This window comes from Virgibacillus siamensis (genome assembly GCF_039522605.1).
Lineage (GTDB): Bacteria > Bacillota > Bacilli > Bacillales > Amphibacillaceae > Lentibacillus > Lentibacillus siamensis.
Map to the genome: position 1 here is coordinate 57,672 of NZ_BAAADS010000025.1, position 461,373 is coordinate 519,044.

Annotated in this window: 439 protein-coding genes, 5 pseudogenes, 2 riboswitches and 2 other annotated features (2 of these 448 running past the window's edge); of the genes and pseudogenes, 88 read left to right on the plus strand and 356 right to left on the minus strand. The window is 41.5% G+C overall.

The window, feature by feature from the left end; all coding sequences use genetic code 11:
* From ABD010_RS15545 to ABD010_RS15645, 21 genes are all read right to left on the minus strand, one after another.
* Window positions 1–228: the 5' end (the start) of a DHA2 family efflux MFS transporter permease subunit gene (locus ABD010_RS15545; RefSeq protein WP_343815088.1), read on the minus strand. 1,212 nt of this gene lie to the left of the window's left edge; the window shows 228 of its 1,440 coding nt (coding positions 1–228); the start codon lies at window positions 226–228; its stop codon lies off the left edge, out of view.
* A gap of 189 nt (window positions 229–417) precedes the next feature.
* On the minus strand, window positions 418–900 hold the full coding sequence (locus ABD010_RS15550) for a GNAT family N-acetyltransferase (RefSeq protein WP_343815090.1): 483 nt from the start codon (window positions 898–900) through the stop codon (window positions 418–420).
* Window positions 901–975: 75 nt separating this feature from the next.
* On the minus strand, window positions 976–2,013 hold the full coding sequence (locus ABD010_RS15555; protein WP_343815092.1) for a DUF2332 domain-containing protein: 1,038 nt from the start codon (window positions 2,011–2,013) through the stop codon (window positions 976–978).
* 70 nt (window positions 2,014–2,083) lie between these two features.
* Window positions 2,084–2,680 carry a class I SAM-dependent methyltransferase gene (locus ABD010_RS15560; protein WP_343816347.1) on the minus strand — a complete coding sequence of 199 codons (597 nt, stop codon included), beginning with the start codon at window positions 2,678–2,680 and terminating at the stop codon, window positions 2,084–2,086.
* A 121-nt stretch (window positions 2,681–2,801) separates the two neighbouring features.
* The gene (gene cysK, locus ABD010_RS15565; RefSeq protein ID WP_343815095.1) at window positions 2,802–3,722 is read right to left on the minus strand and encodes a cysteine synthase A; all 921 of its coding nucleotides are present in this window, start codon (window positions 3,720–3,722) and stop codon (window positions 2,802–2,804) included.
* A 6-nt stretch (window positions 3,723–3,728) separates the two neighbouring features.
* Complete coding sequence (gene dsdA, locus ABD010_RS15570; RefSeq protein WP_343815098.1) at window positions 3,729–5,039, minus strand: D-serine ammonia-lyase; 1,311 nt, start codon at window positions 5,037–5,039, stop codon at window positions 3,729–3,731.
* Window positions 5,040–5,230: 191 nt separating this feature from the next.
* Window positions 5,231–6,079: a gamma-glutamylcyclotransferase family protein gene (locus ABD010_RS15575; protein ID WP_343815101.1), complete on the minus strand. Its 849-nt coding sequence runs from the start codon at window positions 6,077–6,079 to the stop codon at window positions 5,231–5,233.
* A gap of 236 nt (window positions 6,080–6,315) precedes the next feature.
* Window positions 6,316–6,927, minus strand: coding sequence for a pyridoxamine 5'-phosphate oxidase family protein (locus tag ABD010_RS15580; RefSeq protein WP_343815103.1), 612 nt, complete (start codon window positions 6,925–6,927; stop codon window positions 6,316–6,318).
* 265 nt (window positions 6,928–7,192) lie between these two features.
* Window positions 7,193–8,062, minus strand: coding sequence for a 5'-3' exonuclease (locus ABD010_RS15585; protein WP_343815104.1), 870 nt, complete (start codon window positions 8,060–8,062; stop codon window positions 7,193–7,195).
* Complete coding sequence (locus ABD010_RS15590) at window positions 8,059–11,688, minus strand: dynamin family protein (RefSeq protein ID WP_343815106.1); 3,630 nt, start codon at window positions 11,686–11,688, stop codon at window positions 8,059–8,061. The genes ABD010_RS15585 and ABD010_RS15590 overlap by 4 nt, the downstream gene beginning before the upstream one ends.
* A 72-nt stretch (window positions 11,689–11,760) precedes the next feature.
* Window positions 11,761–12,273, minus strand: coding sequence for a DinB family protein (locus ABD010_RS15595; protein WP_343815108.1), 513 nt, complete (start codon window positions 12,271–12,273; stop codon window positions 11,761–11,763).
* A 5-nt stretch (window positions 12,274–12,278) separates the two neighbouring features.
* Window positions 12,279–12,821 (minus strand): DUF1697 domain-containing protein, encoded by a 543-nt coding sequence (locus ABD010_RS15600; protein WP_343815110.1) that lies wholly within the window; start codon window positions 12,819–12,821, stop codon window positions 12,279–12,281.
* Between the two features lie 41 nt (window positions 12,822–12,862).
* Complete coding sequence (locus ABD010_RS15605) at window positions 12,863–13,339, minus strand: CBS domain-containing protein (RefSeq protein WP_343815113.1); 477 nt, start codon at window positions 13,337–13,339, stop codon at window positions 12,863–12,865.
* 50 nt (window positions 13,340–13,389) lie between these two features.
* Entirely contained in the window at window positions 13,390–13,848 is a 459-nt protein-coding gene (locus ABD010_RS15610; RefSeq protein WP_343815116.1) for a flavin reductase family protein, read from the minus strand.
* A gap of 215 nt (window positions 13,849–14,063) precedes the next feature.
* Entirely contained in the window at window positions 14,064–15,593 is a 1,530-nt protein-coding gene (locus ABD010_RS15615) for an acyl-CoA carboxylase subunit beta (protein ID WP_343815118.1), read from the minus strand.
* Between the two features lie 17 nt (window positions 15,594–15,610).
* On the minus strand, window positions 15,611–16,390 hold the full coding sequence (locus ABD010_RS15620; protein WP_343815121.1) for an enoyl-CoA hydratase: 780 nt from the start codon (window positions 16,388–16,390) through the stop codon (window positions 15,611–15,613).
* A gap of 226 nt (window positions 16,391–16,616) precedes the next feature.
* Complete coding sequence (locus tag ABD010_RS15625; RefSeq protein WP_343815124.1) at window positions 16,617–16,877, minus strand: acetyl-CoA carboxylase biotin carboxyl carrier protein subunit; 261 nt, start codon at window positions 16,875–16,877, stop codon at window positions 16,617–16,619.
* On the minus strand, window positions 16,843–18,198 hold the full coding sequence (locus ABD010_RS15630; protein ID WP_343815127.1) for an acetyl-CoA carboxylase biotin carboxylase subunit: 1,356 nt from the start codon (window positions 18,196–18,198) through the stop codon (window positions 16,843–16,845). Before ABD010_RS15630 ends, ABD010_RS15625 begins: the two co-directional genes overlap by 35 nt.
* Window positions 18,199–18,212: 14 nt before the next feature.
* Window positions 18,213–19,844: an AMP-binding protein gene (locus ABD010_RS15635; RefSeq protein ID WP_343815129.1), complete on the minus strand. Its 1,632-nt coding sequence runs from the start codon at window positions 19,842–19,844 to the stop codon at window positions 18,213–18,215.
* Window positions 19,845–19,869: 25 nt separating this feature from the next.
* Window positions 19,870–21,012 (minus strand): acyl-CoA dehydrogenase family protein, encoded by a 1,143-nt coding sequence (locus ABD010_RS15640; protein ID WP_343815132.1) that lies wholly within the window; start codon window positions 21,010–21,012, stop codon window positions 19,870–19,872.
* A 79-nt stretch (window positions 21,013–21,091) separates the two neighbouring features.
* The gene (locus ABD010_RS15645) at window positions 21,092–21,709 is read right to left on the minus strand and encodes a TetR/AcrR family transcriptional regulator (RefSeq protein WP_343815135.1); all 618 of its coding nucleotides are present in this window, start codon (window positions 21,707–21,709) and stop codon (window positions 21,092–21,094) included.
* Window positions 21,710–21,944: 235 nt separating this feature from the next.
* Between ABD010_RS15645 and ABD010_RS15650 the strand changes: the two genes are divergently transcribed.
* The 3 genes from ABD010_RS15650 (at window position 21,945) to ABD010_RS15660 (ending at window position 23,512) form a co-directional block, all read left to right on the plus strand.
* Entirely contained in the window at window positions 21,945–22,430 is a 486-nt protein-coding gene (locus ABD010_RS15650; protein ID WP_343815138.1) for a metallophosphoesterase family protein, read from the plus strand.
* A gap of 125 nt (window positions 22,431–22,555) precedes the next feature.
* Window positions 22,556–23,029, plus strand: a complete 474-nt coding sequence (locus tag ABD010_RS15655; protein WP_343815141.1) for a hypothetical protein — start codon at window positions 22,556–22,558, stop codon at window positions 23,027–23,029.
* A gap of 24 nt (window positions 23,030–23,053) precedes the next feature.
* Window positions 23,054–23,512 carry a hypothetical protein gene (locus ABD010_RS15660; protein WP_343815144.1) on the plus strand — a complete coding sequence of 153 codons (459 nt, stop codon included), beginning with the start codon at window positions 23,054–23,056 and terminating at the stop codon, window positions 23,510–23,512.
* Between the two features lie 101 nt (window positions 23,513–23,613).
* Here the strand turns inward: ABD010_RS15660 and parC are convergent, their stop codons facing one another.
* The 4 genes from parC to ABD010_RS15680 all read right to left on the minus strand — a co-directional run bounded on the left by parC (window position 23,614) and on the right by ABD010_RS15680 (window position 31,093).
* Complete coding sequence (parC, locus tag ABD010_RS15665) at window positions 23,614–26,064, minus strand: DNA topoisomerase IV subunit A (protein WP_343815147.1); 2,451 nt, start codon at window positions 26,062–26,064, stop codon at window positions 23,614–23,616.
* A gap of 28 nt (window positions 26,065–26,092) precedes the next feature.
* Window positions 26,093–28,045 carry a DNA topoisomerase IV subunit B gene (parE, locus tag ABD010_RS15670; RefSeq protein WP_343815149.1) on the minus strand — a complete coding sequence of 651 codons (1,953 nt, stop codon included), beginning with the start codon at window positions 28,043–28,045 and terminating at the stop codon, window positions 26,093–26,095.
* A 466-nt stretch (window positions 28,046–28,511) separates the two neighbouring features.
* Entirely contained in the window at window positions 28,512–30,038 is a 1,527-nt protein-coding gene (locus tag ABD010_RS15675) for an ABC transporter permease/substrate-binding protein (RefSeq protein ID WP_343815152.1), read from the minus strand.
* Window positions 30,035–31,093 (minus strand): ABC transporter ATP-binding protein, encoded by a 1,059-nt coding sequence (locus tag ABD010_RS15680; RefSeq protein ID WP_343815155.1) that lies wholly within the window; start codon window positions 31,091–31,093, stop codon window positions 30,035–30,037. Before ABD010_RS15680 ends, ABD010_RS15675 begins: the two co-directional genes overlap by 4 nt.
* Before the next feature lie 174 nt (window positions 31,094–31,267).
* Here ABD010_RS15680 and plsY point away from each other — a divergent pair, with 174 nt between their 5' ends.
* From plsY to ABD010_RS15700, 4 genes are all read left to right on the plus strand, one after another.
* A complete protein-coding gene (gene plsY / locus ABD010_RS15685; RefSeq protein ID WP_343815157.1) occupies window positions 31,268–31,849 on the plus strand; it encodes a glycerol-3-phosphate 1-O-acyltransferase PlsY in 582 nt (193 codons plus the stop codon).
* 80 nt (window positions 31,850–31,929) lie between these two features.
* Window positions 31,930–32,874, plus strand: a complete 945-nt coding sequence (folE2, locus tag ABD010_RS15690) for a GTP cyclohydrolase FolE2 (RefSeq protein ID WP_343815160.1) — start codon at window positions 31,930–31,932, stop codon at window positions 32,872–32,874.
* A gap of 5 nt (window positions 32,875–32,879) precedes the next feature.
* Window positions 32,880–33,107, plus strand: coding sequence for a membrane protein insertion efficiency factor YidD (yidD, locus tag ABD010_RS15695; RefSeq protein ID WP_343815163.1), 228 nt, complete (start codon window positions 32,880–32,882; stop codon window positions 33,105–33,107).
* 25 nt (window positions 33,108–33,132) lie between these two features.
* The gene (locus ABD010_RS15700) at window positions 33,133–33,420 is read left to right on the plus strand and encodes a HesB/YadR/YfhF family protein (protein WP_343815166.1); all 288 of its coding nucleotides are present in this window, start codon (window positions 33,133–33,135) and stop codon (window positions 33,418–33,420) included.
* A gap of 637 nt (window positions 33,421–34,057) precedes the next feature.
* Here ABD010_RS15700 and ABD010_RS15705 read toward each other — a convergent pair.
* The 7 genes from ABD010_RS15705 to ABD010_RS15735 form a co-directional block, all read right to left on the minus strand.
* Complete coding sequence (locus tag ABD010_RS15705; protein WP_343815168.1) at window positions 34,058–34,357, minus strand: hypothetical protein; 300 nt, start codon at window positions 34,355–34,357, stop codon at window positions 34,058–34,060.
* Complete coding sequence (locus ABD010_RS15710) at window positions 34,357–34,782, minus strand: acyl-CoA thioesterase (RefSeq protein ID WP_343815170.1); 426 nt, start codon at window positions 34,780–34,782, stop codon at window positions 34,357–34,359. Before ABD010_RS15710 ends, ABD010_RS15705 begins: the two co-directional genes overlap by 1 nt.
* A 146-nt stretch (window positions 34,783–34,928) precedes the next feature.
* On the minus strand, window positions 34,929–35,147 hold the full coding sequence (gene tlp, locus ABD010_RS15715) for a small acid-soluble spore protein Tlp (protein ID WP_343815172.1): 219 nt from the start codon (window positions 35,145–35,147) through the stop codon (window positions 34,929–34,931).
* Between the two features lie 159 nt (window positions 35,148–35,306).
* Window positions 35,307–35,456: an FbpB family small basic protein gene (locus tag ABD010_RS15720; RefSeq protein WP_343816350.1), complete on the minus strand. Its 150-nt coding sequence runs from the start codon at window positions 35,454–35,456 to the stop codon at window positions 35,307–35,309.
* Window positions 35,457–35,503: 47 nt separating this feature from the next.
* Window positions 35,504–36,082: a redoxin domain-containing protein gene (locus ABD010_RS15725; RefSeq protein ID WP_343815175.1), complete on the minus strand. Its 579-nt coding sequence runs from the start codon at window positions 36,080–36,082 to the stop codon at window positions 35,504–35,506.
* Window positions 36,083–36,225: 143 nt separating this feature from the next.
* Window positions 36,226–38,922, minus strand: a complete 2,697-nt coding sequence (gene acnA, locus ABD010_RS15730; RefSeq protein WP_343815178.1) for an aconitate hydratase AcnA — start codon at window positions 38,920–38,922, stop codon at window positions 36,226–36,228.
* Between the two features lie 203 nt (window positions 38,923–39,125).
* Window positions 39,126–40,253: an ATP-binding protein gene (locus ABD010_RS15735; protein WP_343815180.1), complete on the minus strand. Its 1,128-nt coding sequence runs from the start codon at window positions 40,251–40,253 to the stop codon at window positions 39,126–39,128.
* A gap of 325 nt (window positions 40,254–40,578) precedes the next feature.
* Between ABD010_RS15735 and ABD010_RS15740 the strand changes: the two genes are divergently transcribed.
* Window positions 40,579–40,986 (plus strand): DUF2621 family protein, encoded by a 408-nt coding sequence (locus tag ABD010_RS15740; RefSeq protein WP_390350829.1) that lies wholly within the window; start codon window positions 40,579–40,581, stop codon window positions 40,984–40,986.
* Window positions 40,987–41,014: 28 nt separating this feature from the next.
* On the opposite strand, the gene ABD010_RS15745 is transcribed toward ABD010_RS15740, so the two are convergent.
* From ABD010_RS15745 to ABD010_RS15780, 8 genes are all read right to left on the minus strand, one after another.
* On the minus strand, window positions 41,015–41,482 hold the full coding sequence (locus tag ABD010_RS15745; RefSeq protein WP_343815184.1) for a CcdC family protein: 468 nt from the start codon (window positions 41,480–41,482) through the stop codon (window positions 41,015–41,017).
* Window positions 41,483–41,553: 71 nt separating this feature from the next.
* Window positions 41,554–41,985 carry a Na(+)/H(+) antiporter subunit B gene (locus tag ABD010_RS15750; RefSeq protein ID WP_343815187.1) on the minus strand — a complete coding sequence of 144 codons (432 nt, stop codon included), beginning with the start codon at window positions 41,983–41,985 and terminating at the stop codon, window positions 41,554–41,556.
* A gap of 67 nt (window positions 41,986–42,052) precedes the next feature.
* On the minus strand, window positions 42,053–42,760 hold the full coding sequence (locus ABD010_RS15755; RefSeq protein ID WP_343815189.1) for a cytochrome c biogenesis CcdA family protein: 708 nt from the start codon (window positions 42,758–42,760) through the stop codon (window positions 42,053–42,055).
* Window positions 42,761–42,920: 160 nt separating this feature from the next.
* Entirely contained in the window at window positions 42,921–43,145 is a 225-nt protein-coding gene (locus ABD010_RS15760) for a YneF family protein (protein ID WP_343815191.1), read from the minus strand.
* A gap of 44 nt (window positions 43,146–43,189) precedes the next feature.
* On the minus strand, window positions 43,190–43,648 hold the full coding sequence (sirA, locus tag ABD010_RS15765) for a sporulation inhibitor of replication protein SirA (RefSeq protein WP_343815193.1): 459 nt from the start codon (window positions 43,646–43,648) through the stop codon (window positions 43,190–43,192).
* Between the two features lie 198 nt (window positions 43,649–43,846).
* Window positions 43,847–45,850 (minus strand): transketolase, encoded by a 2,004-nt coding sequence (gene tkt / locus ABD010_RS15770; RefSeq protein WP_343815195.1) that lies wholly within the window; start codon window positions 45,848–45,850, stop codon window positions 43,847–43,849.
* Between the two features lie 151 nt (window positions 45,851–46,001).
* The gene (locus ABD010_RS15775; protein ID WP_343815199.1) at window positions 46,002–46,235 is read right to left on the minus strand and encodes a DUF896 domain-containing protein; all 234 of its coding nucleotides are present in this window, start codon (window positions 46,233–46,235) and stop codon (window positions 46,002–46,004) included.
* 172 nt (window positions 46,236–46,407) lie between these two features.
* The gene (locus ABD010_RS15780; protein ID WP_343815202.1) at window positions 46,408–47,046 is read right to left on the minus strand and encodes a YneB family resolvase-like protein; all 639 of its coding nucleotides are present in this window, start codon (window positions 47,044–47,046) and stop codon (window positions 46,408–46,410) included.
* 282 nt (window positions 47,047–47,328) lie between these two features.
* Between ABD010_RS15780 and lexA the strand changes: the two genes are divergently transcribed.
* Window positions 47,329–47,952, plus strand: a complete 624-nt coding sequence (lexA, locus tag ABD010_RS15785) for a transcriptional repressor LexA (protein ID WP_343815205.1) — start codon at window positions 47,329–47,331, stop codon at window positions 47,950–47,952.
* A gap of 52 nt (window positions 47,953–48,004) precedes the next feature.
* Here the strand turns inward: lexA and ABD010_RS15790 are convergent, their stop codons facing one another.
* The 84 genes from ABD010_RS15790 to smc all read right to left on the minus strand — a co-directional run bounded on the left by ABD010_RS15790 (window position 48,005) and on the right by smc (window position 139,538).
* Entirely contained in the window at window positions 48,005–49,249 is a 1,245-nt protein-coding gene (locus ABD010_RS15790; RefSeq protein WP_343815206.1) for a YeeE/YedE family protein, read from the minus strand.
* Between the two features lie 158 nt (window positions 49,250–49,407).
* A complete protein-coding gene (gene glnA / locus ABD010_RS15795; RefSeq protein WP_343815207.1) occupies window positions 49,408–50,745 on the minus strand; it encodes a type I glutamate--ammonia ligase in 1,338 nt (445 codons plus the stop codon).
* Between the two features lie 22 nt (window positions 50,746–50,767).
* Window positions 50,768–51,145, minus strand: coding sequence for a MerR family transcriptional regulator (locus ABD010_RS15800; protein WP_343815208.1), 378 nt, complete (start codon window positions 51,143–51,145; stop codon window positions 50,768–50,770).
* 105 nt (window positions 51,146–51,250) lie between these two features.
* Window positions 51,251–52,522 carry a methionine gamma-lyase family protein gene (locus tag ABD010_RS15805; protein ID WP_343815210.1) on the minus strand — a complete coding sequence of 424 codons (1,272 nt, stop codon included), beginning with the start codon at window positions 52,520–52,522 and terminating at the stop codon, window positions 51,251–51,253.
* A 10-nt stretch (window positions 52,523–52,532) separates the two neighbouring features.
* Window positions 52,533–53,765, minus strand: coding sequence for a GTPase HflX (gene hflX, locus ABD010_RS15810; RefSeq protein WP_343815211.1), 1,233 nt, complete (start codon window positions 53,763–53,765; stop codon window positions 52,533–52,535).
* An 80-nt stretch (window positions 53,766–53,845) separates the two neighbouring features.
* Entirely contained in the window at window positions 53,846–54,766 is a 921-nt protein-coding gene (gene spoVK, locus ABD010_RS15815; protein WP_343815213.1) for a stage V sporulation protein K, read from the minus strand.
* 138 nt (window positions 54,767–54,904) lie between these two features.
* Complete coding sequence (gene hfq, locus ABD010_RS15820; RefSeq protein ID WP_343815215.1) at window positions 54,905–55,129, minus strand: RNA chaperone Hfq; 225 nt, start codon at window positions 55,127–55,129, stop codon at window positions 54,905–54,907.
* Window positions 55,130–55,168: 39 nt separating this feature from the next.
* A complete protein-coding gene (gene miaA / locus ABD010_RS15825) occupies window positions 55,169–56,104 on the minus strand; it encodes a tRNA (adenosine(37)-N6)-dimethylallyltransferase MiaA (protein WP_343816353.1) in 936 nt (311 codons plus the stop codon).
* A 20-nt stretch (window positions 56,105–56,124) separates the two neighbouring features.
* Complete coding sequence (locus ABD010_RS15830) at window positions 56,125–56,574, minus strand: Dps family protein (RefSeq protein ID WP_343815216.1); 450 nt, start codon at window positions 56,572–56,574, stop codon at window positions 56,125–56,127.
* A 59-nt stretch (window positions 56,575–56,633) separates the two neighbouring features.
* Window positions 56,634–58,448, minus strand: coding sequence for a DNA mismatch repair endonuclease MutL (mutL, locus tag ABD010_RS15835; RefSeq protein WP_343815218.1), 1,815 nt, complete (start codon window positions 58,446–58,448; stop codon window positions 56,634–56,636).
* Between the two features lie 17 nt (window positions 58,449–58,465).
* The gene (gene mutS, locus ABD010_RS15840) at window positions 58,466–61,033 is read right to left on the minus strand and encodes a DNA mismatch repair protein MutS (protein WP_343815220.1); all 2,568 of its coding nucleotides are present in this window, start codon (window positions 61,031–61,033) and stop codon (window positions 58,466–58,468) included.
* Window positions 61,034–61,247: 214 nt separating this feature from the next.
* Window positions 61,248–62,789, minus strand: coding sequence for a multicopper oxidase family protein (locus tag ABD010_RS15845; protein WP_343815223.1), 1,542 nt, complete (start codon window positions 62,787–62,789; stop codon window positions 61,248–61,250).
* Window positions 62,790–62,970: 181 nt separating this feature from the next.
* Window positions 62,971–63,537 (minus strand): outer spore coat protein CotE, encoded by a 567-nt coding sequence (locus ABD010_RS15850; protein WP_343815224.1) that lies wholly within the window; start codon window positions 63,535–63,537, stop codon window positions 62,971–62,973.
* A 252-nt stretch (window positions 63,538–63,789) separates the two neighbouring features.
* Window positions 63,790–64,218, minus strand: a complete 429-nt coding sequence (locus ABD010_RS15855) for a YlbF/YmcA family competence regulator (protein ID WP_343815226.1) — start codon at window positions 64,216–64,218, stop codon at window positions 63,790–63,792.
* Window position 64,219: 1 nt separating this feature from the next.
* The gene (gene miaB, locus ABD010_RS15860; RefSeq protein ID WP_343815229.1) at window positions 64,220–65,788 is read right to left on the minus strand and encodes a tRNA (N6-isopentenyl adenosine(37)-C2)-methylthiotransferase MiaB; all 1,569 of its coding nucleotides are present in this window, start codon (window positions 65,786–65,788) and stop codon (window positions 64,220–64,222) included.
* Between the two features lie 161 nt (window positions 65,789–65,949).
* Window positions 65,950–66,210 (minus strand): stage V sporulation protein S, encoded by a 261-nt coding sequence (locus ABD010_RS15865; protein ID WP_174613382.1) that lies wholly within the window; start codon window positions 66,208–66,210, stop codon window positions 65,950–65,952.
* 103 nt (window positions 66,211–66,313) lie between these two features.
* A complete protein-coding gene (locus tag ABD010_RS15870; protein ID WP_343815233.1) occupies window positions 66,314–67,111 on the minus strand; it encodes a TIGR00282 family metallophosphoesterase in 798 nt (265 codons plus the stop codon).
* A gap of 192 nt (window positions 67,112–67,303) precedes the next feature.
* A complete protein-coding gene (gene rny / locus ABD010_RS15875) occupies window positions 67,304–68,869 on the minus strand; it encodes a ribonuclease Y (protein ID WP_343815236.1) in 1,566 nt (521 codons plus the stop codon).
* A 590-nt stretch (window positions 68,870–69,459) separates the two neighbouring features.
* Window positions 69,460–70,512, minus strand: coding sequence for a recombinase RecA (gene recA, locus ABD010_RS15880; protein WP_343815239.1), 1,053 nt, complete (start codon window positions 70,510–70,512; stop codon window positions 69,460–69,462).
* Between the two features lie 169 nt (window positions 70,513–70,681).
* Window positions 70,682–71,935 (minus strand): competence/damage-inducible protein A, encoded by a 1,254-nt coding sequence (locus ABD010_RS15885; RefSeq protein ID WP_343815242.1) that lies wholly within the window; start codon window positions 71,933–71,935, stop codon window positions 70,682–70,684.
* Window positions 71,935–72,510: a CDP-diacylglycerol--glycerol-3-phosphate 3-phosphatidyltransferase gene (gene pgsA / locus ABD010_RS15890; RefSeq protein WP_343815245.1), complete on the minus strand. Its 576-nt coding sequence runs from the start codon at window positions 72,508–72,510 to the stop codon at window positions 71,935–71,937. The genes ABD010_RS15885 and pgsA overlap by 1 nt, the downstream gene beginning before the upstream one ends.
* 66 nt (window positions 72,511–72,576) lie before the next feature.
* Window positions 72,577–73,536 carry a helix-turn-helix domain-containing protein gene (locus ABD010_RS15895; protein WP_343815248.1) on the minus strand — a complete coding sequence of 320 codons (960 nt, stop codon included), beginning with the start codon at window positions 73,534–73,536 and terminating at the stop codon, window positions 72,577–72,579.
* A gap of 76 nt (window positions 73,537–73,612) precedes the next feature.
* The gene (locus ABD010_RS15900) at window positions 73,613–74,404 is read right to left on the minus strand and encodes a YmfK family protein (protein WP_343815251.1); all 792 of its coding nucleotides are present in this window, start codon (window positions 74,402–74,404) and stop codon (window positions 73,613–73,615) included.
* Between the two features lie 222 nt (window positions 74,405–74,626).
* Entirely contained in the window at window positions 74,627–74,887 is a 261-nt protein-coding gene (locus ABD010_RS15905) for a DUF3243 domain-containing protein (RefSeq protein ID WP_343815255.1), read from the minus strand.
* Between the two features lie 78 nt (window positions 74,888–74,965).
* Window positions 74,966–75,685 (minus strand): elongation factor P 5-aminopentanone reductase, encoded by a 720-nt coding sequence (gene ymfI, locus ABD010_RS15910; RefSeq protein ID WP_343815258.1) that lies wholly within the window; start codon window positions 75,683–75,685, stop codon window positions 74,966–74,968.
* A 9-nt stretch (window positions 75,686–75,694) separates the two neighbouring features.
* A complete protein-coding gene (gene yfmH, locus ABD010_RS15915) occupies window positions 75,695–76,978 on the minus strand; it encodes an EF-P 5-aminopentanol modification-associated protein YfmH (RefSeq protein ID WP_343815261.1) in 1,284 nt (427 codons plus the stop codon).
* Window positions 76,971–78,260, minus strand: a complete 1,290-nt coding sequence (gene yfmF, locus ABD010_RS15920) for an EF-P 5-aminopentanol modification-associated protein YfmF (RefSeq protein ID WP_343815263.1) — start codon at window positions 78,258–78,260, stop codon at window positions 76,971–76,973. Before yfmF ends, yfmH begins: the two co-directional genes overlap by 8 nt.
* Window positions 78,261–78,376: 116 nt before the next feature.
* The gene (locus ABD010_RS15925; RefSeq protein ID WP_343815266.1) at window positions 78,377–79,336 is read right to left on the minus strand and encodes an ABC transporter permease; all 960 of its coding nucleotides are present in this window, start codon (window positions 79,334–79,336) and stop codon (window positions 78,377–78,379) included.
* A 1-nt stretch (window position 79,337) separates the two neighbouring features.
* The gene (locus tag ABD010_RS15930; RefSeq protein WP_343816355.1) at window positions 79,338–80,384 is read right to left on the minus strand and encodes an ABC transporter permease; all 1,047 of its coding nucleotides are present in this window, start codon (window positions 80,382–80,384) and stop codon (window positions 79,338–79,340) included.
* On the minus strand, window positions 80,371–81,909 hold the full coding sequence (locus tag ABD010_RS15935; RefSeq protein WP_343815268.1) for an ABC transporter ATP-binding protein: 1,539 nt from the start codon (window positions 81,907–81,909) through the stop codon (window positions 80,371–80,373). The genes ABD010_RS15930 and ABD010_RS15935 overlap by 14 nt, the downstream gene beginning before the upstream one ends.
* A gap of 258 nt (window positions 81,910–82,167) precedes the next feature.
* Entirely contained in the window at window positions 82,168–83,268 is a 1,101-nt protein-coding gene (locus tag ABD010_RS15940) for a BMP family lipoprotein (protein WP_343815270.1), read from the minus strand.
* A gap of 112 nt (window positions 83,269–83,380) precedes the next feature.
* Entirely contained in the window at window positions 83,381–84,106 is a 726-nt protein-coding gene (locus tag ABD010_RS15945; RefSeq protein WP_343815273.1) for a GntR family transcriptional regulator, read from the minus strand.
* 305 nt (window positions 84,107–84,411) lie between these two features.
* Entirely contained in the window at window positions 84,412–86,709 is a 2,298-nt protein-coding gene (locus tag ABD010_RS15950; RefSeq protein WP_343815275.1) for an FtsK/SpoIIIE family DNA translocase, read from the minus strand.
* Between the two features lie 125 nt (window positions 86,710–86,834).
* Window positions 86,835–87,047: a YlzJ-like family protein gene (locus ABD010_RS15955; RefSeq protein ID WP_343815276.1), complete on the minus strand. Its 213-nt coding sequence runs from the start codon at window positions 87,045–87,047 to the stop codon at window positions 86,835–86,837.
* Window positions 87,044–87,778: a ClpP family protease gene (locus ABD010_RS15960; protein WP_343815278.1), complete on the minus strand. Its 735-nt coding sequence runs from the start codon at window positions 87,776–87,778 to the stop codon at window positions 87,044–87,046. Before ABD010_RS15960 ends, ABD010_RS15955 begins: the two co-directional genes overlap by 4 nt.
* A gap of 138 nt (window positions 87,779–87,916) precedes the next feature.
* On the minus strand, window positions 87,917–88,798 hold the full coding sequence (gene dapA / locus ABD010_RS15965) for a 4-hydroxy-tetrahydrodipicolinate synthase (RefSeq protein WP_343815280.1): 882 nt from the start codon (window positions 88,796–88,798) through the stop codon (window positions 87,917–87,919).
* Between the two features lie 17 nt (window positions 88,799–88,815).
* Window positions 88,816–90,054 carry an aspartate kinase gene (gene dapG / locus ABD010_RS15970; RefSeq protein WP_343815283.1) on the minus strand — a complete coding sequence of 413 codons (1,239 nt, stop codon included), beginning with the start codon at window positions 90,052–90,054 and terminating at the stop codon, window positions 88,816–88,818.
* A gap of 16 nt (window positions 90,055–90,070) precedes the next feature.
* Window positions 90,071–91,117, minus strand: coding sequence for an aspartate-semialdehyde dehydrogenase (gene asd, locus ABD010_RS15975; RefSeq protein WP_343815286.1), 1,047 nt, complete (start codon window positions 91,115–91,117; stop codon window positions 90,071–90,073).
* Window positions 91,118–91,153: 36 nt separating this feature from the next.
* On the minus strand, window positions 91,154–91,759 hold the full coding sequence (dpaB, locus tag ABD010_RS15980) for a dipicolinate synthase subunit B (RefSeq protein WP_343815289.1): 606 nt from the start codon (window positions 91,757–91,759) through the stop codon (window positions 91,154–91,156).
* Window position 91,760: 1 nt separating this feature from the next.
* The gene (gene dpaA, locus ABD010_RS15985; RefSeq protein ID WP_343815292.1) at window positions 91,761–92,642 is read right to left on the minus strand and encodes a dipicolinic acid synthetase subunit A; all 882 of its coding nucleotides are present in this window, start codon (window positions 92,640–92,642) and stop codon (window positions 91,761–91,763) included.
* A gap of 226 nt (window positions 92,643–92,868) precedes the next feature.
* Window positions 92,869–93,102 (minus strand): YlmC/YmxH family sporulation protein, encoded by a 234-nt coding sequence (locus ABD010_RS15990; protein ID WP_343815295.1) that lies wholly within the window; start codon window positions 93,100–93,102, stop codon window positions 92,869–92,871.
* Between the two features lie 54 nt (window positions 93,103–93,156).
* Window positions 93,157–94,380, minus strand: a complete 1,224-nt coding sequence (locus ABD010_RS15995) for a M16 family metallopeptidase (RefSeq protein ID WP_343815298.1) — start codon at window positions 94,378–94,380, stop codon at window positions 93,157–93,159.
* A 48-nt stretch (window positions 94,381–94,428) separates the two neighbouring features.
* Window positions 94,429–95,376: a polysaccharide deacetylase family protein gene (locus ABD010_RS16000; RefSeq protein WP_343815300.1), complete on the minus strand. Its 948-nt coding sequence runs from the start codon at window positions 95,374–95,376 to the stop codon at window positions 94,429–94,431.
* Between the two features lie 734 nt (window positions 95,377–96,110).
* Window positions 96,111–98,225, minus strand: a complete 2,115-nt coding sequence (gene pnp / locus ABD010_RS16005; protein ID WP_343815303.1) for a polyribonucleotide nucleotidyltransferase — start codon at window positions 98,223–98,225, stop codon at window positions 96,111–96,113.
* 123 nt (window positions 98,226–98,348) lie between these two features.
* Complete coding sequence (gene rpsO, locus ABD010_RS16010) at window positions 98,349–98,618, minus strand: 30S ribosomal protein S15 (RefSeq protein WP_174613330.1); 270 nt, start codon at window positions 98,616–98,618, stop codon at window positions 98,349–98,351.
* A gap of 135 nt (window positions 98,619–98,753) precedes the next feature.
* A complete protein-coding gene (locus tag ABD010_RS16015) occupies window positions 98,754–99,695 on the minus strand; it encodes a bifunctional riboflavin kinase/FAD synthetase (protein ID WP_343815309.1) in 942 nt (313 codons plus the stop codon).
* A gap of 21 nt (window positions 99,696–99,716) precedes the next feature.
* Window positions 99,717–100,601: a tRNA pseudouridine(55) synthase TruB gene (truB, locus tag ABD010_RS16020; protein WP_343815312.1), complete on the minus strand. Its 885-nt coding sequence runs from the start codon at window positions 100,599–100,601 to the stop codon at window positions 99,717–99,719.
* A gap of 83 nt (window positions 100,602–100,684) precedes the next feature.
* A complete protein-coding gene (gene rbfA / locus ABD010_RS16025; RefSeq protein WP_174613324.1) occupies window positions 100,685–101,026 on the minus strand; it encodes a 30S ribosome-binding factor RbfA in 342 nt (113 codons plus the stop codon).
* A gap of 35 nt (window positions 101,027–101,061) precedes the next feature.
* Complete coding sequence (locus ABD010_RS16030) at window positions 101,062–101,340, minus strand: DUF503 domain-containing protein (protein WP_343815317.1); 279 nt, start codon at window positions 101,338–101,340, stop codon at window positions 101,062–101,064.
* Window positions 101,337–103,493, minus strand: a complete 2,157-nt coding sequence (gene infB / locus ABD010_RS16035) for a translation initiation factor IF-2 (protein ID WP_343815320.1) — start codon at window positions 103,491–103,493, stop codon at window positions 101,337–101,339. Before infB ends, ABD010_RS16030 begins: the two co-directional genes overlap by 4 nt.
* 20 nt (window positions 103,494–103,513) lie before the next feature.
* Entirely contained in the window at window positions 103,514–103,813 is a 300-nt protein-coding gene (locus tag ABD010_RS16040; protein ID WP_343816358.1) for a L7Ae/L30e/S12e/Gadd45 family ribosomal protein, read from the minus strand.
* Complete coding sequence (gene rnpM / locus ABD010_RS16045) at window positions 103,803–104,075, minus strand: RNase P modulator RnpM (RefSeq protein WP_343815322.1); 273 nt, start codon at window positions 104,073–104,075, stop codon at window positions 103,803–103,805. The genes ABD010_RS16040 and rnpM overlap by 11 nt, the downstream gene beginning before the upstream one ends.
* 12 nt (window positions 104,076–104,087) lie before the next feature.
* The gene (nusA, locus tag ABD010_RS16050; RefSeq protein WP_343815324.1) at window positions 104,088–105,182 is read right to left on the minus strand and encodes a transcription termination factor NusA; all 1,095 of its coding nucleotides are present in this window, start codon (window positions 105,180–105,182) and stop codon (window positions 104,088–104,090) included.
* 13 nt (window positions 105,183–105,195) lie between these two features.
* Window positions 105,196–105,666, minus strand: a complete 471-nt coding sequence (rimP, locus tag ABD010_RS16055; protein WP_343815327.1) for a ribosome maturation factor RimP — start codon at window positions 105,664–105,666, stop codon at window positions 105,196–105,198.
* A gap of 248 nt (window positions 105,667–105,914) precedes the next feature.
* Window positions 105,915–110,210: a PolC-type DNA polymerase III gene (locus ABD010_RS16060; RefSeq protein WP_343815330.1), complete on the minus strand. Its 4,296-nt coding sequence runs from the start codon at window positions 110,208–110,210 to the stop codon at window positions 105,915–105,917.
* 123 nt (window positions 110,211–110,333) lie between these two features.
* Window positions 110,334–111,596, minus strand: coding sequence for an RIP metalloprotease RseP (rseP, locus tag ABD010_RS16065; protein ID WP_343815333.1), 1,263 nt, complete (start codon window positions 111,594–111,596; stop codon window positions 110,334–110,336).
* A 74-nt stretch (window positions 111,597–111,670) separates the two neighbouring features.
* Window positions 111,671–112,471 (minus strand): phosphatidate cytidylyltransferase, encoded by an 801-nt coding sequence (locus ABD010_RS16070; protein ID WP_343815336.1) that lies wholly within the window; start codon window positions 112,469–112,471, stop codon window positions 111,671–111,673.
* Between the two features lie 15 nt (window positions 112,472–112,486).
* Window positions 112,487–113,251, minus strand: a complete 765-nt coding sequence (gene uppS, locus ABD010_RS16075) for an undecaprenyl pyrophosphate synthase (RefSeq protein WP_343815339.1) — start codon at window positions 113,249–113,251, stop codon at window positions 112,487–112,489.
* A 489-nt stretch (window positions 113,252–113,740) separates the two neighbouring features.
* Window positions 113,741–114,298: a ribosome recycling factor gene (gene frr, locus ABD010_RS16080; RefSeq protein WP_343815342.1), complete on the minus strand. Its 558-nt coding sequence runs from the start codon at window positions 114,296–114,298 to the stop codon at window positions 113,741–113,743.
* Window positions 114,298–115,023 carry a UMP kinase gene (pyrH, locus tag ABD010_RS16085; protein ID WP_343815345.1) on the minus strand — a complete coding sequence of 242 codons (726 nt, stop codon included), beginning with the start codon at window positions 115,021–115,023 and terminating at the stop codon, window positions 114,298–114,300. Before pyrH ends, frr begins: the two co-directional genes overlap by 1 nt.
* 94 nt (window positions 115,024–115,117) lie before the next feature.
* Entirely contained in the window at window positions 115,118–116,002 is an 885-nt protein-coding gene (tsf, locus tag ABD010_RS16090; RefSeq protein WP_343815348.1) for a translation elongation factor Ts, read from the minus strand.
* A gap of 90 nt (window positions 116,003–116,092) precedes the next feature.
* Window positions 116,093–116,872, minus strand: coding sequence for a 30S ribosomal protein S2 (gene rpsB, locus ABD010_RS16095; protein WP_343815351.1), 780 nt, complete (start codon window positions 116,870–116,872; stop codon window positions 116,093–116,095).
* A 548-nt stretch (window positions 116,873–117,420) separates the two neighbouring features.
* Window positions 117,421–118,200 (minus strand): GTP-sensing pleiotropic transcriptional regulator CodY, encoded by a 780-nt coding sequence (gene codY, locus ABD010_RS16100; protein WP_343815353.1) that lies wholly within the window; start codon window positions 118,198–118,200, stop codon window positions 117,421–117,423.
* Window positions 118,201–118,226: 26 nt separating this feature from the next.
* On the minus strand, window positions 118,227–119,618 hold the full coding sequence (hslU, locus tag ABD010_RS16105; RefSeq protein WP_343815356.1) for an ATP-dependent protease ATPase subunit HslU: 1,392 nt from the start codon (window positions 119,616–119,618) through the stop codon (window positions 118,227–118,229).
* Window positions 119,619–119,639: 21 nt separating this feature from the next.
* Window positions 119,640–120,185, minus strand: a complete 546-nt coding sequence (gene hslV, locus ABD010_RS16110) for an ATP-dependent protease subunit HslV (RefSeq protein WP_343815359.1) — start codon at window positions 120,183–120,185, stop codon at window positions 119,640–119,642.
* On the minus strand, window positions 120,175–121,119 hold the full coding sequence (gene xerC / locus ABD010_RS16115) for a tyrosine recombinase XerC (protein WP_343815362.1): 945 nt from the start codon (window positions 121,117–121,119) through the stop codon (window positions 120,175–120,177). The genes hslV and xerC overlap by 11 nt, the downstream gene beginning before the upstream one ends.
* Window positions 121,120–121,387: 268 nt before the next feature.
* On the minus strand, window positions 121,388–121,702 hold the full coding sequence (locus ABD010_RS16120; RefSeq protein ID WP_343815365.1) for a hypothetical protein: 315 nt from the start codon (window positions 121,700–121,702) through the stop codon (window positions 121,388–121,390).
* Between the two features lie 94 nt (window positions 121,703–121,796).
* Complete coding sequence (topA, locus tag ABD010_RS16125) at window positions 121,797–123,875, minus strand: type I DNA topoisomerase (protein WP_343815368.1); 2,079 nt, start codon at window positions 123,873–123,875, stop codon at window positions 121,797–121,799.
* Between the two features lie 105 nt (window positions 123,876–123,980).
* A complete protein-coding gene (dprA, locus tag ABD010_RS16130; protein WP_343815370.1) occupies window positions 123,981–124,880 on the minus strand; it encodes a DNA-processing protein DprA in 900 nt (299 codons plus the stop codon).
* A 72-nt stretch (window positions 124,881–124,952) separates the two neighbouring features.
* Complete coding sequence (sucD, locus tag ABD010_RS16135) at window positions 124,953–125,855, minus strand: succinate--CoA ligase subunit alpha (protein ID WP_343815373.1); 903 nt, start codon at window positions 125,853–125,855, stop codon at window positions 124,953–124,955.
* Window positions 125,856–125,964: 109 nt separating this feature from the next.
* Complete coding sequence (gene sucC, locus ABD010_RS16140; RefSeq protein WP_343815376.1) at window positions 125,965–127,125, minus strand: ADP-forming succinate--CoA ligase subunit beta; 1,161 nt, start codon at window positions 127,123–127,125, stop codon at window positions 125,965–125,967.
* Between the two features lie 106 nt (window positions 127,126–127,231).
* Window positions 127,232–128,005 carry a ribonuclease HII gene (locus tag ABD010_RS16145; RefSeq protein WP_343815378.1) on the minus strand — a complete coding sequence of 258 codons (774 nt, stop codon included), beginning with the start codon at window positions 128,003–128,005 and terminating at the stop codon, window positions 127,232–127,234.
* Window positions 128,006–128,708: 703 nt separating this feature from the next.
* Window positions 128,709–129,551 (minus strand): ribosome biogenesis GTPase YlqF, encoded by an 843-nt coding sequence (gene ylqF / locus ABD010_RS16150; protein WP_343815382.1) that lies wholly within the window; start codon window positions 129,549–129,551, stop codon window positions 128,709–128,711.
* 12 nt (window positions 129,552–129,563) lie between these two features.
* The gene (gene lepB / locus ABD010_RS16155) at window positions 129,564–130,115 is read right to left on the minus strand and encodes a signal peptidase I (protein WP_343815385.1); all 552 of its coding nucleotides are present in this window, start codon (window positions 130,113–130,115) and stop codon (window positions 129,564–129,566) included.
* A 176-nt stretch (window positions 130,116–130,291) separates the two neighbouring features.
* Window positions 130,292–130,636, minus strand: a complete 345-nt coding sequence (gene rplS / locus ABD010_RS16160; protein WP_343815388.1) for a 50S ribosomal protein L19 — start codon at window positions 130,634–130,636, stop codon at window positions 130,292–130,294.
* A 131-nt stretch (window positions 130,637–130,767) separates the two neighbouring features.
* Window positions 130,768–131,502 carry a tRNA (guanosine(37)-N1)-methyltransferase TrmD gene (trmD, locus tag ABD010_RS16165; protein WP_343815391.1) on the minus strand — a complete coding sequence of 245 codons (735 nt, stop codon included), beginning with the start codon at window positions 131,500–131,502 and terminating at the stop codon, window positions 130,768–130,770.
* Window positions 131,502–132,017: a ribosome maturation factor RimM gene (gene rimM, locus ABD010_RS16170; protein WP_343815394.1), complete on the minus strand. Its 516-nt coding sequence runs from the start codon at window positions 132,015–132,017 to the stop codon at window positions 131,502–131,504. Before rimM ends, trmD begins: the two co-directional genes overlap by 1 nt.
* An 11-nt stretch (window positions 132,018–132,028) precedes the next feature.
* The gene (locus tag ABD010_RS16175; protein WP_343815397.1) at window positions 132,029–132,418 is read right to left on the minus strand and encodes a YlqD family protein; all 390 of its coding nucleotides are present in this window, start codon (window positions 132,416–132,418) and stop codon (window positions 132,029–132,031) included.
* Between the two features lie 158 nt (window positions 132,419–132,576).
* A complete protein-coding gene (locus tag ABD010_RS16180; protein ID WP_343815400.1) occupies window positions 132,577–132,804 on the minus strand; it encodes a KH domain-containing protein in 228 nt (75 codons plus the stop codon).
* A 17-nt stretch (window positions 132,805–132,821) separates the two neighbouring features.
* Complete coding sequence (gene rpsP / locus ABD010_RS16185) at window positions 132,822–133,091, minus strand: 30S ribosomal protein S16 (RefSeq protein WP_343815403.1); 270 nt, start codon at window positions 133,089–133,091, stop codon at window positions 132,822–132,824.
* Between the two features lie 140 nt (window positions 133,092–133,231).
* A complete protein-coding gene (ffh, locus tag ABD010_RS16190; RefSeq protein WP_343815406.1) occupies window positions 133,232–134,578 on the minus strand; it encodes a signal recognition particle protein in 1,347 nt (448 codons plus the stop codon).
* A gap of 13 nt (window positions 134,579–134,591) precedes the next feature.
* A complete protein-coding gene (locus tag ABD010_RS16195; protein WP_343815408.1) occupies window positions 134,592–134,912 on the minus strand; it encodes a putative DNA-binding protein in 321 nt (106 codons plus the stop codon).
* 51 nt (window positions 134,913–134,963) lie between these two features.
* On the minus strand, window positions 134,964–135,962 hold the full coding sequence (ftsY, locus tag ABD010_RS16200) for a signal recognition particle-docking protein FtsY (protein ID WP_343815411.1): 999 nt from the start codon (window positions 135,960–135,962) through the stop codon (window positions 134,964–134,966).
* 15 nt (window positions 135,963–135,977) lie between these two features.
* The gene (gene smc, locus ABD010_RS16205; protein WP_343816361.1) at window positions 135,978–139,538 is read right to left on the minus strand and encodes a chromosome segregation protein SMC; all 3,561 of its coding nucleotides are present in this window, start codon (window positions 139,536–139,538) and stop codon (window positions 135,978–135,980) included.
* 168 nt (window positions 139,539–139,706) lie between these two features.
* Between smc and ABD010_RS16210 the strand changes: the two genes are divergently transcribed.
* Window positions 139,707–139,934 (plus strand): DUF1128 domain-containing protein, encoded by a 228-nt coding sequence (locus ABD010_RS16210; protein WP_343815416.1) that lies wholly within the window; start codon window positions 139,707–139,709, stop codon window positions 139,932–139,934.
* Window positions 139,935–140,137: 203 nt separating this feature from the next.
* Here ABD010_RS16210 and rnc read toward each other — a convergent pair whose 3' ends face one another.
* From rnc to sdaAB, 9 genes are all read right to left on the minus strand, one after another.
* Window positions 140,138–140,818: a ribonuclease III gene (rnc, locus tag ABD010_RS16215; protein ID WP_343815419.1), complete on the minus strand. Its 681-nt coding sequence runs from the start codon at window positions 140,816–140,818 to the stop codon at window positions 140,138–140,140.
* Window positions 140,819–140,922: 104 nt separating this feature from the next.
* Window positions 140,923–141,159 (minus strand): acyl carrier protein, encoded by a 237-nt coding sequence (gene acpP, locus ABD010_RS16220; RefSeq protein ID WP_077326131.1) that lies wholly within the window; start codon window positions 141,157–141,159, stop codon window positions 140,923–140,925.
* Window positions 141,160–141,375: 216 nt separating this feature from the next.
* Entirely contained in the window at window positions 141,376–142,116 is a 741-nt protein-coding gene (gene fabG / locus ABD010_RS16225; RefSeq protein ID WP_343815424.1) for a 3-oxoacyl-[acyl-carrier-protein] reductase, read from the minus strand.
* A complete protein-coding gene (gene fabD / locus ABD010_RS16230) occupies window positions 142,116–143,057 on the minus strand; it encodes an ACP S-malonyltransferase (protein ID WP_343815425.1) in 942 nt (313 codons plus the stop codon). The genes fabG and fabD overlap by 1 nt, the downstream gene beginning before the upstream one ends.
* A complete protein-coding gene (gene plsX, locus ABD010_RS16235; RefSeq protein WP_343815428.1) occupies window positions 143,054–144,061 on the minus strand; it encodes a phosphate acyltransferase PlsX in 1,008 nt (335 codons plus the stop codon). Before plsX ends, fabD begins: the two co-directional genes overlap by 4 nt.
* Window positions 144,045–144,638 carry a transcription factor FapR gene (fapR, locus tag ABD010_RS16240; RefSeq protein WP_343815431.1) on the minus strand — a complete coding sequence of 198 codons (594 nt, stop codon included), beginning with the start codon at window positions 144,636–144,638 and terminating at the stop codon, window positions 144,045–144,047. The genes plsX and fapR overlap by 17 nt, the downstream gene beginning before the upstream one ends.
* A gap of 94 nt (window positions 144,639–144,732) precedes the next feature.
* A complete protein-coding gene (gene recG, locus ABD010_RS16245) occupies window positions 144,733–146,766 on the minus strand; it encodes an ATP-dependent DNA helicase RecG (RefSeq protein ID WP_343815433.1) in 2,034 nt (677 codons plus the stop codon).
* Window positions 146,767–146,781: 15 nt separating this feature from the next.
* Window positions 146,782–147,657 carry an L-serine ammonia-lyase, iron-sulfur-dependent, subunit alpha gene (sdaAA, locus tag ABD010_RS16250; protein ID WP_343815436.1) on the minus strand — a complete coding sequence of 292 codons (876 nt, stop codon included), beginning with the start codon at window positions 147,655–147,657 and terminating at the stop codon, window positions 146,782–146,784.
* 691 nt (window positions 147,658–148,348) lie between these two features.
* Entirely contained in the window at window positions 148,349–149,011 is a 663-nt protein-coding gene (gene sdaAB / locus ABD010_RS16255; RefSeq protein ID WP_343815439.1) for an L-serine ammonia-lyase, iron-sulfur-dependent subunit beta, read from the minus strand.
* Window positions 149,012–149,180: 169 nt separating this feature from the next.
* Between sdaAB and ABD010_RS16260 the strand changes: the two genes are divergently transcribed.
* Both ABD010_RS16260 and ABD010_RS16265 read left to right on the plus strand, forming a co-directional pair.
* A complete protein-coding gene (locus ABD010_RS16260) occupies window positions 149,181–150,503 on the plus strand; it encodes a DUF2252 domain-containing protein (protein ID WP_343815442.1) in 1,323 nt (440 codons plus the stop codon).
* 172 nt (window positions 150,504–150,675) lie between these two features.
* The gene (locus ABD010_RS16265; protein ID WP_343815444.1) at window positions 150,676–151,959 is read left to right on the plus strand and encodes an NCS2 family permease; all 1,284 of its coding nucleotides are present in this window, start codon (window positions 150,676–150,678) and stop codon (window positions 151,957–151,959) included.
* 76 nt (window positions 151,960–152,035) lie between these two features.
* On the opposite strand, the gene ABD010_RS16270 is transcribed toward ABD010_RS16265, so the two are convergent.
* The gene (locus ABD010_RS16270; protein WP_343815447.1) at window positions 152,036–153,697 is read right to left on the minus strand and encodes a DAK2 domain-containing protein; all 1,662 of its coding nucleotides are present in this window, start codon (window positions 153,695–153,697) and stop codon (window positions 152,036–152,038) included.
* A gap of 35 nt (window positions 153,698–153,732) precedes the next feature.
* Window positions 153,733–154,095 (minus strand): Asp23/Gls24 family envelope stress response protein, encoded by a 363-nt coding sequence (locus ABD010_RS16275; protein ID WP_343815449.1) that lies wholly within the window; start codon window positions 154,093–154,095, stop codon window positions 153,733–153,735.
* Between the two features lie 236 nt (window positions 154,096–154,331).
* Here ABD010_RS16275 and rpmB point away from each other — a divergent pair, with 236 nt between their 5' ends.
* Window positions 154,332–154,520, plus strand: a complete 189-nt coding sequence (rpmB, locus tag ABD010_RS16280) for a 50S ribosomal protein L28 (protein WP_077326108.1) — start codon at window positions 154,332–154,334, stop codon at window positions 154,518–154,520.
* Window positions 154,521–154,708: 188 nt separating this feature from the next.
* Here the strand turns inward: rpmB and spoVM are convergent, their stop codons facing one another.
* The 15 genes from spoVM to ABD010_RS16355 all read right to left on the minus strand — a co-directional run bounded on the left by spoVM (window position 154,709) and on the right by ABD010_RS16355 (window position 170,931).
* Window positions 154,709–154,792: a stage V sporulation protein SpoVM gene (spoVM, locus tag ABD010_RS16285; protein WP_164670369.1), complete on the minus strand. Its 84-nt coding sequence runs from the start codon at window positions 154,790–154,792 to the stop codon at window positions 154,709–154,711.
* Between the two features lie 31 nt (window positions 154,793–154,823).
* Window positions 154,824–155,492 (minus strand): thiamine diphosphokinase, encoded by a 669-nt coding sequence (locus tag ABD010_RS16290; protein ID WP_343815454.1) that lies wholly within the window; start codon window positions 155,490–155,492, stop codon window positions 154,824–154,826.
* Between the two features lie 2 nt (window positions 155,493–155,494).
* Window positions 155,495–156,154, minus strand: coding sequence for a ribulose-phosphate 3-epimerase (rpe, locus tag ABD010_RS16295; protein WP_343815457.1), 660 nt, complete (start codon window positions 156,152–156,154; stop codon window positions 155,495–155,497).
* 1 nt (window position 156,155) lies between these two features.
* Window positions 156,156–157,028: a ribosome small subunit-dependent GTPase A gene (gene rsgA / locus ABD010_RS16300; protein ID WP_343815460.1), complete on the minus strand. Its 873-nt coding sequence runs from the start codon at window positions 157,026–157,028 to the stop codon at window positions 156,156–156,158.
* The gene (pknB, locus tag ABD010_RS16305) at window positions 157,029–159,068 is read right to left on the minus strand and encodes a Stk1 family PASTA domain-containing Ser/Thr kinase (protein WP_343815463.1); all 2,040 of its coding nucleotides are present in this window, start codon (window positions 159,066–159,068) and stop codon (window positions 157,029–157,031) included.
* Window positions 159,068–159,820: a Stp1/IreP family PP2C-type Ser/Thr phosphatase gene (locus ABD010_RS16310; protein ID WP_343815466.1), complete on the minus strand. Its 753-nt coding sequence runs from the start codon at window positions 159,818–159,820 to the stop codon at window positions 159,068–159,070. The genes pknB and ABD010_RS16310 overlap by 1 nt, the downstream gene beginning before the upstream one ends.
* 125 nt (window positions 159,821–159,945) lie before the next feature.
* The gene (rsmB, locus tag ABD010_RS16315) at window positions 159,946–161,292 is read right to left on the minus strand and encodes a 16S rRNA (cytosine(967)-C(5))-methyltransferase RsmB (RefSeq protein WP_343815468.1); all 1,347 of its coding nucleotides are present in this window, start codon (window positions 161,290–161,292) and stop codon (window positions 159,946–159,948) included.
* A gap of 3 nt (window positions 161,293–161,295) precedes the next feature.
* Window positions 161,296–162,240 (minus strand): methionyl-tRNA formyltransferase, encoded by a 945-nt coding sequence (gene fmt, locus ABD010_RS16320; protein ID WP_343815470.1) that lies wholly within the window; start codon window positions 162,238–162,240, stop codon window positions 161,296–161,298.
* Between the two features lie 15 nt (window positions 162,241–162,255).
* On the minus strand, window positions 162,256–164,664 hold the full coding sequence (priA, locus tag ABD010_RS16325) for a primosomal protein N' (protein WP_343815472.1): 2,409 nt from the start codon (window positions 164,662–164,664) through the stop codon (window positions 162,256–162,258).
* A complete protein-coding gene (gene coaBC, locus ABD010_RS16330; RefSeq protein WP_343815476.1) occupies window positions 164,661–165,869 on the minus strand; it encodes a bifunctional phosphopantothenoylcysteine decarboxylase/phosphopantothenate--cysteine ligase CoaBC in 1,209 nt (402 codons plus the stop codon). Before coaBC ends, priA begins: the two co-directional genes overlap by 4 nt.
* A 219-nt stretch (window positions 165,870–166,088) precedes the next feature.
* Window positions 166,089–166,292 carry a DNA-directed RNA polymerase subunit omega gene (rpoZ, locus tag ABD010_RS16335; protein ID WP_343815479.1) on the minus strand — a complete coding sequence of 68 codons (204 nt, stop codon included), beginning with the start codon at window positions 166,290–166,292 and terminating at the stop codon, window positions 166,089–166,091.
* The gene (gmk, locus tag ABD010_RS16340; protein ID WP_343815482.1) at window positions 166,289–166,909 is read right to left on the minus strand and encodes a guanylate kinase; all 621 of its coding nucleotides are present in this window, start codon (window positions 166,907–166,909) and stop codon (window positions 166,289–166,291) included. Before gmk ends, rpoZ begins: the two co-directional genes overlap by 4 nt.
* A 15-nt stretch (window positions 166,910–166,924) precedes the next feature.
* Window positions 166,925–167,185 (minus strand): extracellular matrix/biofilm regulator RemA, encoded by a 261-nt coding sequence (gene remA, locus ABD010_RS16345; RefSeq protein ID WP_077326084.1) that lies wholly within the window; start codon window positions 167,183–167,185, stop codon window positions 166,925–166,927.
* A gap of 103 nt (window positions 167,186–167,288) precedes the next feature.
* Entirely contained in the window at window positions 167,289–168,170 is an 882-nt protein-coding gene (locus ABD010_RS16350) for a YicC/YloC family endoribonuclease (RefSeq protein ID WP_343815485.1), read from the minus strand.
* A 106-nt stretch (window positions 168,171–168,276) separates the two neighbouring features.
* On the minus strand, window positions 168,277–170,931 hold the full coding sequence (locus ABD010_RS16355) for a cation-translocating P-type ATPase (RefSeq protein ID WP_343815487.1): 2,655 nt from the start codon (window positions 170,929–170,931) through the stop codon (window positions 168,277–168,279).
* A 288-nt stretch (window positions 170,932–171,219) separates the two neighbouring features.
* Here ABD010_RS16355 and ABD010_RS16360 point away from each other — a divergent pair, with 288 nt between their 5' ends.
* Window positions 171,220–172,935 (plus strand): Rqc2 family fibronectin-binding protein, encoded by a 1,716-nt coding sequence (locus ABD010_RS16360; protein ID WP_343815490.1) that lies wholly within the window; start codon window positions 171,220–171,222, stop codon window positions 172,933–172,935.
* Between the two features lie 49 nt (window positions 172,936–172,984).
* Here ABD010_RS16360 and ABD010_RS16365 read toward each other — a convergent pair whose 3' ends face one another.
* The 3 genes from ABD010_RS16365 to ABD010_RS16375 all read right to left on the minus strand — a co-directional run bounded on the left by ABD010_RS16365 (window position 172,985) and on the right by ABD010_RS16375 (window position 175,291).
* Window positions 172,985–173,764 (minus strand): aminoglycoside adenylyltransferase domain-containing protein, encoded by a 780-nt coding sequence (locus ABD010_RS16365; RefSeq protein ID WP_343815493.1) that lies wholly within the window; start codon window positions 173,762–173,764, stop codon window positions 172,985–172,987.
* A 183-nt stretch (window positions 173,765–173,947) separates the two neighbouring features.
* Entirely contained in the window at window positions 173,948–174,367 is a 420-nt protein-coding gene (locus ABD010_RS16370; RefSeq protein WP_343815495.1) for an organic hydroperoxide resistance protein, read from the minus strand.
* Window positions 174,368–174,430: 63 nt separating this feature from the next.
* Window positions 174,431–175,291 (minus strand): LysR family transcriptional regulator, encoded by an 861-nt coding sequence (locus tag ABD010_RS16375; RefSeq protein ID WP_343815498.1) that lies wholly within the window; start codon window positions 175,289–175,291, stop codon window positions 174,431–174,433.
* A gap of 115 nt (window positions 175,292–175,406) precedes the next feature.
* Between ABD010_RS16375 and ABD010_RS16380 the strand changes: the two genes are divergently transcribed.
* Window positions 175,407–176,171, plus strand: coding sequence for a class I SAM-dependent methyltransferase (locus tag ABD010_RS16380; RefSeq protein WP_343815501.1), 765 nt, complete (start codon window positions 175,407–175,409; stop codon window positions 176,169–176,171).
* A 95-nt stretch (window positions 176,172–176,266) separates the two neighbouring features.
* Here the strand turns inward: ABD010_RS16380 and ABD010_RS16385 are convergent, their stop codons facing one another.
* The 45 genes from ABD010_RS16385 to ABD010_RS16600 form a co-directional block, all read right to left on the minus strand.
* Window positions 176,267–178,795, minus strand: a complete 2,529-nt coding sequence (locus tag ABD010_RS16385; RefSeq protein ID WP_343815504.1) for a PBP1A family penicillin-binding protein — start codon at window positions 178,793–178,795, stop codon at window positions 176,267–176,269.
* A 230-nt stretch (window positions 178,796–179,025) separates the two neighbouring features.
* Complete coding sequence (locus ABD010_RS16390; RefSeq protein ID WP_343816368.1) at window positions 179,026–180,450, minus strand: aldehyde dehydrogenase family protein; 1,425 nt, start codon at window positions 180,448–180,450, stop codon at window positions 179,026–179,028.
* Between the two features lie 83 nt (window positions 180,451–180,533).
* On the minus strand, window positions 180,534–181,043 hold the full coding sequence (locus ABD010_RS16395; protein ID WP_343815507.1) for a YfiT family bacillithiol transferase: 510 nt from the start codon (window positions 181,041–181,043) through the stop codon (window positions 180,534–180,536).
* Window positions 181,044–181,185: 142 nt separating this feature from the next.
* Window positions 181,186–181,650, minus strand: a complete 465-nt coding sequence (locus ABD010_RS16400) for a hypothetical protein (RefSeq protein ID WP_343815510.1) — start codon at window positions 181,648–181,650, stop codon at window positions 181,186–181,188.
* A 103-nt stretch (window positions 181,651–181,753) separates the two neighbouring features.
* Entirely contained in the window at window positions 181,754–182,458 is a 705-nt protein-coding gene (locus ABD010_RS16405) for an SDR family oxidoreductase (RefSeq protein WP_343815512.1), read from the minus strand.
* A 195-nt stretch (window positions 182,459–182,653) separates the two neighbouring features.
* On the minus strand, window positions 182,654–183,262 hold the full coding sequence (pyrE, locus tag ABD010_RS16410; RefSeq protein WP_343815515.1) for an orotate phosphoribosyltransferase: 609 nt from the start codon (window positions 183,260–183,262) through the stop codon (window positions 182,654–182,656).
* Window positions 183,252–183,968 (minus strand): orotidine-5'-phosphate decarboxylase, encoded by a 717-nt coding sequence (gene pyrF, locus ABD010_RS16415; RefSeq protein WP_343815517.1) that lies wholly within the window; start codon window positions 183,966–183,968, stop codon window positions 183,252–183,254. Before pyrF ends, pyrE begins: the two co-directional genes overlap by 11 nt.
* A complete protein-coding gene (locus tag ABD010_RS16420; protein ID WP_343815519.1) occupies window positions 183,958–184,878 on the minus strand; it encodes a dihydroorotate dehydrogenase in 921 nt (306 codons plus the stop codon). Before ABD010_RS16420 ends, pyrF begins: the two co-directional genes overlap by 11 nt.
* Window positions 184,875–185,630, minus strand: a complete 756-nt coding sequence (locus ABD010_RS16425; protein ID WP_343815521.1) for a dihydroorotate dehydrogenase electron transfer subunit — start codon at window positions 185,628–185,630, stop codon at window positions 184,875–184,877. The genes ABD010_RS16420 and ABD010_RS16425 overlap by 4 nt, the downstream gene beginning before the upstream one ends.
* Window positions 185,627–188,827, minus strand: a complete 3,201-nt coding sequence (carB, locus tag ABD010_RS16430) for a carbamoyl-phosphate synthase large subunit (RefSeq protein WP_343815523.1) — start codon at window positions 188,825–188,827, stop codon at window positions 185,627–185,629. Before carB ends, ABD010_RS16425 begins: the two co-directional genes overlap by 4 nt.
* Window positions 188,820–189,920 carry a carbamoyl phosphate synthase small subunit gene (locus ABD010_RS16435; RefSeq protein WP_343815526.1) on the minus strand — a complete coding sequence of 367 codons (1,101 nt, stop codon included), beginning with the start codon at window positions 189,918–189,920 and terminating at the stop codon, window positions 188,820–188,822. The genes carB and ABD010_RS16435 overlap by 8 nt, the downstream gene beginning before the upstream one ends.
* Window positions 189,913–191,193 (minus strand): dihydroorotase, encoded by a 1,281-nt coding sequence (locus ABD010_RS16440; protein WP_343815529.1) that lies wholly within the window; start codon window positions 191,191–191,193, stop codon window positions 189,913–189,915. Before ABD010_RS16440 ends, ABD010_RS16435 begins: the two co-directional genes overlap by 8 nt.
* Window positions 191,168–192,076: an aspartate carbamoyltransferase catalytic subunit gene (locus ABD010_RS16445; protein ID WP_343815531.1), complete on the minus strand. Its 909-nt coding sequence runs from the start codon at window positions 192,074–192,076 to the stop codon at window positions 191,168–191,170. The genes ABD010_RS16440 and ABD010_RS16445 overlap by 26 nt, the downstream gene beginning before the upstream one ends.
* 251 nt (window positions 192,077–192,327) lie before the next feature.
* Window positions 192,328–192,879 carry a bifunctional pyr operon transcriptional regulator/uracil phosphoribosyltransferase PyrR gene (gene pyrR / locus ABD010_RS16450; protein WP_343815534.1) on the minus strand — a complete coding sequence of 184 codons (552 nt, stop codon included), beginning with the start codon at window positions 192,877–192,879 and terminating at the stop codon, window positions 192,328–192,330.
* Window positions 192,880–193,042: 163 nt separating this feature from the next.
* Window positions 193,043–193,954: an RluA family pseudouridine synthase gene (locus ABD010_RS16455; protein ID WP_343815536.1), complete on the minus strand. Its 912-nt coding sequence runs from the start codon at window positions 193,952–193,954 to the stop codon at window positions 193,043–193,045.
* Window positions 193,951–194,421: a signal peptidase II gene (gene lspA / locus ABD010_RS16460; protein ID WP_343815539.1), complete on the minus strand. Its 471-nt coding sequence runs from the start codon at window positions 194,419–194,421 to the stop codon at window positions 193,951–193,953. The genes ABD010_RS16455 and lspA overlap by 4 nt, the downstream gene beginning before the upstream one ends.
* A 110-nt stretch (window positions 194,422–194,531) precedes the next feature.
* A complete protein-coding gene (gene ileS / locus ABD010_RS16465) occupies window positions 194,532–197,288 on the minus strand; it encodes an isoleucine--tRNA ligase (protein WP_343815542.1) in 2,757 nt (918 codons plus the stop codon).
* 85 nt (window positions 197,289–197,373) lie between these two features.
* Window positions 197,374–197,596 (minus strand) — a binding site (T-box leader).
* A gap of 48 nt (window positions 197,597–197,644) precedes the next feature.
* Complete coding sequence (locus ABD010_RS16470; RefSeq protein ID WP_343815545.1) at window positions 197,645–198,151, minus strand: DivIVA domain-containing protein; 507 nt, start codon at window positions 198,149–198,151, stop codon at window positions 197,645–197,647.
* Between the two features lie 97 nt (window positions 198,152–198,248).
* Window positions 198,249–199,025 (minus strand): YlmH family RNA-binding protein, encoded by a 777-nt coding sequence (locus tag ABD010_RS16475; protein WP_343815548.1) that lies wholly within the window; start codon window positions 199,023–199,025, stop codon window positions 198,249–198,251.
* 3 nt (window positions 199,026–199,028) lie between these two features.
* On the minus strand, window positions 199,029–199,304 hold the full coding sequence (locus tag ABD010_RS16480) for a YggT family protein (protein WP_343815550.1): 276 nt from the start codon (window positions 199,302–199,304) through the stop codon (window positions 199,029–199,031).
* A gap of 6 nt (window positions 199,305–199,310) precedes the next feature.
* Entirely contained in the window at window positions 199,311–199,742 is a 432-nt protein-coding gene (locus ABD010_RS16485; RefSeq protein WP_343815553.1) for a cell division protein SepF, read from the minus strand.
* 18 nt (window positions 199,743–199,760) lie between these two features.
* Entirely contained in the window at window positions 199,761–200,432 is a 672-nt protein-coding gene (locus ABD010_RS16490) for a YggS family pyridoxal phosphate-dependent enzyme (RefSeq protein ID WP_343815556.1), read from the minus strand.
* Window positions 200,433–200,454: 22 nt separating this feature from the next.
* A complete protein-coding gene (gene pgeF / locus ABD010_RS16495; protein ID WP_343815559.1) occupies window positions 200,455–201,264 on the minus strand; it encodes a peptidoglycan editing factor PgeF in 810 nt (269 codons plus the stop codon).
* Between the two features lie 51 nt (window positions 201,265–201,315).
* Window positions 201,316–201,594 (minus strand): YlmC/YmxH family sporulation protein, encoded by a 279-nt coding sequence (locus ABD010_RS16500; RefSeq protein ID WP_343815562.1) that lies wholly within the window; start codon window positions 201,592–201,594, stop codon window positions 201,316–201,318.
* Between the two features lie 202 nt (window positions 201,595–201,796).
* Window positions 201,797–202,576, minus strand: a complete 780-nt coding sequence (gene sigG / locus ABD010_RS16505) for an RNA polymerase sporulation sigma factor SigG (RefSeq protein WP_343815564.1) — start codon at window positions 202,574–202,576, stop codon at window positions 201,797–201,799.
* A gap of 123 nt (window positions 202,577–202,699) precedes the next feature.
* Window positions 202,700–203,419 (minus strand): RNA polymerase sporulation sigma factor SigE, encoded by a 720-nt coding sequence (gene sigE, locus ABD010_RS16510; RefSeq protein WP_343816370.1) that lies wholly within the window; start codon window positions 203,417–203,419, stop codon window positions 202,700–202,702.
* A gap of 27 nt (window positions 203,420–203,446) precedes the next feature.
* Window positions 203,447–204,367, minus strand: a complete 921-nt coding sequence (spoIIGA, locus tag ABD010_RS16515; protein ID WP_343815567.1) for a sigma-E processing peptidase SpoIIGA — start codon at window positions 204,365–204,367, stop codon at window positions 203,447–203,449.
* A 379-nt stretch (window positions 204,368–204,746) separates the two neighbouring features.
* Window positions 204,747–206,390, minus strand: a complete 1,644-nt coding sequence (locus ABD010_RS16520) for a hypothetical protein (RefSeq protein WP_343815570.1) — start codon at window positions 206,388–206,390, stop codon at window positions 204,747–204,749.
* The gene (locus ABD010_RS16525) at window positions 206,380–207,180 is read right to left on the minus strand and encodes an ABC transporter ATP-binding protein (protein WP_343815573.1); all 801 of its coding nucleotides are present in this window, start codon (window positions 207,178–207,180) and stop codon (window positions 206,380–206,382) included. Before ABD010_RS16525 ends, ABD010_RS16520 begins: the two co-directional genes overlap by 11 nt.
* 81 nt (window positions 207,181–207,261) lie before the next feature.
* Window positions 207,262–208,401: a cell division protein FtsZ gene (gene ftsZ / locus ABD010_RS16530; protein WP_343815576.1), complete on the minus strand. Its 1,140-nt coding sequence runs from the start codon at window positions 208,399–208,401 to the stop codon at window positions 207,262–207,264.
* A gap of 71 nt (window positions 208,402–208,472) precedes the next feature.
* Entirely contained in the window at window positions 208,473–209,753 is a 1,281-nt protein-coding gene (ftsA, locus tag ABD010_RS16535; protein ID WP_343815579.1) for a cell division protein FtsA, read from the minus strand.
* A gap of 343 nt (window positions 209,754–210,096) precedes the next feature.
* A complete protein-coding gene (locus ABD010_RS16540) occupies window positions 210,097–210,891 on the minus strand; it encodes a cell division protein FtsQ/DivIB (protein ID WP_343815582.1) in 795 nt (264 codons plus the stop codon).
* 149 nt (window positions 210,892–211,040) lie between these two features.
* Window positions 211,041–212,105: a stage V sporulation protein E gene (gene spoVE, locus ABD010_RS16545; RefSeq protein WP_343816373.1), complete on the minus strand. Its 1,065-nt coding sequence runs from the start codon at window positions 212,103–212,105 to the stop codon at window positions 211,041–211,043.
* Window positions 212,106–212,231: 126 nt separating this feature from the next.
* Complete coding sequence (murD, locus tag ABD010_RS16550) at window positions 212,232–213,581, minus strand: UDP-N-acetylmuramoyl-L-alanine--D-glutamate ligase (RefSeq protein ID WP_343815585.1); 1,350 nt, start codon at window positions 213,579–213,581, stop codon at window positions 212,232–212,234.
* On the minus strand, window positions 213,578–214,564 hold the full coding sequence (gene mraY / locus ABD010_RS16555) for a phospho-N-acetylmuramoyl-pentapeptide-transferase (protein WP_343815587.1): 987 nt from the start codon (window positions 214,562–214,564) through the stop codon (window positions 213,578–213,580). The genes murD and mraY overlap by 4 nt, the downstream gene beginning before the upstream one ends.
* A gap of 36 nt (window positions 214,565–214,600) precedes the next feature.
* Window positions 214,601–215,965, minus strand: a complete 1,365-nt coding sequence (locus tag ABD010_RS16560; protein ID WP_343815591.1) for a UDP-N-acetylmuramoyl-tripeptide--D-alanyl-D-alanine ligase — start codon at window positions 215,963–215,965, stop codon at window positions 214,601–214,603.
* On the minus strand, window positions 215,965–217,440 hold the full coding sequence (locus ABD010_RS16565; protein ID WP_343815594.1) for a UDP-N-acetylmuramoyl-L-alanyl-D-glutamate--2,6-diaminopimelate ligase: 1,476 nt from the start codon (window positions 217,438–217,440) through the stop codon (window positions 215,965–215,967). The genes ABD010_RS16560 and ABD010_RS16565 overlap by 1 nt, the downstream gene beginning before the upstream one ends.
* Window positions 217,441–217,631: 191 nt before the next feature.
* Window positions 217,632–219,575 carry a stage V sporulation protein D gene (locus ABD010_RS16570; protein WP_343815597.1) on the minus strand — a complete coding sequence of 648 codons (1,944 nt, stop codon included), beginning with the start codon at window positions 219,573–219,575 and terminating at the stop codon, window positions 217,632–217,634.
* A 91-nt stretch (window positions 219,576–219,666) separates the two neighbouring features.
* On the minus strand, window positions 219,667–221,856 hold the full coding sequence (locus ABD010_RS16575; protein WP_343815599.1) for a penicillin-binding protein: 2,190 nt from the start codon (window positions 221,854–221,856) through the stop codon (window positions 219,667–219,669).
* 15 nt (window positions 221,857–221,871) lie between these two features.
* Entirely contained in the window at window positions 221,872–222,246 is a 375-nt protein-coding gene (gene ftsL / locus ABD010_RS16580; RefSeq protein WP_343815601.1) for a cell division protein FtsL, read from the minus strand.
* Window positions 222,243–223,223, minus strand: a complete 981-nt coding sequence (gene rsmH, locus ABD010_RS16585) for a 16S rRNA (cytosine(1402)-N(4))-methyltransferase RsmH (RefSeq protein WP_343815604.1) — start codon at window positions 223,221–223,223, stop codon at window positions 222,243–222,245. Before rsmH ends, ftsL begins: the two co-directional genes overlap by 4 nt.
* 100 nt (window positions 223,224–223,323) lie before the next feature.
* Entirely contained in the window at window positions 223,324–223,755 is a 432-nt protein-coding gene (mraZ, locus tag ABD010_RS16590) for a division/cell wall cluster transcriptional repressor MraZ (RefSeq protein ID WP_174616323.1), read from the minus strand.
* Window positions 223,756–223,999: 244 nt separating this feature from the next.
* Window positions 224,000–225,625: a bacillithiol biosynthesis cysteine-adding enzyme BshC gene (bshC, locus tag ABD010_RS16595; protein ID WP_343815607.1), complete on the minus strand. Its 1,626-nt coding sequence runs from the start codon at window positions 225,623–225,625 to the stop codon at window positions 224,000–224,002.
* Window positions 225,626–225,737: 112 nt separating this feature from the next.
* Window positions 225,738–226,118: a DUF3397 domain-containing protein gene (locus ABD010_RS18410; RefSeq protein ID WP_390350831.1), complete on the minus strand. Its 381-nt coding sequence runs from the start codon at window positions 226,116–226,118 to the stop codon at window positions 225,738–225,740.
* On the minus strand, window positions 226,118–226,996 hold the full coding sequence (locus tag ABD010_RS16600) for a 2-dehydropantoate 2-reductase (protein WP_343815610.1): 879 nt from the start codon (window positions 226,994–226,996) through the stop codon (window positions 226,118–226,120). The genes ABD010_RS18410 and ABD010_RS16600 overlap by 1 nt, the downstream gene beginning before the upstream one ends.
* Window positions 226,997–227,174: 178 nt before the next feature.
* Here ABD010_RS16600 and ABD010_RS16605 point away from each other — a divergent pair, with 178 nt between their 5' ends.
* Window positions 227,175–227,654, plus strand: coding sequence for an N-acetyltransferase (locus ABD010_RS16605; RefSeq protein ID WP_343815612.1), 480 nt, complete (start codon window positions 227,175–227,177; stop codon window positions 227,652–227,654).
* Between the two features lie 431 nt (window positions 227,655–228,085).
* Here ABD010_RS16605 and ABD010_RS16610 read toward each other — a convergent pair whose 3' ends face one another.
* The 4 genes from ABD010_RS16610 to ABD010_RS16625 all read right to left on the minus strand — a co-directional run bounded on the left by ABD010_RS16610 (window position 228,086) and on the right by ABD010_RS16625 (window position 230,528).
* Window positions 228,086–228,574 (minus strand): RsfA family transcriptional regulator, encoded by a 489-nt coding sequence (locus ABD010_RS16610; RefSeq protein ID WP_343815615.1) that lies wholly within the window; start codon window positions 228,572–228,574, stop codon window positions 228,086–228,088.
* A 203-nt stretch (window positions 228,575–228,777) separates the two neighbouring features.
* A complete protein-coding gene (locus tag ABD010_RS16615) occupies window positions 228,778–229,533 on the minus strand; it encodes an enoyl-CoA hydratase/isomerase family protein (RefSeq protein ID WP_343815618.1) in 756 nt (251 codons plus the stop codon).
* 236 nt (window positions 229,534–229,769) lie between these two features.
* Window positions 229,770–229,946, minus strand: a complete 177-nt coding sequence (gene rpmF, locus ABD010_RS16620; protein ID WP_174613147.1) for a 50S ribosomal protein L32 — start codon at window positions 229,944–229,946, stop codon at window positions 229,770–229,772.
* A gap of 51 nt (window positions 229,947–229,997) precedes the next feature.
* A complete protein-coding gene (locus ABD010_RS16625) occupies window positions 229,998–230,528 on the minus strand; it encodes a YceD family protein (protein WP_343816378.1) in 531 nt (176 codons plus the stop codon).
* Window positions 230,529–230,758: 230 nt separating this feature from the next.
* Here ABD010_RS16625 and ABD010_RS16630 point away from each other — a divergent pair, with 230 nt between their 5' ends.
* Window positions 230,759–231,976, plus strand: a complete 1,218-nt coding sequence (locus tag ABD010_RS16630; RefSeq protein ID WP_343815622.1) for a nucleotidyltransferase — start codon at window positions 230,759–230,761, stop codon at window positions 231,974–231,976.
* A gap of 30 nt (window positions 231,977–232,006) precedes the next feature.
* On the opposite strand, the gene ABD010_RS16635 is transcribed toward ABD010_RS16630, so the two are convergent.
* A complete protein-coding gene (locus ABD010_RS16635; protein ID WP_343815624.1) occupies window positions 232,007–233,035 on the minus strand; it encodes a SepM family pheromone-processing serine protease in 1,029 nt (342 codons plus the stop codon).
* 458 nt (window positions 233,036–233,493) lie between these two features.
* Between ABD010_RS16635 and ylbJ the strand changes: the two genes are divergently transcribed.
* Complete coding sequence (gene ylbJ / locus ABD010_RS16640) at window positions 233,494–234,696, plus strand: sporulation integral membrane protein YlbJ (RefSeq protein ID WP_343815629.1); 1,203 nt, start codon at window positions 233,494–233,496, stop codon at window positions 234,694–234,696.
* Window positions 234,697–234,831: 135 nt separating this feature from the next.
* On the opposite strand, the gene coaD is transcribed toward ylbJ, so the two are convergent.
* From coaD to ABD010_RS16675, 7 genes are all read right to left on the minus strand, one after another.
* Window positions 234,832–235,308, minus strand: a complete 477-nt coding sequence (coaD, locus tag ABD010_RS16645) for a pantetheine-phosphate adenylyltransferase (RefSeq protein WP_343815631.1) — start codon at window positions 235,306–235,308, stop codon at window positions 234,832–234,834.
* A gap of 16 nt (window positions 235,309–235,324) precedes the next feature.
* A complete protein-coding gene (gene rsmD / locus ABD010_RS16650; protein ID WP_343815634.1) occupies window positions 235,325–235,879 on the minus strand; it encodes a 16S rRNA (guanine(966)-N(2))-methyltransferase RsmD in 555 nt (184 codons plus the stop codon).
* Window positions 235,880–236,771: 892 nt separating this feature from the next.
* Window positions 236,772–237,047 (minus strand): YlbG family protein, encoded by a 276-nt coding sequence (locus ABD010_RS16655; RefSeq protein ID WP_343815637.1) that lies wholly within the window; start codon window positions 237,045–237,047, stop codon window positions 236,772–236,774.
* A gap of 71 nt (window positions 237,048–237,118) precedes the next feature.
* Window positions 237,119–237,553 (minus strand): YlbF/YmcA family competence regulator, encoded by a 435-nt coding sequence (locus tag ABD010_RS16660; protein ID WP_343815640.1) that lies wholly within the window; start codon window positions 237,551–237,553, stop codon window positions 237,119–237,121.
* Window positions 237,554–237,611: 58 nt separating this feature from the next.
* On the minus strand, window positions 237,612–237,845 hold the full coding sequence (locus ABD010_RS16665) for a YlbE-like family protein (RefSeq protein WP_343815642.1): 234 nt from the start codon (window positions 237,843–237,845) through the stop codon (window positions 237,612–237,614).
* An 11-nt stretch (window positions 237,846–237,856) separates the two neighbouring features.
* Entirely contained in the window at window positions 237,857–238,234 is a 378-nt protein-coding gene (ylbD, locus tag ABD010_RS16670; RefSeq protein ID WP_343815645.1) for a YlbD family protein, read from the minus strand.
* A gap of 469 nt (window positions 238,235–238,703) precedes the next feature.
* Complete coding sequence (locus tag ABD010_RS16675) at window positions 238,704–239,771, minus strand: CAP domain-containing protein (protein WP_343815648.1); 1,068 nt, start codon at window positions 239,769–239,771, stop codon at window positions 238,704–238,706.
* Between the two features lie 195 nt (window positions 239,772–239,966).
* Between ABD010_RS16675 and ABD010_RS16680 the strand changes: the two genes are divergently transcribed.
* Window positions 239,967–240,332 carry a YugN family protein gene (locus ABD010_RS16680; protein WP_343815651.1) on the plus strand — a complete coding sequence of 122 codons (366 nt, stop codon included), beginning with the start codon at window positions 239,967–239,969 and terminating at the stop codon, window positions 240,330–240,332.
* 177 nt (window positions 240,333–240,509) lie between these two features.
* Entirely contained in the window at window positions 240,510–241,568 is a 1,059-nt protein-coding gene (gene ytvI, locus ABD010_RS16685) for a sporulation integral membrane protein YtvI (protein WP_343815653.1), read from the plus strand.
* Between the two features lie 103 nt (window positions 241,569–241,671).
* Here the strand turns inward: ytvI and ABD010_RS16690 are convergent, their stop codons facing one another.
* From ABD010_RS16690 to cyoE, 7 genes are all read right to left on the minus strand, one after another.
* Window positions 241,672–242,127, minus strand: coding sequence for a DUF420 domain-containing protein (locus ABD010_RS16690; protein ID WP_343815655.1), 456 nt, complete (start codon window positions 242,125–242,127; stop codon window positions 241,672–241,674).
* A 66-nt stretch (window positions 242,128–242,193) separates the two neighbouring features.
* Window positions 242,194–243,099: a cytochrome c oxidase assembly factor CtaG gene (ctaG, locus tag ABD010_RS16695; protein WP_343815657.1), complete on the minus strand. Its 906-nt coding sequence runs from the start codon at window positions 243,097–243,099 to the stop codon at window positions 242,194–242,196.
* Between the two features lie 523 nt (window positions 243,100–243,622).
* Window positions 243,623–243,946 carry a cytochrome c oxidase subunit IVB gene (ctaF, locus tag ABD010_RS16700; RefSeq protein ID WP_343815660.1) on the minus strand — a complete coding sequence of 108 codons (324 nt, stop codon included), beginning with the start codon at window positions 243,944–243,946 and terminating at the stop codon, window positions 243,623–243,625.
* A 3-nt stretch (window positions 243,947–243,949) separates the two neighbouring features.
* Window positions 243,950–244,570, minus strand: a complete 621-nt coding sequence (locus tag ABD010_RS16705; RefSeq protein ID WP_343815663.1) for a cytochrome (ubi)quinol oxidase subunit III — start codon at window positions 244,568–244,570, stop codon at window positions 243,950–243,952.
* 1 nt (window position 244,571) lies between these two features.
* On the minus strand, window positions 244,572–246,425 hold the full coding sequence (gene ctaD, locus ABD010_RS16710; protein WP_343815665.1) for a cytochrome c oxidase subunit I: 1,854 nt from the start codon (window positions 246,423–246,425) through the stop codon (window positions 244,572–244,574).
* A gap of 39 nt (window positions 246,426–246,464) precedes the next feature.
* On the minus strand, window positions 246,465–247,526 hold the full coding sequence (gene coxB, locus ABD010_RS16715; RefSeq protein WP_343815667.1) for a cytochrome c oxidase subunit II: 1,062 nt from the start codon (window positions 247,524–247,526) through the stop codon (window positions 246,465–246,467).
* Between the two features lie 70 nt (window positions 247,527–247,596).
* The gene (gene cyoE, locus ABD010_RS16720; protein WP_390350832.1) at window positions 247,597–248,538 is read right to left on the minus strand and encodes a heme o synthase; all 942 of its coding nucleotides are present in this window, start codon (window positions 248,536–248,538) and stop codon (window positions 247,597–247,599) included.
* Window positions 248,539–249,035: 497 nt separating this feature from the next.
* Here cyoE and ABD010_RS16725 point away from each other — a divergent pair, with 497 nt between their 5' ends.
* Complete coding sequence (locus ABD010_RS16725) at window positions 249,036–249,953, plus strand: COX15/CtaA family protein (protein WP_343815670.1); 918 nt, start codon at window positions 249,036–249,038, stop codon at window positions 249,951–249,953.
* Between the two features lie 491 nt (window positions 249,954–250,444).
* Here the strand turns inward: ABD010_RS16725 and pyc are convergent, their stop codons facing one another.
* From pyc to ABD010_RS16740, 3 genes are all read right to left on the minus strand, one after another.
* Window positions 250,445–253,888 (minus strand): pyruvate carboxylase, encoded by a 3,444-nt coding sequence (pyc, locus tag ABD010_RS16730; protein ID WP_343815673.1) that lies wholly within the window; start codon window positions 253,886–253,888, stop codon window positions 250,445–250,447.
* Window positions 253,876–255,063, minus strand: a complete 1,188-nt coding sequence (gene ftsW, locus ABD010_RS16735; RefSeq protein ID WP_343815676.1) for a putative lipid II flippase FtsW — start codon at window positions 255,061–255,063, stop codon at window positions 253,876–253,878. The genes pyc and ftsW overlap by 13 nt, the downstream gene beginning before the upstream one ends.
* 170 nt (window positions 255,064–255,233) lie before the next feature.
* On the minus strand, window positions 255,234–255,518 hold the full coding sequence (locus tag ABD010_RS16740) for an Fpa/YlaN family protein (protein WP_390350833.1): 285 nt from the start codon (window positions 255,516–255,518) through the stop codon (window positions 255,234–255,236).
* Between the two features lie 330 nt (window positions 255,519–255,848).
* Here ABD010_RS16740 and ABD010_RS16745 point away from each other — a divergent pair, with 330 nt between their 5' ends.
* The gene (locus tag ABD010_RS16745; protein WP_343815679.1) at window positions 255,849–256,340 is read left to right on the plus strand and encodes a hypothetical protein; all 492 of its coding nucleotides are present in this window, start codon (window positions 255,849–255,851) and stop codon (window positions 256,338–256,340) included.
* 126 nt (window positions 256,341–256,466) lie between these two features.
* Window positions 256,467–257,072: a YhcN/YlaJ family sporulation lipoprotein gene (locus ABD010_RS16750; RefSeq protein WP_343815682.1), complete on the plus strand. Its 606-nt coding sequence runs from the start codon at window positions 256,467–256,469 to the stop codon at window positions 257,070–257,072.
* 164 nt (window positions 257,073–257,236) lie between these two features.
* Here the strand turns inward: ABD010_RS16750 and ABD010_RS16755 are convergent, their stop codons facing one another.
* The gene (locus ABD010_RS16755; RefSeq protein WP_343815684.1) at window positions 257,237–257,527 is read right to left on the minus strand and encodes a hypothetical protein; all 291 of its coding nucleotides are present in this window, start codon (window positions 257,525–257,527) and stop codon (window positions 257,237–257,239) included.
* Between the two features lie 135 nt (window positions 257,528–257,662).
* Here ABD010_RS16755 and ABD010_RS16760 point away from each other — a divergent pair, with 135 nt between their 5' ends.
* Window positions 257,663–257,866, plus strand: coding sequence for a YlaI family protein (locus ABD010_RS16760; protein WP_343815685.1), 204 nt, complete (start codon window positions 257,663–257,665; stop codon window positions 257,864–257,866).
* A gap of 25 nt (window positions 257,867–257,891) precedes the next feature.
* Here ABD010_RS16760 and ABD010_RS16765 read toward each other — a convergent pair whose 3' ends face one another.
* The gene (locus tag ABD010_RS16765) at window positions 257,892–258,209 is read right to left on the minus strand and encodes a YlaH-like family protein (protein ID WP_343815688.1); all 318 of its coding nucleotides are present in this window, start codon (window positions 258,207–258,209) and stop codon (window positions 257,892–257,894) included.
* A gap of 143 nt (window positions 258,210–258,352) precedes the next feature.
* Here ABD010_RS16765 and ABD010_RS16770 point away from each other — a divergent pair, with 143 nt between their 5' ends.
* Window positions 258,353–258,523, plus strand: coding sequence for a DUF5325 family protein (locus ABD010_RS16770; RefSeq protein WP_390350834.1), 171 nt, complete (start codon window positions 258,353–258,355; stop codon window positions 258,521–258,523).
* Between the two features lie 15 nt (window positions 258,524–258,538).
* On the opposite strand, the gene ABD010_RS16775 is transcribed toward ABD010_RS16770, so the two are convergent.
* The gene (locus ABD010_RS16775) at window positions 258,539–259,348 is read right to left on the minus strand and encodes an inositol monophosphatase family protein (protein ID WP_343815690.1); all 810 of its coding nucleotides are present in this window, start codon (window positions 259,346–259,348) and stop codon (window positions 258,539–258,541) included.
* Between the two features lie 145 nt (window positions 259,349–259,493).
* Complete coding sequence (locus ABD010_RS16780; protein ID WP_343815693.1) at window positions 259,494–259,685, minus strand: hypothetical protein; 192 nt, start codon at window positions 259,683–259,685, stop codon at window positions 259,494–259,496.
* A 205-nt stretch (window positions 259,686–259,890) separates the two neighbouring features.
* Between ABD010_RS16780 and ABD010_RS16785 the strand changes: the two genes are divergently transcribed.
* Window positions 259,891–260,508, plus strand: coding sequence for a YktB family protein (locus tag ABD010_RS16785; protein WP_343815696.1), 618 nt, complete (start codon window positions 259,891–259,893; stop codon window positions 260,506–260,508).
* Window positions 260,509–260,568: 60 nt separating this feature from the next.
* Here the strand turns inward: ABD010_RS16785 and ABD010_RS16790 are convergent, their stop codons facing one another.
* The 4 genes from ABD010_RS16790 to ABD010_RS16805 form a co-directional block, all read right to left on the minus strand.
* Window positions 260,569–260,838, minus strand: coding sequence for a UPF0223 family protein (locus ABD010_RS16790; RefSeq protein ID WP_343815699.1), 270 nt, complete (start codon window positions 260,836–260,838; stop codon window positions 260,569–260,571).
* A 12-nt stretch (window positions 260,839–260,850) separates the two neighbouring features.
* Complete coding sequence (locus ABD010_RS16795) at window positions 260,851–261,810, minus strand: NAD(P)H-dependent flavin oxidoreductase (protein ID WP_343815702.1); 960 nt, start codon at window positions 261,808–261,810, stop codon at window positions 260,851–260,853.
* A gap of 117 nt (window positions 261,811–261,927) precedes the next feature.
* On the minus strand, window positions 261,928–262,032 hold the full coding sequence (locus tag ABD010_RS16800; RefSeq protein ID WP_343815705.1) for a GapA-binding peptide SR1P: 105 nt from the start codon (window positions 262,030–262,032) through the stop codon (window positions 261,928–261,930).
* Between the two features lie 190 nt (window positions 262,033–262,222).
* Window positions 262,223–263,104, minus strand: a complete 882-nt coding sequence (locus ABD010_RS16805; RefSeq protein ID WP_343815707.1) for a polysaccharide deacetylase family protein — start codon at window positions 263,102–263,104, stop codon at window positions 262,223–262,225.
* A gap of 261 nt (window positions 263,105–263,365) precedes the next feature.
* Here ABD010_RS16805 and ABD010_RS16810 point away from each other — a divergent pair, with 261 nt between their 5' ends.
* Window positions 263,366–264,886: a glycine betaine uptake BCCT transporter gene (locus ABD010_RS16810; RefSeq protein WP_343816390.1), complete on the plus strand. Its 1,521-nt coding sequence runs from the start codon at window positions 263,366–263,368 to the stop codon at window positions 264,884–264,886.
* A gap of 160 nt (window positions 264,887–265,046) precedes the next feature.
* Here ABD010_RS16810 and lpdA read toward each other — a convergent pair whose 3' ends face one another.
* The 5 genes from lpdA to ABD010_RS16835 form a co-directional block, all read right to left on the minus strand.
* On the minus strand, window positions 265,047–266,453 hold the full coding sequence (gene lpdA / locus ABD010_RS16815; protein WP_343815710.1) for a dihydrolipoyl dehydrogenase: 1,407 nt from the start codon (window positions 266,451–266,453) through the stop codon (window positions 265,047–265,049).
* Window positions 266,454–266,456: 3 nt separating this feature from the next.
* On the minus strand, window positions 266,457–267,764 hold the full coding sequence (locus tag ABD010_RS16820) for a dihydrolipoamide acetyltransferase family protein (protein WP_343815712.1): 1,308 nt from the start codon (window positions 267,762–267,764) through the stop codon (window positions 266,457–266,459).
* 23 nt (window positions 267,765–267,787) lie between these two features.
* On the minus strand, window positions 267,788–268,765 hold the full coding sequence (locus ABD010_RS16825; protein WP_343815715.1) for an alpha-ketoacid dehydrogenase subunit beta: 978 nt from the start codon (window positions 268,763–268,765) through the stop codon (window positions 267,788–267,790).
* 3 nt (window positions 268,766–268,768) lie between these two features.
* Entirely contained in the window at window positions 268,769–269,851 is a 1,083-nt protein-coding gene (gene pdhA, locus ABD010_RS16830; RefSeq protein ID WP_343815718.1) for a pyruvate dehydrogenase (acetyl-transferring) E1 component subunit alpha, read from the minus strand.
* 423 nt (window positions 269,852–270,274) lie between these two features.
* On the minus strand, window positions 270,275–270,967 hold the full coding sequence (locus ABD010_RS16835; RefSeq protein WP_343815721.1) for a YkyA family protein: 693 nt from the start codon (window positions 270,965–270,967) through the stop codon (window positions 270,275–270,277).
* A gap of 281 nt (window positions 270,968–271,248) precedes the next feature.
* Between ABD010_RS16835 and def the strand changes: the two genes are divergently transcribed.
* The 3 genes from def to rnjA all read left to right on the plus strand — a co-directional run bounded on the left by def (window position 271,249) and on the right by rnjA (window position 274,228).
* Window positions 271,249–271,800 carry a peptide deformylase gene (gene def / locus ABD010_RS16840; protein ID WP_343815724.1) on the plus strand — a complete coding sequence of 184 codons (552 nt, stop codon included), beginning with the start codon at window positions 271,249–271,251 and terminating at the stop codon, window positions 271,798–271,800.
* A 546-nt stretch (window positions 271,801–272,346) separates the two neighbouring features.
* On the plus strand, window positions 272,347–272,556 hold the full coding sequence (locus ABD010_RS16845; protein ID WP_343815727.1) for a DNA-dependent RNA polymerase subunit epsilon: 210 nt from the start codon (window positions 272,347–272,349) through the stop codon (window positions 272,554–272,556).
* A 4-nt stretch (window positions 272,557–272,560) separates the two neighbouring features.
* Window positions 272,561–274,228, plus strand: coding sequence for a ribonuclease J1 (rnjA, locus tag ABD010_RS16850; RefSeq protein ID WP_343815730.1), 1,668 nt, complete (start codon window positions 272,561–272,563; stop codon window positions 274,226–274,228).
* A 491-nt stretch (window positions 274,229–274,719) separates the two neighbouring features.
* Here the strand turns inward: rnjA and ABD010_RS16855 are convergent, their stop codons facing one another.
* The 7 genes from ABD010_RS16855 to ABD010_RS16885 all read right to left on the minus strand — a co-directional run bounded on the left by ABD010_RS16855 (window position 274,720) and on the right by ABD010_RS16885 (window position 283,681).
* A complete protein-coding gene (locus ABD010_RS16855; RefSeq protein WP_343815733.1) occupies window positions 274,720–276,438 on the minus strand; it encodes a pyruvate oxidase in 1,719 nt (572 codons plus the stop codon).
* Window positions 276,439–276,521: 83 nt separating this feature from the next.
* Window positions 276,522–277,187: a potassium channel family protein gene (locus tag ABD010_RS16860; protein ID WP_343815736.1), complete on the minus strand. Its 666-nt coding sequence runs from the start codon at window positions 277,185–277,187 to the stop codon at window positions 276,522–276,524.
* A gap of 63 nt (window positions 277,188–277,250) precedes the next feature.
* Complete coding sequence (locus ABD010_RS16865; protein ID WP_343815739.1) at window positions 277,251–278,381, minus strand: MFS transporter; 1,131 nt, start codon at window positions 278,379–278,381, stop codon at window positions 277,251–277,253.
* A gap of 58 nt (window positions 278,382–278,439) precedes the next feature.
* Window positions 278,440–278,994 (minus strand): TetR/AcrR family transcriptional regulator, encoded by a 555-nt coding sequence (locus ABD010_RS16870; RefSeq protein ID WP_343815742.1) that lies wholly within the window; start codon window positions 278,992–278,994, stop codon window positions 278,440–278,442.
* A 200-nt stretch (window positions 278,995–279,194) separates the two neighbouring features.
* Window positions 279,195–281,024 (minus strand): ABC transporter ATP-binding protein, encoded by a 1,830-nt coding sequence (locus ABD010_RS16875; RefSeq protein WP_343815745.1) that lies wholly within the window; start codon window positions 281,022–281,024, stop codon window positions 279,195–279,197.
* A gap of 18 nt (window positions 281,025–281,042) precedes the next feature.
* Window positions 281,043–282,791 (minus strand): ABC transporter ATP-binding protein, encoded by a 1,749-nt coding sequence (locus ABD010_RS16880; RefSeq protein ID WP_343815748.1) that lies wholly within the window; start codon window positions 282,789–282,791, stop codon window positions 281,043–281,045.
* Window positions 282,792–283,228: 437 nt separating this feature from the next.
* Window positions 283,229–283,681: a TlpA family protein disulfide reductase gene (locus ABD010_RS16885; RefSeq protein ID WP_343815751.1), complete on the minus strand. Its 453-nt coding sequence runs from the start codon at window positions 283,679–283,681 to the stop codon at window positions 283,229–283,231.
* Window positions 283,682–283,926: 245 nt separating this feature from the next.
* On the opposite strand from ABD010_RS16885, the gene ABD010_RS16890 reads away from it, so the two are divergent.
* Window positions 283,927–284,763, plus strand: a complete 837-nt coding sequence (locus ABD010_RS16890; protein WP_343815755.1) for a mechanosensitive ion channel family protein — start codon at window positions 283,927–283,929, stop codon at window positions 284,761–284,763.
* 65 nt (window positions 284,764–284,828) lie between these two features.
* Here ABD010_RS16890 and ABD010_RS16895 read toward each other — a convergent pair whose 3' ends face one another.
* The 6 genes from ABD010_RS16895 to fadH all read right to left on the minus strand — a co-directional run bounded on the left by ABD010_RS16895 (window position 284,829) and on the right by fadH (window position 290,202).
* Complete coding sequence (locus ABD010_RS16895) at window positions 284,829–285,080, minus strand: YkuS family protein (RefSeq protein WP_343815758.1); 252 nt, start codon at window positions 285,078–285,080, stop codon at window positions 284,829–284,831.
* Window positions 285,081–285,155: 75 nt separating this feature from the next.
* A complete protein-coding gene (locus ABD010_RS16900; RefSeq protein ID WP_343815761.1) occupies window positions 285,156–286,271 on the minus strand; it encodes an N-acetyldiaminopimelate deacetylase in 1,116 nt (371 codons plus the stop codon).
* A 13-nt stretch (window positions 286,272–286,284) separates the two neighbouring features.
* Window positions 286,285–287,004, minus strand: coding sequence for a 2,3,4,5-tetrahydropyridine-2,6-dicarboxylate N-acetyltransferase (gene dapD, locus ABD010_RS16905; protein ID WP_343815763.1), 720 nt, complete (start codon window positions 287,002–287,004; stop codon window positions 286,285–286,287).
* A gap of 69 nt (window positions 287,005–287,073) precedes the next feature.
* Entirely contained in the window at window positions 287,074–288,564 is a 1,491-nt protein-coding gene (locus ABD010_RS16910) for an MDR family MFS transporter (protein ID WP_343815766.1), read from the minus strand.
* 128 nt (window positions 288,565–288,692) lie between these two features.
* Window positions 288,693–289,148 (minus strand): cyclic-di-AMP-binding protein CbpB, encoded by a 456-nt coding sequence (cbpB, locus tag ABD010_RS16915; protein WP_343815769.1) that lies wholly within the window; start codon window positions 289,146–289,148, stop codon window positions 288,693–288,695.
* 286 nt (window positions 289,149–289,434) lie between these two features.
* On the minus strand, window positions 289,435–290,202 hold the full coding sequence (gene fadH / locus ABD010_RS16920) for a 2,4-dienoyl-CoA reductase (protein WP_343815772.1): 768 nt from the start codon (window positions 290,200–290,202) through the stop codon (window positions 289,435–289,437).
* A 585-nt stretch (window positions 290,203–290,787) separates the two neighbouring features.
* Between fadH and ABD010_RS16925 the strand changes: the two genes are divergently transcribed.
* The 3 genes from ABD010_RS16925 (at window position 290,788) to ABD010_RS16935 (ending at window position 292,953) form a co-directional block, all read left to right on the plus strand.
* Complete coding sequence (locus ABD010_RS16925) at window positions 290,788–291,651, plus strand: metallophosphoesterase (RefSeq protein WP_343815775.1); 864 nt, start codon at window positions 290,788–290,790, stop codon at window positions 291,649–291,651.
* Between the two features lie 72 nt (window positions 291,652–291,723).
* Window positions 291,724–292,299, plus strand: coding sequence for an SCO family protein (locus ABD010_RS16930; RefSeq protein ID WP_343815778.1), 576 nt, complete (start codon window positions 291,724–291,726; stop codon window positions 292,297–292,299).
* A 174-nt stretch (window positions 292,300–292,473) separates the two neighbouring features.
* Window positions 292,474–292,953, plus strand: a complete 480-nt coding sequence (locus ABD010_RS16935) for a YkyB family protein (protein ID WP_343816393.1) — start codon at window positions 292,474–292,476, stop codon at window positions 292,951–292,953.
* Window positions 292,954–292,978: 25 nt separating this feature from the next.
* Here the strand turns inward: ABD010_RS16935 and ABD010_RS16940 are convergent, their stop codons facing one another.
* On the minus strand, window positions 292,979–293,296 hold the full coding sequence (locus ABD010_RS16940; RefSeq protein ID WP_343815780.1) for a hypothetical protein: 318 nt from the start codon (window positions 293,294–293,296) through the stop codon (window positions 292,979–292,981).
* 136 nt (window positions 293,297–293,432) lie between these two features.
* Between ABD010_RS16940 and ABD010_RS16945 the strand changes: the two genes are divergently transcribed.
* Window positions 293,433–294,311, plus strand: a complete 879-nt coding sequence (locus ABD010_RS16945; RefSeq protein ID WP_343815783.1) for a DMT family transporter — start codon at window positions 293,433–293,435, stop codon at window positions 294,309–294,311.
* A 264-nt stretch (window positions 294,312–294,575) separates the two neighbouring features.
* Window positions 294,576–295,733, plus strand: coding sequence for an aminotransferase A (locus ABD010_RS16950; protein WP_343815786.1), 1,158 nt, complete (start codon window positions 294,576–294,578; stop codon window positions 295,731–295,733).
* 9 nt (window positions 295,734–295,742) lie between these two features.
* Here ABD010_RS16950 and ABD010_RS16955 read toward each other — a convergent pair whose 3' ends face one another.
* The gene (locus ABD010_RS16955) at window positions 295,743–295,919 is read right to left on the minus strand and encodes a Spo0E family sporulation regulatory protein-aspartic acid phosphatase (RefSeq protein WP_343815789.1); all 177 of its coding nucleotides are present in this window, start codon (window positions 295,917–295,919) and stop codon (window positions 295,743–295,745) included.
* A gap of 202 nt (window positions 295,920–296,121) precedes the next feature.
* Here ABD010_RS16955 and lepB (ABD010_RS16960) point away from each other — a divergent pair, with 202 nt between their 5' ends.
* The 3 genes from lepB (ABD010_RS16960) (at window position 296,122) to ABD010_RS16970 (ending at window position 299,411) form a co-directional block, all read left to right on the plus strand.
* Complete coding sequence (lepB, locus tag ABD010_RS16960; protein WP_343815792.1) at window positions 296,122–296,652, plus strand: signal peptidase I; 531 nt, start codon at window positions 296,122–296,124, stop codon at window positions 296,650–296,652.
* 506 nt (window positions 296,653–297,158) lie between these two features.
* Window positions 297,159–298,247: a zinc ribbon domain-containing protein gene (locus ABD010_RS16965; RefSeq protein WP_464888466.1), complete on the plus strand. Its 1,089-nt coding sequence runs from the start codon at window positions 297,159–297,161 to the stop codon at window positions 298,245–298,247.
* A 27-nt stretch (window positions 298,248–298,274) separates the two neighbouring features.
* On the plus strand, window positions 298,275–299,411 hold the full coding sequence (locus tag ABD010_RS16970; protein ID WP_343815795.1) for a S1C family serine protease: 1,137 nt from the start codon (window positions 298,275–298,277) through the stop codon (window positions 299,409–299,411).
* 70 nt (window positions 299,412–299,481) lie between these two features.
* Here ABD010_RS16970 and ABD010_RS16975 read toward each other — a convergent pair whose 3' ends face one another.
* From ABD010_RS16975 to ABD010_RS16990, 4 genes are all read right to left on the minus strand, one after another.
* Window positions 299,482–300,846, minus strand: coding sequence for a TrkH family potassium uptake protein (locus tag ABD010_RS16975; RefSeq protein ID WP_343815797.1), 1,365 nt, complete (start codon window positions 300,844–300,846; stop codon window positions 299,482–299,484).
* A gap of 221 nt (window positions 300,847–301,067) precedes the next feature.
* Entirely contained in the window at window positions 301,068–301,487 is a 420-nt protein-coding gene (locus ABD010_RS16980; RefSeq protein ID WP_343815800.1) for a YwpF-like family protein, read from the minus strand.
* A 14-nt stretch (window positions 301,488–301,501) separates the two neighbouring features.
* A complete protein-coding gene (gene moaA / locus ABD010_RS16985; protein ID WP_343816397.1) occupies window positions 301,502–302,563 on the minus strand; it encodes a GTP 3',8-cyclase MoaA in 1,062 nt (353 codons plus the stop codon).
* On the minus strand, window positions 302,523–303,806 hold the full coding sequence (locus tag ABD010_RS16990) for a molybdopterin molybdotransferase MoeA (protein ID WP_343815802.1): 1,284 nt from the start codon (window positions 303,804–303,806) through the stop codon (window positions 302,523–302,525). Before ABD010_RS16990 ends, moaA begins: the two co-directional genes overlap by 41 nt.
* Window positions 303,807–303,980: 174 nt before the next feature.
* Between ABD010_RS16990 and ABD010_RS16995 the strand changes: the two genes are divergently transcribed.
* Both ABD010_RS16995 and ABD010_RS17000 read left to right on the plus strand, forming a co-directional pair.
* Window positions 303,981–304,145, plus strand: coding sequence for a hypothetical protein (locus ABD010_RS16995; protein WP_343815804.1), 165 nt, complete (start codon window positions 303,981–303,983; stop codon window positions 304,143–304,145).
* 111 nt (window positions 304,146–304,256) lie between these two features.
* Window positions 304,257–304,973, plus strand: coding sequence for a hypothetical protein (locus ABD010_RS17000; RefSeq protein ID WP_343815807.1), 717 nt, complete (start codon window positions 304,257–304,259; stop codon window positions 304,971–304,973).
* A 33-nt stretch (window positions 304,974–305,006) separates the two neighbouring features.
* Here the strand turns inward: ABD010_RS17000 and ABD010_RS17005 are convergent, their stop codons facing one another.
* Complete coding sequence (locus ABD010_RS17005) at window positions 305,007–305,453, minus strand: tudor domain-containing protein (protein WP_343815810.1); 447 nt, start codon at window positions 305,451–305,453, stop codon at window positions 305,007–305,009.
* A gap of 197 nt (window positions 305,454–305,650) precedes the next feature.
* Between ABD010_RS17005 and ABD010_RS17010 the strand changes: the two genes are divergently transcribed.
* The 8 genes from ABD010_RS17010 (at window position 305,651) to ABD010_RS17045 (ending at window position 310,123) form a co-directional block, all read left to right on the plus strand.
* Entirely contained in the window at window positions 305,651–305,857 is a 207-nt protein-coding gene (locus ABD010_RS17010) for a DUF1657 domain-containing protein (RefSeq protein WP_343815813.1), read from the plus strand.
* Window positions 305,858–305,976: 119 nt separating this feature from the next.
* Complete coding sequence (locus tag ABD010_RS17015; protein ID WP_343815816.1) at window positions 305,977–306,432, plus strand: hypothetical protein; 456 nt, start codon at window positions 305,977–305,979, stop codon at window positions 306,430–306,432.
* Window positions 306,433–306,451: 19 nt separating this feature from the next.
* A complete protein-coding gene (spoVAC, locus tag ABD010_RS17020) occupies window positions 306,452–306,931 on the plus strand; it encodes a stage V sporulation protein AC (protein ID WP_343815818.1) in 480 nt (159 codons plus the stop codon).
* The gene (gene spoVAD, locus ABD010_RS17025) at window positions 306,931–307,947 is read left to right on the plus strand and encodes a stage V sporulation protein AD (RefSeq protein ID WP_343815821.1); all 1,017 of its coding nucleotides are present in this window, start codon (window positions 306,931–306,933) and stop codon (window positions 307,945–307,947) included. Before spoVAC ends, spoVAD begins: the two co-directional genes overlap by 1 nt.
* Complete coding sequence (gene spoVAE / locus ABD010_RS17030; RefSeq protein WP_343815823.1) at window positions 307,944–308,294, plus strand: stage V sporulation protein AE; 351 nt, start codon at window positions 307,944–307,946, stop codon at window positions 308,292–308,294. The genes spoVAD and spoVAE overlap by 4 nt, the downstream gene beginning before the upstream one ends.
* 8 nt (window positions 308,295–308,302) lie before the next feature.
* On the plus strand, window positions 308,303–308,506 hold the full coding sequence (locus ABD010_RS17035; RefSeq protein WP_343815826.1) for a DUF1657 domain-containing protein: 204 nt from the start codon (window positions 308,303–308,305) through the stop codon (window positions 308,504–308,506).
* Between the two features lie 22 nt (window positions 308,507–308,528).
* On the plus strand, window positions 308,529–309,386 hold the full coding sequence (locus tag ABD010_RS17040) for a DUF421 domain-containing protein (protein ID WP_343815829.1): 858 nt from the start codon (window positions 308,529–308,531) through the stop codon (window positions 309,384–309,386).
* 32 nt (window positions 309,387–309,418) lie between these two features.
* Window positions 309,419–310,123: a DUF421 domain-containing protein gene (locus tag ABD010_RS17045; protein ID WP_343815832.1), complete on the plus strand. Its 705-nt coding sequence runs from the start codon at window positions 309,419–309,421 to the stop codon at window positions 310,121–310,123.
* Window positions 310,124–310,254: 131 nt separating this feature from the next.
* Here ABD010_RS17045 and ABD010_RS17050 read toward each other — a convergent pair whose 3' ends face one another.
* The 17 genes and pseudogenes from ABD010_RS17050 to ABD010_RS17130 all read right to left on the minus strand — a co-directional run bounded on the left by ABD010_RS17050 (window position 310,255) and on the right by ABD010_RS17130 (window position 328,754).
* A complete protein-coding gene (locus ABD010_RS17050) occupies window positions 310,255–311,226 on the minus strand; it encodes a zinc-binding dehydrogenase (protein ID WP_343815835.1) in 972 nt (323 codons plus the stop codon).
* A 16-nt stretch (window positions 311,227–311,242) separates the two neighbouring features.
* Complete coding sequence (locus ABD010_RS17055; RefSeq protein ID WP_343815838.1) at window positions 311,243–312,193, minus strand: ArsA family ATPase; 951 nt, start codon at window positions 312,191–312,193, stop codon at window positions 311,243–311,245.
* Between the two features lie 24 nt (window positions 312,194–312,217).
* Entirely contained in the window at window positions 312,218–312,475 is a 258-nt protein-coding gene (locus ABD010_RS17060; protein ID WP_343815841.1) for a cory-CC-star protein, read from the minus strand.
* Between the two features lie 74 nt (window positions 312,476–312,549).
* Window positions 312,550–314,286 carry a carbon starvation CstA family protein gene (locus ABD010_RS17065; RefSeq protein ID WP_343815844.1) on the minus strand — a complete coding sequence of 579 codons (1,737 nt, stop codon included), beginning with the start codon at window positions 314,284–314,286 and terminating at the stop codon, window positions 312,550–312,552.
* A 287-nt stretch (window positions 314,287–314,573) separates the two neighbouring features.
* Window positions 314,574–314,816 carry a hypothetical protein gene (locus ABD010_RS17070; RefSeq protein WP_343815847.1) on the minus strand — a complete coding sequence of 81 codons (243 nt, stop codon included), beginning with the start codon at window positions 314,814–314,816 and terminating at the stop codon, window positions 314,574–314,576.
* A 31-nt stretch (window positions 314,817–314,847) separates the two neighbouring features.
* Window positions 314,848–315,315 (minus strand): helical membrane plugin domain-containing protein, encoded by a 468-nt coding sequence (locus ABD010_RS17075; protein WP_343815850.1) that lies wholly within the window; start codon window positions 315,313–315,315, stop codon window positions 314,848–314,850.
* Window positions 315,308–318,259, minus strand: a complete 2,952-nt coding sequence (fdhF, locus tag ABD010_RS17080; protein WP_343815852.1) for a formate dehydrogenase subunit alpha — start codon at window positions 318,257–318,259, stop codon at window positions 315,308–315,310. The genes ABD010_RS17075 and fdhF overlap by 8 nt, the downstream gene beginning before the upstream one ends.
* A 12-nt stretch (window positions 318,260–318,271) precedes the next feature.
* On the minus strand, window positions 318,272–319,087 hold the full coding sequence (gene fdhD / locus ABD010_RS17085; RefSeq protein WP_343815854.1) for a formate dehydrogenase accessory sulfurtransferase FdhD: 816 nt from the start codon (window positions 319,085–319,087) through the stop codon (window positions 318,272–318,274).
* Window positions 319,088–319,162: 75 nt separating this feature from the next.
* On the minus strand, window positions 319,163–320,437 hold the full coding sequence (locus ABD010_RS17090) for an L-lactate MFS transporter (RefSeq protein WP_343815857.1): 1,275 nt from the start codon (window positions 320,435–320,437) through the stop codon (window positions 319,163–319,165).
* Window positions 320,438–320,674: 237 nt separating this feature from the next.
* Window positions 320,675–322,054 carry a Glu/Leu/Phe/Val family dehydrogenase gene (locus ABD010_RS17095; RefSeq protein WP_343815861.1) on the minus strand — a complete coding sequence of 460 codons (1,380 nt, stop codon included), beginning with the start codon at window positions 322,052–322,054 and terminating at the stop codon, window positions 320,675–320,677.
* Window positions 322,055–322,160: 106 nt separating this feature from the next.
* Window positions 322,161–323,581: pseudogene (locus ABD010_RS17100) on the minus strand (hypothetical protein).
* Between the two features lie 146 nt (window positions 323,582–323,727).
* Entirely contained in the window at window positions 323,728–323,862 is a 135-nt protein-coding gene (locus tag ABD010_RS17105; protein WP_343815864.1) for a hypothetical protein, read from the minus strand.
* Between the two features lie 79 nt (window positions 323,863–323,941).
* Window positions 323,942–324,514, minus strand: coding sequence for an energy-coupled thiamine transporter ThiT (gene thiT / locus ABD010_RS17110; protein ID WP_343815867.1), 573 nt, complete (start codon window positions 324,512–324,514; stop codon window positions 323,942–323,944).
* A gap of 119 nt (window positions 324,515–324,633) precedes the next feature.
* Window positions 324,634–324,737, minus strand: a riboswitch (TPP riboswitch).
* Between the two features lie 147 nt (window positions 324,738–324,884).
* Complete coding sequence (locus tag ABD010_RS17115) at window positions 324,885–326,669, minus strand: M3 family oligoendopeptidase (protein ID WP_343815870.1); 1,785 nt, start codon at window positions 326,667–326,669, stop codon at window positions 324,885–324,887.
* 285 nt (window positions 326,670–326,954) lie between these two features.
* Window positions 326,955–327,773 (minus strand): N-acetylmuramoyl-L-alanine amidase family protein, encoded by an 819-nt coding sequence (locus ABD010_RS17120; protein WP_343815873.1) that lies wholly within the window; start codon window positions 327,771–327,773, stop codon window positions 326,955–326,957.
* 181 nt (window positions 327,774–327,954) lie between these two features.
* Entirely contained in the window at window positions 327,955–328,278 is a 324-nt protein-coding gene (locus ABD010_RS17125; protein WP_343815877.1) for a hypothetical protein, read from the minus strand.
* Window positions 328,279–328,280: 2 nt separating this feature from the next.
* On the minus strand, window positions 328,281–328,754 hold the full coding sequence (locus ABD010_RS17130) for a DUF6884 domain-containing protein (protein WP_343815879.1): 474 nt from the start codon (window positions 328,752–328,754) through the stop codon (window positions 328,281–328,283).
* 178 nt (window positions 328,755–328,932) lie between these two features.
* On the opposite strand from ABD010_RS17130, the gene ABD010_RS17135 reads away from it, so the two are divergent.
* Window positions 328,933–329,466, plus strand: a complete 534-nt coding sequence (locus ABD010_RS17135) for a YceI family protein (RefSeq protein ID WP_343815882.1) — start codon at window positions 328,933–328,935, stop codon at window positions 329,464–329,466.
* A gap of 121 nt (window positions 329,467–329,587) precedes the next feature.
* Window positions 329,588–331,534, plus strand: coding sequence for an aconitate hydratase (locus ABD010_RS17140; protein ID WP_343815884.1), 1,947 nt, complete (start codon window positions 329,588–329,590; stop codon window positions 331,532–331,534).
* 117 nt (window positions 331,535–331,651) lie between these two features.
* Here ABD010_RS17140 and ABD010_RS17145 read toward each other — a convergent pair whose 3' ends face one another.
* The 6 genes from ABD010_RS17145 to ABD010_RS17170 form a co-directional block, all read right to left on the minus strand.
* Window positions 331,652–333,676: an iron ABC transporter permease gene (locus ABD010_RS17145; protein WP_343815887.1), complete on the minus strand. Its 2,025-nt coding sequence runs from the start codon at window positions 333,674–333,676 to the stop codon at window positions 331,652–331,654.
* A 4-nt stretch (window positions 333,677–333,680) separates the two neighbouring features.
* The gene (locus tag ABD010_RS17150) at window positions 333,681–334,676 is read right to left on the minus strand and encodes an ABC transporter substrate-binding protein (RefSeq protein WP_343815890.1); all 996 of its coding nucleotides are present in this window, start codon (window positions 334,674–334,676) and stop codon (window positions 333,681–333,683) included.
* A gap of 159 nt (window positions 334,677–334,835) precedes the next feature.
* Window positions 334,836–335,951 carry a tetratricopeptide repeat protein gene (locus ABD010_RS17155; protein ID WP_343815893.1) on the minus strand — a complete coding sequence of 372 codons (1,116 nt, stop codon included), beginning with the start codon at window positions 335,949–335,951 and terminating at the stop codon, window positions 334,836–334,838.
* 105 nt (window positions 335,952–336,056) lie between these two features.
* Window positions 336,057–336,878 (minus strand): VanW family protein, encoded by an 822-nt coding sequence (locus ABD010_RS17160; protein WP_343815895.1) that lies wholly within the window; start codon window positions 336,876–336,878, stop codon window positions 336,057–336,059.
* A 54-nt stretch (window positions 336,879–336,932) separates the two neighbouring features.
* The gene (locus ABD010_RS17165) at window positions 336,933–337,184 is read right to left on the minus strand and encodes a hypothetical protein (protein ID WP_343815898.1); all 252 of its coding nucleotides are present in this window, start codon (window positions 337,182–337,184) and stop codon (window positions 336,933–336,935) included.
* Between the two features lie 352 nt (window positions 337,185–337,536).
* Window positions 337,537–338,745 (minus strand): NAD(P)/FAD-dependent oxidoreductase, encoded by a 1,209-nt coding sequence (locus ABD010_RS17170; protein WP_343815901.1) that lies wholly within the window; start codon window positions 338,743–338,745, stop codon window positions 337,537–337,539.
* Between the two features lie 152 nt (window positions 338,746–338,897).
* On the opposite strand from ABD010_RS17170, the gene ABD010_RS17175 reads away from it, so the two are divergent.
* Complete coding sequence (locus ABD010_RS17175; protein WP_343815904.1) at window positions 338,898–339,563, plus strand: DNA-3-methyladenine glycosylase family protein; 666 nt, start codon at window positions 338,898–338,900, stop codon at window positions 339,561–339,563.
* Between the two features lie 158 nt (window positions 339,564–339,721).
* Here the strand turns inward: ABD010_RS17175 and ABD010_RS17180 are convergent, their stop codons facing one another.
* The 4 genes from ABD010_RS17180 to ABD010_RS17195 form a co-directional block, all read right to left on the minus strand.
* Complete coding sequence (locus ABD010_RS17180; protein WP_343815907.1) at window positions 339,722–340,450, minus strand: SDR family oxidoreductase; 729 nt, start codon at window positions 340,448–340,450, stop codon at window positions 339,722–339,724.
* 67 nt (window positions 340,451–340,517) lie between these two features.
* Window positions 340,518–341,588 carry a Ger(x)C family spore germination protein gene (locus ABD010_RS17185; protein ID WP_343815910.1) on the minus strand — a complete coding sequence of 357 codons (1,071 nt, stop codon included), beginning with the start codon at window positions 341,586–341,588 and terminating at the stop codon, window positions 340,518–340,520.
* Window positions 341,578–342,666 carry a GerAB/ArcD/ProY family transporter gene (locus tag ABD010_RS17190; protein ID WP_343815913.1) on the minus strand — a complete coding sequence of 363 codons (1,089 nt, stop codon included), beginning with the start codon at window positions 342,664–342,666 and terminating at the stop codon, window positions 341,578–341,580. Before ABD010_RS17190 ends, ABD010_RS17185 begins: the two co-directional genes overlap by 11 nt.
* 20 nt (window positions 342,667–342,686) lie before the next feature.
* Window positions 342,687–344,141 (minus strand): spore germination protein, encoded by a 1,455-nt coding sequence (locus ABD010_RS17195; protein WP_343815917.1) that lies wholly within the window; start codon window positions 344,139–344,141, stop codon window positions 342,687–342,689.
* 376 nt (window positions 344,142–344,517) lie between these two features.
* Between ABD010_RS17195 and uraA the strand changes: the two genes are divergently transcribed.
* A complete protein-coding gene (uraA, locus tag ABD010_RS17200) occupies window positions 344,518–345,798 on the plus strand; it encodes a uracil permease (RefSeq protein WP_343815919.1) in 1,281 nt (426 codons plus the stop codon).
* A gap of 100 nt (window positions 345,799–345,898) precedes the next feature.
* On the opposite strand, the gene ABD010_RS17205 is transcribed toward uraA, so the two are convergent.
* From ABD010_RS17205 to ABD010_RS17220, 4 genes are all read right to left on the minus strand, one after another.
* Window positions 345,899–346,666 carry an ABC transporter permease gene (locus ABD010_RS17205; RefSeq protein ID WP_343815921.1) on the minus strand — a complete coding sequence of 256 codons (768 nt, stop codon included), beginning with the start codon at window positions 346,664–346,666 and terminating at the stop codon, window positions 345,899–345,901.
* Window positions 346,663–347,391, minus strand: a complete 729-nt coding sequence (locus ABD010_RS17210; RefSeq protein ID WP_343815924.1) for an ABC transporter ATP-binding protein — start codon at window positions 347,389–347,391, stop codon at window positions 346,663–346,665. Before ABD010_RS17210 ends, ABD010_RS17205 begins: the two co-directional genes overlap by 4 nt.
* A 456-nt stretch (window positions 347,392–347,847) precedes the next feature.
* The gene (gene dacB, locus ABD010_RS17215) at window positions 347,848–349,212 is read right to left on the minus strand and encodes a D-alanyl-D-alanine carboxypeptidase/D-alanyl-D-alanine endopeptidase (RefSeq protein WP_343815927.1); all 1,365 of its coding nucleotides are present in this window, start codon (window positions 349,210–349,212) and stop codon (window positions 347,848–347,850) included.
* Window positions 349,213–349,262: 50 nt separating this feature from the next.
* Window positions 349,263–350,186: a hypothetical protein gene (locus ABD010_RS17220; RefSeq protein ID WP_343815929.1), complete on the minus strand. Its 924-nt coding sequence runs from the start codon at window positions 350,184–350,186 to the stop codon at window positions 349,263–349,265.
* A gap of 113 nt (window positions 350,187–350,299) precedes the next feature.
* Between ABD010_RS17220 and ABD010_RS17225 the strand changes: the two genes are divergently transcribed.
* Window positions 350,300–350,539: a hypothetical protein gene (locus ABD010_RS17225; protein WP_343815931.1), complete on the plus strand. Its 240-nt coding sequence runs from the start codon at window positions 350,300–350,302 to the stop codon at window positions 350,537–350,539.
* A 10-nt stretch (window positions 350,540–350,549) separates the two neighbouring features.
* Here the strand turns inward: ABD010_RS17225 and ABD010_RS17230 are convergent, their stop codons facing one another.
* Together ABD010_RS17230 and ABD010_RS17235 are read right to left on the minus strand one after the other, a co-directional pair.
* Entirely contained in the window at window positions 350,550–352,268 is a 1,719-nt protein-coding gene (locus ABD010_RS17230; protein WP_343815933.1) for a GMC family oxidoreductase, read from the minus strand.
* A 21-nt stretch (window positions 352,269–352,289) separates the two neighbouring features.
* A complete protein-coding gene (locus ABD010_RS17235; protein ID WP_343815936.1) occupies window positions 352,290–353,033 on the minus strand; it encodes a gluconate 2-dehydrogenase subunit 3 family protein in 744 nt (247 codons plus the stop codon).
* A 232-nt stretch (window positions 353,034–353,265) separates the two neighbouring features.
* Here ABD010_RS17235 and ABD010_RS17240 point away from each other — a divergent pair, with 232 nt between their 5' ends.
* Window positions 353,266–353,943, plus strand: a complete 678-nt coding sequence (locus tag ABD010_RS17240; protein WP_343815939.1) for a hypothetical protein — start codon at window positions 353,266–353,268, stop codon at window positions 353,941–353,943.
* A gap of 323 nt (window positions 353,944–354,266) precedes the next feature.
* Here the strand turns inward: ABD010_RS17240 and ABD010_RS17245 are convergent, their stop codons facing one another.
* Window positions 354,267–354,506 carry a stage VI sporulation protein F gene (locus tag ABD010_RS17245; protein WP_343815942.1) on the minus strand — a complete coding sequence of 80 codons (240 nt, stop codon included), beginning with the start codon at window positions 354,504–354,506 and terminating at the stop codon, window positions 354,267–354,269.
* Window positions 354,507–354,667: 161 nt separating this feature from the next.
* Window positions 354,668–354,751, minus strand: a pseudogene (locus ABD010_RS17250) (YjcZ family sporulation protein); the annotation flags it as partial.
* Between the two features lie 403 nt (window positions 354,752–355,154).
* Here ABD010_RS17250 and ABD010_RS17255 point away from each other — a divergent pair.
* Together ABD010_RS17255 and ABD010_RS17260 are read left to right on the plus strand one after the other, a co-directional pair.
* Window positions 355,155–355,250, plus strand: a complete 96-nt coding sequence (locus ABD010_RS17255) for a YjcZ family sporulation protein (RefSeq protein WP_343815945.1) — start codon at window positions 355,155–355,157, stop codon at window positions 355,248–355,250.
* A gap of 129 nt (window positions 355,251–355,379) precedes the next feature.
* A pseudogene (locus ABD010_RS17260) lies at window positions 355,380–355,454 on the plus strand (YjcZ family sporulation protein); the annotation flags it as partial.
* Window positions 355,455–356,188: 734 nt separating this feature from the next.
* On the opposite strand, the gene ABD010_RS17265 reads toward ABD010_RS17260, so the two are convergent.
* Window positions 356,189–357,781 carry a long-chain-fatty-acid--CoA ligase gene (locus tag ABD010_RS17265; protein ID WP_343816399.1) on the minus strand — a complete coding sequence of 531 codons (1,593 nt, stop codon included), beginning with the start codon at window positions 357,779–357,781 and terminating at the stop codon, window positions 356,189–356,191.
* 205 nt (window positions 357,782–357,986) lie between these two features.
* On the opposite strand from ABD010_RS17265, the gene ABD010_RS17270 reads away from it, so the two are divergent.
* Window positions 357,987–358,679 (plus strand): DUF421 domain-containing protein, encoded by a 693-nt coding sequence (locus tag ABD010_RS17270; protein WP_343815948.1) that lies wholly within the window; start codon window positions 357,987–357,989, stop codon window positions 358,677–358,679.
* Between the two features lie 39 nt (window positions 358,680–358,718).
* Here ABD010_RS17270 and ABD010_RS17275 read toward each other — a convergent pair whose 3' ends face one another.
* From ABD010_RS17275 to ectA, 4 genes are all read right to left on the minus strand, one after another.
* Window positions 358,719–359,042 carry a DUF4870 domain-containing protein gene (locus ABD010_RS17275; RefSeq protein ID WP_343815951.1) on the minus strand — a complete coding sequence of 108 codons (324 nt, stop codon included), beginning with the start codon at window positions 359,040–359,042 and terminating at the stop codon, window positions 358,719–358,721.
* 350 nt (window positions 359,043–359,392) lie between these two features.
* Window positions 359,393–359,779 carry an ectoine synthase gene (locus ABD010_RS17280; protein WP_343815954.1) on the minus strand — a complete coding sequence of 129 codons (387 nt, stop codon included), beginning with the start codon at window positions 359,777–359,779 and terminating at the stop codon, window positions 359,393–359,395.
* A gap of 115 nt (window positions 359,780–359,894) precedes the next feature.
* On the minus strand, window positions 359,895–361,139 hold the full coding sequence (gene ectB, locus ABD010_RS17285) for a diaminobutyrate--2-oxoglutarate transaminase (protein ID WP_343816401.1): 1,245 nt from the start codon (window positions 361,137–361,139) through the stop codon (window positions 359,895–359,897).
* Between the two features lie 49 nt (window positions 361,140–361,188).
* Window positions 361,189–361,704: a diaminobutyrate acetyltransferase gene (ectA, locus tag ABD010_RS17290; protein ID WP_343815957.1), complete on the minus strand. Its 516-nt coding sequence runs from the start codon at window positions 361,702–361,704 to the stop codon at window positions 361,189–361,191.
* Between the two features lie 327 nt (window positions 361,705–362,031).
* Between ectA and ABD010_RS17295 the strand changes: the two genes are divergently transcribed.
* Window positions 362,032–362,337, plus strand: a complete 306-nt coding sequence (locus ABD010_RS17295) for a hypothetical protein (protein ID WP_343815960.1) — start codon at window positions 362,032–362,034, stop codon at window positions 362,335–362,337.
* A gap of 52 nt (window positions 362,338–362,389) precedes the next feature.
* Here ABD010_RS17295 and ABD010_RS17300 read toward each other — a convergent pair whose 3' ends face one another.
* From ABD010_RS17300 to ABD010_RS17320, 5 genes are all read right to left on the minus strand, one after another.
* The gene (locus ABD010_RS17300) at window positions 362,390–362,764 is read right to left on the minus strand and encodes a cytochrome C oxidase subunit IV family protein (RefSeq protein ID WP_343815963.1); all 375 of its coding nucleotides are present in this window, start codon (window positions 362,762–362,764) and stop codon (window positions 362,390–362,392) included.
* Between the two features lies 1 nt (window position 362,765).
* Window positions 362,766–363,374, minus strand: a complete 609-nt coding sequence (gene qoxC / locus ABD010_RS17305; protein WP_343815966.1) for a cytochrome aa3 quinol oxidase subunit III — start codon at window positions 363,372–363,374, stop codon at window positions 362,766–362,768.
* Window positions 363,367–365,310 (minus strand): cytochrome aa3 quinol oxidase subunit I, encoded by a 1,944-nt coding sequence (gene qoxB / locus ABD010_RS17310; RefSeq protein ID WP_343815969.1) that lies wholly within the window; start codon window positions 365,308–365,310, stop codon window positions 363,367–363,369. The genes qoxC and qoxB overlap by 8 nt, the downstream gene beginning before the upstream one ends.
* Window positions 365,311–365,328: 18 nt before the next feature.
* A complete protein-coding gene (gene qoxA / locus ABD010_RS17315) occupies window positions 365,329–366,285 on the minus strand; it encodes a cytochrome aa3 quinol oxidase subunit II (RefSeq protein WP_343815971.1) in 957 nt (318 codons plus the stop codon).
* A 367-nt stretch (window positions 366,286–366,652) separates the two neighbouring features.
* Complete coding sequence (locus ABD010_RS17320) at window positions 366,653–369,802, minus strand: efflux RND transporter permease subunit (protein ID WP_343815974.1); 3,150 nt, start codon at window positions 369,800–369,802, stop codon at window positions 366,653–366,655.
* 207 nt (window positions 369,803–370,009) lie between these two features.
* Here ABD010_RS17320 and ABD010_RS17325 point away from each other — a divergent pair, with 207 nt between their 5' ends.
* Entirely contained in the window at window positions 370,010–370,897 is an 888-nt protein-coding gene (locus tag ABD010_RS17325; RefSeq protein ID WP_343815977.1) for a TetR/AcrR family transcriptional regulator, read from the plus strand.
* A 267-nt stretch (window positions 370,898–371,164) separates the two neighbouring features.
* On the opposite strand, the gene ABD010_RS17330 is transcribed toward ABD010_RS17325, so the two are convergent.
* The 15 genes from ABD010_RS17330 to ABD010_RS17400 form a co-directional block, all read right to left on the minus strand.
* The gene (locus ABD010_RS17330) at window positions 371,165–371,521 is read right to left on the minus strand and encodes a YdcF family protein (protein ID WP_343815980.1); all 357 of its coding nucleotides are present in this window, start codon (window positions 371,519–371,521) and stop codon (window positions 371,165–371,167) included.
* Window positions 371,522–371,716: 195 nt separating this feature from the next.
* Entirely contained in the window at window positions 371,717–372,409 is a 693-nt protein-coding gene (locus tag ABD010_RS17335; RefSeq protein WP_343815983.1) for an aspartate/glutamate racemase family protein, read from the minus strand.
* Between the two features lie 153 nt (window positions 372,410–372,562).
* A complete protein-coding gene (locus ABD010_RS17340; RefSeq protein ID WP_343815986.1) occupies window positions 372,563–373,441 on the minus strand; it encodes a cytochrome c oxidase assembly protein in 879 nt (292 codons plus the stop codon).
* 259 nt (window positions 373,442–373,700) lie between these two features.
* Entirely contained in the window at window positions 373,701–374,585 is an 885-nt protein-coding gene (locus ABD010_RS17345) for a DUF4097 family beta strand repeat-containing protein (RefSeq protein WP_343815989.1), read from the minus strand.
* A 282-nt stretch (window positions 374,586–374,867) separates the two neighbouring features.
* On the minus strand, window positions 374,868–375,143 hold the full coding sequence (locus tag ABD010_RS17350) for a hypothetical protein (protein ID WP_343815991.1): 276 nt from the start codon (window positions 375,141–375,143) through the stop codon (window positions 374,868–374,870).
* Window positions 375,144–375,257: 114 nt separating this feature from the next.
* Window positions 375,258–375,962, minus strand: coding sequence for a Type 1 glutamine amidotransferase-like domain-containing protein (locus tag ABD010_RS17355; RefSeq protein ID WP_343815994.1), 705 nt, complete (start codon window positions 375,960–375,962; stop codon window positions 375,258–375,260).
* A gap of 3 nt (window positions 375,963–375,965) precedes the next feature.
* Window positions 375,966–376,388 carry a VOC family protein gene (locus tag ABD010_RS17360; protein WP_343815997.1) on the minus strand — a complete coding sequence of 141 codons (423 nt, stop codon included), beginning with the start codon at window positions 376,386–376,388 and terminating at the stop codon, window positions 375,966–375,968.
* On the minus strand, window positions 376,388–377,305 hold the full coding sequence (locus tag ABD010_RS17365; RefSeq protein ID WP_343816000.1) for an alpha/beta fold hydrolase: 918 nt from the start codon (window positions 377,303–377,305) through the stop codon (window positions 376,388–376,390). The genes ABD010_RS17360 and ABD010_RS17365 overlap by 1 nt, the downstream gene beginning before the upstream one ends.
* Window positions 377,306–377,693: 388 nt before the next feature.
* The gene (locus tag ABD010_RS17370) at window positions 377,694–379,385 is read right to left on the minus strand and encodes a peptide ABC transporter substrate-binding protein (RefSeq protein ID WP_343816003.1); all 1,692 of its coding nucleotides are present in this window, start codon (window positions 379,383–379,385) and stop codon (window positions 377,694–377,696) included.
* A gap of 721 nt (window positions 379,386–380,106) precedes the next feature.
* A complete protein-coding gene (locus tag ABD010_RS17375; protein WP_343816006.1) occupies window positions 380,107–380,889 on the minus strand; it encodes an ABC transporter substrate-binding protein in 783 nt (260 codons plus the stop codon).
* Between the two features lie 124 nt (window positions 380,890–381,013).
* Window positions 381,014–382,957: a TRAP transporter permease gene (locus tag ABD010_RS17380; RefSeq protein WP_343816009.1), complete on the minus strand. Its 1,944-nt coding sequence runs from the start codon at window positions 382,955–382,957 to the stop codon at window positions 381,014–381,016.
* A gap of 27 nt (window positions 382,958–382,984) precedes the next feature.
* A complete protein-coding gene (locus ABD010_RS17385; RefSeq protein WP_343816014.1) occupies window positions 382,985–384,016 on the minus strand; it encodes a TAXI family TRAP transporter solute-binding subunit in 1,032 nt (343 codons plus the stop codon).
* Window position 384,017: 1 nt separating this feature from the next.
* A complete protein-coding gene (gene nadC / locus ABD010_RS17390; protein ID WP_343816015.1) occupies window positions 384,018–384,857 on the minus strand; it encodes a carboxylating nicotinate-nucleotide diphosphorylase in 840 nt (279 codons plus the stop codon).
* A 213-nt stretch (window positions 384,858–385,070) separates the two neighbouring features.
* Window positions 385,071–386,765, minus strand: a complete 1,695-nt coding sequence (locus tag ABD010_RS17395; RefSeq protein WP_343816017.1) for an ABC1 kinase family protein — start codon at window positions 386,763–386,765, stop codon at window positions 385,071–385,073.
* Between the two features lie 122 nt (window positions 386,766–386,887).
* Entirely contained in the window at window positions 386,888–387,346 is a 459-nt protein-coding gene (locus tag ABD010_RS17400) for an SgcJ/EcaC family oxidoreductase (protein ID WP_343816020.1), read from the minus strand.
* A 247-nt stretch (window positions 387,347–387,593) separates the two neighbouring features.
* Here ABD010_RS17400 and ABD010_RS17405 point away from each other — a divergent pair, with 247 nt between their 5' ends.
* Window positions 387,594–388,469, plus strand: coding sequence for an ATP-binding protein (locus ABD010_RS17405; protein WP_343816023.1), 876 nt, complete (start codon window positions 387,594–387,596; stop codon window positions 388,467–388,469).
* Between the two features lie 32 nt (window positions 388,470–388,501).
* Complete coding sequence (locus tag ABD010_RS17410) at window positions 388,502–390,424, plus strand: vWA domain-containing protein (RefSeq protein ID WP_343816026.1); 1,923 nt, start codon at window positions 388,502–388,504, stop codon at window positions 390,422–390,424.
* Between the two features lie 191 nt (window positions 390,425–390,615).
* Here the strand turns inward: ABD010_RS17410 and ABD010_RS17415 are convergent, their stop codons facing one another.
* Together ABD010_RS17415 and ABD010_RS17420 are read right to left on the minus strand one after the other, a co-directional pair.
* The gene (locus tag ABD010_RS17415) at window positions 390,616–391,518 is read right to left on the minus strand and encodes a M23 family metallopeptidase (RefSeq protein ID WP_343816028.1); all 903 of its coding nucleotides are present in this window, start codon (window positions 391,516–391,518) and stop codon (window positions 390,616–390,618) included.
* A 110-nt stretch (window positions 391,519–391,628) separates the two neighbouring features.
* Window positions 391,629–391,865: a hypothetical protein gene (locus tag ABD010_RS17420; RefSeq protein ID WP_343816031.1), complete on the minus strand. Its 237-nt coding sequence runs from the start codon at window positions 391,863–391,865 to the stop codon at window positions 391,629–391,631.
* 181 nt (window positions 391,866–392,046) lie between these two features.
* Window positions 392,047–392,160: riboswitch (SAM riboswitch) on the plus strand.
* Between the two features lie 131 nt (window positions 392,161–392,291).
* Here ABD010_RS17420 and ABD010_RS17425 point away from each other — a divergent pair.
* Window positions 392,292–393,629, plus strand: a complete 1,338-nt coding sequence (locus ABD010_RS17425; protein WP_343816034.1) for a Na+/H+ antiporter NhaC family protein — start codon at window positions 392,292–392,294, stop codon at window positions 393,627–393,629.
* 355 nt (window positions 393,630–393,984) lie between these two features.
* On the opposite strand, the pseudogene ABD010_RS17430 reads toward ABD010_RS17425, so the two are convergent.
* Window positions 393,985–394,718, minus strand: a pseudogene (locus ABD010_RS17430) (class I SAM-dependent methyltransferase).
* Between the two features lie 320 nt (window positions 394,719–395,038).
* Here ABD010_RS17430 and ABD010_RS17435 point away from each other — a divergent pair.
* On the plus strand, window positions 395,039–395,905 hold the full coding sequence (locus ABD010_RS17435; RefSeq protein ID WP_343816037.1) for a transporter substrate-binding domain-containing protein: 867 nt from the start codon (window positions 395,039–395,041) through the stop codon (window positions 395,903–395,905).
* 7 nt (window positions 395,906–395,912) lie between these two features.
* Window positions 395,913–396,605, plus strand: a complete 693-nt coding sequence (locus ABD010_RS17440) for an amino acid ABC transporter permease (RefSeq protein ID WP_343816040.1) — start codon at window positions 395,913–395,915, stop codon at window positions 396,603–396,605.
* 307 nt (window positions 396,606–396,912) lie between these two features.
* Here the strand turns inward: ABD010_RS17440 and ABD010_RS17445 are convergent, their stop codons facing one another.
* Both ABD010_RS17445 and ABD010_RS17450 read right to left on the minus strand, forming a co-directional pair.
* Window positions 396,913–397,431 (minus strand): hypothetical protein, encoded by a 519-nt coding sequence (locus tag ABD010_RS17445; RefSeq protein WP_343816043.1) that lies wholly within the window; start codon window positions 397,429–397,431, stop codon window positions 396,913–396,915.
* Between the two features lie 83 nt (window positions 397,432–397,514).
* Window positions 397,515–398,051, minus strand: coding sequence for a GNAT family N-acetyltransferase (locus ABD010_RS17450; RefSeq protein ID WP_343816046.1), 537 nt, complete (start codon window positions 398,049–398,051; stop codon window positions 397,515–397,517).
* Window positions 398,052–398,338: 287 nt separating this feature from the next.
* On the opposite strand from ABD010_RS17450, the gene ABD010_RS17455 reads away from it, so the two are divergent.
* Window positions 398,339–399,079, plus strand: coding sequence for a ZIP family metal transporter (locus tag ABD010_RS17455; RefSeq protein WP_343816049.1), 741 nt, complete (start codon window positions 398,339–398,341; stop codon window positions 399,077–399,079).
* 53 nt (window positions 399,080–399,132) lie between these two features.
* Here the strand turns inward: ABD010_RS17455 and ABD010_RS17460 are convergent, their stop codons facing one another.
* Window positions 399,133–400,008: a YitT family protein gene (locus tag ABD010_RS17460; RefSeq protein WP_343816051.1), complete on the minus strand. Its 876-nt coding sequence runs from the start codon at window positions 400,006–400,008 to the stop codon at window positions 399,133–399,135.
* A gap of 192 nt (window positions 400,009–400,200) precedes the next feature.
* On the opposite strand from ABD010_RS17460, the gene ABD010_RS17465 reads away from it, so the two are divergent.
* A complete protein-coding gene (locus ABD010_RS17465) occupies window positions 400,201–400,743 on the plus strand; it encodes a MerR family transcriptional regulator (protein WP_343816405.1) in 543 nt (180 codons plus the stop codon).
* A gap of 38 nt (window positions 400,744–400,781) precedes the next feature.
* A complete protein-coding gene (locus ABD010_RS17470) occupies window positions 400,782–401,228 on the plus strand; it encodes a YkvA family protein (RefSeq protein ID WP_343816054.1) in 447 nt (148 codons plus the stop codon).
* A 73-nt stretch (window positions 401,229–401,301) separates the two neighbouring features.
* Here the strand turns inward: ABD010_RS17470 and ABD010_RS17475 are convergent, their stop codons facing one another.
* Window positions 401,302–402,855: a flotillin family protein gene (locus ABD010_RS17475; RefSeq protein ID WP_343816057.1), complete on the minus strand. Its 1,554-nt coding sequence runs from the start codon at window positions 402,853–402,855 to the stop codon at window positions 401,302–401,304.
* A gap of 180 nt (window positions 402,856–403,035) precedes the next feature.
* Window positions 403,036–403,307, plus strand: a binding site (T-box leader).
* 105 nt (window positions 403,308–403,412) lie between these two features.
* Between ABD010_RS17475 and ABD010_RS17480 the strand changes: the two genes are divergently transcribed.
* Both ABD010_RS17480 and ABD010_RS17485 read left to right on the plus strand, forming a co-directional pair.
* The gene (locus ABD010_RS17480) at window positions 403,413–404,276 is read left to right on the plus strand and encodes an SAM hydrolase/SAM-dependent halogenase family protein (protein WP_343816060.1); all 864 of its coding nucleotides are present in this window, start codon (window positions 403,413–403,415) and stop codon (window positions 404,274–404,276) included.
* Between the two features lie 30 nt (window positions 404,277–404,306).
* Window positions 404,307–404,924, plus strand: a complete 618-nt coding sequence (locus tag ABD010_RS17485) for an NUDIX hydrolase (RefSeq protein ID WP_343816062.1) — start codon at window positions 404,307–404,309, stop codon at window positions 404,922–404,924.
* Window positions 404,925–405,138: 214 nt separating this feature from the next.
* On the opposite strand, the gene ABD010_RS17490 is transcribed toward ABD010_RS17485, so the two are convergent.
* From ABD010_RS17490 to gnd, 6 genes are all read right to left on the minus strand, one after another.
* A complete protein-coding gene (locus tag ABD010_RS17490) occupies window positions 405,139–406,497 on the minus strand; it encodes a GntP family permease (protein WP_343816065.1) in 1,359 nt (452 codons plus the stop codon).
* 133 nt (window positions 406,498–406,630) lie between these two features.
* On the minus strand, window positions 406,631–407,779 hold the full coding sequence (dgoD, locus tag ABD010_RS17495) for a galactonate dehydratase (RefSeq protein ID WP_343816067.1): 1,149 nt from the start codon (window positions 407,777–407,779) through the stop codon (window positions 406,631–406,633).
* Window positions 407,780–407,781: 2 nt separating this feature from the next.
* Window positions 407,782–408,444, minus strand: coding sequence for a bifunctional 4-hydroxy-2-oxoglutarate aldolase/2-dehydro-3-deoxy-phosphogluconate aldolase (locus tag ABD010_RS17500; protein ID WP_343816069.1), 663 nt, complete (start codon window positions 408,442–408,444; stop codon window positions 407,782–407,784).
* Window positions 408,431–409,384, minus strand: a complete 954-nt coding sequence (locus ABD010_RS17505) for a sugar kinase (protein ID WP_343816072.1) — start codon at window positions 409,382–409,384, stop codon at window positions 408,431–408,433. The genes ABD010_RS17500 and ABD010_RS17505 overlap by 14 nt, the downstream gene beginning before the upstream one ends.
* A gap of 28 nt (window positions 409,385–409,412) precedes the next feature.
* Window positions 409,413–410,963: a gluconokinase gene (gene gntK, locus ABD010_RS17510; protein WP_343816075.1), complete on the minus strand. Its 1,551-nt coding sequence runs from the start codon at window positions 410,961–410,963 to the stop codon at window positions 409,413–409,415.
* A gap of 50 nt (window positions 410,964–411,013) precedes the next feature.
* Window positions 411,014–411,910 (minus strand): phosphogluconate dehydrogenase (NAD(+)-dependent, decarboxylating), encoded by an 897-nt coding sequence (gnd, locus tag ABD010_RS17515; protein ID WP_343816078.1) that lies wholly within the window; start codon window positions 411,908–411,910, stop codon window positions 411,014–411,016.
* Window positions 411,911–412,045: 135 nt separating this feature from the next.
* Between gnd and ABD010_RS17520 the strand changes: the two genes are divergently transcribed.
* Together ABD010_RS17520 and ABD010_RS17525 are read left to right on the plus strand one after the other, a co-directional pair.
* Window positions 412,046–412,900: a MurR/RpiR family transcriptional regulator gene (locus tag ABD010_RS17520; protein WP_343816080.1), complete on the plus strand. Its 855-nt coding sequence runs from the start codon at window positions 412,046–412,048 to the stop codon at window positions 412,898–412,900.
* 151 nt (window positions 412,901–413,051) lie between these two features.
* Window positions 413,052–413,864 (plus strand): SDR family oxidoreductase, encoded by an 813-nt coding sequence (locus tag ABD010_RS17525; RefSeq protein ID WP_343816082.1) that lies wholly within the window; start codon window positions 413,052–413,054, stop codon window positions 413,862–413,864.
* A 51-nt stretch (window positions 413,865–413,915) separates the two neighbouring features.
* On the opposite strand, the gene ABD010_RS17530 is transcribed toward ABD010_RS17525, so the two are convergent.
* The 9 genes from ABD010_RS17530 to ABD010_RS17570 form a co-directional block, all read right to left on the minus strand.
* A complete protein-coding gene (locus ABD010_RS17530; protein WP_343816085.1) occupies window positions 413,916–414,884 on the minus strand; it encodes a sugar phosphate isomerase/epimerase family protein in 969 nt (322 codons plus the stop codon).
* A gap of 15 nt (window positions 414,885–414,899) precedes the next feature.
* Window positions 414,900–415,931, minus strand: a complete 1,032-nt coding sequence (locus ABD010_RS17535; RefSeq protein ID WP_343816409.1) for a Gfo/Idh/MocA family protein — start codon at window positions 415,929–415,931, stop codon at window positions 414,900–414,902.
* A gap of 15 nt (window positions 415,932–415,946) precedes the next feature.
* Entirely contained in the window at window positions 415,947–416,975 is a 1,029-nt protein-coding gene (locus ABD010_RS17540; protein WP_343816087.1) for a Gfo/Idh/MocA family protein, read from the minus strand.
* A 28-nt stretch (window positions 416,976–417,003) separates the two neighbouring features.
* Window positions 417,004–417,726, minus strand: a complete 723-nt coding sequence (locus tag ABD010_RS17545) for a ThuA domain-containing protein (protein WP_343816090.1) — start codon at window positions 417,724–417,726, stop codon at window positions 417,004–417,006.
* Between the two features lie 22 nt (window positions 417,727–417,748).
* A complete protein-coding gene (locus ABD010_RS17550) occupies window positions 417,749–418,576 on the minus strand; it encodes a carbohydrate ABC transporter permease (protein ID WP_343816091.1) in 828 nt (275 codons plus the stop codon).
* Window positions 418,577–418,587: 11 nt separating this feature from the next.
* A complete protein-coding gene (locus ABD010_RS17555) occupies window positions 418,588–419,910 on the minus strand; it encodes an ABC transporter permease subunit (protein ID WP_343816093.1) in 1,323 nt (440 codons plus the stop codon).
* 69 nt (window positions 419,911–419,979) lie between these two features.
* Window positions 419,980–421,293 (minus strand): ABC transporter substrate-binding protein, encoded by a 1,314-nt coding sequence (locus ABD010_RS17560; RefSeq protein ID WP_343816096.1) that lies wholly within the window; start codon window positions 421,291–421,293, stop codon window positions 419,980–419,982.
* Between the two features lie 22 nt (window positions 421,294–421,315).
* Window positions 421,316–422,305, minus strand: coding sequence for a LacI family DNA-binding transcriptional regulator (locus tag ABD010_RS17565; protein ID WP_343816099.1), 990 nt, complete (start codon window positions 422,303–422,305; stop codon window positions 421,316–421,318).
* A gap of 375 nt (window positions 422,306–422,680) precedes the next feature.
* Window positions 422,681–423,076 (minus strand): hypothetical protein, encoded by a 396-nt coding sequence (locus ABD010_RS17570; RefSeq protein WP_343816102.1) that lies wholly within the window; start codon window positions 423,074–423,076, stop codon window positions 422,681–422,683.
* Between the two features lie 147 nt (window positions 423,077–423,223).
* On the opposite strand from ABD010_RS17570, the gene ABD010_RS17575 reads away from it, so the two are divergent.
* The 4 genes from ABD010_RS17575 (at window position 423,224) to ABD010_RS17590 (ending at window position 426,733) form a co-directional block, all read left to right on the plus strand.
* Window positions 423,224–423,790 carry an RNA polymerase sigma factor gene (locus ABD010_RS17575; protein ID WP_343816105.1) on the plus strand — a complete coding sequence of 189 codons (567 nt, stop codon included), beginning with the start codon at window positions 423,224–423,226 and terminating at the stop codon, window positions 423,788–423,790.
* On the plus strand, window positions 423,777–424,541 hold the full coding sequence (locus tag ABD010_RS17580) for an anti-sigma factor (protein ID WP_343816107.1): 765 nt from the start codon (window positions 423,777–423,779) through the stop codon (window positions 424,539–424,541). Before ABD010_RS17575 ends, ABD010_RS17580 begins: the two co-directional genes overlap by 14 nt.
* A gap of 130 nt (window positions 424,542–424,671) precedes the next feature.
* On the plus strand, window positions 424,672–426,027 hold the full coding sequence (locus tag ABD010_RS17585) for a copper amine oxidase (protein ID WP_343816110.1): 1,356 nt from the start codon (window positions 424,672–424,674) through the stop codon (window positions 426,025–426,027).
* 31 nt (window positions 426,028–426,058) lie between these two features.
* Window positions 426,059–426,733, plus strand: coding sequence for a class F sortase (locus ABD010_RS17590; RefSeq protein WP_343816113.1), 675 nt, complete (start codon window positions 426,059–426,061; stop codon window positions 426,731–426,733).
* 66 nt (window positions 426,734–426,799) lie between these two features.
* Here ABD010_RS17590 and ABD010_RS17595 read toward each other — a convergent pair whose 3' ends face one another.
* Together ABD010_RS17595 and ABD010_RS17600 are read right to left on the minus strand one after the other, a co-directional pair.
* On the minus strand, window positions 426,800–427,285 hold the full coding sequence (locus ABD010_RS17595) for a GNAT family N-acetyltransferase (protein WP_343816116.1): 486 nt from the start codon (window positions 427,283–427,285) through the stop codon (window positions 426,800–426,802).
* Window positions 427,286–427,436: 151 nt separating this feature from the next.
* The gene (locus ABD010_RS17600) at window positions 427,437–428,048 is read right to left on the minus strand and encodes a DUF4352 domain-containing protein (protein WP_343816119.1); all 612 of its coding nucleotides are present in this window, start codon (window positions 428,046–428,048) and stop codon (window positions 427,437–427,439) included.
* A 142-nt stretch (window positions 428,049–428,190) separates the two neighbouring features.
* Between ABD010_RS17600 and ABD010_RS17605 the strand changes: the two genes are divergently transcribed.
* Window positions 428,191–428,520, plus strand: coding sequence for a YolD-like family protein (locus tag ABD010_RS17605; RefSeq protein ID WP_343816122.1), 330 nt, complete (start codon window positions 428,191–428,193; stop codon window positions 428,518–428,520).
* A gap of 20 nt (window positions 428,521–428,540) precedes the next feature.
* On the opposite strand, the gene ABD010_RS17610 is transcribed toward ABD010_RS17605, so the two are convergent.
* Window positions 428,541–429,251, minus strand: coding sequence for a class I SAM-dependent methyltransferase (locus tag ABD010_RS17610; RefSeq protein WP_343816125.1), 711 nt, complete (start codon window positions 429,249–429,251; stop codon window positions 428,541–428,543).
* A gap of 146 nt (window positions 429,252–429,397) precedes the next feature.
* On the opposite strand from ABD010_RS17610, the gene ABD010_RS17615 reads away from it, so the two are divergent.
* Window positions 429,398–431,203, plus strand: a complete 1,806-nt coding sequence (locus ABD010_RS17615) for a M3 family oligoendopeptidase (protein WP_343816128.1) — start codon at window positions 429,398–429,400, stop codon at window positions 431,201–431,203.
* A 674-nt stretch (window positions 431,204–431,877) separates the two neighbouring features.
* Here ABD010_RS17615 and ABD010_RS17620 read toward each other — a convergent pair.
* Window positions 431,878–432,864 (minus strand): DUF2268 domain-containing putative Zn-dependent protease, encoded by a 987-nt coding sequence (locus tag ABD010_RS17620; RefSeq protein WP_343816131.1) that lies wholly within the window; start codon window positions 432,862–432,864, stop codon window positions 431,878–431,880.
* A gap of 196 nt (window positions 432,865–433,060) precedes the next feature.
* Between ABD010_RS17620 and ABD010_RS17625 the strand changes: the two genes are divergently transcribed.
* The 3 genes from ABD010_RS17625 to ABD010_RS17635 are packed head-to-tail and all read left to right on the plus strand — an operon-like array spanning window position 433,061 to window position 435,729.
* Window positions 433,061–433,933: a TetR/AcrR family transcriptional regulator gene (locus ABD010_RS17625; RefSeq protein ID WP_343816134.1), complete on the plus strand. Its 873-nt coding sequence runs from the start codon at window positions 433,061–433,063 to the stop codon at window positions 433,931–433,933.
* Entirely contained in the window at window positions 433,930–435,402 is a 1,473-nt protein-coding gene (locus tag ABD010_RS17630; protein WP_343816137.1) for an MDR family MFS transporter, read from the plus strand. Before ABD010_RS17625 ends, ABD010_RS17630 begins: the two co-directional genes overlap by 4 nt.
* Before the next feature lie 24 nt (window positions 435,403–435,426).
* Window positions 435,427–435,729: a hypothetical protein gene (locus ABD010_RS17635; protein ID WP_343816140.1), complete on the plus strand. Its 303-nt coding sequence runs from the start codon at window positions 435,427–435,429 to the stop codon at window positions 435,727–435,729.
* Between the two features lie 4 nt (window positions 435,730–435,733).
* On the opposite strand, the gene ABD010_RS17640 is transcribed toward ABD010_RS17635, so the two are convergent.
* The 5 genes from ABD010_RS17640 to ABD010_RS17660 form a co-directional block, all read right to left on the minus strand.
* Window positions 435,734–437,203, minus strand: a complete 1,470-nt coding sequence (locus tag ABD010_RS17640) for an APC family permease (protein ID WP_343816142.1) — start codon at window positions 437,201–437,203, stop codon at window positions 435,734–435,736.
* Between the two features lie 226 nt (window positions 437,204–437,429).
* Window positions 437,430–439,205 (minus strand): sulfoacetaldehyde acetyltransferase, encoded by a 1,776-nt coding sequence (gene xsc / locus ABD010_RS17645; protein ID WP_343816144.1) that lies wholly within the window; start codon window positions 439,203–439,205, stop codon window positions 437,430–437,432.
* 28 nt (window positions 439,206–439,233) lie between these two features.
* Complete coding sequence (locus ABD010_RS17650) at window positions 439,234–440,172, minus strand: selenium metabolism-associated LysR family transcriptional regulator (RefSeq protein WP_343816147.1); 939 nt, start codon at window positions 440,170–440,172, stop codon at window positions 439,234–439,236.
* 37 nt (window positions 440,173–440,209) lie between these two features.
* Complete coding sequence (locus tag ABD010_RS17655; protein WP_343816150.1) at window positions 440,210–441,565, minus strand: aminotransferase; 1,356 nt, start codon at window positions 441,563–441,565, stop codon at window positions 440,210–440,212.
* Between the two features lie 269 nt (window positions 441,566–441,834).
* Window positions 441,835–442,557 (minus strand): GntR family transcriptional regulator, encoded by a 723-nt coding sequence (locus ABD010_RS17660; RefSeq protein ID WP_390350839.1) that lies wholly within the window; start codon window positions 442,555–442,557, stop codon window positions 441,835–441,837.
* Between the two features lie 283 nt (window positions 442,558–442,840).
* Between ABD010_RS17660 and bla the strand changes: the two genes are divergently transcribed.
* A complete protein-coding gene (gene bla / locus ABD010_RS17665; RefSeq protein WP_343816412.1) occupies window positions 442,841–443,788 on the plus strand; it encodes a class A beta-lactamase in 948 nt (315 codons plus the stop codon).
* Window positions 443,789–443,857: 69 nt separating this feature from the next.
* Here the strand turns inward: bla and ABD010_RS17670 are convergent, their stop codons facing one another.
* Window positions 443,858–444,193, minus strand: a complete 336-nt coding sequence (locus ABD010_RS17670) for a DnaJ family domain-containing protein (RefSeq protein ID WP_343816154.1) — start codon at window positions 444,191–444,193, stop codon at window positions 443,858–443,860.
* Between the two features lie 159 nt (window positions 444,194–444,352).
* Here ABD010_RS17670 and ABD010_RS17675 point away from each other — a divergent pair, with 159 nt between their 5' ends.
* Together ABD010_RS17675 and blaI are read left to right on the plus strand one after the other, a co-directional pair.
* Complete coding sequence (locus tag ABD010_RS17675) at window positions 444,353–446,122, plus strand: BlaR1 family beta-lactam sensor/signal transducer (RefSeq protein WP_343816156.1); 1,770 nt, start codon at window positions 444,353–444,355, stop codon at window positions 446,120–446,122.
* Between the two features lie 21 nt (window positions 446,123–446,143).
* Window positions 446,144–446,527 carry a penicillinase repressor BlaI gene (gene blaI, locus ABD010_RS17680; RefSeq protein WP_343816158.1) on the plus strand — a complete coding sequence of 128 codons (384 nt, stop codon included), beginning with the start codon at window positions 446,144–446,146 and terminating at the stop codon, window positions 446,525–446,527.
* A 99-nt stretch (window positions 446,528–446,626) separates the two neighbouring features.
* Here the strand turns inward: blaI and ABD010_RS17685 are convergent, their stop codons facing one another.
* Window positions 446,627–447,787 carry an MFS transporter gene (locus tag ABD010_RS17685; protein WP_343816160.1) on the minus strand — a complete coding sequence of 387 codons (1,161 nt, stop codon included), beginning with the start codon at window positions 447,785–447,787 and terminating at the stop codon, window positions 446,627–446,629.
* Between the two features lie 235 nt (window positions 447,788–448,022).
* Between ABD010_RS17685 and ABD010_RS17690 the strand changes: the two are divergent.
* A pseudogene (locus ABD010_RS17690) lies at window positions 448,023–450,079 on the plus strand (catalase).
* Between the two features lie 77 nt (window positions 450,080–450,156).
* Here ABD010_RS17690 and ABD010_RS17695 read toward each other — a convergent pair.
* The 3 genes from ABD010_RS17695 to ABD010_RS17705 are packed head-to-tail and all read right to left on the minus strand — an operon-like array spanning window position 450,157 to window position 452,909.
* The gene (locus ABD010_RS17695) at window positions 450,157–451,284 is read right to left on the minus strand and encodes an ABC transporter substrate-binding protein (RefSeq protein ID WP_343816162.1); all 1,128 of its coding nucleotides are present in this window, start codon (window positions 451,282–451,284) and stop codon (window positions 450,157–450,159) included.
* Between the two features lie 6 nt (window positions 451,285–451,290).
* A complete protein-coding gene (locus ABD010_RS17700; RefSeq protein WP_343816164.1) occupies window positions 451,291–452,085 on the minus strand; it encodes an ABC transporter ATP-binding protein in 795 nt (264 codons plus the stop codon).
* 17 nt (window positions 452,086–452,102) lie between these two features.
* Window positions 452,103–452,909, minus strand: coding sequence for an ABC transporter permease (locus ABD010_RS17705; RefSeq protein ID WP_343816165.1), 807 nt, complete (start codon window positions 452,907–452,909; stop codon window positions 452,103–452,105).
* A 345-nt stretch (window positions 452,910–453,254) separates the two neighbouring features.
* Between ABD010_RS17705 and guaC the strand changes: the two genes are divergently transcribed.
* Complete coding sequence (gene guaC, locus ABD010_RS17710) at window positions 453,255–454,238, plus strand: GMP reductase (RefSeq protein WP_343816166.1); 984 nt, start codon at window positions 453,255–453,257, stop codon at window positions 454,236–454,238.
* 54 nt (window positions 454,239–454,292) lie between these two features.
* Here the strand turns inward: guaC and ABD010_RS17715 are convergent, their stop codons facing one another.
* The 6 genes from ABD010_RS17715 to kynU form a co-directional block, all read right to left on the minus strand.
* Window positions 454,293–454,760, minus strand: coding sequence for a divergent PAP2 family protein (locus tag ABD010_RS17715; protein WP_343816167.1), 468 nt, complete (start codon window positions 454,758–454,760; stop codon window positions 454,293–454,295).
* A gap of 82 nt (window positions 454,761–454,842) precedes the next feature.
* Entirely contained in the window at window positions 454,843–455,193 is a 351-nt protein-coding gene (locus ABD010_RS17720) for a DoxX family protein (protein WP_343816414.1), read from the minus strand.
* A 440-nt stretch (window positions 455,194–455,633) separates the two neighbouring features.
* Window positions 455,634–456,968, minus strand: a complete 1,335-nt coding sequence (locus ABD010_RS17725; protein WP_343816168.1) for a sodium-dependent transporter — start codon at window positions 456,966–456,968, stop codon at window positions 455,634–455,636.
* 74 nt (window positions 456,969–457,042) lie between these two features.
* Window positions 457,043–457,885, minus strand: coding sequence for a tryptophan 2,3-dioxygenase (kynA, locus tag ABD010_RS17730; RefSeq protein WP_343816169.1), 843 nt, complete (start codon window positions 457,883–457,885; stop codon window positions 457,043–457,045).
* On the minus strand, window positions 457,875–458,522 hold the full coding sequence (kynB, locus tag ABD010_RS17735) for an arylformamidase (protein WP_343816170.1): 648 nt from the start codon (window positions 458,520–458,522) through the stop codon (window positions 457,875–457,877). Before kynB ends, kynA begins: the two co-directional genes overlap by 11 nt.
* The gene (gene kynU / locus ABD010_RS17740) at window positions 458,522–459,796 is read right to left on the minus strand and encodes a kynureninase (RefSeq protein ID WP_343816172.1); all 1,275 of its coding nucleotides are present in this window, start codon (window positions 459,794–459,796) and stop codon (window positions 458,522–458,524) included. The genes kynB and kynU overlap by 1 nt, the downstream gene beginning before the upstream one ends.
* A 128-nt stretch (window positions 459,797–459,924) precedes the next feature.
* On the opposite strand from kynU, the gene ABD010_RS17745 reads away from it, so the two are divergent.
* Together ABD010_RS17745 and ABD010_RS17750 are read left to right on the plus strand one after the other, a co-directional pair.
* Window positions 459,925–460,539 carry a TetR/AcrR family transcriptional regulator gene (locus tag ABD010_RS17745; RefSeq protein WP_343816173.1) on the plus strand — a complete coding sequence of 205 codons (615 nt, stop codon included), beginning with the start codon at window positions 459,925–459,927 and terminating at the stop codon, window positions 460,537–460,539.
* A gap of 136 nt (window positions 460,540–460,675) precedes the next feature.
* Entirely contained in the window at window positions 460,676–460,948 is a 273-nt protein-coding gene (locus ABD010_RS17750) for a hypothetical protein (protein WP_343816175.1), read from the plus strand.
* A gap of 99 nt (window positions 460,949–461,047) precedes the next feature.
* Here the strand turns inward: ABD010_RS17750 and ABD010_RS17755 are convergent, their stop codons facing one another.
* Window positions 461,048–461,373, minus strand: the 3' end of a protein-coding gene (locus ABD010_RS17755; RefSeq protein WP_343816177.1) for a DUF4317 domain-containing protein. It continues 868 nt past the right edge of the window; the window shows 326 of its 1,194 coding nt (coding positions 869–1,194); its start codon lies off the right edge, out of view; it ends in the stop codon at window positions 461,048–461,050.

Genomic DNA, 461,373 nt, shown 5'->3' on the forward strand with positions numbered 1-461,373 from the left:
TTGACGTGTTGTAAATCGTTCAATCAAAAATGCGGTAATAGGGATCATGACTCCATTTACAAGCATAAAGACAGTGGTCAACCATTGAGCAGTATTAGCTGAAATATTCATTTCATCCATGATCGGAGGAATAGCTGTTATCATTAACGTCTGATTTAAAATTGCAATAAATGAACCTGCTAGTAGTAGGGCAGCCATTAATGTTTTGTTATAAGGTTGTTTCGACATGTATATTCCTCTTTTCTCTCTGAACCAAATAAATCATGTAACTGCAAAATTATACTAGTTATAAGAACGGTTTACAACCATTTCATACTGCTTTACTTCCCCGTAACATCCTAAATGTCCACGTTCCGGAAAGTGCCCAACCATATTCTTTTTTAATTCATCTGTGTTTTATAGGCATTATTCTTAAACTTAATGATAAAATTCCTTTAAATACCAAGCGTCCATGGCATTGTGCTCAGAATTATCCAGTGCTCTATTGAGTGGCACAAATCCAAAATTAATATAAAGATGACTGGCTGCCTCAAGTTTCTTCGACGTTTCTAAGTAACAATGTGTATAATGTTCCTTAGCGAAGTCAAGTGCTGCATTCATCAATTTTTTTGACAAACCTTTACCTTGTGCTTCAGGTTTAATGTATAGCTTTTGTAATTCGCAAATTTTCTCCTTTTGTCCAAATGGCGCAATACCCACGCCGCCTGCCACTTCATCTTGATCATTCACAGCAACCCAATACTTTGAATGTGACCGTTCCTTGTAATAGTGTGCAAGACTGCTTATTTGGGGGTCAAAATAAGCTGTTCTGGGAATATTTAAGTTAAATGATTCCAATGAGCGCTTAATGATTTGCTCCATTGTTTGATTGTCTTTTTCTTCTATCTCGCGAATCTTCATCTTTCATCCCTCATGTTTGAATAATTTTATTTTTATTGTTTTAGACATTGCCAATATATTTTGCAATAATACTGATTAATCTATCTGGATAGACAGTTTCCAATCAAACCATCGTCCATGTCCATCCGTTTCACCCATAGTTCGTTCCTGTAGGCTACCTTTCATATAAGAATCAACATGCAACTTTCTATCTTCCATATTGTTGTAAATATGAAATGTGTCCCGGCGGCTGCCTATTTTTTGAACATTTTTGATCAACTCATGTTTCGTACTGTCAGGCATTTGGTTGGCTACATGAGTATGATAGATACAAATAATACTATCATCAGGAATATGCCCAACTATTTTTGGCAGTAAAGTAACTCCGTCCCCTTCTCTTAATTGAGGAGGATTTAATCGCAGCTGCTTTACTGATGTTTCAAAAATTTCTTGTCTTTCCTTATGTTCCGGCCAAATAAGCGCTTTTAGCCATAAATATTCCATTTCATTCGTTAAATCGCTAATATGTATATCAACTCCCAGTCTGAAATTCACTGGAGGAATCACAGATAGGTTAGTTGGGATATTCCCTTCACGTATTTCAGAAGTTAACTGAACAATCGACGCTCTATTTCCATAAATTTTACTGTTATTGTATGAGTATGAATAATGATCCCATAATAATTGAAGTCCAGCACTGGACCCTATTTCTATTAGAGCAAGAGGCCTTTTGGTTTGTTGATAAATCGTACAAAAAACTGGATATAAATAAGCGCAGCGTTGTACTTCATTTGTTTGAACCAGCTTGTTTTTAAGGATGAATTTTATTTCTTCCGCATAACGGATACAAAAATTTTTGAAGTATGGGAAGGCATTCCTTTCATTGCGGGGAGCAGTTACTAAACTTGGGTAAAACTCCCGCAATGGATGTTTTCTGCCTTGCAGTAATAGATAATGGACCGCACCAAACAGCAAATTTGGAATTGGTTGACCTTCCCTGGCATGTAAACATAGATTTAATAATTCATTATCCTTCGCAATCTGCAAGGACAAATTTTTATAAAGATCGCTTGAACCTTCGCACTCCAAAACAGCGAAGTCCTCAAACTTCACAGCTATCCATTCAGTATTCATACCCTCGCTCCTCTTTGTTCAGCTCTGAAGCCAGTAATCATGTTATTTAAAGGTAAATAAAAGTTGGAAATCACTTAATACTGCTGGAAACAAACATGGAGGCATCCTGATTCATAAAAATATGATTTCCATGATAAAATGTTCTAATTTCAGTTGATTGAAACCCAATCTCAAATAAAATGTTTTTCAGTTCTTCATGAGAGAAACCATTATGGACCTTCGGATGCGTTATTTTGTCGTTTTTATCAAAATCAATAATAATTAGTTTACCATCATTATTTAATACGTTGTACAATTTTTGCAGGATTTTGTCAGTATCCGGAATATGAAGGAGAACTAATGACATTAACACTATATCTGCCTTAAGTTCAGGAGTTTCTATGGTAAAATCTGAATAAAGTACTTTCGAGTTTGTTATTCCTCTACGGGCGATTTTTGCTTGCGCTGCATCCAGCATTTGTTTTGATGAATCAACCAACAGAATAGTGTCCACTAAATCTGTTAACTCTAAACTAATTAGCCCGGTGCCACTTCCATAATCTAATAATGATGTTGAATTGCTGTTTTGCAATTCTGGTCTTACTTCCTTAACTATAACTTTAGCTAATTCCATTCTTTCTTTTGTATCATATTTTTTTGCCATCTGTTCAAAAACATTGTTTTCCATATTTAACTCTCCAATTAATTTAATGGTTTTTGATAAGCGGTACCATTGGGAAGCTGCGTGCATATTTAATTTCCAGATAAAAATCAAGCAACGCATCATAACTACGCTGCTCCAAGCTATTTCACGAATCAAATAAATTCATACTGAGGTACCGTTCTCCTGTATCAGGAGCTATGCATAAAATTTTCTTTCCACTGCCTAAGCGTTTTGCAACTTGAATTGCTGCAAAAACTGCCGCCGCACCTGACAGTCCAATGAATACTCCTTCTTCACGGGGAAGCTTTCTAAACATATCCACCGCATCGTCATCATCAATTTGCATAATCTCATCGTAAACATCAGTATTTAGGATATCAGGTACAAAACCCGGGCTTGTTCCAACTAATTTATGCGGTCCAGGTTCTCCGCCTGATAATACCGGGGATCCTTTTGGTTCGGCTACCACAATGTGTAATCCTGATATTTTGGCTTTTAATGTTTCGCCTGTTCCTGTTACAGTCCCGCCGGTTCCAGCCGTACAAACAAATGCATCAAGCTCACCGTCCATCTGGTCAACTATTTCTGCTGCTGTCGTTGTTCGATGAATATCAGAATTAGCATCATTTTCAAACTGCTGGGGAATAAAACTTCCTGGAATTTCATTCTGAAGCTCTTTTGCCTTTTGAATCGCACCAGGCATTTTTTCAGCACTTGGTGTGAGCACAACTTTAGCCCCGAAAGCTTTTAATATGTTTCTGCGTTCCTGCGTGCTGTTATCAGGCATTACTAGAATTACCTGATAACCCTTTGCTGCACCATTCATTGCAAGACCGATCCCCGTATTCCCGCTTGTAGGTTCAATAATTGTATCGCCGGGCTTTATAACCCCTGCATCTTCCGCTTGTTTTATCATGTTATATGCAGCACGATCTTTGACACTTTTGCTCGGATTGTTTGATTCCAGCTTCACAAAAATATCTGCTGCATCTTCCGGCACGATCTTATTTAACCTTACAACCGGCGTTTCACCTATTAATTCCGTCATGTTCTGTACAACTTTCATTGGATATCAACCTTTCTCCATCAATCTTTTGCCCTGTGCATAAAATTCCTTCATATCCTGTTCAGGCACCAGTGAACCTCCTGTTGCCCAAGCGATGTGCGTAATGTTTTCTTCCGGTAACTCATTTTCCTTTATATATTTCTGCACACGTGCAGGGCCAATTAATCCGGCAGTTGCGGATGGTTCCAGAAAAATGTCTTCCGTATCTGCAAGCCGGGTCAAATAACGGTACAATTCATTATCTTCAACCGTATAGATCCCGCTGATGAGCTTATCACTAACTTTTGTTGCAAATGCGGATGGACGGCCAACTGCAAGACCGTCTGCTTCGGTCTGGTTATCGATTCCGAAATCCTGAACACTGACATTCTCCATTTTTCCAGTCAACAGTCCAATCATTACAGATGGAGAGTGAGTCGGTTCCACGAAGAAACAATGTACATGTTCACCAAATACATGTTTTAACCCAAACGTGATACCGCCTGGTGAACCGCCTACACCACATGGTAAGTAAACAAACAGCGGGTTTTCCTTATTCACCTTAATTTTCTTTTCATGCAACTGTTTTTGTAATTCAAATGCAGCAACACTGTATCCGAGAAACAAATGCTTTGAATCCTCATCATCCACAAAGTATGCTTTCGGATCATTGATTGTCTGTTCACGTCCTGAACGGATTGCCTCACTGAAGTCACCGGAAAATTCATATACGAAAGCTCCACGGCTCCGAAGCAGATCTTTTTTCCATTGCTTGGCATCCGAAGACATATATACCGAAACGTTAAAACCAAGCTGAGCACTTATTGTACCGATACTCAAGCCTAAATTACCAGTTGATCCGACCCCAATCGCATACTGGCTAAAAAATTTTTTAAACTGGTCTGTTGCAAATACCTCATAATTGTCATTAGCTGACACCATTCCCGCATCGATGGCCAGACACTCAGCATAATGAAGGATTTCATAAAGACCGCCTCTTGCTTTAATGGATCCGACAATCGGCAGCTCATTATCACACTTTACGTACAAATCTCCTTCAACAGACATTTGATTATCCTTAAATTTTGTGATCTGTCTTAACGGAGATTCAATTATCCCGTCTGATTCCGGGAATACGTTACGCAGAAATGGTCTGAATCTCTCCCATAGCTTTTCAGCGTATGCCATATCCTCCTTGGAAATCGGCAGTGAGTCCAGGTTTTCCTGTTCATGTAAATGTGGATTCGACCAATAAACAGGGTTTAAGTTAATAATATCATCAAGAATTGGATATTTTTCTTTCCATTTTACAACTTCCTGCTGTGAAAAAACCATCATGACCACCCTCTCTTGCCATTTTCAATCGTTATCTTTCCAATTTTATACTATCATGATACAACAAAAAGCCCAATCAAAAAGCGGACCATCACTCGAACAGTCAGCTTTGTTTGCTTGTTTACATGCATATGCAGAAGCTGGCGGTGATTAAAAAGTGTTCTATATGCTAAATTCGGTCAACTCAAACACCATCAACTGTTCTGAAAACCATCCAGCTTTCTTTTTATTTTTTTACGGTAGCTGCTACTGAACCATTCTTTTCCTCCACGCATTATTTCCGTTGCATAAAGAGAAGATGGTGCTGTCTCATCCGTTTTATCAATTCCAATAAATGTCAGTACCTGGTACAGTTCACTGGTGACGTTCACAGGCACAATTGCCGGACGGTAAATCCGATTGTCTACACCTTCCCGTTTATATAAATATGCTAATGCTTCGGATGGGATTTTGTATACTTTCCCTTCTACACTTTCCGATTTATTTTCAACAATATCAGCCTTCCCGCCATCATCTGTCTTAACAGAAAAACGGAATTCAAATCCGTTAAGCACACCGGAACCAAACACTTCAGTAAAAAAATGATCCGCTCCAGCACTCCGAAAACGCTCATCATCAAGACAGGATCCATATGCAAAATACAGCAGATGACCCTGCTTTATGTATTGATAAACACACCAGTCTCCTGAGGAAATCTCGCAAGTGGAATAATTCATGGATTGTGCTGCAGTATAGACAATAGCAAGGCATTCTTCCCCTGATTCATTCCATACTGAGGTCGTAACCTTGTTATATAAATTATCAGATCTTCCATCCTCAAACCCTTCCAGCGCATCAATTATTTTCATTTGTGAGTCCGTCACATTATATAGTTCCCCAAATACACAGGATGAATCATTCAGCTGCATAACCGGATAATCTTTGTCCGTATCAAACAACTTTCCACGAACGCGGCATTGTGAATATATACACGCTGCTCCCTCCAAATAATCATGATTTCGACCGCCCATACGTAATGTTCCATAAACAAACACGTTTGTCACTTGTATCCCCTCCCGTATTAATTGATCATATCATAACCTTTTATTACGATAAAAAGCCACCGATTATCAAATACCCATACAAGTATATGTTGATACCCCTCTAATCAAGAGAAGTTATAGCTTTGCTAGGTATATAGGGATACATGCATAGGTATTTATGTATCTCATTAAAAATTCCGGATACCTCCTATGAGATATCCGGAAATGCGTTCGTATCATTTCATTGTAACGTTTACTTAAAAATTATGCTTACTTTGTTTGGCCTTAAAGAAGTCCCCGCTTCCACGCTTTACTTTTTTCCCATCGCTTTGATCCATTTCATAATCTGCCCTTTTCAGATGGGGAATATGTTTGGAACAATGGATGTAAGCCTCCTCGACTTCTATAACAACCCACCGTTCAGCTTTTTGCCCTTCCTCAGATTCAATTTTGTTTAAATACGCTTCTGTAATATTTAGCGAAGACAGTCTTTCGTGTTCGATAATTTTTGCCTTCCCATTTACATGTAATCCAATTTTATGCTCAAAGAAGTCAAGAAACAGCAGACCGATATGCGGGTTTTCTATAATATTTCCTAAGCTGGACATTACACCATTACCCTTGTATTCAGGATAAATTAGTATGTGTTCGTTAATGATTTTCACAAAACCCTTCCCACCGGAACGAAAAGAGGTATCACAATTCCCATCGCTGTCGGCAGTGGATATAAACATCATATCCTGATCTATAATAAATTCCTGCATTAATTCATTTAGAAAGCTTAACATTTGGTTATTATAAAATGAAAACGCCCGTTTCTTCGTCCCATTTTCTTCCTGTAGCATATGTTCGCCTCTTTTGTCAGACATCTGGACCCTCCTGATGAATTTCAACGGATATATTATAACGCAAATGCAGTGACAGGGAAATATTTATCTGCTGCAGCTATTGTAATCTGGGATATCTGAACCGAAATCATTGACGCGTAATAAACGCACATTTATCCTTACAAAAAAACGCCTCCCTGCCAAAGCCTTCACTTGCAAGGGAGACGTTCACAAATATCGTTTATTACCTGGACGATTCTTGTTTTCCGGATTGTATTCCATTTGATAAAATAGTTTTCCTGCAATCTTATTTTACGAGTTTGGCCAGATTGGTAAATTCCAGTTCGGTAAACTTGTCCTCGATTTGTTTTTTATCATATTTCCATACCGCATTTTCTATCGGGCAGGAGACGGGAACATCACAGTTTATCTCAGCAAGCTCCCTTGATAAATGCAGCAAATCCAGATTATTTTTAATTTTGGTCTGGATTCCTTTTGACAACTGATCCATATTGGCAAGAATATTATCGATTGAGTCGTACTCCTTGATAAGCTTCATCGCTGTTTTTTCTCCGATCCCTTTAACTCCAGGATAGTTATCCGATGTATCGCCCATCAAACCTTTCAAATCAATTATCTGCTTCGGCGTAATTCCTTTTTTCTCCAGGAAATTAGTGTGTTCATACACATCATAGTTACCTTGTCCCTTCTTCATGATGGCAACACTGATGCCTTCATCGACCAGCTGCAGAATATCCTGATCCCCTGTGAGAATAAGTACTTCACTGTCGGTGGAAAAAGTTCGTGCAAGTGTTCCGATACAATCATCCGCTTCAAAATTTTCCACTCCGACATTCGGCATATCAAAAGCTTCCGTCACTTCCTTCACCAGTTCGAACTGTGGAATCAGTTCTTCCGGCGGTTCTGATCTATTTGCTTTATACCCTTCAAACATTTCAGTGCGGAATGTTTTACTTCCCATATCCCAACAGCAGATCACATGTGTCGGTTCAAATGTGTCAACAGCATCCAGAAAGTACCGCAAAAATTGATAAACACCGTTCGTTGGGACCCCGCTGCTTGTCTTCATGAAGTTTCCCCGGAATGCGGTTGCGAAAAATCCGCGGAACAACAATGCCATTCCATCAACAAGTAATATATTTCCTTCTCTCGTCATCCTTTCACCACCTCATTTTCTTCTTCAAGTATCGAAACAAGCATATCCTGTTTTGCCTGTAATACCTTAGGATCAACTGAACGATCATCCATCACGGATAACAGGTTATCAATGTATAAATCGATATGCTTATGAATTTCCTGCCTTATATAATCTGTCACTGTCTGCCATTGCTTCAAATAAGCATCTTGCATGTGCTGTTGATTCTTTTCCAGATAGCGTTCAGCAGCGGGTGATATCCTGCTGTACATTGCTTCTTTCATTGTTTCTTTCTCATTTTTTGCAAAAAATGCTTTCGTCCCGTTGAACAATTTTAATTCTTTACGGAAATCATCCGTCTTCAAGTCAACTAACGCCTGCTTATATGATGGTGTGGCAAGTTCCAGATCAGTAAAGTCCGGCAGCAAAAATTCAGGGTCAATTTGTTTGCTGCTGTTTGAAAAATCATGTTGCAATTCCGTTTGCAGTTCCTTCATAAAACCCTCCACCCGAAGCGAAACAGCTCGTAGCTCCTGCAGCAGTTCATATCCTGTATAATCCAATAATTCCTGAAGCTGCTTCTCCAGCTGCAGTAATGCTTTTCTTCCTGATTCGGTAATCGTTGCCGGGTTAAATGTTTCTTTAAAAAAGTCATGAAAGCGAATGGACAACCGTTCCAACACGTAATAAAGCTGCTTTTCAATTTTCTGGACAATCTTTTGCTCACCTGCTGAACGATCTATCGAAATTGCAACATCTTTCAGTGCGGCACGTTTTGACTGCAATTCATTACGATACGCTTCTTTTTCTTCTTCGTTCAGCTGAAGTGAATCCAGATACTGTCTGGTAGTCTGCAATGCCCGAAGCATATCACGGCCGGCAGACTGTATAGTAATAGCCGCCAGTTCATGATGAATAAAATGATTAAAGTCCGCTTGAAATGCAGCCATTTGATCATTTAACGGAATATTCTCCTGTTTATCCTTCAGTGACTGTTTACTGGAAATCGGATACAACCTCGGAAAGCGAATTCCCAGCATTGTCAACTGCTCTTCAATATAATCTGATACCAGCGTTAATTCTGCATCATCAGCCGCTAAATCAGCTGCATTCATGATGAAGAACATTTTATCGAGTTCAAATGCATCTTTTACGCGCCCAAGCTGCAATAGAAAGTCTTTATCTGCCCTGGCAAGTGCATGATTATAATACGTAACATACAGAATCGCATCTGCATGCTTAATATAATCAAACGCAACATTTGTGTGGCGGGAGTTAACAGAATCTGCTCCGGGCGTATCGACCAGAGTAATTCCATCTCTTGTCAGCTGACAGTCATAATACAGATCGACCGATTCAATATAACAGGCTTTTGCTTCATCGGTTACAAATGCTTCAAACGAATCAATATCAATCGTAATACTTCCATCAGTCGCTTTCATATAATCGTGATAGCCATCGATAATTGCCCGTAAATAGTTCTGATGTGATTGATGAAGATCACGGTGCTCATGAATGTTATTTTCCATCATCCAATCGACCAATCGCTCAAAATCAGCAGATGGCGGGTCAAGCCTTTTCATAAGCTGTTCCAAATCGTTCGTCAGTGTTTCCGTATCCTTCAGAGTAACAATAACGGTGCCGTGGTTAACTTCATCATCAACAGGATTAATCCGGTTAATCACAGCTGTTGTCGGATTTGGTGACACAGGCAATACATTGTTACCCAGAAGTGCATTGGCAAATGATGATTTACCTGCACTGAATGCCCCGAATAATGCTATAGTAAACGACCGCTTTGTCAAACGATGCTGTTTTTCCGATAAATCATCCATAATAGACTGAAAACCTGGCAGATCCTGAATCGTATCCATGACATTGCCGATTTTTTCAAGCGTTTTCCCTGCTGATGAACTCACTTTTTCCTCAGGTTTAACCATCGTTGCTACAGTCTCTTCTTCCTGCTTCCCATTCGCATACATACTTTTGGTTGCCTTTTTAACTGGCTTATGTCTGCTTACAAGCTCCTGTTCCATCTTCTCACGGACAGTTTCGTCCGGTTCAGGACTTTGGTAAGCTATTTCGAGCTGATTTCGTTTCCGCTGTAAATCATTTTTCAGATCTTCCCGATTCTGATTTATTTCCAATAATTTTTGCAGTTTTTGCATTTCCGGTTCATAATCTTTCAGTTCTTTATTGACCTGCTGATTCAGGATTCCCTGAATTTGTTCCCAAATGCGAAGCGCCTCTCTTTTAAAGCGCTGTTTAATGTTAGAGCTGACATCATTCGTATAAATTAATACATAATCACCATTCACTTTCGCTCCCGGCTTTTGCAGGGCGGACAGCTGTTCTTCGCCAAAATCAATCCCTATATGCTGAATCGTATTGGAAAGCTGCTGATCATAAATATGAAATTCCTTCAGTAAATCGGAAAATTTATCCCGAAGCTTCCACTGAATGGAAGTTTCCATGGTTTCCTTCAGCGATTGATAAAAGTCATCCAAGCGCTTCTTCCGTTCTTCCTCTGTTTTCTTTTTTGAGGCAAATATCCCTGCCTTGAAATCACGTTGCTGGGATTCCAAATAAATTTCGGCTTTATCGCGCAGCACTGCCGGCATTAGGTAGGCATTTTTAAGGGTTGTATTCAGTTCGGCAAAAAATGCTTCTTCTACTTTTTTCGGGTAATGCTTAACCGACTCTATCTCCTCATTTACAGCGGCCAATCTGGATGCAGCATCTATCCCGTCATGCTCCGAAGTATTTTCCGGAAGTATTTCTTCGTATGCATCCTGCAGAAACTTCCTGTGTGCTTTTGTCACCTGGTTGGCTGAACGTTCGATGTTCATTACTGCCAGTTTGTCTGTCATGATAGCCGTTAACTTATCTTTGATATCAGGAAGCTGGTTATGAACGGCAGTAGGAACTGTCAGCGACGAATAATAAATTTTTTCCGGGTTAAGTTCCCACTGTTTGAACGTTTGGTTGATACTTTGCGTAAATTTGTCAAATGTAATTTCACGTTCATCATGTTTATCGATTTGATTAATAATAATATAGAACGGTATTTCAAAGTCCTGCACCATTTTTAAGAATTGCAAATTGACTTCCGACTGTACATGGTTATAATCCATCACATAGAAAAGCCGGTCAACGAGATGAAGCGACGATTCAGTCATCAATCGATCGGCATCATCTGCCGCATCAATTCCCGGTGTGTCCATAATGATACAGTCCTCAGGTAACAACGCCTCCTTTGTACTGATACCAATCGCTCTGATATCTGTTTTATCTTTGGCGTATTCCTTGATCATGTCAATGTCATATGGTTCGTCATATTCCAATGGCTCATGATTATGAAAATAAACGGTGGCCGCACCACGTCCGGATTTTATTTTTACCACGTTTGCGCTCGTTGGAATCGGACTCTTCGGCAAAATCTGTTTTCCCAGTAATTCATTGATCATGGATGATTTCCCAGCAGAAAAATGACCAGCAAAACTGATCATGATTTCCTGATGATTATTTTTTTCATATACATCTAATAGTTTAGCAGCATTTTCATTATCACCGTGTTCCAGCATGACCTGATACAGGCTGGTCAAATGCTTATTTGTGATAGATTGCTTTGGTAAGGTTTGCATCATGATGATAAAATTCCTTCCTAATAAACATTTCCAGTTTCCATTATACGATTTTTTGACTTGTTTATCTACCGGCTAAAAACTGGGAAGCATTTTTCGCTGAATTCGGATTTGACCGCGATGATTAATTTCATCTTCAAATGTATGAAACCAGATGAAATAATTATTGGACGGGTAGCTGGCCCAGTTTCGTTCCACATAAAGCCAGTCGTCATTCCGCCTTTTAAATTCAGTAAGTGTTCTATTTCGGACTTTATCCAGTTTTTCTATGTAGTAGTCCAGTGGTTTTCCCTTAATCTTGTGACGCCCTTTTTCACCAAGGGAAACTGGTGGTCCCCACTCCTGAATTTCTGCATCGGTTGGCTCTCGTTCATCAAATGTTTCGATTTGAAAACTAAATTCAACGGCAGCCATGTGCATCAAAAGTGCCCCAATCGAATTGGCATCAGCTGCATGAAGGTAATCCAATTGTTCCGTCGTTAATCCTTTAACCGCCTGCAATGTGGTGGTTCTTGCATAGTTCATCATGTGAACCAGATGTCCAATTTGCGGCGTATAACCATCCAAGTTCTTAATTTTGAATTCCATTTCGTTTACCCTTCCCTTTCTGTCAGCAGTGTTTCCAATTTCATAACCGTCTTCCAATTGCGCATGGTGGCTGGTATTTCCAGCTTTTGCAGATGTCTTTGCAGATTGGATTTATGAAGATTCCGGCCAAACAGCATATACACTTCTTTTCCAATCAATTCATAGGTATCGATGTTATTTTCATAATCTCCTAATCTGTCAATGGCATGTTGTGAGGGAGTTGCTGCAAGGAAGGAAATATGTATGCTTTGTTCATTCGTCAACTTTTTATCAGCATATGGGCACTGCTCGACGATTTTTGACCACTCGGATCGTGTTCGCAGCATAACAGGAATGGCAAATCCGAATTTTTCTTCCAGCTCCCATTCCAGCTTGTTTTTCAGTGCAAAAGCTTTCATTTCCGAATCAAAAATAATGTTGCCGCTTTGGATGTATGTCCGGACCTGTTGCAGACCAAGTGATTCCAGAAAACTTCTCAATTCAGCCATTTTCACCTTGTTTTTCCTGCCAAGATTGATTGCCCTGAGCAGAGCGACATAAGTTGTCATAATATACACCTCCTTTTCCGTTTTGCCATATAAGTTACCTGTTATGCTTCGTCATCGGCATTGGCAATAATGGAGGTGGAAATAAACCGGATCAGATCGCCTCTGCTGATGACACCAACAAGTTTTGAATCATGATCCACTACAGGTACTTTTTTAATATGATGGTTCGAAAAAATGTTAAGCACCTTCTCAATCTCATCATCCGGATGAACTGTGTGCAGTTCCTTTACCTTCATGAAATTTTCTGCAGTATCATTGATGCTTGAGGCTAATTTATGTCGAAAATCCTCTTTTTCATTAACGATTACCAGCGAAAACATATCATAGACTGTTCTGCCGCGGGGCTCTAAATAACGGATAATATCACCATCACTGACTGCTCCAACCAAGCGATTATCTTCATCAATTACCGGGACGCCTCCAACTTTATTTTCCACCAAAGTCCTAAGTAATTGTTTAATCGTTGTATCTTTTGTTGTAGTAATCACATCTGTTATCATAAAATCCCTTATCTTCATCTTATTCACCTCATTTATACGGGGCTGACCGTACGTTTTTTATACATGAACTATTCCAGTGAGCGGTATTTACCGCCGAAAAAAATGACTGGTTCGCCATCATTTATGTTCAATTCGGTAACTTCGGCAACAAAAATCATATGGTCACCTGCTTTAGCGGTTTCTCTTACATGACAGGACAATGATGCAATTGCCCCATCAATAACCGGAATACCATCCTGCCTGATGATTGGAATCTCCCTGTCTCGTTTTTTCTGTCTGGCAAAAATCATCGACAAATCCTGTTGTTCTTTATTTAATATGCTAATTCCAAATTTCCCGGTTTTTTGTAATTTGTCATACATTCTTGCCTTTTCATCAATCGATACAGCGATTAATGCGGGATCCAATGAAACAGACATCAGTGCGTTTACTGTCATCCCTATTGTATCACCTTCATGGTCAGTCGTCACAATGGTAATACCGGTTGCAAATTTCCCCATTGCATTTCGGAATTCCCTGCTATCCACTACTTGTTCCCCCCCCCCCATTCCAACGGACTGATTATAATTCAGGATATCACGTTACCTGAAAGTTTAAAATGAATAGCCTTTTTGATTAAGTTTACATAATAATATTATGGTAAATAAATTTTACGATTTGTAATACAGTTTATGACACTGGTGAAATTTTGTTATGAGAAAAGCCTTGATAACCAGTATCAAGGCTTTTTCTTTGTTTACGTTTAAACCGGATAAACACCATGTTTCCGATCGGTAAACACTACATTTTTTTGTTCATAGATGGTGAAACGACTGACAAGTTCTTCACGAAGTTTATCAGGATCAACCACAGCATCAACTACCAATTCAGATGCCAGGCGATAAATGTCGATGTTATCTTTGTACTCTTCTTGTTTTTCTTTAATGAAAGTCGGCCGTTCATCTTCCGGCAATTCAGCGATTTTATTTGCATATACTGCATTAACGGCTGCTTCCGGTCCCATCACAGCAATTTGTGCGGTTGGTAAGGCAAGGCAGCAATCCGGTTCAAATGCCGGTCCTGCCATTGCATATAAACCTGCACCATATGCTTTCCTGACGACAACAGAAATCTTCGGAACCGTTGCCTCACTCATTGCTGCAAGCATCTTGGCACCATGCCGAATAATACCTGCCCTTTCCACTTTTGTTCCTATCATAAAGCCTGGAATGTCCATCAGGAACAGAAGCGGAATATTAAATGCATCACACATTTGGATGAACTTGGCTGCTTTGTCAGCTGAATCAGGGAACAACACGCCACCTTTCATGCGCGGTTGATTGGCAATAATGCCTACTGACTTACCGTTAATTCGGGCAAGTCCTGTAATCAGTTCCGGTGCGAATTTTTTCTTGACCTCACAAAAACTGTCTTCGTCAATAATTCGTTTAATCAGATCAAGCATGTTGAATGGAGCATTTTGATTTTCCGGAATCATATCCGTAATGGCCTTCTCGAATTCCTTAACTTCCTTTGCATCTGCAACTTGAGGCTTTTGCCGGAAGTTTGGCGGGAAATATCCTAAATATTTCTTCGTGTATTCAATAGCATCCTCTTCTGTTTTGACCAGTACATCACCGCATCCCGAAACAGAACAATGCATTTTTGCACCGCCCATTTCTTCAAGGCTTACTTTTTCGCCGATGACTTTTTCGGCCATCCGCGGTGATCCTAAGTACATTGATGCATTACCGTCGACCATGATGACAATGTCACAGAACGCCGGAATATACGCACCACCGGCTGCAGATGGTCCGAATAACAGACAAACCTGTGGCACCCTGCCTGACAACTTAATCTGATTGTGGAAAATACGTCCTGCACCACGTCGGCCAGGGAACATTTCGATCTGATCGGTAATACGTGCACCGGCAGAGTCCACTAGGTAAAGCATTGGAATTTCAAGTTTTTCAGCCGTTTCCTGAATACGAAGAATTTTTTCAACTGTACGTTTTCCCCATGACCCTGCTTTAACGGTAGAGTCGTTGGCCATCACACATACTGATTGACCGCCAACCTTTCCGATCCCGGTGACAACCCCGTCGGACGGCAATGAATCATCCATGCAATTAGCAAAAAATGCATCTTCTATATCTATTCCGTCGTCGAATAACAGTTCCAGTCGCTTGCGGACAAACAGTTTACCTTTTTCTTCGTTTTTCCGATGGTATTTTTCTTTTCCACCACTTTCAATTTTCTTAATTCTGCTTTGCAGTTCTTCCAAATACGACATATCGTGTCCTCCTGCTTCTATTTACCTTGATAAACAGGCTTCCGTTTTTCCTTAAACGCCTGCAATCCCTCGATTCGGTCTTCCGTCGGTATTGTCTCTTTGTAGCACAAATGTTCAATGGCAAGACCCGTTGTAATATCTGTCTGGAAGCCTTGGTTAATGGCTGTCTTAGCTTGTCTCAATGCAACCGGACCATTTTTTGCGATCAATTGTGCCGTTTCCATTGCTTCATCCAGCAAATCATTAACTGATACAATTTGTTCAACCAGACCAAGTTCCAGTGCTTCCTCGGCAGTCACCGGTTTCGCAGTGAAGATAAGTTTCTTAGCCTTTCCCAAGCCTATCAGGCGCGTCAGGCGCTGTGTTCCACCTGCACCCGGAATAATCGCCAGCGATGTTTCCGTCAACCCTGTTTTGGCATGGCTGGCGGCAATTCGCATATCACAGCCCAGCGCAAGTTCCAGACCCCCGCCAAATGCAGCCCCATTTAACGCTGCAATCACCGGCATTTTCATATTTTCAACATTCTTAACCGTTTCGCCAATATAGGAAACGGCTTCAATCACCTGATCTTCCGACATTCCCTTTCGTTCTTTCAGGTCAGCACCGGCGCAAAAGGCTTTTTCTGCCGATCCGGTAATAATCGTACAATGAATCGATGTGTCCTGGTTAATCGCTTCAATATGCTCATTTAATGCATCGAGCAATCCTTTGGACATGGCATTCATAGATTCCGGTCTATTTAGGGTTAATACAGCAATATTTTCTCTTTTTTGATATTCCACTGGATTTACCACTATCATTCTCCTTTTCTGCCATGTGTAACATTAATCCATGGGTTTCATATATTTTCCAAAACGAACGTTTATATCTTTAAATTATACCCGTCACACAGACCCCCATTTAATTTTGGAAAACCTGAAATTCGCCAGGCTTTAAGGCGAATACTTATCATTGGCTTATGCAGTAAGAAAGTTTCATATTTTCTTATGGCAGAAAAATAATCCTTACCAGCATAGCAGTCTATTCCATTATTGCAATAACATCGCCTTCGTTAACAAAATCCCCTTCCGCCACTTTCAATTCTTTCACCGTTCCTCCTTCTTCAGCCGGAATCGGGATTTCCATCTTCATCGATTCAAGAATAACAATATCCTGATCCTCTTCCACTTGTTCACCTGCACTAACTGCAATTTTCCATACGCTTCCTGCCATTGATGCTTTTATTTCCGTCATGATTACACTCCTCCTATTTTGCTTTAAGTTGTGGTAAATAATAGTCATCTACAAATGCTGTTGTCGTATTACCTTTTTTAAATTCATCATTTTCGATTACATCAAGAAGCATCGGTATATTTGTTTTAATTCCTTCGACTTTATACGATCGCAACGCTTCTTTCATCCGGGAAATCGCCTCATTCCTGTCTTTTCCTTTGACAATTAACTTGCCAATCATCGGATCATAGAACGGGGTCACATCATAATTACCAGTAACTGCCGCTTCATTACGGATATATTCACCCTCAGGCAGTTGAAATACATCAATATGTCCCGGTGACGGGAAAAACGTTTTCGGATCTTCAGCATAAATCCGTACTTCAATTGCGTGACCATCTATCGTCAGGTCTTTCTGCTGCAATTGCAATTCCTTTCCATCAGCAATGTCAAGCTGCTTTTCCACAATATCCAGCCCGGTTATTTCTTCTGTAATCGGATGTTCCACCTGGATACGTGTGTTCATTTCCAGGAAGTAGAAATTTTCTTGTCCATCTACCAGAAATTCAATTGTTCCCGCGTTGGTATATCCCAGAGATTCTGCAGCCTTTACTGCGGCATTCCCCATTTTCTGACGGGTTTCCTCAGAAATAAACGGGGAAGGTGCTTCTTCCACCACTTTTTGATTTCGACGCTGAATCGAACACTCCCGTTCAAAAAGATGTACCGCGTTTCCGTGACTGTCCGCTAGCAGTTGAATCTCAATATGACGGGCATTTTCAAGCTTTTTCTCCATGAACATTGCACCATCACCGAAAAAAGTTTTGGCGCGTTTTGAGTTGCTTTCAAACGCCTTCATAAGTTCGTCATCGGAACGGACTACCTGCATCCCAATTCCACCGCCACCGGCTGATGCCTTCAGCATAATTGGATACCCTATATCTTTGGCAATCTCAATTGCTTCATCTGCTGAAGCAACCGCATCTTCTGTACCAGGCACGACCGGAACCCCAGCTGCCTTCATCGCTTTTCGTGCTTCGATTTTACTTCCCATTTTTTCCATAACTGTTTTGGACGGTCCAATAAATAGGATATCATTTTGCTCGCACTTATCGGAGAACTGTCCACTTTCACTCAGAAAACCATAGCCTGGATGGATAGCATCCACACTTGCTTCTTTGGCAATCGAAATAATCTTATCCACGTTCAGATAGCTCTCATTGACACGTGGTGGACCGATCAGAAAACTTTCATCAGCCATTTCCACAAATGGCGCTTGCTGATCGGCTTCTGAATAAACAGCTACGGTCCCGATATCAAGCTTTTTACATGTACGGATAACGCGTGCGGCTATTTCTCCGCGATTTGCAACCAATACTTTTTTTATCATCGACTCACTCCCTGTTACGAAATATGTTCTTTCGCATATTCTCTCAATTTATACTTCTGAATTTTCCCGCTTGCGGTCATTGGATATTCATCAACGAAGGAAATATATTTCGGAATTTTATGATAGGAAATATTACCTTTGCAAAATTCCCGGATGTTTTCTTCTGTTGTCCCGGAATGTTCTTTTAAGATGATCCAGGCCATCAATTCTTCCCCGTATTTTTTATCTGGAACGCCGATAATCTGGACATCCAGCACATCAGGATATTGATACAAAAACTCCTCAATTTCTCTTGGGTAAATATTTTCACCACCGCGGATGATCATATCTTTCATCCGACCGGTAATGGAGAAGTACCCATTATCATCCATAACAGCCAAGTCGCCTGTGTGAAGCCATCCATCACTATCAATTGCCTGATTAGTCGCTTCCTCGTTATTGTAATACCCTTTCATTACATGGTAACCGCGCGTGTATAACTCACCTGGCATGCCCTGTTCCTGTTCGTCATCTGTTCCTGGTACAACTATTTTCACTTCCACATTCGGATGAACCTGACCAACCGTACTCGCCTTCATTTCAATTGGATCATCCGTTTTGGTTTGAAGGAAAACTGGTGATGATTCCGTTTGGCCATAAGCAATTGTAATTTCGGAAGCACCCATTTTATTCATCACATCATTCATGACTTCAATCGGACAAGTGGACCCTGCCATAATGCCTGTTCGCAATTGGGAAAAATCATACGTATCAAAGTTCGGATGATTCAATTCAGCAATAAACATAGTCGGCACACCATGAAGTGCTGTACATTTTTCATCTGAAACGGCCTTCATAACTCTGTCAGCCTCAAATTGTTCGACAATGACCATTGTCGTACCCTTTGAAACTGCTGCAAGCACCCCAAGAACACAACCAAAACAATGGAAAAACGGGACCGGAATACAAAGCCTGTCTTCATTGGTCAGCTTCATACAATCCGCGATCTGATTTCCATTGTTTACAATATTATGGTGAGTCAGCATAACACCTTTCGGAAATCCAGTCGTTCCTGATGTATACTGCATGTTGATGACTTCGTGAGAATCCAGTGACTGCTTGCGTTCACTCAGTTCCCCATCTGATACCTGATTAGACATTTCCATTACTTCATTCCAGGTATACGCATTTGGATATCCTTTGTCACTTATCACAATGATATTTTTTAAGAATGGTACTTTTTCTGATTGCAAGTTTCCTTTTTCACCCGTTTCAAACTCGGGACAAACCTGTTTCAGCACATCAACATATGATGTTCCCTTATAGGACTCTGCCATAACCAAAGTCGTTGATTCGGATTGTTTTAACAGATACTCCAATTCCTTTGCCTGATAGCTGGTGTTTACCGTAACAAGAACTGCCCCCATTTTTCCTGTTGCAAACTGCGAGGTCAGCCATTCCGGTTTATTGTCCGACCAAATGGCAACATTCTCGCCTTTTTCAATCCCCAGTGCCATAAACCCTTTCGCTGCCTGGTCAGCCATCTCATTAAACTCTTTAAATGTTTTCCTCAGGTTCAATTCCGGGTAGATAACCGCTTCCTGATCCGGGTATAACGCCACTTGTTTCTCCAGAATTCCGCCTACCGTTAAATCTATTAAAGACATGAACTCTCTCCCCTTATTTAGATTGTCAGCAACCCAATTGTCTGGCAATAACCATCCGCTGCACTTCAGATGTCCCTTCACCAATTTCCAGCAATTTCGCATCACGCAAATATCGCTCGACTTCATATTCACGCATGTATCCATACCCGCCATGAATCTGGATCGCCTGATTGGCAGCGCGGAATGCCGTTTCCGTAGCATATAATTTTGCGTATGCAGCTTCTTGGCCAAATGGTTTGTTATTGTCTTTTAACCATGCTGCCTTATACACAATGTTTCTGGCAAGTTCAACTTCCATCGCCATGTCGGCAAGCTTAAATTGGATTGCCTGGAAATCAGAGATCGGCTTACCAAACTGCTTCCGCTCCTTTGCATAGCTTAACGCTTTATCAAGCGCCCCCTGTGCGATTCCCAGTCCAATTGCTGCAATGGAAATGCGTCCACCATCAAGGGTGTATAAAAATTGACTGAATCCTTTATTCGGATCGCCCAAAAGATTTGCTTTTGGTACGCGGACATTATCAAGTACAATTTCCGCTGTGTCCGACCCGCGTACACCCATTTTGTCATAGTTGCTTGTGATGGTTACCCCTGCTGCATCCGTTGGAACAATAATTGCGGAGATAATATTTTTTCCGCGATCATTCTTGCCAGTCACGGCTGTAACGATGATTGTCTTCGCATAGCTTGCATTGGTAATAAAGCATTTTTCGCCATTAATAACGTAATCATCACCGTCTTCAACAGCTGTCGTTTTCGTTCCACCGGCATCAGAACCCGCATTTGGTTCAGTCAGGCCAAAAGACCCCAATGCTTTCCCTTCCGCCATGGGTGTCAGGAATTTCTGTTTCTGTTCCTCTGTCCCGAAATAATAAATAGGACTTGCCCCAAGTGATACGGCTGCTGCAAAGCTTAGCCCGGTACTGCCGCATACTCTGCCGACTTCTTCTACAGCAATCGCGTAGGAAACGGTATCACCGCCGGAACCGCCGTATTCCTCAGAAAAAGGGATACCCAACAATCCCAATTCACCCATTTGTTTAAATGTTTCAACCGGAAATCTTGCTTCTTTATCGATTTCAACAGCTTTTGGTTGAATGACACTCTGGGCAAAGTCCTGCACCATGCTTCTGATCATTGCCTGTTCTTTTGTTAATTCAAAATTCATCTCAAACCTCCTCGTATGTTCTCCGCCCAAGACCGACTGGTTGGTCTGTGTACTTCATTAAAAAAGAAAGCGGTTTCCTTTATTCAGGTGAAATACTTTCTGCACTTGCTTTATGATGGTATGTATTAGTTTCCAGAACGGCACGCAAAATCAAATCTACGAATATATCAGCAATTTCATCGATTGATTTGGGTCCTGATTGTTTATACCATTTGTGCGTCCAGTTTACCATACCGAGAATAGCCATACCCGTAATGTCTGCAGGTATATCGCTGCGAAAATCGCCGCTTTTCTTGCCCTCACCGATTGTTTCAATGATAATGTTTTTAAAGTTATCCCGTTTTTTCTTAATCAGTGTTTCATACTCGGGTTTTAAATAAATGTTTTCCTGATAAAATACGGAAATATGTGCCTTGTACAGATCAAATACTTTAACGAAATCCTGTACAATCGCTTCAAGTTTTTGTCTCGGCGAATCATAGGAACCATCTGCAACCATCGCCTTATCCAATACATACGTAATGAACGTATCGTGAATGACAAACAGCAATTCATCTTTTGATGTAAAATGATGATAAAATCCGCCTTTGGAAGTACCGACTTTTTGTACAATCTCGTTTACCGAAACGCCATGGAAACCATTTCTTTCAAATAAAAACAGTGCTTCCTGAAGAATTCTATTTCGCAGATCCGCCATGAGCCCTCCTTTCAACAATCTGATTTAACTCTATCATATTTTTCAGACTACATAAAGCGTTTTCATAAAAATATAATCATTAATCATTAAAGTTTGATAACCTCCCAAATCCAAGTGGCTGATGGCGTTTTGTTTTTTCCCATGAATTAGTGAAATGTAAAAAGAAATTGGGAAATGATATAATAATGCTGGTTTGCAGAAAATAAATAATCACGAGAATAAGGGGGAAATTGTCATGAAAATTATTGTCACATCAGACACTCATATGCCAAAAAAAGGAACACAACTGCCTTTCCGTCTTATGAAGGAATTGGAAACTGCTGAATTAATCATTCACGCCGGCGACTGGAGCTCAATGAGAGTATATGACACGCTTCAACAGTATGCGCCTGTCAAAGGGGTTTGCGGAAATATTGAAAGCAATGAGATTCTGAAAAAACTCCCTTCAAAAGAACTTCTGACCATTAACGGCTTTCGAATCGGGATTGTCCATGGTCATGGTGAAAAAAAGACAACGGAAAGACGGGCATTCGATACTTTTTTTGATGAAGATGCGAATGCGATTATTTTTGGACACTCCCACATTCCGCTGCTCCGTTATTTCAAAAAAACCTTGCTCCTTAACCCAGGTTCTCCAACTGACAAGCGTACACAACCTTATTACTCATTCGCGACACTTCAAATTGATGATGAAATTAATACTGAATTTATTTTCTTTTAAGCTGGCTATGCTTCATCCGTTTACATGCCGTGGACCATTTCAAGACACACATACGTTTTTGGTATATTATTCACCAAAATTATAACAATAAGGGAATAGCATAGTTATTAGAGTGGGGGTCCATCATGGAATTCGCGGTTTTCTTCCTGGCGTCCTGGCTGATTACAGCCATTTTTGTCATCATGCCAAAAAAGCTCTCCATTATCGAGAATACAGTAACTTTCTTATTGTTATTAGTTATAACCATCAATGTATCATGGATAATCATTGAAGAATTGAAGTTAATCAAAGAAACCCAAGATAGCATCAAGCATGCAGCATATTTACTCAACAGAAGTGTGATCGTTCCCCTGACGTTAATCACGCAATTAAATATCCTTCATCAATCAAATTCTGTCACAAGGTTCATATTAACAACCGCTGTTTCGTTAATTTTCCTCCTTGGATTAAGGGCGTTTTCAGTTTACTTTAATATTATCAGTTACCTTAAATGGAATTTTGGCTACGATATTCTTTACTTTATTCTCCTACATCTGATTGCGTACTATGCGCATCAATTATTTCGGAATTTGACCCGGAACGAGGTAGATGTTTCATGACTTTATGGGGACACTTTGATAAAAATGAAATATATATTAATCGCTCTTGTTATCCTCTACGTCATTTTCTTTCTGCTTCCAAAACGGTTTCCCCGTGATGTGACAATACTGTTTTTAATATGGGGATTTGCAGTCTCAACCCTGTTTGATTTTACCATTGGAGGAGGCTTAATCGATCTTTATAAGACAAATGATTTGAACGGCTATGAATTATTTGACTTGCTCACCTATATCATGTTTGCTCCGATTAGTTATCTCTTTATTTATATATATGATGTCCTTAATATAAACAAAAAGGCATTTATATGGTATATCCTGGTATGGATGGTTATGGGGTTAGGAGCCGAGTGGTTTTCAACAGTAATGGGTGTTACAAAACATCAAAATGGCTACCAATTGCCCTACTCGGTTGCGGTATTTCTCATTGTGCTAACCGCAACAGCACTTTATTATGAGTTCATAAAGTTCCATCAGAAAAGTTGATCCTGTCATAATCTTTTTTTCGCTTTCATAAAACAAAGAAATTCCCGTATCAATTTATCTGATACGGGAATTTCGGTTATCCATATTAAATGTTTATCTGTTTAATCCTGTGGATCCTCAAAAACCTTATCATAAACAGCTTCTTTCCAGACTTCCGTTACTTCACCATGGTGATCACTGTCAATTACGAAAGAGCCATTGCTGTAACGGTCACTTGCCGACAGATTCAGCGGATAGATACTGTGTGTTTCTCCGTTCGTTGTTTTAAAACAAATGGTGTCCTGATCATTGACCGCAAACAATCCTCTTATCCGGTGCGGCTTGCTTTTTAGTTCCCGCAGCATCAGGAGGCCACGGTTGGCCCGGCTGGCTTTATCAAATTCACTTAATTTCATTCGTTTACATGCACCACGCTGGGTAACAACAACCAGTGAGGGTTCCGTTAGGTCGTCAAAAACCTGTCCGCTGACAACTTGCTCCCCTGTTTTAAGCTTAATTGCTTTTACCCCTGCTGCACGCTGACCGACCACAGATATTTCTGATTCATGAAACCACAGACCATAACCTTTATCTGAGGCGACAAACACATCTGAATGCCCGTTTGTCTGCTGTACATTAACAACTTCATCATCAGCTTTTATGTTCAGTGCAATAAGAGCCTTGGAATATCGTTGTGCATCGTAAAGCTTCAGCTCGCTACGCTTCACCATGCCATTTTTGGTGAAGAAAATAAGATAGCTGTTTTCCTGAAACTCACGAACTGGAATACATTGTACAATACTTTCATCCCTATCGATCGAAACAATATTCGATATGTGCTGGCCGAGATCTTTCCATTTAATATCGGGCAGTTCATGGACAGGCACAAATATATATTTCCCTTTAGAAGTAAACAGAAGCAAATTATCTGTCGTATTCAGTTCCAGTAACCCGACCAGGTGATCCTCGTCTTTCATAGCGAAATCCTCACCGTTTGAGGCACCATAAGAGCGAAGGCTGGTCCGTTTTACATAGCCGCTTCTGGTCGCAGAAACGAGTACATCCTCACTGGCAACGGTTACTTCAATATTAAAGGTTAATTCTTCAATTTGATCTTCAATTTTTGTTTTTCGACTGTCGGAAAAGCTTTTCTTGATTTGCCTTAAGTCCTTTTTAATAGCCTGATAAAGCTTTTTCTCACTTCCGAGCAGCTCCTCATACTCCGCGATGGCTTTGCGAAGCTCTTCTGCTTCCTTTTCCAGTGATGTTATATCCGTGTTGGTCAGTCTGTATAACTGAAGCATAACAATTGCTTCGGCTTGTGCTTCGGTGAATTCATATTTTGCGATAATTCGTTTTTTAGCATCGCCCTTATCGTTGGAAGCACGAATAGTCGCAATGAGCTCGTCCAAAATGGATATTGCTTTAATCAGCCCTTCAAGGATATGTGAGCGGTCATTCGCTTTCCGTAAATCGTATTGTGTTTGTCTGGTCATGACTTCTTTTTGATGTTCGATGTACGCATCAAGGATTTGCGATAATGACAACACTTTAGGTGTCTTGTTCTGGATGGCCACCATGTTAAAATGATACGTTACTTGCAAATCTGTATTTTTATACAGATAGTTCAGCACACCCTGACTGTTTGCGTCTTTTTTCAGTTCCACTACAACCCGAAGTCCAGTCCGGTCTGTTTCATCACGAACCTCTAAAATCCCTTCCACTTTACGGTCGATGCGAAGTTCATCCATTTTTTTGACCATGTTGGCTTTATTGACTTCATATGGAATTTCATCAATTACAATTTGCTGTCTTCCGGTGCGCAGTTCCTCTACCTTTGCTTTTCCGCGCACAACAATCTTGCCTTTTCCGGTTTCATATGCCTTTCTGATGCCGTCTACGCCTTGTATAATACCGCCAGTTGGGAAGTCCGGTCCTTTCAACACCTGCATCAGTTCCTCCACTGAAACAGAGGGCTTGTCAATTTTCTTAATGACTGCATCGATTACCTCGGCCAGATTATGCGGAGGAATGTCTGTTGCATATCCTGCAGAAATTCCGGTTGATCCATTGACAAGGAGATTCGGAAATTTTGCAGGAAGTACAACAGGCTCCGAAATCGTATCATCAAAGTTCGGTATAAAATCAACGGTTTCTTTCCCAATATCACGCAGCAGTTCTGATGAAATTTTGGACAGCCTTGCTTCGGTATACCGCATTGCAGCAGGAGGATCTCCATCAATACTTCCATTATTACCATGCATTTCTACGAGTGCATTTCTGATTTTCCATTCCTGGCTTAACCGTACCATTGCATCATAAACCGACGTATCTCCATGCGGGTGGTAGTTGCCGATTACAGTACCGACGGTTTTTGCAGCCTTTCGGAAGTTTTTATCATACGTATTTTTTTCTTCGTGCATGGCATAGAGAATCCTGCGCTGGACGGGCTTTAATCCGTCTCTGGCATCAGGCAATGCACGATCCTGAATAATATATTTACTATATCGGCCAAATCTGTCTCCCATTACTTCCTCAAGTGGTAAGTCCAGATAGTTCTCCGACTGTGCCAAACAAATTCCCCCTTAATCCTGCCAGCAATTACGTGTGAATTTTATCATTTTCCAATATATTTTCATTCTCTTCCATGCCAAATTGGACATGACCTTCAATCCATTTCCTTCGTGGTTCCACTTTGTCACCCATTAATGTTGTCACACGTCTCTCAGCCCGGGCAAGGTCTTCGATTGTTACACGAATCAAGGTTCTAGTTTCCGGATTCATCGTTGTTTCCCATAGCTGATCAGCATTCATTTCACCAAGACCTTTATACCGCTGAATGATGTAGCCGTTTTTAAATTCCTTGATAGCTTTTTTCATTTCCTCATCATTCCAGGCATATACCACCTTCTCGTTTTTCCCCTTGCCCTTTGATATTTTATACAGCGGTGGCAACGCAATGTAAATCTTTCCTTGTTCAACCAGTGAACGCATGTAGCGGTAAAAGAACGTGAGCAATAATACTTGAATATGTGCCCCATCCGTATCCGCGTCGGTCATGATAATAATCTTATCATATTGAACATCTTCCAAATCAAAATCACCACCGACACCAGCACCGACCGTATGAATAATGGTTGAAATTTCTTCGTTTTTAAAGATATCCTGTATTTTTGCTTTTTCCGTATTGATTACTTTTCCTCTGAGCGGTAAAACAGCCTGAAATCTTCTGTCTCTTCCCTGCTTGGCAGAACCCCCGGCAGAATCACCCTCAACCAGATACAGTTCATTTTTCTTTGGATTACGTGATTGCGCAGGTGTCAGTTTTCCGCTCAGCAACGTGTCTTTTCGTTTCTTCTTTTTACCGGTTCTGGCATCTTCGCGTGCTTTTCTGGCAGCTTCCCGAGCCTCTTTCGCTTTCATTGCTTTACGAACGAGCACGCCGGATACATCCGGGTTTTCCTGCAGAAAGTATGAAAGCTTCTCTGAAACAACCGCATCCACTACCGAGCGTGCTTCAGTCGTTCCCAGTTTCCCTTTCGTCTGCCCTTCAAATTGCAGCATTTCTTCCGGTATACGAACTGATACTACTGCTGTGAGACCTTCACGAATATCTGTCCCTTCCAGGTTTTTATCCTTTTCCTTCAAAAGTGCGTTTTTTCTGGCATAATCATTGAACGTTCTGGTAATTGCAGTTCTTGCGCCTGATTCATGTGTACCGCCATCCTTGGTACGTACATGGTTTACAAAGGAAAGCATGCTTTCTGCAAAGCCATCATTAAACTGAAATGCGAAATCCACTTCAATTCCCTGTTGCTCACCTTGAAATGATACCACCGGATGCATGGTATCTTTTTCTTCATTTAAATATGCGACAAATGACTCCAGCCCATCATCAAACTGGTATTCTTCTTTAACGTCATTCCGCTCGTCCACCAGTTCAATTTTAAGACCTCCCAGCAGGAATGCGGACTCCCGCAACCTTTCTGACAATGTCTCAAAATTATACACCGTTGCAGAAAAAATTTGCGGATCCGGCTTAAAATGAATGATGGTACCTTTTTTTCTGGATGCCCCCTTATTTTCAAGTGAACCTGCCGGAACTCCGCCATTTTCAAAACGCTGAAAATATTTGTTTCCATCACGGAATGTTGTAATTTCCATCCATTCGGACAACGCATTCACCACAGAGGCCCCTACTCCGTGCAAACCGCCACTGGTTTTATATCCGCCCTGTCCAAATTTTCCACCGGCATGCAGCACAGTAAAAATCACTTCAATTGTCGGTTTACCTGTACTGTGCATTCCGGTTGGGACGCCTCTTCCGGTATCCGTCACCGAAATACTGTTATCCTGATGAATGGTAACTTTTATTTGATCGCCATATCCGGCAAGTGCCTCATCGACTGCATTATCAACTATTTCGAACACAAGATGATGCAGTCCGCGCTGGTCGGTGCTGCCGATATACATTCCAGGTCGTTTTCTGACCGCTTCAAGCCCCTCAAGCACTTGAATTGAATCATCTGTATATTGCAGTGACTTATTGACCATTCGATGTTTGACCCCTTTCGTATGTATCTCTGTCATTATTTATTTTATAATAGAACAATTGTTTGTTATTGGCAAATAAGAAAGTATAAAACTTTCTTACCGCATAAGTGCAACTCAAGCTGTCATCTAAAGGCTTGGTGACAACCAAGTTTTCTAATAAACAATTATACCAAAACATTGATATTAGTATACTATAAATAATTTCTCTTTGTATAGTTAACAACGGTTAAGTGCCTGTCTAGCGAAGGTTTTTAGAAGTAGTACTAAATCATTCAACCACGTTTACCGGAGCCTAATGGCATACTGCCAAGCCAGTCCAATTATGCACACGTTTAATCTGTTTATGCACGATTTTCAATTATATGCCATTTGGTTTGTCTGTTGCAACCCTTCAAAAACTCAAAGTAAGAAGAATGACCATTCGGGCCATTCTTCGTAAAGCAATACTTCATCTATTCACGATGACCTACTCTTCAAGTAATCCATGCTTAACCAAAAAGTTCCGAGCTACTGTTTCAGGTGACTTGTCTTTATAATCAACCTGATAGTTCATCTGCCGCATCTGCTGATTCGTAATTTTACCGCCAAGCTGGTTTAAAATATCCTGCAATTCCGGATATTTTTCCAGTGTATCCTGACGCATCAGCGGTGCACCCTGATACGGCGGAAAGAGGTTCTTCGGATCATCCAATGTTACTAGGTGCAGCTTAATCATGTATGAATCGGTCGCATACGCATCAATCACATCAACTTCCCCTCTTGACAATGCTTCCTGACGAATTCCAGGCTCCATCGTTTTCACTTTTGCAATATCAAGATTATAAACATCTTTCATTCCGACATAACCATCATACCGGTCCTTAAACTCCAGCGTAAATCCTGCAGTTATCTGATCTTCCACCTTATTTAAATCACCAATTGTCTCCAGGTTGTGTTTGTTTGCAAATTCCTTCGTCGTGGCGACCGCATATGTGTTGTTATATTGCATCGGCTTCAGCATAACCATGTTATACTTTTCTTTCATGCCTTTTTTAGCCTGCTTGTACACTTCCTGTTTTTTATTACTTTTAGCTTCACCTTCCAAATGCGTTACAATCGCTGTGCCGGTAAATTCGGGATAAATATCGATGCTGCCATTTTTAAGTGCATCGAATACAAAAGCCGTTTTACCGAGTCCCGACTTCAGTTTCACATCCAGATCGGTTTCTTCTTCAATAAGCAGCTTATACATATTAATCAAAATAGCTGGTTCAGAACCGAGTTTACCGCCGATTGTCAAATCTGTCTTGTTTCCACCTGTAAAGATAAACGGTGATACCACAATCAGAATAGCAGCTAAAAGCATTGCCACAAACGATTTAAATCCGGCCCGTTTTGAAATACGTTCAAATCCCCGCAAAATATAATCAAGTGCAATTGCTAGTAATGCTGCAGGAATAGCACCAAGCAATATTAGATTTAAGTCTGCTCCACGGTCAATCCCCAGCAAAATTAATTCACCAAGTCCACCTGCACCAATTAGAGCTGCAATTGTCGTTGTACCAACAATCAATACCATTGATGTGCGAATCCCGGCCATGATAACCGGTAATGCTATGGGGAGTTCAACTTTCGTCAACCGTCTCCATGAGTTCATCCCCATCCCGGTTGCTGCTTCTTTTAAGGCAGGATTGACTTCATTAATTCCGGTATATGTATTACGCAAAATTGGTAAAAGTCCGTATAACGTTAAAGCAATTATTGCGGGTGTTGTTCCTATCCCAAAAAACGGAATTAGAAAAGCTAACACTGCCAGACTTGGAATCGTCTGCATAATAGCAGAAAGCCCTATAATAGGTTCCGCCACATGTTTATATCTGGTCAGTACAAGCCCAAGCGGAACTGCAATAAGAATCGCAATAATTAACGAAATCAGTGAGATTTGCAGGTGCTCCCAGATTGTTTCAAGAAGGATATCTTGTCTGTTTTGAAATGTTTCCATGAACTCCTTCATTCCTGTAACACCCCATTATCAATCCTGGTGTGACTTTTCAGGAAGTCAACAATATTTTTATACGTAAGAATGCCGACGAGTTTTTTTCCTTTCAATACAGGGAAAATATTCTGAGTGCTTTGCTGCAGAATTTCGGTAGCTTTATAAAGTACCAAATCATTTTCAAGGGTTTGCAACGTTTTTTTTGCACCATCATCAATTGCACCGACATAATCACCGTTTTGGGCTGTCACAATATAAAAACCGCGCATAACTGTTTTAGCTTGCTGTTCTGTAATTACTCTGTCCCCTGTCTGATCAGCAATTACGTCAATTGCTGTCTGCCAAGGAGACTTCCGCTCACCAATGAAGTCTTTTACGAATTCTGTCCTTGGATTTAGGATCAGTTCCTGCGGCGGATCCACCTGTACAATCCGACCTTCTCGCATCAGGCATACCTTATCCCCCAATGCCATTGCCTCATCCATGTCATGGGTGACGAACACAATGGTCTTTTTAATTTTCCTTTGCAAATCACGAATATCAGACTGCAATTGTTCTCTGCTGATTGGATCCAATGCACTGAAAGGCTCGTCCATCAAAATAATATCCGGATCAGCGGCAAGTGCCCGGATAACGCCGATCCGCTGCTGTTCACCCCCGGAAAGCTCACTTGGCATCCGTCCTTTAAACGTTGATGGATCCAGCCCAACCATATCCAATAACTCTAAGCTTCGATCATAAATCTTTTTACGTTTCCACTTTTTCATTTCTGGTACCACGGCAATATTTTCTTCAATCGTCATATGCGGAAATAACGCAATTTCCTGTAAAACGTATCCAATATTCCAACGCAATTCGTGAATATTATAATCCTTTATATTTTTGTCATTTATGTAAATCAATCCTGCTGTCGGTTCAATTAACCGGTTAATCATTTTCATTGTGGTTGTTTTGCCACAACCACTGGGGCCAATCAGTGTAACGAGTTCCCCATCATTTACCGTCAGCGAAAAATCCTTCAGGGCTTCAGTGCCGTCCGGATAAATTTTTTTGACATCTTTAAATTCAATCACCTTTATCACTTCCTTCCTGTATCAATTTATCCTTAACATGGACTTTCAACGATTATATATACCCGCTTTGCGAAGCGCAAAAACGCCTTTTCCATATTAAAGGTTCTGTGTTCGATGACTTCATGATAAAATAAATAACAGTAAACCATTTTAAAAATGAAGGTAGGAAACGGAATGGAGTATATTTTATTTGCCATTATAGCGTATCTATTGGGGTCCATACCATTCGGAGTGATTGTAGGTAAAGTCGGGTATAATATCGATATCCGGGAACATGGAAGCGGAAATTTAGGTGCCACAAACTCATTCCGGGTGCTAGGCGTAAAAGCGGGAATTATTGTAGTTGCAGCAGATATATTAAAAGGAACAATTGCCACAGTACTCCCTTTATTGTTTGATGCAGATGTATACCGTCTGATAATCGGACTATTTGCAGTAGCGGGGCATACCTATCCGCTGTTTGCCAAATTCAAAGGCGGTAAAGCCGTTGCAACATCAGGCGGGATATTGCTGGGAATAAATCCTATATTATTTGCCATTATAGTTGCTTCATTTTTATTATCGTTGTACATTTCCAAATATGTTTCGCTGTCCTCGATGATTACGGGTGTTGTAGCCGTTATTGTATCAATTATTTTCATGGATATCGGATTGATTATTGTCACAGCAGCTTTAACTATTTTTGTATTTTACAGACATGCTGACAACATTAAGCGCATCAAAAATAAAACGGAACCAAAAATTACGTGGATGTAACCGATAAAAGCCAATAAATTGAATACTGATTTTTTCTTAAGTATAATTATTAATAGGATGAATAGAAAGGGGTCATGGATATGAATAAGACTAAGACCTTGCCAAAAAAACAGCTACCAAACAAAGCACAACGCCATAAATTATTCGGTTCTGTTGAGCCTGGGCCAAGAACAAAACCAAGTGAAAAAAGTAAAATGGCCGACTTGCAGAACACACAAAATGACTTTCTATTTGACCTTGATACAGTTGGAATTGCCGACGTGAAACATCCTATTACTGTAACGAGCAAATTAGTTCCAACAACACAAACAACTATTGGTACATTTAAGTTTTCTTCCAGTATCGATAAATTGAGTAAAGGTACAAATATGAGTCGTTTTACTGAACAGCTTCAAGCTTATTACCAGCAGGGATTTACAGTAGATTTTAAAACCCTCAAAACATTTACGAAAGATCTTGCTAAACGTTTAAAACAGGACGATGCTGAAGTTGAAGTGAAATTTCCGTGGTTTTTCGAGCGGCGCGGTCCGTATGCAGACCTAGCCGGTATGAATCATGCGGATGCTTCCATTTCGGTTAAATATGACGCAGATGAAGGGTTCACCCTAAATGCATCCCTATCTGCACTCATCACAACACTTTGTCCTTGTTCAAAGGAAATAAGTGAGTATAGCGCACATAACCAGCGTGGACACGTTTCCATGAGCGTTTCACTGGAAGAGGATTTCGATGAAGATGATACAGACTGGAAAGAGTTATTGCTTGAAGCAGCTGAAAGTAACGCAAGTGCCCGAATTCATCCGGTATTAAAGCGTCCGGATGAAAAAATGGTTACCGAACAGGCATATGAAAATCCGCGTTTTGTTGAAGATGTGGTTCGTCTCGTGGCAGCTGATTTGTACGAAATACCAGCTGTGACAAAATTTAAGATCGAGTGCCGTAACGAGGAATCGATTCATATGCATGATGCAATCGCATCGGTAACATATGATAAACGACAGGAAGAGGGCGAATCAAGGGGATAAATCCAATGAAATATTTATTTATCGGTTTCATAACGTTTTATCGAAAAGTAATTAGTCCATTAAAACCGCCGACATGCAGGTTTTATCCATCATGTTCGGAATACGGGCTGGTTGCATTCAAGCGGTTTGGGGTTATCAAAGGCGGCTTCTTAACGATAAAGCGAATCGGCAAGTGTCATCCCTTCCACCCGGGAGGAATTGATTTGGTTCCGGAAAGGGACTCAAAGCATTAAAACAGATTCCAGCAGAGGTGATTGCTTGAACTTGCACATATCCGAAAATGCAGCGAAATGGTATAAACAAGAATTGGACATTGAAACGTCAGCAAATGTACGGTTTTTTGTCCGGTATGGCTTCGGGGGCATTGTTCCCGGCTTTTCACTTGGAGTCGGCTTTGATGAACCCGTCACGATTCATGCCTCCCATGAATCTGCAGGGATAACATTCTATATTGAAGAAAAAGATGCCTGGTATTTTGACGGAAATGATTTGTCCGTACAGATGAATAATAAATTAAATGAACCGGAATTTAAATATAAACCATGAAGCGCGTATTAACGGCGCTTCATGGTTTTTTTACAAATCCTTTGATTGTGGCTTTATTGTTTACAGTTGAACGAAACTGCGACATTGAAAAAACCCAATTACTTTAGTACAGCTCTCTAGCCACGCCGTTGGAATATACTCGCTTTCACTGCCAGCATAAGTGCGACATCTGCTCAAGCAAGCTTTCGCAGTGTCTTCTTTACCGCGGGCAAGTGCCGAGCCCTCCTCAGCTCGTACCTCGCCTGCGGGGTCTCGCCTAGCTTGGCAGATAAAATTCAATCTGCATAAGTGTAACTATGACATTTGCCAAAACCGGGCAAATGCCAAGTTTTCTAATACTTCCCACAGGAGTCTCGCATATTCCAACGGCTGGTTATGTGTTTTCAACATTTCATTTTACTTTTGGCCTTTACATTAATTTTAAAATTATTTTTGGTCCGGCATTGATAAGAGGATACAGTGAACAAATTCCAGCGGAGAAAATACGCGGAGACTCCTGTGGGAGCAGAGGCTCATCAGCCGCCCACGGAAAGCGACGTGTATTTCCGCAGCAGTGTTATAGCACTCAAACTTGTTTCGCAGTTTATGGATTTTGTATTAGTGTCAAAAACAATATTCTATACGAAAAAACGTTTTTTTAAAGGTTAAACTTTTTGATTTGATTCCACTTACCCTCTTCTGCCAAAATACGCTTTTGTCGGTCGCCAAAAAGGTCAAAGTGAGGGTAATTTGGATCTCTGTGAATCCATTGCGGCTGGAGATTATGCGTTTCTCCCCAATTAGTAAGCTTTTCGATATCATTACACCCTACTTTGGTAACAGAATAACATCCGGGAAAACGCGCATCCATCCAATAATGGGTCAGAAAAGATACCTTTCCATTGCTGACGTCCTTCTTCCACTTTTTTAATTCATTCCGGTCAATTCCAAAGGCCATTACGATTCCTCGTTTATCGCTTCAGTATACGCTTCATGCCAGTCAGGAAATGATCTTCTTAAGGAGAGCGGGCGAAAGGTATCTTTTTTAACAATGACATGTTTGGTTGTACCAGTTACGCAAATTTCATCCTTTTCATTAACGATGCTGTAGCCATAAACCGTCCTCAGACCATCATACTCCTCAATCCAGGTCTCAACGAACGCCTCCTCACCATAATGAACTGGCTGTTTGAATGAAATATTTGCATCAACCACCGGCGCCACAACGTTTTGTTTTTCCATATCCGCATACTTCAATCCAATACTTTCAATAAATTTAGTACGGCCAATTTCAAACCAAACAAGATAATTTGCATGGTACACCACGCCCATTTGGTCTGTTTCCTGATATCGTACTTCGATTGGTGTCTGTATCTTTTTCAATCCCACTTCCTCCTTGCACTATTATTCCGATTTCAATTTTATCACAAATAACAAGAGAAAAAAGATACTTTGCTTCAATGTGATGGCAGGCTAAGAATAATTTAAAAAACCCCAAACCATTTGTCAGATTCGGGGGTTAGAGGATATTAGTGATCCGTTTCATCCTTTATTTCCTGCCGCATTCCTTTTACAGATTCCTGCCGACGTTTGTTTTTCGCTTTAATTTGTTCTTTTTCCTGTCCGGATGAAAATTCCATCGTTTCCTCTGCTTCATCCATGCTTTCAAGCGTATCATGGATCATACCTTCAAGTTTTTCTGCATTATCACTGCGGTCATCGGGTTTTGGATCATATTTGTCTGGCATAATGCATCTCCTTTATCATCTGAAATTCAATTTTATTTTTTACGTAAAATCCAACTTTATGTATAAATAAAAACTTATGACGTGAATTGGTACATATTGTTCAACCGTCACTATCTGAGTTGAGAAAACTAAATGTCTGTCCAATGAGTGGACAGACATTTAGTTCGCAGACTTTTTATCGGACAATTGATGCTTTCGTTCAAACGAATCCTCAATTGCTTCAATTTGTGCACGGTCTTTCAAAATTTGTTTTCGGTTTTCCTGTACTAACTCATCAAATGAAAATCGTTTCTTTAAAGAAATAGTAATCCACTCCTTTTTAGAATAGTATTACCATTTCTCACCAAAAATATAATTCAGCTTACTTTATTCAGCATATCCACCATATAATCATAGGACATCGGGCCACGTTTTCGCTCAATTACGTTGCCATCCCGTCCAATAATATACGTGGTCGGAACTACTGTGACATCATACATTCCCTGAACTTCAGAATTTTTATCCAATGGCACAGGATATGTGTACCCATATTTATTGATGTATTTTCGGACCTTGCCAGCCCCCAGCTCACTTCCGGTGAGATTTACTGCAATAACCTCAACTTTTTCGCTGTATTTTTTATGGAACTTCTGCATGTCCGGCATTTCTTTCTTGCATGGTCCACACCATGAGGCCCAAAAATTCAGGAAAACTGGTTTACCGCGTAAATCTGATAAACGAAAAGTCCCGCCGGACAATGTGTCAAGTTTAAAATCAGGTGCAGTCTTACCGACCTCAATCCCGCTTTGATTCGGGGCAACAATCCCGGCGCCTTTGGAGCTGCCGTTATCCGTATTGGAATTAGCTTTTTCTTCTGAGTTATTGTTAATTAAACCAGTTACAGTCACGCCAGCTAAAAATAGCAAAACAAGTACCCCAAATACGTTTCTCTTCATAGTATAAGTCCCCTTACATCCATTCTACTATAAGTATCGTATGGTTATTATATATATATGTAAAGCATTCAGGATTATTATTCATAAATACGTCAAAAAACCAGCACACCTTGTTATGGTGTGCTGGTTAATACATACATTCCTTATTGCAGTTTGTTACGTAAAACCATCTGCAGAATACCGCCGTGACGATAGTAATCAATTTCAACATCACTATCGAAACGTGCAATTACATGAAATTCGGTTTTCTTACCGTCTTCATCAACAGCAGTAACTTTAATACGGTCATGCGGCTTAACATTTTCATCAACTTGCACATCAAATGTTTCTTTTCCTGTCAAGCCAAGTTTATCAGCGCTGTCACCATCTTCAAACTGTAATGGAAGAACTCCCATCATAACAAGGTTTGAGCGGTGAATACGTTCGAAGCTTTCTGCAATAACAGTTTTAATTCCCAGCAGAATGGTACCTTTAGCAGCCCAGTCACGGGAGGATCCCATGCCGTAATCCTTACCGCCGATTACCATAAGACCAGTACCATCTTCCTGATATTTCATCGCAGCATCATAAATTGGCATTACTTCTTCAGTTGGCCAATATGTTGTATAACCGCCTTCTTTTCCTTGTGCCAAGAGGTTACGGATACGGATATTAGCAAATGTACCACGCATCATTACCTCATGATTTCCTCGGCGGGAACCATATGAGTTAAAGTTTCTTGGTGATACACCTTTTTCCTGCAAGTATTGTCCTGCTGGCATATCCTTAGGAATTGCACCGGCTGGTGAAATATGATCCGTTGTAACAGAGTCGCCGAATTTACCGACAACACGCAAATCGTTTAACGGATTAACGGTTCCAGCCTCTTTTGAAAGCCCTTCGAAAAATGGGGGGTTTTGAATATAAGTTGATTCGCTGTCCCATTCAAATAAGGGCTCATCTGTTGTTTGGATTTCATTCCATTTCTCGTTTGAATCAAATACACTCTTGTATTCTTTTCTGAAGATGTCAGGATTAACAGTACTGTGAACTGCATCTTTAATCTCAGTCATCGACGGCCAGATATCATTCAGGTAAACTGGCTCGCCATCTGCATCATGGCCTAATGGTTCAGACGTCAGATCAACATCCACTGTCCCAGCAAGTGCGTATGCAACTACCAATGGTGGTGAAGCAAGATAATTTGCCTTTACAAGCGGATGAATACGTCCTTCAAAGTTACGGTTACCGGACAGAACGGATGATACGGTCAAATCCTCTTTGGAAATAGCTTTCTCAATTTCCTCACGCAATGGACCTGAGTTACCGATACATGTTGTACAACCATACCCGACAAGATTAAAGCCAAGATTGTCCAGATAATCCATCAAACCTGAATCTTCCAGATATCGTGTAACAACTTTAGAACCCGGTGCCAATGATGTTTTTACATATCCCGGAACTTGCAGACCTTTTTCGACTGCATTTTTGGCAAGCAGGCCAGCTCCAAGCATTACATACGGGTTTGATGTATTCGTACATGACGTGATTGCCGCAATCGCAATCGCACCTGTTTTCATGTTAGATTTATCACCGTTCGGATGTTCAACAACCGCCTCTTTATCAAACTCCGATTTATCCAATCCAAGCCCCTGGTTACCGGATGGTGCTGTAACAGCTTTATTGAACTCTTCTTTCATTTTTGATAAAGCAATCAAATCCTGTGGACGCTTCGGACCGGACAAATTCGGTTCCAGTTCAGATAAATTAATTTCAACAAGATCTGTATATTCAGGATCTGGCTGATCAGGTGAATACCATAGATTATTAGCTTTACAATACTTTTCTACTAATTCAATTTGTTCGTCATCTCTTCCAGTCAAACGAAGATAGTTCAATGACTCTTCATCAACCGGGAAGAATCCGCAAGTCGCACCATATTCTGGTGCCATGTTGGAAATTGTTGCACGGTCAGCAAGCGGCATATCCTTCAGACCGGGGCCGAAATATTCGACAAACTTACCAACAACTTTTTTCTCGCGTAAAACCTGAGTAACTTTCAATGCCAGGTCTGTTGCTGTAGTTCCCTGAGGAAAGCTCCCGGTAAATTTAACACCGATGACTTCCGGTGCAGGGAAATAAGATGGCTGGCCAAGCATACCTGCTTCCGCTTCAATTCCACCTACACCCCATCCGAGGACGCCCAAACCATTAATCATGGTCGTATGAGAGTCTGTACCGAATAATGTATCAGGGAAAGCATCATATGTTCCATCTTCATTTTCCAAACCATGAACAACATTTGCAATGTACTCAAGGTTTACCTGGTGTACAATACCGGTTGCCGGTGGAACAGCACGATAATTTTCAAATGCCTTTTGAGCCCAGTGAAGAAACTCATAACGTTCAGCATTTCGTTCAAACTCAAGTTCCATATTTGCTTTTAACGCATTTGGTGTACCATACTCATCAACCTGTACGGAGTGGTCAATAACCAAATCAACAGGAACTTCAGGATTGATTTTGTCAGGTTCGCCGCCCATATCAACCATCGCTCTACGTAATGAAGCAAGGTCTACAACTGCGGGTACACCCGTGAAATCCTGTAAAATGATTCGGGACGGTTTGAAAGGTACATCTACACTATCTCCATCCTCTGTTCCCCAGTTGGATAACCCTTTAATATGATCATCCTTTATTACATGACCGTCACGTTGACGAACCAATGATTCCAAAAGGACACGAATGGAGAATGGCAGGCGGGAGACTTTTCCAAGCCCAGCATTTTCAAGAGCTTGCAATTCATAATAATTATACGTTTTACCATTCAATTCAAACTGCTTTTTCGCATCAATACCCATATAAAATGAAACTCCTCTCTTCCTGAATGCCGCAAATATCTTATATTTCGACAAACGTTCTACCAGTACATTTTATATGAAAATGGTATAGAAAACAAATGAATATTAAGGTTCAGGCTATATTAAATAGTTATATAGAGTGATAAAATAAGGTTATACATTTTATAGATTTCATGCACAGTTAATTATAGCATCAAGTCAATTTATTGTTCCATATGGGGTAATTTGATCCGAAATGTACTCCCCTTTGACTCGTTCTGCTGTATTTCCAGTTCCCCGTCATGTTTTTCCAGAATTTGTTGAATAATCATGATACCAAGACCGGTTCCATTCTGTTTCGTTGTAAAAAATGGTTCTCCAAGTTTATGTATTAATTCTTCAGGAATTCCAGCCCCTTGATCAATCACATCCACCGTTACATACTGTTTTTGAATGAAGGCATGAATATGTATTTCCCCGGGTTCATCCATTGCCTCAATTGCATTTTTAACCAGATTAATTAGAACCTGTTTAATCTGCGATCGATCACAAAACACAGAATAATTTCCTGAGATATTGCGTGTGATTTCAATATTTTTCAGTCCGGCCTGGGGTTTCAGTAATGTAATCACATCTTCAACCATACTGTCTATCGATTCAACCCGCTTATTATCCGTAAGTGGTTTTGAAATAAATAGCAGCTCGGAAGTAATGGTTTCCATTTTCTCAATCTCGTCAATCATTATCTTGTAGTATTCCTCTTTCCGGCTCACACCAGCCTGAATCAACTGTAAAAAGCCTTTCAAAGATGTCAATGGATTACGGATTTCATGTGCTATCCCGGCTGCAAGCTGCCCCGCGACGGACATCTTTTCCGAACGGACCATCATTTCTTCAGCTTCTTTTTTATCAGTAATATCTTTCACAATAGAGACGAAAAACAGTCTTCCGAATTTATCCCGAACACGTGAAATGATGTGTTCCGTCCAAATGTATTTGCCGCTCCAGTCCCGAACATGTATATTGAATGGTTTTCCACTTTCTTCTTCAAGACCATCCATGTACTTCTTCAAATACTCCATATCATCACGGGCAATATAGTCGAACCATTCTGAACCCAATAATTCATCCGACTTATACCCCAACAATTGCTCAACAGACTGGGATACAAAAATCAGTTTTCCATTCTCTTCACATACAGTTACAATGTCATTACTGTTCTCATCAATCCATTTAAGCAGTGTCTTTGGCAGGGAAGCCAACCCGGGGAAAAACTCCTCAACCTGTGAACAATGTGAAATTTTGGAGCGTTCCATATTGGTATTACCATCATTATTTTTTCTGTTTTCCATCACTTTCCCTCCCAGATACCGCATTTATTTCGAATCAATTTATTCATGTAACGATTCGTAAAAGTTTCTATGTAAAAATTATGAGCTCCGAGCCTTGTATGTATCATGTCGCCCTATTATAATTATATTAGGCAACATAAAAAAAATGACTAAAATCTACAAAATTATTCAAACGTTTATTTTAAACAAGCAAGTAATCTTAATTTTACTATAATTATACATAAAAATAAATGATTCGCGTGGAATAATTTGCCTTTACGACAAAGTACATGTTGCTTAATTTATAGGAATCGAGTGATGAATTATGTCAGCTATCGGGGATTACATGATAGTTCTGTGGGGTTTTTTGCTGATTACACTAATGGGAATCGGCGGGTTTTTTATGTTCCGGAAATTTTTAAAAAAATTGCCAAAAGAAGACGGAAGGTCAAAAATGGACTGGGAAGAATTTTACATGGAAAAAACAAGACACATGTGGCGCAAACCGGAAAAAGAACTTCTGGAAGATTTGGTATCACCAGTACCAGAACTATTCAGGGATCTCGCCAGACATAAAATTGCCAGTAAAATCGGGGAAATTGCGCTAAAGAAAAAAAGGAAAATTATTACACAGGACGTTCTTATCGAAGGTTATATCCTGGCGACACCCAAACGTGATCACAAATTTCTAAGAAAAAAATTAGATCAAAAAAATATTGATGTCACCCCATATGAAAGCTTTTTCGAGTATTAAAAAAATGTGTCTTGTGAAGACACATTTTTTAATATTCCAGTTGTTTTTCAAGTTTTTTATATTTGTATAACATCGCCAGTCGCCAGGACAGTATCATACCGAAAGCAAGCAAGAAGAACATGCCGCTGGTCTCTCCAAGTGAAACCGTTCCACCAATAACAAGCTTCATGATAACCCTGATTGCCAACAAACCAAATAAAATAAAGACAAAAGATTTGGAAGGTATAAGATAAATATCATTATTTCTGATTTCAAATTTTGAAGTCCTAATCAAAAATATAGAAAAAACCACTCCTACACTGATTGCCTCAAGCACTTGCAACCAGTCAACCTGGAACACTGGAAACAGGAACATGAACGCACCCGTGCTCATAAATAGTGGTGGCAATATTATTTTTTTTACGGAAGCTGGCTGCTTGGCCGCTTTTAAACGAACAAAAATCATCGTAACCGCCATAAACGCAGCAACCACTGTGCTTGCAATAATCCAGAACATACCTGATCACTCATTTCATTTCACGGTTCAATTGGAGGTTTGTAATAAAAAGCCGGGGTAATCAACTTCGGTCATGATTTCTGATCCCTTGAAATGGACAAAATGATCGTAAGCGTAACACCCAATACTGTAATGTAAACGCCGATATCAAACATCATTGCCGTAGCAAGCTCCAGTTTTCCAAAAAACGGCATCTCGACATACGTGAATGTCTGAGACAAAAAAGGAACATTAAAGAAAAACGATCCGATACCAGTTCCCAGCGCAACCAAAAGTCCAATCGGAATTAACAAGCGGTAATTGACCGGTAAAATTTTTTCAACGGCTTTTGTACCATATGATATGTATAAGAGCAGTATTGCGGAAGCTGTCATCAATCCTCCGATAAATCCTCCACCTGGAGAATTATGACCGGCCAGCAGCAGATAAATCGAAAAGCCGAGCAGAATAAAAACGATGATTGATGTAGTCATTCGTAATATAAGGTCGTTTGGTTTATACATAAAAATGCTCCTTTATTTACAGTGACTGCTATTAAAAGTGTAATATATCGTCTGCGAAAAATCCACTTTAAAACCCCTGGAAACCGAACCATCCTGCGAGAAATGCAGTTAGTTTGCTCATCCAGTTAAAGAAGAGCGCAATTCCCATAAAAATCATAAGATAGCCGCCAACCTTCACTATTTTTGCACTGTTTCGTTTAATCCATCCCAGCTTCCCAAGAAAAAATGACAAAATGAAAAACGGTATGGAAAAACCAAGAATATAACTGATCATCATGACCATTCCCAAATCAGGATTCGTAGCAGCAAGTGACATCACAACCATCAGAATTGGTCCCATGCATGGTGTCCATCCCAATGAAAATGCCAGACCAATCAGAAATGAACCGGCAAATCCAGCAGGGCGATTCTTAAAGGTGATTTTTTTATCCTTCATCAGGAATTCAAAATTCAACAAACCAACGATAACAAGACCAAAAAAAACGATGACAATAGCGCCGATTTGTCTAATGATCTCCTGATAAGTCTTTAAAAAATCAGCAAACAGATTGGATGAAAAGCCCAGAACGATAAAAATACACGAAAAGCCGAGCAGAAAGAACAGGGTATGCAGCATGCTTTTCCTATTAAGCATTTTGTTGTCTTCTCTTATTTCACTGACACTCATCCCGGTGATATAGGATAAAAAAGCCGGATACAATGGCAGCACACACGGTGAGACAAATGATAAGAAACCGGCACCGAATGCGATGAATATGTTTATTTCCTCTGTCATAATGAATCCTCCCATGCACTTCTTCCACCTATTTTAGCAGATACAGACAAAATCAAAAGAAGTTGATTTTGACAATAAACCGACACTTTCAAGAAACGAAAACACCCCCTGTTATCATTTACAACAAGGGGTTCATACACACATATCGTATAAGTGCTGGTTACTTCTTCTCCTGCTGGTTATTCATTGACCGCATCATCTGATTAATTTTCTTTTGCGATGGTTTCTGTCCCATTTGCATCATTAAAGTACGCAGCATTTGTTCATTAATTGGAGGGTTTTTCTTCAAGTAATTCATCATATATTTCCGAGCGATGAAAAATCCCAGTGCTACACCGGCAATTAATGCAACGATAGCTATTAGTACAACCCAAATTACATCCATAGCAACCTTCCTCCTTCGTGTTGTCCCTCATACAGTATAGTAAATCAAAGATAAGAATACAATACTTGTTCAGTCTTGTCCTTCTTTCTTTGAATTACTGGAGATAACCAGCCATAATGATCCACATTATTACTCATAATAAATAAAACCGGCTGAAATAAACGGAGTGCCGGAAACAGCAAATTTTCGGCATCATGCAGTATCTCACTACGAAAGTTTATATGTTTTTGATGAATATGTAAAGAAATATATTGCATATCTTTCCAGATTTCCACGTTATTATTCTCCCAGCGTACATGCACATTATCAGACTTTATGTGTGAAAGATGAGAAATCAGTTTATTTTTGGGAAAAGAGTTTGTGATAAATTCAAATTGCTTTGTTAAATCTTCCCGGTTTTCTTCCATTTGATACGCTGTTAAAAAACGGTAAAGGATATGACTTTTATGAAAAAAATGATGCGCAAATTCTTCTTTTATCCAGTAAATGCTGTATTGATTCAACAAAATCCCTCCTCATTTACTTTCTATTATACGCATTTCTTTTTAAAATTTTGTCAGAAACCGTAGCAAATTAACACTAGTTTTGTCAGAATCTAATAGACTGATAAACTGCGGCAGCAATGTATCGTATAAACTATCCTTTGGAGACCCGCGCACTAAAAATGACCTCCCAAACGGAAGGCCATTCTATTTTACAGATTAGTCGATATATGATTCGACCTGCTGTACAACATTATCAACTGTAAAACCGTACTCTTCAATTACTTTGTCACCCTTGGCTGAAGCACCGAACGTGTCAATTCCGATTACTTTTCCATTTTCACCAACATAACGTTCCCAGCCAAATGGTGATGCCATTTCAATTGCAACACGGTTTTTTACGTGCGGCAAAATTACTTCGTTTTTATATGCCTGCTCCTGGCTGTTGAACCGATCCCAGGATGGCATGCTGATGACATTCACATCAATGCCTTTTTCTTTCAATGCATCTTTAGCTCTGACAGCAAGCTGCACTTCAGAACCAGTTGCAAGCAATAATGCATCAGGTGTATCTTTATCTGCTTTGCTTACCACGTAAGCGCCTTTCTTAACGCCTTCATACGCATTTTCTTTCGTACCTTCGAGTGTGGGAAGCCCTTGTCTGGTCAGTACTAAAGCTGTCGGCTTATCTGTTGATTCAAGAGCTAGCCTCCAAGCCGACTGTACTTCATTTCCATCGGCTGGACGTATCAGTGATAAACCTGGCATTGCCCGGAGTGAAGCCAATTGTTCAATAGGTTCGTGTGTCGGTCCGTCTTCCCCGACCGCTATGGAATCGTGGGTAAACACATATGTTACCGGTGTATTCATAATTGCGGAAAGTCTGATGGCCGGACGCATGTAGTCACTGAAAACAAAGAACGTTCCTGCATATACTTTTAATCCGCCGTGCAGTGCCATTCCGTTAGTTGCAGCGGCCATCGCAAACTCACGAACTCCAAACCAGATGTTTTTACCTGCATAATTCTGCAATGAAAAGTCTTCTTCCTTTTTAACTGTTGTTTTGTTGGATCCTGCCAAATCTGCACTGCCCCCAAAGAAATATGGGACTGATTTGGAAACTTCATTAAGTACCTCTCCTGAAGTGGCTCGCGTTGCTGCAGAATCCTTGCCCGCCTCATAAACAGGGAGATTTTCGTTCCAGTTTTCTGGCAGCTCACCTTTCATTGCGTGTTCAAGTTCCTTCGCAGCATCAGGGTATTTTTCTCTATAGGAAGTAAACAGTTCGTTCCAATTTTCCTCAGCATCTGCGCCATCTTTTCCGACTTTTTCATTAAAATCAGCGTAAACTTCTTCAGGTACATGAAAATCATCATGTGTCCATTTATAATATTCTTTCGTTAATTTCACTTCATCTGCTCCAAGTGGTGCACCGTGTGATGCTGAAGATGCAGATTTATTTGGGGAACCATATCCAATAACCGTTTTAACTTCAATTAAGGTCGGCTGTTCCGTATTTTCCCTAGCCTCTTTAATAGCGTTACGGATTTCTTTCAGATCATTACCGTCTTCTACGCGAATAACCTGCCAGCCATATGCTTTGAAACGGGTTTCTGTATCTTCGGAAAACGCTCGATCCAAATCGCCGTCAAGCGAAATATCGTTGGAGTCATACAACGCGATCAGTTTTCCTAAACCAAGGTGGCCTGCAAGTGATGCGGACTCATGTGAAATACCTTCCATCAAATCGCCATCACTGACAATTGCATAGGTGTAATGATCGATGATGTTAATATCCTCTTTATTATAAAGAGAAGCAAGGTGCGCCTCGGCCATCGCCATCCCAACCGACATCGCAAGCCCTTGTCCGAGTGGTCCGGTTGTAGCCTCCACTCCATCTGTATGATGAACCTCCGGATGTCCCGGTGTTCTGGAGCCCCACTGACGGAATGATTTTAAGTCGTCAATGGTTACATCATATCCGGACAGATGCAATAACCCGTACTGCAGCATTGATCCATGACCGGCGGACAGTACGAAACGGTCGCGGTTAAACCATTTTGAGTTCTTCGGATTGTGTGTCATGAAGTCGGTCCATAACGAATAAGCCATTGGAGCTGCTCCCATCGGCAGCCCTGGATGACCGGAATTGGCATTCTCGATTGCGTCAATCGCCAAGGTGCGAATTGTATTAATCGATAGTTGTTCTGTGTTCTGTGACAATGAAATTCCCCTTTCCGATTCAAATCTTGTTTGTATCCTTTTTCATTCTATAACGAAACCACAACAGTAACAAGTCTTTTCAGGACTCAATTGAGATGTCGGGTGCGCCGAATCAAGAAAACCGTTGGATATAACGTTTACCAACAATCGGTCAATTTTTTTTGTTCCGTTCCTGCAGATCCCGTACTTTTTGCGGTGTGACATCATTGCCTTCACGATCCATCACGGTCATTGACTTAAACTGATTTTTAAAGGATTTGCGGACATTCTTCAAATATTCCTGTCGCAGTTCTTTTTGTTCTCCTTTTTCAGCGTCGGTAAGTCCCGCTTCTTTTGACTTTTTGGCAAGTTCATTTATACGATTTAATTTCTCTTTTGAGATCATTCTAACCCTCCTGCTAACTCCGTATTGGAAAACCCGATACTCACCCAAATTTTTGTGCGTGCCGAATTCTTTTCTTCCTTATACGGTCAAACTTATTTTTCCGATATTAGAAAAAAGGCAAGAACATATTGATGTTCCTGCCTTTCAATAGTACCTTTTATATAAAATAGATTCAAGAATTTACGTATTCCTGATATCGTCGGTGAACGGTTGCTTTGGAAACAGAATATCCTAAATTATTCAGTGAGCGGGTTATTTCTTCAAATGTCATTTCTTTCTGCCTTAATTGAACAATTTCTTCTATTGGGAATGCAATCCGTTCACGGCCCGGCGCCTGCTGACGATTGGTTAAATTGCGACTTGGATCAAACCCCTCACGGACCGCCCGTTTCATACCACGCCTGATTTTAGCGTTCTGAAGTTTACGCTGATATTCTTCCACAATACCGACAATTTGAAGAACCATCGAATCTGATTCCGACACTTCCAACTCACCACCGTGTAAACTTGTATATATAGATATATTTAATTTCTGTAATTGATGAAACAACGCAATCTTGGTATTTCCCCTTCCCAGTCTTGTTTCATCCTGGATAAGCAGAATGTCAGCTTGTCCACTTGAAAAATAATCAAGCATCTCAAAAATACCGTCACGGTTAATCTCGTAACCACTTTCTTGTTCCCCAATACACGTTAAAATTGAAAAATTATTCCTGACTGCCAGCTTCATCAGTTCTTCTTTCTGCCTTGCCAGAGAAGTCTCCTGTGCCTTCTTATTGGTGCTTACCCTGCAATATATGACTGCTTTCAATTGAAAAAACTCCTTATTTTATGCACTTGTAACCATTGTAAAATATAAAAACACCAGCGCCAATGCAAACGTAACTACATAAAATACATCTGTCTTCGTAATCTTTTCAAACATACTATTCAGTCCTTTCTACCATTAGTTTAGAACTTCTGTTCGCATCTCTACATTTATTATATACGAACAAATGATCTTGTCAAGGTTTTTTTCGAACGAATGTTTGCTTATCTGGAATTTTAGTGATAAACTATCATTAACAAATACTATGCACGAGGTGTTTAATAGATGAACAAACTTTCCAAGAGGCAGCAGGCAATACTCGACTATATTAAAGAACAGGTAAAAGAAAAAGGTTATCCACCCTCTGTTCGTGAAATTGCGGTAGCGGTTGGACTTGCATCCAGTTCGACTGTACATGGCCATTTAGCCAGACTTGAAAGCAAAGGGTTTATCCGAAGGGATCCAACGAAACCACGAGCAATTGAAGTTCTGGATTTGTCCGAAGAAATGAACATACCGCAGGAAGAAGCACGATATGCGCCGGTAATCGGTAAGGTGACTGCCGGTTTACCAATTACTGCTGTAGAAAATATTGAAGAGTTTGTACCACTGCCAAGTTCAAGTGCAGGGCCGGATGACAATTTATTTGTTCTGGTTATCGAGGGTGAAAGTATGATTGAGGCCGGTATTTTAAACGGGGACATGGTAATTGTGAAACAGCAGAACACAGCACAAAATGGAGATATCGTAGTTGCAATGACGGAAGAAGATGAAGCAACGGTTAAGCGATTCTTTAAGGAAAAGAACCATATTCGTCTGCAGCCGGAAAATGCCACAATGGACCCGCTTATCTATCAAAATGTAACCATACTAGGCAAAGTAATCGGATTATACCGGAATATCCATTAATGAAAAAGCATCCGTCGAGCATAATGACGGATGCTTTTTAAATTCTATAAAACTAGCAAAATGTGTCTTTCGGTTTTGGTACTGACATGCCAAACAACGGCCTCAAGTAAAGCGCGAGGAAAGTTCCCGCAAGCGCCATAATCATCCAAACCCAACCATGAAGGCTGAATGAGGCGATTCCGCCAAAGTATGCACCAATATTACATCCAAAGGCGATTCTTGAACCGTACCCCATCATTATACCACCGATTACCGCAGCGGACATTCGTTTAAAACCAACTTTTTTAAGTGTGAAAATACCTCCAGCCGTCGATGCCAAAAAGGCGCCAAGAATAACGCCAAAATCCAGGACGCTTGTGGAGTGCATAAGAACAGATTGATCCAGTGAAGCGGCACGTTCACCGGACCAGTAAACCCACTCAGTTACATCGATACCGAAGAACATTGCTATTTTGGACCCCCATAAAGCAAAAGCTGATGTTACACCCCAAGGCGTACCTCTAACCAATAACGTTAGTGCATTAAATACTGCCAATAGAATTGCCGCAATCCACAAAGGCCACGATCCGCGCAATATACGGGTCCATCCTTTTTCGCTCGGCAACGGCTTTATAGTCGGAGGTGTTCGCTTTTTATCAAAATAATATGCTGCGCCGAAAATTAATCCAAAAAGTATGATCTGGACAACCCAGGCACCGACATACCCCAAGTCTGTACTGGTTGCCAGCGAAATAGCCGGGAATGAAGGTGTTTCATTCACCCAAAAATTCCAATGCCATGCCCCAAGCACAGAACCGGCAATAAATGCAATGAGTGTTATGAACATTGCAGTACGGCCACCGCCAACCGCATATAGTGTTCCCGATGCACAACCACCACCAAGCTGCATTCCTATCCCAAAGAGAAAAGCACCAACAATAACACTCGTTCCAACAGGCGAAACGTATCCTGACGGGTCATTTCCAAAAAAGCCGAACCCCATCGATAATATTGGAGCAAATAATGTACAGGCGACTGCCATCATAATCATATGAGCACGCATTGCTTGCCCATTCCCCACCGACACCAACCTTCTGAATGCCGAAGTAAAACCAAAACGGGCATGAAAAAGGGTGATGCCCAGAAGCAGCCCGACCCACATTGTCATTGTATTCTTAAGTCCCGCGGTATTCATAATTGCATAACTTAAAAGAACGATAATAATGATGCCAATTGCAATTTTCATTTTTTGTGGAGACGGAAGTGATGGATGTTTCTCAGCACTCGTATCTTTCATGACATTACTTGGAATTGCCATATCTATAACCTCCATTTCTCATAAATTTACTCGGAATTGATTTTCAGATTAAAACATCACAGTGTAAAAGTCAATAAGGAAGAGTTTATTTCAACAAAAAAACCCCCTTGAAAATTTAAAATTCAAGGGGAAAATTTGAGCACTTTTCCAATATAACATTAATAGCTAGCCAAATACTGTTCCCGCTCCCATGGATGAACGGTTGTTCTGAACATATCCCATTCAATTTCTTTTGCTTCCATAAAGTGTTCATGCAAATGTTCACCCATTGCCGCAACAACTACTGGATCCTTGTCAAGTTCCAACAGAGCGTCCATCAAGGTTGCAGGCAAATCTTTAATGCCATTTTCAATTCGTTCCGATTTATCCATGGTATAAATATTCTGATCAACCGGTGTTGGCGGTGTCAGCTTGTTTTTTACACCATCAAGACCACTTGCAAGTAATACTGCCATCGCCATATAAGGGTTAGCTGCAGGATCGACACTGCGAACTTCAATCCGGGTACTTAACCCGCGTGAATACGGAATACGAACCAATGGACTCCTGTTCGTTCCAGACCATGCCACATAACATGGGGCTTCATACCCTGGCACCAGACGTTTGTAGGAATTAACAATCGGATTGGTCACAGCGGTATAATTTGTCGCATGTTTAATGACACCAGCTGTAAATTGATATGCAACGTCACTAAGTTCCATCTCACCCTGCTTATCAAAAAATTGATTTTTACCATCTTTAAACAGAGACATATTTACGTGCATTCCCGACCCATTTACGCCAAATAATGGTTTAGGCATAAATGTTGCATGGAGATTATGTTTACGGGCAATGGTCTTCACAACCAGTTTAAATGTTTGAATATCATCACAATGTTTTACGGCATCGGAATATTTAAAGTCAATTTCATGCTGTCCCGGAGCGGCTTCATGGTGAGAAGCTTCGATTTCAAAGCCCATTTCTTCCAGCTCCAGTACGATATCCCGACGGCAATTTTCACCAAGATCTGTTGGTGCCAGATCAAAATATCCGCCATGATCATTTAATTCAAGGGAAGGATCACCTTTTTCATCCAATTTGAATAAAAAGAATTCCGGTTCGGTTCCGATGTTAAATGCATCAAAACCTAATTCCTCCATTTTTTTTAGGTTGCGCTTCAGATTGTATCGTGGGCAGCCTTCAAATGGCGTCCCATCCGGATTATATATATCACAAATAAACCGTGCTACTTTTCCCTTTTCAGAAGTCCATGGAAATACAACAAAAGAATCCAAATCCGGATGCAAATACATGTCTGATTCCTCAATCCGGACAAATCCTTCGATGGAAGAACCGTCAAACATCATTTTATTATCAAAGGCCTTGTCCAGTTGACCAAGCGGAATTTCCACATTTTTAATAATTCCCAGCATGTCTGTAAACTGCAGACGGATAAAGCGGACATTTTCCTCTTCGATTATTTTATAAATTTCTTCCTTTGTTAAACCTGAACTCATCTAAGTTCCTCCTAGTTATAATTTAATGGAAAAAACGGGACATCTCACCTTGCAGCATATTCGATTTACCCATTTTTCCAGTTTCAAACAGCAGTTCATTTCGAATCATTTTACGTACTTTCTTATCTGTTACTCGTGCATCTTTCGGATTCTTATGTTCTTTTTCTGTCAGTATGTGTTTAATTCCTGCAAGATTGATTCCCCTTTCCAGCAGGTCTTTAATCTCCAGCAGACGATCGACATCATGAAAAGAATACAAGCGTTGATTACCGGTTGTACGCTCCGGAAAAACAAGTGCATTTTCTTCATAATATCTGATTTGCCGCGCTGTCAGCTCAGTCAGTTTTTTCACAATACCAATTGAAAATAAGGGCATCGAACGCCTTTCTTGGTCATCCATTGATATCCCCCATTCCAGTTATTTTATACTTATCATATCTCATGTTAGCTTATTTGTCAAAATTATGTTAGGTTTCCTTACATCAAATTTAAAACAAGAAGCCAATCATAGATGGCTTCTTGTTTTGTACCCTGTCTTATCTGAAAATAAACCTTTTTCATACAAATAATTAACCGCTTCCTCAAGCGCGATTTTTACATGTGTATACGTTAACCCCCCCTGAACGAAGGCGGTATAAGGTTCTCTCAATGGGCCATCAGCTGTCAATTCAATGCTTGCTCCCTGAATAAAGGTACCGGCAGCCATAATGACTTTATCCTGATAGCCTGGCATCTCACTCGGATAAGGTGTAACGAACGCATTAACCGGTGAATTATGCTGGATCGCCTGACAGAACGCTACCATATTAGACTCGTCATGAAAGGTAACGGCCTGAATTAAATCTGTACGCTTCTCGTTAAAATGGGGGCTTGTCTCAAACCCGGACAATTCTAAAAAACGTGCCGTTAAAACTGCTCCCTTTAATGATTCGGCAACAATATGCGGTGCAAGAAATAACCCCTGGAACAACTCCTGAAGCATATTTAGGGTTGCGCCTGTTTCCTTTCCAAGACCGGGTGCAGTCAGGCGGTGCCCGCACTGAAGAATCAGTTTCCTTCTCCCCACTATATAACCTCCCGCTCTGACAATGCCGCCACCAGGGTTTTTGATCAACGAACCGGCAATAATATCAGCTCCAACATGCAATGGTTCTTTCCCCTCTACAAATTCACCATAACAATTATCAACAAAAACGATCAGGTTCTTATCGATATTTTTTACAAAACGAATCATTTCCGCAAGTTCATCAATTGTAAATGATGGTCTGTCGTCATAGCCTTTTGAACGCTGGATTGCCACCACTTTCGTTTTACCGGAAATAGCTTGATCGATTCCCTGATAGTTAACCCTGCCATTTCTTAGGAGTGGAACCTCATTATAATCAATCTTATATTCATACAATGAGCCTGTATCATCACCATCTTTTCCGATTACCGATTCCAGTGTATCGTACGGCTTTCCGGTAATATATACGAGTTCATCACCCGGACGCAGCATGCCAAATAACGCTGTTGATATCGCATGTGTTCCGGAAACCAATTGCGGTCGGACGAGGGCATCCTCCCCGCCGAATACATCAGCATAAACTTGTTCAAGTACTTCTCTGCCAAGATCATCATAGCCATATCCGGTTGTGGCATTAAAATGGCTGTCACTGACACGGTTCTGCTGAAATGCTTTGAGCACCCGTTTTTGATTCAGTTCAGCTATTTTATTTGCCTGTTCATGTTGAGGTTTACAATCCGCTTCTGCCTGTTTCATCAATTGTTCTATCATTTGTAGTTATTTACTCCTTCATTAAGCTGTTCAAAGGATGTTCCCGCCGTATAAAACCTTCGACACTGTATCCATTTTCCGCTTCGTTAAATGTCTGATTAGTTACGATTGTTTCATGCTGGAGCCTGTTCAAATCTTTGCCCTGATCAGGCTGCAACTGAACCTGATACCATTCCCATTCTTCTTTTAGAATCGCTTCCACTTTTAAAAGTAAACGGGTAATATCCGCTTCATCGAGTGCACTTATCAGTATATTTGGATGGTCGATGCCGATAAAATCATCATCCAGAATATCCTTTTTATTATATACGGTTAGCATGGGAATGTCGTCTGCATCCAAATCGTGCAGTAAACTATTTACAGTTTTATGATGCTGTTCCATATCGGGATTTGCTGCATCAACAACATGCAAAATAAAGTCTGCTTCTGCTACTTCTTCCAATGTCGATTTAAATGAAGCAACAAGTGAGGTGGGTAAATCCTGGATGAACCCGACCGTGTCGGTAACTAAGGTCTGAAAACCTGATGGAAGCTGAATTTTACGGGTTAAAGGATCAAGTGTTGCGAAAAGCTGGTCTTCCACCATGGAACTGCTGTTAGTCAGCCGATTAAACAAGGTGGACTTACCGGCATTCGTATAGCCTACAACCGCAATTTGAAAAGCATCATTTGTCCGACGCCGTTTCCGGTATTGCTCCCGTTGCTGTACGACAGCTTTTAGCCGACGTTTTATATCAACAATCCGCTGTCTGATATGACGCTGATCGGTTTCAAGCTTTGTCTCACCCGGCCCGCGTGTACCTATCCCAGCACCAAGCCGGGACATTTCCGTGCCCTGCCCATGCAATCTGGGCAGCAAATATTCAAGCTGAGCAAGCTCCACCTGCAGTTTACCTTCTTTAGTACGTGCACGCTGAGCAAATATATCCAATATCAGTTGACTACGATCGATAACCCGGATCCCGATGTAATCGGAGAGGTTGCGCAATTGACCAGGTGATAACTCATCATTTGATACAATCAATGTTATTTGCAAATCCTCGGACGTATTTTTGATTTCATTCATTTTTCCTTCACCGATATAATAAGCCGGATGAATCCGCTGCCTGTTTTGCGTGATAACTTCTTTCACTGTTCCCCCGGCCGTTTCACAAAGGGATACAAGTTCATTCAATGAAGATTGAAAGCGTCGTTCCTGCTGTTCAGGTTTTTTAACCGAAATAATTAGAATGGGCTCTGGCATAAATATAATAACCTCTTTCTATAGTTAACTGGATACTTTCATCTTTCTAAATCATAGCAAAGAAGTTATCCAATCACAATTTATGCCTCATCCAACGACAAATCTTTACCTGTCAGTTTAATAAGATCATCAACCGTGAAGTTTTCTTTCCCCAGCAGGCGGACAGCATGCAGCCGAATCGAATGTTCAATAACATTACGCACATATCTGGCATTGGAAAAATTACGATGTGTATCCTTTTTTTTCTGACGCAGATGGTTTCTCAATTTAAATTCTGCCTCTGTTGTAAATTCATACTCCCGCTCATGAACCATTTGTTTGGCAATTTTGACAAGTTGATCCAAATCATAGTCCTGGAAATCCAGGATAAATGGAAATCTGGATTTCAAACCGGGATTCAGTGTAAGAAAACGATCCATTTCGTAAGGATAACCTGCAAGAATTAACACAAAATCGTTATGATTATCTTCCATATGTTTTACAAGGGTATCAATTGCTTCCTTGCCGAAATCTTTTTCACCGCCGCGAGCAAGCGAGTATGCTTCATCAACAAACAAAATCCCGCCCATCGCTTTTTGAATGATCGAACGGGTTTTTTGTGCTGTCTGCCCGATATACTCCCCGACCAGATCAGCCCGCTCTGCTTCAATAAAATGACCCTTCGATAACAGATTCATATCAAAATACATTTTTGCCAACTTTCTTGCAACCGTCGTCTTCCCTGTACCGGGGTTTCCTTTAAACAGCATATGAAGGACCTGCCTGTTGCTTGATAGATCCATTTGTCGGCGTTTCTCATTCATTACAATCGTTGCATATACTTCCTTAATGGTCTTTTTTAGATTCGTCATCCCAATAAACGACGAAAAATCACTATCAATATGTGAAAAAGGATTATTATCTGAATAGGTTCCATCAGATGTTTCTTCAACAGCCACATCGTTTTTTTGCAGAACAATGTTAATTTGGCCATTTCGGTTCCGAAGCTTTTGCGATTCCACATCATCACCCCTCAGTCACGTTAGTATACGTCATATACGGGGGAGTTGTGACAAATGCCCAGCATTAAAAGTTTTAATGCACAAAAAACCTTCCCACCAAAAAACGGAAGCGTCAAATGGACGCTTCCGCTTCTATTTTTATTCTTTTTCAATCGATACGTTTTTAACCGGTGCAAAGGTTGATATCGCGTGTTTGAACAGTAATTGCTGTTTTCCATCAGTTTCCAAAAGTACTGTAAAGTTATCAAATGCTTTGACAATGCCTCTTAATTGAAAGCCATTTGTTAAAAAAACAGTAACAGAAACATGTCCCTTTCTAAGCTGATTCAAAAACTGATCCTGAATGTTTACTGTTTGTGCCATGATAATTTCCTCCTCTTTTCTATCTATATATATTTATTTCTATATTTTTTTCAACATTCCTGCTAAATCACCCAAAATATTTCGAAACCTTTCTTCTGTTGCAACAGGTGTGATATCATACCAAGCTACATCCAACTTATTCCGAAACCAGGTATACTGTCTTTTGGCATATCTTCGTGAATTTCGTTTCAGTATTTCAATCGATTCCTCTAATGTCTGACGGTGTTCAAAATAAGGAATAAACTCTTTGTAGCCGATTCCCTTCATTGATTGAACATCTGTCAGTCCTTTCTGGTAAAAGAATTCTGCTTCAGCTGTCAAACCATTTTGCACCATTTCATCGACGCGCTGATTGATGCGTTCGTATAATAACTTCCGATCCATTTCCAGACCTATTAATATCGGATTATATGGCGATTCCAGCACTTGTTTACTCTGGTATTCTGTCATCGTTTTGCCGGTTGTTTCATATATTTCCAACGCCCGAATGACCCTCCGATGGTTATTAGGGTGAATTTTTGCAGCCTGCTGTGGGTCAATCCTCTCCAGCCGTTCATAAAGAGGTAAGGCTCCTTCACGTATAAGTTGTTCTTCAAGATCTGCAGTAAAGTCCTCATTTCTTGGTTGTTCCGAGAAGTTATAATTGTAAAGTGCACCCTGTATGTATAGACCGCTGCCGCCGGCAATGACTGGCAGTTTATTATGTGAACTGATTTCTTCAATATAATGCTGTACATATTTCTGAAAATCTGCAACCGAAAAGGGCTCTTCCGGATTCTTGATATCAATCATATAATGTGGGATGCCCTGTTTCTCCTGATCGGTAATTTTGGCAGTACCGATATCCATCCCCTTAAATATCTGCATCGAATCACCACTGATTACCTCGCCATTAAATGCCTTGGCAATCTCCACACTGAGTTTTGTCTTGCCAACAGCGGTTGGACCAACGACGGCAATTACAGTTTGTTTCATCATCATTCCCCTAATTCTCTTTATTCATACGCGTTGTAAGCACGAAGCATCCAGACAGACTTCTCCAACTTTCCCTGTAATGTGATAAGCAAGTCAGCGGTTGGTTCATCATGCTGTTCTGAAGCTTCCGGCAGTCCAATTTCCTTAATTTCTTTTATAAGCAGCGTAAAGTCACGTATCAGCTGTGAAATCAGTTCATCTTCTTTATCATCAGCAGTTGCTTCTTCGAGTGTCGTTTCTTTCAAGTATTTCGACATCGTGGCAAGCGGTTTCCCGTTAATCATCAGCACCCGTTCCGCTATTTCGTCAAGATCACCTGCTGTTTCGGTATACATGTCCTCAAAAACCCCGTGCAGCTGATAAAAATGTCTTCCCTGTACAAACCAGTGATACCGGTGTAATTTGACATACATAACAAAGTAATTAGACAATAATTGATTTAAAAAGTTAATAAGCTTTTGATTTTCCATTCATACACACCTCGCAATATGCTTTAAGTATGCACGGGATGTGTATCATTTATGCAGTGTTACATAACGCGTTTAAACATTTTCTCCAGTTCATATGATGAAAAATGAACAATAATCGGACGACCGTGCGGACATGTGAATGGATCGGTCGATTTCCGCAAATCTTCAAGCAGCCGGAACATATCATCCTGATTGAGATAGTGATTTGCTTTAATTGACCGTTTACAGGACATCAGGATTGCTGCATCCTCTCTAATATTCTCCACGTTAACTTTTTCACTTTCCATGATCTGGTCAATCATCTCACGGATAATTTCTTCTTCAAAGCCTTTTGGAAACCAGTTCGGATGAGACCGGATGATATAGGTCTGATTGCCGAACGTCTCAAAAAACAAACCTACTTTTTCCAATTCCTCTTTATGCGCTTCAATAAATATAGCTTCCTGCTTGGAGAATTCAAACGTTAATGGAATCAAAAGTTCCTGTGCTTCATTAATCGTTTTACCAAGCTTTTTCTTGAAAAATTCATATTTAATCCGCTCCTGGGCAGCATGCTGATCCACCATATACAATCCGTTTTCATTTTGTGCCAGAATGTACGTACCATGCAGTTGGCCAATTGGATACATGGATGGAATCCGATTCGTTGGTTCCGGTTCCGCCTTTTCCGATAAAACCGGCTCATCAAAACGATCTTCCGGAAAAATATCATTCTGGTAATTTTTTATTCGCTTTTTTGTATCAGGTTCAGGACGCTTCTCATGTACCTGCTGATCCAAGTGCCATTCATACTTCTGCGGTTCCGGTTCCGGCTGTGCATCATTAAAATGAATGGTATTTTGAACCGATTGTTCCGGTTTCGGTTCCTTTTGTTCCATTTCCGGTATTAGTGATGTTTTCCTGAACGTGTTACGAATGGTCTCCTCCAGTGCTGCAAATAATTCTTTATCCTTACTGAAGCGGACCTCCAGCTTGGTAGGGTGAACATTCACATCCACCAGGATCGGATCCATTGTAATCGAAATTACTGCAATCGGGTTCCGTCCGATTGGAAGAAGGGTATGATAACCGTTTTTGATCGCTTTGGACAGGGGAACACTTTTAATATAACGCCCATTTATAATAGTAGAAATATAATTACGTGATGCACGTGTTACCTCAGGCTTAGCAATGAATCCCTCGATTTTAAAATCAAGTGTTTCATGTTCTATCGGCAGCATTTTTTTGGCGACATTCATTCCGTAAACATGACTGACAACTTGCAGCAGATCACCTGAGCCGGATGTCTTGAAAAGCGATTTACCATTATGGATTACTTCAAAACGGATGTCCGGGTGCGAAAGTGCGAGCCGGTTTAACAAATCGGTTATATGACCGAGTTCTGTATGGATCGTCTTCATATATTTCAAACGTGCCGGTGTGTTAAAGAATAAATCCTCCACCGTTATTTCGGTACCTTGTCTGGCATCACTTTTTAATTTTTCCACTTCACGGCCGCCCTGCATTTTGAGAAAGGTACCTGCACCGTCTCCTTGCGAGGTTTTGACGGACAGCCTGCTCACCGCTGCAATACTTGCCAATGCTTCACCCCGAAAGCCGAGTGTTTTTACATGAAATAAATCTGTCTCATTTTTAATTTTACTCGTTGCATGACGTAAGAATGCCCGTTCACAATCCTCTTCCGACATACCGTTCCCATTATCAGTCACCCGAATGGACTGCAACCCCGCTTCGGTAATGTCCACTTTAATCCAGGTGCTGTTAGCATCAATACTGTTTTCAATCAATTCCTTTACAACGGAGGCCGGTCGTTCCACCACTTCTCCAGCTGCTATTTTGTTTGCAAGTGAATCCGGCATTTGAAATATCTTCATAATCAAACCCTTTCTGCTTACTTTTTAGCTTCTTTTTGCAAACGGTAAAGTTCGTTCATCGCGTCCATTGGAGTCATTTCAAATACGTTTATGTCTTTTAATTCACGGATAAGGCGAATATCCTGCTTCGTATTCAACACTCTCGATTTGGGTTCTTGTTCTTCCACAAAAAATGACAGCTGTCCCGGGTTCTCACGTTTGGCAGAGTCATCCGTTTTTTCCAACTCCTGCAAAATATTGTTCGCCCGGGTTATCAGCTGATCAGGCAGTTCCGCCAGTTTTGCAACATGAATACCATAGCTCCTGTCAGCAGCACCTTCCTGAATCTGATGGAGAAATACTACTTTCCCTTCATACTCCTCTGCCCGTACGTGAATGTTTTTCAAATGATCCAACGTTCCCTCAAGTGCTGTTAATTCATGATAATGCGTTGAAAATAATGTTTTTGCATGTATATGATTATGAATAAATTCAATGATTGACTGTGCCAATGCCATCCCGTCATATGTGCTTGTACCGCGCCCGATTTCATCAAATAAAATCAGACTGTTTTCAGTGGCATTGGCAATTGCATGATTTGCCTCCAGCATCTCAACCATGAACGTACTTTGTCCGGACACGAGATCGTCTGCGGCACCGATACGCGTGAAAATCTGATCGAACAACAGCAATTGCGCTTCATCACACGGAACAAAACAGCCAATCTGTCCCATTATGGCAATCAGTGCAAGCTGCCGCATATACGTACTTTTCCCAGACATGTTTGGACCGGTAATCAGCAGAACATTGGTAGATTGATTGAGTTCAATATCGTTCGGGACATACGACCCTTCCGTCATGACCTGTTCAATTACCGGATGACGCCCATTTTTAATGAAGAGTGTATCTTCATGAAACGACGGCCGCACGTAATTGTTCGCTTCACTCACGGTGGCAAACGCCTGCAGAACGTCAATTTTGCTTACCGTATCCGCCAGATGCTGAATCTCCGGAATAAGCTCTTTCACTTGTTCACGAATTTCGAGAAATAAGTTGTATTCCAAATCAACGCTCTTTTCTTCAGCTTCCAGGATAAGTTCCTCTTTCTCTTTCAGTTCAGGCGTAATATACCGTTCAGCATTTGTCAGTGTTTGTTTACGTTCATAGCGTCCATCCGGTACCAGGTGCAGGTTAGCCCTGGTAACCTCGATATAGTAGCCGAACACCCGATTATATCTGATTTTAAGCGATTTAATTCCGGTTTCATTTTTTTCTTTCTGTTCCAACTCTGCAATCCACTGCTTTCCGTTGCGAGATGCTCCCCGGTATTCATCCAATTTTTTGTTATAGCCATCTTTAATAATCGACCCTTCCTTAATGGAAACAGGCGGGTCATCTATTAAACTGGTATCAAGCATTGACACAAGATGCTCCGGAAAAACAAGATCCTTGCCCAGTTCCTGAATAAAAGGCTGTTCAAACTGCTGAAGAGTCTTTTTAATCTCCGGAATTTTTGCTAATGACTGGTTCAGCTGTATTAAATCACGTGCATTCACATTTCCGAATGAAACCCGTCCGGCAAGACGCTCGAGGTCGTAAACAGATTTCAATGTATCTCTCAGTGTATCACGTTCCATAAAGCCCTGATAAAAACCATCAACAATATCATGACGTTTTTCGATTTCCTGTCTGCTTAACAGCGGTCGTTCGAGCCATTTTTTCAACATCCTTGAGCCCATCGCAGTCACTGTTTTATCAAGTACCCACAGCAGACTGCCATGCTTACCCTTTTCCATGATAGTTTCCGTCAATTCCAGGTTTCGCTTGGAATACATATCTAATGACAAATAGTAATCCAGTTCGATGACTTTGGCTGGCTGCAGATGATCAAGTGATCGCTTCTGTGTATACTGGATATAATTAAGCAAACGACTGAATGACTGCACAAGACGTTCATCATTTAAATTATCACACAAACTGCGGTATTCGGCATTAAAGTTAATTTCCTCCTGATAGGATAATGTCACATTCAACTTATCATAAAGCTGATTTTGTAATTCTTCCGGCAGATTGGGAGAAATGACAATCTCTCTAATGGGCTGATTATATAACTCATGAATCACGGCATCCCAACCATGTGAAATCAGGGCTATGCTGTTTTCTCCAATGGACAAATCATTGTAAACCACGACGTAGGATCCATCCTGAAAATGTGAAAGACTTGCAATATAGTTATGATCAAGCTCATCAAGCATATTGCTTTCCATTACCGTACCGGGAGTAATAAGTTGTACTACTTCTCTTTTCACAACGCCTTTTGCTGTTTTGGGGTCTTCAACCTGCTCACAGATGGCAACTTTATATCCCTTATCAATCAGATTTTTTATGTAATTTGATGCGGAATGATATGGAACACCACACATTGGAATTGGCTCCTCCTGCCCACCATCCCGCTTAGTAAGCGTAATTTCCAGTTCCCGCGCAGCATTGATTGCATCGTCAAAGAACATTTCATAAAAATCACCTAATCGGAAAAACAGAAAAGCATCTTTATTTTCCGCTTTAATTTTAAGATATTGCTCCATCATTGGTGTGTGTTTTGCCATTTGCTAACCTCCAAAACATATGAATATATTGTACAATTATAGCATATTTTGACGAATGGATGCGATTAATGAAAAGGAAGAAATGAATCAAGTGATACAAGGAATCACTCACAGGGTGCTCAAAATCTTTCATAGTGCTTTCACATAGAATTATCCTGTTATTCAGAATCGGGCGCAGAGCTAATCCATTTCCTGCACCCGTTTTAAATCAATTCTATTCCCGCTCTTTTGCTTCAACCACTCTCATAGGCCGCATCATATCATAATCTTCATGCTCCAGTATATGACAGTGCCAGACATAATCACCGGTAAATGGACCAAATTTAGCGATGACCCGTGTTATTTGTCCCGTTGGTGCAGCTACTGTGTCCTTCCAACTTTTTTCATTAGGATTAGGTGATTTTGCGGATCCGGTAAAGATGATTGATCCGTCCCGATTGTAGCGATCAAGATCAAATGGCTGTCTGTCTATTATTTGAAATTGAATCAAGTGAATATGGATGGGATGCGTAAAATTGGTACAGTTAATGAGTGACCAGATTTCGGTTGCTCCAAGCTCAGGGGTTTCTGTAACAGGATCCATCCATTTTTTGTTATCCAGCAATAGAAGTGGACGGCCAAGTTTGTCGGAAGTTCCGATCAGTTTCAGATTCCGAATGCGTTTAACCTTATTTTCACTGAGTGCAGGAATCCGTGTTAAATACCTGGGAATACCGCTCTCATCCTTTGACTTTAAAGGTAGTGTCACATTAAACTGCATGACATCATCTGTTTCGTCATCAAGATTGGCATTCGGGCCAAGGTCATTTTTCAATGTAACAGTTTTACCATCAAGCTTGGAAAAATCAATAATTACATCAAATCGTTCAGCTGGTTCAATTGCTAACTTGTTTAGCTTAACAGTTCTTCGCATTAAGCCGCCATCAGAACCAACTTGAAAAAATGACTGGCCTGAATCCAAATAAAGCTGGTAAGCACGGGTATTGGCAGCATTGAGAATACGAAACCTGTACTTTCTCGGTTCGACCTCTAAATAAGGCCAGATTTTCCCGTTAACAACGTTTGTTTCCCCAATAAAAAAAGGGCGAACAGATGGATTTGGCCAGTTTTCCTCTGAATCATCCGGCTGTGACGGATAAAACAGTTCACCGTTATCGCGGAATGACCGGTCCATCATAATAAGCGGAATCTCATATTCTCCTGATGGAAGGTTAAGCCATTCCTCCTGTTCATCCCTGATAATGTACATCCCTGCCAAGCCAGCATATACATTAAGCCTTGTTATTCCCATTGCATGATCATGGTACCAAAGTGTGGCCCCTCGCTGATGGTTCGAATAATGATAAACATCAGTTTTAAATTGCGGCCCCGTGTATCTGAAATTTTTTGTATACCACGCTTCCGGATATCCGTCGCTTTCGGGCTGTGTTTCACCTCCATGCAAATGCGTAACGGTACGGACTTCAGGGAGTTTACCAAGATTATGAAAGGATTTGTCAATAGGCAGAAGATGTTTATCCGGTAGTTTATTTTCCCATCTGACATGGACCGGTTCCCCGTGATTAATATCAAATACGGGTCCGGGAAATTGCCCATTGTATCCCCATAGTCGTGTTGGATTTAAATCCCGATGCAGCTTCTGGCGAAATTCCATCATCTGGATTTCATAGTAGGCTTCACCGCTAATTTTGCGCGTCGGTTTTAGTATTTCCGGAATAGGCAATGCATCAATAAATTTATTCAGTTTTTTGTTCAATCTGTCCATCCCCTTTATATACATTTATAATAGTAGATGTTCCAAGGAATAAGATTGCTATGCCTAAATAGGGAAAAAATCACAAACATACAATTTATTTTCTTATATTGGAAAAAAGTAATCTCAGCCATCCTTTTAAAAATGACAAAAAAATTACGAGGAAGTTTTCCCCGTAAATGATTTAATCCTTATTTTTACGTCCAAGAAAGTCCGGTTTCACATCACGAAGTTCGTCATTCGTCACATCATGTCTCCATTCATCATGGTGATCACTTCTGATTCCTTTTGGATTTACCTTTGCATATACTTTTGTTTCACCGATTATTTCTACAACAAATTCACGTTCAATTTCGACCTCAACTTTGTTTCCATGGCTATCAATTTCACATTCCAGGCAATTTGGCTGCTGAATCACTTTGGCAATGACATCGTAATCATCGCTGAAGCAGTGATCATCTTTGACAGATAGTGGGATATAATCACAGTATGTTACCCGCTCTGTTACTACTTCTGTTTTAGTGTTATCGTTATAGGAATACCAAATGTTAATGTCATAGCTGCCGTTCACTTCAACTGTGTCCTCCGATTTCTTCTTTGCATTGTACAGGTGATTAATTACCCAGCAGCCAAGGATGCTTGATGGACGATGTGACGGTGAAACAGCGTGTTCTGCTTCCGTGAATTTCCGGCCTTTTCCGCAGACTGCTTTCGTTATGATTTCTCTATATTCTTGATCAAGAAATGACATAATTATGTTTACCTCCTTTTTCTCATAGTCATTTTATGCAAGACAAATACCTAAAGTGCATAACTGATTTCTGAAAGATTTCCCCTCTGTCCATCTCCTATTAAACTCGTTTTTCTTGATGAAGTCCTCGTGTGTGTCAACTGCCTATATGGTCAATGTATGCATAAAACTGATTTCAGTCACCACTATGGCGAAAAAATCGAATAAAAAATGGAAGTGCCCATATGGACACTTCCATTTTTTATTCCAGTATCAGTAACTGCAGCCGGAATTGTTTTGCGTCTTAGATCCTGTTTCACCTGATAGCAGGTCACCACCAGTGGAGGTAATTACATTGTTGGTTACTTCCCTGGAGATGGTTCCCGAAACCAACTGCAGTACATCATTAACGACAATTTGTGTTTCTTTAAACTCCTGGACAACAGGGATAGCATCAATTTCTGCCTGTAATCGGTCGATTTCATCTTCAACCCGTTTTAAAGCCTCTGATTTTCCATAAGCCTGAAAATTGACCGCTTGTTTCTGCAACGCTTTTATTTTTGTTATCAGTTTTTGAACCTTTTCATTTGCATTAATTTTTGCTTCGACTTGCTTAAACCGATCAATTTCATCTGTATTGGAAAGCATTTCTGCTAAACTTTTTGCCTCATCAAGTATTTGTTTGCGCGTATATTCTGCCATATTAATTCACCTCAACTGTATTTTCGACCATTATACCATTCAATGACCATGTTTTGGATTCCGTTATTTTAACATCCACAATCTTACCAACCGACGATTTCGGACCTTTAAAATTAACAAGTTTGTTCCGTTCGGTATACCCTGCCAAAACGTCGGGGTCTTTCTTGCTTTCACCTTCCACTAGAACTTTTACAACTTTATCCTTATATGTCTTCATCGATTCAGCAGATTGTTTATTCACCAGATCGTTTAGGCGGTATAACCGTTGTTTCTTCACTTCCTCAGGCACATCGTCTTTTTTCCTTGCTGCCGGCGTACCATCGCGAGGTGAATAAATAAACGTATAGGCAGCTTCAAATCCTACTTCTTCAACCAGGGATAATGTTTCCTCAAATTGTTCTTCCGTTTCATTTGGGAAACCGACAATAATATCAGTGGTCAAGGTAGCGTTAGGCATAGCTTCCCGTATTTTACGCACCAATTCCAAATACTCTTCTCTTGAATATTTTCGATTCATTTTCTTCAACACTTCACTGCTTCCTGACTGAACCGGCAGATGTATATGATCCAGCAGATTTCCACCCTGTGCCAGTACTTCAATCAACCGATCGTCGAAATCTCTTGGATGTGAAGTTGTAAAGCGCACACGCGGAATATCAATTTTATGAATATCATCCATTAAATCGCCAAGTCCATATGTGATATCCTCAAGATCTTTCCCGTATGCATTCACATTCTGGCCAAGCAGGGTGATTTCCTTATAGCCCTGTGCCACCAAATGACGCACTTCCTGGATAATATCTTCCGGCATACGGCTCCGCTCTTTCCCGCGTGTCATTGGAACAATACAATACGTGCAAAATTTATCACAACCGTACATAATATTTACCCATGCTTTTATTTTACCTTTACGGACTTTTGGAAGATTTTCAATGATATCTCCCTCTTTCGACCATACTTCCACAATCTTCTCTTTCCCGAACATCGCTTCTTTTACAAGATGTGGCAATCGATGAATATTATGCGTTCCAAAAATCAAATCAACTTGTGGATGTTTTTTCATAATCCGATTTACTACGGATTCTTCCTGGGACATACATCCGCAAACACCAAGAATCAAGTCCGGTTTTTCCAGTTTCAGCGGTTTTAAGTGACCGATTTCACCAAACACTTTATTTTCAGCGTTTTCGCGAATCGCGCACGTATTCAGCAAAATAATATCCGCTTCATTTGTGTCGGACGTGGATTCGTATCCCATTTCGGTCAAAATCCCAGCCATAACCTCCGTATCGTGCTCGTTCATCTGACATCCATATGTACGAATCAGAAATTTTTTGCCTTTCCCGACATTTTCCATATCTTCCGGGATACCAAAGTCATAATGAACGTTCACTTTATCGCGACCACGCTTACGTGCTTTATTTATGTTCGGCGGTTCGTAAGTTGTCTCAAAATACTTGGCAAAATCAGCACTTGTTTTTTCGTTCAAGGGTTTGTCCTGTCCGGATTTTCTGTCCGCGGCATCCACCTGATTTATTTGTGATTGCTCTTTTCGCTGCTGTTCGTTCATAGCGAAACTCCTTTCTATCTAACAAAACATTTCAATACATAGCTATTCATTATTACAGTATAAAGGGTATACACAAATTTAACAATACATACAAAACGCAAAAAGTGCATAAAATTAGTGCTGCGCCTTGACGCAACACTCTATGTCTTTACCACTTGAAATTATCTCGGCTCTATAATCAGCTTTATCGCAGTTCGTTCTTCATCATCAATCATAATATCAGTAAACGCCGGTATACAAATTAAATCAACTCCACTCGGCGCGACAAATCCTCTTGCTATTGCCACCGCTTTAATGGACTGGTTGATTGCACCCGCTCCGATAGCCTGAATCTCCGCTGATCCACGTTCCCGTAAAACGTTTGCAAGTGCACCTGCTACTGAATTTGGATTTGATTTTGCTGAAACCTTTAATACTTCCATTACTGGTACCTCCCTCATATCAATTGTAGATCTACTGCTACTATATTCTTGGGGACCTGTGCATATTACCTATTATGAATGATAATTTCAGACATTCCATCACTCAGGCGAAGAATGGGTGGTCATCATTAATCAATATCCGTTCGACATTGACAGCGTTTCCAGTATCCTGATTGACATCGACGAAAAAACCGTTTAATTGTGTTCTTCCCGTTTTATCTATTTCAAAACGTACCGGTAACCCTGTCAGAAATTTTTTTAAAACTGCATCTCTGTTCACACCCAAGATGCCATCGTATGGCCCAGTCATGCCAACATCTGTAATATACGCTGTTCCATTCGGGAGGATGCGTTCGTCTGCTGTCTGTGTATGGGTATGCGTTCCGACTACAGCACTGACTTTCCCATCAAGATACCATCCCATTGCCTGCTTTTCACTGGTTGCCTCACCATGAAAATCAACAAAAATAATATCTGTACGTTCTTTGGCAGTTTTAATTAATTCATCCATTTTTCGAAACGGATCATCAATTGCAGGTAAAAAAGTTCGACCCTGGATATTGATTACCGCAATTTCCACGCCATTAATATTAACAAATGTAATTCCTTTTCCGGGTGTCCCTTCTGGATAATTTGCTGGACGGATCATTTTCTTTGCATCATCGATAAATTCAAAAATCTCCCGTTTATCCCATGTATGATTTCCCATGGTGACAACCTGTGCCCCCCATTCCAGGAATTGCTTATAAATTTTTTCATTGATTCCTTTTCCGGCTGCTGCATTTTCACCATTCAAAATCGTCACATTGGGACGATATTTTTCCTTCAGTTTCGGTAAATAATGCTGGACCATATCCCGCCCGGGCGATCCTGTTACATCCCCGATAAATAATATCCGCATAATTTGTTTCATCCTAACATTTTATCAATAGTTTATTTATAAAAAGTATACAGCAACGCTGAACAAATGAGCAAGCAGCTGTTCAGCAATGTAAGCGCTGATTTTAACAGTTCCTGTGCAAAATTAAAAGCGACCGGACGGCCGCTTTTAATTTTATCCGACTCCAACTCTACATGGAATGGATATTTCATTTTACTTAGCATATTCTACTGCTCTCGTTTCCCTGATAACCGTTACTTTGATATGACCCGGATAATCCAATTGGCCTTCGATCTTCTTACGGATGTCACGCGCAATTCGAACGGAATCAATATCATCGATTTCATCAGGCCTTACCATAATTCGTATTTCTCTGCCGGCCTGAATAGCAAATGATTTTTCTACTCCACTGAACGACTCTGAGATTTCTTCCAGTTTTTCCAGTCGCTTAATGTAGTTTTCCAAGGTCTCACTTCTTGCTCCAGGTCTTGCCGCAGATAACGCATCTGCTGCGGCAACCAGAACAGAAATAATGGAAGTTGCTTCTTCGTCACCATGGTGTGAAGCAATAGCGTTTATAACAACTTCATGTTCCTTGTACTTCATCGCCAGCTCTTTACCAATTTCAACATGGCTTCCCTCTACTTCATGATCGATTGCCTTACCTATATCGTGAAGCAGACCGGCTCTTCTTGCCAATGTCTCATCTTCGCCCAATTCAGCAGCAAGCAGTCCGGAGAGGTACGCTACCTCTGTGGAATGCTTCAACACATTTTGACCATAGCTTGTACGATATTTCAGACGGCCAAGAATCTTAACCAGATCCGGATGCAATCCGTGCACTCCGACCTCAAATGTTGTTTCCTCACCGACTTCACGTATATATTCATCAACCTCACGTCTGGCTTTATCCACCATTTCTTCTATTCGCGCCGGGTGGATTCGACCATCCTGTACAAGTTTTTCCAAAGCCATTCGGGCGGTCTCCCGACGTACCGGATCAAACCCTGACAGAATAACAGCTTCCGGTGTATCGTCAATTATCAGGTCGATCCCGGTCAATGTTTCCAGTGTCCGGATGTTTCGACCCTCCCGTCCGATAATCCGGCCTTTCATTTCATCATTAGGAAGGTTAACAACAGATACGGTTGTTTCAGCAACGTGGTCTGCGGCACAACGCTGCAGGGCCAGCGAAAGAATGCTTTTAGCTTTCTTGTCCGCTTCTTCTTTAGCACGATTCTCCGCTTCTTTTATCATAAGCGCTGACTCGTGACTAACCTCTTGTTCAATCCGTTCTAAAATTATCTGCCTTGCCTGGTCAGTAGTGTATCCTGAAATGCGTTCAAGTTCTGTTTGCTGCTCTTTAAGCATCGCATCCACTTTGCTTTCCATTTCTTCAATTTGTTGTTGTTTTTCTGTTAGTGATTGTTCCTTTCTCTCTAACGTTAGCTCTCGCTTATCCAGCGTTTCGCTCTTTTTGTCCAGATTTTCTTCTTTTTGCATCAGACGATTTTCTTGTTTCTGTACTTCTCCTCTGCGTTCACGTAAATCTTCTTCTGCCTGCTGACGAAGTTTATGATTCTCATCCTTCGCCTCAAGAAGTGCCTCTTTCTTGGCGGCATCTGCATTTCGATGTGCTTCATCAACTATTTGTTTCGCTAAATTTTCCGCACTGGAGATTTTAGCTTCCGCAATAGATTTACGAATGAGATAACCAACAACAATACCGACGATTAGGATTACGGCAAGCAAAATGGAGATGATTAAAGGACTGTCCATGATTTCACCTCCCATTGCTATAAAGTTGTACAATTCACTCTCTGTCGGCATGTACAGTTTTCAATAATAAATAAGTGATTGGCGTATAATGAAACTATAAAATTATACAATTTAATTTTAATTGTCTGTATAAACAATGTCAAGGAATCTTGATACTCCCGCAGCTAAAGCAGCGAGGTTCTGCATTCATTGTCCTTCTTCCGTCCGGCAGCCGCAGTTCGCACTTCCGTACGCTCGGCATTTAGGGTGATTCAGGACACCGCGGTAATTTCCTGAGAACTTTCACGGCCAAAGCAACCTCTGTTACCCTGAACGAACGCATCTTTTGGCTCTCACAAGCCCGGTGGTATCACACCGCTTACAACATTCCTCAATTCGTTACCACGATGCATAAAATACGCGAACTTTTTCTGGATATACCGGACCGTTCAGACAGCATTTGCCGTGGATGACCACCATCCATCCACGTCTTGTATATTGCTGCTCAGATACAACCAATCGTAAAAATAAATAATGCATAGAGCAAAGATCAAAAAAATCAAACCCTTTGCCACATAGATTACCTGCAAAGGGTTTTACTGTGCATTTTATTATACATCCATGCTTTCCTGGCTTTGTTTGCCGGATGGCTCTTGTTCATCCGCATCATCTGGTTCTTCATCCAAACTGTAGTGCAGTCTGATTGCATCATGAATTTCAGCCATAATAGCTTCATTGGCTTTAAGAAACTCTTTGGAATTTTCTCGGCCTTGTCCAAGCCTGTCCCCATTATAGGAATACCACGCTCCGCTCTTCTGAACGATATCCAGGTCAGAACCGATATCCAGGATTTCCCCTTCCTTGGAAATACCTTCACCATACATAATATCGATTTCTGCTTTTTTAAATGGAGGAGCCACTTTATTTTTGACAACTTTCACACGTGTTTTATTTCCCACCATATCATTGCCCTGTTTCAACGTTTCAGCACGACGTACTTCCAATCTGACAGATGAATAGAATTTTAGTGCCCGTCCGCCAGGGGTTGTTTCAGGGTTCCCGAACATTACTCCGACTTTTTCACGGATTTGGTTGATGAAAATAGCCGTTGTTTTCGACTTATTGATAGCGCCGGACAATTTTCTCAGCGCTTGTGACATCAGGCGCGCCTGCAGTCCAACATGGGAATCTCCCATTTCACCTTCAATTTCCGCCTTTGGCACCAACGCCGCTACAGAGTCAACCACCACAATATCAACTGCTCCACTGCGAACCAGTGCTTCAGCGATTTCCAGTGCCTGTTCACCTGTATCCGGCTGTGATAAGAGCAACTCATCTGTATCGACACCCAGCGCACGTGCATACGTTGGATCCAATGCATGCTCTGCATCGATGAATGCCGCCTGTCCACCTTTTCGTTGTGCTTCGGCAATCGCATGAAGTGCTACCGTTGTTTTACCGGATGATTCAGGACCATATATTTCGACAACGCGTCCCCTTGGATAACCACCAATACCCAGTGCTACATCCAATGCCAATGAGCCACTTGGTATTGTTGCGATTTTCTGTTCTGTCTGCTCTCCCAGCTTCATTATTGATCCCTTGCCGAACTGTTTCTCAATTTGTTTCAATGCCATATCTAAAGCTTGCTTTTTATCACTCAACGGGAAGACCTCCTTTTATTCACTATATCTATCATAACTTGTTTTTAATAATTTGCCAAGCAAAAATCGAATAAATGTTCTCGTTTTTTACTGGGCTTTTCTTTGGAAAAAAACCATTTTACATATATAAATTCATGATAAAGTGTCAATTCCTGCTAAAAAAAGTATGTTATAATTCTTTTTCAAGAAAATTCATTAAAAGTTCAAAACCCTTTATTACGGATCTTTCACGGATAGTATTCCGGTCCCCTTGAAAAACACATTTTTTTATGACCGTTTCTTTTCCAATTGCATGTATACCGATAAACACGGTGCCTGGTGAATGGCCTTCCTGGGCATCCGGACCGGCAACCCCGGTAAAGCTGATTCCGATATCAGCACCTAACACCGAACAGCTGTTTTCAGCCATTTCTCCTGCACATTGTTCACTAATCGTACCATATTGCGTAATTGTCTCCGGTGACACCCGAAGCACATTTTCTTTTACTTTGGTGTCATAACATACTATACCGCCACTGCATACCTTAGAAGCGCCTTCAAGTGCGACCAATCTTTCCATGAACATGCCGCCTGTTAAACTTTCAGCAGCAGCGATAAACAACCCTCGATTTTTCAGAAGACCGAAAACCTTCTCCGCCAATGACTGCTCATCACTGCCATAAAAATGCCCACCAGTTTTGGATAAAATTTGCTGCTTTGTACTTTCTATTAATTCGAATGCTTCTGCTTCACTGGATGCTTTGGCGGTAACCCTGATCGCCACTCCTTCATTTTGTGCCAAAGGAGCAACAGTTGGATTGCTCTGACCGTGGATAATATCTTTTAATTCGTCTTCAAGACGTGACTCGCCAATACCAATAAATCTTAACATGGTCGATTTGATGACTGTATGCTCCCCAGTATGCTGTTTCAAATAAGGAAGGACCGTATTCGTGATCATCGCTTTCATTTCCCTTGGTACACCAGGCAGGAAAACCCACATGCTATTCTGATGTGATACCATCATTCCCGGTGCCATCCCTACTTGATTTTCAACAACTTTCGCACCTTTAAACATACGGGCCTGTCTCCGGTTGTTTTCCGTCATAACCGAATTGCGTTTCTTAAAAAACGCTTCAATTTTATCCATGGATGGACCATGCTCTACCATTTCCAGATTACTAATTTTTTGAAATGCTTCCCTGGTCATATCATCTTCCGTTGGGCCCAATCCTCCGGTAACGATAATAACATCAGACCTTTCCGCGGATTGTTCAAACTGTGCCACCACCCGCTGGAGATTATCCCCAACAACCGCATGATGAAAAACACTGAATCCATTTTCAGCCATTCGCTCTGAAATCCATTGGGCGTTTGTATTGGCAATCTGGCCCAGCAGCAATTCTGTTCCAACTCCAATTATTTCCGTTTTAATTTGTGACATTAGGAATCCCTCATAACGTGCCGGTTTTTGCTGAAATACTCATAACCGGACAATATTGTAAAAAACACCGCGATACACAACATAATACTTGCAATCGGCAGACCAAGGTAGGAAAAAGGAAAGTTGTGAAGCAGCAATGCCGCAATTGCAATCATCTGGGTCGCGGTTTTCAATTTTCCCATTTGACTCGCAGCAAGTACAATACCTTCACCTGCTGCCACAAGACGCAGACCAGTTACAGCAAATTCCCTGCTGATAATAATGATGACAACCCACGCAGGTGCGAAGCCAAGTTCCACAAGCAAAATCAATGCGGCTGACACAAGCAGCTTATCCGCAAGTGGATCCAAAAACTTTCCGAGATTGGTAACAAGATTATATTTTCTTGCATAATAACCATCAACCCAGTCTGTTGCTGAAGCAATTATAAATAATAAAGCTGCTGCAAAATGGGAAACAGGCAAACTTGTTTCACCAATATCCCATTCCCCCCAATTAAACGGAACACTTAATAAAATGATGAAAATGGGAATCAGACAAATACGTGAAATGGTTAATCTGTTCGGTATATTCATTCTTCTTCCTCCTACGATATAAACCCTTCCACTAAATGAAAGGAAGGGTTATTTCAAAAATCACTGTCATTCACCAGCTGTATTTTTTCCATGCAGCTCAATCCAAAGGTATTGATGTACTTTTTCTTCAGGATTTAATGGATACTCGACCTTTACACCATTTACCTTTACTGTTAAAGATGGTGCACTGCCAATATTTAAGTGAACTTTTTCAGCATTGGTAATATTAAACTCTTTGGCCCCGTCCCCAGCGGTTAATAAACCCGAATAAAGAGACTTCCCATCTCCATTCTCAAGTTCCACCCACGAATCACCAGACGGTTTAAGCGTCAGTTTCACTTTATCTCCTGCATTTTTCATGGATAAGGTTGATTCAGGACTTGCTCCGGTCCCTTTTTCGACTACTTTAAACTCAGGCTTATTTTCCGCCTGGTTATTTTGTTTTTCCTCATCTTTTTTATCTGAGCTGGACTGTTTGTCGTCTGAGTCCGATTTTGAATCCGCTTTGGAATCGTTATTGTTGTTTTTTTCATCGTCCAACTGAACACTGTCCTGTTCGTCCTCGTCATCGCGTACAATTTGATTGGAATCCTGTTGTTGCTCCGGAGGTTCCGCTTTATCACCGGAACTATCTTTCGCAAAAAAATACCATGCGGTAAACAAAATCCCTACAATGAGCAGAACAACAATAATTGTCGGTAACATTGAAAAAATGGCAGGCGTTCCTTTCGTAGGACTATTATCTTTTCTGGAACTTTTAATTTGCGTATATTGAGCAGTACTGTCATCTTCCGTCTTCGGGATTTCTTCTTTATATTCCTCCAGTAATTCTTTCGCATCAAGACCTACAGCATTTGCATATTCCTTAATGAATGCCCGGGCATAAAATTTACCCGGAAGAATATGAAAATTCCCCTGTTCAATTGCTTCCAGATACCGTTTCTGTATCTTGGTAGTTTCCTGTATGCTTTCAAGGGACAGTCCTTTAGCCTCCCTTGCCTCTTTTAATCTTTCTCCTATCTCCATCACTAACACCATCCATCTTAAAAAACTTGGCTTTTTGCTGAAGAAATCTTTAAAACGTCTTTTGCTTTCTTATTTGCTAAAAATCAAACATTGAAAAACCATCTTCTTGACCAAATTGGTTTTGTTCAACTGGTTCATATGTAATTTCCTCATCAACTGTACTGCGAAGTTCAATAATATAGTCAAAATCATTCAACTCATATTCGGTAGTCTGCACAAACATGTCCGGATGTTCAACTACCTTGACGGCTGGAAGCTGCATAATTTCCCTTATCAGCTGCCAATGTTTTTCATTTGCCCGGCGAGTGGAAACGATTCCGTCAATAATATACAGATTGTCACTGCTGTATTCATCCTGAATTAATTGGCTGCGGACAGTCTGCTTCAGCAATGTGCTGGACACAAACAGCCAGCGCTTATTGGCACAAACACTCGCAGCAACTACTGATTCCGTTTTCCCCACCCGTGGCATTCCACGAATACCTATTAATTTGTGGCCTTCTTTTTTAAATAGCTCAGCCATAAAATCGACCAACACACCGAGCTCGCTCCGGACAAAGCGAAATGTTTTCCGGTCATCGGCGTCACTATGAATATAACGGCCATGTCTTACAGCAAGTTTATCACGAAGTTTGGGTTTCCGTAATTTTTTTACAACCAGCGTATCCATCGTCTCAAGAATTGATTTTAAACGGGTGATCTGCTCATCTTTTCTGGAAAGCAGAAGCATACCTCTTCTGGAATTTTCCACACCATTAATACTAATAATATTAATTGAAAGCATTCCCAGCAGAGAGGAAATATCCCCTAATAGCCCAGGACGGTTATATTGAATTTCATATTCAAGGTACCATTCTGTCTTTTCCATTATTATCCCCTCGTTCTCAAGCTGAATTTATATAGTATCGAAACAACTAAATAATTGCAATATATCTATACTAATAATAAATGATTTTACGTTCAGTGAAAAGCAGATTATACCAAAACAATTAGAAAAACTCGGCATTCACCTTATCTTAAAGTGAGTGCCGAAGTCTAAAAAATAGAGAAGCTGCTTCATGTTGAACAGCTTCTCTATCAAGTGCCTTCATTAATTTGTATTTCCCTGATTTTGAACGAGCTTAACCATTGCACTTGCCATGGATTGCCGCTCTTCCTTGGAAGCTGCACTCCAAAGTTCTCTTAATACAGCCTCTTCACTGTTTTTCGCTTCGGTGCTTTTAGCCAGATAATCCCCAACTTCATAAGCCATATTTGATACTGTCTGCTGACTCATGCCCTCAGATTGCGCATGTTCTATTCGGTTGGCCAGAAATTCCTTCCATGTATCAAAATTGTCAAGAACGGACATACAAATCTGCCTCCTTCATTTTTTTACATGCATAGTATCTGAATTCCGAGACAGTTTTATGCATCATCCGTCTTTTTTTTACGACCACCCGCCGTTGATATTTAAAATTTCCCCGTGCATGTAACTTGATTTGTCACTCATCAGAAAACTGACTGCATTTGCCACTTCTTCTGGTGTCCCGGCACGATTCGCCGGAATCTCATTGGTGATCAGCTCTTTTTCTTCGGGGAGCAATTGTTGATTCATCTTTGTGTTAATAAAACCAGGGCTTACGGCGTTCACAGCAATTCCAGACAGGGCGACCTCTTTCGCCAATGCTTTCACAAAACTGTTCTGCGCTCCTTTTACAGACGAGTAAATCACTTCATTACTTGCACCAACATTTCCCCAAATGGATGTAATGAAAATGATTTTGCCGCTTTTTCGCTGAATCATTTCCGGTAATAACCTGTTGCAAATCTTCCATGGTGTCTTAACATGCAGTGCAATCATTTCACCCATCATGCTTTCCGTTGCATCCTGAAATAACCCAATCGATGCCTTTCCGCTTGCAAAAATGACTGCATCGACTGTATAAACCAGCTGATTGAGCAATTTTTCAACTTCTTGCTCATTACGCAAGTCAGCCTGTATTTCCTCGAGAACTGCTTCAGCAGGAATTTCCGTTTTTAATTTTTCAATTGCTTCCTTATTCTGATAAAAATGCAGTAAAAGCTGGAACCCCTCAGCTGCAAGACTTCGAGCGATAGCTGAACCAATATCGCCGCTGCTGCCGATTAATAATACATTCTTCCCCATATACACTCCCTACTCACTCATAATTTTGCATACTGCCAGGCGATCATCACGAATCCATTGGTTGACGAATTCATTAAACTGATCCGCTGTCAGCTCCTGAATAAACGGAATCAGTTCAAAAAAATCAATGCCGACATTTTGATAGTGAATATATTTATTGGCGATAAATTCCAAAGAGTTCATTGACCGCAATACTTGCCCAATTTTCTTTTTTTTCATTCGGTCAATTTCCTTATTGGTAAATTCTGCACGATTCGTGGACTGAAGCAGTTCCTTAACCCGATTAGCAAACACATCAGGCTTATGTGTGTTTCCTCCAATCAGTGTATAACCAAAGTTTTTTTCCAGGTTTGTTTCAAAATAAAAACTGTCATCAACCAATTCCTCATTAAACAGCTGCTGATAGATCGGACCGCCTTTGGAAAAGTAAAAATCAACAATCATGCTTTGCAGCAGATCTTTTTTTAAAAACTCCTTACCGCTCAGTTCTGTCGCCGATTCCTTTATTCCAATCGTGCACTTGGGAACGGAAACAGGCATGGTGATAGTATTTTCCTTCATGGCAACTGTTGCTGGTTCATCCGGATAATCACGGTTAATAGGCTCCATTTCTGCAAAGTTCTTCGCCTGCTGATTTTGCTCAATCAGCTCCATTATATCCCGTTCATTAAAATTGCCTGCAACGCAAAGCGTCATATTCTGCGGATGATAAAATGTATGATAACACGTGTATAAATCATCCTTGGTTATCGATTGAATCGAATTCACAGTACCGGCAATATCTACTTTTACCGGATGATGATGGAATAAACTCTTAATCGTTCCCATAAACGATTGCCAATCCGGCTGATCATTATACATTTCAATTTCCTGTCCAATGATTCCCTTTTCCTTCTCTACCGACTGTTCCGAAAAATATGGTGCCTGCACAAAATCCAGCAATGTTCGCATGTTTTTCTCAATATGGTTGGTGGCCGCAAATAAATAAGCTGTTTTGGTGAATGATGTATACGCATTTGCCGAAGCCCCCTGTTTGCCAAAGTCGGCAAATACATCACGGTCTTCTTTTTCAAATAATTTATGTTCCAAAAAATGTGCTATTCCTTCAGGTACGGTAATTTGTTCTGTCTTCCCAATCGGGGTAAATGTTTGATCAATGGAGCCGTAATCGGTTGAAAATATCGCATATGTTTTGGCCATTTCCGGCTTTGGCAATAAAATAACGGTTAAGCCATTGGCAAGCTCTTTTGAATAGACAACTTCACCAATACGATTATGCACTGCCTTATTCATGTGTTGTTCCCCCCTTGCTTGTTAATAAATAAACTGTATCCAGTTCGATCTGATCCGCTACATCGACTATTTCCTGCTTCGTTACCGAATTGATGCTTTCAATTAGTTCCTCTGGTGTACGCGATGTTCCGGCAACGGCATTCTGATACATCATTTCAATCAGTCCCTGTGGATGATCCATCGTCTCACGAAGCTGATTGACAATTAATTCCTTGGTATCCGCAATATTACCCTCATTAAAATCACCTTTTTTCATGGCCTGCATCTGTTCTTCAATAATTTCTCTCGCTTTTTCGTAATCACCCGGAGCTATTCCGCTGAACACAAGCATTAACCCCTTATGACTTTCAATTCGTGATGCTGCATAATAAGCGAGACTGTTCTCCTCCCTGACATTCAGGAATAATTTTGAACTTGGAAAACCGCCAAACAGTCCATTAAACACCTGCAATGCGGGATATTTATTATTCTGGAAGGTACAATGTGTCCGATACCCCAAATGCAATTTTGCCTGTTGCAGATTTTGTTGTTCCATTACTGTTTTCGGCTTTTCAATTGTCTTAACTGATTCAGTTTGATTGGTGAAGGTTTTAACCGGTTTGTTCCGTTTGAAGTAATGTTTCAATTTGGAAGCCATTTCGTCCGGGTGAAAATCACCACCGACATAAATATCCATCTGGTCTTCTTTAAGCAAGGTCTGGTAATAGCCGTATAAATTGGTCGGGGTAATATCTTTCAAATCTCGCTCATAACCCTGTACATGCAGCTGATATGTTTCCTCTTCACACATTTCATCAATAAGACGCATATTGGCATAACTCATCTTATCATCCATCAGTGCATGGATTTTTTGCTTGAGAATATCTTTTTGACGGGTGGTAACAGATGGATCAAACGAATCCCCCGAAATTTTTGGATTGAAGATAACCTCACGCAGTAATTCGAGTCCCTCATCGAGTATTGACCCCTCATTGGATATAAAAGTCTGATTGGCGATTTCCAGTCTGACGCTGATAATATGATAATTCCCCTTTTTCGCACCATCCAGTGACAAAACAGCTCCATACAGATCATCCAGTTTACGCTGAATGGAGCTTCTGTCCGGAAAACTTGCTGTGCCCTGTTGCAGTATGTGCGGAATCAGCGCCCGTTTTGTAATGTCTTCCCGTGATAATGGGGCCATCATTTTCACAACAACGGATATTGTTTTATGTTTTTTATTCGGTACCAAATGAAAGCGAATCCCATTTTCCATCACTTCATGTACGTTTGTCACAGTCATTTATTATTCCTCCTGTACTATGTATCATCAATAGTTTATACAAAAAAGAAAGAATTAATAGTAAAAAAAACCTGGCTCACCGTTAATCATAACAGCAAGACAGGTTTTATCAACATTTATCTGCTTCCTTTAATGTATGGAACACCATTTGCCTTTGGTGCTTCAGCACGACCGATAAAGCCGGCGAGTGCGAGAATCGTCAGTACGTATGGCGCAATGAGCAGGAAGATTTGCGGTACATCCTCCAATAATGGAATCCCGGCACTGATCACACTTAAACTTTGAGCAAATCCAAAGAATAAGGCTGCCCCCATCGCGCCAAGCGGATGCCATTTACCGAAAATAACTGCTGCCAATGACATAAATCCCTGTCCGACAATTGTAGCGTGCGAAAAGTTTAACGCAATGGTTAATGCAAATACAGACCCACCAAGCCCGCCAAGTGCACCTGACAAAATAACAGCTATATACCGCATTTTATACACACCGATTCCATTGGTGTCAGCTGCCATCGGATGCTCTCCGACTGCACGCAGCCGCAGCCCGAATGGCGTTTTGTACAGTACATACCAGGCAATAAACGCCAAAGCAATGGCGATATAAGAAGTCAGGTAGATATTCTCAAAAAACACCGGCCCAATTACCGGAATCTCTTTTAAAATCGGAATATCATTCGTATAAAAAGGCTGTTCGACCATATCTGTTTGACCTTTTCCGTACCATTGTTTTGTCAGGAATACTCCCAAACCAAGTGCAAGGAAGTTAATAGCCACACCACTGACCACCTGATCAGCCCGAAATGAAACGGACGCCACTGCATGGATAATAGAAAAAATGGCGGAAACCACCATCGCAACAATTACGGAAATCCACGGAGTCCAAGCTCCCAGTACATCGGCAAATGTCAAATTAAATACAATACCGACAAATGCACCCATCACCATTAAACCTTCCAGACCAATATTTACAACACCTGACCGCTCACTGAAAACGCCACCTAATGCTGTAAAAATAAGAGGTGCCGAAAAGAACAATGCCGTTGGGATGATTGACTGCAACAGATCTACAAATGCCATTTTATTTCCCCTCCTTCTTAAAACGAAGAATGACCCATCTGATGATATAGCTTGAAGCTACAAAAAAGATAATCAAGGCAATAATAATATCAACTAATTCTGTTGGAACACCGGAACCTGTCGGCATATTCACCGCGCCAACCTTCAGAATCCCAAATAAAATCGCTGCAAACACAACGCCAATAGCAGTATTGGCACCCAATAATGCAACTGCGATACCATCAAATCCAAGGTTGGTGAATCCGGACATGACGGACATGGAACCATACGTTCCGAGCCCTTCCATTGCACCAGCCAGACCGGCAAATGCACCGGAAATAACCATGGAAAGAACAATATTTTTACTTACATTCATGCCGGCATACTTAGACGCATGTTCATTGAAACCAACCGACTTCAGTTCATAGCCGGTAGAAGTTCGTTGAATAATAAACCACATAATAATTGCTGCAAATAAGGCAATGAAAATACCATAATGCATCCGCGAAAAAGAAGTTATTTGCTGCAGCCACTCGGAAGCAAGGGATGCAGTAGGAGCTATCTGCTCGGTTGCATCAAGACTGTCAGTCAACACACTTCGTATTAATTCATTCGATACATACAAAGCAACATAGTTCAGCATAATCGTTACGATAACTTCATGAACACCAAGCTTAGCTTTAAGAATGCCAGGGATAAAGCCCCACAGTCCACCTGCGGCTGCTGCAGCCAGCAGTGCCAACGGGAGATGAATATACATTGGAGCATCGACTGCCAAACCAACCCATACGGATGCAAGCCAGCCTACGATAACCTGACCTTCCGCACCAATATTAAACAAACCTGAACGGAAAGCAAATGCCACGGCAAGCCCAGTTAAAATATACGGCGTAATCTGCCTGACTGTTTCCCCCATAAAATACAAGTCACCGAAAGCACCATACCACAGTGCACTGTAACCCTGAATTGGATTATAACCAAAGATAAGCATAATAATTGCACCGGCAATCAATCCAAGCAAAACAGAGATTACAGGAATCAATATATTAAAGAGTCTATTCGATATCATCAGTGTCACCTGCCTCATTATTAGTACTTCCCGCCATCAGCAGGCCAAGTTCCTGTTCTGTTGTTTCGTCCGGCTTAACGTCAGCTGCAATATGGCCATCAAACATGACTGCAATTCGGTCACTGACATCCAATATCTCATCCAATTCAAATGAAACAAGTAAAACAGCTTTTCCTTTATCACGTTCTTCAATCAATTTTTTATGGATAAATTCAATAGCACCCACGTCAAGTCCTCTTGTGGGCTGAGCAGCGATAAGCAAGTCTGGTGATCGGTCAACCTCGCGTGCAATAATTGCTTTTTGCTGATTTCCGCCTGATAGTGCCCTTGCTTTTGTATATTCACTTGGGGTTCGGACATCATATTCATCAATTAACTTCTTCGCTTTTTTATAAATCTGTTTATAATTCAAAATTTTATTTTTGGAATACGGTTTTTTGTAGTACGTCTGCAAAACCATGTTTTCACCAATCGGAAAATCCAGTACAAGTCCATATTTATGTCGGTCCTGCGGGATATGTCCAACACCGCTTTCAGTGACTTTCCTTGGTTTAAAATTAGTAATATTCGTGTTATTAATTTTGATAGTTCCTTTTTGCGCCTTCCGCAAACCAGTAATCGCTTCGACCAATTCTGTCTGTCCATTACCGTCAACACCGGCAATGCCAACGATTTCCCCTGCCCGAACATGAAGATTAAGATCCTTTACAATTTTTACTTTCCGGGAATCGTCAACATTTAAATTAGTAATAGACAACACATTTTCTTTTGGCTGTGCCTCCGTCTTTTCCGTTTTAAAACTTATTTCCCTGCCAACCATCAATGATGCAAGTTCAGTAACATTGGTTTCTTCCACATCAACCGTTTTAATACCTTTCCCTTTACGAATTACGGTGCAACGGTCACAAACCTCCATAATTTCCTTTAACTTATGGGTAATTAAAATAATTGATTTTCCTTCTCTTATCAACGAATGCATTATTTCAATCAGTTCTTTAATTTCGTTAGGCGTAAGTACAGCAGTAGGCTCATCAAAAATAAGAACTTCTGCCCCGCGATAAAGCGTTTTTAAAATCTCCACCCGCTGCTGCATCCCCACTGAAATGTCACGGATTTTCGCTCTTGCATCAACATTGAGCCCATAACGGTCCGACAAGTCCTGAACCTCTCTCTCAGCCTTCTTAAAATCTATTTTTCCAGCATTGGTAGGTTCACTGCCCAGAATTATATTTTGGGTTACGGTATATGTATCCACTAGCATAAAATGCTGGTGCACCATTCCGATACCAAGATCGTTGGCAACATTGGGATCTGTAATTTTTACTTGTTTGCCGTTCACCTTGATTTCTCCCTTTTCCGGCTGGTAAAGACCAAACAGAACGTTCATCAATGTTGATTTCCCTGCTCCATTTTCCCCAAGCAGAGCATGAATTTCCTGTTTCTTCAACTGAACCGTTATATCGTCATTGGCAACCACTCCAGGAAATTCCTTTCGAATATTAAGCATTTCTATCACATAATCCACTTTGTTCACTCCTTATAAGCCTTATGGGTATACATAAAAATCGTCAAATGAAAAGGGCCGGATACTTTTCATTTGAAGACTTGAATGTGTTGATTCCCGCCAACTGCGCAAATATTGTCCGAGCTCCACACTAAAAAACTGGCATTCGCCAAGCTTTATGGCGAATGCCATAGTACCGCCTATTCAGTAAGAAAGAATTGATTTTCTTTCTCAGCTGCCTAAAAAGGCTGGATGTTACCAGCCTTATCTGTCAAACTATTAAAGGTTGTCAACAAATTTTTTCGTTTCTTCACGTGTAGCAGGAACTTTCACTTCACCGCTGACAATTTTTTCTTTCCATTTCTCAATGGCTTTTACAATATCATCGGTCAGTGCCTCTTCATTGGTACGTGCTGCACTTACACCGCCATCTTCCAGTCCATAAACAACATTTTCCCCACCAGGAAATTCACCATTCATAGCCTGATTTGCAAGGTCCTTCACAGCAACATCAACGCGTTTTACCATTGAAGTAAGTGTCACATTATGCTCACCGATTTGCCCTTCTTCATACTGATCACGGTCAACACCAATTACCCAAATTTCTTTCTCAGGATTATTTTTCTTAATATCTTTCGCTTGCGCAAATACCCCATTACCAGTAGCACCAGATGCATGGTAGATAACATCAATACCGCTGTTGTACATCTGAGTGGCGATCAATTTACCTTTATCAGCAGCTGCAAATGATTCAGCATACTGTACTTCAACCTCAATATCAGGGTTAACTGATTTAACACCTGCAATAAAACCGGATTCAAATTTATTAATCAATGAACCATCAACCCCGCCCACAAATCCTACTTTATTAGACTTGGTTTTCTTCGCAGCAGCTACACCTACCAAAAACGATCCTTCTTGTTCTTTAAATGTGATGCTGGCAACATTTGGTGCATCGACAACATCATCAACGATTGCAAAATGTTTGTCAGAATATTGGTTGGCAACTTTTTTGATTGCATCATGCAATTTGTAGCCAATACCGAAAACAAGATTATAATCCTTTTTCACTAAGCGTGTGAGATTTGGCAGATAGTCTGATTTACTGTTGGATTGAGCGTAGTCAAACCCTTTCCCTTTTGTAAACCCATGTTCTTCACCCCACGCCTGCAGGCCTTCCCATGCTGACTGGTTAAATGATTTATCATCGACACCACCAACATCCGTTACCAATGCAGCACTGAAATCAGATGATCCTTTACTGCTTCCTGTGTCATCACCACCGCTTCCACTGCTGTCATTTCCACCGCCTCCGCAGGCAGCCAAGATCATGCCTAAACCAAGCAATACTGCTAACAACAAAAATTTACGATTTTTCAATCCAAGAACCCCCTATTTAATAGTATTGACGAATGAGTGAGCAGAAACTGTCATTTATTATGCCTTGCAATCACCCCCCAAAAGTTCATCATTCCGTATTTTGTGAAATCCCTTACAAACGTTTCCTTAAAACATGAAAACTGAACACATCCGACCGAAAAAAGTTTGCGGAATACAAAACCGGTTCGTCTTCATCCGTGTAATGCATTTGTTTCAGCAACAGCAATGATTGCTCCGGGCTGCAGTGCAGAGCCTCATAAATCCGATCATGGTAACTTGTTGGCTCGATATAGGTTACTGCATAGGAAATCCGCTTTCCCGAATATGCCTCCATCAGTTTAAAGAGCGAATCTTCACGATGTACCATGTCCAAAGGAACAAGCCCTTCAGGCACCTTGTCAATGCAAAAAACGACAGGTTCATCATCCGCTGTACGAACCCGTTCAATTTTTGCCAATGTATCCACTTGTTTCGGATTGAACCTTAATCGTTCATCTTCTGTTGGTTCCTGAAACTCCGTGGATAAATATTGTGAACCTGGTGTTTTTCCTGATTGTTCAATCATATATGTAACACTGTTCAGTTGTTCAATTCCTGATGAAAAAACAGGTTTCGGATTTACAAATGTTCCAACGCCATGGCGTCGTGTGACAACGTTTTCTTCTTCCAGAATACGAAGTGCCTCACGCAATGTCGCACGTGATACACCGATAAGCTTGGACATTTGAAATTCAGAGGGAAGTTTTTGTTTTGGTTTATATGTACCCTTTTCAATATCTTCTTTTATTTTATCAATAACCTGAAGATATAAATGCCGTGAATCCAATTTAATCGACATACAATTACCTCTCCATATATTTTATTTTCATAAGAGATCTGACCTCTGACGTTCGACTCTTATAGTCGAAATAAATATAACACTTTTAAGGTAATAAATAAACAGTTATAGGCAAAATTAATTAAAAAAAATAGATCAAAAGTCGATTTTTTCTACAAAACATGAGCAAAAGCTCCTGGTTGACTGCTGTAAGAATGTGGTGAATCCGGTCAGGAAGCTGTTAATTTTAACCGGAACTCAAATTCCTGTCGATATAATTAGACAACATACAAACAGCTATGTCCTTACAGACATAGCTGTTTGTATTATGATAGTTTTTCTTCTGATGATTGGGAAACAAGAACTGTTCTTGGTTTACTGCCTTCGTATGGACCAACAATCCCCCTGTCTTCCATTGCGTCAATTAAACGAGCTGCTCTTGTATAGCCAATCCTGAATCTCCGCTGCAGCATCGACACACTCGCACTCTGCATTTCCATAATCAGCTGAACGGCGTCATCGTACAATTCATCATCAACTTCAGAAGTAACTTCGCTCGTTTCTTCCGGAATCATTTCCTCCTGATAGGATGCTTTCTGCTGCTCAACACAATGATCCACAACCCGCTCCACTTCCTCATCAGACAGGAACGCACCCTGAACGCGGGTTGGTTTTGACGATCCAACGGGCATGAAGAGCATATCACCATGACCAAGAAGTTTTTCTGCCCCCCCGGAATCCAAAATCGTCCGGGAATCGGTCTGTGATGATACGCTGAAAGCAATCCGGGATGGAATGTTCGCTTTAATCACACCGGTAATGACATCAACAGATGGCCGTTGAGTCGCAATAATCAGATGGATACCTGCTGCCCGGGCCATCTGTGCCAATCTGGTAATCGCATCCTCAACTTCATTGGAAGCAACCATCATCAAGTCGGCAAGCTCGTCCACCAAAACAACAATATATGGGAGGTGAGGCTGCTGTTCCTCTTCTTCCACCCCCTGATTATGTTTTTTGATGTATTCATTATACCCTTCAATATTACGTGTGCCAGAATCAGAAAACAGTTCATATCGTCGTTCCATCTCCGCAACAACTTTTTTTAATGCACGGGATGCTTTTTTCGGATCGGTAACAACCGGAGCCAACAAGTGTGGAATACCATTGTACACATTCAACTCCACTTTTTTCGGGTCAATCATCATCATTTTAACTTCATGTGGCTTGGCGCGCATTAAAATGGTAGTGATGATTCCGTTAACACACACACTTTTACCGCTCCCGGTGGCACCGGCAATCAGAAGATGCGGCATTTTACTCAATTCTGAAACAACAGCATCGCCGGAAATATCTCTGCCAAGAGCAAATAATAGTTGGGATGATTGTTTATTTTTGATTCCATCCAATACTTCTCTTAATGATACAAGTGCTGTTTCCTGGTTTGGCACTTCAATTCCAACCGCAGATTTGCCTGGAATTGGTGCCTCGATCCGCAAATCTTTAGCGGCTAACGCAAGTGCCAGGTCATCATGCAAATTAACAATTTTACTGACTTTCACGCCTGCTTCCGGATAAACTTCATACTTGGTTACGGAAGGTCCCACATGGACTTTTGTCACTCTAGCTTTTACACCAAAACTATTAAACGTACGTTCCAGTTTTCGAACTGTAGCTTGTATGTGTGACTTTTCATTTTGCTGTGAGTTCTGTGCAGGCTCTGTCAATAAATTGGAAGATGGCAGGATATATTCATAATTTTCCGTTTCCGTCATCGGCAGCGGATTATCCTGTTCCTCCGCCTGAATAGGTTCATCTGTTTTACTTTTCGCTGTCTCTGTCTTATCGCCGGTTGGTGCTTCAACTTGTCCATTTGGGTCAACAGCATAGGCAACATCCGTAAAATCCTGAATAACTGGCTCTTCCTGAACATCATCACGTTCAAATTCAGCCACATCTGCCTCCTTGGAATCCCTTTCCGCCTTTGATTGCTGTTTCATTGCACGTGATTCAACTCTCCGTGATTTCCAGTTTTTGAGTGCGGAACTTACCCGTTTTGTTGATTTTGAAAAAAAGTCTCCAAATGAAAACTCGGTCATAAATATAAAACCAATCAGGATAGAAAAAACAGACACTATTTTGGCGCCAACTGAGGAAAATAAATAATAACAGAAGGCAAATAAGAACGCACCAATCATACCCCCGCCAGTTTGCAGAGAACCGGTTTCTCCATCAACAAACAGAAAATAGTTATCCCATGTTGTCTTAATAATCGATGTATTTTCAGAAAACAACAGAATTCGCTCGTAGGTTTGTATATGGGTCAGCAGCAGAACACCGGTAAAGATGATATAAAATCCGATCATTTTTTTATGTTTAAAATCGGGATAACGACGTTTTACCATCAACATGATTCCTGTTACCAACAAAAAAAGCGAAGCAACAAAATACCAGATTCCCAAAATGAATCGGAATAAGTGAACCAGACTGCCAGGAATTGCGCCATCACTTATTGCGCTTGCCCCACTGCCAAAAATGGCAAGGAAAATAAATAAAATACCCAGAAGTTCATATTTAACCTGTTTTTTTAATTGTTTTTTCTTTTTTTTTCTTTTCTTTGCCATAACTTCACCTCTTATCACTGGCAATACATATCTTAAGTATTGAACAGGAAACCCCTGCCATAGCATGGGCAAGGGTTGACATTTTTTTCATTCAGTTCCATTATAGCACAGATGCAGCGATTTGATTAATGTTCCTTTATAATTGTACCAGGATTAAATTCTTGCCTTAAAAAGTCCTGCGGGTCAGTCGACAGAAGCTGCAATACCTGAAAATCACCTTTGTCGGTTTCTTCAACAAAAAATTGCTTATTCTGATAGGATACACAATGCCGTTTTGTAAAAACAGCATTATCTGCCGGAAATATGTCCGTGTTGGCTAAAGGCGTATACAGTATCATTGAACCACCTGTTCTTCGTTGCCTTTATTTTTGTCAATTAGCTCATTAACTTTCTGCATTGCTTTCTGAACACCGCCTACTCCGTCAATCAATCCATATTCCACCGCATTTTCACCGACGACATTTGAACCAATATCACGTGTCAGATTGCCTCTTGCAAACATGAGCTCCTTAAATTTTTCTTCTTTAATATTTGAATGCTGTACAACAAAATCAATAACCCTGTCCTGCATTTTTTCCAGGTATTCAAATGTTTGCGGAACACCGATAACCATCCCTGTAAGCCGGATTGGATGAATAATCATTGTCGCAGTCGGGGCAATAAAAGAATAGTCTGTCGCAACAGCAATCGGCACACCTATTGAATGTCCCCCACCGAGTACAATTGACACGGTTGGCTTGGATATCGAAGCAATCATTTCTGATAAGGCCAGACCGGCCTCCACATCACCACCTACTGTATTTAGTAAAACAACGACACCTTCTATCTTAGGGTTTTGCTCAATTGCAATCAGCTGTGGCAGTAAATGTTCATATTTGGTTGTTTTGTTTTGCGGCGGGAGCTGAACATGACCTTCCACTTGACCTATTATCGATAACACATGAATATTGGAATCTGGTGCTTGCGGTACATTGGATTGACCTAGCTGTTGAATTTTTTGAACGAGTGAAGATTGGTTGCCCTGATCACCCTGGTTTTGGTCGTCCTTTTTTGATGGTTCTTTATCCATGCAGAACACTCCTTTTTATAAAAGTCATGTGTTTAGTATTATCTAATCCGGAGTGATTCATGCGGATATAAGCATTAAAAAATACCGGCTGCTATACCGGTATTTTTTAAGGGTATTACGCTGATACTGTTTGCAATACTATTTTGCAACAGAGACAAGATTTAACGTTTGCTTCAGCACTTGTTTTTCCGCATCAGTCAGCTCCAGCAGCGGCAGCCTGACACTGCCCATATTGATTCCTTTCATACTCAGTGCAGCTTTGACCGGTGATGGTGACGGTGCAGCAAATAAACCATTCATAACAGGCAGAAGCTTACGGTGCAGAGCACCAGCTTCGGATACGTTGCCACTTTTAAATGCGGAAACCATTTGCTGTATTTCGTTACCGATAACATGGGAAGCAACAGAGATAACACCGTCACCACCAACAGCGAGTAATGGCAATGTCGTGCTGTCTTCCCCGGAATATACACTGAAATTATCGTTTGTGCGTTCGATAACCTCCGAGATAAGGTCAATGTCTCCGCTCGCTTCTTTTACAGATACAATATTTTCCACTTTACTCAGCTGAACAATTGTATCAGCGTCCATTTTCACAACTGATCTGCCGGGGATGTTATACAGCATAACCGGCAAACCAGTTGCATTCGCAATGGTGGCAAAGTGTTCATAAAGTCCACGTTGACTCGGTTTATTATAATATGGAACAACAAGCATTATTGCATCTGCTCCACATGCCTCAGCTTCTTTAGTAAATGAAATAGATGCAGCTGTATTATTGCTGCCAGTACCAGCAATTACTGGTACACGTTGATTAACTGTTTTAACGGTGTGCTTTAACAGGGAGATTTTTTCCTCTTTGGTCAGTGTCGGTGATTCCCCAGTTGTACCGGCAATAACCAGGCCATCACTGCCGTTTTCCAAAAGATGCTCGATGAGATCAGTCGTCTTCTGAAAATCCACCTTTCCATTTTCATCAAATGGGGTAACCATTGCTGTCAGGACATTTCCAAAATTCATGTCTTTACACCCTTCTCTTAAGTAATAGGATACTCGTCATTGACGCCGCTTAGTTGGAAAACGTCATGAAGTGCATTAACAGCTGCACTCAAATCCTTTTCATTGATAAGCACCCATATCGTTGTATGACTGTCAGCCGATTGCAATATTTGCACGCCTGCATTTGTCAATGACTGAACAATTCTTGATGCAACCCCGGGCACGCCTGTCATTCCGGCTCCCACAGCAGAAACCTTTGCACATTTTTCGGTGATCTCCGGCTGGAAGCCCAATGTTTCCAGTATATGCAATGCTTTTTGTGTATGAGCTTCCGGAACAGTGTAAATAACCCCTGTCGGTGATATATTAATAAAATCCACAGATATCCCTGCTTCTGCCATCGCCTTAAACACTTCAGACTGCAGGCGATGCGCCTCTTCCTTCGTGTGTATCCTAATTTGTGTAATAGCTGACATGTGTGCTATTCCGGTTATCATTCGGTCGGGAATATCCTTGCCTGCTTCCTGAACTCGTGAAGCAGTTACAAGTGTTCCCTCATCCTGCATGTAGGTTGAGCGGACACGGATGGGGATTTTAGCCTGCATCGCAATCTCCACTGCACGCGGATGAATAACTTTTGCACCCTGATACGCCAAATTACATATTTCCGTATACGTAACGACATCCAACGCACGGGCTGAAGAAACCACCCGCGGATCTGCTGTCATTATGCCATTTACATCGGTAAATATTTCAATCCGTTCAGCATTAAGGGCAGCACCTAAAGCAGCTGCTGTTGTATCACTGCCGCCACGGCCAATTGTTGTAATCTCACCGGAAGCGGTCTGTCCCTGAAAACCGGCTACTACGACAACATCATTCTGTTCAAGTTCTTTCATTATCCGGTCGGTTTTCACTTCTTTTATTTTGGCCTGATTAAAATCTTCGTTCGTAATAAATCCTGCCTGAGCTCCGGTTAAGGCCGTTGCACGGATATGCTTTTTTTGCAGCTCATTGGACATTAGTACAGATGCAATTGTTTCTCCGCATGACATCAGCAGATCAACTTCCCTTTTTGCATTTTTATTGGAAGGAAAATCAATCAGTTCAAGCAATGTATCTGTTGCGTATGGATCAGGCTTGCGTCCCAGTGCAGATACAACAACTACTACTTTATTATCCTGTACAAGTGCATTTTTTATATGATTGATAACATGGTTGCGGTTCTCTTCCGATTGCACAGAAGTTCCGCCAAATTTTTGGACCAGTATCTGCATACTAACACCTCAATTTCTAAAGCCATTTATTTTCAATTAAACGTTCTGCAATCTGGATGGTATTCCAGGCAGCACCCTTAATCAGATTATCGGATACAATCCACAGATGGAAACCGTTATCATGGTCCATATCTTTACGGATACGACCGACAAATACTTCTTCTTTGTTCATTGCACTAAGTGGTGTCGGGTAAACTTGATTAGCCGGGTCATCCTCTACAATAACCCCTTCCGCATTACGTAAAACATCCTGCAGATCTGAGGCTGACAATCCATCTTTATCAACGTCAACATACACACTCTCAGCATGTGACTGGAAAAATGGCAGACGTACGCATGTCGCAGATACCGGTAATTCCGGTAAATGCAATATTTTTTTAGATTCATTAATCATTTTCATTTCTTCAAAGGTATAGCCATTTTCTTGAAAAACATCTATTTGCGGAAGCGCGTTAAAGGCAATTGGATAATGTTTTTTGTCACCTTTGACGGGCAATAATTCCGCTGTCATCTCTTCATTGTTCAAAAATTGTTTCGACTGATTTTTCAGTTCTTCATTTGCACTGTTACCAGCACCTGAAACAGCCTGATAAGTTGATACAATAATCCGTGACAGACCATACGCTTCATGGAGCGGCTTCAATGCTGCAACCATCTGAATTGTCGAGCAGTTCGGGTTGGCAATAATGCCATTGTGTTTTTTAATATCATCCTCATTGACTTCCGGAACTACCAGTGGAACGTCATCATCCATGCGGTATGCACTTGTATTATCAACAACTACCGTCCCCCGTTTCACTGCCTCTGGTGCCAGTCTTTTGGATATGGAACCGCCAGCTGAAAACAGCGCAATATCAACAGCTTCAAAACTGTCTGGTTCGGCTGCTTCAACTGTGATTTCGCGATTCTTAAAAACTATCTTTTTACCTGCAGATCTTTCTGATGATAAAAGCTTTAAATCATTTATAGGCAAATCTTTTTTTTCCAATAGTTGAACAATCTTTTGCCCTACGGCGCCGGTTGCACCGACTACCGCCAAATTGTATCCATTGCTGTTTTCCATTAAGTTAACCCCTCATTTCCTAATAATAGATTATACTCATGGTACCATACTATCATATTCATGAGGAATAATAACAGGCTGAAGCTGTTCATGATGAAGAGCGGTTTCTACCGTTTTTACAAGCGAATCCATATCGGAGACAAGCGAATTTGGTTTTTTAAATGGATCATCCTGCCCGAATGGAATAAAATAAATATATTTGCTTGCCATCAGGCGCATCAGATTTACACCATTTAATCCAAGCGCATCATTGGTTGAAATTCCCAAAACCACAGGTCCCTGGTTCCTCATCGTTGCCTTCGCTGCCATTAATACCGGGGAATCGGTCAGCGCATTAGCCATCTTGCTTAGTGAATTTCCGGTTAATGGGGCGATCACCATACAATCCAGTGGGTATTTGGGTCCTAACGGCTCTGCATCAGGCATGGTAGTAATTACCTTTTTTCCGGTTATCGACTCCACTTTTGCAACGTGGTCTTCCGCTTTGCCAAATTTTGTATCAGTGGTTCGGACCGTATACGTTACAATCGGTACTACTTCCGCTCCTTCATCCATTAACCGCTCAAGCTGCGGAAAAACCTTATCATAGGTGCAGTGCGACCCTGTCAGGCCAAATCCAATTCGCTTACCTTTCAATTTCATATTACCTTCTCCCTTCTTTTACAAGGAATTGTTTAATAACATCTGCCAAAATCTTTCCGGATGTTTTTGGTGCCACAATACCGGGAAGACTGCGGGCCAGAATTGCCTTTATACCTCTTTGTTCCGCATAATCAAAATCTGTTCCGCCAGGCTTTGACGCTAAATCGATAATCAATGCATGCGGTGGCAGCTGCTGAATGGAATCCTTCTGAACCACGTCTGCCGGAATGGTATTGATTAAAAGGTCACAATCATTTGTATGTTTATCCAGTTCATCCAGTGGTACGGAAGTGAGTCCCATTTCCGTGATCCTTGCCAGATCTTTGATGCTCTGTGCACAAACGGATACTTTTGCCCCCAGCGCCGAAAATTTGTTGGCAACGGTATTGCCAACCCTGCCAAAACCGACCACAATCACTCTTGATGAATGAATCGTGTAATCCGTATGTTCAATCACCATCATTATGGTACCCTCGGCAGTTGGAATGGAATTATAGATTGCCACATCATCCCGGTCGAACAGTGGAATGAGCGTAAGATTTAAATCAGTTGTTACATTGGTAAGATAATCCTTTGAAATACCAGTGAAAATCAATGTTGATTTATTCAAGGTACCAAACCATTCTTTTGTTAACTGTATTTTCTGATCCGAAAAGGCCGCTTCTACAAAACCTTCATCATCAGTACCGGTTATTGGTAAAATAACAGCATCCAGTTTTTCCGGTATCAGGTCGGAAAAGTCAGTCTGCCTAAGTCCTGTAAACCCTTGTTCCAGGTTATCAAACCCAACTAAATAAATAGTAGTATCAGTCATGGTCTGTAATTGACGCAGCAATTCAAGATATCGCGCATCTCCGCCGATTACAGCAATCGATTGACTCATCGTCGTTACATACCTCCAGACAATTACCCGTATTTGATTTCTGTATAGTTTATGTAGCTTTCCCGTGTTAGTGATTAGGAGTTTTTGTGACAGGCTTATTTCCGCTTAACATGAATTTTACCGCACCACTTTCCACGTGCAGATGAAGCAGGTAAATATGTACGATTTTAAGCGCACAAAAAAACGACACCATTGTAAAATGATGCCGGTCATGCCGTATATGAAGTTAGTCAAATTCAATCATAATCATATCGTCTCCGATTTTTTTAATGGATCGCCATTGTATCTTCGTTTCTTCTCCCTCTTTTTTTAATCCGAACCATTTGTAATTCGGAATAATAAATGACTCAATCTGTCCGGTTTTTTCATTAATCTCAAGATCCGTTTGCCCTAAAATACCCAGCCTTGATCCCTGGTTTACATTAACAATTTCTTTTCCACTGATATCCTTATACCGCATACATCCCCCTCCAAGTCTCATAGCTACTACTGAATATATGCAGCGAATGGAATTCTATGCTTGTTGTTTTGGTGCTATTAATGCACTTGAAGTGTTTTGATTAAAAATCGATTCAATAACACGTTGGATTTTTTCATGGTTCACTTTGTCAATCTCCTCAATCATCTCATCCAGCGTACGATGACGCTTCAGGAGCAGTTCATTTCTGCCGTTTCTGCTCATTCTGCTGCTGGTACTTTCCAGACTGAGCAGTAAATTTCCTTTCAGCTGTTCTTTGCTGTTTTTCAGTTCTTTGTCCGTTAATCCGTGATTGATTAACGAATCCATTGTTGCCTGAATCGTGTCCCGTAACAATGGCAGCTGTTCGTTTCCGGTACCAGCATAGATAGTCAGCATCCCATTGTCCAGGAATGAAGAATGATAAGAAAAAACAGCATATGCCAGACCCTGCTTCTCTCTGACTTCCTGAAAAAGCCTTGAGCTCATGCTTCCTCCCAGGACATTGTTCATGATAATGAGGTTGTAAATATCTTCATCGTCCACGGCAAATCCGTTAAAACCAAGGCAGAGATGTGCCTGTTCCGTATCTTTGTTGCGTTCAATATCATTGGCAAGAAATGCGGGTTTCTCAAGAGGCGCATTGTCTTCTTCGCCATGATAATTTCCAAAGTAATTCTCAACGGTGCTGATAAATGAATCATCCACATTACCAGCAACGGAAACAACTACATTTTTTGGTGTATAACGATTTTTTATATAAGTACGCAATGATTCAGGGGTAAATGATCGCAGTTGTTTCTCTGTACCCAATATTGGATACCCCAATGGATGATCACCATAAGCCGCTGCAGCCAACAAATCATGAACGATATCATCAGGAGTATCTTCATACATTTTAATTTCTTCCAGTACAACTTTTTTCTCTCGTTCCATTTCCTCTTCATCAAAAGCAGAATGAAAGAACATATCCGCTAAAATTTCAAGTGCATATTCCTTATGCGTATCAATCACTTTTGCATAAAAACACGTATATTCTTTGGAAGTAAAAGCATTCACCTGTCCGCCGATTGCATCAAACGCTTCCGCGATGTCCTGGGCAGTCCTTGTCTTTGTCCCTTTAAAAAACATGTGTTCCAAAAAGTGGGAAATGCCATTATTTTCTTCCGTTTCGTTTCGGGAACCTGTTAAGACCCAGATTCCAATGGTCACTGACCGTACCGCGGGAATGTTCTCCTGGACGATACGAAGTCCGTTATTACATGTATGCTTTTCTACCAAAACTAAATCCTCCTATATACTTCGATAAGCGGGAAAGCTTGTCACCGTCTATCTTTTTGCACTTAATAACGTTGGAATTGTTCCTATCCGGTAACCTCGATCCTTAATATTTTTAATCAGATTATCCAGCCCTTTTGCAATAGCTGGTGTCGGATGCATTAAAATGGTAGCTCCGGGGTGAATGTCATTCATTACTCGATTCATCATAACAGATACTGTAGGATTCTTCCAATCAATCGTGTCCACCGTCCAAAGAATTGTTTCCATGTTTAACATATCCGCTGTTTTAACTACCTGGTCGTTGAAGCTTCCACTTGGAGGTGCAAACCATTTCGGTCTTTTTCCGGTGATTGCGGTCAATATTTCATTGGTACGTTTCAGTTGTTCCGCTGTTGCACTTTTTGAAAGGTTTGCCATATCCGGATGATTGTATGCGTGATTTCCAATAACATGACCCTGCTCATCGATCATTTTGACATAATCAGAATTTTCCTGTGCCCATTTTCCCTCAATAAAAAAAGTTGCATTCACATTATGTTTTTTTAGAACAGTCAAAATTTCTGGAATGTATTCGGTTCCCCAGGAGACATTTATTAAAAATGAGACCATCTTCTTCTTCGGATTACCACGATATATTGGAGCTGCCGGGAGTTCATCCAATGTCACTTTTGGGGGAATCTGTTCATATACCAGTAACGTCTTTTCAAATTTTCCTGATTCTTTCATTTGTTCATAAGATTTATTAACATTCACGCGTACTCCATTCAATCCTGGGGTCTTTTTCCAGACTTTATCGATATAGGCATTTTCCGCTGGTTTACTGAACTTGGAACGTTTTGACTTAATTTCCTGATAAAGTGAATCGTCCATCTTTATCACGGTATCTGAAAATGTTTCTGCCTCATTCATAACAAACGGATTATACGTATCATTAAATGCAATTAAAACGATAAATACGAACACACAGATATGTACCACAGACCGATAACGATACATCTGAATCCCCCCTCATTTATCCATATGAGGGATATGGACAGGTTATGTTAAAAAAGGAAGGTCCTGTTCAGGGTCATCCTCAATACCGTTATCAAGAGAATTCATGTATCATATCAATATTAATCAGTTATTACACAAAGATTGGTTTTAGGTTTATGATTTTACATTGACACAAAATCCATAAACTGCGACGTAAAATAGCATGCTCCTTGACACCGCCGTTGGAATATACTCGCTTTCCGCGGGCAAGTGCCGAGCTCTCCTCAGCTCGTACCTCGCTTGCGGGATCTCGCCTAGCTTGTTCTTCCCGCAGGAGTCTCGCATATTCCAACGGCTGGTAATATGTTTTTCATCATTTTGCCTTGATCACTACATTAATCTAATATCTTTTAAAACTGCGGGTTTTCCCCTAATACATAGCGGCTTACTGATTTTTATACGGCGGCATGGGCCTAATGTAGGCGGTGGATAATCAAGATACAGTGAACAAAACTTAGCGGAGGAAATACGCGGAGACTCCTGTGGGAGCTGAGGCCTAGGTGAGACTCGTAGTGCGTCAGCACGGAGAGGCTCAGCAGCCGCCCACGGAAAGCGACGTGTATTTCCGCAGCAGTGGTAGAACATCATACTATGTCGCAGTTTTGTTCAACTACGTGTTAAAAAGTAAATTTACGAAAAAAGCCTGCAAATAAAAAAGAAACTGGGCTACCAGCTTCTTGTCTGTTGTGCTTATGTTACATGCTTGATTTTTCCTTTTTTTCCTTTTCTTCTTTCAATACGGCCTTGCGTGATAGATTAACACGACCCTGTCTGTCTATTTCCTTCACTTTAACCATGATCTCATCACCGATGGAAACGACGTCCTCAACTTTGTTTGTGCGCTCCTCAGCCAGTTCGGAAATGTGCACCAGACCATCTTTTCCTTTAAATATCTCAACAAATGCACCAAATTTCTCAATGCGTTTGACAGTTCCAAGATAGGTCTGTCCAACTTCCACTTCCCGTACAAGGTCTTCAATAATCTGCTTCGCCTTATTATTCATTGCTGCATCGGTTGACGAAATAAATACACTGCCATCCTGTTCGATATCAATTTTTACACCTGTCTCATCAATAATCTGATTGATTTGTTTACCGCTTGGTCCAATGACATCGCGGATTTTGTCCGGATTAATTTCCATTGTCAGGATTTTCGGTGCATATTCAGATAGTTCCTCTTTTGGCTTGTTAATTGTTGCAAGCATGGAATCCAGAATGTGCATACGGCCTTTCTTAGCCTGTGACAATGCTTCCTCTAAAATTTCTTTGGATAGACCGTCGATTTTAATGTCCATTTGCAGTGCCGTTACACCCTCAGCTGTACCGGCCACTTTAAAGTCCATATCGCCTAGTGCATCTTCCATTCCCTGAATATCTGATAAGATGGTATAGTCATCACCTGATTTCACAAGTCCCATTGCAATACCTGCCACAGGGGCTTTAATCGGAATACCTGCATCCATCATTGCCAATGTACTTGCACAAATACTTGCCTGTGATGTAGAACCATTGGATTCCAATACTTCTGAAACAAGACGTATGGTATATGGGAATTCCTTATCCGATGGAACAACTTTTTCCAGTGCTCGTTCACCCAATGCACCATGTCCAATTTCACGACGACCAGGTCCCCTGATTGGCCCGGTTTCCCCAACACTGTACTGGGGGAAATTATAATGGTGCATAAACCGTTTGGACTCTTCAAGATCAAGTCCATCTAAAATCTGCACATCCCCTAGCGCGCCAAGGGTACATACACTTAATGCCTGGGTTTGTCCACGAGTAAATAACCCTGAACCGTGCGTTCTTGGCAGGACGCCAATTCTGGAAGACAGTGGACGGATTTCATCAATCTTACGGCCATCCGGACGCACTTTCTCCTTTGTGATTAAGCGGCGTACTTCTTCTTTCACCATTTTATCAAGCGTTGCTTTCACATCTGTAATAACTTCATCTTCATCTTCGTCATACGCAGCAAGCACTTCATCTTTCACAGCAGCGATTGCTTCTTCTCTCGCATGCTTTTCCTGCACTTGAATTGCTTCGTGTAACTTATCCTTTGCTTCCGCCTCAACTTTCGCGACAATATCTTTGTCTGTTTCAGCGATTTCCGGTTCAATTTTTTTAATACCTGCTGCCTTCACAATTTTTTCCTGGAATTCAACAAGACGAATAATTTCCTGGTGCCCGAACATAATTGCTTCCAACATAATTTCTTCAGGAACTTCATTTGCCCCTGCTTCCACCATGTTAATAGCAGCTTTCGTCCCTGCAACAGTCAAATCAATATCACTTTTTTCCCGCTGGTCAATCGTTGGATTAATAACAAACTCTCCGTCAACCCGGCCTACATCAACACCGGCAATAGGTTCGGAAAATGGAATATCGGAAATGCTAAGGGCAATCGATGATCCAATCATGGCAGCAATTTCCGATGAACAATCCTGCTCAACGCTCATTACTGTACTGATCACCTGTACTTCGTTTCTATATCCATCAGGAAAAAGCGGTCGGATTGGACGGTCAATTAACCGTGACGTCAATGTTGCTTTTTCACTTGGACGTCCTTCTCTTTTTATGAAGCCACCAGGAATTTTCCCAACTGCGTACAATCGTTCCTGGTAATTAACAGTTAATGGGAAAAACGGTAAGTCTTTTGGTTCTTTAGATGCGGTAGCAACAGATAATACGGATGTATCTCCATAACGTATCATGCACGCACCATTAGCCTGCTTTGCAAGTTCTCCGGTCTCTACGGTGAATTTTTTGCCGGCGATTTCCGTGGAGAACACTTGATTTTCTTCTGTCATTAGTTAAAGTACTCCTTTCAAGAATCATTCTATCTTTCATTTTATAGTTAATATGGATAAATGTAAATTTTATAAGTAACAAAAGTATAAAAAAAGCAGGATTGCTCCTGCTTTTTAAAATACTTATCGGCGTAGGCCAAGTTTTTTAATTAGTTCGCGGTAGCGTGTAACATCTTTTTTACGTAGATAATTCAGTAGGTTACGACGTTTACCAACCATTTTCAAAAGACCACGGCGTGAATGATGATCTTTTTTGTGAACACGCAGATGTCCATTTAATGTTGTGATTTCTTCCGTCAATACAGCAATTTGCACTTCCGGAGAACCAGTATCATTTTCATGAACCTTGTATTCGCTGATAATTTCATTTTTACGATCTTTTGTGATAGCCAAATGGCTCACCTCCATTATATTAATTTCATCCCCATTCCCCCAGCAAACGTCGGAGTCACGATATGCCAAGCGATGGTTCTACTTTTCAAGGTTACATCTTTTACAGCTGAAATGCAAGAGATAATTTAATTCAAATCATTTTTTCGAAAAATAGTGACGAATGGCCCGTTCATCATCTTTTATCTGCTCAATCAATTCATCCACACTATCAAATTTCACTTCATCCCGGATGAATTTGTGCCATTCCACAATCAATTCTTCACCATACAAATCGTTATTGTAATCAAAAATATTCACTTCAGCGCTCGGTTCTTCAAGCTGCCCATCAAATGTCGGGTTGTATCCCAGGCTTGCCATGCCTTCATATAGCTCATTTTTATACTGTACTTTCACTGCATATACACCTGTTTTGGGAAGTAATGCATCCGGGTCGATCTGTATATTGGCTGTTGGGTAACCAATGGACCGGCCCCGCTTTTCACCGTCGATGACAATTCCCTGAATAGCCAATGGCCTGCCGAGCAGATCATTGGCTGTTGCAATCCGACCAGTCCTGAGTAATTCCCTTATTCTCGTTGAACTGACTTTTTGGTCATCCATTTCTACTTTACTGATGGTCGTGTAATCAAACTCACCCCGAGCGTGGCCACCAATAATTTCCATATTGCCCTTCCCTTTATAACCATAAGAAAAATCAAAACCTGCGACAAGATGTTTTATTTTTAATCCGATTATAAAGTGATCAATAAACTGCTGTGGTTCAAGAGAAGCAAGTTCTTTATTAAACGTTATAATATAAAGCCGATCAACGTCCATTTTCTGGAGAATTTCCTGTTTTTCTTTGATTGGCGTGATATACTTGACATGTGTTGCATCTTTTTTCAAAACGACCGATGGATGTGGATGGAATGTTATCACCGCACTTTCCCAGTCATTTTTCTTTGCTTTATCAACCGCAGTTTGAATTACTTTCTGGTGACCCTTATGTATACCGTCAAAAAAACCAATCGCAGCAACAGTTTCAGGAAGATCCTCCAATTCCAATGTATGCGGATAACTTAATTCTATCGTTCGCAATGTTTTTCACCTACACTTTATTCATTCATTAAAAACCCGCAGTGGCTTTATACAATTCGGTTTGTCCGGATGAATCTGGTAAATAGCCAACACATCATCTTGAAACATTACAGTAAATGGATCTGTCTGAAGTTGTTTTTCCGGCATAGCCAGTTTCTGTCCATTTCTCACTTTCAATTTCATATTTTCATCTGTCTCCAGAACATCCAAATGTTCCAGGCCTCTGGAAATCGGCAACAGCAATCGTTGTCTTTCTGCAGCCTGTTCAAGCTCGTTAAAGCTTATCGTTTCATCCTTAGCTATTGTACCGGTTTCAGTACGGACGAGACTATACATGTGCGCCGGAAATCCCAACTTCCTGCCTATATCGACACACAATGTCCGGATATACGTCCCCTTCGAACAAACAATCTCGATTGTAAATGTATGTTGATCATCATCAAAGTCCACCAATTCGAGGCTATGGATGATTACATCCCGCTGCGGACGTTCAACATACTCATTTGCACGGGCATATTCATATAGTTTTTTACCGTTTACCTTTACTGCTGAATACATCGGAGGAATTTGTGTAATTTTTCCCCTAAATAATTGTAACACGTTTTCAAGAATCTGTTTAGAAAGAGAAATTCCAACAGCCCTTTCCTCAATAATACTTCCCTGTGCATCTTCAGTATCTGTAGATGCCCCCAGCAAGATCTCAGCTGTATAAGTTTTGGTTGTGTCAGTTAAAAACGGAACTATTTTGGTAGCCTGCCCAATACAGATAGGCAGGACTCCCTCAACCTCCGGGTCAAGCGTTCCAGTATGCCCGACTTTTTTAGTTTGAAACAATTTCCGCACTTTGACAACGCAATCATGTGAAGTCATCCCTTTAGGTTTCCATAAAGGCAATATTCCCTTCAATTGAACCACTCCCGATTTATGTACGATATAGATAAAGTATGGAAAAATCTGACCCTTGGGCCAGATTTCTCTAAACATGCATGTTAATTGTTTAAATCCCTTAAAATTTTCTCGATACGATTTCCGTGTTCCAGCGCTTCATCAAATTCAAACGTTATTTCTGGTGTTTTACGCAGACGGATCCGTTTACCGATTTCCGAACGAATAAAACCTTTTGCTTTAGCAAGCCCGACAAGTGTATCATGCTTTTCCTGTTCGTCACCAAGTACTGAAATAAACACTTTTGCCTGTTGCAGATCACCTGTTACTTCTACATCAGTGACAGTGACAAATCCGACACGGGGATCCTTGATTTTCTTGCTGATCAGATCACCCATCTCTTTTTTCATTTGTTCTGCCACTCGATTTGCACGTAAGTCACCCATATATCATCACCTCAATAAAAATGGTGTGTTCCTTATTATAACCGTTCCACATTAGTTATAGTACGCTCAAGTTCAGTGAAGGTATCCATAATCCTGAATACCTCCTGCATTACCTGCTCAGCATGGGTCAGGTCATTGGAAATTGTGACTATACCAATTTTGGTCCGTTGCCAAAGATCATGATAATCCAATTCGGTAACAGCAACATTCAGTTCATTGTGAAGCTTTGCCATCAACCGTTTTATGACAGAGCGTTTTTGTTTGAGCGAATGACCCTCATACAGCATGAACTCGACTTCAGCGTACAAAATCATTTCCGTTCAATTTCCTCCATAATAAACGCTTCGATTGTATCGCCTTCTTTGATGTCATTGAAGTTCTTAATTGTAATCCCGCACTCATAATTCTTTGCAACTTCTTTAACATCATCCTTAAAGCGTTTCAAATCAGCAATTTCGCCTTCAAATTGCACCACACCATTGCGAATCAATCGAACCCCGGAATCACGTGTTATCTTCCCATCTGTTACATAGCTGCCTGCAATTGTACCGATTCTGGAAACTTTGAATGTTTCCCGGACCTCTGCCTGGCCAATTACTTTTTCCTCGTATTCCGGATCCAGCAGCCCTTTCATGGCAGACTCAATTTCTTCAATTACTTTGTAAATAACACGATGCAGCCGGACATCCACTTTTTCAGATTCCGCAGCTTTTTTCGCATTGGCATCAGGTCGTACGTTAAACCCTATGACAATTGCATTGGAAGCGGATGCGAGAATGATATCAGATTCAGTAATCGCCCCAACACCTGTATGGATAATCTTAATCTTGACACCTTCCACATCAATTTTTCTGAGTGAGGAAGCCATTGCCTCAGCAGATCCTTGAACATCTGCCTTGATAATAATATTGATTTCTTTCATTTCGCCTTGCTTAATTTGTTCAAACAGGTCATCCAAGCTGACTTTTGTTTGTCCCGAACGATTTTCCTGAATATATTTTTGATGGCGGGCTTCTCCAATGGAACGTGATTTTTTCTCATCACTGAATACAAGGAACTGATCGCCTGCCTGTGGCACATCATTAAGGCCGGTGATTTCAACCGGTGTGGATGGGCTTGCTTCTTTCACACGACGACCAATATCACTTACCATCGCACGAACCCGTCCATAGGTATTTCCAACAACGAGCGAATCCCCTACATGTAATGTACCGCTTTGGACAAGAAGTGAAGCAACTGACCCTTTTCCTTTATCAAGCTGCGCGTCAATTACAGTCCCGAAAGCATTTTTGTTCGGGTTTGCTTTCAATTCTTCCACTTCGGAAACAAGCAAAAGCATTTCCAGTAATTCATCAATTCCTTCGTATTTGACAGCTGACAGGTTTACAAAAATCGTCTTACCGCCCCATGCTTCCGGAATCAGTTCGTATTCCGTCAACTCCTGCATCACACGGTCCGGGTTTGCACCTTCTTTATCCATTTTATTAACAGCTATGATGATGGGAACTTCAGCTGCTTTGGCATGGTTAATTGCTTCCACAGTTTGAGGCATAACACCATCATCAGCTGCGACAACTAAAACCGCAATATCAGTTATTTGTGCACCACGAGAACGCATACTGGTGAATGCAGCATGCCCTGGCGTGTCGAGAAAAGTGATTTTTCTTCCATCATTCTCCACCTGGTATGCACCAATATGCTGAGTGATTCCACCCGCTTCGCCTTCCTGTACCTTTGTATGGCGAATGGCATCCAGAAGTGTCGTTTTACCATGGTCAACATGTCCCATAATTGTTACAACTGCAGGACGTTCCACAAGGTCTGCTTCATTATCCTCTTCCAAATATTTATCAAAATCCGTATCTTCCAGGATAATTTCCTTTTCCACTTCCACATTGTATTCTTCACAAATCAGTTCCACTGCATCGTCATCAAGATCCTGATTCTTGGTTGCCATAACACCTAAAAACATGAGCTTCTTAATTATTTCTGATGTATCTTTGTTCAGTTTCTGCGCTAAATCACTTACAGTCAGCGTGTCACTGTACTTAATTTGTTTCGGTGTTTCCTTCACAACCGGTTTTTGCTGTTGTTGTTGTGCAGGTTTACCTCTTCCCTTTTTACCATGATGCTGTTTATTATTTTGCTTCTGCTGCTTATTCTGCTTTCCTTTATGCTGCTTATTTTGCTGCTTATAAGGAGGCTTTCGTTTATTATCCTGTTTTTGATGCTGCTTATTATTGGAATCTGGTTTCTTCTTTCCCGGATTCCCTTTATTTTCGCCACTGGATGGTTCCTTTTTCTCTTTCTTTTGTGCAAAATTCTTATCCAATTTTGCAATTGTATCATCTGAAATTGTTGACATGTGATTGGATACTTCAACATCTAATTCTTTTAAATAATTTATAACTTCTTTACTTGCTGCATTGTTCTTCTTGGCATATTCATATACGCGCATTTTCGTCATACGTTCACCCCCGAAATTAATTACCCGAGCAGCGATTTGATCTTAGCGGCAAATCCTGCATCTAAAATGGCAATAGCTACTCTATGGGATTTTCCTACAGCGTTTGATAATGTTTCTCTATCATCAGCTATTATAAATGGTACCTCATTTGTTTTACATTTGTCCGTGATTTTTTTGCGGGTCTGCGGACCGATATCATGTGCTAGCAAAACCAGCTTTGCCCGTTTTTTTCTGATATCCTTTACGATAGTTTCTTCACCCAGTGAGCATTTTCCCGCACTATATGCCAGCCCTAATAAACTTAAATAACTATTTCTCATCATTTTCAACTATTTTCATAAGTTCATCAAAAATGGTCATATCAATCTCCGCATTAAGCTGTCTGCTTAAAATACCGGTTTTTCTTGCTTTTTCAATAACGTTTCGATCGCTGGATAAATATGCGCCACGTCCGTTTTTCTTACCGGTCGGATCAACAAAGACATCTCCTTCTTTGTTGCGGACAATGCGGATCAAGTCTTTTTTTGGTTTCATCTCATTTGTAACAATACACTTTCGTTCCGGCACTTTCTTCTTTTTCACAAGAAGCCCCCCTTATTCGAACAAATCTTCATCGTTGTCTGAATAGGTGTCAGTTTCAGTAAGAAGTCCCTCTTCACGAGCCTCTGACTCACTTTTTATATCAATTTTCCATCCGGTCAATTTAGCAGCAAGCCTTGCATTCTGTCCACGCTTGCCGATTGCAAGTGACAACTGATAATCCGGCACAATTACTGTGGTTGCTTTTTCTTCTTCATCGACCAGGACTTCGACCACCTTTGACGGGCTGAGTGCGTTGGAAACGTATTCCACCGGATCCTCTGACCATTCAACCACGTCAATTTTTTCACCTTTTAATTCATTTACAATAACCTGCACACGCTGGCCCCGCTGTCCTACACAGGAACCAACTGCATCAAGCTCAGGGTCATCCGCGTGTACGGAAATTTTTGAGCGATCCCCAGCTTCGCGAGCCACTGACTTAATTTCAACTGTTCCATTGTAAATCTCCGGAACTTCCATTTCAAAAAGGCGTTTTAAGAGTCCGGGATGTGACCTTGAAATATATATTTGCGGTCCCTTGCCTGTATTTTCAACTTTGGTGACAAATACCTTCAAACGGTCATGTACATAATACTCTTCTGTCGGCATTTGTTCAGCTTCTGCTAATTTAGCTTCGATTTTCCCCAGATTCACATAGACAAACTTCGGATCCTTTCGCTGAATGATACCTGTCATGACATCTTCTTCACGGTCAGCATACTCACTGAAAATAACACCCCGCTCAGCTTCCCTGACCCGCTGTGTTACAACCTGCTTGGCAGCCTGAGCGGCGATTCTGCCAAAGTCCTTTGGTGTTACTTCAACCTCAATGACATCACCCAGCTGATAATTCGGATCAATTTTCTCTGCCTCATCAAGCGATATTTCCTCTTGCACATCCTCGATTTCATCGACAATTGTTTTACGGGAGAGTACCCGCATCGAACCCGATTCCTCATTAATATCAACCCGTACATTTGTAGCAGATTTAAAGTTTTTCTTATAGGCGGATATCAAAGCTGCTTCCAATGTTTCTAAAAGAATGTCCTTATCAATCCCTTTTTCTTTTTCCAAATAATCAATCGCTTCAAACAACTGACTGTTCACTTTTATTCCCCCTTTATAACTTAACTGCCAATCTTGCTTTAGCAATTTTATCAAACGGAATTTCCACAGACTTTTTGCGGGTTTTTACCATGTAGGATACTAAAGCAAAGTCATTCGTGAATTCTTCCAATGTACCCTCATACTCTTTTTCACCATCTATCGGCGCATATAATTTCAAAAAAACATGATTACCTATATTTTTTTCAAAATCTGCTTTTGTTTTCAGTGGACGCTCAACACCTGGCGATGATACTTCAAGAAAGTATGGTTCCTTAATCGGATCAGTTTCATCAAGTTTTTCACTCAATTGCTCCGAAACTGAACCACATTCCGTAATGTCAACTCCGCCTTCCTTATCAATGTAAACTCGAAGGAACCAGTTTTTTCCTTCTTTTACATATTCAACATCGACCAATTCCAGGTTCCCTTCCTGCAAAATAGGTTCCACCAAATTTTCCGTCATGCTAATAACGCTTGAACTCAAGAAATTACCCTCCTCTATTCAATTGTACACTTTTCTTATTATGAACCATCATACTCTTTTTCATTTGCAAACCATCTTATTTAATACAAAACCCCTGCCGAAAAGGTGGCAAGGGGGTTCAGTACAAGGATAGCAGTATGAAGAAGGAGTGGGGTCCACCCACTCCTTTAACCGTTCGTATCATTACTTACCAATGAAAACTATATCACATTAATGCTGCTCATGCAACTGACAGCATGTGTTACTGGTTAAAACAGCGACAATTGATTCTTTTCCGCCATCCCTTCCAGACATCCGTGATTGTCCAGATATTCCAGTACCGTTTTGGAAATTCTGCTTCGCTGACGCAAATCTTCCTTGGAAAGAAACTCGCCATCTTCTCTAACCTTAACAATATTGATGGCGGCATTCGTTCCCAGTCCATCGACCGCATTAAACGGCGGTATTAATGAATCTCCTTCTACGATAAATTCAGATGCTTTCGATTTGTACAAGTCCACCTTTTGGAATGAAAAGCCGCGTTCACACATTTCCAATGCTACTTCCAATACAGTGGAAAGACTTTTTTCTTTCGGGGATGCATCATTTCCTTTAGCCATGATCCCCTCAATCCGATTACGAATAGCTTCTGCGCCTTTACACATTGTGTCCAGTTCGAAATCACCTGCTCGGACCGAGAAATATGCAGCATAAAAGTAGATTGGATAATGCACTTTAAAATAAGCGATACGAACTGCCATAAGTACGTAAGCAGCAGCATGTGCTTTTGGGAACATGTATTTAATTTTTTTACATGATTCAATATACCAATCCGGTATACCATGCTTTTTCATTTCAGTGATCCATTCATCCTGGAGCCCCCTGCCTTTGCGGACAAACTCCATGATTTTAAAGGCGAGAGAGGATTCCAGCCCTTTATGCATCAGATAAACCATGATATCGTCACGACACCCGATAACATCCGGCAATTCACAAATGCCTTCATTAATCAATTCCTGCGCATTGCCAAGCCAAACATCGGTACCATGGGACAGACCTGAAATAATAACAAGTTCCGCAAAAGTCGATGGTTTCGTATCCTCCAGCATCTGCCGGACAAATTTAGTACCAAATTCCGGTACACCCAATGTTCCGGTCGTACAGTTTATTTGTTCAGGAACAACACCGATGGACTCCGTACCTGAAAAGATTTTCATAACTTCCGCATCATCCGTCGGAATTGTTTTCGGATCAATTCCGCTCAGATCCTGCAGCATCCGGATAACAGTCGGATCATCATGCCCAAGTATATCCAGCTTCAACAGGTTGTCGTGAATGGAATGAAAATCAAAATGTGTTGTTCGCCATTCACTTTTCCGATCATCTGCCGGGAACTGAATAGGAGTAAAGTCGAATATTTCCTTATCTTCAGGTACAACGATAATACCGCCGGGATGCTGGCCGGTCGTCCGCTTTACACCGGTGCACCCCTGAACAAGCCTGTCCACTTCTGCATTTTTATAGACTAGCTGTTTATCAGAAGCATAACCTTTCACATAACCGTAAGCTGTCTTTTCAGCAATTGTACCGATAGTGCCCGCACGATAAACATTGTCTTCACCAAATAATTCCTTCGTATAGTTATGTGCTCTTGGCTGATATTCACCAGAAAAATTAAGGTCAATATCTGGTACCTTATCCCCTTTAAACCCAAGGAATGTTTCAAACGGGATGTCCTGTCCATCCTTTGTCAGCGGTGTATGACAATTCGGGCATTCCTTATCAGGCAGGTCAAAGCCGCTGCCGACTGAACCATCCGTAATAAACTCGTGATGGCAGCATTCTGAGCATACATAGTGCGGCGGCAGTGGATTGACTTCGGTTATTTCCGTCATGGTTGCTACCAGTGAAGATCCGACTGACCCCCGTGAACCTACCAAATAGCCATCATCGAGTGATTTTTTTACGAGTTTATGAGAGATCAGATAGATTACCGAGAACCCATGCCCGATAATACTCGACAATTCCTTTTCCAGACGGTCCGTAACGATTTCTGGAACAGGTTCACCGTATATGCGCTTTGCTCTCGTATAGCAAAGATTGCGCATTTCGTCATCGGCTCCCTCAATGGTCGGTGTGTACAATCCATCTTTTACGGGAGATATTTCGTCCATTTCATCGGCAAGTCTATTTGTATTCGTTACAACAAGTTCTGCTGCCTTATCATCGCCAAGGAACCGGAAACACTCCAGCATTTCATTGGTCGTTCGAAACGGCGTATCCGGGAGTGTCTGCCGGTTTAATGGATTTCCGGCCTGGGAAGCAATCAATATTTGACGATACAGTTTATCATGTCCTTCGATGTAATGAGCATTACCGGTTGCAACAACGGTTTTATTCATCCGCTCGCCAAGATCGGTAAGCTTTTTTAATATATCAAGAATCTGTGCTTCATTCTGTACCAGATCTTTTTCCACAAGATGAACATAATTAGCAGGTGGCTGCACCTCAATAAAATCATAAAATTCCGCTGCTTTTTCAGCTTCATCAGCTGATTTTTGCATCATCGTTTCAAAAACTTCCCCTTTGTCACATCCCGACCCAACCAAAACACCTTCCCTGTATTTCTGAAGCAGTGATCGCGGCACACGGGGCACACGATAGAAATAATCAATATGTGCGTGTGAAACCAGTTTATACAGGTTTTTCAGGCCATCCTGTGTTTTGGCAAGCAGTGTACAATGAAAAGGACGTGATCGCTGATATGCATTCCCTTCCCCCATATGATCATTGAGGTGGTTATGATTCGTAATTTCCTTCTGCAGCAAAGCCTTCACCATTTTCCACAGCAAATAGCCGGTAGCCTCCGCATCATAAATTGCCCGGTGATGCTGGGTCAATTCTACATCAAGATATTTACACATCGTATTTAAACGATGATTCTTTAATTCCGGATACAGAAATCTGGCAAGTTCAAGTGTGTCAATAACTGGATTGTTTACCTTTTCGTAGTCAATCCTGCTGAATCCCTGGTTTAAAAAGCCAATGTCAAAGCTGGCATTATGTGCTACCAGAATACCGTCATCCATCCACTCGTAAAAATCTTTCAAAACATCGCCAATTTCCGGGGCATCCTTCACCATATCATCCGTTATCCCGGTCAGATCAATCGTTGTTTGTGATAACGGGTGATGCGGGTTAGCGAAAGCTTCAAACCTGTCCACAATTTCACCCTGATAAATTTTTACCCCGGCCAGTTCAATAATCGTGTCATAGACTGCGGACAATCCTGTTGTCTCCACGTCAAATACAACATAGGTGCTGTCATTCAGTTCCATGTCTGTTTCATTATAGGCAATTGGAACACCGTCATCAACAAGGTTTGCTTCTACACCGTACAGTACTTTCACTCCATGCTTTTGTCCTGCAGCATGTGCTTCGGGATATCCCTGTACACCTGCATGATCTGTAATGGCAATCGCTTTATGACCCCAGGAAGCAGCCTTCTCGACTAAAGTTGTCGGTGAAACAACTGCATCCATTTGACTCATGGTGGTATGGGCATGTAATTCCACCCGTTTCTGCCCCTCTGGAGCGGTGTCCTGCCTCACTTCCATCTTGACCTCATGAATGTCATTAGCCATCATTGCAAGTTCATTTGTATACATATCGGTTTGGATGCTTCCCCGCGCCTTGATCCACATCCCTGATTTCAGCTGCTCAAACTTCTCAGCATCTTCATCGCCTTTGGAGAACATTTTAATTTGCAGCGAGTCTGTATAGTCGGTTGCTTTGGCAATCAACAGACTCCTGCCAGAGCGAAGTTTACGGATTTCCGATACAAATACATACCCTTGTACAGTTACACGACGCTCCTCATCCTGTATTTCCTCCATATGCATCGGCTCATCCTGTATTCTATAACCGAGCATCAATGGCTGATTGTTTTCTTTATTTACTTTTTCCTTGTCACGTTTTTCTTTCTCCATAACTGTTTTTTGGACAAGCTGCTGATCCTCAAGTGCTTTTTGTTCCCGGAATTTTTTTAAATCAGCCAACTCCGGTTTAACGTCAACCATTATAGAAAACTTAGGTGCCCCGATTTTATTGCAGAAAAACTGGAATTCCTTTTCCAACCGTCTTTTTAAGGCCACCCCTTCAGCTTCGTTCCGCGCGGTTAACATAAGATTATTATTGTTAACTTTCGGAACCTGATTATGGACCACGTCTTTATAAGCCGGCGATAAGTTGGATATATTTTGCAGAAATAAATTCCAGTAATCACAAATTTTCTTATCATCACTTTGCTTTTCACTTGTGTTTATTGTCAATTCAACCACATTGGCAAATTGTGCAAAGGTTTCTTTCAGTCTCGTGGAAAGCAAAGTATAAGTTTCGATTGGCAGTAATTTGTTTACCAGCACATGAAAATGCCATGTTTTTGATTGCTTATGTACTTCCAATTTTATCAGTTCACTGTCAGCAAAATGATCAAGTGAATCATCGTCAACTATATTTAATTGCTTAAGCAGCAGTTCCATTTTTTCTTTTTTTGAAATATCCATTACCATTTCCCCCTGGCAATTTCAGGTAAAAACCTGTTCATAAGTATGGAGAACCCTTGCCATCAGACTAAGACAAGGGTTCTGTTATTAAACAAAGTATTACAATTCATTATTTTTTTGACGTTACAAGAACAACCGTTGGATATCATTCCACGTGACAACGATCATCAGGAGCATTAAGAGTGCAAAGCCTACAAAATGCACCATACCTTCTTTTTGCGGGTCAATCGGTTTTCCGCGCACGGCCTCAATTCCAACAAACAAGAGTCTGCCCCCATCAAGTGCTGGAAGCGGCACCAGGTTAACAATCCCTAGGTTAACACTTAAAATAGATGTCCACATCAGGAAGGTAAAAAAGCCTGCCTCCACAAATTTGTCTGTTGCATCGTAAATGCCAACCGGTCCAGATAATGTTTCGATTGGAAGCTGGCCGGTTACCAACATGCCTAAATTAGTCAGAATCAATTTGGTGAAATCATAAGTTTGCACGAAACCATACTGAAATGATCCCGTAAAAGTTTGTTCAAACATATGCGTAACACCCAATTGACCGTACGTTCTGCCTTGTGATTCCATTTTGTCAGGAACAACGGAAATTTGAGCTGTATCACCATCTGCCCGCTCGACGGTCATATTCAGTTCCTCGTCCGCATTCTTCTGAATGATTGCGGTAAATTCGTCCCAAGTCGAAATCGGATTTCCATCAACTTTGATAACTTCATCACCGTGCTGGAACCCTGCATCAGCAGCTGGAGAATCAGGAACCGCCTCGTCAATAATGGCTTCTTCAGTAGGTACTCCCTGAATCAGACCAATAATAATGAACAGAATGATAGCCAGCACAAAATTCATCATCGGTCCTGCAAATAATTGCATTGCACGTTTTCCGACACTTTTTGAAGCAAATTGCCGGTCATACGGAGCAATTTGCGTCTCAGTTTCGTCCATCACATAAAAAGCCTTTGGATCAACGTCAAAATGCAATGGCTGATCTTCTTCATCAACTTCATAACCGTCAATGGTCAACGCATGATCCAAATCGGTTTTTGATACCTCTATTACACGCGCATTCGGATGTTTTGATTTATGATTAACAATTATTTTGTTCACTTTACCATTGTCATTAAATTCCAATCCTATGTGTTGTCCTGGTTTCAGTTCCACAATTTCCGGGTCTTCGCCGGCAACACGCACATAACCACCGATTGGCAGCAGCCGAATCGTATAGACAGTTTCATTTTTGGTAAAAGCGAAAACTTTAGGACCGAATCCGATAGCAAATTCCCGCGCCAACATGCCGGCTCGCTTTGCAAAAATCAAATGGCCAAGTTCGTGAATAAACACGAGTAAGCCAAACATAAGTATAAACGCTATAACAGTAGTCATCAGCAGACGCACCTTCCTTTAGTCAATTCGGAGATAATCAGTGTTCCCGAGTATCGACCATATTGAAAAAATAATCAGGAAAAGAAATTTATAAAATGCAGTATTGGCAGCACGAACAGCAAACTGTCCAACCGGTCCAAAATACCCCCATGTCCCGGCAGCAGATCACCTGAATCCTTCACACCGTAGTGCCGTTTAAACGCCGACTCTACAAGATCTCCAATTTGTCCGAATACCGATACGAGTACAGTAACCAGTATGACAATTACCATCGGGTAAAATGGCTCAATCAACTGAAAAACTGCCCCGGCAATACAAGCTGCAACAACGCCGCCGGCAGCACCTTCAATTGTCTTATTCGGGCTGATCATCGGCCACAGCTTTTTCTTTCCGAAAGCCCGTCCAGCAATATATGCTCCAGTATCCGTAACCCAAATTATAATCAAGACATAAAAAATATGGATTAAACCGTCAAAATCCCCGCTGCTTCCCCGCGTTGCCAAAAGGTAATAAAAACCCATACCTACATATATGGTAGAAAGCAGAATGAAACCTGCATCATCAAAAGTAAACTTATTCTTAACCAGTACCGTATATGACAAAAGAATCAATACAAACAGCATGATTATTTCTGATTTGGTAAACCATACCACCGGAATTATATCTGTTGGTTCTTGCATAAGGAGCAGCCATAGCAGAATGACAGCAAGAAAAGATGGTACTGAGTATTTGCCGATATCCCGCATCCGCAGTAGTTCGATAAGTCCGACGGTTGCAAGAAAATAAACAAACAACTCAAAATACAAACCGCCGAATATGACAAATGGTATAAATATAATGAATGCTAAAATTGCTGTTATAACGCGTTGCTTCATATCATTTCCAACACCTTAAATACCTCCGTAGCGTCGTTTTCTCCGCTGATAATCCTGGAGGGCTGTTCTGAAAATTTCTTCAGAAAAATCAGGCCACAGCACATCCGTAAACCAGAATTCAGAATACGCAACCTGCCAGAGCAAAAAATTGCTCAGACGCTGTTCGCCACTCGTTCTGATTAGTAAATCGGGGTCAGATAATCCTTTTGTATACAGATATTCTGAAAACTTTTCCTCATCCACTGCGTCTATTGACAGCTCTGATGAATCAACGTCAGTCATTATTTGTTTAATGGCGCGCATGATTTCAAACCTACTACCATAGTTTAAAGCAAAGTTTAATAATAATCCATCATTACCTTTTGTCTGTTCTTTGGCATACTGGATTGACTCCCTCGTATAATCAGGAAGACCATCAAAATTACCGATTGTCTCGATTTTTACATTATTGTCCATTAACTCAGGTAAATATATATGTAAAAATTCTTTAGGCAGCCTCATCAGGTAATCCACTTCCGACCTTGGCCGTTTCCAGTTTTCGGTGGAAAACGCATATAGTGTAAGAATACGAACGTTACAGTTACGTGCTACTTTGACAATTTTCTTTACTACATCCATACCTTCTTTATGCCCGGCAATGCGGGGTAAACCACGCTTTTTTGCCCAGCGGCCGTTTCCATCCATTATGATAGCTACATGATTCGGGATATTTTCCATATCGAATTGATTGTCGTCTTTTTCTTTTTGTTTATTTTTAAAAAAGGGAAGTTTTAATGACATAGTTTGTCCTCCGACTTCAGTTGATTATCCTTATACAATTCATAAATTTTTATGGGGAATTCAAGCTCACGCACGTTCAATTGCGAAAGGCCCTATTTCAACTCATGCAATAAAAGATTTCCTTAACCGCAAATATAGGAAAATAACTGGTATATTTATTATCCTATTATGATGAAATACTATTATATCACTATATTAGATAAATTTTTATAACGATTTCCTTAAAATCCAAGAAAAACCCATTTCACATCCGCTTTAAACAAAAACGATGCTTTTCTTGAATTCCAAAGCCTGACCAGTTGTTCCGAATTAAGAAACAAAAAGGCTGGGACAAAAGTGTTTCATCAACTGAAAAAACGAATTAAATGGTAAGCTCCGCCGCTCCGGAAATATACTTCGCTCGTCTGTAGCATAGTTCGTCTTTTGAGTTACACTTTTTAATTTGTCCCAGCCTCGTGTGTGCTTTTTATTATCAACGTATTAGCCTGTTTAAACTTCCATTATTTCGTTTTCTTTTTGTTTTGCAAGTTCGTCAATCTTATTTATATGCTTGTCAGTCTCTTTTTGAACATTTTCCTGTTCGTCTTTCAAGTCATCCTCAGACATGTTGCCGTCTTTTTCGTCTTTCTTCAACTGATCATTAGCATCACGGCGAATATTCCGGACTTGCACCTTTGCTTCTTCCGTATATTTACCAACAACTTTATTCAGATCTTTACGCCGTTCTTCGGTAAGAGCAGGTATATTAATCCGAATAACATTGCCATCACTTGATGGTGAAATGCCCAAATCAGCTTTCTGAATTGCTTTTTCAATATCACTTATTGAAGACTTATCAAATGGAGTGATGACCAACAGCCTTGCTTCCGGAGCTGAGACTGTCGATAACTGATTAAGGGGTGTTGAAGCACCATAATAATCAACATAAACACTATCCAGCAATGATGGATTTGCACGCCCAGCCCGAACTGTTGCCAAGTTTCTTGTAAAGGCCTGAACCGCCTTATCCATTTTTTCACGCGTTTCCTTCAAATTTCCATCTGCCATTATTTATTCCCCCTTATAGTCGTTCCAATCGTTTCACCTTGGACAACACGCTTAATATTACCTTCTTCCATAATCGAAAATACGATTAATGGAATATGATTATCCATGCATAATGAAGACGCGGTGGAGTCCATCACACCAAGCCCTTCATTCAGCATTTCCAAATAGGAGATTTCCGAGTACTTTTGCGCCTGTTTATTTTGTTTCGGATCATCCGAATAGACACCGTCAACACTATTTTTAGCCATTAAAATCACTTCTGCTTCAATTTCTGCAGCCCGTAATGCGGCTGTTGTATCGGTAGAGAAGTAAGGATTTCCGGTACCTGCAGCAAAAATGACAACACGTTTCTTTTCCAGGTGCCGAATTGCTTTTCTTCTAATATATGGTTCAGCAACCTGTCGCATTTCTATTGATGTTTGCACCCGGGTTTCAATACCGATATTTTCCAGACTATCCTGCAGTGCAAGGGAGTTCATAATAGTTGCCAGCATACCCATATAATCAGCAGTTGCACGATCCATCCCCATCTCACTGCCTACCTTGCCGCGCCAGATGTTTCCGCCGCCGACAACGATAGCTACTTCTGCTCCCAATTCAGCTACTTCCTTTATTTGGGATGCAATGGACTGAATTACTTTCGGTTCAATGCCATAGCCTTGTTCACCGCTCAAAGCCTCTCCACTTAACTTTAACACAAATCTACGGTACTGAGCTGTCGTCATAATTACCTCCATAGGGATATTATATTATTTTCTGGTCCAAACAAAAAGCTAGCGAAATAGGGAACAATGAACTGTTCCCCATTTGTCAGTCTGACTATTTTTTCATTTGGCTCTTAACTTCCTCGGCAAAGTTTTCTTCACGTTTTTCCATTCCTTCGCCGACTTCAAAACGATTGAAAGATTTAACGGAAGCGCCCTTATCAGATACATATTTCTTCACCTTCTGATCAGGGTCTTTGACGAAATTCTGTTCCAGCAGGCAAATTTCTTCAAAGAATTTCCCAAGACGCCCTTCCACCATTTTTTCTACGATATGCTCAGGCTTTCCTTCATTCAATGCTTGAGTTTTAAGTACTTCACGCTCACGGTCAACCTCTTCTTCTGAAACAGCGTCACGTGAAACATAACGCGGATTAACAGCAGCTATGTGCATTGCAATGTCTTTGGCAACCTGTTCATCAGTCGTGCCTTCTAAAAGCGTTAAAACTCCAATTTGTCCACCCATATGAAGATATGCTCCAAAAGCATCATTATCAGTTTTATCAACTAAAGCAAAACGGCGAAGTGAAATTTTTTCACCAATTTTAGCGACAACAGAGTTAATATAGTGTTCCACGGTATCCCCTGTACCATGAAGCTTTTGTTGAAGTGTTTCTTCAGTTGTTTCAGGCTTTTGAGTAACAATATGCTTACCCAACTCCGAAAGCAATTCCTTAAATTGATCATTTTTTGTAACAAAGTCTGTTTCACAGTTTACCTCGATTAATGCAGCAGTATTTCCTGCAACTTCAATATATGCAGAACCTTCCGCAGCAATGCGGTCTGCTTTTTTAGCTGCTTTCGCCATACCTTTTTCACGCAGAAAATCAACTGCTTTATCAATGTCTCCATCCGTTTCCTGTAGTGCTTTTTTACAATCCATCATTCCGGCACCAGTTTTTTCACGTAGTTCCTTAACTAATTGAGCTGTAATTGCCATTTGTGTGAATCCTCCTTCATCTTACCAAAAATTTTTCCGAAAAAAGGTGATAAAAGGCTTATTCCCCCTTATCACCTTTCCAGTACCCTGTTACGCTTTATCTTCGGCAGTGTTTTCAGCAGCTGCTTTCTTTTCTGCTGGTTCCGGCTGTTCCTCGCCTTCAACTTCCTGCACTTCTTCCAATTCTTCACCCTGCTTCACTTCCAAAACGGCATCTGCCATTTTGGAAGTTAAAAGCTTGACTGCACGAATTGCATCATCATTAGCCGGGATGACGTAATCAATTTCATCCGGGTCACAGTTTGTATCAACAATTCCGATAATCGGAATATTTAATTTATGCGCCTCAGCGATGGCGATACGTTCTTTACGTGGATCGATAACAAACATAGCGTCCGGCAGTTTGTTCATTTCTTTAATTCCACCAAGGAATTTAACCAGACGATCTTTTTCTTTCAATAAATCAACTACTTCTTTTTTCGGAAGCACTTCAAACGTTCCATCTTCTTCCATCCGTTCGATGTCTTTCAATCGATTAATACGCTTGCGGATTGTTTGAAAGTTCGTAAGCGTGCCACCCAACCAGCGCTGGTTAACATAGAACATACCAGAACGGGTTGCTTCATCACGTACAGATTCCTGTGCTTGCTTCTTCGTACCAACGAAAAGAATGGAACCTCCGTTTGCAGCAAGATCTTTTACGTATTTGTACGCTTCATCAACCTTTTTAACTGTTTTTTGCAGGTCAATGATATAAATGCCGTTCCGTTCCGTGAAGATGTATTTTTTCATCTTTGGATTCCAACGACGAGTCTGGTGACCAAAATGTACACCAGCTTCCAACAATTGTTTCATCGAAATTACTGACATAATTTATTCCTCCTAATGGTTTTTCCTCCGACCGGGTCATTTTCACATAAAACCAGTTCATCTGGCACCTTCTATGCAAATCACCGAGCGTGTGTTTTATAACCAGTTCACTTTCGACAGATGAACATAGTCTTACACCAAAAGTTAATATATCATAACACAGTACAGCAATCAAGTATTATTGTGCTATTTTTCAAGGCTGTTTCAATTGTGTTTTGACACAAAATCCATAAACTGCGACATATATTCTATAATTTCGTCCACTTTCTCGCCCTACCGCCCGGGATCGCTTCGAGCGGATGCTTTCACCACTGGCATAAGTGCGACATGTATTTCCGCAGCGGTGGTAGAACATCATACTGTGTCGCAGTTTACTTCAATTGCGATAGGTAAAAAATTAGCGTTTTTTTAAAAAGTAACCATCCTTAACATATTTTACTTCAAGTCTTCCGTCTAAATCTAAATAATCAGCAGCCTCATTTCATTTAAGAAAGAAGGCTGCTGATTTGTTTAGGACATTTATCCACTATTAAGATTGTGCAATGCACTTATCTTGACCTTAATTTTTCCAGCTCCACTAGGAATTTATCATTCAGGACCTTAATATATGTTCCTTTCATTCCGAGTGAACGGGATTCGATAACGCCGGCGCTTTCCAGCTTACGAAGCGCATTAACAATTACCGACCGGGTAATACCGACTCTATCTGCTATTTTACTAGCTACAAGCAGGCCTTCATGTCCATTTAACTCTTCAAAAATATGGTCGATTGCTTCAAGTTCACTGTAAGACAATGAGCTGATTGCCATTTGAACAACTGCCTTACTTCTTGCTTCCACTTCGATTTCTTCTGTTTTTTCATGAAGAATTTCCATACCAACGACAGTGGCACCATATTCTGCAAGCAGAAGGTCATCGTCACTGAAACTGTCAGTCAAACGGCTTAAAATCAACGTCCCAAGACGCTCGCCGCCACCGATGATTGGTACAATGGTTGTCAGACCGTTTTTAAACAGCTCGCGGTTTTCAACAGGGAAAGCTGTATAAGGACTGTCAATATCAAGGTTCGCTGTAGTTTCATAAATCCCGTAAAGTCCCTGCGTGTATTCTTCCGGAAACTGTCTATCTTCCAACATCGTTTTCATGCGATCATTTTCAATTTCCTGATTAATCGCAAAACCTAATAATTTACCGCGTCTGCTGAGGATGAAAATATTTCCTTTGATTACCTCCCTCAGTGATGCAGACATCTCGTTAAAGTTCACCGACTTGCCTGTTGCTTTCTGCAGCATTGCATTAATTTTTCTGGCTCGATCTAAAAGTTCCATAATTATCCTCCATTCGATATTTCGATTTATAGTATAAATTGACTTAAATCTTTATTTTTTACGATATTACTTAATTTCTGATTTACATATTCACCGGTGATGTCCACCTTTTCCATATTTATATCCGGAGCCTCGAACGATAAATCTTCCAAAAGTTTCTCAAGGATGGTATGAAGTCGTCTGGCACCGATGTTATCTGTATCTTGGTTAACGTCATATGCAATTTCTGCCAGTTTATCTATAGCTTCGTCTGTAAAAATGACATTTATACCTTCCGTTTTAAGCATGGCTGTATATTGTTTCAGCAATGCATTGGACGGCTCTTTTAAAATACGCTTGAAATCATCTACTGACAGTTTATCCAATTCAACCCGAATCGGAAATCTTCCTTGCAGTTCAGGGATTAAATCGGACGGCTTAGCCATATGAAATGCACCTGCAGCAATGAAAAGCATATGATCCGTCTTAACAGGGCCTTGTTTAGTTACCACTGTTGACCCCTCTACAATTGGTAAGATGTCCCGCTGAACACCTTCTCTTGACACATTTGCTGAGTTATCCTGTTTCGCCGCAACTTTGTCAATCTCATCAATAAAGATTATCCCGGATTGCTCAGCACGCTGAACGGCTTCCTGCGCTGCCTCTTCCATATCAACAAGCTTTTGTGCTTCCTGCTGTGTTAATATTTTCCTGGCTTCAGCAACAGAAAGTTTTCGCTTTTTCTTTTTCTTCGGCATAAATTGTCCAAAGGCATCCTGCATATTCATACCCATTTGTTCCATACCCGACCCCTGCAGCATATCAAACATGGATGGCGGTGTTTCTTCTATTTCCACCGTTACAATGCGATCCTCCAGTTCACCTAATGCAAGTTGATGCTCAATTCTGCTTCGCTTGTTCTTTATTTCTTCATCTTTTGAATCATCGTCATCATCTTCTTCATCGTGCTGACCGGGAAACAACATTTCAAATGGGTTTTTCATATTGTTTTGTTTTTTTTCCTGAGGCACCAGCAGTTTCACAAGCTGTTTATCGGCTTCCTTTTCCGCCTGGCCTTCCACCTCACGCATCTTCTCTTCCTTCACCATTCTTAGAGCCATTTCCACCAGATCCCGGACCATGGATTCAACGTCACGGCCTACATATCCCACTTCGGTAAATTTAGTGGCTTCCACTTTCACGAAAGGTGCACCGACGAGTTTAGCCAGGCGCCGGGCAATTTCAGTTTTGCCAATTCCTGTAGGACCGATCATAAGAATGTTCTTTGGGACAATTTCATCCTTGATCGTATCATCGAGTTTCATCCGCCGATACCGGTTTCGCAATGCCACAGCTACTGACTTTTTGGCACTATTCTGACCAATAATATATTTATCCAATTGACCCACAATTTGTTTTGGAGTGTAATCAATTCCCATTGATACCAAAGGCCTCCTTACTTATTCAAGTACCTCTAAAGTTATACGGTCATTCGTATATACACATATTTCACCGGCAACCTCAAGTGCTGCCTGTGCAATTTCTTTAGCGGCCAAATCCCCGGAATATCTGACTAAAGCTCTCCCTGCACTCAATGCATAATTACCGCCCGAGCCGATTGCAAGGATGCCATCATCAGGTTCGATTACTTCTCCTGTCCCTGATACCAGAAACATCTTTTCTTTATTCATGACAATCAACATTGCTTCCAGTTTACGAAGCACCTTATCACTTCGCCATTCCTTTGCCAATTCAACCGACGCTCTGGCCAGATTTCCATCAAATGCCTCCAGCTTTCCTTCAAATTTTTCAAAAAGCGTGAATGCGTCCGCAACAGAACCGGCAAACCCTGCTAAAACCTGCCCGTTAAATAAAGTACGTACTTTTCTGGCTTTATGTTTCATTACGACGGCATTACCCATTGTAACTTGACCGTCACCACTCATGGCACACTGGCCATTATGCTGAATCGCAAAAATAGTTGTGGCATGAAATTCATTTGCCACGTTGATCACCTCTTTGATCAGAATTATGACCATTCGCTCTGGGATGCGTGTTCATATACACACTTCGTAACCGATCCTTTGTCACATGTGTGTATATCTGCGTAGACGACAAAGTTTCATGTCCCAGAAGCTCCTGAACACTTCGAAGATCCGCTCCCTCATTCAGCAGATGTGTTGCAAACGTATGACGGAGTTTGTGCGGATGAACATGTACTGTTAGTGCAGCTTTTTCTACCATCTTATTGAGAATCAGCCGCATTCCCCTTGCTGTAAGCGGCCTTCCTTTTGCATTCAAAAAAACATGTGTTGTTGGAACCTGGAACTTTTGCAAAAGCTGATTTCTTCCATCATGTATGTAGGTTTCCAGGGCAATTTCGGCAAAACGTCCAAAAGGTATATAACGTTCCTTATTCCCTTTACCTTTTATAAGCATTGTCCCAACAGAAAAATCAATATTGTTTAAATGCATCCCCTGACACTCACTGACACGTATCCCCGTGGCATACAAGGTCTCCAAAAGCGCCTGGTCCCTTTGCCCCAAGGGGTCCGATAAATCATTCACTTCGAACAGCTTCTTTAACTCTTCCTGGTATAAAAAATCAGGAATTGGTTTATTCGCTTTCGGAAGTTTCACATGTGCAAAAGGATTTGTACTGACATAACCCTCCCTATCCAAAAACTTATAAAAACTTCTAAGACTGGATAATTTTCTGGAAACAGTCCGTCTGTCTAGCTTCCGGTCAAATAAAACCGTCAAGTATAAACGCACCTCATTATACCCAACCTGCTCCAGTCCACCAGCCTCTTCCGCATTTAAAAAGTTAAAGAAACCTTCTAAATCTTTTTCATAGTATTTAACGGTGTAGGGGGATGCATTTTTTTCAATTTGCAAATATTCAATAAACGCATCACGTTGTATCTTATAATTGTTCAATTTTTCACCCCGTCAAACAGCGAATAAATCATAACATATAAAGTTGTGGAAAGCAACAAACTTAACAAAATTATATTAAAATTCTGAATTGAACTCAATCCTATTTTTTCAAATCCTTGGATTGCTGTCAAGCATATTTACTTACCAATGGACAATTATAGCTTTTACTTTTAAATTCGTCAATGAACAACAATTGAACTTTTTAGAAAACTTGGTTGTCGACCCATGATAGTTTCTTAACTGCTAAAAGTTATAATAACTATAACAATTATTTGAACAATTTCAGTTGTTCAATTTTATCCTTCGTTTCAGGGGTACCCAATCCATGGATAAACTTATAAATTTTAATTAAATGCTGATCATATTTTGAACGCTCATCATCAGCACCCCATTCGTCAAACGGCTTGCCCAAGTGATCAATAGCATTCTTCCCATCTTTCCGTGTGTCTCTAAACAGTTCTTTTAATTCTTTTACTTCCTCATTGGTTGCTTTTATTTCAAATTCGATTTCATTATCAGGTATTGACATCTCACGTACTTCTTTAAAATCCACCGAAACAAAATATGATTTAAGCTCATTCATTTTAAATCCTCCTTCCATATAGCCATCATTCCCTTATACATACAGTTAAAACCATTTAGCTGAGAACACACAAAAAAGCTACCCAATCGGATAGCTAATTTTGTGCATTTTCTTTGTAATCACAATTTGTACATTGAATACGGGTTTCCTTTTTACCCTTTTTTTCAACAAGCAGTGAGTCGCATTTCGGACATGGTCTCGAAATTGGTTTATCCCATGAAACAAAATCACATTCAGGATAACGATCGCAGCCATAAAAAATTCGTTTCTTTTTCGATTTACGTTCAACAACATTGCCCTCTTTACATTTCGGGCATTTAACTCCTATTTCTTTCAGGATTGGTTTCGTATTCCGACATTCCGGAAAGTTTGAACATGCCAGGAATTTACCATACCGGCCCATTTTGTACACCATTTCATGACCGCAATTCTCACACGTAATTCCTGCCGGCTCATCACGGATTTCGATTTTCTCCATTTCCTCTTCGGCTACTTCAAGACGTTTGCTGAAATTTTTATAAAACTCATCCAACAAATGAATCCATTCTGTTTTTCCTTCTTCAATAGAGTCCAGATCATCTTCCATTTTCACCGTGAAATCCACATTGATTATTTCAGGGAAAAACTCCTCCAATATATCAATGACGATTCCGCCAAGCTCTGTCGGCACAAAACGCTTATTATCAATGCTTACATAATTCCTGCGTTGGATTGTATCCAAAGTAGGTGCATACGTAGAAGGACGTCCTATTCCCAATTCTTCCATTGTCCGGACGAGTCTTGCTTCCGTATATCTCGGAGGCGGCTGAGTGAAGTGCTGATTTGGAGTAATGTCTTTAGCCTCAACTGTCATACCTTCTGAGAGATCAGGAAGAAATTTATTCTCATTTTTTTTCTTGTCATCCGAGCTTTCCACATACACTTTCATAAATCCTTTAAACTTTACCTTTGAGCCTGTTGCCCGAAAATCGACACCATTATTTGAAAGGTGGACTGTCATTGTGTCCATGATTGCCGGAGCCATTTGACTTGCCAGAAACCGTTCCCACACAAGTTTATACAACCTGTATTGATCTCTGGACAATACAGGTTTTAGCGACTTCGGATCACGTACAACTGATGTTGGACGGACAGCTTCGTGAGCATCCTGTGCTCCTTCCTGTTTCTTGCTTTTTTTATTATAGCCCAAATAATTTTTTCCGTACTGATCCTCAATGTACCCTTTTGCTTCTTCTTTTGCTGTGTTGGAGATACGTGTTGAGTCAGTACGCATATAAGTAATTAAACCGGTGATGCCGCCGGATTTCTTTCCAAGATCGATTCCTTCATATAATTGTTGTGCCACCATCATCGTTTTCTTGGCCCGAAAATTTAATTTGCGGGCAGCCTCCTGTTGCAGTGAAGATGTTGTAAATGGCTGTGCGGGATTTCGCTTTCGTTCACGGCGATTTACTTTGTTCACGGTGAACGATTTACCTTTCATTTTCTTCATCACATCGTTAACATCCGACTCCGTTTTTAATTCCTGTTTCTTTCCGTCAATTCCATAAAAAGAGCCTTCAAATGATTCCTTGTCCTTTAAAAAATTGGCTTCAATTGACCAGTATTCTTCCGGCTTAAAGTTTTCAATTTCCTTTTCCCGGTCGATAATCAGTTTTACAGCAACTGACTGAACACGACCTGCGCTGAGTCCTTTTTTAACTTTTTTCCAAAGTAAAGGGCTGATATTATACCCGACAAGCCGGTCAAGGATTCTTCTCGCCTGCTGTGCATCAACCAGATCATTATCAATTGACCGGGGATGTTTAAATGACTCTTTAATTGCATCTTTCGTAATTTCATTAAATACTACACGGCATTGGGAATTTTCATCTATTCCCAGGGCATAGGCCAAATGCCAGGCAATTGCCTCTCCCTCTCTATCAGGGTCGGCAGCCAGATAAATTTTCTTTGCCTTTTTAGCTGACTTTTTCAAATCCTTCAATACGTCACCTTTACCGCGGATTGTTATATACTTGGGTTTAAAATTATTTTCTGTATCAACACCCGTTTGACTTTTGGGCAGGTCTCTCACATGACCCATGGATGCTTTTACTTTATATTTCTTTCCTAAATAGCGTTCGATCGTTTTTGCCTTAGCCGGCGATTCAACGATCACCAGGTAATCTGACATGAACTTTCCTCCCAAAATGAGGTTACCATATAAAATTTGGAAATCTTCACTAATATTAAATACTTACCATACATTTGTCAACTTACTATGAAAATAGTACGAACATTAACTTAACAGTTTGTAGTTTGCGCCCATACGCTGCCAATCCTCTATTATATCCTGTGGGTCCTGAACCAATTTGGCGCCATCCTGTATCATTTTATGGCAACCCTTTGTTTGTGCCAAAATAGGATTACCCGGCACTGCATATACTTCCCGTCCTTGATCCAGCGCCTGATCCACCGTAATCAGTGTTCCGCTTCGTTCAGTCGCTTCAATTACCAGTGTTCCGAAACTCAAACCGCTGATGATCCGGTTTCTTTCCGGAAAATAATAACGCTTTGGCGGTGTATTTGGCGGGTACTCCGAGATTACGAGCCCATGTTCAGCTATTTGATCAAATAAAAGAGAATTGTGTTTTGGATAAATATGATGAAATCCACCGCCCAACACAGCAATAGTCATTCCATCATGCTTCAGGGTATGCCGATGTGCCATACTGTCAATTCCGGATGCCATACCGCTGACAACAACCCATTTTTTTAGTATTAACGGCACTACAAACGCCTCCATTTTCGACAGCGCTTCTTTCGATGGTTTACGTGTCCCAATAACACTTATTAGTGGAAATTTATTCAGTAATGACGGGTTTCCGAAAGCATAAAGGACGAGTGGCGCATCTTTAATAGTTTTTAACACAGTGGGATAGTCTTCGTCAACTAAAGTAATCGTGCGGTATGAAGAAACATCATGTACAATCTGCTTAATTAATGAAGGATTACGAAGGTCGGAATAAAGGATTGAAGCCTGTTTATGCGGAATTCCAAAAAATTGATTGATCTCCGTTGCAGTAAACTTGTAGATGCTTTGAAGGGTGGGGTCATAGCGGAAAAACTTTCTGACTGACCTGCGTGTAATTCCACGGCACCTTGTCATATGAATTAAGCGTTTACGGACTGCTTCCAATAGGTCACTTCCTCTTTACAAAATTATATAATGGGAACCCAAAACATCACAGTTTTGGGTTCCTCATATTACTTAATGTGTTTTACATTTGTCATTCAGGTTGTTCTCTTTTAACACACCAATCATCGTATCACCGATTTCTGCTGGCGTCTCAGCAACCTTAATACCGCAGTCATTCATAACACGGATTTTTTCATCTGCTGTGCCTTTACCACCGGAAATAATCGCACCGGCATGGCCCATACGTTTTCCTGGAGGTGCAGTAGCGCCGCCAATAAAGCCAACAACAGGTTTGTTCATATTCGCTTTTACCCATTCAGCCGCCTCTTCTTCAGCAGTACCGCCGATTTCTCCGATCATAACAACCGCTTCTGTTTCGGGATCATCGTTGAACGCTGATAATACATCAATAAAGTTTGTTCCATTAACAGGATCGCCACCGATTCCTACAGCGGTTGTTTGGCCATACCCTTCCTCAGACAGCTGATGCACCGCTTCATATGTTAGTGTTCCGGAACGTGAAACAACGCCGATATGACCTTTTTTGTGGATATATCCAGGCATAATTCCAATTTTACATTCATCAGCGGTAATAACGCCTGGGCAGTTTGGACCTACCAAACGGGTTTTCTTACCTTCCATATAACGTTTTACTTTCACCATATCCATGACCGGAATATGCTCCGTTATACAAATGGCAAGATCAAGTTCCGCATCTACCGCTTCAAGAATGGCATCTGCCGCAAATGGAGCTGGAACATAGATTACCGAAGCAGTTGCACCTGTTGCATCAACCGCTTCTTTCACTGTATTGAATACAGGAACACCCTCCACTTCTGTTCCGCCTTTTTTCGGTGTTACACCGCCAACAATTTTTGTACCGTACTCAAGCATTTGTTTTGTATGGAACTTGGCTGTACCGCCAGTAATTCCCTGGACAATAACTTTTGTATCTTTATTTACATATACACTCATTTTCGTCCGTCCTTTCTACACAATATCTGTACGTATTATTAAAATGTGTGCTTCATAAGCGGAACCAACCAATTGGTCACGCATTAAACAAATAATGATTCCAACCGAATTACTTAACCATGGAGACTATTTTCTCTGCACCATCAGCCATGGATCCAGCTGAAGTAATGTTTAAACCTGATTCATCAAGAATTTTCTTGCCTCGTTCAACATTTGTACCTTCCAGACGCACAACAAGTGGAAGTTCCAGACCAACCTGTTTCGTCGCCTCGACAACACCTTCAGCAATTACATCACATTTCATGATGCCGCCAAAGATATTGACAAAAATCCCTTTTACATTGGAATCGGACAAAATGATCTTAAATGCTTCGGTTACTTTTTCTGCTGTTGCACCGCCTCCAACATCGAGGAAGTTAGCAGGTTCTCCGCCTTGATGCTTAATAATATCCATTGTTGACATGGCCAGCCCTGCACCATTTACCATACATCCGATATTTCCGTCTAATGCAACATAGCTTAAGTCATATTTGGATGCTTCAATCTCTTTTTCATCTTCTTCATCAAGGTCACGCAATTCCATAACATCTTTTTGACGGAACATTGCGTTATCATCGAAGTTTAATTTTGAATCCAATGCCATTACCTGACCATCGCCTGTTGTTACAAGCGGGTTAATTTCAGCAATCGAGCAATCTTTTTCCACAAAAACATTATAAAGACCTGTCATAAATTTCGCAGCTTTACCAATCAATTCATCAGGAATATTAATATTAAATGCCAGTCTGCGAGCCTGGAATCCGGATAAACCTACAACCGGGTCAATTACTTCTTTAAAGATCTTCTCAGGAGTATTTGCTGCTACCTCTTCAATTTCCGTACCACCTTCTTCTGATGCCATCATCACAACACGGGAAGTGGCACGATCAAGTACCAGGCCAACATAGTATTCTTTCTTGATGTCAGACCCTTCTTCAATTAGAAGACGCTTTACTTCCTTTCCTTCAGGACCGGTTTGGTGAGTTACCAATGTTTTCCCTAAAATTTCATCTGCGTATGTACGCACCTCATCAAGATTTTTAGCAAGCTTTACACCGCCGGCTTTACCACGGCCACCAGCATGGATTTGTGCTTTCACTACTTTTACGGGACCATCAAGTTTCTTTGCAGCCTCAACTGCTTCGTCTACCGTATATGCAACATGTCCGTTTGGAACATTTACACCATAGCTTCGCAAAATATCTTTGCCTTGATACTCATGAATGTTCATCTTTCATCCTCCCATCAAAATTCACTGCATGTCCATTGTATAAAAAAACATAGAATTTCACAAGAAATAGCGAATCATGCCGAATGCTCTGATTGTATATACCTGCCTAACGCGGTGAGGCTTCCCGGACTGGAGCAAATGAATTCCGGTGATATGGCGTTGTACCGTAACTCCTAAGCGCTTCCAAATGCTCTTTTGTACCATAACCCATGTTGGAAGCAAAGCCATAGACAGGATACGTTTCATGCAGTTGCTTCATTTTGGTATCACGTGTAACTTTCGCCAAGATACTAGCAGCAGCGATTGAAACACTTTTTTGGTCACCTTTTGTGATAGCTTCGGATGAGCAAGGCAGCTTTTCAAGAGTAACCGCATCAATAAGCACATGATCCGGTTTTGGATCAAGCTGATCAATCGCCCTATACATTGCCAGTTTTGTAGCTTCATAGATATTAACCTGATCAATTTCCTGGTTCGATAAAATTGATATACCATAGCTGACTGCATTTTTTTTAATAATATTATAAAATTTGTTTCGGGTTTTTTCATTCAGCTGCTTCGAGTCGTTCAATCCAAGTAACTTAAAATTCTCAGGCAGGATAACGGCTGCAGCGACTACAGGGCCTGCAAGCGGACCGCGTCCTGCTTCGTCTATCCCGGCAATAAATTGATGCGATTTGACATAACTTTTTTGTTCATACCAGCACATCCGCGTATATTGTTGTTCCAGTTCATGTTCGTTTAATTTCTTTTTATCGTATCGTTCAATTAATTGTTGCACACCTTTACGTTCATCAGTTCGCAGTTCGTTAACAAGTGTACCTGTTACATTATCACTTTCCAATAACTGTTTAATGACTGCAATAGACTCCTTTTTCACCCTATCACCTTATCTCTTTAGTAATATCTGTTGTTCTGATTAAAGATTGTCGTTATTACACAAAGTCCATAAACTGCGACATAGTATGATGTTCTACCACCGCTGCGGAAATACACGTCGCTTTCACTTCCAGCATAAGAGCGACATCAGCTCAAGAAAGTCACTTTCGCTGTGTCTTCTTTACCGTGGGCGGCTGATGAGCCTCCTTGTGCTCGTCGTGTTGCAAGCATATTCAGTGGTGTTACACTCCTCGCAAAAAAGATCGCTACCGCGCTGCGGAGTCTCATCTATGCCTCTGCACCCGAGTGAAGGAAGGCCGACTAAAACCGGCCTTTGCGGCCAACGTCGGCATACCCCTTTGTAGGGGCACGTATTTCCTCCGCTATTTTTACGTTTATGACACTATGCTTGAATCGAAATCGTTGTAGAAAAACGGACAATACCACTACACTAGTCCGGGTGAGTGGAGGGCGGTGACTCCTGCGGGAACAGCACGAGTCCGAAGACCCCGCAGAGTGGTTTTCTCAAGGGGACTGAGGCCGTGCCCGCGGAAAGCATCCGCCCGGAACGATCCCGGACGGCAGGGTGAGAAGCGGACATGATTATAGAACACATTCCAGCAGTTACGTCGCAGTTTTGTTCAACTGTGAGAGCAAAAGTGCAACAATTCCCGGAAGGATCCCCACGATGATTACTAGTCTTGTTATGGTGTTTCCAGCGTGATTCTGCCAAGTCTTCCGGTTCTGAGATCACGAATTACCAGGTCTGATACTTTGTCAAAGTTTACGTTGCCGCCGCTTTCAAGAGCTCCCCGTCGTTTGCCAATCAATACGAAAACATCCCACATGTCATCCATTTCCGAATCAATCGAATAGCGCTCCATGAGTTGCTCCGGATAGTGCTCCTGCATATATGTAATAACGAATGCTACGATATCCTGCATGGAAAGCAGTTTATCTTTAATCGTACCGATTGCTGCCAACCGGTAACCAACCAGTTCATCTTCAAATTTTGGCCATAAAATCCCCGGCGTATCCAAAAGTTCAAATTCATTTTGAACTTTTATCCACAGCTGTTGTTTGGTTACTCCTGGCTTATCACCTATTTTTGCAATTTTTTTATTGGCTAGCCGATTGATCAAAGAAGATTTGCCTACATTGGGAATTCCCAAAATCATGCCCCTTCCAGGTCTCGGGTTAATTCCTTTTTTCTTAAGCTTATCCATTTTTGACTGGCTCAGTTTCTTGCCAAGCCGAATCACTTCTTTTATGTCTGCCTTATTGTTGACATTGACAGCAACTGCAGGTATACCAATTGCTCTGAAATAAGCAATCCACTCTTCTGTTTGCCGTTCATCAGCCAAATCCTTTTTCATAAATACCATCATTTTAGGTTTATCCAGCAGTATTTGCTGAAGCATCGGATTTTGTGAGGAGAATGGCGCGCGCGCATCCACTAACTCCATCACAAAGTCAACCAATTTCAGTTTTTCTTCCACTTCACGCTTAGCTTTTGCCATATGTCCCGGAAACCACTGTATCGTCATTATTTATTCACCCTAATAATTCATTATTTGCATTCGGTCAAACGGCCAGTAGATTAAATTAGCAGTTCCAACAATCTTATCCATGGATATTAAACCCAAAATCCGGCTGTCAGTTGAATTTCCCCGGTTATCCCCCAATACGAGCACATGGCCTTCAGGGATTTTTTCATAACCACCCGGAAGTTCTTCCAGTCTGAAATCATCTGTATATGTATTTTCCCCTTTTTTCATCTGGTCTATAAAAGGTTCATCTACTTTTTTTCCATCAATAAACAGTTGATCTTCTTTAACGGCTACATGCTCACCAGGTAAACCAATAACCCGTTTAATAAAGTCTTTTCTATCGGAAGCATGAAAAACAACAATATCGAATCGCTCCGGTTCAGCCACATCATAAATAATTTTGTTGACTATCATTTGATCCCTGTCGTGAAGTGTCGGCATCATGGATGGACCATCAACAACAATAGGAGCAAAAAAGAAAGTCCGAACAATAAAAATTAACGCAAAAGCAATTAATAATGCCTTCGTCCACTCAAACCATTCACTTTTCCGTTTCTTCATATATTCCCCTCCAGCACTAACCTAATCATTGTTGTTACGTATAGCATTGATTCTGATTCATCACTCAGATTGGAAGTCACCTGCATTCGCTCCAACCAAATGATACTTTACAATGTTATCAACAAAAAAGGAGCTTGCACCATATAAGCGAAGCTCCTTTCCCTACAATAATTTCTCTATCGACGTTCTTTGATACGTGCTGCTTTTCCGCGAAGATTGCGAAGATAGTATAGTTTAGCGCGCCTGACAATACCACGACGAGAAACTTCAATCTTTGCAACTCGAGGTGAATGCAACGGAAATGTACGTTCAACACCAACACCGTAAGAAAGCTTTCTTACTGTAAATGTTTCACTGATTCCACCGTTTTGGCGTTTAATAACAACACCTTCAAAAACCTGAATACGCTCACGTGAACCTTCAACAACTTTCACATGGACCTTTACCTTATCTCCGGGACGGAAATCAGGATGATCCGTGCGAAGCTGATCTTTTGTGACTTCTTCAATCAGTTTTTGCATCCTAGTCACTCCTTCCAAACCAATGCTCATATCCGGCTACGGGAAAGCGGAACATCGTTTTTACGCTTAAAGTAAATACTTTAAGAACAACAATTAATATACCACACTGTTACGGTGAGTTCAACAATATTTTAATAATTGTTCTTAAGCTCTTCCCAGATTTTTAAATCATTTTTGGACAATAAATCAGCATCAATTAAATCTTTACGTCTTTCATATGTTCGTTTCAAAGATTCTTTGCGACGCCATGCTTCAATTTTTGCATGATTGCCGGACAGCAGTACGTCCGGCACCTTCATTCCTCTAAAATCAGCAGGGCGTGTATAATGCGGATGCTCCAGCAATCCGGTTGAAAATGAATCCTTTGGTGCAGAATCCTCATTTCCAAGAACCTCCGGCAAAAGTCTGACCACACTGTCAATCACGACCATCGCGCCAAGTTCTCCTCCGGTTAAAACATAATCACCAATAGAAATTTCATCGGTAACAAGATGTTCCCGGATTCGTTCATCATACCCTTCATAGTGACCGCATATGAACACAAGATGGTCCTCTTTAGCCAGTTCTTCCGCCTTGTTTTGGTTATATGTTGCCCCTTGTGGACACATCAGGATAACCCGCGGTTTTGTCGATTGTTTTTCTTTCAGATCATCCACTGCATCAAAAATCGGCTGCGGGGTTAATACCATGCCGGCACCGCCGCCGTATGGATAGTCATCAACCTTGGAATGTTTGTTTTCCGTATAGTCCCGAAAATTTACCAGGTTATAGCTGTATTTTGCTTTGTCATTTGCTTTCTTCAAAATCGAATGGTTGAATACGCTTGAAACCAATTCGGGAAATAACGTTAAGACATCAATATGCATTAGTCGAGCAGCCCTTCCATCGGTTCAATAATCACTTTTTTGGCGGAAATGTCCACCTGCTTTACTACATCCTCTATAAAGGGCAGCAATGCATCTTTTTCCTGATGCCGCTTCACCACCCATACATCATTAGCACCCGGTGATAAAATTTCCTTGATCACACCAACTTTTTCATCATTTACAGTATAAACGTCACACCCAATGATTTCATAATAGTAAAATTCATTCTCGTCCAGTTCTGTTAACTGTTCCGAAGTGATTTTCAGAAAACCACCTTTAAATTGTTCCACATCATTAATCGTATCGTATCCCTTAAACCGGATCAGGTCATATCCTTTATGGATACGATGAGTGGCGATTTCCAGTTCAAGCTGCTGCCCGTTCTCGTTTTCCAGATACAATAAATTTCCCGACACAAAGCGTTCCTCAAAATCGGTAATACGCAGCACTTTTACTTCACCATTAATTCCATGTGTATTGATTATTTTCCCTGCGTTGAACATTTTTTCTGTCATGATTTCACCTGCTACCCATCAATACGAACGACTATATCGTCTTTGATGACAATCGCCGTTTCCTCTAAAATTTCTTCCCAATGCGAACCTTCCGTCACTTCAACAAGAGCCTCAACCTCTTTTTCAGTGATTTCACTGCCGATTTCCAGCATATCCAATTGTTCGATTTTAAACTCAGCCAATTTTATTTTTTCTTTACGGTTCTTAATCTCCTGCTGAAACCTTTGAGAAAGCTCCTGTTTGGAAACACCGGACCTGTTCAATAACTTGCGCTGTTCAAATAACAGCTGTTGACACTCTTGTTCAAGCCGCATTTTATGATCATAAAATTTTTTATGCAAATTCTCCTTGCTTTTCTCGGTAACAATTTGTTTAATCAGGACCTTTTTAATGATTTGCACTACTGTTCCTCACTCTCTAAACAGTTTAGTTATAGGTACAAATGTTTAGAAAACTTGGTTGTCACCAAGAGTTTAGGTGACAGCCTTAGTTGCACGTATGCAGTAAGAACGATTTTATACTCTTATCTGCTTAAAAAGGGAAAGGTCTCCCTCTCCCTTTACATAATATCCAAATAAATTCGTTTGTTGACGTCCGATTTGGCTGCGTAAACAACCGTTCGGATTGCTTTAGCAATGCGGCCGTTTTTGCCGATGACCTTACCGACATCGTTTTCGTTAACAGTAAGATGATAGATGACTTTCGTCTCTTCTTCCGTTTCCTTAACAACGATGTCCTCAGGGTAATCGACTAATGGTGTAACAATCGTTTCAATTAGGGCTTTCATGATATCACACTACTTTACTATTGATTTTTCTGGTCGTGGAATTTTTTCATGATGCCTTCTTTTGAGAAAAGGTTACGAACAGTATCGCTCGGCTTAGCGCCTTTCGTCATCCAATCCAATGCCTTATCTTCATCTATTTTAACTTCAACTGGATTAACAACAGGATTGTAAGTTCCAATCTGCTCAATCAGCCGACCGTCACGTGGTGAACGTGAATCTGCAACTACCACACGATAAAATGGGTTTCTTTTGGACCCCATACGCTTTAAACGGATTTTAACTGCCATGTTTTTGCACCTCCAATAAATATGTTTTACACAATTTTAGATTCTAACAGAAAGTGTAAGGTCTGTAAAGTGTTTTTACATTACATCATGAACAATCGAAAAACAACTTCACAGTCTGCTTCATTATCCACTCTCTCTGTTTACATAAACGGAAACTTCATTCCGCTTTTACCTTTTTTGCCTTTCTGCATTCCAGTCATTTGTTTCATCATTTTTTTCATTTCATTGAATTGCTTAAGCAAACGGTTTACCTGAGAAACAGAAGTTCCCGATCCTTTAGCTATCCGTTTTTTTCTGCTCGCATTCATTATGCTTGGATCCTGCCGCTCTTTCTTGGTCATGGATTGAATAATTGCTTCGACATGTGACAGTTGTTTCTCATCAAGCTGAGCATTTTTCAGCCCTTTCATTTTATTGGCACCCGGAATCATAGCCATCAAATCTTCAAGTGGTCCCATGCTTTTAACCTGACCCATCTGTTCCAGAAAGTCATCAAAGGTAAATGACATGGTACGCATTTTTTCTTCCAGTTCTTTTGCCTGTTTTTCGTCAACATTTGTCTGTGCTTTTTCAATAAGGGATAGTACATCACCCATCCCAAGTATTCTGGATGCCATCCGTTCAGGGTGAAATGCCTCAAGTCCATCCAGTTTTTCACCAGTACCAGCAAATTTAATTGGCTTATCCGTCACCGCTTTGATGGATAAGGCAGCGCCTCCACGGGTGTCACCATCAAGTTTTGTCAAAACAACTCCGGATATATCAAGCTGTTCATTAAAACTATCCGCAACGTTAACAGCGTCCTGACCGGTCATTGCATCGACAACAAGGAAAATCTCATCCGGTTTAACTGCTGTCTTTATTTGTTCCAGTTCATCCATTAGATCGTTATCAACATGCAAACGCCCCGCTGTATCAATAATGACATAATCATTATGTTCAGCTTTTGCCTGTTCAATGGCCTCCGTTGCAATATCGACCGGGTTTGCATCCGTCCCTTTTGAAAAAACCGGCATACTCAGTTGCTGTCCCAGTGTTTCCAGTTGGTCGATCGCCGCCGGACGATAAATATCACATGCCGCAAGAAGCGGTGTACGATTGTGATTTTTCCGCAGGTGGTTGGCAAGTTTACCGGTTGTCGTTGTCTTACCCGCCCCTTGCAAACCGACCATCATAATCACGGTTGGCGGCCTGTCAGCCACGGCAATTTTACTTTGTTCACCGCCCATTAAGGCTGTTAATTCTTCTTTTACCACCTTAATAACCTGCTGTCCCGGGGTCAGACTCTCCATGACCTCCTGACCAACAGCACGTTCCCTAATACGTTTTATCAAATCTTTTACCACTTTAAAGTTTACGTCAGCCTCAAGTAAAGCAAGCCGTACCTCGCGTGTCATCTCTTTGACGTCTTGCTCAGATACCTTCCCTTTACCTGTAATTTTTTTCATTGTGCTTTGTAAACGGTCGGCCAATCCTTCAAATGCCATAGAAGGTGTCCTCCTAATCTAATTCTTTTAATTGATTTATCAGTGTCCGAAACACACTATCTGGTGGACTTTCTTTATCCATTTTTACCAAAATACCCTGTCGTTTCTGAAACTTCGCATAAAGCTTCAACTTGGATTCATACGATTCAAGCATTGTTTCTGTACGCCTGATATTATCGTATACAGCTTGACGTGATACCTCCAGCAGTTCTGAAATCTCACCAAGCGAATAATCTTCCAGATAATACATTTCCATATAATTGCGCTGTTTAGGGGTTAATAGTTCCTGGTAGAAATCAAATAAATAATTGATCCGTGTTGTCTTTTCCAACAATTTATATCACCCCTTGTTAAGTGAAATCCCTTTACAAAAGTAATACTATCATTATTCAGCGGTTTCTTCAAGGAGATCAGCAAATAATCCATATACAAAGGCATGGGCATTAAATTCCCTCAAGTCCTCCATTTTTTCACCCAGCCCGGCAAATTTCACCGGAATCTGCAGTTCATTACGGATTGCCAGAACAATCCCGCCCTTAGCAGTCCCATCAAGTTTCGTCAAAACAATTCCGGATACATCGGTAGCTTCCGAGAATGTTTTCGCCTGACTCATTGCATTTTGTCCGGTAGTCGCATCAAGAACAAGTAATACTTCGTGTGGAGCACTGGGTACCTCACGCTCAATCACACGTTTTACTTTGGCCAATTCGTTCATCAGATTCACCTTGTTTTGTAAACGTCCAGCAGTATCACAGATCAGCACATCGGCATTTCGTGATTTTGCCGATTTGATTCCGTCAAAAATTACTGCTGCCGGGTCACTGCCCTCACTCTGCTTAATCACATCAACCCCGGCACGTTCACCCCAGACATCAAGCTGTTCGATGGCACCGGCACGAAATGTATCGCCTGCCGCCAATACAACATTTTTGCCTTCCTGCTTCAGTTTATAGGCAAGTTTACCGATTGATGTTGTTTTGCCGGCTCCATTAACTCCAACAACCAAAATTATGGACAGTTCTCCATTCTGGATGTTGAGCTCTTCCAGATCCTCATCGTCATCTCCATAATAAATCTCCACCAGTTTTTCTGATATTACCTCTTTAACTTCCGCGGAGTCCTTTATATTACGTCGTTTCACTTCCATTTTTAGTTCATCAATCAGGTCCATTACTGTGGATACACCAACATCCGCCGAAATCAGCACTTCCTCCAGCTCTTCGAAAAAATCCTCATCAACTTTACGATACCGCGCAATTAAATCATTGATTTTGCCCGAAAACGAATTGCGTGTTTTTTCCATGCCCTGCTTATATGTTTTGGAAACTTCTTCGGTTTCTTCATTTTGTTTAAATTTATTTTTTAATTTGTCCATGAAGCCCATATTTATGGTTCCTCCTTATGAATTTACTAGCTCTTTCGTATCCTCCAGGCGTACCGAAACTAATCTGGAAACACCGGATTCCTGCATGGTAACACCATAAAGGACATCGGCTTCTTCCATTGTACCTTTCCGGTGTGTAATGACAATGAACTGTGTCTTTTCACTATATACTTTGATATATTTGGCGAATCGGGATACATTTGCTTCATCAAGTGCTGCTTCGACCTCATCAAGTACACAAAACGGCACAGGACGCACACGTAAAATGGCAAACAGTAGTGAAATTGCTGTGAGCGCACGTTCCCCGCCGGATAAGAGACCAAGGTGCTGCAGTTTTTTCCCGGGGGGCTGTGCAACAATATCAACACCGGTATCGAGCAAGTTTTTCGGGTCGGTTAACTTCAACTCCGCACGTCCTCCGCCAAATAATTGCTGGAATACAGCTGCAAATTCATCCTTGATTTGGTTGAATGTATCACTAAACCTGCTTGTCATTTCTTCATCCATTTCAGCTATCACGGAATATAACGTCTGTTTAGCTTCTACCAAATCATTTTTCTGATCCGATAAAAATGTATACCGTTCGGAAATCCGGTCATATTCATCAATGGCCCCCAAATTAACGGTCCCAAGCTGATCGATAGACTGTTTAAGCTGTTCCACCATTGCCCGGGTTTCATTCGGATCTTCTGTTTTGTCATACATTTTGTTAGCTTTTTCAAATGTCATTGTATACTCTGTCTGAAGTTTGGACAATCTGTTTTCCAAATCCACATCAAGACGGTTTGCTTTTACCTCTTTCTGCTGAAGAGCTTGCAAAAACGCCTGATGGTTTTTATTTTCTTCCTTCAACTCACGCTCCTGGTCCTGAATCAGCTGAGTAAGCTTTAACCTGTTGGTGCGCACTTGTTGAATTTTCTCTGCAAGTGAATCTTTATCTGACTTTACGCTCTGCAACGTTTGCTCCATTTCTTCTTCCGTTTCCGTAGTGCTTTCCAGATCAACCAATTCATCAAGTTCTGCAGCATAGCTTGAAAATTGTGTATTATATTCCGTCAGCTGTTTTTGGACCGCATCTCTTTTTTCACGCTGGCTATTAGCTCGTTCTTCCTGTTCTGCGAGAGAAACCTGCGCCTGCTGCAAATCATGCCGTATTTGTTCTCGGTTCTCCTGCAGTTCTTCTTTTTGAGTAGTACGATGACTTAGTTCACCTTGAATATTTTCAAGGTGAACGGCCAATTCCTGCAGATCATTTGTCAGCTGTTCGTCACGAGTTTGAAGCTCGCTTTCATCCCGATCAAATTGCTGATTATCCTGATCGTAAAATGAAAGATTTTCATTCAGCGAAGCAAGCTTCATCTCTGTTTCGTTATATTTTTCACGAAGACTCTGCAATTTCTCTTGTTCTACTGTAACTGTTTGTTCCAGCTCCTGCAATTGTTGTTCCATCGTGTTGATTGTCTGCTTTTTTTGATTGACATTTTGTTCAAACGATTTTGCCCGTTTCCGAAATTCAGTCAGTTTATCACTGATTTCCTGCAGATCTTTCTCTCTAGTAAACAACGATTGACTGATTTTCTTTTTCGCACCACCTGACATGGATCCTCCCGGGTTTACAACGTCCCCTTCCAACGTAACAACCCGATTTTTCCGATGGACAATCGAGGCTATTTCGTTGGCATCCTTTAATGTTTCCGCAACAAGAACATGTCCCATCAGATGCTTTACAGCCTTTTGAAATTCACTTGATACCAAGTCAGCTGCTATACCAATAAATCCTTTATGTCTTTCAGCCTTAGCCAATACGTCATTCGGGATAAAACGCGGCTGGATTGAATCCAGCGGCAAAAATGTGGCCCGCCCGTTGTTGGTTTTTTTCAGCCAATTAATCGCCTGACGTGCTGTTCGGTCTTCGTCAACAACAACGTGCTGTGCCTGTCCGCCCAAAACGGTTTCAATAGCTGTGATGTATTGTTTCGGAACGTTAATAAGCTCTATTACCGCACCGTAAATACCGTTTAATTTTTTATCCTCACGGGCTTTTAAAACCTCTTTTACGCCATAAAAGAATCCCTGGAAATCATCTTTCATGTCCTCGAGCATTTCTTTCTTCGAGTTGAGCTTTTCCAAGTGCTGATAACCTTGATAAAGTTTCGTCTGGGATTCCTGAAAGGCGTTCCGTTTGTTGCTTAAATCTTCCTTCATCTGTTGGAAAGCATCAGACTGTTTGTTATAATTTTTTTCCTGTTCACTTAAGTCAGACCGTAAGCTCTCTTGTTCTGTTTTAATGGCTTTTCGCTCATCCAATAGACTGGCATATTTTTCGTATTTACGGTCTTTCTTTCCGGAAATCTGCCGTATTTGTTCCTGAATGGATTGTTTTTCATTTCGTTTCGCAGCCTGATTGTTCAGGTATTCGATATAATCCGATTTCAATTCCTCTATTTGCTCAGACAGACTGTCAGTTTCCGTTGATAATTTTGTTTCAAGTTCTGTTACACGCTGTTTCGTGTGCTTCCGGCTTTCCCGAACATTCGAGAGTTTTTTATTTTCATCGTTCAGTTCATGTCGTAACTGTTCGATTTTATCTGCTGCTTCTTTTTTTTGCGTTTCCAATTTTTGCTTATTCTCCGCAAAATGTTTTGTGCGTTCGTTAAAAACCCTTTTTTTACTTTCATAACGTTCAAGTTTTTCGGTGGTTGACAATAGATCAGCTTGCAATCTCTCAATTTTGTCATCCGCATTCTGAACTTCCAAGCGATGATTTTCCAATTTAGCTTCATTTTGTTGAATCGAAGTTTTCAAATTGATTTCTTCCAGCTTTTCATTTTCCAATTCGTTAAGTAACGCTTCCCACTTTTCATGAAATTGTTCAATTTCCGTAACTAAAAGTGATATTTCATGCTGCTTCAACTGATCCTTTTTATCCAGATATTTTTTTGCAGTTTCAGCCTGCTCCTGTAACGGGTCAATTTGCTGTTCAATTTCATGAATAATATCTTCCACACGATTCAAATTTTCCTGTGTTTCCGCCAGTTTATACTCCGCTTTCTTTTTCCGTTGCTTATATTTCAGTACACCCGCAGCTTCTTCAAAAATAGTACGGCGTTCTTCCGATTTCGAGCTTAAAATTTCCTCTACTTTTCCCTGGCTGATAATGGAGAATGCTTCACGTCCAAGACCGGAATCCATAAACAAATCAATAATATCTTTCAGACGGCATGACTGTTTATTAATATAAAATTCACTTTCACCTGAACGATACACACGTCTTGTTACACTGACTTCTTCATAGTCAAGTGGCAGCACATTGTCACTGTTTTCCAGCACAAGTGTAACCTCGGCAACATTTAATGGGTTTCTTGTATCACTGCCCTGAAAAATAATGTCTTCCATCTTCGACCCGCGCAATGACCTTGCTGACTGTTCACCAAGTACCCAGCGAATAGCATCCGTTATATTGCTTTTCCCGCTTCCGTTAGGACCAACCACCGCTGTCACACCGGGAACAAAATCAACATTAATTCGTTCAGCAAATGACTTGAACCCAACGCTTTCCAATCGTTTCAAATACATCTTCATTCTCCGTTTCCTGCTAGAGGATTGTTTAATATATGTACCATATTCCATTTGGTTTTTTATCGCATTTATTTTATCATAAAGAAAGGAACAAAAGAAGGCATATCACAAAGTACACATGTGATTGGCCAGGTTACAAAAAATTAAAGTAATTGAGGTGTTTAGATGAATTTAGAAAACCCTACACAAGAAAATCTGAAGTTTATCCTGGATGAGCTGGCCGAAAACCTGAATGTCGTTAATCGCGAAATTCTGGATCCAAAAGATTATGATTTGGAAAAATACGGGGAGCTAAAACTTATGTACGATATGATCAAACAAAAGGGACAGTTAAGCGCACCGGAAACCCAGGCATTTATTGACGAGCTGCGATCCGTAAGAAAAGATACATAACTACTCGTAAAATTGTAAACCACAATTACCGTTCGAACGGAAGATATGCGCGATTTTATAACCAATATGCTCGTTTTTGTATCAGATATGCGCGCTTCTGCATAAGATATGCGCGATTCCCAAATAAATGCATTATTATTTTTATCAAAGCTTACATCAAAAATGGCTGTCGTTTTGCCGGCAGCCATTTTTGATGGTTCAACTCATTCAAATTTATCCAATGCATCTTTTGCCGCGCGTTGTTCCGCTTCTTTTTTGGTACGGCCGGAACCATCGCCGGCGACATCGCCTTTAATCAAAACCTGTGCGACAAACTCTTTGTTATGGGAGGGACCATTTTCACCGGTAATAGTATATTCAATATTATGATTCCGGTGCTGTTGGACAAGCTCCTGCAACTGGCTTTTATAATCCATCGCATGCGAAAAAGCACCTGTTGATATTTTCGGAAAAACATATTTCTCTAAAAACTGAATCGCAACATCATACCCCTGATCAAGATAAAGCGCACCCAGAAAAGCCTCAAAAACATCTGCCAGCAAAGCAGGACGTTCACGCCCACCTGTTTGTTCTTCACCTTTGCCCAGCAGGATATGGTCACCAAAGTTCAATTCACGGGCAAAATTAACAAGTGATGGTTCGCATACGATGGATGCGCGCAATTTAGTCAATTCCCCTTCTGCCATTTTTTGTTTAGTCTGATACAAATATTGGGATACCCCTAATTCCAAAACTGCATCCCCAAGAAATTCCAGACGTTCATTATCCGAAAACTTCCCTTCACGATGCTCATTCACATAGGATGAATGCGTAAAAGCTTGTCTAAGCAGGTCATGGTCTTGGAAAGTAATTCCCAGCTTTTCCTGCAAGACTGAAATTTTCATACTTTATCACCACTTTTCATTACTGTTTTAATCAGTTTATAAAAAATTAATCTATCTTGTAAATATACGGAAAGCCTCGCCCAATGCGAGACTTTCTCAAATAGTCAGGATTGAGTACTGTTTATGTAATTAACAGCATCACCTACTGTATTAATCTTCTCTGCCTCTTCATCAGCGATTTCCATATCAAATTCGTCCTCAAGCTCCATAACAAGCTCCACAACGTCCAAAGAATCCGCTTCTAAATCGTCTTTGAAAGAGGCTTCCATGGTCACTTTTGATTCATCCACATCCAAACGATCGACAATGATATCTTTTACGCGATCAAATACGTCTGCCATAATACTTCACCCCCTTTCAATAAGGTAATCCTTTCGTTTGAAGTGATCAGCACTTCCGCCTTTCATCCTCTAGCTCCAGTACCCAGCGACTAGTAAACTTCCTTCACCTCCGTACGATAAGGCAACATCGGTTCGCTGAAGCTCACCGTGTTTTCTTTATCTCCTCCGGTTCAGTCCAGTTTATACGTCGCTAAACGGGCACTTCCGCCTTTCACCCTACATTACCATTCCGCCGTCAATGTGGATAGTCTGTCCGGTAATGTAGCTTGCATCATCTGAGGCGAGGAAGCGAACCACTTTTGCCACATCTTCGGGTGTACCCAATTTAGCAAGTGGAATCATTGCAAGCATGCTTTCTCTTTGTTCGTCTGACAGTGCATCCGTCATGTCAGTTGAAATAAATCCAGGTGCAACCGCATTAACCAGAATATTTCTGGATGCAAATTCTTTCGCAGTCGATTTGGTCAGTCCGATTACGCCGGCCTTGGCCGCAACATAATTGGCCTGGCCGGGATTACCGCTAACCCCGACAATGGAAGCGACGTTTACAATTCGTCCGTACTTTTGCTTCATCATCTGTCTGGCAACTGCTTTGGTGCATTGGAATACACCTTTTAAATTCGTATTGATGACCTGATCAAATTCCTCTTCTTTCATGCGCATCAACAGGTTATCCCGCGTTACCCCCGCATTATTAATAAGGATATCGAGGCTTCCAAATTCATTGGCTACTTCCTTTACCATCGCTTTTGCCTGATCACCATTCGCAACATCTGCCTGTACTTTAAAAGATTTTACACCCAATTGCTCAATTTCTTCAACAACGGATTGTGCTTTCGCTTCATTTCCTGCAAAGTTGATGGCAACATTTGCCCCTTGTTTCGCCAATTCCAGTGCTATCGAACGGCCGATTCCCCGAGATGCTCCTGTTACAAGTGCGCTCTTTCCCTTCAACATTACGATTCCTCCCTGTACCAGGATAAAAATTCATCCAACGAAGCCGGATCCTGTATGGTAAAAGTTTTTACGCTGCGGTCTATCTTCCGTACTAAACCACTTAATACTTTACCATTTCCCACTTCCACAATTGCATCAACATTTTCCTGGATCATGCCACGAATGGATTCCTCGAAACGAACCGGAGAATATAGCTGCTTTATGAGTAAATCTTTTACTTCTTCCTTTTCTGTAACCGGTTTGGCTGTTACATTTGCATAAACTGGGATGCTGGCATTCTTGAAATCAATTTCATTCAGTTCTTTGGAAAACTGTTCATTTGCCGGTTTCATCAGCCTTGAATGGAATGGGCCGCTGACATTTAACGGCAGGACACGTTTGGCCCCACTGTCTTTCAATAAAGCAGAGGCCTTATCGATACCTTCCTTTGACCCGGAAATCACAATCTGTCCGGGGCAATTCAGGTTTGCCAAATCTACTGCTTCGCCTTCCGGTAATTGTTGTAATACTGCCTCGATATCTTGCTGAGACATTCCCAGCACTGCTGCCATTGAACCCTGACCTTTCGGAAATGCTTCTTCCATCAGTCTGCCCCTCTTGGCAACCAGTGGCAATGCTTCCTCAAAGGAAATTGCTCCCGCAGCAACAAGTGCACTGTATTCTCCTAAACTGTGACCCGCTGCCATGACTGGCTGCACTTCTTCCTTAACAAGTAATGTATGGGCAGCAATACTTGCTAAAAGAAGTGCAGGCTGTGCATTTTCCGTTTCTGTCAATTTCTCTTTGGAGCCATCAAACATAATGGTTGACATTTCTTTTCCCAACAGTTGGTCTGCCTCATGAAATAATTCCTGAACATCCGGATATTCATCATAAAATGCTTTCCCCATCCCGACCGTTTGTGAGCCTTGACCAGGAAACATAAATGCGATGCGTTTCATTCGTTTTCCCCCTTGTCCAAATCAATTCCTTTTATCGTCGTTTCAATCGTGTATGTTACATTATGATTAACCATATATGTTGCCTGCTTGATAGCATTGAAAATTGCACGGCTGTTTGACGATCCATGCGCTTTAATCACTGGTGCTGCCAGACCAAATAACCCGGCACCACCGTACTCGGAATAATCGAGTTTATTTTTCAGTCCGCTTAGATCACGTTTTACCATTCCTGCTGCAAGCTTTGTTTTCATCGATGACATAAACGTTTCCTTCAGCATGGAAAACATGGTCATGGCAGTGCCTTCAATTGTTTTCAGAGCGATATTTCCACTGAAGCCATCTGTCACCACAACATCAGCAACTCCGGACAGAATATCACGTGCTTCCACATTGCCGATAAAATTAATCGGGGCGGCCTGTAATTGGGTAAATGCTTTTTTGGTCAAATCATTCCCTTTTCCATCCTCGGTGCCAACGTTTAAAAGTCCCACTTTGGGCTTGGCGACGGACCGAACTTTTTCACTGTAGATAGACCCCATGATGGCATACTGCACTAAATGGTGTGCTTTTGCATCCACATTTGCACCTACATCAAGCAGCAGGAACCCTTTTCCGTCCACAGTCGGCAAAGTTGGGCTCAATGCCGGGCGATCGATGCCTGGAATCCTTCCAACGACGAACAATCCGGCACTCATTAATGCACCGGTATTACCAGCCGATATACATGCATCTGCCCTGCCTTCTTTCACTTCTGTGGCAGCCAATACAAGTGAAGAATTCTTTTTCCGTCTGACCGCCCGAACAGGCTCATCCTCTGATGTAATAATCTCATCGGCATGAATAATCGTGATATTTTTCTTAGCGGTTAGTAAAGGCTTTATCTTTTTTTCATTTCCCACCAACGTAATATTTAAATCATTTATCCGGGAAACAGCATCAAGTGCACCTGAAACAATCTCATCAGGTGCATGATCGCCTCCCATGGCATCAATTGCTATTCTCATTGGGATTGTCTCCTTTTTGATCATTTGATCTGTACATAAAAAATAACCCGGTAAATACCTTCTCATTTTCTACAAAACTATTGACCCGGACAATTGTCAGCCCTTTGTCATCATTTCCTTCAACGATAGCTTTGGAAACAACGCGTTCCCCTTCTTTCACCTGACGCATAAATTTTAGTTCGGATTTTGCCGTTAAAGCAAGTTCATCATTAATTACCGCAACGGCAAGCGAATTTGCCTGTGCAAACAAGTGATGCCCCCTGGCAATTTTGTTCCGGGAAAACACATGCTCTTTTTGAATAATCAAAATCGATATTGCCCGTTTGTCGAGTTCAAGATCAATGATTTCCCCTATCACCTCATCAAGGGGCAATGCTTTAACAGTTTCATTCCATTGGTAAGTTGCCACAGATTTTATCCGTTCCCGCAATTCAGGAATAGAAAGCTCCATCCGATCAAGGCGGATTGTCTGAATGCTGACATTATACTTTTCTGCCAGTTTTTCATCCGTAATAAAAGGGGTTTTATCAATCGTTTCTTTCAATAATTGCTGCCGCTTCACTTTATTAATTTTCATCTATGCGCACCATCCATTTAACAATGTCCATGAATACTAGGACTTGGTACTAATAGTAATATATAATACCACGTCCAAATATGCAAGTCAGCCATTAATCAAGCTTTCCCTGCAACAGATGCTCATTTTCCAGGCGGATTTTTAATGGATAAAAAGCGGCATTCTCTTGCAGAAAGTTCTTTTCAATAATCTCTTCGGCATCATGACGTGCTGTCTCCAATGCCCGGTAATCATGAATCATATCGGCAACTTTAAAGTCAGGAAGACCACTCTGCTTTTTTCCAAAAAAGTCTCCAGGTCCACGGAGTTTCAAATCCTGTTCCGAAAGTTCAAATCCGTTGTTCGTTTCGGTCATAATCCGCATTCGCTCTTTACCTGTTTCACCTTTCGGATCGGCGATTAAAATACAATAGCTTTGTTGTTCCCCACGTCCGACTCGTCCACGCAACTGATGCAACTGTGATAATCCAAAACGTTCCGCATCATAAATAACCATAATCGTTGCATTTGGTACGTTTACACCAACCTCGACAACAGTTGTTGATACTAATACCTGCACCTCATTTGTTGCAAATTGTTTCATCATATGCTCTTTATCGTCTGCTGAAAGACGTCCATGCACTAGCCCGACATTCAGTTTTGATCCATAAAATTCGGTTAGTTGGTGAAAAAGATCAACAGCATTTTGAATATCCAATTTATCCGACTCTTCAATGAGGGGACAAATCACATACGCCTGTTCACCATGGGAAACGCGGTTCTCAATGAATTGCAGCACCCGCTCCAACGTATTATCCCGTACCCAATACGTTTCAATATCCTTTCTTCCTGATGGCATCTCATCAATAGTAGACACATCCATATCCCCGAATGCAGTAATAGCCAACGTACGTGGAATTGGGGTCGCGGTCATGAACAATACATCCGGGCTAAGCCCTTTATCCCGTAATGTACGGCGCTGTTCCACGCCAAAACGATGCTGTTCATCAACTATTGCAAAGCCCAGCTCAGCAAAATTTACATCATCCTGAATTAATGCATGGGTACCAATTACGATGTCAACTTCATGATTTTCGATTGCAGCTGTCATTTCTTTTCGCTTTTTCCCTTTGACGGATCCAGTCAGTAAAACAATCGATGCTTTTTCACCAAATAGCTCCGAAAGCGACTCATAATGTTGTTCAGCCAATATTTCTGTAGGTACCATCAGTGCGCCCTGCTTGCCGGAAGTTACCGATGCATACAGGCAGATTGCCGCAACGGCCGTTTTTCCTGATCCAACATCACCCTGCAGGAGCCGATTCATTCTGTACGGAGACTTCATGTCCGCTAAAATCTGATTCAGTGATTTTTGCTGCGCATTGGTTAAGGAAAACGGAAAACTGCCGATAAAATCACGAAGACTCCCTGCATCATAATGCTGTGCATTCCCTTCTGTTGCTTCCCGTTTCAGTTTCCGCAGCAATTGCATTTTAAGCTGGAACAATAAAAATTCTTCATATATAAACCTTCGTCTGGCATGCTTCAAATCAATTCTGTTTTTTGGAAAATGCATGGTTACCAGTGCATGTTTGCGGTCTGGAAGTTTATATGTATCCAAATATTGCGCAGGCAAAATTTCGCTGACTTCATGTACATAATCCGTAATCCCGGACTTAACTGCTTTTTTCAGCTTGTAGTTTGTGACATCACCTTTCAGTGAGTACATCGGCTGAATTTCTGCCTGCTCATTTGCAGCACCCTTCTTATAATTACTTACGGTAATCTGCAGGCGGTGTGCATCCCACTTTCCTGTTAAAGTCATCGTATCTCCCGAATTGATGTGCTTTTTGGCAAATGCGCGGTTAAACATTACTGCCTTTACAGCAATCCCCTCAACCTCAACATTAAAAGCAAGTCGTGACTTTTTCTTCCCATAATAATTAAGGGAAGGCTCATGGAGAACCTTCCCCTCGATGGTCACTTTATCTTCATGAATTAATTCGCTAAGCGGTTTAATCTCAAACACATCGTAACGGTAGGGAAAGTAGTTCAACAGGTCTTCAACCGTAAAAATATTCATGAGAGACAAGTCATCAGCAAACTTTTCACCTACACCTTTTATTGCTGTTACCGGTTCACTTAGCATATTTCATCACTCTTTCTAAATAGACATCCCAAAAATTTTTTCTTTCAGCAAGCGGCCAGTCGGTGTATCGGCCAACCCACCTTCACCCGTTTCACGCAAACTGGATGGCATTTGCTTACCGATTCGGTACATGGCTCCAATTACTTCATCACACGGTATTCTGCTTGTAACTCCGGCCAATGCCATATCAGCCGATACAATCGCAAGCGAAGATCCTCCTGCATTTCGTTTCACACAAGGTACTTCAACAAGTCCGGCGACAGGATCACAGACCAGTCCCAGCATATTCTTCAGTGTCATGGCAAATGCTTCAGCAGACTGCTGCGGACTTCCACCGGCCATTTCCACAATTGCTGCAGATGCCATTGCTCCAGCTGATCCCACTTCTGCCTGACAACCTCCTGCAGCACCCGAAATAAATGAATTATTCGCAACAACAAATCCAAATGCTCCAGAAGTAAATAAATAGCGCACCATTTGTTCACGTGTCGGGTTCAGCTGATTTTTTACTGCAAATAATGTCCCTGGAACACAGCCGGCACTCCCGGCAGTTGGTGTTGCACAAATTGTGCCCATAGCCGCATTCACTTCATTCGTTCCCATTGCTTTGCTTACTGCATCCATCATTAAATTACCGGACAGCGGTTTCTTTTCTTTCATATAGTTCTGAATCAATACCGCGTCGCCACCGGTTAGTCCGGTAACCGACTGTACACCCTCCAGACTGTCTTCCACAGCCTGCTCCATGACATCAAGGTTCTTCTCCATATCCGCGAAGACCTCTTCACGTGATTTATCTTTCGTTTCCATCTCCTGACGAATCATAACTTCTGATATTCGTATACTTTCCTTCTCAGCTATTTCGACTAATTCCGCAACTGTACGAAACATGTAAAAACCCCTCTCCTGATGCAAAATAACATCCCTGTTTATCAAAACGCTGTCATTTATTTTTTTATTCAAAGCCTATTAGTAAGTTTTTGCAGCTTTGAATGTTTTCTATAATTATGTCCGCTTCTCGTCCTGCCGTCCGGGATCGCTCTGGGCGGATGCTTTCACCACTGGCATAAGTGCGACATCAGCTCAAGAAAATCACTATCGCTGTGTCTTCTTTACCGCAGCACGGCCTTGCCCCGGCAAGGGATATGTCGACGTTGGCCGCAGAGGTCAGTTTTAGTCGACCTTCCTTTTCCAATCGCTCTGCGGTCTTCGGACTCGTGCTGTCCCCGCAGGAGTCACCACCCTTCACTCACCCGGACTCTATGAGGCTGCTCTTTGTAATCTGTTATTTTTATTAAAAACATATCACTAGCAGCGTCTGCACGAAGACTCCTGGGGGAGCTGAGGCCTAGGTGAGACTCGTAGTGCGTCAGCAATCTCTTCTGCGAGGAGTGCTGCCTCATCGAAATCACTTGCAACACGACGAGCACGAAGAGGCTCATCAGCCGCCCCCGAAAAGCGAAGTATAGACGGGTTACGGCGCATGGAAGCAACAAAAATTAACGTAGCACTTATGTCGCAGTTTATATTTTTTGTCATAAAACAACAATCCACACACAAAAATATCCTTATTAAAACATCCTTAAGAAACGATTTTAGAAATCTGGATGATGTGATCGGCGTTTTCCAGTTCTTTTAAGACTGTATCCTCCACATTCTGATCCACTTCAATAATCATCAATGCTTCCTCGCCTATATCTTTTCTGTTCACTTCCATGTGGCCGATATTAATTTCATATTTAGCTAGAATTTTTGTTACCGAAGCAATGGCACCAAAACGATCATTATGCATGATCAGAATGGCCGGATGGTTTCCGGAAAGCCGAAGTTCAAAACCATTTAATTCAGTAATTTCAATTTTTCCTCCACCGATTGAAATTCCAACCAATTCAAGCTGATCCTTATCATCACCGATTATCAGCCGTGCTGTATTTGGGTGATTGGTACCCGCGCTGTCTTCTATAAACTCTATATCTATATGTTTCTCATTGGCAGCTTCCAGGGCTTTACTCATTCTCGGATCATCTGTTTCATACCCAAGAAGCCCTCCAACTAAAGCAAAGTCTGTTCCATGTCCTTTATATGTTTTCGCGAAAGACTCATATAAATGGATCCTCGCCCATTTTGGTTCTTTTCCAAATAAGTTCCTTGCAGCCTTTCCGATACGCGCTGCACCTGCTGTATGTGAACTTGATGGTCCAATCATAACCGGACCGATTATATCAAATACCGAATTGAACTTCACGTCCCAACACCACCAATTATCAGTTTTAGTAACACGCTATACTCCATTATAACAAATCCTTCACATGGAATCATACTATTCGCAGATATCTTTGCTTTACCATTATTGGTTCATTCTATTATCATGATATTATTCCGTATTGAATGCTAAGCTTAAGGAGGAAGTTATAATGACGCAAAATTTGAACGATCAAATCGTAAAGGTACGGGAAAAATTGAGAATGGAAACGATCGCTACTGTTCTTGATGAATTTGATGGCAGTATGCTCCATCTTGATATAGATAAACGAAAACGCAAATACAGTAAGATGCTGAACAGCGCTTTTCAATTTTACCGGGGAAGTGCATTTTTATTCTATTATGATGTAACGAATATGCCTCTGGCGTATCATACACCGGCAGACAAACCTACTTGGCTGCAGGGGGATCTCCATTTTGAAAACTTTGGTGCGTTTAAAAACAGAGTAGGAACCGTAGTATATGACACAAATGATTTTGATGAAGGATATTTTGGTTCATACATTTACGATGTGCTTCGAATGTCTGTCAGCATAGCACTTTACAGTGAAGAGCTGGGATTCCAGGAAGATGCTCAACATGAATTAATCCAGACGTATCTTGAGAAGTACTATTCACAACTGAAAGAATTTGCAACGAACGGCAAACAACCAGACACCTTGAATTTTGACGAAACAAATACAAAAGGACCTGTATTAAAGGTCGTCCAGGAATTACCAGGCCGGGAATCCAATGAAGTTTTAAATGCGATTACGACGGTTAATGGCTCGGATCGCAAATTCCAGGACTTGGATGGACTCGTACACTTATCGGACGATGAACGGAACGAACTGGAAGTTAACTGGCATGAATATATAAATTCAGTAGAACCGGAAAACAAGCAGCCCGATGATTTTTATCAAATTAAAGACGTGGTGAAAAAAATAGGAGCGGGGACCGGTTCAATCGGCCTCAAACGGTATTATATCCTTATTGAAGGCAACGTGAAAGGCAATCTTGGCGACATTGTTCTTGAGGCGAAAGAAGCTCGCATGCCGGCAGCAAAGCATTTCTTTCCATATGATGAGTTGTTTTCGGATAACCCGTTCCATCAAGGAAAACGGGTGATCACTGCACAGAAAGCAATGCAATATTTGCAGGATCCATACCTTGGCTACTTTACGATAGGGGATCATCATTTTTATGTGCGGGAAAACTCACCGTATGATGAAGGTGTTGATCCACATGATCTGACCACGGTGGAAAATATGAACGAAACGGTGGAATTGATGGGAAAAGTTACCGCCAAGGCCCATGCACGTGCGGATGAACTGATTCTCACCCATCAGAGTGAAGAGGAGATTATCAAGGCAATTGGCAACGAATATGATGGCTTTATTTCACAGATGATTGCTGCGACAGTCTATTATAAACAACAGGTCAACGAAGATTTCGGACTGTTCAAGCAGTGGTGCCAAAAAAAATATGACTTGTAATACGCCGGTTACCAAATTTATGGCAGTCTCTATATAATGAAGACGTGTCAGCCATGAAAAAGCCAATTCCATGCCTGATTGACTTTCTTAAATCAGATATCTATAATTATTAATTGTGGATTATGTTCGTATAATCGGGTGGGAGAGGGACAGCAAAATATGAGGAGATAACATGCCTTATAACAACAATAAAGGTAAGATACACATGACCGGAAATTGGCGTACGGAAATTATCGCCGGGTTAATTGGCTATCTTACAACGGTTTATATTGTTGCTGTAAACGGATCTATTCTCAGTGAAACCGGAATCTCACTGGAAAGTGGAATGATGGCAACAATACTGGCAAGTTTTGCAGGGTCTGTCCTGATGGGGATTTATGCCGGACTGCCGTTAATATTAATTCCCGGAATGGGTATTAATGCACTTTTTGCCTACTCCATTGTTGAAGGTACAGGCTTGTCATTTCAGGAAGCGTTGGCTGTGATACTGGTTGCGTCGCTGTTATTCCTGTTGACTGCATTTACGAAACTGGGATCTGTATTAAAACATGCAATCCCGGAATCACTGAAGCATGCGATTACAGTCGGACTCGGCTTTTTCCTAATTTTAATCGGCCTGGAAAAAAGCGGTCTTATTGTTAGAGGAGAACAGACAATTGTGGCTATTGGCGATTTTACATCACCTGTTTTTATCGTCAGTTTGCTCACGCTCTTTCTAGCGATTTTTCTGTTTATGAAAAATATACCGGCAAACTTTCTCGTTACCATGATTGCTGGAACTTTTCTCGCCTATCTGTTTGGCATACTGGAAACAGCAAAACGTTCTATCACTATCCATATGGGAGATATGCTGTTCGTTCCTCAGTTTACTGCAGTGAATGATTTGGAATTTTGGCTGGCTGTTTTCCCGCTGACGATCATTCTTATTTTTGAAAATATGGGTTTATTGCACGGGCAGCTTCACATGCTAAATCGGAACAACAGCTACAACAGGGCGTACCAAGTAACAGCTTTTTCATCAATGATGAGTGCATTTTTTGGGACGTCACCAACTGTTTCAGCGGCAGAAAACGCAGCAGTATTGGCTTCCAACGGTAAAAAAGGGACGGCTGCTATTACAGCAGGGTTGCTGTTCTTGGCAACTCTATTCATTATTCCATGGATTTCCATGATACCAAACACTGCTATCAGCCCCATACTGATTATTGTGGGTGTTTTAATGGCTCAGAATATCCGCCATGTACCATTGGATGATTTGTCAGAAGCTTTACCGGCATTCCTGATTGTAGCCATGATACCATTCACATATAGCATTGCGGATGGAATGGCATTCGGGTTTATTGCATATCCGATTGTCAAACTGGCTCTCGCCAAACAAAAAGAATTGTCACCGGTATTACTGGTAATATCCGTTTTGTTCCTATTCCATTTTGTGATGAAAATAATTGGAATCTGAAATAAAATTTAAATTAAAAATCCCGTATCACATTGGAAAGTGATACGGGATTTTTAATTTAGTACACCTTCATTTATTACTCAACAGAAAAAATAAACGAATAGATGGGCTGGTTTCCTTTGTGCAGTTCCATTTCGATATCTTCAAACGTTTCTTCCACGTATTTCATAATTGCATCCACTTCACCATCGCTTGCTTCTTCACCTTGCAAAATGGTAAGGATTTCATCTTCTTCCGTAATCATTTCGTTCAGAAGCAGTTTACCAGTTTCAATTTTATCCTGGTTTGACGCTTTAATCTTCCCATCGGCTATACCCATGAAATGGTCTTTTTCAATGGTTATGCCATCAATCTGTGTATCACGCACAGCATATGTAACTTGTCCGGTTTTAACCTGTGCACCTGCATCTTCCATCGTTTCCTTATTTTCCTTAATATCAGCGTCGGGATGAAATGCCAACATGGCACTGATCCCTTGTGGAATCGTTTTGGTTATGACAACTTCAGCATTTACTTCTGCCAATTCTGCTGCCTGTTCAGCCGCCATGACAATGTTCTTGTTGTTCGGCAAAATAATCACGTTTTTGGCATTTGCTTCTTCAATAGCCATTGCGATATCCTGCGTGCTTGGGTTCATTGTTTGGCCACCTTCAATTACAACAGAGGCACCGAGACTTTCAAATAATGATTGAAGACCGGAACCCATCGCAACCGTTACAATTCCATATTCAGCCGGCTCTTTTGAAACAGCTTTCTTTTCTTCCCCAACGATCGCTGTATGCTGCTCACGCATGTTTTCAATTTTCATGTTGATCAGACTTCCATAGCGCTGACCAATCGTCATCACGTTACCAGGATATTCGGCATGTACATGAACTTTGGCAATTTCGTCATCTGCAACAACCAGGAGCGAATCACCGTGTTTACTCAATTCATTTCGAAATGCTTCTTCATCAAATGAATGTTTTTTTAGTTTTTCATCCTCAAACTTAACCATAAATTCGGTACAGTATCCAAATTCAATTTCTGAAGTATCCATAAAATCCTGGGCAATTTTGTGGTGTTCCGCATTTACCATTTCTTCCATTTCTGTCTCATCTGTTTGCTGTTCCGGCAATTCCTCACCTTTCAGTGATGCCAGAAAACCTTCATATATTGTCACCAGGCCTTGTCCACCCGAATCAACTACACCTACTTCTTTTAAAACAGGCAATAATTCCGGTGTACGTTTCAATGATGCCTTCGCTTCATTTAAAACTTTTTCCATTAAAACGATTACATCTTCTTCTCTCTCTGATTCCTCAACAGCAATGCTGGCTGCATCTTTGGCAACTGTCAAAATAGTGCCTTCAACAGGCTTCATTACAGCTTTATAAGCTGTCGATACACCACTTTCAAAGGCTTTCGCCAAATCCAGGGTTGTTAATGTATTCTTGGAATCCATTCCTTTGGCAAATCCGCGAAACAATTGGGATAAAATCACGCCTGAATTGCCGCGCGCTCCCATTAAAAGACCTTTTGCAAAAGCATTGGCTACTACGGATATATCCTTGCTGTCAACTTTTTTCACTTCACTTGCTCCAGATGTCATCGACAAGTTCATATTTGTACCAGTATCACCATCCGGTACCGGAAAAACATTCAGTGCATCGATTTTCTGGGCGTTATTCGTTAAATGGTGTGCTCCTGAGAGTACCATTTGTGCCAAAGTTTCGCCATTCAACGTTTGTAACGTCACAATACTTCCTCCTCCATAACTGCAATAGGCAGCATTTATTCAGCTGCCACCCGGACACCCTGAATATAAATATTAACTGAGTCAATCGATAACCCCAGTGATTTATGCAACGTATATTTCACTTGTGATTGGACATTGTGTGCAACTTCGGAAATTTTCGTTCCATAACTTACAATAATATACATATCGATATGAAGATGACTTTCTTCTTGCCGTACTATAATTCCCCGTGAAAAGTTTTCTTTCCTGAGGATCTCCGCAAGTCCATCCCGTATTTGACTTTTAGATGCCATGCCAACAATACCGTAACATTCAATGGCTGCTCCGCCAGCTATAGTGGCAATCACTTCATTCGTGATGGTTACCTGACCGTCATTTGTATTAAGTTCAATGGACATTATTATCCTCCTTTAATACCTCTCATTATAAGGGTATTTTACTACAAGCAATTTAAATTTAAAAGTATTGCAAAAACCTATTCTAATTAACCCATTATAACAATGGACGAATTCATTTATTCTGTCAAGTGATTATTCTTTGCATACTATTTTCCAGTAACGATTGCAATCTGCCGACACTTATGATAAATTGTACTAGTATTGAATGACACATGTGAAGAGTAGGAGGGATTACCATGGCTAGAAAATGTGTTGTAACTGGACGTAAAACTCGCAGTGGTAACAAACGTTCTCACGCTATGAATTCCAACAAGCGTAATTGGAAAGCTAATGTGCAGAAAGTTCGTATTATGGTAGACGGCAAGCCGAAACGTGTTTACGTATCTGCTCGCGCCCTGAAATCAGGTAAAGTAGAGCGCGTATAATATATCTGCATGAGGTACAACTTTATCATTAGTCAGTGTAGTGAAGCATCCGGATAACCCGGATGCTTTTTACAATCCATCCCATTTTCTCCAATCCACTTTAATTTGTCCGGGAAAAAGGATCTTGAGACTCTTTAATATGCAAAAAATGAGCTTTTGCCAATTAATATGACAAAAGCCAGATTCACTTATTTATCTTTTTTAAATGTACCGATAACAACCCGGACAAATCCGCCGATAAACCGTGGGAGTTTAATAGTATAAAATTTCATGAGTTCTCCGCCTCCTCCATTCAAACAAAGCTCACCTTGGAATCGCATCAGTTTCAGCATCACGACTCTTTATTACTAATAGTATGCCTTCTTCAAACGAAAAAGTACCATTTTTTGAAAGAAGCTTGTTTGATATACATAAGGTCGACCCCCATGACACAGTTTCATCAGTCAATGGATAATAAAATCCGCTTAGAGTTAAACCTTTTATTTCCGGTGTGAATGGCAGAAATGAAATATTGGGAAATTCATTGGAATGAATGATGGAATGCTTCCCGGGCTCAGCCAGTTCAAGATGATTTTGTTTATCAACCATAACTCCGCGAATATTTCGTTTTATCATCTGGTGCAATAGCTGGATATTGACCATTGCATGATCCAGACGCCCCCCGGTTACCCCAAACAGAAAAATACAATCCGGATTTAGATCAAATGCTTTCCATAATGCAATTTCCAAATCCGATTCGTCTTTATCAACCGGATATTCCAGAAAGGATTCAGCATTTTTTTCGACTCGCATTTTCTCCGTCCCGGTTATCGAGTCAAAATCACCTGCCGCAAAAGTGGGGCGGAGATTATTCTCCAAAATGGTCAATGCCCCACGGTCCGCACCAATCCATACATCCACACGTTCCTGATAATTTCGCAGGCTTGGGATATACTCCCTTGGGCCATTTCCGACAATTCCAACTGTTACCATCGCTATTTCCCCTTGGCTGCCGTCAATATATCATCCATCGCCTGATTTCGGTCCGATTTTTTAAATACAGCACTTCCAGCTACCAATACATCGGCCCCGGCATCTGTACACAATTTTGCAGTTTCGGTATTGACACCACCATCAACCTCAATTTCAAATGATAAACCCAGTTCTTTGCGCCATTCGGCTATCTTTTCTATTTTATTCACCGCCTGATGGATAAATGACTGGCCGCCAAATCCCGGATTCACCGTCATAATTAATACCAGATCCACATCGCGCAATACTTCTTTTATCATTTCGGCCGGAGTTGCCGGATTAAGAACCACGCCCGGTTTCACTCCGCTTTTTTTGATCAGCTGCAGGGTTCGGTGCAAGTGAACACATGCTTCCTGATGCACAGTGATGATGGATGCTCCTGCTGCTGCAAACTGCTGAATATATGCATCCGGGTTCTCAATCATGAGGTGTACATCCAACGGCAATTTTGTTACAGGTTTAATTGCTTCCACAATCAATGGACCTATGGTGATATTCGGAACAAAATGGCCATCCATCACATCAACATGGATATAATCGGCCCCACCCTGTTCCACATCACGAATTTCCTGGCCCAGTATTGCAAAGTCTGCTGATAAAATTGAAGGTGCTATTTTTGTCATTCTAATACCTCGGCTTCCGTTCTTTAATTTCGTTCAAAAAGGTTAAATAATGCTTGTATCTGAATGATGAAATTTCTCCTTGTTCGACTGCATTTTTCACTGCACATTTTGGTTCCTTATGGTGGAAACAGCCACGGAATTTACAATCGTGTTTTCTGCTTCGTATTTCGGGGAGGCATTCATCCAAATCGGCAGCGTCAATTCCATCAAAATTCAACGAGCTGAATCCAGGTGTGTCAGCGACCAGACCATTACCTGCTTCCACAAGTTCCACATGTCTGGTCGTATGTTTTCCCCTGCCCAGACTCATGGAAATATCGTCAGTCTTCAATTCCAGATCCGGATTTATAGCATTAAGAAATGAGGATTTCCCAACACCGGATTGTCCCGCTATAACGGAAACATTATCAGATAAATAGTGATGCAGGTAGGTCATATCCTCCGATTGTCTGGTTGTCAGCAATTCCACCGTATAACCCGTTTTTTTATACGTTTTCAAATAGTTCATGATGTCTTTCCACTGAGCATCCGGGATCAGGTCCTTCTTTGTCACAAAGATAATTGGCCTGATTCCCTTTGATTCAATCAGTACTAAAAACCGGTCCAGTAACAGCGGATTAAAATCAGGCATGATGGCTGAACTAACAATTATTGCCTGATCAATATTGGCAACCGGTGGACGAATAAGACTGTTTTGCCTTGGTTTAACTTCCAGAATATATGCTTCATCCTTGTCAAATTCTACAAAGTCACCAACAAGCGGGGTGATTTTTTTCTTCCGGAACACACCCCTGCTTCTGCATTCCACTATTTCATCGCCGCACTTCACATAGTAAAATCCGCTTATGGCCTTTATTATTCTGCCTGCTGCCATTCATTCACCATCCTCATATGGAACTGATTCATTAATAATAATATCGTCTCCGCGCACCACCTTATATTCCGCTGTACTGTCTGGTTCGATTGTTAACGTAATCGAATACTTCTTATCTTTTGTAATGGTATCCTCCTTGAACACTTCAGAGATCGAATGACTTTTATCACCAATATATATTGTAACGTTTTGCTCGATAGGCTTTTTCGAATTTTCCTGCTCCTTCTTCTTTTCTGGTTTATATGGAACAGTGAATTCGACTGTATGGTTTTTTGGTGGTAAATCCTTAGGGCCAAGTGAGATATACACATCGACAGCATCACCTTCATCAAGCTCAGAATACGGTTCGGGATCCTGCTTGATAACCTCGCCTTCAGGAGTATCTTCCGAATGCTGTTCAACGATATTTGCTTTCAGTCCCTGCTCATCAAGTGTTTCAATTGCTTCTTTTTTTGTCATTCCCTTCAGATTATAAACGGAAATCAAATCCGGTCCAACGCTTGATTCGAATATCACCGTCGTTTCGCCAGGCACAACCTTGGAACCCGGGGAAGGTTGAATTTGCGTGACAATTTGCCCTACCGGCTCATTGGAATACGTATCATACGATATTACTTCTTTGTATCCTTTATCTTCAAGAAGCTGTTTGATTTGACTGAAATCCTTGCCGGTATAATCGTCAAATTTAATTTTTTCCTTCCCTTCGCTGACGATAATGGATACAGTCGACTCCTCTTTCACCGTATTATCTGCACCCGGGTCAGTGCCAATGACATTCCCTTCATCAATGTCTTCAGAATACCTTTCTTCGCGTTCGGTCTGTAAATTCAAATCTTCGAGCTTAGCGACGGCCTCTTCGTACTCCATCTCCGTCACATCCGGAATAACAACATCCTGAGGCTTCAGATAATTTGCGTATACATAAAAAGAACCAGCACCTAACAGCAACAGCAGGAATAAAACACTTAACGTAATGATCCATTTCTTTTTCCGGTTGGGCTTGTCTTTTTTTCCCTTTTTCTTTTTTTTCCCTTTTTTCCCTTTCGTCTTCTTCTTATTACCGCTTTTATAAGATTTTGTATTTGTAGTCTCATTTGGTTTATTAGCGATTGTTTCATCGGTTTCTTCGGAATTAACGGCTGAGTCCGTAATAATCGGAATAGCCTTTGTTTCTTCCCCTTCTTCATCTGGCGGACTGAATTTCTCCTCATTCAGCCTGTCCGGATCAAGTGCAGAATCCAGACTGTCTTCCATATCATATACCGTTTCAAAACGGTGGAAAGGGTCCTTTGCGGTCGCCTTCAATACAATATTTTCAACACTCTGCGGTACATCCGGATTAAATCGTTTTACGGACGGTGTATCGCTTTGCAAATGCTTTAATGCAATAGATACAGGTGTCTCCCCTGAGAAGGGAAGCCTCCCTGTCAATAACTCAAACAGTACAATCCCCAATGAATAAACATCTGACTTTTTCGTTGCCATTCCTCCACGTGCCTGTTCCGGGGATAAATAATGCACCGAGCCCATGACCGAATTGGTTTGTGTTAATGCGGTAGCACTCATGGCCATTGCAATTCCAAAATCAGTTACTTTCACCTGACCATATGTATCAATCAGAATATTTTGCGGCTTGATATCCCGGTGAACAATTCCATTGGCATGAGCATGTGCAATCGCCGAAGCAACCTGTTTCATAATATCCAATGATTCTTCAATATTAATCGGACCAAAACGCTGTATGTATTCCTTCAAGGTCATGCCATTCACATACTCCATCACCATGTAAAGTATGTCGTCCTCCTCACCCACATCATAAATATTTACAATATTCGGGTGTGATAAGCTTGTTGCTGCTTTTGCCTCCCTGTCAAACCTTGCAATGAATTCTTCATCATGCGCATACTCCAGCCGCAAAACTTTTATTGCCACTTCCCGGTCCAGGATTACGTCAGTTCCCAGATATACGTTGGCCATCCCGCCGCCACCGATTGTTTCCTGAATCTTGTAACGTTCATTTAACAGATGACCATTCAACACTAGGAATCACCCTCTTTCCTAGGTGTATCATTATAAAGCAATACAAGTGAAATATTGTCCTCTCCGCCTCGACTATTTGCTATATCAATCATTTTGTTACCGGTTGCATGCACATCGTCATTCTGAAGAAGTTCCTGGAGTTCATCATCTGTGACCTTATCTGTCAGACCGTCAGAGCATAACAAAATTTTATTGCTTTTTTCCAAACAAACTGTTCGAATATCCGGTTCAAGATGATTTTCCGTTCCCAATGCTTTCAATACCACGTTTTTCCTTGGGTGATGCTGCGCGTCATCCTTGGAGATTTCACCGGACTGCACGAGTGCATTTACAAATGAATGATCCTCCGTTACCTGTTTAAAACCATCATCATTCTGAAGATAGCACCTGCTGTCACCAATATGTGCAATTGTAGTAAAATCACTAGTACAAACCACACCAACGATAGTTGTACCCATTCCGTAACATTCCTCGTTGTTTAACGCGTGTTCATATACGGAATTATTAATTTTCGTTATGGATTCGAGCAGCCATTTTTCCGCCTCATCCGGTGAGGCAAGATCCGCTGATTTCTCCCATTCTTCCCTCATAAGCCGTGTTGCCATTTGACTTGCTACGTCCCCTGCCTGGTGTCCGCCCATTCCATCGGCAATAACAGCAAGTAATTGTCCGGAAGTATTATAAAAAATACCGCCGGAATCCTCATTATGCTTTCTTACCTGGCCAGTATGAGTCAAAAATTGCCCTTCCATTTGATCACCCCTTTTTTTACAATAAGAAAGTATAGAATCCTTTCTTAACTGCATGAGTGCAACTATGGCTGTCATCTAAAGGCTGAATGACAACCAAATTTTCTAAAAGATCAAGTCCCAGTTGCTCATTGTTTTATTAACCTGGTCACGAAGAACCCATCTGAATTTATACTGTGAGGAAAAATTTGCAACCCGGTTTCCGTACAGCCTTCTGTATTACGCAAAATGCCGGGAATATCCTCAAAAAATCCTGGATCAATCTGATAATTGACATGGCGCTGCAAAAACGAGTGAACAACATCATTATTTTCACGCTTATCAACTGTACAAGTACTATACACTAACAGACCACCTTTTTTCAAAAGAGGTGCCACCTTGTCCATTACAGTCAACTGAATCTGAGTGAGCTTTTCAATATCTTTTTCGGATTTATTGTATTTAATATCAGGCTTTCCGCGAATAACACCCAATCCCGAACAAGGTGCATCAATCAAAATACGGTCAAAACTTTCCTCGGCATGCAATTCACCCAGTTTCCTGGCATCACCTTGCATTGCTTCGATAATGGACAAGTCCAGCATATTTGCTTTTTCCTTTATCAACCTGACTTTTTTTGTGTGGAGATCATATGCGTTAATAAATCCCTGATTGTCCATCTTCTCGGCGATATGTGTAGCTTTACCTCCTGGCGCACTGCAGGCATCCAATACTTCCATTTCCGGCTCGGCTTTGAGCATTTCAACGGCGAGCATGGAACTTTGGTCCTGTATGGTCACATAACCACCTTTGAATAATTCTGTTTGCAGTATATTACCTTTATCAATGATGATACCCTGATCCGACAACTGGGATGGCCTCGTTTCAAACCCAAGTTTAGTCAGTTCATCCATGGCTTCTTGCCGTGTTATTTTCAAAAATTGTACACGTACAGATATTGGTTTTCGCTCCAAGTTGGCGAAACACATTGATTTTGTTGTTCTATACCCATACATCTCAATCCAACGGGTGACCAGCCATTCCGGATGGCTTGTTTCAATGGACAGTCGTTTCGAACGGCTATCAATTACATCCGTATCCGGCACGCCTTTTCGCTGAATACTGCGAAGTACCCCATTCACAAAAGAGGCTACTCCCTTATGCCCGCGCTCTTTGCCAATTTCAACTGCTTCATTAATAACTGCATGATCAGGTACCCGATCTAAAAATTCGAGCTGATAGACAGACATTCTAAGCAGCATTTGCACCCAAGGCTGTATTTTCTTCTTATTCTCTACGAATGCTTGAAGGTAATAATCCAGTGTCAATTTACGCTGGACTGTACCATATACAATTTCAGTCAGGAGTGCACCATCTTTTGGTGATAAATTTCGTGACTTGATTTCGTGATCAATCAGTAAATGACTGTATCCACTGTCCCGCTCAATCCTTAGCAGGAGGTCAATTATAGCTTCCCTTAATTTAAACTTTTTCATTTCTTATTCACCCATTTTTGTTCCTGTCTTGATACGGTCCGGTGATCCCTGCAGATACTGTTTTACGGACATTCGTTTTTTTCCTGCCGGCTGAATTTCGGTGATTCGAATACCCTTCTGATTACCGCATTGCACAATGAATTCATCATCTGTCATCTCAACAATTTCACCGGGTTCACCATGATAGTCTCTATCAGCGGTGACGGGGGTTCCCCACCAGATTTTCATCACCGCATCATGATAAGTTGTGAACGCAACCGGCCATGGGTGAAGTCCGCGAATCTGATTATATATAACCTGACTGTCGTTATTCCAATCAATTCGTTCCTGGTTACGTTTAATATTAGCAGCGAATGTTGCACGTGATTCATCCTGTTTAACAGCCTTGATATTACCATTTTCCAGCTTTGGAACTGTATCCAACAATAATTCAGCTCCTGTTTCAGACAGTTTATCATGCAATGAACCCGCATGGTCTGTCGGAGTAATCGCAACCGTTTGTTGTGCCAGCACATCACCAGCATCCAGTTTTTCCGCCATATACATAATGGAAATCCCTGTAACCGTTTTTCCTTGCAGAATAGCTGAATGGATTGGTGCGCCACCACGCAGTTCCGGCAATAATGATGCATGAACATTGATACACCCGTAACTTGGCTTCTCCAGCAATTCATTTGGCAGAATCTGACCGTAAGCTGCTGTTATAATCAGGTCGGGATCAAACGAAAGAATTTTCATATATTCATCACGAAGTTTTTCAGGTTGATATACCGGTATATTCAATCGCTCAGCGGCTTCTTTTACCGGTGGAGGTGTAATGGTTTTTTTTCGTCCTTTTGGGCGATCCGGCTGGGTAACAACCAATACTATATCGTATAAGGTGTCTGCAAGCGACTCCAGTATTGGTACTGAGAAATCCGGTGTTCCCATAAACACTATTTTTTTCAACGGAACCCTCTCCTTCTACATCAATTGGTATGGCTGCATATCAACATGTATCTGCAAATCATTTTTCCGCATGTCTTCATCAAATTGGCGGATGACTTTTTTAATTGTTCTTCGTAAGTTCGGTTCACTCTTGTATTTTATCATGCATTGATAGCGATATCTATCCTTCATCCTGGCAATCGGTGACGGGGTTGGCCCCAATATAACCGTTCCATCTTCAACCTGTTGCTGGAGCAACTGTGCAATCCGCTGGGCAGTCTGAACGACCGTTACATGATTCTGGTGTGAAACAGTGATTAATGTTAGAAACACATACGGCGGATATTGAAACGTTTTCCGTGTATTCATCTCAATCCGGTAAAACTGAACAAAATCATAATGGCTTGCCAGCTGAATACTGTAATGTTCCGGTGTGTACGTCTGGATAATTACTTCACCGGGAAGATCATGTCTGCCTGCTCTTCCGCTAACCTGTGTTAACAGCTGAAATGTTTTTTCCGATGAGCGGAAATCCGGCAAATGCAGCATGGAATCGGCTGTCAAAACACCAGCCAATGTGACATTAGCAAAGTCCAGTCCCTTGGCAATCATTTGTGTCCCGAGCAAAATATCTGCTTGTTTACTTACGAACTGATTCAACAGTTTTTCATGAGCTCCTTTTCCTCGGGTAGTATCCACGTCCATGCGGATCACCCTCGCTTCGGGAATCAACTGCACCAACGATTCCTCAATCCGTTGGGTGCCTGTTCCAAAAAATCGAATCAGATCACTGTTACAGGATGGACAAAAAACAGGCATTGGCTCTTCGTAGGAACAATAATGACATTTTAACCGGTTGCTGTTTTTATGATATGTCAAGGCGATATCACAATGCGGACATTCCTTCACATGACCACAGTCTCGACACATTACAAACGTTGAATACCCTCTCCGGTTCAACAAGAGGACAATCTGTTCACCCTTGGCTATCCGATGCTCCATCTTCTCTATTAACGTTCTGGAAAACATCGACCGGTTTCCTTCATGCAGTTCATTTCGCATATCAACTATTTCTACATCAGGCATGTCTTTTTCATTGGTTCGTTTACGCAATGTAGCAAGCTTGTACACCCCTTTATGTGCACGTGCATACGATTCCAGTGTTGGTGTCGCACTGCCCAGCACCACCGGGCATTGATGGATTTCACCGCGATGGATTGCCACATCCCGTGCATGATAGCGTGGGTTATCTTCCTGCTTATAGCTGTTTTCATGTTCTTCATCGATAATAATAATGCCGATATTTTCAAATGGGGCAAATATAGCTGATCTTGCTCCCACCACAACCTGAACCTCTTTCCGGTGAATTCGCCGCCATTCATCGTATTTTTCACCACTCGACAATGCGCTGTGCATAACGGCTACATTGGAACCGAATCTCCCTTTAAACCGCTTCACCATCTGCGGTGTCAGCGATATTTCCGGAACAAGCACAATTGCTTCTTTTCCCTGCTTGATTACATCCTGTATAGCCTGCAGATAAATTTCCGTCTTCCCGCTGCCGGTTACGCCATGGATAAGAAAGACATCATGCTGATTTTGCCTGATTGAGTTCCGGATTGGGGTGATTGCCTGCTGTTGTTCTTTCGTCAGCTCGAGTGCCTCTGTCTTTTCGAAGGTACTGTCTTCATATGGATTTCGGTATATTTCTTTTTTCGATGCAATAAGCAATTGTTTATCCAGCAAAGCTTTAATCACACTTCTAGTCGTCTTTAGCTTCTTAATAAGTATATTCTGTTCCACCTCATATGGATTTTCAATAAAATATTGTAATAATTGCTGCTGTTTTTTGGCATTACCCGGCAACTCTTGGCATGCTTCTTCAAGGAGATGCGACTCGCGGTTCGGCTTTATCATAGTTACCTGTTTTTTGGTAACTCGTGACTTGACCAGGTAATTGACCGTAACATCGCCATCCTGAATTGCTTGCTGCACCTTAGAGTAGCTTAAGTTCGTATCTTCCAGTTCTTCATAGGGAACAAAATCACGTCCGGCAAAAAGTGATTCCAAGTCCTGTGAAAGTGTTTCATCGGTAAGCCGCTCCAATTCCTTCTTATACCGGGCTTTCAAAACCTGGGGCAGCATGACTTGAAAAGCGGTAATATAAAGACTGAGGGTCTCCTCTGCCAACCACTTCCCCAAATCCAGGAGTTCCCTGGTGAGGACAGGTGTCAGATCAAGCACCTCGTCAATTTCTTTTAACGAGTCAAAAGAAGATTCACTTGTTTGGCCGACTACAAAGCCCATTATTTTTCGTGGTCCAAACGGCACAATCACCCGCATTCCAGGTACCAGAATGTCCGCATACTTTTCCGGAATTAAATAATCAAAAGTCTGATTAATCGAACTCGCTGGAACATCGACAATAACTTTTGCGATATTCACGATGATTCACCCTTCAAATCCTGGGCAATGAAGTTCAAAATATTACCTGCGATATCCTGTTTGGAAGCCAGTTCCAGTTCTTCTGTCCGATTATGTTTATTGACATATGTGACAACATTCGTATCGCCACTGAAGCCTGCACCATCAGCCGCCACATTGTTAACGACAATGGCATCAAGGTTTTTCTTCTGCAGCTTCTCTTTTCCAGATTCCAATGGTCTGGATGTTTCAGCGGCAAATCCAACCAAAAACTGATTTTCTTTTTTATCGCCGAGTGCCTGTAAAATATCTTTCGTACGTTCCATCTCAATCTTCCAGTCATCTGACTGTTTTTTCTTTTTCTCGGTAAATGTTTCCTTTGGTCTGTAATCAGCGACTGCAGCAGCTTTAATCACGATATCACTTTCACCATAATGACTCAGCATCTCATCGTACATTTCTGCGGCAGTCGTAACATTTATTCGCTGAATATTTTTGTTAGAAGTCTCCAAATTCCCGGGACCAGCCACCAGTGTAACATCCGCTCCCATATTGGCGGCAGCTTCTGCAAGCGCAAAACCCATTTTCCCTGATGATCGATTCGTAAAAAAGCGGACAGGATCAATTTTTTCCCGTGTAGGGCCAGCTGAAACAAGCACTTTTTTTCCAGTATACATCCGATTATCGGTCTGATGATTCGCAACGACTTCGATGATACTTTCCGGTTCCTCGAGACGACCCTTGCCAACATATCCGCATGCAAGATACCCGGCACCGGGCTCGATAAAATGATATCCCCACGACTCCAGTTTTTTCATGTTGTCCATCACCGCATTATGTGCATACATATGAACATTCATCGCCGGTGCGATATAGACACTTGCCTGGGTTGCAAGCATGATGGTCGACAGCATATCATCAGAAATCCCATTGGCTATTTTGCCGATAATATTAGCAGTAGCTGGTGCAATTAATACGATATCCGCCCAATCAGCAACATCAATATGAGCAATTTTTCCAGGATCCTTTTCATCAAATGTGTCGGTGTATACAGGATTACGTGAAAGAGCCTGAAACGTCAATGGTGACACAAATTCGGTTGCATTTTTTGTCATGACCACCTTTACATTTGCACCTTGCTGCGTCAATTTACTCGTTAACGCACATGCCTTGTATGCCGCAATACCTCCAGAAACACCCAATAATACATTTTTATTCAGAACCATGTTCCATACCTCCTGCTGTACCCCTCTATTTAAGAGATTCGCATTTCTGTCAGCGAAAACTGCTTTTATTTATTTCTCTCAATTACCTGGAAAACTTGGTTGTCGCAAAGCTTTCAGGTGACAGTCATCATTGCACTTATGCAGCAAGAAAAGTTTTTTACTTTTCTTAACTGCTAAAGAAAACCCTCGCAACAAATAAATCAGCGAGGGTCCCTCTTCTTACTTCATATCTTCTTTTACTTCCAATTTCTCAGCAATTACTTCTTCCAGTGCCTTGCCGACATACTTATGTGATTTTGGGTTTTCAACCAATGGTTTTTCGGTCTCACGTATTTGGCGGGCACGTCTGGCTGATAATGTTACCAATGTGTACTTAGAATTGATTTTTTCCAGTAATTCGTCAATTGACGGCTCCAACATCATGATAATTCATCCTCCAATAATTTTTTGTATTGTTTGGCAATGCGATCACGCCTGCAATGCTCACTCTGAATAATGGCCGTTACTTTTGTTACAGCATGCTCCACATGATCATTTACAACAACATAATCATATGCATCCATCATCTCTATTTCATTTCTAGCTTCCTTTAAACGACCCAAAACTTTTTCCTGGGATTCCGTACCCCTGTTGACAATGCGATTTTTCAATTCTTCAAGGCTTGGCGGAAAGAGAAAGATAAACACTCCCTCAGGAAAATTTTCCTTAACTTGCATTGCTCCCTGCACTTCAATTTCCAGAAATACATCATGTCCGGCTGCAAGTGTCTCCTCGACATACTTCCTTGGAGTCCCATAATAATTATTGACAAATTGAGCATATTCCAACAGCTGATTTTCTTCAATCAATTTTTCAAATTCTTCCCTGGTCTTGTAGAAATAATCAACACCATCTTTTTCACCAGGGCGTTTTTCCCTCGTGGTCATGGATATCGAGTATTTTAGATCATTCTCCTGTTCGAACAGCTCCCGCCTGACCGTTCCTTTGCCGACACCGGACGGCCCGGAAAGAATAAATAAAATTCCCTTTTCCTCTATCAAAACAGTTCCTCCTATTTATTCATCTGAAATTTCTTCATGACTTAATACGCGTTGTCCAACAGTCTCAGGCTGTACTGCAGATAGTACGACATGATCACTGTCGGTAATGATGACAGCCCTTGTGCGTCGTCCATACGTTGCATCTACCAGTTTATTATTATCCCGGGCCACTGTTATGATTCGTTTAATTGGTGCAGACTCCGGTGAAACGATGGAAATAACCCGATTGGCAGAAACAACATTGCCAAATCCTATATTTATTAATCGTAAACTCAAATTTGCTCCCCCTTATTTGTCTAACTTGTAAGTAATTTTCCCATAGATTTATATATAATTAATACGACTATTATAAGTTTAATGGCTTGCAAAAAACAAGTAATTACTCTATATTTTGCACTTGTTCTTTCATTTTTTCTATATTGCTCTTCAATGATACAATTTGTTTCCCTATTTTAGGGTCAGTGGATTTGGACCCTATCGTATTTGCTTCCCGATGCATTTCCTGAATGATAAAATCTAGCTTTCTGCCCATTGCCTCTTGCTGATAAGTAATTTCAAGAAAATGACTGACATGACTCATTAACCTAGTAGTCTCCTCTGATATATCCCCTTTCTCCGCCAACAATGCAATTTCCTGATGCATACGCGCCCGATCGACCACTTTGTTGTCCTCGATATAATATTGCAGACGTTCCTGGATCCTGTCATGGTACTCCATCGTTACTGTTTCCCGGAGTGATTGCAGATGATGCACCGTCTCCTCTATTACGTTGCTCCGATTCTGCAAATCATGGAAAAGAAACTCTCCTTCTTTTGTACGCATATCCACCATTCTTTCACACGCATGGTGGACACCTGTCAGAACTATTTCAGATATCGCGTCCGTTTCCATCTCAACTTCCTGAACCGTCATAAGATCCGGAATCATTGTCATGACAGAAGCAGGAATCGTACCTTCTAAATCATACTGCTGTTTTGCCCGGTCAAAATGTTCCATGTATTGTGCCAGCATGTTCCAGTCGGTTTTCAATTCTTTTTGAATCATTCCATCTCCGTCTATCTGGATGTAGATGTCCACATGTCCACGCTGAACATAGGTGCGCATCACTTTTTTTATTTTGTCCTCCAGAAACAAAATGGTGCGGGGCAGTTTCACCGCAACATCCAAAAAACGGTGGTTCACACTCCTGACTTCGATGGTTACTGTGGTATCACCCTTATGTATTACATCTTTTCCGTACCCGGTCATACTTCTTACCATATCCATCACATCCGTTGCCTGATTAATTGACCTTACTATTATAGCAACAATTGAACATTATAAAAACCCTTCATTCGTTGCAGAAGGGTTTTTATAATGCTTATATTTACTTTTTGGTAAATCCAAACAGAACTGTCGGCAGAGAGCTCAACACCAGGATGAGCATCCAATCTCGAATTCCTAGAAAGGTAGTATGGAAGATTGGCTGCAGCGGCTCCCAATAAATCACGCCAAGCAATAGAATCAGGGAAGACAGCACCGCCAGCACCAGATATATATTCTGAAATGGATTCCGGGCAAAAACCGATTTTTCACTACGGCAGTCAAACACATGAATGAGTTGTGCCATTACCAATGTCGTGAAGGCCACTGTCTGCCCATACACCAATGACTCCTCTGTACCCTGATATGTCAACATAAATGATGCAAGTGTAATAACACCAATCAAAATTCCCCGGCTGACTATTTTAAAGCCAAGCCCACGCGAAAAGATGCCTTCCCTTGGATTTCGCGGTCCTCGTTTCATGACATCATCCTCGGACTGATCCAAACCCAGCGCCATTGCAGGCAGTCCGTCGGTCACCAGGTTAACCCATAAAATCTGAACAGGTACAAGCGGCAATGGTAACGCTAACAGCATCGCAAACAACATGACGAGTATTTCACCAACATTTGAAGCAAGCAAATACCGGATAAACTTACGAATATTTTCATATATGTTTCTGCCTTCAATAATGGCATCTTTTATGGTGGTAAAATTATCATCCATTAATATTAATGAGGATGCTTCCTTGGTCACATCGGTGCCGGTCCGACCCATACTGATACCGATATCACTGGCTTTTATGGCAGGTGCATCATTCACACCGTCCCCTGTCATAGCAGCGACATGTCCATTTTCCTGATAAGCCTTCACGATTTTCAGCTTATGCTCCGGTGTCACCCGGGCGAAAACTGATACATCATCAATTACTTCCCGGAGATCGGAAATAGACATTTGATTAAGCTGATAACCATTTAATACCATGCCGCCAGCAGGAAGTATATTCAGATTTTCGGCAATTGCACGTGCGGTTTTTTCATGATCTCCAGTAATCATAACCGTTTTTATTCCGGCCTCACGACACTCATTTACTGCAGCTTTCACTTCTTTTCTCGGCGGGTCCATCATTCCATATAATCCGACAAATGTTAATTCGTTTTCCAGCACAGCCGCATCTGCATCACCATCATCAGGAAGAGGCTTCATCGCGATGGCAATAGTTCGCAGTGCATTCTGTGCCATGCCGTTAATCGCATTCTCAACCGTTTGTTTATCTGTTGTGCGCATCATTTTTCGACCGTCTTCACTCAAATAAAAATCCGAACGGGGAAGCAATACTTCCGGTGCACCCTTCGTTATTAAAAACCGCATTTTATTCTCATCTTCAATGATCATGCTCATTCGTTTGCGGGTGGAATCAAACGGGATCTCCTTCACAACTTTATACTGATCATGCAGTACATGCGAAAGACCGAACTTTCTGGCAGCAACCAACAAAGCACCATCTGTCGGATCTCCATCGATATTGTATTTTCCCTTTCTCAGTTGCAGTGACGCGTTGTTGCAAAGCATCCCATATAAGAGCATGGAATTTAAATTGGGAAAATCCCGATCCACTTTTTTATCATTGAGAAAATAATCCCCTTGAACCGAATAACCGTTCCCAGTTACATACAGATGCTTGCCATTTACATATAGTTCTTTCACCGTCATTTGGTTTTCGGTCAATGTCCCTGTTTTGTCGGAACAAATAACCGATGCACACCCAAGCGTTTCAACTGCAGAAAGCTTTCGGACAATCGCTTTTTTTCTGATCATCCGCTGCACACCCAACGAAAGTGCGACTGTTACGATTGCCGGCAGCCCTTCCGGTATCGCAGCAACTGCCAATGATACCCCCGCCAGGAACATGTTATAAATCGGATGCCCCTGATATACACCGACAACAACAACTAATGCCGTCAAAATTAATGCTGCAAAAATAAGGATTTTTCCAAGCTCTGCAAGTTTCCGCTCCAACGGCGTAATTGTTTTAGTTGTCCCTGTCATGAGTGATGCAATTTGTCCCATCACCGTGTTCATGCCGGTCCCAACAACAATGCCGACTCCGGACCCCCGGGTTACCAAAGTTCCCATAAAACCCATATTCACCTGATCCTGTGCATCAAGTCCGTCTTTTCTAATAGCAGATGCATGTTTCATTACCGGAAGGGATTCCCCGGTTAACGCTGATTCCTCGGTTTCCATACTGTTTGACTTGGTGAGCCTTAAATCAGCAGGAATCCGGTCACCACTGTTAATTCGAACCACATCCCCGACCACAACATCACCGGAAGGGATTTTTACCCACTCGCCTTCACGCATGACGCTGGCCACAGGCGCGGACATTTCTTTCAATTTTGCCAGAGACTTTTCCGCTTTTTGTTCCTGAAAATAACCAAGAAATCCGTTTACCAAAACGATTACCATAATTGCTATCGCATCCACATATTCTCCAAGTACTCCTGCAATCAATGTTGCAGCAAGCAGGACAAGCACCATAAAATCCTGGAACTGCTTCAAAAAAATCAACCATCGGGAGACTTCCTTTTCTGTTAGCAGTTTATTTGCACCAAATTCCTTCCTGCGCTTGTCCACCTGTTTTGCTTTAAGGCCTGCTCCTGTTGTAACATGTAGTTTTTGTTCAACCGTTTCTGCGTCCAACTGATACCAATTCATAGTTCATTCCTCCATATCCATCCTGATACGATCGAAAACAAATCTCTATAACAATAACTATGCAGACATGTCCCAAATAATGCTATAATTGGTAGAAAAGCAATGGAGCATGGTTTTTGCCGTATGAAAGGTATCCGCCACGAATTGTTTGCGGTTGATATTTTCGTTTTACGAATGATAACTGGCCTTATACAATCGATATATGGTTCTATATAGTTGAAACCAGAGTATAACGATAATTTAATATAGCTATTGCAGTAAATAAATATGGAATTTTGAGGTGATTAAATGCCATTCGATGGGATTGTTACACGAGCAGTAACGCACGAATTAAATAAAAAAATAATACCGGGAAAAATCACTAAAATATATCAGCCAACATCCACTGAACTGGTTTTCACAATACGCAGCCAGGGAGAAAATCATACATTACTTGTATCGATTCACCCTATGTATGCGCGATTTCATTTAACCGATGACACATACAGAAATCCAAAAGAGCCCCCGATGTTCTGTATGCTGCTTCGAAAAAATTTATCCGGCGCGATTATTGAATCGATCGATCAATACGGAATGGAACGTATCATTACGTTTCACATCAAAACGAGAAATGAGCTTGGCGATATTACCAACAAAACGATGGTACTGGAATTAATGGGAAAGCACAGCAATTTTATGCTGATTGATGCAGACAAAGGGCATATCCTGGATAGTTTAAAACACGTACCAGTTTCCCAGAACAGTTACCGGACAATCCTGCCAGGACAGAAATATATTCTGCCGCCAAGTCAGAACAAGCTCAACCCGCTGGACATTGATGGATCCACCTTCGTAAAAAAGCTCGACTTTAATGCCGGAAAAATGGATAAGCAGATTGTCCAGACCATTACAGGTGTATCACCACTCATTGCCAATGAAATCATCCACGAGACAAAACTCGGTTCTCAGGAGGCATATAGTAACGCATTTGAGGATTTACGGGAACTGATTCGCAACAACAGCTATTCTCCAGCAGTCTATCAGCACAAAATAGAAGCGTTCCATGTCCTGCCGATAACGTATCTGGAAGATGAGAAAAAGGATTACGCCACCACAAATGAAATGCTCGATGCCTTTTATTCCGGAAAAGCAGAGCGTGACCGAGTCAAGCAGCAGGCCCGGGATTTATATCAATTTATTAAAAATGAGAAAGATAAGAACGAACGAAAACTGAAAAAACATGAAAAAACATTAAAAAAGGCAGCAGGTGCAGAGAAATATCAGCATCTTGGCGAACTGCTTACAGCTAACATGCATCAGGTAAAACAGGGAGACGAAAATGTTCAGGTCATTGATTACTACGATCCAGAACAAAAAGAAATCACAATCGAACTGAATCCAAACAAAACACCAAGCGAAAATGCCCAAAGCTTTTTTAAAACATACCAGAAATTAAAGACATCCAAACGAATGGTCAATACCGAAATAAAAAAAGCAAATAACGAAATTGCTTATTTAGATCAGTTGATTCAGCAAATTGACACCGCACGTGAGGCTGATATTGAGGAAATAAGGGAGGAACTGCGTGATGAAGGTTATCTTAAAAAACAAAGACAGGGGAAAAGGAAAAATAAACCAGCAAAACCCGAACCGGAAAAGTATACAAGCTCTGACGATACTCCAATGTTAGTAGGAAAAAATAATAAACAGAATGAGTATGTAACCATGAAACTTGCTCATCGCGATGAAATCTGGCTTCATACCAAAGATATCCCAGGCTCACATGTCATTATCCGATCCAAAGATCCCAGTGAAGAGACATTATTGGAAGCTGCGCAACTTGCTGCATACTTCAGCAAATCACAGCACTCGTCTTCGGTTCCAGTGGATTACACAAAAATTCGCCATGTCCGAAAACCGAATGGGGCTAAACCGGGATTCGTCACGTATGATAACCAGAAAACATTGTTTGTAACACCTCAAAAGGATGTTGTGGAACGACTAAAAGCAGTCGAAAAAAAATAAACCCAGATTAAAAAAACGCGGGGAATTCTCTCCCTTGCGTTTTTTGGGTTTACTTTTGCAACATCTCAATCTTTCCAACAAGAAAATTTTTAAGTGATAAGAGTTCGCCCTGATCAAAATAAAATGTATCGTTTTGTGTATAGCTGCTGATAACTTTTTTTAATATTCCTTTTGTATCGTCCGGAAGGGATTCCAATGCCCAGTTTCCGGCCTCCAATTTCGAGAAAATTTTTCTATCTTTCAAATACAAATAAACGCGAATCAAGTTTAATGAACAATATATTGGATCCTCCACCATATTATCCTGACACTCCCGGAAATCTCCCATTATCGAATCGATATAATCGGAATATGGAATAACAGGAAACACATCTGATATTGGCCTTCCCTCCAGACAACATCCGCGATGATTAATGATCATAATGTGTGCAGCCAAATCCGGATCGGTCCCCGATTGTACACTAAAAAATCGACTTTCAGATTCATAGTACTCCCTCCAATATTCACTATAATGAAAATCAAATGGACAGGGATGTTGCCAGTGTGTTAATTGGTCCTTATTCAAAAAGCTTATTTCAACCGGATATGGGTTGCCGGAATAATCCAAAAACAACTGTACCAATTCTTTCATTCTTGCAGAAGTTATGGAATCCCGCGTTACTACCAGTAAATCGATGTCACTTTTGGAGGGATTGAATCCACCCATTGCAAGTGATCCGTGTATGTAACAACCGATATAATTTTCCTGTATCACAACCTTTATTTCATCCAAAAGTTTTGTAACAAAATTCCTTATTTCGGAAGGGCATGTTTTCCAACTATAAGTCATTGCAATTTCCCCTAAATGACAAGTCCGTTATTCAAAAGACTCGCAGCCTGAATCAGTGCTTCTTATTTTCTTCATTAGTACATTTTACCTTACCATGAGTGTAAAGAATTTTCCTTTAATTTATAACTTAAAAAATCAGGACACCGATTAATCGTAATCGATGTCCCGATTCAACTCTACTCATTATACTGCCTTAGGATTTAATGTTACCTCAATATTTCCCCTGGTTGCCTTGGAATATGGACAAGCCTGATGGGCATCTTCAGCCAGTTTGTCTGCCTCATCCTGGCTGACACCCTTGATGTTGATATTCAAGGTTGCCGCAATTTTAAAACCGTTATCTTCAGGGTCCTTACAGAAACTTACTTCTGCAGTGGTTTCGGAATCAATGTCCTTTTTCTGGTTCGATGCAACCAAATTCAGTGCACCATCATAACATGCTGAATATGCTGCCGCGAAAAGCTGTTCCGGATTGGAACCCTTATCTTCCTTATTTGTAGCCGGGTTAACCAGATCTAAGTCTATTAAGCCATCATCCGATTTAACGTGTCCTTCCCGACCATTTTTTGCTGTTGCACTTGATGTAAATATTACGTCGCTCATGTATAAACACTCCTTGATATCTGATTATATAATGAGTGTTCCTTTTATGAAAAAAATTAAACATTACCGAAACGTTTCATCTAACAGCGCCTTGATAAATTCGTCAACCTGTGGCAAATTGCGGACCCCGTCCTGATAACAAACCCATGTGTCTCTTGTCACCGGTTTTCCAGCAAGTTCCATCGATATGTGCGGGTATTCTTCCATCATCGAATCAGAAACACTTTCAGGCAACACTGCCATTCCCAATCCTTCTTTCATGAACTGTTTGCACGTTTCAATCTGATCGACCCGGATGTTTTTAACCGGCTTTAACTGATCCTGATGGTAATAAAGCCAATTATCTACCTGTTCATGCATACTGTCATCACTTTTAAACGAAATAAGCGGCCGTTCTTTCAGCTTGTTTTTCGGAAAGGGTTCGGTATCAAATATATATAATGGATCATCGAAAAGCGGTTCACTCACGGTTTCCTTCAATTTTTCACCTCGGATAATGGATACATGATACTTTTTATGACCTTTTTTGATATCTTCACTGATCCCCGTCACAAGATCAATTGCCACTTTCGGAAATTTTTTTGTGTATTTGGACAAAATAGACGGTAAAAACCGCTGACTGACAAGTGTGGAGCAGGCTATCGACAAGGTACCTTGGACTTCCTGACTGGATTGTGAGAGCGAATTTTTGATAATTTCTTCTCGATTCATCACTTCTTTCGCATGCGTTAAAATCATTTCACCTGCAGGAGTGGGCATTAACCGTTTGGATGTTCGGATGAAAATCATCTCACCGAAATAATCCTCAATATACTTCAACCGCTGGGTAACAGCCGGCTGAGATATTAAAATTGCCTTGGCCGTCCCACGGATCGTCCCTACCTCATTCAACTTCAGCAATAACTCGTAGTCTTCAATTTTCATTCTGAACGCCTCTTTTGATAATTAATTGTTATTACTTTTGATTATAAATGAATATTATAATTATTGCATGTACTTCGATATGATAAAAGTACCTTTTAATTTGGGAGATGATGATATGTCTGAGAAGGAAGATGCAAGAAAGGTATTTTCCAAAAATAGTGATGCATATGTGACAAGTTCCACTCATGCCACAGGAGAAGATTTATCTCTAATGATAAACTGGTTGAATCCCGACTCCACACAACATGTTCTGGATATTGCGACTGGCGGAGGGCACACTGCAAAAAAACTGGCGCCCTATGTTAAACAGATCACTGCTACTGACATTACAGAAACAATGTTGATCAACACGGCAGCACACTTAACCGACCTCAATAATATTAGCTATCAGGTCGCGGATGCAGAAAACCTGCCTTTTGAAAGCAATACATTTGATATTGTCACCTGCAGAATTGCAGCACATCACTTTCCCAATCCGGGACTGTTTATTGCAGAAGTATATCGTATCCTAAAACCAGATGGTGAATTTTTGTTTATCGATAATATAGCTCCCGAAAATTCCACTCATGATACGTTCGTCAACTCACTGGAAAAAATGCGTGACTACAGTCATGTCCGATCACGATCAATATCGGAATGGAAGGAACTATTAGTCAAACAAAACCTGAAAACCCGTATGGAAACCACACGGAAGAAAACTTTGCCATACCAAGAATGGGTGCGACGGACATTGGATAAAGAAGATAAAATTAAAGAAGTAGATCAGTTCATTTCAAGCGCAGCCGCTGATATACATGATTATTTTCAAATTGAATTTGAAGGCAATAAAATAACCTCTTTTGCAATTGATGAATGGATGGTTCTGGCGGAGAAAAAGTAAAAAAATGAGATTATCTCCAATTTGCGGAGATAATCTCATTTTTTGGTAATGAGCGCTGCTTATCAGACTAACGGAGGGTTATGTCCTCTATCCATTTATAACTTTTCTCTCTTTTTCTGGTTCGACGCTTCGTTTTCTTCGGTATTCCCTTCATTATTTTCTCCGGTTTCATCCTGGGTGTTGTCACCCTGACCACCATCTTGATTATCCGTATTTTCATCATTTTCATCTGAATCTGATCCGTCATCCTGTTTACTTTCATCATCTTGCGTAGAAGGTTCTTTCTTTTTACCCTCGTCTTGCTGTTTATCGTCCTTCTGTTCATCATTCTCTTCTTTATCAGTACCCTGTTCATTCGTTTTTTTATTCGGATCTTCTTGGTCTGTTGGATGTTCTTCTTTCTGATTTTTCCTTTCTTCTGATTGCTTATTGTCTAATTTTTTGTCTGTTTTTTGTTCTTGTTTCTTCCGGTTCACATGATCATCCTGCTGGTCTTGCTTAGAAACATCTTCCTTTTGCTCTTCCTTTTCCGCAGACAGATTGGATTGTTCTTGAACCGTACTCTCGCTTTCTGACACGCCTTCCTTCATCTGATCCCCAGAACGGGAATTTACCTGCCGTGCATCTTGAACAGAGAGCACATCTCCCGACACAACGATGGAATCCGGTTTTTCAAAATCCGGTGTATCCGGTTCCGAAAGACTTCCCATCAATTTCCGGAAAATCTCTTTTGCTATATCATCAGATCCGTTGTAGCGAATATAGTGAACACTGTCTCCTTCTTTAAATTTCGGATAACCGGTCCAAATCGCTGCACTATATTGGGTGGTATAACCGGCAAACCATGAATCAAGCAAGCCGTCGCCAATGTTATATTTTTCCCTAAGATGCTCCGGGATGTTTGTCGATCCTGTTTTCCCTGCTGCCGGTACACCGGGTATTGCTGCCGCTGTCCCGGTTCCGGTGTTGATCACCGTTTTCAGCATATCGGTAATCATATAAGCTGTATAATCATGCATTGCCCTTTTCGAGTCATGATGCATCTTTTTTTCCTTCCCATTTTGAAAAACTATTTTCGTTACAGTATAAGGTTTATGATAGATTCCGCCATTTCCGAATGCCGCGTAGGCACCGGCCAGCTGCAGCGGTGTTACCCCTGATGAAAGACCACCTATAGCCGCGGATTCAAAAACCGGCTTTTCAAGTTTTATTCCAAGTTTCCCCGCAAAAGCTCCTGCCTTTTTACCTCCAACAGCCTGGAACGTCTTCAGCGCAGGAATATTCCGGGACCACGCCAACGCCCGTCGCATCGTCATCTCTCCCCAATATTCACCGTCCCACTCATGAATCGGGGTGCCATCACTGTACGAATATGGCTCATCAACAAGCGTATGCGCAGTTGACCAGTTTAAGTATTCAATTGCCGGACCATAGTCAATAATCGGCTTGAACGTTGATCCAGGCGGATTTTTTTCCTGAGCACCGTAATTCGTGTCGCCGATCGCCATAAAATCCCTTCCTCCGCCAACTGCCCGAATCGCACCTGTTTGTGTATCAATCAGCGCAATTCCAGCTTCAAATTGTTTATCCGGATAATTGATCTTATCGGATTTCAAGAGGCGGTACACCTTTTTCTGAACATCAACATCCAAAGTGGTATATATTTTTAATCCACCCTGATAAAATTGTTCATCCGAAACTATTTTTCGCTCTACAACCAATTCGTGATACACTTGGTCAACAAACGCCTTATAAGGCTGATTTTGATTACGGTTCACCTTTTTTTGTTTCCCTATCAGCTGTTTAACAGGAACAGATTCTGCTTGTTCCGCTTGCTTCTCTGTTATCGCCCCGGTCACAATCATTGCGTTTAAAACGTCATTTCGGCGATCAGCTGCTCTTTTAGGATAATCGAATGGGTCGTAATAGCTCGGTGCATTTGGCAGGCCGGCAAGAAGGGCCATTTGCGACACATTCAGCTTAGACAAGTCTTCTATACCAAAGTATGTTTTCGATGCCGTGGCAAGTCCGTAAGCCCCGTTACCATAATAAATATTATTCAGGTACATCTGCAAAATTTGATTTTTGGAATATTTTTGTTCCAATTGGACTGCCAGATACGCCTCTTTTATTTTTCGAGTCAATGTTTTTTCAGGCGATAATATAGTTCTTTTCACAACCTGTTGTGTTATGGTACTTCCGCCTTCCGATCCCCATCCTTTTTCAATGTTGGCGACCATTGCACCAAGAATGCGCCGAATGTCAATGCCATTGTGCTGGTAAAAACGTCTGTCTTCAATTGAAGTTACTGCCTGTTTCATTTTATCCGGTACTTCTTGTATATCAACCTTAATCCGGTTTTGTTCCTTGAAAAGCGTCGTAACGAATTCTCCATCTTCATCAAAAATTTGTGACGAAAAAGGTGTTTGCAATTCCTCGGGTGACAGTTCTGGTGCATCCTGGATGATTGAAAAAATCCAAATGCTTACCGACATTATTGTCAGCACAATCACCACGAGACAATAAAGTAATATCTTTTTAAGAAGCGCGGCATTCTTATTAGACCTTTTAGTCTTTGTTTCTCCTTTTCGCCGTTCCATACGTGATCGATAATTCCCCGACATTAATAGCCTGACCTCCCACAGTGGGTTTCCCATATCTAATCGATCATATGCGCATGGTCAACAAAGTATCATTGGTTTTTCCGGGAATTCTATTACACGAAATATTCTGTTAACAATCGAACCTGTATTAACCTTATAACTTTCATGTGGAACGCTTTCTCTTAATTGATTAACTAACCTTCATGAACCTAAAAAGACCGGGCACCTGCCCGGTCTTTTTAAAATCTTTTTTATGAAGACATTCCCATAATCGCTTTTGGCTCAAGGTATTCTTCAATACCGAAGTCACCCCATTCGCGGCCGATGCCGGATTGTTTGAATCCGCCAAATGGTGCAGAGAAATCAGTTGGCGCCGAATTGACCCTGATTTGGCCGGCCCTGATGCCGGATGCTGCCTTTTGTAATGTGTCAGGATCTTCACCGACTACATAACCTGCCAAACCATAGATGGTATCGTTTGCGATTTCAATTGCTTCATCCAGCGTGTCATATGGGATAATTGTCGTTACTGGTCCGAAAATTTCTTCCTGGGCGATTGTCATATCATTGCTTACTTCTGTGAATACAGTTGGTTTTGCAAAATATCCTTTTTCCAGCCCCTCAGGCTTGCCTGTACCGCCGATAAGGACCTTTGCACCTTCATCCATGCCTGTTTGAATATAACTCTGCACACGGTCCCATTGCTTTTCTGCAACAAGCGGACCAACCTTATTATCTTGCTCGGGATCACCAACAGTCAATTTTTCCACAGCCGCTTTTACTTCCTCTTCGAATTGCGCCTTTATCGTCTTTGGCACAAGTACGCGGGTAGCTGCCGTACAAACCTGTCCAGTATTATTCGAGATATTCGCGACAGCAATTTTAGCCGCTTTATGAACATCAGCATCATCCAGCACAATCATCGGTGATTTGCCGCCCAATTCCAGTGCAACTTTTTTAATATCTTTCGCAGCATTCTCCATCACTTTACGTCCGGCAACACCGGAGCCAGTGTAGGATACAAAATCAATATCCGGATGGGAACTGATGGCATTGCCAATTCCCTCACCCGTACCATTGACGAGGTTGAATACCCCTTTAGGAAGACCTGCTGTTTCGAAAATCTCCGCAAGAATCATCGCTGCATAAGGAGTGATTTCTGCTGGCTTTAAAATGACAGTACTGCCTGCCGCAAACGCACTCGCAATCTTAGTTGAGGTCTGATTAGTAGGGAAATTCCACGGAGTAATCAAACCGCTGACACCAATCGCTTCCTTGACGATGGTCGATTTGTCGCGTTTTTCAGTAAACGAAAAGTTCCGAAGCTCCTCAGCCGCTTGTTTAAAATGGGAATATCCCATCATAAAGTGAACCTTTTCCGAAACCTTACGTGGTGCACCCAATTCTTCTGTGATGACTTTAACCAAGTCATCCTTACGTTTTTCATATTCGTCTGCAATCTTCTCTAATAATTCGATCCGGTATTCTTTCGATGTCTGTGAAAAAGACGGGAAAGCATCTCGCGCTGCCCTGACGGCCCTGTCCAAATCCTCTTGTGTTCCCAGACTGATATGTCCCATAACTTCTTCTGTCGCCGGATTGATAACTTCCATCGTCTCTGAACCAGTGGATTCCACCCATTCGCCATTAATATAGTGTTTGAGATAATCACGCATCATACATAGCTCCTTTTGATCATTTTCTATCTACCATGTACCCTATTCGTCAGTTTAAGAAACAAGAACACATACATATTGTATTATTGTGACAATGCAATTTTTATATGAACTAAGTGGTGCTCCTCATGCCAAGCTAACTTTGCTACTATAGTTGAAACTGTTATTTCACCGTTTTTTTGGAGTGTAAAAGCTCGAGTTAATTGCCCGTCGGTTAAACTGTTCCCCAAAGATACGATGCGCTCATTTATGCCTTCCAGTAGTTTAATAGAACTCTCCACAGGAAGTTTTGTATCAGGTTGTATAGCCCATTTTTCTTGATCAAAGGCTGGAACTGTTGGATTCTCAGCTGTTAAAACCAGCTTAAAACGTTGATACATGTTCAACTGGGAATCTGCTATGTGATGAACAAGTTGACGAACTGTCCAGCTGCCATCACGATATGTCCGGTTTAAATCCTTTTCATTCAATGAGTCAACAGTTTCTCTTAATCGAACCGTGTAAGTTTCAATTTCTTTTAGCCATTCCTGAATATGTTCCAATGTTACGTTTCCAGGAACTTCTAATTTTCCAATTGGATATTGTACCTCCATTTTCAATCACCTCTTCCCTATTCGTTATTTTTTCTTTTTAATAACTTAAACTATTCTATATTTTATTGTAACAAAATATCTAATTATCTTATAGAGTATTAACTCACGATGGTTAGTCATTCTTTTTGCTTCCCTTTAGGTTCTATAATTCCAAAAAGAAAGGTAAATAGACAATAACAGATGTTATGAAACCTATCAGTCCAAATAAAATTGTTCCTGATTTTATAGGTGTAATGGCAAACCGTGCTGCGTTTATCTTATGTTGTGAGTCTGTGCCACTATAAAGTTTTTGTTCTACGCTTAACTCGTTATCGAAGCTTGCTTTTGAAACAGAGGATAACCACATTATGGAAACAAATAATAAACTGGTCATAAATAATGTGTCGGTGAAATTTAAAGGAGCTGCAAATGCCACTATCCAAGTTATCATAAATTCAAATAAGCAAGTTATTACAATAATGACAACATCTCTTGATTTACCTTCGAATCGCTTTAGAATAAGAAATTCCAATAAATTATTACCCATTATAAGACTGCCTATAATTATAAAATAAACGATTAAAACACCTGCAATAACTGCAAAAAATCTCAATACATCCCAAAGCATTTATAATTCAACCCCCATCGCATTTCAATACTAAATAGCAGAATCTTATACTTTTTTAACTGCCTGTAAATGGTAATAGATAAAAAGTGTGAAATTAATTTTGTTAAACTGGTCTAACTGTGATTTCATTCACGTCCACATGATCCGGCTGTGTCACGGCATAAATGACTGCTTTTGCAATATCAGTTGGTTCAAGTTTTTTTCGGTCATCCTCAAAGGGACTCTCTGAACTTAATGGAGTTTCGACCATTCCCGGCGAAATATTGGTAGTGCGCACACCAGTATTAGCGAGTTCCTTTTCCAATCCAGCAGAAATTGCACGAACAGCAAATTTTGTGGCGCAATACACCGTAAGTCTTTCAATAACCTCAAAACCTGAATCAGAAGCTATATTTACGATGTGTCCACTTCTTCTCTCCTGCATATCCGGTAAAACGGAATGAATGCCGTAAAGAACTCCTTTGATATTTATATCAATCATTTGCTCCCACTCAGAAACATCTCCATTCAAAACTCTGCTAGATCCCATTTTCCCGGCGTTGTTTACATAAATATCTATATTTCCATATACTTGCTTTGCACGCTCTGTCAAATACTCAACATCATTTGTTTTTGTTACGTCAGTTTGAACATATAATAGTTTATCCTTGTTGCCAATGTCTGCAGCTATGCTTTCAAGCTTTTCTTTATTCCTTGCTGCAAGCACTACATTCGCACCTGCTTTAGTAAGTTCCTTTGCGATTGCTGTTCCAATACCACTGCTTGCTCCTGTTACAATCGCTGTTTTTCCCATCAATTGCTTTGTCATTATAAATTTATCTCCTATCTTTCGTATTCTAGATGATAGTCCGACTACTCACTATTTTCAATATACTGTAGTTATTTACAAATCACAAAAATTTCCATTCATAAAAAAATAGCAGAAGCACATCCGTTTTGGAATTGCTTCTGCTATTTATATAATCTTTATGTGATACACGAAATGACATTACTACTACTTCGGTTACAGTGAATCTTTCCATTCGCGCAATTCACTTAATTCCTCTTCATTAATTTCCCCGATTTCCTTCAATACAGCAAGCATTTCTTCATAGGTAGTAATTGTTTGAAAATCAAGCGTTGCCTCAGAAAATTGTTGTTTAGATTTCTTCAATCCATACGTAAAAATTGCCAATACACCAAGTACATTCGCACCTGCCTGTTGAAGTGCTCTTGCGGAATCAATTGACGAGCCGCCTGTCGAGATAAGATCTTCAATAACAACAACATTCTGACCTTTTTGCAGTGCTCCTTCAATCTGATTGCCTTTACCGTGGCCTTTTGGCTTGGAGCGCACATAAACCATTGGCAAATCCATTTCCTCGGCGAGCCATGCTGCGTGCGGAATGCCGGCAGTGGCACAGCCAGCGATAATATCCGGCTTTTGTTCCAGCCCTGCAATTATCCGGGCAAACGCCTTTGCAATTTTACGGCGTGTTTTAGGATAGGACATGATTAATCGGTTATCACAATAAATTGGCGATTTTATACCTGATGTCCAGGTGAAATATTCGTCTGTTTGTATTTGAACTGCCTTAATGTCCAGAAGTTCTTTTGCTATGTCACGACTCATTTCCATATCCCCACTCCCTTTGAACCTTCTTATAAGCGGTTTTTGGATTTTCCGCTTGTGTAACTGTACGACCAAGAACAAGTATATCTGACCCATTTTCTTTGGCAAAAGCCGGTGTTGCCGGCCGCTTCTGGTCGTTGCTGGATGATTCCGCCAATCTGATACCAGGTGTGACGGTCAAAAATGACTTCCCGCACGCATCCTTAATCTGCTGTGCCTCGTGAACTGAACAGACCACACCATCGGCACCATTGTCCGCTGCCAAACTTGCAAACTGTACAGCATTATCCTGTAAAGAACCCCGCAGATTCATTTCATTTTTCATTGCTGTTTCATCCATTGACGTTAGAATGGTTACCGCAATCAGCTTTGTTTCATGGTTGATTGTTGTTCCTGAATCCAGCCCTTCTTTCGCGCGTTTAATCATATCACTTCCACCCAATGCATGAACATTGATCATATCGATTTCAAGTTTAGCGATATTTCGCATCGCTTTCATCACCGTTGTTGGAATATCAAACAGTTTTAAATCAAGAAAAATATCATGGCCGTTTTCTTTTAATCGCTCAATCAGTTTCGGCCCCTCCCGGTAAAATAACTCCATACCAACTTTGACAGGGACACCGTGTAAATGATTCTGATCAAGAAATGTTTTGCATTCTTCCCATGATGGAAAATCCAATGACAAATATGTTTTACCTTTCATCCTCATGCCCCTTTCCAATTGCATCCGTTACTGACTGAAATCCGTATTTCGCTAACACACCAGGAAGTGAATCGATGATTTCGGGACAAACGTATGGATTTTGAAAGTTTGCTGTTCCTACTGCTACAGCACTTGCTCCTGCAAGTAAAAATTCCAGTACATCTTCTGCCGACTCGATGCCGCCCATGCCAATAATCGGAATGGAGACGTGCTGACTGACATCGTAAATCATGCGGATGGCAACCGGTTTAATCGCACCGCCGGACAACCCGCCGGTTTTGTTGGCAAGCAGCGGTTTCCTGCTCCCCTGATGAATCTGCATTCCGGTTAATGTGTTAATCATGGAAAGACCATCCGCCCCGGCTTCTTCAACAGCCTTTGCCATGCCGATAATATCTGCTACATTTGGTGACAGCTTAACGTAAACGGGAAGATTACTTGCTTTTTTTACCCTGTTTGTTACATTGGCTGCCATTTCCGGATTTGTGCCAAACTGGATCCCACCCTCTTTCACATTGGGACAGGAAATATTCAGTTCCAGCGCGCTAACCGAACCTGCTTCGTTAAAAGCTGCCGCAACCTTTTCATATTCCTCCAGTGTGCTGCCTGCAATATTTGCAATAACAGGCACATCATATTCGGCGAGAAATGGAACTTCCGTTTCTATAATTTTTTCAACACCCGGGTTTTGCAGACCGATTGCATTTAACATCCCTGAAGGAGTTTCAGCAACACGTGGAGTGTTATTCCCATAACGTCTTTCACCGGTTGCTGCTTTCATGATGACTGCACCGAGTTTATTTAAATCATAGAATTCACTGTATTCCCTGCCAAACCCGAAACAGCCTGATGCCGGCATAATGGGATTCTTAAGGTGTAAACCTGGAAGATCAACGGTTAAATCCGTCATATCATCACCTCGCTTGCCCCAAACACCGGACCATCCTTACATATTTTCCGGTAGCCGTCTGCATTGTCAGCAGGAATAACACAGGCCAGGCAAGCCCCGACACCGCAGCCCATCCGCTCTTCAAGTGAAATCGATCCGGACTTTTCATGCAGTGCATTGGTTACCGCCCGCAGCATTGGAATCGGCCCGCATGTGAAATAATAATCGCACAACGCCTTATCAGGCAGGTGATCCGTCACGAACCCCTGCTGTCCATAACTCCCATCGTCCGTCACCACAATGGTGCGGCCAAGTTCCTGGAATTTATCTTCATAAAAAACACAATCCTTTGATTGAAAGCCCAGAACGGAAATTACGTTAATGCCTTGTTGTATTAGCTCAGTCCCCAGATTGTACAACGGCGGAACTCCAATTCCTCCGCCAATAAGCAAGACTGTTTTCAAAGATGATGCCTCATAATGGAATCCATTCCCTGATGGCCCGAGTGCACTTAGAGACATTCCGTTTTGATAGGCTGCCAGCTGCTCTGTGCCATCCCCAACTTTTTTAAACAGAATTGTGATTGTATGCTGTTTTCGATCGATACTTGCAATCGAAATCGGCCTGCGCAGTGTATGACCATCCACACTGATATGCAGAAACTGCCCTGGAACAGCAGTTTCTGCGATGTAGGAATTTTCAAGGATCATTTCTACCGTATCCAGGGCAATTTCCCGAACATCCAAAATGGTCAGCATTACCTTCTTCTTCATGACAATACAGCCCTTTTGCCTGTCATCGGTTCAGCGCTGAACGTCGTTGAATCTATTACATTAATAATCGCGTTGGCTGTGTCCAGATTGGTCAGGCAGGCAATCCCATGCTCCACAGCTTCCCTTCTGATCATGAAACCGTCGGAACGCGGCTTTTTGCCGGATGTAAGTGTATTGACAACAAATTGTACATCCCCATTTTCGATAATCGATATCACGTTCTTTTCCGGTGAACCGATTTTTCCCACTGCTGTAACCGGTATTCCGTGGTTTTCCATGTATGCCGCCGTTCCTTCTGTTGCATACAGCTGAAAACCAAGCTGGTGGAATCGTTCAGCAATTTCAACTGTTTCCAATTTATCTTTATCAGCAACCGTCAGCAGGACCGCTCCTTCCTGCGGGACTGACAAACCTGCAGCGACAAGCCCTTTATACAATGCTTTCTCCAATGTTTTATCATGGCCGATTGCTTCACCGGTTGATTTCATTTCAGGTCCAAGAATCGTATCGACACTGCGCAGTTTTTCAAATGAGAACACCGGTACTTTGACAGAAACCGAATCCATTTCCGGTAAAATTCCTGATTCATAACCCATATCTGCAAGTGTTTCACCCAGAATACACCTTGTTGCAAGATTGGCCATCGTTACACCGGTGATTTTACTCAGGAAAGGAATGGTCCGGCTGGCACGCGGATTTACCTCCAGTACATAGACTTCATTGTCACATACGATAAATTGAATATTGATGAGTCCTTTTACATTGAGTTCGCGGGCAATCTTAACAGTATCTTTCATACATTTTTCTTTAACAGCGTCACTCAAACGCTGTGGCGGGTATACCGCGATGGAGTCCCCGGAATGGACGCCGGAGCGTTCGATATGTTCCATAATTCCCGGGACAATTACCGTTTCACCGTCACTGATGGCGTCCACTTCAATCTCAATTCCCGTAATATATTTATCTATCAGAATCGGGTGTGCACTGTCAGCCCCATTTGTTTTTGCGAGATATGCATCCAATTCCTCCCGGTCATAAACAATTTCCATTCGGCTGCCGCCAATGACATAGGAAGGGCGTACCAGCACCGGATAACCGATTCCTTCCGCAACTTCCACAGCATGATCCAGATTTGTTACGGATTTACCGTTTGGTCGATTGATGGAAAGTTTATTCAGCAAATGTTCAAATTTATCCCGGTCTTCTGCTTTGTCAATAGCGTCCATTTCGGTTCCCAGAATTTTGACACCGCGCCGTTCCAATCCTTCAGCCAAGTTAATCGCCGTTTGACCGCCAAACTGAACAATTACCCCTTCAGGCTCTTCCAGATTTATAACATGCATAACGTCTTCCAGTGTCAGTGGTTCAAAATACAATTTGTCAGAAATACTGAAGTCCGTTGATACGGTTTCTGGATTGTTGTTCATAATAATTGCTTCATAGCCCATTTCTTTAATGGCTAAAACCGAATGAACTGTCGCATAGTCAAATTCGATTCCCTGCCCAATACGGATTGGACCGGAACCTAACACAAGAATTTTTTTGCGATCTGATTGCACAGATTCATTTTCTTCCTCATAGCTGCTGTAAAAATACGGTGTTTCCGATTCAAACTCGGCTGCACATGTATCCACCATCTTATAGACCGGCTGGATATGGTTTTTTACCCGGAATGAATAAACATCATCAACAGACATGTCCCAGAGGCGGGCAATGTGCGTATCCGAATAGCCCAGTTTCTTCGCTTTCCACAATACGTCCTGTGACTCTCTGTTTGACGCCAGTTCTGTTTCCAGCTCAACCAATTGCTCTAACTTGTGCAGAAAGAACCGATCTATTTTTGTCAGCTGGAATATTTCCTCAACCGTCATACCACGGCGCAGCACCTCAGCCAGAACAAACAGCCGCTCATCATCCGCTTTTTGCAGTCTGGTCTGAAGCTCTTCCAAGGACAAATCAACAAGGCTTCGAAGCCAAAGTTCCTCGGTACCGATATCCATGGAACGAATACCTTTTAGCAGGGACTCTTCAAAATTACGTCCAATTGACATGATTTCACCGGTGGCTTTCATTTGAGTACCAAGATACCGATCACCGGTAACAAATTTATCAAATGGGAAACGCGGTATTTTAGAAACAACATAGTCAAGTGCCGGTTCAAAACAAGCATACGTTGTTCCGGTAATCGGATTGATGATTTCGTCAAGTGTCAATCCCACTGCTATTTTGGCCGCCATTTTGGCAATTGGATATCCGGTTGCTTTGGAGGCCAGCGCTGATGATCTGCTGACACGCGGATTCACTTCAATAATATAGTAATTGAAACTGTTCGGGTCTATTGCCAGCTGGACATTACATCCGCCTTCAATTTCCAGTTCCCGGATAATCTTGAGCGAGGCATTTCTTAGTAATTGATACTCACGATCACTCAATGTTTGGGATGGGGCAACCACAATCGAGTCCCCGGTATGAATTCCCACTGGATCAACATTTTCCATATTGCACACTACGATTGCCTGATCGTTTTTATCACGCATCACTTCATACTCGATTTCCTTATAGCCGGCAATATTTTTCTCAATCAGGCACTGGCTGACAGGTGAAAGAGACAGCCCATTCCTGGCTATCTCCCGCAGTTCTGTCTCGGAATAACACATTCCTCCGCCAGTTCCACCAAGTGTATATGCCGGCCGGACAATCACTGGATATCCAATATCTGCGGCAAATTGGCATGCTTCATCGACTGAATTGACAATCTGGCTGTCAGGTACCGGTTCGTTCAGTTCTTTCATCAATGAACGGAACACTTCTCGGTCTTCCGCCTTTTCAATTGCTTCAAGAGATGTCCCAAGCAATTCTACTTTATATTCTTCAAGAATGCCGGTTTTATCTAATGCAACCGCCATATTCAGGCCGGTTTGGCCGCCCAGTGTCGGCAGAATGGCATCGGGCTGTTCCTTGCGAATAATTTTGATAAGAAAATCAACGTTAAGTGGCTCCATGTAAACTTTATCTGCTACTGTCTGATCCGTCATAATTGTTGCCGGATTGGAGTTTGCCAGGATAACGGTATATCCTTCCTCCCTTAGTGCCTGACATGCCTGTGTTCCCGAGTAATCGAATTCTGCTGCCTGCCCAATTACAATTGGTCCTGAACCAATAACAAGAATTTTATGGATGTTCATATTTTTAGGCATTAACCTGCACCTCTTTCTCTGTTTTTGATTCTTGGATCATTTCCATAAATGCATCAAATAAATGATTGGTGTCTTCCGGTCCTGGTGAGCTTTCCGGATGATACTGCACCGAAAATGCCGGATATTGGCGATGTTTTAATCCCTCAACTGAGTTATCATTTAAGGCGATTTGTGTTAATTCAAGCTCCGTATCCATGAGCGACTCCTGTGTAACGGCATAACTGTGATTCTGACTTGTAATGAGTGTTTTATTGGTAATCAAATCTTTCACAGGATGATTACCGCCTCGATGGCCGAATTTCATTTTTTCGGTATTGGCACCACTGGCCAGTGCCAGCAATTGATGACCAAGACAGATGCCGAATAGTGGAATTTTGCCAACCACTTCTTTAATCATGTCAACGGACTCCGGAACATCTTTCGGATCCCCAGGGCCATTGGTTAGCATGATTCCATCGGGTTTTAAACGTAAAATATTTTCCGCACCGTAATCATAAGGTACAACTGTAACATGGCAATCCCGTTTGGTCAGTTCTCTCAGGATTCCATGTTTCATACCGAAGTCGACAAGAACAATCCGCCTCCCGCGTCCCGGCACTACGTATGGCTTAACTGCCGAAGTGTACCGTACCTGTTTTATTTGTTCAGGCGTTCTGCGCAGTTTTTCAGTCAGTTCTGCTGCTGGTTCCGCTGCATCGGCAATCATGCCTTTCATCGTACCGTGCCTGCGGATAATCTTTGTCAGTTTTCGCGTATCGATTCCGGCAATGCCTGGAATACCATTTGCTTTCAGGTAATCACTTAATGTTTCATCGCTTCGGAAGTTTGATGGATATTCACTCGCTTCTTTGACAACAAATCCGTTAATAAACGGTGTGACGGTTTCAAAATCATCCCGGTTGATCCCGTAGTTGCCGGCAAGTGGATACGTCATTGTTACGATCTGACCGCAATAGGACGGATCTGAAATGATTTCCTGATAGCCCGTCATCCCTGTATTAAAGACCACTTCACCGGTCATCGTTGTGTCACTCCCGAATCCTTCGCCAATAAATTGTGTGCCATCTTCCAGAATCAGTTGTCGTTTATGCATGTGAATCCTCCTCGTAGACTATTTTCCCTTCTGCTATGGTAACTGCTGGAACCCCTTGTACCTTCCAATCCTGAAATGGGGTATTCTTTCCTTTTGAAGCAAAGGTGTGGTTATCCACATTCGTTTCTTTCTTCAAATCCACTACCGTAATGTCGGCAATTGCTCCTTCTTCCAGTTTGCCGTATGGCATGCCAAAGACATCAGCCGGTTTAATCGTCAGCCAATCGACCAATTGCTTTAATGTGATGGTCCCTGGTTTTACAAGATTGGTATAAAGCAGGGAAAAGGCTGTTTCCAAGCCAACAATGCCGAATGGTGCTTGGCGGAACCCTTGTGCTTTTTCATTTTCTGCATGTGGAGCATGGTCCGTTGCAATAAAGTCAATGGTTCCATCGAGCAGCCCTTCTATTAATGCCTGTTGATCCGCTTCACTGCGTAATGGTGGATTCATTTTAAAATTTGCATCGTCGTCAATCACTGTATGCTCATTTAGCAGCAAGTGATGTGGCGTAACTTCAGCTGTCACATGAATACCCGCTTTTTTTGCATCGCGGATGACCCGGACAGATTCTTTCGTACTGACGTGACAGACATGATAATGACAACCGGCAGCCTCGGCCAGTAAAACATCCCTGGCAATTTGCACCGATTCACTTAATGAAGGAATCCCTGGCAAATCCATCCTTTCACTGACTTCCCCCTGGTGGACCACTCCTCCATACACAATCGAATTATCTTCACAGTGAGCAACAATTGGTTTTCCATGTTTGGCTGCCTGTTTCATCGCATGGAGCATGAAGTCGGCAGTCTGAATGCCTACCCCGTCATCGGTAAAGGCAAAGATTCCCGTTTTGGCAAGTTCCTCAATTGACGTCAGTTCTTCACCTTTCAACCCTTTCGTAATTGCTGCATATGGCAGGACACGTATCGCTGCATCCTGCTTTATTTTTTCAAGCAAAGCCTGTACAGTACCGGTATTATCAGGTACCGGGTTGGTATTCGGCATGGCACATACCGTTGTAAATCCCCCTTTTGCCGCAGCCTCCGTTCCTGTTTTAATCGTTTCTTTATGTTCGCCACCCGGTTCACGCAGGTGGATGTGGACATCGATAAATCCCGGAAAAATATGCTTCCCGCCACAATCAATTGTCTGTGCTGCTTGCCCCTGAATAGCAGGAGCAATTTGCTGAATTTTTCCTTCATAAATTAACACGTCACATACTTCTTCCTGTTCCATTACTTGCCGTTTAGCATTTTTCAAGAGCAATTTCATGATACATTCCCCATTCCTGTAAGAGCGTTTGAATGATAGCCATGCGTATATAGACACCATTTTCCATTTGTTTAAAAATCCTTGAACGTGGACATTCAACCAGACATGAATCAATTTCGACACCACGGTTTACCGGAGCAGGATGTAAAATAATCGCATGAGCTTTCATCTTTTGTTCCCTTTCCCTTGTCAGTCCGTACTTTTCCAGGTATGAAAACGTGTCACAGGACTTTCGGCTGTGTCGTTCATGCTGAATTCTGAGCAGCATCAACACATCACACACCTCCACTGCTTCATCGATCGAAAGGTACGGAAAATCCATTGACATGTCTTCAAAACCAGGTGCAGCGGCAAAGTATACCTCAGCACCAAGTGTCTGCAGTGCGTAGGCATTGGAGTGCGCAACCCTGCTGTGACTGATATCACCAGCTATGACAACTTTCAATCCAGAAAATGTTCCATATTCCTGATAAATTGTCAGCAAATCAAGCATGGATTGCGTTGGATGCTCCCCTTTTCCAGCTCCGGCATTGATAATAGGCATTGATAAGTTATTGGTAAGTTCCTTATACCAATCATCATCCTGGTGGCGAATCACCATCATGCTGGCACCAATTGCCTCACATGTCTTTGCAGTGTCATACAACGATTCTCCCTTGACTACACTGGAAGATTCCATTTGAAAATCAAGTGTTTCGATACCTAATTTCCGTTCAGCAACAACAAAACTCATTTTTGTTCGTGTGCTTGGTTCAAAAAATAAGTTAGCCGCAAAAAGCTGCCGGGGCATTTGTTGAACCCCCGTACGCATTTCTTCAGCTTTTTTGATAATAGAAAATATCATTCTGTCTGATAGATTTCTTGTCGAAACAAAATGTCGCATCGCTTCCACCACTCCCTCATAAACTTCTGTTGGTATCCGAATGACAAGTTCCTACCTGTTCCGTTTTTTATTAGAAAACTTGGTTGTCACCAAGCCTTTAGGTGACAACCTTAGTTGCACTTATGCAGTAAGAAAGTTTTATACTTTCTTATCTGCTAAAAAAATCTCTTTGCAAAAGGCTGCAAAGAGATAGACGTGTATCATTTCATACACGTGTTTCCCGGCAACCTTTTGAATCTCACTGGACTCATTTAAAGGCTCGGATATTTATTATCATAGATACCTACTTCATCATGTTCATCAGATTCCTGCAGATGAACAACAATGACTTCTTTCTCGGATGTAGGAATGTTTTTCCCTACATAGTCAGCCCGGATCGGCAGCTCCCGGTGCCCGCGGTCAATGAGTACACCCAACTGAATCAGTGAAGGTCTTCCCAAATCCATCACTGCATCCATTGCAGCCCGAACAGTTCGGCCTGTATAAAGTACATCGTCAACCAGAATAACTTTCTTTCCATCAAGCGAAACATCGATATTCGTATCTTTTAATTCCGGGTCATCACTTTTTGTTTCCAAATCATCCCGGTAAAGGGTAATATCCAATTCACCGATTGGGACAGTCATCCCTTCAATTTTGCTTATTTTTTCCTGAAGGCGTGTGGCAAGCGGAACCCCTCTTGTTTTAATGCCAACAAGAATCAGGTTTTCCCCGCCCTTGTTCTTTTCGACGATTTCATGGGCAATTCTTGTCAGCGCCCTGTTCATCGCCGCTTCATCGAGCACAATCGTCTTCTTATTCACATAAAAAACCTCCATTAAAAAATCCCTTTTCTCCATGAGGAAAAAAGGGACTTGTATATACTACACGTACACACATTCATATCCGTTCCTTTTTAGCCTCACTGGACTATAATTAAAGGTCACTATTTTATTTATTATAGTATGACAAAATCGTGCTGTACTGTCAATACATTTTTTCCAGCTGATCCAGCAATTGTTGGAAATATTCCGGAGCTCCTACTTCGTAATGCATCCATTCATTCGTATCTGGATGGGTAAACCCTAATGACTTCGCATGCAATGCCTGACCATCAATTTCCAATGTTTTTCGAGGCCCATATTTCGGATCTCCGGCCAACGGAAAATCGATGTATCGCATATGGACACGAATCTGATGGGTCCTTCCTGTTTCCAGCTGACACTCAATGTGTGTGAAGTTTGCAAATCGCTTCAGAACACGAAAATGTGTTACCGCTGATTTGCCATTATCAACAACACCCATACGCTGACGATGACTTGGATCTCTTCCAATCGGTGCGTCAATCATGCCGGTTTCATGGTCAATCACACCATGTACAATTGCTTCATATTTCCGCTCCACATCTTTAGATGCCAGCTGTTCAGCCAATCCGGAATGGGCTGAATCATTTTTTGCAACTACAAGCAGCCCGCTGGTATCCTTGTCAATCCGATGAACAATTCCCGGCCGTTCTACACCATTGATGCCAGACAGGTCGTCACAATGGTACATTAATGCATTTACCAACGTCCCGCTTTGATGGCCTGCCGAGGGATGCACAACCATGCCTTTAGGTTTATCTACAACAAGCAAGTGGCTGTCTTCGTAAACAATGGACAATGGAATATTCTCCGGAGTCAGCTGTAAAGGTTTGGGTTCCGGAATTGTCCAGGTAATCTGATCGTGCAACCGGCATTTATAGTTACCTTTTACGTTTTGGCCGTTAACGAAAACCAGATTGTCCCCAATCCAGGATTGCACCTGTGATCGTGACACATCTGCATTAACTTCTGCCAATAATTTATCAATCCTCATTTTATTTTCTGCATCTGTGACAATATGCTGTTGTTCGGTCATGATTCTGATTTTCCTTTCTTCTTTTCATCGATAAATGTAGCAATCAACAGCAAAATAACCCCAATCACCAATGATGAATCGGCAACGTTAAAAATAGGATAATCGTAGCCGGCAATCACAAAATCCAGAAAATCGACGACTTCTTTCCGGAACAAACGATCAATGAAATTCCCAATTGCACCGCCCAGTACCAGACCGAGTGAAATCGCCAGTACCATATTGTCTTTAGCATACTTTTGCATGTAGTACACGATACCAATTACAACCAACACAGTGACAATATAGAAAAAAATCATGTGTCCTTCCAAAATACCCCAGGCAGCACCATTATTCCGGTGTGAAGTAAGGTAAAAGAAATTATCGATCACCGTAATTTGTTCGTATAATTCCATTTCTTTTACAACAATCCATTTAGTGAATTGATCAATTCCAACAATAATTAATGCAATAACATAATACCAGAACATGCAGTATCCTCCGATTTATTTATTTCCCTTTGCATTTTACCACAAATCAAAGAAAAACGCCCCTCTGCTTTTAAAATTCCAGCAAGAACGGGGCGTTATTCCAATAGTGTTTATGCCGTATAATTTTCTTTAACTATCGATGCGCAGCGTGTGCACAGTTCAGGATGATCACTGTCCTCACCGACTGTTTCGGATGCAACCCAGCATCGTTCACATTTTTCCCCGGAATGCTTTTCCACTGCAACATTTACGTACCTGTATTCTCTGGCATTTGCAGCTTCCTCTGCAACTTCCGCACCGGAAACAATAAACAATTGATGAATATTGGAAATGCTGTTCAGCACTTCTTTCGTTTCATTATCTTTTGGCACAATGGTGATGGCAGCTTCAAGTGACTTGCCAATTATTTTCTCATTTCGTGCATCTTCAAGTGCTTTAAGAACATCATCACGGATTTTCATGAAATGATCCCATTTTTCCTGTGCAGATTCAAAATTTGCAATTTGTTTTGGCTCCGGAATATCCGTAAGCTGAACGCTTTCCTCTTCAACCCCCGGGATATATTCCCAAATTTCATCTGCAGTATGCGGGATGATTGGTGTAAGCAGCTTGACAAGCGTTGTCAAAATTTCGTAGTAGCCTGTCTGGATACTTCTCCGGCGATGATTATCCGCTGCTTCAATATAAAGAATATCTTTGGCAAAATCCAAATAGAAAGAACTTAAATCAACCGTACAGAAATTATGAATTTGCGAGTAAACCGGTGAATACTCATACTTATCATAGCTTTCCCGGACAGAAGCAAGCAAATTCTGCAGCCGATGCAGCATATAGCGGTCAACTTCCTCCATATTATCCTCCGAAACAGCATCTGTTTTCGGATCAAAATCAGACAAATTTGCCAGCAAAAAGCGGAATGTATTTCTGATTTTACGGTACGCTTCCGAAATCTGTTTCAGAATATCCTGGGATATACGAACATCCGCCTGGTAATCGACCGATGATACCCACAATCTTAAAATATCAGAACCAAGTTGTTTTTGAATCTTGGCGGGATCCATTACGTTGCCGACAGACTTACTCATTTTACGCCCTTCGCCATCCAAAGTGAACCCATGACTGATAATCGCTTTGTAAGGTGCTTTGCCAGTGACAGCAACTGCTGTGGATAATGATGAATTAAACCAGCCGCGATACTGGTCACTGCCTTCCAGATAAACATCTGCCGGACGCTGGAGATCATTCCACTCTTTTAACACGGCCTCATGTGAAGACCCGGAATCAAACCATACATCCATGATATCAGTTTCTTTTGTAAACGTGCCATTCGGACTGTGTTCCGATGTGAAACCTTCGGGCAGCAGATCTTTTGCTTCCCGTTCAAACCAAACATTTGAACCAAATTCCGTAAACAGATCAGATACATGCTGAATCGTTTCATTCGTAATGATCGGCGTATTATCCTCACCATAAAATACCGGAATTGGCACACCCCATGTACGCTGTCTGGAAATACACCAGTCTTCACGGTCGCGAACCATATTATACAATCGGGTTTCGCCCCATGCCGGATACCAGTCAATTCGTTTAATCTCATCCAAAATCGTTTGACGGAAATCTTTGATGGACGCAAACCATTGTGATGTCGCCCGAAAAATAGTCGGTTTCTTCGTCCGCCAGTCATGTGGATACGAGTGGGTAATAAAGCTCAGTTTCAGTAATGCACCGACTTCCTCCAGCTTTTCCGTAATTGGTTTGTTGGCCTTGTCATAGAACAACCCTTCAAAGCCCGGTGCCTCACTGGTGAATACCCCTTTATAATCAACTGGGGATAATGCGTCAATTCCATAGGACCTGGAAACATAAAAGTCATCTTCCCCATGACCTGGTGCAGTATGGACACAACCGGTACCTGCATCTGTTGTAACATGTTCACCAAGCATAACAAGTGAATCCCGGTCATAGAATGGATGTTTTGTCACCACACGATCTGCTTCTTTTCCTTTAAACGTCTTCACGATTTGCGGATTTTCCCATTCCAAATCTTCTGCTACAGTTTCCAGTAAATCATGGGCAACCACAAACCTGTCGTCATTAACAGTAACAACAACATATTCAAAATCAGGATGAAGACTGATTCCGAGGTTGGCAGGAATTGTCCATGGTGTGGTGGTCCAGATAACCAGTTTATCCCCTTCATCCAGCACACCTTTGCCATCTGTAACTTCAAAAGCAACGTAAATGGATGGTGACCGTTTATCATGATACTCAATTTCAGCTTCCGCCAGTGCTGATTCAGATGAAGGAGACCAATAGACAGGTTTCAGCCCTTTATAAATATACCCTCTTTTCGCCATTTCACCAAAAACTTTAATTTGTGCAGCTTCATAATCCTTTGTTAACGTGATATATGGATTATCCCAATCACCCCGCACACCAAGTTTTTTGAACTGTGTCCGTTGACTGTCAATCTGCCCCATCGCATATTCAGCGCACTTCTGACGGAAATCTGCAATACTCATTTCCTTGCGCTTTATTTTCTTCTTTTTTGTCAATGCTGTTTCAATCGGCAGCCCATGTGTGTCCCATCCAGGAACATATGGTGCATGATAGCCTGCCATGGACTTATAGCGTGTAATAAAATCCTTCAAAATTTTATTCAATGCGTGACCAATATGCAGATCACCGTTCGCATATGGCGGTCCATCATGCAGCACAAACAATGGACGTCCCTTTGTCCGCTCCAGTCCTTTCTCATAGATATTTTCTTCTTCCCATTTTTCCTGCCGTTTCGGTTCTTTGTTCGGTAAATTGCCGCGCATCGGAAAGTCCGTCTTAGGCATCAATAACGTATCTTTATACTCCATATTCCATATCCTCCTTGTATGTTAAAATCATTTTAAAAATCATTTGATACATGGTGCGACCATTAAAAAAAGCCCTCACATCCCCAAAAGGGACGAGAAGACTCGCGGTACCACCCTTATAAATTCAAAACCATTCCATTTTAAATTCACTCGATGTCCGTAACGTGAACAGACCGTCCATTCCTACTTCATTCAAAACGGATTACTCCAGGGTGATCTTCAGAACAAACTGCTGTGCCGGGCTCCCACCATTTCCCGACTCGCTTGACAGCCACGTAAATCCTTACTGTCCCTATCATCGTATTTTTAAATAGTATTGTATGAATTATATGTAAAAATTCATCTATCGTCAAGACTTATGACTCTTTTTCCGCAGCCACCTCAAGTTCCTGGCTGAAATCCTCGTTAAATAGCTCTTCCCAGTCGTCCGTATCAACCAGTTCAAGCTGCGCTTCGACAAGCATTTTTAAACGGGTACGGAAAATTTTTGCCTGTTTCTTCAGTTCTTCCACATCCATGGAAATACGGCGGGATTTATTCAAAGCCTCGTTTATAATCCGGTCGGCATTTTTCTCAGCTTCTTTTATAATCAGTTTCGACTCTTTTGTTGCATTTCCTTTTAATTCCTCAGCGGTTTCCTGGGCAATCAAAATGGAATTATTAAGCGTCGTTTCAATATTTGTAAAATGACCCAATTTTTCATTAAGCTGTTCGACTTTTTCCTGCAGATCCTTTTTTTCACGAATCGTCATTTCATAGTCTTTAATCACCTGATCCAGAAATTCATTAACCTCATCTTCATCATACCCGCGAAATCCCCTGGTAAATTCTTTATTATGGATATCCAGTGGTGTTAATGGCACACAGGCCACCTCCCAATAATATATTTATAAGATTTAATAATTGCTGTAATACGTTATTATTCGACAAAAAGTTTTAAAATCCTGCTTGGCGATGGAATTATTGCAAAACAGCGATAGAAATTTTCCAATTATCCTTTTTGGTTCGGCCGTTAATATGGTTCAATCTGCTTCGTCCTTTTCCTCTTAACGAAAGAAGATCACCTTCTTCAAGTGTGAACTTCGGATCATCGACAATTTTAAAATTCACCTTAACCATCTGTTTTTCAATCATTTCAACAGCATCTTTCCTGGAAATATTGTAAATCACCTTGATTACAGCATCAAGCCTTAATGATGATACTGTCTTATCAGATGTTTTCCAAGCAGATTGTTTGGAAATCTGTTCGGTAAATGGCTTTTCCTCGAGTCTGATTTTTGTCTTTTTGATGGAAGTCAGATTGGTGATAATATAGGGTGCAATTTCAGCAGCTGCCACAATCTGAATAGTACCTTCACCTACCATGATTTCGCCAAGTTTCTGGCGCTTAACTCCCTGGGATAAAAATGCTCCCATAACATCGCGATGTGTTACGCTGACAAATTTTTCATGGTAAGAAGCCTGCAACAGTGTAAGCTGAAAGGATGTATCGTCAACAATCTCATACATCGGCGCGAGAATAACACGTTTTCTTTCAGCTGCTTCATTTCCGCCATGCTTGTACATCGTAATATCTCCGCTACTTGTGCCGATCAGCATGTCGACAATCTGCTGCTCTCTTGGGTCAAGGAAATCTGTCAGCTTCACCTGATAAGAACGCTCGACCTGCTCAATCCAGGACAACACCTTATCGATAAATGGCTGTTCTTCCGCTCTGAAATGCTGATAAATCTCCATGTTTTAAAACCAGCTGCTCAGCATATTAAATAGTACCGGCAAGCCAAATGCCCGTGCAAAGTACAGTACAAGAATTGCGACAATTGGAGAAATATCAATCATCCCGATTGGCGGAATAATTTTACGGAAAGGTTCGAGATACGGTTCACAGATTTTAGCAAAGAACTCGCCAAATGATGACTCCCGTGCACCAGGGAACCAGGACATCAAAATATAAATGATTAAAGCATAACTGTAAATCTCAAGTGCAAAATATAAAATCATATAGAGTTGGTTCATTAAATTCTACCATCCTTTTTCAGATTCATCGTCGTCCTCATACATGTCAGTTATACTCCCCGACACATCGACATTATCCGGTGAGCACAAAAACGTCTGTGCACCGAGTTTTTGAATGTCACCGTTTACGGCATATACAGTGCCGCTTAAAAAATCAACGATACGTTTTGCCTGATGGTGATCAACCCGCTGCAGATTAATGACAACTGCTCGCCTGTTGACAACATTATCAGCAATTTCCTGTGCTTCACTGTAATTCCTTGGTTCACACAAAACAACCTTTGATGTGGGATGCTGCATGCTTGTCAAATTGACTACATTCTGCTTTTTCTGGCTATTGCCTTGTTGTTCGTTAACAGGAAATTCTTCAGGTTCCTCAACATATTCGTATTCATCGTCCATCGTGAAAAATGTCTTCAATTTGTTTTTTATACTCATTTTTTCACCCCGCTCCATTTAAGATCCGACCAATTTCGAACCCAACCGGATATGTGTTGCCCCTTCCTCGACAGCGATCTGATAATCATTACTCATTCCCATCGATAAATGTTCACATGGGGCATGTGAGAGATTTTCATCCCTAATTGTGGTTCTTAGTGATGCAAGCTCCCGGAAAATACTGCGCAGTTGATCTTCATCATCCACATGCGGTGCCATCGTCATTAAGCCGGTGATTCGAACTTTTTCAAACCGCCCAACTTCTTTAATGAAAGGTAACACCTTGTCAGAATTCAGGCCATGTTTCGTTTCTTCCCCGCTTACATTCACCTGAACGAAACAATCAACAGGGTGTTCCGCCCGTTTATTCATTTCCTTCGCAAGGGAAAGTCTGTCAAGTGAATGGACGGCTTCAACTTTATTAATGATTTCTTTTACTTTCCTGGACTGAAGCGTACCGATAAAATGCCAGGATGCTTTATCGGAAATGGCATTGTATTTTTCCAGAAACCCTTCCAACCGATTTTCGCCAAGATTTTTAATTCCTGCATTAATCGTTTCTATTGTTCGTTCTATTGTAACATATTTCGTTACGCCAATTATGGTAATTTCGTCGGGATTTCGACCGCTTTTTTGACATGCCTGTCCTATATTACTGCGAATCTTGTCCAAATTTGCTGCTACATCCATCTGTTCCGGTACTCCTTCCGCGTTACGTTTTATAGCCTATGTATCCCAGCATCCTTCCTGTTTTTCCGTGATCGCGACGATGGGAGAAAAATAGGTGTTCATCTGTATATGTGCAATAATTTGTTATATCTATATTATGACGTAAAATTCCCTGTTGTAAAAGAATTTCAGCATTTAATTGCTTTAAATCAAGCAAAAATCGATTTTTCCCCTTATTTTCAACCACTTTTTTCTGGTTACTTTCCGTTATATGGTCAATGACATTCGCATCCACTTCATAGTTCTCTTTTGAAATACACGGTCCAATAGCCACGAGTGTATCTTTCGGATTTACCCCTGCCTCCGTGAAATGTTGGATCATTTGTTCAGCAATTCGTTTGACTGTTCCCTTCCAGCCTGCATGTGCAATTCCGATAAATCCTGTCACAGGGTCGAAAAAAAACAAAGGAACACAATCAGCATAAAAGGCTGTACACAATATACCATTTTCTTTGGTGATTAGTCCGTCAACGCCTTTCAGCGAAGTATCAAAGAAAGCAGATCCTTTTCCGGCATCACCTTCTCCGGCAATATGAATCCTGGTATCATGTATCTGCTCACCCGAGACCCACTTTTCAAGAGGAATGGTTAATGTTTCCGCTAACTTCATTCTGTTGGCAAGCACATCATCATGCTTATCAGGAACATGAAGTCCAAGGTTAAATGATTTAAACGGACTGCTGCTGGATCCTCCGTTTCTCGTTGTAAAGCCCGCCTTTAATTTCGGATTTATGCGCTGCCACTTTTCAAGTACCAGCATCAGATTATGGCTTTCATAAAATGGCTCATTCACTATCGTCGCCCCCTGATTGTATGCTTGTTCCATATTATCATATTTTAGGCGTCATTCGAAAAATTGCTGCTGTTCTTCATATATCGTCGTTTTACCCGGATTGCGAATCAAGACAACATCAGATCCAATCGTCTCAATTTTATTCCATGGAATTTCCATTTCCCCCGGTTTGCCAAACAATCCTCCTGATTTCTTTTCCTTTGTATATATAATCAGCGCGGTAATCATCCCGGTATTCCCGTCTATTTCCAAATCAGATATGTGCCCCAGTCTGCTGCCATCACTGATTACAATCACTTCCTTTACCTGAAGTTCCGATAATTTTATCATACGATTCACCTGCCTTTGTATTGATGTATATGCAGAACAGGTTTGAAAAATTAATGCACACAAAAACGCCACCATAACTTGGTGACGTACAGAATCGCACATATCCAGTCCAAAACCGCACATATACGCTCTGGAAGCGCACATATCCGGATGGACTGGACCTATTTTGCGATTACTTCTTTATCCAATTATTCGCTTCAAATCATTCAAACATCTGCTTGTTCATCTGGCTGATGGCCGCTTTTTCGAGGCGGGAGACTTGTGCCTGTGAAATGCCTATTTCATCGGCAACCTCCATTTGTGTTTTACCTTGAAAAAACCGCTTATTCAGAATCATATTCTCCCGATCGTTCAGTTTAACCATACCCTCCTTCAATGATAATTTATCAACCCACATTCCATCACTGTCACTGTCGTCACTCAACTGATCCATTACATAAATTGGGTCTCCGCCATCATTATAGATTGGCTCAAACAATGACACCGGGTCCTGAATAGCATCCATTGCAAACACTATATCTGAGTGTGGTACACCCATTTCCTCAGCAATTTCAAGTGGTGTCGGTTCTTTGGAAGTTTTATTAATTAATTTTTCTCTGACCTGCAGTGCTTTATAAGCTATATCCCGCAATGATCTTGAGACGCGGATAGGGTTATTGTCGCGCAGATACCTTCTTATTTCGCCTATGATCATCGGAACAGCATACGTGGAAAAGCGCACATTATGTCCTAAATCGAAATTATCGATTGATTTCATGAGTCCGATACAACCTACCTGAAATAAATCATCCACATATTCTCCACGATTATTAAATCGCTGAATAACACTTAATACCAGTCGTAAATTTCCGTTTACCAGTTCTTCCCTTGCTGCAATATCACCCTCATGCATTTTTTTGAACAACTTTCGCATTTCATCATTTTTAAGTACGGGTAATTTGGATGTGTCTACACCGCAAATTTCTACTTTATGTCTGGTCATTATGTTCTACCCTCCCGGTTGGAGATGCTGTTCATGGTCAGTATCTCCCCATAGGAGGTTTTTTATGCAATTGGGTATCGTGTAAAAATGACTAGAAAATCATCAAATTCTTACTGCAGCAAGTCATACCATTTTATTAAATTCTTTTTGGAGCCGGCGAATAATTTTTTTCTCCAGCCGGGAAATATAGGACTGCGAAATACCGAGCATATCTGCCACATCTTTTTGAGTTTTTTCTTCCTGTCCAACAAGGCCAAAGCGTAGTTCCATAATCTGTTTTTCCCGCGGGTTCAACTGTGATAACGCACTTTTCAGCAGGGACTTATCAACGTTTGATTCAATGTCCCTCGTAATGATATCTTCATCAGTTCCAAGCACATCGGAAAGCCGTAATTCATTACCATCCCAATCGATGTTCAATGGCTCATCAAATGAAATTTCAGTTTTTAATTTGTTATTTCTACGCAGGTACATCAGAATTTCATTTTCAATACACCTGGACGCATACGTTGCCAGCTTGATTTTTTTCTCGGGATTGAATGTATTGACAGCCTTAATCAGGCCGATAGTTCCTATACTGATCAAGTCTTCGATATTTATCCCGGTATTCTCAAACTTTCGGGCAATATACACGACCAGCCTTAAATTGCGTTCAATCAGCATCGCCCTGGCGGATTTATCACCTTTGGGCAGCAATTCAAGTAATTCTCTTTCCTCTTCCTTGGATAACGGTGGCGGCAATGCTTCACTGCCACCAATATAATAGATTTCATCCGATTTAAACCCTAGTTTAAAGAGGATTTTATACCACCATAATCGCGTTCGCAGTTTCCATAATCGCAACTTCAAAATTAACCGCTCCTTTACTAATTAAGCTGTTTCAACAACTTCTGATTTAACAATTTTAGGATGAAGCAGACAATGATAGGATTGATCCTTGGTCAATTCCGAAAATTGAATTCCAATTATGACTTTTCGGGTTGTGATTTTTTGATTATCATAATAAAACGTTAAACTGTCAGGTTTTAAACCCATCATAAATGTACGGTTCCCCTCCACTCCCTGGTATGGAATGATATTAATTCGATTTTCCCACTTTGACGGAAGTTTCTCGAAATTCAGTTCAGAATGGGCCTGATAAAGCGCTTTCCAATCATCTTCTGTAAACCACTTTTTCAAGAAGTACTCATCACAAATGATAACCGGCTTTTTACTGACCGGGTCCATCAACTGATTCCCACTATCAATGTATCCTGTCGTTGAAAAACGTTTACTGTCAATTTGAATGTTTACCGGGCAAAGCTGGTCATACCGTATTTTCTCGTCTGCATGCTTGTCCATCCTGGTCTTTGTAAATATCCAGGCCAATGGAAAACCTATTACAATAAACATCCAGCTGACCGGTGCTCCGAATCCGCTGTTAAACGTAAGTATGCCACTTGTTGAGACCCCGACTGGATTCTGAAGTAAAAAGTGTATTGCTAGCAAGCCACCCCCTATTGCAAATGTTGTAAAATAGAACAGGAGAAGCAGTTTCGTCATCCGGTACAGTGAACGAATCCGGAAACTGCACAAAATAATGACGATGGAATAAAACAGTTTCCCTAATACTGTGTTCACGAACGTATCCGGATAATAGATTGATAATGGGACCAATAATGAAGCGATGAAGGCACCAAAGATGATTCGGATTTTACGTGTGCCGTCCTTCGCTAACGCCTGTGTGAGCATAAGCAGCATCATATCCAGGAGAAAATTCAGCAACCAGACGGCATCCAAATAAATGGTCACTTCACACTTCCTTCCTTAAGAAAATACCTTAACTGGAAGTATAGCCCACTAAACCGGCAAAGTCTGTCACTTCTTGTACGCTTATTGGGGCTAATTTTATCTAGTTATCAGTGACTTTGTCGGGAGCATTTTTGAGGAATTAGTGTAGTTTGGAAAAGAGGAATTGTTAACCTTTGTAATAACAAGTTTGGGATAAAAGAGTTCTATCAATAAATCTGCTTTGGCTGTAAATAGTGGAATTAGCCGCTCCGGAAATATACTTCGCTTTCACTTTCGAGCATAAGTGAAAGCGAAGTGTATGCCGGCTGCGAATCAGATAAAACCCGCTATATAAAAACCAAATAATGGATAGAAAAGTTTCTCGCAAAGCAAAAACTCATCAAAAAACCTTACTCCCGCTGAAACAAAATTTCCACGATATAATCGTTACAGCAATCAGAATAAGCAGGTACCCATAAACACCATATTCTACCTTCGATGCCAGAAAATGCAGCAGTGCGGTTATGCCGACTAACACCATCAAAATAAGATATTTCACGGTGCTTCCGCCCTGCATTTGCACAGATTCCATCGGATTGGTGAATGGATAGGATTCATTATTAATCAATTTGTACGAAATAAGCGTATGCAAAATTGCTGTTACGAAAACGACTGCCAGGTCCGGTACAATTCGGAATGAAAAAATTACAATAAACACTGCCGATAACATAATAAATACCGGAAAATACAATTTGACCAGGAATGCTTTTAATGTCGCTCCATAGATGACGGCTGATCCTTCTATCGGTGCTGCCTGAAAAATCCAACTACCCTTATAGTCCACTGAATATTTTAGGATGTGGATCACAGTTCCGATCATGATACAGGAAAAATAAATATTAAAGTAAGCATTCCCCGCGGCGAGTTCTTCAAACGATCCTCTATTTAAGGAATTAAACATAAATATAAACGGAAAAACCAGCGCCATGCCGATGGTCGGGTAAACTTTTAATTTAAAATCTCTTTCCTGCCTCATCATAGAAAGCGAGAAGCGAAAGAATAACCGTTCCTGTTTTCCCTTGCATAACATACGCTCCCAAAACCGTTCAAAAGGGTGCTTTTTAACTGATGGATTCCCTGTGTTCTCCAAAAGTTTTTCCAGATTACTCTCAAATGAAGGCATCAAATAATAATAGATTCCAATTGCAATAAATGGGATAACCAGCGCAAGAAGTGCCATAAAGATAATTGGCCCGGACGAATTACCATTCAGCAACAGCTCAAATGGTGCACCGAACCACAGCGGTGGGATAAGGATGTGCCACCAGCTGAAATCATAAACAAACTCAAACATAGCAAAATCAAAAGCCCGAATAACAATCTGGTACCCAACTACAATTCCAATCGCAAGAATTATCTGCACATAATTAATAATATCCTTCAGTCTGTCACCACTGAAATAATGCAAAATAAATATGTATGCCAATGCAGTCAGCGCAATCATAAATAAAAGCATCAGCACGGTTTCCATCAGAAATAATGAAAAGAAAGAAAAACGTCCGGTCGCAAGCATTACGATAGATGGTACCGCTATAAAAGCCCCGGCTAAAAGGGTCATATAGATCATAATATGAATTAGCTTGGCAGCATTAATCGTTCTGTTATGGACGGGCTTGGTATTCAAGATTGTTTTATCCCGTACATCCAATAATACTGCAGAAAAGTCAGAAATCATCGATGTCATCAAGATAAACATCATAATTCCAAACAGAATACTCGACTGATACATCAGATTGTCACCAAAAAACAGTACTGGGATGAGGGTTAAACTGTATAAAGCATAAATCCCCAGTGATTTAACAAACTGATTTCCTTCTTTACGCTTATTGGAAATGTCCGCATTTAAAACTGCGGGTACACGGCGCTGGTCCATTAATAATTTTATTTCCAGAATTCTCCGCATCGTTGTATAATCGATTTGGATGGAACGGAAAAACCCTTGAAAATTGTCGAGCAACTTCAGTGATCGGAATTTATGCATCATCCTCACCGTCCATTATTATACCGACAACTTGTTCAGCAGTGTCCTTGTATTCATCAAATCCGGTTAACTGGTTAAAGATATCCTCCAGGGACCCCTCTTTTTCATTCGCCTGGCGTAATTCCGCAAAGGTTCCATCTGCAGCAATTTTGCCATCTGCAAGCAATACAATTCGATTACTTATTTTCTCAACAACATCCATAATATGAGACGAATAAAAAATCGTTTTACCACGCTCCACCAATTGTTCCATAACATCCTTGATGATCATTACGCTGTTGGCGTCCAGGCCGTTCAACGGTTCATCAAGAAAAATAAGATCAGGGTCGTGTATGACGCCGGACATAATAATAACTTTCTGTCGCATACCTTTGGAAAACGATGAAATTCTGGAATGAAGCACATCTTCCATTTCAAACGCAGCCATTAATTTCCTTGCTTTTCTCGAAGCTGTTTCCCGATCGATTCCATATAGTTCGCCAACAAAAGTCAGGTATTCATCTGCGGTCAGATTTTCATAAATGTCCGCATTCTCCGGAACATAGCCGATTTTCCGTTTATATGTATGGTCACTTTCCTTAATATTCTCCCCAAAAATTTCGACCGTTCCTCCATATCCTTCAACAAGGCCAAGCAAAATTTTCAATGTTGTGCTTTTACCGGCACCATTCGGACCAATATAGCCGATCACCTGACCCTGGTAAACATCTAAATTGATTCCCCGTAATACCTGATTCCCTCCAAAATGCATTGTCAGGTTCTCCATCGACAATACTTTTTCTCCATCTCCCATTATGTCTAACACCTCACTATTTTTTACATACTAAAACAGCAGCCAGAAAATGTCTGGCTGCTGATTATCAATTGATGCTAATTAACGGTTCCGGTTGCGGTTTCTCAGGAACGTTGGAATATCCAGTGTATCCTCTTCCTGCGCTGGACGGGACTGCTGGTTTTGGCTTGGTTCTCTTTCCCGGCTGAACTCGTCATTTGGTCTTGTAGCAGCCTGTTGCTTTTGATTCAAACTAGGCCGCTGGCTGACCTGTCTTTCCTGCTCTTTATTTTCATCAAAGCCAGTAGCAATTACCGTTACAATTATTTCATCTTTCAAGTTTTCATTAATAACCGAACCGAAGATAACATTCACTTCTTTGTCAGCTGCGGATGTAACCAGATCTGCTGCTTCCTGTACTTCATAAAGACTTAGATTTGTGCCACCGGTAATATTCATCAGAATACCATGTGCACCGTTTATATCTGTTTCAAGCAGCGGCGAGGAAATAGCTTTTTTGGCCGCTTCCGTCGCACGACTTTCACCTGTTGCTACACCAATTCCCATTAATGCGGACCCTTTATCAAACATAATCGTTTTCACGTCAGCAAAGTCCACATTAATCAGACCTGGTTTGGCAATCAGGTCAGAGATACCCTGAACACCTTGACGAAGTACGTTATCCGCTTCACGAAAAGCCTCCAGCATTGGAGTGTTCTTATCAACGATTTCCAGCAGACGATCATTCGGAATGACAATCAACGTATCTACACTGCTTTTCAGTGCATCGATTCCGGATACCGCCTGAGTGGATCTCCGTTTACCTTCAAATGTAAATGGTCTTGTTACAACACCGACCGTCAGTGCTCCCAGTTCTTTAGCAATTGATGCAATTACTGGTGCAGCACCTGTACCAGTACCGCCCCCCATTCCAGCTGTGACAAAGATCATGTCAGCACCTTGCAGCGCCTCTTCCAGCTGCTCTTTATTTTCTTCAGCTGCTTTTTTTCCAACTTCCGGATTTGCTCCTGCTCCAAGGCCGCGGGTCAGTTTTCCACCGACTTGAATTTTCGTTTCCGCTTTCGATAAATTAAGTGCCTGTGCATCGGTATTGACAGCAATAAATTCAACACCTTCCACACCATGTTCAATCATACGGTTTACAGCGTTGCTTCCGCCGCCGCCGACACCGATTACTTTTATTGTTGCCAGTTGATCCATATTCGTATCAAACTCTAACATAGTTCGTTCCTCCTAATATGCAAAATTACAAGAGTTCCGGAATCTACTAATATCCGGGAATTTTCAAAGTTTTAATCAAAGAAATACTTAAATATATTAGCTAACCCAGATTCCTTTTTCTCCTTATTTTTCGGCTCTTCATTGTTTGAATTCTTTTTAGTACGCTTTGGTTTTGTTTCCTGCTGATTAACCAGTACAGACGGGAATAACTCTTTTCCTTGTATTTTCGCATTACGATAAGCAAATTGCAAGATTCCAACCCCGGCTGTAAACTGTGGTTCTCTGACCCCTATGTAATCAGGTATGGCTAAGCGGACATTTGATTGGAAACAATCCTGGGCCAATTCCAGTACCCCCGGCATTTTCGCCGCACCGCCGGTTAAAACGTATCCGCCGGGCAGCTGCTGATAACCCATCCGTCGAATTTCACGCTCGGCGTAAGCATAGATTTCTTCAACCCTGGCTTCTATCATATCAGCAATCTGTAACTGATTGTACATTTGTGTCGTATTGCTGCCTATAATAGAGACCTCAAAAGTTTCATCTTCCTGGGCATCATCAAAGAAAGCATGTCCATAATTCAATTTTAAGTCTTCTGCTTCTTCAGTTGATGTTCTAAGCCCGATGGATAAATCCTTTGTAATATTGTCACCGCCAAGCGGCACTACACTGGTAGCCGCCAGATGGTCATTTTCGAAAACGGAAACTGTTGTACATCCGCCTCCAATATCAATCAGGGTTACCCCCAGATTTTTCTCATCTTTGGAAAGTGCAATACTGCCAGCCGCTAATGGCTGCAGGCAAATATCGGAAATTTGCAAACCGGCCCGTTCCACACATTTTAAAATATTGTGCAGGACAGATTTAGAACATGTAATAATCGTTCCTTCCATCTCGAGCCGCACACCAATCATACCTCGGGGATCGGTTATTTCGTCAAGTCCGTCAACAATAAATTGTTTCGGGATGACGTCAATTATTTCACGCTCAGGGGGAATGGAAACAACCTGTGCACCATCAATTACCCTAGTGACATCCTCATCACCGATTTCACGATTTTCACTTTGAACCGCGACAACCCCATGGCATGGCTGCAACTGAATATGGTTACCGTTTATTCCGACTACGACACTGTCAATCTGCATGCCTACCATTCGCTCTGCCTGTTCAACAGCATTCCTGATCGAATGAACCGTCTGATCAATATCTACAACCGCACCTTTTTTCATTCCATTTGATTTCGCGGTTCCCACTCCAATAATATTAAGGGAGTCTTCCAATACTTCTCCAATTATTACTTTGATTTTTGATGTACCTACGTCAAGACTCACTAGTACTTCACTGTTGTTCAAAGAAAGGCACCTCCAGTTTCAGAAGCATCCGGCATTTCTGTTACCAGATGAATTCTCGTATTCTGTTCTTCATCCATTCTATTCTATAATCCACTATTTTAAAGGAATATACGTGAAAAAGGAACTTATATAGAGTAATTCTTCAAAAATCACAAAAATCCTTCTATAATTTATGATTTAATAACCCAATTTAAAAAATTACCCATAATTGTTTTCCTGTAAACATCACATTTTGTATAAAAAAATAAAAAGATAGTGAGATTTTCCCCATACTATATATTTCGTTTACATAGAAACATATATGACTTTCGTGTTAGTCAGGAATTTATAATTTTTTCAAATACTACTCAGACTCATTACTGTTTTTCTTTTTGCCAGTGTTACTGTCCGCTGGATTATATTTTTCAAAATAGGCACCTACACCAATATGAACGATCCCTTTTGTACCAGGTTTAATTTGGGAAACGATTGATGGATATGCTTTCATTTTTTCGGCGAACCCCCGTATCGTACCGTCAACTAAATACCCGTCATTCATATACAGTAATATTTTGTTCTTATTTTCGTCAGTTGGCTTCCAATGGATTTCCGAAATCAGTTTAAGAATACTGTCCGGCAGCTTTGTTAATTGCCCAGCCATCTTCTGCACATATTTCTCATTTGAAAAATTCATCATGACTGGTGCATTGCCACCCGTCGTATTGCGTTTTAAATCAGTCAACACACTGCCATTTCCAAGTACAGGAAAATAATTTCCATCTTTCTTTATGTAACCAACATAATTATATTCAGAAACCGCAATTTCGACTGTCCATGGTAAATTTTTACTGACATCGACGGATTGTATAATCGGATTCTTACTTATCGCTTCAACCACTTCTTCTTCATTAATCATCCATATATTCGTGTTTTCGGAAATGCCGCTTTGCTGCTTTATTTGTTCATCCTCCGTATAACTGTTGCCTTTAACCTTAATTGTATTTACATCGCTCAGCGGCGACTGAAGATATACGATGATGGAAATGAGAACGAAAAATATGGAAAGATAAAAAATCAGCCGACGATTTGCCTTCTTCTTTCGTTCTTGCTTCAACCTGGGGATTCGATCTTCAATCGAAACTATTTTTTTCTTTGCCATCCCATGTCTTCCTTTTTCAAAAAATTAAAGTGACACATCGAATGCCACTTATCTACTGTTACATGAATTATATCATATTATCTACTCTGATATGTAGTAAACTTTACCCAGTTTACCAGCAGATTTAACCAATTTTGAAGAATGTCCGATTAAATCCTCGAATACTTGCTGATATTCAGCAAAATACCGACTGAACACATCGTCAAGGTCAATGATGACCCCCCATAACTAAGAAATGGCAACGTGATTCCAGTTACAGGAATCAACCCGATAACAACGCTGACGTTAATCATAACCTGAATCGTTATCATGGAGACAATTCCAAGCGCCAAAAATCTGCCAAATGCATCCGGTGCCTCAATTCCGATTCGAACCCCCCGCCAGAACAATAAACCAAACAATGCGATAACCGCTGTACCGCCAATAAAACCGAGCTCCTCGCCCAGAATGGCAAAAATAAAGTCTGTCTGTGGTTCGGGCAAGTAAAAATATTTTTGCAGGCTGTTACCGAGACCAACACCCATTAATCCACCCGGGCCAAGTGCATACAAGGACTGGATAATTTGAAACCCGTCACCGAGCGGGTCCTGCCACGGATTTAAAAATGCAGTAATTCTGCTGATCCGGTATGGTGCTGACAAAATTAGGTATAGGAATCCGGCCACACCAATCGTGGCCATTCCAATGAAATGGGATAATCTGGCACCTGCAATATAAATCATCATCATACATGTTAAGATCAACACAACCCCGGTCCCCAGATCGGGCTGCAGCATAATCAAACCGAACGCTGTAAAGACCAAAATTATTGATGGAAAAAAACCCTGCTTAAACGATGTAATATATTTTTGATTGACAGACAAAAACACTGATAAATAAATAATCAGCCCAAGTTTTGTAAATTCAGATGGCTGGATACTGAATGCTCCCACACCAATCCAGCTCTGTGCGCCGTTCCGCTCCATTCCTATACCCGGTATCAATACAGCAAGAAGCAGCACAAAACAAACTAGCAACAAGACCTTACTGTATTTTTTCCATGTTCCATACGGAATGGACATAATAAAAAACATAGCAAAAATTCCAACTGCACTGAATAATAATTGACGTTTCAGGTAAAAAAAGGAATCGCCAAAATTATATTCCGCCTGAATGTAGGAGGCACTGTAAATCATGACACTTCCAATAATGAGCAAAGCAAGAATAATGGCCATTAAAGCAAAATCAGGTCTGCGTTCAAATGTAAATAATTTTTTTATCAAAAAAACACCCCATTTTTCCAGTTTCATCGGAACAGGGGCGTTTATTTTTTCGTATCTATTTAAGGTTTGAACAAGCCCCTACTTAAGTGTATGCACGGCTTGTATAAACATGTCTCCTCTTTGTTCAAATGTACGGTACTGATCCCAGCTCGCACAGGCTGGTGACAATAGCACAACATCACCTTCAGCAGATTGACGATAAGCAATTGTAACGGCCTCATTCATCGTTTCTGCACATGTAACAAACGAAATTCCAGCTTGTTCAGCAACCTTCTCGAGTTTTCCGGCTGTCTCACCAAACAGGACCATTCCTTTTACATAATTTAAATATGGAAGGAGTTCGTCAAATTCATTCCCCCGGTCCAGTCCGCCTGCTAGTAAAATAACCGGTTGTCTGAATGATGCCAGTGCTTTTTGTGTCGCCAGAATATTGGTTGCCTTTGAATCATTGTAGAACAAACGGCCATTGATCCTATCAACAAATTGCGTTCGATGTTTAACACCAGTAAAAGAACTCAGCACCTGGCGAATTCCATTATTAGTGGCGCCACTTAACTTGGCGACGCACATTGCGGCAAGAATATTCTCCAGGTTATGGTCCCCTACAAGTGCAATTGCATCACGACTGGCAATTGGTTCTGATTTAAAATAAATGTTGGATCCGTCCGCCCAGGCACCATTCTCAAGACGTTTCTGCAATGAAAAAGGCACCTTTTGAGATGCTGCCTTCTGTACTGCATCACATACAACCGGATCATCCGCATTATATACTAGAAAATCATCCGCATCCTGATTGGCAAAAATATTGCTTTTAGCGTTTTTATAGTTTTCAAACGTTTTATGGTAATCCAGATGTGCCTCGAAAATATTCAGGAGAACGGCAATTTTCGGTTTGAACGATTGAACGCCCATCAACTGAAACGAGGATAATTCAAGCACCATTTTTTCATCCTCTTTCAGTGTTTGCGCAACTTCGGAGGCAACAAAGCCGATATTACCGGCAACCTCTACAGGCTGGCCGCTTCTTCTCAGCATTTCGGTAACCAAAGTCGTTGTTGTTGTCTTTCCGTTGGATCCTGTAATTCCAATGATTGAACTCTCAACCATTCGCCCGGCAAGCTCGATTTCTGTTATAACCGGGAGTCTCCGTTTTTCTGCTTCAATAAGCAAAGGATTATCATATGGAATGCCCGGATTTTTTACAATAAGATCAATTCCGTCCAAAACAGAAAGAGGATGGGAACCGGTAATTACTTCCGCCCCCATCGTTTGCAACTCACGTATCTCCTCATCCTGTTTATCTGATTTTTTGTCATTTACCCTTACATTTACTCCGTTTTGCAGTAACAGCCTGGCAGCTGCTGTACCACTTTTTGCCAAGCCTAATACAAGTGCATTGGAGTATGGGAAGTTCGTTAATTTCTTCACGTTATCCACACCTCAATATAAACCCCTAAGGCTGCAAAAAGTAATCCTACCAGCCAAAAGGTTGTAACTACCCGCCATTCGGACCATCCCATCAGCTCATAATGATGGTGAAGCGGGCTCATCTTGAATACCCGTTTGCCTGTCAATTTAAACGAGATTACCTGAATGATGACAGAAAGTGTCTCGATGACAAATACTCCGCCAATTACGATAAGAATAATTTCCAGCTTTGTTAAAATGGCAATTGCTGCGATTGATCCGCCAAGTGCTAATGAACCGGTATCGCCCATAAATACCTTAGCAGGGTGTGCATTGAACACCAAAAAGCCAAGCAACGCCCCGACTACTGCCAGTGAAAATATCGTAATCTCAGCCTGAGGGGTTCCGTACCAGGCCAATATTGCAAATGCCCCAAAGGCAATTGCGGCTGTTCCTGCCAGCAACCCATCCAGCCCATCGGTCAGGTTTACAGCATTGGATGCACCGACAAGCATAAACATTATCAGCAGTGCATATCCCCAACCCAGCTCCCACTGTATCGATGTCCCAGGAATCTGGACATATGTAGAGAAGTCGTTATATCGCAAAATAAAATAAAACACAAGTGCAATGATAATCTGACCAATCATTTTTTGCCGTGAGGTCAGTCCCAAATTTCGTTTCATGGCAATCTTAATAAAATCATCCAGAAATCCCAGCAGCCCATATCCCACAAGAACAAATATAAGCAGCCATAACTCATAGCTGATGGAACTGCTGCTGAATTTGCTGACCATAATCAGCGACGTCAATATAACACTGATTACAATCATCGTTCCGCCCATTGTCGGTGTTCCTGTTTTTTTAAGATGTGACTGTGGTCCTTCTTCCCTGATGCTCTGTCCAAATTTCAAACGTCGCAGGAATGGAATGAAAATCGGTGATAAAAGGACGGTAATCAGAAATGCTATTGCTATTGTCATCAATAATATATAGATGTTCATTGTTTCTCCTCCTCATGCAGCGACCGTCCGTACATTTTATGCCTCGTTGCCTAATTGTTCAACAAACCATTCAAATTGCATCATCCGCGAAGCCTTAAACAAGATCAATGTGTCTTCAGATAAATATTCCCCCAACACCTCTAGCAGCGAATCCTTTGAAGTAAAATGCATGGATATTATGTTCGGATTTTTGTCTTTAACTGCTTCTGAAATAACTTTGGCCTGTTCCCCCAGTGTGAAGACGGCAGTAATAGGCTGCGCAATCGAATCTGTTACAGATCGATGGAAGGATTCAGATTGGTCTCCCAGTTCCAGAATATCTCCGAGAACCAATAACCTGCGTCGAAAACCTTCCATTTGTTTAACCACCTCAATTGCAGCCTTCATCGAAGTTGGTGAAGCATTATAGGCATCATTAATAATGGATGCCCCATGCTTCCCCTTCCGTAATTCAAATCGCATTTGGGCGTGCTCTAGTGAATCGAATGCTTTATTTATCGTTTCCGCAGCAACACCAATCCGTTTTGCGACAGTGGCAGCCAACGCCGCATTCAGGGCATGGTGTCTTCCCAAAAGCGGTATGGAAAATGGCTCGCCATTGGAGAGACTAAATTGTGTACGATTCTGACCCAAGGTAACATTTTCTATTATGACATCATTTTGAGTATCAAAACCGCATGTTATAACATTATTCCGATTGTGCAAATGACGCAACAATGGTTCGTCCCCGTCAAGAATAAGCCAACCGTTATCCTTCATTCCTTCCATAATTTCAAGCTTTGCCGTTGCAATACCCTCACGTGAGCCCAAATATTCAATATGTGACTCGCCTATATTGGTTATAATCGCATAGTCCGGCTTGGCTATCCTGGATAATACTTCAATTTCGCCAAAGTGATTCATTCCCATTTCAGTAACAAGCACTTCGGAATCGGCCGGCATCGATAATATTGTCAGGGGAACTCCTATATGATTGTTCAAGTTCCCTTTTGTATAGTGTGTACGAAATGATGGTTTCAGGATTGCTGACATCAAATCTTTGGTTGTTGTTTTGCCATTTGACCCGGTAATGCCAATCACAACCGGATTTACCTTCTCACGATAAACAGCAGCAAGCCGTTGCAAAGCATGCAGTGTATCATCAACGTAATAAACAGGGAAATCGTCAGGCAGAAAACCGGGCAAATCTCTTCCCGTTTCCCATAAAGCAGCCACCGCTCCATTATTAAATGCTTGTTTTAAAAAATCATGACCATCAAACTTTTCACCTGTAATTGGAATAAATAAGGCTTGATTTGTTTTTTTGCGGCTGTCAGTTACCACTTCATCAATCGGCGATTCGTCTGCTGACCCGGTATAACGGGTGAAAACAGTCGACAGCCATTCCGTCGTAAACAGCATTACAATGTCCCCTTTTTGTCAATTGCTTTTTTTGCCTCCACCCGGTCGTCAAAATCATACCTCGTCCCGCCAATTTCCTGGTAGGTTTCATGACCCTTACCGGCAATCAAAATAATATCATCTGTATCTGCCAGTTTCACGGCCATATTAATTGCTTCTTTCCGTCCTTCAATGACCTCATAATGGTTATCCTCTAATCCATCAGTCATATCGCTTAAGATTTCCCCAGAATCTTCAGTCCGCGGGTTATCAGATGTGAATATAACATGATCAGCATAATTCATGGCAACATCCGCCATTAACGGTCGCTTCGTCTTATCTCGATCTCCTCCACATCCGACAACAACGTAAACCTTTTGTTTTGCAAATCCTTTGATTGTTTGCAGTACATTTTCCAGAGAATCTGGTGTATGTGCATAGTCGACAATCACCGCAAAATCATGATTCCCTTCAACCGGTTCAAATCGTCCGCTTACACCTTTTACCTTTTCCAACGCATCCTTAATTTCTGAAAGCGGAACATTGGCTGCAATGGCTGCAGCACTTGCCGCAAGCATATTATAAATATTAAACGTTCCGACCAGCCTGCTGTTGATCCGAACAGAGCCGACAGGAGTCTTCAGCGTGAATTCAGTTCTTGTGACCTCAAGATTGATTTCTTCGGCCATAACATGTGCTTCATGTTCACAGCCGTATGTAACTACTTGCTGTGCGGTGCTTCGTATTAAAAAATCCGCATGCGGGTCATCGAGATTAATCACCGCGTATTTTTTATTTTCTTCGTCAAAGCTATTGCCCAATTGCGAAAACAACAGACTTTTAGCATGCAGATAATCTTCCATATTGCGATGATAGTCCAGGTGATCCTGTGAGATATTTGTAAAAACAGCAATATCAAAATCACACCCATGTACCCTGCCAAGGTCCAGCGCGTGTGAAGATACTTCCATTATAGCTTGTTCAACTTTTTCATCGTGCATCTGTTTAAACGTACGTTGCAGAAACAATGCATCAGGCGTGGTATTCTTCACCGGATGTATATCTTCACCAATTTTCATTTGAATTGTTCCAATCAGACCTGTTTTCCGGCTGACCTGATTGAAAATGGATTCCAGCAAATACGTCACGGTAGTTTTACCGTTTGTTCCGGTCACACCGATTAACGGCAATTTTTTTGTTGGATATTGAAAAAACTTTCCAGCGACAATAGGCAGTGCCCTCGAAGTGTTAGCCACTTTAACTGTCGGCACAGGTACGGATACATCCTTTTCAGCAAGAATAGCACTTGCTCCATTTTGCACCGCCTGTTCTGCAAACTTATGCCCATCAACCGTAAAGCCATCAATGCAAATAAACAAATCACCGTCCCCAACTTCGCGGGAATCCATTTCAACATTTTTAATCTCAACATTATCGATTGGGGCGTTTAATTCTTCATAAAAGGTAAGCTCAGAAAGTAATTCCGATAATTTCATATCAAACATCCTATCATTTTATTAGTCTCCATATATTCATTCCAAGTATAAGCATTTTTTAAGAGGGCAGGAACACCCTCTTTTTTTGTTGTGCAGGAAATTAAAAATGGTGTACCTGTGATTAATTCACTTGCTTATAATCAACCAAGTATTTTTAAGTTCCCATTATCACCTGTTTATTATAGCAAATATCACTCCGAATCACGATCCTTTTCATCAGCCAAATATATTCTGATTTTTTCTCCTTTTTCCACCTTCGTACCCGGGGCAGGTTCCTGGTCGATAATATATTTTCCTTCGCCGCTCGTCTCGATGGATAAATTGGTCAGATAAGTACGCAGCTCACTTTTTTGCAGGCCGACGAGATCAGGTACTTTTATCTTTGGCTGTTCGGTCCATTTTAGTTTCTTTTTCATGCCGTCGTCCGTAGGTTTCACGCCCATTGCACGAAGACTGTCACTGATAATTGTTCCAACAATCGGGGCCGTCACAACCCCACCAAAAGCTACTGTGTTTTTTGGGTTGTCAATCGCAACATATACAACAATTTCCGGATCATCAGCTGGTGCAAACCCAATGAACGAGACAATATAATTATTTTGCATGTAACGCCCATTTGGACCAACTTTTTGAGCTGTTCCGGTTTTACCGCCAATCCGGTATCCGTCCACATAAGCGGGACGCCCGGTACCTTTGGCAACAACGCTTTCCAAAGCGTGGCGGATTTTTTTCGATGTGGTTGCGGAGATTACCTTTTCTTCCAATTCCGGTTTAATGGTTTTAACAGATTTGCCGGATTCCGGACTAATCCATTTTTTTGCAATAAATGGTTCATATAATTTACCACCGTTCACAGCAGCCGCAACTGCCATCACCTGCTGGATCGGTGTTACCGAAACACCTTGACCGAACGAGGTCGTTGCCAGTTCAACAGGTCCAATCTTCTCCGGATCAAATAGAATCCCGTTTTCTTCACCTTTCAAATCAATCCCGGTTTTTTCCCCAAAACCAAAATCTTTAATGTATGAAAAGAGTTTTTCTTCACCAAGTTTCATGCCCAGGTTTACAAATCCGGGGTTACAGGAATTCTGTACAACTTCAAGATATGATTGATGTCCGTGTCCCCCACTTTTCCAGCAATGGAGCTTTGTTCCGCTTACACTGATATCACCATCATCATTGTAACTGTCTTGCTGCAGGTCAACGGCATTTTCTTCCAGAGCTGCTGCCAATGTAATAATTTTAAAGGTGGACCCCGGTTCATAAGTACTCCATATTGGCAGATTCCGATTATATATTTCCGGATCTACATTTTGGTAATTTTCCGGTTTGAAATTGGGGCGTGATGACATAGCTAGTACACCGCCTGTATCCGGATTGACTGCAATGGCCAGTGCACCATCCGGATTATACTTGGCTACTGCCAAATCCAGTTCCCGTTCCATAATGGTCTGCACCTTCAAGTTAATCGTTGTTTTCAGATTCAACCCATCTTCCGGCGACTTGTACTCATCAGCAATCTGTTCAAGTTTCATACCCTTCGCATCAGAGTAAAATGAGAGACTCCCTTTATCTCCGTTTAATTTATCATTATAATAGAGTTCAAGACCCATCAGACCCTGGTTATCGATACCGGCAAATCCGAGAACATGGGACAGATAATCACCGTATGGGTAATGTCGCTTCGAATCCTCTGCCAGATATACACCATCCAAGTTTATAGTCCTGAACGCTTTTTCCTGTTTTTCGGAAATTTTTCGTCCTTCCGGGTGGATCCTCACATACACTTCTTTCTTCGTGACATATTCATATGCCTTCTTTTCAGAAATTCCCAGTATATCAGCAATCTGACCGGCGGCTTTTTGCGGATTTTTAATTTGCTTTGGAACGACAATGACCGAGGGTGCCGAGACATTCCCGGCAAGCACTTCACCGTTCCTGTCCAATATTTTTCCGCGCTCCGGTTCAAATTTTATGTCCCGGCTCCAGGAATCGTTCGCTTTTTTCATCAGTTCATCACCAATTACAAATTGCACATAGCCCAACCGGACATCAATTATTGTAAAAAGCAGTATACCAGCAAGAAAAACAGTAACTATTCGTTTTCGCACCGTTACAGCAGATACGCGTTTCATACTCCATCCCCTTTTCATAGGCAGGCTTGTATCCACTATATGAGGATGAAAAACCGAATAGAACACTGTTTTCTCTCAATTAATTCGATATTCAGCTGGTTTCTTTCTTCTTCTTGTTATTGTCACCTTTTTTATCATTAACAGAAGGTGATTGAAATTCCACTCCTAGGTACGCACCTTTTTTAATTGGTTTGCCAGCCTTAATACTTTGCTTGACAGCATAACCATGTCCAAGGATTTCCACTTTCAGCTCAAGTAAGTCAGCAAACTGCAACACATCCCTGGTAGACCATCCGCTGATATCCGGCATTACCGGCTTATCCGTTACAAGGATAAGCCTGTCATCCGGAAGCAGCTTATCACCCTGTTCAGCAGAAGCGGCCTGAATCGTGTCACCTGTACCGACAACTGCAACATCTAGACCCTGTTTGGTCAGTTGTTCTTTCACTTCAGCTGCATCTTTCCCCATCAACTCAGGAATTTCCACATCTTGAACTGGTTTGGATTTGTCTTTATCAGGGTTAATATTTAAATAATGCAGGCCATTTTCCATCACATTTTTAAAGATAAAGGACACTGGTTTCGATCCCACTTCATCAGGGTCAATATCCGGCTTCTTCACCGCGACATACATCATCAACTGTGGATTCTCTTTTGGTGCAACCCCCAAAAATGAATAAATATAGTTTCCATGCCCAACAAGATACTTACCATTCTTGGAAATTTGTGATGTTCCCGTCTTACCAGCCACCGTATAATCTTTTAAGCTGTATTCCTGGCCGGTTCCATAATCTTTTGCAACTACTGATTCCATCAAATTCAGTACATGATCTGCTGTTTCCTCGGAAATCGGCTGACCTGCTCCTTCAGGTGATTTCTTTTTAATTACCTTATTGGTTGAAGGATCCACCACTTTTGAAATGACGTATGGCTTCATCATTTTTCCATCATTTGCAATGGCGGTTGCTGCTTTCATCAATTGAATTGGTGTTACGGTAGTTCCCTGTCCAAATGATGTTGTCAATTTCTCACTCGGCCAGTTATACAATATCTGACCTTTTTTCTCATGCGGCAGATCAATTCCCGTTTTTTCATCAAAATCAAATGCATTCAAATAATCAAGAAATTTCTCCGTCCCTATTTTTTCCCATACCAATTTTGCAGCAGCAACATTGGATGACCTGGCAAAACCCTCATCAAATGGAATTTTGCCCCATCCCTCTCCTCCGTTATGGTCATGGACGGGACTCACCTGATCGCTCACCTGATAGGAACCGGATTTAAATAACTCGTTTCCATTGTATACTTCTTCTTCAATCGCGGCCGCCCACGTGAACATTTTCATGGTGGACCCCGGTTCAATTGGGGTGGAAATGGCATCATTGAACCAGTTATCCACATTTTTCAAATTATTCGGGTTATAGCTGGGACGATTACCCATAGCGAGCACCTCACCAGAATGGGGGTCCATTACTATTGCTGTCATACGTTCAGGGTCATATTTCTTTTGCATTTGTGACATAACGTCTTCCAACAGTGTTTGTATTTTTTGGTCGATTGTCAGATAAACATTATTTCCATCCTGTGGCTTTTTGATAACCTCGTCAGGATCAAGTAGTTTTGTACCATAGTTATCCCGTTCATAGGATATATACCCATCCTTGCCGCTTAACGTTTTGTTCATCTGGTTTTCTATGCCGTTTAAGCCTGTGATTTTGCCCCCTTCTTTCTGTGCAAGCCCGATTATACGGGATGCGAACATTCCATTGGGGTAATAACGAATGGATACTTTTTCAAATCCAATGCCCGGCAAGTCCAATTTTTCGATCTTCTTTTTTGTTTCAAGTGACAATCTGCGACCTGCACTTCCAAATTCAACTTGAAATTGATTTTTCTCAATCCCTTTATTCAACCGTTTCAGGATATAGCTTTCCTTTACATCCAACAAAGGAGCCAGCACTTCCGCAGTTTTTTCCGGATTTTTTACATGCTTTGGCTCCTCAGGATCAGCTGTATACGTTTCATCCACGACTGCGTGGATACGAAATGTTGGGCGATCGTATGCTAAGGTCATCCCATTTTTGTCGAGTATTTTGCCTCTTTCAGCATCAAGCGTGTAGGATGTTGTTCGTTTCTTGTCAGCCCATTCCTCCAATGAGATGTTATTAATTTCAGCTGTTGCCTGAATGTACAAAAAACGACCGGTCAGTACTAAAAATAACCCGGCAAACAACAAAATTAATACACCTGCCATCCAATGGGTTGTTCTGTTTTTTTTCATTATACATCACCTGGCTTAGTTGTTGTACGCAGTTGCCTGTTTCACTTCTGAAGCCTGAATCGTCAATCCATGTTTTTCTGCAATATTAATAATCCGCTCAGGTTCGCTCAGCTTGGTTTTTTCATATGTAAGCCCTTCGTTCACCACCATCTGATGCTCTACAGTGTTTTCAAGCTCCTGCAAATCTCTGTTGAGCTGGTCGGTCGTTGATGCGAACGAAACCATATAAATGGATGCGCTAATTATACAGAAACCGAAAAGGGAATACAAGGCTTTCTCCCCTTTTGTAACCCAACTTTGCTTTTTGACCCTTACTGCTGCCTGTTTCTCTTTTTCCGGGGCATGTGGTGCATACGATTGTTCCCAGCTCCGTGCTTGATTTGCGCTCATGATTTTTTCCACCCTTCCCTATACGTAAATTCGTCATTCCATGAACCAATCTTTTCGACAATGCGTAATTTTGCCGAGCGGGATCGACGATTAAGGTCCAATTCATCTTCACTTGGTACTATCGGCTTTTTGGTAAGGAGGTTGAATGGTGCCTGATGGTCAGTTGGAATAACCGGTAAATTTCGCGGCACTGGTTTCATCGAGCTCCATTTTTTAAAAGCCTGTTTGCAAATCCTGTCTTCTAATGAGTGAAATGTGATCACAGCTATTCGTCCATTGAGTCCAACACTTCTCGCTGCCTGGTGCAACGCATCGTTAAATGCTGCAAGCTCATCATTCACTGCTATGCGCAGCGCCTGAAAAATTCGTTTCGCCGGATGTCCACCTTTCCTTCGTGCCGGAGCAGGAATTGCTTCTTTAATAATTTCTGTCAGCTGGTGGGTTGTATCGATTTGTGTGGTTTTCCGATATGCCTCAATTTTCCTGGCAATCTGTTTGGAAAACTTTTCTTCACCATATGTAAAGAAAGTTTTTACCAGGTCATTGTAAGGCCATGTGTTGACAATTTCGTGCGCGTCCAGTTGCTGATTCGCATTCATTCGCATATCCAGTTTTGCATCCTGTTGATAACTGAATCCTCTTTCTCCACGATCAAGCTGTGGTGAAGAAACACCTAAATCGAAAAGAATACCATCAACCGTTTCGATTTCATGCCGTGCCAATTCAGTTTCCAGATTTCTAAAATTGGAATGAATAAACGTGATATGGTCACTGTATGGCTGAAGGCGTAATTTCGCCGCCTCCAGGGCATCAAGGTCCTGATCAAAAGCGAGCAACTTTCCGCCCGTTTCTAGTTCGGCAGCGATTCTTTCGCTGTGACCCCCACCGCCAACCGTACAGTCAACATATGTACCATTCGGTTTAACAGCCAACCCTTTCAATGTTTCTTCTTTTAGCACACTGTAATGATCAAACATTTACACACCTGCTTTTGCAACACTTTTCGGATAAACCTTGTCTCTTCATTTCATCTGCTGCAATCCGCTCCAATTCTGCGACGAATACACAGATGTTAAGTTAAATATCAAAGTCCATTAGATTTTCAGCGATTTCACTGAATGATTCCTCTGAGTCGCTGAAATAATCTTCCCAATTCTCACTAGCCCAGAACTCAATTCGGTTTGACACACCAATTACAACGCATTCTTTGCTTAACGCAGCATAGCTTCGAAGTGGCTGCGGGATGTTTATTCTCCCCTGTTTATCCACTTCACATTCAACCGCTCCTGAAAAGAAGAATCGTGTAAAAGCTCGTGCATCTTTCTTGGTAAGCGGGAGTTTCTTTAGCTTTTCTTCCAATGCCTTCCATTCATCCATTGGATAAGCAAACAGACATTTGTCAAGTCCGCGGGTAACAACAAAGTTATCCCCAAGCCCTTCACGGAACTTAGCGGGGACAATGATTCTTCCTTTTGTATCAATGTTGTGCTGAAACTCACCCATGAACATGTAGTCCGCCCCACTTTCATATAACCATGTTACCACATTGCCCCACAATTCACCACCTTATATTCAAAAAAATTAATTTCAATTTAATTACATCCGTTGAACGCTAGACAAACCAAGCTCAGTACTTATTTTAAAAACATAAAAAACGCTGAGATACCAGTGTATCCCAGCGTTTTTAAACCTGCAGCATATGACTTTTTCACACGTTTTTAGAAAAGGTGGTGGAATGTGGGTGGGTTCAATATCAGATATAAACAATAAAATGGTCGGACTTAAGTGAACAGGATTCATATGTCAGCTGTTCAATAAATCCGGGACCGCAATTATTAAGCAACGAAACCGGATTCCAAGTCCTTTCCTGCAGACCATTATTTGGATGAAGTGACATCTCCACCAGATTAAATTCACTCAGTTCTTTCGCATACTTTTCTTCCAATGCCTTTATAATACGATCTTCCATAAAGTCTATATCACGTTGCAAATAAAATAAATTTCGATCAGCCATTTCACCAAGATCTGCTCGAACATCTTTTGCCACTTTTCTCAGTGGTGCATGAATGGTTGCAATAGCATTTTTTACTTCAGATGCCAAGTGTTTTACTGGTGGGTTATTCTGCGCGGCAAGCCAATTTGTTTTCAATTCACCTGCGCCATGATTGATAACCTGTGCGGCTTCTATACCATACGTGGTCAGCACTTTCTCTACCCGTTTTTCCATGAACGTGAAAGACAACCTTGGCAAAACAGGCGGCATGTCAATTTGAGCAGCATGAAAGGCCGGCCCCAGAGCAGCCCAATAACTTATTTCACCAGGTCCGCCGACAAAAGCTAATGTTGGAAACAGCATTTCCTGCATAACCGGTCGTGTAACGACATTGTTGCTTAGCCGTGCAGGAGTTTCCACTGCAATATCAAGAAGTTCCTGTTCCGACAGCACCAGCTCATTTTGTTTACCGGCCCATTCGCCGTTCTCATTACGGGTCAGCAGAATCCGTTCCTGGTCTTTCATCAGAAATAAATGACCATCATGACTGTCGACCTCAAGCGAAACTGGGTAATTTTTTTGCTTGAGTGATTGAACACGTTGATAGACTCCTTCACTGATTTCACACTGTTTCTTAATTAGTGTAACAAAGTGATCGCTCTCCAATTCACGGATTTCTGGATCGCCAGAGTCCACAAGCACAATTCCTTCCGCTTCAAAAAGGTGGTGAATCAAACGCGCGAAAAAGTCAACATATGTATTTGACTTTTTTAGACAGTCATGAATTGATTCATATAAATGATGGGTAAAAACCGTTTCTTTCAACTGCTCAAATATATGATCAACCCATTGCTCAGCATGCATTTTATCTATTGAAACATCAGATAATGACCGTTTTTCTTCAATGCGATGCTGGATCGAATGTTTTTTCATGGAATGATTTTCCGGCAGATATATATGATTTATTTCAGCAAAATCATGATCCTCACCAGCAATCCAAAAAACCGGAATAATAGGTTTGCCAAGTTTAGCTTCCTGCTGTTTGGCAAATTGGATAATCGAAATAATTTTATTTATCGTATACATCGGACCGGTCAATAATCCCGCCTGCTGACCTCCGATAACAACTGCACTGTCTTTTTGTTCCAAACGTCTGATATTCACATATGCAGATTCCGGCGCTCCCCATTTTTCATTCAGGGAAGTTAATACTTCTGAAAGTCGTCTACGGTCAAACTTTCTTTCCTGCAGTGACGCTAACCGCTCTTCAAACGCTGATTCCAAATAAGGGTTATAATCAAAATGCTGCATAATACGTTGTTTATTTTGCCGGTAATCGTCTATTAACGGATTTTGCTTTGTCAGTTTAACCGGATCAATCTGCATAGCTGCACACTCCTTTACTATTGAAATATCCAGTATGTATTGTACATAAAAGTACTTTGGAATGCATTTAATCTGTTTTTAGCTTTAAAAGTGTAAATGTATACACTGGATTTCAGGATATAAGCTGCTGAATAATGCCGCTTACCACCAATACGAAGTAAATGAAAACAAACAAGAGAAAGCAAACCCGCCAGAAAATTTTAAATACGTTATGAAATACTACCTCTGTATGTAATCTCCAATGTAAGACCGCAATAACCGTAAATATAGTGAGAACCACTATAAGTATGAGACCGAAAAATGAACTGCCAAAAATTTGCTTGAGCATTATTAGAACTGCGATGATATAAAGTGAAGTCGTCCAGTTAACAGCTTTATGTATGGCTTTCCACTTTTGCCTGTATAGCTTCGCTCCGATAAAATAAACAACCCAGGTTACGATGACGGGAAACGTGATCATCAGTCCGATTATAAAAATAAGTATATCAAGCATTACGGATAGAGCCCCTTTTTTGTCTCTATCGCTTTAATACTTCTATATATAAATTCCGTATTTGGTATCGGATTCGTACTAATTTGCATCAAATAACCGGTTATCGAATCAATCTCGGTTCCCCTGTCCTCACGAATATCCTTCAACATGGACGAAACATTTTTTTTCGTATTCCGGATGACTTGTTGCACCGAATCCCAAGCTGCATTAAAATCCATATTCAATGCAGTTGCTGCTTCACGGCAAAGAACAGAAGCAAGTTGCTGTAGATAACTGTTTTCAAGCAGCTGGCCATTGGCTACATCAAATAATGCTGTTAACGGATTTATCACGGTATTGATCAGCAATTTTTCATGGAGCATTTGTTTCCAGTCCGCGGAAAACACAAACGGAAAAGCAGGCTGATTCAATTTTGAAGTAAGCTCCCTGAGCGGGCTATCACTTGTATACAATGCCGCCAGCCGGATTATTCCCTCGCCAGTATGTTGCACGGTAATATTATCACGGCGAAGCGCCCCATGTTCCACTGTTCCTACCATTATCGGCTGGCCTGTGCGGTGTAATTTATCGATATGCCCCATGCCATTCTGAAGAAATATTACGGGAGTGTGATAATTTGTCTGTTGAATGATCGGCAAAATGTTATCAATATGCTGCTGTTTAACACATACGATCAGAAGATCCTCTGAAACCATTTCATTAACTAACAGTGCGTTCACTCTGATTGACTCAGAGCATTGATCCAGTACAAGACCATAATCATTGATCATAGTTTTTTGTTCGGCTCGTCTAACATAAACGGTAACTTCATGGTCGTTTGCCAAATAGCTGCCTGACAGCAACCCGACAGAACCGCCGCCTATAATACCAACTTTCATTCGACATTCCGCTCCCCCCGCGGGATTGATACCCTTTTCCTTTATTGTAGCAGAAGCAGAATAATTTGTATGGAATTATTCCCGTATTTTTATGTTATCTCGTTTCAATATTATCTGGTTTATACTATAATAAGTATATAGACGGAACAATAAATCTTGACTGATTGGGGGAATATATATGAATAACCGGATAAAAGTTGAAAAACTTTTAATCAATTATAAAACACTTGAAAAATTCAAACGCTTTAAAGCTTACGGAAACCAGGAATTGTCCATGTTGGAGGATTTACAAAGCAATATTATTGAAAATAACAGCATATCACCATTTTATGGAATCTATGTTGGCAACAATCTTATCGCCCGGATGAGTTTGTATCAAGTAACTGCAAAGTATGATCAATATTTCAAACCACCACAGGATTATCTTGAACTGTGGAAGCTTGAAGTCTTACCAGACTACCGCGGACAGGAATACGGAAAAGCTCTGGTGGACTTTGCCAAAAGTTTCAATCTTCCCATTAAAACGAACCCACGGATCAATTCACATGGATTCTGGGAAAAAATGGGCTTCCAAAAAGCTAAATATGAAATGGAACGTGACCTTGGGGAAAACCCGCTTATCTGGATGCCGGAGGGTGTTCAGGAAAAAGAAGTCTAATAAAAGCACAAGCGCAGATTAATGCGATGAAAAAACGAGACATGAATTGCCTGACTATGGCACTCATGTCTTTCTTTTTTGTTCTGTTTATATAATATTGTGTTCTTAACAACATAGTTGAACCTCTAAAAAAATAAGGCGCTATTCTTTTGTGTGATATGCGGCTGCCCCAGCTCTTGTCCTGCGGTAAGAACAAGCCAGGCAGGGGTCCCACAGGCGAAGTACAAGCTGAGGAGGGCTCGGCACTTGCCAGTGGTTAAAAGATATTCGATCGTTTTTTGGCAGACGCGCACTTATGCCGGCAATAAAATCGACTATATTCAAACGGAGAAGAGCTGCATCGAATATGTTCACATTCGTTATTTTTTTCTATGTTGCAGTTTATGGATTTTGTGTTTAGAACTACAATTTATACAAATACAGCTTTCTTATTAATTCTTATTTTTTTCATTAACCCATTGCCAAATGTTTCCCATTTCAGCCCATGCTTCCTGGTAATTTTTCAGTTTCTGTTTCAATGATTCATTTTCACTTTTCAGTTGCTCTACAAGACTTGCCTGCTCGGCATGAGGAAATCCGCTTTCATTATCACTATTATCAGTGCGCATTTTTTCGAGTAACAGTATAGCCGTATCAATAGGATCTCTATCCGAATCTTTTCCAGGATCAATATATTGCCAGGCCTTTTTGCGATTCCCCTGTTTCCGTTCCTCTTTCGCGAGTTCAATAGCATCCTGATATTGCCTGCGGATGGAGGCATTCCACCTGAACCCACATGCCGCAGAAGTACGTGAAAGCTCCTTACCAACTTCTTTAAATGCTTCCAGCTGTGTTTTTCCTTCCCGAATATGGCGAAGTACAGTCTCAGCCAGAATTATATCCTCATCTTTTGTCCATGCATCCTGACGTGTCGCATTCATGACATCCCTCCTTACCGTTTGCTACCAATGTATGCAAAAAGTAGGAGTGATAGAATAATTCCGATTAAATAGTTTGAAAATTATTCAACAAAAGCAAAAGTACTTCGAAGTGTTTACGGTCGGCATTGCGGCAATATACTGCTGATTCTTCCTAACAGGTAGGAACTGTGAAGTTTTGCCCGCGTGAAGCTGAACATATCAGATTATTTTCGATTCCGAAATTGCTGTACAGCTTCTTTATGTTCAACTGAATCCCAAAGGTCAGCACTATTTCTCACTTCATCACTCATCGCAGCTGATAAGCCAAGTATGGATGTCCGCTTCATAAACTGCCGTTTCAATATATGCATCTGCTTATGTGATCTGGACAGATATGGCTCTACTAGTTTCGCATCATCCCATTCAAATTGCGGGACAACTTGGTGAATCCAACCCCTTTGATATAAATACGAGGCATCATACATTTCACCCTTTAGTATCCAATGATACGCAAAATTAGGGTGAACTTTTTCATAAAGCAGTGCACCTCCGCCCCAACCGGGGGTGATACCTAATGTTGTCTGAACGAATCCGAATCGGGTATTTTCTCTGGCAATCCGAAAATCACAGGCAGTTGCTATTTCACAGCCTCCGCCAAGTGCATCCCCATTCAATAAACAAATGGTAGGAACAGGAAAGGATGCAATATCATATAAGACCTCTTTCATCGGATACAAAGCCGAAAATGCTTCATCCGTCGTAAGATCCCCATGAAGATTTGCAAGATCCCCACCTGCACAAAACATTCTCTCTCCAGCTGCTGAAAAGACCAAAAACTTTAAATTATCCTGTTTAGCAGTCTCTAACGCTTTCCTCAATTCAACTGTCATTGCTGCTGAAATCGCATTAAGCTTATCCGGACGCTGCAACCGGATGATACCATATCCATTTTCGTGATGGATGTACTGTATTGTCTCCATTCAATGAAATCCTCTCTTATATGTACTGCATTAATTGTAGCATACTGTTGACGTTACATTAAGAAAGGTTAATTATACCGATATCCTGACATTAGCAGAAGGTTCAATGGCCTGCAAATAATCGTATAAAAATATGGCATTGGGATTTCCAGCGAATGCCATAGTTGCGATTATACGCACCCTTAATAGCTAAAAAAACAGACCACCTTTATCCCAGTGATCTGTTTCTGACAAATTTATGCTTCTGATACAACTTCTTTTCCGTCATAGTGTCCGCATGATTTACAAACATGATGTGGCTTAGCCAATTCACCACAGTTTGAGCATTCCACCATGCCAGGTACATGCAGTTTTTTATGAGTACGACGTTGGTTTTTAACCTTTTTGGAAGTTCTTCTCTTTGGTACTGCCATGACTTACACCTCCTTCAAAATATGAAAGCAAAACCAGAATAAATATCATTCCTATTTTTCTTTCTCATCATTATTAAGCAATGACTCCAGTTTCTTCAAACGGGGATCAATCTTTTTTTCATTGGAATCCTCTGAGACTAATTCCCAACCCTCTCCTTCTGTAGGAGCATGGCTGGTGACATTTTCATCGTTGGAAAACACTCGGAAAGGAACCTCTAATAGAATATTTTCCTTGATAAGTGGAGTTAAGTCAAGTACTTCTCCATCAATTGGATGTACTTCTTCTTCCTCTTCCCCGTCATCATAATAGATCGATTCAGAAAACACCTCAGTAGCTTTTATTTCGAACGGATAGGGTACATCCACCAACGTTCGGGCGCATGGCAAAATCATTTCTCCTTCAATTGTGAAAGAAAAAATAATTTCGTCCCCCTGATCATAAACCGTTCCATAAACATGAACAGGGTCAATCGTTCGAATATCATTATTCATTGATTCCAATTCGGAAACATTTACCCAATCATCAAATTCAAAAGGCTTATTATAGGCATTCTTCTTAATTTGACCTATTGTAAATTTCATCATTTATCACCTCATGGCAACAAGAGTTATTTTAAAAGGAAAATCAGCATTTGTCAATATTTTTTCTTTACAGTTTCAGGTATTGCATTGACTGGTTATAATGTTAAACCGTTTATTCCTTCTTTTCATCATTATTCCCGTTCAGTCTAAACATAACCATTCCTGTAACAATGCGGATCTGCTCTTTTTTTGATACAATTAATACCAATATATTACAAGGAAGTGACGATATGAAAGCATGTGGGCTAATCGTTGAATATAATCCTTTTCATAATGGACACGCCTATCATATACAGGAATCCAAAAAAACTTCCGGAGCAAACTGCATGATCGCTGTCATGAGTGGAAACTTTCTTCAGCGTGGTGAACCAGCAATAATTGATAAGTTCTATCGAACGAGAGCAGCGCTATCTGCAGGAATTGATATTGTTCTGGAGCTGCCATACGCATATGCAGTCCAAAGCAGCGATCTTTTTGCAAAAGGTTCCGTACATACATTGAATGAAGTCGGTGTATCCAGTATCTGTTTCGGCAGTGAATCAGGTGATGAATCGCATTTTATCGAAGGATACCAGCTTTATACCATTAGAGAAAAAGTATTTAAAAAAATATTAAAAGAACAACTTGCCAAGGGAACATCCTTTCCGGAAGCAAGCAGAATCGCATACCAGGAAATTGGACTCGCTGCTTCGGAAATGGACTTAACACGACCGAATAATATTCTCGGTTTCAGTTATGTGAAAGCAATCCTGAACAACAACCTGCCCATTGATCCATTAACGATCAAACGAACCAAAAGCAACTACCATGATCAAAGCTTTTCCGGCTCAATAGCAAGCGCCACAAGCATACGAAAAGAACTTCTTGCCGAGGGAACAATCAATCCTGACCTTGCTGATACGATGCCCGCTGAAACCGTCAGCCAATTGAAAAGCTACAAACAGCGTTCCGGCGTCTGGCATGCGTGGGAACTATACTTTCCCATCCTGAAATATCGGGTTAAAACCATGTCCGCAAATGAACTAGCTGCGATTCACGGTGTTGATGAAGGTCTGGAAAACCGGATCAAGAAAACAGCAGATGAAGCAAATTCCTTCACCGACTGGGTTGGCCGAATCAAAACAAAACGATACACATGGACAAGACTACAGCGGATGTTTGTTCATATTTTAACCAACACGAAAAAAACGGATCTGGAAGCAGCAAAGAATAACCCCTCTGTCTCCTTTGTCCGACTGCTTGGAATGACAGAAACGGGGCAGTCCTACTTGAGTTCACAAAAAAAGAAGATGAATGTTCCGCTTATATCCAATCTCAACAAAAGCACCAGTCCCATGCTTTACATGGAGGAAAGAGCAACGAATGCATATTACAGTGTACTGGAGAATGACATGCAAAAAACGTTTCATGACCGGGAGTTGGAGCCGCCTGTCATCTTTAATACTTGAAGAGACCCTGATTTGCCAGGGTCTCTTCCTTTAATTTTTCTTAGGTTCTAATTGTTGAAGATAATCAAGTGCATCGGTAAACGTTTTGACCGGAACAATTTTCATGTCAGTACCAATCTCTTCAGCTGTTCTTTTAGCTACTTCATAGTTGGACTTTTCTGCCTCATCTCCATTCGGTGCAAAGAAAATATCACAGCCTTCTTCATCAGCAGCAATTACCTTCTTGTCAATACCGCCTATCCGCAGTACATTTCCTTCATAATCCACTTCACCTGTACCGGCAATCTGATAACCTTTCGTCAAATCTTGTTTCATTAACTGATCATATATTTCCAATGAAAACATCAACCCGGCACTAGGTCCTCCTATGTTTCCGCTCGAAAAATTGACATCCGGTTCAACTTCCACACCCCGATCAGTGACAAGCCGTATGCCGATACCAACTTTGCCGTCTAATTTATCATACGTTGCGAGTTCGATTTTTTTCGTACGTTCTTCTCCATCCCTGATTACCTCCAAGGATATTGAATCCCCCGCTTCTTTGCCTTTTACATAAGATATGAGATCGTCCGCCTTGTGAACTTCATTACCGTCAATCCCGGTTATTCGGTCTCCTGACTGCAGTTTATCATCCGCTGGCATTCCTTTTACAACCGACACAACATATACTCCGTTATATTCGATAGTAATATCTTTTTTAGCCGCTTTGTATGCAACAGCAATCGCTTTCTCCTGTGATGAATCCATCATCTTTAGCTGCACATGAAAATATTCTTCTTCTGAAACCCCCTCGGGCCTGATTTCATTGATTGGATGCAGTTCATGATGCGGTTTGATTTTTGCCCATAAAAATTGAATCGGCGTAACCTGACCTCCACGGACGGTGACAAGATGCATGTCACCTTCACTCGGATAGCCCCCGTCCACTTCAACTATCGGGTTTAATGCATCTGCACCACCAGGTTTATACACATAGTAGGGAAGCTGGTAGGCTGAGATAAAAAATGCAATCAAAATTACGATAATAAACGTTATGATATGTTTCTTATTTACATTCATGGTAGAACTCCTTCCAGTTTCATGGCAGTAAGAAAGTAAACTAACTTTTTTACTGCATTAGTGCGACTCAGGCTTTCGCCGATAAGGCTTGCACCTCACAGTATACGAGGTTCATGAAAGAAAAAGTGCTTTCACATGAACCCCTTGAACAATACAACGATTTCCAATGCCATAAATACTCTGGAGTATTACAAAGTCTATGGCATAAAAGTAAGATGTATGTGCGTATATTTGTATAGACTTGTTCATGTTTAAATGGGTGACGCACGTTACCAAAAAGTGATCAAAAATACGCTAGCATCAGTTTACTACTATCAGAAATAGAAGTACAGGATTAGAAAACGCGGCTTATCGATAGGCGATTCAAATAAAAATATTTTTTGCTTTTCATAGATAAGCCATAGTCACACTAACGCGGTGTGAACATAATTGCCAAGATTAGTATGGGAGGCCTTCCTTTGATTCAAAAAATAAAGACAATCCTGCTTTCAGGAGCTACGGTATTTCTTGCATTTTCATTAATTAAATATCCGGATCAAGCATTTGAGGCTAGCCTCCGCGGGTTGAGTATGTGGTGGGAAGTTGTTTTTCCTTCACTGTTACCTTTTTTTATCACAGCGGAATTATTAATCGGATTTGGTGTTGTTAAATTTATCGGGGTGTTATTTGAGCCGGTCATGCGGCCTTTGTTCAACGTGCCTGGAACAGGAAGTTTTGCATGGGCTATGGGCATGGCCAGCGGGTATCCCACCGGTGCAAAAATATCAGCGCGGTTAAGGGAAGAAAAACAATTATCCCAGGTTGAAGCAGAACGGCTTGTTTCTTTCACAAATGCTTCAAGTCCATTATTCATTTTTGGTGCGGTATCGGTCGGATTTTTTTACGATATGAAGCTTGGTATTCTGCTGGCTGCCGCCCATTACATCGGCAATGCACTAGTCGGAATCTGCATGCGATTTTATGGGAGAAACAATGACCGTTCTGATAATGGAAGGGGTAAACGTAGACTTTCAATAAGACAGGCATTCCAGGAAATGCATCGTTCCCGGATGAATGATCATCGTCCATTTGGACAAATTGTCGGTGATGCAGTCCTGAATTCCATTCAAACGCTTGTAATGGTAGGCGGCTTCATTATTCTTTTTTCTGTCATCACTAAACTGCTGTATATCATTGGCTTGTCACCCCTGATAGCTTCTCTGTTCGAACATATTTTACAATTGCTTACACTGCCGGCCGACCTTGCATTACCATTATTCTCAGGATTATTTGAAATTACGCAGGGTGCTAAAGCCATCTCACAAACGGATACAGCCAATCTGCTGCCTAAATTTATTGTTGTCAGTTTCATACTGGGTTTCAACGGTTTTTCCGTCCAGGCTCAGGTTGCAAGTATTATCGCCCGAACCGACATCCGGTTTGGACCATATTTTTTCGCCCGGATTTTGCATGGTCTGTTTGCCGGCATACTGACAATTATTCTGTTTAAACCATTGTATTTGAACAGAACTTCATTTGATTTTAACGGTGTCCCCGTATCCAATGGTCCAGTCAACAACACATGGGTGGAAGTGATGCAATTTTTGGAGATTGCCGGGCCGATCATTACACTTGTCTTTTTACTTATTGCCGCCATGATACTGAAGAAACGGATACATTAGAAAAGCAGATTTGCCTCGCGTTAAGTTAACGAATGCACATCCAAATTGGGACATATCGAAAATGTGTAAGACAAGAGTAACACCTTTCCCAAAATATAAAGGAAGGCTAATCCATTGGATAGCCTCCCTGTTGTTCTAAAATTTCTTGTTCAGCGCTTCCTCAACCGGCTTCGGCACGAGATCGGAAACATTTGCCTTATATTTGGCGACTTCCTTCACGATACTCGAACTGAGAAATGAATATTGATTGTTCGTCATCATAAACAGCGTTTCAATATTTTCATTCAGTTTCCTGTTCATGGAAGTTATTTGCATTTCATATTCAAAATCGCTGACCGCGCGTAAACCACGCAGTACAGCCTGTGCATTTTTTTGTGTTGCATAGTCAATTAACAGCTCACCAGAGGAATCGACTGAAACATTTTCTAAATGCTCCGTCGACTGCTTGATTAATTTAAATCGTTCTTCAACCGAAAATAATGGGGACTTTGACTGATTATTAAAAACAACAATGATAACATGGTCAAATATTCTCGCACCGCGTTCGATAATATCTAAATGGCCATATGTAATAGGATCAAAACTTCCCGGACAAATTGCTAGTCTGGTCAAAAGCAAGCGCTCCCTTCTATGTTCCCTTATAAATTGTAATGCCTGTTGTACCGCCATATTCCGCCTGTTTCGTCATCAGAAAGGAGCCTTTTTCCTCGGGCAGTGTTTCTGACGTTCCGTGTTCACAATAAATGATGCCGTTTTTTTTCAAAAGCTGCAAATCACTGATTTGTTCAAGTAACTTTTCATAGCTAACTTTTCCATAAGGCGGATCAAGAAAAATTAAATTAAACTGCAAATGTCTTTTTGATGCGGCTTGCAGCGCCCGAAAAGCTTCGGCACGGAATACTTCTGTTTGTTCTTCCAATTTTAATAATTTTACATTTTCATGGATTGTATGTATTGCTTTCGGGTGTTTATCAACAAACACGCCAGCAGTCATACCTCTGCTAAGCGCTTCCAATCCCAGGGAACCGCTCCCCGCAAAAAGATCCAGACAAATCCCTTTATCGAAAAAAGGTCCTAATATCTGAAAAACAGCCTCTTTTACCTTATCTGTCGTCGGTCTGGTTGACTTCCCTGGTACCGGTTGAAGTTGTCTGCCTTTATATTCTCCCGCAATTATTCGCATATTCCCACCTCAATTGACATGCCCCGACATTAATCCTACCAAAAAATCATGATTATGTGTATATATTTATTTTCCATGTCCATAATAACATATGAAGCAGCTAATTGATTGGTTGTTTCATACACGGAGAAGACTTACACTTCCCCATAAGTTCTTCCTCCGGTTTCTCCTCTCCCTTTGCCTTTTTGTTTTCTGAACAAGAAAACAAAGGGACCTGCAGAACAATTGTCTGCAGGTTTTTTTATTGTCTAGGAAATTATAAAATTTTGTAGATGTGGATAATGCACTTGCTCCTAATCAGCCACGTCCAGCTCCAGCGCCCAGCGACTAGCAAACTTCACACTTCCTCACTACGATAAAGAAGACTTGCCGATGGTGAAACCAGAGGCTTAGTCGCACTTATACCCTTGTGGTGAAAGTCAACATCGGTTCGCTTTCAGCTCACCGTGTTTCCTTTATCTCATTGCGGAGTGCTCCAGTTTGTACGTCGCTAAACGGGCGCTTCCACTTTTGTTCTTTTTGTCGAAATTCCGATACAACACCATTACAAACACTTTTTATCCTAAGCATATATATCTAACAACAATTTAATACAGATTGTTGTTTTTGACAATTTACACGAAATCGATAAACTGCGACACAAGTACTTTGTTGAATTCACCATTTGGTTGCTTTTCTGCACTGGAACTTGTACCTTTATCAACCGCCGTACTAAGATTGTATATGAGACTCCTGAGGGAAGAAAAAGCTGGGCAGGGACCCCGAAGATGAGGCATGGGCTGAGAAGGGCGTGGCACTTGAAGACACTGCGAAAGTTTTTGAGCAAAGGACGATGTATTCCCTTTTGATAGCATACAGAAAAACCTTTGCGGTGGTCTGAACCCCGCAAAGGTTAAATTCCCATTTTATAGTCATACTGCTTGGCCTTATCCGGAATCGCATTTTCATAATCAGTCCGGATAAATGGTTTTTTTGACTGATCTACTTTAGAAACGAAGGAATGCCTCAATAATTTGTTCTCCACATCCTCTAATCGTTCCTGATCAACATAGATAACAGCATACTTTAATTTTTTGGATGCATAAATTAAATGGCCGTACCGTTTAATATGTTTTAAATTTTTCATGTGCTGAAACCAGACTATCAGCCCTTGACGGTTGGTTCTCATGCAATAACCCCGCTCACCATTCATTTTATATCAGTTTATCAAAAAGAAAGAACGTCAGCAATGGGTTCCTTTTACGATGCTTTGCAACCACATTTACCGCCGCTGCCGCATCCGCCGTGTGCTAATGCTGCACCGTCTTTTGGTGCCTTTATATCGTCACTGACACTTAACGCAACATAACTGCTAATCTCGTCAAGAAGCTTCTGCAAATTGCGTTCGGCGATTTTAAATGCAGCGACTTTATCGTTCATATCCATTTCGCGTTTCGCTGTCCGCACCTTTTTCATAATCACGTTATAATCCGGATGGTATCTGCCAAACCGCTGTACATCCTCATAATGTGACTTTATATCATTAAAAGCAGCGATAAGCCGTTGTGCTTCCTGATCTTCCTGTAAAGCAATCCGGGAGTCATTGAAAGCTTTCACAACTTCCGAATCCAATACCTTCTGTCCAAGCAACTCAGAGCGATCAAGAATTTCCACGTACTCCATCGTACCTATCATTTCATCCACCTCCACTTTAATCATATCACGTAAGGAAAAAGATTAAAATGGAAACTTCCTAGTCTTTTATGTTCGCAGCCAGTTGGGCGAACATATGAAGCATCTGCACATGATTTCCGAATTTCTCTATCTGTTGTGGCAAGGTTTTTCCATAATATACTTTGGATTCCCGTTCAATTTCCGAAATCAACTGTGGATTTCTGGTAAGATAGCGGTACCAAATCGGGTTTTGTCTAATAAAATTTATATATGACGGATTTCTTTTCAGGATGTGATATGTTTCTGTTTGCATAAGACCATCACCTAATCTCTCTTCCAATTAAACGGATTATTGGAATTTCCAAATGTGTTCGGCTTTTGGTTCCGTTGAAATTGACCAAGCATTTCCTGTAATACAGATATACTGTGATTTAGTTGCTGTACCTGCTTTTGAACTTTTTCTGCATCGATATTTTCAGTCATTTCCAGTACTTTACTGAAAACCTCTGTCTTTTTTCCGTCAGACCTGGTATTTTGTTTATAATCATCCCAAAATGGGTCATCTTCTTCCAGCAACGCCCATTTTTCATAATATTCCTGCCATCCCCGGCCACTTCTTCTGACCTCTTCAATCAGTTTCGGATGTGCATTTATAAATTGCTTGAATTCTCTTAACGTCGGGTGTAGTTCCTCGTCATGCATACTCACTCACCTCAATTTTGATATCTCTTTTTATACTATGACAATAGGCAAATTACCGTGAGAAAAACAAAAGCGGAAGCGCCCGTTTAGCGACGTACAAACTGCGCCCTGCCATGCAGGGTGGGTCGGCGTTGCCGCGCAAAGCGGCGGTTTTAGCCGATCTTCTTTCAACCGCAATGAGATAAAGGAAACACGCCCCTTCATAGGGGTGTGCCGACGTTGGCGCGGGAGGCCGGTTTTAGTCGGCCTTCCTTAAAGTACGAACCGATGTTGACTTTCACCACAAGGGTATAAGTGCGACTAAGCCTCTGGTTTCACCATCGGCAAGTCTTCTTTATCGTAGTGAGGAAGTGTGAAGTTTGCTAGTCGCTGGGCGCTGGAGCTGGACATGGCCGATTAGGAGCAAATGAATTATCCAATTGTACAAGATATTTTAAGAAAAAGAGCATGATATCCGTTTCTCATCACTTTAGGATTGCGGTATTTTTAAAAAGTTTTGCGTGTAATAATAGTGATATACACCAACACCGAGGTGTGAATAGTCGGTATTCAGCAATGCCTGTCTGTGTCCCTCACTATTTAACCAACCATTCATTGCCGAAGGGGAATCGGAATATTTGGCGGCAATATTCTCACCCGCAGCCTGGTAATATACTTCGTTAGCAGCAAGTCGTTCTTTTAACCCTGCCCCATCCTCACTATAGTGTGAAAAATAATTGTTAACTGCCATATCCTTGCTATGCTTGAACGCAACTTGACTGATTGGCTTGTTCCACTTTACCGGAGCCTTTCCGTGTGTATTTCGCATAACATTCGTGATAGTAAATATCTGCTTTTCCCTTCCCTTTTCAATTCTTTTCCATTCTTTCTTGGAAGGGTTCGGTTTTTCAGGTAAATCACCACGGTATTCCATTGCATATGGACGATGCTTCAACAAAACATCACCAGTCACAATCCTTACAGCAGAAAGCTTATTTGTAAAAGTATCAATGTAGCATTGCATAAAAATATGATCTGTCAACTTTACCAGAGGACGCGATTTCAGTTCCTGATCATCCAGTTGAAATGTGTATGACGAATAGCTTTTGCTAAATGTTACTTCGTTCAACAGGTCCAGATTATCTTTCAGGGATTCATAGCCCTGACCAATTTGGATCGGTTCAAGCGATAGATTATCACCGATTGCATAAATCGTTACAATTTTATTATCCTTGACACCAAATTGAAGATATTGATTTCCTCTCTTTTGATAGACCCACCAGACATACCCGTAAGCACTAAGATCTTTCCGTACAGGTTTCCCGAATGCATCCGTCAATGCATCCGTATTCTTACCAATCCATTGATAAACTTCCCCTTCAAGCGGAACCGAATGACGTTCCATGATCTTCTTCGTTTCTATCATGTTTTTCTTTTGTTTAATCTTATTTACAGTATTATCAGGTGCCACTTCTGGAGGCGAATTACTCTTGTCCAGTAAATAGAAGCTCCCCATTAGTATAATCAGCAGACCCGCCAGCCCAAGAAAATATCGCATAAAACGTATCCCCTCTTTTGAATAGTTCATACTTCACTATATGTTATAAAGTAGAAGTCATTCTTGTTTCTCTATTGTTTTTCATTTTACAACAACCTATAATCCATAACCCTTCCCATTCCAACCATATTTATTGCAAGTAATACGTTTTTTTACTATTATGGTAATGTGAGTATAAATATGTGAGGTGTAAAAATGAAACTGGAAAATACAGGTATTGAAGATGCTATCGTTGATATCAAACCTCTGGATCGGCTAATGGGAAAACACGCTTTCATTCGTGCAGGCCAATGGGACTATGAACGTGTAACATATGATTATAAAATTGGTTCCAAAGAAAAAAACATTACATATTACATCCGAATCCAAGGTTATGCTGTCGAAGGTGATGTAGACCGTGGAAATGCAGTAATCAAACTGATGACACCCTTACTGGGAAAACATTACTATCCGCATGGGGTCGAGTATGGGGAAGATGAAAATTTTCCCGAAAACCTGATAAATCGTGCTGCTGATTTAGTCACCAAAGTAACAGAAGAAGTTGAAATTTATAACAAATAAGCCGGCAACATCTATAATAAACAGAAGCCAACTGCCCTGCAAACTCACTAAGGCGGTTGGTTTTTTTAGCAAATTAATTATTTGGAAGATTAAATCTGTTCAAATGAATCGATTAGTGCTATATTTTTTGTATACATACAGTTACAGCTTATTTCAGAAAGGAGAAATTTCCTTACTTTGTTCCGATCTATTACAAAACGCCAATGGTCACTGATTCTATTTACTATCCTATTTATTTTGTTTTGTTTATTTATTTTACCAATTTCAATACCTTTACTCGTTGCCCTGGTCACAGCTCTGATACTTAATCCATTTATCCGGATGCTTCAACACAAACTGAAAGTGAGTAGAAAAACATCCGTTATTGTAGTATTTCTGCTATTTATTATTTTAGTCAGCCTTTCCGGTACCTTCGTTGTTACAAAAGCAGTAACCCAGGTTGTCAATTTCGTTGAGGAAGTACCCTCCTATTTCCAGGAAGTCAATGAGGCTTATGCTGACTGGGAAGAAGATTTACAGCAATACACTCAAAATATGCCCGATGAATTTACAAAACAGATTTCCAGCAGCATTGAATCGAACCTTGATGCATTAAGTAATACAGCTAAAGAGAAAATTACGATTGATAATATCGCACAGATTTTTTCCATGATACCACAATATCTAATCAGTTTTCTCGTTTATCTAATAGCTTTATTCCTGTTTATGCTTGAATTGCCAACTGTAAAGGCGAAAATGTACAGCTTGTTCACAACGGAAACTGCTGAAAAAGTATCCTTCATGAATAAAAGACTTTCCAGTGTTATTCTTGGGTTTCTCAAAGCGCAGTTCCTTGTCAGCATTATCATTTTTGTTGTGACGCTGATTGGTTTGTTCTTTATTACGCCAAAAGTTGCGATCATCATGTCTTTAATTATATGGCTGGTCGACTTTATTCCACTAATCGGGTCAATAATCATTCTTGGTCCATGGGCATTATTCCTGCTGCTCGCTGGTGAAACCAGTACTGGCATTCAACTTGCAATCCTTGCAATTATTCTACTGGCGATAAGGCGGACGGTGGAACCTAAAGTAATGGGGCAGCATATCGGGCTTTCTCCACTGGCAACCCTGATTGCAATGTTTTTAGGTGTGAAGCTGATGGGTATTGCCGGTTTTATTCTGGGACCGCTTTTTCTGATTGCATTTAATTCTGCAAAAGAAGCTGGTATTATCAGATGGAAATTTAAAATATAGCGTTTTTACTGGTGCTTTATATGATCCAGTTACAACACCACAGAAAAAAGTGTACAAGCTAATGCCTGTACACTTTTTATAACTTTATAAAGGATACAATGGATCAGCCTCCAAGAATGGCTTTAAGCATACTGGTGGTCTGACCTCCCTCATAAATAATATACAGTAACAAATACACCATAACCCCAGTTATTGCGCTAAAAAACCAAATTATACTTGTCACTGGACCAATCTTCCGGTGAATCCTGATTTTACGCTTCAATGCAAGCGTAATCGTAACCACACCAAAGATTGCGCCAGTAGTGGCCAATATAATGTGGAATATCAAAAAAATGGTATAGTATATTTCAATACTTTCCGGACCGCCAAAACTGGTATTTCCCACAAATGCTGTCCGTGATACATAAATAATAAAGAACAATAAAGCACTGATGGCTGCGGCAATCATTGTTTTTTTATGTGCTTTAGGTTTATTTTTTATAATCAGTCTCCACCCGATTGCCACCAGAATGGCGCTTGTTATGATAAAAAATGTACTGATTGTCGGTAGAAATGGCATAGATTGTACTGTCCCCTTCTTTCTGTTTATGGAAATTCCAGGCTGTATCTAATGTCAGATTGAAAATTAGTACTTACTTGGACTTGTCGTTGGAATCGGATCAACCCGAAGACTCTCTCGATTAAACCATCCAAAAAATATTTTTCCCAGCATTATACCATACGTAATTTCCTGCATCAGTTTCATGATAATACCGCCTAATTGCTGATCCTCCATTGTTGTCATTGGTGAGAACATTTCAGGTCCGGAAATACTGTACGTAATATTTTGCAATACGCCATTTGGCACGCAAAGCGACATAGCCTGAATCCACGCCCCATCTTGGGAATATGTTGCGTAAACTGGTACATCCGCAAAAATTATTAACACACAGGCAGGCGTAATCAGAACACCATTGGCGAAGATATAAAATATTTTAGCAAGCGGAGAAAGTTTATCAAATTCCTTCAAAGGTGACATAATTGGCCACCAGACAATAAACGCAGCAACTAGAATAACAAGTGAAATACTTGTATGGGCAATCTGCGATGATTTTGCAAAATCAAAAATCCCCGGCATGTGATACAACGAGAACAATGTATTAAACAGTAGCAAAGAAATCAATGGCTTTGATAAAAAAGCAATGAATGGTTTAATTACCGGTCTGTATACAACCTTCTCCCATAGCCATTTTGGAATTCCTTTGATAATCAAAATCGGAAAAATTAGATAGTAAATGGCCATCTGAATCATATGTGCTGTCAGCATAATATGTGAAAGCAGGTCAATCGGCGAACCTTTCACAGCATACAATAAAACTAAAGCAGTATAAAAGAAAAATTGCTGCTTACGGGAAGGCCTATCTCCTCCGCCAAATTTATGCCGGTATGGTCCGGTAATAAGATAATATATAAGTGCAAGTCCCGCAACAAAAAGGAAATAATACGGACTCCAAAGTGCACGGAAGCCAAAGATCTGTATTTCTAACCACATAAATAACCACTCCATAAATGGATTCTGTTCTTATTATAACGCATATAAGGGGATTCACGCATTTCTAATGTGACAAATTAAGAACAAAAAGCAAGAACAAAGGCGTAAGCGCCCGTTTAGCAACGTACAAACTGCGCCCTGCCATGCAGGGTGGGTCGGCGTTGCCGCGCAAAGCGGCGAAGTTAGCCGATCTTCTTTAATCCGCAATGAGATAAAGGAAACACGCCCCTTCATAGGGGTGTGCCGACGTTGGCCGCAAAGGCCGGTTTTAGTCGGCCTTCCTTAAAGTACGAACCGATGTTGACTTTCACCACAAGGGTATAAGTGCGACTAAGCCTCTGGTTTCACCATCGGCAAGTCTTCTTTATCGTAGTGAGGAAGTGTGAAGTTTGCTAGTTGCTGGGCGCTGGAGCCGGACGTGGCTTTTCATTAATATAAAAATTATCCACAAGTATTAAATTAAATTTTATAGTACGCTATGTAAACAAAAAGAAGGCTGGGAATCCCAAGCCTTCACAATTACTTACCACCAGGTAATGACACCTAACCCTGCAAGTGTCAGGACAGCTGCCCAAACACCTCCATATATCATAAATGCCGGCATACCGTGGTCTTTGTCCTTCAAGTGCATGAAATAGTAAAATTGGAATCCTACCTGTGTAACAGCAAGAATAATTAGAACAGGTATGACAAACATCTTATCCATTGCACCGCTTACTACGATTCCAAACGCGATCAACGTAAAGGCAATCATTAATGCAAACGTAATAAGCTGTTTTTTCATTTCTTCTTTATTTTTTTCCTTTTGATATGGATTAACCTGATTGGAATTGGTGCTGTCTGACATTGATTAACCCACCTTTCCCATTAAATATACTACTGTGAAAATAAACACCCATACAACATCAATAAAGTGCCAGTATAAACTGAAAGTATAGAATTTAGGTGCATTATATAAGTTTAACCCGCGTTTTGCATTCCGAATCATTAACGCAATCAACCAGGTAAGACCAAATGTAACGTGTCCCCCGTGAAAGCCTACCAATGCATAGAATGCAGAGCCGAACGCTGATGAACGGAAAGTAAATCCGTATTCATGAATGTAATGTGTAAACTCATATAATTCACACGCAAGAAACCCAAACCCGAGTAGTGCAGTAATACCTAGCCACAATTGCATCTTTTTAAAATTATTGTTTTTCATATGGTAAACTGCGTAAACACTTGTTAATGAACTTGTAAGCAACAGAATCGTCATCAAAAAGACAAGTTCAAGACCGAATAATTCATTTTCCGTAGGCCCGCCTGCCGCTGAGTTACGCAATGCAATATAAGTTCCGAACAGACAGGCGAACAAAACCGTTTCACCGCCGAGGAAGAACCAAAAACCAAGAAATTTATTTTTCCCTTCAAGGGTGGCTTTTTCCGGTTCATTCGGCATTACTTCCGGATTTAAAGAATGATCGCTCATATTAGTCAGCCTCCCTTTCCAGTTCCTCTTTTGGAATGTGATGGCCCAAGTCATCTTTCAAAGAGCGTGTCAACATACAGCCAAGCAGCATAGCCATGCCGCCGAACAGAAGAATATACGCCCAGTTGTAGTCCATATGATAAATAAATCCAAATCCTGCAATGAACAGTCCCAGACTCATCAAGAACGGCAGGAATGATCCATTCGGCATATGAATATCTCCCAGCGGTTCTGCCGGAGTCATCGTACCTTTTCCTTCTGTTTTCTCAACCCATAGAGGGTCAAGTCCTCGTACCAATGGAACCTGTTTAAAGTTATAATGTTCCGGTGGTGATGCTGTTGCCCACTCAAGCGTGCGTCCATCCCAAGGGTCATCGACAGCTTTTTCTCCTTTAACGGCAGTGTAAACGATGTTGTAGAAGAATACAATAACACCAAATGCCATGAAGAAAGCTCCTATCGAACTGATCAGGTTACCAGTATCCAATCCTGATCCTTCCAAATATACCCAGTAACGGCGTGGCATTCCCATCAGACCAAGAAAATGCTGAATAAAGAATGTTAAATGGAATCCGATAAAGAAGGTCCAGAACGTCAGATAACCCAATTTTTCATTCAAAATACGACCGAACATTTTTGGCCACCAGTAATGCAGGCCGGCAAAAATACCGAAAATGGTTCCGCCAACAATTACATAGTGGAAGTGTGCAACGACGAAATACGTATCGTGATACTGATAGTCTGCAACAACAGACGCAACCATTACCCCGGTCATACCACCAATGGTAAATGTCGGAATAAACCCAAGCGCCCACAGCATAGCGGAGTTGATTTTAATTTGTCCTCCCCACATAGTTGCAAGCCAATTAAATATTTTAATCCCTGTAGGAACAGCAATTGCCATTGTTGCGATTGCAAAAATGGAGTTTGCAACCGGGCCAAGGCCTACCGTAAACATATGGTGAGCCCACACCATAAAGCCTAAGAATGCAATCAGCATTGTAGCAAATACCATTGCTGTATAACCAAACAATCGTTTTTTAGCAAAAGTTGAGAATAAATCACTGAACACACCAAACAAAGGTAATATCAGAATATAAACTTCCGGGTGTCCGAAAATCCAAAATAAATGCTCCCAGATAATCTCATTTCCACCAAGCGACACATCGAAAAACGCAGATCCAAACATCCGGTCAAACATTAACAGGAATAAACCAATTGTCAGTGCTGGAAACGCAAATAAAATTAATACACTGGTAATGAATGATGACCATGTAAATAATGGCATCCTCATATATGTCATACCTGGTGCACGCATATTAATAATGGTTACAAGAAAGTTAATACCACCAATTAATGTTCCTGCACCGGCAATCTGCAGACCAATAACATAGAAGTCCACACCGTGACCGGGGGACGTCGTTGAAAGTGGCGCATATGCAGTCCACCCTGCATCAGGTGCTCCTCCAAGGAACCAACTGCAGTTTAGAATAAGTCCCCCAAACATGAACAGCCAAAATCCTAATGAGTTCAAAAACGGAAATGCCACGTCACGTGCGCCAATCTGCAATGGCACGGCGGCATTCATTAATCCTAGAATCAGCGGCATCGCTGCAAGAAAGATCATCGTTGTTCCGTGCATGGTAAGCATTTCATTATACAAGCCTGCACTGACAAAGTCATTTTGAGGCTGCATCAGCTGAATCCGAATAACCAATGCTTCCAGTCCGCCGAGAATAAAGAATAATCCGCCACCGAAAAGATACAAATGCGCAATTTTCTTATGATCGACTGTTGTCAAATAATCCCATAACACAGCACCGAAGCTTCTTTTCTGAGTAACTGCTGTACTCACAACATTAACCTCCTTTATTTATCTTTCCATTAGATAAAATTATTTGTTATTTTCTTTCGCATCTTCCGGTGTAATATCAGATGGCTGTAACTGCATCAGATATTCTGCAATCTTACCAGCTTCTTCTTTTGACACATCCGGATATTTGCCAGTCATTTTGTTTCCTTCCTTAATCGACTCCGGATCCATTATCCATTTCACCAGGTTTTCCTTCGTCGGTTCCAATACACCGGCAATTTTTGTACGATCTCCAAAGTTTGTCAGATTAGGTGCAACCTGAGCTGGAGATGATCCAATAGCATGACAGCCCATACAGTTATTTTCCTGGAACAGTGTCTTTCCTTCCTGAGCTACTGTACTTCCGGGCTTAGCTTTAGGGTCAACATTCTGCATGTCATTTACCCATTGGTCAAATTCTTCCTGACTCACGGCAATAACTTTAAAGTCCATCAGTGAATGCGATGGTCCACAAAGTTCCGCACATTTTCCGTAATAGACACCTTCTTCATTTGCTTTAATGAACATAGTGTTAACGTTAGTAGGGTTCACGTCCATTTTACCTGATATAGACGGTACCCAAAATGAGTGAATCACGTCAGAGGATTTCATGTTCAAGTAAACCTTTTCACCTACAGGAATATATAAATCCTGGCTGGTTTGTATTTTCTTTCCTTCATAATTAAAGTGCCACCAATACTGATTACCGGTTACCTCCACATTCAAATGTTCCTCTGCCTGCGATTTATCCGCAAGATCAAATGTGGCAATTACCGTCGGGACAGCAATAATAAGAAGTAAAACAATTGGAATAATCGTCCAAATTGTTTCAAGTGTTTTGTTTCCTTCAACCTGCTTCGGAACAAATTCTTTATCTCCTTTTTTCTTCCGGAAACGTACTAACACTATAGTATAAACCAATAACACAACTGCAAAAACAAATAACATGATTACAGCGGTAAGAATGATTAAATCCATTGAAGTCTCGGCACCATAGCCTTCTGGTTTTAGGGCGCTCAGGTTTTCTTTGCCACAGCCAGCCAGTAGAAGCGCCAACAAGCTCAACAGAAAAAATATACGGGATTTACCCATCCAGCCTTTCATGTATGCATACCTCTCTTTCTTTTTGTGATTTTTCCTTATGTCATAACTGTTTATAAGTAAGGAACAATTTTCAGCTTAAGGGGAACTCAATTGTTACAGCGACCATCAATAGAAAAATGATGGTTAAGTAATTCAATGAATAAATAAATATCATATTTGCCCATTTAAAATCATTCTTCATGAAAAAACCACTAACACCCAGAGCAAGCCAGCCTACATTCAGCAATGTTGCTATCACAAGAAATGTTGTCCCGAGAGTTGAAAGATAAAATGGCAAAGGCAGTAAACAGGCGATGTAGATAACAATTTGCCGTTTTGTTACACCAAAACCATGTACAACAGGGAGCATTGGGATACCAGCATTTTTGTAATCCTTATTCTTTTTCATGGCAAGGGCAAGAAAATGGGGTGTTTGCCAGATAAACATAATGAGAAACAGCACGATTGCTGTCAAATGAAGATCGGGATCAACAGCTGCCCATCCAATTAAAGGCGGAACTGCACCTGAAACACTTCCTATCGCCGTATTCAGCGTGTACCTACGCTTTGACCACATTGTATACAGCACAACATACGTGAACCACCCAATGAACCCTATTACAGCTGCCGTTACGGTTGCAAAAGATAACAGGATAATCCCCGCTGCGGTAGCAGATAAACCAAGTATCAAAGCGTTATTCATTGAAATGCTGCCTGTTACAGTAGGACGCTTTTTCGTACGTGACATAACTGGATCAATATCCACATCATACCAATTATTCATGATGCAGCCACCTGCTATTACGAGTGCACTCCCAAACATGGTAAATAAAAATAAATCCCAATTTACGTTGAATGAGGTGCCTGTAAAATACAAAGCAAGCCAAAATCCGGCAAATGTCGTTATCAAATTCGAATTCACAATGCCCACTTTGATGAGCGATTTCATGTCCGTAATGAATGACGAACCTGTATCTTTTGTTACAGCAGCATTACCAATTAATTGTGAAGAATCAGCCTCCACTTTATTCATTACATAAATCCCCCCTTCATCGCCCAACATAATTGCATGAAAAAATCAAAGGCATTTTATATCCTGCCTATGTACACCCAAAAATATCCACTGTAAATTAACCTAATTGTATCACGGAATGCCAATACAATCTATTCAACTACACAGTCATGTCTATTTTACAATGTATTAACTCTTCCAAATGTGACAAATTTGTGAAAAAAGTTACGTAAAATAAATGAAAGGCTTTCCCAGCCTTTATCAATTGAAACAATTTATGTAGTTTTCCCATGACAGCAGGCACAGTAGCATGAAGGTCAGCAAATATCCCCTACTTTATTTCTAGCAAACAACTGTTAACAATGCAAGGGTTTTTTGCTTTTTTAATGAAAATAGTGTGAAATCGTATTTATATTTCACGCATTGCATTCTTCATATGTTATAGTAACATTTGATTGCGGTAATATCGTTAAAATATTATAGTTTGATTATTATTCGACAAAAAGCGAGGAAGACTTATGATTAGAATATTAAAGTGGCTCTCAGTAGTTTCAACTTTAGGAATGGTATTCGTACTTCTTGGAGGGGCCCTAGTCACCAAGACCGGATCTGGTATGGGATGCGGTGCCAGCTGGCCGCTTTGCCACGGACAGTTTGTACCGGCAACCATTACACCTGAGCTGGTCATAGAACTGAGTCACCGGCTCGTTTCAGGAATTATGGGTGTTGTAGTACTGGCACTGTCCATCCTGGCATGGAAATATCTTGGACATGTGCGGGAGGTTAAATTACTATCCTTCTTATCCTCCTTCTTTTTAATAATGCAAGCATTAATTGGTGCTGCGGCAGTTATCTGGAATCAATCGGATTTTGTTCTGGCAACCCATTTTGGTATTTCTCTCATTTCATTTGCATCTGTTTTTCTGCTAATGCTTTTGATCTTTGAGATTGACAAAAAATTTGATGCTGATTCACTTGTTATTCAAAAGAAACACCGAATCGAAATTTATTCGATTACCATTTATACATTAGTGGTTGTTTACACTGGAGCATTAGTTCGCCACGCCCATTCGAGCTTGATTTGTCCCGACTGGCCATTCTGCTCAAATAGTGATCCCCTGGCATTATCAGGATTTAACATGCAGGAATGGATTCAAATGGGGCACCGTCTGGCTGCTGGTATCTTATTCATCTGGACGATTGTCCTGTTTGTTAAAATGATAAGAACTTACCGGAAGAACCGCATTATGTACTGGGGATGGATAGCAACAGTTTCAATGATTACGCTGCAGGTACTCCTTGGAGCATTGATTATATTCACGATGCTTAATCTATGGATAGCTTTATTGCACGCATTTATCATTTCATGCTACTTTGCGATGCTCAGCTATTTTTCACTGCTTTCTAAACGAAGCGGTAAAAACAGAACGAAATAATTTATAATTAAGGAGGGAAGTGGAATTATTCCATTTCCCTCTTTATATGTAATATGTGGTTCTTTAAAGTTGTACTTTCACGCTAACAGTTAAAGCAAACCGAGACTTTGAAAAAACTCATTACTCTAGTATAGCGCGACCAGCCGTTGGAGTATATCCACTTTCAATGCCCGCCCGCATTGGTACATCTACTCAAATACTGTCGCAGCGGCTGGTTAGGTAGTAACGATTTCTTACCCAATTTAATTTTAGTACGGCGAGTTTTCTCGAATGTACGGCGGCTATTTGCTTTTATACGGCGGGTTCATGTCAAAATACGGCGCGATCACAGTTTTGTACGACCGATTTTCGGCAAAGTACGGCGGCGAATAAAAAAACAAGGGGCCCTTACTTCGCGGTTTATAAATTTTGTATTAAAACAACATTCTTTAAACATCTAAATACAAAAAACAAGCTGTTGGGCATTTCCCAACAGCCTGTTTCCATTTTAATCATTCAAATTCAATCAGCAAATCATTTACAGCAATGGCTTCACCGTTTTTCACGTGAATATCCTTAATCACCCCTGTAAACGGCGCCTGTACTGTGGTTTCCATTTTCATCGCTTCCGTAATGAGCAGATGGTCACCTTTTTTAACTTTTTCACCTTTGTTGCAAATAACCTCTACAACTGTTCCCCGCATAGTTGCCCCGATATGTTTCTCATTACCGCTGTCAACTTTTGGACGTGTTTTAATTTGCGGTATAACACTTTCATCTTTCACGACTACTTCGCGGGATTGACCGTTCAACTCAAAATAGACAACCCGTGTACCATCAGCCTGGGGTTCAGAGATGGACACCAGCTTCACGATCAAGGTTTTGCCCTGCTCAATTTCAACCTCGATTTCTTCTCCAAGACGCATACCATAGAAGAAAGTAAGCGTATCAAGTACAGAAAGATCGCCATATTTCTCCGTAAAGCGGTGATGATCCATAAACACTTTCGGATAGAGTGCATATGAGATCAGATCAAAGCTTGTTACCTGACGATCCAATGTTTTAAACAGCGACTCTTTCATCTGTGTAAAATCAATTGAATCGAGCAATTCACCGGGACGGACTTTGATAGGTTCCTTCCCTTTCAGAATAATACGCTGCAATTCCTGTGGGAAGCCCTGATACGGTTGTCCTAAATACCCTTGTGCAAACTCTATTACTGAAGCTGGGAAGTCAATTGATTCACCTCGTTCATAAATGTCATCTTCCGTTAAGTCATTTTGCACCATAAATAAGGTCATATCTCCGACCACTTTGGATGATGGAGTTACCTTAACAATGTCACCAAACATTTCATTTACTTGTCTGTACGCTGCCTTCACTTCATTCCAGCGATGTCCAAGACCAACTGCTTTCGCCTGTTGTTGAAGGTTGCTGTATTGTCCACCAGGCATCTCATGAAAATAAATCTCGGTATGCGGTGCTTTCATGCCGCTTTCGAAATCCTGATAATAATTACGGATGCCTTCCCAGTAATGTGCAAGCTTTTCATAGGACTCCACATTTATTTTCGGCTGACGGCTCGTCCCTTCCAGTGCATGATAAAGTGTTTGCGCACTTGGCTGTGATGTCATACCTGCCATTGGACCGCAAGCCACATCAACTGCGTCCGCGCCTGCATCCACTGCCCTTGCATACATGTGAATACCATTACCACTTGTATCATGAGAATGAAGATGTACCGGCAAATCAATCGTGTCTTTTAGTGTACTGATTAATTGATAAGCAGCTTCAGGTTTTAGCAAGCCTGCCATATCTTTGATGCCAAGAATATGTGCACCTGCTGACTCAAGCTCTTTGGCAAGATTTTTATAGTAATCAAGATCATATTTTGTTCTGCCCATATCCAGGATATCCCCTGTATAGCACATGGCCGCTTCGGCAATTTTATTATTTTCGCGGACAAAATTAATTGCAGGTTTCATTCCTTCCAGCCAATTCAGACTGTCAAAGATACGGAACACATCAATCCCCGCGGTTGCACTTTTTTCAACAAATTCCTTAATGAGATTATCCGGATAGTTTTTATACCCAACGGCGTTACTTGCACGAAGCAGCATTTGGAAAAGTACATTAGGCATTTTTTCCCGAAGCTTCAACAGTCGTTGCCAAGGATCCTCTTTAAGAAATCGGTATGAAGTATCAAATGTCGCTCCACCCCACATTTCAACCGAGAATAGCTGCGGCACAAGACGTGCAGTCGGTTCGGCTATCTGAAGCAGATCCTTGGTTCGCACTCTGGTTGCCAGCAATGACTGATGCGCGTCACGAAATGTTGTATCTGTCAACATAACTTGTTTCTGTTCCTTCAGCCAATCCGCCAAATACTCCGGTCCATGTTCATCCAGAATTTGTTTGGTACCGGAAGGAAAATCTTCCAGCTGATCAATTTTTGGTACCGGTGGCTTCTGCAAGGAAGGTTTTTTCTTATTTTCAATTCCTTCAAAACCGTTTACCGTCGTATTACCAATATAGGTAAGCATTTTAGTACCCCGGTCTTTACGTTTGGGAAAGACAAATAATTCGGGTGTCTGATCAATAAAGGTTGTGCTGAACTGACCTGATAAAAAGTTACTGTGCTGAATAACATTTTGCAGAAAAGGAATATTGGTTTTTATTCCACGAATCCGAAATTCTTTTAAGTTTCTGACCATTTTTTGTGCAGCTTGCTCAAATGTAAGTGCCCACGTAGAAACCTTCACCAGCAATGAATCATAGTGCGGTGATATAACAGATCCCTGGAAACCGTTCCCCGCATCAAGCCGTACACCAAAACCTCCGCCAGTTCGGTATGCCATAATTTTTCCAGAATCCGGCATAAAATTATTCAATGGATCTTCTGTTGTAACGCGGGATTGAATAGCGAAACCGTTTGTACTGATTTCATGTTGACGGGGAATTCCAATTGATGATTCATGGATATTCATCCCTTGTGCAATCTTCAATTGTGTCTGAACAATATCAACACCGGTAATCATTTCCGTAATCGTGTGCTCAACCTGTACACGCGGATTAACTTCAATAAAGTAAAATTCACTATCCGTCACAAGAAATTCCACAGTACCCGCATTCAAATAATCCACATTTTTAGCCAGATTGACCGCAGCTTCACAAATTTCCTCACGCAATGAATCAGGAAGCGAAACGCTTGGAGCAATTTCAACAACCTTTTGATGACGGCGTTGCACGGAGCAGTCGCGTTCAAACAGATGAACGATGTTTCCATGACTGTCACCAATCACCTGGACTTCTATGTGTTTTGGATTTTCGATTAATTTTTCAACATAAACTTCATCACTGCCAAACGCAGCTCGAGCCTCAGATCTGGCACGATCATATGCTTCAGCCAGACCACTTTTGTTGCGGACAATCCGCATCCCGCGGCCGCCGCCGCCAAGTGATGCCTTAATAATGATCGGATAGCCATGTTGCTCGCCAAATGCTTCCATTTCATTCAGGGATGTTACCGGACCATCACTCCCCGGTATTACCGGAATACCTGCCTCGATAGCCTGCGCTCTAGCTTTGACTTTATCCCCGAACATATTTAAATGGTTACTGGTTGGTCCGATAAAGATAATCCCTTCCTCTTCACAACGGCGGGCAAAATCAATATTTTCGGATAAAAACCCATACCCGGGATGGATTGCATCTACACCCACATTTTTGGCTGTTTCAATCACATCTTCGATATCCAGATAGGCATCAATCGGTTTCTTTCCTTCTCCTATAAGGTACGCTTCATCAGCCTTATAACGATGATATGACCCACTGTCTTCCTTTGAATAAACGGCAACTGTCCGTATGTTCAGCTCTGTACATGCTCGAAAAACACGTATAGCTATTTCACCCCGGTTTGCAACCAGTACTTTATTTATCTCTTTTACTTCACCCATGTTTTTCCTCCTCTATTTTTAAATACATTGCTACCATTCGTTATTTGTCTGTTTTCCGGCTCAGTTTCCTGTTCCTTCTTTTTAACCGATTTAGCGATATTGTTCAGTATCCCTATAGAAAGCATCATGACAAGCAATGAGGATCCGCCATAGCTGACGAACGGGAGTGGAACCCCTGTTATCGGCAGCAATCCGGTAATCGCCCCAAGATTAATGAAGGCCTGTACGCCTATCATTGATGAGATACCTATCGCCAACAATGCACCAAAACTTTCTCTGCTTTTTCTGGAGATGAAAAACCCTCGTAATACGATAATACTTAACATTCCCAAAACTACTGCAACACCTATAAAACCTAGTTCTTCGGCAATAACAGCCATGATGAAGTCAGTATGCGGCTCAGGCAGAAAACCTAATTTCTGAACACTATGGCCAAGCCCTTCTCCATCAAGTCCGCCAACACCAATTGCCAAATACGACTGAATCAGGTGATAACCATCTGTATCGGGGGTTTCAAAAGGCTGGTATGCACCCGTAAACCTGGAAATTCTTTCGTCAGTCACCATGCTCGGAATTGCCAGAGCAACCAAGGACAATCCAATGAGCACAAGGATGGAGAGATGCTTAAAGCGAATCCCCGAGCTGAAAATTACGGAACACGCAATCATAAATATAATAGCTGCTGTTCCAACATCTGGCTGCATTAAGATGAGACCAAGGATTAGAGCCGTCAATATCAACGGCGGAAGAACACCTTTGTTAAATTGCTGAATATAATTTTGCTTTTTGGAATAAACAGACGCCAAGTACATAATCAAACCAAGCTTGGCAAATTCAGAAGGCTGCATGCTGACTGGCCCGAAGTCAAACCATGACCTTGCACCGTTTACCACATCCCCAAAAATAAGAACACCAATCAGGAGAGCAACCATCACCATAATGATTATCTTCATCAGTTTTTGGTAATACTTATAAGGGAAAAGGCTGGTGAAGGCAAAAGCACCCATCGAAATGATGAACCACTGTATTTGCTTTACCAGATAATGTGTACTCTCGTAGCCTTCCACTACTGCATATACCATGCTGGCACTGTAAATCATGACAATGCCGAATCCTGTAAGAAGAACAGGTGTAATCATAAGTGTAAAATCATAGTTCTTTAATTTCTTTATCATCTTTGTTCTCCCCGATTTATGTATTTCATAATAACAGATGAAATAAAAAATTCAAATAGTATAACACATTTCATCAATTGTTGTAACACATATTCTATTTTAAGTTCATTAAACAAAAAAACCTTGCCATAATCCAGTTCGGCAAAGTTTTTGGTAAAGTTATCATGACATTACACGGACTTCTGTGCAGTTTCGTGTAAAATATTGAGCTGCCTTTCCAAATTCTCCAGAAGTGCTTTACCTTCATTTTCGCTGATTAAATTTAAACGAACAGCAAAATCAATTTCCCTGGAAAGCCCAAACATTTGAGTATCAAGAACTTCCTCATAGAGAGGACATTGCGGCATCGTTAAATTTTCTATTTGTACTTCAATTAGCCTTAGTATTTTATCAGCGTCAGCCTTCAGAAGGGCATAAGCTTTTTCACGATGAGTTTCAGTCACCTCAGGAATCATTTATATCCCCTCCATCGAAAAGACTTTCTTCTTTACTATATTATCGTTTGCATGCTAAAAATGCAAATAAAATCAGGAATTTGCGTGCGTCAAATTTTTAGGCAACGTTTCGCATAGCCTTTCATTAGCTTTTGGTTTAATTTGAAGCATGGAGCACTTCTTTAATTCGAAAACTTGGTTGTCACCAAGCCTTTAGCTGCACTTATGCAGTAAGAAAGAATTTTATTCTTTCTTACCTGCTAAAAAATTCATTTTGCATTTCCTGAGCCGTGAAAATTTCTCCTGTGTCTGCTATTCTAGATAAAGATTGAATTAGAAAGGTGGCAAAACATGATTGTACCAATTCTGGGGAATGTTACATATAAGATAACGCTGGACCCTACTGTATGGATCTTTGATGACCGGAAAGTGCTGCTTGATGAAGCATTTCAGGTTGAACATAATAAAAAGGATCAGACAGACGAAGAAATAAAACAGGCGTCAGAGCGATGGGATCGCGCAGTAAATCAACAACGAATCAATCCCCCGGTTAACCGGAGCATTTCCCGGTTTGAACGGGAAAAAATTTTAGTTAATTCGTACGTTATGCCGATACGGGAATTTGTTGAGAATGCCGGAATCAACGGTAATGCAACAGGAGCAACACTAGCTACAAAAAACGGCGAAATTGATATATCAATTGACAAACTGCTGGATAGTTACTTTCTTTTCGCTGTGGACGGGAAGCCGCTGAAAACAGACGGTCCAGTCCATTTGTATTTCAAAGATGGTTCCAATCAGGATGCACCAATAACCGGTGTTGAAAAAATCATTATCAATTAATTTGAAATAGCTGTTTACACTAACGTGAACAGCTTTTTTTTATTGTTTGGGAAATGTATATTTTATATTGTTCCATACAAACTAATAAGACAGTAATTCCGTCAAAACATTAAAGGAGGAGCAAACATGCTGTTACGTCTAGGAATACTGTCTATTGCATCCATTATGGTAATAGCCGGTTGTCAGCAAAACCAGGAAGAACAATCATTGCCATCAGAAGATAAAAATAACAACGACCGCATTGTACAAATAGACGATTCAGATCCAATGGAGAAAAAGAATTTAAGCAACAGTGAAATTGCTGCACATCTGTCAAATGTGGCTAGTGAGGTGCCGCAAGTAAATGATGCAGCATCAGTGGTTGCCGGGTCTTATGCTGTTGTTGGCATTGATGTGGATAAGGATCTTGACCGGTCACGGGTAGGTTCGGTGAAATATTCTGTACTTGAATCATTGAAAGAGGATCCATATGGAAAAACTGCTGTTGTCGTTGCAGATGCGGACGTCGTGCAGCGGCTTCGGAATATGGGCGATAAAATCAGCCAGGGATACCCGGTGCAAGGTGTAGTTGATGAACTGTCAGGAATTGTAGGAAGGTATATGCCAGATTTCCCAATAAACGAAAACAGACCGGATGAACCGGACCAAAATAAGAATACGACACCAAAGAAAAAAGAGAAACAGCTGGATGATATTGAAGAGGATCAGTCAAACCAGCATAATAAGGAATGAATGCGAGCTCGAATGCCCCTATTTTTGCCGGGCCATGTCCAACCATGAAGACAATCGTGGGTATGACTACATTTTCGTGGATATTGAAAACATGGATATATCATCTTTCCTTACAAATACCCATTAAAAAGGTGCTTTCCGAATCAATCAGAAAGCACCTTTTCTTATTTTAAATCCTTCTTCTCTTCCTTTGCTTCATTGTAGTATTGCACGCCAAACTGTGAGCCTTCCGATACCATTTTGGAATTTTCCTCCTGTGCCGGAACCTCGGATTCCAGCTGGTCCGGTTTTCCGGCTTCTTCCAAAGTAGAATCCTGCTGATTATCCAGCAGTTTATCTTTTACAGTGTCTACTTTTCCTTTTAATTTAGTTCGGGTTTCCTCATTTTTCAGTACATATCCTGCAATTCCAGCACCAACTGCTCCAACCGCCGATGCAATATATCGTTTTCTCATCGAATCAACCTTTCCTGAATTTTACCATCTGATTATACCTATTCCCATCCTATTTTCTTATAAAACCTTTTCTTTTATGCATGGACATGTCATGTTATAGTATTATTAGAAAGCCTAATTTTCGAGGTGAAAAAAATGAAAGTAAAATGTGTTTTATGTGACACAATTGAAGATATTGACGGTCAATCGTTGAAAGCGAAACGATTAAGAAACCGCAGAATCCATATGTATTTATGCCATGAGTGTGATCAGCGAATCAGTGAACGAACAAAACAACGACATGCTACCGGACAATTTCAGTTATATGAGGAAAAAAAGAAACGTGACAGCCTGATCTGAAAAAGCTCCCTATTTGGGAGCTTTTTCAAAATTCTTTTCCTGTTTCCGCTTTCCTTTTTCTCTCCTTGTACAAGCGAAACCGGTAAATACCAAGGATTAATGACATGATAATCAGACTCTCCGTAATCGGGTACCCCACTACACTGAAAAAAGTAATAATAATTGATCCAAATGCAAGCAGTATGTATACCAGAACAGATTTTAATAATGGCAGCTGACGGGCAAACCCCAATTTATAGGCAATAGCTGCAAAAATTAAATTGGAAAAATAAAAAATGGCTAATTCATGACCATGAAAATGTTCAACCACAAAGTCAAAAAGCGGACTGAAATTTGTATTCATTTAGATCCTCCATTACCTGCTTTCATTAAAACTCCTCTACTATCATACTAAATCTTACGTTTGCATGCTAGTTAAAAAAACGTCGATTTTGTGATATTCTAGTCAGTGGAATATAATTGCTTACGATTAAAGAGGTGTCATCATTGAAAAATATCAACATTCCGATGCTGCTTTTGGCAACTTTGGTAATTCTTATGTTCGTGTTAGTCGGAATTGCCATTTCCTATCGCAACATCTGGTTCGTACTCTTATTTATCTTATTGGGCTTTGCCTTTATGGGATTCGGATTATCACTCAAACGAAAAAGAAAGTGACCCGATACAACGGTGTCACTTTCTTCCTTTTTGAAGATGGTCATCAATAATCTGGGATTGTATGGAAGGATTACAAGCAACAATTGAATTGGTGCTGAGTAAATTAATATCTGCTCCCCAAGCGTTAGTGGAAATTCCCCCTGCTTCATCTAAAATTATCAAACCGGCAGCAATATCCCACGGGGCAAGACTCATTGTGATATACCCATCAATAATTCCTTCCGCTACATAAGCGAGTTCCAATGCAGCCGATCCGTACAGGCGGGTGCCTCGTATCGTCCTGATAAAATGCTGCATTACCGTTTCATCCACAAGCCTGTTTTCACATAACCAATAATGGTTCATTCCAATAATCGATTCGGTTATTTTTCGGTCAGCGGGAAGCGTTGGTAATCGGAAGTCATTCTTATATGCACCTCCCCCTCGCTTCGCACTGTATAATGTATCATCCATTACATCATAAATAAAACCAATTTCACCTATTCCATCGTGATAAATACCAACGGAGATGGCGAAATTTCTTTTTTGATGAACAAAATTCATCGTTCCATCAATTGGATCGATAATCCAAACTGTCCCTTCTAAATCCTTTAAATCGTCACCGTATCCTTCCTCACTGATAATGAGGTGATTCGGAAATTCACGTTTTATCCGATTGACAAAAAAATACTCAGTATTCTTATCCATCGTGGTTACCAGGTCATTCGGATTTGATTTCGTTGTAATTTCAAGAGGAGCCCCAATTTGATCTTTGATGATTGCTCCTGCTTCCATAATCCATTTTTTAGCTTGATCGTATAAGGTATTGCGTGTATCCAAGTCCATATATTATCCTCCATTATGCTGCCTGTCTTTTTAAATCATACCAGATTGGAGGGTTCAAATCACGAAATAATATCATATCATAAATCAAATGACCCCAACCCTGTTCATTAAACATGAACATATGTATCATGGGGTCATCGAACTTTTATTCGGATTCCGCTACCACCAGCTGCTGATGTAACTGCTTCAACCGCTCTTTTGATTTTATAATTTCAACCTGATCCTGTGCCTGCAGTGCATCATGCAATGTTACCAGTTCATAATCTATTTCCATTCGAATGACGGGCAATTTCTCCTGCGCTTCTTTTTTGCGCAATGCTTCCATTACATATTTCAATACACTCACACCCTTTCAGATGGCTTTTATTATATATATGACACTTCAATGCAAAAGGTTCACTCATTATCAATTGTTTATATTACATTCCCCTTTTTTACAATGATTTAAACACCTGAAACGGTAATACTTGACTGCTTTCGTCATTTAACTAATAATAATTATTATAATTTGTAATAAAATAGCATGGAAAGGATGTAGCAAAATGGGTTTCAGAGGGTTTTCGAATAAAGACTTTAACACGTTTCAGATTAGAGGGTTGGATAACCGGATGGAAGCAATTCAGGAACGGATTCAGCCAAAATTTAAAGCAATCGGTGAAAAACTGTCAGACAATCTTGCAGAAATGACTGGACAGGATATGTACGTCCATATAGCACAGCATGCCAGAAGAACGGTAAATCCGCCAAATGATACCTGGATGGCATTTTGTCATAATAAACGCGGCTACAAAAAACATCCACATTTTCAAATTGGGTTATTTGATGACCATTTGTTTATATGGCTTGCCTATATTTATGAACTTCCGGACAAGCAGCATTTTGCAGAGACTTTCCTGAATCATAAGGATAATATTAAGGAATCCATTCCAGGTGATTTTGTGATTTCGCAGGATCATATGAAAAAGGATGCAACAGCATTGTCAGACATTGATTTGGAAAAAACACTGACCCGTTTTAAAAACGTAAAAAAAGCTGAATTCCTGATTGGTAAACATATTGATCCGGCAGATTCTGTATTGAAATCCGGAAAAGCATTTATTGACGAGGCAGAGGAAACGTTTAACAAGCTCACACCACTCTATAAAATTTCCATGAATTAAATGGGAATGAATCCATAAAAAGAGGCTGGGGCAAAATTGTTTGCCCCAGCCTCTTTTTGTCTAATTCATTTTTACAAATTTCCCCTCTTTATTACGTGCCTGTTTAACAACTGGATAACTTTTATAACCGGATGCTTTTTCAAATGCTGCGAAGTACGTTTTTTCCTCACCCTTTGAAGGGACAATCGATTTAAACCTGTGATATGCGGCTAATACATCGTCGCGCTTTACCTGGCTTTCATAAGCCTTTTCAATCAGATTAAAAAAATTTACCACATCAATAATTTCCTGTTTCGTCCATGACTCGTCAAACGGATAATGATAGTTCATTTTCCCACCACCTCACTCTGACCATCGACCAGTAATTAATTCAGCCTCGTCAACCATCGATGTTATCAATTCTTTTACTGTCGGGATATTATTTACTCTTGCTGCACTTTGTCCAGCCCAACCGAATCCTGCTTCATCATCCCCATCATAAATATACCGTTTATTTGCCTGTCCGCTTATGTACGCTTTTAACGAATCATAATCCCCATGTGAATCCTCCAGACCTAATATTTGATCCGTCCAGGAATTTTTTAATGCCCGAGCAGGAGTCCCCAATGATCGTTTAATAACCACTGTTGCATTCTCATCTGCATCCAAGAGCGCCTGTTTATATGACTGGTGTGCATGAACACATTCTTTTGTTGCTATAAACCTTGTACCCATTTCAACACCTTCCGCTCCAAGCGCAAGTGCAGCAAGCATTCCCCGTCCATCTGCAATCCCTCCAGACGCGATGACCGGAATGGAGACAGAATCCACCACTTGCGGAGTCAGCACAAACGTACCAATATCACCACGCCCAAGATGACCGCCGCCTTCCTGTCCAACAACCATAACAGCATCGGCACCCAGTTGTTCCGCTTTTTCCGCCTGTCTTCGTGCGGCAGTCAGTACCAGTTTTTTAATGGGATGACCTTGCACCATATCGAGAACACCTTTTGGATTTCCGCCAGTAACAGAAATGGCGGAAACTTTCTCTTCAATGGCAACTTCCACCATATGTTCAAAGGATCTGCCATGCTGACCAATTGCAAAGTTTACGCCGAATGGCTTGTCAGTCATCGTCCGCACCCTTTTGATTTCTTCACGCAATTCATCCGGTGTGGACAGACTCATGGCTGTGATTTGTCCGAGCCCACCTGCATTAGACACTGCAGCAGCCAAATCCGCATAAGCCAGATAAGCAAGTCCACCTTGTATAATTGGATAGTCAATATTAAATAATTCCGTAACCTTTGTCTTCCAGTTCATCAAAGCAACTCCTTTTTCCTCATCTTATCATGCTGGCTGCTGAAAAAACTACTTTTAACCTTAAAAACATCCATTAAAAAACTGCATGAATGCCATGCAGTTTTTATTTATCTTCGGCTAGTTTCCATCGCAATTCGGACATGTTCCATAAAGAGTAGTAACTTTTTCATCATCAAAATGCTCGATTACCTGCTGACAATCCTGACAAACAATAGTACCCATATGGCACAGCTCCTTTTTCGAAAAATTCATTATAACACTGTGAAATAATTATAATATGACATAATAAAAGAATCAACCCTTAATTAGTATAACATATTAAATCAATTATGTTTTTGTTAACAACAAAAAATGGACACTCTAATTTTGTGTGACTATTAAAAAAGGACAGCCGCTACTAGCTGTCCCGAGATTATTGCTTCGTTTTAATCTGTTCAGGGTCTACCATTTCATATCCTTTATTCCGGAGCCCTTTGATGATTGCAGGCAGTGCCTTCTCAGTCCATTTCCGGTCGTGCATTAATAAATTGGCACCAGGTTTCAGCAAACTGTATGGAACATCAACTTCCGGCCCTTTACCGGTAACCATTGCCTTCGTTAATTTTTCTGCATCCATGTATGGCTTAAAATAGTCGTAACCGTATGTCCAGTTCATGACCACCATTCCTTCGTCAGCTGCCACTTTTCTCGAATAATCCGTATTTGCCCCATTTGGCGCCCTGAAAAACTTCGGCTGTTCACCGATGATTTTTTTAACAAGCTTGTTCAATCTGACAATTTCTTTCTTTTGGTCTGCTTTGGATAAATCCGGGAGAAAAGCATGATTGTATGTGTGATTTCCGATTGCGAATCCCATGGAATGAATCTTTTTCAGGATTTTCTTTTCCTTATCAGTATCCAGGAAATGACCGTTCACGAAAAAAATAGCTCCCGCATTTTTTTCCTTAAGTGTCTTGGCAATCTCAAGTGCGTATTTATCCGGTGCATCATCAAATGTTAATAAAACCACTTTATCTTCCTTATTCTTATGTATTGGTACAACTGTCGATTTTTTATTAATTTTGTATGTTGGAGCCGACTTTTCATCATTTGTCTGCTCATCTTTCTTCTTATCTTTCTGTTTATTTTTCTGATTATCTTTGTTAACCTGGCTGCTGCTTTCTTCGTGGCTCTCATTTGCCTGTTCCTGGTTAGCCGATTGTTCTGAACTATTTTCTTCTTCAACTGTTCCTGTGTCATTGCATGCTGTCGTCAATAGCAATGTTGTCAGTAAAAGCCATATTACGTGCTTCATAGGTATTTCCCCCTTGCTGTTAAGATGACTCCCCAATTATATCGCATTAAAGATACATACGGCTATGCTTCCAAAAAATAAGTTGTTTATTTTTGTCGAAGTTGGGTTATATATTAAAGAATCTGCAAGAATGGAATTGCCATAATCGGAAAGGATAAGGACAGCATATTTTTGTTGAAGAATTTAGCCTCATATGTTTAAATACAACAATGTGTTCTTTTAGCAAACTTCTTGTCAAACTACATAGAAAGGAATGGGATGATGGAAAAAGTAACAAGAGTATTTTGGATTTCCGCTGTCGTAGCAATATTATTCATTATTTGGGGAGTAATTCCCGAAAGTGTACTACATAGTGCCAACATGGATAACGTAACTTCAAATATCCAGGCATTCATTGTCAATAAATTCGGCTGGTTTTATTTATTGAGTGCAACTGCATTTGTAGTATTTTCAATTTACCTTATCTTTTCAAAGTATGGAAGCATTCGACTGGGTAAACCTGGCGAGAGACCGGAATATTCCTACATTACATGGTTCGCGATGCTATTCAGTGCAGGTATGGGAATTGGGCTGGTTTTCTGGGGTGCCGCAGAACCGCTTAATCACTTTCATACCCCACCATATGGAGATCCGGAAACGGCGGAAGCTGCCAAAACAGCAATGCAGTTCAGTTTCTTTCACTGGGGATTGCACCCATGGGCAGTTTACGCAACACTTGCATTGGCACTTGCCTACTTTAAATTCAGGAGACAGTCCCCCGGACTTGTCAGTTCTATTCTTGAACCGCTTTTTGGTCCCCGTATAAAAGGTAGATGGGGGACAGTTGTTGATTTTATTGTTGTGTTCGCAACAATATTCGGTGTAGCCACTTCACTCGGTTTCGGTGCCATTCAAATCAGTGGTGGTTTCTCATATGCATTTGGGCTGCCTAATACATTCATAGTGCAGTTAATAATCATCGCAATTGTAACAGTTCTCTATATGACTTCTGCCATGACCGGTTTAAACAAAGGGATTAAATACTTAAGTAATGCCAACATTATACTTGCGATTTTATTAATGCTGTTCTTATTGTTTGCCGGACCGACTAACTTCATCATTAAGATGTTTACATCAACATTTGGCAGTTATATACAAAACCTTCCAAGCATGAGTTTCCGTATGACACCATTTAATGCGGACAACACTTGGGTTAAGGATTGGACGATTTTCTACTGGGCCTGGTGGATTGCATGGGCGCCATTTGTTGGTACATTTATTGCCCGTGTATCCAGAGGACGGACAATACGTGAATTCGTATCCGGCGTCCTTCTTGTTCCCACTATATTCGGTGCCTTATGGTTTTCGGTTTTTGGCGGCTCCGCAATTAACCTGGAGTTTTTTCAAGATGCAAACCTTATTCAGGATGTTAATGAAATTGGTAAGGAAACCGCATTGTTTGCAGTACTTGAACAATTTCCACTTGGAACGGTCATGTCCATCCTTGCAATTTTACTAATCAGCACATTCTTTATTACTTCTGCAGATTCTGCAACATTTGTCTTGGGAATGCAAACAACCGGTGGAAGTCTATATCCGCCAAATCAAGTAAAATTCGTATGGGGTATCATTCAATCAGCCGCTGCAACGGTTCTGTTATGGCAAGGCGGTCTGCAAGCACTGCAAACCGCATCCATCATTGCAGCACTGCCATTTGCAGTTATTATGCTGCTGGTGGTCATATCATTAATGAAGGCATTTAAACAAGAAGCAAAAGAAATGGAACAGAAACGAAAACAGTAGCTAATTAATAAGACGGACCGGCTAATTCCGGTCCGTCTTATTATTTTTTTGAAATGGTTGCATTTCCTTCTTCTGCATCTTTACTTCGTGAAATGACAAACTTATACATACCAAAAAACTGCCCTCATAAAAATGGGGGCAGTTTATACTTTATACCTGATTACATCGTATGAATTGGCATGCCCAATGCAACATCTGCAGCTTCCATAACCGTTTCACCCAAGCTTGGATGCGCATGAATGGTGAGTGCGATATCTTCTGCTGTCATGCCTGCTTCAATAGCAAGCCCGACTTCCGCAATTACATCACTCGCATTTGGTCCGGCAACTTGAGCACCAATTACAAGGCCGTCTTCTTTCCTTGTAATCAGCTTCATGAAGCCATCTGTGTCATTAAGTGACAATGCACGGCCATTAGCTGCAAATGGAAACTTAGATGCTTTTACTTCATAACCTGCATCTTTTGCACCTTGCTCCGTATAACCAACTGTTGCAAGCTCTGGATCAGAGAATACAACGGCAGGGATACCAAGATAATCAATTTGTGATTTTTCCCCACTGATTACCTCTGCAGCAATTTTACCTTCATAGGATGCTTTATGTGCAAGTGGAGGTCCTTCCACTATATCACCAATTGCATAAATATTATCGATATTTGTGCGGCATTGCTTATCAATTTTAATAAGTCCTTTATCGTCCAATTCGATTCCAACCTGTTCAAGACCAAGTTCTTCGGTATTAGGACGGCGCCCGACAGTTACAAGTACATAATCAGCATCAATGGTTTCTTCCTTCCCATTGGCTTCATATTTTACTTTCACACCATCTTTGGATTCTTCAACGCCTTGTGCCATTGCTTCTGTTATAACATTGACGCCTTTTTTCTTAAGACGCTTCTTCACAACCTGTTTCATGGACTTCTCGAAACCGCCTAGAATTTCTTTTGTACCTTCCAGAACAGTAACTTCGGTGCCGAAATTCGCGTATGCTGTACCCAGTTCTGTTCCAATATAACCGCCGCCGATCACGACCATTTTTTGAGGAATTTCATCAAGATTCAATGCCCCCGTTGAATCAAGCACGCGATCCGAAAATTTGAAGCTTGGAATTTCGATCGGTGTCGAACCAGTTGCAATAATACAGTTGTTAAATGTATATGTCTGTGATTGTTTATCATCCATTATTTTAACTGTGTTCTTATCAACAAAATATACTTCACCTTTTACAACATCGACTTTATTGCCTTTTAGCAGACCTTCAACACCAGATGTTAACTTGTTGACGACTTTACCTTTCCATTCCTGAACTTTGGAAAAATCAACAGAAACATTTTCCGTTTTAATACCGAGTTCTTCATTACCTCGTGCATGCTCCGTCAAGTGGCCAGCCTGAATCAGGGCTTTGGAAGGGATACAGCCGACGTTCAGACAAACTCCGCCAAGATTCCCTTTATCAGCTATTGTCACTTTTTGACCGGTTTGGGCAGCACGGATGGCAGCTACATAGCCGCCTGGTCCGGCACCCACAACCAGTGTATCAACTTCAATTGGAAAATCTCCTACTACCATAATTTACGCCTCCATCATAATAAGTTGTGGATCGTTCAATAACCGCTTGATTTGGTTCAATGCCAATTGTGCTGTTGCACCATCAACAATGCGGTGATCAAAGCTTAATGAAACTGCAAGCACTGGTGCAATTACTATTTCACCGTCGCGGACAATTGGTTTTTCAGCAATTCGGCCAATTCCCAGGATAATTGCTTCCGGATAATTCAAGACCGGTGTAAACCATTGTCCACCTGCAGAACCAATATTGGTAATTGTATTGGATGCACCTTTCATCTCTTCAGATGTAAGTTTACCACTGCGGGCTTTTTCTGCCAACTCATTAATTTCCCCGGAAATCGCAAAAATCGACTTACGGTCAGCATCTTTTACGACCGGTACAAGCAATCCTTTGTCAGTATCTGCGGCAATTCCAATATTGTAATAATGCTTGTAAATAATTTCATCTGAATCATCATCTACTGCAGCATTCAAAATCGGATATTTTTTCGATGCAGATACAAGTGCTTTGGCAACATACGGAAGATATGTCAGCTTAATTTCCTGATCAGCTGCTACCTGCTTGAATTTCTTGCGGTGTGCTACAAGTTCAGTAACATCAACTTCATCCATCAGCGTTACATGTGGTGCTTTTGTTTTGGAATTAACCATTGCTTTGGCAATAGTCTTGCGGATTCCGGTCATTTTTTCACGGGTTTCCGGATAGTCGCCTTCAGGTGCAGCAGCTTCTCCAGCTGGCTTGGACTCTGCCTCTTCAGCTTTTTCTTCCGTGTCAGCCGGCTGGTCGCCGCTTAAGTAACTGTCCACATCCTCTTTCAAAATACGTCCATTTTTGCCTGAACCCTGCACGCTCTTAATATTCACTTCATTATCACGCGCATATTTACGGACTGAAGGCATTGCGATTACTCGTTTATCATCAGAGGAATCACTTTTTTCTTTATCTGCTGATTCTTTTTGATCTGCTTTATCTTCGGTCTGATCATCAGCGTTCGATTCCTGTTTCTGATCTTCCTGCTGGTCATCTGCCGCTTCTGCAGATTCCGCTTCTTCGTCATCGTCCGACTCATAGCCTTCCGCATCAAATGTGATGATCGTGTCACCAACGGTAGCGACTGTACCTTCATCAACATGAACCTTTTCTACCGTACCATCAACCGGTGATGGAATTTCCACAACAGCCTTATCATTTTGCACTTCACAAAGGACGTCATCTTCCTTGACTTCATCGCCTTTTTGAACAAACCATTTAACGATTTCACCTTCGTGGATACCTTCACCAATATCAGGCAACTTAAAATTATAAGCCATTCATACTGCCTCCCATCTTGAATTTAAAAGTTAATTGATTCTTTCACTCGTTCGATAATGTCCTGGTGATTTGGCAGCCAAATCTCCTCAGCCTGAGAAAATGCGTAAACTGTATCAGGCGCCGAAACTCTCAAAATTGGTGCTTCTAGATGCAGAATTGCACGTTCCTGAATTTCCGAGATAACATGTGATCCTACACCAGCTTGACGCTGTGCTTCCTGAACCATTATCATCCGATTAGTCTTCTTAACTGACTCTACAATTGTATCAACATCAATCGGTGATACGGTGCGCAAATCAATTACTTCTACACTGATATTATCTTTTTCCAGTTCATCAGCAGCTTTCAATGCTGTATGAACCATTGCACCATAGGCAACAATTGTTACATCGTCACCTTCCCGTTTTACATCGGCCTTGTCCAAATCAACGGTGTATTCGTCATCAGGTACTTCACCGCGGAATGAGCGATACAACTTCATGTGTTCCAAAAACAATACTGGGTCATTACTCCGTATCGAGGAAATTAACAGTCCCTTTGCATCATATGGTGTTGTAGGGATCACCACGCGAATGCCGGGTTGTTGTGCAATCAATCCCTCGAGTGAATCAGCGTGCAGTTCCGGTGTATGAACGCCGCCGCCAAATGGGGTACGGATGGTAATCGGCATCGGATATGTTCCGCCACTGCGATAGCGCATACGCGCCATTTGTCCGTTAACTGAGTCCATTGCCTCATATATAAAGCCGAAGAACTGAATTTCAGGCACTGGACGGAATCCTTGTGCTGCAAGACCGATGGACATTCCGCCAATTCCGGATTCAGCAAGTGGTGTATCAAACACACGTTCTTCGCCAAATTCTTTTTGCAATCCTTCCGTTGCCCGGAAAACACCACCGTTTTGGCCAACATCTTCACCGAATACAAGCACATTTTCATCATTTTTCAGTTCATTGTGCATCGCATCAGTGATTGCTTGAATCATTGTTTTTTGTGCCATGATTTAGTTCGACTCCTTCTCTTTATATTCTTCCATTTGTTCTTTCAAATTACGCGGAAGTTCTTCATGCATATTTTCAATAAGATCCGTTACTTTTTGTTTTGGATATTCATCGGCTTTTTTAATTGCTTTCTTAATTTCATCTTTGGCCTCATCGATTACTTTATTTTCTTCCTCTTCCGACCATAAATCTTTTCCTTCCAAATACTTGCGGAAGCGGACGAGTGGATCTTTTTTCTCCCATTCATTATCCAAATCATCTGTACGATACCGAGTTGGATCATCACCGGCCATTGTATGAGGTCCATAGCGGTATGTTACTGTTTCAATCAAGGTCGGACCTTCTCCGTTAATCGCACGTTCTCTCGCATCTTTTGTAGCCACATAAACAGCAAATGGGTCCATACCATCCACCTGTATGCCTTCAATTCCGGCAGCGATTGATTTTTGTACAAGCGTCTTTGCTGCTGTCTGCTGTTCAACCGGAACCGAAATTGCGAATTGGTTATTTTGTACAAAGAAAATAGCGGGTGCCCCGTATGCACCTGCAAAGTTAATCCCTTCATAAAAATCACCTTGGGAAGTACCGCCGTCACCTGTGTATGTTACTGCAACCGATTTTTTGCCACGCTTCTTCATTCCAAGTGCAACGCCTGCAGTCTGTGTATACTGTGCACCAATAATAATTTGCGGGCTGAAACCATTTACGCCTTCCGGAAATTGGTTACCATGAAAATGTCCTCTGGAAAACAGAAACGCCTGATACAATGGAAGACCATGCCAAATGAGCTGTGGCACATCACGATATGCTGGCAACAGGAAGTCCTCTTTTTCCAGCGCGTAATGACTTGCCAACTGTGAAGCTTCCTGACCGGCAGTCGGTGCATAAAATCCTAAACGGCCCTGACGATTCAAGGCAATGGAACGTTGATCAAGCACCCTCGTATAAACCATCCTTCGCATAAGCTCCTTCAAATCATCATCTGAAAGATCCGGCACTGCATCTTTATTGACTATTTTTCCATTTTCATCAAGAATCTGGAACATTTCGAACTGACTCTCAACACTCTCCAAAACGTGTTTCAAAATAGTTCACCTCTTCCTTTCTGAATACCTGTTTTGATTTTCATTTCTAGCCTTCCCAAAATATGAAATAATCTGTACCATATGCTCTTAATCTTTTCCCGGTTTTGTTTATTATTAATCACTTCAAAACTGTTTCACTTTTAAGGTGCTTTTCACTGGTACAATTCATAATTCATTTAAAGTTTAGCTCACATCATCCGCTTCGGTCAATCACTTTGTTTATATTTATTCATTTTTTCACAGTGTATTAATCGCTTTCATTTGTTCCGACGCTACTCAATGCATTTTCTGTTATAATGATTTAATGAAACTGTATTAATCAAATTATTTCATTACAATCAATCAGCACGTATACAACACATAAAAAAACCGAACTTATTTTATATAAGCCCGGTTTTATGTCAATTGGATGACTCGTCAACCTTATTTCGTATTTTTATCGCCTGAAGACGCATTATCTTCATACTCCACTTTTATATCCGCCTGTTTATAAAATTGCTCCTTTAACTCATTGTACTCAGCTGTTCGGCTGTTGAATTTCTTATTAGCGTCAATTACTTTTTCGTAACTGGTATTCAATTTTTTAATATGTTTTGTAAGTGATTCCTGCTTCAGGTCTTTTTTCTGCAGCATTTTATACAGTTTTGTTTCCATTTCCAATGACTTCGAATACGCTTCATACAACTTGTCGTATGCATCATAGCGTTTCTGCATCACTGAATACATTTTTTCGGCAGTTTCTTTCGCATTTTTATTTTCCAGCTGGTCAACCAAATCTTTTATTTTGATGAATTCCTCTTTTGATGAATGGATACTTTCCTTTTCCAATTCTATTTTTTCCGCTCTTTTCTCGATACTTTTCAGAGCTTTTTTTGATAGGTCCTTAATTTTGTCAAACTCGTCCATGCTCAAATCAATAATCTTGGAGTATATTTTCTGCTCCTTTTTTTCCAGTTTCACAATTGCATCCTGTTGTTTTTCAAATTGCGCTTCCAGTTCCACTGCCTTCTCCAGGTGATTGTATATCTTTTCGGATGCCGATGTATTACTGCAGGCAGCAAGTGCAGCAACAATAATCAGTATAAATAATAGTGATAAGTGCTTTTTCAAGTTCAAATCGACATGATCCTCCTTTTTTCGCAGTTGCAAAATTTAGTTCCTAGTATAACATAATTACTTGTACATCCGTATCATTTTGGTAAATTAGACTCCGCGTTAGTTCATTTGGCAGATGTCGCCTTATGCCTGAAATGAGATAGAAATCCCTTCCTGATCAATTGATGCACTATTTCTTTACTAAAAATACCTTTGTTCCAGTCTTAATTTTAAATTATGATGTAAATTTTCATATTATGTTAAAATGTTGTCATAAAGAACTGTAAGGAGTGTCAGCATAGATGATAACGATGAAAGATATCGTAAGAGAAGGTCATCCTTCCTTACGCGAAAAAGCTAATGAAATACCAGTTCCACCAAGTGAAGAAGATCAAAAGCTTCTGGAAGAGATGCTCGAATTTCTAAAAAACAGTCAGGATGATGAATTAGCTGAGAAATATAACTTACGGCCAGGTGTAGGCCTTGCTGCACCACAGCTTGGGGTAAACAAACGAATGATTGCAGTCCATTTTGAAGATGCTAAAGGAAGGCTGTACAGCTACGGTTTAATAAATCCTAAAATCATAAGTCATTCAGTACAACAGGCATATTTAGGGACTGGAGAAGGCTGCCTTTCCGTAGATCGAAACGTGGAAGGCTATGTTCATCGCAATGCACGAATCACCATATCCGCAACAGACCTTGAAGGAAATCCATTAAAACTGAGGCTGCGGGATTATCCGGCAATTGTCTTACAGCATGAAATTGATCATTTAAATGGTGTCATGTTCTATGATCATATCAATAAGGATAATCCATTTCTTACAAATGAAAATGCAAAAGCTATCGAATAATCCAACAGGGACTTTTTAATGAGTTCCTTTTTTTTTTGTATATTTTTCCTCTTCTCGCGGAAAAATAGATAGCAGTAAATAACGGATTCGGCCAACATTAACAAGCGGTCAAATAAATATTTTTTTAACAAATAACGGATTTTCATTTCAATATTTCCCAATCAGTATTATACTGTATATAAGAGGGATTGGATCGGTAGAACGTTTTGTTGCTTTTCTTAAACTTTGAAAGGAGATGCAAATCTCATGTTAAAACGCCTAAAAGAAAAGCTGAAGAAACGCTGGAAGGATTTTTTAGGCAGAGGACGTGTACCTACTACTTATAAGAAAGACTACCATTGATTGAACCAATCACGTTACCATCGTGAAATCACACGGATGCGAAGTTAATCAGATGACGTATTATAAAAACGGACGGTAAATAAATTTAACAGAATAGAATTTATGGCTGTTCGTTGTGTTCAGCTTATTAAGTAATGGACAATTATAATGCGTTTAGCGGAAAATATGTAAAAAAAATTGAATGATGATGTTAGGAGAGATGAAATGGTTTTTAAAGTTTTTTATCAGGACTCTGCAACCGAGATACCTGTACGTGAAAATACGAAAAGCCTTTATGTAGAGGCTGAACATGAAAAGGATGTTCGCAATAAACTGGTCGATCGCGAATATAATATAGAGTATATCCAACCGCTTGATGAGGCACATTTAAATTACGAAAAACAATCCGATCACTACTCAGTGGAGAACGCATAAACAGATGAAGTTTGTGAAAAACGACCAGACAGCTGTATTTGCATTGGGAGGATTAGGTGAGATTGGGAAGAACACGTATGGTGTGCAATTTCAGGACGAGATTATTTTAATCGACGCAGGAATCAAATTTCCGGAAGATGAATTACTTGGAATTGATTATGTAATACCCGACTATACCTACCTCATCCAGAACCAGGATAAGATAAAAGGATTGTTTGTAACACATGGTCACGAGGATCATATCGGAGGAATTCCTTACCTTCTTCGTGAAATAAATGTTCCAATTTATGCAGGAAAACTCGCGATTGGATTAATCAGAAATAAACTGGATGAACATGGTTTATTAAGAAATGCCAAATTAAATACAATTCAGGAAGAAGATATTATTAAATTCCGCAAAACATCTGTATCTTTTTTCCGTACTACTCATAGTATCCCTGATTCATATGGTATTGTTGTAAAGACACCTCCGGGTAACATTGTTCATACGGGTGACTTTAAATTTGACTTTACACCGGTAGGCGAACCCGCCAATATTTCCAAGATGGCTGAAATCGGCAAAGAAGGCGTACTTTGCCTGCTATCAGACAGTACCAACAGTGAAGTTCCCGGCTTTACAATGTCGGAACGGGTTGTAGGTGGCAATATTAACGACATTTTTGGCAGAGTTGACGGCAGACTGATTTTTGCTACATTTGCATCAAACATCTATAGGCTTCAGCAAGTTGTCGAAGCTGCCGTGAAACATGACCGTAAAATTGCTGTGTTTGGTCGCAGTATGGAGTCATCCATACGGATCGGACAGGAGTTAGGCTATATTCAGGCGCCAAAAGATACGTTTATCGATGCCAATCAAATCAATCGTCTTCCAGCAAATGAAGTAACGATTCTTTGTACAGGATCTCAAGGTGAACCGATGGCCGCACTGTCACGGATCGCCAATGGCACCCACCGGCAAATTCAGATTATTCCCGGTGACACTGTAGTATTTTCGTCTTCTCCAATCCCTGGAAATACGGTAAGTGTCAGTCGGACAATCAATAAATTGTATCGAGCAGGTGCCGATGTCGTCCATGGTCCGTTAAGCAATATCCATACCTCAGGACATGGAAGTCAGGAAGAGCAGAAGTTAATGCTTCGGTTAATTCAGCCGAAATATTTCATGCCGATCCACGGTGAATTCCGTATGCTGAAAGAACACATGAAATTGGCCGATGCTTGTAACGTTAATCCGGACAACATGTTTGTCATGGATAATGGAGATGTACTTGCACTGGGGAAAGATAATGCAACAGTTGCCGGTAAAATTCCATCCGGTTCCATCTATGTTGACGGCAGTGGAATTGGTGATATTGGCAATATTGTACTGCGTGATCGGAGAATTTTATCCGAAGAAGGTCTCGTAATGGTCGTTGTCAGTATCAACATGAAAGAATTCAGAATCGCCTCCGGACCGGATATCATTTCACGAGGCTTTGTTTATATGCGGGAATCCGAGGATCTGATCAATGAGGCTCAAAAACTTGTTTCCAAACATCTGGACAAAGTGATGGAACGCAGAACGACACAATGGTCAGAAATTAAAAACGAAATTACCGATACCATTGCACCGTTCCTGTATGAAAAAACAAAACGCAGACCTATGATTCTGCCGATAATTATGGAAGTGTAAAATTAGAAGACTTGGTTGTCACTAAGCCTTTAGGTGACAGCCATAGTTGCACTCATGCAGTAAGAAAGTTTTATCCTTTCTTATATGCCAAGAAAGGATGCTCTGGCGTTAAAGTGCCAGGGCATCCTTTTTTAGTTACATTTTCTATAGAATCTTATCGTAAATTTTGCTGGTCTTTTTCAGCGCAGTTATTTTTATCTTCCCGTGGATAAGGAAAGCTGCATATGCACGAAGAAAAGGTGCTTTTCATTTTCGAGGAATCGCATATTCCAACGACTGGTTAAGTGGTTTCGGCTTCATACCTTTGCCCTGTTCAGCTTATTTTAATTTTAGTACGGCGGGTTTTCCATAATGTACGGCGGCTATTTGCTTTTATACGGCGGTTCTGTGCCAAAGTACGGCGCGATTTCACTTTTGTACGGCGGGTTCCGGAAAAATACGGCGGCAAACAAAGAGCAGTACCCAGCGCAGAAAATACACTCCTCAATATATTACAATCGTTTCAATGATTTCTTAATATCCGGAAATTCCACTTTTTTATTTGCAAAAAACTCTTTAATCAGATACTCACTGTATTTTACCGCCTGATCAAAATGAATTTTTCCCGGCAATGGTGCCATATCTTCAATCGCAATATCGATTACCGCGGGCTTATCAGATTGGAATGCCCGTCTGATTTCATTTGACAGGTCCTCTGATTTTTCAACACGGTAGCCTTCCCCGCCGCACGATTCAGCAAATTTTGCAAAATCCATTTCACCCAGACCTGTTTCATAATTAAGCTTCCCCATTTCCTGCTGTTCGTATTTAATCATTGCAAGGTTACTGTTGTTTAATACAATCACCTTTATCGGCAGGTCATTTTTCACAGCTGTCACAAAATCATGCATTACCATTGAAAACCCGCCATCGCCGCAAATGGCAACCACCTGTTTATCCGGGTTGGCAATTTGACCGGCAATTGCACCAGGCAATCCAATTCCCATTGATGCCAGTCTTCCTGATATTACAAATTGCTGATTGGTAAATGGAAAGAAGCGGGTAGTCCAAACGGTTACATTACCTACATCACAGGATATGACTGCATCATGGTCAATTTCCTGTTCCAGTGCATACATGACCTGCGGGGCCTGTATGGGGTTCCCTTTCTCTTTCTTTTCTTTAATCATGTTGATGTGCCACTTTTTCATTTTATCCTGATATTTTTGCAGGTACGTACTGTCCTCATTTTCTTTCACTTTTGAAGTTAATGATGGCAGCACACGATTAACATCACCACACAATCCGGCGGTAATCGGATATAGACTGCCGATTTTTTCTGATTTTAAATCGACCTGAACCGCTTTTGTCTGATCCGGCAAATATTCCCGATACGGAAATGACGTTCCGATTAGTAGCAATAAATCAGCATCCATAATAGCTTCATATGCTGGCTTTGTTCCAATCTGACCATGCTGACCAAGGTTCAGCTCATGATAGTCCGGGATTGTCCCCTTACCAAGAAGACTCAAAACGATGGGTGCCTTGATTTTTTCCGCAAAATCGATTAATTCCTTCCTAGAATTTCTTGCACCCTTTCCAGCAAGAATCACTGGTTTTTTGGCTTCATTTATCAGGTTGACCACTTTTTGTACGGATTCCTGATCCGGTTCGTATTTCGGCTGTTCATAACCCGGTGCAGTTAAAAATTCGTCCTTCTTGTGTTTCACTGCAAACAAATCATCCGGAACAATCAGAACGGATACACCCTTTTCCGTATACGCAGATCTGATTGCTTTGTTAAGCAAATCAGGAATTTGTTCAGCTGATTCGGCGCGCCGATTGAAAACAGCAACATCATCGAATAACCGTTCCAAATTAACCTCCTGGAAAGCATCCGTTCCAACCATACTGCTTGACACTTGCCCTACGATTGCTATAACCGGGGTACCGTCCTGCTTTGCATCATACAGTCCGTTCAGCATATGAATAGCACCTGGTCCGGTAATGGACAAGCAAGCGCCTATTTTCCCGGTCAGTTTGGCATAAGCACTGGCCGACAGCGCCCCAACCTCTTCGTGGCGCACCTGTACAAATTGAATAGTTTCTTCCTGTTTTCGCAAGTCATCAATAAATTCATTTATGGAATCACCGGGGAGTCCGTAAATATGGTCAATTCCCCACTCAATTAATTGTTCCGTCATTATTTCTCCGGTTCGTTTTTCCTTCATAAATCCACCTCTCTCTATTTAAGCGATACATAACTATAACCTACTTTGACAAAGAAAAAACCCATACATCAAAAATGTATGAGTTATTCATCAATAACCAGATGTTTCTCAAATCGTGAAATATCCTTATCTGCACCAATTACAATCAAAATATCTTCCGAATCCAGTAAATCATCCGCACTCGGTGATACATTTATACTTTTTTCACGTTTAATGGCTACAACATTACAACCGTAATTTGCCCGGATGTCAAGATCCACCAGCGATTTCCCCTGCATCTTTTCTCCTGCTTTTACCTCAACGATACTGTGGTCATCAGACAGTTCAAGGTAATCCAGTATATTGCTTGAAATAATATTATGCGCGATTCGTTTTCCCATATCCCGCTCCGGATGCACAACCTGATCCGCACCAATTTTATTCAGGATTTTTTCGTGATAATCATTCTGCGCCTTCACTGTGATTTTTTTAATGCCAAGATCTGTTAATACTACGGTAGTTAATATACTGGCTTGAATGTTGTCACCAATTGCAACAATCACATGGTCGATATTTTTAATGCCCAGCTCTTTCAGTGTCACTTCATCGGTGGAATCCGCTATCACGGCATGTGATGCAATGTTTTTATATTCATTTACCTTATCCTCATCGTTATCAATCGCAAGAACCTGCATACCTTCCATGCTTAGCTCACGGCAAATGCTTCCGCCAAACCGGCCAAGTCCGATTACCGCAAAATCTCTTTTCATCTGACTACCTCCAACCTGCTACACTTTTTAACTTAGTCTATCACACAACCCCTTATTGTGAAATCAGTTTTTACTCGAGCCTATAAAAGCAGCCAACATGCCGACTATTCCATAAAGTACGAAAGAATTAACATACCCCCATGTCCCAATTAACCATCCAGCGAATACCGAACCGATTACCTGGCCTAATGCCAAGAGTAAAAATGGAACACCAATACCCAATGATGCATTGGGAATAAATACACGAATTCCCCACACAAGGAGAACACCGGTTAAAAATATATAGGAGCAGCCGAAGATTCCCGCCGATAAATAAGATATTAACCACCACTCAGGTGAAGACGCGAGAATAATTGATGCGGAAGCAACTGACAAACTCCCTATTTTATAAGCTAACGGCAACCCTCCCTTTTCAACTAAAGAGCCTGAAAAACCTCCCAGCACACCAAATAGCCCTATGATAATCCAGAATCCGGAAAGCTGCCAATCACTGTAATCACCAGCCACCTCAATAAAGGATCTGGAAAATGTCCAAAATGCTGCTGTGGAAATCCCCAAAAGAAGGGATGCTATAATTAATGGAATTGCTCCTGATACTCCCCGAAAAGATAGACTTCCTTTTTCAAACCTCAACTTCGGACGTTTTTCGACTTTAGGAATCGCCTGGAAATTCCATATCAATATCAGCAAAGTCAAGCCAGCATAAATTAAATATGTCAGTCTCCAATTAGGTAATAACAGAATTGCTCCCATTCCAGAAAGGACGATGCCAAAACTTGTACCTGAGTTGATCCAGGTATTCGCCCTCCCTTGCTTATTTCCTGCAATCCAAAGCGATATTACCGCCCCATACGGAGGAGAGATCAGACCAGTGCTTCCTCCAGCAAATAACACTCCCAGTGCAAGGACCCATGCATTTGGAGTCACTGCCATCAACAACAATCCGGCAAAAGCTGACAAACCTGCCAGAATAATCATCCTTCTTGGTCCTTCATTTGTCGTGATCACAGTGGATATGATAATCGTAAAACAATAGGCTAAATAAAACATTGAAGAAATAACTCCCGATATGAACTCGGACATTTCAAGTGATTCCTTTATGCCGGGGAGAAGCAAACCAAAACTAAATCTCGCTAATCCATAGGTGACAGCTATCATAGCAACTCCAGGTAAAACCAGCCGTGAAAATTTCATTGTTCCATCCTCACTTTCAAATTATATAGAACGACCTTTCTATTTTTATTGAAAAAAATTACGATGTACGTTGGACAAGCGTCCTCGCCATCGCAATCGAATGTTCCGTTGCTTTCTGTGCGCCCATCAGTGTCGTCATGGAAGTAGTCCCTTCAAGAAGTAATGTGAATTGAACAGCCAGATTGCGCTCATTATCGATACCTTTTTTTTGAGCAAGTTGCTGAAAATAGTTAAGCAAATTCGATTTATGCCCTCTTGCAATACTTTCTATTTCGTTATCGGTTTCTGAATAATCTGCAATAGCTCTTAAAAACATGTCCCCTTGATAGGATTGTTCCTTCAACCAACGTCCATGAGCTTCAACAGCAAGAATGAAAGGGTAATCTGAATCCATTTCAACGTGTGAATCCAAATAAGACCAATAGCGTTCTTCCCGCTGCCGAAGTACTTCTTCCACCAAATTGTCCTTGGACGAAAAATGATTATAAAGCGTCATTGTGGCTACATTCGCTTCATTAATAATTTGTTTCAATCCCACTCCTCTAAATCCATGTTCATAAAACAACCGTTCAGCCACTTTAAGTAATGCATCTTTTTTTACAGATTGACTCATGAAATTCACCTCTAATTTAGATAGAACGACCTTTATATTATGATGATATCAATTCCCTGCTTTTATCGTCAACTCTTTGTTTAAGCTAACTGTATCCTACCATTTCCATGCAGATAAAGTAGTACAATTTTTTAAACCATATTTTCATGCACATGGTAAAAGCGGGCCAACCATTAGATTAACCTGTTGACCCGCCGTTTTTACATAGCGTCAAGCATTTGAAATTGTGATTTTACCAGTTCAAAGTATTCGCCTCGTTGTTCCATTAATTCATCGTGACTGCCATTTTCCAGAATTTCACCGTTTTCCAGCACGAAAATATTATCTGACTCTCTAATCGTTGATAATCGGTGTGCAATAATAATGGCAGTTCTTCCATCGAGCAACCGGCGAAGTGCTGCCTGAATTTTCATTTCCGTTTCTGTATCAATGCTTGCGGTTGCCTCGTCAAGAATCAGAATCTTCGGATCGGCAAGCAATGCTCTGGCAAACGACAGCAGCTGCCGCTCCCCTGCTGACAATATATTTCCCCGTTCTTCCACTTCCGTTTCATATCCGTTTGCAAGCCGGCCAATAAATTCATCGGCGCCAACAACTTTTGCAGCTTCGATTACCTCGTTATCAGATGCATCAGGACGGCCAAACCGAATGTTTTCCATAATAGTTCCTGAAAAAATGAATGTGTCCTGCAACACAACACTGATTTGCTGCCGCAGGTGATCAAGTTTCACATCGCGTAAATCCTTCCCATCAATCCGGACGTGGCCTTTTGTAGGATCATAAAACCTGCTGATCAAATTGGCAATGGTTGATTTACCGCTTCCAGTATGACCAACTAGTGCAATCGTCTGACCTGCATTAATATCCAAAGATATCTCATGCAGTGCAATTCGATTGTCATCATAGGAAAATTGAACCTTGTCGAATTCAATTTGGCCTTTCATGTCAGGAAGCGGGATACTGTCTTCTTTTTCTTTTACATTCGGCTTCTCATCCAGGAATTCAAAAATCCGTTCTGATGCCGCCATCGCCATTAACAGCTGATTATACATTTGCCCAAGCCGGGAAATCGGCTCCCAGAACATTCCAAGATAAAAAGCAAATGTTACAAAGGTCCCAATATCAATGTTGCCATTTAAAATCAGGAATGAACCAAAAGAAATAAGTATAATCGTGCCAATGGCATTACTCATTTCCACGAACGGGCGAAACATGGCACTTTTTTTCGTTGCAATACGCAGACTTTCGAACGTATCAAAATTAAGCCCTTCAAAATACTCGGCATTTTCTTTTTCCTGTGAGAAAGACTGCGTAATACGAATGCCTTGAATACTCTCGTTCAAATGTGAATTCAACCGTGACTGCTGAATTCGCACATCCTGCCAGGAACGGCGAATATTCCGGCGTAATTTTGTTGAAATATAAAACATGATTGGCAAGATCACAAGCACGGCAACAGCAAGTTGCGGACTGTATACAAACAGAATGACAATCATGGCAGAAAGTGTGACTACATCCATCAAGAGATTGATAATTCCATTCGTAAACAATTCCTGCAATGAGTTGATATCATTTAGAATCCGGACCAGAATTGATCCTGCCGACCGCTTGTCAAAAAATCGATGGGACAAGTGCTGTACATGTGAGAATAAAGACTGCCGCAGATCATAAATTACGTTCTGTCCCAAAATATTCACCCATTTTATCCGGAAAAAATTGCCGATGTAATTGAGCAGATACAATACCCCAACAATAATAATAAGGGTAATAAGCAATTCGGAATCCTCATTGGCAATTGCCTGATCAATAGCCACTTTACCGATTAATATTGGTACAACCAACCGGACTGCCGTTGACACGAGCATTGCAATAACTGCGCCGGGCAAATAGGTTTTGGAATATGGTTTTAAATATCCGAGCAGCCTCCACATTTGCTGCCAGTTAAATGGCTTTTCCACCGCCTGATCAACTGTATAATAAAACCTCTTTAAATGACGGTTTTCTTTTAAAGTATCAATTCGTTTAGGCATACTTATGTCCCTCCCTTTCTAATTAGCGGATTCCATTATGGCTTCACGGTCCTGGTACTGTATGTCATAAATACGTTGATACGCACCATTGTTGGTCAATAATTGATCATGAGTACCCCTTTCGGCGATTTCACCATCCTCCAATACCAGAATCTCATCCGCGTGTTTCAGCGAGGAGATACGATGGGCAATGATGAATGTCGTGCGTCCTTTCATAACTTCCTTAAGTGCCTGCTGAATTTTAAATTCAGTTTCCATATCAACCGCCGACGTAGCATCATCCAATACCAAAATACTTGGATTGATGGCTATTGCCCGTGCAATCGAAATCCTTTGCTTCTGACCGCCGGATAGTCCCATTCCCCGTTCACCCAGCATCGTATCGTAACCGTCAGGCATTTCCATTATAAAATCATGTGCCTGGGCACGCTTGGCAGCATCAATAATTTGTTCGTCCGGGATTGTCGGATCTCCATAAGCAATATTGTCACGGATTGATGTTGAAAACAGAAAAGGCTCCTGCAGGACGAATCCGATATGACGGCGCAACGTTTTCAGTCCATAGTCACTAACATCGCGGTCATCAATCAGCACCTTACCGTTTTCAGGCTCATAAAAGCGGGTTATTAATTGAGTCATACTTGTTTTTCCGGAACCTGTAGAACCGATCAGGCCGATTATTTTGCCTGGTGGTGCATCAAAACTGACATGCTTAAGTGCAGCATCATCGTCTTTTATATAGGTCAATGTCACATCATCAAACGTCACATGACCTTGAATTGGAACATCGACAGTGCTTTCTTTTTCTGCAATATCCTCTTTTTCCTCCAGCACTTCCAGTAACCGTTCACCTGAAGCCTTGGCCTGAGAAAATTGGTTGATTACAAATCCCAAATTCATCAACGGTCCGAGAATATACCAGACCAAACTGAAGAAAGCTATCAATTCCCCAACCATGAGCTGATTACTGATCACAAGATAACCACCATATGCCAACAAAACTACAGCACAAACATTTCCGATAAATTCCATCAACGGCATATATTTCGCCCATATTTCAGAAGTAAACAAATATTTTCGCCGGTAATCATCATTACTGCTGGAAAACCTGCCAATTTCAAAATCTTCCCGTGACAAAGACTTGACTGTATTCATGCCGCTAATATTCTCCTGTACACGCGTATTCAGCATACCAAGTGATTTCCGGATGCCCTGGAAAGCCGGATGAACCAATTTATCAAACCGAAAAACGACAATTGCCAAAAAGGGCATGGCTGCCATTGTTACAAGTGCAAGCGGTACCGAATAAAAAAACATAACTGCCAGACTAAATAAAATCAGCAACGTTATCCGGGTGAGTTCGGAAAAACCAAACGAAAGAAAGAACCGGAATCCTCTTACATCCTCCACCAAACGCGACATCAAGTCTCCCGTTTTTGCGTTATCATAATATTTGAATGACAGCACCTGCAGCTTTTCATATAATGCTCCCCTGATCATGTACACGAATTTAATTCCGAATAATTCACCTAAGTATTGGTGGAAATAGGTGGAAAACCCTTTGATAAGCATAATCACAAAAAAGATGATGGAAATATACGGTATCAGTTCATATCTGTTTTCCTTCACAACTTTATCTATCGTCTGCTGCAGAACAATTGGATAAACAACAGTAGCGGCCGTTACGAACACCAAAAAGAACAATGATCCGAAAAATAGTTTCCGATTCGGCCAAAAATACTGTTTCAATTTTTGAAACGTATTCAACGCATTTCCTCCCCCTTCTTTTTTACGTACTATCTAATATAACGGGTTCCGAAATAAATTTCACTACTTTTGCTCAATTTTTTAAAAGTTTCCAATAGGACAACAACCTTTTCATTCGGGAAGTACTGAAATGAGTGCATTTGTCTTTTAAAAATCAAACTTTTTACCTACCGGAGTCAGAACAAAGGCGTAAGCGCCCGTTTAGCAACGTACAAACTGGAGCACTCCGCAATGAGATAAAGGAAACACGGTGAGCTGAAAGCGAACCGATGTTGACTTATCGTAGTGAGGAAGTGTGAAGTTTGCTAGTTGCTGGGCGCTGGAGCCGGACGTGGCTTTTCATTAATATAAAAATTATCCACAAGCATTAAATTTTATAGTTTCCTATGCAATAAAAAAAGCCTGCTGCAACAGCAGGTAAATAATATATATAAAATTTATTTGTTGGTATACCCCAACAGCCGATTGACCCGTTTATGAAGCAATCGCATACCTCCATCTCCAGAATGATAATGCCTTAGCCTCCCTTCCGTATCAAATACAAAATAGGCCGGAACAATTTTGATATGAAAAGCATCCGTCAATGTTTGATCGTTATCAACGAAAATCGGCTGTTTTATGCCATGTTTACTTGCAGTTGTTCGTATCAGGTTAATATCCAAATCCTCATCCATCCTGGGCATGTGAACAGAAATGACGTTCAGTTGATTATTATATTCCTCACGAAACCGATTAATTTTTGGCATTACCTTTTTACATGTACCACAACTGACCGACCAAAAATGAATGAAGGAAGGTTTTTTACCAATCAGGTCACGCTTTCTGATTGGATTACTGTTCAACCATTTTGTCGCACCGGTAAGTTCAGGCATTTCTTCTCTTAGTCTCATATTTCGCCGCCTCCTAAACGAATTAGCAAGTATTCTTTGTTGTTAATCCAATATTGTATATGATGAATTCATTGCAATGTTTCCTCACGCGAATTCCAAATTTTACACACCTTTCACCGAATGGAAAATCGACAGTTGATTCAAAAATTGAAATTAAGGTTTATTTTGTTATATATTGTGGAAAATTGAAATCGTTCGGCATCTTGTATATGATAGGATGAGTTGAAAAGAAAGGAGACTTACATATGGATGTATTTGGAATCACCATCGATCTGAAAGAATTTCTAAGTGCTATTTTACCTGTACTTGGGAAAATTCTTCTTCTGATCGTAGCCTATTTAATCATTGTACCGATAGGCAAAAAAGTTATTGAAAAATCATTGCAGAACGCTGCAAAGGGGCAGAAATCATCTCCAGGCAGGATGAAGACGCTGGAAAAACTGCTCACCAACGTTTTTTCCTACGTAATGATTTTCGTCCTTATCTTAATGTTGTTCTCAGCACTTGGGATTAAAATTGGTCCATTGCTTGCAGGTGCAGGTGTTGTAGGGTTGGCCATTGCCTTTGGAGCACAGGGACTTGTGAGTGATATTGTAACAGGATTCTTCGTCATTCTGGAACGCCAGCTTGAAATTGATGACTATGTTACAACAGCCAGTTATGACGGGATTGTGGAAGAAATTGGACTGCGAACGACAAAAATCCGCAGCTTTGATGGAACATTAAATTATGTTCCAAACCGTTACATTGAAGGTGTTGCAAACCATTCACGCGGAAATATGCGGGCACTGGTCGATATCGGGATCAGCCACTATGACAATATGGATGATGCAATAGCGATTCTGAAATATGTTTGTGAAGAATTTCAGGATGATGAGCGGTTTAAGGAAGGTCCGGATGCAGTTGGTGTTCAAAGCATTGATACGGCTCAAATCACCTTGCGTGTCATTGGACAAACTGAAAACGGGCTTCAGTGGGCATGTGAGCGTGACATGCGGAAGCGCATTAAGGAAGAGTTCAATAAAAAAGGCATCGATATGCCACTATCCCAGCACGTTGTCGTACAAAAAGAAGCACAATAAGATTTGTCTTATGATATGTACATTAACAATCAAAAAAAGAATCCCCGGCTTTGGGGATTCTTTTTTTACTGTTCATGATGCAATTTATCATTGACCATTTGGCAGATTGATTCGGTACTCAGTCCTTCCGCATTAATTACTGCCCCGGCAATACTTGCGTCGGACATTCCCATCACGTTTTTATCCAAACCTGTAATAACACAGCAGTCACAATATTCGGTGTCATCCTCCGAGTGCAGATCCACTACATCATGACCCATTTCCATCAAGGCTTCCTTTACATCTGTTAAGCTTTCTTCAACACCAATTCGTGCCACCTGAATACCTCCTTCTGATTCGAAAAGATTCCAGAATAGTTTTTCCAGAAACCACAAAGGTATACAGTCAGGAATTTATCGACGAGCGATAGAATGTATCGTTGAAGTAACAGCTTGAACACCGTAAATTAGCGCGCGTTCATCGGGCTGAAGCTGTGAACTGTGCAATCCATTTGGTGAATCAACACCAAGCCAGAACATGAAACCGGGAATTTCTTTCAGCATATAGCCAAAATCTTCACCCGTCATGGCTGGACCGGCCTCCTGATAATGCAAATCTGTTTCATTGATTACCTTCCGAAAAAGATCCGTATAATCTTTCCCATTATAAACCTGATAATAGTTCGAACCATAATCAATGTCAATTTTACATTCATGTGAAATTTCAAAACCTTTAGCAAGCCGTTCCAATTTTTCCCGGACGACATCAATTGCTTCCGGCTGCAGCGTACGGATGGTTCCCTCCAGTCGTGCTGTTTCCGCGATGGCATTCTGAACAAACCCACTTTCCATTTTACCGATAGTCACTACTGCGCTCTCAAGCGGATCAAGGGCCCTTGACACGATTTGCTGCAGTTCCACGACAAAACTGCTGGCGGCTACGGTCATATCTCTTGTCAGATGCGGATAGGCAGCATGACCACCCTTCCCTTTAAAATCAAGGAACAGCTCACTCGTATTGGCAAACAGCAGCCCAGCACAGCTGGACACAGTACCAACCGCTAGTTCCGGTGCAATGTGCAGCGCAAAAATAACATCCGGTTTCCATTCCTGGAAGACTTCCGATTGCATCATGGGAAGTGCACCACCGGGACCTTCCTCGGCAGGCTGAAAAATAAAGATCACATCATCATCAACCGGCTGATCCACGATTGATTTCACCGAACCCAACGCAATGGTCATATGAAAATCATGTCCACAGGCATGCATTCGGCCATCATGCACCGATGTAAACTCATAGCCTGTTTCTTCAGTAATTGGCAATCCATCCATATCACAGCGAAATCCAATTGTTTTGGAAGGGTTATTTCCCTTCACTTTAACGAGTATTCCAGTTTTCCACGTCTTGATTTCCATTCTGTCTGAATCAAGCTCTTGAAGCTTGTTCAATAAATAACGGTGTGTTTTTTCTTCCTGGAATCCCAACTCGGGAATCTGGTGCAATTCTCTTCTAATTGTTTGTAAATTCATACATATCCCTGCTTTAGTTGTCCAATTTGCGTAGTTCCTGTTTAATTTCCGTTTTGGATTTTGTACTGTCATCAATTTCTTTCAGTAACTTCGCAGGTGTGCCGGCAACAAGTGTGTTTGGCGCAACATCCTTCGTAACAATTGAACCGGCTGCAACAATTGCACCTTTTCCGACTGTTACACCTTCAAGAATTACAGCGTTCGCGCCAATAACAACTTCATCCTCAATTACAACCGGCTGGGCTGAAGGCGGCTCAATAACACCGGCAAGCACTGTTCCAGCGCCAATATGGCAATTTTTTCCTACTGTAGCACGGCCGCCAAGCACAACATTCATGTCAATCATAGTCCCCGCACCAACAACGGAGCCGATATTAATCATGGAACCCATCATTATCACAGCACCATCGCCTATTTCCACCTGGTCACGAATAACCGCACCAGGTTCAATCCGTGCATTTATATCCTTTAAATCCAATAACGGTATAGCTGAATTTCTGCGATCATTTTCCAACACATAGTCTGTAATGGAATCTTTATTTTCATTCAATACGGACTGGATTTCTTTCCATTCACCGAACAAAACACCACTGTTCTGTTCTACAAAAGACTGGACGTTTTCTCCATATTGCAAGGAATTTAAGTCATTGCCTTTAATATAAACCTTCACAGGTGTACTTTTTTCACTGTTTGAAATAAAGCTGATAATTTCATTTGCATCCATCATTTTCACGATTCTGTTCCTCCAATTTTATGTATTTATTTTACTTTAGCAGACGAAACAGCCGTACGCAACAAACACCTATTCCTGCTTTTTTTTCGGTAAAAAGAATACAAGGATTAAACTGATAACGGCGAGTACCAGAAGCCCGGTATATACAGCATGCAATCCAGTCGTAAGCCCTTCCTGCAATACCTTTTGTACATCCTCGGGGAGCGACATATTCTGCCGGGGATCCAGTAGGTTGTTTGCCGTATCAACGGAAACACGATCATCCAATCCATTTTTCACGATATATCGTTGAATTTGACTGTTCAACAGGCCACCGAGCAATGCGGCTCCGAGTGCACTGCCGACTGTACGCATAAACATATTCGCAGCAGTTGCTATCCCGCGGGTCTTCCAACCGACAGCATTCTGTATTCCTACAATAAATGAGGTATTTGTTAACCCCATTCCGACTCCAATAAAAAAAGATCCTGCCGCTGCCCATACCGGACCTTTTTCAGGTGAAAGCATAAAAAATACGACGCCACCAATTATCAAGGAACCGCAGCCAAGCATCGACGTGAAGCGATACCCGATTACAAGCAGCAGTCTGCCTCCAGCAACCGCTGCCAACGGCCATCCAATCGACATGGTTGTCAATGTGAATCCGGCTACAGTCGGAGAGTATCCCATCACCCCTTGCACAAATGCGGGAAGGTAACTGGAAACCCCAATTAAAATCATACCAGCTGTTAAAGATGCCAAATTAGCAAAACTGATAATCCGATATTTCCATATTTCAAAAGGCATCATTGGGTCTGCTGCCCGCTGCTCCTGAATAAAAAACAATAAAAACCCGCCAGCAGCTGCGCCAATCATACAATACATCAAGGTGGAATTCCAGGAAATACTGACCCCACCTTCCACTAAAATAAACATGAGTGACGTGACAGTAACCATAATCCATATCGAGCCGAGGAAATCAATGGATGGTTCCTTTTTGTCAATATTTTCATGCAAAAAGAAAAGAATACCAAGTGTAGCAAGTATGCCAAGCGGGATGTTCATCCAAAAGACGTAACGCCAGTTGAGCGCCTCCACAAACAAACCGCCCAACAGTGGTCCGGTAACGGCGGAAATTCCCCAGACACTTGACAAATAACCCTGGATTTTAGCCCGCTCCTCTTTACTGTATATATCACCGATAATCGTCGTTGCAATCGGCATCAGTGCACCAGCACCAACACCCTGGACAAACCTGCATACAATCAGCATCTCCATCGAAGAACTGAATCCGGATAGCGTCGAGCCGGTTAGAAAAAAGAAAATACCCGTAACAAATACAGGTTTTCGTCCAAAAATATCCGATAATTTGCCAAAAATAAGAACGGTCGCAGCATTTGTCAGCAAGTAAGCGGAAAATACCCAGCTGTACAAGGAAAAACCGCCCAGATCAGCTGCGATACTCGGCATCGCTGTAGCAACGATTGTTGCTTCAATTGCAGCCAGAAACATCCCGAGCATAACCGAGACCAACACAAGCGGACGGTTTGTTTTCTTTGATTCTTTCATTTGTATTCCCATAAAAGACCCCTGTTCATAAACATTAATGAATGAATCAGTGCAGCTTATATTGAGATACAATTCATCCAGGACCAAAAGTCAACTACCCCCAGCGTGCTGACATTACGCCGGGGGTAGTTTTTAATCATTTAATAAAAAGATTTGTTTCCGGATGTGTAAATATAACGCTGCATCTGTTTCAGAATGGCACGCCTCGTTAAAATTCCATCAAAATACCCTTCCTTATCGGAAACGCATACAAATGGAAAATTAATAATCTCTTTTAATCCCGTCAAAATAGAATCCTCTTTTGTGAGTGACGGTATTTCCGTATTCATCGCTTCATGTACCCGCATATAAGAAAGCTTCTCAATTTCAAATCGTTCCAGCCCCAGAATTTCATTTAAAATTAACGTTTTTCCAATTGTTCCTACCAGTTTATAGGATTCATCCAGTACCGGAACCGCAGAATATCCCGACTTCACCAGTACAAGCAATGCGTGTTCCAACGGGTTATTCAACTGGACATGGGCAACCTTTTCAGACGATATCATGACATCTTCGACTACTATGTCAGTTACTGGCTTATCCTTTAATGTACTCATGGTCTTCGCTCCTTTTCGAAAACTGACGTTAAATACTGCAATTTTATTTCTCAGAAAAAGGAGTTATTATTTGTATCCCCAAACCTAAGTTTACCATAGTTCATTGATAAGATATATCCTTTTACATCCAAAAATTATGAAATACCTCCCAGGGAAAATACGTATTCTGTCAGTATTAGTCTATGAATCATCCCGGGAATTTGCCAATGTGAAATGGACTGCATGATCATTCCATGAATATGTTGTTAATCGACCTCGGCTATACTCAATTTCATAGAGGGCTCTGCTAAAAAGGAAATTTGTTCAGCCATTGGCCGCCATCCATTGTAATAACTTCACCGTTAATGAACGCAGCCTGCTCCGAAAACAAAAAGTCAGCCAAGCCGGCAATTTCTTCAGGGGTACCCAGCCGCTTAAGCGGAACAGAATCAATTGTGCGTTTTGCAGCTTTTTCGGACTCAAACAACTTATCTGCGCCGCCTGTCCGTTCGATTGGCCCAGGGGCGATGGCATTAACACGAATTCCGTACTTGGTCCCCCATTCGACTGCAAGGGTGCGGGTCAAATTCAACACACCGGCTTTTGCGGCTGATGAATGGATAACTCCCGCACCGGCATTCCATGCATATGTAGCTACCATATTAATAATAGAACCTTTTATTCCATTGTCAATCCAGTACTTTCCTACCTCCCTGCTGCAGTAAAACGTTCCATTCAACACAATATCAATCACTGTATTCCAGCCATTAACGGAAAGTTCCTCTGCCGGCGCAATAAAGTTGCCAGCTGCATTATTGACGAGGTAATCGATTCTTCCATAATGGTCAACGGATTGCTTCACCATCCGTTCAACATCTTCCGGTTTCCGGACATCTGTGACAACCGTAAACAGATTTCCTGTTGAGGTTGATTCCAAATCATTTTTCGCTGCCGCCAGTCTTTCCTCGTTCCGTCCGATCAGCACAACATTCGCGCCTTCAGAAGCAAACCTTTCTGCCATATATTTCCCCATTCCACTCGTGCTTCCTGTTACAATCACCGTTTTATTCTTCATGCAATCTCTCCCATCATGTATAATTAATCCTATTGCAAAACAAAAAAATCCTAAAATCAAAAAATTTTGATAGAATTCCAGTATACACTTATATATTTTATCATATAAAGAAATACGTTATGATAAAGTGAAACTTCAATCAGTGGATGCACTTTCCACTGATTGTTAGTTGAACTTATCCGACATTTACTGGCAGTTGGTCATGCACCGATTCATCTTTCTTTTATGTACACTTGAAGTGGAACCTACTGCCAGTTTACGGGGGGTAAAGTGAAACTTCAATCAGTGGATGCACTTTCCACTGATTGTTAGTTGAACTTATCCGACATTTACTGGCAGTTGTTACACACCACCCTATCTTTCTTTTATGTACATTTTGAAGTGGAACCTACTGCCAGTTTACGGGGGGTAAAGTGAAACTTCAATCAGTGGATGCACTTTCCACTGATTGTTAGTTGAACTTATCCGACATTTACTGGCAGTTGGTCCTGCACCAATTCATCTTTCTTTTATGTACACTTGAAGTGGAACCTACTGCCAGCTTCCAGGGGATAACTGGTATTATCATGGAAAGGTTTGACCTGAATGAACAGACGAACATTTTTAAAAAAGTCAATCGGAAGTCTGCTCGCACTCGTTGGTTTGAGTGGGGGGACATATTTTTATGCTCGTGAAATTGAGACCGGCATGCTTCAATTGAAACGGGATGTTATATTTTCCAAAAAAATCCCAGAGTCATTTAACCAATTTAAAATTGTACAATTTTCCGATACACATATTGGTTTTCATTATTCTTTGGAACAGTTGAATGAAGTTGTTAATACCATCAATAATGAAGAACCAGACCTGGTCGTCTTCACAGGTGACCTTGTTGACCAGGCAAATACGTATAACTGGAATGATAAATTAATTAAAACATTGAAAAAGATTCAGGCAAGTAACGGAAAGTACTGGATATATGGAAATCACGATCATGGCGGGTATGGGACAGATATCGTTAAAAACACAATGGATAAAGCGGGATTTCAACTATTGAAAAACAGTCATACAACAATCCGTAATGCTGATGGGGAGTTAATTCTTGCAGGCATTGACGATGTCATGCTCGGAGACCCGAATCTTCGTAAAACACTTACTGCCGCCAACCCCGAGTTATTCACCATTTTGCTGGCACATGAGCCGGACTATGCGGATCAAGTGGTCCGTTACCCGGTGGATATGCAATTATCGGGACACAGTCATGGCGGACAGGTTCGACTTCCATTTATCGGCGACCTGTATACTCCTTTATATGCGGAAAAATACGTTGAGGGAAAACATTCGCTCAACAACGGAAAATTGACGCTTTATGTCAGCAAAGGAATCGGAACAACCAGAGTTCCGTACCGATTTCTGTGTAAACCGGAAATTAATATTTTTACTTTGAAAACCCAGACCGCCAAATCGTAACAGTTTATCCATAGTTTTTAAGCTGGAAACATGCTACACTAGTTAGCGATTTCACTTAGGAGGATTTTCAAAATGTCAGGAAGTAAACTGATTTTGCCGATATTCATTATTGTCATCCTGTTATCTGCTTGCGGCAGTGAGTATGAAGGTGACTTCTCGTATGAAATTAAGGACTTCACGTTTGCCGATCACAATGGGGAAAAACTTTCCCAGGATGATTTGAAAGGTAAATTTTGGATAGCTGACTTTATTTTTACAAATTGTACTACTGTTTGTCCGCCAATGACCGCCAACATGGCAAAATTGCAGGATCAGTTAAAGGAAGCGGGACTCGACGATGTTCAACTTGTTTCATTCAGTGTCGATCCACAGCATGATACACACAAAATCATGAAAAAATACGTTAAGTCACGCGGAGGCACACTGGACAATTGGCATTTACTTACCGGCTATAAATTTGAATCGATTAAAGAGTTTTCCGTAAAATCCTTTAAATCACCTGTTGAAAAGGTTGCTGACTCGAATCAGGTGCTGCATTCAACCAGTTTTTTCGTGGTCACACCAGAAGGCAATGCAATTAAAAGATTCGATGGCAGAAAAGCCGCCAACATGGAAAAAATAGTAGAGTATATACAATCCATAAAATGACAGATCGGAAGCGGGATGATGATGTACCCGCTTTTTTTTATTTGGTGCTCTTTTATAAATATTGTTTCGAATAATACCTGAATAACAGCTCTTGTTAATATTGCAATGGGAAGACCTTTGCGGTACGATATAGACAAGTTATCAAATTAAGGATAAGGAGGATTATGCGTGGCAATAAAGGAAACAATTCCAGTACATGAACTTGCTCAGGCTTTATATTCGATTAACCGGCACGCGAAAACAGCACCGGAACCCAAGCATCTCTATCATATTAAAAAAGAAACAATTAACCGGCTTCTGAAGGAAAAGCGCGCTGAAAAAGTTGGACTGCACTTTTCAGATCATCCGAAATTCAGCAATCAGCATTCTACATTACTTATAAAAGTGGCTGATTACTATTTTCACATTCCCCCAACAAAAGATGACTTCAAGCAACTCAGCCATCTTGGTAAGCTTGATCAAAGCTACCGGAATCCCCAGTCAAAAATGTCACTGTCACAAGCCAAAAAGATAGTGTACAACTATATTGACTGGCAGCCTCCTGGAAAAAAGAAAAGAACCGTTTCACGAAGAAAATATTCCTCTTCATATTTTACACCGTCTTCTCTCGGTAAAATGGAATGGCCTCCTGCTAAAACACATCGAAACCGTTAAACTGTGCTGTATACAGCACAGTTTTTTATGATCTTGCTTTGTGCAAGACGTATTGCAAAAGATGTAGTACTAAAAGACAACAGCCGAACACTGCAAGACATCTCAATGTTATCTGCAGAAGATCCACACCAAGTGTCACTGTCATCATAATACCGGACAGTAATAATACTAAAAACACAAGGCTGCTCATCATAAACGACAGCAATTTAATGGAGTGACGCGAAACTACCCATTTCACCACCACCTTAACGAACAGATAACAAATAAAAACTCCTCCGAAAATAAACACATACATCATTTCAAACCAGCTGGGAATCATCTCCTGCCATTCACTCCAGTTCATCTCCCGCTCCCACCTTTTCTTTTAATACGAACTTTTTCATTATTATTCAATATGAACGAAACATTTCAGTAATATACTTCATTCGTAATTTGATATAAACTACAACTAATAGATACATAAAGGGGGAAATGATTCATTGCAGAAAGCATTTATATACATCATTCTCGGTGCTGCGTTATGGGGGACTATCGGCTGGTATGTTAAACATCTGTATGCATACGGATTTACACCAATGGAAGTTGTGACGCTCAGAGTATGGACCGCTGCAATTATTCTGGTTTTCTATTTATGGATTAAATCTCCCAAGAAACTGCGACTCGATTCAATGGCAGACATTAAATATTTTATCGGGACAGGCATTTTCAGCATTATATTCTTCAATTATTGCATGTTTTCCGCTATCGATTTGTCCACGATTCCGGTTGCAACTGCATTGCTTTATACAGGTCCTGCCTTTGTGACCATTTTATCTTTTTTTCTTTTTAACGAAACGCTGACACGGGTAAAGATATTCGCACTCTTCCTGACTTTGTTTGGAACAGCACTGGTTGTCGGTCTTATTCCGGTGAAGCCGGAAGTACTGCACCTGGGCAGCCTGTTATTTGGAATTGGCTCCGGATTTGGGTATGCTTTGTACAGTATTTTCAGTAAGTTTGCCCTGACCAAGTACACCAGTCTATCGATTACAGCATTTACTTTTGTCGTTGCGGCAGTCGCTCTTATACCTTTTTTCCCTTATCAGGAAAAATTTCATCTGTTGTTGAAACCAGACGTTATGTTTTATGCATTTGGGCTGGGATTTCTGCCCACAGCAATCGCCTATATTATTTATACTTTCGGCCTGCAGCGCACTGAAGCGTCGAAAGCATCTATTTTAACCACGGTAGAACCAGTTGTCGCTGCTATAATCGGAATCGTTATTTTTCATGAGCCTTTCTCATTTATTCAGATGGCGGGTATGCTATGTATTATTGGAGCAGTTATCCTGATTCAAACGTTTTCCAGGAAGAAATAATGTCCAATAAGTGATTTGAATCACCACAACAGCGGCGCTTTTCTCTATTATCAGAGTAAATTCATATTTTAATAGGAATTAATTTACTGCTGATCAGACTCGGCAATGGCAATGTTACGAAAATTCAGTAGCAGCGATACAGCTGCTCCTTTTATATGGTTCATGATAATCATCATATGTTATGATAATTATCATGAAGTAAAGCGCTTTTTATCTTTGGAGTTTTTCTCCCTATTATAGAATTCTTAAAAGGAGAATTTATTTATGCAGCCAACATTGAATAAGTCCGTACAAAACATTGAAATTTCAGGAATCAGAAAGTTTTTTAATATGGTTGCGGATGAACAGAATGTTACATCATTAACAATCGGTCAGCCGGATTTTCATACGCCGGACCATGTTAAGCAGGCAGGAAAAATCGCTCTGGATCAGAATAAAACCATGTATACCCACAATGCCGGAATTTTAGGGCTGCGCAAAGCGATTGCCGGCTTTTACGAGCGCAGCTATGGCTTGAGCTATAATCCCGAGTCGGAAATTATTGTTTCAACTGGTGCATCGCAAGCAATTGACATCACTCTCCGGACCATTTTGAATCCTGGAGATGAAGTAATACTTCCGGCACCTATTTACCCCGGATATGAGCCGCTTGTCAAACTTGCAGGAGCAAATGTTGTTTTCGCAGATACTTCGGATGATAATTTTAAACTGACGAAGGAAACATTGCAGAAACACATAACCGAAAAAACTAAATGTGTTGTTCTCCCTTACCCATCAAACCCGACAGGCGCTTCTTTCACGAAGGAAGAAATGGAAGAGCTTGCGACGGAATTAAAAAAGCATAAAATTTTTGTTCTCGCGGATGAAATATACAGTGAACTGGTATATGATCAGCAGCATACATCTATTGCCACTTTTAAGGGAATGGAAGAACGGACAATTATCATTAACGGGTTATCCAAATCTCATGCGATGACCGGATTTCGAATTGGCTATGCCCTGGCACCTTCCTGGCTTGCCAAGGAAATACTGAAGGTACACCAATATAATGTTTCCTGCGCATCCTCCATCAGCCAGTATGCAGCACTTGAGGCGTTAACAAATGGATGGAATGATCCTGTTGAAATGCGTGACGAATATAAAAAAAGACGAGACTACGTATATAATCGATTGCAAGCAATGGGATTACATGTAAACCTGCCCGATGGAGCATTTTACTTCTTCCCGAACTTTAAACATATGAAAGTATCTTCATTTCAGTTGGGACTGGATCTAGTTAGGCGGGGTAAAGTAGCATTAGTTCCCGGAGATGCCTTCTCCCCCCTTGGTGAGGGTTATATGCGTCTGTCATATGCATATGACATGGAAACAATTAAGGAAGGATTAAATCGTTTGGAAGTTTTTTTGCAGCATAATTTGTAAAAAAATTATTTAACGGGAATTGCCGTCCACAGGCTGTCTGATTTCGTTGTACCGATTCAACATTTCATCTAATTCCTGACTGATTTCAACGGATTCTTTACTTGAAAGACCTTCTTGCATTGCAATTTCGGTCATTTGTTTTCGTAATAATTCGATATGGTTAAGAAGCTTGTCTGCAGCACACATATTTTACGTGAAATCCTCCTTTAGTAAACTTATTTTACTGTAGCATAATTGATTAATCAATGACAACCAAGTAGATACAGATAATTTTGCGGTAAAAGAAGCAACTTATTTATTGAAACAAATAATCAAAGGTAATTTTTACAAAAATAGTATGATATGATATAAAATAGAGTTGTTTAGTTTTTTGGAAAGGATGACATATTTGGCTGAAAAAACTGCAAAACAGAAAAACCAATGGATCGAATGGCTAAAAGCAATACTAATTGCTATCGTACTCGCTTTTCTCCTTCGTTCATTTGTATTTGCGACATCCATTGTTGAGGGTCAGAGCATGGAGCCCACTCTGGAAAGCGGGGAAACAGTTCTGTTCAATAAATTTGTATATTTGACCGGCGCGCCTCAACGCGGTGATATCGTCATTATTGACCGGCCGATCAAAAATTACGTGAAGCGTGTCATTGCACTGCCTGGTGAAACGATAAAATTCAGAAATCATGAACTTTATATTAACGGTGAAAAATACAAGCAGAATTTTATTTCCGAAGAAGGCCAGAATCATACCGGGAATTTTGGTCCAATCAAGGTACCGGAGAATAAGTATTTTGTAATGGGCGACAATCGCGAGGTAAGTCTTGACAGCAGAAATGGATTGGACTTTATCAAAGAAGAAAATATAATTGGCAGAACAGAATTTATTGTTTTCCCATTTGATGAATGGGCGGCATTAAAATGATACTATTTCGGGTCAGACGGAATCCTATGTCTGACCCTTTATTCATTTACCCTACTCATTATCAAAAATGCAATATCCAATATTTAGAGCCAGCAATCCGAAGCAAACAATTCCTAACAGTATTTCCAACGGGTAAACCCCCTTTAATCTGATTTTTTATGTAAGGATGATACACTATTATTTCCACTCTCTATCTTATCATACCAATTTCACCATCCTAAATAAAGTAAAAATATGATAAAATTAAATCATCGATGACAATGCTCGTTAAGATGGCTTATTCGTCTTGTCGCATCATGTTATCCGATGATTGAAAATGACTGTAAATGGTTGGTAATTTATCTTTTTAGATTATATTTTTGCATGCTACCGGATTTAATCTGAAGATCCATCCATTTCTATACAATGCAAATTACGTGAAAGTAGGTTTTACCATGCATCATTGTCCCTACTGCGGCATGAAAGTAAAAGAAAATGAATCCTATTGTATAAAATGCGGACGCCAGTTGCCTGAAGATATATTAATGCGGCTTGAAAATCGCAAGGAATTTAATAAATTCTGGTATATTCCTGTTGCTGTATTTGCCTTCATTGTATTATCATCCGGCATTTATTATGTGTTTATGCAAAACCAGATTGCAGATGCCAAAGACCTTTATAAAAAAGCGGAGGACGTGGCCATGGAAGGCAAATTCAACAAAGCGGAGCAGCTGCTGGAAGAATCACTGAAAAACAGCAAGGACTTTGACCAGGCTGAACTGGCATTAAATTATGTCCAAAAAGGCATCGACATTGAATCTGATCTTAAGCAAGCCAACAAACTGATGAAACAACAAGAGTTTCAGCAGGCACTGTCCATCATTAAGGATGCTGAAAACTCCATTATGAACTATGAAGGTGCTGCAGTCACTGAACTAATCAATACGCTAACAGCCAAGCGGAACAAAATTAAAATAGAACAACTGAAATACAAACTTGGCCATGATCCGTCCATCAGTGAACTGAAAACATTGGTTTGGGAAGCAGAGGCCGTCAAAACTGAAGAAGCAAGCAAGATTACCGGGAAAATCCGCAACCAGATTATTGACTATACATTTTCTAAAGCAAGTGAACAATTGAATGCTAAACAATTTTCGGATGCTGCCATTATTGTGGAAGAAGGATTGAAATATGCACCGGATTCCGAAAAACTGCAAAGTCTTAAAACAACGATTGATAAAGAAAAAATAGCTTTTGAAACAGCGCAGCGCGAACGTATTGAGCAGGCAATTAATACCGCGGAAAAAGAACGTGCGTTTAACAGAAATGAAGCGGTCAAACTAGTTTCAGTATCGCTTGACAATAACCAGCAGGGAAACATCGTTGTGAAAGGAAAAGTAAAGAGTAATGCTACTGTTTCCATCAATACGATTCTCGTGGAGTATTCACTGCTTACAAAAGACGGTAAAAAATATACTTCCAATGAAGTTTACGTATATCCGGATACACTTTACCCGGATGAAACCGGTAAATTTGAATTTACGCATTATGATATAGACAAAAAGGACTCCGATATCAAAGTCCAAGTTGATCAAATTAACTGGTACACTGATTAAAATGCAATGTTGCAACGAGGTGAGCATATGAACAGAAAAATGAAATTACCATTTGCTGTGTCCGTTATACTTGTTGTGATTGGAATTCTAGTCCTTTATTCCATTAATCAGCAATGGAATGGTAATGCTATAGCAGTAAACAATCCGGTCATTAACAAAGTGAAATCGGACAAAAAAAGCCTTGATTTGAAATCAATCATACACGAAACAGAGAAAAGTGTGGTGCAAATCGAAGGACAAAGCGAAAAATCAACGGTTACAGGATCAGGCTTCCTATACAATAATAAAGGCGATATTATCACAAATGCACATGTTGTAAATGATGCAGACGCAATTTATGTCAAAACTGCCAATGCCCACACCTACCCGGCGGCAGTAATTGGTGTCGGAAAAGAAATCGATATCGCCGTGGTCCGGGTCCCACAGCTGGCCGGACAAAACCCATTGTCAATCGCAGAAGAATCCAATGTGGAAATAGGTGATGAAGTAATCGCATTGGGAAGCCCCCACGGTTTTCAAAATACCGTTACGCTTGGGATTATTTCCGGCATGGCCAGAAATTTTACAGTTGACGGTTTTGCTTATAATAATGTGTATCAGATTTCCGCTCAAATTACGCACGGAAATAGCGGCGGTCCCTTGATTAATCGTGAAAACGGGAAAGTAGTCGGCATTAACTCCGTCGGAACAGAAGATGGTACAATCGGGTTCAGTATTCCGATGAACCAGGTGATTGATAAAGTAACAAAATGGTCAAAAAAGGCTGTTAACAGCCAGCTTGACTTTGCAAATGCGGATGATATCATTTCCGATTCAGCGCCATCAGACTTAAAGAAAAATGCAGAATATCTGGCAGATTATTTTTTTGAAAGTATTACAATCCGTGACTATGTTACTGCATACAGCCTGCTTGGAAGTAAAATGCAGTCATCATCGTCCTACTCAGATTTTCGGAATAAATACATCCATATTATTGACTTGGATTATTCTCTTAAAAGCAAAGTCACCGAGGACAACCATGTTAAAATAACGGCTGATGTAACGGTAGAGACAAAGCCTGATGATAAACACAAGCCTAAAGAAAAAAAACGTAAGTATGTTCTGACAGTTGGAAGTGAAAATAATCAACTTAAACTGCTGAACATTTCCAAGACCACTAAATAAGCTGAAATTCTATTGGATTTTGAACTGCAAAAAGCTTGTGCCAATCGCACAAGCTTTTTTACATTGACCACTATCCAATAATAATTTTTTCTTTTGGATAATGATATTTACCGCTCTTTTTATTCGTATTGAATATCAGCAGAAACGTAATAATACCAACTCTGCCAATAAACATAAGGATCATCAGGATTATTTTTGACAGAGATGATAAATCACCTGTAATGCCAGTAGACAGACCGACTGTTCCGAAAGCTGAAGTCGCTTCAAACAACAGTGCAATCAGCGAAATTGGCTCAATCACCAACATTAGAAGCACCGCACTGATCAGGATAATTCCAGCCATAAAAGCAACAGTTACAGCCTTTAATAAATCCTCATTATACACTTCCCGTCCAAAAATACGAATGCTTTGTCCGCCTCTTGCAAATGTAATAATAAAAATTATAACCAATGCAAAAGTCGTTGTTCTGATCCCCCCGCCGGCACTACTCGGAGACGCCCCAATAAACATGAGCAGCGACATGAAAAACTGGTTGGACACAGAAAGTTCACCAACATCCATCGTGGCTAACCCGCCACTTCTCGTTGTAACGGATTGGAATAGTGAATAAAACAATATTTCATGCCAGGATTTATCCGCAAAAAATTTACTGAAATCCATCAGCATGATGAAAATGGTGCCAACAACAATCAATACGAAAAACGTTAGTGTTGTTACTTTAGTAAAAAGTGTAAACCGAAAATGTTTCCGTTCCTCCTGCTTGGCAAACAGGAAATGTTTCACTTCCAGCAGCACAGGATAGCCAATTGCCCCGAAAATAATGAGCAGCATATTGATAAACTGGACAAAATAATCATTTTTATACGGTATTAGCGACTGTCCGGTAATATCAAATCCACCATTGGTTGTTGCACTGATGGCAGCAAAAAAACCATGGAAATAGGCTTCCTTAGCTGTAGAATAATACTGAAGAAAATGTGTCCCAAGAATAAGAAAGCCAATAAATTCGATCGTCAGAATAACCAGCAATATCTGCTTAATCAGACGAACCATTCCTTCAAACGATGTCTGGTTCTGGTCAGTCTGAATCAGACGTCGTTCCCGCAGTCCGATCTTTTTGCCAATCAGCAGCCAAATAGATGTACCTATTGCCATTACCCCAACTCCACCCAATTGGAGAATAACTGCCAGAAACACAATACCAGTTGTGCTAAAGGTATCAGCAATCGAAATCGAACTGAGCCCCGTCACACTGATGGCACTTACTGCCGTAAACAACACATCAATTAGTGGAATATCCACACCGTCCTGATGTGCGACAGGCAATGCCAACACCATACTGGAAAGTAAAACCGCAATAAAGTAAAACAACAAAATCAACTGGACCGGGGACAATTTATGGATCCAGTGAAAAATTGACTTGGAAAAAAACATAGCAATACTCCTCGACAACCTGACTAAAAACGTATTATAAGTATAGCAGTCTGCATAAAGAAATGTCTTTCTTCTTTGGCAGATTCACGTAAATTTAGCATGGAACCCGGGTAAAGTCAACAGAAAAAAGTATAAATGTTCGTTCAGAATCATTGCCGGATTATCAGAGTTGTAAATATCAAAGCCATCGAATATAAGATCTTCAATGGCCTTCATATCGTTCATTCATTTTTCAGCAGTTCCCTAAATTTATCCAGCAGTTCTTCTCCCTGATATCCCTGTTCAATTAACGATTTGAGCATATCCCATACTTTATCTTTTTGCTGGTTTACTACTACTCCTTTAAAAAGAATATTGATATTCGGACCAATTTCATTGACTCCAATGATGGAAGTGATGAAAGTTGCTGGCTGATTCGTTGGCTTTGTGATCTTCACCTGCAGCATAACTTGATCCCGCTCCTGCTGCAGTTTTTTAAAAAAACCCAGGTAGTCATGCCTGACATATGCCTCAATCACCCATTGATTAAGATCGTCTTCCCGGTTGATAATCAGCCCATCCTTCAAATCAATGCCATACTGGGAAATGTTTTTGTCATCACTTTGCAAAATATCCAATGAATAGAGCTTGAAGGTTTTCATCTGCTTCCCTCCCTCTAGCCGCCTATATAAGACATTTCAATCTTCCGGCGATTATTATGTTTTTTTTCGGAACGTTCATCAGAATAGCGGTCATTTCGCCTGCCCCATAATTTCGATAGTGCATCTGTAAGCTCTTCATCACTAATATGATTGCGGATTTTACTGCGAATATCAAATCCTTCCGATGCAAATAAACACGTATACAGTTTTCCGTCAGCGGAAAGGCGAATACGGGTACAGGTGCCGCAGAAAGAATCCGTAACTGAAGAAATCACGCCTATTTCCCCACCGCCATCCTTATAACGGTATCGGGATGCAACTTCCCCATAGTAATTTTCCTCTGCCGCTTCAATCGGCATTTCAGCATTTATTCTGTCAATAATTTGCTGTTTTGAAATAACGTTGTTTAAATCCCACCCGTTATGGTTTCCGACATCCATGAATTCAATAAATCTCAGAATAACATCGGTATTTTTAAAGTGCCGGGCCATTGGTAAAATCTGACTCTCATTCATACCTTTTTTGACAACCATATTTATTTTCACCTGCAGACCGGCAGCCTGGGCAGCCTGAATACCTTTTAATACCGGAAGTGTGACAACGCCTTTACCATTGATTTGTTTAAACACATCATCCTCAATCGCATCTAGACTGATATTCACACGTTTTAGTCCTGCTTCTTTCAGCTTTTTTGCTTTTTTAGGCAAAAGAATCCCGTTCGTAGTCAATGCAATATCCTTAATTCCAGGAATATTAATCAGCTCGGCAATCAGCTGATCCAGGTCCCTGCGCATCAATGGTTCTCCTCCAGTTATCCTGATTTTTTCCACTCCAAGTGATGCGAACGATCGGGCCAGACGTGTAATCTCCTCGAAACGCAGCAGTTCTTCTTCCGGCAAAAACACATAGTCTTCGCCAAATATTTCTTTCGGCATACAATACGTGCACCGTAAATTGCATTTATCAATAACAGATATGCGAAGATCCTTCAGCACCCTGCCGAACTGATCCTTAACTGGACTGTTTTGCTGCACTTTAATCTCTCCTTTGTACGTGCTGAAATTCCCGTTGTCCATCATTGTCTTCAAGCAGTAATACTTCCACTTCATCACCTGTTTGAAAACCGCGCGTCCCCCCTGGCAGGATCATCAGACAAGTTGAATGTGCCAGGGATGTCACAACATTTGATTTATCCATCCCTGCAAGCTGCGCCTGTATTTGGGCATCATCATATGTAATGTAGCAGCGCACGAACCGGGTAAATGGATTAGGTTTCGGAAAATCCGCACCCAACACAGCACTGATCCGCTTTAGAAATAAGTTTGGGTTAAATAAATATTGCTGGATAACCGGCCGGGTAAACAATTCAAACCCAACATAACAGGCAGAAGGGTTACCTGATAAACCGAACATCATTTTGCCGGCACAATTTGCAACAGTTGTTACACTTCCGGGACGCATTGCAACCTTGTTAAACAACACATCAGCACCCAGTTTTTCGTATATAGCCGGCATTAAATCAAAGTCACCAACTGAAACACCGCCAGTTGTAATAAGCATATCTACTTCGTTCAGTGCATTCCGAATCAATTTATAGCTTGGCTCAAACTCATCGGCCAATTTACCATAATATTTACACTCACCCCCGGCACGAATAATCTGGGATTCAATCATATAAGCGTTCGAATTACGGATTTTACCCGGTTGTAATTCTTCATTAACATCAAGTAATTCGGTCCCTGTTGCAATTACGCCAACAACCGGACGCTTCGCAACACAAACTTCACTGTACCCAAATGTAGCAAGTAACGCCTTGACCCCGGGATTAATAAGCTTGCCTCTGTCAACAAGCTTCGTTCCCCTTGTTACCTCTGACTCTTTTCGGATTATATTTTGTCCTGCATTCATTTGACGTTTGATCGTCATGAAACTCTGACCATTTTCTTCGTATGTCTGGCATATTTCAAACATTGCCACACAATCTGCACCTTCCGGGATTTTAGCACCTGTCATGATCCGGGTTGCCTGTCCCTTTTTCAGTTTAACAACCGGAACCTGTCCGGCTCCAATATGCTCGACTACCTTAAACTGCACCGGATGATTACGTCCGGCTCCATTTGTATCTGCCGAGCTAAAGGCAAACCCGTCATAAGGTGATTTATCAAAGGAAGGAACAGGTTCTTCTGCGACGATATTCACGCCAAGTCTTCTATTATCACAATCATTTATGGAAACATATTCAGTTGCTCCCTGATTCCGGTACCCTAGAACCCGTTCGATTGCTTCACTTACCTGAATTGGCTTTCGCATCTCCACCAAACTGATTCAACCTCCCCCTTCTTTATGTTTCATATACTACTTAAATTGTAACAAAAAAGACTGAAAATGGATAATCTCCCTTCTGAATAAATTGTGAATGTTTCAGCGTAACTCAGAAAGGATATAGAATACCAAAATCAATTGAGGAGAGATCCATATACATGGGTTTATACTGTGATAATAATCGTCATCTTAGTTGTTGCTCTGTTTGTATTGAAATTACGCGGAAAAAATCCGAACAAGAATGCATCTGTTTCAACAGAGGAAAAAGAAGAATTAAATGAAGATTATTTATCACACGGTGAAGCGGAAGATCACAATAATCAGCGAAATCTGTAAATGTCGAAAACGATGTTCATCAGTATTTTCTCTATTTTTTTATATTGGAAGGGTTATTTCCCGCTTTTTTTTAGTATAATGGATTTAATCTGAAAAAATGGAGAATGGTGTATGGTTAAAAAGTTTCTGTTGATTGGATTGTTACTGCTTACGGCATGCAGTGAAGAACCCGTTATTGTCAAAAAAGAGGAACCACCGAAAAATGCTGATCAGGATCCGGAAATCGTTGAGCAGCAAAGCAGTGATAACAAGGCTGCAGATAAATTTATTGAATTTGCCCTTCCTGATGAACAGGTCATGATTAATTTGGAAATGGTGCCCATTCTGAATGTTTTTTTAAAAACCGTGGTCAACAAAGATAAAGCAATCGCTGATATGGATTTAACCCGAATCAATGCTGACAGCAAAAATCTCTATTTACTGGAATTCTCCTGTCATAATGAACTATGCTCGTACTTGCTGCTGGATCAGTCACAGAAAAATCAAGCGTACCTGGTTGCCGATATGGCACAATCGATGCAAATACAACTATCACCGGATGACAGTAAAATAATGTTACACTTTAACCGCGAACAGTCGCTTCCTGTACCATTGTCCGATATCACAGTCATTAATCTGGATGAATGGAAACCGGTTAAACTTAAAAATATCACAACGGAAGAAAAACTGCTTGGTTTCAGCTGGCCGCTCATCTCATCCTTTTGGGTTGACAATAATACCATTGAAGTATTGAAACCAAATGTATCAAATGTAACAAAATCAACTATGATGCAATGGCAAAAAAACGAGATGCCTATTACCAAAGTTAAATTTAATACAAAAAACTAAGAACAGCACATTATCCACAAAGGTGTGCTGTTCTTAGTTAAACGTAAGCTTTTCACTGTGCGTTATCTTTTTTTCCTCACCGTCCACCGAAAATTTTGCTTTGCAATATAATGTGTATTCCCCTTTTTTTGGTGATTCAAAGTGTTTCGGATCCTGAGGATGATAATTGCTGTCTTCTCCAAGCGCCTCTGACACTGTACTTCCTGTATAATCGTGATTTTTGTGACGGAAAGAAACAGAAATCAATGGTGTCTGATGAACGATACGCACTTCCCCTTCCCCAACATACTGAATCGAACGAAAAACCCGGAATCCACTTTCTTCCTTTTCTACCCGAACATGCAGGACAAAATCATCAGCATGAACGGAAGCAGTTGTATTTTCCGCCGTCAATTCAGCATTGGCATATGTATAATAGAAATAATAAGAACCTGCCATAATAATCAGAAGGATACCAAGTGCAATAACCAACTTCTTCAAGTTTTTCCTCCTCCTTCCTCACATTGTAAGACGTTTTTTTCAGGTCAAAAGTTTCAAAAAAACGTCATAAAATTCATCAATAATGTTATTTTTATACCCTTTTGCCCATTGCTTTAAAACAGGAAGAAAATCACACGTATATTTACACATTTTTTACTGAATATAAATAGTGAGGTTCAGACAAAGGAGGAAATCTTGTGACAGTATCAAGTCAGGTAAAACAGACACTTGCGGGATTGAAAAGTGCGCAGGCAAGTTTTGAGCAATTCGCTCTGCAAACGGAAAATAAAGCAGCAAAGCAAATGTATGAAAATGCTGCGCAGCAAACTCAAAGCGTTTTGCAAAGTGTTGAGCCGCGTATTCAGCAAATGGAATCGGAAGAACCACAGTACAAAGGTTTTTGATCTTGACTGATGGTGCCACCAAGACTTTCGACATAAAGCCCTGGTGATAAACCTAAATTTCTGATATTCACAGAGGTTGGTATTGAACGCCAACCTCCTTCAAATCAGGGGGAAAAACGATGAGTGGCTATCGACTTATAATAATGATTGGATTAATCCTATTTTTAACCAGTTGTTCAACAATGGACAATTCAACAACCCAGGAAGACGGAATAAACCTTTCCTACATTACCAGTAATCATACTATTGACCAGCATGCCTCCAACAAGGCAAAAGAAATGCTTCGTAAACACAATACAATTACTTCCATACATGCCGTAAACACCGACCAAAAAATGTTAATTGCAGTGGAAGTACATCATCGGCATCGCTTCAGACTGGCAAACATACGAAAAGACCTGCAGAAGGAAATGGTAAAAGCATTCCCTGATAAAGAAGTTGAATTGTCAACTGATAAAAAGGTCGTTATTGAACTGAACCGACTGGAAAAATCGATTGATTCAAACGAAATGAACAAAAAGAAACTGAAAATGGAAATGAACCAACTAATCAAATTGATGCATGAACAAACATAACGGAAAGAGTGATCGGGACATGGCAGATAAGAAAAAGAAAAATTTACCGCCTGCTGCACAAAAGTATCAGTCATTTCAGAAAGACAGGGAAACTAAACGTCCGCTTCTGAAAAATTGTGTAAAAGCTTTCTTTGTCGGTGGGTTCATTTGTTTTATCGGCCAGATTATTTCAACCTTGTACATCTATTACTTTGATTTTACGGAGCAGACTGTCGGCAATCCCACGGTTGCAACACTAATCTTTATTACAATGTTTTTAACCGGATTCGGTATTTACGACCGGATCGGACAGTTTGCCGGGGCTGGGTCGGCCGTGCCGGTGACCGGTTTTGGCAATGCGGTTATTTCCGCAGCTATCGAACACCGGACCGAGGGATTTGTACTTGGGGTCGGAGGAAATATGTTCAAATTGGCCGGATCTGTCATTTTATTCGGGGTATTTGCGGCGTTCGTCATTTCATTAATTAAATTGATTCTTATTACTTGGGGTGGATTATAATGCTTACCGGACACCGTACGTGGATTTTTGACAAAAAACCGGTCATCGTTTCAACCGGGACAGTTGCTGGGCCATTTGAAGCGGATGGGAATATACCCAAAGATATTGACCTGTTGCATGATAATATATGGCTGAACCAGTCATCCTTTGAAAAAGCAAATCGAATTATGATGGAAGAAGCCTGCCAATATGCTGTGAAAAATAGTTCAATTGAAAAAGAGCAGGTCAAATTCTTTATCAGTGGTGATTTGATAAACCAGATTACTCCGACAAGCTTTGCAGCGAAAACGATGAATTTACCCTACTTCGGACTGTTCAGTGCATGTGCGACATCGATGGAAAGTCTGGCCCTATCTGCCTTTATCATCAATGCTGATGGCGCAGACTATATTTTGAGCGGTTGTTCAAGTCATAATGCCGCAACTGAAAAACAGTTTCGCTATCCGACTGAATATGGTGGTCAAAAACCCCCGACGGCACAATGGACCGTAACCGGGGCGGGCTGTGTACTTGTGGCAAAAGAAGGAAACGGCCCACAGATTACATCAGCAACGGTTGGTAAAGTCGTCGATATGGGTATGTCGGATCCATTTAATATGGGCGGAGCAATGGCACCTGCTGCAGTCGACACAATTGAAACGCATTTGCGGGAACGGAATGTCGATGCATCCTACTATGACTTAATCATAACCGGGGACCTTGGACAAATTGGTCACGAAGTATCAATCGATATGCTGCAAAAGCGAGGAATTGCCGTAACGGAAGAAAACTATAAAGACTGCGGACTGACAATTTATCGTGAAGGGCAGCCGGTTCTGGCAGGAGGAAGTGGCGCAGCTTGTTCGGCAGTTACTGTGTATGGGCATTTCCTGAAAAAAATGAAGTTAAATGAACTGAGCCGGATCCTTGTCGTTGCGACAGGATCGCTCCATTCACCACTGACTGTCCAGCAAAAAGACACAATCCCATGCATTGCACATGCAGTGTCAATCGAGTCAGGAAGTGATGTACAATGATTTTTTTCTGGGCCTTTGTTGTTGGCGGTCTTATTTGCGTAATCGGCCAAATCATGCTTGATGTGTTTAAATTTAATCCCGGGCTAACACTCAGTATTCTTGTAGTGGCCGGAGCAATCCTTGACGCACTTGGTCTGTATGAACCGCTCATTGATTTTGCCGGAGCAGGTGCAACCGTGCCCATTACTAATTTTGGTAATTCACTTGTTCATGGCGCCATTGCTGAAGCGGAAAAACATGATTTGGTAGGTGTTATTACCGGAATGTTTGAGATAACGAGTGCAGGTATCTCTTCTGCAATTATTTTTGGGATGATAGCAGCAATCATCTTTCGACCGAAAGGATAAGATACATTATGACTGTAGGAGCACAAGTAAAAGCGTGTTATGCATCCATCAAAAGTGCTGAGGCAACACTGATGAGTTTAAAGGGGAAATCAAGTGACCCGGAAGCCAGAGAGGCCCTGGAAGGCGCAGAAAAAATGATGGTAGACATTAAAGCAGATCTGAAAAAACAGGTTATTTACCTGTCACAGGAAGAACCGCAATATAAAAGCTAACACAGAAAAGGAATGATCATGTATGCCAGGCTGGCTTGAGGTTATCATCCGTTCATTCAGTCTTTTAGTGGTACTCTTTTTTATCACGAAAATGCTAGGAAAAAAGCAAATGTCCCAATTGGATATATTTCAGTATATTACTGGCATTGTAATCGGAAGTATTGTTGCAACACATGTCACAGACCTCAGCACCCAATTTGAATACGCTATTATTGCATTGATGGTATGGTTCTTTGTCCCTTTTGGAGTGGAACTATTGTCATTAAAGAGCAAGCGTGTACGCGATTTTACACAAAACAAAGGTACTGTTTTTATTCAAAATGGTAAAATTATGGAGGATAATCTTAAAAAGGAACGTTTTACTACGGATGATTTACTTGAAGAATTACGCGACAACAATTTTTTCAGGGCAGCTGATGTGGAATTTGCAATCCTTGAGCCAACCGGGAAATTAAATGTACTGCCCAAGAAGGAAAATCAGCCTGTCACCCATAAGGACCTCGGTCTGAAACCCGCCCCTGAGAAAGAACCGCAAACGGTCATTATGGATGGAAAGGCGCTGATGGAACCACTGACAAATGCTTCACTGAATACAAACTGGCTGGAAACCGAACTGGAAAAGATGAACGTGAGTATCGAAAATGTATTTCTTGGCCAGGTTAATTCTTCCGGTGAGTTAACCGTTGATTTATTTGATGACATGATAAACGTCCCAACCCCATCCGAAAGACCACTCCTGCTTGCTTCCATGAAAAAATGTCAGGCTGATTTGGAGTTGTTTGCATTATCAACTCAAAATCAACAGGTGAAGGCAATGTATGAGAAAAATAGTCAGCGTATGACCGAAGCGATTAATGCCGTCGAAAAATATTTGCAATAGATGCTGGCAGTAACTGATATGGAGGGTACATTATGTTTGAACAACTTGATTTTTTTGAAATGACCATTCGTGCGATTGCCACATTCTTCATTCTACTGCTATTAACCCGGCTTATGGGCAGAAAACAGCTTAGCCAATTGACGTTTTTCAATTATATTACCGGCATTACAATTGGTTCGATTGCAGCAGATATCAGTGCCGAATCAACGACTCCTTTTTTCAATGGTCTGACAAGCCTTGTCTGGTGGGCAGTTTTGACCATTGTGGTTGGTTACATCGGTTTGAAACAAGCCAAATTCAGAACAATAGTAGACGGTCAGCCCGCCATTATTATTAAAGACGGGAACATCCTTGAAGAAGAGCTGAAAAAACATCAGCTAAACCTGGACGACCTTACGATGCTGTTGAGGGAGCAAAACGTACTTTCCCCGCAAGATGTCGATTATGCCACATTTGAACCAAACGGAAAGCTGGCAGTCATTCTAAAGCCTGACAAGCAGCCGGCAACGAAACAAGATCAGAACATTATTTCCGTACAACCAACGTATATTCCGACTGAACTGGTTTCTGATGGCCATCTGCTGCAGCAAAATTTAAAAGAAGCTGGTGTTACCAAAGACTGGCTCGCCAAACAATTGAAGTCCCTGGACATCGCCTTGAAAGATGTGTTTTACGTGGAACTGAAACAAGATGGCACATTGTATGTCGACAAACGAAATGACGGATTATTGGATTAAGATATAAACAGCAAAATGAGACTGTTCAGACAGCCTCATTTTTTGGCAGTTAAGTATAAAAATCCTTTCTTACTGCATAAGTGCAACTATGGCTATCACCTAAAAGCTTGGTGACAACCAAGTTTTCTAATCTATTCACTTATTCGAAGCGCAACGTTCCCAAATTGTTTTCCTTCTGCCAGATAGTCCATTGCCTGCTCTGCTTCGTCCAATGTAAAGGTACGATCCACAATCGGTCTGACTTGATGTTTACTAACATGATCCAGCATCGCCTTAAGTTCCTGCCTGCTTCCCATCGTAGAACCAAACAGCTGATATTGACCATAAAAAAATGCCCGTAAATCCAATTCAACAGTATCCTCGGTAGTCGCACCGAATACGACCATACGCCCACCTTTTTTCAATATTTCCAATGACCTGTTAAAGGTTGCGCGCCCAACACTTTCAATCACCAAATCAACTGTTTCATCTTTCAATTCCGCAGGCCAGTCACTGTTTGTATCAATCGATTTATCTGCACCAAGTTCTTGTGCCTGTTCCCGCTTTTTTGCACTTCTTGATGACACGATAACCCTTGCTCCGGCATTTTTGGCAAATTGAATCAAATAGGAGGCAACCCCGCTTCCCGCTCCTGGAATAAATACCGTATCCCCTTCCATCACATTGCCTTTTGTGAATAGGGCACGAAAACCGGTAAGAGCCGACAACGACAGAACACCTGCTTCATCCCAGGAAAGATGTTCCGGTTTTTTTTCCACTTGATTTGCAGGTAAAACGATTTTTTCAGTAAATGTACCATCAAGAATACTGAAACCTTCCGGCGGTGCATCACTGTTTTCATCCCACCGTACTGCAGGATTAATCACCACTTCATCACCGACGGAAACATCTGAAACACCTTCCCCGACCGATTCAATTACTCCGGCACCATCCGACCCGAGGACGAGTGCATCAGCATCAGAGCCACGGCGCTTCGGGATGGAAAGATCCCGTCGATTCAAACCTGCCGCTCGGATGGCGACCGTAACCAGTCCATGGTCCGCAAATGGCTCATCCATATTTTTGAAACGTAATTCACCTTGTTCGTGTACAAAAGCTTTCATTACCATCATCCTTTCATTAATCCGAAGAACCCTGATTCTTTGCACTGAAATAACTGCTGAAATCATCCAATTGTTGTTTACTTGTGATATCATATGAGAAAAACGGAACATAGATTAATTCTTGTTTGGTAAACGTCTGTTTAATTAAATCCATATACTGTGTTTCATGAGCCTTCCGCTGCAGAATAAACTCCCCATCTGCATCATCGGGCAGTACCTTATTAATAATCAGTGTTTTCACATGCAGATGATACTTATCAAGCAGTTCGATTGCTTTTTCCGTCTCCAAAATAGGCAGGCGTTCCGGATTCATGACAAATACAAAACCGGTTTTGGAGCCATCAAGCAAATATTCTCTGGCTTTGGAAAAACGTTCCTGCCGTTCCTTCAGCACATCATAAATCGGGTCTTCAATTGGTTCCCCATCGTTGAGCAGTTGAGTATAATTTTCATTTGTTTTTTGCCGTTTTTGCAGCATTCCTTCAATCCAGACACCCATCAGCTCAGGCAAAGACAGTAATCTGATCGTGTGTCCGGTCGGTGCAGTGTCAAACACCAGTTTATCATAGTGCTCACTTTCCTCCAGAATAATCGAAATCAGTTTATCAAAAAGTGCCGCTTCATCCGCACCAGGAGACGCTTTTGCTGTATCAAGCTGCCTATGAACCTCGTCGACCATGCTTGACTGAACAAGACCATTCAGATTCTCCTTGACACCTTTTATGTAATTATCTGTTTCGATTTCCGGATCAATTTCAATTGCCGACAGATTTTCTGCGATATCCGTTGTAGTCCCGCCGATTGTCCGATTGAATATATCCCCTAAATTGTGCGCTGGATCTGTGGAAATCAGTAATGTTCGACTACCGTTACGTGAAGCATTCCAGGCAATGGCAGCAGCGGAAGTGGATTTTCCAACCCCTCCTTTACCGCCGACAAATACAATTTTTTTATCCAGAACTTGCATGATAAGACTCCTTTAGTAAGTAATTCAGCAGCAGCGAATCCCACTCATTGGTGATTTTTCCATACCCATTCGTAAATGCCAGTCATGAAACCGTTCAATCATATATGGGTACAATTCCAACGTATAGTAGTACACCGGATTTGGGATGCCAATCATTTCCGAATATAGCAGCAGAAGAAACAAGTCGTCTTCATCCCTCAATTCCCGGGCAATCTCAGTCCGGTGCGGAACACTGATAACTTCTTCATAATATTCAATCAGTTTTTTCAATTTATCGAGCATGCATTCACCCCCGGTATAATAATAGAAAGGGGATCACCTGTTACAATGATCCCGTTTACTCTATTTTAAATCAGTTATTTATTTGTATCAATCGGATTGTCCATACTTCCGGTCAGTGTCTTAAAGGATGTAAGGATAATCCACACCGCAAACACGAAAATAATGGCACCCAGCACGAACAGTAATGTGCTTGGATCAGAACCAAACCAGGACCATTGCAGAATAACTTGTTGGAACATGGCCCACAGCGTAACAATCATAACAAAGACCATTGGAATCAGGGTAACGAGGTAATTTCGGCCCTGTTTTCTCAGCCAAATGGAAATGAGCAATAAACTAATTGCCGCAAGCAACTGATTTGATGTTCCAAACAATGGCCAAAGCAGATAACCACCGGAACCGAAACCTTTTGGCCCTTGAGGAAGAAGAACCAATGCAGCACTTGAAACAACGGCAATGGTAGTAGCCACATGTGTCTTTGTTAATGCCGGTACTTTATATTCAACCCCAAGCTCTGAAATGATATAGCGCATCAGTCGAACAGATGTATCAAGTGATGTTGCCGCAAAACTGATAACAATAACCGATACAATTGTTGTTGCGACATCTTTCGGAATAAACAGCCCGGTAGCAAGTTCACCAGCCCCTTGGACAAACACATTCAGCCCTGCTCCACTCGCTGCAGTAAAGCTGCTGTACGTGTTCAAAAACTCATCAACATTCGGGAAAAATGTAACGACAGCCAATATCGATACCAGTGCGAGTGAACCTTCCCCAACTGCACCAAAATAGCCAACAAAGCGGGCTTCCGTTTCTTTATTCAACTGCTTTGATGACGTCCCGCTCGATACGAGACCGTGGAACCCGGATATTGCACCACAGGCAATCGTGATAAACAGAAGCGGGAACCATGACACTTCCGTATTAGTATGTGTCAGCGGTGCTGTAATTTCAGGATTGGTAAATAACAGACCGAGATACAATAATAAGAGCCCGACAACCAATTGGTGTGAATTAATGAAATCACGCGGCTGGAGAAGTTTCCAAACCGGCAGTGACGATGCAAAATAAACATAAACCATCAGGATAATGATCCAAATGAAAAATGCCGATGATACGGCTCCAAGACCAAAAATGCCGTCTGATCCTTCACCACCCATGTATTGCACCAGATCAATCTGCAGCCACTCGACCTTTGCAGCGATAACTGCAGTAAAATACATGACAGCAAGTGCGATCAATGATGGTACCAGCATTTTCTTTTGACGTTTGTAAACGGCTACTCCAATCCATACTGCAAGCGGAATCTGAATAAAGATTGAAAGTACACTTGCCGGAAAGGAAATAAACAGATTTGCAATAACCCACGCAAAAACGGCGTTTACCATTAATACCAGGATAAGGATAATAAATAAGAATAAGATCTTAGCCCGTTGACCAATCAGCCGATTTGCCAGTGTCCCTACTGACTGTCCTTTGTTCCTTACTGATAATACGAGTGTACCAAAATCGTGGACACCTGCCGCAAATACTGTTCCCAATAGGACCCATAAAAGCGCCGGCAGCCAGCCCCAGTATACTGCAATCGCCGGTCCGACAATCGGTGCCGCACCCGCTACAGATGAAAAGTGGTGGCCCCACAGCACAAATTTATTCGTTGGCACGAAGTCAACGCCATCCTTATACTTGTGAGCCGGTGTAACATAGTCCGGATCTAGCCGGAAAATCTTTTCAGCGATAAATTTCGAATAATACCGGTAACCTAATGCAAAAACAGCTAAACCGATAATCGCAACCAATATACCACTCAATTTCTCTCTACCTCCCCTGTAAAATTTGTATATCTTTTTTTAAAAACGCCCTTCTAAAAAATATGTGAAATCTAAAGGTGTTAGTACAAGTTTATTCCACTATTCTGATTTTAACAAGCAATAATTTTTCAAATATAATTTTTATTGCAGAAGTTTCATTTTACCGATACAAAACGTAAGCAACGTCAGACCGAATGACAGTTGCGAGCATACCGTTGATGTTTCACCGTTTGCGGTTGATGTTCACCATTTGTAGTTGATGTTTTGCCGCTTGCGGTTGATGTTCGCTATTTGCGGTTGATGTTTTGCCGTTTGTGGTTGATGTTTTGCCGTTTGTGGTTGATGTTTTGCCGCTTGCGGTTGATGTTCGCTATTTGCGGTTGATGTTTTGCCGTTTGTGGTTGATGTTCGCTATTTGCGGTTGATGTTTTGCCGTTTGTGGTTGATGTCCGCTGTTTGCGGTTGATGTTCGCTATTTGTGGTTGATGTCCACTTTTCGTACGAACATGAACGAAAAACCCCGGATACACTGTTCCCTAGTGCATCCGGGGTCCATCGTAATTATTCTTTTCCCATACCTTTCAGAAAGGCCAGCAGCATCGTAATACTCCGGTTTATTTCCGGGTCTTTCATCGCCTTCATCAGATCGAAATATGATGTCTTATCGTTACTTTCCGAATTCCCTGCCGCCTCTATTCCGCTATTGAGTCGGCCGGTTAATTCTTTCAGCTCGTCTACTCTCAGTTCACCAGCAAGAAATACCAGCTGCATCATATTTTCCAGTACCTTTTCATATTGCGGTTTATTCAGCTCGTTCATCACATTCTCAAGCGCGTCCTCTTTATGTTTAACGAGCGCATGACCCATGTCGAGCATTCCATTGTTATTCAATGTGCCCAGGAAGTCAATTCCTTTCAAAATGGCTTCCTTATTTTCACTCACCGCTACCAATATTTCCTCGAGGTTGTCGTGCTGCATTTTTTCTTTCGGGATTTCCATTCGTTTTACATTTGAAATCGGATCAGCCATTATGTCTCACCTTGCTTTCCGGGAAAATATAGTCACTCCTGTTCCACTTTTCCTCTACATTTACACTGATCTGCGGTTGCCGGTTTCCTCTGCGGTAATTATTCGGCGGTAATGGACTTTTTCCTTTCGTCTTAAGAACTTCCATTCTTACCGCGATTTCCTTGTATGCCGGTGTATTTGTGTCTTTATCAACGTTATTATCCGTTAGAAAGTTTACTGCTGTTTTACCGTTATCGTTTAATGGAAGATACACTTCTTTCCCGCTGACACGATCTGTTACATGCACAAGCCCGGTCACCTCGCCGGCATGGGAAATCAGTTTAATTTCGGCTCCTTCCCGTACACCACGCTCTTCCGCCAATTCAGGGGAAATCTCGATAAACGCATTCGGCATCTTACTGGAAATAGCTTTTGATTTATACGTCATGTTACCTTCATGGAAATGCTCCAGGACGCGACCATTATTCACATGCAGATCATATTCATCATCCGTTTCATACCGCAGATCAAATTCCAACGGGTACAGCCGCGCTTTTTTATCATCGAACGGAAAACCCTCCACATACAGCAATGGTGTATCCGTCCCATCCGCGGCTACTGGCCACTGCAGGCTGTTATAATCTGTCAGACGCCCGTAGCTGACACCGGCAAACAATGGTGCCAATGAGGCAGCTTCATCCATGATATCAGATGGACTGTCATATCCCCATTCATAATCAAGACGTCCGGCCAGTTCCATAATGATCTCCCAGTCCGGGCGGGAATCGCCAACCGGATCAAGTGCTTTGTATAATCGCTGAATCCGACGCTCTGTATTGGTAAACGTTCCTTCTTTCTCCAGACTTGGAACAGCCGGCAAAATAACATCGGCATATTGGGCAGTTTTCGTTAAAAATAAATCCTGGACAACGAAGAAATCCAGCTGTTCAAAAGCAGCACGGACATAATTAATATTTGCATCGACAACACCTGTATCTTCACCAAGTACATAAAGCGAATGGAGTTCTCCAGCATGAATCGCTTCAATCATTTCGTGGTTGTCTTTACCCGGCTCTGCTGGTATTTCGACACCCCAGGCATTTTCATACCGTTTCCGGACAGCGTCGTCCGCAACTTTGTCATAGCCCGGAAAGAAATTTGGCATGCTGCCGAAATCACTGCATCCCTGTACATTATTATGTCCGCGCAAAGGATATGCACCGGTTCCATTTCGCATATAGTTACCGGTTACAAGCAGCAAATTGGAAATGGCCGTACTTGTATCACTGCCAAGCTGATGCTGCGTAACCCCCATCGCCCAGCAAATTGCCACTTTGTCGACACTGACAATCTGTTTTGCAATTGATTTCAGTTCATCCTGTGGTATACCAGTTAATTCTTCAGCATACTCCAAGGTAAATTTGTTCAGGCTTTCCCTGTAAACGTCAAAATCGTTAACCCACTTCTCAATAAAGGCACGGTTTTCCCAGCCCTGGTCAATGATATATTTCGTTACTGCTGAAAGCCAGACGAGGTCTGTCCCGCTTTTCGGCTGGTAAAATTTATCCGCGCGCTGTCCCATTTCATGCTTGCGCAGATCAAATACATACAGTTTTTGTCCGAACAATTTTTGTGAACGCTTAATTCGCGATGCCAGCACCGGATGCGATTCCGCTGTGTTGGACCCGATTGTGATGACCATTTCCGCTTCAGCAATATCATCAATCGAACCGGAATCACCGCCATGTCCCACCGTACGGAAAAGTCCTTTTGTAGCTGGTGACTGACAATAGCGTGAACAGTTGTCAACATTGTTCGTCCCGATTACCTGACGGGCCAGTTTCTGCATGACATATGATTCCTCATTGGTTGCTTTCGATGATGAAATAAAACCAAGTGCATCAGCACCCTTATCCTTTTTAATCTCGGTAAAACGGCTGGCAACATAATCCAACGCCTCGTCCCATTCCACTTCAACAAAGGAATCGTCTTGGCGGATCAACGGTTTAGTGAGACGCTCCTCGGAATTCACGTAATCCCAGCCAAATTTCCCCTTTATACACGTGGATATTCCGTTTGCCGGTGAATCCTGCTGTGGTTCAACCTTCAACACTTTCCGGTCTTTTGTCCACACATCGAACGTGCAGCCTACACCACAATATGTACAGACTGTTTTGGTCTTTTCAATACGCTCCTCCCGCATCGAAGCTTCCGTATCTGATACAGCAAATAAAGGACCATAGCCTGGTTCTGCTTTTTTGGTCACTTCAATCATCGACCTTAGTAGACCTGGACCGTGATCAGTCATATAACCTGCTTCCCCGACCATGTCAGTTTCCATTAATGCGTTGCACGGACAAACCGTAACACACTGTCCGCAGCTTACACATGAGGACTGATCAATCGGAACATCATCATCCCAAACAACTCGAGGCTGTTCACGATTCCAGTCAATCAAAAGTGTTTCATTGACCTGCACATCCTGACAGACTTCCACACACCTTCCGCATAAAATGCATTGATCCGGGTCATACCGGTAAAAAGGACTGGAGTTGTCCACTTCATACGGTTTCGCCTGAAATGGCCGTGACTGATGTTCCAGACCAAATTCTGCTACTGTATTATGAATCTCACATGTTCCGTTATTGTAATCGCAAACGGTGCAATACAATTCATGCTTTTCCAATATCCGGTCAAGCGCTTCTTTCTGGGAAGCATTGACCTGTTCAATTTTTGTATTGACATTCATTCCGGACTCCACCGTAGTGCCGCATGCTCTGGCAAGCTCACCGTTCACCTGGACAAGGCAGGTATCACATGTTTGAACCGGCCCAAGTGCTTCGTTATAACATATTTGCGGAACAAATACATCGGTGGTATTAATTAAATCCAGCAGATTTTGCCCCGGATCAGCAAGAAACTCTTCCCCATTTATTTTCACAATAAGATGATTCTGATTAAGCACGAAATCCCCTCCTTAATTCGAAAAGCGAACATCACGATGGGAGGGGTCCCCAGTGACACGCTTTTCATGGGTATATACGTTCAGTTTATGTTCCCTTACAAAGCCAACTGCTGTTATCTGCAAATCATCAGCAAGCTTGAGCGCAAGATCCGTCGGTGCTGATTTGGCAATTAGTAGACCGGCACCAATCTTGGAAACTTTTAAAATAACTTCCGATGAAATCCGGCCGCTGAATAAAATACATTTATCTTTCAGTGAAATTCGATTCTGCATAATGTGACCATATAATTTATCAAGTGCATTATGGCGGCCGATATCAATGGCTGAAGTAATAATGCCGCCAGCTGATGCCAATGCTGCCTGATGAACACCACCTGTCCTTCCATATACTTCCGCTTTTTTATCAAAATCTGCCATTAACTGATAGACTTGTTCAGCTGAAAATTGAATAAAGGAATAGATGGTTTTCGCTGTTTTGACATCCTGCTTCAAGTAGAATTCCCTGCTTTTGCCGCAGCACGACCCGATCCATCGTTCCGTTCGCTCGGCAAACTCAACCCAGGTTGATAATTCTGCATACGCAAACCCTTTATCCTCATCCACTGTTAACTTCAGCACCTGCTCAGCGGAACGAATTAATCCCTCTGAAGCTAAAAATCCTAAAACAAGCGGACGGATATCGTTTGGTGTGCAAACAATGGTTGCATATTGTTCACCGTTTATCATGATGGTGATCGCCGCTTCCCGGGCAATCTCATCATACTCCGTTTCCTTCAGATGATTGTGATATTTTGTCGTCGACCATAACGACAGACTCTTCTCATCCATTGATAACCTCCCCCACAGACAAATTCTAGATTTAACCTGAATTTTCCTATTCACTGAATATTATAACATATAAGTTTATGGCATGATCTTGGAAGAATGATTATTGTTTATATTCGTGTTACTTTCTTTCATTTTCTTCATCTCCACCCGTATCCAAATGGAGACTATCAGAGAAACAATATGCATGATTCCAAATATTAATAGCGTCAACTGATAGCTTTGAGTGGAATCATAGATTAATGAAAGCAGCATTGGACCGACGACACCCGCAACAGCCCATGCTGTTAAAATATATCCATGTATCGCACCAAGCTGTTTTGTCCCGAATAAATCACCGATATAAGCCGGAACTGATGAAAAACCGCCGCCATAGCAGGAAACGATTGCAAACACTAAAATTTCAAACAGAATGACCGATGTAATGATTGGCAGTGAAAAATAAGAAATGATACCGATAATGAAGAAAACCGAATAGACATTAGGTCTTCCTATGTAATCGGAAATTGTTGCCCAGCCAAGTCTTCCGCCCCCATTAAACACGCCCATTATTCCAACCATGGAGGCTGCTGTTACCGCAGACATTCCTGTTATTTGCTGACCCATTGGCGATGCAACCGCTATGATGGCGATACCGGCCGTTGTATTAAGAAACAACATGGTCCATAGCATCCAGAACGGTTTCGTTTTAACAGCCTCGTTCGCTGTCATCTGTGAAAGATCCTCTTTTCCGGAACTTTCGTTTACTGCTTGATCCTGCATTCCCTTAGGTTTCCAATCCTTGGGGGGTGGAGCTAAATACTGCGATGCTCCCATCATAATGACAAGATAACTTGCACCCATAATATAAAACGCATTGGAAATGCCTACCGAACTGACCAACGCTTCTCCAACGGGACCGCTAATAAGTGCCGCGAATCCAAATCCCATAATTGCCAAGCCAGTTGCAAGACCACGATGATCCGGAAACCACTTTACCAATGTGGAAACGGGTGCAATGTAGCCAATACCAAGTCCGATGCCACCAATCAAACCATAGAAAAAATACATCATAAACAAAGATTCCATAGAAGTTGCCAACCCTGTTCCCATTACTCCTACACCAAAAAACGCCGCCGACAGCATACCTGAAACCCTGGGTCCCCTTTTCTCCACAAACTTTCCCATAAAAGCCGCTGAAAACCCAAGCAGAAAAATAGCAATACTGAATGCAAGCGAAATTTGGCTGGTACTCCAACCAAATTCATTTGCCATGGGATTTGTAAATACACTCCACGCATATGCTGAACCTATACATATATGTATTCCAACTCCCGATAATGCTATCAGCCACCGGTTTTTCACTTTACTCATAATCTCACTCCTTAACAAATTTATGAAATCACCATCTAATGGTGTATTCCTGTGTTTTCAGTTAATCGTAAAGCGGTTACAATTTTGAGTAAGTATGCAGTAGCTTAGAAGTTTTGGAAAACGTCACGAATTTTAAAATAATATTAAGGGAAATAATAGCACAATCATCTAAATAAAACAATTATTCAAACTCTTTATCGAAAAAGACATTCCGCACTAGGCAGAATGTCTTTTTCATCAATATAATTTTCCCTGTCGATACAGAATGGTGGAAATCTTCATTACGGCATGAATATAGCAATTCTGACGCAATGGAAATGGATCACCGAAAAACTGCGGTAAAATGGTATCAAATGTTTTTTTCATTTTATCAAATAAGCGTTTATACACTTCTTCCTCACTGAAAAACTGTGTCTCCCTGCCTTGAAGCCATTCAAAATAGGAAACGATCACACCACCGGCATTGGTCAGAATATCCGGTGCGATAATGATTCCTTTTTCACTGAGATACTGGTCTGCTTCAGTGGTTATTGGGGCGTTGGCTCCTTCGATAATGATCTTCGCTTTAACATCGGTTACGTTATCTTTATGAATTTGTCCGCCAAGTGCTGCCAAACATAATACATCAACATCCAGTGTTAAGACATCATCCCGATCCCTTATTTCGGCTTTAACATCCGCTTCCTGAAGCTGATGGTCATCGACTGGCAAATCCCCACCACGATTAGATGTGTATTTTACCAGTGCCGGAATATCCAAGCCATCGGAATTATACAGCGTAACATGCCGGTCACTGACTGCCACAATTTTGTTATTCAGATAATTACACTGAAAAGCTTCCAAGGCTGCAACCGAGCCAACGTTCCCAAACCCTTGAACTGCCATTGTCAGCGTTTTGTCCTTATGTTCCAGTGCAGTTTTGGCGAAAATATTATCCCGTTCAGCAAGCCATTTCTCCTGTTCGTTTACGAAGTTATGAAGCATATAACGAAACGTGAAATATACACCTTTGCCGGTCGCTTCTCTTCGCCCTAGTGAACCGCCATTCAGAACACTCTTGCCAGTGAAACTTCCTCGATAAGGCAGCCCCGGCCGGATACTCTTATATTCCCCCATCATCCAGTCCATTTCCCTGTCACCGGATCCGACATCCGGCGCTGGAATATCTTTGTCCGGTCCAAGAATTTCACTAAAGTACTGAACATATTTTTTACAAATCAAATTGAGCTCCCTGACACTGAATTCCCTTGGATTAATAACAATTCCACCCTTACCTCCGCCAAATGGAACCTCATGCAGCGCATTTTTAAGCGTCATAAGCGAGGCAAGGTTTATCACTTCACCTTCCTCAACCGATTCGTGAAACCGGATGCCTCCCTTGTATGGACCTAAAATATTATTATGCTGTACACGGAAAGCGGGAATCCGGATAACCTGTTCATCTTCCATCGTAACCCGTAAAAAGGATTTGCTGACATGATTCGGAGTGGATAAAATGGAAACGAGTGAAGTAAATGCCTTTTGTCTCGATTGTCCCGTCAATTCAGGTAAAAAAGATGTATCATCCAACAGTGCATCAAGCGATTCTTTCACAATATCTGCAGTACTGTGAGCCATAACATAACCCCCATCATTAAAAATTTTCAGTATATAATGAGTGTATCAAAAATGCTGTGACAAAAGCGAATCATTTCCAACTATGATGGAGGCCTGCCGATCATGGTCAAAACAGAAAAACAGCCAAAACAGTAGATACAAACAACCCGAGAATAACCGGAAAAAATTTTTGCGAACTAGTTCCATGACGGAAACGCCGCAAAAACCGGCAATTGCAATCATGGATGACCATGCGACAATCGTTCCGCCACCGGTCCAGATGGAGCCCATCTGCCCGATTGCGGCAAGTGTACCAGGATCAATGGAACCGCTGCTTAATGATGAGGCAAGTGCACCGGTCAACGGAAGACCGGAAAAGCCAGATCCGTCAAGTCCGGTTATGATCCCAATGATAAGAATACTGAAAGCGGCAAACAGTGCACTTTCAGGAAGATACTGCTGAGATGATTGAACAAGGTCAAACAATAGCCCAGGTGCATTTTCATCCACTCCAAGAATGCTGCCGGAGAAATCTGAACTTCCCAGGAAGAAAAATCCAGCTATCGGTATTACCGGCCCCATTGCCTTGAAAGCAAACACAAAACCTTCCGTAATATGATTACTAATATAGTCGAGTGCATGGTGCCGGCCGAATGCAACCGTTGACAGCAATAGCAGAATAACAGCTACACCACCGATAAATGCTGCCCCATCACCACCTTCAAAACCACTCATCCTTCCTGCCTGCAGTTTTGAATACATCATGAAAATAACTACCGCTAAAAGCGATATCGGAACAAGAACCGCAAACAATTTACTCCATGTATGCAGATGGGCGGCGTGATTCTTGTTTGCAGATTCTTTTGTCGCCTGCATAGCCTCCAATTCCACTTCATTTTCCGGACTGTCTTTTGTCCGAATGGATTTCCGGTACATAATGTAGGCAAGACCTATTGCCACAGCCCCGGTAATAATCGACAATATCAATGCCTTATCTGTTATAAGGCCAACATCAATTCCAGCCGATTTTGCCGACAAACTCGGGGCCACCTGCACAATGTAATCTGAGGACAATGCCATCCCCTGCCCCGCTAAAGCCACAGCAACCGCTGCCAGCAATGCCGGTAACCCTGACCGGATTGCTGCCGGCACGAGCAATGCACAAATCAGAGGGACTGCCGGTGTTGGCCAGAAGAAAAGTGATATAACATACGTTACAGCTATCAAAACAAAGAACGAAACATGGCCATTGATCATCACCTTCTGAATCGGCTGAATCATTCTTCGATCAGCACCAAGGTCACGAAGCGAGTGCAGTAATGCCATCATGAATGTAATAATCAGGAAAATGCTGAAAAGTTCTTTCGCCGCAACCAGATTGGCATTAAAGATGGAAGTAAACCCATCCACTACACTGCCGTTATATACCCAGGCGATGACAAATGTCCCCAGCAATGAAGGGAGCACCACACCTTTTCGGAAAATCATTGTTAAAATAATGATTAGCGTGAATAAACCATATAACCAATGCGAAATAGTCAGCTCCATTGCAACCACTTCCTTTTTTAGTGTGCTATAGCCTATGCACATGGGTAGAAAGTGGTGTCAAGTATAATGGAGCTTCTATTGCCACGTGATATTTTATTGGTAGATGATATATTCAGACGCACGTGCCGAAATTCATCTTTTCCAGTTTATGCTTCTTTCTCTGCCTTCTCCGCACATTTATTGCACAACAATTTACCGCCAATCTGTTCACCGTCAAAGAAACCATTTTCACAATAAACCTTCTTCTCACAGGACTGGCACTGCCCGATTAATTCTCTCATTATTATCACCTCTGACTTAATTATAGAAAAATAGTCCCTTGCATGCAAAGGACTATTTCCGGTGAGTGGAATATTGTAATTAAGTTGTTTGAATTAAAGTTCGCGGCTGCTTGTAAAATAACAAAAACACCAGGACCGCAGATAATATAAATGACGGCAGCATATAGGAACCGTTGTAAAGCAGCGAATACAGCCAAACCGGTTGTCCATCAGGGGCCGCTTCCGCAAAGAATGCAATGCCGCCAGTAAAGTGTGCCAAAAAGCGTAATCCTGAACCGATGAATACACCCAATGCAATATAAACGAAGCTGCTCTTTCCATTGTCATGATTAATAGCGTTCTGAACCGGTTTTGCAAAAGCGCCGGCCAATCCAAGGACTGTAAATGCCACAATGTAATCGAGAAATCCTTGTAATGGGGTCAATATATATCCGCCAAACAAGATTTGCAGCACACCCCACAAAAATCCCGACAGCAGGCCGCCTTTCAATCCCCATCGGAATGCAACAATAAAAATTGGAATCATCGCAAACGAAACGGAACCGCCTTGCGCCCATATTTTAAATGATAAAAATGGAATGGTATCCAGCAATAACGCCAGTGCTGTAAAAATAGGAACTTCCACCAAAAAAAGTGTACGCTTGGAGCGCATTCAATCTACCTCCCCTTTCCCATCGGCAAAAACTGCCGGATGGAATTTTTTACACAAAAAAGGCAATGCCAAGGGGAAGCTTCCTGATGGGGAATCCACTCACATTACAGTTTTAATCCATCAAAAAAAGCCACCATCCCTACGCTAGTATTAACTAACAGGTTCGAAGGGTAAGAACAATTTCTCGTTCACTCTCAGCCAATCGGCTCCCCCTGCAGGCTTCTATTAATCTGCCTTTTAGCAGTTAAGAGTATAAAACTCCCTTACTGCATAAGTGTAACGAAGGCTGTCACCAAAAGCTTGGTGACAACCAAGTTTTCTAATGTTATTTGTATTATAACCTAACTGAATGGTAATAACAAACGGATTGTTATAGTTTCAAAAATTCATTTACATCGTTCACACAGAGTGAGATCGCGCTTTCCCAGAAATCCGGCTTTGTCAAATCAACATTCAAATGCTTGGCAGCTAAATCTTCCACCGTCATACGGCCGGTATCACGAAGCAGCGCAATATAATCATCTTCAAAATTGCCCCCCAATTCCTGTGCATGTGCGTAAATGCCAAGACTGAACAAGTACCCGAACGTATACGGGAAATTATAAAATGGAACACCGGTGATATGAAAATGCAGTTTGGAAGCCCAGAAAGTCGGATCATATTCTTCCAAGGCATCTCCATACGCATCTTTCTGTGCATCAATCATTAATTCATTTAAACGCTCTACTGGAACCATTCCCTGCTTCCGTTCCTCATAAAACCTTCGTTCAAAATTAAACCTAGCCTGGATATTCATGAAAAAGGCGATACTGCGCTGAATTTTTGTCTCCAGCAATTCCTTTTTTTCCTTTGTGTTCCGTGCATTTTTAACAGATGCATCGGCAACAATCATCTCAGCAAACGTGGAAGCAGTTTCTGCCACATTCATTGCATAACTTTGATTCAATCCATGTATATCATTCATAACATGCTGATGATATGCATGGCCAAGTTCGTGTGCCAAAGTTGCGATATTGGATGATGTACCGGAATATGTCATAAAAATCCGCGTTTGTTTACTTTCCGGAAAACTCGTGCAAAACCCACCGGGGCGCTTGCCAGGGCGATCTTCCGCTTCAATCCATTGTTTTTCAAAAGCCATCTGTGCAAAATCAGCCATTTTAGGACTGAACTTACTGAACTGCTCGACAATAAAATTGGCTCCATCCGTATACGGTGTTTTTTTCACAGTTTCCGAGAGCGGAGCACCAATATCATACATACTCAGTTTGTTAAGACCAAGAAGTTCCGCCTTTTTTTCCAGAAATGCCGTGAAATGGTGCTTATTCCGGTTGATTGCACCCCACATCGCATCAAGCGTTTCCTGTTGCATACGGTTTATAGCAAGCGGCTCCTTTAGCACATGCTTCCAGTTACGATGTTTGTATGTCTGCAACCGAAATCCGGCAAGGTGATTCAATGTCTGTCCAAAAAAATCAGCATTCTCCTCCCATGCCTTGCCCAAATGTTTGAAAACATGCTTTCTGACGGAACGATCCGGATCACCCAATTTATTAGATGCCTGACCGACAGAATAATAGTTCGTTCCGCCATCTTCCTCAATTTCAACACTAATTTTTGCTGTCACTGTATCGTACATCTGGCTCCAGGCATGATATCCATCAACGGATAAATCATTAATCAGTTTTTCTTCGTCTTCCGACAACTTTTCATTTGCATTATGCCGATATTCATTTAATACAAAAGCCAAGTCTTGAATTTCCGGATCAGTTAGCAGTTCATCCCACTTTTCATCGTGAATAACTGTTAATTTCTGTTCAAAGTGTGTTTTTACAGCTTCCATTTCCGCGCGCAGTTCACTTCTTTTTCCAACCAGCAGACTTGCTTTCTTATCATGAACATCCTGTGCATTGATATAGCTGATGAATGCAAATGCTTCCCCCATTTTATTTTGTGTATCCTCAAGTAAATCAGCCATTTTCTTTATTTCTTCAGAACGATTTATCTGAACCGGATCAAATTTCTCAACCGCATTCGCAAGCGCTTGCAAATCCTTTTTGATATCACTCATATATGTATGTAATTCTGTGGAGTCACTTCCCCCTGGAAAAATCACATCAATATCCCATGCAGGGTTATACGTTATTCGCTGCATCAAATCTCCCCTTTTTTGTTTATAATTTTCTATATATTTAGTATAGCGAAAAACTTATCATTGTTCAGTAGTCATTATGACCTAATAATTTTAAGCCCGGAATAATCCAGGCTTTTGGTTGATGAATTGAAGTGCGATAACACGAAGAGGCTCATCAGCCGCCCACGGTAAAGCAGACACAGCGAAAGTGGTTTTCTTGAGCTGATGTCGCACTTATGCTGGAAGTGAAAGCGACGTGTATTTCCGCAGCGGCGGTAGAACATAATACTGTGTTCTACTACAAAATTACGACAATGCAGCGCCGGTTGATGGGTGTGCGTATATTTGTACTTTTCCGAAGTCACGTGTTTGAATGATGTAGACATGCGGCTCTGGGTTACTCAGGACTTCATACGTGAGACCGCCAAATTTTGCTGGCCGCAGGAACCCTTTCTCATTCCCTTTGACAGGCGCAACTTTCAATGGATAAACCCGCCATGATTTTGCCTTTGACGGCAGCTGGAGAAATTTTTTTCGTTCCTCTTCAGCAGTTGCTTTTCCACTTACCTTTCTATACGGATGACTGATATACAGGCAAAATGCTTTCACTATCGCTTCAGCATACTTTTTCCAGTGCTGTTTCAGTTGACGCACATCATCTGCCGTTGAATCAGCGAAACCGTATTCGATAATAACTGTTTTTACGCGTCCGGTATTACGATTCATATAATAAAAGTCCAACTGAGGATTCCCGGGCAATGCCCGTGTAAAGATTCTCCGCACATTTTGGCCGGCATTACGAAGACCATTCGCAAGCTGCTCTGGAAAATCTTTATCCCCATAAATCGAATGAATCATTTCTGTGCCGTCACCGCCACCTGCATTGATATGATTGGAAAGGCAATATTCCGCACCGCTCGCACGTACCATTCGAGTCCGGTTTGCCGGAAACAGTGTCACATCTCTTTCTCTCGTAAGTGTAACCGGTATCCCAAGTTCTTTAAATCGTTCATACTGATAAAGCGAAATGGATAAATTCAGGTTTTTTTCAGTCCAGTGACTGTTCGATCCGCCGCCAGGATCCCTTCCGCCATGTCCCGGATCAATAATAAGTATTGGTTTCATGTTACTCCTCCTTTTCATTTATAGAGGAGGAAATTGTGATTACCTGTTCATCTATAGTATCGGACGCAAGGCGTAAAAGGTGGCAAGCATCTCTAAAGTAAAAAGTCCTCCAGCAGATTTAGCTTGTCTATCTCACTAAACCGGGTATAAAAAACCCCCACAAAATTGTGAGGGATCTGGATTACTGCCGGTTGCGCTGAACCGGCAGTAATCCATTCGATATCTTATAAACAACTGCACTGAATGCTATTACACCACTGATCATCACAAAGAAGGCATAAACAACCTTAACAATGACATCAACAAACCAGCTGGACGATAAATCTGACAAGTAGTTTACACCGAAATAAAAGAGGCTTCCAAAAATAGCAATCGCCACCAAAAACGTAATCAGAACCCCCATATTCTGGAGGAAGGACAATTTCCTGAAAGTGTCCCTGTGCTTATATGTTATGTAAATCATGTAGATGAGTAAAACTGCAATAATAAATGTCATTCGATCCATATTTACGAACTCCTGTCCTTCATGTGAATTGGCTCATTTTCCTGAACCGCCTTTTTCAGTGCCTGCTGCATGTAGCCTATACCGCTGTACTGCAGTAATGGATAGATTCGTCGGTGATCACTATCAAAAACACTGTTTATAACCGGTTTGTACTTTTTGCCAGTCAGTACCACCAGCATGTCAAACTGATCAAGCTGTTTTTTTCTTACCTGCGCCCGTAAATTGTCACCGGTTATAATTTCATCACTTTTTTGATTAAATGTAACATTATATTGTCCGGGAACAATATCCTCTGGAAACAGAAATCCATGCTTGGCCGATAAAACCACCCAGGCATCGGTAAACGCCTCGGCATAGTTACGGCACAAATGGTGTAATGTACCAATGTACGCTTCTCGGGCCGTTACCGCTCCAGTATTTTCATATCTGTCCCAGATCTTTTTTCTGCCACAAGGTATGACGCTTAATTGTTTCATAACTTAAACCCTCTTTTTTATTTTAGTATAGCATGGCAGAAATGTTTATGACTATCAATAAACGGGTATAACTTATTTTGAAATCAAAATTTTTTCTTGTAATTACTTGACATTAGCAATTTATAATTATATACTTAGTTACATAAAGTAAGTATATAGTTTTTTTGGAGGGATTATCATGACAAAAACAACGTATAATGTAGACACAGTTCACAGCGAACTAGGATTTCAGGTAAAACATATGATGATTTCAAAAGCAAAAGGTGCGTTCAACGACTTTGATGCTGTTATTGAAGCTGATGTAGACAACCTGACTGATTCAAAAGTGGAGTTGACAATTGATGCAGCAAGTATTGACACGCGGAACAAAGATCGTGACGATCACTTGCGCTCAGCCGATTTCTTTGATGTGGAAAATCATCCAAAAGTCACGTTTAAAGCAACTGACGTCAAGAAAAAATCCGGAAATGATTATGAAGTGACCGGTGACCTTACAATCCGCGGCACTACCAAACCGGTTACAGCTGATGTTACATTTGAAGGCGAAAGTAAAGATCCAATGAGCGGCGATACAGTTGCCGGATTCAGCGGTTCTGCTAAATTCAACCGTAAAGATTTCGGTCTGACCTGGAATGCTGCAGTGGAAACCGGCGGCGTACTTGTCGGCGAGGAAGTAAAAGTTAATTTTGAAATTGAAGCTCATAAAGCTTAATAATTGCCTTAATGGAAGGGCGCCATTCTCTGAGTGGCGTCCTTCTTTTGTTTTACCTTCCCGCTTTTACGGGTATAGACTGATATACACATAAAATTTAGCAAAATAGGAGGCGTTTCATTTGGCTTTGAATGTCGCAAAAAAGCTGATTAAGAATCATCTTGCATCAGGGGAAATGGACCCTGGCGAGGAAATCAGTTTAAAAATTGACCAGACATTAACACAGGATGCCACGGGAACCATGGTTATGCTTGAATTGGAAGCAATGAACCTGGATCGCGCGAAAACAGAGGCATCTGCCCAGTATGTCGACCACAACCTGATTCAGGAGGATAATAAAAACCCCGATGATCACCTGTTTCTGGAGAGTGCTGCACAACGGTTTGGATTGTACTACAGCCGTCCAGGTAATGGGGTCAGTCACCCTGTTCATATGCAACGGTTGGCCATACCAGGAAAAACATTGCTCGGGTCCGACAGTCATACCTGTGCAAACGGCTGTATGGGAATGCTCGCAATGGGCGCCGGTGGAATTGACGTTGCCATGGCAATTGCGGGGGAACCATTTTACATTAAAATGCCGGAAATTTTGGGTGTGAAATTAACCGGGGAACTTCCTGACTGGGTTAGTGCCAAAGATGTTATTCTGGAAATGCTCCGCCGTCATGATGTTAAAGGCGGGGTCGGAAAAATCATTGAATACTACGGACCTGGCCTTGATCAACTGTCAGCAATGGATCGGCACGTAATTGCCAATATGGGAGCAGAACTTGGGGCAACTGCCACTGTTTTTCCATCTGACCAGGAAGTTAAGCAATTTTTACGTTCACAAAACCGGGAAAACGACTGGATTGAACTTACTGCAGATAATGGCGCAACCTATGACTTGCATGACGAGATTAATTTATCGGATCTTGAACCATTGATTGCGAAACCATCAAGTCCGGGTAATGTCGTCCCTGTCAGAGAAATTGCCGGCACTCCCATTTACCAGTCCTACATCGGCTCATCCGCCAATCCGGGCTACCGGGATTTTGCTGTTGCCGCTGAAATCGTCAAAGGACGGAAAGTAGCAAATGGTGTATCCTATGATATTAACCCTACTTCCAGACAAATGCTGACAAACCTAGTAAAAGAGATGCACATTGCCAGTCTTCTGCAAGCAGATGCCCGCCTCCATCAGGCCGGATGTAATGGCTGTATTGGGATGGGGCAGGCACCTGCGTCAGGACGAAACAGTCTGCGGACAACACCAAGAAACTTCCCCGGCAGATCCGGAACAAAAGAAGACAGTGTCTTTTTATGCAGCCCTGAAACTGCCGCAGTATCTGCACTGTTTGGCGAAGTTACCGATCCAAGAACAGCAGACTTTGCTTATCCGAAAGTGAAGGACCCGGCTGACCCGAATGTCGAGGAACAAATATTGGAAAAGCCACTTCCGCTTGACGAAGCACGGAAAGTTGAACTGACAAAAGGACCAAATATCGTATCCATTCCATCCATGGGTGATTTACCGGATTCACTGGAAATTCCGGTTATTTTAAAAGTCGGGGACAATATTTCAACGGATGAGATTTTAGCTGGCGGAGCACGGGTGCTTCCATACCGAAGCAATCTGCCGGCAATTAGTGAGTTTACCTTCGAAGGTGTCGACACCGGATATGTTCAACGCGCGAAAGACACCAAAGAAAACAGCGGCCATGCAGTTGTTGGCGGTTACAATTATGGGCAAGGTTCAAGCCGGGAACACGCCGCACTGGCACCACGATATTTGGGACTGAAAGTGGCACTTGTTAAAGACTTTGCACGCATACACTGGCAAAATCTTGTAAACTTCGGTGTGCTGCCGCTTACATTTTCCGATGAAGCGGATTATGACAAACTGGCAGACGGAGATACCCTGAAATTGGATAATGTGCACGAGCAGCTCAAAAAGGACAACAGCAAAATGAAGGTCACGCTGAAAGATAAAAATGAAACCATTACCGTTGAGCACAATCTGTCACCTCGTCAGAAAGATATTTTGCTGGAAGGCGGCTTGATCAATTGGATTAAAAATAATGAATAAAAAATTCATTGTACGCTAATGCAGTAAAAATTCTGCGCAAAAACGTGCGCTCCTGTCCCGGAGCGCACGTTTTTTAGATTGTCATGCCTATTTAGTATCAACCGTTCTACTTAACTGTTACGCTCTTTTTTTCATTAGCCAAAGGAAGTATGGTGCACCGATGATAGCAACCAGAATACCGGACGGAATCTCATTCGGAGCAAGCAAGGTTCGGCTAAGCACCTCAGCTGCAACCAGCAATGCTCCACCGACCAGAATTGTCACCGGCAGCAGACGCTGATTAGCCGGACCAACGAGAAGTCTGGCCAGATGCGGTGCAATCAGCCCAACAAAGCCAACTGCCCCTACCGCAGCTACACTGCATGCAGCAAGCAATGTCGCGAGCAGTGCCAGCTGGAACCGGGCAGGCATGACATTCAATCCCAATCCTTTTGCGGTATCATCACCAAGTGATAACGTATCAAGAACACGTATGCGCATAAGCAGGATCGGAAATAAAATGATGACCGGCCAGATCAGAAAATCAAACAACTCGGACCAGCCTCTTGCATATGTTGATCCAGATAACCATGTTAATGCTGACGCCACACCCAAATCAGCCTGTACTACCAGAATTTGAATGATTGCCGAACCGAATGCCGATACACCAATACCGAGCAGCGCCAATATGGTTGGCTGAAACTGCGCGCGAACAGCAAGAAACATCACGATCAGAAAAAATACGAACGATCCAACCATTGCCCCAAAAGGAACCCACAATGCCGATACACCGAAGACATACATGGTCAGCAACGCACCGACTCCTGCACCAGATGTAATTCCGATTACCGATGGATCAGCAAGCGGATTTCGCAGGACGCCCTGAAAAATCAGTCCACTGACGGCCAGTACCATTCCGGCAAGCAATGCAACCAGTGCACGCGGCAGTCTAAGGTCCAGTATCAGTTCACGCATGAATTCATTAGACTCACCAAAGAATGTGTTCCACAACAGAACCGGTTCGAATCCGTAATTTCCGGATGCCATGCTTATAAACAACGTTAAAAGAATAATCGCAATCAAAATCGGTATGACCAGCTTCAACGACTTTCCACCGGTCATCTTTCCAGCCATGACAGCAGTATTTTCATTCCCGTAATTCGTTTTACGCATCCGCAATACTAGATAAATGAGCCATGGAGCTCCAATTAGTGCAGTAACAGCACCGACTGGAAGTTCAGAAAACGATGGATCAATTATCCGTGCAAGTATATCCGCAAACAAGAGCACATTCCCGCCCCAAATGAATGAAGCTATCAGTAACGGAAAATGCTTTCGATATCCAATCAGCTTTATGATATGTGGAGCAACCAGTCCGATAAATCCGATTGGACCGACAACACTGACGGTTACAGAGGTGAGCAGTACTGCAGCAATGACCGTTATAAACTTAATAATATTCACATTCTGTCCCAATGCCGTCGCAACATCATCACCCAGCGTGAGTGTGTCCATCTTAACCGACATGATCAACAGAACAGCCAAGCCGGCAACAACAAATGGAATGGAAAACTTCACCCCGCTCCAGTCATTTTGTACTAAAGTACCTGATCCCCACAGAAACAGTCCAGCAGTCTCATTTTCATAAAAGATTTGCAGAAGACTGGTCAGCGATGAAAATAAAAAGGTAACAATCATACCCGCCAGAACCATGCGGACCGGCTTGGCATTTCTGCCTCCTGACAGAAGAAACACCACCAGAAATGTTGCAATTCCTCCCAAAAATGCTGCCAATATTCCATTTCCAACTAATAGTGCTGGAAAAAAGACGGTACAAAATACAACCGCAAAATAGGTTCCGGAATGAATACCAAGGGTGCTTGCTGATGACAACGGATTTTTTGTAACCGTCTGCAGTACAACCCCAGCAACAGCAAGTGCACCACCGGCAATAATGCCCATCATAGCACGTGGCAGCCTTAGCATGCGTATTGTATGATGCTGCAGGTTGTTTTCAGGGGCAAAAATCGCGTCCATTACCGTACCAGCAGGAATTGATACACTTCCCTGATTGATATGTATAAATGTTAATATGCACAAAAGCGCGGTTCCTCCACCAAAGGTAAGAACCGCTGCCATTGTTTTACGAATTGCGTAGCTCATCCAATCACTCTTTTACCATGGCATCAGCTAACTGTTCAGCTAAAACTTTTGCCGATAAAACGCCGCCAAATGTCCATGTATCACCAGGTAATTTATGCGTATTACCATTTTTTACAAAGCTGAGATTCTCCCATACCGGGTTACCTTTCAGCTGATTTTCAAAAATATTGTCATCGTTTTGCACAATATACAAAAATTGCAGCTTCTGATCCTGGAACGTTTGCAAGGCTTCCACCCCAGCCTGAGTGTAACCATATTGTTCGGTCTTATCCGTTTCATAGGCATTTTCAAAACCAAGTCTGCTCATAACTTGTGAAACCATTGAATTATCGGTGAAAATCCGGATGGTTGGTGTATTTTGAGCAGTAAACGCCTGTGTTGCCACATATTTTTCACCTTTAAGACCTGCATCGGCGACACGCTGCTTCTGTTTATCAAAAAATGCATTCATATCCGCAATCGATTGCTCCGCTTTATCTTGTCTGTCAACAATTTTGGCAAGTGTTTTGTATTCGTCGATCATGTTTTGCAGTTGGTTTTTGGATGCCTCCTCGCTATATGGTGCAAATGTAACAACCGGGGCAATTTTCTTTAATTTATCCAAATACTGTTCATGCCGGAATTTAACCGCGATAATCAAATCCGGATTCAGCCGAGAAATTTCTTCCAAGCTCGGCTCCTGGCGTGTTCCAACATCTTTGACACTCTCGTCGAATTCCTTATCAATGTTAACCCATTGATGGAATCCATCGAGATCGGCAACACCCGCCGGCTGAATTCCCAATGCAAGCAGATTTTCAGCATAAGTCCACTCCAGGGCTACAATATTTTCCGGCGTTCTTTCAATTGTCTGTTTTCCCATTGCATCTTCAATGGTAATCTTACGTGCCTCTTCGTTCGAATTGTTATCATTGCCCGCTTGTTCTTCTTTACCTTCACCGCCACACGCGGCCAATAAGAATATCGAAAAAATAAATGCAAAAACAACCAGTTTCTTCATAAGCCCCACTCCTATTCAAATAGTTTGCCAAAATCAATCGCGAATGCCATGCGTATCAACTATATCTCATTATGTATTTCTGCATGACACTCGCTTAATTGATAAAGATTCTCAATCTCAATTACATACTACTGGCAAATCATCACACTGTCAAGTTCATCAGGAAGAATAGGAGTTACTCATTTTCACAAATTTATCCTCATAATAGCGTTTTTTCTTATCGTAATGATGTGCATTGAAAAAAGCAATTACATCTGCGAGTGCATTTTCCAGAAGCTGCCGGTCCTGTGCTTTTTCCAAACGATCAATAGCTTTTTCATAGTTGTCCGCAGCCTGTCTGATATTTTCGTCTTCCTTATGCTCAAGACAATACGCATATTGCATATAGATCATACCTATCTGACGGTGGGAAACATAATCAAGCTTACGGTACATTTGGATGGCCTGCTTGTAGTACGGTACAGCCTCAGCCAATTCAGACTCATTAAAATAATAAAAGGCCATTTCAGTCAGTGCCTCGGCATGTGCGAGTGAATTCTCCAGCTTAGACCCCGGAAGCAGTTCCAGTGCCTCTTCCAAATATGGCAGTACTTTTTCAGATTTATTCATGCTTCCGTATGTTTTGGCGATGCTGACAAGGCTTCTGATTTTCATTTCCGGCTCATTATCACCGGCCATATCAATCACCTTATTTAAATATTCGACTGACTCATCTTCCTTGTTTTGCGTGGAATATAGCATGCCAATTTTAAAATGCAGATACAGAATCATGTGGTGGGCCCGCTCATCCGCATCCTCAAAATAGGTAAGCCCTTGTTTAAAATATTTAATCGCACGTGTCATTTTGTCCAGTTTTTCCTCCGTTTCACCAAGAATAAGATAACAACGGGCGACACGGATACGATCAATATCTTTTTCGTCCACTTGTTTCACAGCAGCACTCATAATCCGGCGGGCCAGCTTATAGTCACATATATACGCCAGTTCCCCGATCTGCATCAGCATGTCCAGGTCGGGATTGTCATTAAATAGACGCCGCAAAATTTCCGATGCCTGTTTCGATTCGCCAATTTGCGCATGACAGATTGCTTCAATCAGTTTCAGGTTATCAGTTAGCTTTTCATCCACTTCGTCCATTTCATATATTCCGTATAACTTAGTCAATACGTTGGGATAATGATTCTCCTTCAATTCATCCAGCAGCTCAACCATTCGCCCCCTCAGTTCATCTGATACATCGTCCGTAACAAGTTCTTCCAAATTTAAAATGTCCATTAGTCAATCCCCTCCACTCTAAATTTTAACCAAATGTTATGCTAAAATAAAGCAAATCCTTGGGGATATCTTGATTAGTTAGTAATGGCATTTATTCAGACTAACTCATAACGCATCGGAGGAGTAAATACTGACATGCATCTTTCCATCCTTTGCAAATGCCCTGATTAACAGTGGGCGTTTATAATTATTTTTAAACTCAAAATCCGGTCCATACCAGCTCACAGTAGCATCACGTCCGGGTGGTACATATGGCACACGACGGCTGTGAGAATACCGTTCTGTTATCTGAATCCCTTCTAGATCCACGGCGTTGTAAAGTGTTGACGAGACCTGACAGATTCCGCCGCCAATATCTTCAGAAAGTTCCCCCTTGACAATCACCGGTGCACGTTTGTATCCTTTTTTCTCCGTCCGCTTACCAACCACATTGTTAAAAGAAAATGATTCGCCGGGAAAAACGACATGATTATTAATCGCTTCAGCAGCAAGGTCAATGTTATGGGATCGTTCTTTGTTGGAAGGTTTAAAATACGTGACATAATCACCTATTTTCTGCTCCCTGATTTCCGCAATCAGCTCACTGTCAACCCTGGGGTACACTTTCTCAACAGGTAACTCGGTTGTTAACTTTTTTCCGGTATAAAAATATTCCTGAAAAAGCTGACGAAACTTATACCGATCCAGACGCTGACCGGGTTTTTCCGGGATAATTTCACCAGCATCATTGAGCTTGGCATTGGTAGGGTCCTTGCGCACTTTTTCCTCCAACACGTCCATTTCGACTTCCAGCTTGGCATCATTAATAAATGCCTCATCCAAATAGCTCAATTTAAAATCTTTCCTGTCCAATTCATCAACCGCATCCCCATCACTATTAACCAAAGTCATGGATGCAAAAACAAAAGACAGGATAATGGTCTTCATAACAACCACCTCCTGTCTGTAGTATTCGAAACTTACCGGAAAACATGTGAATCACTAAAAAATATAAAAGGCAAAAACAACCAGCGACAAAACAATCGTTACCGAATAGATGGCAACCTGGATCGGCAAATTCGATTTAAGGGAAACCGTCTCATACTCATGTGAACGCCTTAATTGGTCCTCGACAGTATCTCCTTCTTCCTCATACCGTTTCATTTTGTTTTCTTCCTGTTTAAAAGCAAAAAGCGTTCCGATTAAGGCAGCAGCAAATAAAAAAACGAGCAATATGATTAATCCCATACTCATAGAAAGCCCTCCTTTATTAGCTTCATCGTAACGCATATCTACCGTGGATTCAGTGATAATAATCACATTGAGTGCACTTATGCTGGAAGTGAAAGCGACGTGTATTTCCGCAGCGGTGGTAGAACATCATACTGTGTCGCAGTTTACTTCAACTACATGGTTGAACACAAAAGTTATAAAAAAATAGAAAAGCCACCCTGCCGATTAAAGCGGGATGGCTGATTATTTTTCAACGGAAATCTCTTGTTTCCTCAAGACATGTTGTTGCTGCTCTATACCCTACAAATGATGCAATTGTAAGCAAGAACACCAGTAATATTCCATTTTTCATAAGAATGTCCCTCCTCATTAATTAAAGCAAGCGCATTTTCCCTTTTTTAAGGACAAGTTTAGGTCCTCCAAGCAAGAACAGTGAACGGTTATCGATAACTTTTTTCATGGCAGAGGCCTGTTTTCCGTACAGCAGGTGGTCATCAAATACCGTACCCATTGCATCTTTAGACCCAAGGGAAGCAACCGTACCTTTATTATCAAACACAAACTCTTCCAGCGGTCCATTTTGAAGCAATGCTTTCAGATTCGATGAACATGTATCAGCATGCTGGATTGCAGCTTGTGCTGTAGGCGGGAATGGACGTCCTTCTTCTTTGTTCATGACCCATGCGCAATCACCGATAATAAAGATATTTTCTTCATCAGGTGCACGTAAGTCTGAATCAACGGTTACTTTACCTTTCGTTATTTCAAATCCGGACTTGCTCAGCACAGAACTTCCTGTTACACCGCCTGTCCAAACAATCGTACCTGCTTTGATTTCCTCACCTTCGTCACCGATGACAAAGCTGCTTTTTTTACATTCAGAGATTTTCGCACCTTCTCTTATTTCGACGCCCCGATCCTGCAATGATTTTTTCGCATACGCCACTAAATCTTCATTGAAGCCAGGCAGAATCCGCGGAGCTGCTTCGACGTTGATAATACGTGCTTTACTCCGGTCAATATCGTACTTTTTGCAAAGCTCAGGAACTTTTTCAGCAAGTTCACCGACAAATTCAATACCGGTAAATCCGCCGCCGCCAACGAGAATTGTCAGGTCATCATCATTTTTCTTGGCAGCAGTGCTGTATTTGGCAAACTGATATTCAATGTGTTCACGAATCATACGGCTTGCATTGATATCTGTAATGGAAAATGCATTTTTCTCCATTCCTTTAATACCAAATGTATTGGTTTCAAACCCGAGTGAAATTACAAGATAATCATATGTAATGTCACTATTTTTCAAAACAACACGATTCTCTTCTTTTTTCACTTCTACAACCTCATCATAAATGAGACTGACGCGATTAGGATTGATAACATCACTAATCATTGTACGAGCCTGATTCTGATTGCGTGTACCAGCGGCAACCTCATGAAGCCATGTTGTTTCATAGTGATAGTTATGCTTGTTTACCAGCACAATTTCCGCTTCTTCCGGTCCGAGTTTCTGTGTCAGACGTCTTGTTGTCATTAATCCAGCGTAACCAGCGCCCAATACGACTATTTTTGGTTTAGCCATAAAACATCCACCTTCCTCAAATGCAATTATTCATTTATAATGCAAGTAATCTATATCATCACTATAATATCAAAGTTTGTTGTAATAGGCTAACATTCTTCATCATACGACTTATTTTTTGAAAATACATAAAATCATACAAGAGGTGGATTATGCATACATTAATCGTCAAACAAAATGATCATAATACGGTGGAATTGTGCAAAGCGGATAAACAAATGGAAAAATTGATAAAGACAATTGGAGATGTCGAAGCTGATATGCGGCCAGACCTTTTCAAATCACTTGTCCGATCCATGATTGGTCAGCAAATATCAGTATCTGCCGCACAGGCAATTTTTACAAGGCTCCAAACATTACTGAACAACACCATTACAGAAGATTCCATCCTAAACAAAGCTGATGAAAATCTTCGTGAAATTGGATTGTCAGCCCGCAAAGTTACTTATTTACGTGACCTGGCTGCAAAAGTAAAACAAAATGAAGTGAATCTTGACACATTGCATGAGCTCAACAATAATGCGGTTATCAAGCAACTGACAAGTATTAAGGGGATTGGTAAATGGACCGCCGAAATGTTTCTGATTTTTTCATTAGGGCGGATGGATGTGCTCGCGGTTGATGATATCGGTATTCAACGTGGGGCAAAATGGCTGTATGGCGTTGACAAATCTGAACGCCGCGACCTTTTAATTGAAAAAGAACGTCAATGGAGTCCATATCTCACCACTGCTTCCCTATATTTATGGGAGGTCGTGCATTTGGATTTTGAAAAGAAATATGCCAATGTTGACGAGGTGCTGAAGAAAGAATGTTAGAAAACTTCGGCATTCGCCTCGTCTTAAAGCGATTGCCGAAGTTTTTCTTATAAGGTCAACCATAATTTATACTTTCTGACGTTATTAGAAAACTTGGTTGTCACCAAGCCTTTAGGCGACAACCTCAGTTGCACTTATTGTTGCATTGAAATATAAGCTCACACCGGCCGTACGGTTATCTCATTGACATTCACGTAGTCAGGCTGTGTCACAGCATAAACAACCGAACGGGCAATGTCGTCCGACTTAAGCTTTCTGTTGCTTTCCTTTATCTTACTGATTATCTCTTCATCAGTACCCCGTGAGGCAAGATCTGTATCAACCGCTCCAGGTGAAATATTTGTTACCCTGACGCCAGTTCTGGCCAGTTCCTTTTCCAGCCCCATCGACAATGCGCGTACAGCAAATTTTGTCGCACTGTAAACCGAATTGACCTTGGAAACCTCATGTCCGGCAACCGATGAAACATTGACCAGGTGTCCGTTTTTCCGCTCCAGCATTTTCGGCAGAACGGAATTAATGCCATACAATACCCCTTTGATATTTACATCAATCATCTGATCCCATTCATCCACATGCCCTTTTTGAACCTTTGACAAAAGCATCAGACCAGCGTTATTTACATAAATATCCACCTTGCCAAAGGTATTAACCGCCTTTTCAGCAAGCAGGTCCACTTCATCTTTATTTGTTACATCCGTTTCAACTGCTATTGCATCGCCGGATTCATTTTCATTAATTGATTGCACCAGCTCATTAAGCATATTCTTACGACGGGCAGCAAGTACAACGTTTGCACCCTCTGCTGCCAGATGGGTTGCGATTTCTGCCCCAATACCGCTGCTCGCTCCGGTAACTACTGCCGTCTTGCCCGATAATTTTGCCATCAATCATTAACCTCCTCTTGTGCCGTCAGTTTATCAAATTACTGCCTTTTAACAAAACGAACCGATCTTATCTGCGTGTTCCGAATTCCGAGAGGGTAAATTCCGTGTCCACATCAATTTCCATCCTAGGATACGTCTCTTCAAATCTTTTTTTATTATACCCCCTGTATCTGCTTTTTACGATCTCTTCAACGCCAAGGGGATCCACTTCCATCTCCTGCAGCTTTTTAATTAATTGCACAGATTTGCGACTGATCTCCTTTTGAAACCTATTTTTAATCTCTTTTTTCTTTTTCAGGCCGCCTTTCCCGGTAAATTCCCTTACGACAGCGTCAATCTTCAATGTGAAGTTCACTTTCAATTTACCGTTCTTTTTCATAACCTCCACTTCCCTGGTGGAATCGACATTCTGAATAGCAGCATTATAATTTTTTGTTTCTAAAAAATATGTTCCATCCCGCAGGGTTTCATGAAGCATTTTAAACAACATAACTTGGTCCGGCGGAAGTTTATCTACGTACTGATCGCTGTTAAAAAGTGCCAGACCGGTTATTTTCGGCACTCCATTTTTCAGTTTTATTATCGGTAAATAAGGGTCTATGATTTTACTGGCGACTTCTGAACTAAATTGTTTTAAATTTACAATTGGCATATTGCCGTTTTCAATATTATGTTCAATTAAATCAGACAAAAAAACCCCTGCACCCTTCTTTGCTTTAATGGATGTCAGCATCTCATGGGTGGACCCTTCCACAATCGCCAAATTCAATTGCGTTCCAATGCTCGGATCTCTTATCAGATAATCGATGTACTTACTTAATCCTTTTTGGGCGAGTTCCCTATTAAACAGCACCACTTCCAATTTCCCATTCAATAGTGATTCTGATGCCTGGCGATTTAACTTATTCCTGTTCTCATAAATCATGGAAGCTGTATCCGTATATATTAAATCAACCAATTGTCCCTCCTCTAAATAGGTGGGAGCAACAACCGTCCCACGAATTGAATCCTCATCCACATAATCATACCCGGCGACGGTCACCATTAATATTTGATCAATCACCTGTTTTGGCATTTTGAAATTAATAAACAGGCTGACTGCTACAAACAACAAAATAACAGCATATTTACGACGCATGTTTTTTCACCCTTCTGCGAATCCAATGCAGCAGAAACAGAATTGGTATATAGATAAACAGAAAATAACTGCCTACTTTCCCCGTTAGATCATTTAATACCCCAATCTCAGCCCGGTCATCAAAAAAAAGGCAGGAAATAAAAATAATCGCAAGTAAAACATAGCTGATTTTTCGCTGAGAAATTTGAAACTGTCTGGACAGGGTTCGACCGCATGCCCATGTATATAACGCAATATTGGGCAGGATGGAAAAGAACAGTGTGGCAATGCCGAAGTATTCAAACCGGGCCAAAATAGGCAACTCTATAATTTTCCATAAACCTAACGTTGCCCAGATAATTTCTTTCAGTTCGGCTTGATTATAATAAACGAATGATATGAAACAGACGAATGTATAAAAAAGCGTTGTATACAGATTGCCATAGTGGGCAAATTTTTGTGAATGCTGTGCCTTTTGGATAAATGGATAGAAGACCAATAATGTGACAAAGCCCATAAAATTTAAAATTGCCAGCGAACTGGACTGGATAATTTCAATAATCGAATGATCAAAAAACGGCATAATGTTGGACATACGGGCATACTGCAACGGGAAAAAGAATGACAAGATCAATAAAGAAGGATAAACAACTCCGAAAAAACTAACCCCGACAACAATTCTGAATTCACCGCCAATAATGTAAAATACCAACGGGAGAATAAACAATAACACAGCCCAAAGACTCATATGCGGGAACATCCATACCTGGATAATTTCCAGATATGTGCGCATAACAACAACTGCCATTGTTAATAAATAAACGGCGAAAAGAGTAGTACAAACTGTCCCGATCCACTTGCCCAGTGCAAATGAATGAATGGAAACGATGTCCCCTTGCTCGTCATGATTCAACATGGCATACATGATCATTATTATAAAACTGATACCGGCACCCGCTATGGGCAGAGACATCCAGGCATCGTGACCAGCATACTTAATGATATAGCTTTGAAAACCCAGCACCCCTACCCCAACCTGTGAAGCAGTAATCAGTATGAACACCATTAGTGATGAAACACTGTCTTTGGCTCCTATCATAACTTATCCCTCGATTAGTTTTACTCTTTTTTTGTCGGTCGATTGATTTTACTTGGACGAACCATAAATGGGCGTTTGTTTTGTTTATCAAAAGGAAGCCGTATAAACGCATCCTTCAAATCCTTATACCGGAATGGAACAAGCGGCTCAAGGAAAGGTCTTCCCAATGAAGTTAGCTTTATCAAATGAACCATTATATAACAGATAGCGACGGCAATACCGAACATTCCATATACATGCGCAACAAGAATCAGCGGAAACCGGATCAACCGAATCGTGTTGCCCATTTGGTAGACGGGTGTGGTAAAGGAACCGAGCGCGGCCAGTGCCACTAGAATTAACAGCACATTACTTGTCATACCTGCCTGAACAGCTGCAGTTCCGATGACAATACCACCAACAATACCAATGGTCTGACCAATCTTAGCCGGCAATCGGGCACCTGCTTCCCTTAAAAGTTCAATTGTCAGTTCCAGAAGAAGTGCTTCAAACACAGGCTGAAACGGAACCATTGTTCTGGAACTGATCAGCGGCCCCAGTAATGCTTTTGGGATAACCTCGAAATGGTGTGTCAGTACCGCAACATATAACGGGGTAACCAAAATGGAGAAAAACACCGCAAACAACCGAATCATGCGGAATGATGATGCAATCGTCCAATTAAGAAAGTAATCCTCAAATGCGGAAAAGAACTCCACCAAGGTGGTTGGGCCAATTAAAACATGTGGGGACCCATCAACAAAGATGGCCACCTTTCCCTCAACAAGAACCGCAGCAATCCGATCCGGCCGCTCGGTATCAAGCAGCTGCGGGAATGGCGAATTCTTGTTATCTGCTATCGTCTGCTGAATATAGGAACTGTCAATCACCTGATCAATTTCCAGATCACTTATTCGCTGAACAGCAGTATTAACATTTTCTTCATCAGCAATCCCTTTGATTGACACAACGGCAACTTCCGTTTTTGTTACCGTTCCAACCGATAACGTCTGAATATTTAATTCCGGAATTGCAAGCCGTTGTTTGACGAGATTTAAGTTGGTATCGATATTTTCAATGAATGCTTCTTTCGGGCCGACAACACTGAATTCCACTTCCGGGATGCTGATTTGTCTCGATTTTTTAAGTGGAATGGGAACAAGCATAAATTGACCGGATTCATTGTCAGCATACAGGACGAGATACCCTTGTATAAGTTGTTCTTTCAATTTACTGACGTCATTGGAAATGAATGTTTTCGTTATTGGAATAATCTGATCTATTTCTTTCAGTGTTTCAAATTCGCCCTGCTGCAAATATGGCATCACAAATTTTTCAAGTTTCTCCTGATTAATGGATGTTTTTAAATAGCCCATCGTTATCGGAAAATCATTTTGTTCAAATGTGTATTCCACAAAATCATCATTCTGCCTAAATTCCTCTAATGCCTGCTTCAATTCACGAAACTTTTTTCGTTCTTCCCACTTCTTTTTCATGAATACATCCTCTTTAGTTAACAAGTTATAACACTTAGTATGAGGGTATTGACAGAATATATTCATAGCAGACGAATCGGCTTCACAACAAGTTTTGGTCTGGAATGTGAATTTCCTAACGGTAAAAAACATTGACAATGGAACAGGAAATTGTCATAATTACAAAGAATAAATTAAATACGGTTACCTTTAATTCAGTTCCGTGAGACTGGCAAGGTGGTAACAGAATATAGTAATGACTGTACAAAATATTGCTGCAGTGCAGTTTCTGTGTATATTTACACCTTGCCAATGAACAGGCAAGGTGTTTTTTTATGTCCGGAATCAGGTGTGAAACCTGGTATAGCTGGAAATTTACTATGAGGGAGAGTCTAGCATGAAACAAAACGAAATTCAGGTTCACGAACGATTGCCATTTTTACAAAGTTTGCCGCTCGGTTTGCAGCACTTATTTGCCATGTTTGGTTCAACAGTGCTTGTCCCCGTTTTGTTTGGCGTTGATCCGGCAACGATTCTGTTTATGAACGGTGTTGGAACATTATTATATATTTTTATAACAAAAGGGAAAATCCCAGCATATCTGGGCTCCAGTTTTGCATTTATCTCCCCGGTTTTCGTTGTACTGGGGCAATATGCGGGCGGCCAGGGCTACAGTTACGTTTTAGGAGGTTTTTTGGCTGTTGGTGTTATTTTATGTGTGGTAGCATTGATCATTAAAGTTGCTGGCACAGCATGGATTGATACCATTTTTCCACCGGCTTCCATGGGTGCGATTGTAGCTGTTATCGGGCTTGAACTTGTACCGACAGCTGCTGAAATGGCCGGATGGATCGCACCGGCTGATGCAGACAGTTCCTGGGCTGTGGATCCGAATACAGCACTTGTCTCCTTCTTAACCCTAGCCATTACAATAATCTGCTGGGTAACATTACGCGGCTTTTTGAAAATCATCCCGATTCTGATTGGGATTATCAGTGGCTATGTGATTGCGTTTCTGTTCGGGATTGTTGATTTTTCAAAAGTGCAGGAGGCTGCCTGGATCACCATGCCAACCTACTACCAAATGAAAATTGACTGGTCTGCCATTATGGTCATTATCCCAGCAGCACTTGTCATCATCCCGGAACATATTGGACACTTATTTGTAACTGGCAATATTGTCAAAAAAGATCTGACAAAAGATCCCGGATTAGACCGGTCATTAATGGGGAACGGTATTTCCACCATCCTATCCAGTTTTTTCGGGGCAACACCAAACACAACCTATGGGGAAAATATCGGCGTACTGGCAATCACAAGAGTTTATTCAACCTGGATAATCGGTATGGCTGCCGTGATTGCGATAGCTCTGTCATTCTGCGGAAAACTTGCGGCTCTTATTTCATCTATTCCGACACCGGTCATGGGCGGCATTTCTCTGTTATTGTTCGGTATTATTGCAGCCAGTGGTATTCGAATGCTTGTGGAAGCACAAATCGATTATAATAATTCACAAAACCTGATCCTGACCTCTGTTGTTCTTGTCATCGGAATCAGCGGCGCCACCATTCAATTAGGTTCCGTTGCACTGACCGGCATGGGCCTAGCGACGATTGTAGCTATCATCCTGAGTCTTCTCTTTAAAGTGTTTGATTTGCTGAAGTTGTCAAATGAATAAGTTGAGAATAATGGTGCCGTTTTAAAACGAATACCCCAAACAAGAGAATCCATTTAAAAAAAAGTCAAAATGGATTCTTTATTTATGAATGTAAGCCAGCTTAATCCAAATGATCAAAACGTTCTTCCAATAATTGCATACGCTCATTAAACAACGTAGGGTATGAAAAATAACCGAGCATGATACTTGTGATCACCGCCGTTGTTAAAAGCAGAAACAGAATCAATAATTGGAACATTACGGCTTGAACAGGGTCAGCACCAGCTATAATTTGCCCGCTCATCATTCCGGGAAGCTGCACAAGTCCAATCGTTTTTTGTTTTTCAATGGTCGGGATAGTACTTGCTTTAATAGATGTAATCAATGGCTTGTGAACGGCTTGCTTCGGTGTACCGCCCAGCGTTAAAATCAGTTCTGTTTCGTCCTTTCGTGAGGCCATTTCCGCAGTAAACCGGTTAAGAAACAATATCCCAAGTACCATAGAATTCCCAATAACCATTCCGCTGATTGGGATGATATATTGTGCGGTTGGCGGCGTGATATTCAAACTGAGTAGAATAACCTGTGTTAATATTTCAACAAAACAAAATGTAACGATCAGCTTCCATGTAATTCCGGGTATAGACGTACCCTTTTTCCGGGCATTCTGTGTAGCTGCCCCAATCATGAGTACAATCATTAACAGAATATAAAGGATGTTATCCGAATCAAAAACAAATTGCAGGAGATAACCTACGGCAAGCAATTGAATAATGGACCGGATCGTTGCAATGACAGTATCTTTCTCCAGGCCAAGATTTAGCGTTTTGGATAGAATAAGCGGGATAATCACGAAAATTAATGTGATGGTCAGTGTAAGAAAACTCACTCCGCTTCCCCCTTTACAAAACGTTTTACCTGTTCATTTTTTGGGTCATTTAGTAACGCACTCTCCCCGGATTCCATGAGCCGCCCGCCTATCATTACCCATGTGTACGTCCCAATCGTTAAAGCTTGTTCCAGATTATGTGTAATCCAAATAACGGTTGTACCGTATTGTTGATTAATTTGTACAATAAGCTCTTCAATATCCTGTTTGGAGACACGATCGAGCGAAGAGGTGATTTCATCAAGCAGCAAAATCTTAGGCCGATTAACAAGAGTGCGGGCAATTGATAGTTTTTGACGCTGACCGCCTGATAAGTCCTTGCTGTTCCGATTTAAAAAATCCTTGCCCAGCCCCACCACCTGCATCAATTCTTCCGCTTCTTCATCCGATAACGTTTTTCCCTGAAGTGTTAACGGCAGTGCGAGATTTTCTCTGACACTGCCATTTATTATAGTTGCACTTTGCAGCGCGATACCAACATCCCGACGCAGTTCCACCGGGTCATAGCTTAAAATGTTTTTTCCATCAACATAAATTTCTCCGGAGCTTGGTGATTTCAGACCATTACTTAATAGGAACAATGTCGTCTTGCCGGCACCTGAGGGCCCGACCAAAGTGGTGATGGCGCCCTTGGAAAATGATCCGGTTATATTTTGCAGAATATGTAAACCGTCGGCAGCGTAATTCACTCGTTCAAATCGTATTGCATCATCATGTGCTGTCATATCGTCCACTTCCCTTTTTCTCGGTAAAACTGCACCATTCAGGTGTGCTGTTTGCTTTCTTTTATTTAACTTTCGCGATTAGCATGTACCTTATCCATTGTTATGAATTATCCCCTGTGAAACCAAAATTCACAGAGATTGTTATAATAACCAATTCCGGCAGTCCACTCTTATCATGTAAATCATCATGCAGATCGATAGCTTCTATTGTATTTTGAGAAATAAGCGTTCGAGCAGCTTCCGCATCCACCACCATTGTATGTTAGTAGCAATCCATATTTGTATTTTAATTTGATGATGCACGTTTTAAACAGTGTTCGCACGTTTGGAATGGGCCTTCGCACGTTTCAACCGGAGTTCGCACGTTTGGAATGGGACTTCGCACGTTTCAACCGGAGTTCGCAAGTTTGGGGTGGAACTTCGCACGTTTCAAGCAGTATCCAAGTCAAGTCTTACTCATGCCTTTTGTTGATCGGCAATCATTTCAACCAGCTTATCCTCAATTTCCGGCCCATCCTCTTCATCAATCAAGTTGTTCAGCATAATGGAAAAAATCAACTTTCGCCCGTTTTCCATTTGCACATATCCTGACAATGTGCTGACATCCATAATGGTACCGGTCTTGGCTTTTACATTCAGATCGTCCATACGTTCACGCAGTGTTCCTCCAACCATTCGCTCCGACACTCCTGCAACAGGAAGTGCGTCCACGTACGTTTCAACCCAGTCTTCATCTTGAATTTGGTACAACAATTTTGTAATTGCATTTGGCGGGACAAGATCAGCATGCGAAATACCAGAGCCGTCACGTATGACCAGATTATCTGTGTTGATTCCCAGACCGCGCAGTTCCTTTTCCATAACTTCCAGGCCAGTTTCCCAGCGGCCTTCACCCTGAACGACTTTTCCCATTTCTTTGACCAACATTTCGGCAATCGTATTGTTGCTTAATTTCATGAGCGGCATCAACAGTTCAGACAGTGGCATCGATTTATGTGTGAACAGAACTTCCGCATTATTAGGAGCAGCGCCGGTTATTATTTCTCCGTTCCAGCTGATTCCATAGTTTTGGAGTGATTGTTTGAACAATCTCAAAGCATAACCGGTCGGCTCCCAAACAGCCATCCATTCCTTTACATTGGGCGATCCCGCCGGAATGGTCCCTTCCATGATAATTGTATTGCCGCCGTGGATACGGTTAAGTGTCAAATCTTCCTCGACTCCTGCATCAGTTGTCATGGCGATATTTTTCACTTTTACATAGTTTGTCTCCGGAATAACCCTGACAGACGGCTTCTCACCCCGTTCCCCCGGAACCACCTCAATAATAACTGACCCCGCATCATAATCCCGATCCGGAGATGCTGTCAAAGCGGAAACTTGTGCACCATAGTACCAGTCTTCATCCGTCCAAATCATATCCTGGGACAGACGGACATCATCATACCAGGTATCATCACCAATAATATTCCCGTTGATTGTATTGATTCCACTCGCTTTTATTTTTTGGGCAAAATCATCGAAGTCAGTTGGCAACAGAGTCGGATCACCTTGACCTTTTAAAATCAAATCGCCAGCCAATGTTTGTCCATGCACCTGCCCGGTTGTCAGCACTTTCGTTTGAAATGTATAATCTTTCCCCAATATGGAAAGTGCCGCAGCTGAAGTCAGCAGCTTCATATTCGAAGCCGGCCGAAGCCTTACATCCCCCATATGCTCATAAACCAATTCTCCGTTTGAAGTTTCCCGAATACTGATGCCGGCGATTGCCCCTTTTAGATCAGGCGCATTTTCTATGTAACTGTTCAGCTCTTCTGTCATGGCTGACCCTCCCCTGCCCTATTTACAAAATACGGTTTATACCTCTGTAACTATTTGTTCCAATACGAATCTGGCAAGTCAAGCTGATACGTTTCAGCGAGTTTCCTGTTTTCTTCCGCAAATTGCGACTGTATGGTTTGCCGCAATGATTCAGAAAGCTGATATGGTTTATAATGAAGCGTAAAGCTTAATTTGTTTTGTAAAAATAAACGCGGCGACAATTTGCCAAGTTTTGGAATGCGCACTGCAGGAATAATCCCTTCTTTATATAATGGTGACTTAAAAAAACGATTCAAACGCCTGGCCATTTTCAGCTGCAATACCCCATAACTCTTATTTGATTTCCGCACACCGGTCGCTTTTGTATAAGTCGGAATGTTATCTTCCCCCATGTAATTCAACAGCTTTAGCATCTCTTTGTCCGTATCCTGCTTAAAATGCTCGTAAACCATGACATAAAGGCTGTCCTTCCCAAACAACTTTTCAATCAATTGCAGGTAGCGGTGAAATTCAAAATTTCGGATCGAACCGTTATTTTCACAGTACTTCAGGTAGTTTTCCGCTGTGAGAACGCCTCCTTGATGAATGTATTGGATATAAAGTGAGCGGAACAATTCCGCCTGCTCCCGAATTCCGATAATGACCCGGACATCAAATTCCTCCGGTGGAAAGATACGTCGCAAATCTCGTAAAATCCCACGCTGCTTCTTTGTTTTTTTCACAGCGAACGGACTTCCGGATAATCCTTCATACGAAATAAGCAATGGTTGTCCATTATCAAAACGGAGGAAATGCTGCCTTATTTTGTTTATTTGTTCATCTGAAATTTTTCTCCGCAGCCGGATCATGCGCAAATCAGGTTTGATATCTTTCTGCTTCACATAATTAACCTGCTGCATCCCGGGATAAATATATTGCTGTAAAAATGTCGTTGCTGTTTTATGATAACCTAAGTGTAAAAAAATCTTCTGCATGCAGTTTAACTCCTTCGTTCCAATGGATATTGTTATTTTAACATACAAAAAACTGTATTTCTCAATATATGGGGACAAGTGCTGACCAGCTATTTAAGCATGGATTCGGCAGATTGCGTGGGGTATTCGGCGGGTTTGTCCTTTTCTTCAGCGGATTGCTGGGATTCATCGGCGGGTTTGTCCTTTTCTCCGGCGGATTGCTGGGATTCATCGGTGGGTTTGTCCTTTTCTTCGCCGGATTGCTGGGATTCATCGGCGACCTTTGCATCAATGTCATATCACTGCCGGCATTGTCATATCTTTTCCGCAGCAGCAAAAAAAGCCACCCTCCAAGGATGGCTTTTTCAAAATGAATAGCTTTTGTTATGCCAGCATACCGCCGTTTTTATGGTACTTCATAATTCCTTCTGCGGCCCGGTATGCCAAAGCGCCAACCGTTCCAGTCGGATTATAGCCGCCGTTATGGGCAAATGCCGATGCTCCAACAACAAACAGATTTTCCATATCCCACATTTGTAAATAATTATTTACTGCCGAGGTTTCCGGGTCTGCGCCCATTATGACACCGCCGGTATTATGTGTCGACTGGTAATTCGTAATGTTATATGGGCCAAGCTCGTCCATTGAATCAATTTTGTCTGCTCCCATTTCTTTTAAAATATCGGCTGACTTTTTTGCAGTAAAATTAGCAAGTTTACGGTCCTGCTTTTCAAAATCATATGTCATTCGTATCAGCGGATCGCCGAAAGTATCTTTATAAACCGGATCAAGATCCAGATAATGATGCTGATATGGCATACTTGCTCCCATTGCACCTACAGACAGTGTCTGGTTAATGTAATTCAGGGAGTTGTTCTTAAATTCTTTCCCCCATACAGGTGACCCTTTTGGAATCGGATTTGAAGCAATCGGGCGTTGTCCTGTCTGTGTCAGAGATAAATATCCACCATGAATAAAATCAACATCTGAATGATCAAAATTGTCTCCGTTAAAATCATCAATAACCATACCAAGCGCCCCTGCCCCGGCAAAGTTATTGAACTTTTCATCCTTGAAATAACCTGATGCCGCTCCTTTAACAACCTGATAAGCATAATTTTTGCCAATCACACCGGTCCCTGTTGCCGAATCATACGGCTTTCCTATTTTGGAGTTCAGCAGAAGTTTTACATTGTTAAAAACATAACTGGTCAACACCACAACATCTGCCGGCTGTTCAATTTCCTCGCCGGTCGTAATATCCGTATAAAGGACACCGTTTGCTTTTCCATCCTTATTATGTAAAACCCTCCTGACCCATGAGTGTGTACGAAGGTCAAATTTACCCGTCTTTTCAGCAACAGGAATAACCGTTACAACCGGATCAGCTTTCGCTCCATATTCACATCCAAACCGTTCGCAAAACGCGCAATACTGACATGCTGCCCGTGAAATCCCATCCGGGTTAGTGTACGCTTCTGATAAATTAGCTGATGGAATGGTATATGGATGGTAATTAAGATTTTCCGTTGCTTTTTTGAACATGTCCATCTGGGGTGAATGTTTCATTGGCTTCGTCGGATATTTTTCCGAACGTTTCCCTCCAAGCGGATTTTCTTCGCCAGATATACCTGCCATTTTTTCAAATTTATTAAAGTATGGCTCTAATTCATCATACGTAATTCCCCAATCCTGAATCGTCATATCAGACGGGATTTTATCTTTTCCGTAGCGGTCGATCGTTCTGCTGCGGATTTCAAAATCATAGGGCAAAAATCGGAATGTCTGGCCATTCCAGTGTACCCCGGCACCGCCAAGACCATCGCCAAAAAGAAACGACCCATACTGACGCATCGGGAGTGCGCGCATCCGCTCGTTACCGCGAAAAGTAATCGTGTCTTTAGATAAATCCTGCATCAATTCATAACGGATTGCATACCGAAGTTCATCATGAACCATATAATAGTCTTCCGTTTTTCGTTCCTGTCCCTTTTCCAGACCAACAACATCCAGCCCTTGCTTTGTCAGCTCGGAGGCAATAATTCCACCTCCCCAGCCAACACCGGCAATAACAACATCTACTTTTGGAAGTTTCTTTACCATTTTTCCACCTCGAATCCTGATTTACATGTGGTCACGAAGGCTTTTTGGTTCCATTTCCTTAAATTCACCTTCAATTATCTTCGTATAACTCATTTGGCTGCCTGGATAATTCCGCATTCTCCAACCATCCATATCCCGGTTTCCTCCATATAATGGATCACTGTATAACCCTTCCAGTGTCAAACTGCGTAATAAATCAAAAAAGCCGCTCGCAGAAATAGTAGTCAATTTTACGTTATCTTTCTGAAAATCCTGCAACACCTTATCCTGCTGCTCTTCAGTCAACTCAGTAAACCCTTTCTTAAAGGTTTGGTGACTGTAGTTCTGCATTTCTCTTAATGCTATTTTAAAAATTTCACGGCGTTTCAGTCTGCCTTGATAGCCTTGTTCTTTTTCACCATGGAAAAACGGTGGCTGCATGTAGTCTCTTGCATTAAACCCATATGAACCGGCAAGCTGGTGGTCAATGAAAAAAGCGACACCTAATTCGTGTGCACCAGGACCATTTTCATCATTGGGAAAAATCCGTTCTGTTGCGGCATCAACCGTATTAAATTCCGCCTGTGTAAAAAACATCAGGGCCTGATTATAATTTTGTGATTGCTTAGCTGTCCTATTCTTTTTATCATCATCAGTACCCCAGGGAATAACACCCCCAAGCACACCGCCAACAGCCAGGCCACCTACTGCATATCCGGAATTTCTTAAAAACTTCCGTCGTGATATATCTGTCTTTTCTTCCTGATTCTTCCCGTCATCTGCCAAAGGAACTCACCTCCTGAATTATCTTTGGGACAATAATGGGGTCCCATGAATGAAGCTCGACCTTATTATGTCACCAAAAATAACCAAGCATACATACAAAGTTTACGTACACACTATTAGAAAACTTGGTTGTCACCAAGTCTTTGGGTGACGGCTATAGTTGCACTTATGCAGTAAAATGTTTTATACATTCTTATCTGCTAAAATAATTTGAAATTGGAGGGATTTTAATATGGATCGAATGAAAAAGTTGTTTTTCGTTGGTCTGTCTGTAACGGTTATAACTTTATTATCCGCATGTATGGAGGAACAGGGCGCCATAGACACCAAGGCTGAAAAATCCGACCCGGAAGTGACGGATACAGCAGAGCATTATAATCTTAACAATCCTTCAGTTATTCCAAGTGAAACCAGCGATAAAAAAAACACGACGAATAAACAGGGCACTACATACAGTGGAATGGGAAAGGATTTATACAGTTCCATTGGTAGTTCAGGAATACACGCTGGTGGCATTTCTTCCTATTTTGAATCGATACTGGAAGGTGTAGGGATAACTGGTGTTAAAGTTTTCGTTGTTGATGATTCAGTTATACTAGCACGCAAGAAAAAAACGAACACAAGCCACAAATACGATAATATGCAACAGAAGCTTTTAAACGGGTCAGAAGGTATGTCCGGGAAAGGCGAACCACAGGGTATTAATAATTCAAATTCGAATGAGCTTGACAACATGGTACAGGCCAAAAAGGAAATCAATGATATGTTTAACGGCAACGTGAAAATTCTGACGGCTACTGATCCGCAGGCGCTGGAAATCATTAAGAGCATCGAAAAAAACATAAAATCAACATCCTATGAAGCGGCATCCAACGACTTGCTGCAACTGCTTAAAATGACGAAAGAGTAAAAGTTTGTTTGCTTTTACACAAACCCATCCGGGAACACGCCGTATGAACGGGTAATCGCGCCGAACTTTGGCACAAAACCGCCGTATAAAAAGCAGTAGCCGCCGTACTAAAATTAGCTAAAATATTGAAAAGAACCTAAAATTAAGTTTGCGCGGTGATTTCTTTTCCCGCGCAATTGTTTTCTTTAAAGAAAAACCACAAGCGTTCATTTTTACAATAGGAAACTTGGTTGTCACCAATTGGTGACAGCAATAGTTGCACTGATGCATTTCTTAACTGCCAACAAAAAAACCCGCCACATCAGGCAGGTTTCATTATGACACTACAGCATTTTGGAGATAGTCGATGAATCAATTTTCTTTTTACCTTTCAATGCATTTACAATCATGTCCTCCGTTTGCTTGGATACACGCTTGTTTGCCATCCTTGACACTTGTTTAATCACTCTTCGGATATTCTTCTCATCAGACAAATCCTTGCCATTAAGGGACTGAGCAAGTTTCATAATTTCATTGCTGTTTACACCGGTCTTCTTCTCAACTTTTTTCAGCATATCACTCATTCTGTTTATCACCCCTTTCATTTGATTCACGCATCTATTGAAAAGGAGGTATTTGTCAATGTTGAAAGGATTCCCTTGCATGGTCTATTTCCATGCAAAGGAACGGTTTTTTAGTAGCCGCCGTAGCCGCCACCGAATCCACCGCCAAAGCCACCACCATTTACATAGGCAGCACCGACGATAATCAGTAGAATAAACAGAACGACAATCAATGCAAAGTTATTGCCTCCACCTGAATAACTCATGAACAATCACCTCCTCGCGGTATGTACTTCATCGTATGTCTGAATAACTCCAAACTGTTAGTGCATCTGTCCATATATTAGAAATAACGGCGAATAGCCCAAAATTCACAAAAAGATACAGAATGCGTGTTGACCTGTAGTGGTGATTCCGTGCTTCCCAATGAAAAAGAGCCTTCCTGAAAAGACTCGTTTCTATCAGGATACTTATTAAAAAATTGGATGAATACTTCAATATATGCGTGCGGGAATGGTTTGCGCGGGCGAAAAACATGTCTGATTGAAAATGAGGGTGTTTACCCTGATAAATCCGTCCCGCCCAAAATACCGGTAAATTAGGGGAACACCCATATCATTAGTCGTTTATCTACATACAGTAAAGTAAACGATTGGAGGTGTCGTAAGAATGAGTGAATCATATGGCCATGGTGGCGGATTTTATTTAGTTGTCGTTCTATTCATCCTGCTGATCATCGTAGGTTCAGCATATATCGGTTGGTAAAATGTTTTTTGATCTTTAATTAAAGGAGTGTTTTTAATGGAATTCGGACCAAAATATGGCGCCCATTATGGCGGGTATAACGGTGGTGGAAATGTTGCCGGAGCCGGATACAACCAGGGATGCGGAAACGGATATGGTAATGGATTTACATTGATTGTCGTATTATTTATTCTTCTGATTATTGTCGGTGCAGCATGGTGCTAACACCACACCGGAATAAATCAGCCTTACTTTATTAAATAAGGTTGTTGAATTGTCACGCTGAAGTGATTTTTCAACAACCTGTTTCCTTGTTCGTATTAAAACTGACCGGATTTCAAAATCCGGCCAGTTTTTTATTTTTGTCTAGGAATTTATAAAATTTTGTAGATGTGGATAATGCACTTGCTCCTAATCAGCCACGTCCAGCTCCAGCGCCCAGCGACTAGCAGAGATTTTGGTGGGACGAGCATTTAGCGCAGTCCCAAACTTCACACTTCCTCACTACGATAAAGAAGACTTGCCGATGGTGAAACCAGAGGCTTAGTCGCACTTATACCCTTGTGGTGAAAGTCAACATCGGTTCGTACTTTAAGGAAGGCCGACTAAAACCGGCCTCCCGCGCCAACGTCGACACACCCCTATGAAGGGGCGTGTTTCCTTTTCGCTTTCGAGCATAAGATTCACTTTGACTTTCGCCATTATTGGCGATAAGTCAAGTTCATCTAATCTCATTGCGGATTAAGGAAGATCGGCTAAAACCGCCGCTTTGCGCGGCAACGCCGACCCACCCTGCATGGCAGGGCGCAGTTTGTACGTCGCTAAACGGGCGCTTCCGCTTTTGTTCATTCACTGTACAACTTTAATACAGTCCTGACAGGAGACGGGTTAAACCAAGTACCCGGTTTGATGATACCGGCATCAGTACTGCCCCCTTTTTTTTTGGAACTTATCCACTTTTAATTTACTTTATTCGGTTCATCCCAGTTCATTTCGCGCAATCGAAATTTCTGCAATTTTCCTGTTGCGGTTTTTGGAAGTGTATCCACAAAGTCAACTGCTTTCGGTGCTTTAAAGTGCGCCATATTATCACGGCAGAATTCAATAATTTCATCTTCTGTTACTTCAGCATCAGGGTACGGGACAATCATTGCTTTTGGCACTTCCCCCCATTTTTCGTTGGGAATGGAAATAACGGCTGTCTCCATAACAGCAGGATGTTTATACAGCACACCTTCTACTTCGGTTGATGATATATTTTCGCCGCCGGATATAATCATATCCTTGGCACGGTCACGAATTTCAATATAGCCGTCCGGATAGGTTACCGCCAAGTCGCCGGTATAGAACCAACCATCTTTAATTGCTGCATCTGTCTTTTCTGGATCTTTATAATAACCTTTCATTACAACATTACCCCGTGTAATTATCTCACCGATCTCCTCGCCATCCCAGGACACTTCCTCGCCATCGGGGTGAACAACTTTTGTCTCACCATTAAATGCGAGTTCAATTCCTTGTCTCGCTTTAATAGTGGCCTGATCATCCGCCGATTTCGAATCAAAGTCCTTCTTCCACTCACAATAGAGAATGAATGGTGAAGTTTCCGTCAATCCGTATACATGAATCATATTTAAACCGAGTATCTCCTGTGCTTTACCGATCAGTGCTGCTGCAGGCGGAGCTCCAGCTGTTGCCATCCGCGGTTTTGTCTTAATATCTATTTCCTTTGCTTTCGGTTCATTAACAAGCATATTGACAACAGTTGGTGCACCACATAGAAGGGAAATATTTTTCTTGTCGAACAACTCCAGAATATAGGATGGGTCCACCTTTCTGAGACAGACGTGGGCTCCACCCGCAGCCGTTATCGCCCAGACAAATCCCCAGCCATTTGCATGAAACATAGGTAATGTGTGCAAATATACATCATCATAACTAACATTAAGGTGATATAAAACATTTGCAGCATTTACATAATTAGCCCGATGAGTCAACATGACCCCTTTTGGCTTCGATGTCGTTCCACTTGTATAATTCAGTGTCATCAGCTGATTTTCATCGATTTCAATGTCCGGCAGTTCAAAATTCGCCGGCCCATGGTCGAGAAATGTCTCATAATCAACACTTTTCAGCGAAGTCTCATATCCGGGAACTGACACAACGACAATCTGTTCCAATGAGAGTTTATTGGCAATCTCTTCAATCGGTCCGGAAAATTCCGCATCCACAACAAGCATTTTTGCATCACTGTGATTGATAATGTATTCAAGATCATTCGCATGAAGCCGATAATTCAATGGTACCATCGCAGCACCGAGCTGACAGATCCCATAAAAACATTCGAGCATATAATGGGTGTTTGGAAGCATCACCGCCACATGGTCGCCTTCCCGAATACCGGCATTATGCAATGCCCCGGATAACCTGTCCGTCCGTTCGCCGAATTCCTTGTACGTGAACTCTTTCTCCTCATCGATGATTGCTGTTTTTTGCGGATAATACTTAACTGCTCTGCGTTTCCAATCCAATGGCGTTAACGGAGAAAACATCATTACCAACTCCTTTTTAAAAATTCAAATTTAAAAGCGCTTACAATCATGATAATTTAACAGGTGGGTTCTGGCAAGCCAAAAACGAAATTATTAAAATAATAAAATAATTACATGACTATTTTTGAATACAGAAAAGAATTGTCAACAAAAAATAAATAGAGGGGAAAAATATACACATACTATTCGTGGGGTGTAAAGACAGATGCTACTATTCATTGGAAAAGTCCTGTTAATTTATATCATTTCCATCATCGCAATCCGGCTTATGGGGAAAACTGCTTTCGCCCAGCTAACGGCACATGATTTAACTGGAATTTTTTTCGTCGTATCATTGGCTGCCGGCCCGTTGTTTACCCGAAACATCCTGCATGCAGTTGTCGGTATAACGGTAGTTGTGTTGATACATATCACATTCTCCAGGCTTACTCTGATTAATAAGTTAAACAAACCCTTTATCGGTCAGCCGACAATCGTCGTGAAACATGGAAAACTGATTAAAAACAACTTAAAAAAATCGACATTCACTCTTGAGGAATTATTATCAAATCTGCGGGAAAAAGGATATCCGGATCTTGCTACAATTGAATTTGTATTAATTGAAGCAAATGGAGGTATCAGTATTCTTCCAAAGCAGGAGGCAGCACCGGTGACCCCTGGACAGTTGGGCATCGAAACGGAATTTCAGGGAATGCCTGTTTCCGTAATTGTTGAAGGTAAAATTCAGCATCGAAACCTGAAACTGATTCATAAAAATGAGCAATGGCTGCGCAAGGAATTGCAGGAAGCCGGGTATATCCGCCTGGACCAGATTTTTTATGCAACCGTCCGGGACAGTTCACACCAATTAACCGTTGATACGGGGGAAGGAAATTTCAAGAAAAAGACGGATGAATAAGGACCCTGCCAGCAAGGTGCCGTTGAGGGTCCTCATTACTTACTTAATTAACCTGAATATTAACGGAATCCGGTATTTTTGCCCGCCGTACGCTTTTACGAGTGCAACTATCGTAAAAATGAAACCCATTAAACCGACGATAAAAATCAGAACAAATCCAATCAGAATAATCATTAGGATCGTACAAACAATGCCGTAAACAGTGTAAGATATCAAGAAATTAAAATATTCTTTGCCATGATAATCAATGAAGTCGGAATCTTCTCGTTTCAAAAGCCAAATAACCAGTGGACCTAATATTGGTACAAAAAAGCTGACTAGATATATCAACATCGCAAACATGCGCTCATCACTGTTTTTCATACGCATCACTCCCCTCGCTGCAAATTCACCGCTACCATTTTACCATATTTTTTTATGAAAAAGATATGCCGAAATTATGAGTTCCAGCTTCCCACGTGCTTCCATTATAAATATGCTACCCTACCGTTTATTGATAACATATAAATTACCATCATATCAAGAATGCAGTTAATTAATCGATCTGATAATTCGGGTTTTCCTTTGTATTTCCATCTATTAGAAAACTTGGTTGTCACCAAGCCTTTAGGTGACAACCTTAGTTGCACTTATGCAGTAAGAAAGTTTTATACTTATCTGCCAAAAAAACAGCAACGCTGCACTACTCAAAGTGCAGCGTTGCTTCTTAAATTCTATTCAGTCAATAGCGGGTAATACCCTTCTTCATTGTGTGTTTCCGTACCGACGAGTGGCGGGTTAAACACACATACCATGCGCATTTGTGTGCGTGCACGCAGATTATGCTTATCATGGTCATTTAGAATATACATCGTACCTGGTTTCAGCTGGTGAACTTCGCCAGTTGCGATATCTTCAATTTCACCTTCACCCTCGATGCAATAAACTGCTTCAATGTGGTTTTTGTACCAGAAATAGTTGTCGGTGCCAGCCTTGATAATGGTATCATTCATGCTGAACCCTACACCATCTTTATTCAGCAGAAAACGGCGGCTAGTCCAATTTTCACCTGATGTTTCGTCTTTTGTACCTTCAATATCTTCCAGTGATTTTACAATCATTCGTATTCCCCTTTTCTGTATTTAGTAGTTTGTTTAGGCAACATCTATCCCATCAGATCCTGATGCGCGATTCAGATTGCCAGATTTATTGTTGTATTTTTGAACAATTTGTTAATTATGCAAGTACTTCTTTAATGCTTTCTTCCAAAATGGCAAGCCCATCTTTCAGTCCTGCTTCCTCAATCGTCAGCGGCGGCAGGAATTTGACGACTTCATCTTTCGGGCCTGAAGTCTCAACAATCAGTCCGCGTTTAAATGCCGCAGCACAAATTTCATTGGCGAGATCATCTTTATGAACAGCGATACCCTGCATTAAACCGCGGCCCCGTGCTTCACCATTCAAGGCCGGATAAGCCTCAATTAGTGACTCAATGGCATCACGCAAGATGTCTGCTTTCTTCATGATTTCTTTACCAAATTCATCTGTCTTCCAGCGATTCAATGCTTCCGTTGCCGCAATAAATGCCATATTATTTCCGCGGAAAGTACCGTTGTGTTCACCCGGTCCCCACTGATCATATTCCGGCTTAATCAGCGTAATTGCCATTGGCAGACCGATTCCACCGATCGATTTGGAAAGGCAGACAATATCCGGGTTAATTCCAGCCGGTTCAAAACTGAAGAAAGTTCCTGTTCTGCCGCATCCTGCCTGAACATCATCAACAATCAGCAGGATATCCCATTTCCGGCAAACTTCCTCCACTCTTTTCAGCCATTCCATTCTGGCAGCGTTAATGCCGCCTTCTCCCTGAACGGTTTCCAAAATAATGGCAGCCGGTAATGCTACGCCACTGCCGCTGTCTTCTAAAAAGCGTTCAAGATAAGCAATTGAATCATAATCTTCCACATAATCATCGAATGGCATTGCCACTGAGTGATGAAGCGGAACACCCGCACCTTGCCGTTTAAATGAATTACCGGTGACGGACAAAGATCCAATTGTCATACCATGAAAAGCATTCGTGAAACTGATTACCGTGTCACGACCAGTCACTTTTCTGGCAATTTTCAAGGCACTTTCTACTGTATTTGTGCCTGTTGGTCCTGGAAACATAATTTTATAGTCGAGTTTGCGAGGTGTTAAAATTATTTCCTTAAAGCTTTCCAAAAACTCTTTTCTTGGAGTTGTTCCCATATCGAGGCTGTGAATAACACCATCATTTTTAATATATTCAATCAATTTTTCCTGCATGACATCATCATTATGGCCATAGCTGAGTGCTCCAGCACCTGCGAAAAAATCAATATATTCTTTCCCATCTATATCCCAAAGCTTATAGCCTTTTGCTTTTTCAAAAATAGTTGGCCACCCGCGGCTGTAACTTCTTACCGCAGATTCCATTTCTTCAAACGTCTTCATTTTCTGATTATCCAAAACTGCTGTTGTCACGTAATCATCCCTTTATACATTATTTTTGGTACTCAAATGGTCCAATCTTATACAATGATTCGTCCTCGTGACCTGTTCGCGGGAAATCAATGGATAAAAAGTAGTTTCCGACTACACAACTGGTATCCATCTTCTTGGCAAGGCCCATGAACAAGTGTTGTGAAGCAATATTTGACGGGGATACCGTCGCCTCCACATAGCAGACATCACTGCAAAGTTCGCGATCCAGCAATTCAAACAACATTCTTGTCGCGAGACCATGTCCCCTTTGCGTTTCATCAACCGCCACCTGCCAAATAAAGAGCGTATCCGGTTTATCCGGACGAATGAATCCGGAGATGAATCCGACTACTTCATCCTCTTTTTTAACAACAATGGAAGTCTCCGAAAAAATTTCACACCACATGAGGTAACTGTACGAGGAATTTACATCAAGCACACCTGTGCCTTCCACAAGCTCCCAGACAGCAGCACCATCACTTTTCGAAGGGATTTGAAAATGAAAATCGTCTGTTTTTTCCCTGGTTTTTACCATAACATCCTTAACGTTCTGGATGCTCCCACCTCCTGACCGTTTGTTTTAAAAAATGTACTCTATTAGCGTATAGAGAATGCTCCAATTCGTCAAAAAGCATTAAACGGTATTTAGAATGTTTAAATGGTACTAGTGGCGATTAGCCCCAACTAAACTCGCTTAAAATAAAAAAAGCTTGGAAATATAAGCAAATATACGTAAACCTTCCCTTTTTTAAAAAATCAATAGCATTTTATGAAGTTTTTGTGTCTTTTTTTAAAAAAATCTGTTACAATAATAATTAGAAAACGGTTTCATGATTCATTAATAACAAAGGGGATGATTTTCATGGGCATCATTTTGATGTTTGTGGTATTGGCAACACTTACACCGTTTTTGTTTATTCATTTAAATAAAAAGATACCCGCAGCGCTGCAGGCAATCTTGGTAATCGGCATGTGGTTTTATTATCTGGAAGCAGCATTTTTTGTAGCGCCGGGGGCATTTTCGTTAACATGGAGCATGTTTTATGCAAGTCTGATTCTTGCTGAAGTTGCATGGATTATGTTCATTATCCGAATGGTTAAATTTTCAATGACCAAAGCCAAAACATATCGTGAACAGAAACTCCGAGATCCAATCAGCGAACTGTAAATAAAAACCCTCTTTCCAAAAAATTGGAGAGAGGGTTTTTTGTATGGTAAGTTTACATATCGTGTTCCATTTGTTCCTGTTGCATATTCTGATGCTGTTTATCCATGTCCATATTCATGTCGCCCATGTCAAAAGCCCATACCATGGTAAACAAGGATCCAGCCACGACAATTCCAACCATGATCGCACCATGGAACATCATATTCCATGGGCCGTGACCAACACCTTCCGTCTCAGTCAAATGCATAAACAGGAATAGTTGAATGGCTGCTTGAATGACAGCCATTACAAGTGTCCCAGCAATAATCCAGCCAACAGGAAGACCTGATCCGAGTGCTACCCATGCAGCCGCTATCGTCAATATGAGTGACAGCGCAAAACCGATAATGTGTTTAACAGGTATTTTTCCGGAATGTTTTTTTTCCATCTTACATCACCATCCCAAATAAATAGACGCAAGTAAAAATGAAAATCCAAACCACGTCCAAGAAGTGCCAGTACAATCCAACAATAAATACTTTCTGGCTGGTTACATTTGTTAATCCCCGCTGAAAAACCTGTATTATCAGCAGGATCAGCCATCCGGTACCAAATGTCACGTGAAGTCCATGTGTTCCAGCTAGAATGAAAAACGACGACCAGTATGCACTGGTTTGCAGTGTCACACCCTCATGTGTTGCGTATTTAATAAACTCGTCGACCTCAAGTCCAAGAAAAGAGAATCCAAGGATTAGCGTAATAATCAACCATGTGATTAAACCCTTTTTGGAACCCCTGCGCATTTCATGAATTCCGATACCACACGTAAAACTGCTTGTCAGAAGAATGAACGTCATCAGCAGGGCGCTCTTCGCCTCATAAATTTCACTCGGTACCGGACCATCTGCTGTACGTCCGATCAGAACTGCGTACGTAGCAAACAAGGTTGAGAATAATACAACCTCTGCAGCAAGGAAAATCCAAAACCCTGTAATATTCATTCTTCCATGTTCTGTACGGTATTCCAGCGGGCCGGTTTTAAGATTTTGTTCACTCATCATTTAACCCCCTTGCTGAACGTTCAATGCGTTTAATTTCATCCACTTCAATGTGATAACCTTCATCATAGTCAAATGATCTCAGGATCATCATGAAAACTCCGCCTGCCAGAAAGATTGCGGCAGCTGTAACCCACTCAAATACGAGGGCAAAACTGGCAAAGAACAGAATCAGCATCATGATAAAAGGTTTACCTGAACTGCTTGGCATGTGAATTGGTTCCAGTTTGCTTTCATCATACGTCGTTTCACCATTCTTCTTCATTTCCAGTAATGCATCATACCCGACGTTGTCCGGTAATGTTGCAAAGTTGTATGAAGGAATTGGAGTCGGCGTAGCCCATTCCAGGGTTCTGCCGTCCCAGGCATCCCCGGTTTTTTCCCGTTCACTGTAACGCAGGCTGTAATAGATTGCATATACGAAAATGGCAAATCCAATCCCCATTCCAAACGCGCCAATAGTTGAAAGGAAATTCAGTGAAAACCACTCTGGCGTTGAATGAAAAACTCTTCGCCGCATGCCATCCAATCCCACAAAAAACTGCGGCAGGAAGCATACATGGAAGCCAACAACAAAGAACCAGAAAGACCATTTGCTCAATGTTTCATTCAGCTTATGCCCAAACATTTTCGGATACCAGAAAACAAGACCCGAGAAGCAGGCAAACACAGTTCCAGGTATCAACACATAGTGGAAATGCGCCACCAGGAAGTAGGAGTTATGATACTGGTAATCCGTAGCCGCCATACCAAGCATAACACCGGTTATACCACCAATAACAAAGCTTGGAATAAATGCAAGCGACCAAAGCATTGGCGATGTGAACTCCATTTTCGATTTATACATCGTTGCTAGCCAGTTGAATATTTTCACCCCGGTCGGCACGGCAATCAGCATTGTTGAAATGGAAAATACTGAATTGACAAATGCACCTGTACCCATTGTAAAGAAGTGGTGTACCCAGGTTGTAAAACTCAATCCGGCAATTACAATAATCGACCATACCATTACGTTATAACCGAACAACCTTTTCCGGGCAAAGGTTGCAATAACCTCCGAGAAAATCCCAAATGCCGGTAAAATTACAATATAAACTTCCGGGTGTCCCCACATCCAGAAAAGGTTAGCCCACATCATTGGCAAACCTTCCCCCGCCAATGTAAAGAAATGGGACCCGAAAACACGGTCAATTGTAAGAAGTGCAAGGTTTACCGTTAAAATCGGAAAAGCAAAAATAATGATAAATGTTGTTATTAGTGTAGACCATGTAAATATCGGCATCTGAAACATTTTCATCCCAGGTGCTCTCATCTTTAAAATGGTTACCATCAAGTTAATACCAGTTGCCAGTGTACCAATACCGGCTAATTGAAGACCCATTAAATAGAAATTCTGTCCTGGACCGGGACTCATTGCCGCCCCTGCAAGAGGTGTATAACTCGTCCAGCCTGCATCAGGTGACCCTCCGATAACGAACGAAAGGTTAAACAGCATTGCCCCAAAGAAGAATGACCAGAAACTGATTGCATTCACATATGGAAACGCAAAGTCACGAGCTCCAATTTGCAGCGGAACGATAATATTCATCAGACCGATTAAAAACGGCATCGCCATAAAGATAATCATAACCGTTCCGTGCGTTGTAAATATTTCATCATAGTGCTGTGCACCAAGAAAATTCATACTCGGAAACGCAAGCTGTACACGCATCATAAGGGCATCCATTCCGCCGCGGAACAGCATTGCAAGTGCACTTAAAATATACATAATCCCAATTTTTTTATGATCAACTGTAGTCAGCCACTCCCGCCACAGCCACGTCCATTTTTTGAAATAGGTAAGGATGAAAATGATTGCTGACGTTACCAAAGCAATTGCAACCATTCCCGCATATATCAACGGTTCACCCGTTACAAGCAATTTATCAAGACCCATTGTTTCACCTGCTTTCTTTTATTGCTCCCAATCTTCATGATTCTTTTCACGGTGTTCGGCATCATTTTTTACATGCGTTTTACCGTCATAGTATTCTTTACCATACAGTTCAATAGCATAGTCCATTCCCGGCATGGTTCCATGATCCACCCACTGCAAATGGGTCGAAGAAAATGTGGAACGGCCGACAATACTGGGTGCAAGCAATTCTTTATATTTTTTCTCCGTTAATTTAGGAGCGTTGTTCTGTTTTGTATTTACCCATTCCTGGAACTTTTTACTATCTTCCGCATAAACTTTAAACGTCTGTTCGGTAAATCCTACTCCAGTAAAGTTAGAGTTTTTACCGTCATATACTCCCGGCTCATCGGCCTGTAAATAAAGGATGTTCCGCATGCCGGCCATATTGTACATTTGACCCCCTAGTGCAGGAATCCATAAGGCCGCCATCGAACCAGTTGATTGCAACCGGAATTCAACAGCACGATCGGTTGGTATGTGTAAATAGTTTACCGTCTCAATCCCCTGTTCCGGATAACTGAAAAACCACTTCCAATCAGACGCTGTTGCATGAACAACCAATGGTTCCTTATCTTTTGAAGATTCCGGAGGCTCCTCCAAATCGAACAGTGTTGTAACCGTCGGAATAGCCAAAGCTGTCACAATTAAGATTGGAATAATCGTCCAAATTGTTTCAATCACCTTATTTCCATGCATATCCGGTTTGTAACTGTCCTCACTGCGATTTTTCTTGTTAGAACGGTATTTAAACAAAAATATGGCGAATGGTATCCATACCATCAGACAAACTGCACCCATAAAATACAGGGAATAAATAATCAAATCCCGCTGCTTTTCGGCTACAGGACCTGCTGGGTCAAATACCACCATTTGGTCACAACCGCTCAACAGAAATACCATTCCTAAGAGCAATAAAGTATACCATTTCTTAGAATGCTTTTTCCGTATTTTCATGAAATCCCTCCCGCTGTCAGTCATGTTTAGCCTACCCTTATATCAAAATTCCATCGAACATAGTGTACCAAATAGAATGTTAAGTTGTACCAGCGTAAACACTGATTTTTAGCGTTTTGATAAATTTGTTGAATTTCTGTTACAAAATGTTCTTAATTTCAAACGCTTTCAGTGAGAAAAAACACTTTTACAAAAATTTATACATTATTTTTAGACAGACATACATTGTCAATCTTTCCTTTAACAGCATTCAAATAAACGTAAAAGCATAAATCTGCCAAAAGAAAAGACAAAAATCCGACTAAAGAATCGGATTTTTGTCTTCTTATCATCTTTTTCTTGATTTAGCTCTCGAAATCTACCTTCATTATTCAACTGCTTTTTTATTCCGGAACCTAGCGAAAACTTCATATACAATCGGTACAATGACCAATGTTAATAAGGTTGAACTTGCCAGGCCACCGATAACCGTGACACCAAGTCCTTTGGAAATTAATCCGCCACCTTCCATTCCGATTGCAAGCGGAATAAGTGCACCGATTGTTGCCAGAGCTGTCATTAAGATCGGTCTCAAACGGGTTGATCCTGCCTCCAGAAGTGCCTCCCGTGTCGTGAAGCCTTCTTTTTCTTTATGGATCACTCTGTCAATCAATACAATCGCATTGGTTACAACAATACCGATTAACATTAATGCACCAATCATCGCCGACACACTGAGTGGTTCGCCTGCAATCCACAATGCAACTAATCCGCCAATAATTGTAAATGGCAGGGAGAATAATATGGCGAATGGGGCAAGTGCTCCCCCGAATGTTACAACGAGTACGAAATAAACAATTACAATCGCCGCAAGCATTGCCAAACCAAGCTGCGTAAAGGATTCATTTATTTGTTCGGTTACACCGCCGAATTCAACTTGAACCGCATCAGGAAGCTTCTCATCACTGATCGCATTTTTCACATCAGCAGATACAGCTGCTACATCATCTGTCTTCACATCCGCACTGATAGATGCGTACATCTTTCCATCTCTGCGCTTAATCGTATCAGGTGCTTTCCCTTCTTTTACGTTCACCATGTCACCAAGTTGGACTGTTGCTCCCATCGGACTCTGAATATCCGTGTTTCTCAAGTCTTCAATACCACTGTAATTAACTTCTTCCGTTTTCACATAAACACTGACTTCTTCCCCATCATGTTTTACCGTTGTGAGAACAGGAGATGCTCCGGAACTGCTTAACTTCATTCCAATTTGAGCTGCTGTCAACCCATATTGGCTTAGCTTCTCCTGGTTAGCCACCAGTGTATATTGATCATAAGCCTCTGACAAACTTGATTCCACTTTTTTCAAATCAGGATTATCTTTCATCATCGGTAAGACTTTTTCTTCAGCTGCCTGAATATCTTCTAAATTATCTCCGTAAATAAACAATTCCAGGCCGCCACCAGTTTGGGCAAAATCAATTGTACCCCATTCACCTTGGTCTGTCTGTTTATTTAATGCTTTAATTACGTTTGAACTTTCATTACTAAACTTTTCAAAATCCTCATCGTATTCAACGAAGAACAATGCAGAGTTTTCACCGCCCATTCCCATTGGACCGCCACCGCCCAATGAAAATTGGTAAGATGTAACACCATCTCGGTCACTGAAAAACTTCTCAGCGTTAAGGGCCACATCTTCCGCTTCTTCTTTCGTCTGCCCTGGTTCCGGGCTATACGTAGCCATAATCATTTTTTGCTGATCACTTGGCAGAAAACTGACCCCGATAATTGGCACTAGGAACAGACTTGCAACTAACACCACTGTCGCTCCGCCAAATGTGATAAATTTATGATCCAATGCCCAGTTAAGAACGCGTTTATAGAAGCTGGCCAATCTGCCTTGTTTTCGATGGCTTTTACTGCTTTTCACCTTAGAAGTTTTATTAATTTTCTTTCCAAACAGCGAGTGAGCAAGCATCGGAACAATTGTTACGGCGACAATCAGAGAAGCTGATAGTGCAAACACAACTGCAAGCGCAAATGGCATAAACATTTCTCCCACTTGCCCGCTGACAAGTCCCAGCGGCAGGAAGACAGCTATCGTAACGATTGTGGAGGAAGCAATTGGAATAAACATCTGCCGTGTCGCTTCCCGTATTAATTCCTTACCTGTCAGCCGTTCATCAGGTAATTCCATCCGTCTGTATATATTTTCAATGACAACAATGGAATCATCTATCACCCGGCCGATTGCTACCGTCAATGCACCCAACGTCATAATATTTAATGTTATGTCCATTTGATGCAGCAAAAACACTGCCATCAATAACGACAACGGAATCGATACAATCGAAATAAGTGTTGTTTTGATACTTCTTAAAAACAGAAGAATAATCACTACTGCGAATATAGCTCCGAACAATGCTTTACTTAACATTGTATTAACGGATTCTTCAATAGGCTCTCCCTGGTCGAATGTAGTTGTAACGGAAATTCCATGTTCATCCTCAAAATTGGTTATTTGATCTTTAACACTGTTGACTACTTCAACTGTATTCGCATCAGAAGCTTTTACAATCTGAACGCCTATTGAATCTTCACCATTCGTTCTGGAAATGGATTTAACTTCACCAACCACGTTTATTTCAGCAAGATCACTAAGCTGAACAGTTGGGATTTCCATACTGCCTTGCTGTGATTGGGCAGTTCCACCCTGCATTTGTTGCCCGGCACCCTGTTGTGTTGCCTGAGATTGCGGGGATTGTTGAGATGACGTACCGGAGTTTGCCGGAATAGCAGGAAGCTCTAATTCTTTAAGGTCCTCAACGGTTGTTACATCACCATCAATAACGACATTTTTAACTTCTCCATCAAAATTGGTCAGACCAAGTGGGAACGAAACATCCGAACCTTTAATCAAATCTTTCACTTTTTTCGGCGTTAATCCATATTGGGCCATCTTTTTCTCATCAAAATCAATGGTGACCTTCTGAATCTGCTGTCCACTGACTTCAACATCAGATACTCCTTGCAGCCCTTCCAATTCAGGGACAATGTCCTTTTCCACTTTATCCGTCAATTTTGAAAGGGAGTTGTCCCCATCACTTACACTTAAAGCTATGACTGGAAAGGAATTGAGGCTTACACGGGAAACTTCCGGTTCTTTAGCGCCATCTGGAAGCTCCAAATCAGATAATGCGCTTTTTACCTCGCTGGTTGCTTTATCCATATCTTTCTCAAAATCAAATTGTATTTGTATAGAAGAGGCATTTGCAAATGAAGACGAACTGACTAATTTAACCCCTTCAATATTTTTTACGCTTTTTTCAATTGGCACCGTAACTTCATTTGCCACTTCATCCGGCGCCGCCCCCGGATATGTTGTCATCACGGAAACATTCGGCATGGTAATATCAGGCATTGTTTCCTGATTCATTCGAAAACCTGAATATAAACCCGCAACAATAACCAATATGGTCAAAATCCATATTGCGAATTTATTATTCAACGAAAAGTTAATAATCTTCTTCAAAATGCACACTCCTTTATGACTCACCGGTTTGACTGACTGGTCACAACATTATCCAATATAAATGATTTTCCAGGTCAATGCAAGATATATTTATGATTACCTTTATTTGCCCGGCGGCATATTTTTTGATAATATAATGCGTAATAACTGAATGGTCAATATAAATGTGACTACATGGTCATTTGAATAAAGAAGGTCGTGAAAACAATGAATGAAAAAAAGAAGACAATAATCGAAACTGCCATTAAACTATTTGCTGACAAAGGATTTTACGCCACATCCATTGAGGAAATTGCCAAAAAGAGCAATCTGTCAAAAGGGGCTTTCTATCTGCATTTCCAATCCAAGGACGAACTGTTCGTAGAGCTGTTTAAGTATTATCATGATTTAATACAGAAAAATGTTCAACATGCTGTGGATGAGCAGCTAAGCCCGAGGGAAAACTTCATACGTCAAGTCGAAGTACAATTTTATGAAGTGCTGAAACATCGTAATTTTATTCTTACGCAGATTAAGGAACAGGCCTTTACCTTAAACAAAGAACTCTTTGAGCTGGTTAAAACGAAAGAATATGAGATCCATCAGTGGCATAAGAAGAACCTTGTCTCCATTTATGGCGAAGAAATTGAACCATATGTAAATGATCTCGGAATTATTTTTGAAGGAATAAAAAATCGCTTCTTTCAGGTGTTGCTCAGTGCTGACATCGAGGTGGAGATTCCGGAGCTGGCTGCTTTTATCGTTGAACGTATTGATGAGGCAGCCAATGGTCTCATAAAAAGTAAACGTTCCCCGATATTGACCCATAAAAAAATGGCGCCAGTGTTTGCGAACATTAGAACGCCTGAAAATACAAATAAAGAGGAAGTTGTCAACTATTTATTGGAAATGCAAAACATACTGAAGAATAATGTTGTCGGGGTGGAAAAACGCAGCGAACTTCAGGAAGTAATTGACTACCTGTTAACAGAAATTAAAAAAACAGATGCAAAGGAATTCGTCATCCAAGGCCTGCTCGCTAATTTTAAGGGAATCAAACAGTTCGATGAGTACCGTCGCATTATCTCCAATAAACTTAATATTCGTGTATTGTAAAAGCAATCAGGACGAATTTCAGCAGCTATCATCGTAGTAGCTAGACCCCATTCGCCGGAGTTTAGCTACTTTACTTACACATACCGTCAGTCTTAATGAATTCATCCGCCAATACACCCATATTCACATAATGAATCAGTTTTTCACACTCTGTTTGTACACGCTGCCTTCCGAAATCACTTTTATACCAGTTATTCTCACGCGTCCATTTGTCATTTACAGGACACAGCGAATAATTGATCCAGCCCGGCATATATGTTTTTAACGTTAAATGAAGCCGCCGCATGTGATAGGAGCTCGCACATTCTCTTTCGTGTGCATGGAATCATCTTCAATTAATATATCTTTTTTTGGCACACCCAGTCTTAATGCTTCATCGCGTATCATCAATGCCTCCGAAAACTCGTCCGCTTCCCATTTGACACCACCGGAGAAAAGAATTTTACCTGCCCTGCCTGCCCTGTATAAATCCACTGCTGCAGGCAAACGGTAAGTGGTCGCTTTACTGCTCCCGGCTACAAATATACAGTCACCGCTTTTTCCATCATCTTTCATACCACCAAATAATAAATCCCTCATCCTGTCATCGGTAAGCTCTGTAATGTTCAGGTCGGAAATCCACATGGAATCATCTCCATTGTAATTACATTTTCAATTCCGTTGCTTTGAGTTTAACATACGAAGCAGAATGGAAAAATCGCCATTCGCCCATTCTGGCAGTAAGTAACGAAATTTTCTCAGGAAAATCCTTACTGTGTTTTTTCCAATAAAGTACCAGCCTTGAAAAAACAGATGCATACCAAATAGAAGATTTGCACTTTAAAATAACTCCTCCACCATTTTATCAACATGGATTTCAGTCGTATTCAACAATGGAATATCCACATCTTTATTTTTCAAAATCATCGGCAGTTCCGTACATCCCAAAATGAGTCCGTCCAAATTTTCAGCGGCGGTAAGTTTGTTAACGATTTTCAGAAATGCTTGTTTGGTATCTTCCTTTACAATTCCGTTTTCCAATTCATCCACGATCCGCTGATGCATGAATTTTTGATCCTCTTCACCGGGGACAACTATTTTTTTGCCAGCTGATTCAAACGGTTTTTTAAAAAAATCATGTTCCATTGTAAACTTGGTTCCAAGCAGTCCGACATTTTTCAACCCCAATTCATCGGCCTTATCATTTGTTGCTTCAACGATACTGATCATCGGCACATTAACGTTTTCCCGGACTTCATTAAAAACAATGTGGGGTGTGTTGGCGGAAATGACAACAAAATCAGCACCTATTTCTTCTAACTTATTCGCTGCCCCGGCAACATAATTGGTTAGATCGTCAAGGCGGTCCTCGCTGATGTATTTAAAAATAGTATACATGTTGATACTGTTTATAAAAAGCTCAGGCAATACCTGCTTGCTGTTCATCCGGTCCTGGTACTTATGAATGAATGACTGGTAATAGTCAACGGTTGATTCAGGACCCAAACCACCTACAATACCTGCACGTTTCATCCTTTCACATCCTTTTTGTAAGTATTCCAATCAATTAACTTATATTTATAGTGTAGCATAAAAAAACGCCACCTGTCCTGCTTCCGAAAACGAATTATAAGTAGAATCATTCATTCAACAATCGAATTTGAAAGCAAATTAGTGGCATCTTTCTTATCGTTTTTTTCCTTTATTTCGGCGGTTGCGATCATTCAGCTTGATAACAATGCCCTGAACAACGCGCGTGTCTTCGTCGACTTTACCTTCATTTTCTTCTTCACGAAGGCCCCACATTTTCAACAAGTAGAACAGTGCAATGGAGTAACTTGTCAGCTGCAGAAATTTCAATAACCCACCGGCTAGCTGTTGGTCATACACTGCCGTCAGTACTGGAAAAAGTTCACCTGACGCCGTGGTGTAAGAAGTATAGTGCGGATCCTGCACGACCAATAAGAAAATACCAATCGGCATCAGAAATAACGCTGTAAAAAATACGTATGCAGCCCGCATGAAATAACTGTGATCAGCTACTTCTTGTGACGGCTGGATTATAATCCACCAAGTCAGAAAAGAGAGCGTGATTAAAAGAACTTCACAAATAGACTGCAAAAACATAATATCGTGAATTATATTAAAAAACGCTGGAATAAAAAACACCGTTAAAAGTCCATTGAATGCAACTGCCAGCGGCCACGGATGTGCGAATATCAGGCTGGCAATTTTTGCCCGTTTGTGATGCCAGAAAAAGATATCTAAATACTGTTTTGGCAGACTTAAAATGAAAAGCGGCATCACGACAAAGGACATGATTGAAATCTGCAGTGAGAGCGCACTAAACAAATAATCATCTGCTATAATTGCAAAGGGTGTCCCTTCCACAAGATAAAATAAAATGACTGCCGTAAAAAAGTATGTTTTCTGCGTGTTTGTAGTATTGTAATGAGTTGATTTGATGATTGTATTTATATACCAGTAACAAAGAAGCACTGCCACCACAAGACTGACAAGCCCCACCAGTTCATACCATGCATGATTCGTAAATAATGGTCCCATAATGAATCACCACCATTCTGCTTGTTTACAGGCTATTATTTCTTTAGTTTAACAAAATACACCACAAATGGATAGCGTCTGAGGTATTTGAATGAAACTTCCGCCATATATGTGGTTGCTATTTTACGAGCAGTATTTATTGATAAAGTTATCTATTGAAATTGAGATGGTCCTTTCTATTTTCATGGATCAGCTGCGGAATGTAATACCATGTATTTCCGCAGCCGTATTGTACCTGGTTAGTTGCTGTCCATTCACGCTAATCAAGTATTCTGATATTTCCTGACGTCGTATATGCCTTGATGGAATGGGCACTGCCATCCCCTTTTATCCCTGATAACCTGTCTTTTTGCTGCTCGGTAAATTTCAATCCCTCAACACGAACCTTCCTGTTTCCGGATGATAGATGGCAATCAACAAACAAATTATCCGGAAAGGTTTTGCTGTGAATTTCAACATTGCCACTTGTTGCACGACAATCCAGTTCCCCGCTGAACACACTGCTTTGTACACGAATATCTCCACTTGTTACCTTGCATTCTGTATCACCCATCAGTTTTTCGCTCTGTACTTCGATATCCCCGGAGGTCGCGTCATATTTAGCATGCATACAAGAAAGATTACTGACAGTGACCGCTCCACTGGTGACCTCTGCCATAACTGAATCTGAATGACTATTATTGACAAATATATCGCCACTGGAAGCTTGCAATGTCAATTGCTTCTGGGCATGAAGACCAGCAATTACCTGTTTACCAGATGAGCAAATACCGGAATATGACTTTGTATCAATATTATTGACAATACAGTCGCCGGACCCCAGTTTTACATAAATGTCTTCGTAAACTTTAGCTGGAACTGTCACATAAAGATGAAGATCCGATTTCATCAATCCAAACAGCTTTATTTTACGTTTGTTGACATCGATGTTGAGTGTGCTTCCGCTTTGTCTGACTTTAAATGTTAAATCTTCCGCAACGCTTTCACTGATTTCCCCTTCCAGCAATAGTTGAATATCTTTCCCGGAGCCGGCAGCTGCATGCACATCAGCCAGCTCCGAATTAATGCGGATTGTATCCACCTTTTGCCCGCCGATCACTTTTTCTTCATGAATCATTTTACAATTTTTACCTAACAAATCCATACTATCCCCACCCCGATTTCTGATTTCTATCTCTATTCTATCATTTTTAACGTTCGTTGTTCTCTGTCCAGAGTCGGAGAAGTTCCATGGCCGGGGAATGATTTTTGTATGGAAAATTGAAATAGTTCAAGGGCGCAGCAGGCGGGTATATTTATATCCACGCTATGTTTGATAGGACCGCTTTTCATTCAGATTAGATTTCCGATTGATCTCGGAGTCTTCTCGACCGAGCAATAAAATGCACAGGGTCCATCTATTGAGGTACCCTTGTGCATTTTCTGATTACAAAACATCATTGTTATTTTGCTGTGCTTCCTGTACTTGCTGACGTGTGTCGTGAAGTTGTTCATAAGCCTGCTGAAATTGTGCATTTTCAGTTGCCTCTGCCCCCGCCTGATTCCGGGCGTGCACCAAATCCTGCTCTGCCTGTTTTAACAACTGGTCTGCCTGACTGAGCAGCTGCTGATTGGAACCTTGAGCCTGACGCGCCGTCTCTTGCGCATCCTCTATATGCTGACTGACCTGCTGCAGCTGCTCATGCAGCGACTGATGTGACATTAAACAGCCCTCCAATTTGATCAAAGCTTTCTCTTTTTCTTTCATCCTAATTTTGTCCAAATTGGTTTTTCCTATTCCTTCACTCCACCACGTGTGAACCATAGCCGTTTTTTTTTAATATAATTCAGATCCCAAAAAATATGGCTGGACCTCTTTTTCCGACAGGTCAACATGATTACCTAAAATATACGCTTTGGCATCCACTCTTGAGCTGACAATATGATGTATTTTTTGTCCCGCATAATGAATTGCCACGCCATCATCCGCAGCGATTCCGGACTGGATCTGTTTTTCTTTAATAAAGTTCTGATACGTTGGTCTTCTATTCGGTTCACCATCATAATGCGGGCAATTGCTTCCTTTTAAAAAACCAAGACAATCAATTGGCTCCAGTTCATCCCCATAGGAATCGGTAACACCTTGCTCGAACCAGCATATCGATCCAGCGCTGATTCCGGCTAAAATCACTCCCTGTTCCCAAGCCTTTTTCAAAATAATATCCAACCCCCATTCTCTCCATAGTGCCAATAAATTTTTGGTATTTCCTCCACCAACATAAATGATATCTTTGTCCAGAATATAACGTTGCAGATCTCTGACGGGTGGTTTAAACAGGGACAGGTGCGACGGAACACAGGATTGTTTCCTGAAAAAATCATAAAACCTGGCAATGTACGAATCAGCATCCCCACTGGCGGTTGGAACAAAACAAATTTTAGGTGTCGCCTTATTACTTTGCCGAAGAATATAGGTGTCCAACAGCATGTTGTCGGGTTCCATCGAAAACCCTCCGCCACCCATTGCTATGATTTGCTTCATTGTCTAAACACGCTCCAGGTTATGCAGCTTTTTAAATTCCAGATTCAGTTCACTCCACACATCAAATTTGTTTCCATCCGGATCATAAAAAACAAAATTTTTACCGGGATGACCGCGATCCTCGATTTGACCCGTCTTCACACCGTTTTGAATTAATTCCGTACGAACCGCCTCCAATGCGTTCATTCCATTCACCTCAACTGTCATTGAAAAGTGTTCCTGACCGTCCGCATCGTAAAAATTTGCGCTTTGATTCGCTCCAGCTTTAACAAGAAAAAAGCTTTGGTCCGCAAAATTTACAATTGCCTTTTCAGCATCCTGATAGTTCACTTCCGCCCCTAATTTGCCTGCATACCATTTCGCGGACAACTCCACATCCGTTACTGGAAGATATGAAGTGCCCACTCTTTGTAATTTTTCTTTCATCACATTTCCTCCCGAACTAAAAATTCTTCCACGACATTCGTAAACTCTTCCGGTTCTTCCGCATGCGGGAAATGACCGCTGTGTTGAAGCGTAATGACTTCACCGCCCCGCACATCTTTACAGAATCGTTCCAGCTGTTCCGCGCACGTTACAGGGTCATACTGTCCATTAATCAAAAGTGCTGGCTGCCTGATGTTTTTCAGATTATCAAGCAGTGAATCAAACATAAGTCCGCCATCCATCAAACGCTGATTATGTACATCGCTTCGATTAGTAAACTTCTCCCACTCTGCTTCAGTATAAAAAGAATAATCAGTCGGGTGATTAAAATTATGTTCGTGGATTTCCCTGCCCTTCTCACCAAGTTTCGGCCTGAGCTCAATAAAGCCCATCATTAATTCCCTTGTCGATTCATCCGATTCAGCAAGTCCCAGACATTCTTTCACCAATCTCTTCATATCCTCTTTTTCAGCGATTTGCGATGTTTTGTGTAACAAGCTTTTTGCAGACAGACCGAAATCAAAAGCAGGACACTCAAAAAGGATCCGGCTGACAGCATCAGGAAACATGGTAGTATACTTTAATGCGATAAAACCTCCAAATGAATGACCTAATAAAGTCCACTTGTCAATTCCTAATTCTTTTCGCAACGCCTCGCAATCCAATACAATATCATGTAACGAAAAAAATTCATCCTCCTGAATCATTTCTGACCGGCAACACCCCCGCTGATCGATGGCAATCAACCGTACTTTGTCCGACAAAGGATTTGCCTGGTGATAGCAAAATTCATAACAGCCCATCCCGGGACCACCGTGCAAGTATAAAACAGGATAACCATCTTTTGGTCCATGTCGTTCTACATATAAATCTTTTCCGCGTATATTAAAAAAAGTACCATTTGAAATTGTTTTCACTGAATTCCCTCCCCCCTTCACTCATTAACCACTTTACTTTTTCGACATCTATCCAATTTATCCTGCAAATTTTCTACAAAATCAAAGTCGGCTCTGAGGTGCGCATATTTCCGTTCAATCACCAAATATGCGGGGACTATATGCTATAATACGGCGGGTTTCATCAAAAGTACGGCGGCTTTCTCACAATATACGGCGGGATCCGGGTGAAGTACGGCGCAATTCGGCTTTTATACGGTGGGGTTCGGTAAAAGTACGGCGCTGCCGCTTTAATCGTCCGCTTTAGTTTGGAATATGGCTGCTCAAAATTTATTCCCACGGTATAAGTGCATCCTCACAAAAAACGGGCACTCATGTTATGACACATGAGTACCCGTTACGGTAACAATTAATGTTTATAAACTTTAGCTTCCCTGAAGTATTGTTCAATGCCAAAGTTTTGGAAAGCAATTCCCTCTACGTACGGTTTGACAATCATTGCGCTTCCTTTTTGATAGGTAGGGATGGCGATTGCATTTTCAACCAGTACTTTTTCAGCTTTCTGCAATACCTTCCAGCGTTCCTGCTCCTTTTGCTGTTTAGCAAGGTTGCGCGCTTTTTCAATCAGTTTGTCATACTTTTCTCTTTCAATTCCGTTTGCATCATTCGGGCCATCACTGTGCCAGTAGCCCAGGAAAGTCATTGGGTCTTTATAGTCCGGGCACCAGCCAGAGGCACCGTCAAGCTCATGATTACCAGCATTTACATGTTCGAGATACGCGTTCCAAGGCAGTTTTTTGATATTTACTTTCATACCTTCTAATTGTTCCAGCTGGTTTGCCATGAATTCAGCAGCTTGTGCTGCCAAGTCACCATCTGTTGACAGATACGTTATTTCGAGTTTATTAAAGCCATGTTCCTTCTTGGCTTCCTTCCAAAGTTTCTTCGCTTTTTCAACGCCGCCTTGCAGATATGGGTCCTGACCTTCACGGAAGGCTTTTCCGGCTGGTCCCTCTACAAAGTCTTTCGGAACTACATAATCGGCAGGAATGGAACCATTGTTAAGCAGAACACTTGTAAGGCCTTCACGATTGATTACCAGCGACATTGCCTTACGAACTTTTTTATATTTAAATTCCGGAACTTTTTCCGCGTTAAGCTCCCACCAGAACATGCAGTTTCCTGCTACATTCTGAAAGTCCGGTTTATTCTTATAAGCATCAACCTGTTCAGCCGACAGCGCGTCCACCTGAATTTCATCTGACTGATACAAGCTTAATTGTGTATTTTTTTCTTTTACAACTTTAAATGTTGCTTTCGTAATATTCACTTCATCTGCTGCATAGTAGTCCTTGTTTTTCTCAAGGGTCCAGCCTACACCGTGATCCCACTTGGTCAATTTATAAGGACCAACAGTCAGCAGGTTTTTCGGTTCTTTTGCATAATTATCGCCCTGTTTCTTGACAAATTCCTCATTTAATGGACCAAATTTGTTAAAGGACATCAAGCTGGTAAAGTAAGGAATTGGTGATTCCAATGTTACCTGGAACGTTTTCTCATCAATCGCTTTTACGCCCAATTTTTCAACTTTACCATAAAGCGGGCTGTCCTGATTCATAATTTTTTCAGCATTTTTGACGTTTGCTACACCCATTATGTAAGCATACTGTGATGCTGTATCAGGATCGACCAGACGTTGCCACGCAAAAACAAAGTCACTTGCGGTCAAAGGATCTCCATTCGACCATGTTGCATTTTCGCGTATTTTAAACGTATAAACGGTTCCATCTTCACTGATTTTTGGCATTTTTGCTGCCATTTCCGGTACCATTTCGTTATTCTTGAACGTGATAAGTCCAGGATGTGTCCGCTGAATTACTTCAGATGACGTTGTATCCGTTGCCATTGTAAGATCAACAGTTGGCAAATCGGCTTTACGCACAAAGTGCAATTCCTGTTTGTCGGCCAATTCCGTATTTTTTGGTGCTTTTTGACTTCCGGATGATTCATTATTATCCGAACCACCACAAGCTGCCAATAACAACCCTAATACTAGAACAACGGCAGCCGCAATCGACCATCTCAAATTTCTCTTTTTCATTTCATAACCCCCAATAATGCAGGCAAATCGCCCGCGGATTTTTCAGTCACAGTTTTTAAAAAATATCAATAATTAACAACCTTTATCAGAATTCTATCGGTTTATCACTCCCTTGCATCTGACTACACATTCTCTGTCCGGTCTGAAACCGCAAAGAACTGTCAAAGACCCGCTGCAGCATCCACATCCGGGCATCTGACTAAATAACTTAAATAAATTTCGAGAGTAACCGTTGCAACAGAAATACATAAACTATGTAACTTGCAGAACTGATCACGTTTTACACCCATAATAAGGAGTATCGTTCCAAAATTTAATGGATTAAAAATAATTTTTAGAAAAATAAATTTATTGTGAAATTTATGCTTAAAAGTTATTTAGCGTAATTTATTATAAACATATCGTTAATTATTTGTCCACATCTATTCTTTGCTCACTCTGCATGCCACGCATTTACTTTTTTATCCGATGGCAGTAAAAAGGTGACCAACTCCTGGGACTTGCTTTTGCGTCCGGGTTTTGGACCAATGTATCATTGAGCATGTGGCAAATACCGATAATAAATAAAATGTAATAAACGGTTCGATTGCTTCTCTCTGTATTCATATAAATCCTCTATTTCTATCAGTTTGTTTATATTAGGATAGCATATTAAGGAAGAGCAAAGGAGGGATTGTCGAATGAGCGGACCAAAAATAAGGCGCTCAACAGACAGAGCACCTTATTTAATTTGGCTTAATTTTTCATTGAAATAAGAAACCGCATCAAGCATTCGTCCGCCATACCAAAACATTTCACCATCGATAATATCCAACTTCGCCGCGGGCATCATCGCCTGAAATTCGTCGAAATGTTTTTCCTTAAATGGATATGGTTCAGTTGCCAGGAAAATGTAATCCGGATTTATCTGCCGGAAGTCTTCCCCCGTTACTTCCGGATAACGTCCCGCATATGTTTCGAATGCATTGGTAAATCCAATTTTTTGGAGAAGCGAATTAATGTATGTTTCACCGCCTGCCACCATGTACGGATTTTTCCAGATTACATAGGCAGCACGTGTCCCGGTAATATTCGGTAGTTTCTTAAACGCGGATTGAATGTCACGGTTAAGCGTTGCTGCCTCCTGGTTACGATCAGTAATATCACCTAGGTCATGTATCATACGATAGGCATCGTCAACGGTCTGTACTTCAAAACAGTATACCGGATAATACTGTCCCAGCTGCTCAACCATTTCCTTCGTGTTTTCTTCTTTTTCCACAATGATGAAATCCGGCTGCAGTTCATGCACACGGTTAAGCTTAACCTGCTTGGTTCCACCCACTTTTTTAGCCTGCCCGACTTTGTCTTTTGGGTGAATACAGAATCCTGTTCTGCCGACAATTTTCTCGTCCAGTTTCAACCGGTACATCGTTTCCGTAATCGCCGGCGCAAATGAGACGATCCGCTTCGGTGGATACGCATAGTTCACTTCCCGCCCCAGATGATCTGTTACAGTTCGCATAAGTCCCCTCCAATCTTATTATCTATTTTTAGTGTAGTCGATTAGTAGTAAGTTGTAAATTCCTGATAGGAGCGCTAAAGTTCCTGATAGACTTGTACACTTGAAAACTTTCCCCCAGCTGGTCTTACATTATCACCGAGTTTTCTTTACCACGCCGCCTGTCAGCAGGAGCGATCCGGCACCTCAATTGCAAAAACACCACAACGATCGTGATGCACAAACCGATTGCACCAGACAGCAGTCCTGGATGAATGAAGAGACTTCCACCGGCAATCAGCATAATCCGCTCCATAATAGTCATCTTTGAAAACAGCCATCCAATCATCCCTGCTGCAAGTAAAACTACCCCTATTAATGCCGTAATGAAAGCAAAGACAACATGAACAAGTGGTCCTTCCATGAGAAGCGATGGATTTAGCACGAACATAAAAGGAACAATGAAACCGACTATTCCTAATCTGACTGCTGTAAAGCCCACTCGATTCGGGTTACCGCCGGAAATCCCCGCCGCCGCGAATGCTGCCACCGCAACTGGTGGAGTGATTGCCGAAAAAATGGAAAAATAAACGATAAATAAATGTGCGGACATCTTGGAGACACCGAGCTCGATTAATGCCGGAGCCGAAAGCATGGCAGTCAAAATATATGCGGCGGCAACCGGCATTCCCATTCCGAAAATCACACAGATTACCATTACAAGCAGTAATGTCGGAACAAGCATGCCTTCCGTTAATCCAAGCAAAATACTTGTTATTTTTCCGCCTAATCCAGTGGACATAATGCCGGCGATGACCAAACCGGCTGATGCACATGCGGTTGTTACGGGAATAGCAGATTTCGCACCGTCAACCATTGCTTCGAAAATTTTTCGTACGCCCATGCGGGTATTTTTCCGGAACCAACTTATCATGATTACTGCAAGAATGCCATAAAATCCGGCCCTTGATGCACTGTTACCAAGCAACAGAAAGCAGACAACCACAAGTAATGGGATAAAAAAATACCAGCCATCCCTTAATACATGCGATATTTTAGGGAGATTCTTCTTTTCCTCCCTCGGCAAATCAAGACGCAGTGCCTCAAAATGAACCATCGCCAGCAGCGAAACATAGTAAAGCATCCCTGGCAGTATTGCAGCAATGATGATTGTCATGTAGGGTAATTGTGTCACAGCTGCCATCAGAAAGGCGGATGAACCCATAATAGGTGGTAAAATACTTCCACCGGTCGACGCCGCCGCTTCAACTGCAGCTGCAAATTTAGACGTATAACCCGCCCTTTTGCTCACCGGTATAGTAAACGCACCTGTAGTCACAACATTTGCTGTCGGGCTTCCCGAAATGGATCCGAACAGCGCACTGGACAGAACCGCCACTTTGGCAGCCCCGCCTTTTGACCTTCCAGCAATCGCTGTCGAGAGGTTAAAGAAAAATTCCCCGGCGCCCGCCTTTTGTAAAAAGGAACCGAATAGCAAAAACATAAACACAAATGTAGCTGCTACCGAAACCGGAGAGCCCCAAAGCCCATTAAAACTGAACGCCAAATCATTCAAAATCGCCGTAAGAGATAACTCCCGGTGTCCCCAAAGTCCTTGCAGATGATGCCCCCACACCGCATAACTGATCCCAATCAAAACAATGATGATAATCGGCATCCCAATCGTACGTCTTGCAGCTTCCATGCTTAAGAGCACAAACACCAGTCCAAAAAATATATCAAAGCCTGTCAGCGGATCAAGCATTGGAATCCGCTCAGCAATCCATCCCGCGCGAACCGTAAAATAGATGCCGGCTGCAAACGCCAAGGATGTCAACAGAAGATCTAAAAAAGACGGTGTATTTCGTTCATTTGATTTGGAAAATCCGTATCCCATAAATGTCAATCCGATGATGAAAGCCAGATGAATGGCCATTTGATTGATAGGATCCAACTTCCCCCAAATTACCGACCAAATCTGATATGCAGATAATATAAATGCGACTACCGCAAATATTTTCAAATAGATTCCCTGCAACTTCCGCTTCCACCCTTCTGCAAGCATATTCTCACAGTACCTTTTCCCATCCATATGGGGTCCTCCTTTCATCAAAGCTAATTAGTCCAGTAAGCCGACTTCTTTAAAAAATTTCTTTGCACCGGGATGAAGCGGAACTTTTCCAACTTCAGCAATGTTTTTATCTGTCAGGTTTTCAAATTCATTATGAACCGTTCGAAGGTAATCCAGATTTTGATAAATCGCCTTTGTCACCTGGTACACTTGTTCCTTTGGCACATCGTTGTTAACGATCAGAATCGCTGGCGTATAAAGCGTATGGACACCATGCTTCTGAAATGAATAACTTCCGGATTTTATGACGCCCGCTTGCATACCAAGCTTTTCCGACACAGCTCTGATAACGTCCCTGTTGATTGACAAAAATTTGAGATCGTTCAGACTTGCAGCTTTGACGATATCACCGGATGGAACAGACACAGCGTCTCCCGTTGCATCAATGCGATTGTCAGCCATCAATTCAAACGTTTTTGAACCGCTTAAATGATCAACTGAACCTCCCCAGGATTGGATGTCTTTATATGTAACCCCGTATTCCTTCAAAATTGTCCGCGTTATAATTTCACCTGCCGATCCCTCCTGATCAACAGCCAGTCGGATTGGAGCATGATTTTCGACAATTTCATCTAGCGACTCATATTTCATACCTGGGTCACTTGCCAGGAGCTGATAATAATTAGCAGGGATTACCACACTGATTGCCCGGATGTTCGGAAATGCCCTGTCATATGGTTCGTTCCCACTGTAGGCAGCGTATGCAGTCATTGCGTAGGACAAGCCATATGGCGTCTTACTCGAACTGACGCTAACCGGGTTTTCCACTATCCCCCCTGGTTCAACGGTAACAATGGATCCCTCGTTTTCCCGCCGAATTGATTCTGCAATGCCTTCTGTAAAAACAGACCATGCTCCGCCGGTTCGACCACCGACAATGGTTGTATGTAACCCCTCGTTCGAAGTTACTCCATCGCTATTTGCAGTTGCGGTTCCCTGATCCCGACTTCCACATGCAGCCAAAAAAAATAAACTCACGATTAACATAAAAAATAGCAGATTATTTCTGCCTCTACACATACTAACTCCCCTCCTCAACAAACAAACTGATATCAAGCGCTTTGACCGAATGCGTCAGGAATCCCAGCGAGATGCAGTCAACACCTGTTCCATGATAGGCGCCCAGCGTTTCCGGTTGGATACCTCCGGATGCTTCGGTTTGGATTGATTCCGGAACCATCCCGGCGAACCTGCGTACTTCCTCGGGGCTTCGATTATCAAACATAATGACATCAGCACCCGCCGAAACCGCTTCTATCACCTGTTCTTCAGTCTCCGCTTCCACTTCAATTTTCACCATATGGCCGACGTTCTTCCGAGTTTTTTGTACCGCATCTGTAATCGAACCACAGAAAGAAATATGGTTATCTTTAATCATGACCCCATCATACAAGCCATTCCGATGATTTTTACCCCCGCCGGTCACAATGGAGTATTTATCCAGCATCCGCAATCCCGGCGCTGTTTTACGTGTGTCACATATTTGGATCGAATCATCATCTAGCATCTCAACACATTTGCCTGTTAACGAAGCAATTCCGCTCATCCGCTGAATCAGATTCAAAATGACCCTTTCCCCTGTAAGTAAGGAAATAATTGGACCATTCACCCGGGCAATTGGCTCACCCCTCGAAACCTTGTCACCATCAACAACAGAAGTATCCACCTCAATGGCAGTATCCAACAACGCATACACTTCCTTAATGATTGCTGATCCGCAAATTATCCCATCTTGCTTGGCTATAAAAACTCCGCTCCCGGTTTTACCCGTAGGAAATATTGCCTGGCTGGTCAGATCTCCCTCCCCCATATCCTCCAGCAAATAAGACTGTAGCATTTTTCGTAACTGTATTTTGTTCATACCGTTCCTCCTGCAGATTTTGTTATATATATTTCCATATGTCTTTACATATAGGTTTACATATATTAAACAGAAACGCAAGAGGATTTTACGTCTGATAAAATGATGGATGGCACCTATCCAAAGATAAGCATGTAAAAAGCCGACTCCTTTTTAAGGATCCGGCTTCTGTAAGACTTATTATATTGTCAGTGGAATCCGATATAAATACTGTTACATCCTGCCCGATTTGATAATCGTAATCACCATAAGCACGAACATAAGAAATGCGATGACCGCACCGAATTCGATGATGGGTAATTCCCAAATGAAGGTGTCTTTTCCCACAATCGCAAAGCCGATAATAAGACTGGCCATCAGAATACTGAACGCGAGCATCAGAATGCTGAAGGCGAGACGATTACTGAGTTTATCAATCCGGCGCATAATCCGGTCGCCCCGTTTCACATTTATATCGAGCCCAATTTTTCCTTTCTTCACAACGTCCATAACATCCTTCAGATCCTGAGGCAGTTCAGAAATTATGCTGATATCTTCCCCAATTTCCTCCAGTGAATTGCGTACAAGTTCTTTTGGACGATAGCGCCGCCACATCAGCTTTTGCGCAAAAGGTTCTGTCGCCCGCATGAGGCTGAATTCCTCATCAAGCCTTCTTAACACACCCTCAAGTGTTAGAATCACCTTACTGATAAGGGCAAGTTCGGCAGGAATTTTAATATAGTTAGCGTATGCCACATTAAAAATATCAAGAATAATCCGTCCGAGACTGAGATCTTTCATTTTAATATTTTCATAACGGGCATGAAGATCATCCAAATCACGCCGCAGTACTTCAATTTTGGTCTTTTCTCCGATAATATCCATTTTCGAAAAAGTTTTGATCATTGCTTTGGTGTTTCCCTGGTGAAGGTTCACGATAATCGAAGCAAAATGCTGCTTCTGTTTTTCATTTATCAAACCGGTTTCCCCAAAATCATAAAAAGCGATGGTATTATTCGGTAAAATACAGATGTTTCCGGAATGCGGATCCGCGTGAAAAAATCCATTATCAAGCAGTTGATGCAGCATTGCATCAGCTAGACGCCTGGCAATTATTTTCCGGTCATATCCGTTTGCATCAAGTTCTTCTACTTTAGAAACTTTGATTCCGTCGATTTTTTCCATCGTCATCACCCGTTTAGTCGAAAACTCCCAGTAAACGAGTGGAACCTTGACATGTGCCTTGTCCTCAAACTGTTTGGAAATCCGTTCCGCTCCACGTGCTTCCATTAAGTAATCCAGCTCATTTCTAAGCGAGTTGGACAGTTCTCCGATAATGTCACAAAGACGGTACCGTGGTGCCCAGGCAGTCCGTTCCTCCAGAATTTTTCCGATACCATGGAGAATCTCTAAATCGGTGTCAATCTTGGATTTAAGCGCGGGTCGCTGCACTTTAACAACAACAGCCTCACCACTCAGCAATCTGGCAGTATGTACCTGTCCAATCGACGCTGTTGCGAGCGGCTCGGGATCTAGCCACTCAAACAGATTCTCGAGTGTATCGTCCAGTTCGGTTTCAATCGTATATTGGACATGTTCATAAGGGATAACGGTAACATGATCCTGAAGTTTTTCCAGTTCTTCCGTAATCTCCGACGGCAATGCATCATAACGGGTACTGGCAATCTGCCCAAGTTTAATAAACGACGGTCCTAACTCCTGTAAGGCATTCCGCAGCCGCTTCCCTATACTTTGCAAATTCCGGTTAGTTTCATCTGGCTCTTTCCCTTTGGCGAGTCCGCGGTCAGTCAAACCAACCCGAAACAAAAAATGGCTGAATCCGTTTTTCATAAATACATTAACAATTTCCCGGTACCGCTTTGTATGCCTGATTCGTTGTCCGAGCACTACAATCAGCTCCTGTTTCATCGTTCCAAACTACTTGTTATGTTCCTTTTTCAAACTATATTTAAACGCTAATACCCATCCCTGAAAAATCCATTACCTATTTGTATGCAGCAGGTTTTGCGGTATAACCGTTCATCTTTCCGTCACTTACCAAAATATACGCCGCGCAATTCTTCCGTCATCGACTCCACAAGTTCAGGACGCCCATGAAACTGTGCCGGGGTGTTTTGAAAAAGTTCCACCTGCCACTCACTGTCATTTTTCGCAGCAATCAACGTCTGATGTGCATTCACCGATGGTTCAATGTCCGATTTACCCGGAGGCACCATCCCGGCAATTGCATGTAGTAATGCAGAATCATTACCTAATGCCCGTACACCTTTTATTTTTGTAACAAAAGGTGCTGTCGGATGACTTTCAAAAATTGGTCCAAGATGAGCCAAAATTTCCCGCTGCCCAATAAGCTTGCTCCCGTCAAATCCGATTTGCACCCCTTCTTCGGAAAATTTCTCCGCCATCCCCTTAGCATCGCGGTCATTCCATGCACGTATCAAATTGTTGTATAGTGCAATAACCTCGTCCCGAATTGATTCGTTCACCATATATCCCCCTTGCATTTTTTTAGTTTCCCCCATTGTACCACCGATTCCGCAAAAAATTCAGAGATGCACCTTCCGAAACCTTTAAATGGACTGCTTAAACAGGGAAGGGTGAAGCTCACAGGATAGTCGCTGAAATTTCCAAATTAACACTGCTACCATACTAATTAATCACATTATCTCTCAACCTGCACTTATTTTGTAAACACCGGGCTGAAGGGTTACAATATACCCTGAGAGGAGTTTATGCATGCAGACAAATTACAACTTACCGGAAAAAATCAATGATCTATTAATCGAACATACACGCACTAACAATCAATTACAGGAACTGATCAAGGATGGCGGCTATGTTCCGCCGAGTGAAGATTTGCTGGTTGATGCAATCACCGCACTCAGCATGGGCAAAAACGTTCTGCTAAAAGGTCCGACCGGCACAGGGAAAACAAGATTTGCCGAAACGCTTTCGAATCTCTTTCGCCAGCCGATGTTCAGCATTAACTGTTCGGTTGACCTTGATGCGGAGAGCCTGATGGGCTTTAAAACGCTCGCGTATGAAGAAGAAAAGCAGGTTATTCAATTTGTTCCAGGACCCGTTACAAGTGCAATGAATGCGGGAACCTTCCTTTATATTGACGAAATAAACATGGCCAAACCGGAAACGCTGCCGCTTTTGAACGGTGTACTCGATTATAGACGCACCGTAACCAATCCATTTACCAATGAACTTATTACCGCAAAAACTGGATTCAACGTCATTGCAGCGATCAACGAAGGTTATGTCGGTACCGTTCCGTTAAATGAAGCACTGAAAAACCGCTTCGTCGTTATCGATATACCGTACCTGCAAGGCGAACAACTGAAAGAGTTGATTCAATCACAGACATGGTTAACTGACGAACGGTTAACTGATCTGTTCGTTTCGCTGTCTGAAGATCTGATCCATGCTGCGTCGCAAGGAAAATTATCCGAAGATGCCGCGTCCATTCGGGCCCTGCTTGATGCGTGTGATCTTTGTTCCGTCATTCCACCGCAACGCGCCATTCAGCGGGCGATCACCGATAAACTGGATGAACAACGTGAGCAGGAATTTGTGAAAAATCTTGCCGATACGTTTTTCCAGTAATCCTGCAATATCTGGAGCAAGGAGGGCTGCACATGAAGTATAACCGCTGGGATGATTCAAAAATCGATACGGCATTGTATATGCTCCTTCAGGATTTGACAACTGTTTTTTCCAATCAGCCGGATCTCACTTTCGAGTATAAGCACGGATCATTTATCGATATTCCTGAGAAAACCGTGTCTGGCAGTCACCATTGGGATGTAAACGAAAAAAAGATTCAGCAATCTGGCTATAAATCCGACGTTTTTCTGAGGGTCTTGGGAACGTTGCATCATTCGCACCTTCCCTCGGTCCATTCCTTTTCCGAAAACACCGCTCAAACAAAGCTGTCGAAGTTTTCCATGCAGTTTTTCACATTACTGGAAGATCTGCGGCTCGAGAATCTGATCGTAAAAGGACGACCAGGTACAGAGCGGGATTTCACCATACGCCGCAACTATTTGAAGCACTATTTTGATACACAGCGATCGACCAATGTGACACGCGGTTATCCGCTTGATGAGTTGTTTTGTCTCATTTATCTGCTGTTGCAGGCGGATCAGCCGGATCCAAACTTTCCGGGGGCATCAGAAAAACAGTTAAACCAATTGGAAAAAATCAAACCGCTTCTCTATCGGGCATTCGAAGCAACAGACACACTTAATGTTGCAAAAATCACGGAACAAATTACACAGATGCTTGAAGAAAATTATCACGACATGTTCAACACATATTTTGCATTTCCAATCACCCATCACGAGCAGTTTACGAAAGACACTGTATTTGATGAACTGACCCGTACTGATCCATTGGAAAATGATGACCGGGAAGATACCGATCAGAACGACAGCGAGTATATCGATGAGGAATTTTCCACCTGGCATAGGGAAAATGAGAACAATGATCGAAAGCAGACGTTTTTACAGTTCGAATTGGATTCAGGTACAAAAACAAATATCCAAGGTGGAAACGCCCGCGAAACCGAGGATGGCGATCAAGCGGAAGGAACCATTCAGGGAGAATCAGGAAAAAGTGACCGGAACGACTATTCCAACGTGGATTCACTGCAAAAAAAAGTTACTTCTTCTGAAGAACGAGAAGCAGATGAATCCGGCTATGGAGAGGCTAATCAGTATGCGGCGGCTATCGACAAATACGCCACAGCACCAACTGAGGCAGACAAACAGTCCTATCAGGATGCTGTCAGAAAAATTGAGGACCACAAACGCCGGCTTGCCACAACGATTGAAAAAGTACTGGAGCACCAAATGAACGCTCCACGGAAAAATTTATTGTTCGGCAGATTATCCAAAAAACTCCTGCCCGTTATCACGGACGAAAATCCGCGAATCTTTTATAAAAAGAACGACGAATCAAGCGCAATCGATGCTGCATTTACGCTGCTCGTGGACTGTTCTGCCTCCATGCATAATAAAATGGATGAAACGAAATTGGGAATTACGCTGTTTCATGAAGTGCTTAACCAACTGAAAATCCCGCATTCGATTATCGGTTTCTGGGAGGAAGCAAATGATGTGAAGGACACCTATCAGCCGAATTATTTTCATCATGTCCACCAATTCCAGGATTCTTTTTATCGAAATAACGGCGCCAACATCATGCAGCTGGAGCCACAGGAAGACAACCGGGACGGATTCAGCATTCGCCGCACAGCCGAGCAGCTTGCAGCCAGACGGGAAAAGCACAAATTCCTGCTCGTCTTCTCGGACGGCGAACCGGCAGCCGCTAATTACGACCAGAACGGCATTATCGACACAAATGTCGCCGTCGCTGAAGCACGCAAACAGGGGATTGATGTCATCGGGATGTTTCTGGCTGAAGGCGAAATTGATGAGCGCGAAGATGCAACAATGCAAAACATATACGGCCGCGAACGTCTTATGATCCCGGGAGTTGAACAGCTGCCCGAACATTTCGCGCCATTGTTAAAGCGGTTATTGCTGCGAACGGTATAGGATGTGTTAAGGAAGGATATAAAGATTCCTTCCTCATGTCCACTTTCAAACAGCAAATGAAACCTTTCCGAATCGGATTAGTAACACGGAGCGTGAGGTGTGGTGCTGCTCTTTACCTCCCCCCTTCAATCCGAAGCCATGCTCCCTTCATCATAATCCTGCCTGCATACCGGTTTAACTTGTTATTCGAACTATTCCCACACCAGACTATTCCTTACCAAAAACTTACCATCAAATGTTATCGGTACACCCTTTCCATCCCGTACTGCATGAATATGCAGATGCGGTTCGGAAGTATTTCCTGAATTACCGACAAGGCCGATTGGTTCTCCCTTTTGAATGGTGTCGCCTTCTTTTGCCATAACACTGTTTTCCTGCATATGCGCGATAAAAACTTTCGCATTTTGTTTTTCACAGCTGATTATTACATGATTTCCACCTGGCTGTTCGGAATTTGTATCCGGCGGAATTAAATCCAGTAACTGCTTCTCTGCATCCATTATTTTACCTGAACAAGGGCTATACACTTGATCACCAAAAATCACATATTTCTCCAGTTCGCTCGGATATAGTCCGGCAGCACGCAGTCCCCATTTGTTCAATTCCACAATGTCCAGCGCATATTTTTGTTTCGGATAGGCGTTATGATAGTTAATTTGCACATGGTTTCCACCCTGACCTATGTAATATACGCCACTTTTCAATGGAAACTCAAGCTCAATTGCCTGATTATCAGTTGTATAACCGCTAAAGGTCCATACATTGTACAGACCAAAAACAAGTGCAAGCACAACATACAAACCAATAGACCATTTCTGTTTACGGCTAAAAGGCGTGCGAAAAGGTAAAGGACGAACGTTTTTCCATGATCGATAAACAGCAGCCACTAATAAAATCAGCCACACAAAGCGTAAATAATAACTGACCCAATCCCATCGCCCCGATGAGTATACCCAGAAAATGAACACCACCGTAAACAATGCCTGAATCATCCATTCCAGTTTATTTTGAAACGACGCTTTCCATAATGAAAAAATGAATACAGCAGGTAAGATCAATTGCACCAACAGCAATTGAAGAATTGCAAATGTCATTCATTCCCCTCCATTGGACGTCTTGATCAATTACTTAACATCCGTATCAGTCAATAAACCAAAACCAGGTGCACACAACAAGATTCCATTACACTACAGTTGCATGTTTTTCACGATGTGGTATTAATGAATTTATTCGAAAAGAAATAGGATAATGTGGCTATAAACAAAACGGCTAATAACTGAAGTACGGAACTTTGTCCAAATCCTGCTTTCTGACTTGCGGTACCGTCCGTTAAGGATAAATCCGGAGAATAAAGCGCTGTTAAAACCAACCCTGATAAAATTTGATATAAACTATACAACAAAGCAAAGCTGACGATAAACACAATATATTTTTTCAACATTATTCACCTCTTATTACGTGATACGAAAATAGCGGCCAAAAGTTTCAGGCTGGGAAGTTTCTGACAAGCCCCGTTGTGTCGGTTGCAGATAATCAGTTGCAACAAAATCCCGGATGTTCCAAATTATTTCATTGACACATCTCAGTTAGTATATTACACTTTTCAACATGAATTTCATAGAAGCTTATCCAGAGCGGCTGAGGGATCTGGCCCCGTGAAGCCCGGCAACCTGCGCACGTATATGCAAGGTGCCAAGTCCAGCAAATCGCGTTACATGCGTTTTGGAAGATAAGATGATATCAATCTCCTTCCAAAACGGGAGGTTTTTTTATATTTGATAAATTTTTTGTGTCATACTGCAGGAAAAATATCTTAACCAAACCCTTGTATCCGCAAACCAGTATTACACCAAAGGGGAGTTAAAAAATGAGTACACCGGAATTTAAGAAAGGAAATGCATTTGCGTTATTTCCATTTATCGTCTTTTTACTGTTATTTATCGGCTCCGGACTGATTAACGGAGATTTTTATAAATTACCAGTTCTTGTTGCAGTGTTTATTGCTGTTTTATTCGCACTGTTTATGAATCGAAAAATGGCCTTCAAAGATAAACTGGATCATATGACAAAAGGTGCGGGCCACCCCAACATAATGCTGATGGTCATTATTTACCTGCTTGCCGGTGCATTTGCTGCCGTTGCAGAAGGTGTTGGTGCAGTTGAGTCCACTGTCAATCTTGGGTTGACCTTTTTACCGCAAAATATGTTAATTGTAGGATTGTTCGTAATTGGCTGCTTCATTTCCATATCAATGGGAACATCAGTCGGAACAGTTGTTGCACTCGCTCCGATCGGTGTCGGACTAGCTGACCAAACGGGAATGAGCACTGCACTGATCATGGGAGCCATTATCAGTGGAGCAATGTTTGGCGATAACCTGTCCATGATTTCCGACACGACTATCGCTGCTGTTCGTACACAAGCTGTTAAAATGAGTGATAAATTTAAAGTTAACGTCTATATTGCACTGCCCGCGGCAATCATAACTGCTGTTATCTTTGGTATCATGACGCTGAATACAAGCGGCGGGGTAAGTGGAGAGCATCCATATGATCTGGTTAAAGTATTGCCGTATCTTGCTGTACTGATTTTTGCGGTTGCTGGTGTCAACGTCATTTACGTTTTGATTGGCGGAACCATTTTTGCCGGAATTGTAGGTTTGTTTTACGGTAAATTCGATGGTATGGGATTTCTTAATCTGCTCGGGGATGGCATGGCTGGAATGCAGGAACTATCCCTGTTATCCATTCTGCTCGGCGGATTGGTTGAATTAATCCGTGTCAATGGCGGTATCGATTACCTGTTAAACATGATCAGCAGTCGGATTAAATCAAGAAAAGGTGCTGAGGCAGGTATAGCAGGATTAGTCAGTGTTTTTGATATTTCAACAGCGAACAACACCATTTCGATTATCAGTGTTGGTTCATTGGTTAAACAAATTTCCGAGCGGTTCGGAGTTGATCCACGACGAGCTGCGAGTGTGCTGGACATCTTCGCCAGTACATTCCAGGGAATTTTGCCGTATGGTGCACAGCTGTTGGCAGTTGCCGGCGTTGCATCTATTTCCCCGGTTTCAATCATGCCTTATTGTATTTATCCGGTATTGCTTGGAGTAGCCGGTGTGATTGCAATTGCAACAGGTTTCCCGCGCTTTTCCACCGGAAGCAAACCATCAGAAGAAACAAACCAAACAACGGAGGCTTAGAATGAAAGTAGTGGTTGACCCTTATAAGGATCAACCACTTTTTTTAAAAAGATAATCCCGCATCACAGATATCGGTACGGTAAAAGTGCCCGCTCGAAAATAGTCGTTATGCACAACGCAATACTTTCATCACCCGCCATCCAGTTATCAGCCACTTCGTCTAGTTTATCAGCCAGTCATACAATTTTATCAGTCAGTTAAGAAAGTTTATCGGTCAGTTCTTCAGTTTTATCAGTCACTTTCCATTATTTATCAGTATTTCAGCAAATCCTAAATATCAATAACGTAACCTCATTCCACTATTTTTCTGGTTATTTTTAGGGTTCCAATACCATTTTGGGTCAGCACCTCTGTTTTATAATTTATTTGCGGCAACAATCATAAACATCGGTCTCCGGTTTTCATCCTTCATGTTGGGGTCTGTCGCCAGCATTTCTTCTGTTGGAGTCGGTTCCTTAATAGCCGTTATTCCAAATCCGGCACTAATTAAGATATTTACATAACTTGAAACCGTTCGGTGATACTTCATTACAGGTTCTGACAAAAATGAAGTATGCCGTATTCCTTCTGACTGATAATGATCAACAGGCCAATACAGACGATTGCCTTCCTGATCATAGTACCAATCCTGCTCATTTCGGGATGTAAAGATAGGATGTTCTACTGAAAAGATAAACTGTCCCCCGGGCTTTAACCAGTGACAAATGTTTTTTGCAAGCGGGCGAAACGATTCGATGTAATGGAATGCCAGGGAACTTATCACGACATCAAACGATTCATCCTTAAATTGAACGTCTTCAATAGCTGCATGGATATAGGAAACGTTTGGATTGTTTGTTTTTTCGCTTGCCCGTTGCAGCATCTTTTTGGAAATATCCACCCCTGTCACAGATGTTGCATGCTGTTCGCCGACATGCCGGCAATGCCATCCAAATCCACACCCCAAATCAAGTACATGCTTATGTTAAAATCCGGCAGCAGCGATTTTAATACCGGCCATTCTCCGGCACCTTCCAGCCCTTTAAGAGATCGTGGCATACGCTCATACGCTGCGAAAAAATTCACATCGTCATATTTGTTTTGCTTCATCTCATGTCCCCCCCTTATTCAATCATTCACTATTTCCATTTTATCAAAATAAAAAAATATCCGCTTTTGTTTAGCAAAATCTGGTACAAATATTACTGATAGAAGCGTGATAGAACGTGCAAAACCTGTATCGAAACGTACGAACTCACTCCGAAACGTGCAAACAGGCCACCAAAACGTTCGAATACATTTATACCGGATATTAAACAGTATTAACATCACTTATATAACAGATCTAAAAAAAATTGAAACTAATTCATCCCCCTGTTATAATAAACAAATATTTATATATATAACAACAAACGAAAGGAGTTACATAAATGAAACAAAAAGGTTTGGCGTCACTCTTATTTATTTCATTATTACTAGTCTTAAGTGCATGCGGAGACTCGGATAATGGAAATGTAAGCAGCAGTGATCAGGAAAAAGCGGATGGAAAATGGGCGGACATTCAGGAATCAGGCAAAATTGTCTATGGTACTGCAGGAACACTATACCCTGCTTCCTATTATCCGGAAGACTCAGACAAGTTAACCGGTTATAATGTTGAGGTAATGCGGGAGATTGCCAAGCGTTTGAATCTGGATATTAAATTCGAAACAATGGCCTTTGATGCGATGCTGGCATCACTTAAATCCGGCCGGATCGATGTCATTACTGCAGGACCTCGGGAACAAAGCAGAAAGAAATTTACCTTCAGTGAACCATTTAAACATTCGTATTCGACGATGATTGTGCGAGCGGATAATCTATCAGGCATCACAACATTGGAAGATTTAAAAGGCAAAAAAGCCGGCGGTGCTGCGACAACGGTTTATAGTGATATTGCCCGAAAATTCGGTGCGAAAGTAAAAACATACGGCAATGCGACCAACGATGTCTATTTACGGGATGTTGCGAATGGCCGAACGGACGTTATTATAAATGATTATTACTTACAAAAACTTGCTTTGAAAGCATTTCCAAAACTTGATATTAAAATCCATCCAGACTTAAAATTCCATTCGACAACAGTAAATGTTGTAATGCCTAAAGATTCTTCAAAATTGGAGAAAAAAATCAATCAGGCACTTGCTGAAATGCACAAGGACGGAACACTGACCAAGCTTTCCAAAAAGTTTTTTGCCGGTGAAGATGTTTCCAAAAAGCCCGATGAAGAAATTAGAGAAATCGAAGGAATAGAGTAAATCTGTTATGCTTGATTTACAGATTGATGAGGTGCAATTAGGAAAATTATTTGATTGGCAGCTTGCCTGGGAAAGCTTACCCTTTGTCCTTGAAGGTTTACCAGCAACATTAATCGTTGCACTTTTTGGTATGACATTAGGACTGGTTTTCGGATTTTTTCTAGCACTGGCACGAGGATCCAGGCAGATTGTCTGGCGCTGGCCGGCACGGATGTACATCTCATTCATGCGTGGCACGCCTATTTTAGTATTTTTATTTATCTTATATGCCGGACTGCCCATGATCGGAATAAAATTATCGGCAATTCTCGCTGCTATTCTGGCATTTGGCCTAAACAGTGCAGCATACATTGCCGAAATAAACCGATCATCCCTCAATAGTATTGATTCCGGTCAATGGGAATCGGCAAAAGCTTTAAATATGGGCTATTGGCAGACATTGATTAAGGTTATTTTACCACAAGCAATCAGGACAGCAATTCCACCATTGTCAAACGTTTTTCTGGATATCGTAAAAGCAACCTCTTTGGCAGCGGTTATAACCGTTCCAGAGCTGTTCCAAAAGGCGCAAATTGTTGCTGGTCGCACGTATGACTCATTGACAATGTATATATTGGTCGCACTGATTTACTGGCCGATTTGCATGATTATTTCTCATTTCCAGGACCGGTTGGAAGCCAGATACAGCAGATTCATATAAATATTTTCAAGCCTAAATCACTCTTCGATTTAGGCTTTTTCAACTTTTCATATCCACGATGTGCGCCTCCAACGTTCTTTGGCCTGACTGTGTAAAACCTTGTATGCTACGGTTGATATAACTCCTGCAAAAACTGTCCAAATGATTGCTGTTTTCATAATCACTCTCCTTTTCGGTACCCTTAGCCTGTCAAAATTCGTTATTTTTAGAATTATACTAAAATTGCATTGCTTTGTAAAGTCTAATTTTTATTTCACGAGCCTTCAGGCGCAAATTTTTGTGGGCGATGTGTTTGAGCGGATTATTTTCAGATACCGTCATTGCTTCCAAACATAAGTTGTTCCGGCTTAAAGCCTTTTTCAATAATTGCCTGTTTAATTTTTGCTTTCGTTTGGCCGTCAACAACGTTCCTGGTTTCCACATTAATTTCCAAAGCATGCGTATCAACATTAACAACTTCCACTTCCGGTTCCGGTAAAATACGATTTGGCAAATATTTATCTAAAATCATTTTAACCTCTCTATTGGCACGTTTCCGTAATCGCTGGTAGGCATACTCGTCTTCTATCTGATTCGTACGCGAGTTTTGCCCGATATAAAATTGGAGATCCGGATTGTTTTTCGGATGGGCTTTTCCGTGATATCCACCATGCAAAAAGTCATATCCAAGTTCATCCAGAACCATCTCGATCTCATAAGATGATAGGTGTTGATTAAAATTCTCTTTCGCCTTTAAATATTCCCATGGCAAGCCCATATTTGCATACATGACAAACGAAAAAATAAGAACCAGCAGAGCACTCCCCAACACCCATCGCTTTATCAAAGGATTTCCCCCTTACGAAATTTTGCCAGCGTTACCTTTGCAAATTAATGCATAAGCTACATCCACTCATTTCATTATATGATTCACCATTCCCTCGCCAGCACTCTGTATAAGGCACAGTCATGATAGTGATCATACAAATATTCTGCATCCCTGATAATACCTTCCTGTTTCAAATCAAGTCGTTCAGGGATTGCCCTGCTTTTCTCATTTCCAACACCACAATAAATTTCAACCCGGTTCAGTTTATATTCGGTAAAAGCCTGGTCGATTAATGCCCTTACAGCAGCTGTCATAATCCCATGACCTTGGTAACTTTCCGCGAGCCAGTAACCAATAGTTGTTTTTCGGTTGGACCAATCAACACTGTGAAACCCTACCATACCCGCCAGTTTTCCCTTGTATAAAATACCGGCTTGATAACCGTCATGCTCCGAAAATTTTTTCAGCCACATTTCAATAATTGGCTCGTAATCCGCCACCTGTTTCATGCTGTCAACCCACGGAAGCCACTCTCTCAAGTAATCCCTTGACTCATCAACCAAGTCAAATAACGCTTTCGCATCTTCCTGCTCCAGTAATTTTAATGATATATCATCATTGACCTTCATTGTAAACATATAATCTCTCCCTGCAATTCTATTACGTTACTAATTCGTATCATCCAAAAAATTTTTCAAAAAGTCTTCAAACTATTTTTGAATATAAATTTCACATATGACAGCTATACCATGTTCTACGTACGCTCTCTATTCTCCTGCCACTTCCCAACAAAATTTGACTGGTTTTTCATATTCCAGCCATTCAGCATCCGGTCCTCTTTTAATTTCCAATCAGTTAGGGAATACTCTGCTTAAACAATGCATTCACGAATGACAATGCGTTAATTTAACAGGAGGTCTTGTATATGTGGACAGCAATTTTATGGGGTGGTGTTGCTGGATCAGCCTCACTGCTGGGAGCGTTAACTGTTCTCATATTCGATGTTAAAAAAAGAATAATCGGCTACATCATGGCGCTTGGTGTTGGGGCATTGATTGCAGCGACCACATATGAACTGCTCGGTGAAGCAGTTGAACAGGCCGGTTTTTTCGAGGCAGCGATTGGCTTTCTAGGTGGTGCGCTTATTTTTACCGTTTTTGATAGTTTTGTTTCAAAAAAAGGCGGTCACAAGCGTAAACATTCGGAAGGCAGAAATACTGCGGAGTCCGATAAAAGCGGTTCCGGACTGGCGATTTTCATCGGGACTGTTATGGATGCCATTCCTGAATCAGCGATGATCGGGGTCAGTCTTATCGGTGGTCATTCAGTCGGATTGTCGCTGGTTGCAGCAATTTTTATAAGCAACTTTCCGGAAGGTTTATCAAGTACCGTCGGATTACAAAAAGATGGTTATTCCCGTGCCAAGGTTTTTGCCATGTGGGCTGCTGTTATAATCTTTTCCGCACTAAGCTCCCTCGCTGGTTTTGCGCTGCTGGACAAAGCAGGTGACAGTGTTCAGGCAATCATCAGTGCTTTCGCAGGCGGCGGTATTACTGCCATGATTGCCTCGACCATGATGCCGGAAGCATTTAAAGAAGGCGGTCCGGCAGTCGGATTTATTACAGCTGTTGGAATATTTATCACACTGATGCTTGGCAGCTTATAATAATCTTGCCGAACCATAACATGATGAATCATAAAGTGAATGTCTTACAGGGGCTATTTAAATGGCAGCCAGGAAAAACTGCCACCAAAAACATCACGAACATCATGAATAATAACAAATGCTTCCTGATCCATCGAAGTAATGATCCGTTTCAATCTAAATACCTGATACCTATTTATGATGACATAAACCATATCCTTGGATTCCTTGGAATAGCCCCCATAACTTTTAAATACCGTAGCACTGGTTTCCAATTGTTTAATAATCTCATCGGCTACTTCTGGTGCTCTTGCCGAGATCACACTGACTGCTTTTTTCGTATCGAGTCCTTCCACAATAAAGTCGGTTGATTTTTTGCCAATATAAAGTGCAATAACCGTGTACATAATATTCAATGGGCTGATTACGAACAATCCTGACGCCACAATCATTGAATCAATAATAAAATTCGTTCCAGTCAAATCCCATCCCAAGTTATGATGGAACATTTTCGCAATCAGTGTGGAGCCTCCCATCGAACCGCCGGCACGAAAAATCATGCCCGTTCCGATTCCGATGAATACACCAGCAAAAATGGCTGACCCGAGCGGATCTCCCAGCGGCTCAACTTTTCCTTCTGTTATATAAATAAAGAAAGAAATGAGTGGAATGGTTAGAATAGACATCATCACCATCCGTCTTGGCAATACCCGGTAACCAATCAACAACACGGCCGAGTTTAGAATAAACGTTGTAATCCCTGGCGACCAGGTAAAAGCATAATGCAAAATAATGGAAAGCCCGGGAATTCCGCCTTCCGCCAAATGATTTGGTATAACCAAAAATGTAAGGGAAAATGCATAAATCATGGAACCAAAAACAATCAATAGGATATCTCTTACCAATTTATTCAACGTTTTATTCACCTCCATCAAGGACCATGTCTTCACTCCAAAGATTCCCTTTCATGATCATATTTAATCTTGTTTGAATGCTGATTTTTTCACACACGCTACAAGTTATTATTCACTTTTTCCACATTTATCACATATTCATTCCAAATCCTTTTACTATCATAAGAAAATGGAGTTAGAAAAAAATAAAATGCTTAACAATGACAATGAAGAAAGACGGTGGAAACAATGGAACTTTTAAGTGTTAATGGCCTATGCCATTTAGTTGGTGTTCCACAAGACACAATTATGAATTGGGTAGAGGATTTTAATTTCTATATTCCAGAAAAGAACTTTCAAAATGTTACTTATTATCATTCTGAAGCTATTGACGTATTAAAATTCATCAAAAAATGTAAAGAACAAGGATATGAAAAGAAACAAATAATGGAAATGCTCACGAATAATAATATTCCAGTTCCGGTTGAAAAAACAATGGAGGATGAGCAGCAAGCATTGGATTATGATGAGAATTACAGGGAAAATATTTTAACAGTTATGCAGACAATCGGGAAAACCGTCGCCAATGTCGCCAACCAAAAGGAAACATTAGATGATCTGCAAGAACAACAACATGAACACAATAAGCGAATCAAAAATACGGAAAAACAGCTTGAAGAAATAAATAAATTAAAACAGGAAATCCAATCATTGAAGCAAGAACATACACCTGCAAAAGAATATGAAATGAAGAAGGAATCTTTTGCAAAGCTATTTAAAAACAATTCTTAAGCAAGTGTTAATAAATCAAGTCTAAAGGAGCAGAAATCATGTCACAGGAAAAAAATTATTCAAAAGAATTGGAGAATTTCAATTCCGCCGAAGCGATTAAAGGGAAAGAAAAGCATTTCTCTGAAAACAAATATATTGCTAAACTCCTTAAGTATGCAAAGAAAATGGGAGACAAAATCTCCTACTACAGCCTGCTTTTATTTTATGGTTTAAAAAGTCCCGATACTCCAAAATCAACTAAATTGACTATGGCTGGTGCACTCGGGTACCTTATACTGCCCATAGATGTTGTACCGGACTTCATTCCATTAGTTGGATTTGCAGATGATGCAATGGTGGTTATTTATGCATTATCTAAAATAAAAGCTTATATCGATGATTCGATTAAACAAAAAGCACATCAACGAATGAAGAAGATATTCGGTGAAAACTATGATGAGAATAATGAAATAGAAGAGGATTTCAAACCGGAAAAGGAATCCTAGCTCAATATAACATTATCCAGCATTGGAAAGAGCAAAAAGAGAGCTGACAGCATGGTCAGCTCTCATGGCAATATTATTTTTCATCATCCTTGGTTGGTTCGTCTGAATCTGAATGTGAAGTGTCGGTTACGTGTTCATCATGATTTTCATCTTCTCCATCTATCTCAGCTGCTTCACTTTCATCCGAATCTGGTGTGGTGTTCTTTTCCAGCGAGCTGGCGATTTGCCCCAACTCACCTTTCAGATTACTTTTTCCGGAAATATTGTTGATGATTTCATTCAAATCCAGACCGGTCATCTGTGCAAGACTTTCCTGCAGATTAGTCATGGTGTTTGTTACATTCCCGGTGAAATTACCGACTCCATCGCCATTTCCGCCGTCCATAATACGAATGGATTCCACATTGCTAAGTGGTTCGGATACGGATTTTGCAAAGTCAGGAAGCATCTTGATCATCATTTCAACCATCATTACTTCTTTGTGCTTATTCAGTGCTTCAGCGCGTTTTTCAATTCCTTCCGCTTCAGCCAGACTTTTTGTTTTTATAACTTCAGCTTCGGCGTGACCTGCTTTTTCACTTGATTCCGCTTCAGCTTCTGCCGCTTTTATCCGCTCATAATATTCAGCGTCCGCTTTCTCTTTTCGGACTTTTGCTTCCTCTTTTTCCAGTGCAACGTTACGTTCGCGTTCAAGCTGCTTCAGGCGTAATGATTCTTCCTTATCCTGCCTTGTAACTTTGAGTCGTTCTTTTTCAACCTGCAGTTCACGCTCAGCTTTTTCCAGATCATAGGCTGCCTCCGTTTTCGCGCGTGCTTTCTCGGTTTCTTCTTTGAAAACAGCATCTTTAATCTCTTTGTCCTTACGAGATTCTGCAATTGAAATTTCTCGCTCATATTCTTCCCGCTTCGTTTCTTCATTCATCTGCGCAACGTGAACTTTGGTTTCACGGTCATTGGTAGCCTCAGCAATTTCCGCATTCTTTTTAACTTCTGCTGTACGCGGACGACCAAGGTTTTGCAGATATTCACTTCCTTCATCATCCTTGAGATCCGTTAAACCAAGGCTTGTGATTTTGAAGCCCATTGCATCCAGTTGATTTTGCGCAATGTCCGTAACCTGACTGTTGAAACTTTCGCGGTCGTTATTGATTTGTTCCACCGTCATTTTGGATAATATAGCGCGAAGATTGCCTCCCAATACTTCCGCAATATCATGTTCAATATCCTTTTGGTCTCTGCCCAGAAATTGTTCAGCATACTTGGCAATGCCTTCCAGCGAATCCGCAACTTTTATCATCGCCACAGCTTCCCCGACAATTGGAACCCCTTGCTTCGTGTAAACAGTAGGTGTTGAAATTTTCAGCTGGAACGCTGTCAATGAAACCGGTGTATGTGTCTGAAACATACGGAGACGGTGCCCACCGCCGCGGATAACTTTTAAATATCTTCCTTCCTCGTCACGGAAAACATTATGATCTTTTTCAGGGTCTCCCAATTTTGGACCCGTGATAATCAGTGCGATGTTTGACGGAACGGTTTTATATTTTATTTTCATATAAATAAACCATCCAATACCGACAATAATAGCTAAACCGATTATTAATCCCACAATAAAAATAATTTCCATAAAAGAAGTCTCCCCCAATTTCACTTATATTTCCTTTCACAATAAATATTCTAACAAAGGTACTTAATGAATTGGGAAAAAATCGTATATTTCTTTTTTTCTTTTTCAGGGAAAGTTTTTCGATTAAAAACTTGCATTCTACACAATGATAAGATATAATTCTGTAAACTTAAACAGAATGAAGGAACATTGAAGAGGGAAAGTAAGATATCGTTATTTTTCTGCAGAGAGCTTCGGCAGCTGAAAAGAAGCAAAAGTACGTATCTGAACAATGGCCTCCGAGTTTCGTGCTGAACGTATCGACTTGATATCAGTAGGTTCCGGCGGGTTCGGCACTCGTTACCAATGCCAAAGTATCCAAAGCCGCATGAGCTTGCGTACTTAATGAGGCTGTATGTGCGAGCATACAGTAAAGTAAGGTGGTACCGCGTAAACACAACCACGTCCTTACCGAATGTGATATTCGGCATGGGCGTGGTTTTTTAATTGCCAAGGGATAATGATGTTTTCCGGGCGGTATCCTAAGTATCAACAAAAATGAAATGGGGGAATCGAACATGAGTAAAAATTTAGTGCTACAAACTGACTTTGGATTAAGTGATGGTGCAGTAAGTGCGATGTATGGTGTTGCTTTATCGGTTGCTCCAGCGCTGCGAATATTTGATTTAACACATGACATCCCGCAATTTAATATTTGGGAAGGCTCGTACCGGCTTTACCAGACCATCTCCTACTGGCCCGAAGATACTGTTTTTGTTTCGGTTGTAGATCCTGGTGTCGGAACCGATCGTTTAAGTATCGTTGTTAAAACAGCGGAGAATCAATATATTGTTACACCGGACAATGGCACACTTACACACATTAAGCAGAATATCGGCATCACAGCAGTCAGGGAGATTGATGAGCGGGTAAACCGTTTGCCAAAATCAGGTGATTCATATACATTTCACGGCCGGGATGTTTATGCATACACAGGAGCGCGCCTCGCTTCAGGTACGATTCAATTTGATGAAGTTGGCCCGGAGTTAGATGTGGAGGACATCATTGAAATCGAACATAACCAATCCTACATGGATGAAGATGGCATTGTACACGGCAATATCGATATTCATGATGTTCGTTTTGGCAACCTCTGGACAAATATTAACCATGATTTATTTAAGGAAGCCAATTTTAAATATGGGGATTCCTTTGAAGTGACCATTGCCAACAACACCCGGCAGGTTTATAAAAACATCATGACATTTGGGCGTTCGTTCGCCGACAGTCATCTTGGAGAACCGCTCATCTATGTAAATTCCCTTGATAAACTTGGCGTTGCCATTAACCAGGGTTCTTTTGCGAAAGCATACCAAATCGAAACCGGCATGAACTGGAAAATCACCATTCGCCGTGCACCTAAAATCGTGTACAATGAGTAAAGAATGATTTTTTGAACGGGTGGGGATAAAATGGATCCAAAATGGCTGGGGTGGGCAAAGCAAATTCAATCGGCCGCACAGGCTGGCATTGCCTACTCCAACAATGCATACGACACGGAACGATATGAAGAACTGCAAAATCTGGCTGTCGAAATCATGTCTGAATATACGGAAGTGGACCAACCAACGATAAAGGAATTATTTGCAAATGAAACCGGCTATGCCACACCTAAAGCAGATATTCGGGCTGTCGTCTTTCAGGATAATAAGATCCTTATGGTTCGGGAAAAAAGTGATGGCGGCTGGTCATTGCCAGGCGGCTGGGGCGACATCGGATTAACACCAAGTGAAGTGGCCGTAAAAGAAGTCAAAGAAGAATCAGGATTTGACGTTAAAGCGGTAAAATTAATCGGGGTGCTGGACAAAAAATGTCATCCACACCCGCCGTCTGCCTATCATGTTTACAAACTATTTATCCAATGCGAAATTGTCGGCGGACAACCTGCTGAAAGTATTGAAACAAGTGCAGTGGAATTTTTTGGTGAACACGAACTGCCCGACCTGTCAATCAGCAGAAATACAGAATCACAGATTAAGCTGGCCTTCAGACATTTGCATAACCCGCTGGAAGGTGTTTATTTTGATTGATTGAAAAAGAAACCGCTAGCTTGCCGAAATATTTTTCCGGCACATTCAAGTAATAATCCGGCACTTTTTAAATTTATTCAGCACTTTTGGCGCTTTCTTCGGCGGGTTCTGGCTTTTTATCAGCGGGTTTCGCTTTCTGGACATTTCTCTCGCTCATTTGAATGCAAAAAAATAAGTGAAGGTGCCAAATGACACCTTCACCTTCTACTTTAATTTAAATAAACATGCTAACAATCAGCGACATACCAAAACCGACAAATCCAATAATTGTCTCCATTACTGTCCAGGATTTCAGTGTATCTTTTTCAGATAAGCCGAGGAATCGGTTAACCAGCCAGAATCCAGAGTCGTTTACGTGTGATGCAATGGTAGCACCTGATGCGACGGTGATTACGAGCAAAGCAAGAATTGGCCCTTCCAGCCCAAGCGTGTCGATAACAGGTGTAATCAAACTTGCCGCGGTAACCATAGCGACGGTTGCCGAACCCTGTGCAATACGAACAGCACCGGCTACAAGGAATGCAAATACCAACACCGGAATGTTCAGATTCTGCATCGTATTGGCAATGATATCGCCAATTCCTGTTTCAACCAGCACCTGACCGAACACACCACCGGCACCGGTAATCAAAATAATGATACCGGCTGGTTCCAGTGATTTCGTGGCAATCTCCTGTATTTCTTCTTTGGAGTAGCCGCGGCGTGTACCAAGCAAATAGAATGTCAGCAATGCTGTGATTGTCAAGGCCACCCCCGGATTACCGATGAATGTCAACGCTGATCTGACAGTACTGTCTTCCGGGAGGGAAGCACTTGTAAACGTGTTCAGTAAGATCAGAAATAATGGCAAAAGTATCAGTGAAGCTATCATCTTGAAACTTGGTAATTCTTTATCATATTCCTTACCGCGTGCATCTTCCGCCATGTTCTGCAGCATTTCTTTCGGAACTTCCACATGGATTTTTTTCGAAATATATGTTCCGAAAATTGGACCGGCAATGATTGCAGCTGGAATACCTGCAATCAAACCGAACAGAATAACCCAGCCAAGGTTGGCATCCAGTAGTGATGCAACCGCGATTGGACCCGGAGTCGGCGGTACAAAGCTGTGTGTAACCGCTAGACCGGCAAGTAACGGAATCGCGAAGAAAAGCAATGACTTTTTCATTTTTTGTGCCAGACTGTATAAAATAGGTACTAAAATAACAAATGCAACATCGAGAAATACCGGTATCGAAATGATGAAACCTGTCAGCATCAGTGCCCAGTTAACACGCTTCTCACCGAATTTATCCATTAATGTCATGGCAAGACGTTCAGCACCGCCGGATACTTTCAGAATTTCACCGAACATCGCACCGACACCGATGATAACGGCAATTTCAGCGACTGTTCCTCCCATTCCATCACTGACGGCCTGTAATACTTTCTCCGGACTCATGCCGGACAATAAGCCGATAATATAACTGACAACAAGTAGTGCAATAAATGCCTGCAGTTTTGTCTTGATAACAAGAAACAGCAATAACGCTACGCCAAATACTGCTAGTAAAATCAGTCCTGTAGTGGACATGTGGTCTCCCCCTCATCATGTAAAATCTTTAACCAATCCTTCTTAGAAAACTTGGTTGTCACCAAGCCTTTAGGTGACAGCCATAGTTGCACTTATGCAGTATGAAAGGATTTTATACTTAACTTCCAAAAAATTACCACTCGGCAACGGTGCCATCGAAATGCCGCCAGATTGGATTCTTCCAATCGTGCCCTTTTTTAGCCGCTTCGATAACCCGTTCTTCATTAATATCTACGCCAAGTCCCACCCCCTTAGGTATTTTTACGGATCCATTTTCATATTCAAAAACTTTCGGATTAACCAGGTAATCCAAAAGGTCGCTCCCCTGATTGTAGTGAATACCAAGGCTCTGTTCCTGAATGATGCAGTTTGGTGTGCACGCATCAAGCTGAAGTGATGCAGCAAGATTAATCGGTCCAAGCGGTGCATGCGGTGCGACCGCGACATCAAATGTTTCTGCCATGACAGCAATTTTTTTCGCTTCCAAAATCCCACCTGCATGAGACAGATCCGGCTGGATAATATCAACTACACCGTCAGTCAGCATTTGCTTAAAGCCCCAGCGTGTATAGTTGCGTTCGCCGGTTGCAATCGGAGTTGTCGTGTGATTGGCAATATCCCGGAACGCTTCCATATTTTCAGCAAGTACCGGTTCTTCGATAAACATCGGACGGTATGGCTCCAGTTCTTTGACCAGGATTTTTGCCATCGCCTTATGAACACGTCCATGAAAATCAATGCCGATGCCAAAGTCATTTCCAACCGCTTCACGTATAGCTGCAACCCTTTCAACAGCAGCGTCCACTTTTGAGTAACGATCAATATAGTTCATTTCCTCGGTGCCGTTCATTTTGATTGCCGTAAAACCGGCGTCAGCTTTTTCTTTCGCAGCAGCCCCGACATCCTGAGGCCGGTCCCCCCCAATCCAGGAATAAATCTGAATGTTATCACGGACCGCACCGCCAAGCATTTCATAAACCGGCATATTGTAATACTTGCCTTTAATATCCCACAATGCCTGCTCGATTCCAGAGATGGCGCTCATCAGAATCGGTCCGCCGCGATAAAAACCTCCACGATATAAAACCTGAAAATGATCTTCAATCGTGCGCGGATCTTTTCCAATCAGATAATCCATCAGTTCGGTTACAGCAGCACCAACCGTATGGGCACGGCCTTCGACAATCGGCTCACCCCAGCCGCTGATCCCTTCATCTGTTTCGATTTTCAAAAACAGCCAGCGTGGTTCAATCTGATACAGGTTAAAATCAGTAATTTTCATTGTTACACACCTTCAATCGCATCGATAAATTGTTTCGCGTTTGCCGTCATCGCCTGCAAATCATCATTCGTCAGCGGAGAATCTGTTCTGACAAGTGCACTGCCAAGACCTGCTGCAACGGCACCTTTTTCAAAATACTCCCGCACATTGGACACGTTCACCCCGCCGGTTGGCATAAGAGGAACGTGTGGCATTGGTCCATGCACATCTTTTAAATAACCGGGACCCATTACACTTGCCGGGAAAACTTTGATTAGATCTGCGCCGTGTTCATACGCTGTCAGGATTTCCGTTGGTGTCAGGGCACCAGGAATACTGACCACGCCATACCGTTTCGTCATCTTAATTGTTTCCGTGTTGACAGTCGGAGAAAAAATAAATTTCGCACCTGCCATGATAGCTGTCTGGGCTGACTCCGGATCCAAAACCGTACCAGCACCAACAACCATTTCCCCATCAAATGCCTTATTCAGCTCCCTGATGACGCTTTCCACTTGCGGTGTGTCCATCGTTATTTCCATAATGCGGATTCCACCGTCAAAAAGCGCCTCCGCTATTGGCATCACATCTTCCGGATTGGCTCCCCGCACAACTGCGACCAGTTTATGGTCTGAAATTTTCTGCAATGTATTTATCATTAAAACATTCTCCTTATCGTTCGACATCTCCCTGACTCCGGCTTTGCACAAAATTCAGGAGACGCTCTTTTTCAGGCAATCCTTCCACATCACCGGGCGCCATTGTCACCATCGCTCCGACAGCATTGGCCCGCCGGACAGCTTCATGTAAATCCAGGCCATCGAGCAAGCCGGAAAGAAAACCGGCTGAAAAACCATCCCCGGCACCAACTGGATCAACCACTTCCGAAACTTCAAACCCTTCCACATATCCATCAAAATTCTGATCCGAATAATAAGCACCTTGCTTGCCCAGTTTCATGACAACAACGGTCACCCCATATTTCTGAAACTGCCTGGCCAGTTGATCCGGCGATCCGCTGCCAAATAAAAATTCTGCTTCATCCATTCCCGGCAGCACAATATCCGCTTTTGAGACCAGCTCAAGCAAAACTTCCCGTGCTTTTTCCTCCTGCCAAAGCTTACGTCGCAAATTCGGATCGAACACGACGAGTACACCGTGTTTTTTCGCTGCTTCAACAGCGCTTAAAACGGTTTCATAGCAATGCTCACTCAATGCCGGTGTAATCCCGGTTATATGCAAAAATTTCGCGCCGGCGATATAGGATTCATCCATATCTTCAGGACGCATTCTGCTAGCGGCAGAATTTTTCCGGTAATAGTTCACCCGCCATTCACCGGGCGCAAGTTTTTCCTTAAAAAACAGGCCGGTGTCAGCAGATGCATCGAAAATCACCCGGGTTGTGTCAACACCTTCACCTCGAATAAACGCACGAATTTTTTTGCCGAATTCATCATCACCAAGCCGGCTGATCCAACCCGCTTGAAATCCAAGCCGCGCAAGTCCAATCGCGACATTGGATTCTGCACCTGCCACCCTCGTGGTAAAACGATCAGTATTCCGCATTGGACCGGTATGTTCCGGCACAAACAGTATCATCGTTTCCCCCAGTGTCACAACATCCATTACATCACCTCTCTTGCAGGACTGAACGTCAGTCCTTGCTCAAATGTTTCTGCTGAAAAGCTGCAATCGTTTCATATTCGTGGTTCAGCATTCGGGATAGCCGAATATAGATCGGCAGCAATTCCCGGTAAATATTCGTGGTTTCCTCGTCCGGATTATGCGTATTCGTATCACCGACCATTTCTGAAACAATACTGAAATCGTCTATTTCACCAGTCGCATACATTCCGAGTACCACTGCACCGAGACAAGAACTTTCAAAGCTTTCCGGAACGATAACAGGCTTATCGAAAATATCCGCCATCATCTGGCGCCATGTTTCCGACCGGGCAAATCCTCCAGTTGCCTGGATGCTTTTCGGCTCTCCGGTCAGCTCTTCCAGGGCAAGCAGCACCGAATACAGATTGTAAAGTGTTCCTTCCAGCACCGCACGGACCATATGCTCTTTTTTATGATGAATGCTTAGTCCAAAAAAGGATCCACGCGCATTGGCATTCCATATTGGAGCGCGTTCCCCTTTTAGATAGGGATGAAAAATAAGCCCATCAGCACCGGGATTGACACCGGAAGCAATTTTTGTCAGCACATCATACGGATCAATCGATAACCGTTTGGCAGTTTCCACTTCTGAAGCAGCAAATTCATCGCGCAGCCACCGCAATATAATGCCGCCATTGTTGACCGGGCCACCGATTACCCAGTGGTTCTCCGTCAGGGCATAGCAGAAAATCCGCCCTTTTGGATCTGTTTTAGGTTCATTGTAAACGGTCCGGATCGCGCCACTCGTCCCAATCGTAACCGCGATAACACCTTCATCAATCGCGTTGACTCCGAGGTTTGACAGCACGCCATCACTTGCCCCGATTACGAACGGAACATCTGCACCGATACCCATATATGTACGATGTTCTTCCTTCACATCTGTCAACTGATGAGTTGTCGGAACAATTTCGGATAGCTGCCCACGTGTGATACCCGTCAGTTCCAATGCACCTTTATCCCAATCCAATGTTTGCAGGTTAAACAATCCGGTGGCAGAAGCAATCGAATAATCAATCACATATTTACCGAACAGTTTACGAAAAACATATTCTTTCATCGAAATAAATTTCCGCGCCTTGCTGAAAATTTCCGGTTTCTCGGCTTTCATCCAAACCAGTTTTGCAAGTGGGGACATCGGATGAATCGGTGTTCCGGTTCGCAAATAAATCTCATGGCCATCATATTTTTCCTTTATCTCACGGGCATAATCAGCTGCGCGAGTATCAGCCCAGGTAATGCTGTTCGTCAGCAGTTCATCCTTATCACCAACTGCAATCAGACTGTGCATTGCACAACTGAATGAAATGAGACGGAGCTGATTAGTTGAAACGTTGCTTTTGCGGATTGTCTCCCTGATTACCCCAAGCACTGCATTAAATATCTCTTCCGGATTCTGCTCCGCCACTAGTGTATCCGGTGTATGAAGTGGGTAGTTTATCGTATGTGTCGTCTCTACTTCCCCGTTTTTCCGGTACAGAACAGCTTTCGTGCTTGTCGTACCAATATCAACGCCCAAGTATAAATCCTGCTGCTTCATCGGTCTTCCTCCTTAATAAACCTGGCTCACCGCAAAGAGTAGTGGCGAACCTACTTTTTCACAACATCGTGTCCACCGAATTCGTTTCGCAATGCTGCCACCACTTTTCCGGAAAATGTATCATCTTCCTGTGAGCGGTACCGCATCATTAATGAAAGCGCAATAACCGGCGCTGCAGCCTGTAAATCAAGCGCTGTTTCCACTGTCCACTTTCCTTCACCGGATGAATTCATCACACCACGAATTTCGTCCAAATTGGCATCTTTTGAAAAGGCATTTTCCATCAATTCCATCAGCCAGGAACGGATAACCGATCCATGGTTGAATACGTTGGCAACCTTTTCATAATCATAGTTAAATTCACTTTTTTCCAGAATATCGAACCCTTCGCCAATTGCCTGCATCATGCCATATTCCATACCATTATGAACCATTTTCAAAAAGTGGCCGCTGCCGCATTTTCCTGTATACAGATACCCGTTTTCAAGCGATACATCACGAAACAGCGGCTCAATTTCGTTAAATTTTTCCGCATCGCCGCCAACCATCGTACAAGCACCTGCCCTGGCTCCATCGACTCCACCGCTCGTACCGCAGTCAAAGAAATAAATTCCATGTTCTTCTAATCTTTCGGCACGCTTCAATGTATCTTTATAGTTTGAGTTGCCGCCGTCAATCAATATATCTCCTTTTTCCAGCAATGGCATCAATTCATCGATGACTGCCGTCGTAACTTCACCCGCCGGAACCATCAGCCAAATCTTTCTCGGCACTGGCAGACTTTCCACCAATTCCGTCACGGATGCCGCCAGACGAAATCCATCACTGGCAACGCTTTCAGCTGACGCAGTATGTTTATCAAACCCGATCACCTTATGCTGATGATCCAATAAATTCAACGTTAAATTAAGACCCATCTTGCCGAGGCCTATCATTCCTATTTCCATGATGTCCTCCTACTTTTATGAAATTAAATTCCGTGTTTTAATTATTATATCAAAAAAAATTCCGTATGCAATGTTTTGAAAAAAATATTTTTCATTTATAATAGAAATACAGAAAAAACAGAAGGAGAAATTTGGATGGTAAACAATAACCAGCATTGCCTTGCCAGCATACGAAGTAATTACGGTAAGTTCAGCGATAAGGAAAAATCAATCGCCGACTTTATTTTAGAGAATCCCCAAAATATTATTCACCATACAATTAATCAGGTATCGGAAGAATTGGGGGTAGCGGAATCCACCGTATTCCGCTTCTGCCAGCGTGTTGGCTTTAAAGGTTTTCAGGCGTTGAAAATTGCACTTGCTGCTGAAGTCGTGACACCGATTAAGGATATCCATGAAAAAATAAATGAGGAAGACAGTATCGGGACGGTTTCGGAAAAAGTTTTCCGCTCCAACATCAAGACAATTGAGGACACCCTGCACATACAGGATGAAACTGTCATCGAAGGCGCAGTGGAAGCTATCCTGAAAGCAAGTAAAGTCCATTTTTTCGGCAGTGGCGGATCTGCCGTTGTTGCGATGGATGCCTACCATAAATTTATCCGCAGCGGGATTGATATCAACGTGAATTTGGATGCACATATGCAGATTATGGCTGCCTCTCAATTGACAAGCGAAGACCTTGCTATTCTGATTTCGCACAGCGGATCAACCAAAGACCTGCTGGATATTCTGCAGGTTCTAAAAGAAAACAACGTCACAACAATTGCCGTCACAAATTTTGCTAAATCTCCGCTTACCAAGGTAGCAGACATCAACCTATACACAGTGGCGGAGGAAACTGACTTCCGCTCGGAGGCACTGTCATCCAGAATCGCACAGCTGACCATTATTGATGCACTTTACACAAACGTCATGATCGCAAATAACGAAGCAGGCCAGGAAGCACTGCAGAACATGCGGCGCGGAATTAGTTTGAAGCGGCTGTGAAGTTCGAGGACCAAGTATCCCTGTTTCCACAGTTTGATTCCTACTGAAGGAAGACTGATTTCATTTTCTCCCATGGAAAATGTATTCTTTCAGCCTTCATGTCACAAACACGGAAATAAATACTGGATTTACGAAGGGAGGTATCACATCCATGTCTACGTTATCGCGGGAACCGTACCCGCTGAAAGGGAATAATGTAATGATTACCGGGGTTAGCCGCCGGCAGGGGATTGGCTATGCAATTGCATGTCAGGCAGCCGCGTGGGGAGCATCCGTAATCATTCATCATTATCAGCCACACGATAAAGAACAACCATGGGGTGCCGATGATTTGCATCACGTATTAGAAGGGATCGAATCAGAACTAATCGATGGAGCATTTTTATTTGATGTAAGCGGAGACTTCGCTGACCCGGAAATACCGGAGAAACTAATAGATGAAATAAATGAGAAATGTGGACACATCGATGCACTCATTTGCAATCATGGGCTGAGCGGAAGTGATGGTGCAATTGGTGAGTTAACAACGGAAATGTTGGACAAACATTATGCCGTTAACACACGTTCTTCCCTGCTTCTGACGCAATGTTTTGCTTCACAGCATGATGCAAAAAGAGATCGCGGAAAAATTATTTACATGACTTCGGGACAACGCTTAGGTCCAATGCATGGGGAAATTGCATACGCCGCGGCTAAAGGTGCATTAGCTGACATTACCACCACAATTGCCGACCAGCTTGCCGATGAGAATATAACGGTTAATACAATTAATCCTGGTCCTGTAAACACCGGTTATTTGAATAACGAAGCGTGGAATACGATGAAGCCGATGTTTCCGTTTGGACGATTCGGGCAACCAAAAGATCCTGCCCAGCTGATTACTTGGCTCTTAACCAATGAAGCTTCATGGATTACCGGACAAATTATAAATACCGAGGGAGGATTTGCCCGTTGGCGGCCGTGAACAAACAGAAAGGAGTTCTAGCTAGCTGCTATAACTCCTTTTGTTGTCCGGTTAAGCCCACCACACGTCAACGGGCTTATCTTTTATAATCAGCGGCTTCAAATTTCGTACTGCTGTCTGGAAGCCTTCCTCAATTGACATGAGCGGATCCTCATGTTCGATGCTGACGGCATGATCATACCCATACGTCCGGAGTGCGCTGATCATATCCGTCCATTCCTGTGTACCATGGCCGCACCCGACCGAGCGAAATGTCCATGCACGGGTTTGCACTTTATCATATGGCTGCATATCAAGCAGACCATACATATTTACATTATCCTGGTCAATGTACGTATCTTTGGCATGGAAATGATGAAGTGCACCAGCTTTCCCGAGAATCTTAATCGCTCCTACAGGGTCGATTCCCTGCCACCACAAGTGACTCGGATCAAGGTTCGCCCCAATTGCCGGTGACGTTGCTTCTCGCAGCTTCAGCATCGTGTGCGGCGTATGGACAAGAAAGCCTCCATGCAATTCCAGTCCAACCTTCACATTGTGTTCTTCCGCGTACTTACCCGCATCCTTCCAATACGGTATCAGCTTCTCTTCCCATTGCCATTCGAAAATATTGCTGTACGCTGTTGGCCACGGTGCTACCGGCCAATTCGGATATTTTGCATGTTCATGATCGCCTGCCGTTCCGGAAAAACAATTCACAACAGAAACACCAAGCATTTCGGCGAGTCGGACCGTTTTTCGAAATGTTTCATCGGACTCTTTTGCATATACAGGGTCTGGCGAAATCGGATTAGCATGACAGCTGAAGGCACTGATGGATAATCCGCGCTTATACACTTCATCCATATATCCCTTACGTTTGCTTTCACTTTCAAGTAATGCATCAAGATCACAATGGGCATTCCCCGGATTGCCGCCCGTACCAATTTCCACCGCATCCAATCCGGACGCCTGAACATAATCAAGCATTTCAGTAAATGACTTATCCCCAAATATAACGGTAAACACACCAAGTTTCATCTCTTCATCCCCTATCTAAATTTGGTCTCCACTAAAACTGCTTTCATAAATCGATTCGATAATCTGTGAGACTTTTAACGCCTGTTCTGGTTTTACCAGCACTTCCGACAGTCCGAGGCAGCTGTTCACAAATGCTTCAGCCTGAGGAACACCCGGATCTTCCTCACCAGGCAGCCAGTACGGTTCACTGTTCAGCAGCATGCCGTTCTTCTCCTGGTTTACTTCAAGCGGAAAAACATCCAATCCCCCGTTCGTTCCGGAAATACTGACCGATTCGATATCTTCTTTTACATTGGCAGCCCATGATGTTTCAAATAATAACGAACTTCCATTGTCAAATTTAATGTAGGCGGTTGCATGATCATCAACATCAAATGTGGAATGATCAACTTCTCCCCATTCATTCACAAGCCCCGGCGTTTTACTTAAATCATTGTATGTTGTTCCGGTAATCTCGACGGGATCAGGATTCCCCATCAGCCACATGGCCAAGTCGAGAAAATGACATCCATAATCGATTAAACTGCCGCCGCCCTGGAGTGATTTGTTGGTGAACACACCCCAGCCTGGTACTTTTCGTCTCCGCAACGCTTGTATCCTGGCGACGATTGGTTTGCCGATTTCGCCCGCATCAACAATTGCTTTTGCAGCCCGGGGTTCCTGCATAAACCGATAATGATAGCCTATCGTTAACACGTTGCCAGTTTTATCAGCAGTCTCCATCATTTGACGGCATTCATCAACGGTTATCGCCATTGGCTTTTCGCAAAAAACATGGACACCATGCTGCAATGCCGAAATTGCTATTTCGGAATGAAATTTGTTTGGGGTGCAAATAACAACCGCATCCACCTTGCGAAACATATCATGGTATTCCGTAAACACATCCGGAATGGAAAAGCGGTCAGCAATTTGCTGTGCTCGTGTTTCATTGATGTCCTGAACAGCCTGCAATACCACTTTGTCCTGCAGTTTTTGAAAAGCAGGGATATGCCTTCCTACAGCAATTCCGCCTGCCCCGATAATCCCTAACCGCAATTTTTCCATCATCATCTACCACCTTCAATTAAGTTGCACCAATTGCTTCGTTTCACTGGAATCAAGGGCCGCTAAAATAACCTCCAGCGATTTTTTCCCTTCTTCGCCACTGACCGGCACCGGCCTATCCTGTAAAACAGACGAAACAAAATTTTCAATAACATGAGTACTTGTCTGGCCGCCATCGTCATTTGACTGGATTTGACCGAGTTCATACTTTACTATTTCCCCATTTTTGTAATGGACAATAAGCGAGTTAACCGGATCATCCTCCAGCCGTAAAATCGCATTTTCCCCATAAATAATCGTTGAATTATCTTCGCTGGATACATACGACCAGCTGGCGGTTAATGTACCAATGATGCCGCTGTTCGTTTTTAAAATACAGACAGCATTATCGTCCACATCAATATTTTCCTTGGCCGAATTTTCGACAAGTGCACCAACCTCGGAAATCTCTTCACCCAATAAATACCGAATCAAATCGGATTTATGTACACCAAGATCCCCCATCGCACCAATAAAAGCTGACTCTTTCTTGAAAAACCAGCTTCGTTTACCATCAACACTCCAACCTTCAGGACCGCCATGGCCAAATGTGGTCCGGAAACTGTAAATCCTGCCTGCCTCTCCGCTCGCAATCAGTTCCTTGGCTTTTTGATGCGATGGAACGAAGCGCTGATTGTGTGCAATCATCAATTTCTTACCACTTTTTTCAGCGGCATTGATCATTCCCTCTGCTTCTTCACTTGACGTTGCCATCGGTTTTTCACATAGAACATGCTTCCCCGCCTCAAGCGCGGCAATCGATACCGGCGCATGCAGTGCATTTGGCGTACACACGCTTACAGCATCAATCTCTTCATCTTTGAACATTTCATGATAGTCAGCATATGCCACTGCGCCGTACATATTCGCCATTTCCACCGCACGTTCGTTCACCACATCGCAAACAGCTCTGATTTCGACATCCTCTTCTCCAGCATATTCCGGCAGATGACGATTCCTTGCAATACTTCCGCATCCAACAACTGCTACAGTTAACTTACCCATTTTCCCCGTCTCCCTTCAAGTCACTTATTTAATCCTTTACCGAAATTGTTTCAAGCGGTTTGGCATTTCCATACACAGGTGTTGGATTTGCTGAAGGTTTAGCCCACTTTACGGCATTTAACAAGACACGCTGGATTTCCGGATTATGGTACGTCGGGTATGTTTCATGCCCCGGACGGAAATAAAATATTTTTCCTTTGCCGCGTCTGAACGTGCATCCGCTTCTGAAAACCTCTCCGCCTTCAAACCAGCTGATAAACACCAATTCGTCCGGAGCGGGAATATCAAAATGCTCCCCATACATTTCTTCTTTGGAAAGCTCAATATTTTCACCGACCCCTTCTGCAATCGGATGACCGGGATTGCAGACCCATATCCGCTCCCGTTCATCAGCTTCCCGCCATTTCAAGTCACATGATGTTCCCATAAGTGCCCTGAAAATTTTAGAAAGGTGTCCGGAATGAAGCACAATTAACCCCATTCCACTAAGAACACGCTGTTTAATTTTTTCAACTACAGCATCATCCACTTCATCATGTGCAATATGCCCCCACCAAAAGAGGACATCAGTATTGTTTAAAACTTCATCTGTCAATCCATGCTCAGGCTCATCCAAGGTTGCGCCTGATACCTCGTATCCATTTTGTTCGAGGAATCCGGCGATTGCACCATGTATCCCTTTTGGATAGGCCTTTCGTACGTCAGGGTTTTTCTGTTCGTGCCGGTTTTCATTCCATACGGTTACCTTCATATAAAACACTCCAATCTATTATCTATTCTTTTACCGAACCAGATGTAAGTCCGGAGACAATCCGTTTTTGGAAAATCAGTACCATGACCACAAGCGGAATCGTAACTACAACCGTTGCTGCACAAATCTCTGCCCAAGGTATCGAGTATTGTCCCTGGAACATCGAGATCCCAACCGGAACCGTTTTATATGCCTCCGACGTATTAATAGCGAGTGCAAATAAGTATTCATTCCAGGCTGCAACAAACACCAGAATTGCGGTCGTAAATATCCCCGGGACTGCCAGCGGGAAAATAATTCTCCAATACGTTTGCATAAGCGAAGCCCCGTCAATTTTCGCCGACTCTTCCAGGTCATGAGGAATTTTCCGGAAAAACGTAACCATAATCCAGATGGACAGTGGCAGTGTTATCGTTGTATACGGGATAATCAATCCTAAGTAACTATTTGTCAGTCCCAAGTTTTTTAAAATCATATAAATCGGTGACAACGTTGCGATTTGCGGAAACATTGAGACCGAAAGAACCAACCCAAGAATAACCGTTTTTCCACGGAATTCCAAGCGGGCAATCGCATATGCCGCAAACGATGCTGTAAATACGGTATAAATCGTTGTAATCGATGAAACAATGAAACTGTTTTTCATATACGTTAAAAATGGGTGATCAAAAAAGACAGATTTATAGCTTTTCAGTGACGGATTATTTGCAAACCAATCGAACGCTTTTTCGCCGAACAAGGCTGATGGAGGCTTGATCGAGCTTAAAAACACCCATAGAAACGGAAACATGACAACAAAAACAAAAATTGCCAATAGTATATAAAACACCGGTCCTGCTTTTTTCTCCATTATCAACCCTCCTACTTTTTAGACCCTTCCGGCAGTAAATCAGATCCTAGCAATTTGACAAAAATCATCGAAATGATGGCAACGCAGATGAATACGATAATCGCGATAGCGGATCCTGCACCGAACTGCAGTTGCGAGAACATCACCTGGTACGCATAAATCGAAATCGTTTCCGTGGCATTTGCAGGTCCTCCGCCGGTTAATACATAAATCAGGTCAAATACGCGAAATGCATCAAGCGTCCGGAAAAGTAACGCTACCAGAATACTCAATTTCAGCATCGGCAATGTTATCGTAATAAACTGTTTCCATTTCCCAGCCCCGTCAATTGATGCTGCTTCATAAAGAGTTTTCGGGATTACCTGCAGCCCGCCCAGCAGAAGCAACGCAATGTATGGGGTGGTTTTCCACACATCTGACAGAATAACGGCAAACATACCGCCAAGTTCCGTCGATAACAGTGATCCCATCGAATCAATCAATCCAATATCATGAAACAATTTGGCAATAATTCCATTCTGGCCATCATACAAAAACTTCCACATCATTGCTGACACTGCAGTCGGGATAGCCCATGGAATTAAAACTGTAGCACGAATGATTCCCCGTCCAAAGAATGCTTTGTTAATTAACAGTGCGACTGCCAACCCGAGAACAAATTCAAAGAAAACGGAAATAATTGTAAATACGAACGTATTTCCAAGGGATGCCCACATACGGTCATTTTGGAGCAGATTTGCATAGTGACCAAAACCGATAAAGTTCGGTTCAATGATGACACCCGTCATTCCGGATGCAAGCCCTGTTAGTTCTTTTGGATTTGATAATGATCCTTTTTCCTCAAGTGCTTTTAGTTCTTCATTGATGTGCTGGATTGTCCCCGTAAATTCTTCGGCAGTTTCATCGGTTATTTCCACCATGCTTAAATCTGACGGAGGTGTTTTAAAATTATTCAGCATCTTATTTACTTTGCCGTACACGTCGCCGGCATCTTCACGGATCTTTGAATCCAATTGATTTAAATTCGCATGAATATCTGTCAATTTGTTCTTCACAGCCCCATCTGCCTGCTTCATTTCACCTTCAAGATCACCTTCCAAAAATGGATAGTAATTAAGGTACTCCTCTATATTGATACTATAATTCAAATGAACCGACGATTTGGTGGGATCATTAAGCCTCAAATCAAACAGGCTGAAATAAAAGGACTGCAAAACGGGATAAATTGCAATAATCAAGATTAACAGAATGGACGGAGCCACCAGCCAGTAAGCTGCTCTCTTTTCAGATTGTTTCAACTTACTTTTTTTTGGTTTCTTTTGTTGATCTGCCATACGTACACCTCTTTTCGCCTTAAAAGCACATTAGCCTTCAGATTGGTTGAAGGCTAATGCTTTTAAGTTTTATTTCAACGCGGCTTTCAGTTCTTTTTCCATGTTTTTCACAGCTTGCTCAACCGATACCTGACCGGCAATTGCTTTTGACACTGAAACCTGAATGATTTCTGAGATTTCCTGATAATTCGGTGCGACAGGACGTGATACCGCAGCATCCAACCCTTTTACAAATTCCTCATTTTTGAAAAACGGATTAGCCTCCAGTACCTCACTGTCTTCAAACAAAGGGGTATAGCTTGGTGCCTTACCACCCTCGATTGCCATGATTTTCTGCCCCTCAGGCCCCGTCAAATATTTCAAAAATTCCCAGGAAGCCTGTTTATGTTCGGAATATTTGTTAATTGCAGCCATCCACCCGCCTAGTGCTGCTGCTGATTTTTCATCACCTGCCGGCAGAGGTGCAACTCCGACTTTTCCAGCAATCTCGGATTTTTCCTTATTGTTGGCAAGCGCCCACTGATATGGCCAGTTCCGAATAAACACGGATTCTCCCTCAATAAAGGCGGTTTCAGATTCTACTTCGGTAAACGTCGTAATATTACCCGGAACATAATCGGCATTTGCGATTTCAACAAGTTTCTTAATACCTTGAATGGTATCATCACTATTAATCACAACTTCACCTTTTTCATTGAGAATCTGACCGCCGTACGATGCAACGTACTCAACAACGTTCGTAACCAAGCCTTCATATTGCTTCGCCTGGAAAACATATCCGAAGTCTGTACCCTTTTTGCCCTGTAGTTTTTTAGCCTGAGCCGTCAGTTCATCCCATGTCTTTGGAACTTGATCCACGAGATCCTTCCGGTAGAAAAGCAACCCAGCATCCACATACCTCGGCATTGCCCACTGCTTACCATTAAACTGCGCCGCACTTAATGCGCCTTGGTTATATTTGCTCAAATCAACATTATCTTTTTGAATAAACCGGTCAAGCGGGAGGGTGTAACCTGCCTGTGCAAATTCCGCCGGCCAGACAACATCGATATCAAACACATCAATCTCTGACGACTTCGCATTCAGCATCGTGACATATGCATCGTGCTGCTTCCCGCTGTCTGCAGGCATTTCACGCAGCTCAACCTCAATGTTCTCGTGACTCTTGTTGAATGAATCAACAATCTTTTGCGTGGCTCCGGTCGTATCCCGGCCTCTTGCATAAACAAGCTTCACTTTTTCCTGACTTGACCCGTCTTTGGCCTGCTCTCCGTCATTTGCATTTCCTTCACTCTCCCCGCCTGACCCTGAGCTGCACGCTGCAAGTGCACACATGAGAATCAGCAGGAATGCCAATATTGTTAAACTTTTTATTAGCTTCATAATTCTTCCTCCCCATCGTTTTTTAAACTGAACCTCGCTCGACCAAGTGAAGCGGCAGTAACGTCAATTGTTCGTCCATCCTTCCTTTGCCATGCAGTAAATCGATCATAACTTCCATCGACCGTTTGCCAATTTGGTCGACAGGCTGATGGATTGTCGTTAACCCCGGTGTAACCAGACCGGCAATTTGCTGGTCATCAAAACCCATTACAGCCAGTTCATCCGGGATTTTCACATCCAAACGTCCAGCTTCACTAATTATTCCGGCTGCTACTTCATCACTTCCGGTAAATACTGCATTAGGGCGATTTTCCATTTCAATGATTTCCCTTAAAACTCGTCTGCCGTCTTCCACCAATGAAACACCAGTGAACGTCCACTCCTCGCTGAATGGAAGCCCGGCTTCATCCAATGCATGATAAAAACCTCTTTGTCTGTCCGTTACCAGGCCAGATAAATTGTTCCCCCGGCATTTGGCAATTTTATTATACCCTTTGTCTATGAGATATTTTGTTCCAATGTAAGCGCCCTCAAATTGATTTAAGCGAACAGTCGGAACCTGTGCCCTGTCATCATATTCATTGCAAAAAATGATTGGAGCAAAATTTGTGTAATCGTTTACTTCATTCCAATCATTCTCCAAAGAGGCTAAAATCACACCATCAATCTGCTTTGTCTTGACAAGATCCAGATACACCAGTTCCCGCTTTTTATCATACATCGTCTGACATACCACCAGCTGCAGCCCATTATCAGCAGCTATATTTTCCATAACTTCCACCATTTTGCTGAAAAACGGATTTGAGATACGCGGAATCAATACTGCTATCGTCTGTGTCGTTTGCTTCCGCAGCCGCTGGGCAGTCGAATTGGGAACATATAACAATTCTTCCATCGCTTTGTGAACCAATGCTTTCTTGTTTTCAGCAACATATGGATGATTGTTGAGTACCCTGGATACGGTTGTTTTTGAAACTCCTGCCAGTTTTGCAACGTCCTCAATAGTCGACATATTTACGCTAATGAATACCCCCTTCAGATTTTTTAAATATATGAAATCGATTTCATTAAAGACCTAAATAAAAACGATTACGTTGATGAATATGAAATCGATTTCACAAACATTATATATCAAACTCAGGCAGAGTTCAATATGTATTTTTAAATTTTCATAATTAGGTGAATTTACTGTTTTAACTTAACGCGCTTTCACAGTACATCATTAAAAATAAAATCTTACTGCTAAAAAGCACAGAAACCAGGGGCCCTGTGCTTTTCCGGATTATTTTTTAATCGGTATCCAAATCTCACTATAGTAATCTTTCGACCATGGATTGTTCCCTCCTCTCATCAATCAGTCTACCAACCATGTTTCAGTCAATCCTGTTCATCCGTGCTCGATTGTGACCGGTACTTTTTGCGGTGGATAATGTTTTGCTCTTTGCGGTCGATGTTTCCCTGCTGCGGTTGATGTTTCCCTCTTTGCGGTCGATGTTTCCCTCTTTGCGGTTGATGTTCCGCTGCTGCGGTCGATGTTTCCCTCTTTGCGGTTGATGTTTCCCTGCTGCGGTCGATGTTTCCCTCTTTGCGGTTGATGTTTCCCTCTTTGCGGTTGATGTTTCCCTGCTGCGGTCGATGTTTCCCTCTTTGCGGTTGATGTTTCCCTGCTGCGGTCGATGTTTCCCTCTTTGCGGTTGATGTTTCCCTCTTTGCGGTTGATGTTTCCCTCTTTGCGGTTGATGTTCTGCTCCCAGCGGTTGATGTCTCCACCACAGCGGTTCATGTTCTGCTTTAATCCTAACCTATCCTTCCATAAAAAATTCCCTCCGCTAAAATTGATCCAAATCACAATTCTGTACGTTTACTATACATGTTCATCCGGTATAGTGTGTGGTATGCTAATGAATATTCCGGTTTGAAGGAGAATGTTATGCAAAATACGGACAATGAATTATTTTATCGCATACAGAATAATGACGAGAAAGCGTTGGAGCAAATGTATGATCGTTATGAAAAGCTGTTATTCTCCTTTTCCTATCGAATGACGAACAATAAATTTCTTGCAGAAGAAGCTGTACAGGATGTGTTTACTAAAATATGGACAAAAAAAGCTTATTACGACGATGGGAAAGGAAAATTTTCATCCTGGATTTTAACCGTTACCAGAAATGCGTGTATTGACCTGGTTCGAAAACAGAAAGAAACTCCATATGAATTAGAAGAACGGGATTCCATGCATGCCCAGGACCCTACCCCGGAAGAATCCATCGTATGGAACGAATGCAGCGAAGTAATCCGGGAATGTATCGAACAACTGAAACAAGAACAGCAGGAAATTATTGAGCTGTTTTATTTTAAAAGCATGTCACAGTCCAATATCGCGAAAGCATGCAATTTACCACTTGGCACCGTTAAAGGAAGGGTGAGGCTGGCACTGAAACATTTAAATCAAATCCTTTCATCCAGAAAAGAGAGGGGGGTTCATGATGACGTCTAAACACTGCGATCAACTGATTGATTATTTTAATAAACAACTAACACCTGAACAGGAAAAGGAATATGAGGCGCATTTAGCAGAATGTGCGGATTGTCAGGAAGAATTGACGGAATTACAGCAGTTGACGAATGAACTTCCATACAGCAGTGAACCAGTGGAACCCCCGGCAGGGATGAAACAACGCGTTCTTTCCAATGTATTGAATGAAGCAAAACCTGTTGAAAAGGCGCGGGAAAATATTACGCCACTTCCATCAAAAAGAAAAACATTACCACCAAACCGGAACAAATGGCTGAAACCTGCCATGGTCGCTCTGTTGACGGTATCACTTGTTGGGAATGGCGCTGCAGCCGTCTATATATCAACCCAAAATAATGAACAGGAACCTGAACCCGACAACACGATAAACCTGGAAAATGTGCAGGCCATGATGGCACTGCAGCCGTCAGAAGGCTTTAATGGTCAGGCAACTGCGATGATGGTCAACCAAAATGACGGATTAAACCTGATTCTGCAAGCCAACGATTTGCCGCAGCTTGAAGGGAAGGAAACATATCAGGTATGGGTACTCGATGAGGGCAAACCATACCGGGCAGGAAATTTTGCCCCCGATCATGATGGGTCCGGAAGTGTTTTCCATGTTATTGACTATCAAGGCGAGCATAATTGGGATACCATTGCCATTACGAAAGAACCGGACGCACACAGTCAGAAACCGCATGGGGATATTTTAATGAGCTCTCCATTATAAAATTTTTAAATCCGGAATGCGCGCTTGATCGTGCATCCCGGATTTTTTTAATTTTTTTCAAAAGAAAGTGATCCAATTTGAAAATTGCTCCGTTAGCCTAGTAGAAATTAAAAAAAGGAGTGGAATTTTCATGAATTGGAAAAAAGCAGCAGTAACGGTACCACTAAGTGCAGCATTATTATTTTCAGCAAATGGAGGTCTGGTAAACGCGGAAACCATGGATAATCAGTCATCTGTTGATACAGCAGCGGTCGACTTACGGGCAAACCTGGGACACCTGTTGAGTGAACATGCGTTTTTGGCAATTGAAGCAATGCGCAATGGAGCAGCTGGAACAGAAGATTTCAAAGCGTCTGTCTCCGCACTGAAATCAAACACGAAAGATTTAAGCAATGCCATTGCATCTGTGTATGGTGATGAAGCAGGCAAAGCATTCCAAAAAATGTGGTCCGAACATATCGGATATTTCGTTGATTACGTCAATGCAACTGCAGAGGGTGATAAACAAGCGAAGCAAAAAGCGTTGGATGAACTTTCCCAGTATCGGAAAGACTTCTCCCAGTTTCTTGAAAAAGCAACTGGTAAACGTTTGGAAGCTGGATCATTGGCAGAAAGTCTGCAAATTCATGTGAATCAATTAATTGGAGCATTTGACAGCTATGTAGCTGAAAATTATCAAAAAGCTTACCAGCATGAACGCGAAGCAATCGCCCACATGCATATGGTGGCAAAAGGGTTGTCATCAGCGATTGTGGATCAGTTTCCGGACAAATTTAACAACACAATGGCAGTAACACCGGCTGGCGATTTGCGTGCCACTTTGAGCAAGCTGCTTTCCGAACATGCCGGTCTGGCGACAATCGCCATGCAAAATGGTATTCAAGGCGCACCCGATTTCAAAGCATCAACGAAAGCATTAAGCGGCAACACAGATGACTTGGCAAGCGCGATTGCATCGGTATATGGTAAAGAAGCAGGTAAAGCATTTGATAAAATGTGGTCCGAACACATTGGCTACTTTGTCGACTATGTCAATGCAACTGCCAAAGAGAACGAACAGGTTAAACAAAAAGCGTTGGATAACCTGAAAATGTATAAAGAAGATTTTTCCGCCTTTATCGAAAAAGCAACAGGCGGCAATGTGAAGGCATCCGTTCTTGCTAAAGGGTTGCAGAAACATGTCAACCAGCTGATCGGCTCGTTTGAAAGCTATGTGGAAGGTTCATATAACGAAGCATTCACCCAAGCACGTGATTCCTATGGCCATATGTACGGAGCAGCCAAATTGCTGTCATCTGGAATTGTAAGCCAAAACCCGGAAAAGTTTGCATCCGAAATGCCTTCCGAAATGCCAAACACTGGACTGGGCATGCCGGCTGATCAGAACAACGACATGATGTGGATGTGGATTCTTGGTGCAGGACTGTTCGCATTGATTGGTTTAACTGCAGTATCAAAATATAAAACTGCTAACAATGATAAGTAGTAACCATTCCCTAATGACGGGAGGATGTGCCATGCGAACTTTACTCAGTATTCTGGTACTGTCACTGATAATCATCACCGGATGCGGTCAATCACAAAGCACAGACTCCGGTCAGGATGCTGCCAATGATTCGAATGAAGAGACCCGTACTGTGCAGAAAACCAATGACCAAAAGACTTCCGGGAGCAAAATAAGCAATACAAATAACAAATTAAATACAGCTTCATCAGGGATTGATACAACCAAAAAACAACACGGAATCGTTCCTGATACCATCAAGATTCCCGCCATTGATGTGGAATCAGAGGTGGAAAAAGTCGGTCTGATGAAAAACGGACAAATGGCGGTGCCGGAAAATTTCCGGATTACCGGCTGGTATGATCTCGGTCCCAAACCAGGAGAACGCGGCAGTGCTGTAATCGCAGGACATGTAGACGACAAAACTGGGCCAGGCGTGTTCTTCAACCTGAAAGATTTACAAAAAGGCGACGAAGTGAAAATCATGAACAAGGATGGCAAACAACTCGTTTTTGAAGTTGTCGGCAAGGAAATCTTTCCGATGGATGATGCCCCTGTCAAGCAGATATTCGGGTATACTTCGAGACAAATGCTGAATCTTGTAACATGCACAGGTCCATTTGACAGATCAAAGGGTGGTCATATAAACCGATTAGTCGTTTACACGGAACTGCAAACAGATAAATAATCCATCAGTCACTGCCCTGAAGCTAATCCCGTATCACAATTTATGTGGTACGGGATTAGTTTTGTCTTATTCTGTTTGGCCAATATAATAAATCGCCTGTTCCGCCTCAAACCGTATGACCTTTTTCTCAAACTTCATCCCTGCCCTTTCCAGTAATCTGCAGGAAGGAGTATTGGCTGTTTGTGTTTCAGCAACAAGCCTGGAAAGGTTCAATTCATCAAACGCAAACTGAATGATGGATTGAACAGCTTCCGTTGCATATCCCCTTCCCCACCAATCAGGCAGGAGCTGATAGGAAAGTTCAACCTCATTGCTGTCATGATGCAGCCCGATTGAAATCAATCCAATGAATTGATCCGTCTGCTTTTCTCTTATAGTCCAATGCAGATCATTTGAATCGGAAAGCATATCTTCAAACAACGCAGTAATTGTATCATCCTGACGCACACCACCGAGATATTCTCTCACTTTTTCATTTTTATAAAGTCGTTTTACATCAGGCAAATCCGACTTCTGGACATTTCTGAAGTGGCATCTAGTCGTTTCAAGCAAATTAATCCCCCCTTACACTGCTGTTATGCATCCCTTTGTTACTGTTTCAACATTAAGTACGATTTTCCTTTAAAGGTAATCGCTTATTATTAACATAATCACCAAATTAAAGTACGGCCACTCCCATCGAAGCAGCCGCATTCCATTTCCATTATTTAAGACTGATCTCAATGCTTTCTGTTCCGAAAAATCCGGTCTGACAATGCAGGACAGCATTTTTCAGTTTGAAATCTTTCGGTACTTCAAACGCAACTTTACCCGATTTGCTCAGCCCTGGATTGATTTGGGTCAGGAAGAATTCGCTGGCAACATTACCCATCGCCATTAATACTTGACCATCTGTGACCGCTTCGTATGTTGTACCATCCGATGTCTTTATTTCAAAGTAGCCGGAATTAATCGTTAACGGTTCCTTTTGGCCGTTTTTCACCGTCACATCCATAAGAACAAATTTGCCGCTTGTTTTAGCATCTTCAGTAAACTGATTTCCACTTTCAATCACACTGGTCGTTTTGACATTTTTAACAGTGAACCCAACATCTGCAATGGTCGCTGTCTCACCTATCCCTGCCTTCTTCACTTTGGATGCTTTTTCTTCTTTTTCAGCACCACTTTCAGCTGACTGTTCCTGATTCGATTGATCACTTTCTCCTGAAGCAGTATCCGAGGATCCATCTCCGCCGGAAAAAAGACTAATAATAATTACTAAAACAACAACTGCACCAATCGCAGTCAGGCATCCGGTAAATAATTTTTTCATCATTAATACCCCCAATTAAGAATGTAACTTCATATTATCAGTTGGGGTATGCAAAAATATGAATACCTGGTTCCTCATAACCAATTCACAATCCAAGAAAGTTATGTTACAATCGAACAAACGTTCCGTAAAGAAGGTGATATATATGATTAATGACCGTGGTTCAAAAAAATGGATTGGTTCAACGATGATGATTCCTGAACATGTCCAGATGCTGAGGGAAATTTTTGCTGAGATGGAATTTAAGAAAAAACCCCTCATTGATGAGCAGCAGCGTGAAGAAATCGATATGAAGCTGCAATGCGCCATCCATAACGATCTTCCTGTTGAAATCGTATATTTCGCTGAACATGATTTTGCAGTAACAAAGGGAAAAGTCAGCGAAATTAATATGGAGAAGAAAAGCTTATATCTAAAGCACTCTGCAACAAATAACATCACTTTTGACAGTATTTTGGAAGTAACCGTCCTGTGAATTCAGGGCGATTGCCTCGATCATTTTGCTGATGTAGCTTTAATAAGTAAAAAATGCGGATTGGTCATGAGATACTGATAGGATTTAGCAGCCATTTCCTTCATGTCTGGTTGAGGAGTCGGTTCAATCAGCTGATCCAGCGTAAAAAAACGCACCGTCTCCCCTACTATATCCTGCATCGGCCGGCGGAAAAAACTGACATCAATCGTGATGTTCGGCTTTTCCCATCTGTCCGTCAAAAGCTGTGTTTCAAAATAATCCTTGCATTGGAATCTCGAAAAATCCATGAACGGATGATGAACAGAAAACAGCAATACGCCACCTGTTTTCAAAACGCGGTTAAATTCCCTGAATGCCGCCTCCCAATCCCGCAAATAGTGCAGTGTTAATGAACTGACGATGACATCAAAGGAATCATCCTCAAAGGGCAATGTCTCCTGCAAGTCATGACAAAGAATGGTCGCCCTGTCACCCAGTCGTTTCCGGGCTTCTTTGACCATTTCCGAACTCACATCAATTCCGGTAACTTCTGCACCCCGCTCCACCAATCGTGCAAGGTACCACCCTGCCGAACATCCGGCATCAAGCACCTTTTTCCCAGATAAATCCTCGGGAAGTGCAGCCATCATTGCCGGCCGCTCGTAGTATGCGTTATATGGACTCATTTCATCAATATCGTTCTGATACGTACCGGCCAATTTGTCATATGTATGTTTTGTTGAATTCTCCAATTAACTCACCTCCCACACAAAATGATATATGATTATTTTACCATAACAGCACGGAGGACGAACTCAAATCAGTCCCGGGAACGATACACAAACAATCAAATTACTATATAATAACCATTACAGATACATACTTGGGAGGAATCAAAATGAAGAACACGATGAATCAAACATGGAATCTGGAATCATTGTACCCGGGCGGTAAAGATTCCGAGTCATTACATAAACGAATCGCTCAGTTAAAAAGCCAGATCAAATCATTCCCGCTCGAAATAGATACTGCAGAGCCTTCAGACATAGAAGATATTGTCCATATTTTGCGCGAGCTCCAAACATTTTCAGCAATGGCCGAGGAACTGGACGACTATGTTTATTGCCTGTATGCAGTCCACGTGAATGACCCGGATGTTGGTAATTTAATGGAGGAAAGCGGCAAAATTCAGGCCGATTTTGAGACTATCCGACTTGATATGGATCAACTGCTTGCAGAAATGTCGGAAGCTGAGTGGACTGCACTTCTAAAAAATGAAGAAGTTCAGGAATATCAATTCCATTTACAGGAGCGGAAACGCAGGTTGAGTGACAAACTTCCAGCAAAAATGGAAAAACTGATTAACCAACTTTCGATAAACGGATTTGCCGGCTGGGAAGATTATTATGAACAAGTAATGGGCAATCTCCGGATCCCGCTGGAAAAAGACGGTCAAACAGAAGAACTGTCTGTTGAGCAAGCTTTCAGCAACGCCATGTTCGCCGAAGACCGCACATTACGAAAAAACTCGGCCCACGCACTCGTGAACGTTTGTGAAGCGAATGCTGAAACATTTAAAACCGTTCTAAACCGGATCAGCGGGTACCGGCTTGATACGTACAATCTCCGCGGATGGAACAACCTGTTAAAAGAAGCGCTCGACGAAAACCGCATTGACGAACAATCGATACAGGCAATGCTGATGGCCATCAAGGAAAACAGTGATGCTGCACAAACGTATTACAAACGGAAAGCTGCCGTAATGGGACTTGATAAGCTAAGCTGGTATGATACGGACGCTCCAGCATTTTCAAGCAACAAAACGATTTCGTATGATGAAGCGGCGGACATCATTATTACTCGGTTCCATTCCTTTAGTGAAAAACTGGGAGATTTTGCGGAAAAAGCATTCCGGGAAGGCTGGATTGAATCGGAAGACCGGAAAGGCAAAATGCAAGGTGGATTCTGTGCAAATATGACGTACTCCAACGAGAGCCGGATTTTCCTGACATTCAGAGGAACCTATCAGGATGTCGTCACAATCGCACATGAACTCGGGCATGCATATCACAATCATATTTTGCATAACGAACCGGAATTTGCCAGTCAAGTCAGCACCAGTGTTGCCGAGACAGCATCCACCTTCATGGAAAACCTGGTACTCGATGCTGCAATTGATCATGCGGAAAGTGAAACGGATCAACTTTCTTTACTTGAACTGAAAATTATTAACGGCCTGAAATACCAAGTAACTGTTCCTGCCATGTTTCGTTTTGAGCAAAAACTTTACGAAAAAAGAAAACAGGGCCTGCTGACAGCTGGGGAAATCTCCAGCTTAATGGAGAACGAATTTTCACAGGTATATGGTGATGCACTTGATGAAGTCAATCCATTTGAATGGGTTACCGTCCCCCATCTTTATGATACCGAGCAGGCATTTTACAATTTCCCATATACTGTCGGCTACCTGTTCAGCAATGGTATTTACGCACTGGCACAAGAGCAAGGCAGCCAATTTCCTGACACATATGACGAGATCCTGCGAAACACAGGACGAATGACCGTTGAACAATTAGCGGCGACCTATTTAAGTAAGGATATGAAAGAGAAAGAATTCTGGAATGCAGCACTGCAACCGGTACAGGATGCGATTGAAACGTATCTGCAGTTGACGGAAAAGTATGTCGGCCGCACGTCCATATAATGCTTTTTAACATACAAACAATGACAGCTACCCCACTGACTTCAGGGGTGGTTATCATTGTTACTGTCTTTTTTGTTAACATGTTTACCCCAATAAAAACCTGATTTACCCATAAAATATAATAAACAAGCAGATGACAAAACAACTAAATTGGCATACACAAAACCCATCATCTCACTTCTTTCATACAATGGTGCTTTTAAACTTGTCAAATTATGTTACCATATCAATAACAACGATACGGTAACGGAAGGAATGTTTTACGATGGATATTTTGGGCATTTCACAAGAAAACTTTGTTATTGGCCTGGTCATTGGAGTGGCCCTTTTAACCGCAGCCATAGCAGCCATTGTTGCTGTAATTGAAGCTGGAGACTGATTTTATAATTTGAAGGTTGCTTGTATAGCAATCTTTTTCTTTTTTGAGCGGAGTACATTTGCGATCTTTATAATGAAATCGTATCCCGCACGTTTGAGCTGGGGTTCGCTCGTTTGGGTGCTGACTTTGCACGTTTCAACCGCAGTTCGCACGTTTGTATGCTAACTTTGCACGTTTCAGCTGGAGTTCGCACGTTTGGGCACTGAGTTCGCTCGTTTGAGTGCCGACTTCGCTCGTTTGAGCCTGATTTCGCTCGTTTGAGTGCTGACTTCGCTTTTAGGTGACAACATTACATTCAATCCCCATAACCGCTCTTTTTATACAACTCCTCAGGGGGTAGCTTTGACCACTCTTTAATTGTTGCATTAGGATGACTCTCCGCATATTCCCGGGCAATATGATACCCAGCAACGTAGCCGAAATTCGTTGGAAAGCCCTTTCCCCCTCCGTAAAGTATATTGTGAATTTTTTCTTGGTCTGTGATATGTAATGGATTTTTAATTGTATTCCACAGTTTCTTTTCTTCCTCAGTACTCATATAGTTATATAATGCTGTACTGGTTTGCCCGTATACCAGCGAGGCAAAATATTCCGCTTTGCCCTCAAAGAGGATAGAACCGAGTAAATCCCATTTATAATCTTCACCGAATTTTGCTGTCCAAGTGCTGTGATGATATTCATGAGCAACTGTACTTTTTACTGACGTCTCACTAAAAGATGACGAATAAAAAACTGAAATTTTGCCTTTTCCTACATTTATGCCCGCAAAATGCCCCTTATCCTGAGGCAGCAGACAAACTGTTGTGTCCGGACCCGGAAATTTTTTCGCTGATGTCTTTAAAGCCTCCATGATATATTTTTCGATATTGGAAGCTTTCAATACGCTGTTATTGCTTTTAATCCTGCCCAGATCTTGAGGCAGAGAAAAAGCATAATCGCTTACCAAATGTGAATAGACTCCGCTGAAACATCGATCCTGAATCTGATCCACTACGATATCCTGCCATAGCTCATAGCGCTGACTCTCGCTTGACGAGTCCTCTATCTTTCGTACGTACTGATCCACCAGCTTATAGGCGGAAATCACATGAAAGGTCTGGCCATTTTCGTTTTTTGCAGTTGCCACAAGCTGTTTGTCAGTTTCCTCATTTTGATTGGAACCTTTGTTGTTGGACTGCTGTGCATTTATTTGAGTGTCATCTTTTTCTTTTGAAACAGAATTCTCACACCCCGCCAAAAACACCATCATCGCCAGAAAGATTATCATCATCACTTTTTTCATGAAACTTCCCCTTGCCTTACCTGCTTATACGATTAGACCAAGGTAGATGATTCAAAAAATTTGTACAAAATGTCAAAAAAACTTCATCCCAACCATCAAACATTCCCACTTGCTACTATAAATCGATGGTGTTATTATATACTGGTGACTAAAAAGTTACCATAAGTAAACGTTGAGTCAAAATTGGAGGAACATCATGACACAAAGACATGGGGAACTTTTGGATGCAGCGGTTCAATTGTTTCAACAACATGGTTTTCATGCCACTTCGGTAGCGGATATCACCAAGGCATGTGGTATATCGAAGGGGGCTTTTTATAAACACTTCAGTTCAAAAGAAAGCATGATTTTGGAACTTCTGCAGCGTTATTATGATGACATATTCACGAAGGCGGACCGGTTTGCGGAAGATTTGCAGCAGTCGCCTCTGCTTGTGCTGAAGCGAAAAATCTCAGTTGAACTTGAAAAATCAATTGAATACAGATCTTTTTTTATTGCTTTAGTGACGGACTTTCCACCGTATGAAACAGGGGAAATATCGGAATTCCTGAACCGGATCCGGAAGACACATCATCAATGGCACAGGCAGGCTTTGCTGGAAGCGTTCGGCCCGAAAATTAAAGCCTATGTAAATGATTTGACAATCATCATGGAAGGAATCATTCACAGCTATTTAATGCGCATGACATGGACGGGACCAACATTGCCCCTTGATAGACTTGGGGATTTCATCGCTGAACGTTTGAAAGTGATGGTTGAGCATGACGACGAACTGTCACCGATGCTTCCGGACTTCCCTGACAATGAGTCCAGTATTGCGATCATCGAAAACATGTATCATGATTTGAGCGAATTGTATACAGAGCTGAAGGCAGACACTAAAAAAACACCTTCCATCGAAAAAGATATCCAATCGATTGAATTGCTGATGGAAGAACTCGAACAGAAAACACCGCGGGAATTTTTAGTGGATGCACTGCTCATACAGTTGTATCGACGCTCTTATTTAAAAACGAAATTAACGAAAATAATAACAGTATGGGAAGTATGGAAAGGGGATTTGACATGAGTGATACAGCAACTTCCTGGGATTTACCAGCAAAACAAAAAGCATTAATGATAACCGCTTTATTGACTGGCGCGTTTATGGGGATCATCAATGAAACATTACTGGCTACCGCGCTGCCAACCATTCAGGAGGCATTTGACATCTCGCGTGGTGAAGTGCAATGGATGACCACCGCTTTTCTCATGACAAACGGGATTATGATACCTGTTTCAGCATTTCTGATTGATCGATTTTCAACAAGAGGACTATTTTTAACCGCAATTGGGCTGTTTGGTGTTGGAACTGCGATTTCGGCGATAGCACCTGTTTATCCGGTATTGCTGTTGGGACGCGTTGTACAGGCGTCTGGATCAGGCATTATGCTGCCTCTTTTAATGACGGTGTTGCTGGCGGTCATTTCCGTTGAGCGGCGTGGTACTGCCATGGGGATGATCGGAATCGTCATTGCATTCGGCCCGGCAATTGGCCCAACACTATCAGGATGGCTTTTGGAACATTTTACATGGCGTTCTTTATTCATTACCGTACTGCCGATTGTTGCAGTTACTATGATTATCGCAGCACTATTCTTACGGAATGTGACGGATCTGCGGAAACCTAAAATTGACGTGTTGTCGATTATTTTGTCTTCCATCGGGTTCGGTTCATTTTTGTATGGATTCAGTATTGCATCTGAGAATGGCTGGGGAAGCACAATTGTACTCTCATCAATAGGTGCAGGTGTAATCATCATTGGGTTGTTCATCTGGCGTCAGCTTGTCCTGAAAACACCAATGCTTGAGTTCCGTGTATTTCAATTCCGGATATTCACCTTGGCCATCATTATCACGATGACAGTATTGGTATCATTAATTGGAGCAGAAACATTGCTGCCGCTGTTTATGCAGAACGTATTGCAGTTCTCTCCGCTTAAGTCCGGATTGATGCTGCTGCCGGGAGCTATCGTGATCGGTATTCTGTCACCGATAACCGGTCGGCTATTTGATAAGTTTGGTGCCAAGTGGCTGGCATTAATCGGACTCAGTATTGTAACGGTAACAACATTCATGTTTACGAGATTATCACTCGATACATCATTTACCTATTTAACGATTATCTATGCGATTCGTATGTTCGGTCTGTCCTTTGCCCTAATGCCGGTAATGACATCCGCGTTGAACCAGCTGCCGCCAAAATGGTATGCGCATGGGTCAGCCATGGCCAACACATTGCAGCAAATATCTGCATCCATCGGAACGGCAATCCTGGTGACACTGGTTGCAATGGGAACGAAAAATTTTGTTCCCGAACCGTCTGCCTCACCAGAGCTGGTCGGTATGCAGGCTCAGGTAGTCGGATATGAGTGGGCATTTATGGGCAGTACCATTCTTGCATTCATTGCATTTATTTTGGCACTGTTTCTTCACCCGCCTAAGAAAGAAAAAGAAATTGTCCGGCAGATTCACGGTGAAGATGCCAGTTTAAGATAATGTATGATTGAACTGTCCCATTGAATGGGGCAGTTTTTTGTAAATGACAATTGGGGCAAGGCTGGTGGCTGCTTGATCCGTCTTTATCTGCGGATGCCCCATTTTATCGGCGGCTCCTACGATTTTATCGGCGGGTTCGGCTATTTTATCAGCGGTTCCTACGACTTTATCGGCGGTATTAATCAATTCATCGGCGGCTTTGGCATTTTATTCGGCGCGATGCCCCTGTACCATTTTTCCGCCATATTTCTGGTCAGTACCTTCATATCCCACAAAAAAGCGGCAGAAGATGACTTGGCATCCACCGCCGCATATGATTACTTTTAATATTTCACCCACTCTTCTCTGTATCATCATTCCGCTCTGTTCCCAAAATCAAATACTCCATCTCATCTTTGGGGATTTTCCTGAATTCCGGTCCCTTAATTAGATAGAAAACGACCCCGAGCGCAATCCAGATAAACAATGCAATCAAAGACGGTACGCCCATAAATGCTGGTGACGATGGAATAAGCAGGAGTCCCAGAAAAACAACTCCAGTTAACGCGCCTACCATGCTGAACGCTTTTTTAAATGGGGCAACTACAGCTGAAAAAGCCTGGATCGGATTGTATGAGTCACGCGACCATTTGAACAACTTATAGGCAACAACACACGTGTAAATATAAGCGATAGTTACGCCAACTGAAGACATGTTAACAACCCAGGTAAGAACCTGCCGGCCGAACCAAGGCGTTATTAAACACACAATACATGTAAATATAATCCCTGCATACGGTGTTTTATATTTCGAATGCAATTTTCCAAAGACGCTCGGGATAATCTTAGCGCGACCCATTGCAAACAATAAACGGCTGCTCGATACAAAGAATCCGTTTAACCCTGTAAATACTCCCATACAGAGAGCAACTGCCAGAATTAGAATCCCCCAGTTTCCGAAAAGACCGGACATCGCATCTCCTGTCCCCCATTTCGGCTGGCTGTCGACAAGTTCCTGCCATGGCATAGCCAATGCCGTAGCAGTTATCATCAGTACATATATAAGACCTGCACAAATGAGTGAGAAAATAATCAGCATGAACCCTTTTTTAGGGGAAAAATTAAACTCCTCCGCTGCTTGCGGGACATTATCAAACCCGACAAATGCCCATGGTGCGATGGCCACAATCAAAATAATACTTGACCAGGAAGATATATCCGGATTATACAATGGCTGCAAATTACTGAAAGCGGTTTCCGGATGCATGACTGCCCCCACAAATAAAAAGAGTACACCGATAATCATGCAAATAACGAAGATAAATTGTATTTTTCCTGATAAATTTGCCCCGCGGAGATTCATATAAGCAAACGCAATTAATGCGGCGCTGGCGATGAGTATCTCGACAAAATAAACATCCCATCCCGCTATATTGTACATGTATCCTTGTTCCGCAACAGCGGGAAATATATATTTAAGTACCAGGGCCAAAGCAGAAGCATTTAAAGCGACGATACACGTATAACCTAATACCAGGAACCATCCCGCTATATATGCATGATTTCGCCCAAATCCCTTAAATGCATACGCAAATTCACCACCTGAAACAGGAAAATTTTCAATCAAAAAACCATAACTGACGGCTATAATCATCATTAAAACCGCACCAATACTGAATCCGATAATAGCACCAAGCGGACCGGATCCTCCCATCCATACAGACGGTTGTACAAAAGCACCCCAGCCAATCGCCGACCCCAATGCAATTGCCCAGACCCATTGCGGCTTTAATGTCTTTGCCAACTGCTCTCTTTCTTTCATAACGTATACACCCTCCAAATTCGTAATATGAAAATCACAATCCAACCCCTAAAAACAACTCCTCTGATTCATCCTCCTGTATTGATAACGCTTTCATCATATCGCCGAAATAATATATTTTCAATAATAAATTCGCTTTTTATAAATGAAAATAAACATAACGCTTATTCAAAAGTTTTATAGACAAAACTCTCTGCCAAAACATAGACAGAGAGTTTTAAATGGCTTAGTTACCCCACGCACTGTAATCAAGATGTTTATATTTATCCAGAAAGCGCGTCGGCATCTTCAGTGCATCTTTACGAAATGGCGGTGCCAGTTGCGTACCATCAACATAAATGTTCAATACAGCCGGTTTGCGTGCCTTTAACACTTCCTTAATTGCCGGTCCAATCTCTTCCGGCTTTTCAATCGTATAACCAAGCGCTCCCATCGATTTAGCCACCTCGGCAAATTCAGGTGCACTGATGTTGGAGCCGACATAACGGTCATCATAATAGTCCACCTGATTTTTCTTTTCTGCAGCCCAGGAGCGGTTGTTGAAGACACATGCGACTACCGGGATATTTTGCTCCACTGCAGTGCTCACTTCATGCAGACTCATCCCCCATGCGCCATCACCAATAATGGCAAAAACAGGTGCATCCGGTTCCGCAAGCTGGGCACCAAGTGCGGCTGGATAAGCAAAACCGGTGTTTCCAAATGTCAGTGCCGCAATATGTCTGCGGGTTTGATTGAATCTTAGATACGCATTTGCCGTTGATGAAACATTGCCGATATCAGACGAAACAATCGCGTTTTCTGGCAGCACTTTGGTCATTTCCAGCAGTGCACGGCGCGGATTAATCGGATTGCCATTTTCCATTGCCAAATCGACCAGTTCATTCTCCCAATCTTCTTTCAGCTTGCCGACCTTCTGCAGTTTCGCATCGTCTTTTCTGCCAGCCGGCATCTCAGACTTGAGCCTGCGATAAATCTCGTCACTTGCCGCTTTGGCATCACCGATAATTCCGACTTCAATCGGGTGGGTACGGCCAATTTGGCGCGGATTAATATCAACCTGTATGATATTGGCACTCTTCGGAAAATAATCAATATCATAGCTTGGCAGTGTTCCAAATTGGGACAACCGTGTTCCGACTGCAAGCACAACATCGGCATCTTTCAACGCATACATCGCTGCTTTGGATCCCATATATCCAATCGGACCAACACCAAGCGGATGATCTGCCGGGAACGCATCATTGTGCATGTACACACATGCTGCAGGCGCCGATAAATGTTCGGCAATTTTAACAACTGATTCCACCCCATTCGCATCAACTGAGCCGCGTCCGGAAATGATTGCCGGGTTTTTCGCATTTTTCAGTAATTCCACAGCCCTTTCAACCGATTCCGGATCACCGAACCCTCGTTTGTCCGAACGATACTGGTCGGGCTTTAGAATATAGTCTTCCATTTCACCATAGAAAAGATCGCGCGGGATATCAAACAGAACCGGACCGCGTTCAGCATAGGCAATCCGGAAAGCCGTCCGCAAATTGTCGGCCACCCTGTTCACATTGGTCACCGTGACCGTTTCTTTCGTAATATCTTCAAAAATCGATACCTGGTTTGCCTCCTGAAAGCCGTCCAGGCCAATCGAAGCGGTTCCGGCTGAAGGTGATATCACGACCATCGGACTATGTGCCTGGTTGGCTGCCGCAACCGACGTCACCATATTGGTAATCCCCGGACCATTTTGCCCGACAATGACACCCGCCTTCCCGGAAACACGTTCATACGCATCTGCCATATGACCGGCACTTTGTTCATGGCGCACCGGGATAAAACGGATTCCGGCAGTCGGGAACAAATCCAGCATATCCATGAAGGCGGAACCGACGATACCGTAAACCTGCGTAATTTCTTCCGCGACCAATGTCTCAACGATTGCTTCACTCGGTGTCATTTTTTGTTTTTGCTTTAACCCCTGTTTTACTTCTTCTGTTTGCTTAGCCATAAATGATTCCTCCTCTTTTTATTTATCATCAACTTTCATCCTGTGAAAGCTGAACCAATCGATACGCACCATTTTTGCTTACTATATTTTTTAACGATTCCAAAAAGAGCTCTGTTATCGATTTCAGGACGTGTTTGTTGTGGTAAGCAATATAAAGGTTCCGTTTAAATCTGACATTGGTAATCTTATAAGCTTCTAACAGACCCAGTCTTTGCTCTTTTTTAATCGCAGTCCTTGAAATAATCGAAACACCCAGGCCCGATTCCACCGCAGCTTTAATAGCTTCCGTGCTGCCCAGTGTCATGGCAATGTTCAAATCATCATAAGTAAGCCCGGCTTTTTCCATATAATAGTTGACCACTGACCTTGTTCCGGAGCCTTCTTCTCTGACAATGAGAGGCGTCTCTTTTATTTTCTCCAGTGTGATCATCTCGTTCATACAGTTAAAAAAATTCGGTGCGGCAACCAGGATCAGTTCATCTTCCAAAAAAGGTTCAATCGTAATATTGGGGTCTTCGATTGGTGTTTCAATCAACCCCACATCAATGACCTGATCCCTGATTTTGTCAACCGTCTGTCGTGAATTGGAAATAGCAACTTGGATTTGAATCAGCGGGTACATTTCTTTGAATTCTTTTAGAAATTCGGGCAAAACATACTCACCAATCGTTAAGCTGCACCCCATTGCCAACTCGCCATAAATGGTACTCTCCATCTGCATGATTTCTTTTCTGGCGATATCATTCATCCGGACAATTTCCCTGGCGTATTTTAATAAAACGTTTGCAGAACCGGTCATCTCCACTTTTTTGGTTGTACGCTCGAACAGCTTTGTTTTTAACTCATCCTCAAGTGCCTTGATCTGGGATGTGATGGTCGGCTGGGTCACATATAAAATTTTTGCCGCTTCGGAAAAGCTATTCTTCTCAGCAACCGCAATAAAAGTTTTTAAACGCTCATAATTCACATATATAACCTTCCAGTCTGCCGAAATGGCATAATTTTTAAATACTGTGAATGACCGAACTCACCGTATCGACGATAAAGTCCAGATCTTCCTCCGTGCTTGTAAGCGGCGGTGCAATGATCAGGATGTTATTACCCCCGGGTACTGTTTGACCGTTTCTGCCAATTATCAAACCCCGCTGTTTGCATTCCGACACAATCTGATTCAATATCGACTCATCCAGCGGTTCTTTGGAGACTTTGTCTTTGACCATTTCCAGTCCCAGTAAAAAACCAACCTGTCTGATTTCGCCCACATTTTCATGATTTTTCAAGTCATGTAATTCAATTAATTTGGAATTGCTCAGATCATTTACCCTGTCAACAATGTTTTCTTTTTCAATGATTTCGATATTCTTCAGTGCGACTGCACATGCGGCAGGGTGACCGCCATATGTCGAGACATGCCGGAGATGGTTATCTTCTCCGTCTTCCTTAAATACCTGATAGATTTCGTCCTTGACGGAAGTTGCCCCAAGCGGGAGATATCCGCTGGTCAGCCCTTTTGCCATTGTCACGATATCCGGCTGAATTCCGGCCGCATGTTTAAACCCGAACATTTTTCCTGTCCGCCCGAAACCGGATACAACTTCATCCATAATTAACAGGACACTGTGTTTCCGGCAAATTTCCGACACGCGCTGAATATATTTCATGGACGGGATAATAACTCCGCCGCCGGAAATGAACGGTTCCATAATCACAGCAGCTACCGTTTCTTCCCCTTCCCACTTGATCATTTCCTCCAGTTGATCAGCTGCCCGTAAATCTTTTTCCTCTGCAGAGCCGGAATACAATGATCGGTAACTGTACGGCGGGGCAACATGCAGGAATCCTGGTGCACCCGGATCATATTTAAACCGGCGATTTGCCTGTGCGGTTGCACTTAACGCCCCCATTGTCGAACCGTGATAGGCTCTGTACCTGGAAATAAACTTATATTTTCCCGGATTGCCTGTTTGAATATGGTATTGCCGGGCTATTTTGAATGCAGTTTCATTTGCTTCCGACCCGCTGTTGGAAAAAAACGTCTGGTATTCTGCCCCAAGCAACGAACTGATCTTATTCGCCAGCTGAATAGCCGGCTGATGGTTCATTGTCAGAGGAAAATAGGACAATTTCTTCATCTGCTCTGCCGCTGCATCGACTATTTCCTGTCTGCCATACCCCAGGTTCAAACACCATAAACCGGATACACCGTCAAGATATTGTTTACCGTCCCCATCTGTAAACCATGATCCAGCTCCGGAAACAGCCACCAGTGCCTTTGCATCCGGATCATACTTATGCATTGCATTCCAAAGATGCGAGGTCTGATCTGCTGCCGTATGCTCCATCTCAACCTTTGCCTTCATATTCCTCCCCCATTTCTGTCAGATTTTTACCAGGCCGTAACTGAACTGCTTAACAGTTGGCCCGTTATTACAGCTATACTGGTTTATGACATCGTGACGTCCGTACCAGTTATTCAATCTATAACCAGTATATGCCACATACCTGGTTACATTCAATACTTTTTTGTTAATTCATTCATTTCAAAAAACAAATAAATCTTATAAAACAATTTTATAAATACCCTGACGCCTGACAGAACAGGAGCGATAAAAATTATTATGGGGCCCTATCAGCCGAATTTTCGCGACAAACTGATTTGGAATGAAAACATATCACTCCTGTAGAACCCTTTTTCCAGTTCAATTACATCCTCGTTTTGTCCTTTAATAATCCGTTCAGCGGTAAGTACACTGGTTTCAGGTGAAATAAGCAGATCCGCTGCATCTTCTTCTGGCAAAAAGTCACTCCCAATTGTCTGACTGGCTTCAGCAAACCATATTCCAAGTTCATTTTGTTCAATTTCATATAGTGTTGCATCGTTTAAATCATATTTAATAAGTTCCTTCCCGATTTCAACGGGATAATAATGGCACTCAATACCAATCGGCTCATAATCGGCATACCGCAGCCGCTTAATAAAATAAACCTCGCTAAAGCCGGTTTTTTGCTGAACATATTCGGAGGGGATGAGCGGGCTGTGTGTTATCAATTTTGCCCCAGGCTTCATCCCCATTTGTTTAATGATGTCCGTTGTGCTCGTTAAATTTCCGAGCCAGTCATGAATTGGTTTAAATAAAACAAACGTACCTTTGCCATGCCGTTTTTCGAGTATACCTTCACGGACCAGCAGATTAATTGCTTCGCGGACCGTGCTTCTGCTTACATTATACTGATCCATGTAATCACGTTCACTCGGAATTTGTCCTGTCAGTGTTCCACTTGTAACTTCTTTTTCTATTATCTTTTTTAGCTGCACATGTAATGGTATTGAAATTTCATAATCTAGTTTCACTTGTGACATATCCTCTCTCTGTTTAGATAACCTAAGAATAGCAAAATAGAATGCAAACATGAAGGTTTACATTTTAAATGTATCATAATTGCTGTATCTGCAACTACTTTCCAAACGATTGGCTCGGTTATAAACATGCAAGTATTATGAGGCATTGACATCCAAAGACTACAATTGTAATATAATACTACACGTGTAATCTAATCGTAAGGAGGCTTAACATGTTTTTACATAAAACGCCATAAACGCTGCAAACAAATTTAAAATCCGATAGAAGGAAGGGATCAAAGTGAGAACAACCAATTCATACAAATCTGGTGTACGTAACATAACGCTTTTCGTGGTTCTGCTTTCCCTGAGCATACTAACAGCGTGCGCAAATGCAGACAGTGATACCGAAACAACATCTGAATCCAACAAGAAGAATAAAAATGAAACAGAGCAAACGATTAATTTGGATGAAAAATTTGCCGGTATTGAAAGTGAATTTGACGCCCGAATTGGTGTCTTTGCGGTTGATACGGAGACAAATCAAACCGTTGCTTACCATCCGGATGAACGCTTCGCCTATACATCCACCTTCAAAGTTTTCGCGGCGGGAATTCTGTTAAAACAAAACGATATACAGGATCTTGAGAAGGTTATTACGTACACCAAAGATGATGTAGTTACCTACTCTCCCGTTACCAAAAAACAAGTGGATACCGGTATGACATTGTTGGAAATCAGTGAAGCGGCAATCCGGAAAAGTGATAATACGGCAGGAAACATTTTACTGGAGGCACTCGGGGGTCCTGAAGAATTTGAAAAAGCGTTACAAAAAATCGGGGATGAAGTTACCAATGCTGAACGATACGAGACGGAATTAAATGAGTTTGAGCCTGGAAACACACGGGATACAAGCACACCGAGAGCATTTGCCATCAATCTGAAAAAATTCGCGCTCGGTGATTTGCTTCCGGATGAGAAACGTGAACTGCTAAATGATTGGATGCAGGGCAATGCCACAGGGGATTCGCTCATTCGCGCAGGAGCACCTGATGGATGGAAAGTTCAAGACAAAAGCGGTGCAGGAGCATACGGAACAAGAAATGATATTGCCGTTGTACGGCCGCCGAACAGGGAACCAATCGTCATTGCCATTATGACCAGACGTCTTGAAGCGGATGCGGAATATGACGACTCACTTGTGGCCGAAGCAGCCAAAATCACATTAAACGCTTTTAAATGAACCGGAAAATCCGAGGATCACACATGCCTGCCGGAAATGGCATGTGTGATCCTTCACCAAACGAGTTACTCACCAAATTTTTTTAGCCTTTTCCAAATTGGTTAAGCTGACCAGATTTTTTTGCATCGGAATGGGGCAAATCCGGTTATGCTTTCTGATTTTCAAGTTAATCTCATCCAGATCGCTTTCTGTTTCGGCTGTTTGCAGCAGCGCAGCGATTTCCTTTTGCAGTTCCAACCATGGCGGTAAAAATCCGGCATCCTTTACTGTCTTTTGAAAACGTTGAAAGGTATCCATCTGCACATTTTCTTTCGGCAATGGTTTTCCTTTTCCGGGTAAGTTTTTATAGTCATCCTGGTTCTCCTGCATCATGTCACCAATGAAATCATTGTATTTTTCATCCATACACATCGCCTCCTTTCCATTATATTTTATTATTTGTATTCTGGCATGATGCAGTAATTACCTGCCTCATACGCCATTGTTCATATAAAATTCATAATTGACGCAACGGTTAAATTGAGTTACTTTGAGTAAATACCATCGGGTTAAGGAGATGAAAAAATGTCTGTCCTCCACCTGGCAGTATGCGTTGTCCTATCATCGATCATGGTCATTGCCATCATGCTGATTCAAAAATTTTTTAAAAAACAATTATCACCCAAATGGCAATACAATCTATGGTTTCTTTTATTGGTAACATTAACGATGCCCTTCGTTCCAATGCATTTATTGGATGTTGGGAGTCACTTCACTTGGAGTATGGAGCAAACGAGCAACCCGGCCCCTGCCAACACCGTAACCGGTAATCCCGATCCGGAAAATGGAAGTTGGATGCATGATTTTTCAACATCCGTTAACCGAATGGATTTGACATTTTTGGAACAGGTTCTGACCATCTTATGGATTATTGGAATGCTTGTTATGTTTGTATTAACAGTTCACACATACATGAAGCTGCGTCGAATAACGTCCTCCATCACCTTGGTGAAAAATCAGGAGGTTCTGCAGCTGTTCGATCAGTGCAAACACCACCTGAATATATCGCGGCGTCTGGTATTGGCGGAATCATCGCTTGTCAAATCCCCGTTGACATGTGGGATTTTCAAAACCTATATAATCCTGCCAACGGACGCAGAATCGTGGCTGTCCATGGATGAACTGAAATATATCCTGCTGCACGAATTACATCACTATAAATCAAAAGATAGTGCAATGAGTTATCTGGTTATCCTTTTTCAAATTGTATATTGGTACAACCCGCTTATCTGGAAGGCATTCAGGAAAATGCGGTTGGACCGTGAAATCGCATGTGACAGCGCCGTACTGAAAACATTAAATCAGAACGAACATAAAGCATACGGAAACACGATTATTCATGTTGCAGCTGAATCCTATCTCCCAGGGCATTTCGCAATGGCCAATCAATTCAATGATTCCAAAAAACAATTAAAAAAGCGGATTGAAAACATTGCAGCCTATACGCCTGAAACAAAGCTGGTAAAACTGAAAAGCATCATGATTTTTATCCTTCTGACAGGAGTTGTCATAAGTCAGATACCAATAGTTTCGGCAATGCCAAATGGAGATGACCGGATTGAGTTTAACAATAAGCGGACAAAGTATGAGGATTTGAGCAGCTATTTCAATGAATATAACGGCAGCTTTGTGCTGTACGATTTGCAGCAAAGACAATACACTATCTATAATAAAGACAAAAGCACATTAAGGGTATCACCAAACTCCACATACAAAATTTACAGCGCATTATTCGCATTGGAGTCGAAGGTCATTACACAAAAAAATACCGCTATGAAGTGGAATGGAAAAGCATATCCATATCCCGCCTGGAACCAGAATCAGGACTTATTCACCGCGATGCAAAATTCCGTGACCTGGTATTTTCAGCGGCTGGACAAAAAAGTTCAGATGGAGAACATAAAAACTTATCTTGAAAAAATAAATTACGGAAATCAGAATGTCTCCAGTGGAATCGAAGCCTATTGGCTGGAGTCTTCCTTGAAAATTTCACCGATTGAACAGGTGCAAACACTCAAGGACTTTTATACGAACGAATTTGCTTTTAACGCGAAAAACGTTAATTTAGTAAAAGAAGCCATCAAATTGGAGACAAAAGACAATGCAGCATTATACGGCAAAACCGGCACAGGAACAGTCAACGAAAACAATGTGAGCGGCTGGTTCATCGGGTATATCGAAACCAGCAATAATACGTATTTCTTTGCAACCAATATCGAAAACGGTACACATGCAAATGGTAGCATAGCAGCGAAAATTACAAAATCCATTCTGCAGGACAAAGGTATCTATTAAACAGGAAAGGCAGGGATTCAGGTGTCGAAAAAAATACCCACTATTTCAGAATCGGAATGGGAAGTTTTGAAGGTGCTTTGGACAAAGGCTCCGCAAACTGCAAATGATATTATTGCCACCTTGCAAGCCCAAACCAATTGGAAGCCGAAAACCGTTCGTACTTTGTTGGATCGACTCACCAAAAAAGAAGTCGTTGGGGTCAATAAAGAACAGCGAGTCTATACGTTCTACCCCCTGTTCTCCCAGGACGAGTGCCAGCGTGCCAAAACAGAATCCTTCGTCAAACGATTCTATGACGGCACCTTAAAATCCATGCTGGTCCAATTTATTCAGGATGAGGACTTGTCAGAAGAAGATATTCATGAGCTAAAGACTATTTTGGATAAAAAGAACAGGAAAAAATGATAAAGAAGCTGAGACTATTAAAAAGTATACCTCAGAAAACCTAGTCGTCACCAAACCTTCAGGTGACGACGTAAGTTACACCTATGCAGTAAGAAAGATTTATACTTTCTTAGCTGTCAGGAAAGTAAACCAGACAACACCCAGTAACGCGACCAAACTGCAAATCACAGGCAAGGTCAGGAATACCCATTTACCAAGAACCCAGTTACCAAGAATGGATCCCAAGGTAATTCCAATATACATGGCTGTTTGATTCCAGGCCATCGCACTCCCCAGTTCATAAGGGAACCGTACAGTCAAGCTAGCCTGAAAAGAAGAAAATGAAACATAGCCGGCAAATGACCAAATTCCCAGCAGCGGCCAGAGCCACCAACCCGTGTTAAACAAGAAACCAATCAGAGCAAGACTGATACTCATGATTAACAGACTCCCAATAGATACTACCCTGGCATTCCAAAAATCAGCCAAACGCCCGCCAGATAAGCTGCCAATTATAGCTCCAATCCCGTATACAACCAGTGCCGCAGCAACCATTTCGGACGAAAAATCACGAGCGGATTTCAACCCTGTTCCAAGGTATGTATACAATCCATAAACAGCTCCTGCCCAGAACATGGTGACCGCAACATTCACAAGAATTTTTCCCAATTTTCCTTCCCCGGGGGCGGCGGATTTTGCAGGCTGCGCTTGACCTGACTTTTTCGGCCAGATTTGTGCATTAAACACCGCAAGTAAGATGGTTGCTAAGGCAAGCGCAAAAAAGATGACCCGCCAGCCGAACACCTGGTCCGCTATCGTTCCAAGCGGGGTGCCGCTCCACAATGCAGTCAAAAAGCCTGACGTAACAATTGACAACCATCTTCCACCTTTTCCCTCAGGTGCAACATCCCCTGTAATGGCAAAAATAGAAGAGGTAATCATGGAGGCGGAAAGCCCGGCTAATACACGACTCCCTACAAGCAACGGAAATGCAGCGGCAAATCCGGTAATCATATTGGCAGCCGCAAATCCAATCAATCCATATACAATCATCTTGCGTCTGCCCCACTTATCTGACAAAGCCCCAAACCATGGCGCACCAAGTGCATACATAATGGAAAAAGCCGTAACCATCCAACCCGCTTTGGATGGCTCAATATGAAATTGCTCCGCTATCGATGGCAGGAGCGGTGAAACGACAAACAAATCCGTACCAATGATGAATAGCGTAATCCAGCCGGCAAACAGCTGCCAGCGCTGTATCCAATGTTGTTGCATCATGTGTATCCCCCAAATTTCAGGAACAATCACGAATCAGGTCAAAGACACGCTCTCTTCCCCCGTCCATACCTATTTCCCCAAAAGTGTTTCCAATAAAATTATAACGCTAAATCTAATTCAGGTCAGCGAAAACACTCCGTACAGCCGTTCAAACAAAATAAAGATGAATAGTCACGGTACCAGTAAGAAACATTAAAAGTGTACTTAAATAACTGAGTAAGGAGTAGATGATTACATGGATGGGAAGTCATCAAGAAACCGCAAGTCTGTTGATAAAAACAGTAAAAATGAACAACTGAATCAATACCGCGTAAAAAACACAGGGGAAGCAATGACGACAAATCAAGGGAAAAAATATCGAACGATGAGGACCAGTTGAAAGCTGGTGATCGCGGTCCTTCCCTGCGTCAGGACTATGAATTTTTTGAAAAAATGACCCGTTTTGGAAAAGAAGAGATACCGGAAAGAGTGGTTCATGCAAGAGGGTATGGCGCGCACGGCGACTTTGAATGTTATGAGTCAATGAAAGAGTATACAAAAGCCGGATTTTTACAGGAAGCCGGAAAAAAGACTTCTGTTTTTGTTCGTTTTTCAACTGTACAAGGAAGCAGAGGGTCCAAGGATACGGCAAGGGATATGCGCTGCTGGGGTACGAAATTTTATACCGAAGAAGGAAATTATGATCTGACAACCATCAATATGCCTGTAAAAATCAATCAGGATGCGATGAAATTTCCGGACATGATGCATGCCTACTTTCCTAACCCGCGTACAGGATTCCCGCAGGCCAGTGCCGCACATGACAACTTTTGGGACTATGTAGCCAATAACCCCGAATCACTGCACCAGGTGATGTGGATCATGTCTGACCGGGGTGTACCAAGAAGTTATCGAATGATCGAATCGTGGTCAATTAATACGTATCTGTTTGTCAATGACCAAGGGAAAGCAACCTTTGTACGATTTACCTGGAAACCGCTCCTTGGTGTGCATTCACTGCTTATGGATGAGGCACAAAAAATCGGTGGCATCGACCCTGACTACCACCGACGCGACCTAAGGGAGGCCATTGACCGTGGTGCTTATCCGGAGTATGAACTCGGCGTCCAGCTGATTCCAATGGAGGATGAATTCAAATACGACTTTGATGTTCTTGATCCTTCCAAGTTTTGGCCGGAAGAAATTGTTCCATTTCATCCTGTCGGTAAGATGACCCTGAACAAAAATGTCGATAATGAGTTTGCGGAACTGGAACAAGTCGCATTTAACCCGGCAAATGTCGTGCCCGGCATTGATTTTTCCAATGACCCCGTCCTGCAGGCAAGGTTGATTGCATATCAAAGTACACAATACCATCGTCTGGGTGCCAATTTTCAGGATATACCGATAAATCAGCCGGTTTGCCCGTACCATAATAATACGCGACGTGGCGCCATGAGGTACCGGATTGATGTTGACCAGGTCGACTATCATAAAAATTCACTGGCAAATAATACGCCAAGCACAACACCGCCGGAAGAAGGCGGGTATGAACATTACCCAAAGAAAGTGGAAGGCCAGGCGATACGTGCCCGGAGCGAGTCGTTTAAGGATTATTTCACACAGCCAAGGATTTTTTGGAACAGCATGGCACCTATCGAAAAGAAGCATACTATTCAGGCATTGAGCTATCAGCTTGGCAGAGTTAAAAACGAATCCGTACGCCAGCAAAACGTCAACTTACTGGTTAATGTGGATAAGGAAATGGCCTGTACCGTCGCTGACAATATTGGTGTCGAACAGCCAAGCGGATCCCATGTACCGGTTACAACAAGTTATCCTTCACTCAGCATGGTCAACAGCCCTTATTCCGCGTCCACACAAAAAGCAGGGATACTGATTGGTGATAGCTTCCAGGATGAAGAAGTAACAGATGTACTAAACGCACTGAATCAAAACGGGATTTTCACTGACATTATAAGCGAAAAGCTTGGTACGGTCACTGGTGCAGGCGGCACAAAACTAAAAGTTGATTATACATTTATGACAACAAGTCCATATTTGCTGGATTCGATCTACATTGTTGGCGGCAATTCCATGAATCAGGCAAAATTTAATTCGGATGTTGCGTATTTCATGCAGGTAGCCTATAAACACTTTAAGCCGATTGGTGTTGCCTCAACCGGACAGTCTTTTATCCAGCCATCAGAAGAAAAAAATTTACTAGGTGTTATTTCATCCGCAAATAACCCGGATTTTACGCAGGAGTTCATCTCCGCAATTGGTCAGCAGCGCTTTTGGGAAAGGAAATGATTGAAGCGCTTTGGATAAATTTTTTGGCTTCATCAAAAACCCCTTTGGATATCCAAAGGGGTTCAATGTTTTTTCATCTATTTGTATTCTCCAATAATCTCGACCACATCTTCAACCAGGGACGTGTCAATCGCTTTATCAAGGTCCACTTCTCCCTGTATACCACCATTTTCCTTATACATTTTATATTGCCGTTCAATGTCGTCAACAAACATGCGGCCATTAGGATTCAAGCCGGTTACGCCTACCTTCTTCCACAATTCCGGGTCCTTAAGCGCTGTATGCTCCGTCATGATTTTGATAATCTCTTCTTTGTCCCCTTCACCTTTCACAAACACATCATTATAATCACGGACACCTTTTAAATATGCTGCCATGAACCGCAGTGCCACATCACGGTTTTCACCAACAAATTTTGGTGAACCGAGTACCATGGCAATTTGCGCTTTAGGGGCAAAGTCAGCAGCAACATCGCCAAATTTCACATGTACACCACTCTCAATTCCTTTGGTAAGCAATGGTTCGATTTGCAAAGCTGCATGGATTTGCTTATTTGCCATCGCAGCCAGCATGTTCCCAAAATTGGACATTAAGGTGAACTGCACATCGTCTCTGGTTAATCCGGCATGCTCCAGCATTCGCTGAAAAATATAATCATCTACCGCATTCTTGGTGGAAATGGCAATTTTTTTACCCTTTAAATCGCTGTAATCCGTAATCTCATCCTGCAGATCTTTCCGAAGTACAAATGTGAAATACGAGTCGCCTTTAATATTATGTCCTTTATCAGCGATCATCCGAACATCAATGCCCTGGGCAATCGAATTGAAAAATGATGCAGAAGAAATACCGCCGGCAACATCAATCTTCCCCGCCGCAAGTGCCGGCAGCATTTGATCACTGTTGCTGAATTTAACGAATTCCACATTGATATTGTATTCCTTAAAATATCCACGTTCTTTTGCAATGTAAAAACCAGCACCTGACGCGGATCCATCTTCGGCAATTTTTACTGTTGCTGTTTCATCAAGCGGCTCAAGTGTTCCATCAGCACCAACAGATCCATCCTGCCCTTTATCATTTGCCTGATCCGTTGTACCCTGGTTTTGCTGCGAATCACCATCTGACTGATTTGCACAGCCCGCCAAAGCAAGCATGACAATTAGGATAAAAATTCCAATTAATGTGAATCCCTTTGCCTTCATGGTTAATCATCCCTTCTCTTTCAGTTTTCGATCATGTTGTACCTCGCGTTGCAAATGCTGCCATATATCAATAAACTGCTCTGCTGTATCCGGATTGGACCTGACATCCTCGATCTTCCGCGGTCGTGGCAAATCAATCTTTTTTTCCCGTACAATCTGACCCGGCTGTGCACTCATTAATAAAATTTTATCGCTTAGCAACAGTGCTTCATCAATACTATGTGTAATAAATAATACAGTTTTTTTCGTTTCCCCCCAGATGCTGAGCAATTCTTCCTGCAGAATAAATTTATTTTGTTCATCCAGGGCCGCAAACGGTTCATCCATCAGCAGGATTTCCGGATCGTTGGCAAATGCACGAGCAATGCTGACCCGCTGTTTCATTCCCCCGGAAAGCTCTTTCGGGTACAGTTTCGCATACTGTTTTAACCCAACCTTATCTAAATAGTAATCTGTCTTTTCTTTTACCATTTGCTTCGGGACATGACGCATTTTTAATCCGAAAGCTACATTCTCTTCCACTGTCTGCCACGGAATCACCCCACGTTCCTGAAACACCATCGACTGGAGCGGTTTGGCGTTATCGGATTGATGAATGGTAAATGTGCCGGTACTCGGCTTCTCCAAATCAGCCAATATCCGTAACAATGTCGTTTTCCCGCAGCCGCTGGGACCAAGCAGACAAACAAATTCACCATCCTCAATATGAAGATTCACATCCTTCACTGCCGTTACACTTTCGTTCCGTTTATAAAAAACCTTTGTTAACTGATTGATTGCAATTTTACTTTGCTGTGCCATGGTCAGTTAATCCTCCTTCATCTCCACGGTAGTAATTTATTCTGCAATCCCCGGAGCAGCAGGGAAAAGAAGTAGCCAAAGAAGGAAATAAGCACCAGACCTACATACATTTCCGTTAATAGGAAGGCCTTATAATTCACCCAAATGAGATAACCAATCCCACTGTTTGCCGCAACCATTTCTGCTGCTACGATGGTTAACAAGGCGATCGCCTGCCCCATTTGAATTCCTTCCAGCATGACCGGCAAGGACCCGGGCAACGCAATTTTAAAGAAAAAATCTTTCGGACTTGCCCCGTAGTTTTTCGCAACATCGATATAAATCCGGTCAATATTCGTGACACCTGCAGCAGTATTAATGACTACCGGGAAGAAAACACTGATGGCAATTATCAACATTTTCGAAAACTCGCCAATGCCGAATACAATTAAAATAATCGGCAGCATCGCCAACGTCGGTATCGGCATCAACGCCATCACGAGCGGCGAGAAGAAATGGCGTATCGGTGAATACATTCCCATCAACAGCCCAAGAATGATTGCGGGAATTACCCCCAGTAAAAACCCGGAAAAAATACGGAATAAACTGATTTTCAAGTGCATGAACAACTCGCCGCTTGTTCCCATTGCTGCCAGCGTCTTTAATATTTCAGAAGGTGGAGGGAAAAAGCGCGGGTCAATAATATTCGTTTGTGACAAGATTTCCCATAGAACCAAAATGAATATCGGGGATGAGATAGTCAGTAAACTTTTTAACCTCTGTTTCCGTTGTCGTTTCTGCCATTCAGCACGTTCCAATTGTACAGCTGATTGGTTGTTTTCCATATCCTCGCCACCTTTCATGGACTATACTATGCATCCGCCCAGAAAGTGTGAGTTAGAGACAAGAGTTCCTCTTATAGGTTCGCTCGTTTGAGTGCTGACTTCGCTCGATTGCGAGGGAGTTCGCTCGTTTGAGTGCTGACTTCGCTCGATTGCGAGGGAGTTCGCTCGTTTGAGTGCTGACTTCGCACGCTTGAGTGACAACTTCGCACATTTGATGGCTGAGTTCACACATTTCAAAATAAGGCGGCTCATTTTTGACATTTCGATAAAAATCCTGTAAATTAATCTATGCACGAACGTTAATGATGTTTTAAAAATAAATATTCGTGTTTAGGGGTGTAATGAATGGAAAATGTATTTGATTATGAAGATATACAATTAATTCCCGCAAAATGTATAGTGAACAGCCGATCAGAATGTGATACTTCCGTTACCCTTGGAGGACATACCTTTAATTTGCCGGTAGTACCTGCCAATATGCAAACGATTATGGATGAGAAAATAGCGCTTTATTTAGCGGAAAATCATTATTTTTATATTATGCATCGCTTTGACCCAACCACACGTATTAATTTTGTAAGTGATATGAAAAAACGCGGGCTGATAGCGTCAATCAGTGTCGGCGTGAAAGCGGAAGAATATCAATTTATTGATCAGTTGGCCGATGCTAATCTTATGCCGGAATTCATCACAATTGATATCGCGCACGGGCACTCTGAATCCGTTATAAATATGATTAAACATATTAAAAAACAATTGCCGGAAAGCTTTGTAATTGCTGGAAACGTTGGAACACCGGAAGCAGTGAGAGAATTGGAAAACGTGGGAGCTGACGCGACAAAAGTGGGCATCGGGCCTGGCAAAGTATGCATTACTAAACTTAAAACCGGATTTGGCACAGGCGGCTGGCAGCTTGCCGCACTGCGTTGGTGTGCAAAAGCAGCAAGCAAGCCGATTATCGCTGACGGGGGTATTCGTACACATGGTGACATTGCAAAATCAATCCGTTTCGGCGCCTCCATGGTCATGATTGGTTCACTGTTTGCCGGACACGAAGAATCCCCGGGAGAAACAGTCGAGAAAAATGGAAAATGGATGAAAGAATACTTTGGTTCAGCGTCAGAATTTCAAAAAGGTGAAAAGAAAAATGTGGAAGGAAAGAAAATGTACGTGGATCATAAAGGTCCTTTGCAGGATACACTGACCGAAATGAAACAGGATCTGCAATCCGCTATTTCGTATGCAGGCGGCAATAAACTGGAAGCAATCCGGAATGTGGATTATGCGATTGTGAAGAACTCCATTTTTAACGGGGATCAAGTGTTTTAGTATCAAAAGCAAAGCGCAGGAACAAGGTACCCTGCGCTTTTTGCCTATTTCCCTCTATCTATCCTCATACTTAGCTGACAAGAACCCCAGAACCCCGCCTAACACTGCTCCACCCAGAACTTCGAGCGGCTGATGTCCGAGGAGTTCCTTCAATTCTTTTTCCCGTGCTACAAATTCAAAGCTGGGAAACTCCCCGGAAAGGTCCGCAAATTTATCTTCCAGGTCATTCACAAGCTGGGCAATTTCACCGGTATGCCGGCGAATTCCCTGCGCATCATACATCACAATCACACCAAAAATAGCCGCCAGTGCCGTTTCCGTATGGCGCGAGCCTCTATTTGCCGCAATATACGCTGCAAGTGCTGAAACACCTGCCGAATGCGAACTTGGCATCCCGCCGGTTGTAGCTATCTGTTTTATATCCCATTTTCCGGATATCCGTTTATGTGTATAAATTTTTAAAGCCTGTGCGACCCCGATTGATGATAATGCCGTTATAATTCCTCTGTTCATTTTGTCCATTAAAACATACCTCCAGAGTACCAACCATTCTATAGTTTGGTTACCCTAAACAAGAAGTTTTTATGCTCATATGAGCTTTTTACTATTTTCGCAGGGTTTCAAAAAAGTTGACAATGTTTAAGCCAAAATACTTTAAAGCTCCTTTTGACCCTTTGAGTCCATGACCAGCTTGTATATGTTTAAAAATGGCAACGCCAAGAACAATATTAAGCATAATCGTTCCAAAGCGGACAAATTTTCGTCCAAAAACAGACATCAATAATAATACAGAGCCAATTAGTTCAACTAGGCCAGCCAGCCTCATCGCATTTCTGGATAAATTAAATCCCTCTTTAAACTGCTGGGCCGTTTGTTCATCGTTTTTCACCTTAGGCAGGCTGCTGTTTATCATTCCTTTTGCGACATAACCATTCGAAATATGTTTTAACATGATGAAATTCACTCCTGTTTGCTTGTTAGATTTAGTGACACAGTCATAAGTATTAAACGTAATCACATATTTCATTACGTAGATTAAATTTTCATTATGCTGATTAAAAGTTGAAAACCCTTTAAGACCGATGCTCCGTATTGTTAATGCAAATCTATCCACCATTTCAATTGCAACTTGCCATTGCTGCAAAAAACATTAACATTGCTTAGAATACCAGAACCACTTTCAAAATCCAACGACATTGCTTGCAGATGTTACTCTTTATAAAACTCATGTTCATATTTAGACACAACTATTAGAAGAAATAGCCATTCGCCTCGTCTTATAGCGATTGCCGAAGTTTTTCTTATAAGGTCAACCATAATTTATACTTTCTGACGTTATAAAAAAAGCTACTGGTTAAAGTAAAAACCAGCAGTTCATCCATACCCCCTATGAAATTAAAGTGAAAATACAAACACGATTGCAATGGTAACAGGCACAATCCAGCGCATCAGGAAACTCCATGCTTTAAACCATCCCGTCGCAAGGCTGTTACCCGACTGAAATTCGTTGATAACAATTGCCTTTTCCATGCGAAATGAAATGAAAATGGAGATCAGCAGACAGCCAATCGGCAGCAGGATGTTGCTTACCAGATAGTCCGTTGCATCAAATACCGACTTTCCAAAGATGGAAACATCCGCCAGCACTCCAAAGGACAATGTTGCCGGAATGCTGGCAAGAAAGACGACAAAACCGGCAATCACTGCAACCTTTTTTCGGGAAAATCTGCCGCTTGCCGTTAATGCGGAAATAATAATTTCCAGCTGACTGAACGATGACGTTAATGTCGCGAATAAAAAAAGCAGCAAAAATAACGTTAAAAATAAGGAACCAAAAGCCATTTTACTGAACACTGCCGGCAGAATAACGAACAGGAGTCCCGGGCCAGCAGTCGGTTCGTATCCAAAGGCAAATACGACTGGAAAAATTGCCAACCCTGCCATTACAGAAATAATAATGTTCAGGCCTGCAACACTTGCTGCTGACGTTGGAATGCTTTCCTGCTTACCCAGATAGGAGCTGTACGTGACCATGCAGGAAAATCCAACAGCAAGGGCGAAGAATGATTGTCCCAGCGCATACAGGATCCCTTCCCCGCTAATATCGGAAAAGTTCACGCTAAGAAAGAAGTCTATTCCCTCCATTGCTCCGTTCAACGTTACGGAACGAACAACCAGGATAATGAAAAAAATAAACAGCAGCGGCATTAAGTATTTACTTGCTTTCTCAATCCCTTTTTTGATTCCAAAACTGAGTACAATGATGTTCATCAAAATAAATATTGCCACACCGCCAAGTGCCATCCATGGTGTTCCGATGATTTTGTCAAAAAGCTGACTGTAATTCATTTCATTTGATATGATATTACCTGTAATGCTCATACCCGTATACAATACAATCCAGCCACCGACAACACTGTAGAATGACAACAGCAGAAAGCAGCCGACTACACCTAAACGGCCGACAACTCTCCAAGGTGAGTTTGGTGCCAGGTGATCATACGCAGAAACCGCTTCCTTTTTTGCTGCCCTGCCAATAATAAATTCGGATATCAGCATCGGCAGCCCTATGAAAATAGTAAAAAGGATAAACATGACCAGGAATGCTCCCCCGCCATACATCCCGGTCACATAAGGAAATTTCCAGATAGCACCGAGCCCAATCGCGGCACCTGCGGATGATAATATAAAACCTATCTTGGATGACCATTGATCTCTGGGTTCACTCATACTATTCCCCCTTCATAAGTGCGTAACATTCCATTAATTCCACTTAAAACCTACCTTTAAATAAAGGGGAGCCATTACAATTCCGTCCGAAGCTCCCATAATTCCGGGAAGAAGTACTGATCAATTACCTTTTTCAAATACGCAACACCGCCAGACCCGCCAGTACCACGTTTGAACCCGATAATTCGCTCAACTGTTTTCATATGTCTGAACCGCCACTGCTGGAATAAATCCTCAATATCCACCAATTCTTCTGCAAGCTCATAAAGCTCCCAATATTGATCAACATTTCGATAAACAGTCAGCCATGCCTGTTTGACACTTTCATTCGATTGATGCGTATACCGTACATCGCGGTTCAGCACGTCATCATCAATCGGCAGACCTGCCCTGGCAAGCGCCTGAATCGACACATCATACAGACTTGGTGCATCATGCGCTTCCTGCAAAATTTTCAGCAGTTCCGGATCTTTTTCATAGATTTTCAGCACATATTCGGTCTTATAGCCAAGTGCAAATTCCAGCATGCGGTTCTGATACGACTGAAATCCGGATGCATTGCCAAGCTTATCGCGAAATTCCATATACTCAGCCGGCGTTAGTGTTGACAATACATCCCACACCCGCTTCAACTGCTCCTGAATTTGAGATACACGTGCCAATTTTTTAAAGGAAGTTGACAGGTTACCTGATTGAATATCCTGAATAGCGGAACCAACTTCGTGCAGAACCTGTTTCATCCAAATTTCGCTAACATGATGTACGGAAATAAACAGCATTTCATCATGGTGATCACTCAGTGGATGATGACTGTTCAACAGGGTGTCCAATCCCAAATAATCACTGTACGTCATTTTCTCTTTAAAATCGGTATGAATGTTCTTTTCATTTTTAAAAGCTTCGTGCTTATTTTGCATCAGAATCTCCTCCACGTATTGGTTTAATCACTGCTCTTACCAAACTGCCGTCTGCATCCTGAAGGGGCAGCGGCAATGCAATCAGCTGATAATCACCTTCTTCCACTTCATCAAGCATGACATTTTCCAGAATGTTAATATCATGCTTGAAAAGGGAATGGTGCCCGACAAGTTCCTTACTGGAAATCGGATCAACGGACGGTGTATCGACCCCGACCAATTTCACCCCGAGCGAATGCATAAAAGCAGCACCGTCAGCTGTAATGGGCGGAACATCTTCCGGAAATCGATCGGCCTTGTTTGGCAGAGACGTCCGGATCAACAATCTTTCTGTACGCCCAGACAGCTTGCTCTTTAAAGCGATTTCATTAATTTCATGAAAAGATGCCAAATCTATTATTTTGCACGGTCCGATGTAGCGGTCAATCTCCAAATCAAGTATTTTTCCGCCATTTTCCATAAAATGATAGGGAGCATCCGCATGTGTCCCCACATGCGTGCTCGTCGTAATCCTCCCTATATTTACCGACCCGGTCATGTCTTTTGTTACCGGTGTATGATAATGAAATGGCTGGTCTCCGGGCCAATGTGCCAAGTTATTGTTTACCGGCTGCGAAATATCCATCCATTCACCCATCAGGAAACAACATCCCTTACGTTTTCAAATTGCTTATATAATTCACCGTCCATAATTGTTTTTAAAATTTGGACGCAATCATAAACCTCTTCAAACGTATTATACAAAGCAACGGGTGCCAGACGAATACCGCTTGGCGTCCGGAAGTCCGGAATCACATTTTTCAGTTTCAACGCCTTGCAGATGCGAGCTGCTTCCGGATGTTCGACATATACATGCCCACCGCGTTCTGCATGATTTACCGGATTACAGATGACCATCCCATGTCCCTCAAGTTCATGATCGATCAATTCCATCATATAGTCGGTCATTGCCAATGATTTTCTGCGTACTTTTTCAATACCTGCCTCATGAAACAGATCAAGTGCGCCAATCAACGGTGCTGCACTTAACAGATGTGGCGTCCCAATTTGAAATGCGCCAGCGTTATCCGCTGATGTTAAGGTGTGATCCATATCAAATTGCTTATCTTTTGCGGAACTGAACCATCCCGCCAAACCAGGTGAAACATTAAAATGCTTCTCATGTAAAAATAGCCCGGCAACACTTCCCGGTCCCCCGTTCAGATGCTTGTAGGTACACCAGAAAGCAAAATCAGCGCCCCAGTTATGCAGATCATGCGGAATGGAGCCGATTGAATGACATAAATCAAAACCGATTGTTATACCGCGTGCATGAGCTGCTTTCGTAATCCGCTCCATATCCAAAATCTGGCCGCTGCGGTACAGAACACTCGGAAGCACTATCAGGGCAATCTCATCGGTCATCGCGTCAATAATGTCTTCTTCCCTCAGCAGATTCCCATCCTTGCTCTCGACCTGGACCAAATGGGATTCATCATACCCTTTCAACCGCAATTGTGCCTTCAATGCATATATGTCACTCGGAAAAGTTAATGCATCCGCCAGAATCTTGGTACGCTTCCCTGCAGGCTGATAAAATGTTGCAACAAGATGATGTAAATTAACCGTTGTCGACCCGGTTGCAATCACCTCATCTTTTTTTCCGCCAACAAGACCGGACATTTTTTCGCCAAGCGCCTCAGACAGGTAATACCATGGATGCTCTCCTTTGGTCCAGCCATCGATGCCGTAATTTTTCCACGAATCAAGGATGTCATGTACGGACTTTTCCGCTCGCTTGGACATCAGCCCCAATGAATTTCCATCCATGTAAATGCTTTCATTATGAAGGTAAAACTCATCACGGAATTGTTTTAAATCATCCCGCGCATCCATTTCCTGCGCATAGGATCTCGAGTACGTTTCAACCATATGTGTAACCTCCCGGAAATTAATCGTATTGACTTGAAAAACATGATGCACGTATTGTATAGTCAAATTATATCCAATCACTGATACAATGTCAATGACATAATGTCAACGAAATGAGGGAGGTTTCCATGAAAAAACACCTGACCAATCGGGACAAGCAGGCACAGGAAACAAAACGAAAACTGATTGAATCCGCCCACCAAGTTTTTTTACAAAATGGCTTTGAAAAAACGACCATTTCCCAAATCATTAAAACTGCAGGGGTCGGGTATGGGACCGCATACGTCTATTTTAAAAATAAACACGAACTGTTCATTGCGATTATGGAAGAAGTCATGCAGCAATTTTTCGAGGTGGCCCACCAGAAATTCCGCCCTGATACGGCAGCCGAAGCAAGTTCACAAATAAAAAATCAGGTCCGGGAATATATGAATCTTGCCATTCAGAACAGGCCAATCATGAAGGTTGTCAACGATGCGATCGGATCAAGTGACCGGATTGAAGCGGAATGGGAAAACATCCGAAATGAGTTCATCCGGGGAATTACGTCTGATATCAACCATTCACAGGAAAAGCAGCTCGTTAATACGGAATTTGATCCCGCCATCACCGCTAAAAGCTGGTATTACATGAACGAGATGTTCATGTGGCAACTGGTTGATGCAGATGATAACCATGATAATCTGGAACACATTGTTGAGCAGTTATCGCTTTTTTATACGAGTGCATTGTATAACGGATAAATATTAATTAGAGATATTTTATAATCTATGTTAATCGGGTATGAGTTGTAAAATCCTTAGAAGCATCTTAAAATGAATGTAGCGTATTCTATGATGATGGAAGGAGACCTTTGCCATGTTCAGATGCGGATGGTGTATGAAGAAGATTGGAGAGAATCAGCCATTGCATGCGATAAACGTTAAGTTTGCCAAAGGAACCGACTACTCAGACAAAGAAGGGGAAATCATCCAGGTTTATTTAACTTCACGCAAGACCAGTGTCCCGATGATTGTTACCACAGCTGATTCTGAAGCAAAGAAACATGGACAGGACGGCCTGTTTACAGCCTGTTCCAATGAATGTGGAGAGAAATTGAAAACTGCTCTTTCCAAAGAAATTGATACATTTACATCATTTTCAGATGTGTGAAGTTAAAAAACCTCCGTTATCTCTTATAGCGGAGGTTTTACTATATGTCCTCATCTATCCTTTTATATGAACCAAAAGCGATGAATGATCTATTTCTTTCTATTCCTCATCATCCGGCGCTTTTTCAAACAATGCTTCGGGAATCATTTCGAACCCTTCAATCACCGTGTTCTCTTCCACTTCCATCATCAAATAGCTTTTGCCGTCAAAGTGGACTTGCCGTACGTGTCTTAAATCCTGCGGGCTGATAGAGATATTTGCTATTTTTGTTTCAATTTTAATCGATTTGGAATTGTATTTCGGCACTACACTCGATGCCTTAAACTCATATTTTTCGTCGTCAAGCACTGTTTTAAACGCGGACTCCACCTTTTCCGTGTTCACATCGTCTATTCCACTACTTGCTAATACGTTTTCCACATCTT

Bases quoted from the DNA above. Each gene is read 5' to 3' on its own strand.
- ABD010_RS15550 (WP_343815090.1), bottom strand. From the start codon at position 900: ATGAAGATTCGCGAGATAGAAGAAAAAGACAATCAAACAATGGAGCAA.
- ABD010_RS15555 (WP_343815092.1), bottom strand. From the start codon at position 2,013: ATGAATACTGAATGGATAGCTGTGAAGTTTGAGGACTTCGCTGTTTTG.
- ABD010_RS15560 (WP_343816347.1), bottom strand. From the start codon at position 2,680: ATGGAAAACAATGTTTTTGAACAGATGGCAAAAAAATATGATACAAAA.
- cysK (WP_343815095.1), bottom strand. From the start codon at position 3,722: ATGAAAGTTGTACAGAACATGACGGAATTAATAGGTGAAACGCCGGTT.
- dsdA (WP_343815098.1), bottom strand. From the start codon at position 5,039: ATGATGGTTTTTTCACAGCAGGAAGTTGTAAAATGGAAAGAAAAATAT.
- ABD010_RS15580 (WP_343815103.1), bottom strand. From the start codon at position 6,927: ATGTCTGACAAAAGAGGCGAACATATGCTACAGGAAGAAAATGGGACG.
- ABD010_RS15585 (WP_343815104.1), bottom strand. From the start codon at position 8,062: ATGACGAGAGAAGGAAATATATTACTTGTTGATGGAATGGCATTGTTG.
- ABD010_RS15590 (WP_343815106.1), bottom strand. From the start codon at position 11,688: ATGATGCAAACCTTACCAAAGCAATCTATCACAAATAAGCATTTGACC.
- ABD010_RS15595 (WP_343815108.1), bottom strand. From the start codon at position 12,273: ATGGAATTCAAAATTAAGAACTTGGATGGTTATACGCCGCAAATTGGA.
- ABD010_RS15600 (WP_343815110.1), bottom strand. From the start codon at position 12,821: ATGACAACTTATGTCGCTCTGCTCAGGGCAATCAATCTTGGCAGGAAA.
- ABD010_RS15605 (WP_343815113.1), bottom strand. From the start codon at position 13,339: ATGAAGATAAGGGATTTTATGATAACAGATGTGATTACTACAACAAAA.
- ABD010_RS15615 (WP_343815118.1), bottom strand. From the start codon at position 15,593: ATGTCGTATTTGGAAGAACTGCAAAGCAGAATTAAGAAAATTGAAAGT.
- ABD010_RS15625 (WP_343815124.1), bottom strand. From the start codon at position 16,877: ATGACTATTATTTACCACAACTTAAAGCAAAATAGGAGGAGTGTAATC.
- ABD010_RS15630 (WP_343815127.1), bottom strand. From the start codon at position 18,198: ATGATAAAAAAAGTATTGGTTGCAAATCGCGGAGAAATAGCCGCACGC.
- ABD010_RS15635 (WP_343815129.1), bottom strand. From the start codon at position 19,844: ATGTCTTTAATAGATTTAACGGTAGGCGGAATTCTGGAGAAACAAGTG.
- ABD010_RS15640 (WP_343815132.1), bottom strand. From the start codon at position 21,012: ATGAATTTTGAATTAACAAAAGAACAGGCAATGATCAGAAGCATGGTG.
- ABD010_RS15645 (WP_343815135.1), bottom strand. From the start codon at position 21,709: ATGGCGGATCTGCGAAATAGAATTCTTCAGGAAGCACTGTTTTTATTT.
- ABD010_RS15650 (WP_343815138.1), top strand. From the start codon at position 21,945: ATGAAAATTATTGTCACATCAGACACTCATATGCCAAAAAAAGGAACA.
- ABD010_RS15655 (WP_343815141.1), top strand. From the start codon at position 22,556: ATGGAATTCGCGGTTTTCTTCCTGGCGTCCTGGCTGATTACAGCCATT.
- ABD010_RS15660 (WP_343815144.1), top strand. From the start codon at position 23,054: ATGAAATATATATTAATCGCTCTTGTTATCCTCTACGTCATTTTCTTT.
- parE (WP_343815149.1), bottom strand. From the start codon at position 28,045: ATGGTCAATAAGTCACTGCAATATACAGATGATTCAATTCAAGTGCTT.
- ABD010_RS15675 (WP_343815152.1), bottom strand. From the start codon at position 30,038: ATGAAGGAGTTCATGGAAACATTTCAAAACAGACAAGATATCCTTCTT.
- plsY (WP_343815157.1), top strand. From the start codon at position 31,268: ATGGAGTATATTTTATTTGCCATTATAGCGTATCTATTGGGGTCCATA.
- folE2 (WP_343815160.1), top strand. From the start codon at position 31,930: ATGAATAAGACTAAGACCTTGCCAAAAAAACAGCTACCAAACAAAGCA.
- yidD (WP_343815163.1), top strand. From the start codon at position 32,880: ATGAAATATTTATTTATCGGTTTCATAACGTTTTATCGAAAAGTAATT.
- ABD010_RS15705 (WP_343815168.1), bottom strand. From the start codon at position 34,357: ATGGCCTTTGGAATTGACCGGAATGAATTAAAAAAGTGGAAGAAGGAC.
- tlp (WP_343815172.1), bottom strand. From the start codon at position 35,147: ATGCCAGACAAATATGATCCAAAACCCGATGACCGCAGTGATAATGCA.
- ABD010_RS15725 (WP_343815175.1), bottom strand. From the start codon at position 36,082: ATGAAGAGAAACGTATTTGGGGTACTTGTTTTGCTATTTTTAGCTGGC.
- acnA (WP_343815178.1), bottom strand. From the start codon at position 38,922: ATGGGTATTGATGCGAAAAAGCAGTTTGAATTGAATGGTAAAACGTAT.
- ABD010_RS15735 (WP_343815180.1), bottom strand. From the start codon at position 40,253: ATGGAAAACAGAAAAAATAATGATGGTAATACCAATATGGAACGCTCC.
- ABD010_RS15740 (WP_390350829.1), top strand. From the start codon at position 40,579: ATGATAGTTCTGTGGGGTTTTTTGCTGATTACACTAATGGGAATCGGC.
- ABD010_RS15745 (WP_343815184.1), bottom strand. From the start codon at position 41,482: ATGTTCTGGATTATTGCAAGCACAGTGGTTGCTGCGTTTATGGCGGTT.
- ABD010_RS15750 (WP_343815187.1), bottom strand. From the start codon at position 41,985: ATGTATAAACCAAACGACCTTATATTACGAATGACTACATCAATCATC.
- ABD010_RS15755 (WP_343815189.1), bottom strand. From the start codon at position 42,760: ATGACAGAGGAAATAAACATATTCATCGCATTCGGTGCCGGTTTCTTA.
- ABD010_RS15760 (WP_343815191.1), bottom strand. From the start codon at position 43,145: ATGGATGTAATTTGGGTTGTACTAATAGCTATCGTTGCATTAATTGCC.
- ABD010_RS15775 (WP_343815199.1), bottom strand. From the start codon at position 46,235: ATGATCTCAAAAGAGAAATTAAATCGTATAAATGAACTTGCCAAAAAG.
- lexA (WP_343815205.1), top strand. From the start codon at position 47,329: ATGAACAAACTTTCCAAGAGGCAGCAGGCAATACTCGACTATATTAAA.
- ABD010_RS15790 (WP_343815206.1), bottom strand. From the start codon at position 49,249: ATGGCAATTCCAAGTAATGTCATGAAAGATACGAGTGCTGAGAAACAT.
- glnA (WP_343815207.1), bottom strand. From the start codon at position 50,745: ATGAGTTCAGGTTTAACAAAGGAAGAAATTTATAAAATAATCGAAGAG.
- ABD010_RS15800 (WP_343815208.1), bottom strand. From the start codon at position 51,145: ATGGATGACCAAGAAAGGCGTTCGATGCCCTTATTTTCAATTGGTATT.
- ABD010_RS15805 (WP_343815210.1), bottom strand. From the start codon at position 52,522: ATGATAGAACAATTGATGAAACAGGCAGAAGCGGATTGTAAACCTCAA.
- hflX (WP_343815211.1), bottom strand. From the start codon at position 53,765: ATGCCAGAGCCCATTCTAATTATTTCGGTTAAAAAACCTGAACAGCAG.
- hfq (WP_343815215.1), bottom strand. From the start codon at position 55,129: ATGGCACAAACAGTAAACATTCAGGATCAGTTTTTGAATCAGCTTAGA.
- miaA (WP_343816353.1), bottom strand. From the start codon at position 56,104: ATGAAACAAACTGTAATTGCCGTCGTTGGTCCAACCGCTGTTGGCAAG.
- ABD010_RS15830 (WP_343815216.1), bottom strand. From the start codon at position 56,574: ATGGAAAATCAAAAGCTTATTAACTTTTTAAATCAATTATTGTCTAAT.
- mutL (WP_343815218.1), bottom strand. From the start codon at position 58,448: ATGAAGATATTTCAAATGCCGGATTCACTTGCAAACAAAATAGCAGCT.
- mutS (WP_343815220.1), bottom strand. From the start codon at position 61,033: ATGGCAAAACACACACCAATGATGGAGCAATATCTTAAAATTAAAGCG.
- ABD010_RS15850 (WP_343815224.1), bottom strand. From the start codon at position 63,537: ATGTCATTTCTTGATCAAGAATATAGAGAAATCATAACGAAAGCAGTC.
- ABD010_RS15855 (WP_343815226.1), bottom strand. From the start codon at position 64,218: ATGGCAGAATATACGCGCAAACAAATACTTGATGAGGCAAAAAGTTTA.
- miaB (WP_343815229.1), bottom strand. From the start codon at position 65,788: ATGAACGAACAGCAGCGAAAAGAGCAATCACAAATAAATCAGGTGGAT.
- ABD010_RS15865 (WP_174613382.1), bottom strand. From the start codon at position 66,210: ATGGAAGTATTAAAGGTTTCAGCAAAATCAAATCCAAATTCAGTAGCA.
- ABD010_RS15870 (WP_343815233.1), bottom strand. From the start codon at position 67,111: ATGCGGATATTATTTATCGGGGATGTAACAGGATCGCCCGGGCGGGAT.
- rny (WP_343815236.1), bottom strand. From the start codon at position 68,869: ATGGACAGTCCTTTAATCATCTCCATTTTGCTTGCCGTAATCCTAATC.
- ABD010_RS15885 (WP_343815242.1), bottom strand. From the start codon at position 71,935: ATGTCACAAATTAAAACGGAAATAATTGGAGTTGGAACAGAATTGCTG.
- pgsA (WP_343815245.1), bottom strand. From the start codon at position 72,510: ATGAATATACCGAACAGATTAACCATTTCACGTATTTGTCTGATTCCC.
- ABD010_RS15895 (WP_343815248.1), bottom strand. From the start codon at position 73,536: ATGGAGATAGGAGAAAGATTAAAAGAGGCAAGGGAGGCTAAAGGACTG.
- ABD010_RS15900 (WP_343815251.1), bottom strand. From the start codon at position 74,404: ATGGAAAAGACAGAATGGTACCTTGAATATGAAATTCAATATAACCGT.
- ABD010_RS15905 (WP_343815255.1), bottom strand. From the start codon at position 74,887: ATGTCCGTTCTTGACAATTTTGATACATGGAAGGAATTTCTGGCCAAC.
- ymfI (WP_343815258.1), bottom strand. From the start codon at position 75,685: ATGGGGAAGAATGTATTATTAATCGGCAGCAGCGGCGATATTGGTTCA.
- yfmH (WP_343815261.1), bottom strand. From the start codon at position 76,978: ATGAATAAGGCAGTGCATAATCGTATTGGTGAAGTTGTCTATTCAAAA.
- yfmF (WP_343815263.1), bottom strand. From the start codon at position 78,260: ATGACTGTGACAAACGTACATGAAGTGATGGAAAATGGGATTCGCTTT.
- ABD010_RS15925 (WP_343815266.1), bottom strand. From the start codon at position 79,336: ATGGCATTTGTAGATCTGTTGCAGTCAATCATCCCAACGGCATTGTTC.
- ABD010_RS15930 (WP_343816355.1), bottom strand. From the start codon at position 80,384: ATGATATCGAATAGACTCTTTAATATATTGATTCCTGTAATCTCTGTT.
- ABD010_RS15945 (WP_343815273.1), bottom strand. From the start codon at position 84,106: ATGTCGATTAAATTGGATTCACGGCATTTATATCTTCAGGTTATTGAT.
- ABD010_RS15950 (WP_343815275.1), bottom strand. From the start codon at position 86,709: ATGGCAAAGAAAAGAAAAAAAAAGAAAAAACAATTAAAAAAACAGGTT.
- ABD010_RS15955 (WP_343815276.1), bottom strand. From the start codon at position 87,047: ATGATACTGTATACGCCTTTAGCCAACACGGACATATTTCCGGCAGAT.
- ABD010_RS15960 (WP_343815278.1), bottom strand. From the start codon at position 87,778: ATGGATAAAGAACCATCAAAAAAGGACGACCAAAACCAGGGTGATCAG.
- dapA (WP_343815280.1), bottom strand. From the start codon at position 88,798: ATGAATTTTGGAAATGTCCTGACAGCAATGGTTACCCCATTTGATGAA.
- dapG (WP_343815283.1), bottom strand. From the start codon at position 90,054: ATGCAGATACTGGTCCAAAAATTTGGCGGAACTTCTGTGCAATCGGAA.
- asd (WP_343815286.1), bottom strand. From the start codon at position 91,117: ATGGAAAACAGCAATGGATACAATTTGGCGGTAGTCGGTGCAACCGGC.
- dpaB (WP_343815289.1), bottom strand. From the start codon at position 91,759: ATGAAATTGAAAGGTAAGCGAATTGGATTTGGCCTGACAGGGTCGCAC.
- dpaA (WP_343815292.1), bottom strand. From the start codon at position 92,642: ATGAGTCAATCGATTGCTGTAATCGGCGGAGATGCGCGATATCTTGAA.
- ABD010_RS15990 (WP_343815295.1), bottom strand. From the start codon at position 93,102: ATGCGGTATAAGGATATCAGTGGAAAAGAAATTGTTAATGTAAACCAG.
- ABD010_RS16000 (WP_343815300.1), bottom strand. From the start codon at position 95,376: ATGTATCGTTATCGGTCTGTGGTACATATCTGTGTGTTCGTATTTATC.
- pnp (WP_343815303.1), bottom strand. From the start codon at position 98,225: ATGACAGAAGAAAATCAAGTGTTCTCCACGGAAATCGCCGGCAAAAAA.
- rbfA (WP_174613324.1), bottom strand. From the start codon at position 101,026: ATGGGTGACTTACGTGCAAATCGAGTGGCAGAACAAATGAAAAAAGAG.
- ABD010_RS16030 (WP_343815317.1), bottom strand. From the start codon at position 101,340: ATGATTTTGTACGCTGAAGTCGAGTTCATGCTGTATGAGGGTCATTCG.
- infB (WP_343815320.1), bottom strand. From the start codon at position 103,493: ATGACGAAAATGCGCGTATATGAATATGCCAAGAAGAACAATGCAGCA.
- ABD010_RS16040 (WP_343816358.1), bottom strand. From the start codon at position 103,813: ATGAGAAATAGTTATTTAAGTTTATTAGGGCTGGCATATAGTGCGGGA.
- ABD010_RS16060 (WP_343815330.1), bottom strand. From the start codon at position 110,210: ATGGATATTTCAAAAAAAGAAAAAATGGAACTGCTGCTTAAGCAATTA.
- rseP (WP_343815333.1), bottom strand. From the start codon at position 111,596: ATGACTACTGTTATAGCGTTTATACTTATGTTTGGCTTACTCGTGTTT.
- ABD010_RS16070 (WP_343815336.1), bottom strand. From the start codon at position 112,471: ATGAAGCAACGCGTTATAACAGCAATTTTAGCATTCATTATATTTATA.
- uppS (WP_343815339.1), bottom strand. From the start codon at position 113,251: ATGTCATTAAAACTTCCCTTTTTTAAAAATAAACAAAAAGAAAAAGAC.
- frr (WP_343815342.1), bottom strand. From the start codon at position 114,298: ATGGCAGATGGAAATTTGAAGGAAACGCGTGAAAAAATGGATAAGGCG.
- pyrH (WP_343815345.1), bottom strand. From the start codon at position 115,023: ATGACGACAGCTCAGTACCGTAGATTTGTGTTAAAGTTAAGTGGAGAG.
- tsf (WP_343815348.1), bottom strand. From the start codon at position 116,002: ATGGCAATTACAGCTCAATTAGTTAAGGAACTACGTGAAAAAACTGGT.
- rpsB (WP_343815351.1), bottom strand. From the start codon at position 116,872: ATGTCAGTAATTTCGATGAAACAATTGTTGGAAGCTGGTGTACATTTT.
- codY (WP_343815353.1), bottom strand. From the start codon at position 118,200: ATGGAACTTTTAGATCGAGCCAGAAAAATTAATGCAATGCTGCAGAAA.
- hslU (WP_343815356.1), bottom strand. From the start codon at position 119,618: ATGGGAATTGATTACACTCCAAAACAAATTGTGGGTCAATTGGATAAA.
- ABD010_RS16120 (WP_343815365.1), bottom strand. From the start codon at position 121,702: ATGAATGAGCTTAAATCATATTTTGTTTCGGTGGATTTTAAAGAAGTA.
- topA (WP_343815368.1), bottom strand. From the start codon at position 123,875: ATGTCAGATTACCTGGTGATCGTTGAATCGCCGGCTAAGGCAAAAACG.
- sucD (WP_343815373.1), bottom strand. From the start codon at position 125,855: ATGAGTGTATATGTAAATAAAGATACAAAAGTTATTGTCCAGGGAATT.
- sucC (WP_343815376.1), bottom strand. From the start codon at position 127,125: ATGAACATTCATGAGTATCAAGGCAAAGATATTTTGCGAAGCTATGGT.
- ylqF (WP_343815382.1), bottom strand. From the start codon at position 129,551: ATGACGATACAGTGGTTTCCGGGACATATGGCAAAAGCTAAGCGTGAA.
- lepB (WP_343815385.1), bottom strand. From the start codon at position 130,115: ATGAAGAAACGGAAAAGTGAATGGTTTGAGTGGACGAAGGCATTATTA.
- rplS (WP_343815388.1), bottom strand. From the start codon at position 130,636: ATGCAAAAACTGATTGAAGAAGTCACAAAAGATCAGCTTCGCACGGAT.
- trmD (WP_343815391.1), bottom strand. From the start codon at position 131,502: ATGCATATTGATGTCTTAACGTTATTTCCCGAATTGGTTTCAAGCGTA.
- rimM (WP_343815394.1), bottom strand. From the start codon at position 132,017: ATGACAGAAAAAATGTTCAACGCAGGGAAAATAATCAATACACATGGA.
- ABD010_RS16180 (WP_343815400.1), bottom strand. From the start codon at position 132,804: ATGAAAGCCCTAATTGAAACGATTGTTACACCATTAGTCGATTACCCT.
- rpsP (WP_343815403.1), bottom strand. From the start codon at position 133,091: ATGGCAGTTAAAATCCGTTTAAAGCGTATGGGGTCCAAAAGAAACCCA.
- ffh (WP_343815406.1), bottom strand. From the start codon at position 134,578: ATGGCATTTGAAGGATTGGCCGACCGTTTACAAAGCACAATGAAAAAA.
- ftsY (WP_343815411.1), bottom strand. From the start codon at position 135,962: ATGGGCTTCATGGACAAATTAAAAAATAAATTTAAACAAAATGAAGAA.
- smc (WP_343816361.1), bottom strand. From the start codon at position 139,538: ATGTATTTGAAACGATTGGAAAGCGTTGGGTTCAAGTCATTTGCTGAA.
- ABD010_RS16210 (WP_343815416.1), top strand. From the start codon at position 139,707: ATGAATTTAGAAAACCCTACACAAGAAAATCTGAAGTTTATCCTGGAT.
- rnc (WP_343815419.1), bottom strand. From the start codon at position 140,818: ATGAAAATTTCAGTCTTGCAGGAAAAGCTGGGAATTACTTTCCAAGAC.
- acpP (WP_077326131.1), bottom strand. From the start codon at position 141,159: ATGGCAGACGTATTTGATCGCGTAAAAGATATCATTGTCGATCGTTTG.
- fabG (WP_343815424.1), bottom strand. From the start codon at position 142,116: ATGTTGAAGGGAAAGAGCGCACTTGTAACAGGAGCATCTCGGGGAATC.
- fabD (WP_343815425.1), bottom strand. From the start codon at position 143,057: ATGAAACGCATCGCATTTATGTTTCCTGGTCAAGGCTCACAAACGGTC.
- plsX (WP_343815428.1), bottom strand. From the start codon at position 144,061: ATGAGAATAGCAATTGATGCCATGGGAGGCGATCATGCACCTGATGAG.
- fapR (WP_343815431.1), bottom strand. From the start codon at position 144,638: ATGAAAATTAATAAAGTGAAGCGGCAGCAATTATTGAAAGAAACGATT.
- recG (WP_343815433.1), bottom strand. From the start codon at position 146,766: ATGCTAAGTGAACCGGTAACAGCAATAAAAGGTGTAGGTGAAAAGTTT.
- sdaAA (WP_343815436.1), bottom strand. From the start codon at position 147,657: ATGTTTCGTACAGTTGCGGAATTAGTCGAAATAGCTGAGAAGGAAAGT.
- ABD010_RS16260 (WP_343815442.1), top strand. From the start codon at position 149,181: ATGACGCAAAATTTGAACGATCAAATCGTAAAGGTACGGGAAAAATTG.
- ABD010_RS16265 (WP_343815444.1), top strand. From the start codon at position 150,676: ATGCCTTATAACAACAATAAAGGTAAGATACACATGACCGGAAATTGG.
- ABD010_RS16275 (WP_343815449.1), bottom strand. From the start codon at position 154,095: ATGTCCATTGAACTTAATACAAATGACGGTCAGGTAACCATCACGAAT.
- rpmB (WP_077326108.1), top strand. From the start codon at position 154,332: ATGGCTAGAAAATGTGTTGTAACTGGACGTAAAACTCGCAGTGGTAAC.
- spoVM (WP_164670369.1), bottom strand. From the start codon at position 154,792: ATGAAATTTTATACTATTAAACTCCCACGGTTTATCGGCGGATTTGTC.
- ABD010_RS16290 (WP_343815454.1), bottom strand. From the start codon at position 155,492: ATGGTAACAGTTGGAATTGTCGGAAATGGCCCAAGGGAGTATATCCCA.
- rpe (WP_343815457.1), bottom strand. From the start codon at position 156,154: ATGACAAAAATAGCACCTTCAATTTTATCAGCAGACTTTGCAATACTG.
- rsgA (WP_343815460.1), bottom strand. From the start codon at position 157,028: ATGGCAGCAGGCAGAATAATAAAGGCCATAAGCGGATTTTACTATGTG.
- ABD010_RS16310 (WP_343815466.1), bottom strand. From the start codon at position 159,820: ATGGAAGGGCAATTTTTGACTCATACTGGCCAGGTAAGAAAGCATAAT.
- rsmB (WP_343815468.1), bottom strand. From the start codon at position 161,292: ATGAAAAAGTTTAAATTAAGGGAAGCTATAATTGACCTCCTGCTAAGG.
- coaBC (WP_343815476.1), bottom strand. From the start codon at position 165,869: ATGGTTCTGAATAAAAATGTATTATTGGGTGTTTCTGGAGGTATTGCG.
- rpoZ (WP_343815479.1), bottom strand. From the start codon at position 166,292: ATGATGTTGGAGCCGTCAATTGACGAATTACTGGAAAAAATCAATTCT.
- ABD010_RS16350 (WP_343815485.1), bottom strand. From the start codon at position 168,170: ATGGTAAGAAGTATGACCGGGTACGGAAAAGATGTAATACATAAGGGT.
- ABD010_RS16355 (WP_343815487.1), bottom strand. From the start codon at position 170,931: ATGAATTGGTATCAGTTGGACGCAGAAACGGTTGAACAAAAACTACAT.
- ABD010_RS16360 (WP_343815490.1), top strand. From the start codon at position 171,220: ATGCCATTCGATGGGATTGTTACACGAGCAGTAACGCACGAATTAAAT.
- ABD010_RS16365 (WP_343815493.1), bottom strand. From the start codon at position 173,764: ATGACTTATAGTTGGAAAACATGCCCTTCCGAAATAAGGAATTTTGTT.
- ABD010_RS16370 (WP_343815495.1), bottom strand. From the start codon at position 174,367: ATGAGCGACGTAATATTTACATCAAGTGCAACAGCAAAAAATGGTCGG.
- ABD010_RS16375 (WP_343815498.1), bottom strand. From the start codon at position 175,291: ATGAAAATTGAAGACTACGAGTTATTGCTGAAGTTGAATGAGGTAGGG.
- ABD010_RS16380 (WP_343815501.1), top strand. From the start codon at position 175,407: ATGTCTGAGAAGGAAGATGCAAGAAAGGTATTTTCCAAAAATAGTGAT.
- ABD010_RS16385 (WP_343815504.1), bottom strand. From the start codon at position 178,795: ATGTCGGGGAATTATCGATCACGTATGGAACGGCGAAAAGGAGAAACA.
- ABD010_RS16390 (WP_343816368.1), bottom strand. From the start codon at position 180,450: ATGCGTGATTATCTCAAACACTATATTAATGGCGAATGGGTGGAATCC.
- ABD010_RS16395 (WP_343815507.1), bottom strand. From the start codon at position 181,043: ATGGAGGTACAATATCCAATTGGAAAATTAGAAGTTCCTGGAAACGTA.
- ABD010_RS16400 (WP_343815510.1), bottom strand. From the start codon at position 181,650: ATGCTTTGGGATGTATTGAGATTTTTTGCAGTTATTGCAGGTGTTTTA.
- ABD010_RS16405 (WP_343815512.1), bottom strand. From the start codon at position 182,458: ATGACAAAGCAATTGATGGGAAAAACAGCGATTGTAACAGGAGCAAGC.
- pyrE (WP_343815515.1), bottom strand. From the start codon at position 183,262: ATGAGTCGTGACATAGCAAAAGAACTTCTGGACATTAAGGCAGTTCAA.
- pyrF (WP_343815517.1), bottom strand. From the start codon at position 183,968: ATGAAAGGTAAAACATATTTGTCATTGGATTTTCCATCATGGGAAGAA.
- ABD010_RS16420 (WP_343815519.1), bottom strand. From the start codon at position 184,878: ATGACGGATTTAACCGTTGATCTTCCAGGTTTACACCTTAAGAATCCC.
- ABD010_RS16425 (WP_343815521.1), bottom strand. From the start codon at position 185,630: ATGAAGAAGAAGGTAATGCTGACCATTTTGGATGTTCGGGAAATTGCC.
- carB (WP_343815523.1), bottom strand. From the start codon at position 188,827: ATGCCTAAAAATATGAACATCCATAAAATTCTTGTTATTGGTTCAGGA.
- ABD010_RS16435 (WP_343815526.1), bottom strand. From the start codon at position 189,920: ATGCATAAACGACAACTGATTCTGGAAGATGGCACACAATTTATTGGC.
- ABD010_RS16440 (WP_343815529.1), bottom strand. From the start codon at position 191,193: ATGAAATTGCTCTTGAAAAATGCTAAACGGCAAGTAATGGAACAGGAA.
- ABD010_RS16445 (WP_343815531.1), bottom strand. From the start codon at position 192,076: ATGCGACATTTTGTTTCGACAAGAAATCTATCAGACAGAATGATATTT.
- ABD010_RS16455 (WP_343815536.1), bottom strand. From the start codon at position 193,954: ATGACCGAACAACAGCATATTGTCACAGATGCAGAAAATAAAATGAGG.
- lspA (WP_343815539.1), bottom strand. From the start codon at position 194,421: ATGTTCTGGTATTATGTTATTGCATTAATTATTGTTGGAATTGATCAA.
- ileS (WP_343815542.1), bottom strand. From the start codon at position 197,288: ATGGAGTATAAAGATACGTTATTGATGCCTAAGACGGACTTTCCGATG.
- ABD010_RS16475 (WP_343815548.1), bottom strand. From the start codon at position 199,025: ATGGAGATTTATCAGCATTTCAGAGCGGAAGAACAGCCATTTATCGAT.
- ABD010_RS16480 (WP_343815550.1), bottom strand. From the start codon at position 199,304: ATGAACCAACTCTATATGATTTTATATTTTGCACTTGAGATTTACAGT.
- ABD010_RS16485 (WP_343815553.1), bottom strand. From the start codon at position 199,742: ATGAGTATAAAAAACAAATTGAAGACATTTTTCACGATGGACGATGAA.
- ABD010_RS16490 (WP_343815556.1), bottom strand. From the start codon at position 200,432: ATGGATGTAGCAGCAAATTTGGACAAGATTCGCAGTAATATAGGACAG.
- ABD010_RS16500 (WP_343815562.1), bottom strand. From the start codon at position 201,594: ATGATAAAATTATCGGAACTTCAGGTAAAGGAAGTGATTGTAATCAGT.
- sigG (WP_343815564.1), bottom strand. From the start codon at position 202,576: ATGACCAGACATAAAGTAGAAATTTGCGGTGTAGACACATCCAAATTA.
- ABD010_RS16520 (WP_343815570.1), bottom strand. From the start codon at position 206,390: ATGATGCATAAATTCCGATCACTGAAGTTGCTCGACAATTTTCAAGGG.
- ABD010_RS16525 (WP_343815573.1), bottom strand. From the start codon at position 207,180: ATGGGAGATGGAGAAAAAGTATTGTCGATGGAGAACCTGACAATGCAT.
- ftsZ (WP_343815576.1), bottom strand. From the start codon at position 208,401: ATGTTAGAGTTTGATACGAATATGGATCAACTGGCAACAATAAAAGTA.
- ABD010_RS16540 (WP_343815582.1), bottom strand. From the start codon at position 210,891: ATGGCAAAGAAAAAAATAGTTTCGATTGAAGATCGAATCCCCAGGTTG.
- spoVE (WP_343816373.1), bottom strand. From the start codon at position 212,105: ATGGCCATTATTCTTGCTTTGCTCATTATTGGAAGTGTCATGATTTAC.
- mraY (WP_343815587.1), bottom strand. From the start codon at position 214,564: ATGAACATCTATATATTATTGATGACAATAGCAATAGCATTTCTGATT.
- ABD010_RS16560 (WP_343815591.1), bottom strand. From the start codon at position 215,965: ATGCTGTTTACGACGGAATGGCTGTCGACTGTTTTCACCCGTTATACC.
- ABD010_RS16565 (WP_343815594.1), bottom strand. From the start codon at position 217,440: ATGAAATTATCGGAATTACTTTCTGAGCTTACCTTTTATGAAGAATTA.
- ABD010_RS16570 (WP_343815597.1), bottom strand. From the start codon at position 219,575: ATGAAACGCGTATCTGCTGTAACGGTGCGAAAACGAATAGTTACTGTT.
- ABD010_RS16575 (WP_343815599.1), bottom strand. From the start codon at position 221,856: ATGAAAAAAAACAGAACAACCCATTGGATGGCAGGTGTATTAATTTTG.
- ftsL (WP_343815601.1), bottom strand. From the start codon at position 222,246: ATGAGCGCAAATCAAGCACGGAGCTGGGAACAATCGTATGCACCACAT.
- rsmH (WP_343815604.1), bottom strand. From the start codon at position 223,223: ATGTTTGATCATTACAGTGTGCTAAAAGAAGAAACATTGAAAGGGTTG.
- mraZ (WP_174616323.1), bottom strand. From the start codon at position 223,755: ATGTTCATGGGTGAGTTTCAGCACAACATTGATACAAAAGGAAGAATC.
- bshC (WP_343815607.1), bottom strand. From the start codon at position 225,625: ATGCAGATTGATCCGGTTAAACTGACAAAGCAAAATCCGTTAATAGAC.
- ABD010_RS18410 (WP_390350831.1), bottom strand. From the start codon at position 226,118: ATGCTTGATATACTTATTTTTATAATCGGACTGATGATCACGTTTCCC.
- ABD010_RS16600 (WP_343815610.1), bottom strand. From the start codon at position 226,996: ATGAAAGTTGGTATTATAGGCGGCGGTTCTGTCGGGTTGCTGTCAGGC.
- ABD010_RS16605 (WP_343815612.1), top strand. From the start codon at position 227,175: ATGAATAACCGGATAAAAGTTGAAAAACTTTTAATCAATTATAAAACA.
- ABD010_RS16610 (WP_343815615.1), bottom strand. From the start codon at position 228,574: ATGAATGCGACACGTCAGGATGCATGGACAAAAGATGAGGATATAATT.
- ABD010_RS16615 (WP_343815618.1), bottom strand. From the start codon at position 229,533: ATGGAGACAATACAGTACATCCATCACGAAAATGGATATGGTATCATC.
- rpmF (WP_174613147.1), bottom strand. From the start codon at position 229,946: ATGGCAGTACCAAAGAGAAGAACTTCCAAAAAGGTTAAAAACCAACGT.
- ABD010_RS16625 (WP_343816378.1), bottom strand. From the start codon at position 230,528: ATGAAATTTACAATAGGTCAAATTAAGAAGAATGCCTATAATAAGCCT.
- ABD010_RS16630 (WP_343815622.1), top strand. From the start codon at position 230,759: ATGAAAGCATGTGGGCTAATCGTTGAATATAATCCTTTTCATAATGGA.
- ABD010_RS16635 (WP_343815624.1), bottom strand. From the start codon at position 233,035: ATGAATGTAAATAAGAAACATATCATAACGTTTATTATCGTAATTTTG.
- rsmD (WP_343815634.1), bottom strand. From the start codon at position 235,879: ATGCGAATAATTGCGGGAGAATATAAAGGCAGACAACTTCAACCGGTA.
- ABD010_RS16655 (WP_343815637.1), bottom strand. From the start codon at position 237,047: ATGAGAACCAACCGTCAAGGGCTGATAGTCTGGTTTCAGCACATGAAA.
- ABD010_RS16660 (WP_343815640.1), bottom strand. From the start codon at position 237,553: ATGATAGGTACGATGGAGTACGTGGAAATTCTTGATCGCTCTGAGTTG.
- ABD010_RS16665 (WP_343815642.1), bottom strand. From the start codon at position 237,845: ATGCAAACAGAAACATATCACATCCTGAAAAGAAATCCGTCATATATA.
- ylbD (WP_343815645.1), bottom strand. From the start codon at position 238,234: ATGCATGACGAGGAACTACACCCGACGTTAAGAGAATTCAAGCAATTT.
- ABD010_RS16675 (WP_343815648.1), bottom strand. From the start codon at position 239,771: ATGCGATATTTTCTTGGGCTGGCGGGTCTGCTGATTATACTAATGGGG.
- ABD010_RS16680 (WP_343815651.1), top strand. From the start codon at position 239,967: ATGAAACTGGAAAATACAGGTATTGAAGATGCTATCGTTGATATCAAA.
- ABD010_RS16690 (WP_343815655.1), bottom strand. From the start codon at position 242,127: ATGCCATTTCTACCGACAATCAGTACATTTTTTATCATAACAAGCGCC.
- ctaG (WP_343815657.1), bottom strand. From the start codon at position 243,099: ATGTGGTTAGAAATACAGATCTTTGGCTTCCGTGCACTTTGGAGTCCG.
- ctaF (WP_343815660.1), bottom strand. From the start codon at position 243,946: ATGTCAGACAGCACCAATTCCAATCAGGTTAATCCATATCAAAAGGAA.
- ABD010_RS16705 (WP_343815663.1), bottom strand. From the start codon at position 244,570: ATGAGCGATCATTCTTTAAATCCGGAAGTAATGCCGAATGAACCGGAA.
- coxB (WP_343815667.1), bottom strand. From the start codon at position 247,526: ATGAAAGGCTGGATGGGTAAATCCCGTATATTTTTTCTGTTGAGCTTG.
- cyoE (WP_390350832.1), bottom strand. From the start codon at position 248,538: ATGAATAAAGTGGAGGCTGATTCTTCACAATTAATTGGTAATGCTGCT.
- ABD010_RS16725 (WP_343815670.1), top strand. From the start codon at position 249,036: ATGATTAGAATATTAAAGTGGCTCTCAGTAGTTTCAACTTTAGGAATG.
- pyc (WP_343815673.1), bottom strand. From the start codon at position 253,888: ATGGGTGAAGTAAAAGAGATAAATAAAGTACTGGTTGCAAACCGGGGT.
- ftsW (WP_343815676.1), bottom strand. From the start codon at position 255,063: ATGATAAAGAAATTAAAGAACTATGATTTTACACTTATGATTACACCT.
- ABD010_RS16740 (WP_390350833.1), bottom strand. From the start codon at position 255,518: ATGATTCCTGAGGTGACTGAAACTCATCGTGAAAAAGCTTATGCCCTT.
- ABD010_RS16745 (WP_343815679.1), top strand. From the start codon at position 255,849: ATGATTGTACCAATTCTGGGGAATGTTACATATAAGATAACGCTGGAC.
- ABD010_RS16750 (WP_343815682.1), top strand. From the start codon at position 256,467: ATGCTGTTACGTCTAGGAATACTGTCTATTGCATCCATTATGGTAATA.
- ABD010_RS16755 (WP_343815684.1), bottom strand. From the start codon at position 257,527: ATGAGAAAACGATATATTGCATCGGCGGTTGGAGCAGTTGGTGCTGGA.
- ABD010_RS16760 (WP_343815685.1), top strand. From the start codon at position 257,663: ATGAAAGTAAAATGTGTTTTATGTGACACAATTGAAGATATTGACGGT.
- ABD010_RS16765 (WP_343815688.1), bottom strand. From the start codon at position 258,209: ATGAATACAAATTTCAGTCCGCTTTTTGACTTTGTGGTTGAACATTTT.
- ABD010_RS16775 (WP_343815690.1), bottom strand. From the start codon at position 259,348: ATGGACTTGGATACACGCAATACCTTATACGATCAAGCTAAAAAATGG.
- ABD010_RS16785 (WP_343815696.1), top strand. From the start codon at position 259,891: ATGGGTTTCAGAGGGTTTTCGAATAAAGACTTTAACACGTTTCAGATT.
- ABD010_RS16790 (WP_343815699.1), bottom strand. From the start codon at position 260,838: ATGAACTATCATTATCCGTTTGACGAGTCATGGACGAAACAGGAAATT.
- ABD010_RS16795 (WP_343815702.1), bottom strand. From the start codon at position 261,810: ATGAACTGGAAGACAAAGGTTACGGAATTATTTAATATTGACTATCCA.
- ABD010_RS16800 (WP_343815705.1), bottom strand. From the start codon at position 262,032: ATGGGTACTATTGTTTGTCAGGATTGTCAGCAGGTAATCGAGCATTTT.
- ABD010_RS16805 (WP_343815707.1), bottom strand. From the start codon at position 263,104: ATGAAGCACGTAATATGGCTTTTACTGACAACATTGCTATTGACGACA.
- ABD010_RS16810 (WP_343816390.1), top strand. From the start codon at position 263,366: ATGGAAAAAGTAACAAGAGTATTTTGGATTTCCGCTGTCGTAGCAATA.
- lpdA (WP_343815710.1), bottom strand. From the start codon at position 266,453: ATGGTAGTAGGAGATTTTCCAATTGAAGTTGATACACTGGTTGTGGGT.
- ABD010_RS16820 (WP_343815712.1), bottom strand. From the start codon at position 267,764: ATGGCTTATAATTTTAAGTTGCCTGATATTGGTGAAGGTATCCACGAA.
- ABD010_RS16825 (WP_343815715.1), bottom strand. From the start codon at position 268,765: ATGGCACAAAAAACAATGATTCAAGCAATCACTGATGCGATGCACAAT.
- def (WP_343815724.1), top strand. From the start codon at position 271,249: ATGATAACGATGAAAGATATCGTAAGAGAAGGTCATCCTTCCTTACGC.
- ABD010_RS16845 (WP_343815727.1), top strand. From the start codon at position 272,347: ATGGTTTTTAAAGTTTTTTATCAGGACTCTGCAACCGAGATACCTGTA.
- rnjA (WP_343815730.1), top strand. From the start codon at position 272,561: ATGAAGTTTGTGAAAAACGACCAGACAGCTGTATTTGCATTGGGAGGA.
- ABD010_RS16855 (WP_343815733.1), bottom strand. From the start codon at position 276,438: ATGAAGGAAAAACGAACCGGAGAAATAATGACGGAACAATTAATTGAG.
- ABD010_RS16860 (WP_343815736.1), bottom strand. From the start codon at position 277,187: ATGAAAAGAGATTTTGCGGTAATCGGACTTGGCCGGTTTGGCGGAAGC.
- ABD010_RS16865 (WP_343815739.1), bottom strand. From the start codon at position 278,381: ATGAAATTTTCACGGCTGGTTTTACCTGGAGTTGCTATGATAGCTGTC.
- ABD010_RS16870 (WP_343815742.1), bottom strand. From the start codon at position 278,994: ATGAGTCAATCTGTAAAAAAAGATGCATTACTTAAAGTGGCTGAACGG.
- ABD010_RS16875 (WP_343815745.1), bottom strand. From the start codon at position 281,024: ATGCCTAAACGAATTGATACTTTAAAAGAAAACCGTCATTTAAAGAGG.
- ABD010_RS16885 (WP_343815751.1), bottom strand. From the start codon at position 283,681: ATGAGACTAAGAGAAGAAATGCCTGAACTTACCGGTGCGACAAAATGG.
- ABD010_RS16890 (WP_343815755.1), top strand. From the start codon at position 283,927: ATGGATGTATTTGGAATCACCATCGATCTGAAAGAATTTCTAAGTGCT.
- ABD010_RS16900 (WP_343815761.1), bottom strand. From the start codon at position 286,271: ATGAATTTACAAACAATTAGAAGAGAATTGCACCAGATTCCCGAGTTG.
- ABD010_RS16910 (WP_343815766.1), bottom strand. From the start codon at position 288,564: ATGGGAATACAAATGAAAGAATCAAAGAAAACAAACCGTCCGCTTGTG.
- cbpB (WP_343815769.1), bottom strand. From the start codon at position 289,148: ATGAGTACATTAAAGGATAAGCCAGTAACTGACATAGTAGTCGAAGAT.
- fadH (WP_343815772.1), bottom strand. From the start codon at position 290,202: ATGAAGAATAAAACGGTGATTGTAACAGGAAGCACGAGTGGAATGGGG.
- ABD010_RS16925 (WP_343815775.1), top strand. From the start codon at position 290,788: ATGAACAGACGAACATTTTTAAAAAAGTCAATCGGAAGTCTGCTCGCA.
- ABD010_RS16930 (WP_343815778.1), top strand. From the start codon at position 291,724: ATGTCAGGAAGTAAACTGATTTTGCCGATATTCATTATTGTCATCCTG.
- ABD010_RS16940 (WP_343815780.1), bottom strand. From the start codon at position 293,296: ATGAACTGGAGTGAATGGCAGGAGATGATTCCCAGCTGGTTTGAAATG.
- ABD010_RS16950 (WP_343815786.1), top strand. From the start codon at position 294,576: ATGCAGCCAACATTGAATAAGTCCGTACAAAACATTGAAATTTCAGGA.
- ABD010_RS16955 (WP_343815789.1), bottom strand. From the start codon at position 295,919: ATGTGTGCTGCAGACAAGCTTCTTAACCATATCGAATTATTACGAAAA.
- ABD010_RS16970 (WP_343815795.1), top strand. From the start codon at position 298,275: ATGAACAGAAAAATGAAATTACCATTTGCTGTGTCCGTTATACTTGTT.
- ABD010_RS16975 (WP_343815797.1), bottom strand. From the start codon at position 300,846: ATGTTTTTTTCCAAGTCAATTTTTCACTGGATCCATAAATTGTCCCCG.
- ABD010_RS16980 (WP_343815800.1), bottom strand. From the start codon at position 301,487: ATGAAAACCTTCAAGCTCTATTCATTGGATATTTTGCAAAGTGATGAC.
- moaA (WP_343816397.1), bottom strand. From the start codon at position 302,563: ATGGACAACGGGAATTTCAGCACGTACAAAGGAGAGATTAAAGTGCAG.
- ABD010_RS17000 (WP_343815807.1), top strand. From the start codon at position 304,257: ATGGTTAAAAAGTTTCTGTTGATTGGATTGTTACTGCTTACGGCATGC.
- ABD010_RS17015 (WP_343815816.1), top strand. From the start codon at position 305,977: ATGAGTGGCTATCGACTTATAATAATGATTGGATTAATCCTATTTTTA.
- spoVAC (WP_343815818.1), top strand. From the start codon at position 306,452: ATGGCAGATAAGAAAAAGAAAAATTTACCGCCTGCTGCACAAAAGTAT.
- spoVAD (WP_343815821.1), top strand. From the start codon at position 306,931: ATGCTTACCGGACACCGTACGTGGATTTTTGACAAAAAACCGGTCATC.
- spoVAE (WP_343815823.1), top strand. From the start codon at position 307,944: ATGATTTTTTTCTGGGCCTTTGTTGTTGGCGGTCTTATTTGCGTAATC.
- ABD010_RS17035 (WP_343815826.1), top strand. From the start codon at position 308,303: ATGACTGTAGGAGCACAAGTAAAAGCGTGTTATGCATCCATCAAAAGT.
- ABD010_RS17040 (WP_343815829.1), top strand. From the start codon at position 308,529: ATGCCAGGCTGGCTTGAGGTTATCATCCGTTCATTCAGTCTTTTAGTG.
- ABD010_RS17045 (WP_343815832.1), top strand. From the start codon at position 309,419: ATGTTTGAACAACTTGATTTTTTTGAAATGACCATTCGTGCGATTGCC.
- ABD010_RS17050 (WP_343815835.1), bottom strand. From the start codon at position 311,226: ATGAAAGCTTTTGTACACGAACAAGGTGAATTACGTTTCAAAAATATG.
- ABD010_RS17055 (WP_343815838.1), bottom strand. From the start codon at position 312,193: ATGCAAGTTCTGGATAAAAAAATTGTATTTGTCGGCGGTAAAGGAGGG.
- ABD010_RS17060 (WP_343815841.1), bottom strand. From the start codon at position 312,475: ATGCTCGATAAATTGAAAAAACTGATTGAATATTATGAAGAAGTTATC.
- ABD010_RS17075 (WP_343815850.1), bottom strand. From the start codon at position 315,315: ATGGCTGATCCGATTTCAAATGTAAAACGAATGGAAATCCCGAAAGAA.
- fdhD (WP_343815854.1), bottom strand. From the start codon at position 319,087: ATGGATGAGAAGAGTCTGTCGTTATGGTCGACGACAAAATATCACAAT.
- ABD010_RS17090 (WP_343815857.1), bottom strand. From the start codon at position 320,437: ATGAGTAAAGTGAAAAACCGGTGGCTGATAGCATTATCGGGAGTTGGA.
- ABD010_RS17095 (WP_343815861.1), bottom strand. From the start codon at position 322,054: ATGGCTCACAGTACTGCAGATATTGTGAAAGAATCGCTTGATGCACTG.
- ABD010_RS17105 (WP_343815864.1), bottom strand. From the start codon at position 323,862: ATGAGAGAATTAATCGGGCAGTGCCAGTCCTGTGAGAAGAAGGTTTAT.
- thiT (WP_343815867.1), bottom strand. From the start codon at position 324,514: ATGCGCTCCAAGCGTACACTTTTTTTGGTGGAAGTTCCTATTTTTACA.
- ABD010_RS17115 (WP_343815870.1), bottom strand. From the start codon at position 326,669: ATGCAGCGAATAACGTATAACCCTGCATGGGATATTGATGTGATTTTT.
- ABD010_RS17120 (WP_343815873.1), bottom strand. From the start codon at position 327,773: ATGAAACCAATACTTATTATTGATCCGGGACATGGCGGAAGGGATCCT.
- ABD010_RS17125 (WP_343815877.1), bottom strand. From the start codon at position 328,278: ATGGATCGAATGACATTTATTATTGCAGTTTTACTCATCTACATGATT.
- ABD010_RS17130 (WP_343815879.1), bottom strand. From the start codon at position 328,754: ATGAAACAATTAAGCGTCATACCTTGTGGCAGAAAAAAGATCTGGGAC.
- ABD010_RS17135 (WP_343815882.1), top strand. From the start codon at position 328,933: ATGACAAAAACAACGTATAATGTAGACACAGTTCACAGCGAACTAGGA.
- ABD010_RS17145 (WP_343815887.1), bottom strand. From the start codon at position 333,676: ATGAGCTACGCAATTCGTAAAACAATGGCAGCGGTTCTTACCTTTGGT.
- ABD010_RS17150 (WP_343815890.1), bottom strand. From the start codon at position 334,676: ATGAAGAAACTGGTTGTTTTTGCATTTATTTTTTCGATATTCTTATTG.
- ABD010_RS17155 (WP_343815893.1), bottom strand. From the start codon at position 335,951: ATGGACATTTTAAATTTGGAAGAACTTGTTACGGACGATGTATCAGAT.
- ABD010_RS17160 (WP_343815895.1), bottom strand. From the start codon at position 336,878: ATGAAGACCATTATCCTGTCTTTTGTTTTTGCATCCATGACTTTGGTT.
- ABD010_RS17165 (WP_343815898.1), bottom strand. From the start codon at position 337,184: ATGAGTATGGGATTAATCATATTGCTCGTTTTTTTATTTGCTGCTGCC.
- ABD010_RS17170 (WP_343815901.1), bottom strand. From the start codon at position 338,745: ATGGCTAAACCAAAAATAGTCGTATTGGGCGCTGGTTACGCTGGATTA.
- ABD010_RS17175 (WP_343815904.1), top strand. From the start codon at position 338,898: ATGCATACATTAATCGTCAAACAAAATGATCATAATACGGTGGAATTG.
- ABD010_RS17180 (WP_343815907.1), bottom strand. From the start codon at position 340,450: ATGGCAAAATTATCGGGCAAGACGGCAGTAGTTACCGGAGCGAGCAGC.
- ABD010_RS17185 (WP_343815910.1), bottom strand. From the start codon at position 341,588: ATGCGTCGTAAATATGCTGTTATTTTGTTGTTTGTAGCAGTCAGCCTG.
- ABD010_RS17190 (WP_343815913.1), bottom strand. From the start codon at position 342,666: ATGATAGGAGCCAAAGACAGTGTTTCATCACTAATGGTGTTCATACTG.
- ABD010_RS17195 (WP_343815917.1), bottom strand. From the start codon at position 344,141: ATGAAAAAGAAGTGGGAAGAACGAAAAAAGTTTCGTGAATTGAAGCAG.
- uraA (WP_343815919.1), top strand. From the start codon at position 344,518: ATGAAACAAAACGAAATTCAGGTTCACGAACGATTGCCATTTTTACAA.
- ABD010_RS17210 (WP_343815924.1), bottom strand. From the start codon at position 347,391: ATGACAGCACATGATGATGCAATACGATTTGAACGAGTGAATTACGCT.
- dacB (WP_343815927.1), bottom strand. From the start codon at position 349,212: ATGACAGAAGAGCTGAACAGTTACATAGAAAATGCGCCTGATCTAAAA.
- ABD010_RS17220 (WP_343815929.1), bottom strand. From the start codon at position 350,186: ATGCAGAAGATTTTTTTACACTTAGGTTATCATAAAACAGCAACGACA.
- ABD010_RS17230 (WP_343815933.1), bottom strand. From the start codon at position 352,268: ATGGTAAAGAAACTTCCAAAAGTAGATGTTGTTATTGCCGGTGTTGGC.
- ABD010_RS17240 (WP_343815939.1), top strand. From the start codon at position 353,266: ATGGATCGAATGAAAAAGTTGTTTTTCGTTGGTCTGTCTGTAACGGTT.
- ABD010_RS17245 (WP_343815942.1), bottom strand. From the start codon at position 354,506: ATGAGTGATATGCTGAAAAAAGTTGAGAAGAAGACCGGTGTAAACAGC.
- ABD010_RS17255 (WP_343815945.1), top strand. From the start codon at position 355,155: ATGAGTGAATCATATGGCCATGGTGGCGGATTTTATTTAGTTGTCGTT.
- ABD010_RS17265 (WP_343816399.1), bottom strand. From the start codon at position 357,781: ATGTTTTCTCCGTTAACGCCATTGGATTGGAAACGCAGAGCAGTTAAG.
- ABD010_RS17270 (WP_343815948.1), top strand. From the start codon at position 357,987: ATGCTACTATTCATTGGAAAAGTCCTGTTAATTTATATCATTTCCATC.
- ABD010_RS17275 (WP_343815951.1), bottom strand. From the start codon at position 359,042: ATGAAAAACAGTGATGAGCGCATGTTTGCGATGTTGATATATCTAGTC.
- ABD010_RS17280 (WP_343815954.1), bottom strand. From the start codon at position 359,779: ATGATTGTAAAATCACTGGAAGATATTGAAGGTACAAAAGACGAAACA.
- ectB (WP_343816401.1), bottom strand. From the start codon at position 361,139: ATGAAGACGTTTGAAGAAATGGAATCTGCGGTAAGAAGTTACAGCCGC.
- ectA (WP_343815957.1), bottom strand. From the start codon at position 361,704: ATGGTAAAAACCAGGGAAAAAACAGACGATTTTCATTTTCAAATCCCT.
- ABD010_RS17295 (WP_343815960.1), top strand. From the start codon at position 362,032: ATGGGCATCATTTTGATGTTTGTGGTATTGGCAACACTTACACCGTTT.
- ABD010_RS17300 (WP_343815963.1), bottom strand. From the start codon at position 362,764: ATGGAAAAAAAACATTCCGGAAAAATACCTGTTAAACACATTATCGGT.
- qoxC (WP_343815966.1), bottom strand. From the start codon at position 363,374: ATGAGTGAACAAAATCTTAAAACCGGCCCGCTGGAATACCGTACAGAA.
- qoxB (WP_343815969.1), bottom strand. From the start codon at position 365,310: ATGGGTCTTGATAAATTGCTTGTAACGGGTGAACCGTTGATATATGCG.
- qoxA (WP_343815971.1), bottom strand. From the start codon at position 366,285: ATGAAAATACGGAAAAAGCATTCTAAGAAATGGTATACTTTATTGCTC.
- ABD010_RS17325 (WP_343815977.1), top strand. From the start codon at position 370,010: ATGAATGAAAAAAAGAAGACAATAATCGAAACTGCCATTAAACTATTT.
- ABD010_RS17330 (WP_343815980.1), bottom strand. From the start codon at position 371,521: ATGTGGATTTCCGACCTGAACATTACAGAGCTTACCGATGACAGGATG.
- ABD010_RS17335 (WP_343815983.1), bottom strand. From the start codon at position 372,409: ATGAAACGTGCAGGTATTGTAGGTGGTTTGGGTCCTGAATCAACCGTT.
- ABD010_RS17340 (WP_343815986.1), bottom strand. From the start codon at position 373,441: ATGGGACCATTATTTACGAATCATGCATGGTATGAACTGGTGGGGCTT.
- ABD010_RS17345 (WP_343815989.1), bottom strand. From the start codon at position 374,585: ATGGATTTGTTAGGTAAAAATTGTAAAATGATTCATGAAGAAAAAGTG.
- ABD010_RS17350 (WP_343815991.1), bottom strand. From the start codon at position 375,143: ATGTCACATCAGTCGCTGCATGAGCAGCTGCAGCAGGTCAGTCAGCAT.
- ABD010_RS17355 (WP_343815994.1), bottom strand. From the start codon at position 375,962: ATGAAGCAAATCATAGCAATGGGTGGCGGAGGGTTTTCGATGGAACCC.
- ABD010_RS17360 (WP_343815997.1), bottom strand. From the start codon at position 376,388: ATGAAAGAAAAATTACAAAGAGTGGGCACTTCATATCTTCCAGTAACG.
- ABD010_RS17370 (WP_343816003.1), bottom strand. From the start codon at position 379,385: ATGAAAAAGAGAAATTTGAGATGGTCGATTGCGGCTGCCGTTGTTCTA.
- ABD010_RS17375 (WP_343816006.1), bottom strand. From the start codon at position 380,889: ATGCGAACTGTAACAGATCATCTGGGGCGGGAAGTGAACTATGCGTAT.
- ABD010_RS17380 (WP_343816009.1), bottom strand. From the start codon at position 382,957: ATGGATGGGAAAAGGTACTGTGAGAATATGCTTGCAGAAGGGTGGAAG.
- ABD010_RS17385 (WP_343816014.1), bottom strand. From the start codon at position 384,016: ATGTGTAGAGGCAGAAATAATCTGCTATTTTTTATGTTAATCGTGAGT.
- nadC (WP_343816015.1), bottom strand. From the start codon at position 384,857: ATGAACAAAATACAGTTACGAAAAATGCTACAGTCTTATTTGCTGGAG.
- ABD010_RS17395 (WP_343816017.1), bottom strand. From the start codon at position 386,765: ATGAAACAGGAGCTGATTGTAGTGCTCGGACAACGAATCAGGCATACA.
- ABD010_RS17400 (WP_343816020.1), bottom strand. From the start codon at position 387,346: ATGGTGAACGAATCAATTCGGGACGAGGTTATTGCACTATACAACAAT.
- ABD010_RS17405 (WP_343816023.1), top strand. From the start codon at position 387,594: ATGCAGACAAATTACAACTTACCGGAAAAAATCAATGATCTATTAATC.
- ABD010_RS17410 (WP_343816026.1), top strand. From the start codon at position 388,502: ATGAAGTATAACCGCTGGGATGATTCAAAAATCGATACGGCATTGTAT.
- ABD010_RS17415 (WP_343816028.1), bottom strand. From the start codon at position 391,518: ATGACATTTGCAATTCTTCAATTGCTGTTGGTGCAATTGATCTTACCT.
- ABD010_RS17420 (WP_343816031.1), bottom strand. From the start codon at position 391,865: ATGTTGAAAAAATATATTGTGTTTATCGTCAGCTTTGCTTTGTTGTAT.
- ABD010_RS17425 (WP_343816034.1), top strand. From the start codon at position 392,292: ATGAGTACACCGGAATTTAAGAAAGGAAATGCATTTGCGTTATTTCCA.
- ABD010_RS17435 (WP_343816037.1), top strand. From the start codon at position 395,039: ATGAAACAAAAAGGTTTGGCGTCACTCTTATTTATTTCATTATTACTA.
- ABD010_RS17440 (WP_343816040.1), top strand. From the start codon at position 395,913: ATGCTTGATTTACAGATTGATGAGGTGCAATTAGGAAAATTATTTGAT.
- ABD010_RS17450 (WP_343816046.1), bottom strand. From the start codon at position 398,051: ATGTTTACAATGAAGGTCAATGATGATATATCATTAAAATTACTGGAG.
- ABD010_RS17455 (WP_343816049.1), top strand. From the start codon at position 398,339: ATGTGGACAGCAATTTTATGGGGTGGTGTTGCTGGATCAGCCTCACTG.
- ABD010_RS17465 (WP_343816405.1), top strand. From the start codon at position 400,201: ATGGAACTTTTAAGTGTTAATGGCCTATGCCATTTAGTTGGTGTTCCA.
- ABD010_RS17470 (WP_343816054.1), top strand. From the start codon at position 400,782: ATGTCACAGGAAAAAAATTATTCAAAAGAATTGGAGAATTTCAATTCC.
- ABD010_RS17475 (WP_343816057.1), bottom strand. From the start codon at position 402,855: ATGGAAATTATTTTTATTGTGGGATTAATAATCGGTTTAGCTATTATT.
- ABD010_RS17480 (WP_343816060.1), top strand. From the start codon at position 403,413: ATGAGTAAAAATTTAGTGCTACAAACTGACTTTGGATTAAGTGATGGT.
- ABD010_RS17485 (WP_343816062.1), top strand. From the start codon at position 404,307: ATGGATCCAAAATGGCTGGGGTGGGCAAAGCAAATTCAATCGGCCGCA.
- ABD010_RS17490 (WP_343816065.1), bottom strand. From the start codon at position 406,497: ATGTCCACTACAGGACTGATTTTACTAGCAGTATTTGGCGTAGCGTTA.
- dgoD (WP_343816067.1), bottom strand. From the start codon at position 407,779: ATGAAAATTACTGATTTTAACCTGTATCAGATTGAACCACGCTGGCTG.
- ABD010_RS17500 (WP_343816069.1), bottom strand. From the start codon at position 408,444: ATGTCGAACGATAAGGAGAATGTTTTAATGATAAATACATTGCAGAAA.
- ABD010_RS17505 (WP_343816072.1), bottom strand. From the start codon at position 409,384: ATGGATGTTGTGACACTGGGGGAAACGATGATACTGTTTGTGCCGGAA.
- gntK (WP_343816075.1), bottom strand. From the start codon at position 410,963: ATGAAGCAGCAGGATTTATACTTGGGCGTTGATATTGGTACGACAAGC.
- gnd (WP_343816078.1), bottom strand. From the start codon at position 411,910: ATGGAAATAGGAATGATAGGCCTCGGCAAGATGGGTCTTAATTTAACG.
- ABD010_RS17520 (WP_343816080.1), top strand. From the start codon at position 412,046: ATGGTAAACAATAACCAGCATTGCCTTGCCAGCATACGAAGTAATTAC.
- ABD010_RS17525 (WP_343816082.1), top strand. From the start codon at position 413,052: ATGTCTACGTTATCGCGGGAACCGTACCCGCTGAAAGGGAATAATGTA.
- ABD010_RS17530 (WP_343816085.1), bottom strand. From the start codon at position 414,884: ATGAAACTTGGTGTGTTTACCGTTATATTTGGGGATAAGTCATTTACT.
- ABD010_RS17535 (WP_343816409.1), bottom strand. From the start codon at position 415,931: ATGGAAAAATTGCGGTTAGGGATTATCGGGGCAGGCGGAATTGCTGTA.
- ABD010_RS17540 (WP_343816087.1), bottom strand. From the start codon at position 416,975: ATGGGTAAGTTAACTGTAGCAGTTGTTGGATGCGGAAGTATTGCAAGG.
- ABD010_RS17545 (WP_343816090.1), bottom strand. From the start codon at position 417,726: ATGAAGGTAACCGTATGGAATGAAAACCGGCACGAACAGAAAAACCCT.
- ABD010_RS17550 (WP_343816091.1), bottom strand. From the start codon at position 418,576: ATGGAGAAAAAAGCAGGACCGGTGTTTTATATACTATTGGCAATTTTT.
- ABD010_RS17555 (WP_343816093.1), bottom strand. From the start codon at position 419,910: ATGGCAGATCAACAAAAGAAACCAAAAAAAAGTAAGTTGAAACAATCT.
- ABD010_RS17560 (WP_343816096.1), bottom strand. From the start codon at position 421,293: ATGAAGCTAATAAAAAGTTTAACAATATTGGCATTCCTGCTGATTCTC.
- ABD010_RS17565 (WP_343816099.1), bottom strand. From the start codon at position 422,305: ATGTCGACTATTGAGGACGTTGCAAAACTGGCAGGAGTTTCAAAAACA.
- ABD010_RS17570 (WP_343816102.1), bottom strand. From the start codon at position 423,076: ATGAACCGCTGTGGTGGAGACATCAACCGCTGGGAGCAGAACATCAAC.
- ABD010_RS17575 (WP_343816105.1), top strand. From the start codon at position 423,224: ATGCAAAATACGGACAATGAATTATTTTATCGCATACAGAATAATGAC.
- ABD010_RS17580 (WP_343816107.1), top strand. From the start codon at position 423,777: ATGATGACGTCTAAACACTGCGATCAACTGATTGATTATTTTAATAAA.
- ABD010_RS17585 (WP_343816110.1), top strand. From the start codon at position 424,672: ATGAATTGGAAAAAAGCAGCAGTAACGGTACCACTAAGTGCAGCATTA.
- ABD010_RS17590 (WP_343816113.1), top strand. From the start codon at position 426,059: ATGCGAACTTTACTCAGTATTCTGGTACTGTCACTGATAATCATCACC.
- ABD010_RS17600 (WP_343816119.1), bottom strand. From the start codon at position 428,048: ATGATGAAAAAATTATTTACCGGATGCCTGACTGCGATTGGTGCAGTT.
- ABD010_RS17605 (WP_343816122.1), top strand. From the start codon at position 428,191: ATGATTAATGACCGTGGTTCAAAAAAATGGATTGGTTCAACGATGATG.
- ABD010_RS17615 (WP_343816128.1), top strand. From the start codon at position 429,398: ATGAAGAACACGATGAATCAAACATGGAATCTGGAATCATTGTACCCG.
- ABD010_RS17620 (WP_343816131.1), bottom strand. From the start codon at position 432,864: ATGAAAAAAGTGATGATGATAATCTTTCTGGCGATGATGGTGTTTTTG.
- ABD010_RS17625 (WP_343816134.1), top strand. From the start codon at position 433,061: ATGACACAAAGACATGGGGAACTTTTGGATGCAGCGGTTCAATTGTTT.
- ABD010_RS17630 (WP_343816137.1), top strand. From the start codon at position 433,930: ATGAGTGATACAGCAACTTCCTGGGATTTACCAGCAAAACAAAAAGCA.
- ABD010_RS17635 (WP_343816140.1), top strand. From the start codon at position 435,427: ATGGGGCAGTTTTTTGTAAATGACAATTGGGGCAAGGCTGGTGGCTGC.
- ABD010_RS17640 (WP_343816142.1), bottom strand. From the start codon at position 437,203: ATGAAAGAAAGAGAGCAGTTGGCAAAGACATTAAAGCCGCAATGGGTC.
- xsc (WP_343816144.1), bottom strand. From the start codon at position 439,205: ATGGCTAAGCAAACAGAAGAAGTAAAACAGGGGTTAAAGCAAAAACAA.
- ABD010_RS17655 (WP_343816150.1), bottom strand. From the start codon at position 441,565: ATGAAGGCAAAGGTTGAGATGGAGCATACGGCAGCAGATCAGACCTCG.
- ABD010_RS17670 (WP_343816154.1), bottom strand. From the start codon at position 444,193: ATGGATGAAAAATACAATGATTTCATTGGTGACATGATGCAGGAGAAC.
- ABD010_RS17675 (WP_343816156.1), top strand. From the start codon at position 444,353: ATGTCTGTCCTCCACCTGGCAGTATGCGTTGTCCTATCATCGATCATG.
- ABD010_RS17685 (WP_343816160.1), bottom strand. From the start codon at position 447,787: ATGATGCAACAACATTGGATACAGCGCTGGCAGCTGTTTGCCGGCTGG.
- ABD010_RS17695 (WP_343816162.1), bottom strand. From the start codon at position 451,284: ATGAAGGCAAAGGGATTCACATTAATTGGAATTTTTATCCTAATTGTC.
- ABD010_RS17700 (WP_343816164.1), bottom strand. From the start codon at position 452,085: ATGGCACAGCAAAGTAAAATTGCAATCAATCAGTTAACAAAGGTTTTT.
- ABD010_RS17705 (WP_343816165.1), bottom strand. From the start codon at position 452,909: ATGGAAAACAACCAATCAGCTGTACAATTGGAACGTGCTGAATGGCAG.
- guaC (WP_343816166.1), top strand. From the start codon at position 453,255: ATGGAAAATGTATTTGATTATGAAGATATACAATTAATTCCCGCAAAA.
- ABD010_RS17715 (WP_343816167.1), bottom strand. From the start codon at position 454,760: ATGGACAAAATGAACAGAGGAATTATAACGGCATTATCATCAATCGGG.
- ABD010_RS17725 (WP_343816168.1), bottom strand. From the start codon at position 456,968: ATGAGTGAACCCAGAGATCAATGGTCATCCAAGATAGGTTTTATATTA.
- kynA (WP_343816169.1), bottom strand. From the start codon at position 457,885: ATGCAAAATAAGCACGAAGCTTTTAAAAATGAAAAGAACATTCATACC.
- kynB (WP_343816170.1), bottom strand. From the start codon at position 458,522: ATGGGTGAATGGATGGATATTTCGCAGCCGGTAAACAATAACTTGGCA.
- kynU (WP_343816172.1), bottom strand. From the start codon at position 459,796: ATGGTTGAAACGTACTCGAGATCCTATGCGCAGGAAATGGATGCGCGG.
- ABD010_RS17745 (WP_343816173.1), top strand. From the start codon at position 459,925: ATGAAAAAACACCTGACCAATCGGGACAAGCAGGCACAGGAAACAAAA.
- ABD010_RS17750 (WP_343816175.1), top strand. From the start codon at position 460,676: ATGAAGAAGATTGGAGAGAATCAGCCATTGCATGCGATAAACGTTAAG.